This window comes from Bacillus arachidis, assembly GCF_030285945.1.
GTDB lineage: Bacteria > Bacillota > Bacilli > Bacillales > Bacillaceae_G > Bacillus_A > Bacillus_A arachidis.
Genome location: NZ_CP127376.1, coordinates 4,324,482 through 4,785,854 on the forward strand (window position 1 = coordinate 4,324,482; position 461,373 = coordinate 4,785,854).

Below are 461,373 nucleotides of genomic sequence, written 5' to 3' on the forward strand. Positions count from 1 at the left end.
AGAATAAAGTTTTTTGCATTCTATTGCTCCTTATATGATATATACAGCTAAAATTTCTATGTAAAATATTATATCCTTATTGTAGACTATTTTTTTCAGAAAGGAGGTAATACATTGAAAAAAAAGAATATTTCCCTTTCTGTTTTCATCACACTACTTATTATTATAGGAGGAGTATATATCATGAAAGAAAAGCAAAAAAATGAAGCTAAAGAACAAGAACAAAAAAAAGAAGCAATGATACAAAAATCAAAGGAAGTAGCTATTGCTACAATAAAAAAAGACTTAGGTGTTGAAATGATTGTAACTAGTTATCAATTAGAGCCTACTATACAAATTATTTTTATTAATGGTCATCCAAACGGCGATAAAAATAACAAACTAAGTGTATCGATTTCATATGAAGAAAATTACTTAGTTACTTCAACCGGATATGATTACTTACCAAAAAAAGACTAATATCTAATTGTTTCATTACGAGGATAATTATAAGAAAGAATTGACTGAAAACTTACTTTTTCTCGTTCTATTATTTGTAGTCTCATACTTTGCTACAGAGGAATACAGTGAAATTGATATGTTATATTTAGTAGCAAGCTAAAAAAAATCAAAAAGCTTGGAAGTTTCCAAGCTTTTTGATTCTCCTGAAATATAACGGACCAAACAATAGACTTACCTTCCTTTGTTGTTTCCATCGTCTTTGCTAATAAGCTACCAGTTTCTTCTTTATTTTTTCGAACATTTCGAGAGACCTATGTAATCGTTTAATAAAGGCCCCTCCGCATCTTCGCAAGGGACCTTATCTTATTTCTATCAGATTTTACCGAAAGAGTACCCCTACTTCAAACAAAGTTAAGTGGGGGAGTATTCATATTCAGCTCACGAAAGCTTAACCATATCACCAATACCCCAAATCTCATTACTATATTGTAAAATCGTACGGTCACTCGCAAAGTGCCCAGATTGTGCAATATTGATGATCGACATCTCTAACCACTTTCTTCTGTTTTCGTATACTCTCCCTACATCTTCTTGGCGTTCTGCATATGGACTAAAATCACGAAGAACAAAATACTCATCATTTTGGATGACAAGAGAATCATAAATTGCTTCAAATTCAGCGCCAGCATTTGTGAAGAAACCATTTGTTAATTGGTCAACTACTTTTTTAATATGCATATTGTGATGATAGTAGTCGTTCGCACGATATCCACCATTTTGATAATAATGCAGTACTTCTTCCGCCGTTAATCCGAAGATAAAACAGGCTTCGTCCCCAACTCTTTCTCTTATTTCAATATTAGCACCATCCAGCGTTCCGAGTGTAATGGCACCGTTCATCATAAACTTCATATTTCCTGTTCCTGATGCTTCTTTACTTGCCGTTGAGATTTGCTCACTTACATCTGCTGCTGGGAATATATCTTCCGCAAGTGAAACACGATAGTTTTCTAGAAAGATAACTTTCATATATTGACTCACATACGGATCTTCATTTACTTTTCTGGCAAGTTCATTTATTAATTTAATAATTTTTTTCGCATAATAATAGCCTGGTGATGCTTTCGCGCCGAAAATAAATGTGCGCGGATAAAAAGAAAAGCTTGTGTCGTCTTTTAAACGATTGTACAAATATAAAATATGTAATACGTTTAATAATTGTCTTTTATAAGCGTGCAATCGTTTTACCTGTACATCAAAAATAGAATTCGGATCCACAACAATTCCCATCTTATTTGCAATTCTCTCAGCCAAAATACTTTTACGGTGCTGCTTTACAGAGTGTAACTTGTCTTGAAAAACAGTATCATATCGATAATCTTGCAGCAATTGTAACTTCTCAGGTTGCTTCTTCCACTCCGTTCCAATCGCTTCTGAAATGAGATTCGTAAGCTGTGGGTTTGCTTTCATGAGCCATCGTCTATGAGCAATTCCATTTGTTTTATTATTAAATTTGTCTGGATAAAACTCGTAAAACAATCGCATTTCACGTTGTTTTAAGATTTCCGTATGAATTTTTGCAACACCATTTACACTATAGCTTCCGACAATTGCTAAATGTGCCATTTTGACAAGATTATGCGCGATAATCGCCATATCTTCAATCCGCTTCCAATCATACGGATAACGCTCCCACAATTCATGACAAAAGCGTTCATTAATCTCTTCAATAATCATATAAATCCGTGGTAATAACGGTTTAAAAATATGAATCGGCCACTTCTCAAGCGCTTCTGATAAAGTCGTATGATTCGTATAAGAAATCGTATGAGTTGTAATATACCAAGCCTCTTCCCAAGCAAGCTTTTCTTCATCTAATAAAATGCGCATCAGTTCAGGAATCGCAAGAACTGGATGTGTATCATTGATATGAATCGCAATTTTCTCATGTAAATTGCGAAGCGTTCCGTTGCGTTCACGATGCAAACGAACGATATTTTGCAAGCTCGCTGATACAAGAAAATATTGTTGTTTTAACCGAAGTATTTTCCCTTCATCATGCGTATCATCAGGATATAAAAGTTCTGATACCACTTCTGTTTCACGTTTATATTTCAAAATATCCTTGCAGTTTTGCGGGAAGGAAACTGGCTCTGCGTTCCAAAGCCGAAGTGTATTCACAGTATCTGTTTCATATCCAACAACCGGAACATCATAAGGAACAGCCATAATAACTTCTGCGTCAGTATGTCGAAACTCTAAGCGCCCATTAATTTGTACAGCTTCCACTTGTCCAAAATAACTCACTTCCACTGCTTGATCATGCCTTCTTACTTCCCAGACATTTTCATGAAGAAGCCACTGTTCAGGCAATTCTACTTGATATCCATCGACAATTTTTTGATCAAACAAGCCATGCTTATACCGAATACCACATCCGTGTCCTGGAAGATTTAACGATGCAAGTGAATCAAGAAAACAGGCTGCTAAGCGGCCTAATCCTCCGTTTCCAAGCCCTGCGTCCGCTTCGCTTTCCTCCAATTCCTTCAATGAAACCCCAAGTTCTGAAAGGCCTTTTTCACATACATCACGTATTCCTAGATTCAGCAAGTTACTACCAAGCAAACGACCGAGTAAGAATTCAATAGATAAGTAATACATTTGCTTTTGATTCCCGGTCCGGTACCTTTCATTTGTTGCAATCCAGTGCTGATTCATATACTCACGTACCATATGACCAAGCGTATTATACTGATCACGACTTGTAGAATCTTTGAAACTTTTTCCATACATCGTTTCTAGTTTTTCTAAAAAAGCTGCTTTAAAGCTTTCAACATGAGTAAACATCTTTTCACCACCTAAGAGTGTTTCAGCAAACTTTTATATAGTTCCTTGTATGCGAGAGCCGAATTTTTCCAGCTATAATCTTCTGTCATCGCCTGTTTGACAAGCTGATCCCATACCGGTTTATTATGATAGTACGTAAGCGCACGACGAACCGTATATAACATGTCATGAGCATTAAAATTTCTAAAGCTGAAACCATTTCCGGTCTCCGTTTTCTCATTATAAGACTGAACTGTATCATTCAATCCCCCTGTTTCCCTTACAATTGGGATTACACCGTATGCCAGTGCAATAAGCTGCCCAAGACCACACGGTTCAAATAATGACGGCATTAAAAATAAATCGCTGCCTGCATATACTTGATGTGCTAACTCCTCATTAAATCCGATATACACTTTCACTTTTTCTGGATACTCATATGCCATCCATTCGAAAAACTGCTCATATTCAGAATCTCCTGATCCTAAAATGATGCATTGTACATCATCTTCCATCATTTCATGAAATACCGTACGTACTAAGTCGAGGCCTTTTTGCTTTGTTAACCTTGTTACCATCGAAATAATTGGCGTATCTTCTTTTTCTGGCAAACCAAAGTAGCGCTGCAGTGCACGTTTATTTTCTTGCTTATCACATAGCGACTCTGCATCATACTGCGCAGTTATAAATGCATCTGTTTTCGGATTATATACGCTCGTATCAATACCATTTACAATCCCACTCAGCTTATCATTATATTTACGCAGTAAACCATCTAGCTTTTCGCCAAAAAATTCATATTGAATCTCTTCTTTATACGTAGGGCTAACCGCTGTAATACGATCGGAAGCGATGATGCCCCCTTTCATAAAGTTAACGTTCCCATAAAATTCAAGCTGTTCACTATGAAAATATTCGTCACCAAGCTCCAGTAAATCATGCATAACCTCACGAGAAAATACACCTTGAAACTGCAAATTATGAATCGTATAAACGGTTTTAATATGTTGATATAACGGGTTGTCCCCATACTTTTCACGCAGTAAAAAATTCGCCATCGCGGTATGCCAATCATGACTATGAAGGATATCCACTTCAAAATCCAGGTGCGGCATACACTCTAATACTGCTTTAGAAAAGAACGAAAAACGTTCTCCATCATCATAATGACCATAAAGAGAATCCCTTTTAAAATAATATTCATTGTCGATTAAATAATACGTAATCCCGTCTTGCTCTCCTTTTAAAATCCCGCAATATTGATTTCGCCAACCGAGCTGAACATGGATTACTTTGTGAAGCGTACATGCTTCTCGCAAGTGCGCAGGAATAAGACTATAGTTCGGAAGTATAATGCGAACGTTCACTCCTAATTTTTTGAGTTCCTTTGGAAGTGCACCCGCTACATCTGCTAGGCCTCCTGATTTAATAAACGGTACGCATTCTGATACTGCAAATAAAATATTCACGTGTTGTTCCACTGCCTGAAAAGCGTGTACACTCTGTGCCGCCCTTCTTACAGCTTCCTCCCTTCGAATTTTAAATTCATATCATGATGAGCCAGTGAATCCCTATTAGATAGGATTTCACCGGCTATATAAATTCATTTTCATTTTTCAACATATAATCCATGCCATAAAAAACAAAAGATACCCTCTATTTGCTTGCTTCTTTCGTTTTAACTTAGCATGGGGCCAAAAAAGGTACTGCCCACTTCTATGCAAGGCAGTACACTCTCTTCACCTAAAAAAAGAATGTTTTCATTTATATTGAGATTTTAAGAATAACTCGTAATATTTTGACTTCGGACACTACCTTTTTCCAAAACATGTGGTTGTTCAGGCGTTCCTATTAAAACTACACCATCCTCAATCTTAACATCTTTATCAATAATAACACCATCTAATATACAATTATCTCCAATTTGGCTCTTTTGCATAATAATGCTATTGCGAATCACTGAACCTTCTCCAACCTTTACAGATCGGAAGACAACGCTATTCTCAACCTTCCCTGCAATGACGCTGCCATTTGCGATCATTGTATTTTGTACATTTGCTCCCTTTATATAACGCGTTGGTGGCTCATCTTTTACTTTTGTAAAAATTGGTGCTTCTTTCGTAAATAACTGCTTCCAAATAGAAGGCTGCAAAATTTCTAAACTATGCTTATAATAGCTTTCAATCGAATCAATGACAGCTACGTATCCTGTATGTTCATATGTTCCAATGTACAATGATTTCCCCTGTTTTTCTCTAACAACATCAAATAAACTATAATGCTCCATATCTTTATATGTTTCAAATAAATCTAATAATAGCTGTTTCTTAAGCACATAGGTTTGCAGGGGAACTCCTTCATGGCACACTTCCGTAACATCTGCTTCCGTATGTATATGTCTCTCTAATACTGCTTGAAAATTTATCGCTGTAACAAGATGACTATTTGTAATGACAACATACTCTTGTTTGCTGCGCAGAAAATAGTCAATATGTCTTCTAAAATGAGCGAAAGAACCAAACTCATCTTGATCACATTGGCAATTCGGAGGAAATAAAAATAAGCCATCGCGTTTTCTATCTAAATCCCATTGCTTTCCTGATCCGAGGTGATCCATCAAGGAACGATTTTTATGACTTGTAAAAATCGCTACACTATGAATATGAGAATTAACCATATTCGAAAGCATAAAATCAATGAGACGATAACGTCCTCCAAATGGTAGTGCTGCCAGTGAACGATGCCCTGTTACTTTCTTTAAGGAAGGAAAACTCCCTGTTGCATTAATAATTCCTAACATCGATTCTCCCATTCATCTCATCCCCCTTTTCTATTTCCCCTCAGCTATTAGTACGACATCATCGATATTTTTTTCTGGACGAATAATTGTCCCATCTTCAATGACCATACCTGATCCAACAATTGCTCTTTCGACGATAACATTTTTACCAATGCATGCATCCGGCATAATGACCGAATCGATCACCATACTTCCCTCTCCAACCGTTACGCCTTGGAATAAAACTGAGTGTTTTACATCCCCTTCAATAACGCATCCTTCATTAATTAATGATTCTTCCACCTTCGCCCCTTCAGCAATATACTGTGGTGGTTCATTCGGATTAACTGAATAAATACGCCAACTATGATCATTTAAATGTAAAGACGATTCTTCACGAAGCAAGTCCATATTTGCTTCCCACAAGCTTTTTACAGTTCCAACATCTTTCCAATACCCTTCAAATGGGTAAGCCACGAGCTTTTTCTCTTCATCTAATAAAAGCGGGATGACATCTTTTCCAAAATCATTACTAGATTCTGGATTTCTTGCATCCATCTCTAAATATTCTTTTAACACGGTCCAATTAAAAATATAAATACCCATCGAGGCAAGATTACTTTTTGGAAACTGTGGTTTTTCCTCAAACTCAACAATTTCCATGTCTTCGTTCGTATTCATAATTCCAAATCGACTTGCTTCATCCCAAGGTACTTCAATAACAGAAATCGAAACGTCTGCTTCTTTTTCAATGTGGTAATCTAGCATTTTACTGTAATCCATTTTATAAATATGATCCCCTGATAAAATCAGAACATATTCCGGATCATACTGATGTAAGTAATTTAAATTTTGATAAATCGCACTTGCTGTTCCTGTATACCATTTCACGCCTGAAGATTCCGAGTACGGGGGCAATACAGTCACGCCGCCATTCACACGGTCTAAATCCCAAGCATTACCGATTCCAATATAGCTATGAAGCTCAAGCGGCTGATATTGGGTTAAAATCCCAACGGTTTCAATACCAGAATTTGCACAATTACTTAATGTGAAATCGATAATTCGGTACTTACCACCAAACGGAACAGCTGGCTTGGCTAAATTCTTTGTTAAAGCACTTAAACGACTACCCTTTCCTCCTGCTAGTAACATTGCTACGCACGTCTGCTTTTGTACCATTTTGTTTTTTGCTCCCCTTTCTCGTTTTCACTGGTCTTAAAATAGATACACCAAATGGTGGAATTGTTATTTCTACATGAGCAGACTGGTTATGATACGGCTCGCCTATTGCCTTCAGCCGTTTTTTATTCACCTGTCCTGAGCCGCCGTATATTACATCATCACTATTTAAAATTTCGTTATAATATTGGAATTCTGGTACGCCCACTTTATAATTTTCGTACACAATGTTTGTAAAATTGCATACAACAACAAGAACGTCTTCCTCTTTATCTCCTTTACGAATAAACGAAAATATACTTTGCTCATTGTTGTCAGCATCGATCCATTGAAAGCCTTCCTGTGAGTGATCAAGCTGCCAAAGTGGTTTTGATCGCTTATACAATGCTATGAGCTCTTTAAAGTAATCATGCATATAACAATGCATTTCAAAATCATGTAAATTCCAATCTAGATCCTCGAGATCTTTCCATTCATCAAATTGACCAAATTCTCCGCCCATAAAGAGCAATTTCTTCCCTGGATGTGCAAAGAAATACCCGTATAATAAGCGAAGCTGCGCAAACTTTTCCCAGTAGTCTCCCGGCATTTTATTTAACAATGATTTTTTCCCGTGAACGACTTCATCATGAGAGAGCGGTAATATAAAGTTTTCGGAGTAAGCATAGAGCAAAGAAAATGTCATTTTCTCATGAATATATTTCCGATATTCCGGTGCACACTCCATATATTTCAGCACATCATTCATCCAGCCCATATTCCACTTATAATTAAATCCTAATCCCCCTTCATAAGTTGGAGCGGTCACAAGTGGCCAAGCTGTCGAATCTTCTGCAGTCATCAGAAATTCTTCGTCTTCTGCAAATACTGCCTCGTTTAACTCTCGTAAAAAGGAAACCGCATACTCATTACTTTGCTGCCTTCCTTCTTTTTCCCAATACAGCATATTTGCAACTGCATCGACGCGAAAGCCGTCAATATGGTAATATTTCATCCAAAACAATGCATTTGAAATTAAAAAATTTCGCACTTCCTGTTTTCCTAAATCGAAATTCACTGTTCCCCAAATACGATTTTCCCTTACATCCAAATCTTTATATTCATAAGTTGGTGCCCCATCAAATAAATACAAACCGTGAGCATCCTTACAAAAATGACCTGGTACCCAATCTAAAATGACACCGATTCCATATTTATGACATTCATCGACAAAATACATGAAATCATGAGGCGTACCAAATCGACTTGTCACTGCATAATATCCGGTTCCCTGATATCCCCATGAACGGTCATATGGATGTTCGACAAGCGGCATAATTTCAATGTGTGTAAATTGATGTTCTGCTACATAAGGAATGAGCTCATCTGCCATTTCTCTATATGAATACAAAGAGCCATCTTCTTTCTTTTTCCATGAACCAAAATGCAACTCATAAATTGCCATTGCTTCCTTATAACTTACTTTTCGTTTCTTCTTTCGGAACCAATTTCTATCATTCCATTTATATCCCCTTATATCAAAAATAACAGATGCCGTGTTTGGTCTTACTTCTGCATATGTTGCATAAGGATCTGCTTTTAAAATTGTTTCGCCACCTTTGGTTTCAATCGCATACTTGTATGTCTCTTTTTCCTCCAAATGTGGTATAAACAATGACCAAATACCCTCTTCTGTCATTTTTCGCATCTTATGCCCGTCAATATTCCAATCATTAAAATCGCCAACTACACTCAAAGCTTTCGCATGAGGAGCCCATACTGTAAATCGTACGCCTTGTATTTCATCCTCTACTACAGGATGCGCGCCAAATATGTTATAGCTCTCATAACACTGTTTTGTGTGAAATTCATACACACTCTCTTCCATACAATTTGTTACACTCAATATGTTCACCTCACTAAGATGACAGAATTTTTATTACCTTGTAAACATTCGTTAAAATACTGAAATATCCTTGTGCATTTTTAAATAAATATACGTTTTTTCGCGGAAATTAAAGGGAACATTTTAATTTTCCGTTAAATATATCGAATTTTGACGAATATTCATTGAAAGCGGTTTATTTTAAAATAATTTTTAAAAAATAACAAAAAGCACTCTATGGGCAATAGAATGCTTTTTGTTATAAACGCCCCTTATCCAGTAAAGGAGGTATACTTTGGGGATATACAAGGGAACTGGAAAAGGAATTTGTATGAGGTTATATATAAAATTCAGAAGCAGGAAGCAGTTTCCCGCTTCTAAATCATTTATCAATTATCTTAAAGTACTGGTGCCATTGTTTCTTTTAATACTTTTACTGAGTGAGCGAACTTCGCTTTTTCTTCTTCATTTAACTCAAGTTCAACGATTTCACGTACACCTTCTCGGTTAATAACAGCTGGAACACCTACATAAGCGTCTTTCTCACCATATTGACCTTCAAGGTATGCAGATACAGTTAGTACACTGTTCTCGTTGTTTAAGATTGCCTTTGTTACACGAAGTAATGACATACCAATTCCATAGTAAGTTGCACCTTTACGTTCGATAATGTGGTAAGCAGCATCACGTACATTTACAAAGATTTTATCTAAATCATCTTGGTTATACTGTTCGTTGTTCGCTAAGATTGTTTCTAATTTTTGTACACCTATAGTTGCATGACTCCATACTGGAAGTTCAGTATCACCGTGTTCACCAATGATGTATGCATGAACGTTGCGTGGATCTACATCTAAGTAATCACCTAGCATATAACGGAAACGAGCAGAGTCAAGAGTTGTACCAGAACCGATTATGCGTTCTTTTGGTAATCCAGATTCTTTCCAAGTTACATAAGTTAAGATGTCAACTGGGTTAGTTGCGATTAAGAAAATACCATCAAATCCAGTATCCATAATACCGCGAACGATTTGCTTAAAGATTTTTGTATTTTTCTCAACTAAGTCTAGGCGAGTTTCACCTGGCTTTTGTGGTAATCCAGCAGTGATAACAACTAAATCTGCATCTTTACAATCTGCATAACTACCGCTCCAAACCTTTGTTGGTGATGGAGAGAATGGTACTGCATGGCTTAAGTCCATTGCTTCTCCTTCTGCTTTCGCTTCATTTACGTCAACAAGTACGAATTCTTCAGCTACACCTTGGTTAATCATTGAGTAAGCATAACTACAACCTACAGCACCTGTTCCTACTAATACTACGCGATTGATACCTTTTTTCATGGTAATTTCCCCTCTCTATTGTTCACATTTATCATGATTGTTTAAGTAATTAATTAAAATACTAATTTAATGTTGTTTAACTTCCTTACATTCATATTGTAGCATAAGTTATTGTGAATTAATTCACAAATTATGACCTATTTGTGAACTTTTTCACACACAGTAGAAAGTTATTATATCAGGCGTGGAATCAATCAAAATGAAAGCCTTTTCTTTAGATTGTGAAAAGGCTGCTTTACTGTGTTGCTATCGTTTTGTCTATTAAAAATTAAAATAACACCTAATAAAAAAGCTATCCTTTCAACAACATTTCCAGAAAGAATAGCTTTCTCTTGGATCAAAGTTTTATCTTTTTTCTGGCATTAAGCGAGTGGCAACTCCAATCCTGTTCCATGCATTAATAGCAACAATCTGCATAATAATTTCAGCAATTTGTTCTTCTTCAAAGAATTTCCTTACTTCTTCATATACCTCATCAGGAACATGCGTTTCCGCTACTAGTGTAATTGATTCTGTCAAAGCAAGCACAGCACGTTCTGCCTCTGTAAAGAACGGTGTCTCACGCCAAGCATTAAGAGCATAAATACGCTGCTCTGTTTCCCCTAGTTTTCGTGCATCTTTCGTATGGAGATCAATGCAATACGCACATCCGTTGATTTGAGAAGCCCGGATTTTAATTAGCTCTTTCAATGTCTCATCAATGCTTGTAGTCATCAAATATTTTTCTAATCCCGCCATTGCCTTATAACCTTCTGGATTTACCTTCCCCATTAAAAACCTTGTTTCCATTGTATAGTCCCTCCATAAAATAAAATTAATTTATACTTTGGCGTCAGGATATTGAATAATGTCTTTCATAAATCTTTTCATATCATGATTGTAGTTCATAACAGACCTTCTAAAAGAAAACACATATAGCATCCCTTTCATACCCTGTCACTTATAAGACAAATCAGCTTTTCAATTTGTGACAAAATAAAAAGAAATCTTAAAAAAATAAAGATTTCTTTTTCATTTTTATGCTATAGAACTGAAATATGCTTTAATTTATCGGGATTGACTACAATGTAGATTCTTCTAATTAATTCTCGGCTTTCATCCCACTCAAAACATATAGCTTTCTCTGCACATCCCTTATTCCTTGCTAAGATACCAATTTGACCATTTATGATAGTTGGAAGAAGTTCGACTTGAAAGAATCCCTTTGAAACAATTGCCTCCAAAAATGTCTGGATACGCTGTTTGCCCAAAATCGGAAATATGGCTGCACGCACTTTACCTCCTCCATTAGTGACAAGAGCTACGTCCTCTCTCAACAGATTAATAAACGCCTCAAAATTTCCTGTTTCTGAACCTTGGATAAAGGTATGTACCATTTTTTCTGTATGAATCGATTGCTGCGGATGTACTGGCACTTCATGCTGTATCTTCTCTTTGCAACGGCTGTAAATCTTTCGGCAATTTACTTCTGATTTATTTAAAAGCTCAGCTATTTCACGATAATCGTACCCAAGTGCCTTCCTTAAAACGAATATGGCTCTTTCAACAGGAGTTAAATTCTCTAACAATACAAGGAATGCATAGGATACTCTTTCGCTTTGGATTATAGTTTCCATAGGATTTAATTTCGCTGTATCTATTTCCGGCTCAGGAAGCCATTCTCCTGTATATATTTCTCTTTTTTTCCGTGCTGATTGTAGTATATTCAAACAATGGTTCGTCGTCATCTTAATTAAATACGCTTTCATATTTCTAACTGGCTCTTGGTTCACATGTTGACTTTTCATAAGTATATCCTGTGCAACATCCTCCGCATCACTAACAGAGCCAAGCATTCGATATGCGAAAGAGTATACTAAAGGTTGATAGGTTCGATACAAAGTTTCAAAATCCATATTATCACTCCATTCTATAGCGTGTCTCAATATAAAAATATATGATTTGTTATAATGAAAAGATTATCTTTCTGCTACGGAAGGCTTGTATAATTATCTCTTCCATTTTTTCATATTCCATCGCTCTCTCCTTTCTATTAGTCAGACGCTCAAAGCATAAAAAAGTATACTAAAAAACAGACGTATCAAAGTCTGTTTTTTTCCTGAATAACTATCCACTTAAATAAGAATGAAACAAAATATTTGAATTTCATGCAGGCTTGCTTTCTCTTTACGAGTCTTTGATACTCCCGTTATTTTGTTCCGAATGAAATATGTTATTTTCACTTGTAGCAACAATCTTTACCTTGTATGGCAGTTTGTTAATCCCAATATACATAACCGGATTCTTATCTTTTCCCTTACCCTTTTCAGGATTTAAATCAATAACGGACGTATCTTTTTCATCTTTCACTTCTTTTACCGTAATTTTATCATTTTAGTGCCTTTCACTACCACTGGTCATCTATTTCTAGAAGGATTGAACATTCTCTTTTTTAATGCTATTTTGTCTAAAAACAAGTGAAAAAGCATTATAACTTGTTTTTTAGCGTTCATATTTGTCTTATTCATTATGCCAAAACAAATTCACTTGCTTCGCTCTTCTTAATTCAGCGTGTAATGAAACAGAAATATTATATATAATTTAGGAAAGTGGAAAGAGGTGATATTATGGAGGATAACATGCGGGAAAGCAGAAAAATAGCTACGCCCATTCTTTGGACTATTTCTTTACTTGTCGCTACACTATTAGTTTTTGTAACCACACGATTATATCCAAATACCAATTTACAGATTAGCATTGTTTTATTCTCTATCATAGACATTGGATTTATAGTCGCTTTGATTTTGGGAATTAAGACAAAAAACGCTAGTATAATGATCTTCAGTGTTATATCTAATGGCATATTTTTTATACTACTATCCATTTTTATTTTTTTACTATTAGTTGCTAATGGTATTTCAGAACCGTAACAAAATCATTGATAAATAAAAAAAGAGATAGCAGATTATGCTATCTCTTTAAGTATGACCCGTACGGGATTCGAACCCGTGTTACCGCCGTGAAAGGGCGGTGTCTTAACCACTTGACCAACGGGCCAATTTCTGGCAGAGAAGAAGGGATTCGAACCCTCGCACCGCGTTAGCGATCTACTCCCTTAGCAGGGGAGCCCCTTGAGCCACTTGGGTACTTCTCTATATTATATGGCTCCGCAGGTAGGACTCGAACCTACGACCGATCGGTTAACAGCCGATAGCTCTACCACTGAGCTACTGCGGAATAATGGTGGGCCTAAATGGACTCGAACCATCGACCTCACGCTTATCAGGCGTGCGCTCTAACCAGCTGAGCTATAGGCCCCCAATAGAAAAGCGGGTGAAGAGAATCGAACTCTCGACCAGAGCTTGGAAGGCTCTTGTTTTACCACTAAACTACACCCGCATAAAATTATAAAATAAATGGTGAGCCATGAAGGACTCGAACCTTCGACCCTCTGATTAAAAGTCAGATGCTCTACCAACTGAGCTAATGGCTCATTTTGAAAGTGGTGCCGGCTAGAGGACTTGAACCCCCAACCTACTGATTACAAGTCAGTTGCTCTACCAATTGAGCTAAGCCGGCTTGTGATTTCAAAATGGTGGCTCGGGACGGAATCGAACCGCCGACACGAGGATTTTCAGTCCTCTGCTCTACCGACTGAGCTACCGAGCCAGAAATAAATGGCGGTCCCGACCGGGGTCGAACCGGCGATCTCCTGCGTGACAGGCAGGCATGTTAACCACTACACCACGGGACCATTTGGTTGCGGGGACAGGATTTGAACCTGCGACCTTCGGGTTATGAGCCCGACGAGCTACCAGACTGCTCCACCCCGCGACGATATCATATTCTTTTTTGAAAAAATGGAGGAGGTAGAGGGATTCGAACCCCCGCGCGACTCTCGCCGCCTGTCGGTTTTCAAGACCGATCCCTTCAGCCAGACTTGGGTATACCTCCAGAGTATTTACTTTAAATGGTGGACCTTGTAGGACTCGAACCTACGACCGGACGGTTATGAGCCGTCTGCTCTAACCAGCTGAGCTAAAGGTCCTTTATGGTAGCGGCGGAGGGGATCGAACCCCCGACCTCACGGGTATGAACCGTACGCTCTAGCCAGCTGAGCTACACCGCCATAATAAAGTTATAAGTGGAGCCTAGCGGGATCGAACCGCTGACCTCCTGCGTGCAAGGCAGGCGCTCTCCCAGCTGAGCTAAGGCCCCATGTTTAAAATATCGGGAAGACAGGATTTGAACCTGCGACCCCCTGGTCCCAAACCAGGTGCTCTACCAAGCTGAGCCACTTCCCGTTAATAAAAGCGCGCCCGAGAGGACTCGAACCCCTAACCTTTTGATCCGTAGTCAAACGCTCTATCCAATTGAGCTACGGGCGCATATGGTGCCGAGGGCGGGGGTCGAACCCGCACGGTGGTCACCCACCGCAGGATTTTAAGTCCTGTGCGTCTGCCTGTTCCGCCACCCCGGCATGTCATATTGAAAATTGGAGCGGAAGACGGGATTCGAACCCGCGACCCCAACCTTGGCAAGGTTGTATTCTACCACTGAACTACTTCCGCAAGACATGTTATGAGATATTTTATTAAAAGTGCGGGTGAAGGGAGTCGAACCCCCACGCCAAAGGCGCCAGATCCTAAGTCTGGTGCGTCTGCCAATTCCGCCACACCCGCATATTATATTTGCTTTTTAAAAAAATGGGGCGACTGATGGGAATCGAACCCACGAATGCCGGAGCCACAATCCGGTGCGTTAACCACTTCGCCACAACCGCCATAGTTACTGGTGCCGGCTAGAGGACTTGAACCCCCAACCTACTGATTACAAGTCAGTTGCTCTACCAATTGAGCTAAGCCGGCATATGGTGGAGGATGACGGGATCGAACCGCCGACCCCCTGCTTGTAAGGCAGGTGCTCTCCCAGCTGAGCTAATCCTCCATTTGCCTGGCAACGTCCTACTCTCACAGGGGCAAGGCCCCAACTACCATCGGCGCTAGAGAGCTTAACTTCCGTGTTCGGTATGGGAACGGGTGTGACCTCTCTGCCATCATTACCAGACTTTATTCATTTGAGACAATCATTATTATACTTGATTCATTTAAAATGTCAACAAGTTTTTTTATGTTCTCTCAAAACTAGATAACGTTTGCTTCATATTATATGGTTAAGTCCTCGATCTATTAGTATTCGTCAGCTCCACATGTCACCATGCTTCCACCTCGAACCTATCAACCTGATCATCTTTCAGGGATCTTACTAGCTTACGCTATGGGAAATCTCATCTTGAGGGGGGCTTCATGCTTAGATGCTTTCAGCACTTATCCCTTCCGCACATAGCTACCCAGCTATGCCCTTGGCAGAACAACTGGTACACCAGCGGTGCGTCCATCCCGGTCCTCTCGTACTAAGGACAGCTCCTCTCAAATTTCCTACGCCCACGACGGATAGGGACCGAACTGTCTCACGACGTTCTGAACCCAGCTCGCGTACCGCTTTAATGGGCGAACAGCCCAACCCTTGGGACCGACTACAGCCCCAGGATGCGATGAGCCGACATCGAGGTGCCAAACCTCCCCGTCGATGTGGACTCTTGGGGGAGATAAGCCTGTTATCCCCGGGGTAGCTTTTATCCGTTGAGCGATGGCCCTTCCATGCGGAACCACCGGATCACTAAGCCCGACTTTCGTCCCTGCTCGACTTGTAGGTCTCGCAGTCAAGCTCCCTTATGCCTTTGCACTCTACGAATGATTTCCAACCATTCTGAGGGAACCTTTGGGCGCCTCCGTTACACTTTAGGAGGCGACCGCCCCAGTCAAACTGCCCACCTGACACTGTCTCCCGGGTCGATAAGACCCGTAGGTTAGAATTTCAATACAGCCAGGGCGGTATCCCACCAGCGCCTCCACCGAAGCTAGCGCTCCGGCTTCAAAGGCTCCCGCCTATCCTGTACAAGCTGTACCAAAATTCAATATCAGGCTACAGTAAAGCTCCACGGGGTCTTTCCGTCCTGTCGCGGGTAACCTGCATCTTCACAGGTACTATAATTTCACCGAGTCTCTGGTTGAGACAGTGCCCAAATCGTTACACCTTTCGTGCGGGTCGGAACTTACCCGACAAGGAATTTCGCTACCTTAGGACCGTTATAGTTACGGCCGCCGTTTACTGGGGCTTCAGTTCAGAGCTTCGCTTGCGCTAACCCCTCTCCTTAACCTTCCAGCACCGGGCAGGTGTCAGCCCCTATACTTCGCCTTACGGCTTCGCAGAGACCTGTGTTTTTGCTAAACAGTCGCTTGGGCCTATTCACTGCGGCTTTCCGTTAAGAAAGCACCCCTTCTCCCGAAGTTACGGGGTCATTTTGCCGAGTTCCTTAACCAGAGTTCTCTCGCTCACCTTAGGATTCTCTCCTCGCCTACCTGTGTCGGTTTGCGGTACAGGCACCTTTTATCTCGCTAGAAGCTTTTCTTGGCAGCGGGGAATCAAAGACTTCGCTCCATAAGGAGCTTCCCCATCACAGCTCAGCCTTCACGATAAGCGGATTTGCCTACTTATCAGCCTAACTGCTTGGACGTGCACAACCAATCGCACGCTTCTTCTATCCTTCTGCGTCCCTCCATTGCTCAAACGATAAAGAGGTGGTACAGGAATATCAACCTGTTGTCCATCGCCTACGCCTGTCGGCCTCGGCTTAGGTCCTGACTAACCCTGAGCGGACGAGCCTTCCTCAGGAAACCTTAGGCATTCGGTGGACGGGATTCTCACCCGTCTTTCGCTACTCATACCGGCATTCTCACTTCTAAGCACTCCACCAGTCCTTCCGGTCTGACTTCACTGTCCTTAGAACGCTCCCCTACCACTGATACGTAAGTATCAATCCGCAGCTTCGGTGGTGTATTTAGCCCCGGTACATTTTCGGCGCAGAGTCACTCGACTAGTGAGCTATTACGCACTCTTTAAATGGTGGCTGCTTCTAAGCCAACATCCTAGTTGTCTAAGCAACTCCACATCCTTTTCCACTTAATACACACTTTGGGACCTTAGCTGGCGGTCTGGGCTGTTTCCCTTTTGACTACGGATCTTATCACTCGCAGTCTGACTCCCAAGGATAAGTCATTGGCATTCGGAGTTTGACTGAATTCGGTAATCCGATGAGGACCCCTAGTCCAATCAGTGCTCTACCTCCAAGACTCTAACACTTGAGGCTAGCCCTAAAGCTATTTCGGGGAGAACCAGCTATCTCCAGGTTCGATTGGAATTTCTCCGCTACCCACACCTCATCCCCGCACTTTTCAACGTGCGTGGGTTCGGGCCTCCATTCAGTGTTACCTGAACTTCACCCTGGACATGGGTAGATCACCTGGTTTCGGGTCTACGACCACGTACTAAACGCCCTATTCAGACTCGCTTTCGCTACGGCTCCGCCTCTTCAGCTTAACCTCGCACGGGATCGTAACTCGCCGGTTCATTCTACAAAAGGCACGCCATCACCCGTTAACGGGCTCTGACTATTTGTAGGCACACGGTTTCAGGATCTCTTTCACTCCCCTTCCGGGGTGCTTTTCACCTTTCCCTCACGGTACTGGTTCACTATCGATCACTAGGGAGTATTTAGCCTTGGGAGATGGTCCTCCCGGATTCCGACGGAATTTCACGTGTTCCGCCGTACTCAGGATACATTCAAGAGAGAACGAAGTTTCGACTACGGGGTTGTTACCCTCTGTGACGAGCCTTTCCAGACTGCTTCGTCTACCTCGTTCCTTTGTAACTCCGTATAGAATGTCCTACAACCCCAAGAGGCAAGCCTCTTGGTTTGGGCTAGATTCCGTTTCGCTCGCCGCTACTCAGGAAATCGCATTTGCTTTCTCTTCCTCCAGGTACTTAGATGTTTCAGTTCCCTGGGTCTGTCTTCCTTACCCTATGTATTCAGATAAGGATACCATACCATTACGTATGGTGGGTTTCCCCATTCGGAAATCTTCGGATCAAAGCTTACTTACAGCTCCCCGAAGCATATCGGCGTTAGTCCCGTCCTTCATCGACTCCTAGTGTCAAGGCATCCACCGTGCGCCCTTTCTAACTTAACCAAACTAAAATTAAAAAATATGAGCTACACTGTTATCTAGTTTTCAAAGAACATACATTTATTTCTGAGAGATAGTTCTCTCAAAACTGAACAAAACGAAACACGGAAACTTATATTGATGAACAGCGTTCATCAATTCTCCATAGAAAGGAGGTGATCCAGCCGCACCTTCCGATACGGCTACCTTGTTACGACTTCACCCCAATCATCTGTCCCACCTTAGGCGGCTGGCTCCAAAAGGTTACCCCACCGACTTCGGGTGTTACAAACTCTCGTGGTGTGACGGGCGGTGTGTACAAGGCCCGGGAACGTATTCACCGCGGCATGCTGATCCGCGATTACTAGCGATTCCAGCTTCATGTAGGCGAGTTGCAGCCTACAATCCGAACTGAGAACGGTTTTATGAGATTAGCTCCACCTCGCGGTCTTGCAGCTCTTTGTACCGTCCATTGTAGCACGTGTGTAGCCCAGGTCATAAGGGGCATGATGATTTGACGTCATCCCCACCTTCCTCCGGTTTGTCACCGGCAGTCACCTTAGAGTGCCCAACTTAATGATGGCAACTAAGATCAAGGGTTGCGCTCGTTGCGGGACTTAACCCAACATCTCACGACACGAGCTGACGACAACCATGCACCACCTGTCACTCTGCCCCCGAAGGGGAAGCCCTATCTCTAGGGTTGTCAGAGGATGTCAAGACCTGGTAAGGTTCTTCGCGTTGCTTCGAATTAAACCACATGCTCCACCGCTTGTGCGGGCCCCCGTCAATTCCTTTGAGTTTCAGCCTTGCGGCCGTACTCCCCAGGCGGAGTGCTTAATGCGTTAACTTCAGCACTAAAGGGCGGAAACCCTCTAACACTTAGCACTCATCGTTTACGGCGTGGACTACCAGGGTATCTAATCCTGTTTGCTCCCCACGCTTTCGCGCCTCAGTGTCAGTTACAGACCAGAAAGTCGCCTTCGCCACTGGTGTTCCTCCATATCTCTACGCATTTCACCGCTACACATGGAATTCCACTTTCCTCTTCTGCACTCAAGTCTCCCAGTTTCCAATGACCCTCCACGGTTGAGCCGTGGGCTTTCACATCAGACTTAAGAAACCACCTGCGCGCGCTTTACGCCCAATAATTCCGGATAACGCTTGCCACCTACGTATTACCGCGGCTGCTGGCACGTAGTTAGCCGTGGCTTTCTGGTTAGGTACCGTCAAGGTGCCAGCTTATTCAACTAGCACTTGTTCTTCCCTAACAACAGAGTTTTACGACCCGAAAGCCTTCATCACTCACGCGGCGTTGCTCCGTCAGACTTTCGTCCATTGCGGAAGATTCCCTACTGCTGCCTCCCGTAGGAGTCTGGGCCGTGTCTCAGTCCCAGTGTGGCCGATCACCCTCTCAGGTCGGCTACGCATCGTTGCCTTGGTGAGCCGTTACCTCACCAACTAGCTAATGCGACGCGGGTCCATCCATAAGTGACAGCCGAAGCCGCCTTTCAATTTCGCACCATGCGGTGCAAAATGTTATCCGGTATTAGCCCCGGTTTCCCGGAGTTATCCCAGTCTTATGGGCAGGTTACCCACGTGTTACTCACCCGTCCGCCGCTAACTTCATAAGAGCAAGCTCTTAATCAGTTCGCTCGACTTGCATGTATTAGGCACGCCGCCAGCGTTCATCCTGAGCCAGGATCAAACTCTCCAATAAAGTTAGTTTGTCTAGCATCTAAAATAAAAATTGACGTTTCACGTTGTTTGTTTCGTTCAGTTTTCAAAGAACTTGTTCGCCGCTCATTTGCGACTCCCTTATGTTAACACCTTCGTTTTTCGATGTCAACAAAGTTTTTTATTTCTTTTTTTCGCTTTCTGCTGTCTCGCATCAGCGACGGTTATTAATATAGCATGTAGAAAAATGAAATGCAACACCCTTTTAAAACTTTTTTATAAAAAATAGCCAAGTTTCTTTATTTACGCCATATACTTAAATAAAATGCCTTTTTATTCCCCACTTCATTCATATCTTTTTTACCATAATCGGCTTCATTACTATCTATCATTCTTTACAAAAAGAATTTCATTGTGCAGGAAGTACCATACCCGCTGATGGAAATTTCATTTATTAAGAAAAACGTTTCTTCTTAACGTTATCATTGCCTTTACAGTAAACCCACTTACAAGGAGGAGTACATATGGACTATACCGATTTATTAATCAAACTAGGTCTCTCTGCTATTTTAGGATTTGCTATCGGTTTAGAACGCGAATTAAAAAGAAAACCACTTGGTTTAAAAACTTGCTTAGTCATTTCAATTATTAGCTGTCTCCTTACTATTGTCTCTATTAAATCTGCCTATAACTTACCTCATACAGATCATATCAACATGGACCCTCTTCGCCTTGCAGCTCAAATTGTTTCAGGAATTGGTTTTCTAGGCGCTGGTGTCATTTTAAGAAGAGGAAACGACAGTATCGCGGGCTTAACTACTGCCGCTATGATTTGGGGAGCATCAGGCATTGGGATTGCTGTGGGAGCTGGTTTTTATCTTGAAGCAATTTTCGGCATGTGTTTTCTTATGATTAGCGTCGAACTCATTCCATTAACAATGAAGATTTTAGGTCCTAGGTCACTCAGGCAGCGAGATATCGCTGTCAAACTTGTTGTAAGTAATATGAACAATATACCTATTGTTATTGAAGAAATAAAAGCGATGGATATAAAAGTTAAAAATATGAAACTCAAAACATTAGAAAACGGATCGCACTTTTTACAACTAAAACTGTCTGTTGATCAAAAAAGACATACAGCTGACGTCTATTATGCGTTGCAACATTTAGAAAGTGTACAACAAACAGAAGTTGAAAGTATATAGCGTTTCTGATGAACCACTAAAAAACTCTCTTACAAAATAGAGAGTTTTTCTTTTTTTCATAATGGTAACAATGTAGCTATACAAGGTGAGGAGGAATATAAATTTGAAATCACGCACTAATCTAGTAGATGTATTTCGTGACTCCATTATTTTCCGCTTAATTAGCTTCATTATCATACTAATTACTGTTTTTGGTCTTCTCATATATAAATTTGAACCCACTTATTTTTCTACATGGTTTGATGGAATCTGGTGGGCACTTGTTACAACTTTTACTGTCGGTTACGGCGATTACGTCCCGCACACACCTATAGGAAAACTTACAGGCATGCTTCTCATTTTATTAGGAACAGGTTTCTGCTCCTATTATATGGTGTTATTCGCCACCGAAATGATTAGTAAGCAGTATATGAAAATTAAAGGTGAAGAAGCAGCTTCCTGCCATGGACATATGATAATTGTCGGCTGGAATGAACGTGCCAAACAAGTCGTAAGCCAAATGCATGTACTAGAACCGAAGCTTGATATCGTACTCATCGATGAAACCCTTTCTTTGCTTCCGAAATCTTTCCATCACTTAGAGTTTATTAAAGGCTGTCCACATCATGATCAAACTTTACTAAAAGCAAATGTTCGAACAGCCCAAACTATTTTAATCACGGCAGATAAAGAGAAAAATGAAAACTTAGCTGACACACAATCTATTTTAAACATTTTAACCGCTAAAGGACTGAATCCAAATATCCACTGTATCGCTGAAATACTCACTTCTGAACAAGTTCAAAATGCGAGTAGAGCGGGGGCAACAGAAATTATAGAAGGAAATAAATTAACAAGCTACGTCTTTACTGCATCTCTTTTATTCCCTTCCATTTCAGGTGTATTATTTACACTTTATAATGAAATCTCGGAAAATAAATTACAACTGATGAATGCTCCTACAGTTTATATCGGAAAAACTTTCGAAGCTTGCAGTGGCCTGCTTTTAAAACAAGACGTCCTATTGCTAGGTGTGCAGCGGGATGAACAATATCACATCAATCCCGTCCGCTCCTTCATTATTATTGAAAGCGACATATTTATCGTAATTAAACATGAATAAGATGCTTTTCCAGCTCTTTTACTAAAGCTTTTCCGATATCAATGTATTTTCTTTTTATATTTCCATCTGCATCTTGTGGCTCTGCGAATTGATCTACTCCACTTACTCCAGCTGCTAATGTATTTACTTGATCATCCAGTTCGTCTTGATATACATGCGAAAGAAGATACGGCGTGCCAAGGCGAACTACTACTCCAGGCACATCTAGCTCTCCTTCCGTTGCTGTAAATGGTACTCTTAAAAATTGATATCCCTCTTCCTCATCTATTTTATAATCAAAGCACCCTTTGTCGTAACCCCAATTGCCACCAATGCTATAACCAAGCGGTTTTAATGTTTCTTCTAATTTAAAAAGGGCATATGTATGACCTTCTAAATTTGATTGAATTGGAATCAAGCTATTCATCCTTCCTAAACTTTTCCCTTAGCATACCCGATTCTTCTTTGTTCTTGCATGATATATCAGTGATTCGACAAGCCCCATCCCGATTTTTCCAATAAAAAAAACTGTGGGGATTATCCCAACAGCTTTTTTCGCTTTTTTATCCAGCTACAATGGCTAGAGTGGTCGGTGGCTTCGCTTTTCTTATTTCAAACGCTCTTCTAATTCTGCTTTTAGTTCTTCGAATCCTGGTTTTCCAAGAAGAGCAAACATGTTTTTCTTGTATGCTTCTACACCTGGTTGGTCAAATGGATTTACGCCTAATAAGTAGCCGCTCATCGCACACGCTTTTTCGAAGAAGTATACAAGGTAACCGAATGTGTACTCATTTAATTCTGGAATGTTTACGATTAAGTTTGGTACACCGCCATCGCTATGTGCAAGTAATGTACCTTCGTATGCTTTTGTGTTTACGAAGTCTACTGTTTCACCAGCAAGGTAGTTTAAACCATCTAAATCGTTCTCGTCTAATTCGATTTTTAGTTCATGTGTAGCTTTCCCTACTTTCAGAACTGTTTCAAATAGATCGCGACGTCCTTCTTGAATGTATTGACCTAATGAATGTAAGTCAGTTGAGAAGTTTGCTGAAGATGGGAAAATACCTTTTTGGTCTTTCCCTTCACTTTCACCAAATAACTGTTTCCACCACTCAGCAAAGTATTGAAGCGCCGGCTCGTAGTTAACAAGCATTTCAATTGTTTTACCTTTGTTATATAAAGCATTACGCACAACTGCATATTGGTAAGCAGGATTTTCTTCCAGCTCAGATTTCGCAAAGTCATCGTGCCCAGCAGCTGCACCTTGCATCATCTCTTCAATATTTAAACCACTCACTGCAATTGGTAATAAACCAACTGGTGTTAATACAGAGAAACGACCGCCAACATCATCTGGAATTACAAATGTTTCGTATCCTTCTTCATCAGCTAATGTTTTTAAAGCACCACGCGCTTTATCAGTTGTTGCATAAATACGTTTACGTGCTTCTTCTTTTCCATATTTCTCTTCTAATAATTTACGGAAAATGCGGAATGCAATTGCAGGTTCTGTTGTTGTACCTGATTTAGAAATAACGTTAATGGAGAAATCTTTACCTTCTAATACATCCATTAAATCTTTCATGTAAGTGGAGCTAATGTTTTGCCCAACAAATAGCACTTGTGGAGTTTTGCGTTGTTCTTTAGAAAGTATATTGTAGAAAGAATGATTTAACATTTCAATTGCTGCGCGTGCTCCTAAGTAAGAACCACCAATACCTACAACAAGTAAAATGTCAGAGTCACTTTTAATTTTCTCAGCACATTTTTGAATGCGAGCAAATTCTTCTTTGTCGTATTGAAGTGGAAGCTCTACCCACCCAAGGAAATCGTTCCCAGCCCCAGTTTGTTCATGGATTGCATGGTGCGATACTTTTACTGCATCACGTAAATAAGTTAGTTCACGTTCACTGATGAACGATAACGCTTTAGAATAATCGAACGTTACATGTGTGCTCATCTTTTTCCCTCCAATTATGTATATGTACTTCTGTATTCACTTTAGCGAAACTGAAGTTGTAAATCAAGCAATTGAAGAATTGTAAACGTAACCAATATTTATTTTTTAAAAAAAGTTCATTTTTCGCATAAAAATTCGTATTCCTTAGTATGGATGTATACACATCCTATAATGAAAATTTTTTATGTATAAAAACAACAAAGGAGAGTCATTCTATAAGAGAGTTAAGTTGTATAATGCGTACTCCCATTTTCGGATTTCGCTTTATACCCACCAATTTCATATAGGTGGATTCTTATTACTCGCGAATACTAAAGGCTTGCTTATGCTTCAAATTTAAGGAGGACTATTCAAGATGAGTACTTTACAACGTATTGCATTAGTATTCACTATCATCGGTGCCGTCAACTGGGGACTTATTGGATTCTTTCAATTTGATTTAGTAGCAGCTATCTTCGGTGGGCAAGGTTCCGCACTTGCACGAATCATTTACGGTATTGTTGGTATTTCTGGGCTTATTAACCTTGGTTTATTGTTTAAACCATCCGAAAACCTTGGAACACACCCAGAAACACGCGAAGTTCGATAATAAAACATGGCTCCGCACTTCCCATCCGACATACGAATATGATTGCATGCAATCATATTTGCTAATATATATCATAACAAAATAAAAGAGGATCGCTGATTTAGCGATCCTCTTTTATTTTGTTAACTGTGATTCTTCAATCCACTCTGTTAACTTTTCGCGAAGCGTATTGAACCCTTTATCAGATGGTTTGGGTACGATAATTCTTCCTTGCTTTCGCTTTGCTGCTTTTAACGATAAACTCATTTTTTTGTGTTCTTCATCAATTGAAAGTACTTTTACTTCTACCATATCTCCGACCTTTAAAAAGTCATGAATATCCTTTACATATCCATTTGTAATTTCAGATATATGTACAAGTCCTTGCGTTTCGGCGTCCAATGCTACAAACGCACCGTAATCTTGAATTCCAGTCACTTTCCCTTTCACAACCACTCCTGTTGTGTATTGTTCTGACATATGAAACACTCCTATACGCTTACCATTTTCCCTGCTATTTGCAGGTAGCAAGACATCCACCGAGAAAACCGAAAAGATCAGTAGATGCAACTATTCATAAATATCCGATTAGTGAAAGCTCATTCTCAGTAAAAAGATAAATCTCCCTCGCTGAGAAAAGTTTCACTTTATATTAGTAAATTATACCACTAGCTCTCGTTTCATTCAAAATTCATGAAAAACTTTCCTCAAGTAAGTATAATTTTCAAATATTGGGATAGAATACTAACACATGGCTTTCTAGTATTCCCCCCCTTTTATGGACAAAACATATTCTGTTTTGTCCTTTTTTTATTTTCTACAAACCTCTATGTCCTTTTACTTTTTTCCAATCTATATGTGTAACATAGTGAACAATAATTTTTTCTCTCTCTAACTTCTCCACCATTTCTTTTACTCCTTCTATTTCTACATTTAACATTTTCGCTAAAGTTTCTACGGATAAACGACTGTCTTTTCAAGACAAGCTAATAATTCTAATTTTTTCAGTCATCATATTCTTCCTCCTTCCTTTTATATTTGAAAAGAAGATTTTTTTAGAGAATTATGTAAAAATAGAGTGAAACTTTAATCAGTAGAAATTTTCTTCATCTATCGCTGATTATTAACCATCACCAATTGTGCTTTAACGGATAGCCTGTTTTCACCTTTCTTCTTCACTGCTCTCTAACTATTTAGGTGTGGATTTTACGGCTCGTTAAAGCGGGGAAAAAGAAAAAGGGGCTGAAACCGTGAAACCAAAAGTATATATTGCTGAACGCGTTCCAAAGTCTGTAGAAACATATATCTCTGAGCATTGTGAATATGAAAAATGGGATAGTAATGAGAAGATACCTCGTGAAGTTCTATTAGAAAAAGTAAAAGATAAGCATGGTTTACTTAACTTTGGTGCAAAAATTGATGAGGAATTATTGCAAGCAGCTCCCCAACTAAAAGTTGTGAGCAATATTTCTGTTGGCTATGATAATTTTGATTTAGAAGCGATGCGGGGCAAAAATGTGATTGGTACGAATACCCCATATGTATTAGATGATACAGTAGCCGACCTTGTTTTCGCTCTTATGTTATCAGCGGGACGCCGCGTATGTGAGCTTGATTCTTATGTAAAAGATGGTAATTGGAATTCCGAAATTACAAAGGAGCATTTCGGAATGGATGTACATCATAGTACAATTGGAATTATTGGCATGGGCCGAATTGGAGAGGCTGTTGCTAAACGTGCCAAATTCGGGTTTGATATGAATGTTCTTTACTATAATCGTCGCCGTAAAGAAGACACTGAACAAAAATTCGAAGCGACGTACTGTGATTTAAACACATTACTAGCGCAATCAGATTTCATTGTTCTTCTAACCCCTTTAACAGAGGAAACATACCATCTTATCGGCGAGAAGGAATTTTCATTAATGAAAGAAACAGCTATTTTCATTAATGCTTCCCGCGGGAAAACAGTCGATGAAAATGCATTAATTGATGCACTGAAACAAAAGAAAATCTTTGCAGCTGGCATTGATACGTTCACACAAGAACCAGTGGAAAAAGATAATCCGTTATTATCGTTAACAAACGTCGTTACGCTGCCGCACATCGGATCTGCGACATTAAAAACGAGACACAAAATGGCAATGACAGCTGCCGAAAATCTAGTTGCTGGATTACAAGGAAAGACACCTCCAAATATTGTACGTGGATAAAAAAGGCAAGATGGCCCTCCATCTTGCCTTTTTTTACCAACATAAACTTTTTTCTACTAGGAAATAATATGAAAAAAATCAATGGAGTGAAAAAAAATGAACCATGAGACAAAACATCCTTACTTCACTTTTTCCACTCGCGGCACTACCGTTCATTACGAGTTGTATGAATACCAAAGTAAAGAGGATAGGCCAACTTTCGTACTCGTTCACGGTTTTTTATCGTCCTCATTTAGTTACCGACGACTCATCCCACTGCTTGCAAAAGAAGGAACTGTTGTAGCTCTTGATTTACCGCCATTTGGAAAAAGTGATAAGTCAAATCACTTTACATATTCCTATCATAATCTAGCAACTATAATTATCGATTTAGTGGAACATTTAGCATTGCAAAATATTGTGCTAGTTGGGCATTCAATGGGCGGACAAATCTCACTCTATGTCAATCATATACGCCCTGATTTAATTACAAAAACAATCTTACTATGTAGCTCAAGCTACTTAACAAGGGCAAAGTTCCCGCTCATCTATTCTTCCTATTTACCGTTCTTCCATTTATACGTAAAAAATTGGATTATACGAAGAGGTATTGTTCATAATTTAATGAATGTCGTTTATGATCACTCTTTAATTGATGATGAAATGATGGAAGGCTACTCTGCTCCTTTTTATGATAACCGTATTTTCCCAGCTTTAACTCGAATGATCCGGGACCGAGAAGGTGATTTATCTTCAGCTGAATTACGTAAAATTGAAACGCCTACCTTGCTTATTTGGGGTGAAAAAGACCGTGTTGTTCCCGTTCATGTTGGGCAACGGTTACACGAAGACTTACCAAACTCTACATTTATTTCATACGAAAATGCTGGACACTTATTGCCAGAAGAGAAGCCACAGCATGTATACGAAGAAATCGTGGCATTTTCAGCACAGTAACATCCATATATCGGCGGCTTCAACTACTATATCAATCATTCCACGATATACAACATCAAAATTACTACAAAAGCAAAGGCTGTCGGAACACCCGACAGCCTACAATGAACAACTTCCACCTTCTTTTAATATGAGTAATTCCTCTGCTAATTTCTCACATTTCTCAATAGATGGTACTTCTTCAAAAGACATGAAATAAATATGCTGGATTTTTTTCGCAATATACTTCGGATCGTCAAACGCACTTACCACGTACACAACATCACTTGCTTCTGTTTCATAAAATTCCGGTCCCATTTGAAAAGGATCCCAATTCTTCACCATTTCCACCATCTTTTCATATGCGCCCATCTACTTCCCGCCTTTTCCTATTTTTCACTCTTTTCTTTATCGTATCATATCAGCTATGCTAGAAGAAGTGAGGAACTTTCACAAAACCATCGATTCAAGTAAAGGGAGGCAAATAATATGCAGCAATTTCATAAAACTGTAAATCGCCGGGGAACTCATAGCGTAAAGTGGGATACATATAAGAATGAAGAACTGTTACATGCATGGATTGCAGATATGGATTTTCCTATTCCAAAGCCAATTCAATCTGCAATGAAAAAACGCCTTGAACATCCTATTTTCGGTTATACAATGCCACCAGAAGAAATCACAGATACGATTTGTCAGTGGGCAAAAAGTCAATACAATTGGGATATAAAAAAAGAATGGATTGTATTTAGTTCAGGAATCGTCCCTGCTCTCAGCACTAGTGTACAAGCTTTCACAACTGAAAATGATGCCGTACTGGTGCAACCACCGATTTATCCTCCATTCTTTGATATGGTCACAAAAAATAACCGTCTTGTATGCGAAAGTCCATTACTCTTGCAGGACGGCGTATACACAATGGATTTTGAACATTTGGAATCACAATTCAAACAGGGTGTGAAACTTATGCTCCTTTGTAGTCCACACAACCCTGTCGGTCGCGTTTGGACAAAGGAAGAACTTACAAAACTTGGAGCATTATGTGAACAACATAATGTAACCGTTGTCACGGATGAAATCCATGCAGACATTATTTTCTCAAATCATACCCATACACCATTTGCTTCCTTATCTGAATCATTAGCGGCACGTACAATCACTTGCATGGCACCAAGCAAAACGTTCAACATTGCAGGACTGCAGGCATCTATTATTATTATTCCTGACAAAAACCTTCGCGATGCCTTTACATCTGTACAATACCGCCAAGGTTTTCATGGGTTAAATACATTGGCTTATGTAGCAATGCAAAGTGCCTATACAGAATGCAACGAATGGTTAGCAGACATCCGTTTATATATAGAAGAAAATGCCCGGTTCGCTCGTGAATTTATCAAGCAGCATATTCCTATACTTTCTATCATTCAATCAGAAGGTACTTTTTTACTATGGGTTGACTGTTCTCGCCTTGATTTGTCTGAAAAAGAAAGAACAAAACAACTTGAAGAAAAAGGGAAGATCATCGTTGAACCTGGTGAAAAATACGGAACAGGCGGAGAACAATATATTCGTATTAACATCGGATGTCCAAGAAGACAACTTGAAGAGATACTGCACAGACTCCAGTATACATTTTCATAGTTAACTGAAAGAAGCTATCCTTTCAAAAGGTAGCTTCTACTTTTTCTTAGCGGCTGATGCTTTTTCTACAATAACCCCACAAGCAATTCGGTTCCCTGAATTTCCAGCAGGTTGTGTCATACCATCATCTGCGTTTTCAGTAATAATAATCGTTGCCCCATCTTTTCGATGAAGCGTCGTTTTCCCTTCTTCAAGCGATATATTAGGTGCTTCAATATCCGCCTTAATCGTACCTTTATCATCAGCAATTACATTCGGCAAATCGCCATTCTCTGCTCCCTTTGGATTCATAAGTCCATGTTTCTTTTTCTTATCTGGATTAAAATGATCACCTGCTGATATAAAACGAGGTGCTTTACATTCCCCAATGTCATGAATATGTAATCCATGTGCTCCTGGCGTAAATCCCTCTGCCTTAATGGAGATTTTCACGCCATTTGTTTTTTGAACCACCTTTGCGGTTCCAACTTTATCACCAGAAGCATTATATAACTTTACATCTATTTCTTTCGGTTTCCCTTTATCACAACCTGCCATAAGAAACAGCAAACAAAACCCAAATAAAAGCTGCTTTTTCATCACAATTCCCTCCAAAATACATTCTGCCCTTAGATTGTCCGAGCATAGAGGGAAACATACAAAAGCGAATTAGTGTTTCTTTTCCGCTAACAACTTTTGTTCTACTTTCTGCAAACGTTCTGCCTCTCTCTTCGATACACGAATAAACATACGCCAAGTTGCAATTGCACCGACTATAAATAAAACACAAACAATCCCTGGAATAATATATTCTGTTTTATCTTCTGGAAAATATAAAGGCATCATAAAGATCACACTCCTTTGTTTTTTCTACACTCTTACTCTATTCAGTAAATCCCTGAGCAAAAATACATCTATATCTGTGAATTCATCGAAGCAAACGATGTACACTTTCATCCTTTTTATTCATCAGAATTTTCTGTTATATCTTTTCAAATTATAACATCTCTCTAATCACACGCGCACCTAACTTCTCAAAATCATTCTCTGGCAGATGATTTCTTTGACTCCATCCCACTCTTTCCTTACTATAAAATTGAGGTGAAAAATATGAGCGAAACATTCCAAATTGGTGATATCGTTACTGGCATCTATAAAACAGGAAAATATATCGGTGAAATTACAAACAGCCGTCCTGGAAGCTACGTTGTGAGAGTATTAGCTGTTTTAAAACATCCTACGCAAGGTGATTTACATAATGTAAAGCAAGCTGATGTACCATTTTTCCATGAAAGACGTGCTTTAGCTTTTCGCGAACAAACAAATATTCCGCAACCAATGGTAAAAAAATATGAAGGGAATATCCCGGATTATAAAGAATCTCTGAAAATAGCATTAGACTCACAAGTGAATGCATTTCAAGAAGACGACTCTCCTTTTGCAAAGCGTAGTTTGCAGGTACTAAAGCAATTAAAACAAGATTACAAGCTATAAAAAAACAAAGCGACCAAATTACACAGTTTGTAATTTGGTCGCTATTGTGTACTCACTTTCTTTAACACCTTTGAAAAATCAATAAGCTCACCTAAAGTCGGTGGAGATGGTTTTACTAAATATTCTTTGTCCTTTTCAACCAGCTTAAAAATATTATAGGTCGTCATCGCATCATCAAGTGCACAGTGATGCTTCCCTGTTCCTACTTTCCCATACGCTTCAATCGCTTTCCATAGTCCAGTTTGATTCCGCTCTCCAAAGAAACGTTTATACTCGAGCGATAAGTCTCTGCACTGCCCTGAAAAAGGAAACTCGACACCTACAGCCTCACAATTATGCTTCAGTACTTTCATATCCATATTGCCCCACGTTACAATTGTTGTTTGACAGCGTTTTTCATATTGCACAAGCTTCTCGACAAGTTCCAAAAAGGAAATCCCTCTGTCTACTGCTTCTTGATTAATTCCTAAAAATTTTTTACACCGATCTGTTAAACTTGGAAAAGCTTCTGGTCTTACATAAGATGAATACGTATTTTCCACTATACAATCAACAACCGATACGAGTCCTACCTCAATAATCTCTGGAAAAAAACCCTTTGGTTTTTTCCTATTTTGTGGCATTGTGAACTCAAAATCTAAAAACAAAAATTGTTGTTCACCCATACAATCCCTTCCTTATCATTCTATCTACTTTATCCTCCTACACGAACAGGCTCGAATGCTATTCCATAAGATACATTCAGATTTGGATGTATCTTATGTATATGTCAAATAACCGCAAATATTTTCAAAAACAAGAAAAATTAACCGAAACAGAAAATAGGACAAAGCAAACCCTTCCATTTACATCCGACATTTTTCTACTTTATAATGGCTTTAAGTGTGTTTGTTCCATACATTTATGACACACTAAGAAAAGTTACCCGAAAGGAGATGGAATTTTTGCACGAAACAACGCAAGAAATTGCAAACTGGCAATATTACTTTGCAATCGCAGTCTTTCTAATTACATATGCCATTATTATTTCAGAAAAACTTAACCGTGCTGTTATCGCACTTCTCGGTGCTGCACTTATGGTGATCTTTGGAGTCGTTGACCTGCACACTGCTTTTACAAAACATATTGAGTGGGGAACTATCACACTACTGATTGGCATGATGATTTTAGTAAACATTACGAGTAAATCAGGTGTATTCCAATATGTCGCAATTAAAGCCGCTAAACAAGCACAAGGAAATCCAATTAAAATCTTAATTTCTCTTTCTTTGCTTACCGCGCTTGGCTCCGCATTTCTAGATAACGTAACAACTGTACTTCTTGTTGTTCCAGTTACTTTATCTATTACGCGTATTTTACAAGTAAATCCTGTCCCATATTTACTTTCCGAAATTATTTTTTCAAATATTGGAGGGACCGCGACATTAATTGGTGACCCACCAAACATTATGATTGGTTCTGCGAATAAACATCTAGATTTTAATGCTTTCTTATTTAACTTAGCTCCAATCGTAATTATCATTATTGCTGTTACCGCTACAATGATTTACTTTATGTATCGCAAGCAGCTAATTGCTGATCCTGTACAAATAAAAAAATTAATGAGTTTAGATGAAAAGAAATACATTAAAGATGCTGTGTTAATGAAAAAATCTTTGACAGTACTTGGTCTTACAATTCTAGGGTTCATGACTCATTCTATTTTCCACATTGATGCAGCAGTAATTGCATTAACGGGTGCTACTGTACTTATGCTAATCGGTGTAAAAGAGCATGAAATTGAAGACATATTCGCTCACGTAGAGTGGGTTACAATTTTCTTCTTTGCTGGTCTATTCGTACTCGTTGGTGGACTTATTGATATTGGACTCATCAAAACATTAGCACAAAAAGTAATTGGTTTAACAGGTGGCGATATCTCCTACGCATCTATCCTTATTTTATGGGTATCCGGTATTGCATCCGCAACAATTGATAACATTCCGTTCGTTGCAACAATGATTCCACTCATTAACGATATGGCAGTCGGTCTTGGCCTATCACCTTCCGATGTGCAAATCGATGTACTATGGTGGTCATTGGCACTCGGAGCTTGTCTAGGCGGAAACGGTACATTAATCGGTGCTTCTGCTAACGTAATCGTAGCAGGAATCGCAAGCCGTGAAGGACACCGATTTAGCTACATGGAGTTCCTAAAATTCGGTTTTCCAATTATGATTGTGTCACTTATCATTTCTCATATCTACATTTATCTGCGTTACTTAATGTAGTCATAAAAAGCGACAGTGGCTCGTTCAGAATGTGAGGGGGATGGAGCTTCTGACATTGAGGCGCTCTTTGCCTCGGCGGAAGAAGCGAAGCCACCGAACATTCTTGCTACTGGAGCTAGATTCATTAAAAAGCAAAAGTGGCTCGTTTAAAGATAAAAGGCTATCGCACGCAGCGATAGCCTTTCATTTTTATAATATACCAATTCTTTCTTCCCATATATCGATCTTCCAACAATACTCAACACGATTATCCCCAGTAAACCCTAATATTTCGTCGGCTCATTTCGAATCAAAAACAAGTGAATCGGAAGAAAAATAGAACATGTTATCACATGAATAATTGTAAATAAAACTGCGTTCGTTCCATATCGCTCTAAAATGGCATATATCAAATAAATCGACAGAACAAGTGATACCCCTGTTGCTAGCACATTTAAAATCGGAACAAAGCTCAAAATAAAACACAAAACATATATTCCGAATATTTTCCATCCTGCCTCTTCTTTCAAAAAACTAGGTAATTTCTCCTTTGCCAAGTCTCCCCAAACTTTACTATTTAAAAATGGAATAAAAGCAAGAACCCCATCCTCAGCACCATCATTTTTTGCCATTGTATAAAGTGAAAATGCCGTTAATACATACGCAATGATACCCCAAATTACAATAATCAAAATGAAAGTAAAACTAAGAGCAAAAAAACCTGCTAATATACTTTGATCCTCCATCGCTCTCTCTCCTTTCTATTCTTACCATATTTCTTATACCACTTTCGTATCACTTCTTTATATAATATGAAAGAGAAACCTGAAAGGAGAACAGTTTTATGCACCCATTTGTAGAAGCATTACAGCAACAATTTATTGCACATCAAAATCCGGAAAAAGCAGAACCCATGGCTCGTTATATGAAAAACCACTTCTCGTTTTTCGGTATTCAAACACCGGAAAGAAGAAAGCTACTACGTGAAGTCATACAAGTGCATAAGCTCCCAAGCAACGAGGAATTTCAACTCGTCATCCGTGAACTTTGGACTTTGCCCGAACGCGAATTTCAAGCTGCCGCACTCGATCTATTACAAAAATACAACAGGCATCTCGATGAAACTCATATTCCATTCTTAGAGGAGCTTATTACAACGAAGTCATGGTGGGATTCCGTTGATGGCATTGTCCCAACATTCCTAGGAAGTATTTTCTTGAAACATCCAGAAGCTATTCCTACCTATATTCCAAGATGGATTGCTTCAGAAAATATATGGTTACAACGCTCTGCAATCTTATTTCAGCTGAAATATAAAGAGCAAATGGATGAAAAACTTCTCTTCTCAATCATTGGACAACTCAAATCTTCAAAAGAATTTTTTATCCAAAAGGCAATTGGCTGGGTACTTCGTGAATATGCGAAAACAAGCCCAAATGCTGTATGGGAATACGTTCAAAACAATGAACTTGCTCCTTTAAGCAAACGTGAAGCAATTAAACATATTCGCTCTACTATGAGCATCGTTTCCGAATAAAGAATAATAAAACAGGCGAAACTCTATCATATATATCGATTTAAGTCCCTGCCATGAAAACAAAAGAAGTGATACTCTCATTTCCTCCCTTTGTTTTCACTTGGCATGAGGCGAAAAAAGCACTTTCCGCCTCTATCCATCGACGGATACTCTCGTCCATCTAAAAAGAAAGGCTTCTTCCTCTATTGTGATTTAAAAAGGAACATGATAGAATATGGTCATTATTATTAAATATAGTAGCGATGACGGACTTATAAGTACTTGCACAAAAAGCGATTCAGGGATAGTGAAAGCCTGAAAAAGCGAGGAAACGGCAGTCTTGAGCAATACGTGATAAAGTGGATGTGCGTTTATACGCACATCAACTAGGGTGGAACCGCGGGTATATACAAGCTCGTCCCTAGGCAAAAATGCCTAGAGACGAGCTTTTTTGTATTTAAAAGCGCAAGCGGCGTGCTCACGAAATTGCTATCCAACAAGTACACCCTGTCATCGCCAATACGTTAACTTTTAAAAGGAGGATTTTATTATGTATTCAATGGAACAAGTTGTAAACTTAGCGAAACATCGCGGTTTTGTTTTCCCTGGTTCTGAAATTTATGGTGGCCTTGCAAATACTTGGGATTACGGTCCACTTGGTATCGAATTAAAAAATAATGTGAAAAAAGCTTGGTGGAAAAAGTTCATTCAAGAATCTCCATACAACGTTGGCTTAGATGCAGCAATTTTAATGAACCCAAAAACTTGGATAGCTTCTGGTCATGTTGGTAACTTTAACGATCCAATGATCGACTGTAAAAAATGTAAAGCGCGTCACCGTGCTGATAAATTAATTGAAGATGCTTTAGATGCAAAAGGTATCGAAATGATCGTTGATGGTCTTACTTTCGATCAAATGGCTGACTTAATGAAAGAACATGAAGTAAAATGCCCAGATTGCGGCAATCAAGACTTCACAGAAATCCGTCAGTTTAACTTAATGTTTAAAACATTCCAAGGCGTTACTGAATCTAGTACAAACGAAATCTTCCTTCGTCCTGAAACAGCACAAGGTATTTTCGTAAACTTCAAAAACGTACAACGCTCTATGCGTAAAAAACTTCCATTTGGTATTGGTCAAATCGGTAAAAGTTTCCGTAACGAAATCACGCCTGGTAACTTCACATTCCGTACGCGTGAATTCGAACAAATGGAACTTGAATTCTTCTGTAAACCAGGTGAAGAACTAGAATGGTTCACATTCTGGCGTAACACTTGTAAAAACTGGTTACTATCACTTGGTATGAACGAAGAAAGCATGCGTCTTCGTGACCACGGTGAAGAAGAATTATCGCACTACAGTAATGCAACAACTGATATTGAATTCAAATTCCCATTCGGTTGGGGCGAACTTTGGGGCGTTGCATCTCGTACAGACTTCGACTTAAAACGTCACATGGAACACTCTAACGAAGACTTTAACTATATCGATCCACAAACGAATGAACGTTACGTACCATACTGCATCGAGCCATCTCTTGGCGCAGACCGCGTAACATTAGCATTCTTATGTGATGCATACGAAGAAGAGCAACTAGAAAACGACTCTCGTACAGTTCTTCGTTTCCATCCTGCTTTAGCACCATACAAAGCAGCGATCTTACCGCTATCTAAAAAGCTATCTGAAGGCGCTGGAGAAGTGTTCGCAGAACTAGCAAAAGACTTCGTGGTAGACTTTGATGAAACTGGTTCTATCGGTAAACGTTACCGTCGCCAAGACGAAATCGGTACACCATTCTGTATCACATATGACTTCGACTCTGTTGAAGACAAAGCTGTTACAGTACGTGACCGTGACACAATGGAGCAAGTTCGTATGCCAATTAGCGAATTGAAAAGCTTCTTAGAGAAGAAAATTCAGTTTTAATACTGACACTGTTAAATAAGAAACTGGATTGGATTTTTCCTATTCAGTTTCTTATTTTTTAGAGTGTTTACTATGCCATACAGCAAAACTCCTACCACTGATAGAAGTGGTAGGAGTTTTGCTGTATGTTAATAAGGGATAAATAAAGGGGCTTTTACGGAAGGTCTTTCATAAAATTTTCTACAACTTAGACGCATAGAAAAATGTTTTTTATATCTAATTTATTATCGTTTTTTTAGATTTACCTTAACAAAATTAGATTTTATTATTTTTACGTTTTTTTCATTTTGGAAACTCGTTCTCTTTTTTAACTCTCTATCCAATGAACTACAAGACATTGTCGTACATCTTTTCTCCAATAAATGGAGGATATTCCACTCAAAAAAATAAATGAGTTAAAACAATGGTCCCATACTGAGAATAAGCAGGTTATACAAAGAGAGCATTTCAGAAAAGCAAAAGGAACCATCCCATAGTGATGTATGAAGTAGGAAGGACAGCCTTCTTACTTCATACACCACCCTAAAGAAGTTCCTCTCATTTTAATTTAGAAGCGTTCTCTTTTAATAGGGGACGCTTCTAATTGTATGACGATCAATTCGTCTATTCGCTATCTTTTTTCTTTAATAGCAACTGTACATCTTGAAATACAAAGCAGGTCATCATTTTCATCAATAATTCGTACATCCCAAACCATTGTTGTTTCTCCTTTATGGATCGGCGTACCGATTGCTGTTACGATTCCATCACGTTTCGAGCGAATATGATTCGCATTAATTTCAAGTCCAAAACAAATACACTTTTCTTGATCAATTAAATTATACGCTCCTACGCTCGCTACAGTTTCTGCTAATGCAACTGATGCACCACCGTGCAAAAAGCCCAACGGTTGATGTGTGCGTCCATCTACTGGCATAGTTGCTACCACTTTCTCTTCTGTCATTTCTAACAGCTCAATCCCAAGTGCATCCATTAATGTTTTCGGCATACTATTTCTCCCTTTTCCTTGTTTAAAAATGTATAATTTTTCCCATTTATTTTCAAACTATCCATAATATTTATCTAAGGAGGTTCCATCTACATGAAAAACAAATTCTGTATTCTATTACTCTTAGTCTCCTTGCTCATTATTGTACCAAATTGTACGAAAGCAGCCCACCCTTCTAACTTGACAATCGATATAAAGACTGTCACGCAAAAAGGTAAGAAGCCTTACTTAGAGTATCAAATTAGCAGACCTTATTTTAGTAACTTTTACGATGAAAAATTTCAGAGCAAATTGAATACATACTACAAAACAACAACAGATCGCTTTAAAACAACTTTAGCAAAAGAAGCAAAAAAATATTATAAAGAGGCTCAGGAATCCAATGCACCTTTTCATCCATATGTTGCAAATGTCGATTATAAAGTGACATTGCAAAATTCTCCTTTATTAAGCTTATACATAAACTATTACCAATATACAGGCGGTGCCCATGGTTTATATACGTGGAAAGCAAATACGTTTGATTTAAAAGAAAAGAAGATACTCAGTCTAGCTGATTTATTTCAAAAAGACAGTCACTATAAAGATATTATTCGTACAGAAATCGTTAGACAAATTAAACAAAATGAAAGTATTTATTTTCCAGATGCTGCTGACAAAGTGATGAGTACAAAGAAATTCAACTACTTTTTAGAACCAGATAACCTTGTCATTTATTTCTCTTTATATGAAATCGCACCTTATTCAAGTGGAATTCCGCAATTTCGTATTCCATACACATTACTAAGGGATTCATTGAAGCCTACTTATCAAAACATTTTGATTGACAATAGATAAACGCATTAGCTACGATAATGTTAACTGAACATCAACAGGAGGTTAACATTTTGAAGCAATTACGCGTTTTGGATTTATCACTAGCAGCTATGTTTGTTGCGCTTATGGCAATTGGTGCGAATATCGTATCATGGGCACCGTTTTTACAAGTGGCTGGTGTTCCCCTTTCGATGCAACCATTCTTCGCAATTTTAGCGGGTCTTCTTCTCGGAAGCAGACTTGGGGCCTTATCTATGACTGTTTATATGCTTATTGGGGTTGCAGGAGCACCAATTTTCGCTAAATTCCAAGCTGGATTTGGCGCACTGTTAGATCCTACCGGTGGTTTTATTATCGCATTCATTATTGTTGCTTATGTAACAGGAAAACTAGTAGAACAAAGAGAAAAACCACAACTTGGGACATTTGCAATCGCATCTGCCACTGGAATTATCTTAACTTATATCATTGGTACAACTTATATGTATGCGGCTGTAAACCTCTGGATGGGCGGAAATATGAGTTACAAAGCGGCTTGGACGATTATGATGTGGTTTGCTGTTAAAGATATCATCTTTACAATTATCGGTGCTATCATTGCACCTCGTATATACTATGCGGTTCATAACTCTGTATATCAACGCAATTCTAGTTTCTCTCCAAAATAGAATACGTTGACCCTTAAACCATTTGAAGTAAATCATAAATTTAGAAAATAAGACACAAAAAGGATATCATCGAAATCGATGATATCCTTTTCTTTTAGAAACATCCTTGATTGCACTGATATAAATTTGATTTTTACATATAAATAAATTATGCTTGAAAAGAATTAAAATTGCATAAGGAATTGATTATAAATGGTAGGAACAGCCTCGCAAGACAAGGCAAAAAGATTTCTCATCGTAACATTATTTTTCACACTTGGGACAGCTTTAGGCAAACTACTTGGATTTGCAAAAGAAGTTACACTTGGAGCTTATTTCGGTACAAACTATGCTGTAGATGCATATGTGGTTGCTTTAAATATACCAACAATTGTATTCACTGGTATCACAGGCGCTTTTGCCTTCTCATTCATTCCTATTTTCATGGAACTAAAAGGCAAAGATCCTCTTAAAGCATATCGATTTATGAATAACTTTTTAAATATTATTTTACTCATTTTCTTTATTCCGCTTTTGCTCATTGAACTGCAACCACATTTTTTTATTAAAATGTTTGCACATGGTTTACCCGAGCAAACAGCAGTATTGTCAGCCTATTTGCTGCAAATTATTTTTCCAACTGTATTTTGTACATTTTTTATTGATATCTTCAATGCTTATTTAAACAGTTTACATAAATTTCGAATTACAAGTATACAATGGATTGTGTTAAATGGGATTACACTACTTATCTTTGTTTTGCTCGTACAATGGATTGGAATTTATGCACTTGCATTAGGTGTTATACTTGGAAATATTGTACAAACTATACTTGTCTACGTTGCTTCTAGACGCGAGGGATACCATTATAAATTTTTAATTGATTGGAAAGATCCTTCTTTAAAAAGGATGATGGCCTTAAGTATCCCTGCATTTATTACAAGTGTGTCTATTCAAATTAATTTACTCGTAGATCGAACGTTGGTTTCCGGACTGGAAGAAGGGTCTATTGCAGCTCTTAATTATTCTCAAAAGTTATATTTTATTCCACTTGGATTAATTGCTGCTCCTGTCTTAACTGTCATGTACCCAAAATTCGTTGAATATGTAAACCAGGAGAATTGGAAGCCATTCATTCAGCTCATTGAAACGAATATTAAAGTACTGTTATTTTTATTTATCCCAGTCTGTATTTATTTTACATTCTTTACTGAAGAAATTGTAAAAGTGATTTATAACTACGGTGCATTCGGAAAAGATTCTATTGAGCTAACAGCAACCGCACTACAATTTTATGCAGTCGCTGCTCTTATGCAACCTTTAAAAGATTTACTTGATCGCTTATTGTTTTCACTAAAACTGAATCGTTATATTATGTACGTATCTATCGTTTCTATGGTTGTAAATGTTATATTATGTATCGTACTCGTTCATTATATTGGTTTAGCAGGTGCTGCACTTTCAACCTCTATTGCATCAGTAAGTACAGTATTTCTGTTATTATGGATGTTACAAAAGTATATGAAAGAGAAAGAACAGATAAATTTGCACTACACTCGCTTTTTATTGAAATGTACCGTTGCATCTTTTGTAAGTTTGTATGCTTCCAAACTACTGCTTCATTTCTCACATGATACAAAATTACTTATCTTATTAGCAATAACAGTCGGTGCTATCATTTACTTACTTATTACTTACATGTTAAGAGTAAAGGAGCTACAACAATTGCTATCGCTATTTTTAGGTAAAAGGAAGGATATAAATGAATAAAATTATGTACCTTTTGAATTATGTCGGGGATGGTGGGTCGGAAAAATATGTCCTCGATTTAATTCAATCTATTGATCCAAAACGTTGTGTTCTTGTATATTCTACTCCTGGCCCTTTCTTACATAAGTTTGAGAAATTAAACATACCCATATATCGTATAGAAATGCACCATCCTTTTGATATACAAGCTGCAAGAAAACTAAAAAAAATAATCGCAAAAGAACAAGTAGATATAGTTCACGCACAATTTTTACGTGAGAACTATATTGCAATTTTAGCAAAACTATTAGGAGCATCCATACGTGTCATCTGGACATATCATGTGGATGTTCCAATGGCACGTCCTTTAAGATGGTGCAATGCTTTTTTTACTCGTTACAATGACACGATTATTTGTATTTCACAGTTTATGAAACAACAGCTTCTTGAAAAAGGGGTTCAAAAGGATAAATTAAAAATGATTTACAATGGTTTAGAAGACCCTTATTCAAATGCATTACCAGCTCTTCATAAACCGATGAAAATCGCTGTAATTGGAAGGTTAAGCGAGGAAAAGGGGCAACCTTTTTTTATAAGAAGCTTACACAAGTTAAAAACACAATATCCGTCTTTACAATGGCAATGTAATATTATTGGAGACGGGCCACTAAAAAGTCAATTAGAAAACTTAATCACGACGTTACAATTAGATGATTCCGTTTCTTTATTAGGTTTTCAAGATAACATTATAAAAGAATACGAAGCACATGATATAATCGTAATTCCGTCAAAAAATGAAGGATTATCCTACGTTGCAATTGAGGCAATTGCCATGAAAAAACCCGTGATTGCGACAAATATTGGTGGGTTACCTGAAGTTATTGTTCCAAATCAATCGGGTATCTCTATTCCATATGGAGATGAAGAACAATTAGCAACTGCACTAGCAAGATTATTACAAGATGAAAAGCTATATCATTCCTTGGCAGAATGCGGACGCGAATATTATTTACAAAACTTCACTTTCTCTAAAATGCTAACAGAAGTAAACAATATTTATCGCATACCATCATCATGTTAAAGGAGACTATATATGATACACCTTACTCGATTTCATTATATACTGCTCAGCATTTTCTTTGTTACATTAGGGTTGTTATTCCCATCACCTTATACCGGGCTATTCATTTCAGCTTTATTAGCAGTCTCTGCTTTCCGAGATGAAAAGCTCGGTATTGCTTATTTACTATTATTCATTCCGATGCGTCCTTTTCTTACAGCCTATAACGCTGGATTCAAATTGATCGGTTCTCTCATTATTCTCTCTTTGTTATGTAAATTGTTTTTACAATATCGACATAATATTTCAAAGCTATTTTCATTTCATTACTTTGAAATTGCATATTTTGTATTTTGTTTATTCGGATCTATTTTAGGAATAGTAAATGGCGTTTCTCTTACAGCGATTGTAATGCAGTTACATACCCTGTTACTATTTTACTTTGTATTCTATATTGTATCGCGGCTTTCTTTCCATCATGATGATTTGTTATTTTTTGCAAAAATAACTTTCATCGCTTCCATTATTATTTCAATACAAGGTTTAATTGAAAAACTCTCTCTACGAAGTATGTTGCTTCCAGAGGCATGGAAAGAACTCGTATTAGCCCCTACAAATAAAATACGTATATATGGGATGGCTGGCGGTCCAAATGAATTAGCGCTTTATTTAATATTAGCATTTCTCATCTCTCTCTATTTATTGCGAGATGCTTCAACCAAAATGAAATATATTGTCTATATAGGACTCACGCTTATCGCAACGACGTTATTATTAACATATTCACGTGGCGCTTTTTTAACAGTGATGATATTTGTAGTTCTTTATATCATCGTTTATAGACGTATACCGTATTGGAAATCACTACTTTCCATACTGCTAATATCATCCTTGTGTGCCGCAGGTATCTCTTCTGTGACGAATTATTTAGAAGGAGATGCTCTCGGAGCTAAACGTTTTTCAGAAGCTTTATCCGAAGAAACTGTTGAACTAAGTAAGCAAGATGGACGAATCTATTATGTAAAAAAAGCAATAGAAATTTTCAAGGACAAACCGATTACAGGATATGGTTTCGGTACATTTGGTGATGCAGCTACTCAAACACATTCTTCACCAATTTATAAGCAGTACAATATTACATGGAATTTTTATTCGGATAACCAGTACATTCAGATCCTTGCTGAAACGGGCCTCATTGGAGTCATCCTATGCGCTATATTTGCATTTGGTTTTTTAAGGCTGTTTTGGGAATATAGAAAAGAAGCACCATTTGGTCCCCTCCTCTTATATTTATGCGTCGGCGCTATCGTCGGAAGTGCTTTTTATAATATCTTAGAGAATGGAATCTTTATGATATATTTCTTTCTCACAGCTGGATGTATATTGAAAAAGAAAGAGGACTACTGATATTTCAGTAGTCCTCTTTCTTTTTATATTATAATTTTTTCTGTTTTCTTGATAACACGAAACCAAGTAACAATGTAACAAATAAACTAATAGAAGAAACGATTGCTCCTATTACAAATCCTGGAGAAGTATATTTTAATTCAACTGTATGTGTTCCTTTTTCTAAATCTAATCCAAGGAACGCATCATTCAATTTCAGTAACTTCGTCTCTTTTCCATCTACAGTCGCCTTCCAGCCCTTATCATATGGAATAGATAAGAATAAATAATCATCTTCTTTCACATCAATTTTTCCAGATACAGTACGACCTGTATAGTTTGTTACGTCAAATGGCTGTTGTTTTAATTCATTCACTCGCTGATCCAATGCATCTACATCAAGCCCATAGAATAATTGTTGTTCTAGCTCAATGGACTGATGATCTACTTTTACTTCAACTTCTACTTTTTGATTCTCAAAATAACCTAAATCAAGAATACCGTTATTCCAATAATAACGTGGATACTCCGTAAACTTCTTACCAAGTGATTTTCCATTTACATACACTTTTGTTACATCAGTTGGATCTACACGTAGTTTTGTATATAACTGTTGTTTTCCTTTTACATCAAAAATATATTTAATACTAGCTTCTTGTCCAGCTTGTTGTCTTACCAATTGAATCGGTTTTTGATTTGTATCTTTTATTTTCTTTTGTTCTTCAAGTTGTTCTTTCTTTGTTTTTTCACGGTTTACAACGGATAGGTTATTATATTCCACAGAAATTGGTTCAAGTGGTTTATAGTAGCTAATATCTTGTCCATTTAATTTGCCAATAAATTTATTTTGTTTTTCAAAGGAATTTACATAATTAATTTTTTGAACCTTTAACTTATCTTTTCCTTTTATATCAAATTCCTCTTTATTTACCATGTATCCAAATGGAAGAGCATTTTTATTCTCATATACATAGTTCTTACCTACACGATCAATTTCAGACCATCCATACTTGTTAAGTGGTTCATCTGAAATCATATATTTCATTCCGAGCAATGCATCTGTAGAAATAATGCCTTTACCATTTTGTAAAATTAGAGCCTCTAAATAACCATAGCCTAACTCCTGCATATATAAGTTTAAATGGCCGTTTGCTACGGAGTTAAAATGCGTCACACCTTTATACCCAAAACGTAATGCGTCATTCCATGTAACGCCTCGCGTCGTTTCCATGCGATAAAGTCCTTTATCCTTTTCAGCGACTTTTTGAATCGTTTCTTCATATCTTGGATATGGTGAAGCATACTCTTGACGATTAATATAACCGTACTCATATCCCATTAACTTAACCATATAGACTGTATTAAGTGCAACATCAAGTGATACCACGGCTAATAAAGCAAATGAGATCATTGCTTTATTTTTTTTCAAGCGTACTTTTGCAATTAACAATAATGCATATACAACAATAAAGAACACATTTGCAATAATTTTATTCGATTGTATATAACTTGGAGCTAAATTCCCAAGTAACAACAGCATAACTATGTTAAACAGAACAACCTTTTTTAAAGCCGGTATTAACTCCTCTTCAAACACCATAAATGTTCGAACTGCAACAAAAATGAGCATGAAAGAGAAAGTGAATGAATAACGATATGGGAAGTTCGTGGGTGGTTCAAAACCGTGCCAAGCTATATTTAAAAATGGGATTTCAAACGATAGAACTAAAAATAGTAAAACTGCTCCATATACAATCTTTTCTTTTAAAGCAATTTTCTTTGTTATAAAGAATAATGGAAGCAATAATAGTGTTAAAACACCAGCGTAAACGTTTGGCATACCATTTACTGTTGTATCGATTACTCCGTTAAAGAAGCGTGTATAGAATTCTACAAGATCAAAATTAAATGCTGTAGAAAATGGTAGCTTTGCACGTTCCACAAAGTTACTCTTTAAGTCCATATATGTTGGTAAGGTAATAAAGGCAGACATCCCTGCTGCTAAACCTGTTCCCATACAGAACCAAACAAATCTTTGTATGAATAACTTTATATTTCGAACGTCGTACAGCACACAAAAACGTGCTACAAAATAGATAAACGTAAATATCCCTACCATAACAGAGATATAAAAGTTTGTAATAAATGTAAGTGCTAAGCTAAACGTAAATAATCCATATTTCTTCTGTGTTAAAAGTTTTTCAACCCCTAACAAAATGAGAGGTAGTAAATAAATCCCGTCTAACCACATTACACAGAATGAATACACAGTTACAAATGACATTAATGCGTAAAAAGTTGAAAATAGTGTAATTGTAATTTCTCGGCGCTTCATCATATGACTTAAATAATACGTCATTGTTACACCAGCTAGTCCAACTTTTAATAACGTCATTAACATAATCGCTTCCGGAATATGTGCACGATCAAAAAAGAGAATTAAAATGGAAAATGGACTTGCTAAGTAATAGGCAAATACACCAATAAAATTAAGGCCCATTCCACCTTCCCAACTATAAAATATGCTTTTTCCATCTTTGAAAACATCATATAAGTACGTGTAAAATTGTACATATTGTGTATGTAAATCAGTTACAAGGATTGATTTTGATCCAAATGGCGCCACACCAAGTAACATGAAAACTACACCATAAATAGAAAAAGGAAGTAAGAAAGCAAATGTATATAAAACCTTCTTTTTCTTAAACAAATCTAACAGTGCTTGCATTATACTCCTCCATAACATTCTTTGTTAATAATTTATTACAAAAATATATGTATAAAAAACAATAGCCGGCATAAAGCCAAGCCATTTGTTTTTTAAGCATTTTGACCATTTTCTACATCGGTCTTCTTTCTAAAAATAACATACTTACTTGCAAAATAATTAAAGACAACAACAATAATATTTGCAATAACTTTTGTAATTAAATCATTTATACCTAACCATTCAATAAATGCTATCATCGCAAAGAGATCTATAAAATACGATAGGATACGAAATCCCATAAAATAAAAGAACTCCTTCAACGCATGAGTCAAATTAGCTTGTTGACTATTGAAGACATATTTTTTGTTTGTAATATACGCAAACAATACAGCTACAATCCACGCAATCGTTGTTGCTATTTTATAGTCCATTCCAACTAAAGTTGCACAAATGAAATAAGTTACAATATTAATCAGTGTTGTTAAACCACCAAAAAATAAATAATTAAATATTTCCTTCGTTTTATTATTCACACTTATAATCCCCTAGTGATTGGATTTTACTTTACGATCTTCTACACTATATAATTTTGCCATCTTTTTATCGCCATCTATATTTGTTACTTTGTCATCGTTATATTCATCTACAAAATATAGTGGACGCTGTTTTGTTTCGTTAAAAATACGTCCTAAGTATTCACCAATAATACCAATGGAAATTAATTGTACGCCGCCGATGAATAGAATCGCCGTCATCATGGATGGATATCCACTTACCGACTCACCGTACATAAGCGTCTTAATAATGATCCAAAGCATGTAGACAAATGCTCCGAATGAAACAGTAAATCCCATGAATGATGCAAGACGGAGTGGAGCTGTTGTAAAGGATGTAATCCCTTCAATCGCAAGATCCATTAGTTTAAAATAGTTCCACTTTGTTTCGCCTGCAGCACGTGGATCACGGTCAAATAAAATTTCTTTCTTATTATAACCAATCCAGCTAAACATTCCTTTTGTATAACGCTGTGTTTCGCGGATTTTCTTTAATGCTTCTACACAACGGCGATCTAATAAACGGAAGTCACCTGTATTTTCCTGAATAGGGATTCTTGTCGTTTTCTTTAATAAGCCATAAAATTTACCCGCTGTCCATTTTTTCGCCCATGACTCACCTGCACGAGAGCGTCGTTTAGCGTATATATCATCATAGCCTTCTTCCCAGTATTTAATCATTTCAGGAATAAGCTCAGGTGGATCCTGTAAATCTGCATCAATAATAATTACAGCATCACCCATTGCATGATCAAGACCTGCAATCATCGCTGTTTCTTTCCCAAAGTTTCGTGATAAATCCACATATGAAATGCGCTCATCGTGTTCTCTAAATTCTTTAATAATATCTAATGTACGATCTTTACTTCCATCATTCACAAATAAAATTTCAAATTTATAATTTGGAATTCCTTGAAATACACCTGTTAACCGACTATATAATTGATCTAATACTTCTTCTTCATTATATGCCGGCACTAAAATTGTAATGGTCTTCAAAGAAGATACTCCTTTCTTTTTCAAACTTTCTCATAAAGAATAATTTATAAGCACAGATTAGACATAGTAAACTGGAAGTTTGTCTTAGAATACCTCATTCTCCAATCCACTATGTCTAACCGTACATATTTATAAATGAACTAATTTTTTACAGCGTTTGTTCAGTTACAAGCTCTTGCATAATTTTTAGTAAATCCTCTTTTAGCTCATCATGCTGTAGGGCCATTTCAATTGTTGTTTGAATAAACCCAAGCTTTTCACCAACATCATAACGTTTGCCTTCAAAATCATATGCGAATACACGTTGAATCTCATTTAAACTTTGAATTGCATCTGTTAATTGAATTTCGCCACCAGCACCTACGTGTTGCTCTTCCAAGAAACGGAAGATTTCCGGGGTCAATATATAACGTCCCATAATTGCTAAGTTTGAAGGTGCTGTCCCTTGAGCTGGTTTTTCAACGAATTGCTTTACTTGGTAGCGGCGTCCCTCTTTTTCTAATGGGTCGATAATACCGTAGCGATGCGTTTCATCTTCTGGAACAGTTTGTACGCCAATTACAGAAGAAAGTGTTTTTTCATACTCATCAATTAATTGCTTTAAGCAAGGCTTTTCTGCTTGTACAATATCATCTCCAAGTAATACAGCAAATGGTTCATCACCAATAAATTTACGAGCACACCATACTGCATGTCCTAAACCTTTTGGTTCTTTTTGGCGAATATAGTGAATGTCTACCATTTTAGAGGAAGCTTGTACTTTCTCAAGCAACTCGTATTTTTTCTTTTCTAATAAGTTTTGTTCTAGTTCAAACGCATTATCAAAGTGATCTTCAATTGCACGTTTTCCTTTTCCTGTAACGATAATGATATCTTCAATACCAGCTGCTACAGCTTCTTCAACGATATATTGAATTGTTGGTTTATCAACAATTGGTAACATTTCCTTCGGCATTGCTTTTGTTGCTGGTAAAAAACGTGTTCCAAGACCAGCGGCTGGAATAATCGCTTTTCTTACTTTTTTCATGCTTATAACCTCTTTCTTTCGTTCTTGGTTTATATTCGCATTCATCCAAGTAGTATTTATTCTTCTTACTTTTCCCTGCCACATCATATTTATTGGATATATTTTGTTTTTATCCAAATACGCAAATTCCCACATTATATATCTAGTAATCTATGTGTCATATTACAAGCTTTACATGTTACTTTCTTCACTAACTGTAAAAAACACTCCGTACAAATTCTACATGATTGCCTCTTTATTCGTCAAGGTCACTTCATGCCCTCTATTTTACATTTGACACTTTATACATGTAATTGATAGTCAAACATTGTGTAACCAATTATGATTGACCATTAATAAAAAAAAGCCATTGATATATACATACTAACGGCTTTTTTCATTCGTTTATTATTCAATCGTTACTTTTTGTTTTTGTTCTTTATCGTTCATTGATTCAAGCTTTTTTTTCATGTTTTCATTTTCATACTGATAAATCGCAACAGTTTGTGTCAATTCTTTAACTCGAATAGAAGACCTTGATACAACTACAGTTAAGAAGAATAACACACATGTAACAAATATAAATCCTAAAAAGAAAAGCGCATTAATCGGCGTAGCAACCCCTAAAGCATGTGAAACAGCATCAATCGATTTAGGGAAAATCCCGATAATTAAAATACCAATTAATACACCATACCATGTTAGTACATATTTCAATTCTAGTTTCTCTTTACGAACCAAGTTCGTAAAGATCATTAGTCCTACTATAACACCTAAAATAATTAAAATTTGAAGGCGAATTGTCACGAAACATTCTCCTTTCTCTTTGGTTTCAATCTATCAATTGTAATCGCAAGCGTTACTTTAATCATATAGTAGATCGCTTTGTAATTTACAATTGAAGATGTCCCTCCAATTCGTTCTCGCATAAGCACAGGAACTTCTTCTACTTGATAATTGTTTCTTAATACAGACACGATACTCTCTGGTTCTGGATAATCTTTCGGATAATATTCACAAAACTCATTAATGATCTTTTGATTCACCATTCTAAATCCAGAAGTCGCATCTGTAATTTGTTTTCCGGATACAATTTTAATTAGCTTTTCAAAGAAACGAATTCCTAATCTTCTTGTGAAAGAAGATTGAAAACCCTCTTTATTAATAAAGCGTGAACCGATAACCATATCAACCTGCTTCTCCTCCATCGCCTGAAGAAGATCCCCTAAATATGCTGCATCATGTTGACCATCACCATCAAATTGTACAGCGATATCATATCCATAACGCTGGGCATATTTATATCCAGTCTGCATACCTCCACCAATTCCTAAGTTAATTGGCAAACTTACATAGTTAAAATTATTATCTTTACAGATTTGCTCAGTATCATCTTTTGAACAATCATTAATGATAACATAATCAAAATCTGGAGCATTCTTTTCTATATCCTCTACAACGTGTACTAAGTTTGTCGATTCGTTGTAAGCAGGAATAATGATGAGTTTCTTTTTAAACAAGTCTAATCCCCTCACTCCACTAATTTTAATAAAAATACCCTAACATAAACACATTGGCATATAGCAGCATCCAACATGCTAACTTCGCTGATCGTTGTGCTGTCAATTCAGAATACTGTTTCACATTCATTCTTTCATTGAATATGAATAATACAATAGGAATAATAGGTAAGAAATATCTCCCTTGCAATCCACTAATGAAATCTGCACCCACTTCAGACCAAGTCAAATACAAGCTTAACATAACTAAGCCAATTGTACTTGCAATTGTTAAAATAAAAATTAAATAATCGAAGTTACGTAACTTAAACTTGTCCTCAGAATAATCAAAGATAGCTGTCATTACAAGACCAACGATACTAATAAGTACAATCCCACTCATCAAGTGTGTTACCCACCCTACTTGATTTAACATGTTCATCCACATGCTCAATCCAGTTTCAAATGTGCCAAAGAACGCTTTCAATGCTTCAACTGGGTGTCCTAAAATGAAGTGCAATTGGCCCACAGGGTTTATCTTTTCATTTGGATTAATAGTTCCAACAAACTTCATGACGAATAAATTCCAAGAACTCATCATTAAACCCGGTATTCCGGCAAGCAACAGAAACGAAATAATACCTTGCAGTTTTGTACGGAATAGTTCTCTTCCAATAAACGCTAAGATCAAGAATGATAATGGCCAATACGTAAATTTACATAACACAATAAGAATTAATAACACAGTTGGGATAATAAAGTCCCTAACTCCCAATGTGTTCTTTTCCGAACACATCAGTTTTTGTAGCATAATAGCAATAAAGAGATAGTTTAATCCCATAAGTATTGCATCGGCTGAAAACGATGCAGCTAATGAAACAAATAACGGAAAAGCAGCTAAAAATGCTAATGTATTTTTCAATCTTGGAATTATTTTAATAGCCATTGCAGTTAAAATGATGTAAACAGCTAAATTTAAAATTCTTCCTAACATTAGAGCACTAAAAGCTTTTAATCCTAATATATTTGCAATAAACAAACCTAGAGCTTGTGGAATATAAGGGATTGGTGTGTATACTGCAGTTGTTGGTTGTTCTACAAAGTTTGTTTTACTTGCAAAAGTATAAGTATCCCAAATTTCACTCTTAGCTCTATCATACCTTTCACCATTAGCAAGCAACCCATAAGTTGTTTCAAATTGATTCGGCCTTGGCATATAATCTATATTCTCAGGTAAGTTAACGCCTACTTTATCACCTTGTTTTGTAGAAAGAAGATTACCTAAGCTAATATCATAAGCTTTTGCAAAATGAAAGTTCTCATCTGTTGCCTCAAAAAGCGGATTGTTAAAGCTAAACATGATTCCCATTGCTCCAGCCACAACAACAAAATTCTTGATTGTATTTTTCCCGATAAACGCTAACACTACTATAGTAACTAATGCAGTTATTACAGCTTTTCTAATTTTTAGCCAATCTATTTGGTCATATGATACTTTAGCTGCTACTGCTTGTCCTTTATCTTCTGTACCATTAACAGTCAATCTCCCGTCCGATAATGATGCTCCTGTACGAATGCCCACCTTTTGGCCATTCTCAGCCTTTACTATTTTCACTTTCAACGTCATAGTATTACTTAATTCATTGGTAAGTGGAATGACAATACTACTTTTAAAATGAGGGTCTTTAATATACCCTTCTCCTCCCCATTTACTTAAGTCTACTGTCTCTTTACTCACTACTTTCTCTTTAGTCGAAAGTTCATACTCCAATAATACATTTTTATGATAACTATCACTTGTAAGAGGTAATAAAAGATGTTTCGGATTTTCACCTGAAAAATGAAACTCTTGTACTAATTCATCACCTTCAGCTAAATCAGTCATCTTATAGTTACTATACGCAAGGCTTTTATTCACAGTATGAATAGGTCCTGTCAAAAGGACATAAAGAACTGCACACAAAACTATAAAAAAAGACATAATTATCTTTTTCCTGTTTATCATATAAAAACACTCCTATTATTTTTATCAAAATTCTTCAAAAAACATTGTAGAAACAATACGTCTATTATTGGATGCAAAAAATTGCAATTCCTATGATGATAATAATATTCCCTACCACTTTTCTTTTCGTAATTTTTTCACCAAGAAAATACCAACCGAATATTAAAATAATAACGTAACTAAGCGATTCTATAACAGGCGCTTGCTTTAATGTGACACCTTTCATTGCAATAACATTTAAACCAGCATTAATTACAAATAAAGAGTATCCAACTATTACATATCGGTTCACATATTCTTTCCACTTTGTATCATAAGTGACTAACGTTGCTTTTTTTAGTAAAATTTGGGAGTAGTTTGCTAAAATAACACCAAAAATATAAAGCAAAACAAATTTATTCATCTTTTACCACCACAACAATCCCTATAATAATAACGATCGCACCGAGAACGTGATTCCATCTTATCGTATCCCCAAAGAATACTACAGACCATAAAAGCCCCCATAAAATAATAACACCCCGATGTGAATACGCTTTAGATATTTCAAACGGTTTAATGACTTGTTGCCATATAATTGCATATCCAAACAAAAGGATAACAAGAACCATATAGGCCATAAGAAAAGAAATTGAACCGACTGAAAATTGTGCTGCCCATTTCATATACACCATTATGATAGAGTATAAAAAAAAGGCAACATGTAAAAATACATAATGCTTAATAGATGCTTTCATACACTCAACTCTCTTTTTTAAAAATGATAGTTATATCATCACTTATTTTACTAACTTTCATCCCCAAACTTTATTCATACAAAATAAAATTTTAACATAAATACTTAAAAATTTCATTCTGAACTTATATCGGCGCATTCCTTGCTTGTGTCTAAAATGTGACAATTTCAATTGTATACCCATGAATCATTCATATGAAAATTTCCTATTTCTATCTACTCAATAATAAAAGAAGCATGAACATCTCCATGTCCATGCTTCTTTTATTATTGAACGCGATTCATAATATCGCTTTTAATATTCTCAAGCTTTTCTTCACTATGTTGCAAGGAATCGCCTTGCACCCCAAAGTAAAATTTAATTTTCGGCTCTGTTCCAGACGGGCGTAAGCAGAACCAAGAACCATCCTCAAGGTAATACTTTAATACGTTTGATTTTGGTAAATGAATCTCTTCAGTAGCTTCTTCCACAACTTTTGTTCTAACACTCGCTTTATAATCTTCAGCAATTGTAACCTTTAAACCTGCTACTTCTGTTGGTCGATTCTCACGGAAAGATGTCATCATATTTTGAATTTGCTCCGCACCATCTTTTCCTTTCAGTGTTAGAGAAACAAGTCCTTCACGGAAATATCCATACTTCTCAAATACTTCAAGCAATCCATCATATAATGTTTTACCTTGTGATTTATAATATGCTGCTACTTCACATGCAAACAATACCGATTGAACAGCATCTTTATCACGGCAGAACGGGCGAATTAAATATCCATAACTTTCTTCGTAACCGAATTGGAATGCATATTCTCCGCTTTCTTCGTATTGCTTAATCTTTTCACCAATAAATTTAAATCCAGTTAATGTATCAATTGTGTCAAGCCCGTAAGCTTTTGCAATTGTACGTCCTAGTTCTGAAGTAACGATTGTTTTTAAGACAACACCATTCTCTGGTAATATACCTTTTTCTTTCTTTTGAGATAATAAGTATTCCAGCATTAACGCACCTGTTTGATTTCCTGTTAATACTTGATATTCACCAGCATGATTTCGAATCGCAACACCAAGACGATCTGCATCTGGATCTGTCGCAATTAAAACATCAGCCTGCGTTTCTTCACCGTAACGAATTGCTAATTCAAATGCAGCATGCTCTTCCGGGTTTGGTGATTTTACAGTAGAAAAGTTAGGATCCGGCTGTTCTTGTTCTTTTACAACCGTTACACTTTTAAATCCTACTGCTTCTAAACCACGACGAGTAGGAATATTAGAAGTACCATGTAATGGTGTAAAGACAACCTTCAATTCTTCTCCATGTTTTTCCACTAATTCTTTATTAATAATCACTGTTTTTAATTGTTCTAAATATGCATCATCTACATCTTGTCCGATAATTTCTAATAGACCGTTTTGCTTTAATTGCTCAACATCCGCAATCTCTACTACTAACTCATCACTTACCGCATTTACGTACGAAATTAATTCATCCGCTTCTTTTGGAGGTAATTGTCCTCCATCTTCTCCATATACTTTATATCCATTGTATTCTGGTGGATTATGGCTTGCAGTAAGAACGATTCCACTATATGTATGTAAATAACGCACTGCAAATGAAAGTTCCGGTGTTGGGCGTAAACTTTCAAATACATATGTTTTAATGCCATGAGCACCCAGTGTCGCTGCCACTTCCATTGCGAACTCTGGTGATTTATGACGTGAATCATACGCAACGACAACACCGCGCGCCTTTGCTCCATCACCTTGTTTTTCAATAAATTGTGCTAATCCTTCTGTTGCTTTACGTACTGTATATACATTTAAACGGTTTGTTCCCACGCCAAGCTCACCGCGCATACCACCTGTACCAAACTCTAAATTTTTATAGAAACTGTCCTCGATTTTCTTCGGATCTTCCTTCATTTCTTCTAATTGTTGCTTTAACTCTGCATCTAAATTCGCAAAACTACTCCAGCGTTCATATTCTTTTGTCCAATCCATTTTCCTCTCTCCTTTCAGTCAAACATAATCTCATTATATGGCGAAAATAACGCTTTCCTCAATACTATTTTATATCCCTAGAAAATCTTACCTTATATACAAAACTATGTAATCTATGTAAACATTCTTTTCCTTTACGCATACTTTCTGCATGGAACGAAAAACTATACGTAATAAATATATTCTTAAATAGGGTGAATACAATGCAAGAATGGGCACTGACAAAAACAATGAAACAGCATATTCAAGAAACTATTAAAGATATTTCTTTTGCACTTCAAGATATGCAAACTGCACTGGACAATAATAATGAATGTATTTTATGTAAAGTTGAAGATATACAAAAATTATTACTACATATCCAATCAAAAACGGCATGGTGCTCTCATTATTGTGGAAAGAGATCAACCGGTAGAATCATTTATCCAATCCGGGATAGAACTACAAGCACACTTAACCGTTCCATTGTTAGAATCTATTTTTTATCCTGGAAACTCTCTTCATGATGGTGCTGTTCTTGTGAAAAATAACCATATTATATCCGCAGCCAATATACTTCCACTATCACATCAAACACTTGCATCGCATCAAAAATTAGGGACACGTCATCGCGCAGCAATTGGGCTTTCCGAAGTAAGTGATGCCCTTATTCTTGTTGTATCTGAAGAAACCGGAAAAACATCTTTTGCCTTAGCTGGAATGTTATATGTATTTTCACTTTAAAATCTTATATTTCTTTTTACATATAAAAGGAATTTTCATTCTGCTAATTGAAGTATATACATTATGAGGATAGAAAGGCGATGTAGGAATCATGAAAAACACATTCTATCTATTTTTCACAATATTTTTTACATGCTTTATACTTGTAGGTTGTATCGATGCGAATAGCTCGAGCAACTCTTCCAATCAATCTCAAGAAACCGAAAAAAGTATTAAAAAGGCCGTTTGGAATCAATTATCCAATCAAGAAAAGCAATATATTATTGGTGATTGGGAAAATGCTACAATGACAAAAACAACATTTCACAAGCATAATAGCCATCAATCAAATGAGGAATATGAAGGAAAGACTGTTTATCTCGTTCATTTTCCATCTGATACATCTGCACCCAAAAACGTTGAAGTATATGTTGATATCGATACAAATGAAATTGTAGGATATAATAAATAACTTAAACAATATTGACCTCTAAAAACGACTTGCTCGTTCTTTTAGAGGTCAATATTGTTTAATACATAAAAAGAACTTTCAAACTTTTAATTATGTATCCGCTTCTAAACATAAGATACCTAATTTTACAATAGAAATGTCTGATAAGATAGAAATACCAAGTCAATTGAGGAGTTACATATATGCACAACAGTCTATTACAAAAAAGACGTTTATACTCTGAACAGCCACACAAAAAAATTTGGTGGTTAAAACCCATTCTAGCTCATTATCTTCTTTTAATTTTGGCCATTTTATTACCCTATTATAATAACTTCCATGAAGGAGTGACATTAGAACACTTCAAGCATGCTCTTATTAATTGGGATAGTCTTTGGTACATTGAAATCGCTGAAAATGGATATGAATCAAGAAAAGCTACTGCGTTTTTTCCATTTGTACCAATACTAATCAAAGTCTTTGGCAATCCCTATACTGTCATTGCAGTGACGCAGGTCGCATTTTTTATTTGCTTATATTTACTGAAGGAATTTTTCAAGCGCTGTAACATGAATGATTCCCAAATAAAAGCCGGCATTTGGCTTTTCGCAGTTAATCCTTGTGCAATTTATTATGCCACCGTTTATACAGAAGTCTGGATCGTTCTTTTTTCCCTTGCTTCTCTTCACATGGCTATAAAAGAAAAATGGCTTTACGCTTATATATTTGCCGCCATTTTAACATCCACCCGAGCACCAGCTTTATTATTCGGCATTTTTCCATTTACCCTTTTTATTATGTCCATATGGAATAAAAATTGGAAATTGGTGAAAAATTCCCTGTTATGGGGACTAAGTTGTACAGTTGGCTTAACAGGATATATGATTTACCTATATCGTGTATTCGGAGATCCGTTGGTTTTCTCAACGACACAAGCCGAAAACTGGGATCATTACGCCGTTTTACCATGGATTCAAATCATTGAAGGCTTTTATACAGCCTTTACTGTAGACATAAGAGAGATAAGACAAGGGCTATGGATATCAGCAGTATTATTCGCCTTTTTTGGAATTGGGTATATTTGGCGTTTGAAATCTAATTTAAAATGGGAAAGTATTAGCGCAATGCTCTTTGTATGTATCACGATTATTTTTATATTCAGTTTTGGTACACGCGGTCTGCCGATGCATAGCACGCTCAGATATTTAAGTGTTTTATTCCCAATTTATGCTATCATCCCACTTGTTGTACCTAAATCAATTCAACGGATAATTATTATTTTCTTTGCGATTGTATCGTTTATGAGCGCATGGAATTTCACTCATCATATATGGAACCTGTAAGATAAAAAAAGCCGTCTCCAAAAGGTCTGTACGTAACGACCTTTTGGGACAGCTTTTTTCCAACTCTCTTATTCTTCTCCAAAACGCTCAACAAGCGTCGCAAGCGTACGAACCATTGCTCCTGTTGCTCCCGCTGGCCCTAAATCATGTGCGCTCGTTGTATCAGATGTTCCAGCGATATCTAAATGTACCCATGGTGTTTCTTCTGCAAACTCACCAAGGAATGTTCCTGCCATTACCGCATGACCTTCACGACCTGGTGAGTTATTTAAATCTGCAAATTTACTGTTACGGACGCGTTCTTTATCACGCTCGAAAATCGGTAATTGCCAAATTGGCTCATCCGTTTCCATTGATGCTTCTAACACTTGTTCAAACAACGTTTCATCATTTGTCATCGCACCCGTTGTATGGTTTCCAAGTGCAACGATGACACCACCTGTTAATGTCGCAACATCAACAAGATAGTTTGCACCAAGTTTCTTCGCATACGTAATCCCGTCTGCTAATGCTAGACGACCTTCTGCATCTGTATTTAATACTTCAATTGTTTTCCCACTCATAGATGTAATCACATCATCTGGTTTGAATGCAGTACCACTAACAACATTATCAGTTGATGGAATAACAGCGACTATGTTTTGCTCAGGACGAAGTTCACCGATAATTTCCATCGCTCCAAGAACAGCTGCAGCACCGCCCATATCACCTTTCATACCAACCATACCTTCGCGTGGTTTTAAAGAATAACCACCTGTATCATATGTAATCCCTTTTCCAACGAGTCCGATCACATCTGTCCACTCTTCTTTTCCTTTATAAATAAGGGCGATCATTTTTGGCGGCTCAGTAGAACCTTGATTCACGGCAAGTAATGCACCCATACCAAGCTCTTCCATTTCTTCTTTCTCAAGCACTTTATAATCCATGTCATATGTCTCAGCTAATTCAACAGCATACTCTGCAAGTTTTGTTGCTGTTAATACGTTAGGCGGCATATTTACAAGTGTACGAGCTGAGTTTGTCGCACGTCCGTGTACATATCCTACTGTTAATGCAGCTTCGATTTCTTTTGCATCTTCTGCTGTAATAACCGCAAAGTTTTCTAACTCTACACTTTCTTTTTTATCTGTTTTATAGGTTTGTAAATCATATGTACCTAGGCAATACACTTCCGCTGCAATATGTGCAACATCGATTGCACCTAACTTATCTGTTACGAAAGAATCAAGTAAAATCGCTGCATCTTTTACCTTTGCAGCTTTTAATGTTTTAAATGCTTTACTAAGTGAAGCACGTAACGTTTCTGTTGTGTATGCTTCTTTTTTGCCAAGACCGACAAAATAGTAGCGTTTTACATTTGTTTTTCCTAGGCTATGTACTTTAGAAATAACTTTTTTCTTTGAACTAAGCTCTTTTTCTTCTAATAAAAGTTGTAATTGCCCTTCAAATGCTTTATCCAATTCTTGTACAAAACTGCTCGTTCCCTCTCCTTCAAATAAAGCAACAATTACCACTTCGTGATTCACTAATTCTTTTTGTACTTGAAACATGCTCAGACCCCCTAAATTTCTCTCTTTTCATTATAACTTTATTTTCGATAAAATGCGACAATTCCAACTCTTTCCGTATTCAAATTCCATCCTGCAACTACTACGAAAGATTTCCCCCCTTCATTTACACCTCTAACACTATCTTAATGAAGAAATACAAATAATCCTTCCAAAACTTTCAACTACAGTCTCCGAAATAAAATAACGTTATATATAGTGCTCAACACACTTCACAAAAAATATGGAATTATGATTCTCCTAAAATCACAAACTGATTCCACAATGAAGTTTATGATTAGATGGAAAGAAAAAAAGAGTGCATACCTCTTGTAGACAGGTACTGCACTCCTTTTTATAAAAATTTCGTATCATCCAATTTAGTCAAACTAATTACATTAAACTGGGTGCTTTAATACTGCAAATTGATATAAATAAATGATTTTATCTATATTATTTAAAGCAATTATTAATACAATTATACTTAACACTATAATTTTCAAACGATTTATTTTCTTAAATACATACGCTAAAAGTAGAGGTAATGTAAAAATAAAATGTGATCCATATATAAATGCTTCAGGCAACCCAAACCCGACAATTCCATGTAGTAAAACATTAAAACCTAAACATCCTGCCAAAAATAGAACAAAACGATTTTTAAATATATTGTTTACAATAGCCCATATTGCAGCACCGTATACAACTATAATCACAATACAACCTCTTAACGGATGTGATGGTAACGCATTGAATTGAGAGAAATCTTGAAATGTTCGTAAAGGCATTTCAGAAACATCCCCCAAAATTAATGGTGATCCTAACAGTAAATGAATAAACATTCCAAATTTAGAGCTTAAATACTCTTTTGAAAATTCTTGTTAAAGAGTAAAACGGGTACTACCTCCTATCGCTTCTTGCAAAGGCACTTGATTCACTAGCATACCCCCTATAAATGCCGCGACTACAAGAATTATAGGAATGAATGTCCAAATAAGTTTCCTCTTCGTTCCTTATAATAACCAATATATTTTCGAATAAAAAACAAAGGTAGTCTAGTGTTATTACCACTAGACTACCTTTGTTTTAAATATTGACCACGGAACACTTGCATCGTTTCGTCTTGATTTAACATCGTTAACTCTTCTTCTGTAAACTTACCTTTTCCCATTTTCACTACATATACATTTACTTTTTTCTTACCCCATTGACTATACACATCTTGAACCGTATCATAGTACAAATCGAGTCTATTTCCTTTTATAGCGCCACCTTTATCTGCTACCACACCATATCCATAGCCTGGTACAAAAAGGATGGTCCCAATCGGAAATACACGTAAATCAGCTGCAATTGTAGAATATATGTCCCTTTTAGCCTTTACACCTGAATATGTAATGCCATACTCTGGATGACCAGGGTTTTTACCGGTTGATTCTACACCTGACGTATAACCAGTTGCTGTCATTTCCATTACACGATATTTAGACCAGTCTTTCCCCTGTTCTAAAGCATTTATCACTTCTTTACTCGGAACAACTTGGTGCCCTCTTTCTGCTGCATGTACTTCTTTTACATTGCTTTCTTGATATGTTTTTACAAGCTCCAGTACAGACACTCCAGTGAACGCTTGCCATGTCACACATAATGCGACTACAAGTAAACAAGTCATCATAATGCGAATACCATATCGTTTTAACATTTTTATATTCCACACTCCTTCATCGTTCATCATTCCCTATACGATTAAGAAATATGCAGAAAAAAAATCTCCAGTAAACTGGAGATTAGAACATTTGATAACCACTTTTCCGAAGTTTCTTTATCACAACTCCTGATAAAATCGCCCCTATTAACCCTGTGGATAGAATAAAAAGATCGGCTTGTCCAAGATGCGAGACACCTGTTCCAAATGAGGAAAATGTTTCTTTCGGCTTTGAAAAGTAGTCCCAGACACTTGCTTTATTAATTATCAGCATACAAACAATTGGATAAATGATAACCATTACCCAAGTAGCACGTAAAATCATATTGAGTAAAAATCCAATTCCAAAGAAAAGTATAAAAAATAACATCATTGAAATAAGTAATACTGGAATACTCACTTTTTCCCACTCCTTCTATTTCTTATCTCCTGCCGTAAATACATGATAGGCTGTATATCCAAATTGATCTCCTGGATTTAATGTTGTATCCATCTTCAGAAGTGATTCTGTATGACCTTCCAGTAAATATCGAATTAATATAGAAGCATCTTGATTATATGCAATATCTTTTGGATGTAAAAATGCTACTTCAGACAATTCCTTTTCTTGTACAGTGATTTCTTCTCCTTCTGGTTCGAGTAAAAAAATAATCATATTATCGCTAATCTCATCACGAATAACTCCAGAACGAATTCCAATAACCCCTTTTACATGCGCCCGAATTCCTGTTTCTTCTAAAATTTCACGTTTAACAGCTTCATCAATCGTTTCTCCCTCATTTACAAAACCAGCCGGCAATGACCATTTTCCTTTTAGCCCCCCGTATTTTTTCTTAACGAAGAGCCAGCGACCATCTTTTGTAGCCACTAATCCACTTACAGCTAGCCAAACATTCCCACGCTTTCCCATGATGTAAAACCCCTTTCAGTCAAACGAACAGAATATTCATTCTTTTCTATGTATTATACTATATTTTTCAGTGAGAATAATATAATCTTCCCTTGTTCCTCAGTTACTACATTTCTTTCTACCCTTCTTAATTTCCATATATTTGATATAATGTGAATATAGGGTATTCTTTCCTCTGTAGAAAGACCTCGAATCCCTTCAAAATTCTGCTTTGAATATTACATCACACCTATTCATTGCGAAAGGAGTAAAAAGTAAAATGAGAAATCTATCACAAAAGTCCAGGATTGTATTTGTAACATTAGTTTCCGCATTACTCTTCTGCTCTTTCTTAATTGCCACTTCACTTTCACCACTTGCTGATTTAGGACCTAATGCAAATAAATTTAACTCTCTAGGCATGTGGAAATCAATCGGCATGATTTTACTATTTTATATTGTACCTCTACTTCTTTATATAGGAGGAATACAGGCAATGCGATTCATCATGGCTTTTCTTTGCGGTATGGGGCTATTCATACATCTCGTGATACTTACAGTCGTATTTATTACAATGCGCGTAAGTGACTATAACGCCTCCTCTTTCTTAGGAGTCATCATGCTTTGCGTAGCAGTATCCATCACAAATGTAATTTGGTTTTTTGTTGCTTTTCGTTCAAAAAGAACTTCTACTTATACACTGAATGCACGATAGAAGTTTAAGAAAAGCTTGTATAACACAAAGAGCAGAAGCGACTCATAGCCGCTTCTGCTCTTTTCTACTATATATTAAAAGAACTTTAGTTTACCTTTTTTCAGAACTAATAAAGGTCCACCAAGTAAGAATAGGTAACGGTTATCGATTACTTTCTTCATGAAGGAAGCTTTCCATCCCGTTAACTTTTTCCCCATCACAACGCCCATTGCATCGTCATGTCCTAATGAACATACAGATCCTTTGTTATCGAAAACGAATTTCTTCATTTCGCCTTTATCACGAACTAGCACAGCTAAGTTGTGTGCAATGTTGTAACCTTGTTGAATTGCAATTTGTGCTGTCGGTGGATATGGACGGTTAATCTCTTCATTGATGATTAACGCTGCGTCACCAACCATGAATACATCTTCATGACCTGGAGCATGCATATACTCATCAACTTTTACACGTCCACGCATTGCTTCAAAGCCAGACTCTTCCACAATACCGTTACCGCGAACACCGGCAGCCCAAACAACAGTTTCAGATTTAAGTAACTCAGCATCATCACCGTTTGCAACTAGAATACCTTCTTCAGTTGCTTCTTTAATTGCTGTACCGATTCGGAATTCTACACCTTTTTTCTCTAATTGTTTTACCGCATACTCAACTAATTCTGGATCGAAACCAGGAAGCGCTGTTGGAGCAGCTTCTACACAGATAATACGTGCTTTTTCACGTGGAACATCATATTCTTTGCAAAGTTCAGGAATACGATTTGCAAGCTCACCTACATACTCGATACCTGTAAATCCTGCACCACCAACCACAATTGTTACTAGCTCATCACGTTTTTCTGCCGCATATTGAGAGAACTTGTATTCCATATGCTCACGAATTTGACGAGTCGCATTAATGTTAGTGATAGAGAATGCATGCTCTTTCAAACCTTTAATACCGAATGTTTCAGATTCAAAACCAAGGCCGATTACTAAGTAATCATATGTTAACTCACCATTTTTTAAGATAATGCGCTTTTCAGCAGCCTTAATTTCTACAACTGTATCTTGCACAAAGTTTACTTTGTTTGTATCAATAACGTCTTCAATATCGAGACGGATTTTATCATGGTGTAATGTACCAGCTGCACTTTCATGTAACCAAGTTGCTTGGTAGTGATAGCTGTTGTTGTTTACTAACGTAATTTCAGCTTCACTTACAGATAATGTTTTTTGCAGACGAACAGTCGTAATCATCCCGCCATAACCTGCACCTAAAACTACGATTTTTGGAGTTTTCACCGAATCACAACCCTTTTCTTTATATAATAAGTAATCAAAAATAAAATCAAAGTGCTAAACACTCAATTTGTCAAGAATGTGGAATTCCTCACATTCTCAAGCATAACAAAACGTATTCAAAAAATCGTACGAAATTTGTCATAAAAAATTAACATAATACTTTCCTATATTAGTCGGTTTTATTTCATAATTCAAGCGCCTAGAGAATTATCAATATTTTAAAATAACATAGCGTTTTCAAGGGTTTTTCAACCTTTTTTTCATGTATTTTCCTACTTGGTATATTTTATACATTTTCATCCTATCTATGCAGAAGCTTACATATAATTCAGTCATTTCTTGCAGTATTCTAAACTGAAATATGTTATCATTTTTATTGTAAATTGCAATATTGTTTGCAGGATTTCCGTATACATATGAAAAATATATGGAATCAATATCTAAATTCCATCTATAGGGGGAATAAATAGTGACAGAAAATCAAAAAGTTTACGACATAACGATTATCGGTGGAGGTCCAACAGGATTATTCACAGCGTTTTATGGCGGCATGAGACAGGCAAGTGTAAAAATTATTGAAAGCTTACCGCAACTTGGAGGACAATTATCCGCACTATACCCTGAAAAATATATTTATGACGTAGCCGGATTCCCAAAAGTACGTGCGCAAGAACTTGTTGATAATTTAAAAGAACAAATGAAAAAGTTTGAGCCGACTATTTGCTTAGAAGAAGCAGTTGATACACTTGAAAAACAAGCCGATGGCGTATTTAAGCTTGTAACAAATACAGCAACACACTATTCTAAATCTGTCATTATTACAGCTGGTAACGGAGCTTTCCAACCACGCCGTTTAGAATTAGAAGGAGTAGAAAAATTCGAGAAAAAAAACCTTCACTACTTCGTTGATGATATGAAAAAATTCACTGGGAAACGCGTCGTTGTATTTGGCGGCGGCGACTCTGCTGTAGACTGGACAATGATGTTAGAACCAATCGCTGAACAAGTAACAATCGTTCATCGTCGTGATAAATTCCGTGCTCATGAGCACAGCGTAGAAAGCTTAATGAACTCTCGGGCAGACGTAAAAACACCTTACGTTCCAATTGAACTAATTGGTGAAGACAAAATTGAACAAGTTGTTCTGCAACATGTGAAAACAGAAGAAAAAGTTGTTATTGACGTTGATGATGTCATCGTAAACTATGGTTTCGTTTCTTCTCTTGGTCCAATTAAAAACTGGGGCTTAGACATTCAAAAGAACAGCATCGTTGTAAACTCTAAAATGGAAACAAACATCTCTGGTATTTACGCAGCTGGTGACATCTGTACATATGAAGGAAAAGTAAAACTAATTGCATGTGGCTTTGGTGAAGCACCAACAGCGGTAAACAATGCCAAAGCTTACTTCGATCCAAATGCAAAACTGCAACCAATGCATAGTTCTAGTATGTTTTAATATATAAAGTGAAACGGACTCCTTTCATACAGAAGGAGTCTTTTTGAATAAATTAACTCCTAACCAACATTCACAAGTAACACTAGCAGTGTATTCAAATTATGAGTCCGATGAAACCGGAGCATATAGATACACAATTGGCATGCCAGTTTCTTCATTAGAAAATATCCCAAAAAATATGACACCTCTTGCAATCCCTGCTTGTACATATGCGTTATTTACAACTCGAAAAGGTCCAATATCAGAAGTTATCGCAGAAGCATAGCAAGATATTTGGAACTGGTCAAAAGAAAACAACCACGCTTTCACGATAGACTTTGAACGATACGCTGAACGATCTATTGATCCAAATGATGCCCAAATTGATATTTATATTGCACTGGCTTAATTCATCGATTTACACTCTTTCCACAAAAAATGCAGCGAATAATCGCTGCGTTTTTTGCATGATTACACTACACTTTTATTATATCGGCGCCCTTATACACCCTATCTCATCAAATCTTACAAAACTGTCATGTTTTTGTAAGATAAAACGATAGTGCTTCACTCCATTTGCCTGCATACTAAACGTATAATAACAAACACTAGCTTATGAGGTGACCTATATGAACGGAAACAAATTATTATCCGCCTTTTCCTACTGGAGTATTTTCTTTGCACCACTTCTTTTCCCAATCATCGTTTGGATTTTCGGTGACAGCGAGACGAAAGCTCATGCAAAAAAAGCTTTATGGACACATATTATTCCAAGTATTGCAGCCTTTATATCGATGATTGTATTAGGAATTATGGGACTTGGTTCCAATGAGCCCGATGTAACACTTGGTATCGGTGCTATTATCACTGTATGTATTTGCGGTATCATTAGCCTGTACTTCTTTATCTGGAATATCATAAAAGGAATCCAAGTTATGAAATCTTAACAAGAAAAACCATCAACTACTCCAAGGGAAGAGAACGTCTGATGGTTTTTTTATTTTCTACCGGAATCACATTCGCTTCTTCTTATCTTTCCTTAAAAAATCCACTGGGCAAATGTGCAATTATTGTCTACAATGAAAAAGTGCAGTATAGAAATATTAAAAACTGTATAAAACGATTGTTAATAGGATTTTATATCCATTCAAAATGGTTACATAGAAAGGAAGCAATATGGAGGAACTACAACAAAACAAACCTGCTCCAGCAGAAAGTGGAACACCTTTATTAAAAAATACAAACTTCCTATTCCTCTGGGCAGCTACTCTATTTTCAAGTTTTGCTTTAGCCTTTTTTACATTTTCTCAAACGTGGTACATAGCGAAAACATTAAATCTTGAGGCCTCACTAGGCGTTGTCTTTGTTGCGCTTAGCGTACCAAGGCTCGTCTTTATGATTGTTGGGGGAGCTGTCGCAGATAAATTCCCGAAAAAAAATATTATGTTTTACTCAAATATCGTTCGTGCACTTCTTGTCGCAACGATTTTAACTTGGTTTATCGTTGGTCATGTGACCTTATATACATTTGCTTTGTTTGCTTTATTATTCGGATTAGCTGATGCCTTCTTTTGGTCAGCAGACGGTTCCATTCTCCCTGAACTTGTAGAAAAACATCGCTTAACACAGGCGAATTCACTTACACAAATGACGAACCAAGCATCAGTAATTTTAGGACCTGTACTTGGTGGGATTCTCATTAAGTTTAGTAATTATGAGACCATCTTTTCCATTACCATTCTGCTCCTCATTATTGCTGCTATACTCGTTCAAAAAATACAGTTTACAATACAAGAAAAAACGGATAAAGATAAAGGTATGTTTACATCTATTAAAGAAGGAATTTTATACGTAAAGGAATCGCCTTTTCTTTCAACGTTTCTCATCTGTAGTGCCTTTTTAAATCTATTTTTAATCGGTCCAATGCAAGTTGGTTTCCCGCTATTTGTCAAAAACGTTCTTCATGGTGACTCGCTTCAATTTAGTTATTTAGAAGCTGCTGTTGGAGCAGGTATGGCAATCGGTGCCGTCATTGTTGGTCTTAAGAACATTAATCGTAGACGCGGCTTATTTTGTATCATTATGATGCTGTTATCTGGCGTTTTCTTCCTATCTATTAACTTCAGTACAGCACTTTGGCAAGCACTACTCGCAGGCGCCTTCTACGGTATTACAATTGCCATGGCCATCGTTCCATTAATGGCAATGATTCAATCTACCGTCAAAGAAGAAATGATGGGCCGTGTCATGAGCTTAATGATGCTTTCATCCATGGGCTTCATCCCGCTTTCCTATGCATTCACATCACTCGCACTTGCTGCTGGTATTCCGATTGTGACGATTATGAAAAGCGGTGCTATCGCAGTTATTATCTTCGTATTATTTGTTGCGATTCGCGTTCCTGTTGTACGAAAATTTGATTGATTAAGAGGAGTCATGTATTACACGCATGACTCTTTTTTGAACGGATCAAATAACGTCACCTTCGTGCTCCTTCTTATAGCCGCCCCCCATTCTAACTCAATATCTAAAAATAGATCGCGCATCGTACTATACAAAAGAGCCTTAACATCTTTCCGAATTTCCCCTAACTTATACGCTCTGACAACACTTTTCACACGCCAGATAAGCTTTTCCTGAATATCTTCATCAACAAGCAGCTGTTCCAAAAATACACCTTGCTCTAATAATCCGCTCTTTTTATAAGCCAGTTCTACTTTACTCCAAAGCACATTAATTGTTTGCGGATTCCGTGACATCGGTACAATCGCATGTACAAACTTAGCCGGAATATCATGACGACAATATGTCTCATCAATTTCATACGTTGTTTTTTTCTTTTGTACTTCTTTAGAAGAGTTTTTAAAAAGAATCGTTTCCCTTTCTTCTCGTACCTCTTCCTTCTTACACACATCTACATTTTCCGCATTTTCACATGCGGTCATTTTCATACGGCCATCCATGCGGTCAATGGCAGCTTTACGAAACACATACAAATTTGCACTATATCCCCCGCACTTATGTCTCTCTTTCGTAGGGATCCTTTCAATAATCCCGAGTTCTTCTAATTTCGCAACAGAGCGACGCACCGTACGAATACTTTTTCCTATTTTAGTCGCAATTGTTTCCATTAACGGACAAGCGACTCCGACTGTTTTTTGTTTTTCATTAATTGCATATCTCCCTAACAAACGAATCACTAAAAAATCTGTTTTATTTATATTAGCTTGATAACGTACGAAAATTTGCTGCTGATATACATTGAATTCTTCTTTACTTTGAAATTCGCTATATGTTTTCATTAAGTTATAGAAAGTTCCCATTTTCATCACCCCATATATACATAGGTCCCATGAAGCAAAATGGGCGTTTTTCAAAAAAATTTCTTAATGAACTGAGGTAGAAACCATGATTGTAATTAGTGCCTGTTTAGCTGGTATTGCTTGTCGTTACGACGGAAATGACAATCTAATCTCAAAAATAGAAGAGCTATTACAGAAAGAAGAAACCGTTCTAGTCTGTCCAGAAGTATTAGGTGGATTACCAACGCCACGCCCCTCAGCAGAAATTATTGGTGGCAATGGTGATGATGTACTAGACGGCAAAGCAAAGGTGATAGATAAAGAGGGGAACGATGTAACAGAAGCCTTTGTCCAAGGCGCTTATAAAGCATTAAAAGAAATAAAAGATTTACATCCCGAATACATCATTTTAAAAGAACGTAGTCCGTCTTGCGGAAGCTCCACCATTTATACGGGCGAATTTAATGGAAACAAACAAGAGGGTTACGGTGTAACAACTGCATTGCTTCGAAGACATGGCTTTACAGTCATTTCAGAAGAAGATTTTGAAAATAAATAAAGGAGCTGGCCCATATCCCAACTCCTTCTTCATTATTTCACACCTAATTTTTCTTTCACTTTTGCAGGCAGCTCGTCTTTTTTCACTTCTTCCCAAGCTGTCACACCTTTTTTATCGGAGTAGTATACACATAGGAACGCTTCTTTGCGAAGATTTTTTTGCGCATTAAATTCCATTGTTTTTTCTTTACCCTCTTCATCAAATCCCGCTAATTTATATTGGTAATTTGTATATGGTGTACCATTATCAGATTTCCCCTTGTATTCTTTTCCATCATCCGTAATTTGAACATAATACGTATCTTTTCCCATACGGTTTAAATCACAACCAACTAACAAGCTAGCAAATACAACTAAAATACTAAAAAGTGCAATATATCTTTTCACGTCTTTCACCTCATGTGTTTTTTATTATACTGCTATCATAATCCCTTTTCGTTTAAGGAGAAATTCAAAAACGTGACATGAGCATTACACTTTTGTAAGATTACACACTAAAAAAACAAAAAAGAAGATAACCAACTACTGTACCTAGTCGATTATCTTCTTTTTTGTATATCAACGACGTTTTCGTATCTTAATTAGGAAGCCGATTTATTAATTGTATAACGTTGTTCAATACGTTGTTCAATTTTTTCCATCTCTTGTTTATCATTCAATATCTTTTGTTTATTTTCTTTTACCAATTCTTTAAACGATTTATGAAGTAATTTACAACGTTTGTTCGCCATAATCATTTCTCCTTATTGTCTGTGTAATCACAGATATAAAATAAAATTTTTCGATCACCATAAATTTTTTGTCTTTATTTGTCGAAAAATTATTCTTAATTCAAGAATACTATAACTTCCGAGTTTTTAAACCTATTTGTTTGAACATTATGTGAATTTAATAAAAACAATTATTTCACAACTAGTTTATAAAATAATAAAAAAATAACCTTCTCACTCATTTGTGAGAAGGTTATGATTAACACTCTTCTGGCTTACCAGCATTCGAAGCTGTACGGAAAGATGATCCACATCCACACGATGCGATTGCGTTCGGGTTATCGATTGTAAATCCACCGCCAAGCATCGATTGCTTATAGTCAATTTTTACTCCTTTAACAATCGGAGCACTTTCTTTATCAATAACAAATTCAACACCATAAAACTCAAGAACTGTGTCATCTTCATTTGGTTCTCTTTCAAATCCTAAGCCGTAAGAAAGACCACTACATCCACCGCCATGTACAGCAAGGCGAACGTATTTCTCTCCTTCTTCAGCATCTTTTAACATATCTTTAATTTGAAATGCCGCTTGTTCTGTTACATCAATCATGAAATCCACCTTCCTTTCATCTCTCGTTCTATTATACATCTTTACGCTTCTATCTTGTACTCATACACTCCGCGGCAAATTACTTCCGCTGGACCTTTCATCAAAACGTTCCCTTCTTCTGTCCAGGCAATCATTAAATCTCCGCCCGCTAAATGAACCGTAATTTCTTCACCACGCTTCATTTTTTCATTCAATACTGCTGCCACAACTGCTGCACATGCCCCTGTGCCACACGCCTGCGTCACACCTGATCCACGTTCCCAAACGCGGAAATTCATTTCATTTTCATTTACAACTTCAATGAATTCAACATTCACTCGTTCCGGGAACATCTCATGCGTCTCAAGTACTGGACCTAATGTTGTAAGTGGTGCTTCTTCCACATCATCAACGAAAATAACCGCATGCGGATTCCCCATTGAAACAGCAGTAAACACATAGCGATGATTATTGTATAGGAAATCTTCACGAATAAACGGCGTTTCTCCCTCTCCAAGCATCGGTAACTCCGCACGAGTTAAACGAGGTGCTCCCATATCAATTTTAGCTAAGGTAACGATACCGTCTTCTACTGTCACTTCAGCCGTTACGATTCCGGCCAATGTTTCTATTGTAAAAACATTCTCCTCTACTAGTTTATGCTCATACGCATATTTCGCTACGCAGCGCAGTCCATTCCCGCAGCTTTTTCCTTCTGAGCCATCATTGTTAAACATGCGCATTTTCACTTGTGCTACTTCTGATGGACAAATTAAAATCATTCCATCCGCACCAATTCCAGTGTTGATATTTGATACTTTTTCCGCTACAAGAGATAGTGCCTCTTCTGGAATTTGTTCTTCAAACATATTTACATATATATAACTATTCCCAAGACCATGCATTTTTGTAAAAGAAAATTGGTTCATCCTCATTCACTCCAAAAAAAATTTGTTGTTCTAAGTATAAAATGCATGCTTTTGGAACACAATAAGAACGTCCCCCGTTTCTCATATTTGACAACATTTTGATGGCTTTTATATAAGAGCCGTTCTTACACACATTGTGTAAGAAAAAAGCCCTTCTCGGAAAGGGCCTTTTTTTTATTCATACAAACATCCCTGCAATTGCAGCACTCAATAAATTAGCAAGTGTTCCAGCTCAGCTGCAATGACCTCTTCTTTCCATGGTACACCAATGACAAAAGCAAGCTATGAAAACATGTAATCTAATATAAATTGCAGTGACACATCTGGAAAACCGAAAAGACCAGCGAGTACCTAAATAATATTTATTCTGTCACCTCTAAAGCTCAAATTCTTTGTTAGCATTCCCTCTAAAAGAATTTTCACTCTGATGAAACAAATAAAATAGACGTTGCTCAAGTGCAACGCCTTAAAACATTGGGTTTTCATCTAAATAATCATATACATTTTTCACAAGCTCTTCTACCGTTGTCCCTTGTACAACTTCACCATTCACCAGTGCAAAAGGACCTTCAAAACAAATACCACAATACCCCAGACAACCATATTCCATGACATCTAAATTCGGATCTTTTTCTAATTTTTCTAACGCTGCTTGTGATCCACTCGCAAGGTTACCTACACAAAACTCGATTAATGGCTTAATCAAAACTATCCCCCCTGTACCTCAAAAAAATAAATCTATACTAAGAAAACTAAGCTGTTTCTTGTTGTTTCCATTACACCTACTACAATATTTCGTTGCTTCACTACTTCATTTCAAATCGAAAGATCTTCTCTATATCAATTCACTTGGATTTCCCAACATATAAATCACTGCTATGAAATCAGAAAAAGATCTCCACTCATTTCCCTCTTCTGGTTTCACCCGAAGGAAATGGCAGCTTCTATCGTTTTTTCTAACCTATCTGTTGTTTTTCCAACATACAAATTAAAACAGTTTGTCCACTTTTCTTCTTATTGTACAACAGAGTACACATTCATGCATTGTTATTTGTTCACAAATTCGATATAATTTGAGTGAGTAAAGTCAAAATATTTTTTCAATATATAATTGTATGATTAGGGGATATTTCAACAGAAAAGGGGTAATCCATCATGAAACACCTCGTATTACTGGGCGGTGGCTACGGTGGCATGAGAATTCTGCAACGGCTTCTTCCAAGCAATCAACTTCCAGATGATGTCCAAGTGACATTAATCGACAAAGTACCATACCACTGTTTTAAAACAGAATATTACGCATTAGTAGCGGGTACAATTTCAGAAACGCATATTCGCATTCCATTTCCTGAACACCCGCGTCTCAACATTCAATACGGCACTGTAACGAATGTTGACCTTGAAAACAAAGCCGTTCATCTTGATGGAGGCGAAGTTGTCGAATATGATGACTTAATTATTGGCCTTGGCTGCGAAGACAAATATCATAACGTACCAGGTGCGAAAGAATATACACATAGCCTTCAATCAATTGAACAAACTCGTAAAACGTACGAACAATTAAATGGTTTGGAACCGAATGCAACTGTCGCTGTTGTCGGTGCTGGTTTAAGCGGCGTTGAAGTTGCAAGTGAACTTCGGGAAAGTCGTTCTGATTTAAAGATCTACTTATTTGATAGAAAGGATCGCATTTTATTCCCGTTCCCAGAAAAATTAAGTAGATACGTAGAAGAGTGGTTCGTAAAGCATAGTGTTACGATTATACGAAACTCTGACATTACGAAAGTAGAACCAAACGTTGTGTACAACCATGATGAACCGCTTAAATGTGATGCAATCGTATGGACAGCAGGTATTCAAGCAAACGAAGTTGTTCGAAACCTTCCAGTCGAGCAAGATAGTAGCGGACGGGTTGTATTAACAAAATATCATAATATTCCGAACAACGAGAATGTTTATGTTGTAGGAGATTGCGCTTCTCTTCCACATGCACCATCTGCACAACTTGCTGAAGGCCAAGGTGAACAAATTGTCCAAATATTATTAAAACGTTGGAACAATGAGCCACTTCCTGATGAACTACCTGTTATTAAATTAAAAGGCGTTCTCGGCTCTCTCGGTAAGAAACATGGATTTGGATTATTGGCAAATCAACCATTAATGGGCAGAGTGCCTAGACTTTTAAAGTCCGGTATTCTATGGATGTACAAACATCATAATGGCTAAACAGAAAAACAAGAGCGGGTCGCTCTTGTTTTTTCTATTTTTCTCCTTTTTTGATACGATATGAATATATAAAAACAAATTGAATTTATATAGAATCAGAAAGGAGAAAATTATGTTTTTATTAAAAGACGTAACATATAAAGACATCTTACATATTCCTTACTTAGAGATCCACAAAGAAAAAACCACCTGCATCATCGGTGAAAGTGGTAGCGGAAAAAGTACGTTACTTCGCCTGCTCAATGATCTACAATCACCAACAACTGGCGAAATTAAATATAACGGTACCCCCATTTCGTCTTATCCGCCTATTCAATTACGTCGTGAAGTCGTTATGCTAGGACAAACTCCTCCAATATTTGACGGAACAGTAAAAGATAATTTGTTAATAGGGCTTCGCTTTTCAGAGAAATCTTTACCACCTGATGAAGCACTACAAGAAGCTCTCGCAATTGTAAGCTTAGAAAAAGAGTTAACAGATATCGCTTCCTCATTATCCGGTGGTGAAAAACAAAGACTCTCCTTAGCTCGTGTTTTACTTATGGACCCGTCCGTTTATTTATTAGATGAGCCAACATCTGCATTAGATGCTGATACAGAAAAACGCGTCATGAAAAATTTCACTACAATTGCGAAACAAAAAAAGAAAACTGTTATCTTTATTACCCACTCACAACTACTTCCAGAAGAAATAGCAGACGACATTATTGAAATTAATAAAACAAAAGGCGCTATTAGAAGGGAAGTGCACGCATTTGAAGGGCGTTATTGAATTACAACTTTGGCAACTTGCTGCAGCATATATTTTCATTATCATTTTAATCGGCCTTGTAAAATTAAAAGGAATACCACGTGAAAAACAAATTACGATCGCTACATTCCGTATGACCATTCAGCTTGTGCTTGTTGCATACGTACTTACATACATATTTGAAAATAGTAATCCATTTTATACAATTGCTATTATTACTTCTATTACTACATTTGCTATTTTTAACATTTATAAGCGAGTTAATATCCCTATGTCAAAAGAGTTAAAACGTGTGGCCGCACTCTCAATGATTGCAGGATCAATCGGACCACTTTTATTATTTATCTTTGTCATTATTGGACACGACCCTTGGTATGCTCCGCAATATATCGTTCCAATCGCTGGAATGCTCATTGGTAATGCCATGACCGGTGTATCGCTCGGTGCAAATACATTCTTAAAAACTATGAAATCACAACGTGAGCAAATTGAAGGTGCACTGATGCTGGGAGCAACCCCAAAACAAGCAGCTACCCCACTTATAAGAGATGCTTTCGACTCAGCTATTTTGCCAACGATTAATTCTATGGTCGGAATGGGAATCATTAGTCTCCCAGGTATGATGACAGGACAAATTTTATCAGGAATTTCACCGTTTACCGCCATTCAATATCAAATTGTGATTATACTTGGTATTTCCGGAAGTACAGCTTTTTCTGTCATTATCTTTTTACAACTTGGGTATAAAACATTTTTTAATAGGCGGTGTCAGTTAAAAAAGATGGAATCTTAGAGGCGAATTTCATAAAGAAACATAAGAACTGTCAAAGCTGTGGCATGCCATTTTCAAAAGATGAAAATGGTGGCGGTCCAGAAAAAAATGGAGAAAAAAGTACAACGTATTGCAGTCATTGCTATGAAAATGAAAAATTCGCCCTTCCGCATATTACAGTAGGCGAGATGAAACAGCTTGTTGAAAATAAATTAGAGCGATGAACTATCTCCTTATTGATTACAGTATTTATTTTCATATTTGCATTCTTCATACTTCTATTTAAAATCCCTGATTAACATTCTAAGTATCTTAAACCAATTTATGGATATTATAAGTAATGAATCTTTAAATTTGTATCGTTCTATAATGGAGGTATATATAATGTATTACGTTAAATTAATTCAAGGACAATCATTCTACGCGTTTGATCATCGCTTCTTATTAGATCAAGAAGAGCAAGTTACACAAAGAATTTTTAAATACTTGTGCAAAAATGAGTTTTTTGAAGTACGTAAAGACGAGGATACTTCCACAGCATAATAATGAGTAGCTAAGTAGTGTATAACTTCATTTACAAACCGACCTCTATAGTAACTACTACAGAGGTCTTACTATTTTATATCCGCACCATCTTAATTTTTGAAATAAACTACCCTTCCCACTTCTTCCGACATTCCTCTATCCCACTAAGCAAATACTTCCTCGTCATATCTGCCCGCTTCCAAATGGAAATCGTTCGTTTCTTTCCCTTATTATGACGTATCCGCTCTACCTCTTGTAGCAAAGGTATCCATTTATCAGTGGACGATTTCATCATATATTGTAATCCTTCATCTTTTGAAACAATTGTTTTATGCTCTAACGTATACAAAATACGGCCCATCGTTACAACGGCTGATTCTACCCATTCTTCAATTAAAAACAAATATGTACGTGATGCCTTTTCACCCCAGTATTGCTCTACGTTATATTTCATTGTTTCTACAACCCTATTCCATGAGACCTCAAACGGAAGTTCACTTGCTTCTTCTCCAGTCACAGTAATTCCATGGTTCTTTAACGTCCACCACGTCACAGCATTCACATCCCAGTGACCTACGTTAACTTTCCCATCAGCACAATAGACATACTGCTCTATCTCTTGATTATTCTTTCCTAAATCAGTAAGCGGGATATACATACCGTCCATCCGTCCTCCGAGCTTATTTTCACTCAATTTTTTATGTAAATCACTTATTTGCAACTTCTCAAATTCACTGACTGTCTCCCTCGTTACCGTTACAAAATCAACATCACTCGTCCCCAAATGAAATGCACCTAGAGCGATTGAACCGTATACGTACACCCCAATTAATTTTCCATTTAAAAAAATATCTTGTAATCCCATCACATATTGCTCCATTAGACTCGTTACTTCCTCTGGCAACTCCTGTTTCACTACACCCTTCACATGCATCCTCCTTAATAAAATTACCTTTAATAACTATTTTTTCCATATAGATATATAAGAAAAGCCTTTGCAACCACAAAGGCTTTTATATTATAAATATTTCTCAATTTCTTCGTATACGTCCTTCAAACGAGGATTTCCTTCTCCAACGATTTCACCGTTTACAAGAACAACCGGATAAAATAAATCCTCTTCAATTACCCGCTCTACAAAAGCTTGCTTCTCAGCATCATCTTGCTCTTCTTGAATATCAACGTATTCAAACTTAAATTTATCATCTTGACCTTCATATTTACGACCAATTGCCGCTTGTAGCCATTCAAATGTTTCAGTCGAAGATGGCATTCCAACGCAGCTCGCACAAATTACTTTTGCCCCATATACTTGAACATTTACCATTCTTTCTCCCCCACTTCTCTGTTCTAACAGTACGCCGAGATGACTTACCTTATAAACACATCTCTTTACAAGTTCATTTCTCATCCCCTATACTGAAAAAACACGTTGTAAACATGATACAATATTTTGACATTAAAACAAGAACAGAAAAAATAGATTTTCCCCTGTATCTTGATTATAATAAAATGGATGAAAGGAGTCGATAAAAATGGAAAACCCAAATATGCAAGAACAAGTACTAGAAGTATTAGATAAATTACGCCCGTTCTTACTTCGTGATGGCGGTGACGTTGAATTAGTAGATATTGAAGAAGGTATTGTAAAACTACGCCTTATGGGTGCATGCGGTAGCTGCCCAAGTTCTACAATCACATTAAAAGCTGGTATCGAACGCGCACTACTTGAAGAAGTACCAGGCGTTATCGAAGTAGAACAAGTATTTTAATCTAAAAGCGGATGCGGCTTGCTTAGAATGTGAGGGGGATGGAGCTTCTGACATAGAGGCGTTTTTGGCCTCGTCGGAAGAAGCGAAGCCACCGAACATTCTAGCCGCTGGAGCTGGATAATTTAAAAACGGATGCGGCTTGCTTAGAATCGCTGAAACTAAATATCCATAAAAAAGAGACCACCATTGGTCTCTTTTTTATAAATTCCTATTAGGACAACCAATCCAACTTTCGAATCCCGAGCTTCTCAACAGGCAAACGGAGGAATTCATAAAAATGCTTCATAAATTGCTCTGAACGGTTCACATCGTGTAAAATGTCTTCTAAGCGATCTCGGTACATATTTTTTTGTTCTTCGTTTCCCGTCAGATAGTATTGTTCCACCGTTTCAAAGTAATGAAGTGGAAAGAGAAGGCGCGCAAATAGTAGGCGCCAGCCAAAAGAAGAGAGAGTATAGTTTTTCTCATAATCCGATACAAACTGGAAAATTGTTTGTTCCCAATCTTTCTTCTTTTCCGTGAATACGTATCGAATCCATTCCGCTAAATCCCTGCTTGGATGATCATATACCCAATCGATGGGGATTTTTAATTTATTGGTTTGCTGCCATAATAAAGGGGTAAAGCGTTCTTGGCAGATCGTTGCTGCGTCGGCAAGCTGAGGTGTATCATCTATTTCTGTATCTACAACATATTGAATTGCATTTTCAGCAACGCCTAAATAATATGGGAAAGACTCGATAAATAGTTGATCAAATACATCTGACGGCTGATTCATAAGTTGTGATTGCCAAAATCGCTCTAATTGATCGAGCCTTTTTTCCCATAATGACTTCCATTCACCAATGCGACTTAATTGTTCTATTTCTTCTGGAAAAAAGGCGCCTCGTTTATGGAATAAAGAAAGCTCGTTACCTAACGAAGTAGCATGTCGATCAAGCAAACGCATACCTTTTAATAAACAGTAATTTTTTTCTTCTATCTCACTTACATAGTAACCGTGCACCGTCGGAACGAAGGTTGCAACAGTAATATCCCCTTGCTGGTTCATATAATCGCTTAATTTTTTCATTTCAACAAGTACATCTTCCTCCATATCCCCAATTGGAAGAAGTACATAAATTTTATTACGAATCCAAAAGCTTTTATAGGGGCCAAGAGGGATTAATTCTTTGACATGCATTTGATAATGCTCATAAATATGCTGAATCATCATAGTCGCCACCTATGGTTTTTCTATATATATATGAGCTTGTGCTCGCCTTTCATTCCTATGCACATGATAAAGCAGTAAAACGTATACAAATAATAAAAAGAAAAAAAGGTGATAACATGAAAGAATCGAATCAACTACAAGAAAGAGCATTACAACTACTACAGGAACGTGGTGTAACAATCGATGATATTGCGGAGCTTGTTCATTTTCTTCAAAAGAAATACCATCCAAATTTAGAAATGTCAGAATGTCGTTACAATGTAGAACGTGTATTATCCAAGCGTGAAGTACAAAATGCGCTCATTACAGGAATCGAGTTAGACGTTCTTGCCGAAAAAGGAATGTTGAGCGAACCATTACAAGACATTGTAAAGCGTGATGAAGGTTTATACGGAGTGGATGAAGTAATCGCCCTTTCCATTGTAAACGTGTACGGCTCTATCGGTTTCACAAACTTTGGATATATCGATAAATTAAAACCAGGTATTTTAGAATACTTAAATGATAAATCATCTGGAAAAGTTCATACATTCCTTGATGATATTGTAGGTGCTATCGCTGCAGCCGCGTCTAGTCGTTTGGCGCATCGTGCCGAGCATGCAGAATAAGGTAAAACCCTAAAAATAAGAACCCACCCCTTTACACAAAGAGGTGGGTTCTTTCATTTACATAAATTGCAATCCTATATACAATTTATGTAAAATATTTTCGAACGTTCAAACAGGGGTGTTCTGATGTTTAAAAAGCAAATCTTTTCTTGGCTTTTTCTACTTTTCGCACTGGTTGCCTCCGTCACATTCTTTCTATATCTCACATGAATACAGCGCCTTACACCTTCACTAGAAGGCACTATTATGACAAATAGTATCTTATCTATCATTTTAGCACTCATTGAAGAAAAAGGGTTGGTTCGTACACTAAGTGGAACATGCTCTATAGCCCTGCTCTCTTACATTATTTTTTTCGGTTATGTTATACGCTTAATTTGGACAGGGCCATAACACATTTGTTAACAACGGCATTCATCTAAATCATACTCCATGAGCAGGAACTCTCTCCCCCTGCTCATAAACAAAACATTCTTTTGAAACCCAACGTTCTCATACAATGTAATCGCCCTCTTATTAAAAGCAGCAACGCTTAAACGAATTCTTTTGGGCTGGAACGCTTTTAAAGCAAATTGGAAACCAACTTTCAAGAAAGATTTTCCCATTCCCTGTCCCGTTAGATTTGGCTTCATGCCAAGCCCAATGTCTACAGTATCCTCACCTATATATAACTTCACATCCCTTCCCCCTGGTACTTGCGCATTTTCTCCAAAACAAAAGTAACCTATCAATTCCCCATATTCATTACAGCAGCCATAATATGTTCCATCTAATAGTTCTTCTATTGTCTCTTCACTTCCTGAAAAATTATATAACGAATACGGTTCTTCATACTGCCATGTATTGATTTCTTTTGCTTCTTCTCCTGTTAGTTTGTGGATATTCATCTTCTTTCTTCATTCCTTTCTAAAAAACTCCTTACTAACAAAGTTCTACATAAATCCTGAAATTCACCTTCCATTTTCGAAAAGTTTGTAAATTTTAAAAATACAAAATTGGAAATCCTTTGTTAGCGTGTTACGATTAAAGTAATTATTCTAAATGAGGTGAAATCGAAATGCCCCTACAGTTATGTAAAGGACAGAAGGTAGATTTAACAAAAACAAATCCTACATTAACTCATATAAAAATAGGTCTCGGCTGGGATCTTCCTACAAATTCACATGCATTCGATTTAGATGCTGCTGCTTTTTTATTGGATTCAAACGGTAGACTAACAACTTCAGAGCATATCGTATTTTACAAACAGCAATCTTCTCTGCAAGGCACGATTACACTTTCAAAAGATAATCGTACAGGTAAAGGTTCTGGAGATGATGAGGAAATCTCCATTTCGCTTTCAAAGATTCCATCACATATCGAACGAATTATGTTCACTATTACCATTCACGATGCATTGGCACGCATGCAAACCTTTGGCCAAGTAAAGCAATCCTATGTCCGTATTATCAATACAACGAATAATGAAGAAATGTTTCGTTATAACCTTACAGAACAATTTTCATCTGAAACTGCATTAATCGCCTGTGAAGTTTACCGTTATAAGGGCGAGTGGAAGTTTGGAGCTATCGGTAGAGGAATACAAGGAGGCCTCAAAGAACTTTCTCATCAATTCGGATTATCTCATATAACACCTAACCTTTTTGAAAAAACAAATAAACAGATTAAACCTCCTTCTAGTCAAAAACATATTAACCTTCCCAAAATTGAACTAAAAAAATCTGGAGATACGATCAACTTACAAAAAACGGACAAACCTCTTGGCGAAATTGCAGTGAACTTAAATTGGAGTAAGCAAAGTGCTCCAAAACAAAAAGGATTTTTCTCATCTTTAGCGGCAAATCTCTCACCTCAAGTAGATTTAGATTTAGGCTGTTTGTTTGAATTTAAAGATGGTTGGAAAGGCGTTGTACAACCACTTGGAAATACGTTTGGTTCATTTCATAGTGAGCCTTACATTCATTTAGATCAAGATGATCGCACGGGGGCTTCAAATACAGGAGAAAATTTACGCATTAACGGAAACATGATTCATGAAATAAAAAGAATATTAATTTTCTCTTATATTTACGAAGGCGCAGCCAATTGGTCACAAGTTGACGGTGTTGTTACATTAAAACAAGAAAATGGACCAGACATTGTTGTGAAAATGGATGAACACCGTAATGGCCTGAGTACATGTGCAATTGCAATGCTTGAAAATGTAAATAATGAGACATTCAAAGTACAAAAATTAGTGAAATATTTTAAAGGACACCGAGACATGGATCAACATTATAAATGGAACATGAACTGGGTCGCAGGCTCTAAATAAGGTGGTGACAATATGCAGCATTTTTCCTATCTATCCCTTGAAGAAAAGCAAAACCTTTTCTACCAAGAACCCATTACATTTTCAAAGGATTCCGCGAAAGATCAACTAGCTTACGCATTAGGTGCTACTCTATATACACCTGGAACAAAGAGAACCATTGCAGATGACATCGTTAGAAAAAGGCTCGAAGGTACGACATCGATTGTACTTTGTTTAGAAGATTCTATTAGTGATTGGGATGTGAAACTTGCCGAGCAAAATGTTGTCATACAGATGCAACTACTAGCTCATATGATGGATACTGGCAAGCTTCATCCATCAGACATACCACTACTCTTTATTCGGATTCGTGAACCAAAGCAAATGGATTCGCTCGTTCATGAACTAGGAAGCGCCGTCCATTGTATAAGCGGTTTTGTGTTTCCTAAGTTCACTCCGGCGAACGGAATGTCTTACATTCATGAGCTACAGGATATAAACGAAACCTATTCACTTTCACTTTATGGGATGCCTATTTTAGAGTCTCCTGAAATTATTTATAAAGAAACTCGTATTGATACATTACTAGCAATTAAGGAAATCTTAGATTCTTACCGTGATTTTATTTTGAATGTCCGAATTGGGGCGACCGATTTCTCAGGGCTATTCGGCATTCGTCGTAACAAAGATACGACAATCTATGACATTTCGATTATTCGCGATTGTATTTCTGATATTATTAATATTTTTTCTAGAAAAGCAGATGAATATGTTATATCTGGACCGGTGTGGGAGTACTTCGGAAACAATCCGCGCGTACTCAAACCACAGCTCCGTCAAACACCATTTCGTGAATCATTTGGAAACGCCGGGCTTACAATGCGTGAGAACATGCTTCATCGGTACGAGGACGGATTAATTCATGAAGTCTTGCTCGATCAAGCAAATGGATTAATTGGAAAAACGGTCATTCATCCTTCTCACATTAAACTCATTCAAGCTATGCATGTTGTAACGTTAGAGGATTATTTAGATGCAAAAGCTATTTTCGAAGCGGCCCAGACGTATAACGGCGTGATGAAAAGCAGCTTTTCTAACAAAATGAATGAAGTGAAGCCGCATTATAATTGGGCACGTAAAACACTTCTGAAATCTAATATTTATGGGGTGCTACATGAACAACAAACTTTCATCGATCTCCTTACCGAAGAACCAAAGCAAAACATACACGTACCACATTTTAAATAAAATAACGGTTCACATAGATGTGCTACATAATCCATATTTATTATCGCCAGATCAACTATTCCAAATGGCTGCAAGAATCAATAAAAAACGTGGTTTTTTATTCGTAAGCACCATTTTAGGAAAACATCTTCCCGTTCCACCTGCAATCTCTTTAGCTGGAGGCTGTGCTCTTGCTGCAAGATATATGGAGGTACTGCATCATACAAATCATCCATATCAAAAAGAAATTCTCAATCTGATTTCTTCTAAAGACCGTACGAATCATGAACTGGAAGCAATTCTGCAGTATCAATTCCCTTTAGATAAAGAAGTCTTATTTATCGGATTTGCAGAAACAGCTACCGCATTAGGTCATTCGATGTTTCAATGTTTTCAAAATGCGAAATATGTTCATACAACAAGGGAAACAATCTCACAAATCGATTCTGTCATTACATTTGAAGAAGAACATTCTCATGCGACATCTCATCGTTGTTATGTGGACAAAAGCTATTTTCAAAATGAACAGCCTATCGTCCTGGTAGATGATGAAATAACAACAGGAAAAACCGCCCTTAATATCATCAGATCCATTCAAGAAAAGTTTCCAAGAAAAGAATATATTGTCGCTTCTTTATTAGATTGGCGCTCAGATGCACATCGAAAGCAATTTACAGAGCTCGAGCAAGAACTTGATATTACGATTCATGCAATCTCTCTATTAAGCGGCTCAATTGACGTAATCGGTAGTCCGATCGCTAGTTCTTCTTCGCATGGTGAAATGATTGATAAATCAATAGAGTCCAAGATAAAAAAACATATACTTCCATGCCCTACTTTACCGTATACATCTATACATCATGATATCAGCTACATAAACTACACCGGGCGCTTTGGCATTTCATCCGATGATCAAAATCATATCCACCCTTTTGCTAAAAAGATTGGATATGATTTAAAGAAAAAACGAAAAGGTAAACAGACACTCTGCTTAGGAACCGGTGAATTTATGTACCTTCCAATGCGGATTGCCGCTGAAATGGGGACAAATATTTCGTATCAATCAACAACGCGTAGTCCGATTCACCCGTACGCAGGTGATCTACAATATGCTATTCATAATCGTTTTTCCTATGAAAGCCCTGAAGACAAAGCAGTTACAAATTATTTTTATAACATCCAGCCCGGAGATTACGATGAAGTTTTTCTTTTTATAGAGCGTAATTTGCAAGGAGATGCTTTTCATCCTCTTCTTACACAATTACAAACGGTTATTCCGGTCATTCATATCGTTTCATTTAAGAGCTTAACAGAAAGCGAGGGTGAAGAAATATGACTGAGATTAAAACAATACAGTTTATCGGCAGCTATGCGAAAGAAGATGCTATTTTTCTATTAAAAGATATTAGTGATGCCATAGAAGAAAGAACAACAGAAGATAGAGAACAAGCAATTCAATCGGGCACACATTACTCTGAAATGCTTCCGATTGAATATAATCCATCTAAGCCTTATATGGATTTATTTTTTGCTTCACTCGAGCAATACAAACGGAAGCTAGCCATTGCTATCGGCGTTGTAGCTGAGCAAATTATAAAGACGAAAGGAAAGAATCTTGTACTCGTATCACTAGCAAGAGCCGGTACACCAATTGGCGTTTTAATAAAACGGTATATTCGTTATCAATATCATCTCGAATTGCCACATTATTGCGTTTCTATTATTCGGGGACACGGCATTGATGAGAATGCACTTCACTATATTTTACAGCAGCATCCAAATCAAACGATTCAATTCATTGATGGCTGGACTGGGAAAGGTGCCATAAAAAAAGAACTGCGCCAAGCAGTACATACATTTAACGAAAAGAACCATGAATATATTTCGGACTGCATGGCTGTACTTGCTGATCCAGGCCATTGTACTTCTATATATGGAACACGAGAAGATTTCCTCATTCCAAGCGCTTGCTTAAATGCGACCGTATCAGGATTAATTAGTCGCACAGTTTTAAATGAAACATATATTGGCCCAAATGATTTTCACGGTGCCAAGTATTATAAAGAACTAGAAACAGAAGATTTATCTAACTTCTTTATTGACGAAATCACAGCGTTATTCCCTTCTATTAGCGCTGATGTAACAAAGCAACTAGAGCACGTTATCACTACCTATACAGAGCCATCTTGGCAAGGTATGCAAGATATTGCCTCTATTCAAAAGTATTTTGGAATAGAGGATATAAATTTAGTGAAGCCAGGAGTTGGAGAAACAACACGTGTTTTACTAAGACGGATGCCATGGAAAATTTTAATCCAGGGCGAAAACAATCCAGACTTAAAGCACATTTTACTTCTAGCACAAGAAAAAAATGTTCCAGTAGAGCTCTATAAAGATATGACTTATTCGTGCTGTGGGCTCATCACACCTCTTGGGAGGAAAATTTCATGATTTTTGCAAGTGACCTTGATCAAACACTCATTTATTCTCGGAGATCATTTCGTGCTTCTATAGACGATGAACACATTCAACTGATTGAAACGTTAGACAACAAAGAAATTTCTTTTATGACACATACAGCCATCTCGTTATTAAAAGAACTGCAATTACAAGCTCAATTCATCCCTGTTACAACTCGAACCATTGAACAGTTTCAGCGCATTACACTATTTCAAGCAGAAGTCGTTCCGGAATATGCGATTACAAGCAATGGCGGTAATATCCTTCATAACGGTAAGTTAGATGCCACTTGGAAAAACATACAAACGGAGCGCTTAACAACATGTATGGAAAAAGAAGACGTTCTAACAGAATTTCAAAATATTTCTCATGAAGAATGGGTTCTTTCACAAAAAACAGCTGATGATTTATTTCACTACTGCATCATTAAGCGTGAAAATATTCCATACGACGAATTACAGTCATTCACAACTTGGCTCGATCAACAAGGATGGACTCATTCATTACAAGGCAGAAAATTATATTTTGTGCCAAAGCCTGTGAACAAATGGGATGCTGTCCAATATGTACAAGAAAAACTTCAGGCAAAAACCGTAATTACTGCTGGTGATTCCTTACTTGATCTATGCATGTTAGAAAGGGCAAATCATGCCATTGCTCCTCTTCACGGTGAACTTGAAACAAAACAAGGAAGTTTATTACCTCACATTGTAAGAACAAATGAAATTGGTATATATGCAGCAGAGGAAATTGTGGATAAAGCACTCCAAATGATCCATAATTCTCTTCCTATTGCGTAATCTATACATGCTTCAAGAACCGGCATCTTTGCTACATAATAAAAAAAGGGGCGATTATACTTGAGTACAATTACATTACGGAAAGAAGCAGTACGCGTTGTATTAGAGAAAAAGAAATTAACAGGCGTTGTCGCAAAAGTTGCGCTCGTATTAGACATTTCTGGGTCTATGCGAACACTTTATAAAAATGGCACTGTACAAGAAGTTGTCGAACGTGTTCTTGCGGTTGCAAGTCAATTTGATGATGATGGCTCACTAGATATTTGGGTATATGATAACGAATTTTCAAGATTACCATCCATTACTGAAAAAGACTTTGCTGGTTATGTTGAAAAACATATTTTAAATAACCCTTCCATTCATAAATTTGGCCGAAATGAAGAGCCACAAGTGATGGAAGATATCATAAAAAAATATACGATTGAAGAGAAAAGCGAAGAGCCTGCCTTTGTTATATTTATTAACGATGGTGGCTGTAAAAAAGGAATTCAAAAACCGGTTGTATTCTCTTCTAACCAACCGATTTTTTGGCAGTTTGTTGGGATTGGAAATGGAAAATTCGACGTTCTTAGAAAGCTAGACGAAATGGAAGGGCGTTTCATTGATAACGCAAACTTCTTCCACATTCGCGATATCGAAAAAACAACAGATGAAACATTGTATAATAACCTGTTGAATGAACTTCCGATGTGGATAAAAGAAGCGAAGGAGAAACGAATTTTATTATAAACATACTAAGAAAGACCGCTGTGAAAGCGGTATGTTTGATGCGATGAAGAAAACAACAGCTGCTGGTATTTTTGAATTTACAGGAATTGAAACATTAGAGCACACATTCTATACGAGTGTTCCTTCTGTGGATGAAGACGTGCGAAAAGAATATCTTGAAGAAGTGAAAGCAGTCGTGAATCGCGTATTTTAATAAGACACTCCACCTTATACGAAGGTGGAGTGTTTTTATTTTATGGTGAGCTTAGGAAGATATCTTTGTAAAATGTTTTCTAACTCTCTCATATCCTCTTGCCTAATGAGTAAGTTTACATTGTCATGCCATTTTTCTTGCCCGCGATATAAGAAGATATTTTCTTGCGGATTTTCCCATGTGGATGTTTTATATCCTTTTAATTCTGCATAGGAATAGTAATTCATCCCATCAATCACACCTTTTTCATATACCTTGACGTCTTTAATTAGCTGTATCACAAAAAGGAACATAAAACAAACAGCTACAGTATAAGCTCCTATTTTGAGTAAAAACAGTTCGAAACTATCAATTTCTCCATCTATATAACGAACGTATGTAAGTATAAGTTGTACAAAGAAATAAGCTGGACCAAACAACACGAACCATCGGCTTTTTTTACGTGGGTAAGTAGCAATAATCTCTCCAATATCCTCTTGTACACTTTTTATTTTATGTATTTTCCATATAGCAAAGCCTAAAATACACAACGTTACAAGAAAGATAATAATCGAAATGATATACATTTCTCCCCCTCCAATCTCTATTCCACCAGTAATATTCTCTCTGTATATCCTTATAATATAATTTTACCTTTTATATCCATATACAAAATATGTAATTATGCATATAAAAAAGCAGGCAACCTAAACGATTGCCTGCCCACTCTTACATCTTCTCAATCCACTCCGTCAAGTTATGCACAACCGCTGTTGGCTGCACTTCATATTCTGTTAACTTCTCCACAGTTGTGACTCCAGTGTGGACAAGAAGTGTATGCATACCAGCATTTATCCCCGCTAAAATATCAGTATCATAGTTATCCCCAACCATTAGCGCTTCTTCTTTCGCCATACCAAGTACTTTTAGTGCTTGTTCCATAATAATAGATTCTGGTTTTCCGATGAAAATTGGCTCTATACCTGTGGATACTGTAACAACAGATGTTAATGAACCGTTTCCTGGTAGTAAACCACGCTCAGTTGGAATAGCAATGTCTCCATTTGTTGAAATAAATGTCGCACCATTACGTACTGCTAGACATGCTTTCGCTAGCTTTTCGTATGTAATTTCGCGATCTAATCCAACAACAACAAAATCAGGATTTTCATCCACAAGCTTGAATCCTTTTTCCACAAGTGCCTCATACAGTCCTTCTTCCCCAATCATATACACAGACGCATCTTGTTTACGTTCATAAATAAAGTTCGCTGTTGCCATGCTCGTTGTAAATACTTGCTCTGGCTTAGCTGGAATATCGAAACGAACAAGCTTTTCTGCTACTTGTTCTGGTTTACGTGTTGAATTATTTGTTACAAACAAATATGGGAGACCACGCTCCTGTAATGCTTTTACAAAGTCACTAGCTTCTTCAATTTGTTCTTCACCGCGATACATTGTACCATCTAAGTCGATTAAATAGCCTTTATACATCCATCTGTCTCTCCTTTTTGTCTAGCGTTCATACCTTCTTATATTAACCCCTTTTTCCAAAGAAAAAAACGCTTCGTCTAAAAGCGTCCCATAACGTTCATTTTTTCTCTTGTATGTGATACGAACAGTGACAGTCACCATCACACATATTTGATAATACCTTCACATTTCCATCAGAAAACAGTCGCTTATACATATTTTCTTCCTCCACACAAAGCTGTGGATATTTTTCAGCAACAGCCTTTAATGGACAATTTTGTTTTTGTAATATGTATGAGTTTTCTCCCTCCTGCTTCACTTGTACCATATATCCATGCTTCTCTTGAATAACGGCAACTTCCCGAAGCTTCTGCCATACATTTTCTTGACGACTGATTCGCCTTTGTAATTGCTCTTCAATCCGATTCGTCCTGGTCTTTAAAATAGCATCTACAAGGGTTTCACCACCAATTTGTTCTAAATCCTCTAACACACCTAAAGCAAATTGCTTATAATCCTTCGGAAAGGAATCTTCTCCTTTTTGACTTAGGGCGTATACATATGTTGGTCTTCCCACATGTTGACGTACCATTTTCGACTGAATGATTTCTTCTTGCTCCAGCTTACTTAAATGACGACGTACTGCCATCTCTGTAATCTCCAAAGTTTCAGATAATGCTCCAACGGTTTGTTCTCCATTTATTTTTAAAAGCTGTACAATTTCTTCCTTCGTTGTACGTGCTTCCCCCATTTCTCATCCTTCTCCCTTTTTAGCCGTTTCTATCGATAAAAAAGATCCCCAAAAAGGCTAATGGGGATCTTATCCATACACTTATTCTGCTATGAATGCAGATACAGGTCCTAGTTCCTTTTCTAAGTAACGGCGAATATTCGCAGGGTATTTCTGTACCACAGCGATTTGTTTTTGAATCGTCGTATATAATTCTTCATGATTCATTTGAATATAATCTTGCATAAGCATTTTCCGAAGAAGAATCACTTCTTTTATTCCTGCTCCTTCTTCTCCACTTATGACTTTTTCATCCATTAAAATATCAATAATATCTTCATAACTTCCTGGGTCACGCATAATAAATCCATCAATCATTGCATTTCCAACATCTAATATGCAATCAATGATAAGATGCGACATACGCTCTAATGCGTAATATTCAAAATCATTTTCATATTGCTTCTTCTCTTGAAATGTATCTACTACTTGTTCTAAACATGTTAATATTTGCTCTATTTTTTTTCTGTCTACAAAGTACATGAATGTCACCTACCTGGAAATTAAAGCATTTACATTTTAATTGTAACCGTTTCTTCTGAAAAAATCGACAATTTTTCGAATTCACCTTTCACGCGTTATTTGTTATAGTTATAACTGTATGATTTTTGAAATTGGAGGAATGCCACCTTGGAACGTGAACTCGCATTAGAAATTGTCCGTGTAACTGAAGCAGCAGCCTTAGCATCCGCACAATGGATGGGCCGCGGAAAGAAAAACGAAGCAGATGATGCAGCAACTACTGCTATGCGTAATATGTTTGATTCAGTAAACATGGCAGGTACTGTTGTAATTGGCGAAGGAGAGCTTGATGAAGCACCAATGTTATATATTGGTGAAAAACTGGGAACAGGTAACGGCCCAGAAGTAGATATCGCCGTTGATCCATTAGAAGGTACAAACATCGTTGCAAAAGGTCTTGCAAACGCAATGGCAGTTATTGCAGTCGCAGATAAAGGAAACCTTCTTCATGCTCCGGATATGTACATGGAAAAAATCGCGGTTGGTCCAAAAGCAGCTGGTAAAATCAGCTTAGATGATCCAATTGAAAAAACAATTGAAATTGTAGCAGAAGCAAACAATAAAAAAATCCGTGACCTAACGGTTATCGTCCAAGAACGTGACCGTCATCAAGAAATTATTGACCGTGTTCGTACAAAAGGTGCACGTGTAAAATTATTCGGTGATGGCGATGTTGGCGCGTCAATCGCAACAGCTCTTCCAGGAACAGGTATCGATTTATTCGTTGGTGTTGGCGGCGCTCCAGAAGGCGTTATCTCTGCAGCAGCATTAAAGTGCCTTGGAGGCGAAATGCAAGCACGCTTAGTACCAATGAACGAAGAAGAAGAAGCACGTTGCCGTAAAATGGGATTAGAAGACCCTCGTCAACTTCTTATGTTAGACGACCTAGTATCTGGTGATGATGCAATCTTCTCAGCAACTGGTGTATCTGCTGGCGAGTTATTAGATGGTGTAAAATTCCTTGGCGGAGACTTAGCAGAAACATATTCTATCGTTATGCGCTATAAAACAAGAACAGTACGCTTTATTAAGACGCATCACCATTTAGATCATAAGCCTCACTTAAACTTAGATATTTAAAAAAGGAGCTTTTGTAGTATGGAAGAACGTTTCTTTCTTTACGACGATACAGTCGATACAAAAACGCGTTTCGTTAGCTTTATGGGAGAAAATGAGCGCCACGATTTAGCGCTTTTATACTCCGATCGTCATTACGGTAAAACAATCGTCCTTGATATGCAACGCAATAAATTTGCAATTATCGGCACTGACGATTTAAACGAACCAGGCTACTTAGAGCACGCTTTTTCTGTATCTGAAGACATTGCAGAAGAACTGCGCTCATTCTTATTCGAACTTATATAGTATTATGCACCAGCTATTATAGAGCTGGTGTTTTTTTACATAATTTATTTTTAATTTTCAATCTTTTGTGTTATACTTATGAGCAAATCTATTTGGAAGAAAGGACGTCTACTACGTATGCCAACATTTACTTTGTAATGGAGCAGCAATTGAATAGCATTACTCTCAAAAAAGCTACATGCTTTTTCAAGGGAGTAGTCTGTTCATTTCCCATTACAAAGGAACGTAACGCATCTGTAGTATGATGTTTTACGGAGGTTCCTATAAGGGGAACCTTCTTTTATTTTTGTCTATTTCTTCTTTATTCATACTGCAAGACATCCAAATAGCTGTATTACGTTCCTTTACCCAATATATACGAGGTGAAGGAAAATGCAGAAAGTACAACTTTCTTGGAATTTATATGAGAATGAATTTGAAACGACGGTCGAAAAGCATTGTAAAAATTGCGGGCATACCACCCTTTTTACTGATACGAACATTCGTAGGCATAACGCAAACGGAAAGAACATTTACCGCTTTGCGATTTATAAATGCCAAAAAGGGCATACGTGGAATAAGAAACTCCACATTTATAAGTCGTTTTCTGAACATGTCGAAACAATCGATGTGTTTCAACAGAAACAAGCTGAAACAACGACTACCGTCTCGATTATGCAATATAAAGAAAATGGCACGACAGAAATAGCCATTGTATTAGAAACAGTCGTGGGCTCCCATCGTATTGATAAAGCACTAGCTGCATACATTTCAGATTTGAGCCGTACGGCAATTGTAGACAAAATCAAAAACGGATACATCCAGTTGAATGGTCAGAAGATGAAATCAAATACAACACTTTCTGAAGGTGACCTCATTTCAATTTGCTTGTAAAAAAGAATTCCTCTTACGCCTACCGTAAGAGGAATTCTTTTTACTTCTTCATTTTTCGTAACACAAAGTATGCACAACCAAAATTACAGTATTCGTATAAGTACTCCGATAATGTACTAATTTTCGTATCATATGTCGCACGTTGGTTACTATCATCAAAAAATCCGCGCAATCTGAGTTGATCGTAACCCCAGTCACCAACGATATAATCATATTTATTTAAAATTTCTGCGTAGCGCTCTTTAAATGCTTCTTCACGAAAACCGTTACGATAGTCTGTAATTACTTCGTACTGAACATTATTTATGTTCATCGTAGCATAACTCTCCTGCTTTTGCTCCATCATAAACTTCCTTTCTAAGCATTCTTCTTTTTATCGTATCACAAAGCATAGCAACCAACAATTTCAAATACAAAAAATTGAAAAGTAGTAAATGCTATGGAGAAGGAGGTGATATCTCGTGAAAAAACAAATTGTACTCTCCCTTCTCACTCTTTCCTTATTTGCAGGTTGCCAAACAGCAAATAAAGCTGAAATGGAACGTGAGGAAGGCAGCCGTGTTCTTGTTTCCAATAAAGATGACATGTATCATACAGAAAATACAAATACGAGGCTTACAAGAGTCGGATACTCTTCTAAGCAAAAGGATGAAGTATCTAACAAACAAGTAGGGGCGATTAACCGTGAGAAAGTAGCAGAAATGATTACAAATATGACTGTAAATCTGCCTGACGTAACAAATGCTGCTACACTTGTCACTGATGATGAAGTATTTGTTGTATATCGTGCCAATACAAGTAATCCCGCACTTGTAACAGATCAAGTGTATAAAACCGCTTTGTCCATCGTTCCTCGCTATTATAAAGGATATGTATCAACAGACCAAAAGTTGATTTCGCAAATTCAAGGACTTCAGTCCGGTACGTTAAATGATAAGGAATATGAACAAAGTCTTGATATGTTAAAGCGTGAAATGAGTAAAAATCCGCATATAAATAACACTCAAAATCCCACGCTAAATGACATGATTAAGAAATAAAAAAGATGGCGGCTGCCTACTTGAGACAGCCCCATCTTTTTTATTTCTTACGATTATCTGCATATACCGCCATAGCATCACACATAAACTGTGCCAATCCTTCTCCAAACTTATCAATATTTTTTGTAAAACGTTCATCATCCACATACATTTGTCCTAATCCTTTGAACGCCTCTAATGAATATTGACCAAAGTCTTGCAAGTACTCATACCATACATGAATTGCTTCTTGTGCTTCTTTAGAATCAGGCGCACCATTCCGAAGCTCCGCTAGCTTTCTATAAATGTTATTAAAGTCTTCTTGCTTTTCCTTAGTCATACCAGCAGCTGTCTTATTTGCTTTATCTATAGCCTTGTCTCCCCATCGTGCGCGAGCTTCCTCTTCATATGGATTATGACTAAAATCGAAGCCTTCAAATTTTTCTTTATTCGTCATTTCAATCTCTCCTTTTGTATGCTTAATTGTCTTATCAATTGTCGCAATCACCTTATCCAGCCTAGCACGCTTCTCAAGCAACATTTTCCGATGCATCTGAAGCGCTTCTTCCCTGTCAAATGAAGGACTACTGATAATTTCTTTAATTTTCTTTAAAGGGAAGCCAAGTTCTTTAAAAAATAAAATTTGCTGCAATCTCTCTAGATTTTCATTGGAGTACAGACGATATCCCGACTCTGTCGTCTCGTCTGGGGTTAGAAGCCCAATTTCATCATAATGATGCAGTGTGCGCACACTAATACCAACTAAATCGGCTACTTCTTTTACCCGCATTTTCATTGTTTCGCCCCCCTCAGTACATACAATAAAGTATTACGCAACGTGAGAGTCAATAGAAAAACTCTTTTTTGATAAAAATAAACGATTTCTTTGATTCGCTGTATAATAGAAGAGTACATACATGAGAAAGTGGTGAAAAATATGATTTCAAATGCTGTAATTGGTAGTATGATTCTTCAACTAGCAATCTCGGTTCTCGTTCCAATTATTGTACTGATTTATTTTCGAAAAAAATATCATATAAACTGGAAAGTAGTTGGAGTTGGTATTCTTATTTTTATTGGATTTACCCAAATCCTCGAAACACCATTCCACCTATTCATGCGCGGAAATCCAGCAACAGCTAAGATTTTAGAAAACCCATTTATCTTTGCGATTTACGGCGGACTTACCGCTGGTATTTTTGAAGAATTAGGACGTTTTGTCGCCTTCTTCTTCCTATTAAAAAAATCTCAAGAGTATAAAGGTGGTCTTGCGTACGGAATTGGACACGGCGGAATGGAATCCATCTTAATTGGTGGTTTCGCTGGACTCCAAACTCTTACCTTTGCAACATCCATTAACAACGGAAGCTTCGCTCAAATGGTTGAAAAATTACCTGAGCTAAGCCGTGTACAAGATGCTTTAATTCAAGCACCTGCTTACTTGTATTTACTCGGCAGCTTAGAAAGAATTATGGCACTTGTCCTGCAAATCGCCTTCACGATGCTTGTCATATACGCAGTAAAACAGAAAAAATATATTTTCCTCGTATATGCTGTGCTATTCCATGCCTTCGTAGACTTCTTTGCAGCTCTTTATCAAAGACAAATAATCAACGTATTTGTTACAGAAGGTATCATCTTTATTTTTACAATTTGCGCTTTCATTCTGATTCGTAAAATGAAGGACAAATTAACAATTGAACCGAAAAAAAGCTAAGTCCATGCGGCTTAGCTTTTTTGTATAGAGGACTTTTTTTCCTATTTGTCGAAGTATGTATGGTCAACTTGAAAAAAATGAGGGATAGATTTTGAAAAAACTTATCGTAGTGCGTCACTGCTCAGCAACTGGACAAGAACAAGAGGCTGAATTAACAATTGCAGGAAAAAAACAAGCACACCTCCTTGCTGATTTCCTCATACAAAATAACCTGCAAATAGAGTCCATTGTTTCAAGCCCTTTCACTCGCGCCATTCAATCCATTACGCCATTCGCATCACAGAACAATTTACCAATCAAAGAAGATGAACGATTAACAGAGCGTATACTGAGCAGTGCTCCAATGAAAGATTGGATACACAAACTAGAATATACCTTTACAAATATAGATATTGCCTTTTCAGGCGGAGAGTCAACAAAACAAGCGATGGAACGTGCCATATCGCTTATTAACGATATTTTAAAACAAGAACATCATATAACGCTGCTTGTTACACATGGAAACTTGTTAACGCTTATTTTAAAACACTTTGATAAACGTTTTGGTTTTAATGAGTGGAAAAACTTAAGCAATCCTGACGTTTACGAAATTACAATCTCTGAACAAACAACAATTCACAGATTGTGGGGGCAGACCGTTGAAAATCGTTACACATGATAACATTGAACAGGAACATATTTGCTGTGCCATGTCAGACAAAAAAGTAAAACGTGGTGTCGAGCTCAAAAAAGCATGGCTAAAAAATCGATTTGAAGAAGGACTTGTGTTCAAAAAGCTAGATGTGAAAGGAAAAGTGTTCATTGAATACATTCCAGCTGAGTATGCATGGGTGCCTATCTCTGCACCAAAATACACATGTATCAATTGCTTTTGGGTCTCAGGGCGTTTCAAAGGGCAAGGATACGGCGCACAGCTCTTAGAAGAATGTATCCAGGATGCTAAAGCGCAAGGAAAGCATGGAATCGTTGTTATTTCTAGTAAGAAAAATAAACCCTATTTATCAGACGGTAGCTATTTAAAGAAAAAAGGGTTTCAAGTATGTGATACAGCACCGCCTTATTTTGAATTACTTGTATACAAATTTGATCCAAGTGCTCCTTCACCCCATTTTACAGCAAGCGCCAAAGATATGAAGATTCCAAATCAAAACGGCTTAGTCGTCTATTATACAAATCAGTGTCCTTATACTGATTATTACATTCATCAAGAATTAACCAATATAACGCAACAATATCACATCCCTTTGGAATGCATTCAGTTGACATCGCGAGAAGATGCGCAGCATGCTCCTTGTGCCTTTACAACATACGGAGCTTTTTATAACGGAAAATTTTTAACACACGAAATTTTAAGTGCGAAAAAATTTGAAAAATTGATGATGAACATAGAGCAAATCTAGAAAGGGGTATTAACAAAATATGTACGAAGAAGTAATCTCTTTATTACATAAAACAAATGCTTCCTACGAAAAATTTGAACACGAACCAGTTCTCGATTACGAAACAGATCGTGTCGTTCGTGAACGGCTTGGCTTACAAGGAACTCCTAGTAAAAGTTTATTTTTAAAATCAAAATCTGGATCCTATTATGTGTTCTTCACATTAGAAGGAACTCGTCTCGAGAGAAACGAAATGAAGGAAATCACAGGAGAGCGCTTATCAATTTGTTCACCTGATGAACTAAGAGAACAAACAGGTTGTATTCCCGGATGCGTCGCTCCTTTCGGCTATTCACAGGATGTAACGATTATTGTGGATCATTCCGTCTATGCCTACGATAAAATTCTAATTACACCGGGTGTCCCAGAATTTACAATTGAATTATCCACAGAAGAATTGAAAAAGATTTTATCCACATGTCAAAATACTGTTTTAGAATATAAGAAAGAGAGCTGATTTCAGCTCTCTTTCTTAGTGAGCACTAGATCCAGACATATTTAGCACAGCTACTCCGCCTATAATAAGCACTAATCCTACTGCCGTTTGCCACGTAAAGACATCTTTCCATACAAGTACACTAATGAGTGCTGTTAAAGCTGTTCCTACCCCTGACCAAATCGCGTACGCCGTACTAAGTTGTATATGCTGCAATGCTTTAGAAAGGAAGAAAAATGCTGAAGCAAACCCTAATACTACTCCTATGCTTGGCAACACTTTTGTAAAACCATTGGATACCTTTAGCATCGTTGTCCCAAATACTTCACTTACAATCGCAATTGCTAAAAATAGAAAAGCCTTCATACTATTTTCCCCCTAAAAAAAGATCCCTCTTAGCAATCTCACTAAGAAGGATTCTTTCTCATTATTTTGCTTCTGCAGTATTTTCCTTCGCAGAACGTACTTGCTCATCTGCATGGTAAGAAGAACGAACAAGCGGGCCAGCTTCACAGTGGCTAAATCCTTTGCTAAGCGCAATTTCTTTTAGCTCTGCAAATTCTGCTGGTGTGTAATATTTAATAACTGGTAAATGCTTTTTAGATGGTTGTAAGTATTGTCCAAGCGTTAAAATATTCACATTGTTCGCACGTAAGTCGTCCATTGCTTCAATTAAATCTTCTCTTGTTTCACCTAGCCCCACCATAATACTAGATTTAGTTGGAATATCAGGTTGCATTTCTTTTGCACGACGTAAAAACTCTAATGAACGATCATATTTTGCTCTTGCGCGAACTCGGTCAGATAATCGACGTACTGTTTCAATGTTATGGTTCAAAATATCTGGTTTTGCATCCATTAACATTTTTAAATTTTCTTCTACCCCGCCCATATCAGATGGTAACACTTCAATAGACGTGAATGGATTATTACGACGAACAGCGCGTACTGTTTCAGCAAAAACAGCTGCTCCGCCATCCTTTAAATCATCACGTGCAACCGCTGTTATAACAACGTGTTTTAAACCCATTTGTACAACAGAATCTGCTACGCGTTCTGGCTCTTGTAAATCAAGCTCTGTTGGTAAGCCTGTTTTAACCGCACAAAAACGACAAGCACGTGTACAAACCGCACCTAAAATCATAAATGTTGCTGTTTTTCTTACAGCCCAACATTCGTGAATATTTGGACATTTCGCCTCTTCACAAACGGTATGAAGCTGCTTAGAACGCATCATTTTCTTTAAGCCTGTATAGTTTTCATTTGTATTTAACTTAATTTTCAACCATTCGGGCTTGCGCTTATATTCTGTTTGTTTTGTCATGTTATCAACTCCGCACAATATGAAATAGTTTACCGTGTTCGCTTCTTTCAATGTAACATATCTATTCTAACGTATGAAAGCGATTTGCTCAAATGAAGATTCCAAGAATTTTTACCAATGATTTACTATAATGAAATATCTCGTATATCCCACACTAAAGAGAGTGATGTTGTGAAAGGAGTTTATTTTCATGCTTCGAAAGATTGCCCTATTTCTTTCTATTTACTTTTTTCTTGGGCAAGGTATTGCCTATGGTGAAGTGGATCAAAAACAAATATACGAAAAACGCATGACACTGTATAAAGAAACTGAAAAAGATACCAATATTCCATGGTATTATGTAGCTGCAATTGATCAATATGAACGCAATATTCGAAGCGTAAGGAAAGATATTCCGAAAAAGCCTGATGCGATCATTTCAATTTACTTCAAACCAGAAGTGTGGTCTGGCCCTGCCAATAGTTCAACTAATGATACTCTCCCCCATACAATTTCTCTATTTGGCGGTATTGGTTTAGATGGAGATAAAGATGGACTAGCAGATGCAAATAACGACCGAGATCTTTTACACACAATGGCAACTATTATTAAAAAACAAGGTACATCAGAAGATCGTATGAAAATTATGCTATGGGAATATTATAGACGTGCAAAAACGGTTGAATTAATTACCAAGTATGCTCGTATTTATAAGCACTATGGCCGCATTAACTTAGAAGGAAATGCTTTCCCTCTTCCTGTCAATAGCGATAATAGTTACCGTAGCACATTTGGCGCTGGGCGTAGTTTTGGCGGAAGGCGTATTCATGAAGGCACCGATATTTTTGCAGGCTATGGCGTACCAGTAAGATCTACTTGCTACGGCATTATTGAAACAAAGGGTTGGAACCGCCTTGGCGGCTGGCGCATCGGCATTCGCGATTTATATAACAATTATCATTATTACGCACATTTAGGCGGGTTTTCAAAAGAAATACAACTTGGACAAATTGTCGAACCAGGAAAAGTCATTGGCTTTGTCGGTAGCACAGGTTACGGTCCCCCTGGCACAGCTGGGAAGTTCCCTCCACACTTACATTTTGGATTATATAAGGACAACGGATATACAGAGTGGGCTTTTGATCCATATATGCATTTAAGTTTGTGGGAGCGAAAAGAACGTGCGAATTTAAAAAACAACCGTAGCTAATCGCTACGGTTGTTTCCTTATAAATCCACGATATCTTTTCAAACTTATTCATCCGCTTTCTTCCCTTTACTATCTGGTACAAAAACTCCGCCGCTTCCATAATAAGATGGTACCTCACCTTGTACGATCCGCGTTGCAATTGGAATATTTTGTTTTACTGTAATTTCTTTTGTACGAAATGGGATAATTACCTGTAGCGTAACATTCACTTCCATAACAACTTCAATCGCCGTATTGTTAATTCCATGTGGTTTTACATTTTGCTTAATATCCGTACTTACATGACCAATTGTTGTAAAATCAATTGGAATATCTGGCCCTAAATTACCAAGAAGTGCATTATCCGTTATGCGTCCAAGAGGAACAGACATCGACACGCCGCTCTCTTCCGGCAGACCGAGCGCCTTCATATCCCCCTTCTCCACTTGATGCAAATATTTTTCTATGTATGCAGTAGTCGATGTCAAAATCTCATTTACTTGTTTTGTATTTAAATCGATTGTAGATACTTTTCCATTCTTATCATTTTGTACTTTCATTAATGAATCGACATCAAATCCTTCATTAATTCGATCCTTTACCGCTTTTGTCATCACAATCGTTGCCATTTTATGTGTCTGCATTTCCCCATACTTAATCAATGTAGGTTGAATACTTTTATTCACAATCCAGAACCCTTGTAAAGTTAACAATAAAAAAAGGATAAACGAAATGAGTAGTACATGCCGAAAAGGAAGCGGTCCTTTTCGAAACCGCGAAGCTTTTGGACGAAATGTACGCATAACAAAACCCTCCTTCTTATATCATTTCTATGCAAGAAAGAGGGACGATATATGCTTATATCATTTTTAATAACGCATCTTTTCCAATTGTTCCTGCTGGAATGCCTAAAGCTTCAGCTCCGGTCGTTACCGATTCAAGCGGCGCTTCAAGAAGCTGCTCAATCGTTCTCACCCCAACTGCGCGGCCAGCAATAATTCCTCGGTCTCCTAACTTCTCGTTTAGTAGACCAACATCTAAAGCACCACACATAATATATCCTTTATCGCTCATAACAGCCAGCAAATTTGTTTTCGGAAGCTTTACACTAACAGCTATAAACGTATAGTTATCAATGATAATTGGTTCAACATTCACCATAGTTCACACACTCCCCTCTTTCTTATCTTTATGAAAAGAGAAAAATGGGTGTTACAAATTAACTAGCCTATAATTTAATTGAAGAATTATGAGTTATCAACATCTCCGTTAACACATCTCTTAATAACTCTGGCATATAATATTGCTTTTCAGAAAGTGTGGATAGTTCTGGGTATAAGTACCCAAATGTAAACATGTCAATCGTTCCGACAGTGTATATACGCTCTAGCTCTAAAGATTCTCCATTGATTAATACATCTTTGAGTAAAATTTTATTTCCAGGAATCTTATCTGGGATAACTTCGAGGCCATCATAAATCATTTTTCCCATCACTTTTCCGCGAAAGCCCAGACCTTTCACTTCAAGCTGTTCCATATTTGGACGACGTGCTTTTAAAATAACTTCTCTTAATACTTTACCAGACACTTGCAATGCACATGGATTAATAGGATGTGGACAAATGCGGTGGATATCCCCGCGCGTTACAATCCCTTCTTTTAACCCTTCTAATAATACACCCGCATTCACCATGCCAACTTCAGCATTACACCACTCTTTTAATGCGCTTGCCAGCATACTAGCAAATGGTGTTTCCTTAAACCAATCAATTGGTAATGGCTCCTTCAATTCAATTACAGGCTCTGCCATTATGTTTTTACTTTCTTCTTGTAACATCTCAATTGTGGATAACGGTTTGCTATAAGCACTTAAACGCTCTGTTTTAATCGCTCTACCATCCTTTTTCAACACCTGCCCGGTTTCCTTATCCACAGTAAGCTGCACATGGCCGACGTAACGCCCCCACTTTTCACAGCAACAAAGCAAAGTTCCATTCACGAGAACACTACGCTCAAATAGGTGATGTGTATGCGCTCCTAAAATCACATCGATATCATAATTCTCCGCCATATACTCATCGGCACTTTTCCCAAGATGCGAAAGTACAATTGTAATATGCGCTTTATCCTTTACTTCTGCCAAAATGGATTCTAAATGTATCATCGGATCTTCAATATGCCAACCTAGCATTTCATAAAAATCAGGATAAGCTACCGTTAAACCGATAAAAGCTACCGTAATTCCATCTGTAGTTGTATGGAGAGTATACGGTTTCGCCCAATGAGGACGCGTTCCATCTCTTTCAAATAAATTAGCTACAAGCACCTCAAAATTCGCTTCACCATATAAATGTTCAAGATGATCTTTCGCTAATGTAATTCCTTCATTATTTCCTATCGTTACATAATCATATAACGCCTCGTTTAATAATTTCGTATTACCTTGTCCATTCGTTGCTTCCGTTATGCGATGAAAACGATCCACATGATCGCCAATATCTAATGTAAAAACAGACTCTCCCACTTTCTGTCTACGCTTTTTCTCTTCTTGCACAAATCGAGAAATCCCCGGCCAGTTTTCAAAATGACTATGTATATCATTTGTATGATAAAGGTGAATGATTGTTTCTTTATTGATATCCAGAGAAAAAACCTCCTCTCAGTTCCTTACTGCCTTTTACGCTATGCGCTTGCGATAATCCTGTAAATACTTTTCGCCTTTTCTTGCTATTTTACATTGTACTCTCATTAAAGGAAAAAGCAAAAGATTCTCCTCGGTCTCATATACAACATGATTATCATAAAAGGATAATAACTATCCATATTGATTTAACGCTACTAATTGTTGTTTATCGTCAATCGATCGATATATTTGCAACCAAGTAAAAAGCGCCCTGTAAACAGGACGCTTCGGACGTATATGCTATCTTTAATTATGACTAATATTAGCGGTTGGGTATAATGTCGTTCCTCCAATTGAAACTTTTATTTCATTTGTTAATGGAACATTTTGTTCATTAATAATTGTTCTCCACCATTCCCATGCAAGACCTGTACATTCTCTCGCTACGACTTTTACATTTTTTGAATTCGGCGGAAGTGGTATGACTGTAGAGTAATGAGCCGTTTTGTCTCTGCCGTTTCCTTCCCAAGTCTTATGTGTTAGTACTTCTTTTCCATTTTGATCATATGAGAATTCATCCCAAGATACGTCAAATTGAGCAACATATGCCCCATAATGATCAAGCGTCATTTTAGCACTGGAATATTCTGTAGTTGTAGTCTCAATATAATCTGTATTGTTATGAACAGCAGCAGTTGCGTTATCTTTTAAGAAAGTGCTTGTATATGAAATTGGGTATGCTGGGTTTTTAGGGCTTAATTCTGCATTATCTTTAATGATATTTCGTATTTCATTAAAATCTTTTGTAACAACTTTGTTATGCTCTTTTGCATCTCCACCTAATACTACAGCAGTAAAGGTGCTGTCTTCAAAAATATCTTTGTACTGCCCACTCGTTTCAACACTGTTATCCTTAAGTAAGGCTTTAAAAGCAGCTTGTACATCTTTGCTCTTAGAAGTTGTTTCTAATTTCACATAAACTGTTCTACCATAAGCTACATTTGACACCATAACAGGCGGAGCCGTATTACTTACCCCTTTACGAGTTAACTCTGGAAAAGTAACACTATTATCAAAAAGATCTGATGGATTGTTAGGTAGTTCTGCACTTACGGTATAGAATATTTGCTTATATGCCGCAACCATCACTTTTTTCTCTCCATTTGCAATCGCATTAAAGTCAATGTTCAGCCCATTATCAAGATATTTAGCGTTAACATTAAGAGCACTTGCTATTTGAGATTTACTATACACCATAGATTCTGTATACTGCATTCTTGCAGGTAATGTATGTGTTGTTGAATACTTTTCATTCCAAGTAGATACTAAATCATCTACTGCTCCAGACACATTACTATATGTTGGATTTTGGACAGTTATTGTATTTTCTTTTCTCATGCCAGGTAAGTCTATACTAATATTCAAAGGTTTTCTCTTAGCCACTAATAAACTAGGTTGATTATCTGCAAAAGCTTTATTTGCAAGTTGTACTGCTCCTGGATAAGTACGATTAGCCACAGAATCAATAATCGAAATATCGACTGGTGAAGTTGTAAGTGATTTTTTCTCACGTTCAACTACTACAAATTTACCATTTGAATTTATACTTTCCTTCGGAACAAAACTCTCTACTTTATCACCATTTACTGCTAAAACCTCTTGATTATTATACTTTAGATTTGCTATTCCAGTATCAATGTCACTAGCTTGTTTTGATGTATTAGCTGAATTACTTTTAGGTGTTTCAGCGAAGGAAATAAACGAATAATTAATAGTGCAAAAGCCGATTAGTAAACTTGCTAGTAATTTTGTTCCCTTAGAATTACTTGGAATTTTCACAATAATTCCTCCTTTTTATTATGAAAATTATATCACGCAATTTTAATATTTGTATATTGATAAATTTTTTTATTATTCACTCAAAATAGACAGTTTTTCAGTGGCTTCCATGCACCCGATCCTTTTTATTTCTTAACATAAGCCTATAAAGCAAAACCTTTATCATACAATTTTGATATTTTTATATTGATAAAAATTTTTTATTCACTCAAAGTAGACAGTTTTTCAGCCGCTTTTCACATGTCGAACATCATCGCAAAGTCTTTATCCCGCATTAACAAGCAGTAAAGGCTGAAGAAGAGCGGGGAAGAAAACTGCCCGTAAAAGCCCGATCGGTTCAACTAACCCTCAGTAAGAAAAACATCACTGAGGGAAGTTTCACTTTATATCATGTCAAAGCGCCGATATATTTGCTCCAATAAAAAAGTGCCCTGTAAACAGGGCACTTCTACTTTTAAATTAACCGATAGAACCTTCCATCTCAAACTTGATTAGGCGGTTCATTTCAACTGCGTATTCCATTGGAAGTTCGCGAGTGAATGGCTCGATGAAGCCCATTACGATCATTTCTGTAGCTTCTTGCTCAGAAATACCGCGGCTCATTAGATAGAATAATTGTTCTTCTGATACTTTTGATACTTTCGCTTCATGCTCAAGTGAAACGTAATCGTTTTTGATTTCGTTGTAAGGAATTGTATCAGATGTAGATTGGTTATCCATGATTAACGTGTCACACTCGATGTTAGAGCGAGAGTTTTTCGCTTTTGGTCCGAAGTGTACAATACCACGGTACGTTACTTTACCACCATGTTTTGCAATCGATTTAGAAACAATTGTTGAAGATGTATTTGGTGCTAAATGAATCATTTTCGCACCAGCATCTTGATGTTGGCCTTTACCAGCAATCGCGATAGATAATGTTAAACCACGAGCGCCTTCGCCTTTTAAGATAACTGCTGGGTATTTCATCGTTAATTTAGATCCGATGTTACCGTCAATCCATTCCATCGTTGCGTTTTCTTCACAAACCGCACGTTTTGTAACTAGGTTATATACGTTGTTCGCCCAGTTTTGGATTGTAGTGTAACGGCAATATGCATCTTTCTTAATGATGATTTCTACTACCGCACTGTGCAGTGAGTTTGTTGTGTAAACAGGAGCTGTACAACCTTCTACATAATGTACATGTGCGCCTTCGTCTACGATGATAAGCGTACGTTCGAATTGTCCCATATTTTCAGAGTTAATACGGAAATACGCTTGAAGTGGTGTTTCAACTTTAATACCTTTTGGAACGTAGATGAATGATCCACCAGACCAAACTGCAGAGTTTAATGCTGCGAATTTGTTGTCAGTTGGTGGGATTACTTTTCCGAAATGCTCGCGGAAAATATCTTCGTTCTCTTTTAATGCGCTATCTGTATCTTTGAATACGATTCCTAGAGCTTCTAGATCTTCTTTCATGTTGTGGTATACAACTTCAGATTCGTACTGCGCTGATACACCTGCTAAATATTTTTGCTCAGCTTCTGGAATACCTAATTTATCAAATGTCGCTTTAATTTCATCAGGTACTTCGTCCCAAGACTTCTCAGACTTCTCAGATGGTTTTACATAGTACGTAATTTCATCGAAATCTAAGTCGTTTAAGTCGCCGCCCCATTGTGGCATTGGCATTTCATAGAACTTATCCAGTGATTTTAAACGGAAGTCTAACATCCACTGTGGTTCTTCTTTCATACGTGAAATCTCTTCAACGATTTCTTTTGTTAAACCGCGTCCAGCACGGAAAATCGAAACGTCTTTATCCTTGAAACCATATTTATAATCGCCGATATCTGGCAGTTGCTTCGCCATGTTGGTATGTCCCTCCTTAGATAACCTCGTGTTTAGGACCCTCTTACATTACTTATCTTCGTTTAAGCCTTTTTCTAAAGCTTTCCAAGCTAATGTTGCACATTTAATACGTGCAGGGAACTTGCATACGCCTTGTAATGCTTCAATATCTCCTAAATCTACGCTGTCATCATACTCTTTTCCTAGCATCATGTCAGAGAAAATTTTAGAAAGCTTTAGTGCTTCTTCAATTTTCTTTCCTTTTACTGCTTGTGTCATCATCGAAGCTGAAGACATGGAGATTGAGCATCCTTCTCCTTCAAACTTCGCTTCTTGTACAATTCCATCTTCTACCTTCATCGTAAGTTGAATACGATCGCCGCAAGTTGGATTGTTTAAGTTAACGGTAACACTATCCTCTAACACGCCATGGTTACGCGGATTTTTATAATGATCCATAATAACTTGACGATATAACGTATCTAAATTATTAAATGACATTTGTGAAATACTCCTTTGTTTTCGTTAGCGCTTCAACAAATGTATCGATTTCTTCTTTTGTATTATATAAATAGAAGCTTGCACGTGCTGTAGAAGAAGCTTTTAGCCACTTCATTAGCGGCTGTGCACAGTGATGACCTGCGCGAACCGCAATACCTTCTACATCTAATACTGTTGCTACATCATGCGGATGTACCTCATCAATATTAAATGTAACAAGACCAGCGCGATGCTTTGGACCATAAATTGTAACGCCATCTACTTCTGATAGTCTTTCTAAAGCGTACTGCGCTAATTCATGTTCATGCTTTTCAATATTATCAAGACCGATTTCTTCTAGAAAATCAATTGCCGCTCCAAGTCCGATCGCATTACCGATAATCGGTGTACCTGCTTCAAACTTCCACGGAAGCTCTTTCCACGTAGAATCTTGTAAGTCTACGAAATCAATCATTTCGCCGCCAAATTCAACTGGCTCCATATTGTCTAGCAATTCTTTCTTACCATATAATACGCCGATACCTGTAGGCCCGCACATTTTATGAGCGGATAATGCGTAGAAATCACAATTTAAATCTTGTACATCTACTTTCATATGAGGTGTACTTTGCGCACCGTCTACAACCATAATTGCACCGTTTTGATGAGCGATTTCTGCAATTTCCTTTACAGGGTTAATCGTTCCAAGTACGTTAGACACATACATGATAGAAACGATTTTTGTATTCGGTGTAATTGTTTGACGAGCATCTTCAATAGAGATTGTTCCGTCTGGTTGAAGCGGAAGATATTTTAAAGTCGCGCCTGTTTTCTTCGCAACTTGTTGCCACGGAATGATGTTACTATGGTGCTCCATGTAAGAGATGACAATCTCATCGCCTTCTTTTACATTTTCCAGGCCATAGCTCGCTGCTACTGTATTTAATGCAGTTGTTGTTCCGCGCGTGAAAATAATTTCTTCCATTGATTTCGCGTTAATAAACTTGCGAACTTTCTCACGTGCACCTTCATACGCATCGGTAGCTTTTGTACCGAGCGTATGAACACCGCGATGCACGTTAGAATTATATTCTTTATAGTAACGTTCTAACGTTTCAATGACTTGAATTGGTTTTTGAGAAGTTGCTGCACTATCGAAATAAACAAGTTGTTTGCCGTTTACTTTTTGATCAAGAATTGGAAACTGTTTGCGTATTTCATGAATATCCATTAGCGAACTTTCCTTTCAATTACCTCAACAAGCTGTGCTTTTACTCCTTCAATTGGAAGCTCATTTACTACAGGTGCTAAGAATCCATGGATGACTAAACGTTCTGCCTCTTTCTTCGGAATACCACGGCTCATTAAGTAGTATAGTTGTACTGGATCTACGCGGCCTACAGAAGCTGCGTGACCTGCCATTACATCGTCCTCATCAATTAGAAGAATTGGGTTTGCATCACCGCGTGCTTTTTCATTTAACATAAGAACACGAGAAGATTGTTGTGCATTTGATTTAGATGCACCGTGTTCAATCTTACCAATTCCGTTAAAGATAGATGTTGCACTATCTGTTTGTACACCGTGTTTTAAGATGAAACCTTCAGAGTGTTTACCGAAATGAACAACTTTCGTTGTAAAGTTTTGCGTTTGGTTACCACGGCCAATTGTTACTGTTTTTGTATCAGCAAATGATCCGTCGCCCATTAAGTTCGTTACGTTCTCTGAAATTGTATTTCCGTCATTCATAAGACCTAATGCCCACTCAAGACGGCCGTCACGACCAACAACGCCGCGGCGATTTACATAAGATGTTACATCTTTCGCTAATAGATCAACTGCACCAAATTTCACTTGTGCACCTTGTTCTACAATTACTTCAGCCACGATATTTGCAATACCTGTAATATTTTCGTTTGCTACGTAGTTTTCTACGTATGTTGCAGAACTGTTCGCATCTGCAACAAATAGTACATGGTTATATACGTTTGCTTCTTCGCCATCTACTAAGAAAACAGCTTGAAGTGGTGTTTCAAGAACAACGTTTTTTGGAACATATACAAATGCACCGCCGTTGATTAATGCTGCATGAAGTGCTGTTAAACGATGTTCATCCACTTTCACGCCGTCTTTCATTAAGTACTTTTGTACTAATTCAGCGTGCTCAGTTGCAGCTGTTACGATATCTGTGAAAATAACGCCTTTTTCTTTCGCTTCATCAGCTAAAGAAACAAATGCAGTTGTACCAGTGCGCCCCACTAATACGCTGTTATTTTCATCGATTAAATTTTTCACTGCTTCTGGAAGTTCCTCTAAAGAACTTACAGGCTCTTGCTTAAGGGTAGCGCCTTTTCCGATAAAGTCCCATTTATCAATTTTCGTTTTATCAGGCGTTGGCATTGGAAGTTCAGTTGCTTGTGCAAGAGCTTGTAAGCGGAACTCAGTCAACCAAGCAGCTTCGTTTACTTCGCTAGCGCGCTGACGGATTGTTTCTTGATCGAAAGGTAATGTACCGATTGTCATGTTTATGCTCCTCTCTTACGCTTCTTGCTCTGCTGTTTCGTCTTCAATACCTAATTCTTTTTTGATCCAGTCGTAACCTTCAGCTTCTAAACGTTGTGCAAGCTCAGGGCCACCAGATTTAACAATGCGACCGTTCATCATAACGTGAACGAAGTCTGGAGTGATGTAGTTTAATAAACGTTGGTAATGCGTAATCATTAGGCAACCGAACTCTTCGCCGCGCATTTCGTTAATACCTTTAGATACAACTTTTAATGCATCGATATCAAGACCAGAGTCGATCTCATCTAAGATTGCGATTTTTGGCTCAATCATCATTAATTGAAGAATTTCGTTACGTTTTTTCTCACCGCCAGAGAAACCTTCGTTTAAGTAACGTTGTGCCATTTCTGGATCCATTTCTAGGAATTCCATATTTTTATCTAATGTACGGATAAATTTCATAAGAGAAATTTCATCGCCTTCCTCGCGTCGTGCATTAATTGCAGAACGTAAGAAGTCAGCGTTTGTTACTCCGCTAATTTCACTTGGATATTGCATTGCTAGGAATAGCCCCGCTTGTGCGCGCTCATCTACTTCCATTTCTAATACATCTTCACCGTCGATTACGATGCTACCTTCTGTTACTTCATATTTTGGGTGACCCATAATTGCAGAAGATAAAGTTGATTTACCTGTTCCGTTAGGTCCCATAATTGCGTGGATTTCTCCACCTTTTACTTCAAGGTTTACACCTTTTAAAATTTCTTTACCATCGATTGATACATGTAAGTCTTTAACCGTTAATGTAGAACCAGCCATCTCAATACCTCCATTAATCCTCTATATACATTTTAAAAATTCCTAAAACATTCACATTCTCATTTTATTCTCATTCTAATTTTATATCAAATAAAATGATATCGCAAACACTGAAAAAAAGTAACAATTTTTTCACAAATGTATATACGCATTTTCCTCACGTCCTACTATGATACACCTTTCTTCTTATTTATATAAAGAAAAAAGGGCCAGATATTTCCTGGCCCTTTCCTGTACCTATTCACTTACTGGAAGTACTGCTCCCTTGTACTCTTTCTTAATAAAATCTTGAATTTCTTTCGAATGTAACACTTCTACAAGCTCTTTAATTTCTTTTCTATTTTCGTCACCTTTACGAACGGCAATAATATTTGCATAAGGAGACTCTGATCCTTCAATAGCAATTGCATCTTTTGTTGGGTTTAATTTTGCATCAATTGCATAGTTTGAGTTAATAAATAACGCATCACCTTCATTATTTTCGTATAACTTTGGTGAAAGCCCTGGCTCAACATCTGTTTTAAACTTCAAGTTCTTTGGATTCTCGACAATATCTTTGACTGTTGCTTTAACGATATCTACACCATCTTTCAGTTTAATGACGCCGCCTTTTTGCAATAATGCAAGCATACGACCACGTTCTGCTACGTTATTACTCATAATTACCGTTCCGTCATTTGGAAGGTCTTTTAAACTTTTATACTTCTTAGAATAGATTCCCATCGGTTCTAAATGAATTTTTCCTGCACTTACAATTTTATATCCTTTTTCTTGAATCTCTTTATCTAAATAAGGGATATGTTGAAAATAATTCGCATCAATGTCTTTATCAGCTAACGCTTTATTTGGTAATACATAATCTTGGAATTTTTTAATTTTTAGTTTAATACCTTTTTTCTCTAAAATAGGCTCTGCTTTTTCTAAAATAACAGCATGTGGTACATTAGATGCTCCCACAACAAGTGTCTTTTCATCTTTCCCGCCGCAAGCAGCTAATGCAAATACAAAGACTGCTATAAAAATGGATAATATAATTTTCTTCACAAGATTCCACCCTCTTTTTTTGTAATTTTTAGAATTTTTATCGTATATGAGTTTTACTAGGTACAAAATAAGAGCTGGCATTTACCAGCCCTTTTTATAACCTATTATTCTTTTACAGGAACAACAGCTCCCTTATATTCTTTATTAATAAAGTCTTCGATTTCTTTAGAATGTAACACTTCTATAAGAGCTTTAATTTCTTTTTTATCTTTATCGCCTTTACGAACGGCAACTACGTTTGCATATGGAGAGTCATTTCCTTCAATTGCAATCGCGTCTTTCTCTGGGTTTAATTTTGCATCAATCGCATAGTTTGAGTTAATTAAAACCGCATCGCCTTCTTTATTGTTATACACTTGTGGTAATAAACCAGGCTCAATATCTGTTTTGAACTTCAAGTTTTTCGGATTTTCTGCAATATCTTTCGTAGTTGCTTTAACAGGATCTAGACCATCTTTAATTTTTAAAATACCTTCTTTTTGTAAGATTGCTAAACCACGTCCATGGTCAGCAACAGAGTTACTCATAATAATTGTTGCTCCGTCTGGAAGGTCTTTTAAGCTTTTATATTTTTGAGAATATACTCCTATTGGCTCTAAGTGAATTTTCCCTGCTACTTCAAAATCATATTTTTTATCTTTTATTTCTTTTTCTAAGTATGGAATGTGCTGGAAGTAGTTTGCATCTAAGTCCTTATCTGCTAATGATTTATTCGGAAGCACGTAGTCTTGGAATTTTTCAATTTTTAATTCAATTCCTTTTTTCTCAAGTAAAGGTTTTGCCTTTTCTAAAATAACAGCATGCGGTACGTTAGAAGCTCCCACAACAAGTGTCTTTTCATCTTTATCTTTCCCACCACAAGCTGCTAGCCCAAAAATTGAAGTTGAAATAAGTGCTGTAAGTAATAATTTTTTCATGATATAAACACCCTTCCCCGTTTTATTTTATCGTTTATCAATTCGAGTTGTAACAAAATCACCAATAAATTGAATCAAGAAAACAACGAGTAATACACAAATTGTTGCTACAATGGTCACATCGTTATTTCCACGCTGGAATCCTTCTAAATATGCCAGTGTACCAAGCCCACCAGCACCTACAACACCAGCCATTGCTGTATAACCTACTAGAGCAATTGTCGTTACCGTAATACCAGATACAAGCGCTGGTAGCGATTCCGGAATCAATACCTTCCAAATAATTGTGCTTGTTTTCGCTCCCATTGCCTTTGAAGCTTCGATCACGCCTTTATCAATTTCACGAAGTGCGATTTCAACCATCCTTGCATAAAACGGTGCTGCTCCAATAATTAAAGCTGGTAGTGCTGCGCTTGCTCCAAGAATTGTTCCAAGAAGAATCTTCGTAAATGGAATTAATAAAATAATTAAAATGATAAATGGAATAGAACGAAAAATATTTACAAATGCTCCAATCCCTGTGTGAATCGCTTTGTTTTCCCACAAATTATCCTTTGCCGTCATGAAAAGTAACAATCCTAAAATAAGACCGAAACCAAATGTCGCAAATGCTGCGATTGCCGTCATATATAATGTTTCACCTGTCGCTTCTAGCATTTGATTCCAATCTACATTTGCGAGTAACTTATCCATGTGTAATCACCTCCAGCTCTACTTGATCTTGATGTATTCCTTGAATTGCTTGCTGGATCGCTGTTTCCTCACCGTTTAAATGAACGACTAAACTGCCGTAAGAGCCGTTATTCGTTTGTGCGATATTCCCTTGCAAAATGCTAACTTCAATATCACTGCGTTGCATTAGCCTTTGAAGTACTGGACGTTCTACCGCTTCACCAATAAACTGCAAGCGAATTACTTTTCCATCTGGATACTTTTCTATTAAATTCTCAATCGTTTCATTTGTATCTTCTGAATCAGTTAACTGCTGTACAAATCGTTTTGTAATATCCTGTTTTGGATTACGGAATACGTCAAGTACAGGACCACTTTCTACAATCTTCCCTTTCTCCATTACCGCAACGCGATTACAAATTTTTCGAATTACGTGCATCTCATGTGTAATTAGTACAATTGTCAAACCGAGGCGCTTATTAATATCTAATAGTAAATCTAAAATTTGATCTGTCGTTTCTGGATCAAGAGCCGAAGTTGCTTCATCACATAGAAGAACTTTCGGATTATTCGCTAACGCTCTCGCGATACCGACACGCTGCTTTTGCCCACCGCTCAATTGAGATGGATATGCGTCTCCTCTTCCTTCTAATCCAACAAGACGAATTAACTCTTCCACACGTTTTCTTCTTTCCGCTTTATCAACACCCGCAATTTCAAGTGGAAAAGCGATATTTTCACGTACAGTTCGTGACCAAAGTAAGTTGAAATGTTGAAAAATCATTCCGATTTCTTGTCTTGCCTTGCGAAGTTCATTACCAGTAATTGCTGAAATAACACGATTAGCTATCGTGATCTGTCCGGAAGTTGGTTTCTCTAATTGATTAAACAACCTAATCAAAGAGCTTTTTCCAGCACCACTATATCCAATAACACCAAAGATTTCGCCTTTCTCTATTTGTAAATTGGCATTATCCACAGCAGTGACATCACCGCTTTTTGACTTATATATTTTCTTTACATTTTCTAATAAAATCATGATGTTCACCCCTTTTTGTATTTAAAAAGCGTAAGCGGCTCGCTCAGGTTCACTCTACAATTTTTTTATTTTTTCATGTGAGTAATCTTTCGCTCTAGCTCCTCTTATTATTCGAATGTCCTCCTCATTCAAACAACAAAAAAACCTTTCTGCCCCTAGAATGAGCAGAAAGGTTTATATGCATATATCAACATGATCCCTTCCTCTCATCTCTCAAAGCATTTGCTTTGCAGGAATTGGCACCATTTCAACATAAAAGTTGACGGTTGCCGGGCTTCATAGGGCACAGTCCCTCCACCTCTCTTGATAAGAGAAATCAGATTAAATTTTCGTCTGATTTGAAATTTATTAAATTGTCTATATTTTATGACTTGAATTGTATCAACATACACTCACTATGTCAACAAAAAAAATCGCAAAAAGTAAAACTTCAGAATATTAAGCACCTACTCGCATTGGTTTACATATGTGAAATACTGATTCTAATAATAGCATCGTACGATACGTTCCGTTATATTGAACACATCCGCTATTCACCAATGTTTGTAACCTAATATTCCCAGCAACTAACCTCCGTAAGTTTTCTTCCTGAAAGCAAATCAATTGTTCTGTTCCGCGCGCCTCTTTCAAAACTTGTATATACTCTCTTGAAATTTGAAGTGAGCACCTCTCGTCTCCTAAACGAAAATTGATTGTTTTTTCCCCTTGCCGAAGAAGCGGTTCTAAATGGTATTGTGCATTAGCATATGTTACAAATGATTGAAGCAACGAATATAATCCCATTCTAGTCACATCCTTCATATCACTTTCTACTAATACCATTCCATCTTCTCAAAGAGCAATCCTGTTACTTTCTCTCGACAAATAACGTACCACTTCTATCTTTCAGGCATATTTCCCAAGAAATATGTCGAGGCGGCAAAAACTTTGCCACCTACTGTAATTCTTTATATAAATATTCAACCGAATGAAATGCATATATTTTCTTTATAAGTGTTCCCCGCTCAAATACGAGTAAACAAGGTACACTTTCTACTTCATACTCTCGCGCTAAATGAGGTGCATAGTTTAAATCTAACATTCCTATTTCCAATTCAGATATAGTAGCTTCTACCACTGTTAACATCTTCTTTGCTAATTGGCATGTTCCACACATCGGTGTATATACATATAATACTGTTTTTTCTTGGTCTGCTATTAGAGCTGTTACTTCAACACCTGTCCAGTCAATCACTTCTATCATTCCTTACCGTAAATATTCTGTATAAACGTCAATGTCAGCTCCCCATAATACGTTCGCTAAATGATTAGAAGGAGCAGTTGCCACTTCACGATACGAACGATCAATGTAAATATGCTCAGCTTGCGGGAATTCTTTCCGAAATTGTTTTCTAAGCTTCTCTCCTGCGGCATCAGCATCCACTAGTACATATACATCTTTATCAAAAAACTGATCAATGAGTTCATCCATTTTCGACAAACCAATTGTACCATTTGTACAAACAATTTCCACTGGTTCCCGAATAATAGATTCAATCTTTCTTCTATCTGATTTTCCTTCGACAATAATGACTTTCTCTACATAGACCATATGTCATCACCCGATCACCATATACTATAAAAACAACCTTACTTTAGTATATAGTATATTCGATATTTTCATGTTGTTTCCTGTTTATTTTTGCAAAGAAAAGCGGAAGCGGCTCGCTCAGAACAGGAAGACGTTGGAGCTTCTGACAAAGAGGCGCCCTTTGCCTCGCAGGAAGGAGCGAAACGACCGACTGTTCTTGCCGCTGAAGCTAGACATCAAAAAAAAGCGGAAGCGGCTCGCTCAGAACGGGAGGACGTTGGAGCTTCTGACGAAGAGGCGCCCTTTGCCTTGCGGGAAGGAGCGAAACGACCGACTGTTCTTGCCGCTGAAGCTAGACATCAAAAAAAAAGCGGAAGCGGCTCGCTCAGAACGGGAGGACGTTGGAGCTTCTGACAAAGAGGCGCCCTTTACCTCGCGGGAAGGTGCGAAACGACCGACTGTTCTTGCCGCTGAAGCTAGACATCAAAAAAAGCGGAAGCGGCTCGCTCACAGTGCAAAATAAAAGGGACAGCACATAGGCTGTCCCTTTTATTTCGATTAAAATTAGTCTTGGTTTGTCATTTCTGCGTATTGTTCTGCAGATAATAACTTCTCTACTTCACTTGCATCAGAAAGTTCAACTTTAACCATCCATGCACCTTCGTACGGAGATTCGTTAACAAGTTCTGGTTGATCGCTTAATTCTTCGTTTACTGCCACAACTTTACCACTTACAGGTGCGTATAATTCAGAAACTGTTTTAACAGATTCTACGCTGCCGAATGGCTCGTCAGCTTCAATTGTTGCACCTACTTCAGGAAGTTCAACGAATACGATATCGCCTAACTCACTTTGTGCGAAATGAGTAATACCGATAACAACTTGGTTGCCTTCAGTTTTTACCCATTCGTGTTCTTCAGAGTAACGTAAATGATTTGGAATGCTCATGACTGTACCTCCAGTGAATGTATTAATTATGTAAAAATACCTTATTGGTACTTTTTCCACACACTTTCAAACTGCTCCTCGTTAAAACCAAGTGTTACATTCGTACCATCTGTTACGATTGGACGTTTAATCAACATGCCATCAGATGCTAAAAGCTCAAACATTTCGTCTTCACTTGCTTCCTTTAACTTATCTTTTAAGCCAAGTTCACGGTAACGCATTCCACTTGTATTAAAGAATTTTTTTAATGGCAATTCACTTTTTGCATGTAAATTACGCAAATCTTCTTTTGACGGTGGATTTTCAACAATATGAATCATTTCATATGCTACATCGTTTGCCTCAAACCATTTTTTCGCTTTTTGACATGTGCCACACTTTGGATATGAATAAAATGTTACTGTCATAAATTCACCTACTTTTTGCTAACCTTTATCTTTATCATATAGAAAACATTCTATTATTTCAAACGATTCTTCTCCAAACTTTAACTTATTTCGTCACAATTTTCTTTTCCCCTGCAAATTTTCCTTATTTTCCGCCATTTTTATATTTAAAATATTTTCCTCTCAATTTATCGTGTATGTTAAACACGAACATATATCTTAAACAAACGTTTATTTGATAGATTAAACACCATAAAGTGAAACTTTAATCAGCGGGGTTTTCTTCATCCTCCACTGATTATTAGCCCTCACTAATGGGGATTTTACAGGAAGTTTATCTCCCATCTAACCTCTTTGCTTGTGCTAAATGTTAAGGTGGGAGTATGACTGCCCACGAATAGCAGGATAAACACGAACATACATCTTAAACAAACGTTTGATTAAATAAATCAAACAGAAGAAGCTCCTAAATCAAGAGCTTCTTACTGCCTACTCAAATAATCCGCAATCGTTTGAAATACGTATATATACATATTATGAATGCTTTGTTCTGAAATCGTATCATTGTATAAATCGGTACCCCAAATTTGTCCCTCACCACTTCCAACGTTTACAAATCCTTGTGTATACATCATTGCTCCATTTCTTGGCGCATTATGATAATCTAAATCTTTTTCAGTAAAAATGAAATAGGGCCGATCCTTTAAACCAATAAAAAACACTGGCTTTTTCAACCCTAAAAATAGATCTGTATATTTTTCTTTTGATGCTTCTTCAAAATGTTCTTTCATAACAAGAAATCCGTCAACTTCTTCAGATTTCTCCTTCATTTCATCTAACTTTATTTTCTCAAACTTTATATTTCTAAACGTATCCTTTGGTGCCTCCCCCACAACTCCAATAGCCAATGCCCTTCCGCTATACTCTTGAACAGGTGGTATATCCTTATTTTGTGCACACCCCACCCCTACTAGACATAACAATATAAGAAAACAAAAATTCAGCAAACGCTTCATTCTTACTCCCCCCATCTCAAAAGTCAAGTGACAAAAATGTAAGGCAAATTCAAAAAAATGTAAGTAAAATCGATAGCTCATTTTGATTTTCTATATTATAATCAACTGGATTTACTTACATTACTAAACACTAGGAGATTTTCATGAAAAAATATAAACTTTCATCTTTTCTTCCCTTAAGTTATATACTTCTACTCGTACTCGTAAGTCCGCTTTACGATGTACTAAATAAATCTGGCGTTCATGCCGTCGACGTTACGACTATAGTTGATGATTGGATTCCGTTTGTAAAAGTATTTATTATTCCGTATTTACTTTGGTTCCCATACTTATATGGAGCACTCATTTACTATTGTTTTGCTGATCGTAAACAATATTATGTAACATTAAGCAGCGTTATCCTTGGAAAACTAACATGCTTTTCGATTTACTATTTGTGGCAAACAACAGTACCCCGCCCTACAGTAGTAGGGACAGATGTATTTTCTGACTTAGTTCGTTATATTTATAGTATTGATCAACCTGTAAACTGTTTCCCTAGCATCCACGTTCTCACAACATTTGTCATTATGTTAGCTGCTTATAAGCGAAGAGAGCAGCATAAGTGGGAATATTGGATTCTTACGTTCTTTGGTACACTCATTATTTTATCGACATTATTCACAAAACAGCATGCCTTCTTAGATGCAGTTTCTGGCATGGCATTGGCGAGCACATTGTACCTCGGTGTGCAATTATTATTAGTTAACAGAAAAGAAACTGTTACAATCCCAGTAAAACAAACCTATAAAATGTAACAAAAAAGCAGACTGTGGCTTCTTCAGTCTGCTTTTATCTATATAAAGGAGATTTTCAATGTAATATGTTGTTTGGCAATTAAGATTGTGGCACAGTCATATCGCCTGAATGAATTCGGCCTGCTCTTTTTAGCGCAATGTAAATGATATAAGAAACAGCTACTGGAATTACAATGTAAGTGATAACCATCGCTGGTACAACATCAAATCCTTGGCTGGAAATTAAATTAATTGGTGCAATCAAAGAACTTAATCCAAGACCTGCAATTTCTTTACCTGCTTCCAAGTGAAAAATTAGTGCAGATACAGGACCCACAATGGCGCTGGCAACGACAGTTGGGACGAGAATCATTGGATTTTTAGTAATGTTCGGCAACTGTACTTTCGGAGTACAAAGCGCTTGTGCTAAAATACCACCCAAATTGTTTTCTTTTGCTGAGATAACAGAGAATCCGATAAATTGAGCTACACATCCTGCAAGTGCTGCACCGCCTGCAACACCGTCTAGGCTAAGCGCAATTGCTAAAGCAGCTGATGATGCTGGAGAAATAAGTAATAGTCCCCAAACAACTGAAAGTACAATAGAAGCAATAAATGGGCTACCAGCTGAGCTATCTTTAATAAACGCTCCAACTATATTTAAAACAGGGCTAATATTTTGGGCTAACCAAATACCAACTATGCCTGAGCCTAGTATTGCCACAAATGGAACGAGCATCATATCTAAAGCAGTTTTCCCGCTTAATCGTTTACCGATATAAACCGCTAGAGTTGCTGTTAATAATGCACCGATCGGTTCACCAGTTTTAATGATTAGACCAGCTTCAGTAATCGAAATCGATCCTGCCCCAATAGCCCCGGCAACCATCGCTGAGAAAATGACAAGTCCGTTTGCTCCAAGCATGAAAGCAATCCCTGCTCCAATTGCTGGTGCCATAAGTGATTTCGCGACAACACCAATTGTAATTAACATCGGAATATCAACAATTCTTCCTATATTTTCTATCAGTAAACCAATTCCAAGTGATACGAAAATACCTTGTGCAATTCCGGCAGAACCTTTAAAAACACGAGACATTATATAGTCCTTCATCTGTTTCACCTTCTCCTAGTTTAGTAACCGATTGTTTTCATATAGTCACGTAAAATATCATTTGATTGTGCAAATCGGCTTTCCTCGGCTTCTGTTAAGTTTAGTTCAACGACTTCTTTCACACCATCTCTTGTAATAATTGCTGGTACACCTGTGCAAATATTATATTCACCATACTCACCATCTAAAATGGCTGAAACAGCGATTACACAATGATCATCATTAAAGATAGAGCGTGCGATATAAGCTAGTGAATTCCCAATACCGTAATAAGTAGTTCCTTTACGTTTATAAATTTCCCAACCAGCTTTAGCAGTTTTCTCAACAATTTCATCTAAATCAATTTCGCCGAAACGCTCTTTTTGTTCATCTAAAATTTGCAAGATTGGTTTCCCGCCGACTGTAACATGAGACCAAGCAACCATTTGAGAGTCACCATGCTCACCTAATGAATAACCGTGAATACTACGAGGATCCACTTCAAGCATTTCAGATAAAATTGTTCTCAAGCGTGAAGAGTCTAAAGATGTTCCTGTACCAACCACACGGTTTCTTGGTAAACCAGACACTTTCCAAACTTGATAAGTAATAATATCAACTGGATTTGATGCGATTAAGAAGATGCCATCAAATCCACTTGCCATTACACCTTCTACAACACTTTCCATAATCTTCGCGCTTGCTCCTAAAGTATCCAAGCGACTTTGTCCTGGTTTTGGAGCTGGACCTGCTGTAATAATAACAATGTCCATATCTTTGCAGTCTTCATAAGTACCTGCATATACTTTTGTTCTTGTATTTGTAAAGTTAATGCAGTGTGATAAATCCATCGCTTCTCCAACTGCACGTTCATAATTTATATCAATTAATGCTAGTTCTTCACAGATACCTTGATTCACAATTGAATATGCGCAGCTTGATCCAACTAATCCAGTGCCAATAATTGCGATTTTTCTTGTGTTTCTATTCATAAGAACCTCTCCTAAATCATTATGTAATGTTTTTGTTCTTTACACTTTTTATTATAGAGATTCGCACTATAGAAACCATGGATACTTTGTGAAATATTGAACAATCTTTTTGTACTTTTTGTGACATACCCTAAAAAATTTTCGTCATATTTGTTACAACTAGAAAAATATTTCACACATATGTATTGATATATACAAATACGAAAAAGCGAGTGAATGATCATCTGATATTCACTCGCTTTTTCGTATTTTATTATTGTGCATTTAGCTGACTTTTCAATTGCTGAACAACCATTGGATTCGCAGGAGCAGCTGGTTGATAATAATTTTTTTGCTTCGCATATTCATATACCTTACGTTGCCTTAATTCATCTTGATTTCGAATGTGAATCAACGTTTGATGTAACTGTGCGTTATCCGATTGCGCTATGTAATTCGCATAACCCGTTAAACTAGCATTTAACTCCGCTAAATAATCGTTCACCATATCTTTTTCATTCATAGTCTATACACTCCTAACCTAAAAAGGACATTAATTGTTGTCTTGTATTTCTTGCCGCTTGTGCATCTTGCTGTAGCATTTGCTTCAATTGAGGATCTGTACACTGCTGCGCATACTGATCTAATTTATTCGCAACTGTCGCATGCCCTCCAATAATATGACGTAAATTTTCAAGCTCAAGCTCTGTTAAATTTGGCATAATAAAACCCTTCCTTTCTTTGTTCATTCACCATTTAGTATCTATTAATTTTGGGATTGTATGCATGTGAAGTGATGACATAAAATGATGATTCACTAAAAAAAGATGAATGATCACATTCACCTTTTACTTAAAAAATCATAGTCATTTTAGCAAGCTTTTCTTACAAAGATAGTATTGTAAGAACACTTTATCCGAAGTTGATTTAGATGATCGTGTTTATGCGTATATTGATACGATTAATCCAGATATCGATTTTATACAGCGATTACTCACAAAAAAATCCGACAGCCCTTATAGGGTTGCCGGATTCTCAAAACAATTAAACTGTATAACGCTCATCCTCTAATACTTTCGCAGCAATTTCACGCTTCTTCGGAATTACGTTAAGCGGTGTATGACGAGTTAATTTGCGAAGCGCTGATAACATCATGCGCAGCATATCACCGTTTTCAACTGCGATAATTGTTTCTTTCGCATCTGCTTCAATTTGGTTGAAAGCTTCTTGGCAGAATACTTCAGTGTATAATACTTTTTGTTTATTCTTTTCAAGACCAGTTGCTTTGATTGCTTTTTCTGTACGAAGAACAGCAGACTCCATTGCGTATAAATTGTTTACGATATCTGCAATGTTAACAAGAACTTCTTGTTCTTTATCTAATGCTTTACCGTATTTTTGGGCAGCTAATCCAGCTACCATTAAGCCGATTTTCTTCGCGTTATTTACTAAATATTTTTGAAGTGCTAATGGCTCATCGCCTACTTCTTCTGGCATCATCATCATTAACTCTTCTTGTAATTTTTGTGCCTTTTGAAGAAGCGGTAATTCACCTTTCATTGCTTTACGTAAGAACGTACCTGGTACGATTAAGCGGTTAATTTCGTTCGTACCTTCGAAAATACGGTTAATACGAGAGTCGCGGTACATTCTTTCAATTTCGTACTCTGCCATAAATCCGTAACCACCATGAATTTGAACACCTTCGTCTACTACGTAGTCTAATACTTCAGAACCGAATACTTTATTTAAAGAGCACTCAATTGCATATTCAGCAATTGAAGCTGCAACAGCTTTGCCGTCTTTTACTTCTTCTTCTGATAATGTGCTCATACGGCTTTCAAATAAACCAACTGTACGATATACAGAGCTTTCCGCCGCATAAATTTTCGCTGCCATGTTCGCAAGCTTTTCTTGAATTAATGGGAAACGAGCGATCGGTTGTTTAAACTGTTGACGCTGATTTGCATATTGTGCAGAAATTTCTAGTGCACGTTTTGAAGAACCAACTGTACCAACACCTAATTTATAACGACCGATATTTAAAATGTTAAACGCAATGATATGCCCCTTACCAATTTCACCAAGTACATTTTCTTTCGGCACTAATGCATCTTCTAAAATTAGCGTACGAGTTGAAGAACATTTAATTCCCATTTTCTTTTCTTCAGGGCTTGTAGATACACCTGGATATTCTTTCTCAACGATAAATGCTGTGAAATGCTCTCCATCAACTTTCGCGTATACAACGAATACATCAGCAAAAGCAGAGTTTGTGATCCATTGTTTCTCACCATTTAATACATAGTGTGTACCTTCTGCATTTAAGCGAGCAGTTGTTCTTGCGCCTAATGCATCCGATCCAGATCCTGGCTCAGTTAATGCGTATGCAGCTAATTTTTCACCAGTTGCTAAAGCAGGTAAATATTTTTTCTTTTGCTCTTCATTACCGAATAAAACGATTGGTAATGATCCGATACCAACGTGAGCGCCATGTGTAATTGCAAAGCCACCAGCACGAGAGAATTTCTCTGCGATTAACGCTGAGCTTACTTTATCAAGCCCAATTCCGCCGTACTCTTCTGGTACATCAGCACCTAATAAACCAAGCTCGCCAGCTTCTTTTAATAAGCGAACAGAACGATCAAACTCATGCTGCTCTAAATATTCAAGCTCTGGGAGAACTTCATTTACAATAAAATCCTCTGTCGTTTTCGCTATCATTTTATGCTCATCGCTATAATCCTCTGGTGTAAATACTTGATCAATCGTAATCTCATCAACTAAAAAGCTACCGCCTTTAACTGCATTTCCCACTGTTTTTTCCATGAAAAATTCCTCCTTCATATTTTCATAGGCCGCTTCTCTCATTTTGAAAGAAGCTGGCTCACCCTTTATTTTTTATACCCTTTTATTGCTTCCACTTTTTTATTTAATCCAGTTCCAGCGGCTAGAATAATCGGTGACTTCGCTTCTTCCTATGAGGCAAAGAACGCCTCCTCGCCAGAAGCTCCATCCCCCTCGCATTCTAAGCAAGCCGCTTCCACTTTTTATTTAATCCAGTTCCAGCGGCTAGAACAATCGGCCATTTCGCCCCTTCCTCCGAGGCAAAAAGCGCCTCTATGTCAGGAGCTCCAATGTCCTCTTGTTCTGGACGAGCCGCCTCCACTTTTTTTATAGTAATTCAAACACTCCAGCAGCTCCCATTCCCCCGCCGATACACATTGTTACAATACCGAATTGCTCATTGCGGCGTTTCATTTCATGAATAAGAGATAATGTTAATTTTGCTCCTGTACAACCAAGTGGATGTCCAAGTGCGATTGCACCACCGTTTACATTTACCTTTTCTTCATCTAAGCCAAGCTCACGAATTACTTGGATCGATTGAGAAGCAAATGCTTCATTTAGTTCAAATAAGCCGATATCAGATAGTTCTAATCCTACTAATTTTAACGCTTTTGGAATTGCTGCAATTGGGCCAATTCCCATTACTTCTGGTGGTACACCAGCTACTGCAAATGAGCGGAATTTCGCAAGTGGCTTCATACCATCGCTCACTGCTTTTTCACGATCCATTAAAAGTACGGATGCTGCTCCATCACTCATTTGTGAAGAGTTACCAGCCGTTACAGAACCGCGAACGTTAAATGCTGGACGTAATTTCCCTAAGATATCTAATGTCGTATCTCCTCTTACACCTTCATCTTGTGAGAATGTAATCATTTCTTCTCGGATTTTGTTATTTGCCCCAACGGTACGCAAAGTTACATCTACAGGTACTGTTTCATCAGCAAACTTCCCTTCAGCTAAAGCTTTTGCCGCACGCTGATGACTTCTTACCGCAAATGCATCTTGCTCTTCACGAGAAATTCCATATTTCACAGCAACTTGCTCTGCTGTATGGCCCATGCCCATATAATATTCTGGAGCCGCTTCAACAAGGCGACTATTTGGACGAACAACGTGCCCCATCATTGGAACCAAACTCATCGATTCTGCTCCACCAGATAATACTGCTTCAGAATGACCAAGCATAATGCGTTCTGCACCGTAAGCGATACTTTGTAGCCCCGAAGAACAGTAACGGTTAATTGTAATAGCTGGAACATCGTAAGAAAGTCCCGCTAACCCACCGATATTACGTGCCATATTTAAACCTTGCTCTGCTTCTGGCATCGCACAACCGAAAATTAAATCATCAATTGGTCCTTCATAATTATTCGCACGTTTTAATGTTTCTTTTACTACTAATGCTCCTAAATCATCAGGACGAACTGTTTTTAATGAACCTCTCTTTGCCTTACCAATTGGCGTTCTTGCTCCCGCAACAATGACAGCTTCTCTCATGAACGATATCTCCCCTCGTTATTAGTTACGTAATGGCTTTCCTTTTACAAGCATGTGCTGCATTCTTGCTTGTGATTTCATCTCACTTACTAAGCTAATAAATGCTTCACGTTCCACATCTAATAAGTATTGCTCATCAACTTCTGTTCCGTACGGTACTTTTCCGCCTGCAATTACATATGCAAGTTTCTTCGCAATATGAAGATCATATTCAGAAATGTAACCAGATAAATGCATTGCTTCTGCTCCAAGTGCGAGAGTTGCATATCCCGTTTCACCAACAACTGGTATCTTTTTGCGGATAGGTGCTTTATAACCCGCTTCATATAAAGCAAGTGCTTTTTGTTTCGCATCGTATAGTAAGTGATCACCATTCACACTAATACCATCTTTATCGCCTAAGAAGTTATGAGAAACTGCTTCTTGCGCAGATGTTGAAACTTTCGCCATCGCTACTGTCTCAAATACTTTGTTTGCAACCTTTTGCAGATCAAACTCTACACCGTTTGCCATTTTATTTAAATGTTTAATGTATAACTCTTTGTTACCGCCACCGCCAGGGATTAAACCAACCCCAACTTCTACTAATCCCATGTATGTTTCACTAGAAGCTTGGATGCTCGCTGCTGGTAAGCAAACTTCTGTACCTCCGCCAAGCGTCATACCGTATGGTGCTGCCACGACTGGTTTTGAGCAGTACTTAATTTTCATCATTGCATCTTGGAAGTTTTTCACGACCCACTCAATTTCAAAGTAGTTATCATCTTGTGCTTCCATTAAAATCATCGCAAGGTTTGCACCAACGCAGAAGTTTTTCGATTGGTTCCCGATAACAAGTCCTTTATAATTCTTTTCCACTTCATCAACAGCGTAGTTAATCATTTGCGTAATATCCATACCAATTGCATTGCTCTTTGAATGGAATTCTAAGCAAAGGACACCATCGCCTAAATCGATTAAGCTCGCACCACTATTTTTCTTTAACACGCCATTTTTCTCTTTTAGTTGTTTAAGCGAAATTGCTTTTTTATTACGTTCAATCAGCTTATATTCACCGTTATCGTAGTAATAGCTTTCGCCATTATCGTGTTTATAGAAAGTACTAAATCCTTTCTCTAACATGTCTTTTACCCATGCTGGAACAACTTTGCCGTTTTCTTCCATCTTTTGAACGGATTTTTCTACGCCAATTGCATCCCAAATTTCAAATGGGCCTTGTTCCCAGCCAAATCCCCACTTCATCGCTTGGTCAATTGCAACAATATCGTCTGCGATTTCTTTATGAAGCTTCGCTGAGTATAAAAGAGTTGGCGTAATAATATTCCATAGCAACTCTCCTGCACGATCTTTCGCATATACAAGCGCTTTCAATTTATTCGCTAATCCTTTTTCTTGTTTGCTTAACTCTACAGAAGCAGCTTTTAATTTTTTACGTGCTTCATATTCCATATTTTCAGGATTTAACTCTAAAATTTCTTTTCCTTGTTTTAAGAAGAAACCTTGACCTGTTTTACTTCCAAGCCATTTTTTCTCCAGCATGCCATGCATGAAAGCTGGTACTTTAAATACATCTCGTTCTTCTTCCTGTACATTTTCATATACATTGTTCGCAACGTGAACGAATGTGTCTAAACCAACAACATCTAATGTGCGGAACGTTGCGCTCTTTGGACGACCGATTAATGGACCTGTTACAGAATCCACTTCTCCAACGCTATAGCCGCGCTTAATCATTTCTTGCAACGTCACAAGTAAGCCGTACGTACCGATTCTGTTTCCAATAAAGTTTGGTGTATCTTTCGCGATAACGACGCCTTTTCCAAGAACATCTTCACCAAATAATTTCATAAAGTTTAGCACTTGTGGATCTGTTTCTTTTGTCGGTATAATCTCTAGAAGTTTTAAATAACGTGGTGGGTTAAAAAAGTGCGTTCCTAAGAAGTGTTTTTGGAAGTCATCTGAACGACCTTCTGCCATTTTTCCAACGGAAATACCCGATGTATTTGAGCTCACAATCGAGCCTGGTTTACGAACAGCATCTACTTTTTCAAATAGTTTCTTTTTAATGTCTAAATTTTCAACAACAACTTCAATAATCCAATCTACATCAGCAAGGCGCTCAAGGTCATCCTCTAGATTACCCGCTTCAATTAGTGCTAAATTACCTTTCACTGTAAGAGGAGCTGGTTTTTGCTTTACTAATTTTTGCAGTGCCCCGTTACTAAAACGATTTCTTACACTTTTATGTTCTAACGTAAGTCCCTTCGCTTCCTCTTCTTTTGTAAGCGCCTGTGGTACGATATCAAGCAATAATGTTGGTATACCGATATTGGCTAAATGTGCAGCAATTCCTGAGCCCATTACGCCAGAACCGAGAACAGCAGCCTTTTTAATTTGGAACATCCATTTCTCCCCCTATTCTTGAATGAATGCTCATTCAATTTTTCGACATAAGTCGCAATCAATGAGTGAGCCTCTACTAATAAATATATGATACTGTTTAAATTTTCGCAATATATTTATTGATAAAATTTTCTGAAATAAATTATTTTCTTTGATTTGGGAACTCTATAACTGTGTATTTCTTGATAGAATACGCTTTTTCCTTTTTTAGAATTTAACGAAAATGGAGGAATATATATGGCAAAACTTAAGAAAGACCCATCAAAAGCAGGCGTTAGTGCTGCAAGTGTAACAGGAAATGCAGGTCCAGTTGATCGCGGTATTGAAAAAGGCCGTCAAGGTAACAATCAACAATATAAAAAGCACAACATGGGTGAAAAATAAGGCTATATGTGCTTGTTCAAAAAGGAGTATAAAGAGAGCCGAGCAGTTCGACGTACGGAAGCTGGGAAGATACGGAGTGTAGGTGGAGCTACATGTGGACCGGACTGGCGATGTAGCGAAGAAAGCGGGCGGCGATCTTTACCGGACTTTTTGAACTTCCGCTATATTTTTGGGCAGAGAACGTGGCATAATGAGTATTGGGCCACTTTTCTGCCCAATTTATTTGTACATAAGGAAAAACAAAAGAGGGAACGATGATGAAACGAACAATACTCATGATTGTGATGATCGCTACACTGTTTACAAGTATGATTTTCTTCTCTTATGCAAACCAGCAAAAAGACGTGAGAAAGAATCAGCCTGCTATCACTGGGAAATACGCCGTTACAATCGATGCTGATACTGGTGAAATTCTATATGGAAAACGGGAACAAGAACGTTCGTATCCAGCTAGCATAGCAAAAATGATGACAACTCTTCTTTTACTAGAGAATGTGAAAAAAGATGAAGAAATTACAGTCACTAAAAACGCAGTAACAACGGAGAGTCAAAGCAAAAAAATTAAACTTCATGCTGGTGAAAAATTAAAAAGAGATGAAGCATTGAAACTCATGCTAATCATCAGTGCCGATCCAATCTCTGAATCCATTGCCGAACATATTGCAGGATCAAAAGAAGAGTTTATCAAAATGATGAATAGACGAGCGAAAGAACTCGGGACAAAGCATGCAACGTTTAAAAACGCGAGCGGAGCTGACGCATTAGGTAATAAAGTATCACCTTATGACATCGCCATCATTACGAAAGAAGCATTAAAATATCCAATTGTGCTAGATTATATGAATACAACGCGCTCAACATTACATACTTCACAGCGCGCCCCAAAAATTGCAAACTATGGCCGCGAGGAACTTTACGATGATCCATATGCAATTGGAAGTAAAAGCGGTTTATCTGCGCTTGGGAAATACACTGTCGTCACAGTCGATGAAAAAGACGGCAAACGAGTTATTAACGTTGTACTGTCTTCTACTCGTACGCAGTTATATCCAGATACGAAAAAGATGGCAAATTATGCATTCAAGCAATTAAAATAACCAAGGAGTATTTTAGCTCCTTGGTTATTTTTTCACCATTCCTTTTAAAACGAACGCAACGTTTGCTGGGCGTTCTGCTAGGCGGCGCATGAAATAGCCATACCAGTCATTTCCATACGGCACATAAACACGCATTTTGTAGCCTTCTTTTACAAGCTCAAGCTGACGTTCTGTACGAATACCATATAGCATTTGGAATTCGAATTGATCGCGTGAAATGTTATGTTCTTCGGCAAGTTTCTTCGTATATTCAATAATTGCTTCATCGTGTGAAGCAATAGCTGTATAATTTCCATTTAATAAGTGCATTTTAATAATTTTTTTATAATTTTCATCTACATCTTTCTTGTCCGGGAACGCCACTTCTTCTGGTTCTTTATAAGCCCCTTTTACAAGACGCAAATTAGGATTATATGCATTTAAATCCTCGATGTCTTTTTCTGTACGATATAGGTAAGCTTGAATAACAGTACCGATATTATCGTATTCAGATTTTAATTGCTTAAAGATCTCAATTGTTTTCCCACATCGCGTATAGTCTTCCATATCAATCGTAACAAACACACCGTTTTCTTTTGCAGCCTCTAAAATGCGGCGCATATTATTCATTACGATTTCATCTGAGATGTCTAATCCCATAGAAGTCATTTTTAAAGAAAGCTGTGAATTGAGTTTTTCGCGTCCAATTGCGCGAATTGCTTCAATTGATTGATCTGCCATTTCGTTTGCTTCTGCTTCATTATCAACGAACTCACCTAAATAATCGATTGTTACACAAAGTCCTTGCTGATTTAATTGTTTAATGGCTGCAGCAGCTAAATCAATTGTCTCCCCTGCGACAAAGCGCCCTGCACCAAAGCGTAAACCGTACTTCTTAGCCAGTTTTGTTAACGCTTTATTTTTTGACAAAAAAAGAAACGAATTGCGCATTAATTGTTCCATGTAATTCACCCCTATGACTGTACTTTGTCTGTTTTTTACCCCTCTTCTAAATTATATCATTGTTTAAAATTATTTGATACAAATAATTATTTAGATAATTTATAAAATACTATAAAAATGTTTAAAAACCTATAATGTCGCTTTCAAATATTCATAAATTTTTTTCGACATTTAGAAAAAAACTATAAAAATAGGTGAAAAGGCTCATTTAAAATAAATATTCGACACTACTCGCACACCTCTTACTTCTCCCTATACATTATACAAAGATACTAATATGACTCAAGATGAATACAAATATAAAGCCCTAAGTGCACGTAATTCACTCCTATAAAAATTACGTGTAGAAACATAGGATTCCGTTTTCATTTAAAGGTATTATCCTGCATAGCATATACTATTTTGTCGAGGCGGAAAATAATAATTGGAGTGTGAAAAATGACAGAAAGAATGAATGCGCAACAAATTCGGATTGAACCTTGGAACGATGCCAATCTTTCTTTACTTCGTCTTATGAATACACCTGAGATGTTAGAATACCTAGGAGGTCCCGAAACTGAAGAACAACTCCTCGCTCGTCACGAACGGTACCTTAGGATTAGTAGACTTGGGGCTGGATGTATGTTTAGCATCGTCCTACTCCCGCAACTCGAAATTGTGGGTGGTATTGGCTATTGGGACAGCTACTGGCAAGAAGAGACCGTCTACGAAATTGGATGGAGTGTCCTACCAACATTTCAAGGTAGAGGAATCGCAACAAAAGCCATTGAACAAGCTATCGTTCATGCTAGCATGGAACAAAAGTACAGATTCATCCATGCCTTTCCTTCCATCAGTAATCCTGCTTCAAACGCTATTTGTCAAAAACTCGACTTCTTATTTATTAGTGAGTGTGATTTTGAATATCCGCCAGGGAGTATCATGCAATGCAATAATTAGCGTTTAGAAATAGCTCCGACAACATAAAGCAATTCCTATATAGATAGGTATTGCTTTATGTTGTCTAATTTAATGGAATAGCGATAATAAATGTAAAGCTTGAGGATTATTTTTCTCCAAGCTTTTTTGTTAGAGAATTACAAAATAAAAAAGCACCTAACTCAAGATGCTTTTTTAATAAAAGGGTCTTTTCTTTAAATATATATGTATTAAGATTCACTCATTAACTATTTCAAAAATACCAACAGCTTAAAAGAATCACTGTTTTTCTTCAACTTCTTTTTTAAATAATTTTTGAAACTCTAATTCTGTTTCATTAATAAAACCAAGATGTAAAACACTAGAAATATCTTCATGATTCAAAAAGAAATTATACTCCGAAGAAATATTACCATGAGGAAAATAACAGCATACATAATCCCATGTTTTTTTGGTTTCAGAATCCATCTGTTTTCTTCCATAAACCATTAATGGATGTTCCCAATCTTTAAACATTACAACAGAACCTATTGGAAGTAATTCTAACTCTAAATTTTGTTCCACCTTATTTTCCTCCTCTTAAAATAGCTTTTTTTACAATAAAATAAATAATAGAGAATAGTAAACAAGCTCCAATTGTACCGAAGATTGCAACTGAAATTTTCCCTGCTAGTGATTCATTTGGATCTAATGCATTAGGTAAAATTGTACCGAAAATTGCAATACAAGCTAATATAATCATAAGATATTTAAAATTTTTCACTTTTTTATTCATACTAATTATTATCCCCTTTATTCTTTGATAGCAATTTCTCCACCAAATCCCCATAAACCTACACCAGGACCAAATGGTAAATGGAATTTGAATCCGCCTTTTCCAGCTTCTAAAGATCCCCCAACTGTCCCAAGCGATGCTGATCCCCCAACTTGTAGCTTTTTGTCAGTAAATGGAAGAGGAATTTTTACAGCACCCTCATATTTTACTAGAGTAGCTTCAGCTCCTATATGTAAGCTTCCCTTTTCTACATGAGCACCTAACTCTGCAGTAGCAAGTGCTACTTTAGCTTCACCTCCAGCTCCAAAAACAATATCTTCTTGTTCTATTCCAGCTTGAGCTACTGTAACCCCAACTTTAGGTCCATAAGTTTGTTCCCTCTTTTCTTTATCTTTTACATTAAATTGATCATAAGTACGAGAACTTACAAATGGCTCCGCTTCAATTGTAAGACCCTTAATAAATATACCACCATCCCCCTTTTCATCTACAACTGATTTTTCATACTTTTTACCATTGATTACATTACCAACTCCTTTTACAACTACTCCAGCACCTTCTTCAACTGCTGATTTTGTATTCATCAAAAATGAATCATTTTTAGAACTTTCAGGTGAATATTCCAAATCAGCCTTTTCAAATTTCTCTGCTATACGAATTAATTCATCTTCTATTTGTTTTAAAGTATTAAGAAAAGATTCATGAGCTTTATTCATTCTAGGTAAATCATTATAAAAACTTAAACTTGACGCACCAATCCATCTCATTTGAAGATTAAATAATTCCCCTTGAATTTTTAAATGACGATCTGATTCTATATTACTAGCATATTTAAAATTCTTTGCAATTCTTCTCAATTCTTCTGGTTTAACTTGTATATTCCCCATAGATATCCCCCTTAATAACACATCCAATAAATTTTATAATATAAATATTTAATTCTAATCATTAAAAATCCTACTTTTTCTTACTTTAATTGTTTCTAAAATATAGAAAAGAACCCCTAAACCAAATATCTTTTCAGCATTAGAAATATCATTACCTAATTTAATAATAGGTACATTTAACCCGAATCTTTCACTCCATTCTAAAGGCATATATCCTCTCTTACAGTTTATTAATATACGATCATCCATTGTACGAAAAGACGTTTCGAAAAAATCAAATTCCACTTCAACCTCAGAAAGTTCTATCTCTTTTTCATCCATCAAAGAACCACGTACCATTCCAAATCCTTGTATCATATTTTCTTTAAACATACCTACACAATTATAATTTGAATCATAAATAGCCCAATCATAATTTTCAACTTCACTATGAAAATATGCAAGAATTTCTCCATCACTTGCTTCCAATCCAACAACTTGTTTATTTTTTAAAAAGGGTAATGTTGAAGAAATCATATCAGTTGAAATTAGCTTTGTTCCTGCTACATAAGCTCCATCAGGAGTATATAACCCAAAATGTTTATTACCTTCTGGTAATTCTAACAACACAAAAGTATTAGTATCCCAAAGCGTTATACTATTTTTAACAATATTTTTTTCTAATAAATTCCCTTTTCTTAATTGCCAAAAACCAATTCCTAAAAAAACAAACGAAACTATAACAATAAAAATAACCTGTCCCCAATTAATATGTCCCCACTTTTCATATACAGCACATAGCGCCAAAATAAAAACACCAATTCCAATAAAAACTTTAAACTTCCCTTTCTTTTTATAATACTCAAATAATTCCACACAAACACCTCTATTAGTTGGTCTTAATATTCCAGTTATTTTTCAAATATATCAAAGATAAACTATATCGCCTAACATTTTTTTAATATTTATTATATTTTAAAATATAACATACAATAAGGGAAAGCAGTATAGATCCGTCTACAAGTATTCCTTGCTGTCATGATGTTTTTTTACAAAATAATAGTATCTAAAATAAAAAAGGAAGGCTCTTATTGAATTCCTATCAAATCAGTATTTTACACTTGATCTCTGCACATTGTGTGGGGATTTCTTGTAAAATAAAAGACACTCAAAAAGTGCCTCTTTCACATAAAGTGAAGCTTTAATCAGTGGGATTTTCTCCATTCCCCACCATTTGATTTTTTTACATCTGTAACAGTAAGCCTATGATCACCAAGTTTAATTTCTTCTCCAACAGATTATTCTTTTTTCAAATCCTTTCCGGCATATTGAACCTCTTGTCCATCTGTTGTCACTTCTCCCGCTTTATCTTTCGTTTTCGGATCACCAAAGATAAGCATCAGTAACATAAATGTAGTAAAAGCGCCAACTATGACAATTGCGCCCCATCCGACATACTCCCAAATCTTCGACTTCTTTTCAGCATCCACTTTAATCTCTCCCCTTATATATAAATTTAAATAAACAATATCAAACATATAAATTTTACAATGTCATATCCTGTCGAAAATAATAAAAAAACCACTCTATAAGTGGTTTTTTTATTATTTATGGTTACGGTGTTCTTCATTTAACTTCTTAATATTCGCTATTAAATGTACCATTTCTTCTTTTCCATCTGGATACGTCTCATTCCAATGCTTGACTAAAGCTGGCATTGTTTTTGCGATGTAAGAGTACAGTGCCCACTTTTGTACCTGCTCTTTTCTCTCTTCACTGCTTTCCCCTAGCAATAATTCCGTATACTTTTCAAGCAAGCCATCAAACTGCTCATTAAATTTTTCACTCATCTCTGCTTCCTCCTTCTCATACCTTCACCATCCATAATAAAAAAGTGTATCATGGCTACACCCACATCACCTAATTTATCCACATAAAAAAGCAGCGAAATCCGCTGCTTTTCCCTATAATTTTGATCGAACAGAGTTTAATTTCTTCTCCATTGTGCTCTCTTTATCGCGACGATCATCAATACGAATTGTTGTCGCTACACGCTTTGCACCTTTTGTATATGGTACTTCATGCATTTGTTGAATCACTTCAAGTAATACAGGAAGATCTCCCTCAATTACTGTATTCATCGGTGTTAATTGATACTTCACGCGATCCGCATTTTTCTCTAACACTTTTTGTACTTCTGCTACGTATTCACTTACGCTTGGATTACCTGTTCCAACTGGAATAATCGATACATCAACAATTGCCATGATAGTTTCCCTCCTATGTTTGCTTCATTTCTATTGTACAAAACTCTCTCCTACTTTACTAACCATAACTATACTTTTCATTTATTTTTCATAATATGCTTATTCGCAGTAATCCTTCTCCATCTGTTGTGCATATATTGATTTTATCCTTTTTTAATCACCTTATCCTTTTGAAAGGAAGTGGACACATGAAAAAGTTATTTCTTACTTTATTAGCTATTCCTCTTCTATTTGGAGCAACAGCGTGTGACACAGGGCAGAAGGACACAAAGCCCGTAGAAAAATCTGAAGCGAAGCCTGAGCCAAAGCCAGCCCCTACACCTAGTCCAACCCCACAACCTATCCCAACTCCACCACCTAATCCAACCCCACCACCTAATCCAACTCCGCCACCTAATCCAACTCCGCCACCAGCTTCAGTAGATACGACTCAAATCATGCAAAAACTAGTAAATGCAATTAACTCAGTTGGCAGTTCAAATGGTATTAGCATCAGTAACATTAAACTCTTTTCTGAAACAACACAAATCGCCACATATAATGGAACATTTAATACTACATTTGGATTAGGCGTTTCCATTTATAAGGCAACTGGTGGGATTGCCGCTGTTGCTATCGCTGGATCAGGTACATCTAAGGAACAAATCGATGCCTTTTATTCCACAATAAAGACTGTTATTCGTTCTCTAGATTCATCTCTAAGCGAACAAGATTTAAATAACATATTAGAAAGACTTGGTTCGAAAGATTACTTTCAAACCAAGCAATTCTCAACTCAAGCAATTAACGGTACATTAACTGTTACTGAAAACAATGGTGCGCTCATGTTCAAAGCGATTCATAACTAAACCGACACCAGAATAGGATCCATTCGGATTCTATTCTTTTTTTCTTGGTTAAAAAGTGAAGCACTTGTGTAAATGGACATACTTCTTTATTCTTATGTATAGAATCTATCTTGTTCGGGAGGCATTATGTTACAAAAATTCGGTTTCTCTCAATATGAAAGCCAGGCATATGAAGTCGTAGTATCAAGCGATGAACCACTAGATGCAACAACAATTGTAAAGCATTCGGGTGTTCCAAAAGCGAAAATATATGAGGTATTAGCACGGCTCATCGATAAAGGAATGGTTATGGATTCCGTCTCAGAAAAGAAAAAACTATATACAGCCCTGCCACTAGACCTTGCCATTCAAAAATTAACGACAGAATTCCAATCAAATATTAAAGAACTCCAAACAAACATTTCAAAACGCTCCTTTATAGATGACCGTGTTTGGAGCTTAAAAATGCAATCTTCTATTCAAGTTCAAAGCAAACAAATCGTAGCAGAGGCTAAACACTCCATTCGCATTTCCGCTTGGAATGATACATTTTTGGGGTATCTTCCTTTACTTGAAGAAAAAGCAAAGCAAGGTGTCGATATTGAGGCACTTGTAGTTGGCAATGTGGAGACAGAACTGACAAAGGTTCACTTTCTCATTCCAACCGAAGAACCTAACGCATTAGAACGTTACTTATTGCTTATCGTGGATGATCGAGAAATTTTATTTGCTGGGATGGAACAAGAATCTTGGCAAGCAATGAAAACAATGTCTCAGCCATTCGTAAAGTTCTTTACAGAGTTTTTCTACCACGATGTCGCGCTTGCAAAAATTACAGAGAAGCATCATGACCTCTTTATGAACGATGAGGAAATACGAAGCATTTTAATGAAGTTGAGATATTAAAAATAGCAAAGGTCCTTCCTCTGCTATTTTTTATTTTGCTGTTTTATCTCTCCCAACAATCTGATTATCTTTTCATTTTGTTTTAACTGTTCTTCAGAATTGAGATACATGGACCGAATCCACCGAAAAACAAATACAATTAAAAGAATAGGGATTAACGCAAAAAAAGATCCTATACTAGATGTTATTATATCTATCACGCCTTTCCATTTAAAACGCCTTCGCATTAACAATGTTTCACATTAACCCTAATAAAAAAGAACCTATCAAACGATAGATTCCTTCTTTACCATATGAGTAGATTGCCCTCTCGTGATCGAGAAAATTGCGCAAAGTAATGCTAAAATCACAAAACCTCCGCCTACCCAAGCATTATATATAACAGACGATTGTTCAATAACAGCTCCGCCCACTGTTGAGCCAAGTGCAATACCTAAATGAAGTGCGGAGTTATTTAAGCTTTGCTGGATACCGGCTGATTCGGGTGCAATTTCAATTAAATAATTTTGCTGTGCTGGTGAAATCGCCCAGCTTAACATGCTCCAAAGTCCCATCATGATGATAAATAACGGGAATGAGAATGTCATCATCGGTAAGGTGAAGATGGCACATGCAAAGACGATAATAATAGAGATAATACTTTTCTTAGAGCCCCACTTATCTGCAAGCCAACCACCAAAGCCGCCACCAATTACTGCTGCAATACCGAAAATAAAGTAAAATGCGCTAATCCAGTTCGCTTCCACATGCATCACATCTTTTAAAAACGGTGTTAAATATGCATATAGTGTTAAATGTCCTGTTAAAAATAAAAATGATGTTAACTGCGCACTCACGATCTTTTTATCTTTCAAGGTAGCAATCTGTTCTCTTACAGACAATATCGCTACCGGTGGAACCTTTGTTAAGAATAAAGAAATACTAGCAATTGCAATAACTGTTAATACCGAAATTAAAACAAATGGTGCACGCCACCCGTATGCATTCCCAAGCACAAGGCCTAATGGTACGCCCAGTACAAGCGATCCGCTAATTCCCATAAAAATAATTCCGATTGCACGCGCACGGAAATGCGGCTCTACAACACTAGAAGCTAGCGTTACTGACAATGCAATAATAAGAGATCCACTTGCCGCACAAATGACCCTTGAAAACATAAGCATCGTATAATTCAAACTAAACGCCGAAATAATATTTCCGATCAAGAAAACAGATAATGCCCCAATATATAAGGTTTTACGCTCAATTTTTCCTGTCACTGCTAATAGAATTGGCCCTGAAAGAGCAAATACAACTGAGAATATTGTAATAAGTTGACCTGCTGCACTAATGGATACACCTAAATCATCAGCTACCAAATCCAGCGTGCCCCCAATAATTAACTCAACCGTCCCGACTACGAATGCCGCAATGGCTAAAATATATACACGAAAATTCAAGTTTTTCCCCACACTTTCTCTCATTCTCTTTTGGTTACTACAACTATAGTAACCAAAAAGATATTTGCAATCAAGTGTAAATCCTCCCACATATCAATAACAATTTTTTACAAAAAAAAAAAAAAAGCAGGCGTATCATACGTCTGCTTTTTAACTCTTACATCTCAGTTTCTTTTTTCTTATTTAAATACCAATAAACTGGAAGACCTGTAAACACCATTCCAATGGATAAGAAACAACTTAGCGGGTCATTAATAATCGCACTTCCAATTACAAATAATGAACCTAAAATCGCTAAAATTGGTACGATTGGAAATAACGGCACGCTGTATGCACGGTCTTTTCCTTCATTTCGTTTTCGTAAAATAAAGACACCGATAAATGTCATCACATAGAAAATATAAATGATAAACACGGAAATCTCAGAGAGCTTATTTGGATCACTAATAATCATTAAAATAATCCCTAATATAATTTCAAAAGTAATTGCATTTGCAGGTGTTTTAAATTTTTCATGTGCTTTTGCAATGAACTTAGAAAATGGAAGTTGTCCACGTTCCGCCATTGACATTGGAATGCGCGGGAATGTTAAAATTTTTCCGTTTAAACAACCAAAAATAGAAATGATAATACCAATACTAATAATTTTTCCGCCATATTCTCCAAGAAGCATATTAGCCGCTGTCGCTGTTGCATTTTCTCCAAGATCTACAATTTTCGCTGCTGGTAACACTTTTAATAATGCCAAGTTAATTAATACATAAGCAGCTGTTACAATTAAAATCCCCACTGTCATTGCCTTAGGTAATAACTTTGTCGGATTCTTCATTTCACCACCAATAGAAGCCAGTAAAATCCAACCATCATATGCAAATAGCGTTGCTAAAATCGCCATTCCAATACTTTGATTCTCTGATAATGGTACAACTACATTAAAGATATCACTATTCCCTTTCCAAAAACCTAACACAACAATTAATACAATTGGAATCATCTTTCCGACCGTCGTAATTGTTTGGACAATGCCCCCATATTTTGTTCCCATACTATTTACAATACCAAGGAATACAACTGTTCCAATTGCAATTGGTAAATTCCATGATTTGTCTAAATAGAAAAAGTTAATCATTAATGAACTAAAATACAAACCTAATGTCCCAATAATAGCTGGGCCATAAACAATTGTTTGCATCCAGCCAGATAAGTACCCCCAAAAGCTTCCATAAATCTCCTCTAAATACGTATACAATCCACCATTTTTCGGAATTTGTGCTCCGATTTCAGCTACCGTTAAACCACTAGCCAATGTTAACAAGCCACCTATTACCCAAGCAAGAATTGCCATATTAGAACTCCCTGAGTAATCTAATACACTTCCTGGCTTCATAAATACACCAGACCCAATAATAGTCCCAACAACGATAGATAGCGCTACAGTTAAACCAATTTTGTTTTTCTCATCATGATGCATACCGCATTTCCTCCTTCCAATCCTAGTGTGGTGCAAAAATGAAATAAAAAAACACTCCTCCCTAAAAAAGGGACGAGTGTTGTATTCGTGGTTCCACCCTTGTTTAATTGATAAAATAAAGCATACTTCACCAATTTCTCAAGTCTAGATAACGGTGTTTGCCGGCAAGCAATTACTAGTTGTTCGTTCACTGCTGCAGTTCAGAGGTGGTAATCTATTTTTCCGTATTAGGAAGCTCACAGCCAAAGGCCTCCCTCTCTGAGAATCGTAAAAAATTGATCGTGTCCTCATCATCACTTCTTGATGTCGAATTTTGTAGTTATTGTTCATTATATTGAATTTTTAGAAATAATCAATATATTTTTATGTAACATACAAAAAATATTTCTTCTTGATATTATAACAGAACCTAATACATTTCTCTAATTTCCGATAAAAAAAGACAGATTTCTTCAAGAGAGAAATCTGTCCTCGAATACACTTTATGTCGTTTCTTTCGGTTGCCCAAACGAAAGAGACCTCTATCAGTAGGTTTTACACTTTCTATATTTCAATTAGTTACTCGCTTTCTTCATCGAAAATTTATGATCCTTAATTGGAAAATCGACACCTAGCTCAGCTAATTGTGCTTTTGCTTTGTCCATAATTGCTTTTGCTTTTTCTTTCGTCTGATCATCAAGGTTTGCAAACATTTCTTCTCGCTTCCCTTTTTCAGGAAGGTTCACACCTAGTTCAGCCAATTTCTCTTTTACTTGTTCACGTGTTAATGTTCCTGCTTTCTTCTGCTCCATAATCGCTTTTGCTTTTTCTTTCGTCTGATCATCAAGGTTTGCGAACATTTCTCCTCGCTTCCCTTTTTCAGGAAGATTCACACCTAGTTCAGCTAATTTTGTTTTTACTTGTTCATGCGTTAATGTTCCTGCTTTCTTCTGCTCCATAATCGTTTTTACTTTTTCTTTCGTCTGATCATCAAGGTTTGCGAACATTTCTCCTCGTTTCCCTTTTTCAGGAAGATTCACACCTAATTCAGCTAATTTTGTTTTTACTTGTTCATGCGTTAATGCTCCTGCTTTCTTCTGCTCCATAATCGCTTTTACTTTTTCTTTCGTCTGATCATCAAGGTTTGCGAACATTTCTCCTCGCTTCCCTTTTTCAGGAAGATTCACACCTAATTCAGCTAATTGCTTTTTGGCGTTCTCCATAATTGTTTTTACTTGTTGTTTCGTTGCTTCATCCAATTTTTGATTCGAATTTCCTTTTGTCGTTTGGTCTGATACTACTGTAGAATTTGCATCGTTAGTTGCTGCGAAAGCAGGGATACCTGCTCCTCCCATGATTCCTAGTGATAAAGCTCCGGCAGCTACTAAATATCCAACTGTTTTTTTCTTCTTCATAGGAAACTTCCTCCTTCATTTTGTATCACATAGATTTCGAAAACTTGTACACTTTCGTATACACTGCATATACTAAAATTGCTTTCTTAACTTTTCCTTAACTACTTTTAAAAGAATTTCCAACCATAAATGTAATAGCAAACTTCAGTAGCACAAAAAAGCCACTCCTAAATGAGTGGCTTCCTTCTATGCATTTTGTAGTTGTCCTTCTTCACGTTCCATCACTTTTCTGAGTACAATCATTTGTGTCATTGTAAATAGATTACCTGTAATCCAATACAAGACAAGTCCTGATGGTGCAGCAAATCCCATAAATAAGATCATTGCTGGCATCATAACTTGCTGCATTTTAAGCATTGAAACCTGCTCTCCTGCTGCTATATTTGACTGCATAATTTTCATTTGAATAAACGTGGTTAACGCTGCGATAATCGGTAAAATATGATACGGATCTGCATGTCCTAAGTTTACCCATAAAAATGAAGATGTACGAATCTCTTCAGTCCGGCTAATCGCATAATACAATGCTGAGAAAATTGGCATTTGTATAAAGATTGGCCAGCACCCAGCGAGTGGGTTCCAACCGCCTGCTTTCATTAGTTCTGACATTTCTTTTTGATACTGTTTTTGTTTTTCAATATCTTTGCTTACATCACCGTGCTTTTTCTTTAGCTTCTGCAATTCAGGCTGCATTTTTTTCATTTTCATTTGACTGCGATATTGCGAAACAGCTAATGGAATCATCGCTGAACGAACCACAAGCGTAATGATAATGATTGCAATACCAAAGCTTCCGCTAGGCACATGATGAGCAACAAATTGAAGCATAAATGAGATTGGATAAACAAAATAATGGTCCCAAAGCCCTGCACTATTTGCATCAATTGGACCGCTATTACTACAACCAGATAAAACAAAAACAAATAATAATGATAAACTAACGAGCACAGCTCGGTATGATTTTAACATGTTCATTCCTCCAATGTTTCGTAATTATTTAGCGAAACATTGGTGTATACGGACCGACCTCGTCACTCTCTCCGCTCGATTCTTGTCTACGAACCGAACGAACCATTCCATATTTATAGAAAATAGAAAAGAGTGGAACATTATTGAGACTATCTTCACATGTATCAACTAGTGCAAACGCTTTTTGTCTACCACTTGATGTTTGTTGACGTACAAAACGAGAAACATTAGTGAGAAAAAAGACTTCTAATAAACAAAGCGCTGTCGTTACAAAAGATATATATAGAATTGCATCTTGCAATAAAAATTCCATCGCTTCACATCCTTAATAAGCTCATTTTAGCACATTCTTTGGATGTTCTCTATTTCCTTTTCTTTTCAAAATATGATACAAAATTCCATTGTATTCACTTCTTTTCTTATAACCACATATACCACCAATTAGGTTAGAATTTTCATAAATTTAAAACATTTTTTCATTACCATAAAACTATTGCCAGTTTTTGAAAAAAGCATTATTCTCTTCTTGTAATCAAAAATGAATATGGAGATGAAACATACTATGGGTCAATTAGGAGACACCGATTACGTTCCCGACACCGCCTTTTTATCCTTCCCAGCAGCTAGAACATTTCATTTAGAATTTGTAATACAGTTGATTGTTATTTTTATAGCTTCCATTTTGTATGCTATTTCAATGAATATGTTTTTTATCCCGCATAATATGATTAGCGGTGGTTTCGCTGGTGTGGGGATGATTATCGGTTATTTAATGCATTATAATATCGGTGCACTTATCTTTTTATTAAACATCCCACTACTTGTTCTAAGTCATTTTTACTTAGGGAAGAAAACAACTTTCTTAACAGCTTACTTCGTGGCAGTATCATCTGCAGCCATGAACATTATCCCAGTACATCAAGTTTCGAATGACATTTTACTTTCATCTGTATTTGGTGGTGTTATCTGTGGTGCAGCATCCGGAATTATATTCCGATTTGCATCATCCACTGGTGGTTTTGATGTTGTTGGATTGATTGTAGCGAAATATAAAGACATTTCAATTGGTGCCATTATTTTTGGCTTCAACCTAGCCTTACTTGTTGTCGCTGGCTTTATTTTCGGATGGGACATTACACTGTACACGTTAATTAGCCGTTTTGTTGCCAGCAAGGTAATCGATGCTGTGCATACAAAACACATTAAATTAACGATAATGACAATTACAGAAAAAGGCGAGGAAATTAAAAGCGCACTACTGCATCACGGCATACGTGGTGTAACAATGGTAGACGCTGTCGGTGGCTATACCAACCATAAGAAAAAAATGATTTATACTGTCGTAACTCGTTACGAATTAGGAGAAATAAAGCGTATCATTCGTCATGTAGACAATCATGCGTTTATGAATATTACAGAAACCGTTGAAATCGTTGGACGTTTCAAACGAATATAAAAAGACGCAAGGAATTACAATTCCTTGCGTCTTTTTTTACCTCATTACCAATGGCCGGCATGTTCGTTCATATCAATTACTTATGCCAGCTAAATTATGATGTATAAGTATTCGTTCCACTCAATAATCTTTGATTGTAATTATGAGCGGCAATTGCTCCCCAAACCATACAAATAAAATGTGTAACAAAAAGCCCTATACCAAATGTTACAATACCAACAATTAACTCAATAATAATCATAATAATTGCACCAATAATTGTTGAATACAACATTCCAAAAGAACCAAACAAAAACGTTAATACTAAAGAAATCCCTATACTTTTCGTAGGTGTAACTATGATATGCTGCTTTTGTGTCCCCATCTAATGCCCTCCCTTTTAAATTAACTAAAAATTCAATTAAATTAATTGTACAACGAAATGGAATATTAATCCATATACTTTATTTCTTAAAATTATTTTACACTTATTACAAAATCAGATAATTCTATTATTATTAAGCTAAATATGTTATAATACAGTGAGACTTACAAAAAAAGAAATGAGAAGTCAGGTATATTTCAGTTATAATTGTCACACCGTAAAAAAAAGACAACCATCTTAGTTATTCTTCTATTAATCTTTTACTAAAAAGATTCACACAATTAAAATTAACTTCTATTTACTTACTATACCTACCTTTTTGACTTCCAAATCATCTTATTACATAAGGAGATGAACATATGAATCAGCATATACGGTACATGGTAGCTGTCCTGTTTGCTATCATTGGAGGCATGATTTGCTTCTGGACAAACATTCAGCTTGGAGAACATATCATTTTTAATGGAATCGAATCCGCTGTAAGCGCTTCAATATTAGGCGGATACATTTTATTCCTCTTTAATCCAGAAGAAAATGCACAAAAAACAATGCTATTAACAATGATCGGAATCGTTGGAGGATGTATTTCCTACTCAATGACAAACTATACATTACCACTTCAATTAAGCTCAGCTGTCTTCCACGGTCTTTGGACTTGGTTTATCGCCTTTTGCTTGGCAGATGTATTTAACCTATTACAAGATGCTGAAGAAGAGAGTAGCCGAGGAATCGAGAGCAATTCTTAATAAAAAGAGGCTGGAAGATAAATCTTTGGTATTATCCCATTTAGGTAGACAGTAAAAAAGAGTCCATCTGGTATGATGGACTCAATACTGTTTATCTGGAGGGGATTTTTTTATGGCGAAAAAAGGACAATCATTTCAAACATATACAGAAGAAGTAAAACAAGAAGCCGTTCGACTTCGATTAGAGGAAGGAAAAACATTACAATTCATTCGAGCACAGTTAGGAATTAAAAGTGACGCTCAAATTGTTGAATGGGTGAAACGTTACGAAAAAGGACAATCGTTTGAAGATCAACGTGGCATATGGAAGCGAAAGCATTTTAATAGTATAGAAGAAGAAAATGCTTATTTGAAAGCACAGGTGGAATATTTAAAAAAGCGCAATCCAAATCTACACGGGAAGGAATGGTCTTAAAGAAAGAACGTTTTTCGATTATCGATAGACTACGCACATTATATCCTCTTCGTTGGTTATTACAAATTGCCGAGGTATCGAAAGCTGGCTACTACAAATGGCGAAAAAACCGCTCCCATGTAGCGTTGCGCCGTCAAAAAGATACATGGCATAAAGAGCATATTTTATCTATCCATCGGAAACACCCGTATTATGGATACAAACGTATGACCCGCGCTTTGATTCGTGAAGGAATGTATATGAATCACAAACGCGTTAGACGTTTGATGCATGAATTAGGAATCCGTTCTATGATTCGGAAAAAACGTCCTTTTTACGGAAGGAAAGCATCGATTGTGTTTCAAAACCATCTGAATCGAGAATTTTATGCGGATAAGAGACATGTAAAATTAGTAACAGATATTACATACATAAGAATTGGAGAAGAATTTGCTTATTTGTCAGCTGTCTTAGATTTGTATAACAATGAAATCGTGGCATGGAAGTTATCACATCGAAACGATTTAGCGCTTGTACTATCTACATTAGAACAGTTAGAAGGAATCAAGCGTACTACTAAAACCCTTCTACATTCTGATCAAGGATTTCAATATACATCAAAAAGTTACGCAAAACAGTTAGAACGATTAAAGATAAAAGGAAGTCATTCTAGACGAGGGAACTGTTTTAACAATGCATGTATTGAATCGTTCTTCTCTCATTTAAAAACAGAGAAGTTGTATTTAGTGCGTCCAAAAACATATGAAACAGCTTATCGAGCAATCCAAGAATATATCACATTTTACAATCAAGAGCGATTCCAAGAAAAACTTCACGGCCTTTCCCCGATAGAATATCGGGAAAAGGCCGTGGCATAAAACTCTTTTTATTATTGTCTACTTGACGGGGATATGACCACTTCCGGCCTCTTTTTTATCAATTATAATTTCCATTTTGACATTGATATGTATCAAAAATAATTATGCATTCATATTAAAAAGTTCTATCTAATATATTTAAAACACATAATATGCGAGGTGAACTATGGATAAAAAAAAGATTTTTTCTGATCTTCTCATCAAACTTTGTGCAGCCTGTTTTCTTTCTTTTTCTTTCATGCTTTTTTTCTTTATGCAAGATAACTTTGATTTCTATAAACTCTCAACGTTATTATCTGCGTTACTGTATAATCCTTGGTTCTATGTTCTCTTTTGCTATGCTATTTTGTGCTCATTCATTATTGATAAACTCGCTCTAAAACAAACAAACATTACAAAAAAAGCATTACTGTATATCATTTTTGGTTATCTATTTTTTCTTCCTTTTCCATTGTTTAGTAGCGATCCATTTATCATCTATTTCATTGCAGGTTCAATTGGAGCAATATGTGCTCTTTTCTTTTACTTATGCACATATATCGCTCAAAAAGCAAAATGGTTTCGATATAGCATCCCTATTCTCATTCCCATTTTATTTATTACAATTGCAGCAATCGATTTTACAAAGAAAGAACAATGGGTGGAACACACGACAGAAAATGAATTTGAAGCAACCTTCTCCTATTTTAATGGGGAACATAAAATCCCTATTTATGCTAAAGAGGGAGCAATTATTGAAATGAATGTTCAATTTTTAGTTGGGGGAAATAATAGCTATGGTCATGGTCTCCACTTTGCTAGTGAATTTAACAAAAACGTACCTGTTTCCGAAATAAATGCAGATACTTATCAACTCGCAGCAACAAAAACAGGAACCTATTATATTGTAGTTACCGGTGAAAACCTTACAGGTAAAATAAAAGCAAAATGGAACATACATTGAACTACCCCCACCTAGCTTCCTTATTTCTCTCTGAATCTTGAGGCGGGGATTTTAGGATAAAAAGCATAAGCGGCTCGCTCAGAATGTGAGGGGATGGAGCTGGATTTCAATAAAAAAGAAAAGTGCTCGCTCGCACTTTTCTTCCAATTTTTGACATAGAATGGATTCCATATTAATTTACACTTTGTACAAATACGCGTTTTAATTGTTTACGGAAACGAACGCCTAACGTAACCGCTACAATAACAATGACTCCGAAGATAATTTTTCCAATGTGCTGTTCAAGCAATCCAAAAATATCATGTAAGTTTCCACCTAACCAATAACCACCAATTAAGAAGAAAGATACCCAGAATAGTGCACCAGCGTAAATCGTCATTGCAAAGCGACGGAACGGCAAATTAATAATCCCTGCAAAGTATCCTGTAAAGTGACGTACGCCTGGAATAAAGAATCCGATAAAGATAAGGAAATATCCATATTTATCAAACCACATTCTTGTTAAATCAATTTTTCTTTGTGTTAAAAACACATACTTCCCATATTTCTGTACAAAAGGCATACCCAGTTTATTTCCTAAAAAGTACTGAATTGTCATCCCAACACTTGTACCAATAAATGACAAAATAATTAAAATAGGTAAGTGCAAATCTCCTTTTTGCGCCAAGAACCCTGCGTATGCTAGTGTTGGCTCTCCAGGAAACGGAAGGGCAATATACTCTAATAGCAAGCCAAAAAGTACTACACAATAACCGTATTGCTGAAATAACTCATGAATCCATTCCATGTCGATCTCTCCTTTTCGCTCTTATCTACAGCATCCACCATCACGTACGAACTGTTATTATTATTGTATAAAAAAATTGTCGAAATAACTATCACAATAGCTTACATTTAGCTTACATTTTTGTAAGGAAACTACTAAAATAAACTATATTCATGCAAAATTCCCTAATAACTATTATATATTTTCGTTTTTTTCATTTTTTCTTCATTATGTATGAAAAAATAACGTTTTTCGTCATTTTCCTCACCGATAATTCTATAAAGCTACTTATTTTATGGAATACACGTAACTTCTAAAGAAGCACAAAGACTTGTGAAAAACATTACATGTATTTTATATTGAAAATGTAAAAGGGATTGCTATAAACTACAATCAGACCTACTTTGATTTTCAAGCGTATAAGTCGCGACTATGAAGAACAAACTGTAACCTGCTCTCTTTTTCTTTTTTTGGTTCACTTGGCATGGCGCAGAAAAGGATCTATCAGTTTTTAATTATTCTATACCCAAACTCACACCCTTTTGTGAATGGCGGAATTTTGTAGAGTTTTTACTCTGTTTCGTTCGCCCGTTGTCCTTTATTGGACAGCGGGCGTTTTTTATTTATAAAGGAGGATTTTTATGGAGAAATTTAAGTTTTCATTATTAGTTTTATTTGGCGCCTGCAGCTATGGCGTACTTTCGACAATTTTCAAACTCGGCTTTATGAATGGTTTTTCTGCGCATGAGCTATTAGGTGGACAATATGTATTTGGCTGGATTGGGCTTTTATTACTTGTTCTATTCTTCTCTCGTCATAACATCTCGAAAAAACAAACATTTTCTTTATTAGCTGTCGGAACAACAATGAGCATGACCGGAATTTTCTACGCAATTTCTGTAGAAGAATTACCCGCTTCTATCGCCGTTGTTTTACTTTTTCAATTTACATGGATTGGGGTTGTCATTGAAGCCATCGCTAACAAAACGTTACCAAGCCGCGAAAAGGTAATCTCGATTCTCATTTTATTTGCCGGAACATTATTTGCAGGTGGCGTGTTTGAAGGGCTCGGACAAAACTTCTCTACAAAAGGCATTATCTTTGGACTATTAGCCGCTGTCTCTTTTTCTTTTTATATCTTTGCTAGTGGACGCGTTGCTACAACTGTACCACCGTATACAAAAAGCTTCCTTATGACAACAAGTGCTACACTGATTGTTTGCCTAATCTTTCCTCCAACCTTCTTAACAGACGGTGCCTTGCAGGATGGATTATGGAAATATGCTTTCTTCCTTGGATTTTTCGGTGTTATTGTACCAGTTATTTGCTTCTCAATCGGTGTCCCAAAAGTAGGAACAGGACTTGGAACGATTTTAGGTGCTGCTGAACTACCAACAGCAATCATCGCTTCTATTACACTTGTTCATGAAGTCGTATCGCTATTGCAATGGCTCGGCATCATTTTTATATTGATTGGTATTTTTACACCGCAAATTCTTACAGCACGAAGAGAAAAGAGACGGAACGTGGAACAAAGCGCCTAAAAAAAGAGCACATCATGTGCTCTTCTTACTTTAATGCTCCATATAGCTTTTCTATCTCTGTTTCAATTTGCTTTATATCAATTCGCTCAAACAATGGCTGCACATGACTGATTCGCTCTGGCAATGTATTTTCGCATTTCCAGTTCACACTTGTAATTGATAATATATCCCGCACTCTTTCACTAGAAAATGGTAAAAACGGCTCAAGTAACTGCGCAAAATTCACAATGAAATATACACAATGAGAAATTGTATCTTCACAAGCAATAGGGTCTTCCTCCCTTTGTTTCCAAGGCGCTCGCTCATCAAAATATTTATTTGCAAAGCGCACCGTTTCAAATATTGTTTCCAGCGCTACTTTAAAATGAGCCTGTTCAATTGCATCTCCTACTTTCTGATATAATTCTTCTATTCTTGCTTTCAGCTCTACATTTATTTTTCTATTCGGTACTACACCGTCATAATACTTCTCAATGAATTTCAGTGTACGGTTCACAAAATTCCCATATGCACCTAGAAGCTCACTGTTGTGACTATAAATAAATTCTCGCCAAGAAAAATCTGTATCACGATTTTCTGGTGCATTAATCGTTAAGAAATACCGAATCGAATCTGAATCATACCGCTCTAATATATCAGGTACCCATACAGCCCAGTTTTTACTTGTTGATAACTTCCGTTTCTCGACCGTTAAATATTCATTGGATACAATATGACGAGGAATTGCCTTTTCTCCGATTCCAAATAATACAGCTGGCCAAATAATAGAATGGAACGGGATATTGTCCTTACCGTGCACATAATATGTCTTCGCATTACTACTCCAGAACTCCCCGTCATCTTCGCCTGTTTCTTCAGACCATCGTTTACTTGCTGAATAATAACCTGAAACAGCTTCAATCCACACGTAAATTTTCTTATCCTCATATCCCTTCACTGGAATTGGTACTCCAATTGGTAAATCACGTGATACAGCCCTGTCCTGTAATCCTTCTTGTAAGTAACGCTCCGTTAATTGAATGGCATTATCACGCCATGTTCCTTTTTGTTTTGCAGCTGTTACTACATCTTTCATCTGTTCTTGAAATTTATGCAATGCAAAATAGAAATGCTCTGTTTCCTTAACTACTGGCGTATTTCCACATAGCTTACACTTCTTTTCTAATAAATCAAGTGGATCTAAAATGGCCGAGCAAGCATCACATTGATCTCCGCGCGCCGGTTCATGACAATGTGGACAAACTCCCTCTACATATCGATCTGGTAAAAATTGTGCACACGTTTCGCAGTATGCTTGTTCCACTACCTTTTTATAAATAAAGCCTTCTTCTAATAAACGTAAGAAAATCTTTTGTACTGTTTCATGATGGTGCTGTGCATCTGTACGCGTATAACAATCATACGTAAAACCAAGCTGCTGAAAACATCGCTCAAACTCTTCATGATAATAATCAGCAATTTCTTTTGCAGTAACCCCTTCTTGTTTTGCCCGAATGGCAATCGGTGTTCCATTACAATCGCTTCCTGATACGTAAAGAACGCGCTCTCCTTTTGCTCTATAATAACGCGCTAAAATGTCCCCTGATAACAAGGACGCAACATGCCCAAGATGTAAAGATCCATTCGCATATGGCCAAGCTCCTCCAATAAAAATACTCACCTTACATTCCTCCTTTTAAATATAAAAAAGCCCCGCCCCTATCTTTTAAAAAGATAAGGGCGGGGCTGTATAAACAGTCGCGGTACCACCTTATTTCGCCAGCTATTCACATAACTGACCTCGTCAAGTACGGAGCAATCATATGCTCTTATACTGTGATTTTGATAACGAGAACCAACTCTCGTCGCCGCCTACTATTACCATTTGATAAGTTCAGGACGAAGCTCAAAGGCCATTGTTCAAATGAACATTCTTGCTTCTTCTCAGCTTCCGAAGCTCTCTGGAAAGAATGGTTTCACTCTACTTTTCCTTTTCAACGCTTTTCATATATAACACGTATTTTACGACTAAAATACAGAAAAATCAAACTTTTATTCAAAAAAAGGAAATATAAAATCCCTTCCGAATATTTATATGTTCAGAAAAGGGAGTGATTTCATTGAATCAACAACAATTAAGCACCGCCAATAAAAAAGGCTGGAGTGCAGCTGCTTATGAAGCGTGGACGAATCGGCACGGTACTCCACAGGAATACGCAAAGAAACTAATGCAAAATCCTGCTCGTGAAGTAGCCTACTACTTACCTTACATACAGAATCTCCAAGGGAAACGGATCATCAATTTACTCGGCTCAAAAGGAAATAAAGCTGTGGCATTCGCATTATTAGGCGCTGACGTAACCGTTGTAGATATTTCTGAAAGCAACGCAAAATATGCAACTGAACTAGCAGATGCCGCGGGAGTATCTATTGAATATATCGTTTCAGATGTATTAGAAATAACACCTTCTCAATCATTCGATGTTGTGTTGCTGGAATTAGGTGTACTTCATTACTTTTTAGATCTCAAGCCACTTTTTCAGCTTATCTCGGGACTACTAAAAAATGGCGGTACTTTTATACTTCGTGACTATCATCCCCTTTATACAAAATTATTAGCAACAGACGATCCAAAATTTAAGGCAAACGGAGATTATTTTTTTGAAGAAATTATTGAGGATACTGTTGCTTATAGCAGCCTACTTGATAAAACGAAGCAAGAAACACTACCCAAAACACTAATTCGTCGCTGGACGTTAGGAGAAATTATTACAGAAGTTGCCGGAGCGAACCTGCACATTGAAAAGTTTACTGAAGAGCATGGTCCGCACCAACGATGGGTCTTTCCTTCTTCAGCCCCAGAAGGAATTGAAGAACGCATCCCTGGTTTGTACACATTAATTGCTACAAAATAATGCAAAAAGGATCCTTTCACGGATAGGATCCTTTTTGCATGCTTAACGCATATAAGTTGAGGTTGGAGATTACCATAATTCTGTAGAATAGGACACAAGGTATTTCAACATTTTGTCTCTGACTTACGCAGTCAAAAGGGGTATGACCAACATAACGAAGAGTAATGTTTCGTTGATATTGATAATCGTTATCAACTAATTAGAAGTATACATGATGTTTTTTTAAAACACAATAGGATTTTCATATTTTTCTTCGTAAAACTTTCGGTACATATACACAATATGGCTCACTTTCTAAATAATCACCCGTTATTGCATACGCTCTAGAGCGCGAACCACCACATATATAGCGGTATTCACACTTCCCGCACTTCCCTTTATAGCTATCTGGATCACGTAAAGCTTGAAAAATTGGAGAATCACGATAAATATCCCGTAAACGCTGCTCTCTCACGTTCCCAGCTTGAATCGGTAATAATCCACTAGGATATACATCGCCAATGTGTGAAATAAACACAAAACCATTCCCATCATTAACTCCTTTGGGTGCTCGTCCTAAACCATCAATTTTTCCAGTTAAACCATTTTGCAGTGCATCTTCATAACGAATTTCCCGATTATTTTTTTGCTGCATCACAACGCGCCGGTAATGCTGAGCAGCCGTTGTCTTTATATCAAATGAAGCCTTTTCCCCTATTTTATATAATTTATGAAATACAAGTTCATTTTCTACCGGCGAAATCATATCATCTATATTTCCTCTTCCAGTTGGAACAAGGAAAAATACGCTCCATAGCACACCACCTAATTGTTCAACAAGTGTTGCCATCTCCTCTACTTCATGAATATTGTACTTAGAAATGGTTGTATTAATTTGCACAGGAATCTGTAATTCATTTAAATATTGAATCGCATCCATCGTAAGCTGAAAAGATCCTGCCGTGCAGCGAAAACGATCGTGTGTCTCAGCTGTAGCACCATCCACACTAAAGGCCCAGCGTGCAAGTCCAACTTCCTTTGCCTTTTGAATGGCCTTTTTCGTCACATTCGGAGTCGCACTAGGCGTCATCGAAACACGTAATCCTTTTTGCACTGCATAATCTGCTAGCTTATAAATATCTTCTCTCATAAGCGGATCCCCGCCTGAAAAGACTAGCATCGGCTGATTCATTTCATATATTTCATCAATTAATTTCTGTCCCTCAAGAAAAGTTAATTCTCTCGGATCTCTCCTATACTGCGCTTCAGCTCGACAATGCAAGCATTTTAATTCGCAAGCTCGTGTAACTTCCTATATCACAATAAAAGGATTTTTATCATAGTTCATTTTCAATCTTGCTCCTTCCTACATACTTATAATCAGTATAGGGAAGATTCTAAAAAAACACTGTGAGCTATTTCACTGCATCTTTATTTTATTTCCTTTATAATGAGAATGGATATCATTAATATTAGGAGTGTTGTACATGTCGCAAGAATTCGAAGAGAAGTTATATGCCAATTTAGAGGCTGTTATCGATCCTGAATTAGGTGTAGATATTATCAATCTTGGTTTAGTATATGATGTGACAGCGGATGAAAATAATAATGCTGTTATTACAATGACGATGACTTCTATCGGTTGCCCAATGGCCGGACAAATCGTGTCGGATGTCAAAAAAGTATTATCAACAAATGTACCTGAAGTAAATGAAATAGAGGTTAATGTCGTTTGGAATCCACCTTGGTCAAAAGAGCGTATGTCACGTATGGCAAAAATTGCGCTAGGTATTCGCGATTAACATCACATAAACATAACAAGCTAAGAAGGATGTTTTCTATTTAAACATCCTTCTTAGTTTTTATCCCTCGTAAAACGCAATATAAAAAAATCCCCTGTAGCTTTTACAGGGGAAATAAGGTAGCTTATCCATTAAAGAACGATACACATACTATTTTGCTATTTTACACCAACTGCATCATAAGCCTTCGTTACAGCTTGTACTTCTTTAGAGTTTTTACCATATAAATCTTCTGCCGATTGAAGTGCAGCTTGGCGCATCATTTTAAAGTTAGAGTTTGCTGTTAAATATTTTGTAAGAGCTCGGTAGTAAATTTTTTCTGTCGCTACGCGGCCCACGCCATTTACTTTCACACCATAATGAGTGCCACCTTCAGACACTAAATATGCAGCTTTATTGTTAATACTACTGTTAATATGAACGCCGCCATTATCATATGGACCAGTGTAGCGCTTGCTGTAATGATCTGGGTAACCTTCACCAGGTTTTAATGGATTCGGAATAGATGCTGGATCACTTAGAGAACGAAGTGCATCACCTTCGATACCAGGTGTATAAATGTCAGCACCTAACTGCCAGCTTTTCTTCTCGACCATTACACCCATAATATCAGATAACGATTCATTTAATGCACCTGGCTCATTTTTATAAACAAGGTTCGCCGTATGCTCTGTTACAGCATGTGTTAACTCATGTCCAATAACATCTAAGCCTGCAGATAATGGAATAAATGTTTTTCCATCTCCATCACCATACATCATTTGCACACCGTTCCACGCAGCATTATTCCAACTCTCTCCTACGTGAACAGTAGAAATCAGCCTTGCACCTTTATTATCGAAAGAATTACGGTTAAATGTCTTTTTATAATAATCATATACTTTTCCTGCATTTACATGTGCGTCAACAGCCGCTTTATCTTCAAAAAACTTTGATTTACTTTCTACTTCTTCACCTGTATATCCAAACCATTGTGAGAAAATATTAAACCAGTTCTCATCCATATTTTGTGCATCAAACGTATGAACACCATTTCCTCGTTTTCCATCAAACAAGTTAAATGCTCCCGTTTTTTCATCTTGAGCAATTTCAAATGATTGCTTGTTTCCTAGAACGCCATATCCAAAACCAGTAATATGATCGATTGCATTATATTTCTCAATCACATTTCCATTCGTTGCATCAACAAAGTAATGCCAGTAACCTGGAGCTGGTTTTGAAACAGATGCTTTTACAAGGTATGAAAGGTAATATTGCCCATCCTTTTCATACACATATAAATCTTTTTTAATACCATCATATTTATCCACTTTGCCAATTTCTTTCTCAATATCGGCTTTCGCAACATCTACCGCTTGCTCATCAGTAATGCTAGCTGTAGCTGGAATATTTTTATCTTCTAAATTCGGGATAACTTGCCCGAAGAACGCTTTTACATTATTGTCTTTATCAAGTGTAACTGTTTGATCAGATCCATATACAGGAACATTATTATGTTTCTCAACTAACTTTACATGTGTTGTACCTGATTCAGCATCCTTTTCTTCCCCGACAATATTAAAATGTTTGTCAATATTTCCTGCTAATTTAAACATATCCTTCTTGCTCTCTAAATATTGAAATACTGTTTCTTTTTTATCTAATCCTTCTGGCGCTTTCCATTCCTCACCTATGTAAGCTGGTGTTTTAAATTCTTGGTGATATTGAATTTGCTGTTCTTCCGCTTGTGTTTTTGTTGCTCCAAATGCTCCAAAACCTCCAACGATAACGGATAAAGCTAATGCTGATGAAACGACTTGCTTTTTCAATCTAACACTCCCCATTCCCCAAAAATTTTTTTAACACTTTTATACATTTCGAAAAAAAATATATATTTCCTTCAAAAAAAATATTGAGAAACAGTTTTCTTGCAATTTATCCCAAAAAAGGGAGTATCTTGTTAAACACTCCCTTTTCCTTCATTCTTTATTGTTTTTTCATCTCAATCGCTATATAATGCGATTGCTCTTTTGCTTGAATACGAATATCTTCTTCAACTACTTCTGCTGCATCACGCATTACAAGTGTCTCACCATTTATAACACCACTTCCTTCAATTTGCACAAGATAAACTTGACGACCTTCGCTAACAGGGAAATTAATTTCTTTTCCTGCTTCTAAAGAAAGTGAATATAAATTTGTATCTTGATGAATCTCAATTGCTGCACCACCATCAATTGGAGATACCATATGGAACCAATTATTTTCACGTTTATTCCAATCAAACTTGAACTCACCGTAGTTTGGTGTGTGTCCTACGCGGTCTGGTAAAATCCAAATTTGTAATAGACGTAATGTCTCATTTCCTAAATTATGTTCACTATGAAAAACACCTGTACCAGCGCTCATATATTGTACATGTCCACGCTCAATTGTGCCGCGGTTCCCCATGCTATCTTGATGTGTTAATGCTCCATCTACAACGTAAGAAACAATCTCCATATCACGGTGCGGATGCATATCAAATCCTGTTTGTGCTGCTACTAAATCATCATTAATCACGCGAAGCGCCCCGAAGTTCATATTATCTCGATTGTAATAATCTGCGAATGAAAAATGAAAATGTGTATTTAACCAACCGTGATTTGCTCTTCCCATATTTTTATGATCAACTTTTTTAAACATATCCTTCACCTCATATTATCTCGAATTTGAGATATTTATTTAAAATTTTTTATTATAACTTTCGAAGTAATTCTAATAATTGTTTTTGCTCATTGCGATTCAGCTTACAAAATTGTTTTGCTTGAAACGTCTCCTGCGTTGGAACAACCTCTTCATATAAAGCTTTTCCCTCTTCTGTTAACGAAAGATATTTCGCAGTACCTTCTTGCTCTCTTTTCACAAAACCGAGCTGTTCCATTTTATTTATAAGTTGCGTGATGTTCCCTTTTGTAACAAATAGCTTTTTCCCAAGCTCTTGCTGTGTTAATCGATCTTGTCCTCCAATTTGTGCTAGCACATCAAACTGAGCAGCAGATAAACCCCATTTTTTCAAATGCTGATTTGTCTCTCGGACACTCCTATTATAAAAGCGTGACAAACGAAACCATAACAATAACCCAAGTCTTTCTTCTGTTTTCATTCCATCACCTCGCTTGCTTGATGTCTTTAGTTTAGAACTAAACTTTAAAATTGTCAATAACTTTATTTTAGTAAGCAATAAACAAAAGCATAGTAATCATCCCATCACTATGCCTTAACCTAATTTTCTTCTCATATATTCATTCATTTTACGCTCTGCAAATGCTCGGGCATCCTTTTCAATCCAACGAGCTTCGTACGCTTCTTTTCCAATGTATAATACATTTTTCTCATGTTGCATGGAATGCCTGAATTCATGTAGTAATGTTTTGAGCACTTGTTCATATTGTTCCCACATACAAATAAAAATCATTTGTCTTTCTTTATGATAAAAACCGCTTAAAGGAAATAAGAATTCTTCTTCCTCTTCTCCTAAGTTTACAAGCACATTATTTGTATCACACGTATCACAAAAAATAACTGGAATTTCGCGTTTCTCAATAAGTGCAAATATATCATTTTTCACCCGCTGAATATCCCACGGAAACTCTGAGTCCAGCACATACCAATTTCCAGCTTGCTGATATACGTTTTGAAGTTGGAGTTCCATTAACCTCCATTCTCCTTTCTAAATTCCCTTTTCCTATACATATGCCACAATGCGATAAAAAATAAACATATATTGCAATGTAACATGACATCTCGTTTCAAAAAATGTTCAAAAATAATGTTTGGAAAGGGTTGATTTATACAAATTACTAGATTATAATAATTATAAATTAGTAAAAGATATAATATAATAACTCAAAGGGAGATTGATCATATGAACACACAAGTAATCGAAGTATTAAACAAACAGGTAGCAGACTGGAATGTATTATTCACAAAACTACACAACTTCCATTGGTATGTAAAAGGGCCCCAATTTTTTACACTACATGAGAAATTTGAACAATTTTATACAGAAGCAGCTGAACACATTGATGAAATTGCAGAACGTATTTTAGCAATCGGCGGTAAACCAGTAGCAACAATGAAAGAATACTTAGAACTATCTTCTATTCAAGAAGCGGTTTACGGAGAAACTGCAGAAGGGATGGTCGAAGCAATTATGAAAGACTACGAAATGATGCTAGGCGAACTGAAAAAAGGTATGGAAATCGCCCAGGGCGCTGACGACGAAATGACATCTGACTTACTACTTGGTATCTACACAGAACTAGAAAAGCACGCTTGGATGCTACGTGCATTCTTGAATCAGTAATATATTAAAAGCGGAGCCGACTGTTTAGCCCTGACGGATAAGGTTCTTCCGCACAGAAAGTGTTCTTTACTTTCTCGTGCGGAAGGTTCTTAGACGCGAAGGGCTAGGAGGCGGAGCTGGATACCATTAAAAGCGCAAGCGGCTCGGTCAGAATAGGAGGGCGTTGGAACTCCTGATTCAGAGGCGCTTTTTGCCTCAGATGAAGGAGTGAAACGACCCACTATTCTAGCCGCTGGAGCTGGATACTATTAAAAGCAGAGGTGGCTCGGTCAGAATAGGAGGGCGTTGGAACTCCTGATTCAGAGGCGCTTTTTGCCTCAGATGAAGGAGTGAAACGACCCACTATTCTAGCCGCTGGAGCTGGATACTATTAAAAGCGCAAGCGGCTCGGTCAGAATAGGAGGGCGTTGGAACTCCTGATTCAGAGGCGCTTTTTGCCTCAGATGAAGGAGTGAAACGACCCACTATTCTAGCCGCTGGAGCTGGATACTATTAAAAGCAGAGGTGGCTCGTTTAGCTCTGATTGGATAAAATCCCCTCAATTCACTTGAGGGGATTTATTATTATATCGATATATCCTAACCATATTTATGTTAAAATATAACAAATAACATTCTAATAGTTACGTCTAAACAATACTTTTCCAAGTTCATCATTTAGGTAATATCACCATCAAATGACGGGAGTGGTTCAGTTGAAAGACTATTTGATCCGAGTGTTTTTCGCTTCATTAGCTGTTGGAATTACTTTCATGATAGCCAATATTTTAGGCATAAACTTAGATGTAGAAAGCTATCCTTTTCTTATCTGTATCGCGATACTTGGTGGTTGGAGTGGCTGGTACTTATATAAAAAATCTATGAGAGATAAATCTAAAGGCATTCCGAAATGAACGGAATGCCTCTTTTTTATTCATCTTATTATGATAACTGCTTCCACTTATTCCCCATAACAGGTCTCTTATAATTTTTCATGTGGAGCAATAATTCTTCTGCATTATCCGCCGAAACAATCAGCTCTTTATTCGATGGATTCATAAACCCTTCTTCTGCTGCACGGTTAACCATTTGCAAGATTGGACCGTAAAAATCTTTAATATTCAATAATCCAACTGGCTTGTCATGAATACCAATCTGTGACCAACATACAACCTCAAATAGCTCTTCAAATGTTCCATAGCCACCTGGCAGTGCAATAAATGCATCTGCAAGCTCTCCCATTTTTGCTTTGCGCTCATGCATCGTTTCCACTTCAATTAATTCCGTTAATCCTTCATGAACAATCTCTCCGCGAAATAAACCACGAGGCATAACACCTGTGACACATCCGCCTAAACGTAACACTTCATTTGCTACTTCCCCCATCAAACCAACACATGAACCGCCGTATACTAATTCACAATCATTTTGAACAAGCAGTTCGCCAAGCTTAATTGCTTGTTCCCTAAATTCAGGTCTCTCTCCTAAATTAGAACCTGCGAACACACAAATCTTTCTCATACCTACACCCCGAAACTATATATTGTTATGATACAATGAATATTGTACAACATATTGAAGGGATGGAAAAGAAGTGAATATGGTCGAATTTCAAAGATGGGTAGAGGAATTTTATGAAAAACGAAGCTGGTCACAATATAACTCTTTTATTCGCCTAAATTTCTTAACAGAAGAAGTAGGCGAAGTTTCACGCGTTGTACGCGCGATTGAAATTGGACGCGATCGCCCAGATGAACAAACAAAGCAAGTAGAAGAACTAAAGATGGAATTAAAAGAAGAACTTGGGGATGTACTTGCTAATTTCATTATTCTTTCTCAAAAATATGATTTAGACTTACAGGATATTATGAACGCACATGTCGAGAAACTGTCTAAACGTTTTCAAGAAACAAACTGAGAACATTTATCAATTGTGATATAATATTCCCGACATGATACAAAGGAGGAAATTTATGTTATCTACAAAATTACACGATGCGCTTAATGATCAAATGAATTTTGAATTTTACTCTGCCCATGTTTATATGGCAATGGCTGCTTATTGCACGGCGGAAAGCTATGATGGGTTTGCAAATTTCTTTCTTGTTCAAGCAGAAGAAGAGCGTTTCCATGCAATGAAACTTTATAATTACATAAATGACCGCGGAGAACGTGCCATTATTACTGGATTCGAAAACCCAAACAACGAATACAAATCTGTTTTAAGTGCATTTGAAATCGCACTTGAGCATGAGCGTGAAGTAACAAAACGTATTTACAACTTATCCGATATCGCTTGGGATGAGCGTGAACACGCGACAATTACGTTCTTAAAATGGTTCGTTGACGAACAGGTTGAAGAAGAGGCTTCTTTCGATAGCATCATCCAGAAACTAAAACGCATTACAAATGATTCTAACGCTTTATTTATGTTAGATGCGGAATTGGAAAAACGCACATTTACCCCTCCTGCTGAGTAATATCCTTATCACCTTAACTAGTTTGTTAAGGTGATATTTATTCCACAGTAAAGATCTTAGAACTATTAACAAAACAACCGCTTCTCATTATGTTAAAAGACAGTGTTACACCAATAAGCATAGCTCTTTTTTACGGAAGCTCGATTATGCTAGTATTTCATCACAAAAAAGCATCGCCTTTACTAACGTATATGGCTTATATGGGGAAATCAGCTACTTCTTTGGCATTATATTAACAGTTGTCATTTCCGTCATCCAATTATACGCTAGTACCTATTGGTTACAAAGGTATCGCATAGGGCCAGTTGAATACGTATGGCGTCTTGATACATATTTTAAAAGGCCTGCTTTTACACGTAAGTTAAAGAAAGTAAATTAAACAAAAAAAGCAATGAGCATCTCGCTCATTGCTTTCCTTATTTTATAGCATAACCCCAACGATAACCGCTGATAATATACTTACTAACGTTGCACCATACACAAGTTTTAATCCGAAAGAGGATACAACGTTCGCTTGTTTTCCATCGATACTCTTCGTTGCACCTGCGATAATCCCGATAGATGAGAAGTTTGCAAATGATACAAGGAAGATCGATAAAATACCTACTGTACGAGCTGATAAATCGCCAGCTACTTTTCCTAAATCAAGCATCGCAACAAACTCGTTTGTTACTAATTTTGTTGCCATAATTTGTCCTGCTTGTAGCATCTCTGATGTTGGAATACCCATAATAAATGCTAATGGCGAGAAGATATAACCTAAAATACCTTGGAACGTAATACCAAAAACAGAATCGAATAAACCGTTAATTGCTGCCATCAATGCAATGAATCCGATTAACATTGCTGCTACCGTAACTGCAATAGAGAATCCAAGCATAATGTATTCGCCTAACATTTCGAAGAACGTTTGCTTCTTATCTTCTTCTAATTCTAAGATATCTTCTTCTTCACTAATATCATAAGGATTAATAATATGAACGATAATGAATCCACTAAATAAGTTTAATACAAGTGCTGTTACTACATATTTTGGATCAATCATTTTCATATAAGAACCGACAATTGACATCGATACCGTTGACATTGAAGATGCGCAAAGCGTATATAAACGATTTTTTGGTAATTTGCTTAATTGATCTTTTACTGTAATAAATACTTCACCTTGACCAACAATCGCTGCTGCTACTGCATTATATGATTCTAGTTTTCCTAAACCATTAACTTTACTTAATACGAAACCGACTGCTTTAATAATAATTGGTAAAATTTTAATGTGTTGCAAAATCCCAATTAATACTGCTAAGAAAATAATTGGTAATAATACTGTTAAGAAGAAAGGTGCTTGTCCATCATTCGCTAGACCACCAAATACGAAGTTAACCCCTACTTCTGCGTATTTTAGAATAGCACCAAAACCATCTGAAATCCCTTTTACTAACACATACCCAATCTTTGTATTTAATAAGAAGTATGCCAATGCTAATTGAAGAACAAGCATAATTGCAATTGGTTTATATTTAATTTTCTTCCGATCTGAACTTACAAGGAAACCTAGTACAAATACAGCAAGTAAACCGACTAGAAACATAACTAGTTTCATATGTGAATCCTCCACTTTCTATGAGTTATTGGTTGTCCAACGAATGACGTCTGACCATTGATATTAAAAAAATAAGAACCCCTAAATACTATTTACTTTACAATGTAACCTAAAATCAGTAAGCGTTTACACAAATTGCAATTTATTATTAGTAGTCTCTTCTTCTCTACTCGATTTAAAGTATGAAAATGATACCACCTATAAATCAAATTGTAAGCGTTATCTAAATGAATTGCAATATAATTTTTTCAATAAATTATATGTTAATTTATCCCTTCTGAAAGAAAAAAGAAATGAGCGTATGCTCACTGCTTTTTTTGCTTATAACATAACACCAACAATAAGTGCTGATAAAATACTCACTAACGTTGCACCACATACAAGCCTTAACCATTCTAAATAAAAAAAGAGCATCAAATTTTTTCTGATGCTCTTCCCTTATTATACAGCTTGTTCTTCTTTTTCTTTTGTTACCCTAGAATCTCCCCAGCACTCTGTGTTTTTTAAACCTGGAATAGAGTCTGCATGGAAGACTGGATCTTTCCCTTGTTTCTTTTGTTTCACATAGTCTGCCAATGCAGCATATGCAAATCGACCAAGAAGTGTAATCGCAATTAAGTTTGTGATTACCATTAGCCCCATAAATAAATCTGCCATATTCCATACGACTTGAAGTGTCGCAACAGAACCGAATAATACCATTCCCACTACCGCAATACGGTAAATCATTAACCAAGTTTTACTTTGTTTAATGAATTCAATATTCGTTTCACCATAATAATAGTTTCCTAGAAGTGAACTGAACGCAAATAAGAAAATAATAATCGCTAAGAAGCTACTTGCCCACGAACCAATCTGAGAGCTTAGCGCCATTTGCGTTAATTCAATACCTTCTAAATTTGTTGCCTTATATGCACCAGAACATAATACGATAAATGCTGTTGATGTACATACTAAGAATGTATCTACTAAAACTCCAATTGTTTGAATAAATCCTTGTTTAGCTGGATGCGTTACATCTGCTGTCGCAGCCGCATTCGGTGCACTACCCATACCTGCTTCATTCGCAAATAGGCCGCGCTGGATACCATACTTCATTGCCGCTCCGATACCGCCACCTACAGCTGAATCTAAACCAAATGCACCTTTAAAGATTTCTGTAAAAACATCTGGTAGCAAGTAGAAGTTTTTAATAACAACAAAAAGAGCCACTCCAATATAAATAATTGCCATTGGTGGAACAATCATTTCTGACATACGTGCAATACTTTTAACACCGCCAAAAATAATAACCGCGACTAATGCAGCTAATACAAACCCAACAACATAGCGCTCTAAACCGAAAGCATTCTTAAATGCTAATGTAACTGTATTCGCCTGTACTGAGTTGAAAATTAAACCGTAACTAATTGTGATAAGAATAGAAAACCAAATTCCCATCCAACGCTTATTTAAACCTTTTTCCATATAATAAGCAGGGCCTCCACGGAACCCACTGCCATCTTTTGTTTTATAAATTTGTGCAAGTGTACTTTCTACGAAACTTGAAGATGCCCCAATGATTGCGATTACCCACATCCAAAATACTGCGCCAGGGCCTCCCATAGAAATCGCTAACGCTACACCAGCTAAGTTACCGATGCCAATGCGGGCTGCTGAACTCATACAGAAAGCTTGGAAAGAAGATACGCTGCCCTTTTTGCGTGTCTTTCCAGTTAATCCATCACTCATCAAACGCACCATTTCGCCTAAATGGCTAATTTGTACAAATTTCAATTTAAAAGAAAAATAAAGCCCTAGACCTATTAACATTGCGATAAGAATATATGACCAAAGAATCGTATTCGTTGATGAAACGAACTGTTCTAAAATGTTCATACGATTAGTCCCCTCCCTTTTCTCCTCATAAATTGAATTATATTTAAAAAATATCCAAAAATCAACATTTTTCGACAGGTTATTACTTCCAAATGTTAGGTTTTATAACACAACCATGTCACTTGTTAAGAAATATGACTCGTTATTTTTAAAAACCTACATGCTACTTGAAGAAATATTTTTGATAAACAAAGCGATTGACAAAACCCAATACTGTAACTATACTTGTTACAACAGGTGGTGGCACCTCTGCTTAACGACAACGATTCATTATTACACATATATTTTTAACATTAATTCTATTAAACATTTGGAGGTATATATTATGAAAATTGGAATTATCGGTGCAAGCGGAAAAGCTGGAAGTCGCATTTTAAAAGAGGCTCTTGATCGCGGTCACGAAGTTACTGCAATCGTAAGAAACGCAGCAAAAATTACAGAAAATAACGTGAAAGTTTTAGAAAAAGACGTATTCGATCTTACTGCTGATGATCTTCAAGCATTTGATGTGGTTGTAAATGCATTTGGCGCTCCAGCAGGAAGAGAATATCTCCATGTAGATGCAGGTAACGTATTAATCGAAGCGATGAAAGGTGCACCTGGCACAAAATTACTTGTTGTTGGTGGCGCTGGAAGCTTATTTGTAGATGATGCAAAAACAACGCGTGTATTTGAAACACCAGGTTTCCCAAACGAATATCTTGCAACAGCTCAAAATCAAGGCCAAAACCTTGAAATTTTACAACAAACAAATGATATCACTTGGACATTCATTAGCCCTTCTGCACTATTTTCATTAGGTAAACGTACTGGTTCTTACAAAGCAGGTAAAGATCACCTTCTTGTTAACGCAAAAGGCAACAGCTATGTAAGTTACGAAGATTTCGCTGTAGCTGCACTTGACGAAATTGAAAATCCAAAACATGTGAACGAACGCTTTACAGTTGTTTCAGAAGCTGAGTAAAAAAGCGCTGGCAAACGCCAGCGCTTTTTTATCGTTTAGAAGGTTTATTCGGTTTCTGCGGAACTCCGGCCTTTTTCCAGCTTACCGCTAAATCCGGGCTTGTTTTTTCTTCACTACGTTCTAATAGAACAACCGCATCTTGAATTTTCGGTGTCCCCTTATGCGCGATACCTTGTAATTTTGTTAAAGTTCCTAATACTTTAAAGCTAAATTCACCAGATGGCGCTTGTTTTGGAATTAAGACGCGGAACTTTTCACCTACATTAAACTGTGTTTTTGTTTCACCTTGTTCATTCACAAATTTAACACCTTCAGGTGCACCAGTTGCCTGTACTTGGTACGTTCCACTTTTCGCATTTGTTTGAACCGTATATAAATCTGTTTGGAAGAACTCCCCTTCCAATACTGCTTCTTGCTTTTCTGATGGTGTAACACTCATCGTAATCTCTTGCACTTCTTCACTGCTCTTTGCTCTCGCAACAATATCTCTCATTACTCTTTCTACATTTTTATTACGAAAATCTAAATCATTAATATCCACTTGCCCCAGTGCATTCCATACAGCGAGCTGCGTCGCATAGTGAGCCTCTCTCCAATCAGACACACCCAATTCTTGTGGACTTTTTTGTGGGTATCCATTTAACAATACACGATACACGCCAATATCCACCTTACCGAGTTCAGGTAAATCTTGACCGCTTGGTGATTTCAAATCTACATTTAAGCAGAATGCAATTTTCCCATCTGCTGTTTTAATAAGCTCTGTTCGGATTGGTTTCTTTTTTGATTTACTATAACTCCAATCCATTTGATACTTTGTATGATCCATAACTACTGCGAATGCTTGTTGAAGTGGGAATAATAAGTTCGCAAATACCAATAATAGACCAAAGAAAACAGCCAATAATTTATACGATGGTTTCATATTCATGTTCACAACCCCTTATAAAATAACAAATTTACTACTACATAGTATTTAGTTAGAAAAATTTTTTATGCATTGCATTCACTTAGATTCCTGCAAATTAAAAAAGCATAGGCTGCCCTATGCTTTTTCATTTCAAAATTATTCAACTTTCTTGAAGAAGTAGGTTTGAACGTACTAATGCTCCTCGCACCTTAATTCCAATCCATGCTGCTAATGCAGCTTTTATTACACCTACAATAAGGAAGGGAACAAAACCACCCATGAACGCCGCTTGCCACCCTAGTGATGCTACATACTTTAAAAATACAGTTCCAATTGTTAATGTCACGAGCATCCCTAAAATATTTGCCATTAATGAGTTCCAAAATGTAAGTTTTGTTTTTTCCGTTAACAAACCAATTAAAAAAGCAGTTGGGATGAAGGCTAATAAGAAGCCACCTGTAGGACCGAATAAAACAGATAAACCGCCACTAAACCCCGCATACACAGGAATTCCAGTTGCACCAATTAAAACATATAATAATACAGATAAAGTGCCATAACGTGAACCTAAAATTGTAGCAGTAAGACCAATCGCTAGCGTCTGTCCTGTTATCGGAACAAGCGGCAGTGGGATGGTAACTTGAGCCAAAATACCAATAATAGCAGCAAATAGTGCAGTCACAATTAGCATGCGAAAATGATTTGTACGATGATTATTCATATGTGCCTCCCCAGAAAAATTCATATTATAAATTTAAGATATCCTATTCAATATACGGAGTAAATATTTTTGTTTGAATATTTAGTTTTCACCAATTAAAAAGAAGGACACAAATTCTTTTGTGCCCTTCTCTCTTGTTCATTTTAGAAATCAAAATTATCCGGATCTGGACCAACGCGATGATTTTGATTTAACGCAGCAATTTTCTCCATATCTTCTGTTGCTAATTCAAAATTAAATATGTCCGCATTTTGGATAATACGGTGCTCTTTTGTTGATTTCGGAATGGTTACAATTTCATTTTGTAAATCCCAGCGCAGAATAATTTGCGCTGTTGTTTTTCCATATTTATCTGCAATTTCTTGTAATGTAGGATTATCTAGTAACTGTCCTTGCATAAGAGGTGACCAAGCCTCCATCTGAATGCCTTGTTCACGGCAGAAGTCCCGCAATTCTTTTTGTGTTAAACGCGGATGAAGTTCTACTTGGTTAATCATCGGTTTAATTTCGGCCCCTTCCATTACATCTTTCAAATGATGGATTTGGAAGTTACTTACGCCAATTGCACGTACTCGTCCTTCTTTATATAACGTTTCTAATGCTTTCCATGTTTCTTTATATTTCTTTTCTACAGGCCAATGAACAAGATATAAATCTAAATACTCAAGCTCGAGTTTTTTTAGACTTTCTTCATATGCAGCTAACGTTTCTTCATACCCTTGATCTGCGTTCCATACTTTTGAAGTAATAAATAAGTCTTCTCTAGAAATGCCTGCTTCTTTCATACCTTCACGGATTCCTTCTCCCACAGCCTTTTCATTCGCATAAATTGCCGCGGTATCAATGCTACGATATCCTTGTTTAATCGCTGTTTTCACTGCATTAACAAGTTCTGGTCCCTCTTCTACTTTAAATACCCCTAAACCGAACCAAGGCATTTCTACACCATTATGCAATACTGTTTTACTTTGTAAATTTTTCATTATATTTTTCTCTCCTTTATTTCACTTGATCTCTTTTTTCTAATGTCATACTCCACGCTGTTAAAATAACAGCACCTACTACCATAATGCCACCTACCCAGGCTGTATGAATTAACCCTAACGAGTTCGTTACAATACCACCTAAATAAGCACCAAGCGCAATTCCGGCATTAAACGCTGCAATATTAATTGCTGATGCAACATCAACAGCACTTGGAACAAAGCGCTCAGCCAATATAACTACATATACTTGTAGCCCCGGAACATTCATAAATGCGAATAGTCCCATAAAAATAATTGTGATTAACCCAGCTACCTTAAATGGTGCTGTAAATGTTAAAACAAATAATATAATCGCTTGAATAAAGAACATGTAAAATAGCGCTCGAATTGGATTATGGTTCGATAATTTCCCGCCAATCATATTCCCTATCGCAATTGCGATTCCATACACTAGTAAAATGATAGTAACTGTACTTGCTTTAAATCCTGTTACCTCTTGTAATAGCGGTGATAAATACGTAAATGTTACGAATGTTCCACCGTATCCTAATGCAGTAATGATGAAAACAAGTAATAGTCTTCCATTCGTAATCAGTTTGAATTGATCACGAAATGATACAGACGTACCTTTTTTTAAATTAGACGGAATTAGCATACTGTTGGCGATTAAAGCAACGATTCCAATTACTACAATCACCATGAACGATGCTCTCCAGCCAAACTGTTGACCAATAAATGTTCCAATCGGTACACCTGTGATGGTTGCGACTGTTAAACCTGTGAACATAATAGCAATCGCACTAGCACGTTTATCTTCTGGTACAAGAGCTGCCGCAATCGTTGAACCTATCGACATAAATACACCATGCGCGAATGCAGATATAACTCTCGCAATAAGCAGAATACTAAAACTTGTTGCCACTCCTGCAATACCATTACCAATAATGAAGACAATCATAATCCACATTAATAACGTTTTACGTGACATACTAGCTGTTAACGATGTTAGTACAGGAGCGCCAAACGCTACTCCTAATGCATATAAAGAAACCGTTAAACCAGCTGTTGTAACTGAAACATGTAAATCATTTGAAATAGACGGTAATAAACCAACACTAATAAATTCAGTTGTACCAATGCCAAATGCACTAATTGCTAGTGCTAATAATGCAAACATACTTCTTCTATTCGTTTGAACATCTGAAGAAGACACTGTATATGAACTCAATCGAATTCCTCCTTAATACGAGAAATCCAATCATAATAGTATGATAAAAAGGCCCTTTTATCTTCTAATAAACACAGTTTTACTGCTCATAACTGCTATTATGAATGGTTTCATTCTTTTTTGAAAGAACGCACTTGAAAGTACGATAGGCACCTAAAAGTAACATAGGTACCTTTTAGTAACGTACTACTCATTTGCCTCTTACGTATGCTATTATGAAACATGTTCAGCATAAAAAATAGTACGTACTTTCAAGTACGATAGGCACTAAAAAGTAACATATGACTATAAAAACTCATTAAAGGGGGTTGTAATATATGAAGAAATATAACATTCCTGTAGAAGCAACCTTAGAAGTAATCGGCGGAAAATGGAAGGTCGTTATTCTTTGCCACTTAACAAAAGGGACAAAACGAACAAGTGAATTAAAACGCTTAATGCCTGGCATTACACAAAAGATGCTCACGCAGCAATTGCGTGAATTAGAAGAAGATGGGGTTATCCAAAGGAAGGTATATAATCAAGTTCCACCAAAAGTAGAGTACTCACTTACTGAATATGGTTGGTCCTTAGAAGCGATTTTGGATTCTCTTTGCACATGGGGAGAATGCCATCTCGAAAAGAATGGGAATTCATCCATGCTTATCTCGCAAGTAGACCAATCCTAATCAAAAAAGGAAAAAATGAGTATTTATTTGCTCATTTTTTCCTTTTTTTCTCTATATTTAAGTACATTTTAAGTAATAGTAAAATAAAATATATGCTTTTTTCCCTTGCAAATACTAGGTTACGGATTCAAAGTCAAATAATTAGGAATCATTTTTATGTTAACCTGGGTGTATATAGTATATAATATAAGATATATATTATATACACTTTCCGATAAGGGAACTTTCCATTATGCGGACAAGCCATGTATCGGACAGTTCATAAATAATAGGTAAGACATTATGGTTTTGGATTTATGTTTTCAGCTTACTTGCTGTCATAAATTTAAAGGCATTTTATTGTGTTTTGTGAAACTTTGTATAAAGTTTCGCAAACGTTTACTATCTTACTTATCAAAAATAAGAGTATTGCTATCGTAAAGGAGAATTGGAGATGCCAGAAACTATGACTCAAACAAAGCCAGAACAAGAAACTGTACAAATTTCTGCTAGCCAAGGACAACTTGATGTACTTGATCAGTTGTTAAAACCTGAGGTACAAGAATCATTAACAACACTAGTGGAACAGCTTCCAAAATTAACTGAGCTTGTTAACATTTTAACTAAGTCTTATGACTTTGCTCAAACTGTTGCTACTGATGAAGTATTAAAAAGCGACACTGTCGGTGCAATCCAAGAGCTTGTAGAACCTGTAAAAGATACAGTGAAAAGCATGGCTGCAACTGCAATCGAAGCGAAAGATCGTGCTGACGAAAGCAACGAAGTTATCGGCCTATTCGGTCTATTAAAATTACTAAAAGACCCACAAGCACAAAAAATGTTCCGCTTTGTAAATGCTTATCTTCAAATTAGTGCAGAACGTAACAATAAATAATTTAACTTATAACAACAATTAGTAAAGACGGGGGATATCATACTATGTCAAAACAAATTGTCATCTTAGGCGCTGGTTATGGCGGCCTTCTTGCCGCTTTAAACGTACGTAAATATTACAGCAAATCAGAAGCACAAGTTACAGTGATTAACCAATACCCAACACACCAAATCATCACTGAACTACACCGCCTTGCAGCTGGTAACGTGTCTGAGCAAGCAATTGCAATGCCACTTACAAAGCTTTTCAAAGGTAAAGATATCGATCTTAAAATCGCAACAGTTGAGTCATTCTCAGTTGATAGCAAAGAAATCAAACTAGCTGGCGGCACTACTTTATCTTACGATGCACTTGTAGTTGCTTTAGGAAGTAAAACTGCTTACTTCGGTATTCCAGGACTAGAAGAAAACAGCATGGTATTAAAATCTGCTGCTGATGCAAACAAAATCTACAAACACGTTGAAGACCGTATTCGTGAATACGCTAAAACGAAAAACGAAGCTGATGCTACAATCGTAATCGGTGGTGGCGGATTAACTGGCGTTGAGCTAGTTGGTGAGCTTGCTGACATTATGCCTAAACTTGCAAAAAGCCACGGCGTAAATCCAAAAGAAGTTAAACTTCTTCTTGTTGAAGCAGGTCCAAAAATCCTTCCAGTACTACCAGACCACTTAATCGAACGTGCAACTACTAGCTTAGAAGCACGCGGCGTTACATTCTTAACAGGTCTTCCTGTAACAAACGTTGCTGGCAATGAAATCGACTTAAAAGACGGTCAAAAACTTGTTGCTAACACATTCGTTTGGACAGGCGGCGTACAAGGTAACCCATTGATCGGCGAATCAGGTCTTGAAGTAAACCGTGGCCGTGCAACTGTTGATGCATACCTACAATCTACTTCTCACAAAGACGTATTCGTTGCTGGAGACAGCGCTGTTGTCTTCGGTCCAGAAGGTCGCCCATACCCACCAACTGCACAAATCGCTTGGCAAATGGGTGAGTTAATTGGATACAACTTATACGCAGCACTAGAAGGCAAGGCATTCGAGGAGTTCGCACCAGTAAACTCTGGAACACTTGCAAGTCTAGGACGCAAAGATGCTGTTGCTACAATCGGAGCAAGCAATACTCCACTTAAAGGCCTACCAGCATCATTAATGAAAGAAGCAAGTAACGTTCGTTACTTATCACACATTAAAGGATTATTCAGCTTAGCTTACTAATCCTTTTACTAGCCCGAATCATGATTCGGGCTTTTTTTGTCCGTAATTATCTATATTATTTTTATTCGGCAAAAAGGCTAGATAAACCTTTTTTAATAGTCTTAATATACTGATTTTTTTGTGACGAAATTGTGTATACAAAAAAGTAGAAGCAAGGATCTCTCCTCACTTCCACCCTATCTCCAAATTCTATGCTCCTAATTTCACCAAGCTGTAATTCTTTTTACCTTTACGGATAATGATAAATCTTCCATCGAATGAATTTTCTGCCGTAACATCTATATTCACATCCGTTACTTTATCTCCATTCATCAAGATTGCTCCATTATTAATATCTTCGCGCGCTTGACGTCTAGAAGGTTCAATTCCTAAATCAACTAACCACTCGACAATATTTTTTGTTTCTTTTGAAGTATGGAAAGTTGGCATATCTTTAAAACCTTGTTCAATTTCATCAGCAGTTAATGATTTAATATCCCCACTAAATAACGCTGCTGTAATTTTTAATGCTTGCGAAAGTGCGTGCTCACCATGAACAAATTTTGTCATTTCTTCAGCCAATACTTTTTGCGCCTCGCGTTTATGAGGCCCCGTTTGAACTTTAACTGCTAATTCATCAATTTTCTCTTTCGTTAAGAACGTAAAGTATTTCAAGTACTTAATGACATCACGATCATCTGTATTCACCCAGAACTGGTAGAATTCAAACGGCGTTGTTTTTGCAGGATCTAACCATACTGCTCCGCCTGCTGATTTACCAAACTTCGTACCATCTGATTTTAGTAATAACGGAATTGTTAATCCAAATACCTTTGCCTCATGCCCTTCTAATTTACGAATTAAATCTAAACCACTCGTAATGTTCCCCCACTGGTCACTACCACCAATCTGTAATTGAACACCTTCTTCTTTGTATAAGTGATAGAAATCCATCGCTTGTAAAATTTGATATGTGAATTCCGTAAATGAAATCCCTGTATCTAGACGACTTGCCACTATATCTTTCGCTAACATACTATTTATACTAAAGTTTTTACCGTAATCTCGTAAGAACTCGATAATATTGATTTGATGTGTCCATTCATAGTTGTTTACCATTTTCACTTCACTATTGCCACCGAAGTCAAATAGCTTTTTCATTTGCGCTGTTAATGCATCCACATTATGTTGTACTTGTTCCAATGTTTGTAACTGACGTTCTGTTTGACGTCCACTTGGATCACCGATTGTCCCTGTTGCCCCTCCAATTAAAACAACTGGGTGATGTCCAGCTAATTGAAACCGTTTCATCATCATAAACGGAATTAAGTGTCCAATATGCATACTGTCACCAGTTGGATCGACACCGCAGTATAAGGAAATCTTTTTCTCTTCTACTAGTTTGCGTAACCCTTCAGCATCTGTTTGTTGATTAACAGCATCGCGCCATTCTAATTCATCAATAATGTTCATGTCTTTCCATCCCCTTTAATTTAAATTTCCTATAAAAAACAAAAAGCCCCTATGTCTACACTAGACATAGGGACGATTATGAACCGTGTTACCACCCAGATTGCACGAATAGCGCCAATATTACTATTCATACCACTCTTAGCAATAATATCGATTGCTACTCCGCTTAGCATTACCTAAGATACTCCAGAGTGTAATTCACAAGTTTGTTTGTGCTAGGTTCCAGCAACCCCTAGCTCTCTCGATAACAGTGACAAACTGCTACTGGGCTCTTTCAACGTATTTCATATGTTAAATTATTAGCCATTATATTGAATTTATAATCCATTGTCAATAATAACCAAAAGTTATTTTGAAATAATTCGCATTTTTATGCGCCTTTATTTCAAAGATTATTGTATATCTTCTCCAATAATCCTTACTTCTCTCTCTAACTTCACACCGAATTTTTCTTCAACTGTTTTTTGTACAAAATGAATTAAATCGATATAATCTTGCGCGGTTCCATTATCAACGTTTACCATAAACCCAGCATGTTTTATTGAAACTTCTACGCCGCCAATTCGCTTTCCTTGCAGTCCTGATTCTTGAATAAGCTTACCAGCAAAGTTATTTGGCGGGCGCTTAAATACACTACCACATGAAGGATACTCTAAAGGCTGTTTTGATTCACGTTTAAACGTTAAATCATCCATCTTTTCTTTAATCTCTTCACGTACACCTTCTGTAAGTTCAAATTTCGCTTCAAGTATAATGTAATGATTGTTAGCAAATGTACTTTTACGATATCCAAAATCAAAGTCGTCTTTCGTTAAAGTACGTAACTCTCCATCACCTGTCATTACAATAGCTTCCGTTAACACATACGCAATCTCACCGCCGTATGCACCGGCATTCATGTATAACGCTCCTCCAACTGAACCAGGTATACCACAAGCAAATTCAAGTCCTGTTAAACAGTGATCTAACGCAATTCGTGATACATCAATAATCGCCGCACCACATTGTGCTACAATCTTTGTTCCTGTCACAGTCACATCTGTAATATGAATTAAACTTACTGTAATCCCGCGAATACCACCGTCTTTTATAATCACATTAGAGCCGTTTCCTAAAAACGTAATTGGAATGTTATGTTCATTTGCATACTGTACAACTTGTTGAATTTCAGTATAGGTAGTAGGCTGTACAAATATATCTGCTTTTCCCCCTACTTTTATATGCGTATGATTCTTTAACATTTCATCCTGTTTTACATGTTCTTCTGGTAATACTGTACGTAAATATTTATATACTTCCTGCATATTCATTCTATGATTCCTCTATTTCTATTAATAATTAATGGCCTATCCTCTCGATAGTTCCAGCGTTCTTAAAACTATTTTCCTTATTCTCTTTCATTCCGCTTACAAGTTCATTTACTACACTACATGTAATGCCATGCTGAAAATAAGTAGATAATCGGCCACCACATAGATTACCTAAATAGTTTAGTAAGATAGCTTCCGTCTCTATCTTATCAAAAAATCGAGAAGAAAACTTTAGCTTCAAAAATTTTCCGGTATAACCAAGTTTAAGACAAAGAAACTTGAAATCTAATCTCTTCCTTTACAAAACTCTATTATATCGCATGTCAATGTGAAAAAATATGATTAAAGAAGGAACTTTTCAAACTGATAAAAATGTCGATATTTTGTCACATCAAGAATAGGCATTATAAAACTGTAAGGCTATTGTAATATAAAAGATGCCGCTTTATATGTTAAGGGCATCCTTTTTTCGATTATTTTAATTGAATTTTGACTGGCGGTAATGATTTTTCAGAATGATATGGTGACATCTCTACTTCTAATACATAATTCTTTAAACTAAAATTCTTCACACCATATTCCCCATCTAGCTGAAATGTTGCTTGGAATTGTAATTTTTCCTTATTCAATACCTTCACATCGCTTCCCTTTATCACATGACCAATTGGTGCAAATTCCTTATCTACATATGAAGAATCCATTAAATTCATAACTTCCCCACAATTGATCAATTCATCCATAGACTTATGTTTTGTATCGGCATTTTGAAGTGTATATTGCACGATTAATCGCTGTTTTTTATGCTGAATTTTATTGACGACAATCTTTAAATCACTACGAGTACTTTGTATTTCAAATGGTGTCTTTTGATTTAAAGACTGAATAGATGGCTTTTCAGATAACCTCACATTTGGATGTAGCGTAATAAATTCTGCGTTCTCTGGAACTTTTCCAAAAATAGACCTTTCATCAGATTCAACCTGATTTCCAACCTTTTCTCTTCCAAATTCAGTACCTGACCTTTTAAAATCAATTTCATTTCCTTTATCATCAGTTACCTTTCCAATTCTCGCTAAATCATTCTCCCCTATAAGCGGATAAATTGCTTTATAGTCGATTGCAATTGACCCTTTTCCAACTGTAATCTTTTCAAAGTTCAATGTATGTTCTTTATCTTCACTACTTACGGATTGCTGAGGATGAATCATTTTATTCTCCAATTGTTGTACTGGAATATCAAATTTCCAAATCCCTTTTGTGTCTCCGATAGACGTAATAGTAATTGGTAATGTTGTATTTTGAGGGAGCTCTTTTTCTGGATAATCAATATGAATATTCCCGAACCAACCGTCTTTTGTTATTTTCCCATCAAATGAAGCTGCACGCCCCCATCTCTCGCTTCCATCAACTAGTTTAAAATCATAGTAAAAACCCCTACCAGAATTGTTCTTTATAAATACTTCTTCTGGATTATCCACTTTAAATGTAATACCAACTCTACCACCATCATAATATACACTGTTCATCGTTACGCTAATTCCATTGCTTACCGCTTGCTGGTTTAATTCGGTTACAAGCTTACTTGCTGACAGATTTTGACCAATTGAATCATGAAAATGCGAATAGATTTTCCCAATAATCGGAACTTCCGCTAATACACGAGTCATTTGCGGAAATACAAATCCTGAGCCTAGTATCCCTATACAGATTGAAGCTGCAGTTAACAAAGCAATTTTTCTTCTCTTATATATCTTTTTAACCGGTTTTTCTGCCTTTGCCCTAACAATCCCTTTTTGTATAGCCAGATTCAATTCTTGTTTCGGAACATCAATTTTATTTACTTCGTCATTAAACCACTGCTTATCCAATTCTCATCACTCCCCCCTAATAATTTCTTTAGAGACTTTCTCGCCCGGTGCAAATACGTCTTTACCGTTCCCTCCGGTATATTCATTTGCCAAGCAATTTTATTAATCGAAAAATCATAATAATAATATAAAATGATTACTGTTTGATAATTTTCATCTAACCTTTGAATCGCTTCCTGCAAATCAATATTTTGTTCAATTTGATGTAGTTTGTTTGGCATCCCGCCATATGTATCTGTTTCTCTTCCATCCTCTAGCTTCTTCACTTTTTTCCTTTCACCTAATAACTGATAGGCATGATGTATAAGAATACGTGTCAACCATGTCAAAAAATAGTTTGGTTTCTTTAATTGTTCTATGGATAAGTACGCTTTATACACCGTTTCTTGCACAACGTCCAGTGCATCTTCTTTATTCTGTACATACAGATACGCAGTGCGGTACAACTGATCTTGATATAGATGAATGAGCTGTTCGAAAGCTGCATCGTCACCTTTCCTTGCCTTTTTGACTAATTTTATTTCATCCATTGTATCCCCTCCTTTCACTTATTAGATAGATAAAAATACAGTTTGGTTTCAAAAAAATTATATTTTTGTTCCATACAAAAGAGCACATTCAACGGAATGTGCTCTTTTTACACTTGATTACTTATCGTTTTCTTCTTTTTCCCTATCAAACCATAATAACTCATCATCATCAACGTCACCATTATAGTTGATCAAAATTTCTTCTCCTGCTTTTATATCCTTATAAGCATAGAAATCAAATGTATGATTATCAAAGTTAATTTCATACGTTGCATTCGGCTTATACGCGTGATTAAACAGCATACCGTATCCTAAAAGGATTGCCGAATGATTTATCCCATACTCAAATGCGTAGTCAGCAAGTAGCGTTTTCTCTATAAATTGATGTTCCTCATTCGGATAAGAGATAACTGGTGCTTCATGTAGAAGTTCACCTTTTTTTATATCACGTGTTGCAAATACTCCTCTATTAAATTCTCCATCGCTCAATGTGGAAGTCTTGATTTCAATCATATTCGTCACCTATACATTTCTTTCTCTGAAGTATTTTATCTTCTTAAGCTTGGCAGATAATGAGAAGAAAATCAATTGGTTTAATTTTTCCTTTTTATCTAATACTTATATTCCATTCCTCTAAAGACCATATATGATAATATTAAATTAACAGAATACTCCAAACTCGATTCTTGCAAATAAGGAGGGATAAAATGATTCATACGCAGTCCAAGGCAGAGGAATTAAAGGAGAAGTTATACATTATATTAGCTGACACGTATCCATACCTAGCAGTAAAACATTTAGACATCATAGGAAATGGTGTACAAAACGTTGTTTTTCGGGGCAATTCTGAAAAAGGCCCATTAGCTTTCCGTGTACCTTGGGAGCGTGAAGTGAACAACCTAAATGACGGGGTGTTTAGTAGCCGAATTTCCTTACAAAAAGAAGCTACACTTTCTAATTTTTGCTTTTCTAAAGGCCTTTCGGTACCAACAGTTCATGGATTACACCTTTCTACAGAATTAGATTTCTTAATTTCAAATTATGTGGCAACTGATTCTACTCCTATTTCCGCCTGTAAAATTGGGGAAATCACTCGCCAGCTTCACAATATATCAATTGAGGATTTACCTTATCAAAATGAAAATGAAGAGTCTTGTAGTAAATTACTCGCCAAACGCCTTGTAACAAGGATGAAGGCATTCAATCACATTGCGAATTGTAGCATTCTGTTACCAGATGAAACAGAAATTGAACAAATACTAAAAGAAGGAGATTCTCTAAAAAGGTTGCTACATATGGACATTCGACCTGTGAACCTCATTGGTTATAAAGGAGAAATAAAAGCACTCGTTGACTGGGATAACGCTTTGATTGGTCATCCCCTATTAGACTTGATGAGAATATTAGAAACAAATGAAATCAATTGGGAGGAATTTAAAGAAGGGTATGGAGATAAGGACATTTTCAAATCTCTTTCCCCTATTGTCCGCTCGTTTTATCAACTGGATACAGCAGTGATGCTAGCTAACCTTTTTATTGATCGGCTGAAAATACCTGAGAAAGAACTACATTATAAAGAGCGCGTGAAGAAAATATGTAGAGAAATAAGAATAGCTTTATAAAGAGAATATATACGTATTTTCAACTTTCATATAGGAAATTGTAAACATAAAACATGTTGGTGGAAAGTCATTCACTATTCCACCAACATGTTTTATTTATCTAATACTATGTCATACAATAAAAATCTCACTTCTAAGATCCTTCTGTACCATAGTCCTGGATCGTTATCTTTACGTTATATTTGATTGGAACCTTACTAAATGTCTTATCCCAATCTTTTTCGACCTTTTTCCATACTTTTGGATACTCAATTTTTAATCTGTTACCGAAGCCAGCGACATCGACCTGATATTCCTTTTGAATCTTTTTTAATGTATGCTTCACCAATCGATTCACTTCTTGTTTCGTGGACTTTTCTACACTTTTTAGAAACTTATTTTCAAAAGGTTCCCCTGAAGCGACCCAGTTTTCAGACAGCCGTCCCTCTGATTGGATGTTCACATCAAAAGAGATGTTATTTCCTTTAACATGGGGTTGAATTTTACTTTTCATAGATTTCACTTCATACAGGATGGGCTTTCCTGTCTTTTCATCAAAACTTTTCACCAAACCGCTTTTCCCTTTCCCAGTTATCCATGTTAAGCCTTCTAACTCATTTTCATTCAAAAAACCGCGCAGCTTTTTTGTCTTCCCTTTGATTACGGCAGCCCCCGCAAATTTCACTTCTCCATTTACCGAAATCACATTTGGCAAAAGAAAACTAGATCCTGACTCTATCTTTCCTGGTAATTTAGCAAGCGGAACGGTAGGTAAAATCCGTGATGATCTATATTGATTATCCCCAATTCCAAGCAAAAGGAACGCTGGAATTTCTCCCGCTTCCCTCGATTTCAATGTCTCACTAGCTCGCCCCTTACTAATTAACACGAGGCAACTTGGTCTCATCTCATTATCACGGATATAAATATCCAGTAACTGCTTCAAACTATACGTACGTGCAAGGTTTGCACTAACAACAATCACTTTTGTATGATGGAAGATTATAGGGCGCGGTCTTCTTAATGCGACTTCACGAATCGATTGGTGAAGAGAATCTCCGGTTTCAGAAATATTCGTGTAGGCTTTTTGTTGTCCCCCTCCACCTTTTCCTTTACCTGATAATTCTGGTTTAACAAATTGATAGGTCGATGTTATAAGATTCCTTTTTCGATAACCTCCTCCATGCTCTTCTATCTCTCTCTCAACTTTCGTCTCCTTCCCTTTATCAAATGCCAGCCCTAACGCGAACCCCTGCTCTTCAATTTCATGACTGCTCCAACACCCTGTAAGAGCCAGAAGCAAAAGAACTGATGATAAAGCCAAAAGAAGTCGTACATTATTCACACTTCGGTTCATTCTTTCTCTTCCTCCATCTTGAAATTACAAGGAGAAGCAGTGGTAGGATACCAAATAATATCATCGCCGCATTACCAATCACATCCCCCAATTTAAATAGATCATTAATGTTTTTCGGAATTTGAGAAACGATATAAATAACCGGGAGTAACCCATACAAAAAGGAATGAATATTTTTATTAAAGAGCTGTGCCAATCCCAAAGCAGCAGCATAATAGCAAATTGTATAAGTTGCGAAGATTTGCATAATCCATACCACAAGTAACAAAGACTCAAATCGCTCAAATATCAAACCAGGGAGTTCAAAACTTCGCATAAGATCGATCGTAGGCCATGTTCTCATTAATACCCCATCGACAGAAAACGTTCCTATAACCATCACAACTGTAGTGACATAAAAAATTAAGGGAATAGCAGTTCCGATTAGAACGACTTTTACAGCTTGGCGTGGTTGTTTCATAAATGCCAAAAGGAGCAACATGATTTCGGCACCTGAATATGCAAGCGTTGTTGTTTTTAAGCCTTTTAGTACTGGGATAATCCCTAACCCTAATACAGGACGAAGATTGTCTATCTCAAATATTCCAATGCTCATGAAGGAAGTGAGCAAGAAAATAAAGACTGTAATTGGAAATATAATCTCAAATAAACGTGCTATTGAGTTTATTCCGCCTAGGTTTAAATAGAGACTCACCCACATAAATGGCATGATAATAGCCCACCCAGGTGTTCCTTCCAGTAAAAAGAAACTTGTTATTCCTTCCAGCGTTTTGACTTCAAATGAAGAAAGCATAAAAAAGTAACCTACAATAAATAGACTAAGTATCGCTCCTACCCATTTCCCTACAATTTCTTGATTATATTGATAAAATGTTTTTCCAGGAAATTGTTGACTTAATTTGACCATGATTATCCCTGCAACCATCGCAGTTAATCCGCCTAAAATAACGGTTATCCAAACATCTGGTGTGTTTACTTTCTCAGCAGCTGTTCTGGGCAAGGTGAGAATTCCTACTGCGAGTATATAATTGATAAGAATGACAGCCGCTTGCGAAGTCGGAATTCGATCTTTAGAGTTGGTAATCACCCCTCTTCACTTCCTTTTCGTATCGAATCTTTCATATTCATCATTTTGGGACGACGTTTCATCATCTGAAGTGGCATGCGAATCACGAAATCTTTCCAATCACTTAAATGATAAACAACAGCTGGACTGGCATAGGGTACGCCGAAACTCTTCAATCTCGCTATATGACTGCATAGAACGAGAAAAAACAGAATGACTCCGTATAATCCAAATATGGCAGCGCAAAACATGGCTACAAAGCGAAGAATCCGTAGTGGAATTGCCGCACTATAATGAGCGAGCGCAAAGGAAGAAATAGCAGTGGCCGCTACTACAATTACCATAATTGGACTAATAATTCCCGCTTCTACGGCAGCCTGTCCAATGATTAATCCACCGACAATTCCCATCGCTGAACCAATCGGTTTAGGCAGGCGTAGCCCTGCTTCCCGCAAAATTTCGATGGCTATTTCCATAAATAATGCTTCTATAATTGCAGGAAACGGAACTCCTTCCCGTCCCCCAAGAATTGAAATAGCCAACTTGGTCGGAATTAATCCAGGATGAAATGAGATAAAGGAAATGTACAAAGCAGGTGCAAAAAGAGAAATAATAGCTGCTCCAAAACGCAATAAACGGATAAACGTGCCTGGAATCCAACGTTCATAATAATCTTCGGGCGATTGCATCAGCATGCTAAATGTAACGGGAACAATTAAAGCAAAAGGCGTTCCATCCAATAAAATCGCAACGCGCCCTTCCATCAATGCAGCAATAACGCGATCAGGGCGCTCCGTACTCTGTGCTTGGGGAAAAGGACTGAGATAATTATCTTCGATGAGCTGCTCCACATATCCTGATTCTGGCACATTATCAATATTGATTTTCTGAATTCTTTTCTTAACCTCTTCTACCAATTCCGAATCAGCAATCTCTTTCATATAGGCAATAACCAACTCTTTTTTTGCCCGCTCTCCTACATAAAACTTTGTTAATGACAATCCCTCGTTTTCGCCATGTAGCCGTAAAAGAGCGGTATTATCAGACAAAACTTCTGTGAAGCCTACCCGTGGACCTCTAACTGATCCCTCTGATATCGGCTCTTCAACATTCCGTGTTTTCCCTTTTTTTGTACCAAGAATTAATGCGCCTGCTAATCCATCGACTAAAAGTGCTGTTGAGCCTATCAACACTTTTGACATCAACTCTTTTATAGAATAGACCTCTTCTATTTCACCAATAGAAAGAACGCGATTCTTAATAAACTCTTTTGAAATGGTACCTTCCACATAAGATGGTGCACTCTTATATTCTTCATAAAAATTAAACATCAATGACTTCAAAATATGCATATTAATGAGATCTTTATCCGACAGTCCTTCCACAAAAACAAGCGCTGCTCGAATGTTTGTCCCCCCTATGTTAAACTTTCGAAAGTGGGCATCCGAGTTATAACTAATTTCTTTTTTTATAAGCTCTAGATTCAAGGTAAAATCGCCTGTAAAATAACCTGTTACGTTTTGAAAAGGCTTGTCCTGATATGTATCGGTTTGTTGCTTCATCTTTGATTCCTGTTCTTTCATCCTCATCACTCTTTCTCTAATGTACGGATCCAACTAAAAATGCGCGAGATCACATAAGGAACGAAAAATACGATAAAAGCTTGTACAAACACCTTCCAGTCTGGAAGATAAGAAACAAGCGTTTTCCACATTTCAATCACCTAATATCAGCAGTCAACACTGCGATTTTTTATCCTAATTGGAATTTCTTAAGCATTATTATGTCTGATGTGCGGAAATTTAATCCATTTAAATCTTTATCATCACTCTCTATTTGATATTAGCCTTCTACTATCAAACACTTATAATTGGATGTATGATCAAACAAAAAAGAAGCATAACCCTAAGTTATACTTCTTTTTTATATTTATGAATTCAATTAATTAAGTTTCCTTTTTGAATATCGAAAGGATAGCCACAAACAATACTGAAATACTGCCACTAAAAACAAATAAATAACTTGATGGAATGAAGAAGAACAACTCTATCAAAGTACCGCCCGGTTCCACTCTCGAGCTAATCATACTATAGATATCTAAACATAAAAAATGTCAGTAAAACATCGAATACTGTTTCACCAACATTTTTTAATTTGAATCTTATCATTTTATGAACAGGGTATAAAAACTTAGGATTTCATTTCTAAATATTGATGTTGGAAAATGCACATTCTAATCGCATTATGATAGTCACCATCAACGAAAAATTCATCCTGCAACTCACCTTCAATGATAAAGCCGACTTTTTTGTAAATATGCGTAGCCTTTTCATTTTCTTTATCCACTACTAAATAAAGTTTGTGCATATTTAATACTGAAAAGGCGTAATCCATCGCTAAACGGGTTGCGCACGCTGCATAACCATACCCTTGATACTTTGGATCAATGATAATTTGAAATTCTGTTCTTCGATGAATGTAATCAATCTCCACTAATTCAACTAACCCAATCATATTATTATCTTTTTCTACTATAAACCGGCGTTCACTTTGATCATGAATGTGCTTATCATATAGATCCTGCAACTCCACAAAAGCTTCATACGGTTCTTCAAACCAATAAGACATAATATGTGCATTGTTGTTAAGTTCATGAACAAATTTCAAATCTTCTCGTTCTAGTGGGCGCAGTTTAAGTTCTTGACTCCTTTTTTCAATCTCCATTCTTCCACTTAATTTCTTAACAGTTTTCATTTCAAAACGCTCCTTTACAGCTCTCTACTCACATTCTAATCCTTCAAGTAACTTGAAGGTCAAGGAGGAAGTAAATATGCGTTTTGTCTCTTTTCATCACTATAATAAAAAAAGTAGTGCGGACCAACTGCTTGGCTTGCACTACTTCTTTATTTAATGTTTCTTCAAATCCCTCATATTAGATATATATAAAGCAATAACTAAAATAAGAATAGCACCTGCATATAATAATGTTTCAAGTGGTTCCTCATGAGAAACGATAATCAATCGAATTAGCGCTGTAATTCCAATATAAATAAAATAACGTAACGGAAAGTGATAATTCGATTTGAAGTACTTAATAATTAATGCAATAAATTCAAAGTATAAAAAGTAAACAATAATACTTTCAACTAATTTATAGGACGTATATTTTTTTGTGGAAAATATGTATTGTATAAATGTGATTGTTTCATTAATTAAAAAGATAGATAAAACAATGGATAATATGATAAGAGCTATATTTAATATCCATTGTAAGACACTGGCAATAAATTCATCGACATTAAATGATCGCATTTTCTAGCACTCCTCTATATGTAACTCATACTCATACATTATAGCAAAATTATCCTAACATATAAATTTTAGAAGTGTTAAATCATACTTCCATACATCCCCTGTCTCAGAAATATCTCTATCAGATTTTGCCGAAAGAGTACCCCTGCTTCAAACGAAGTTAAATGGGGGAGTATTCATTCATTCTCTTTCAATTGAAAAATATCTTGATTAATCATTTCATGAAAGTATCTATCCATTTCTTCTGCTGAAACACTTTTTCTATTTTGAAGCCACCATGCACTTAATGTTGTAATTACACCCGAATAAAATTCGATAATTAACTCCATTGGTATCGTATGATTTTTACAAATCCGATTTAACTCTTGATTCTCCTGTTTCTTCATTTCACGAGTTTGATAATTTATGAAGCTAATAAATTGTTCATCATCCATTTGCGACTCTAATATTTTACCGATTTTTTCATGTTGCAAGAACTGTTCCATCACTTGAAACGGTTTAGTTAATCGATCTAAAAGTGGTATAGTAAAAGCTTTCTCTTGATATTGTTTAAATCCAAATGCCAATAACCCATCTTTATCTTCAAAATGTTTATAAAATGTTGTTCGATGCACCATCGCACGATCACAGATTTGGTTGATGGTAATGGAACTATATTTCTGTTTTGACTGTGTCATTAATTCAAATAAAGACTCCCACAATAGCTTATGTGTACGTCTAACACGTAAATCCAGCTGTTCCTCATTATTTTTCATCTACACTTCTCCTTTTCTGTAGATTAATTATACAACTACTGAAAATTGATTCTTTATCTTTTAATCTACACATGTATATTATATTACATGTGATCTTTTGTATACAAATGTATTAAAAATAAAGAAAGTGAGAGGAAAATCAATAAATGAATATAACAACTACTAGCTCTACAAGTAGTAAAATTGACACTTCTAATATTAAACATGCACCCATTTTAATTGCATTACTTTTAGGTGCAATGGTGGCATTATTAAACGAAACATTACTCGGTAATGCTTTAACCGTATTAATGAGAGAATTTGATGTCACAGCTTCAACAATTCAATGGCTTTCTACAGCTTACATGTTAGTTGTTGGAGCTTTAGTACCAATTACAGCCTTACTCCAACAATGGTTCACAACAAGACAAATGTTCTTAACAGCCATGTTAACATTTTTAGTCGGTACATTGATCGCTGGATTCGCACCGACATTTGCGGTTTTATTAATCGGTCGTATTGTCCAAGCAATCGCTACTGGTTTAATTTCACCATTACTAATGAATACGATTTTAATTATTTGTCCACCTGAAAAACGCGGTGCCACAATGGGCTTAATCGCACTTGTTATGATGTCTGCCCCAGCAATTGGTCCTACATTATCCGGAATGATCGTTGATTCACTTAGCTGGCGCTGGTTATTCTACCTTGTTATTCCTATCGTCATCATTTCCATATTAATTGGAATGAAGTACCTTCAAAATGTCACCGAGTTAACACGACCAAAAGTTGATTACTTATCCATTCTTTTATCAACATTAGGTTTCGGTGGCATTGTATATAGCTTTAGTTCTTCAGGTGATTTAGGATGGTCAGATCCGAAGGTTTATTACACTTTAATTATCGGGATTATATCGTTATTCATTTTTGTTGTTCGTCAATTAAAAATCGATAATCCAATTTTAGAACTACGAGCATTTAAATTTCCAATGTTTACTTTATCAGTTGGTTTAATAGTCATCGTCATGATGTCACTGTTTTCAACAATGACATTATTACCAATGTTCTTACAAACCGTTTTACTTGTTACAGCCTTTAAATCAGGGCTCATCATGCTACCGGGGAGTATTATTAGCGCCATAATGGGACCGATTGCAGGTAAATTATTTGATAAATTTAGTCCAAAGGCTATTATCATCCCTGGCCTTGTATTAGTAGCTATTGCAATGTGGCTATTCAAGGGAATTAATCCAGAGACAACATTGACACAAATTATCTTAATGCACAGCATATTAATGGTTGGGCTCATGTTTGTGATGACAGCACAAACATATGGTTTAAATCAATTGACACCAGAGCTTTACCCACACGGCACAGCGCTCTTTAATACATTACAGCAAGTAGCTGGTGCAATTGGTACAGCTATATTTATATCTAAAATGTCTTCAGGTACAACTGAATATATGCAAAACTCAACAAACCCAATGAATCCAGTAGAAAAGTTAAACGGCTTAACATCGGGATTCCAAGGGGCATTCATGCTCGGGTTAATCTTTATAATTATTGCCCTCGTTGTATCGTTTTTCTTAAAAGGACAGAAAAACGAAGCAAAAGCCACTCAGCTCTTACACAATGAAAATTAGAAGATCCTAAATTTTGTATTAGCCGCTGATTGATTAAATCCGAACACCAAAAAGACATCTTTACGAGTTAAAGATGTCTTTACGAAATGAACAATACGACCTATTTTTAGGGTTAAATGTAAATTCAACTGCTCTTAATGTTGATTTTTATACGTATGCTTATTAAATGAATTTCGAAAAATCTAATGTCTCTTTATGAGCGTTTACGATTAGTTTGAAAGAGGTGCTATCATGATAAAAGTAACTGAATCCTCAGTAAAAAAGGCACGGATAGAATACGAATTATTGAAGGATACAAGACATACGAAAGCTATATTATTTCGGTTATACGAAGACGCTGGCGATAAAATCGATAGACTTTCTATTATACGGACTTACCCTAGCGAAGCATTCGTTGTTGCAGAAAAAAACGCTCCACATTTAGTAGAACAAGGTGGCATTCACCAATTATTTCAGATAATTGATGAACCAGACATCTTATCCTAATGCTTTTAATAACATATTCATAAAACCTTACATAAGGATGATTACAATTAACAAACCAAAATGATTCGATTTTTTAAGACTACAGGCACATCATTCATTATATAAGAAAAAAATTATACATCAGCAATATTCTTTTATGAGCTATATTGCTCATCCTTCAACTCTTTCACGATAAGCAGAATTTCTAACTCCAAAGTGTAATTACAAAATTCAAGTACGAGATACCTTTCAATATTCTGCTTTCAATCCTCAACATTTACGTTATACTAAAATAATATATAAATATACGAAGGAGAAAGCGTTATGGATATGAAAGAAAAACAAACAATGATGGAGAATATCCCTCAAACGGGCTTTTTTGGTCACCCTAAAGGTTTATTCACTTTATTTTTCACCGAGTTTTGGGAGAGGTTTTCTTATTATGGAATGAGAGCCATTTTACTTTACTATATGTACTATTCCATTGCAAAAGGTGGATTAGGAATTGATCAAGCTACTGCCACTTCCATCATGGCAATTTACGGCTCTCTATTATACATGTCTAGTGTTATCGGTGGCTGGGTTTCTGATCGTTTACTCGGTTCAAGTAAAACAGTCTTTTGGGGTGGGGTTTTAATTATGATTGGCCACCTTATTCTAGCATTGCCGGGTAGTATCATTACTTTATTTATTTCTATGGTATTTTTAATACTTGGGACAGGATTATTAAAACCAAATATCTCTAGCATCGTTGGAAATTTATATCATGAATCAGATACACGTCGAGACTCTGGTTTTAGTATTTTCTATATGGGCATTAATTTAGGTGCTCTTGTAGCTCCTTTAGTTGTTGGTACATTAGGTCAACAATATAACTTCCATGTTGGTTTTGGCGTCGCAGCAATTGGTATGGTAGTAGGTTTAGCACTATTTGTTTTGACGAAAAAAAAGACTCTTGGAGTAGCTGGTACTCAAGTACCAAACCCTTTAACGGATATTGAAAGAAAAAAAACCATTAAACACTTTAGCATTAGTATCATTGCAATTATACTGTTATGTGCTATTACAATACCGACGGGTATATTAACTATTAATCGTTTTACTTTTTTAATTAGTATTTTAGGAATTATTATTCCTACTTGTTACTTTATTTATATGTATCGTAGTCCAAAGACTACTAAAGTTGAACGTTCTCGTCTTCTTGCTTATATACCCTTATTTATTTCAGCCACAATATTTTGGGCGATACAAGAACAAGGTGCAATTATTTTAGCAACATATGCAGATCAACGAACTCAGTTACAATTTGCTGGATTTACAATACAACCTGCATGGTTTCAATCATTAAGTCCTATATTTATAGTAATACTGGCACCAATATTTGCGTGGATTTGGGTAAAACTGAATACAAAACAACCTTCCACTACGAAAAAATTCGCGATTGGATTACTTTTTGCTGGATTGTCATTTTTAATCATGATTATCCCTTCCTTTATTAACGGTACAGAATCTCTAGTAAGCCCTATATGGCTAGTTCTTAGCTTTTTGTTAATCGTAATTGGGGAAGTTTGTTTATCACCTGCTGGATTATCAATCACAACAAAATTAGCTCCAGCTGCTTTTTCAGCACAAACAATCAGTTTATGGTTTCTATCTACCGCATCCGCACAAGCCATAAATGCACAAGTTGTAAAACTGTATAATCCTGCAACAGAAATCATTTACTTTGGAGTAATTGGAGCTATATCCATTATAGTAAGTATTACTTTATTTATGCTATCAACAAAAATTCAAGGCTTCATGAAAGGACTTCAGTAAAGAGTCAATCGATTCATTCAACATTATCTATTATCTCAATTTAATATCTATTTCATAAAAAATAAAGAAGCTGGTACGATACCAACTTCTTTATTTTTATAAATGGCATTATCTTTTGTCTCATTGTCACTTTTTGATTCACCTCACCACCTTCACACATGTTTAGAGGTGGGAGTCCTCTCGAAAGATATGATAGATAGAGTGAATTGAAAAAAACAGACTATTATCTTCTAATAGCCCGTTCAAATAGTCACATCATTTTAGTTCCATTTTCTTTTATTTATTACTAGTATTAATAAAGCAAATACTAACAACATTCCACCTATATATGGTAGGTATGACACATGCCCACCAGTCTGTGGTAATGTTTTCTTACGTTCTTCTATTTTTTCTTGTTCTTTTACCTTTGATTCGTGTAAATTGTATTCTTTTTTCGTTACATTTGGGTTCTCTGGAGTTGAGTTTCTCTCTAACTCTTTCGTTGTTTCCCACTTCTCTTCAGATTCTGTTTCTTCCCCTTGTCCCTCTATGGTTGGCTTCTCTTCTACTTTTGGGTTTTCTAAATTATTTTCTTCTTCCGTTACATTTGGGTTTTCTGGAGTTGGGGTTTTCTCTAACTCTTCCGTTGTTTCCCACTTCTCTTCAGGTTCTGTTTCTTCCCCTTGTCCCTCTATAGTTGGCCTCTCTTCTACTTTTGGTTTCTCTAAATTATTTTCTTCTTCCGTTACATTTGGGTTTTCTGGGGTTGAGGTTTTCTCTAACTCTTCCGTTGTTTCCCACTTCTCTTCAGATTCTTTTTCTTCCCCTTGTCCCTCTATAGTTGGCCTCTCTTCTACTGTTGGTTTCTCTAAATTATTTTCTTCTTCCGTTACATTTGGGTTTTCTGGAGTTGGGGTTTTCTCTAACTCTTCCGTTGTTTCCCACTTCTCTTCAGATTCTTTTTCTTCCCCTTGTCCCTCTATAGTTGGCTTCTCTTCTACTGTTGGGTTTTCTAAGTTATTTTCTTCTTCCGTTACATTTGGGTTTTCTGGGGTTGAGTTTTCCTCTAACTCTTCCATTGTTTCCCACTTCTCTTCAGATTCTTTTTCTTCCCCTTGCCCCTCTATAGTTGGCTTCTCTTCTACTGTTGGGTTTTCTAAATTATTTTCTTCTTCCGTTACATTTGGGTTTTCTGGGGTTGAGTTTTCCTCTAACTCTTCCGTTGTTTCCCACTTCTCTTCAGATTCTTTTTCTTCCCCTTGCCCCTCTATAGTTGGCTTCTCTTCTACTGTTGGGTTTTCTAAATTATTTTCTTCTTCCGTTACATTTGGGTTTTCTAGAGCCTGTTGCCCTTCTAATTCACCAATCGTTTCCCATCCACCTGGTACTTCTTCGTCTTGTAGTGCATCGTGTATTTTTGTATTTACAATATCATATCCTTTAACTTTAGATTGATATCCCTCTACAGGGTGTTCTCTTACCTCATATTTATACTCTTTCCCATCCGAGTCGTATGCCGCTAGATTATTAAACTCATATTTCCAATCACTTGCTGCCGACACTTCTTTAGTTGTAATTATTTTCCCATTTTGTAATAAGTCTACTTTAATTGTTCCTGGACGATCTTTTGCCTTATCGCCTTTCCATGTTTTTGTTCCTTTAATGGATGTAGTTTTCACTTTATTTGAAATCGGCAACTTAACTCCATTTGCCTCATTTGATTTAACTTCAAAACTTACTTTTTTCTGAGGATCAAAGTCAATATAATTTGGAGCTGAAACTTCTTGCACATAATATTTACCTGGTTGTAAATCAGAAATTTCAATTATCCCTTTGTCATTTGTTTTATAAACATCTCCAATTTGTTCTCCCGATTCTTTATACAACTTAAACGAGACGTTCGGTATTACTTTTTCTTCATCACCTTCAAAATGCTTAACAACTCTTACCGTTCCTTTAGGAGGCAAATCGCCTTGAATGCCACTGCCAGATGTTATATTTTCGACTGTAGCAGTACCCGACTGAGAAACCGGTTGTTTATGTAGAATCTGATAATCAGCCTTATAATCATTCTTGAAAGATTCTTGGCTCTTTCCGCTTTCTGTTATAATACTTGCATAAGAAACGTTAAAAGACCTTGCACTTCCCATACTCCAGTTAATCACGACTTGAAATGATCGATTGTTGTCATTAAACTTAACATATCCATAACGTTGATCTTGAAATTGTTTAATAGTTAACTCCTCTCTGTCATTAACTATTATTCGAAAACTATCTTTATTAAGTGTTTGACCTTCCTGTAAACTATCAGACACAACAATATCTCTACCTAAATACTCTTTCTTGTTGTTTATCCTCAAACCCCAACGCACTTCATCGGGTTTACTTGGTTGGATATAACCCGTTTTGCCGACAAATGGGTCAGACCCTGTACTACCACCGCTAGAGCTAGTAATCGTGACAGTTTGTTTATCTAAATTCGTACCTAAATTTGTTTCAACATTTGTTGTTTGTCCTACACCATTAGCTTGAACAGTAAAATAAAAATGTCCTCTGATATTTTGAAGTTTCTCCACCATATCATTAAATGTACATACCACTTTACCTGCAGTTACTTTACAAGAACCAAAATTATTCCCTTGCTCATCATTTAATGGAATCGTTCCCTCAAATCCCGTTAACTCTCGAGGCAGTGCTAATGTTAGCGTATCTCCAGACTTCATATTATTTCCAGATTTATCACTGAAGGTTACATTTATTTTAGCCTTATCCCCTTGCTTCATCGTTTTTTTATCAATCGTAAAACTATCCACAAATCCTGTTGTACTTAACTCTTGTGCACTTGCTATTATAGGCAACAAACTCTGACCTATAGTAAACATAAAAATCATTATAATTGAAAAAATCGAAGTTATCCTTTTTAAATACATACATTCTCTCCTATTGTTGCTATGGGTACATTCCGTTATAGCAATTATTCTATTATTCAATGTCACTGATATATATTAATGATTTAGCAATAAATCTTACCGTCTGTTCTCTTTTTTGAATCCTGCCACTGTTTAGATAAAGTAACACTTTCATCCATATAAGTATTCCTTATCTATCCTATGATTCTCGCTGTTTTTACATTTAAAAGTATGATGTCCGACCTTTAAGGGTCGTAAATCAGATTCCTATTACAATTAATACCCTTTAAATTTTTATTTATATATGAATTTAATATTAAAATGAAAATAATGGCTCAACATTTTTCTTGTCATATTAATGATATTCCTAAAAAATACTTTCATCATATTCTATCTGCTTCGTCTAAGAATTTTTTGTACGAAGAATTATCGTTTAACTCTTTCGGAAATGTCTCTGCTAATTTCCCGCTAGGATTCGAAACTACAATACTATTACTTTGGATTTTCGCTACCTTCTCGATTAATCGCTCCAATAGAAAAGTATCCTTCTTCGGGTGCGATCCTTCTACATTTAATTAAGACTCGATAACGATTCAATCCAAACCCTTAAAAATTCCGATCTCTTCCCTGTACCTGAGATAATGGTCAATCCCATCACCAAAAGGAATTATATATGAAAAACTACTTATATGTTCTTCCATCCAACTATCACTATTCAAATTTAATCCTTCTATTTAATGAACTGCAGTCGCAGATGCCTACAAAAAACCATTAGGAAATACTGTATTATTCATTTTTCCACTCCGTTCTACTCCGTTAACTACAAGAAAAGACTATTAACTCGAAGTTAATAGTACCAAAATCATTAATATTTGGCAATTTATTCTTTTTAAAAATAAAAAAAGAGCTAATTGATGCTTAAAGTATCAATTAGCTCTTTTTTATGTAATTTGCAATCGATTCAATTGTCATTTCCATCATCCGTTCAGCTGAAACGCATGTTTCTTTTTCTAAATGGCGCTCTCTCGTTGCAAGACGCTGAGCCATTGCCATAAGAGTGTTAGCAGTCCATATAAATAGTTCTTTTCCACTAATATCTGTCCGAATGCTTCCTTCCTTTTGCCCTCGCTCAAATAGTAGATATAAAACCTCTACGATTCCCCAAATTTTCTCTTGCACTGATCGGACTTCTATGATTTCAGGATATTGTGTTCGATAGTAAGCTTGAAATCGAAGAATATCCCTTTTTGTTTTAAGAAAATCAAGACAACGTTTTAAAAATAATAGAATCTGTTCGTAAGCTGGAACATCATCTGAAAAACCTACAAAAAGCTCTTTCATCTCAAAGAGCAATATATTATGTACTTCGAAAGCGATTTCATCAATAGATTTATAGTATTTATATAACGTAACTTTACTAATTCCAGATTCACTAGCTATATCACTCATGTTCACTTTCAGGAAATTTTTTTCCAAAAATAATTTCCTTGATGCTGCCAGCACTTCTTTACGACGTTTATTTCTTTGCTCCTCTAATTCCTCATTCCATTTCAAGCTCAACCTAAACAACTCCCGATATTTACTAAACACATAAAATCAAAATTATAATACCATTTTGTCAAATTCCGATAATGCGTTTTATTGATATATACCAATATTACTTTTATGAATTTATCATAAATTACAAATACAGACAACAAAGGTTTATAATAAGTTCCCCTATCTTCAAACTCTGTCTTTTCACTTATTGATAAAAAACAGTTTAAAATCCCAAATAACACTATATTTAGTGGCTATTTTTATCAAACGTAAATATAAATTAGCTCATATTCGTCCAAGAATAAATCTTCTTTGTTTTATGCATTCAATAATAAGAAGTGTGTAACCAAATTTAATTTTCAAATCATAATGTTTCCACTAACACCTAGCAAAATAGATAATTAGATATAATCCCGTTTTAGAACCATAGGTTAGCCGCAGTTGGAAGCATAAGCTGACCAGAAAACACTTATTTTTACAAATAATTATCTAATTATTCAACAGAATTGGAAGCATAAATTGGCCGTAAACTAAAAGAAGCATAAGTTGACCCAAACGGCCATCTTATGCTTCTTGTTTCACACAAAATAAAAAAACCACCAAATATGTATTGGTGGAGACGGTGGGAGTCGAACCCACGTCCAAAAGTATTGGCACTTAAGCTTCTACGAGCATAGTCGATATATTGGCATTTCGCAAACTCTTCGGCCTATCGACAGGCTTCCAAGTCGCTAGTCTGATTATTCTCTTCCTTCGCCCTCAGACGGCGAACTCCGGCGTAGTCCACTTAGTTTGAGTCCCTTACCCTACCACATGGACGATGGAGGGAGGAACCGCTAAGCTGTATTAAGCAGCTAAAGCGAAGTTGTTTTGTTGTTTGCCAGTTATTGGCTTTGACGTTTTAACGAGGCCGATCCCCTCGACTCGCAACTTAAGCTCAAACTACCCCTGTCGAATCCGTAACGTCCCCATATAAGAAATGGAGCATACGAAGTATATTCGTGATAGCTACTTAATGAGCTGTTTTTCAATGTTCACTGGCCTTACATGACTCATTATATCATACGTTCGACATTTTACAAATGTAAATTTCTGTATTACATCTTTTGACGATCACGGAATGCTCGTGCGATTTCGCGTTTTGCTTCTTTCTCTTTTAAATCATGACGCTTATCATATTGTTTCTTACCTCTTGCTAAACCAAGTGCCATTTTTGCAAATCCATTTTTCAAATAAATTTTAACTGGAACAAGCGTATAACCTGTTTCTTTTGAATAACCGATTAGCTTTTGGATTTCTTTCTTATGAAGAAGTAATTTTCTTGTGCGAAGCGGATCATGATTGAAACGATTCCCTTGTTCATACGGACTAATATGCATATTATGTACCCAAACTTCACCATTATGTACACGTGCGAAAGCATCTTTTAAGTTAACACGTCCAGCGCGAATAGACTTAATTTCCGTTCCTTGAAGGACAAGCCCTGCTTCGTATGTTTCATCGATGAAATAATCATGAAATGCTTTTTTATTTTGTGCAATAACTTTACCGCTACCTTTTGGCATCTAACGTCCCTCCTCTATTTGTACTATTTTAACAAAAGTTATTAAAAGATGGAAGTGGCTCGCTCAGAATGTGTGGAAGAAACGAAGCGGCCGAACATTCTAGCCACTGGAGCTGGATTATTAAAAAGCGGAAGTGGCTTCGCTTATGTGCCAAGCGAAGCCACCCCTTTCTTACTTACGCTTTTTCTTTTTCTTCTTAAATCCTGGGACATTTTCAAAGAATGGCTTTTTCTTTTTACCGTTACCATCCTTTTTCCCCGGACGACCAGAAGCTCCTTTTCCGCGGCTGCCGCGTTCATTTTTGCGACCATTACCACGTTCTTCGCTACCGCGACCATTACGTCTCTTTCTACCGCCTTTTGGCTGCTCAATCACAACTGGACGATCTTTGAATTTACGTCTTGGCGTTCCTTTCATACCGACGATTTCAAAATCAATGGCGCGCTCATCTTTGTTTACGTTAATAACGCGAATTGTAATTTCATCACCGATGCGGAAGACATTACCTGTACGTTCTCCAATCATTGCAAAGTGCTGCTCATCATAACGATAGTAATCATCTGTTAAATAACTAACGTGAACAAGACCCTCAATTGTATTTGGAAGCTCTACGAATAAACCAAAGTTGGTTACAGAGCTAATCATACCATCGTACTCTTCACCGATCTTATCAAGCATATACTCAGCTTTTTTCAATTCATCTGTCTCACGTTCCGCTTCAACAGCACGACGTTCCATATTAGAAGAATGCTCTGCAATATCCGGTAACTTTTCACGCCATTTTGCTTGTGTTTCATTATCGATTTTACCGTTAATAATGTATTCGCGAATTAATCGATGCACAATCGTATCTGGATAACGACGAATTGGTGATGTGAAATGCGTATAGAATTCCGTTGATAATCCGAAGTGTCCTAGGCTATCTGCATCGTAACGAGCTTGTTTCATTGAACGAAGCATAACTGTTGAAATAACCACTTCTTCAGGTTGGCCTTGTACCATTTCAAGAATTTGTTGCAGGGCACGAGGATGTATTTCATTCGCACGTCCTTTTACCGCATAACCGAAGTTTGTGACAAACTCGAAGAAACGCTCTAATTTGTCTTCTTTCGGATCTTCATGGACACGGTACATAAACGGTACGTTCATCCAGTGGAAATGCTCGGCCACAGTTTCGTTCGCTACAAGCATGAACTCTTCAATTAACTTTTCTGATACAGAACGGTCTCGCATAACAACATCTGTTGGTTTGCCTTCTTCATCTACTAATACTTTTGCTTCTTTAAAATCAAAGTCAATTGCACCGCGTCTCATACGTTTTTCACGTAAGATTTGTGCTAACTGCCCCATTTCTTTGAACATTGGTACTAACGGTTCATAGCGCTCAATTAACGCTTCGTCTTCATCTTCTAAAATACTTCTTACATCAGCGTACGTCATACGTTCTGTTGTTTTAATAACACTTTGGAAAATTTCATGGCTAACAACATCACCAAGATTGTTAATTTCCATTTCACAAGATAGTGTAAGACGATCCACTTTCGGATTTAATGAACAAATTCCGTTTGATAAACGATGCGGAATCATCGGAATTACACGGTCAACAAGATACACACTTGTTGCTCTTTCTGCTGCTTCCACATCAATCGGAGATCCTTCATGGACATAATGACTTACATCCGCGATGTGAACGCCAAGTTTATAATTACCGTTCTCAAGTTTTGTTACTGTAACAGCATCATCTAAATCTTTTGCATCTGCGCCGTCAATTGTAACGATCATTTGATCACGAAGGTCACGGCGATCTTTTAAATCTTCTTCTGAAATTGTTTCTGGTACACTGTTCGCATGTTCCATTACATCTTCTGGGAATGCGAGTGGCAAGTGATGTTTATGAATAACAGATAAGATATCTACCCCTGGGTCATTTTTATGACCAAGAATTTGAATCACTTCACCTTCCGCACTTAAACGATCCTGCGGATAGCTTGTAATTTTCACAACAACTTTATGCCCTTCTACCGCACCCATAGATGCACTTTTCGGAATAAAAATATCACTTGTCCAACGTTTATTATCTGGAAGAACAAATCCGAAATTTTTTGACTCTGTATATGTACCAACTAACTCCTTCGTACCGCGCTCTACAATACGAATGATTGTACCTTCTTGGCGTGATCCACTAGATTGTGAACTAATACGTGCTAATACTGTATCGCCATGAAGTGCACCATTTAATTCTGTAGGCGGAATAAAAATATCATCGTCCCCTGTTTTCTTCTCTTCTGGGACAACAAAAGCAAAACCACGTGCATGTCCAATTAATTTACCGCGTACTAAGTTCATCTTTTCTGGAAGGCCGTAGCGATTGCTACGTGTACGAACAACAAGTCCCTTCTCTTCCATCATAACTAGGGCTTTTACAAAATCTTTAAAGCCAGCGGAATCTACAATACCAAATGCCTCTTCTAATTCTTGTATCGTTAGCGGTTTATACGCTTCTTCTTTCATAAATAACAACAACTTATCAATATGTTCTTGAATAATCTCTTCCAAGCACAAATACCTCCTTTAAACCCTCATATTATCTAGTGTATCCGAAAGATGATGGATGTATAAAGTGAAACTTCTATAAACACTCGTTTTTCATCATTTATTCTGCTGCGGAATCCTCATCTTAAACCTTTCTTTCTATATCAACTTCGATTTATTTGAACCTAAGTTCCGGCTATGAACATAAAAGAAGATTCCCACTCGTTTTCTCCTTCTATTTTCACGCGGCACGGTGCGAAAAAAAGCGCTGACCACTTATCCATCACCTGGTCCTCTCCCACCCTAAAAAGAATGGTTTTCATACCTCATGAAAAAAAGAGGCAACCAGATTTCACCAATCTAGTTGCTCCAAGAAGTTATATACATCTTCGTGTAGCTCATCACGCTGTTTATCAAGCGTAATAACATGAGTAGAGTCTTCATACCACTTAATTTCTTTTAACGTGGATTCTACACCGTTATAGATAATGTTTGCACTGTCTGTATTAATCATTTCATCATGGCGTGCTTGTACAACAAATGTTGGAGCATAAATCATATCGACATTATTGCGTACGTCACGAATTAAGTCTTGCAGTGCTTTTAATGTATTCATTGGTGTCTTTTTAAATTCCATCATTTCTTCTGCAATTCGTTCTGGTGACTTCTGCTCACGCTTTTTATATTCACGTGCATATGCCAATATCCCCTGGTACATAATTTCTTCGCTCTTAATGTACATTGGCGCACACATTGGAACAGCCCCTAAAATCGGTAATGTATAAGCAAGTTTTAATGAGAATACACCACCAAGCGATAATCCAACAGCCGCTATTTTCTCATATCCTAGATCTTTCAAATGTTGATAAGCAGCCATAACATCTTTCCACCAATCTTCAGGGCCTGTGTGAACAAGCTGCTCTGGTGGTACACCATGACCTTTATAAATTGGGGCGTGGCAAGTATAGCCTTTTTTCTCTAAAAAACGCCCGAGCATACGTACATCAGCTGAATTTCCCGTGAATCCATGTAGTAATAAAACAGCACGGTCCCCACCCTCAAATGTAAATGGTTTCGGAGATGCTAATTTCATCATCTTCTTCTCCTCTTTCTCTTCTGTAATCTAGTCGTATTGTTTCTATCCTTAGTTTACCATAGTTCCATTTCCATAATCTAATTAGAAACTTTTTCTCGATAATAAAAAAGAAGAACCATTCACACGAATGTGCAAACGCTTCTTCTCTTTCCATATCTGTAAAACGCAAGGCCTTTACTTATATGCTTAAGTAAGTAACTCCAATTGTTAGTGCGAAAAATAGTACAGCTACAACAACTGTAATGCGGTTTAATATCGCTTCAATTCCACGTGCTTTTTGTTTACCAAATAATTGCTCTGCACCGCCTGAAATTGCACCTGAAAGGCCTGAACTATTACTAGACTGCATAATTACTAAAACAATCATTAAAATCGATACAATAATAAGTAAAACTGATAATAACGTATGCACTCGGCGTACCTCCTACAAAGATTCAGTTAATTTAACTGTAGCACAAATCTAATAGAAAAGCGAGAGCTGTTCGATGACTCTCACTTTTCCATATTATATAAGCAAGCCCGCAAATAACGGTCCTAGTAAACAAGTTAAAATAGCCGTCAATGTCATTGTTACCGATCCGATGACACCTTCATGTTCATTATTTTTCATCGCTCTCATCACACCCATAATATGTGATGCACATCCAAAACCGATTCCTTTACCAACAGAATTTGTAACGCGGCTCCATTTCAATAAAAGAGGACCCGTAATTGTTCCTGTAATCCCTGCTACAACAACGAACGCTGCTGTTAGTGATGGAACGCCGCCAACTTGCTCAGATACACTCATGGCAACTGGCATTGTTACGGATTTTGGTAAAGAAGATAAAATTAAGCTTTTATCTGTTCCCATAAGCGTTGCAATCACTAAGTCACTTGCAATCGCAACTGTTGTTCCGACCAATACACCACCCGCAATCGGTACAACATATTTTTGCAACACATGACGCTGTTTATATAGTGGAATTGCAAATGCTACAACACCTGGACCAAGCAGTTTCGAAATCCAGCCGCCACCACTTTGCATGTATGCTTGGTATGGTATATCCAGCACAAGTAACAAGACAATCATTAATGCTGTCGCTACAAGCATTGGAATGGTAAATGGTGTTGGGAATACTTTATAAATCTTTTTAGATAATTGATATAATAACAATGTAAGAATAACCCAACCAATTCCGATTAATATTTGACTCATCGCGTTTCTTTTTCCTTTCTATTCGCAAGATATTGTCCTGTATGTCCTGCGACAATAATAATTAAAAATGTACTCGCTACAATCGTAATGAAAAGAGAAATTCCTTTACTCATAAAAAAAGCACCGTAATTCATTAAGCCAATCGTTGGCGGAATCAATAAAAACGGCATAATAGCAACGAGTGTTTCTGCTCCTAAATCAAACCATTTCACAGGAAGAACCTTCATGCTGAGTAAAATAAGTAATAGAAACATCCCAATCAAACTTCCTGGAATCGGAATATCTACCATTTCTTGTACCCATGTTCCAATCATGTAAAACACGTAAAGAGCTGCAACTTGGACAATAATCTTTGTAAATTTCATGTTCATCATCCCTCATGTTTATACGATCTTCTGTTTTATATCTTTATCATAGTATACATTGTAAAAACCTGCAATTTATCAACTTGACAACAAAAACGGCATATGTTACACGCTTACACCCTTGATATGACTGCGTTTGCGAGCGAAATTTACGTCAAAAACATTGACCTAAAATACAAAGTTTTTATTTTCTGAATTTTACAAGTTGCTATTTTAAGAAAGTAATCTCCATCAAATTGGATGTTCTCAAAACATAAAAAGAACAAGAAGACATTACTTCTTGTTCTTTTTATGTTTTGATTTATATTTTATATAGTGCCTGATATACTACATCACAAAACTCTTTACTCCCATGCACTATGAAATTTATCTTGCTTGCAAATTCGATTGTTAACATCCAATCTTTATTTCTTCCAATAAGCCCAGTGTAACTTGTCCCTCCTTCAACTGCTCTGTTTTCTGTTAATAAGTAATACAATGGAAATAGTGCATAATTCTTTTCCGCTCTCTTTAAGCTATATGTCCCAATACTTTCTACTACCCTTGCAATATTATCGTGAACATTTACGTTAAAATAGTAGCACCCTTCATTTATCCCTGTTTTTCTACACCCTTCCAATATAGCTGCATTTAGCTCTTCTGGAGAAAAAGTCGCCGGTTTAGGGTTGTGGACAATTGAATAGAATGTTGTATAATGTTTGGCTAGATTGACTGAATATAAAATAGTGTTTACATCAAAGTAGCAGTCTTCTATAAAATCAATTGGAAAGATATATTTTTCTAACCATTCTGTAATTTCGTTAGATTCTTCACTATCTATTGCTGTACTCAGTTTAAACATTCCCATCACTCTATTCCCTCTCTCGATTAAATATTTTTTATTTATATCACAGGTTCATTATATTAGATTCTCTTATTAACATTTACTCATATGCATTACAAACATATAAAAACCCCCTATCACAAATAGGAGGTTTTTATCATTTAGTTTAAACGATTAAAAATTACGTTTAAATTATTTTTTTAGGTTGTAGAAAGATTTTAAACCATCGTAAACAGCGATTTCGCCTAGTTCGTCTTCGATGCGTAATAATTGGTTGTACTTAGCAATACGGTCAGTACGGCTCATAGAACCAGTTTTGATTTGGCCAGCGTTAGTTGCAACTGCGATGTCAGCGATTGTAGCATCTTCAGTTTCACCAGAACGGTGAGATACAACTGCTGTGTAACCAGCACGTTTAGCCATTTCGATTGCTTCGAAAGTCTCAGTTAAAGTACCGATTTGGTTAACTTTAATTAAGATTGAGTTAGAGATACCTTTTTCGATACCTTCAGCAAGTTTTTGCGTGTTCGTTACGAATAAATCGTCACCAACTAATTGAACTTTTTTGCCAAGACGGTCAGTTAATAACTTGTGGCCATCCCAGTCGTTTTCGTCTAAACCATCTTCGATAGAGATGATTGGGAAGTCGTTGCAAAGACCTTCGTAGAAATCAACCATTTCTGCAGAAGTTAAGCTACGGCCTTCGCCTGCAAGGTCATATTTACCAGTTTCTTTGTTGTAGAACTCAGAAGAAGCAACGTCCATTCCTAAGAATACGTTCTCGCCAGCTTTGTAACCAGCTTTTTCGATAGCTTCGATGATTACTTCTAATGCTTCACGGTTAGAACCAAGGTTTGGAGCGAATCCACCTTCGTCACCTACTGCAGTGTTAAGACCTTTGTCATGTAATACAGCTTTTAATGCATGGAATACTTCAGCACCCATACGGATTGATTCTTTGAATGTTGGAGCACCAACTGGTAAGATCATGAACTCTTGGAAGTCAACGTTGTTATCAGCGTGAGAACCACCGTTGATGATGTTCATCATTGGAGTTGGTAATTGTTTTGCATTGAATCCACCAAGGTAACGGTATAATGGAAGACCTACGAAGTCAGCTGCTGCGTGAGCTACTGCCATAGATACACCAAGGATAGCGTTAGCGCCTAGTTTACCTTTGTTTGGAGTGCCATCTAATTCGATCATAGCACGGTCGATACCAGCTTGGTCAGTTACGTCGAAACCAACGATTTCTGGAGCGATAATTTCGTTAACGTTGTTTACTGCGTTAACAACACCTTTACCAAGGTAACGAGATTTGTCACCGTCACGTAATTCTACTGCTTCGTGCTCACCAGTAGATGCACCACTTGGTACGATAGCGCGTCCGAATGCGCCGCTTTCTGTGTAAACTTCTACTTCTACAGTTGGGTTACCACGAGAGTCAAGGACTTCGCGAGCATAAACATCAATAATTGTTGACATATAATTTCTCTCCTTTTATATATACAATTTAATTATTTAATAATTGTTTTACCTGTCATTTCTTTCGGTTGTTCCACATTTAAAAGTGTAAGCATTGTTGGAGCGATATCTCCTAAGATGCCACCTTCACGTAATTCAACATCATTTTTCGTAACGATGAAAGGAACCGGGTTCGTTGTATGAGCTGTCATTGGCTGTCCATCAGAAGTTAACTCCTGATCAGCATTACCATGGTCAGCAGTAATAAGTGCTACACCATCTTTTGCAAGAATCGCTTCTACAACTTTTCCTAAACATTCGTCAGTTGCTTCTACTGCTTTAATTGTTGGTTCCATCATCCCAGAATGGCCAACCATATCACAGTTTGCAAAGTTAAGAATGATAACGTCATGTTTATCATTTTCGATTTCATTTACTAAAGCGTCGGTTACTTCGTAAATGCTCATTTCAGGTTTCAAGTCATATGTTGCAACCTTCGGTGAGTTAATTAAGATACGCTCTTCTCCTGGGAATTCAGCCTCACGACCACCGCTAAAGAAGAATGTAACGTGCGGATACTTTTCAGTTTCCGCGATACGAAGTTGCTTTAATCCCGCTTGCGCAACAACTTCACCTAATGTGTTATCAAGGTTCATTGGCTTGAATGCCACATAACCATCTACAGTTTCACTAAAGTGTGTCATACAAACGAATTCTGGAATGCGAGGTACTTTTTCACCACGATCGAACTCACGGAAGTCTTCATTTGTAAATACACGTGCAATTTGAATTGCGCGGTCTGGACGGAAGTTATAGAAGATAACTGCATCATCATCATTGATTGTTGCAACTGGCGTTTCATCTTCATTCACAACTACAGACGGCAATACGAATTCATCATAGATACCATTTGCATAAGAGTCCTCTACGCACTCATATGCATTTTTGTAAGTAGGGCCTTCGCCATACACCATAGCACGGTAACATTTTTCTACGCGATCCCAACGCTTGTCACGGTCCATGGAGTAATAACGACCGGAGATAGTCGCGAATTGTCCTACTCCTGTTTCTTTAATTACTTCATTTGTTGCATCGATATAACCTTTTGCTGTTTGTGGTCCAACATCGCGGCCATCTAAGAATGCATGAATGTATACTTTCTCCACACCTTCTTTTGCTGCTAAGCGAAGCAGAGCAAACATATGGTTCATGTGACTGTGCACACCACCATCAGAAAGTAAACCGAATAAATGAAGAGCTGTACCTTTTTCTTTTACGCTTTTAATTGCATTTTGGAAAGTTTCGTTCTTGTCGAACTCACCTTCACGAATTGCAACGTTCACACGTGTTAAGCTTTGATATACTACGCGGCCAGCACCAATGTTTAAGTGACCAACCTCAGAGTTACCCATTTGACCTTCTGGAAGACCTACTGCCTCACCACATGCTGTAAGCGTTGTGTGAGGGAACTTGTTCCAGTAACCATCGAAATTAGGTTTCTTAGCTTGTGCTACAGCATTCCCGTAAGTTTCTTCACGTAGTCCGAAACCGTCAAGAATGATTAAAGCTGTTGGCTTTCTCATTTTACCGCCCCCAGAAGACCTAAGAAGGAAGCAGACTCTAAGCTAGCACCGCCAACTAAAGCGCCGTCGATGTCAGATTGTGCCATGTATTCTTTAATGTTTTCTGGTTTTACGCTACCGCCGTATTGAATACGAACAGCTTCTGCAGCTGCCGGAGAAACAGCTTCTGCAACAACTTTACGGATGTGCGCACATACTTCGTTTGCATCTGCAGAAGAAGAAGATTTACCTGTACCGATTGCCCAAATTGGCTCATAAGCGATAACAGTTGCTTTTACTTGCTCTTCTGTTAAACCTGCAAGTGCTTTTGTCACTTGACCTGCTACTAGATCAAATGTTTTTCCGCTTTCGCGCTCTTCTAAAGTTTCACCACAGCAAACGATTGGTGTTAAACCATGTTCAAATGCTGCAAGAGTCTTTTTGTTTACTGTTTCGTCTGTTTCAGCAAACATTTCACGACGCTCAGAGTGACCAAGTACTACATAGCTCACTTTTAAGTCGCTAAGTGCTACTGGGCTAATTTCGCCAGTGAATGCACCATTTTTTTCGAAGTGCATGTTTTGTGCACCTACTTTTAAGTCAGTTCCTTCCGTAGCCGCTACAAGACGCTCTAAGAAAAGAGCTGGAGAGCAAACTACTGCATCAACAGCTGAAGCTGCTGGGATTTGACCCTTTACTTCCTCTACGAAGCTAACTGCTTCAGATAGAGTTTTATTCATTTTCCAGTTACCTGCGATAATTGGTTTACGCATGCTTTGCACCGTCCTTTTTCTTTGGCTGCTTCTTATTTGTCGTTAAGACAAACTACACCTGGAAGCTCTTTACCTTCCATAAATTCTAATGACGCACCGCCGCCAGTAGAAATGTGGCTCATTTTATCAGCCATACCGAATTTTTCAACAGCTGCTGCAGAGTCACCACCGCCGATAACAGAGTATGTACCTTCTGCATCTGCTAATGCTTGTCCTACTGCTTTTGTACCTTCTGCAAATGGAGTCATTTCAAATACACCCATTGGTCCGTTCCATACAACAAGCTTAGAGTTTTTAATTACATCAGCATAAATTTCACTTGTTTTCGGTCCGATGTCCACGCCTTCCCAGTCAGCAGGAATAGAATCGATATCTACAATTTTTACGTTTGCAGTTTCAGAGAAATCATCTGCAATTACGCAATCAACTGGCATGTAGAAGTTTACGCCTTTTTCTTTTGCAAGTGCCATAAACTCTTTTGCTAAGTCAATTTTGTCATTTTCACATAGAGATTGTCCGATTTCATGTCCTAATGCTTTTACGAATGTGTAAGCAAGGCCACCACCGATGATTAAGTTATCTACTTTGTCTAATAGATGACGAATTACACCGATTTTATCTTTTACTTTCGCACCACCAATGATTGCTGTGAATGGGCGTTCTGGGTTAGAAAGTGCTTTACCTAATACTTCTAACTCTTTTTCCATTAAGAAACCTGATACTGCTGGTAGGTAATCCGCAATACCTGCTGTAGAAGCATGAGCACGGTGAGCTGCACCGAATGCATCGTTAACGAAAAGATCAGCAAGAGCTGCAAATTCTTTCGCTAGTTCTGCATCGTTCTTTTCTTCGCCCGCATAGAAACGTACGTTTTCAAGAACTAATACGTCGCCTTCGTTCATTGCTGCAACCATTTCTTGTACAGCTGGCCCGAATGCTTCGTCTGCTTTTTTCACTTCTTTACCAAGAAGCTCACCTAAACGTGCAGCTACTGGAGTAAGACGCATTTCTTCTACTACTTGGCCTTTTGGACGCCCTAAGTGACTCGCTAAAATCACTTTCGCACCTTGCTCTACTAAATATTGAATTGTAGGAAGAGCTGCACGAATACGAGTCTCGTCTGTAACTTTGCCATCTTTCATAGGTACGTTGAAGTCAACGCGGCAAAATACTCGTTTACCCTTTAAATCTACGTCACGAATTGATTTTTTGTTCATTGGATTTCCCTCCGACTAGTTAGGATTGACAAAACCCATTCAAAAGCTTATCACATTTGCTTCTAAAACGAAAGAAGAGAGAGGGAACAAACCCTCTCCCTCGTTTTGTCATTGATAGCTTATAAACTCAAAAATTAAAGACCTTTAGAAGCGATGTAATCTACTAAATCAACTACGCGGTTAGAGTAACCAGTTTCGTTGTCGTACCAAGAAAGGACTTTAAGCATGTTGCCTTCCATAGTCATTGTAGATAATGCATCGATTGTAGAAGAACTTGTGCATCCGTTATAGTCAATAGATACTAATGGCTCTTCGCTGTATCCAAGGATACCTTTTAATTCGCCTTCAGCTGCTGCTTTGAATGCTGCATTTACTTCTTCAACTGTTACTTCTTTTTCAAGTTCAACAACTAAGTCAACAAGAGAAACGTTAGCAGTTGGAACACGTACTGCGCCACCGTTTAATTTACCTTTAAGTTCTGGTAATACTAATGCTACTGCTTTAGCTGCACCAGTTGTAGTTGGAATCATGCTCATTGCTGCTGCACGTGCACGACGTAAGTCTTTATGTGGTAAGTCTAAAATTTGTTGGTCGTTAGTGTAAGAGTGAATTGTTGTCATCATTCCGCGTTTTACACCGAATTTTTCGTTTAATACTTTAGCAAATGGAGCTAAGCAGTTTGTAGTACAAGAAGCGTTAGAAATTACATTATGGTTAGCTGCATCATATTGCTCATGGTTAACACCCATAACGATTGTGATATCTTCGTCAGAAGCTGGTGCAGAGATGATAACTTTTTTAACTGATCCACCTAAGTGTTTTTCAGCGTCTGCTTTTTTAGTGAAACGTCCAGTAGATTCTACTACTACTTCTACACCGTAGTCGCTCCATGGTAATTGAGCTGGGTCACGCTCAGCGATAACTTTGATTTCTTTACCGTTAACGATGATGCTGTCACCGTTAGCAGATACTTCTGCATTTACTGTTCCGTGAACAGAGTCATATTTTAAAAGGTGAGCTAAAGTTTTAGCGTCTGTTAAGTCGTTGATTGCTACTACTTCCACGTTAGGGTTGTTAAGAGCTGCGCGGAATACCACACGTCCGATACGTCCAAATCCATTAATACCAATTTTAGTCATTTAAATTTCCTCCTTGGGGGATTATATTAAAGGGTAATACCCTTTGTTAATTGTTTTGCTGCACCTTCATCTGTAATTAGAATCGAAGTGTGCCCTTGTTTAATTACAGCCTGTATTGCTTTTGCTTTTGAAGATCCTCCAGCTACTGCAACAACGTGAGATACGTTTTGTAAATCTTTCAGTTGCATGCCAACTGTTTGTACTTTATGAACGACATTACCTTGTTCATTGAAGTAATAACCGAAAGCCTCGCCAACTGCATCACTTGCTTTAATTTTCATCCAATCTGCTTCCGAAGTATTTCTGCGACGTGCCATTGTTAACGCATCACCAATTCCATGAATGACGATATTGGAAGATCGAATCAACTCAAGAACTTCTTTCACGGAAGGCTCTGTCACAATGGACGCATATGCTTCGCTGCTTACATGGTCTGGAACATACAATAAGCGATAATTGCTCATCGTATTTTGTGCCATTTTCGCACAAATGGTATTGGCCTCTAATTCGACCCCTTCTCCAATTCCACCACGCGCTGGGACAAATAGCATATGTAAGTCTTTACAATCCAGTTGCATCATGTCCGCGGCGGCAGCTAGCGTTGTTCCTCCAGCCACAGCAACGATATTATTCGCTGTCAGACGGTCTTTTATACAAGTAACACAAGCACGGCCCATCTCCAATTTGACCCAAGGTGAATCGTCACTATCACCAGGGACAACGAAAACTTCATCCAAGTCTAATGTTTCCTTAAGTTGTTTTTCTAAAACCTTTAACCCGGAAATTTCTTTCATAAAGTCTTCCAAAGCAAGAACCACAGTTGTTCCTTCTTCTGTTAAAGTCATTCCAGAAGATGCGACGTGAACTAAGTTTTGTTCTTTCAAAACTTGCACTTCACTTCGCAATACTCGTTCTGTCATACCAAGACTTGCAGATAAGTTTCTTCTTCCAATCGGCTGCATGAGGCGAATGTACTGAAGAATTTGCATTCTCGTTTGCATAACAGGTAGCAAATCAGGTAATAATTTTTTTGTATTTCGAATCCATGAGCGCATATCTTTTCTCCTCACTGCATCGGTTCATTTTCCCTCGTGGTCATTTTGTGTCCCGTAGTGACATTTTATGTCCCACTAGGTTTAAAAAAATAATCCCTGCTACGTGTATTATTGTAACAGGAGATAGAAACTTATTCAACTCTTAACTGCATTCTTTATATAGTTTATTATGACATCTTTGTGAATGACACCATATTCCGCCTGTTTTCCGTCTATTTCCACGACCGGAATCATAATTTGATACTTTTCTAAAAGCTCATCATCTTCGTATATATCTATTTCCTCGATTTCAAAAGAATATACCTTTTGAACCTCTTCCAAAACCTGTTTTGCCTTCACGCAAAGACCACAGTCCGTTTTCGTATATAAAACAACTTTCATCTTCTTCACCTATCCAATTGTTTTTCGTAAAGAAGAAGCGGGAATATTCATTTGCTCTCGATATTTTGCAACTGTTCTACGAGAAATAACGATCTCATGCTCTTCTTCTAACAATTTCGAAATTTTTTGATCTGAAAGTGGTTTTTTCTTATTTTCTTGTTCTACAAGCATTTGAATCAATTGTTTGACACGCTTTGTAGAAACAGCCTCATCTTCTGTTGTCACCACTGCATTGCTAAAAAATGACTTCATTTCAAACAATCCGTGCGGCGTTTGTACATATTTATTACGTGTAGCACGACTAATTGTAGATTCATGTACACTTAGTTCTTCAGCTACTTCTTTTAAGGAGAGTGGTTTTAAGTACTCTGGTCCTCGCCAAAAGAAATCGCTTTGTTTCTTCATAATGATCTCCATGACTTGCAAAAGCGTTTGTTTCCGTTGCTTTAAACTGCGCATAATCCACTGCACATGCTGATACTTCTCAGATACATATGAAGCAACGTCGCTCTCACTATTATGAAGAAGCGCGCTATACTCTGAATGAATTTCAATTCTCGGCATGTTGCGTTCATTCATTTGTAAAACGAGACGATCTCCTTCTTTTTTCACAGCCATATCAGGAACAATATAAAGCGGCTTCTCAGAAGAAAATGCAAGCCCTGGTTTTGGCTGAAGCGATGTAATACAATCAACAGCTAACTGCAATTCCTCATTACTACACTTTAAGATGTGAACAAGCTTTCGCCAGTCTTTCTTAATAAAATACGCGAAATATTCATCCACAATCATTTTTGAGAGGGTATTTCCTTTTTGTAAGCGCTTCAATTGAAGTGATAGACACTCCTGAATATTACGCGCTCCTACCCCTGCTGGCTCCAATGACTGAACAAGCTCCATAGAACATTCTACTATATCAATAGGTACGGCAAGTAACTCTGCTAATTCTTCATTTGTTTCTTGTAAATAACCATTTCCATCCATGTTCATAACGATGAAAGAAGCCGTTTTCCGCTCCAGCTCATCTATTTTGTAATACTGTATTTGATCCAATAAATGTTGCTGAATCGTTTTCGAATCCACACTGTAAATTTCCATTTGATTATCGACTTGTTTGCTTGTACTTTTACTTTTGCTTGAGCTCTTTTTCTTCTCCCTCTCAAAGCCATTTAACTCAATAAGGGGATTCTCCATCGATTGCTCATACAAAAACTCCGATAGTTCCTGCACGTTATATTGGAGCATTGTAATCGCTTGTCTTAACTCTTGTGTCATGGCCAAACGTAAGCTTTGTTCTTGTAAAAGACTTGCCTTCAATCTAATCTCCCCCTTGTTTCTATTGTACAATAAGTTTCTTAAAAGGAGAATCCTGTGCAGATACCCTTTCCAAAATATTATTAATTTATATGTATTAATGACGTTTACATCTTACAACTGCAAAATGAATAATATTGAAAGAAAACAATAAAAAAATATATAAACTGACATAAAGCCTTTCTTTTTTTGAGCGTAAGAGAGGACCAATCAAAAAAGAAGCGGTCAGTACTTTTTTAATCCCATGCAAAATGAGAACAAAAGGAGAAAACGAGTGGAGATTTCCTTTTGTTTTCATAACTTCGACTTATACGCTTGGAAATCTAAATACATATATATAACGACTTTTTATAACCACATACTAATAGTAAATCTTATAACCAGATATAACAAGGGGGGAATTCACGTTGTATATTTTCGAACAGTCGATAATTGCCGATATATAACGATTTTGACCATATATAAAATAAAAAGTCCTAACTTACAAATGTAAGTTAGGACTTTTTGACGCGCCCAGAGGGATTCGAACCCCCGGCAGACGTGGTACCGGAAACCACCGCTCTATCCGACTGAGCTATGGGCGCATGAACGATATACTCGTAATTATATCTTCTTATACCCATGTACGCAACTACTATCACATAAAAAGCTCTCCCCACATTTCTTCAAAAACAAAATCACTAACCTAAATTTGGAAATTATATTTTCACTCCTATTCACAAATTATAATCTTTGAATTCATATTTCAAAGGAGGCTTCATTCAATGACTGTAATTACAAAATTAAAACAAACTGTTTCTGGATTAAAAAGTGCACAAGCGAGCTTAGAGGGATTTGCTCTGGATACAGATAACCAACAAGCGAAGCAACTTTTCCAAACAGCTGCACAGCAAACTCAATCGATTATCGATTCTTTAAACCCACGTGTTGAAGAAGTGCAACAAGAAGAGCCTCAATACGGACAACAATAAGCGAGCATACTATTCCGTTTGATGGTAGACATTTTTTGAAAAACAGAAAAAGGATGATTCCATATCATCCTTTTTCACACCAAATTACATAAAGCAATAGAAATGGAATGATTGTAATGCGAAAACTTAGAATCATAACCGCGTTATTCGTACTCCTATGCGCTTCATTTACTGGCTGCGATAATAGCCCCTTAGATAAAAAAGTAAAAAAAGAGGAATCAAAACGAGAAGAGGAAAAAAAAGGACCCAAGTTAACAAAAATGAGTACGGAATCCTTTAATCAATCTATATCGCAGGAAGCAAAGAAAAAAGTACTCGCTATGGAGGAAATCCTAAAGGCCACAGCAGTCAATTCTAATCTAGACCTTTACATAGCAGTCAAGCCCGAACATCATGAAAGATTTCGATTAAAACCTCTGCGTAGCAAAATCAAAAAACAATTGAGCGATGAGTATCCTACTTTCGATATTCGCGTAAGTACAGATCGAAAAATTTTCATGCTGCTAGATAGCCTGGAAAACAAAATTAAGAAAAAAGAAGTAAACAAGGATCAGATTAAAAAGCAATTGAAACTCATACAATCAGAAATGAAATCTGATACTTAATTGTACGTTCTCTAAAGGAAAAGGAAGGGTTCAAATGTCCAGTAAAGACAAAAATTTAACACCTGTACAACAAGAATATAAAAAGTTTGCACAACAACGGGAGCCAAAGCGCCCTGTTTTTAAAAATTGTATAAAAGCCTTTTTCGTCGGTGGGTTCATTTGTTTAATTGGTCAACTTATTTCAACCTTTTATATCACGTATTTCGATTTTACCGAGCGATCTGCTGGGAACCCGACAGTCGCTACGCTTATTTTCATCTCAATGCTACTCACTGGTTTTGGTGTGTATGATCGCCTTGGGCAATTTGCCGGGGCTGGGACAGCAGTTCCTGTTACTGGCTTTGGCAATTCCGTTATAGCTGCCTGCATCGAGCATCGAACAGAAGGTTTTGTTCTTGGAGTCGGTGGCAACATGTTTAAATTAGCTGGTTCCGTTATTTTATTTGGTGTATTTTCTGCTTTTGTAATTGCTCTTATTAAAACTATTCTTGTTCAATGGGGAGGGCTGTAAATGTTACAAGGACACCGAACATGGGTATTCGATAATAAACCTGTTATCATCTCAACGGGCGTAGTCGGTGGGCCATTTGAAGCAAAAGGAAAGATTCCTGAAGACTTTGACACCCTTCACGAAGACTTGTGGCTCGGACAAGATTCTTATGAAAAGGCACATAAAATTTTATTTGAAGAAGCCTGTAGTCGTGCAACGGAAAAAGCAAAACTTCGTAAAGAAGATGTTCAATTTGTACTCGCAGGAGACTTAATTAACCAAATTACTCCTTCAAGCTTCGCTTGTCGTACACTTGGCACTCCGTATCTTGGATTATTTGGCGCCTGCTCTACTTCTATGGAAGGTTTAGCTCTTGGCGCAAGTATTGTAAATGCAAAAGGCGCAAAATATTTATTAACAGGGTCATCCAGTCATAATACTGCTGTAGAAAAACAATTCCGTTATCCAACAGAATATGGCGGACAAAAACCGCCTACCGCGCAATGGACTGTAACAGGCGCTGGTGCCGCCCTTTTGAGTAGTGAAGGACATGGTCCACAAGTAACATCCGCAACGATTGGCCGAATTGTTGATATGGGGTTAACTGATCCATTTAACATGGGAGGCGCGATGGCCCCCGCCGCTGTAGATACAATTGAAGCTCATTTACGTGACCGACAAATTGATGCATCTCACTATGATTTAATTGTAACAGGTGACCTTGGGCACGTCGGCCGCGAGATCGCTTATGATTTACTGCATAAACACGGGACAAAAGTCATAAGCAAACAATTTCAGGATTGTGGATTACTCATTTATAGAGACGGACAACCAGTGTTAGCAGGTGGAAGTGGTGCAGGTTGTTCTGCAACTGTCGTATACGGACACTTATTAAATCGAATGAAAAAAGGAGAATTCAAAAAGATGCTTGTCGTTGCAACAGGTGCGTTACTATCTCCTCTTACATTTCAGCAAGAAGAAACCATTCCATGTATTGCTCATGCTGTATCGATTGAGTTTGGAGGTGTGGAACAATGATTTTTTTCTGGGCTTTTGTTATAGGTGGACTCATTTGCGTAATCGGACAACTTATGTTCGATGTTGGGAAGCTTACACCCGCTCACACAATGGCAACGCTCGTTGTGATTGGCGCTATATTAGATGGATTTAATTTATATGAACCATTAATTGATTTTGCAGGTGCTGGAGCAACAGTTCCGATTACAAGTTTCGGAAATGCCCTTGTTCATGGGGCTATGGCTGAGGCAGCAGAGCACGGTATTGTCGGCGTTATAACAGGGATGTTTAAAGTAACAAGTGCTGGTATATCCGCAGCCATTATATTCGGATTTATCGGCGCATTGCTATTCAAACCAAAAGGATAAGAGGTGTTCCCATGACTGTTGTTGCTAGTGTTAAGACATGCCTCGCTAGTTTAAAAGGTGCCCAAGCAAGTCTAAGTACACTTTCGCAAAACGCTGCGGATGAAGAAGCAAAGCGAGTCTTTTACGAATGTATGTTAGAAATGGACAGTGTCATCGCTGATCTTAAAAATAGAGTTTCAATATTAGAACGTGAAGAACCTCAATATAAAGGTTTTTAAGCAGACTGGAGGAAATTACTATGTCTCACCTACCCGAATGGACACTTGTCATTCTTCGTTCCATATTTATATTAATTATGTTATTTGCTATTACAAAATGGTTAGGAAAAAGACAAATTTCTCAACTTTCCTTTTTTGAATATATAGCGGGGATGACAATTGGTGATATTGCTGCTCAGGTATCTACAGGGCTAGATCAAAAATTTTTCCATGGTGTCTTTGCTATACTCATTTTTGCTGCAGTCCCATTTTTCACAGGTATTCTGTCCTTAAAAAATAAAGCGGCCAGAGATTTTTTTGAAGGAAAATCTACCGTTTTAGTAAAAGATGGAAAAATACTTGAAGATAATTTAAAAAAAGAAAAATATACAAGCGACGAATTACTCGAGCTTCTTAGAGGAAAAGATGCATTTAACATTGCTGATGTAGAATTTGCCGTATTAGAACCCAGCGGTGAATTAAATGTGTTATTGAAGAAAGATCGTCAACCGCTTACTGCAAAAGATATCGGATTAAAGGTACCAAACGAAAAAGAAGCACAAACCGTTATTATGGATGGCAATGTACTCGATGAACCCCTGTCGGCCAGCGGGCATAATCGCGCTTGGTTACACGCTGAATTAGAAAAAATCGGTGTTGTAATTGAAAATGTCTTTCTCGGTCAAGTGGATTCTTACGGACAACTTACCATTGATATCTATAACGATAAAATTCAAATGCCTTCTCCTCAAAATAAACCTTTATTGCTCGCATCTTTAAAAAAATGCCATGCTGATCTTGAATTATTCTCTTTAGAAACAAAATCAAAAGCGGCGAGTCAAATGTATAGTAAAAACGCAAAACAAATCGAAAATATTTTAAATAAAGTAACCTATCTCCTAAAAGAATAGCAGATAAGAGAACGCTTCTATAGAAAAGGCGTTCTTTTGTTTTTTCTACATCTTCTATCAGGTTTAAATTTATATAATTCGGTTATGATGTTGAAGATACATAAGCAGGGAATTACAAAAACATAGCGAATAAATGATGATAAAACTACATATTTTTTTGATTTAAAGTGGTTTCGTTTGACCTTTATTGACCATAATTGTATTATAAGACTAAGAAAGCTTTCAAAGGAGGAAATAACAGATGAATTTAATTCCTACAGTAATTGAACAAACAAATCGTGGAGAACGCGCTTACGATATTTACTCTCGACTATTAAAAGACCGCATCATTATGCTTGGTAGCGCAATTGATGACAACGTAGCAAACTCAATCGTTTCCCAGCTTTTATTCTTGGAATCTCAAGACCCAGACAAAGATATTCACCTATACATCAACAGCCCTGGCGGTTCTATCACAGCGGGTATGGCAATTTACGATACAATGCAGTTCATTAAACCACCAGTATCAACAATTTGTATCGGTATGGCTGCATCTATGGGGGCTTTCCTACTTGCAGCAGGTGAAAAAGGTAAACGTTATGCACTTCCAAACAGTGAAGTAATGATTCACCAACCACTTGGCGGCGCACAAGGTCAAGCAACTGAAATTGAAATCGCTGCAAAACGTATCCTATTCTTACGTGAAAAATTAAACCAAATTCTTGCTGATCGCACAGGTCAACCATTAGAAGTACTACAACGCGACACAGACCGCGACAACTTCATGACAGCAGAAAGAGCACTAGAATACGGCTTAATCGATAAAATCTTTACAAATCGTTAATAAACTTTAAAGCGGAAGCGGCTCTTTCAGAATCGTAGGGCGTTGGAGCACCCAACAGAGAAGCGCTTTTTGCTTCGTCCGAGGGGGCGAAACGACCGGAGATTCTAGCCGCTGAAGCTGGATATAACTAAAAGCGGAAGCGGCTCTTTCAGAATCGCTCCCAAAAAGGCTATCGCCACGTGCGATAGCTTTTTTTATCGGCCGTTTCTCATGATATATCAGCGACTCGATGATATGCCATAAATCAAGTCAATTGAAAAAGCTATCGCTACATGCGATAGCTTTTTACTGTTTATTTTGCACATATGCCGCTAGCGCTTCTAAAGCCGCTTCTGCATCTGAACCTTCTGTTATAATCGTTATATTGCTGCCAGATCCAATCGCTAGGCTCATAATCCCCATTATGCTCTTTGCATTGACTGTTTTACCATCTTTCTCAATAAAAATATCAGCATGAAAACGATTTGCTTCTTGTACAAACAACGCAGCCGGACGTGCTTGTAAGCCGTTTTTTAATGCAACCTCAACTTGTTTCTGAACCATAGCTCCCATTTCCCCTTTACCGTTATTTTTTTGCTACCGGTTCCCCCGCGCGTAATTTCTCTGCGATTTCATCGATTTTACGTAAGCGATGATTAATACCTGATTTACTGATTTTCCCCCCAGATACCATCTCACCTAATTCTTTCAATGTTACATCTTGATAACTAATGCGCAATTGTGCAATCTCTCGCAATTTGTCTGGCAAGACATCCAATCCAACTGTCTCATCAATGTAACGAATATTTTCAATTTGCCGTAAAGCGGCACCAATTGTTTTATTTAGATTGGCTGTTTCGCAATTCACTAAACGATTGACCGAATTACGCATATCGCGAACAATACGAATATCTTCAAATCTCAACAATGCATTATGTGCACCAATAATGTTTAAAAACTCCGTAATTTTCTCCGCTTCTTTTAAATACGTAATGTACCCTTTACGCCTTTCCAGCGTCTTACTATTTAAATCAAATCCGTTCATCAGTTCACATATAGAATCATTATGTTCCTTGTATAACGAAAAGACCTCTAAATGATAAGATGATGTTTCTGGGTTATTTACTGAACCACCTGCTAAAAATGCACCTCGTAAATACGATCGCTTGCAACATTTCTTTTCAATCAATTCTTGTGAGATATTGCGGATAAACGAAAAGTCTTCCCTGACAATATGCAAATCTGCTAAGATTTCACGAGATTTCTCAACAAGCCGAACGATATATACATTATTTTTCTTCAGTCGCATTTTTTTACGAACAAGCAATTCTACCGTCACGTCATATCCTTTTTTCAGCAATGTGTAAATTCTTCTCGCAATTGCCGCATTTTCTGTTTGAATATCAATCGAAAGACGACGGTTTGAAAAAGAAAGTGATCCGTTCATTCGAAGCAATGCTGATAGTTCTGCTTTCTCACAACACTCCTTCACCTGAAGCTTTGTCAGCTCTTTCTTTGTTTCTGATGCAAATGACACAGCCCCACCTCCTTATACGATATTTTGGAACAAAAATCTTGTCCTATATGAATGAGTAGCGTTATCTCTCCTGAGATAACGCATGCTTATAACAACGAATATAAGATAGAAGCTAATTTCAATGTATCATGCCTTACAACTTGATCATCATACTTTGCTAATTCATCTTGAATTAAACTAATGTTACTTTCAGCAAAACGATCTTCGTCAATCACAACAGGTTCAGACATTTCTTCTGCATACAAGTTACGTAATTCAGCAGGAATATCATGATTATTTACAATCGCTGTATCGATGAAAGGCGCCCCAAGATGATCATGTAAAGCCTGCACATGATCAAATGCTGTATATTCCATCGTCTCTCCAGCCTGCGTCATGACATTACATACATATATTTTTTTTGCCTTTGCATTAAGAACAGCGTCACCAATTTTTTTCACAATTAAGTTTGGCAAAATACTTGTGTACAAACTACCTGGACCAAAGACAAGTAAGTCTGCCCGCTGAATTTCCGTTAACGTCTCATACAGCGGCTCTACATCACCTGGTGTTAAAAATACACGATTGATCTTTTTTCCGAAGTACGGAATTTTCGATTCGCCTGTTACAATTTTCCCATCTTCCAGTTCTGCATGAAGCACCACGCTTTGATTCGCCGCGGGTAAAACACGACCTCTTACATTTAAAACTTTACTAGTTTCTGTAATAGCATGGAAAAAGTCGCCTGTAATCGAAGTCATACCCGCTAACAATAAATTACCTAATGCATGACCCGTTAAACCTTCTCCGGATGTAAAACGATGTTGAAATAAAGCTTCCACAAGCGGCTCTACATCTGATAACGCAACAAGTACGTTACGAATGTCGCCTGGTGGTGGAATTTCTAACTCATCACGCAATCTACCAGAACTGCCACCATCATCGGCTACTGTAACAATCGCTGTAATATCAACAGGATACTTTTTCAATCCTCGTAATAAAACAGACAGTCCAGTTCCGCCTCCCATGATAACAATCTTAGGTTTTCTCTCTTTTTTCATCCCTTAATTGCCCTTTCTCTTCTCCACATCACGATGAGATACATGAACGATATATTCTGGTTTCAAATGTTTTCCAAGGTATTCTGTAAGCGTAACAGAACGATGTTGTCCACCTGTACATCCAATTGCAATTACAAGCTGACTCTTGCCTTCTCTTTTATAATGCGGAAGCATGAAAGTAATAAGATCCGTCAGCTTTTCTAAAAACTTATGTGTCTCATTAAATTTGAGCACATATGACGAAACTTCTTCATCCAGTCCTGTTAACGGCTTCATCTGTGGAATATAATATGGATTTGGTAAAAAACGAACATCAAATACTAAATCTGCGTCAATTGGAATACCGTACTTAAATCCAAATGACATCACATTCACACGAAATGCTTGCTCATTTTCTGTTGAAAACAGATGAACAATTTTTTCGCGCAATTCTTTCGGTTTTAACTCAGACGTATCAAGTACAATATTTGCTCTTGCCTTCATGTCTGCTAATAAACCACGTTCCGCTTCAATTCCTTTTAACGGAAGTCCTGTCGGCGCAAGCGGATGCGAACGTCTTGTTTCTTTGTAACGCGTTACAAGAGTGCTATCTTTCGCATCTAAGAATAAAATATGAGGAATAATCCAAGTGCGTTCTGATAAATCATCAAGCGCTCCCCATAAATGCTCAAAAAATTCGCGGCCACGTAAATCAATACCAAGTGCCACCTTGTTCATTTTCCCTTTCGAGTCTGCCATAAGCTCAACAAACTTTGGCAATAACATAGGTGGTAAGTTATCTACACAAAAATATCCTAAATCTTCGAAACTTTGCAGCGCTACTGTTTTTCCTGCACCGGACATTCCTGTAATAATTACCATTTTAATATCATTATTCGCTGTCATTGTATCCCCTCCATGACGGTTTAGCTTGGATCCAATCGATATGAAAGTAATTCAAATTCTGGTGTATATACAAACGTACCGTAGATTATTCCATTTCCTTTAATTAAATAATCAATAATGTGATAGTCTCCCGGCGCCATTGCTAATTCATCAATTTTATCAAGTGTATGCCAGCCAATGATGCCTTCTTCGCTTTCCAATTTGTTTTCTCCTGCAAAATCTGTCGCTAAAAAGGAGAACATCATCCATTCAGAAACAACTTTATCACCTTCTTGGATAACAAAAGTGAAGACCCCCTTTAACGCTGGGTTCTTTAAATAAATACCTGTTTCTTCACGATATTCGCGAACAACGGATTCTCTTACTGTTTCACCGCGTTCCATTTTCCCACCTGGCGCAACCCACCAGTTTCGACGAGGTTTTTGTAATAGGAGAACTTCATTACCTTTAATTAACACACAGTTCGTGACTCTTTGCATGCTTCTTCACCTCAGCTACTTATGATGAATTTCTTCATCACATACTTATTTCATTATACTATCAAAAACACTTTGTCACAATGAAGGAACTCCCAACCTAATTGAACTATCCCCACCTCCCCCTACACGAGCTTAAGGTGGGACATCCTACTGTTTCTACCCTAGCGAAAACACTTCCTTTTGTTCTGCAAAAAGGATTGATTTTCTAAAAAAAGAAAAAAACGAGAAGACCCCATCATCACTTCATGTAGAGGAAGGGGTCTTCTCGGTTAAAATGATAAAAAACCTCGTAATTTATATATCTCATAAGCAATTATACAGATATTAAGTGCGACTTTTAGCAGCAGAAGTTTCTCTTTTACTCATTATTTAGTAATCCCCCTTAAGAGAGAAAACTTAAATCCTTATTGATCATCCACAATAATATACGCTGTTCTTATTGGCCCATGTACACCTACAACGAGATTCATTTCAATATCTGCACTATTTGACGGACCAGAAACGAAATTCAAACAAGCTGGTAATTTGTCTCCCGCTTTATTTTGATCGTGAATGACTTTTGTAGCTTGGGTTAACCTTGGCACAATCGTACTTTTAGGAACAATTGCAATATACGATTCAGGAAGAAGGCTAACATGCCTTCCTTTTAATCCATCATTAAATAGAACAACAGTTCCTGATTCAGCAAGAGCGATATCACTGAATGTAATGCCAAGGTCAGCAGCTTTCGCAAATTCTATATTCTCTTCTTTATGATCTAAACCCCACTTACGAAAATGTATTGTACCTTCATTGCTTAAAAATTGACCGAGACCATATTCCTTAAACCGTTCATCATTAGAATACATAACAGATTGGATATTCCATTCTGTTAAAAAAGATTGTAATGTTTCAACAAGCCTGTCCTTTGTCGTTCGCTTAACTTGTGTGTGAATTACCTCGCATTGCTCTATTAACTTTAGTACAAGTTCATCTTGTGTGAATCCGTCAAAAACAGTCCACTGCGGAGAAAAAGACCAGTTCGGTTTTTTCACTGCTTCCGGACGTTTTCTGCCAAGCTTTTCTGATAATTGGAGTAAAAATTCCTCACGATTTTGGATGGCCATTATCGTTCTCCTTTACACGTTTTTTAAACCAATCTCTAAACGACTGTTTTTCTGGAACTGGAAAATCTCTCGCATCTGTCCAAGCTTTTAACGGCCCGATTCCACGCTCAATCTTATCCCCTTTCGTAAGAGGCTTTAACGCATACGGAGAGGTCTTTGCAGCAAGGGAAAACAATCTAGAGCTATTCACCGCTTTTTCAAAACCTTTCATAGCTACATTCCAAGCTACAGGTGATTGTTTCGCTTCTTCTACAATGCGGCGGCGATGTTTAATTAATAAATCGTGTAACGGTATTTTCACTGGACACGCTTCTGTGCAAGCACCACAAAGGCTAGATGCATAAGGTAAATCTTTATATTCATCATATCCTCCTAAAAGCGGCGTCAACACTGCTCCAATCGGTCCTGGATAAATGGAGCCATACGCATGTCCTCCGATATGCCGATATACGGGACATACATTAATACATGCCGCACAGCGAATGCACTGAAGGATACTTTGAAATTCTGTTCCTAAAATATTAGAACGACCATTATCAACAATGACTAAATGAAATTCCTCAGGTCCATCCGTCCCACCAGGCTCGGTTAATCCCGTAATATAACTTGTTAACTTTTGTCCTACAGAACTCCGGCATAGAAGAGTTACTAAAACATCAAGTTCTTCCCATGTCGGAACAATACGTTCCATTCCCATAACTGTAATTAACGTTTTCGGAAGCGTTGTGGTAAGTCTTGCATTTCCTTCATTTGCCACGATAGAGATAGACCCAGACTCTGCAACAGCAAAGTTACATCCTGTCACCCCTACATCCGCTGTAAAAAAATCATCACGCAAATAATTCCTTACAAACCTCGCCATTTCTGTAGGATCAGATGTTCCAGTATAATCTAACTTTGTTTTAAATATTTCACAAATGTGTTCTTTATCCTTGTGAAGACACGGAACAACAATATGTGATGGAGGATCGTGGTCGTTCACTTGCAGAATAAATTCGGCAAGGTCCGTTTCTAACACTTCTCCTCCAGCTTCTTCAATCGCTTTATTTAAACTAATCTCTTCCGTTACCATAGATTTTGATTTCACAATTTTTTTCGCATTTTTCTTTTTTACAATCCCTTTTACATATTCCCTTGCGTCTTCTGCAGTCTTCGCAAAATAAACAAAACCACCGTTTTTCTCAATATTTTCACTCAGTTGATATAAATAATAATCAAGGTTTTCTAATGTATGCTTTCGAATTTCTTCTCCTAAAGCTCGCCATTCCTCCCAATTCCCCAGACTCTCAGTAGCTTTTAATTTCTTACCTCTAAGACCATCTTGCGCTTTCCTGACAGCCTTTCTCATGAATTGATCCCCTATACCTGTTTCAGTACGCTTATGAAAGGGATCGTTCCCAATTTTCATTCCCATCTTTATATCCCCCTCTTACTTTCGATCTTCATTTAATACTTGAGCAATATGTTTTACATCAATTGGATAACCATTGCGTGTTAAACGTCCTTTTATATTCATTAAGCAGCTACAATCCATCCCGATTAACAGCTCCGCACCGGTTTCCATAATATGCTTTACTTTTTCATCTACCATTTGTTCAGAGATTTCTGGCATTTTCACTGAGAATGTGCCTCCAAATCCACAGCAATCATAATTATGTGGTAACGAAACAACTTCCAGCCCTTTTACACATTTTAATAATTTTTGCGGTGGTTCCTTAATCCCCATTAATCGGCTCATATGGCAAGATGTATGAACCGTTGCTTTTTTATGAAGCTCCGCACCTAAGTCTTCTTTTCCTAATACTTCAACAAGAAATTGTGTGAATTCATATGTTTTATTTGCAAGTTCAGTAGCTTTTTTCTTCCACTCTGTTTCACTTTCAGAAAATAAGCTAGCAAACTCGTGAACCATCATCGCACAAGAGCCTGATGGCGCTACAACATATTCTGAACCAGCAAAAGCCTCAATCATATGTTTAGCAGCTGTTTTTGTTTCTTTATGATAACCGCTATTATAAGCAGGCTGTCCGCAGCAGGTTTGGTCTTTAGGGAAATCAACTTCACACCCCAAATCTTCAAGAATTTCCACGACATCTTTTCCTACCTCTGGATAAAAAACATCTGCAACACAAGTGATAAATATTGACACTTTCAAATTTGACACCCCCAAATAAAGTAAAGTAGCCTGTCATAAATTGTCCTTTTACAGGCGATTTACTTTCCTACCAAATGTTGAGAGGCAAGATAAAGCAGAAAAGTAAGCTCTAGTAACATTTCACCAAAATAATCACTTTTGTATATTATTGGTAAAAAACATAGAAAATATAAACACAAATAACAAAAAAAGTGATTGAGAGCTATCTCTCAATCACTTTTTCTTACTAAAATACGATACAATTGCAAATCCCAAAATAAACGTAATAATAGAACTTACAATCGACATACCACCGGTCGGAATCCCTGGAAACACTACTGCAATCGATCCGATAACAAGCCCGATAATTGAAGCGAATGTTGCACTTTTAAAATGCGCTATTAAGTAGCTAATTCCTTTACTACTCACAACAAACCCAACCATAACACCTGCACCAATGACTGCAATGAGCGGCAAGTTTAATGTTGTTAACGCATTAATCGCTGTTGGATATACACCGATGATTAATAAAATAAATGATCCACTAATCCCCGGAAGAAGCATAGCCATACTCGCCATCCAACCTGATAAGAATAACCCAATTGTATTTAAAATTGTTAAAGAAGTAATTGGATCTGCTGCTTTATCCGGTTTTAAAAATGCTGTTACAGCTACAAGTACCGCTGAAACAATTAGTATAACAATATGTCCTGTTTTAAATGTTTCCTTTGCATTTGCTTCCTTCATCAACATTGGTAAAATACTTAAAATTAAACCAAGGAAGAAAAACTGCGTTGGTTCATAATGATTTTCCAGTAAATACTTAATCACATGACTTAATGTTAAAAATGCCGCTGCCACACCAGCGCCAAGCGGAATCAAAAAGCCTAAATGCTTTTTCCATTCACGACTAAAGAATCCACTAAGTGCCGCAAGCAACCCTTCATAAATTCCTAATACAACAGCAATTGTTCCGCCGCTTACACCAGGAATTAAATCACTAACTCCCATACAAAAACCACGGTATATATTACGCCATTCCATACTGAATAAACTCCTCATTTCTCATAATCGTTTTTTCCGTAGATTCTAGTATAACAATAACTTTTGGTGTACTTCCATGAGTAATTTAACAAATATTTTACATTTCAAACGAAAAATAAAGCAAGCTACCTTCTATGAAGGTAGCTTGCTTCTCAAAAAAGACTCTTATCCTTATTATTCTGTTACAGTTTTTAATTCCTCTAGCAGTTCTTCTACGTAGTGCTGTGCACTTTGCGCCGCGATACTACCATCGCCAGTTGCTGTTACAATTTGACGAAGCATCTTTTCGCGAACATCACCAGCTGCAAAAATACCAGGAACTTTCGTCTCCATACGTTCATTTGTTTCAATATAACCATTTTCATTTGTAATGCCAAGCTCAGTAAATGGTTTTGATAATGGTAACATGCCGATATAAATGAAAGCACCGTCTGTTTTAAACTCTTGCTCTTTACCAGTGTTCACATTCACAAGTGTTACACTACCTACTTTACCCTTCTCTTCATTGATTTCTTTTACAGTATGATTCCAAATGAAGTCCACTTTCTCATTTTGGAAAGCACGGTCTTGCAGGATTTTCTGTGCACGAAGAGCGTCACGGCGGTGAACGATTGTTACTTTTGATGCGAAGCGTGTTAAATACACACCTTCCTCAACAGCAGAGTCTCCTCCACCAACAACAACAAGCTCTTTCCCTTTAAAGAATGCGCCGTCACATACTGCACAGTATGATACACCGCGGCCGCCAAGTTCTTTTTCACCTGGTACACCGATTTTTTTATACTCCGCACCACTTGCAACGATAATAGCGCGTGTTTTATATTCTTTTTTACCAGCTACAACTGTTTTATATTCTTTACCATCAATGATTTCTTTCACATCACCATATGCATATTCAGCACCAAATTTCTTTGCATGCTCAAACATTTTATTTGATAAATCAGGTCCTAAAATAGATTCATAACCTGGATAGTTTTCTACATCTTCTGTATTTGCCATTTGTCCGCCTGGAATACCACGTTCAAGCATAAGCGTGCTTAAATTCGCACGAGATGTATACACTGCAGCTGTCATCCCAGCTGGTCCAGCACCAATAATAATGACATCATAAATTTTTTCTTCTGACACACTATTCACTCCTATTCATTCCTACCGTGATTTACCCTCATTATACTGTTAGCATCTGTTTTTTCCCAATGATTTGCCTATGCATGAGTACGCTTGACTACCTGCACATATTTTCTCACAGTTGCCACAGATACATTATATATATCTCCAAGTTCGGCCTGTGTCATTTTATTTTTCTGCTGACCGCGCACAATATATTCGATTGCCGCAGACCAACCAAACACATTCGTAAAGACCGTTCCAGATGTATATAAACGTATAAACGTACAAAACCAAAAATGCAAGCATTCTTCGATTAATTCATCTTCTTTATTTGTATAATTATATAAAGCATCCGCAACCCGAATACATTGTTCAAACGGTTGTAACTCGCTCGGAATACTCTTATGGCTATTCATTAAGAAGAAGTATTTTGCCAATTGCGAAACAATCGGCACACGATTTTTCGCCTGCATCACATCAAAGAAAAAACCAATTTTCTCAGGTGTTGTTAATTCATTCATTAAATATAGTGCTAACATTTGTTCTTCCAACGTTTCACTTTGCTGGAAAGATTTCCGTAGCTCTTCAAATAAAACATTCTGTCCCTCATCAGCTAGATTTAAAGCATTCCACGGCTCTTTCCCTTTTTTATCAGGATGTAATTCTACAACAGATTGCCACATCTTTTCCGCTGTCTGTTGATCTTTTATCATATAAGCAGAGTATGCGAACCAATAGTAAAAGCTGACATCTCCTTCATAGCCTTGGCGCTTTAATAACCTTAACCATTTATATGCCGATTCAAAGTGACCAATTGTTGCGAATGTTGTTCCTAGCTTTAATCGATGCTCAAATGATATCGGATATACTGATTCTAGTTGATTTGCTAACGATTCTGCTTGCTTGTGCTCTCCAATTGAATATAGAAAAATAAGCGTATTACATAACGCATGCATATTACCAGGATTTTTCTCTAAAATCATTTCTGTTAACTTTAATGCTTTATCTACATTTCCTAACTGAAAATGAGCAATTGCTAAATTATTATAACCCGACCAAAATTCTGGATAATCTTTCGTAACAATTTCAAGTGTAGCAATCGCTTCTTCTAATTGTCCGTTACGAATGTAACGATTCGCCTCTTCCTGCATAACAATTAGTTCATCTTCATCTTCAAGCTCTTCCGCATCCATTGATTCTTCTTCCATAATCTCAAGTAACTCTAACGTCTCTTCCACAAATTCTTTCTCTGTAGCTATCTCTAAATATTGCTCTGCATACTTCTTTGCTTGCTGAAACAGACCAAGATATGCGTAATTATTTGCTACAAAATAATAACACTGTTCAATATCAGCTTGTGAACGGATAAGTTTCAAGAAAATTTGATTCGATTCTTGATACTCTCCCACCTCAGATAATACAGTTGCTAATTGACATAAAATAAACGGCTCTTTCTCACTTTGTGCCGCTCTACGAAAATATTTAATCGCATCTTGTAATTTATGACCTTGATAAGACCTCATCCCTTTTTTATAAAAGAAATCAGCTAATTGATTAAATGAGATAACTTGTCCGTTCTCCTTAAATATTCTTTGATTTTTCCCCATATATCCTCCAGTTTTTTGTTTTCTTCGCTCATACACTTTTCTATTTATAAGTATAAACGATTCCGTAAAAAACAAAACAGTATATTATAATCAATTATTTCCTTTTTATTCATAAAAAGAGAAGGAAAATGTTACATTTTTAACATTGACCTTCTTCTCTAGCTGCCATTTCTTCCTTCGTATAAATGATACGCATTGGATTTCCACCTACAAAAGCTCCACTTGGTACATCACGATGAACGAGCGTACCTGCTGAAACAATAGCACCGTCACCAATCTTCACACCTGGCAATACAGTTGAATTCGCTCCAATCATCACTTCATTTCCTATGATTACTTCTCCAAGACGATATTCCGTAATTAAATATTCATGAGCTAAAATCGTTGTGTTGTAGCCAATTACTGAATTCGTTCCAACTGTAATCTTTTCCGGAAACATAATATCTGGCATTACCATAAGTGCAAATGATGTTTGCTCTCCGACTTTCATTCGTAAAAATGTGCGATACAACCAATTTTTCATAGATAAAAATGGTGTATATCGTGCAATTTGAATAACAATAAAATTTTTCATTACCTTAAAAAAAGACACTGTTTTATATACATTCCATAATGAATTTGCTCCTGAAACAGGGTAGCGCGTTGTACGTCGCACTTTGCTCTCTCCCCTTATCCACTTACTCAGACAAAATAGATAATAAATCACTCATTTTATCTAATACATAATCCGGCTTATACGATTCTAAGTATTCTCTACCTTTAATCGTCCATGCAACCGCTGCTGTTTTCGTGCCTGCATTTTGTCCGCCTACTATATCATGATGGTTATCTCCAACCATTAAAGTTTCTTCTGGTTTCGCATCCAATAGTTTTAATGCTTTTTGAATAGGTTCTGGATGTGGTTTCACATGCTGTACATCATCAATTGTCACAACAACATCAAAGAACTCATTTAACTTCGAAAGCTTTAAACCCATTTCTACTGTTTGTCTTGCTTTCGTTGTTACAATTCCAATTTTATAATCTTGTTTCTTTAATTCCCGAACTGTTTCATAGACAGTTTCATATTCTTCCACTAATTCGTCATGATGGTCATGATTATACTGACGATAGCACTGAATCATCTCATCCACTTTATCCTCATCCATTGAACTAAACGTCTCATGCAAAGATGGACCGATAAATGGCAATACATCCTCACGCTTATACTGATCTGGATAGTACTTATGTAACGTGTGTAAAAAAGAAGAAATAATAAGTTCATTTGTATTTATTAATGTTCCATCTAAATCAAATAACACTGTATTTATTTTCATATGTTAAAGTCCTTTCACTGGCTGAATATGAAAGAAGCAGCATCTCATATAAGATGCTACTTTTCTCTAGTTTTCTGAATATCTTTTATCAGCTTGCCCCATTTTACGTCTCACAATAATGAAAATGATTGAAATCACAACAAGCCCGATGGACACCACTTGCGCAATGCGAAGCGGTCCTAACATTAAGCTATCCGTACGTAAGCCTTCCACAAAGAAGCGTCCTACCGAATACCAAATTAAGTACGTAAAGAATAATTCACCACGACGTAAATTCGCTTTGCGTAATAACAATAATAGAATTACCCCTGCAAAATTCCATAATGATTCATATAAGAACGTTGGATGATAATATACTCCATCAATATACATTTGATTCACTATAAACTCTGGTAAATGTAAGCTCTCTAAAAACTGTCTTGTTACTTCACCGCCGTGAGCCTCTTGGTTCATAAAGTTCCCCCAGCGTCCAATTGCTTGCCCAAGAAGAATACTTGGTGCTGCAATATCAGCTAGCTTCCAGAATGAAAGACCACGCTTTCTCGCAAAAATAATTCCTGTAATAACCGCTCCAATTAAGCCACCATGAATCGCCAAGCCACCTTGACGGATATTAATAATTTGGCGTGGGTCTTGCATATAATATTCCCACTCAAAAATAACATAGTATGCACGTGCGCAAATAATTGCAATTGGTACTGCAATTAAAACAAGATCAATAAAAGTATCTTTTGGAATACCTAATCGTTCACCCTCGCGCGTAGCTAACCAAAGTCCAAGCAAAACACCTGTCCCAATAATAATCCCATACCAATAGACTGGGAATGGTCCAAGTTGAATCGCTACACGATCTAGCTGTGGTACAGAACCTAACAGCATATGTATGACCTCCCTCTTCCAAATTACTCTTGATTTCCTAGCTCAATCGCACTCATTAGACGCTCTGAAAATTGCTGAGCTGCATTGACTCCCATTCGTTTTAATCTGAAGTTCATCGCTGCTACTTCAATAATAACAGCCAAGTTTCGACCAGGACGAACTGGTAGTGTAATCTTCGTAAGTTCTGTATCTATAATTTTCATTTTCTCTTCATCAAGACCGAGGCGATCATAATTTTTCTTTTGATCCCAAATCTCAAGATTAATTACAAGTGTAATACGCTTATAGTTTCGCACCGCACCTGCACCAAATAGCGTCATGACGTTAATAATACCTAGACCACGAATTTCTAATAAATGCTCAATTAAATCTGGAGAACTTCCTACTAGCGTATCTTCATCTTCTTGACGAATTTCTACGCTATCGTCCGCCACTAAGCGATGACCACGCTTTACAAGCTCAAGTGCTGTTTCACTTTTCCCGACACCACTTTGACCTGTAATTAAAACACCAACTCCGTAAATATCTACTAATACACCGTGAACGGCAGTTGTTGGCGCTAACTTACCTTCTAAATAGTTCGTTAAGCGACTTGATAATCTTGTTGTCGTTTGTGCAGAACGCAAAAGAGGTACGCCAGATTCACGTGACGCTTGCAATAATTCCTCAGGTACATCTTGACTACGAGTTACGATAATACAAGGCGTCTCTTCTGTACAAAGAGCTGTCATTCTTTCTTGCTTCTGTTCGCTTGTTAATGTATCAAAAAACGTAAGCTCTGTTTTTCCAAGAAGCTGCACACGATCTGCTGGATAATATGTAAAGAATCCTGCCATTTCAATTCCAGGTCGCGATAAATCACTTGTATCAATTGGACGATGAATCCCTTCTTCACCACTTACTAATTCCAATTGAAATTGTTCAATTAAATCTTTTGTCCTTACTTTTGGCATATGTAAACCTCCACTCCGCTGCGGGTTCAGTCTCATTTGATGTAAAATTCCATTCTAACCGATATTGTACCATTTTTTTCTGAAAACAAGAAATATGGTTTCTAGTAAATAGAAAAAAACATTTCATGAGCGTCATGAAATGTTTTTCTTTTTGTCATTTTTCTATTTCTTTTCAGCTAATGGCTCGACAATTACTTTATCAATTAGCATATTTAAAATCGAAATACAAATTGCCGCCAGAATTGCTACACCAAATCCTGATATGTTAAAAGCGTCACCTAATAAAGAATCTGTCATCTCTAACGTAATTGCATTAATTACAATTAGGAAGAAGCCAAATGTTAAAACAGTAATCGGTAACGTAATTAAAATTAATAACGGTTTTACAAACACATTTAAAATCGATAAAATAATGCTCGCGATAATCGCGGTTTGTATGTTTTCTATGTAAAATGCGTCTGGTGCAATTCCCTTCAGAAGACCTGATACTACAATTAACACAACGCTATTTACAAGAAGTGATAGAATCCATCTCATTTTCTTACACATCCTTTTGACATATATACTTAATCATACGCTAATGGATTGTAAACGCCAAGTGACCATTTAAAAAACGATACAAAACCTTTCTTTTTTAGTGGGAGAGAGCGTCCGCCCATGCATAGAAGCAGGCCCCATGACATGCGAAGACAGAAGGGGAAACTGAATAGAGGCCACCTTTGGACCTCGGAACCGTGATTTGTATGATAAAAATCGAAATGAGTTTATATAACAACTTATTCCAGTCCTTATACTTGTATACCTATCACGCTAAATCCTCTCCCAAACCAAAGCAAGGAGCCAGCCAATCGGCTTAGCTCCCTACTTCAACCTCTTTCATTTTCTCTTTCATACGAGCTGTATCACGCTGTAGAATTTCTTTTAAATACTTTCCTGTATAGGAACGCTCTTCTTTAACCACTTGTTCCGGTGTACCCGATGCAACGATTTGACCACCTTTGTCTCCACCTTCTGGACCAAGGTCAACAATGTAATCAGCTGTCTTAATTACATCTAAATTATGCTCAATCACAAGCACTGTCTCACCACTTTCAACAAGTCGCTGTAATACTTCTAGAAGGCGTGCAATATCATGTGCATGTAAACCAGTCGTTGGCTCATCTAAAATATATAACGTACGACCTGTAGAACGGCGATGTAATTCAGATGCTAATTTCACACGCTGCGCCTCACCGCCTGATAGCGTAGTAGCCGGCTGTCCTAATTTCATATATCCTAGTCCTACATCTACAAGCGTCTGTAATTTCCTTTTAATTTTCGGGATATTCGCAAAGAACTCTACCCCATCTTCAATTGTCATTCCTAATACTTCAGAAATGTTCTTATCTTTATATTTTACTTCTAACGTTTCGCGGTTATAACGTTTACCGTGACATACTTCACACGGAACATATACATCCGGCAAGAAGTGCATTTCAATTTTTATAATTCCATCACCGCGGCAAGCTTCACAGCGACCACCTTTTACGTTAAAGCTAAAGCGTCCCTTTTGATATCCACGTACTTTTGCTTCATTCGTTTGTGCAAACACATCACGGATATCATCGAACACACCTGTATATGTTGCTGGGTTTGAACGTGGTGTACGCCCAATTGGTGATTGATCAATATCAATAACCTTATCTAAATGCTCAAGACCTTTAATATCCTTATGTGCTCCTGGCTTACTCTTCGCCTTATATAACTTCTGCGCTAAGGATTTATATAAAACTTCATTGACCATCGTACTTTTTCCAGAACCAGATACACCAGTTACTGCAACAAATGTCCCAAGTGGGAATGACATCTTCGCATTTTTTAAGTTATTTTCTTTTGCACCAATAATCTCAACTTTACGTCCGTCCCCTTTACGTCTTTCAAGTGGAACTGGAATAAACTTCTTACCGCTTAAATATTGACCAGTTAATGAATTTTCATCATTCATCACTTCATCTGGTGATCCGGCTGATACAACTTGCCCACCATGAATTCCTGCACCAGGGCCGATATCAATCAAGTAATCTGCTGCCATCATTGTATCTTCATCATGTTCAACAACGATTAGCGTATTTCCTAAGTCGCGCATTTCCTGTAATGTACGAATCAGACGATCATTATCACGCTGATGCAAACCAATGGAAGGTTCATCTAAAATATATAGTACGCCAGTAAGACTTGAACCGATTTGTGTCGCTAAGCGAATACGCTGCGCTTCACCACCTGATAACGTTCCTGCTGCACGGCTTAAAGTTAAATAATCAAGTCCAACATTAACTAAGAAACCTACTCGCTCTTTAATTTCACGTAAAATTAAACGAGCAATTTGTTCTTGCTTCTCAGTCAATTCAATGTTGGAAAAGAAATCATACACTTCCTGAACAGAGTACTTCGTTACATCCGCAATTGTTTTCTCGCCAACAAAAACAGCTAAGCTTTCTGACTTCAAACGGCCCCCCTTACATTTCGGACACGTCTGCTCCGCCATGTACTTCTCCATTTGTTCGCGAATGTAATCAGAACTCGTTTCACGATAACGACGTTCGATATTTGGAATAACACCTTCAAATAAAATCTCACTTTCTTTCACTTGTCCAAAGTCATTCACATAGCGGAAATATACCTTTTCTTCGCCGCTTCCGTATAGTACTTTATCAAACAAATCTTTCGGAATATCTTTAACCGGCATATCCATATCAATTCCGTAATGATTGCACACAGATTGTAGCAATTGTGGATAATACTGCGAGCTTGTCGGTTCCCAAGGAGCAATCGCATGCCCATTTAACGATAAATCCCAGTTTGGAATCACAAGTTCTAAATCTACTTCTAGTTTCGAACCAAGTCCATCACAAGTCGGACAAGCTCCAAACGGGCTATTGAAAGAGAACATACGCGGCTCTAATTCACCGATTGAAAAACCACAATGCGGGCAAGCATGATGCTCACTAAATAAAAGTTCCTCTTCTCCAATCACATCGATTAATACACGACCTCCGCCTAGTTTCAATGCACTTTCAAGAGAATCCGCAAGGCGGCTTGCAACCCCTTCTTTCACAACGATACGGTCAATTACGACTTCAATGGAATGCTTCTTGTTTTTATCTAACGTAATTTCTTCAGACACATCAAGCATTTCTCCATCAACACGAACGCGTACATAACCTTGTTTCTTTATATCTTCTAACACTTTCACATGCGCACCTTTACGGCCTGATACAATCGGTGCTAACACTTGTAATTTCGTGCGTTCTGGATATTCAAGTACACGATCTACCATTTGTTCTACCGTTTGAGATGTAATTTCAATCCCGTGGTTCGGGCAAATTGGCGTCCCAATACGCGCAAATAATAGACGTAAATAATCATAAATCTCCGTCACTGTTCCAACTGTTGAGCGCGGGTTACGGCTCGTCGTTTTTTGATCAATTGAAATCGCTGGAGATAGACCTTCAATTGTATCCACATCCGGTTTATCCATTTGTCCTAAAAACTGGCGCGCATACGCGGATAAAGACTCCACGTATCTGCGCTGCCCTTCGGCGTAAATCGTATCAAATGCTAATGATGATTTCCCTGAACCAGACAAACCTGTCACAACAACGAGCTGATTTCTCGGAATGGTTACATCAATATTTTTTAAGTTATGCGCCCTCGCACCTTTTACAACGATAAAATCTTTGCTCACTATTTTCACCCTTCCGCTTTTAATTCTAGCAGTAAATCTCTCAGCTCAGCTGCACGCTCGAAGTCTAGTGCTTTTGCGGCTTCCTTCATTTCTGCTTCCATCTTCGCAATTGTTTTTTCCCGTTCTTTCTTCGTCATTTTCTTAGCTGGCTCCGCTTCATACACTTCAGTTTCTTCTGCGGCTGTTGTTGCACGAATCACGTCGCGCACTTCTTTTTGAATCGTTTTCGGTGTAATACCATGCTCTTCATTGTAAGCTTCTTGCTTTTGACGACGACGTTTCGTCTCTTCAATCGCAATTCCCATTGATTTCGTTATGCGATCTGCATACATAATTACATGGCCATTTTCATTACGTGCTGCACGACCAATTGTTTGAATTAATGATCGTTCTGAACGTAAGAAACCTTCTTTATCCGCATCTAAAATAGCTACAAGCGATACTTCCGGAAGATCAAGTCCTTCTCGTAATAAGTTAATACCGACAAGCACATCGAATTTACCAAGGCGAAGGTCACGAATAATCTCAATTCGCTCCAGCGTCTTAATTTCAGAATGAAGATAGTTTACTTTAATCCCAACATCTTTTAAGTAATCTGTTAAATCCTCTGACATTTTCTTTGTTAATGTCGTAATTAATACGCGCTCATTTTTCGCAATCCGGTCTTGTATTTCTCCTAGTAAATCATCAATTTGCCCTTCAATTGGCCTTACATCAATTCGCGGATCTAAGAGCCCAGTTGGACGAATAATTTGCTCCACAACTTCCGGTGCATGTTCTAGTTCATATGGACCCGGTGTTGCTGATACGTACACAACTTGATTCGTTTTCTCTTCAAACTCTTCAAACATAAGCGGTCTATTATCCATTGCTGACGGCAAACGGAATCCATGATCAACAAGTACTTGCTTACGCGCTTGGTCTCCGTTATACATCGCTCTTACTTGCGGGACTGTTACGTGTGACTCATCCATCACAATTAGGAAATCTTTAGGGAAATAATCTATTAATGTATATGGCGTTGAACCCGCTGGACGGAGCGTCAAATGACGGGAGTAGTTCTCAATCCCCGAACAAAATCCCATTTCGCGCATCATCTCTAAATCATAACGTGTTCGCTGCTCAATCCGCTGTGCTTCTAACAACTTACCGTTATCATTTAATTCTTTTAAACGTTCTTCTAATTCTTTTTCAATATTTTCAATAGCAACCTTCATTTTTTCTTCACGTGTAACGAAGTGAGACGCCGGGAAGATTGCCACATGTTCACGTTCTGCTAATACTTCACCTGTTAAAGCATTCACTTCACGGATACGATCAATCTCATCACCAAAAAACTCAATACGGATACAATGTTCATCAAGCGATGCAGGGAAAATCTCGACTACATCCCCGCGCACACGAAATGTTCCACGCTGGAAATCAATATCATTGCGGCCGTACTGCACATCAACAAGTTCACGAAGTAATTGATTGCGTTCCTTCTCCATACCAACGCGCAGAGAAACAACAAGCTCACGATATTCTTCCGGAGAACCTAAGCCGTAAATACAAGAAACACTCGCTACAATGATGACATCATCTCGTTCAAATAAAGCTGATGTTGCTGAGTGACGCAATTTATCAATCTCATCATTAATTTGTGCATCTTTCTCAATAAACGTATCGGTTTGTGGTACATACGCTTCCGGTTGATAATAATCGTAATAACTCACAAAATACTCAACAGCATTGTTTGGAAAGAAATCTTTCAGTTCACTGTACAACTGTCCCGCTAGCGTTTTATTATGAGCCATTACAAGTGTTGGCTTCTTCACTTCTTTAATAACATTCGAAATCGTAAATGTTTTTCCCGTTCCTGTCGCTCCAAGCAACACTTGATGTTTCTTACCATTATTAATCCCTGCTACCAGCTGCTTTATCGCCCTCGGCTGATCACCTTGCGGGGAATATTCTGAGACAATCTCAAATTGATGTTCCAAACAAAACCGACCTCCTCGTAAAAAATCTGTATTCCCATTTTACCACGAATGCCCATAAAAAAACCAAGAAAACGAACAGATATTCGGTAAAGTTTTCGACAATCAATATTGAGCAGCACCAACAAACCGCGAATTTTGTATGCTAAGCAAAATTCCACAAAAAAAAAGCCGATTTCCTGTGTACTGTGCGCTAAGGGATAAATCGGCTTTTTGCTATTAATTTGTTTGCAGTGGTCAAAATTTTATTGTATGAAAAATCATTTATACTTTTTTAACAAATTCTGATTTTAATTTCATGGCTCCAAAACCATCAATTTTACAATCAATATCATGATCTCCATCAACTAGACGGATATTCTTCACTTTTGTACCGATTTTCACAACTGAGGAAGTTCCTTTTACTTTCAGGTCTTTAATGACTGTCACAGAATCACCATCGTTTAACACGTTTCCATTGGCATCTTTAACAACTTTTGTATCCTCATTGTTTTCCGCCCCTGACTCTAAATTCCATTCATGAGCACACTCTGGACAAACAAAAAGATTTCTATCTTCATAAGTGTATTCTGAATTACATTTTGGGCAATTTGGTAAATTTGACATATTTTTATTCCCTCCATTTTAAGCTTTTATAAAATCATTAAAAGCGTAGATTAACTAAATTTTTTATAGAATGCATTTAAAAATCCAATGCATTGGTTTTATTATTTATTACATTAGTTTGCTGAGAAAGTTGGGCACATTCATGAAAAGCAAAATGCTTACATCCTGTACATTTTTTCGTATTCAAATGTTCTAGAGCGCGGTTAATCGCTTCTCCTGTGTGATCAAAAAAGTGTTCTTCCCCGATTTCGTTGTACAATCCATTCTTATCTAGAGTTGCTTTTAACTCGGATTGAATTCCTGAGATGAGAAGTACGCCACCTTGTTTTTTAAAATGCTGGATAATATTTCTAAAGTATGCTTCTCCTGTTGTATCGATAAAAGGAACTTTTCCCATACGTAAAATTAAAACTTTTGGCTTATAATGAATAGTCCCTAAAATGTTTTGTTCAAATGTTTGAGCAGCACCAAAAAACAGTGGGCCCTCTATTGTGTAAATACTAATTTGTGGACAATCATGTGCCTTATTTACCACATGTGGTAATAATTTTTCATTCTTTTTTGTATGATCAGGAAGCACTTTAGATATGACAAGCATATTACTCATACGTTTTGTAAACAAAATAACAGCTAAAATAAGGCCGACTTCCACAGCTGTTGTCAAACTAGTAAATACAGTAAGCAAGAATGTTACAAGCAATACAAGAGAATCCCCTGTCTTCATCTTAAGTATGTGAACAAAATGTTTTTGTTCACTCATATTCCAAGCTACTACCATTAAAATAGGAGCCATACTAGCAAGTGGAATATGTGAGGCATATGGCGCTAACAGTAGAAGTGTGGATAACACAAATATCCCATGAATAACACCTGACATCGGAGATACAGCCCCACTTTTAATATTAGTTGCCGTGCGGGCAATCGCCCCTGTTGCTGGAATCCCTCCAAATAATGATGTAACAACATTGGCAACTCCTTGACCAATAAGTTCTTTGTTACTGTTGTGTTTACTATTTGTCATACCATCTGCCACGACAGCAGATAAAAGGGATTCAATACCACCCAACATGGCGATAACAAATGCAGGGCCAATTAACTGTTTTATGCGCTCTAACGTGATTTCTGGTATATCAAACTGAGGAAGTATGTTTGGAATCGTACCATACGCTGTACCAATGGTAGGTACATGACCTGAAAAAAATACAGCAGCAATTATAGTTGAAATAGCAACACCTACTAATGAACCAGGTACTTTGGGCAAAATCTTTGGTGTTATCAATATAACCAAAAGGCAAATCAGAGCAGTTATAATACTATAAAAATTAATGGTATCAATATGGATAAAGATTTCATTTAGGTTTGCTATAAATGCCTCATGCTTTTTTATACCTGTTAAACCTAAAAAACTAGCAATTTGTCCCGTAAAGATACTAACAGCAATACCTGATGTAAAACCAATTGTTACAGGGCGCGGGATAAATTTAATTAAAGATCCTAGTTTAAAAATTCCCATAAGGCATAAGATAATTCCGGCTAATAAACCGGCCAGTAGTAAATTTTCATACCCATAGGTAATTACAATCCCTAAAAGAATTGGAACAAAAGCACCTGTAGGCCCTCCAATTTGATACTTTGAACCACCAAATAACGAAATGAGTATCCCGGCAATACATGTTGTATAGATTCCATACTCCGGCTTAACGCCAGAAGCTATAGCAAAAGACATAGCAAGTGGAATCGCGACGACTCCGACAATCATTCCAGAAAGAAGATCTTTTTGAAAATGTCCTAATGAATATCCTTCAAACCTTCCTGTAAATAACCCTTTCATTACAAAACCTTCTTTTCTATTTTTAATAAATCTTGCTTCTTTTCTCCTGAAAGAATATTTTCTTGTGATAAATTTGTATTACAAATACATTTAAAAGCTCTCTACCCCGTTACAAAAGAGTATCATCCTAATATTGGTTATACGTTTTGCTTAAATGCCGTTCTAATTTGCCTATATCTCCGCCTTCTTGTACGTAGGATTCTAATCTTTCTGCTAAAAGTAATCCATTTCGACTCTCTAGCTTTTTCATATCTATAAACGATGTAATTCTTACTGTATCTGGTGTAATATCCCTACGAAACATTTGTCCTGGAATTTCACTCCAAAAACGATTCCATTCATCTAGTAATCCTATTTGGTCAAACAAAAAGTACTGAATTCCGCATAACCAGGCTGTACAAGCTGTATTTCTTTTTTGACATCCAACTCCATCTTGTAAATGTTGACATGAAAAACAACAAGAGTTTCCACTTTTAATACAAATGCTACAAACGTGATAAGCTCCTATTGAGCGAAATATCTCCATTCCATGTTGAATGATATCTTCTTTCTTAACTTCAATGCTCAACCTAGCCCTCCTTAACGATCGATTCACGCTCTGTTACATCTAGTTCCTCTAACATTGAAATTGTATCGATTAAATGGTTGTTAAAAATCCGCTTTGCAACTACCAGTAAATCCACAATCATAGGATCTCGTAAAGAATATAAAACTCGTTTCCCATCTTTGGTACCAACAACAATATTCTTTGAACGTAGTACGCTTAATTGTTGAGAAACAGCTGAACCCTCCTTATTAAGAATAGCTTGAATTTCATTTACACTTTTTTCACCCTCTGACAATAATTCTAAAATACCTATTCGCAAAGGATGTGCTAAGGCTTTAAAGAAGTCAGCTTTAAATTGTTGCATTTCGTTTCCCATTCAAATACCTCCATTACTTACCCTTAATTTGAAAAAGCACCATATTACATCTTCAAATATTTGAATATGTAATATGCTACTCCTAAAACTTCGAATTTTCAATACAATTTTTGAAAGATTAAACTAGAATCAAAAACGACGGGATTTGAACAGTAGCTCATTCACGCATCCACAAACAAAGCCTTGCGAATCTTTTACTCAGCTAAAAAATGAAATTAAGAGATATATGACATACTACAATCATTATCGATATCAATTGAATATAAAGAAGATGACTTCTGCTGATACAGAACTCACCTTTTTTCAAACTTATCTAAGTTGGTCACTCCGCTCATTTTGGCTTTATACACTCGTTCAACACGAAATTAGCGAGAAAAAACAACCAGAATACAGAAAAGGTAGAATTTTCTAAAAAATAGATGTTTACAAAGTTATTTTTTCACATTAGAATACGAACTACAAGGATTCGACATTATGCGACAAAACGAATTTATTTTTCTGAATTTTTAAACAAAAGGAGATGAGGAAACTATATGAATCTATTTCGAAAAAAATCCATTTCAGCATTATTAGCGCAGTCAGAACAAAAAGGAGCATCTTTAAAGAAGGAGCTCGGCGCATTTGACCTTACTATGCTTGGGGTCGGCGCTATTATCGGAACTGGGATTTTTGTTCTTACCGGCGTTGCCGCAGCAGAACATGCGGGACCAGCACTTATTTTATCGTTTATTTTTTCCGGTTTAGCCTGTGTATTTGCAGCATTATGTTATTCTGAATTTGCATCAACTGTACCAGTATCTGGTAGTGCATACACTTATAGCTATGCGACATTTGGAGAGTTAATCGCTTGGATTTTAGGATGGGATTTAATTTTAGAATACGGATTGGCTTCGTCAGCTGTTGCATCAGGCTGGTCGGGTTATTTCCAAGGGCTATTGAGCGGATTCGGGATTACATTACCTACCGCTTTAACAAGCGCATATAATCCTGAAGCGGGAACATATGTAGATTTACCTGCAATCTGTATCATCTTTCTTATGACATTGTTATTAACAAGAGGAGCCAAAAAATCAGCTCGTTTTAATGCTATCATGGTAGCTATCAAACTCTTTGTTGTTTTACTCTTTATCGGTGTTGGCGCTTTCTATGTAAAACCTGAAAACTGGACGCCATTTATGCCGTTCGGCTTCTCTGGCGTAACAACTGGAGCTGCAACTGTATTCTTTGCTTACATCGGATTTGACGCTGTATCAACAGCTGCTGAAGAAGTCAAAAATCCACAGCGTAACATGCCAATCGGTATTATTGCTTCTTTAACAATCTGTACAATTTTATATATCGTTGTTTCATTAATTCTAACTGGAATTGTGCCTTACGATCAGTTAGGTGTGAAAAACCCTGTTGCATTTGCACTACAATACATTCAACAAGATTGGGTTGCTGGTTTCATTTCTTTAGGAGCCATTACTGGCATTACAACTGTATTACTCGTTATGTTATATGGACAAACACGTTTATTTTACGCAATTAGTCGCGATGGCTTACTACCAAAAGCACTTTCTCGCGTGAACAAAAAAACAAAAACACCCGTTATCAATAGTTGGATCACTGCAACTATGGTTGCTTTCTTCGCTGGTTTCGTTCCTTTAAATAAACTAGCAGAATTAACGAATATCGGTACACTATTCGCATTCATCGTTGTATCGATTGGAGTAATCATCTTACGCAAAAAACAACCAGATCTACCTCGCGCTTTTAAAGTGCCATTCGTACCATGGATCCCTGCTTTAGCCGTTTTATTCTGTGGATATTTAGCATTGCAACTCCCAATAACAACATGGATCGGCTTTGTTATCTGGCTTGTAATCGGGCTTGTTGTCTATTTCAGTTACGGTTATAAAAATAGCACTCTTCGAAATGAACAAAAAGAAGACGTTGCTTAAAAAAGAAGCTGTTGTCCTAATTAGGATGACAGCTTCTTTTCTTCTTTCGGAAAGATAACATATGAAAATGTAATGATCGTATCCGCTAAAAATACAACGCTCCATACTTGACTCACCCGACTTGCCGCCTCATTTAACACAATGCCTTTTTCAAGCCAATCTCCCCACTGTTCAATCGGCACGAACCCATACATAAAGAAAAATACAATGTGAATAATGATAAATAAAAGAAGATGTAAACTCCATTGTCCAATCTCCCGCTTTGTATAAGCCCAGCCTGTTAGCTCTAACGGTTCTTCTATATGCGAAAGTGGTTCATTCCGCCATTTCGCAACAAGTTTCTGCATACGTATATCTAGTTTCTTTAAATCTTTTTTTCCATAAAAGAGTGCATATAGTAGTATCACTACCGTAATGATTTGAAAGTTAGAAAACTTACCTGTTTGATAATAATCAATGGCACCTAGAGCTAAAATAAATACTTCATTAAGCAACAATACAATCCCGATAATGAAACTGGCTTTCTTGAATCGCAATCCGTAACGTAGTAAAAAAAATCCAATAGCTGATACCCAAAATACAATTTCTGCACCGATTAAGAAATACCAACGATATTCTGTAAGTATACTCATTTCCGACGCCCCCTCTCATCATATATACGAAAAGCCTCATCCATATACGCTAGAAGCTCCTCTTCAATTGGATACATATTCATCTTTTGTGAATCTTCTTTTGATTTTCTTACTTCCCACAATTTATCTAGAAATGCCTCATCACCGTTTGCCATCTCTATACATTTCGCCATTAACCTTTTTGTAGCCTCTTGTACTTCATCATGAGATGTATCTTTACCTTCTGTCATAAAGCTACGTAACTGCTTCAATATATCCACCCATTCTCGAACATTCTCATCTTCCTCGCTCATATTTGGCAAATTACGAAGAAGTTTTTGCTCCTCATCTGAAAATATTTGTTTTTGAAACATTTCGCGTATACGAGGAGACTGCTGTGAAAGTTGAATAAGTTCAAACATAATTTTCCAGTTTAATTCTCCTTCAAGTTCCGCTGAATACACAACCGCCTGTAAAATCCGTTCCATCCGAGTGAATTTTTTCTGCTCTTCCTGCACAAACTTAAGCTGCTTTTCTAATGATTCTTTTAAGCTGAATCCACCTGTCACTAACATATTCGTAATCTCTTTCAATGAGAAACCTATTTCTTTTAGAAATAAAATTTGCTGTAAGCGAATAACGTCCGTTTCACTATATAAACGGTGTCCCCCTTCCGTTTTTCCGCTCGGTCTTAGCAAATCAATTTGATCATAATAACGAAGCGTTCTTACTGTAACTCCCGTTTCCTTTGTAAGCTCTTGAATCGAAATCATTTCCATCACCCTTTCCTCTTTCATTGTAAAAGATGACGTAACGTAACTTTCAAGTGTTTTTGTAAAAAAATTCAAAAAAAGCTGTGTACATTCTTCATGTACACAGCTCTTACAGAAATAATATTTTATAAAAAGGAAACATATGAACTATATCTCCTTCTGTTACATTACATAAACCCTAACGCATATACAAGAATATAACCAAGAATCGATAGGCAAACAGATCCTATCAACCCAGCTACAAATGCTTTACTTCCTAATTTACGGAACGTCGTAAATTCTACATTTAAACCAAGCCCCGCCATTGCCATCGCAATAAGCATGTACGCGAGGACAACAATATAACCTGCAACAAACTCCGGTATAATTCCTAACGAATGAACCGCGCTCATTGCTAAAAAACCAAAAATAAACCACGGGATTGGGAGGTCACGCAATGAACTCTTTTGTCCTTTTCCTTCGCTGCGATTAAACCATAAGCCAATTAAGATGGCCACTGGTACCAGCATAGCAACACGTGTTAACTTCACAATTACCGCAATATCAACAGACGTACTTCCGCCTGGCGCAGCCGCGGCGATGACATGCGCAATTTCATGCAACGTCGCCCCAGAAAATACACCATAGCCATAAGGAGATAAGCCCAGAACCGGATACAATATAGTATAAATGAGTGTGAAAATCGTACCTAAAATAGCAATAATAGCCGCACCGACTGCTGTTTCATCATCTTTTGCTTTCACTTGCGGTGCAATTGCCACGACTGCAGCCGCGCCGCAAATCGCTGTCCCGCACGCTGTTAAAATCCCAAGTTTCTTATCGACTTTAAAAACACGTGTTAGCGTATATACAACAACAATTGTAAAGGCAATGACAATCCCCGCAATAACTAGCACCTTTGGCCCCGCCTTTGCAATATCGACTAAATTCAAACGCATCCCTAGTAAAATGATCCCGAACCGAAGTAACTTCTTACTAGCAAAATTCGTTCCTGCTACCGCTTCATAGGGTATGCTAATAGTTGCTCTCCAAATCATACCGAGCAGAATAGCAATAACCAATTGGCCCATAATATTTAAAAATGGAAGCTCTGCTAAAAATTTCGCAGCAATCGCAATTAACAGCGTAATCCCAATCCCTTGTGAAAAACCGAGACGCTTCTTTTTTTGCATAACCAGTGTTTGTTCCACTTTGTACCACTCCAATAATCGTATTGAAACATGCATGTTCGTTATATTTACATTATAGAAGATTTTCAATGATAAGTTTAATACCAATATCCAATCTCAATCATTAAGAAAACTTATGATAAACTAGAAATGCGGAAGCGGCTCGCTCAGAATGTGAGGAGGATGGAACTTCTGACGAAGAGGCGCTTTTTGACTCGCAGGAAGATGCGAATCCACCGACCATTCTTACCGCTATAGCTAGACATAACCAACATACACAGTACAGTCGAATTCAAAGTAAAGGAGCAAACACAATGAATGTTGATATTTTAAAAATATTTGTGACTGTTGTAGAACAAAAGCATTTCTCTCGTGCCGCAGAACTACTTAACCTTTCACAACCTGGCGTCAGCATGCATATTCGTAATTTAGAAAACGAATTTGGTACGACGCTTATTCAGCGTTCCCCAAAACATGTCCAAGTGACAGAAGCTGGTAACATTTTATACATTCACGCAAAGCAAATGTTATCTCTTTATGAAGAGGCAAAACAAGAAATTAACGAACTACATAACGTTGTCACAGGAACGCTGCGCATCGGTGCAAGTTTTACAATCGGTGAATACTTACTTCCAAAAATATTGGCGCGTTACGCCAATGAAAATCCACGCGTGGAAGTACATACATTCATCTCCAATACAGAAGAAGTTCTCCAAAGTATTCGTTCCAATCAAATTGATATAGGCTTAGTAGAGGGACAAGTCGTATACACCGATATCAATGTAGAGACCTTTATGGAAGATGAAATGAAACTTGTTGTTCCGCCTAATCATCCTCTTCTAAATACCAGAATAATAAATGAAGATTCCTTACAAGACCAAGTATGGGTACTTAGAGAAAGTGGATCTGGAACACGCGCCTATAGCGATCGCTTTATCCATCAGCACCATTTAAAAATGAAACGCTTCTTTACATTCAGCAGCATTCAAAGTGTAAAAGAAGCCGTTGCCGCGGGGCTTGGCATCGCAATTCTTTCCGACTGGACTGTGAGAAAAGAATTACAAGCAGGAGAACTTTGTCCAATCGAAGTTCCAAATGAAAAACTCATCCGCCCTTTCTCTATCGTGCGTGGCAAATACTTTATCCCCTCTAAAGCGATTCAAGTCTTCTTAGACCATGTTCAATCATTTGCAAAAAAACAGAGTTGACCTTCACATTAGTGTGAAGGTCAACTCTGTATGAAAAGAGTAAAAAACATTGCGGATTGGAGAATTATCAAAACAAACACATACCAGTGAACATTCACTTAGACATTATGAAGAAAAAGGATGATTACCTTCTAAATGACTTCCGAATAGTTATCGTGACTTTCATCAGAGTGCTATCCAAAAGGTTGAACTCATTCAAACGCATTTACAGTTTGACTTAAATTTAGAAGAGACTACAAGAATGCTACGCTGCTTAGAAATCGAGCCGCAACTGTACGAAACTCCAGAAGGAAGCACTCTAATGTCTTCCCTATATATCGACGAGGCCTTTGCCATTTCCCAAGAAATATCGATGATTCGACATGCTAGGGTGCCTTAAATATATCAGCGTTTCTACAATATAAGACATTTGTAAACACAAAAAAGCCGTGCAATGAGCACGACTTCTTTCTTTATATGCTATATACGGACAGCAGTTCCACTTACTGCAACCATTAGCATCCCTTCACGAACTACTTCATAATCCACGTCAATACCTACAATCGCATTTGCACCTTTTTGCTTCGCAAGAGATTTCATCTCTTCCATCGCAATGTCACGTGCTTCTTTTAGTTTACTTTCGTATGCACCAGAACGGCCACCGACAACGTCACGAACAGAAGCAAATAAGTCGCGGACGATATTTGCACCCATAATTGCTTCACCATTAACAATGTCAATATACTCAATAATTTCTTTCCCTTGAATAGTAGAAGTTGTTGTTACGATCATAATATATCTCCTCCTATGTATATAAGTTTATCAATGCTACATAAGCCTTAACTTGCGCAATGCTTTCCGTTAATATAATACGCTGACTCTGTGAAAACCGTAAACACAACCTCTACTTCAGGAAGTCCAAAACCCATTAAATATGTAGTAATGGCATTGGCAAATCGATTACGAATTTCCTGTCCACGCTCGAACCATTTTACTTCAATAAGAGGGAATGCCTCTATTTCTTCCCCATTGTATACAAATGTAGAACTTGGTAGTTCCAACGTAAAATTATCCGTACCACACTCACAAATCTCTGCGAGCTCTTCTACTAATGGTTTACTTATACTCTTTAATTGCTCAGTAGTAATTCCACGAAATACAATATGCGGCAAAAAAATCCCTCCGTTACATGGCTTTATTCTATATTTCTCCATATCATAGCACAATGTATTTCGTTGTACCAGAAATCTATCGGCTCTCCTAATTTTCCCAACTTTTCCGTCTTAATTCCTACAATTGCAGGTTTTTATCCCGCTATTCATGGGCAGTACGATTCCCACTGACGGAAGTTTCACTTTATTTCTTTCTCATTACGCCAACTTCAAAATAACTACACTACATTGTATTAATGATTTCATGCTCTTCTTTTGATTTTCTATAATCTTCACCTTAAAATAATTTAAAAGATTTATTCTTACTTTCTTACACATACTTAAAAGTAGGAGACTTCTTTCGAATTATGTTAAAATCTTCTGTGATAGTATTTATACATTGATAAAGGTGAGGGTACCCAGTGAACAAGAATGACAATACACACTGCACGATGGTTATATTTGGAGCAACAGGCGATTTAGCAAAGAGAAAATTATTCCCTTCTATATATAGCCTATATAAAAAAGGACATCTCTCTAAAAATTTCGCTGTTGTTGGTGTGGCGAGACGTGAATGGAGCAATGATGTATTTCGTGAAAATGTATTTTCCTCTATTCAAGAATCAAAAATTAAACCAGGAGATGATTTAGAAGAATTTTTAACTCATTTCCACTACTTAGCGTTTGATGTTACGAATACTGCTTCATACCAAGATTTAAACACGTTACTTATTAACCTAGAAGAACAATTCAATATTCCAGGAAACAGAATGTTTTATATGGCGATGGCTCCTGAATTTTTCGGAACAATCGCTTCTTACTTGAAATCAGAAGGTGTGACAAACTCAAACGGTTGGAATCGATTGATTATTGAAAAGCCTTTTGGAAATGACTTTTCATCTGCACAAATATTAAACGACAAACTTCGTCAAGCATTTACGGAAGACGAGATTTATCGTATTGACCATTATCTAGGAAAAGAAATGGTTCAAAATATTGGTGTCATTCGTTTTGCAAATGCAATATTTGAATCACTATGGAACAATAAGTACATCTCTAATATTCAAGTTACATCCAGTGAATCTTTAGGTGTAGAGGACCGCGGAGGTTATTATGACCATTCTGGTGCTTTAAGAGATATGGTACAAAACCATATGTTACAAATGGTTGCGTTACTGGCGATGGAACCACCAATTCGCTTAACAACAGAAGAAATCCGAAGCGAAAAAATTAAAGTATTGCGTGCACTTCGACCGATAACAGTAGAAGAAGTTGATCAATATTTTGTAAGAAGTCAGTATGGACCAGGAACAATCAATGGAAAAGAAGTTCCTGGGTACAGAAGCGAAAGTAAAGTGGATCCAAACTCAAGAACAGAAACATTTGTAGCAGGTAAATTATTAATAGATAATTTCCGCTGGGCAGGTGTGCCGTTCTACATTCGTACAGGGAAACGCATGCAAGAAAAATCAACAAAAATTGTCATTCAGTTTAAAGAATTGCCAATGAACTTATATTCTAAATCAGAAAACAACGTTCAGCCAAACCTGCTTATTATTCATATTCAGCCGGATGAAGGGATTTCTCTTGTTTTAAATGGTAAAAAAATTGGTACTTCTGAAAGAACAACACCATTTAAGCTTGATTACTGCAATGACTGCGTAGACGGAGTAAATACACCGGAAGCTTACGAGAAACTTCTATATGATGCAATTCAAGGCGATTCAACAAACTTCACTCACTGGGATGAAGTAGCATTGTCATGGAAATTTGTTGATGTTATTTCTAAAGCATGGCAACAGGATGTATCAACAGATTTACTTACTTACGAATCAGGCTCAATGGGACCACAAGCTTCTGATGATTTACTTGCGGAAAATAGCTTCCAATGGTGGCCTATTTCAGATGATAGTGACTACTCAATCTAATCAAAGGGGAATTCTTATGAAAAAAGTATATGATATTACAGTACCTATTTACGAAGGAATGCCTGTATATAAAAATAAACCAGAGAAACAGCCTCAACTTTCCAAAGTTACAAACGGTCATGTAACAGAATCCACATTAAAAATGGATGCTCATACAGGAACGCATATTGATGCGCCTTTGCACATGATAAATGACGGAGATACGTTTGAAACACTTGATATTGAAAAATTAGTAGGCGAAGCAAAGGTTTTTGACTTAACTCATGTTGATAGTGGCATTACTGCTGAAGACCTGAAAGACTTCGATATTCAAAAAGGGGATTTCGTTTTATTTAAAACAAAGAACTCCTTTGATGAAGGATTTAACTTCGAATTTATTTATTTAGCTGAAAGCGGCGCGAAACTGCTTGCTGAAAAAGGGATTCGCGGTGTGGGCATTGATGCATTAGGTGTTGAACGTGCCCAAGAAGGTCACCCAACCCATAAAACACTATTTGCACACGATATTATTGTAATCGAAGGATTAACATTTAAAGAAGTAGAAGCGGGAACATACTTTATGGTTGCAGCTCCATTAAAACTAATGGGTACAGATGCATCACCAGCGCGTGTGCTATTATTCCAATAAAAAATGGACCAAGATATCAATCTTGGTCCATTTTTTTACCGCTATTCGCGGGCAGTAATACTCCCACCTCAAAATTCAGCAAAAGCATTGTCCAGCTCTAGCAGCTATAATGTTCGGTGGCTTCGCTTCTTCCTGCGAGGTAAAAACACCTCTACGTCAGAAGCTCCATCCCCCTCACATTCTGGACGAGCCACTTCCACTTTATTTTATATCCATTTTGTATGGAATGTACCTTCTTTATCTACTCGTTTATACGTATGTGCTCCAAAATAATCGCGCTGCGCTTGTAACAAGTTTGCAGGTAGTGTTGCAGTACGATAGCTGTCATAATACGAAATTGCCGCTGAAAATGCAGGAACTGGAATACCTTGTTGTACAGCCACTGCGATAATTTTACGTAATCCGCCTTGGTATGACTCCACAATTTCTTTAAAGTATGGGTCAAGTAAAAGGTTTGGTAAGTCAGCGTTTGCCTCATAAGCCTCTTTAATGTTTTGTAAAAAGGCTGCACGAATAATACATCCGCCTCTCCAAAGCATAGAAATGCTGCCAAAATCAAGGTTCCAATCATATTCCTCAGAAGCTGCCTTCAATTGCGTGAATCCTTGTGCATAAGAACAAATTTTACTCATATATAAAGCTTGGCGCACTGCTTCAATTAATTCGGCTTTTTCAATTCCAAGTGCTGCTTTATCTTTAGGTCCAGATAAAACTTTGCTTGCGTTCACACGCTCTTCTTTTAAAGCAGAAATACAACGCGCAAATACAGATTCCGTGATAATAGGGAGAGATATACCTAAATCAAGTGCGCTTTGGCTTGTCCATTTCCCTGTACCCTTTTGTCCCGCAGTATCAAGAATAACATCCACTAATGGCTTGCCCGTTTCTTCATCTTTCTTCTTGAAGATGTCTGCTGTAATCTCGATTAGATAGCTGTTCAGTTCGCCCTTATTCCATTCAGCAAATATTTCATGAAACTCTTCTGCAGTCAAATCCAGTGTTTGTTTCAAGAAGAAATATGCTTCACAAATTAATTGCATATCTCCATACTCAATACCGTTATGAACCATCTTTACATAGTGGCCTGCCCCATTAGGTCCGATATAAGAACAACAAGGCTCGTCATTCACTTTTGCAGAGATATTTTCAAGCATATCCTTCACTTTTTCGTATGCATCCTTCTGTCCGCCCGGCATAATAGACGGTCCCTTCAATGCACCCTCTTCTCCGCCTGACACACCTGCTCCGATGAAATTGATTCCTTCTTCGGCAAGACGTTTGTTTCGGCGAACTGTATCGACAAAGTATGTATTACCGCCATCAATTAAAATATCACCTTTATCAAGGTGAGGAAGTAGAGAATCAATCGCCTTATCTGTAATTTCCCCTGCATTAACCATTAGTAAAATCTTTCTAGGTGATTCAAGTGAGTTAACAAACTCTTCAACCATATGAGTACCAACCATGTTTTTACCACGGTTCTCCTCAATGATTTCATTTACTTTTTCCTTTGAAATATCATATAGGGCAACAGAATACCCTTTACTCTCAAAGTTAAGTGCGAGGCTTTTTCCCATAACACCCACACCAACAACTCCAATTTGTTGCTTTCGCATATTTCATCGTTCCTTTCTATGCATGTTACTCTGTCTATATTATAGTATATATACCTAAAGTAACACTTTAATCAAATAATCCATCTTATTTATTTCAATATACTCCGCCAAGATACGTGCAAAAGGTCATAGGGACATGGCACATCGCCATCAAGTTAAAAAATAATTTTAATCATTTTCCATACCTCACTTATATCATGAGGATTGCTTATAAAAATATACAAAAACCCCCAATCATGGACTTTTTAAGTGTCCATGATTGGGGATACAGTTCAAAGCTAGATTTCATTCAGTTTGTATTTTCTGGTTTACTAATTATAGAAAAACGTGCTAATCACAATCACGAAATAGTTCCAATTAATTTTGAAACAATTCTATCTTATTATGAAAAATCATAGAATTATACAGCTTCCGTATCCCACTTATGATCTTGCTCTACAAACACAATGCCTAATTCATGATGTCCACCTGCATATAGCGCTGTTTGAGCAAGGCGAAGCTCACCTTTTGTATCAAGTACTTCTAACTTACAAAATGCCCCTGTCGTCTTGGACTGTAGCGCATCATAAAACTCCTCTGTACTTTTAGGAATCACGCCGTTTACTTTCGTAATAACCTCTCCTGGTTTCAGATTCAATTCTGCACCGACTGTATTCGGGATCGTGCCTAACACTACTAATCCATCATCGCGCGCTGCAAAATATGCTGGACGCGTTTCATCAGCAATTCGTTCTCTCATTGCAATTGTGAATCGTCCAAGCATTGCCGCTCCCATTGCAACAATCGCTACAACTGGCCACCAATAGCTCACAACACCTAAAATAAGAACAACAGTCGCTAATCCAAATATACGTCTTCCTGTAAATAATAACGCTTCCTTTGGTTCCTCACTTCTAATTGTTCGCATAAAGCCAATTAAAAATGGTACAAGGAATAAGGAATACGTTTGTGAGCCAACAGAAACAACTGGCCACCACGAAACAAATTGTGTAACAGCATCTCCCGGCACGAGAATAAAAATCGGAACAAGCCATAAACGCTTTGATTCATGCAGTCCAATATTTAAACCGCGCTTTCCTTTACGCATTTTTGGCGTTGAGTATCGCACTGCATTTTTTGAAATTAATAACCCTTCTACTACTAGCATCAAGCCAAGTAAAATGGCAAGTGATGCGATTGTACTCTTTTCTCCTTCCCCAAGCTGTAAGAAAGAGATTGGCAGCTTAGAAGACAATATAGCTGCTACAATCGCCGCGCCAAATGTGTAAGCAGCAGATAAATATCTATACTGAGCAGCTAATCCAAATACGAGTGTCCAAATTAAAATCATCCATATACTCGCCTCTGATAATACCACCCCTGCTCCAATTGTAATGGCAGATACAAGCAGTCCGTATCCAACTCCTGCAAACCAAGATGTTCGCAGTTCAAACCAAATATCATATACTTTAAAAGAAAAATCTTTTCTCTCTCGTAATACGCGTAAATATCCAACAAACACACTACTTATTAAAAATACATAAACAGCAGGGTGTAAGAAAAAACGCCCAACTGCTCGCATTATTTCAAAAAACCACGCCTCCACGAACTGTTTCACCACCATTTATATAATCATTTCTTTTTATCTTATCACAACTAATCAAACGTTTGTTTAACACGCACAAAAAAATACAGGCAATAACATGCCTGCATTTCTTCTTATTTCGCCATTAATTTTAATGCTGCCTGTAATTGCAGATCATTTTCACCAGAGCGAATCTTTTCAATGATTTTATTTTGTAGCGCTTCAGCTGTCTTTTTATCAAGCTGACCTGTCGCTTCCATTTCATTTGCATTTTGGAAGGCTTTTAGCGCTGATTCCGTTTCCTTACTGAAATAACCATCTTCACGTCCAGGTACATATCCTAAGCTCTTCAACATCTCTTGTGCATGTTTCACTTGGACATCATTTGAGTTATACGAAAGTGTTTTCTCAATTTGAATTGGCGTTGCATGATAATAATCTGGCTGTTTCACTTCCACTGTTGGGGCAATTCCTTTTTTATGAATCCAATTGCCGTCTGGTGTAAGCCATTTAAACATTGTCAATTTAATATTGCTGCCATCTTTAAATGGAACAGCTTGCTGAACAGTGCCTTTTCCAAATGTTTTTTCACCAACTAAATCATATCCTTCGCCCTCTTGTAATGCACCTGCTAAAATTTCTGAAGCCGATGCACTTCCTTTATCAATTAATACTGAAATCGGGTATGGCTTTCTCTCTTTTAATGAAGTTGAGAATTTCTTTTTCTCACCATCTCGTTGTTCAACTTGCATCATTGGCTTTTTGTCTGTCATGATTAATCCTAAAATATCTTGTACACTATTTAAGTAACCTCCAGGATTGCCACGCACATCAATGATAAGGCCTTTTATCTCTTTCTTTTCAAGCTCTTTTAATTGATCTTTAAATTCTTTTGCTGTATTTTCAGAGAAAGATGTAATTTGGATATAACCAATATTTTTCCCCTTCTCTTCTTTTACAGAACTAAACACAGTGAAAATTGGGATTTTTTCACGTTTAATTTTAAATTCTAATGGATCTGCCACTCCTGGGCGTTTTATCTCAAGTGTAACGTCCGTTCCTTTCTTACCACGAATTTTCAAGACTGCTTCTTCACGTGATAAATCTTTTACACTGTTTCCATCTACCGATAAAATTTGATCGTTCGGTTTAATGCCTGCTTTTTCTGCTGGTGAACCTTTAATTGGAGATACAATAATAAGCTTGCCCTCCGTTTTGTTCACCTCAGCACCAATACCTTCGAGCTCAGGATCAAGTGATTGCTCAAATTGCTTCGCCGTTTCTTTATCCATATACGTGGAATAAGGGTCCTTCAGCGTAGACAACATTCCTTGTATTGCACCCTCAACTAATTTTTCATCCTTCACGTCTTCCACATAACGTGAATCAATCAGTGCATACGCCTCATTAATTTTTGCCAAATTCCCTTGCTTTGTGCTAGCACTATCGTTTGTTATTGTTTGCGCCACATATGCTGGATTAACCCCAAACATATACATACCCGCAAACATTCCGCCAGCACCAATTAAAAATGCAACAACCATTCCAATAATCGCAACTCTACGTTTCAATGCGGAATTCCCCTTTCCAAAGCACACAGGTGGTGTAGCAAAAGGCATCACACATTGTGTGATGCCTTTACCTATTTCTACTATATGATAAGCTTGTACGAATTATGTTTGCAACTTTTTACACTTTTAAGAAGCGACGAATTGACATTACACTTCCCCACATACCGATTAATGCACCGATTAACACTAATAAACCGGAAAGTTGGAATACAAACGGACTATATGGAAGCAGCTCGAAAATCGTGCCGCCAAGCTTCTCGTTAAACACGCCTTGCAGCGAGTTATAAATAGATAAAATCACGACAATTGGAAGGATTGAACCTAGTACCCCTAAGAATAAACCTTCTAATAAGAACGGCCAACGGATAAACCAGTTTGTCGCACCTACAAGTTTCATAATTTCAATCTCTGTGCTTCGTGCATAAATTGTAATTTTGATTGTATTAGAGATTAAGAACATTGCTGTGAATAACAGACCAGCAATTAACAGAATCCCAATATTACGACCTGTTTTTACAGTATCAAATAATTTTTCAACTTGGCCTTTACCATATTGAACTGTACTTACAAACTGCATTTTTTCAATTTTTTTCGCGATTGTAGCTGTATCTGTTGGTTCTTTCGCTTTTACAACAAATACGTTTTTAAGTGGATTATCTTGCTCAAATAGTTCAAACGTTTTTCCACTGTCACCTAAGCTTTTAATCAAACGTTTTAATTCTTCTTCTTTAGAAGAATATTTAACAGAATCTACTTTTGCAATTTTATTAATATCTTCTTCCAATTTCTTTTGATCAGCTTCTTTTGCTGCTGGATCAATGTGTACACGAATCTCTACATCTTGCTCCACTTTCGTTGCAAAGTGGTTCATATTCATAATCGCTGTTAAAAAGACACCTACAAGTAATAGTGTAACTGTTACTGCACTTACAGAAGCAAACGTCATCCATCCGTTACGGGATAGATTTTTTACACCTTCTCGCAAATGTCGACTAAGGGTTTTATTCTTCATACCCGTATCCTCCCTCAATCTCATCTCGAACAATTTTTCCGCCTTCAATCGCAATTACGCGATGACGAATTGTATTTACGATATCTGCGTTATGCGTTGCCATAACAATTGTTGTACCGCGCTCATTAATGCGTTTAAAGATACTCATAATATCAAGCGCTGTATCAATATCTAAGTTTCCTGTCGGTTCATCGGCAATTACAACTTTTGGCTTATTTACAATTGCTCTTGCAATCGCCACACGCTGTTGTTCTCCACCAGACAGCTCATTTGGAAGTGCATCCGCACGACCTTCAAGACCTACAAGACCCAATACTTCGGTAACACGCTCACGAATTGCTTCAGGTTCTTCTTCAATTACTTCTAAGGCAAACGCTACATTCTCATATACCGTTAATTTAGGTAGCAATTTAAAGTCTTGGAAAATTACGCCTAGCTGACGACGAAAATACGGTACATCTCGCTCTGCTAACGATTCAATTACAAGGCCATTCACATTGATAGATCCTGTTGTTGGTTTTTCTTCACGATACATCATCTTAATAAATGTAGATTTCCCGGCTCCACTCGGTCCAACTACGTATACAAATTCACCCTGCTTAATGTTAACTGTGAGTCCATTGATGGCTTTCATACCATTTGGATACTCCTTATAAACACTCGTCATTCTTATCATTATTTATCACCCAATACTTAATGATTTTTTTTCGACATACTTTTTCTGTCTATCTGAACATGAAAGCAACAGCTTTCACTCTTACTCACATTCTGTTGTACTACAAATCTTATAGAAGTATTTCTGTTGTTTCAAAATAACAGCGACAGCATTTACAGTCTATCACTGCTGCTTATGTACATGTTTCAGCAAAATTCTACAAACTACATTGTAACATCATTCAGTTTCCAATTCGGATACAATTTTGTTACAGTTGTGTTACATCACAAAAGAAATACGAAAAAGGCCATTATCTTGGCCTCTTCCGCTTTTCTTTTGTTTAGCTCTAGCAGCTAGAATAGTCGGCAACCTCGCTTCTTCCTATTCTGAACAAACCGCCTGCGCTTTTTTATTTATGTTCTGCTAACCATTCTGATACTTTTTTTGCATCCTCACCTTGAATAAGTCCCGGTGACATTGCCCCGCGCCCTTTTTGGATAATATTTTCAATCTCCGCCGCGTCGTATTTACCGCCTACTTTTCGTAAATCGGGCCCAGTTGCACCAGATAAATCGTTAGCATGACACCCTGCACAACTTTTTTTGAAAATTTGCTCTGCACTATCTGTACTTGCAGATTGATTAGAAGACTTGTTTTCCTCTTTCTTTCCGCATGCTCCCACAGTAAGAGCTAATGATGTTCCTAATGCAATAGCCAACAATTTCTTTTTCATTTATATCGCTCCCCATTGTTGATATCCTTCTTATTACTGATATAGCCATACTTTCATATAGCTCTCACTTGCCATTATAATAATTATCCCTTTATAGAAAAACCATCCTTCGTAGGATATTTTTTACAAATAGATTAAGAACCCTATTCATATAAAGCTTTCACCAATTGTTTCAATTCTGTGAACAAATGTAAATTACTATAAAGATACTGTTTTTACAAAGCAGAAAAGAAAAAACCCTATCTATTTTCCTTATCATGTATAGCTCGATTCTTATATTTTCTACTTTTTACAAAACAATATACGGCCTTGTATTATAAAATTAAGCCCATTAAAAAGAGAAGTTGTCACTCAACTTCTCTTCCTCCTTCTCTTATCAATACAGACAAGATATACCTCTTTATACCCTCTATTCCCTCACCGATAGGCCAACATTCCGTTGGCTTTTTTCTTAAGAAATACGAGAGCGTAAATACGCATCAATAAATGGATCAATTTCTCCATCCATAACCGCTTGTACATTACCAACTTCCGTATTTGTACGATGGTCTTTCACTAGAGAGTATGGGTGGAATACGTAAGAACGAATTTGACTACCCCAACCAATATCTTTTTGTTCACCACGGATTTCATTCAACTCTGCTTGCTGCTCTTCTAATTTCTTTTGATATAATTTTGCCTTTAACATTTTCATCGCATGTTCACGGTTTTTAATTTGTGAACGCTCTGATTGACATGTTACAACCGTATTCGTTGGAGTATGTGTAATACGAACTGCAGAATCTGTCGTATTAACGTGCTGTCCACCCGCACCACTTGCACGGTACGTATCTATTTTTAAATCTTCCGTACGCACTTCAATCTCAATATCATCATTAAATTCAGGTACAACTTCACAAGATACGAACGATGTATGACGACGACCTGAAGAATCGAACGGTGAAATCCGCACAAGACGATGTACACCTTTCTCCGCTTTCAAATAGCCATATGCATTATGACCTTTAATTAATAATGTTACGCTTTTAATTCCCGCTTCATCCCCTGGTAAATAATCAACTGTATCTACTTTAAATCCGCGCTTTTCAGCCCAGCGTGTATACATACGTAATAGCATAGAACCCCAGTCTTGTGATTCTGTTCCACCAGCACCTGGATGTAGCTCTAAAATCGCATTATTTTTATCATAAGGATCGCTTAGTAATAGCTGAAGCTCGTACTCATTCATTTCTTGAACTAAAGATTTCACTTCAGATTCTAATTCTTCATGTAAATCCTTATCATATTCTTCTTTTAAAAGTTCATGTGTCACTTCTAAATTTTCAAATGTTTCATCTAACTGACGAAACTTCCCAACCATTTCTTTTAACGCATTCGCTTCATTAATTACTACTTGTGCACCTTGTTGGTCATCCCAAAAGCCTGCACCCATCATTGTTTCTTCTAATTCTGCAATGCGATTTTCTTTTGTAGGAAGGTCAAAGAGACCCCCTAAAAGCCGCTAATCTCTTAGCCATTTTCTCTAATTCTTGCCTAATTTCTACTAGTTCCATGCTCTTCACCTCTATGTAATTGCTTTCGCTTTTATATAAAACAAGGGAAACTCCCTCCGCTTGTACAGAGAGAGTTTGTCCCTTTTTATTATATGGATATTCTTAAAACTTTTCCATTTGGAAAATAAAATTTCATGGAAGATCGATTTTAAACGAGCCGACTTCGCTTTTCTTTATTTCCCAATTCCACAGCAGTTTTTATATTTTTTGCCGCTACCACATTTGCATAGATCGTTACGTCCGACTTGGTCACCTTTTACAACCGGCTTCTTTTTCACTTCTTCACCGTCATCTTTTGGGTGAATCGCTTCGCCTTGTGCTACTTCTTGGCGCTCTAAATTTTGTTCGATTTCTGCTTTCATGATGTAACGAGAAATTTCTTCCTCAATGGAAGCAATCATTGATTCAAACATTGCGAACCCTTCCATTTGGTATTCACGAAGTGGGTCAATTTGACCGTAAGCACGTAAATGAATACCTTCACGAAGATGATCCATCGCATCGATATGATCCATCCATTTCGTATCTACAACGCGGAATACAACAACCTTTTCAAATTCACGCATTTGTTCTTCTGGTAGAAGTTTTTCTTTTTCATCATAACGCGCAATTAACTTCGTAATGATCGGTTCACTCATTTCCTCTGGCGCAAGACGACGTAATTCTTCTTCTTTAATATCACCTTCCTCAAGAAGGTTTGTATTTAAGTAGTCAATCAGACCTTTAATGTTCCAATCCTCTTCAATTTCATCTTGCGTATGAAGGGCGATAGCACGTTCTACAGTAGATTTCATCATACCTTCGATAATGCCTCTTAAGTTTTCAGATTCCATTACTTCTTGACGTTGTTTATAAATAACTTCACGTTGTTGGCGAAGTACATCGTCATATTGCAGCAGTTGTTTACGTGCATCGTAGTTGTTTCCTTCTACGCGTTTTTGCGCAGATTCTACCGCACGAGATACCATTTTACTTTCAATTGGCTGTGAATCATCCATACCAAGACGATCCATCATTGCTTTCATATTATCAGAGCCAAAGCGGCGCATTAGTTCATCTTCCATTGATAAGTAGAACTGCGTCACACCAGGGTCCCCTTGACGACCAGCACGACCACGTAACTGATTGTCAATACGACGGCTTTCATGACGTTCTGTACCGATAACCGCTAGGCCTCCAGCTTCTTTTACACCTTCGCCTAACTTAATGTCTGTACCACGGCCAGCCATGTTTGTCGCAATCGTTACAGAACCTTTAAATCCTGCTTCTGTAATAATATCAGCTTCACGCGCATGATTTTTCGCATTCAAGACATTATGACGTACACCTTTACGTGTTAACATATTTGAAATAAGTTCAGATGTTTCAATTGCAACTGTACCAACAAGAACTGGTTGACCTTGTTTATGGCGTTTTACAATATCCTCAACAACTGCATTGAACTTACCTTCCATCGTTTTAAAAATTAAATCCGCACGGTCATCACGAACAATCGGTCTGTTTGTTGGGATTACGATAACATTCATATTATAAATGTTACGGAATTCCTCTTCTTCCGTTTTCGCTGTACCAGTCATACCTGATAGCTTTTCGTACATACGGAAGTAGTTTTGGAACGTAATTGTCGCTAACGTCATACTTTCATTTTGAATGTCAACGCCTTCTTTTGCTTCAATCGCTTGGTGCAAGCCCTCACTATAGCGACGACCTTTCATAAGACGACCAGTGAATTGATCAACAATTACAATTTCACCTTCTTGTACAACATAATCTGTATCGCGGTGCATAACAACGTGTGCACGAAGCGCTTGATTAATATGATGAAGAAGTGCAACATGTTTTAAATCGAATAAGTTTTCAATATGGAAAGATTTCTCTGCCCTCGTAATCCCGTCTTCTGTCAACATGACATTTTTCGTTTTCACGTCAAAGGAGTAATCTTTTTCGTTTTCTAACGTACGAATAAAGGCATTTGCAAAAATATATAGTTCTGTTGATTTTTGTGCTTGTCCAGAAATGATAAGAGGCGTACGCGCTTCATCCACTAAGATGGAATCGACCTCATCAATAATCGCGAAATGAAGCGGACGCTGAACACACTGTTCTTTATACAGCACCATATTATCGCGTAAATAGTCAAAACCAAGCTCGTTATTTGTACTATATGTGATATCAGCAGCGTAAGCAGCTTGCTTTTCCTCACGTGACATACTATTTAAGTTAATTCCTACTGTTAAACCTAGGAACTCATGAAGTTGTCCCATTTCATTCGCGTCACGCTGTGCTAAGTATTCATTGACTGTAACAACATGAACACCTTTACCTGTTAAAGCATTCAGATAAACTGGTAAAGTAGAAGTTAATGTTTTACCTTCCCCTGTTTTCATCTCAGAAATATTTCCTTCATGTAAGGCAATACCACCCATTAATTGGACAGGATAAGGGCGCATACCAAGAACACGTGTCGCCGCTTCACGAACAACCGCAAACGCTTCTGGTAATAAATCGTCTACTGTCTCACCTTTCGTAAGGCGTTCTTTAAATTCAATTGTTTTCCCTTTTAACTGCTCATCCGTTAATGGTTTAATAGATGATTCTAAACCTTCTATTTGATCCACAATTTTCTGCATACGTTTAATTTGGCGCTGGTTTACATCAAACACCTTTTTTAAAATACCGATCATAGGAAATACGCTCCTCTTTTATTAAAATAAAACTTCCGATCGTGCTCTATATTTCTGCTCACGAATCAGTCGTTATAAAGATCTAATTTATTCACTGCCAATTTCTCTCCTAATAAAAAAACAAATGTATAAACCTAATGATAATTGTAACACTTGTTTTATAACTATGACAACAACTGGCCAAGCGCATGGCCTAAATTAGCTGAAACTTTAATCAATAAAGGGGGGTATAGAACGTTTCGATTCCTAGGATAGCTCTTTCCCACAATAACAGAGTAAAGAATGAAAGACTTTCGTATCAAATAAAAAAACGTAGCCTTTTACAGCTACGTTTTCTATTTATTATTTTGTTTCAATTACTCCATATTTTCCATCTTTACGGCCATATACAACATTTGTTTCATTTGTATCGGCATTTGTGAAGACGAAGAAGTTATGCCCTAACATATCCATTTGTAAAATAGCTTCTTCTACGTCCATTGGTTTTAAATCAAATCGTTTTGTACGTACAAGTTCTAATTCATCCTCTTGCACTTCTTCTTGAGTAGCCGCTGGCTCTGTAAGAATAAATGCAGATTTAACAGAACCCTTTTCACGTAATTTACGATTTACTTTTGTTTTATGTTTACGAATTTGTCGCTCAATTTTATCAACTACTAAATCAATTGCAGCGTACATATCGCTATGAGTTTCTTCAGCTCGAAGTAATAAATCTGTGAATGGGATTGTTACCTCGACACGTTGTTTCTCAGAGTATACTTTTAAATTAACTCTAATCTCTGGGAATGCATCAAAATAACGTTCTAATTTGCTAAGTTTTTTCTCTACATATTCCTTTAATGCTGGAGTTACTTCAATATTTTCACCACGAATGTTGAATTTCATAGATGAATTCCTCCTTTCAAGCCTATGTATATAATTTCGACACCGGCTTAAAAACTCCTTCTAACTTTTTAAAAAAGTTAGCGAAATTGCAATTTATTATCGTTTTTTGTTGAAAAGAAAAGATGCATCGTTTCTATTTACATTTTACCCTATTTGCATCGTAAATAACGAATATAAGTATGGACAATTCGTTACAGAAAAGAAACAACTTTTTGACAACTTTCGTAGCCCCCTGCCACGCAACAAAAAAAAAAACAGAAAGAGACTCTATAGGTGAAAGCCTCCTTCTGTTCTTCATAGCCGCAATTTATATGTTGAAAGTTCAAATTCACTCTATATAAACCGTTTCCACAACCGCAGCTCTATGTTTCTCACAAAACTCTTCGTTCAACATTATAATTTCACAACATTCGCTGCCTGTGGTCCACGCGCACCATCTACAATATCAAATTCTACCTTTTGCCCCTCTTCTAACGATTTATACCCATCTTGTTGAATTGCAGAAAAATGAACAAAAACATCATCACCTTCTTCACGCTCAATAAATCCAAATCCTTTTTCTGCATTAAACCATTTTACTCTTCCTTGCATGTTCGTTCCATTCCCTTCACTCTAAAAATAAGGGCGTTTGCCCCACAATTTGACTATAACGACTGACAAGATATCAAGTCAAAGAAGTCTTGTCGTCTTTTTATTGTATCTTTCGACACTCTCATCTTACCCACGACAAAGAGTAAGACTGGAAACAGTTTGAGCACCCGCCTCATACAAACACTCTGCAACTTGTCTAATCGTAATCCCTGTCGTATATACATCATCGATGAGCAAAAGATGCTGTCCAGTGAATCTTTCTTCTTTTCGAAAGTAAAAAGGATTGGTTCCCCTAAGTCTCTCGATACGTCTTTTTTTACTTTGCTTTTCCGTATTTTTTCTACTTAAAGATGTTTGTAGAACGAGAAGTGGCAAACAAGATGCCAACAATTCTGCTTGATTAAAACCGCGCTCATATTCCCTCTCCTTGCTAAGCGGAATGGGAATAATCGCATGACAATCTGAAAAGTATTTGCGAAATGCAGCTACAAATTTCGCATGAAAAATTTGTACAAGTTCAGCATCCCCGCGAAATTTAAACCGAGCTAATACTTCCTTCATCCAATCATTATATACATATACAGATCGATTTTTTATAGGTGAAAACCTGTCTTCTTCCTTCCACCTTACACAATCTCTGCAACAGTTACCCTCTCTATACTCCAGCGCCAGAAACTCAAAAGGTCTGCCGCAGTCATCACAAATTTCTCCTATAATATAGGAAAGTTTTCGTTCACATCTCTCACACATACATCTTCTATCAGACTGAATAAAAAAAGAATACCAGCCCATACTCTCAGAAATAGAATCATCACAAAGTAGACAATGCATTAATCAATCAACCCTTCTCGCTTTGCTCTTTTATTCATAGATTGAATATGTCTTCTCGCTCGTATCATTGCTTCTGTTTTACCACAATGAAAATAAAAGATATCACCATCTGGCCTACGATGACTTCTACCGGCCCTACCAGCAATTTGTACAAGTGCACTTTCCGAGAAAATAGGTTCTTCCGCTCCTAACACCGCTACTTGCAAATTCTCTATCGTCACGCCGCGCTCCAAAATCGTTGTCGTTACTAATAGTGGAATATTTCTTTTTCGAAACGCTGTCACCTTTTCTTTTCGATTTGGATCCTCCGCATGAACGCCTTCAATTCGATTATCTAGTGTTTTTAACAATATACTTACTTCATCAATATAACGTACGTGGGGAACAAATAGAAAAATAGGAGATTGCTTGAGGAGGTGATACTTTAACCATTCAAAAACAACAAATGGGATTTCTTTTCGATTTAGTGCCTTTTTCCAATTGCCACACCACCTGAATCTTGGGACTGGCAAAGGATGTCGATGATAACGTCCTGGAATAATCACACCTTTTTGTTTCCCACTCCATAACTTACGTTTCCATGTTTCTGACGGGGTCGCCGTTAAATAAATTTTTGCTGCCCTATCTTTACTTGCTCGCTCCACCGCATAATGAAGCATCTTGTCCACTGCATATGGAAAGGCATCAATTTCATCGACAATCATAACATCGAAGGCCTTGTAATACCGAAGTAACTGATGTGTTGTAGAAACGAGAAGTCTCGCTTCCTTTTCACGATCCAAACTACCACCATATAGTGCAGCAATCGGTACATCTGGAAAAACAGTTTGTAAACGAGGAGCCAGCTCTAACACAACATCGGTCCGCGGCGTTGCAATACAAACCCGCTTTCCTTTTTGTAGTGCCTCTTCTATACCATAAAAAAGCATCTCCGTCTTACCAGCTCCGCATACTGCCCATATAAAAAAAGATTCTTTTTGGCGTACTGCTTCTGTTACTCCGTTAGCTGCTCTTTCCTGTCCAGGTGATAATTGCCCCTCCCATCGTAAAGAATTCGGCAAAACTTCCCATTCTACATCCCGTATACCTCTAACGAGCACTGTACATTCTCCCACTCGTCCCATCGTAATGCACTTTCGGCAATACGTGCACATTTGATTGCATCGCTTACATAAAAACGAAGCGAATAACCGCCCTTCCATATTTCCACAGCGCTGGCATACATAGCGTAAAGATTTCTTTATGACACCTCTTTCCAAAGAAATATCCCCTTGTCTTTCCAAATGATCTAATTCATCCTTTGAAAATGAAAGTTCTTCTAACAGCACTTGTCTTCCTGCTAGCATAGTAAAGCACCCCTGACTTTACTATAACCCTTTCTCTCTCTCTCGTAAAAACTCAAAAAAGCCGATAACCTACTTTTAAAATAGTAAGCTATCGACTTTATACACATGTTTTATATGATTCAAAATCCTAGAATCTACCGTAACCTAAGAAATGTTTTTGATTATAGCTGCTGTTAATATCACCGTATGCAATACCTTTATCACTAGCATGAATCATTTGGCCATTACCAACGTAAATACCGATATGAGAAGGGCCTGCTTTATAAGTACCTTGGAAGAATACTAAATCTCCAGGTTGTGGGCTACTTACTTTAGAAACTGAGTTCCAATAACCCGCAACATCTTGACGACCTACACCAAAAATATAAGAAATGAAACCACTGCAATCAAAACCACCATTTGATGGAGATGCACTTCCCCATACATATGGAAGACCAAGGTATTGTTGTGCTTTACCAATTACGCCACCTTTATTTGGTGCTGGTGCTGGTTGAGGTGTTGGCGCTGGCTTTGGAGCTGGTTTATTTTCTTCTTTTTTAGCTTGTCCACCATTATTAGCTGGTGCTGGTGCAGCTTGTTGCGGAGCTGCAGCTTGTTGCGGAGCTGCTTCTTGTGCTGGTGCTTGTTGCTGAGCTTTCTCTGCTTGTTGCTTTGCAGCCTCTTCTTGTGCTGCCTTCTCTTTTGCTTCTTCTTCAGCCATGCGTTGTAATTGTAGCGCTTGTTTTTCAAGATCTTTTAATTGATCTTCTGTGCTTGTCATATTGTTTACAACCGTATCCATTTTACCGCTTAAGTCGTTTACTGCTTCTTGTTTTTTCGCTTTTTCAGTATCAAGATCTTTCTTTACAACTTCAATCTTTGCTTGTGCTTCTTTTAATTCTTTTTGTTTTTCTTTTACCGTTTCAACATCTTTTTTCACAGTTGCTTGCTCTTCTTGTTGTGTTTTCATGATATCTTCATCAGATTCAAGAATTCTAGAAACAGAAGTTAAACGATCTACTAGATCAGCAATGTTTTTAGAGTTTACAACAACCTCTGTTACAACGTTCGTGTTCGGTTGCTCTTGAAGTGCTACTAAACGTTTTCTTAACAAATCTTCACGCTTTGCAATTTTCGTTTGTAATTCTGCAATGTTTTTATTCTTCTTCTCAATTAATGCTTGTGTTTCTTCAACTTTTTTCATTGTTTCATCAAGTTTCGCTGCATTTTCTTGAACAGACTTATCTAAACCTTCAACCGTTTTATTTAAGTCACTCATTTGTTTTTGAAGCTCATCACGTTCTTGTTGTTGTTTATGTAAAGTATCATTTTGTGCGTTAATTTGTGTTTTTACGTCCTCAATCTTTTCTGCGAATACATTTGGTGTTACTACTGAAAACATCATAAATCCTGCAGCCAATGCGCAAGATGCAATTTTTAATTTTTTCATTTTGTTTTTACACCGCTTTCTTTTTTTCTTTTCCGACATATAATCTATTAAAATTTATACCATATTTCGTAAGATTTTTTCTCAATGTTACGCTTTTGTAAAATAAATGTAATATTGCGCTTGTAATTTCCTGACATTCTCCTTCTAATCCTGTATTTTCTTGTAGAATCTTAAGAAAATAACACTGTTTTTTTATACAATTGTCATACATTTGTCATAAAAAAATCACAAGGAAAACTCCTTGTGATTTTTTCTCCCTATCCAGGGATTACTCTATTATTTCACCCATTTTTCAGCCCAGTTTTGGACTTCATTCATAACACTTTCTAATGCTTTTCCTTTGTCTGTTAAACCATATTCGATTCTAACAGGTACCTCTGGATAAACATTCCGAACAACTACCCCTTCACTCTCCAATTCCTTTAAACGTTCTGACAGCATACGATCACTCATATTTGGGATAATATCCGCGATTTCTCTAAATCGTTTCGGTTCTTCTAACAGAGATTTAATAATTAAACCCGTCCACTTTTTACTAAGCAGTGTAAAAGCCGACTCAAACTTTGGACATAAACAAGAATTATGCTCCATATGTTTCACCTCTCCTTTATTATAAAATAGTTTCTTATAAAAAGTAAGCAATAAAACTTTCCTCATTTTAGGTTATGTACCATTTTATCACTTCCAAATATTAACTTGTCAATTCAATGTGGATATCCGTAAAAAAACTCTCTACAAAAAGAGAGCTTTTACATTTCTATTATTTTGTATACCAACCTAGACCTAGTGCTCCCTCTCCTAAATGCGTTCCAATTACAGCACCAAAATAACTGATGCGAATTGTAACATGAGGGTATTTTTCCGCTAATTCTTGCTGCCATTCTTTCGCTTCCTCTTCACGATTTGCATGAATGATAACAGCTTCCATTGGCATACCTTTACTCGCTTGCTCATCAAAGATTTCAACGATACGCTTTAGCGCCTTTTTGCGCGTGCGAATTTTTTCAAACGGAATGATAACTTTATCTCTAAAATATAAAACCGGCTTTACTTGTAATAAGCTACCGATAAATGCTTGTGCGCTATTTAAGCGACCACCACGCTGCAAATGATGCAAGTCATCCACAACAAAATAAGCATCTATAGTTTGTTTCATTTCATCAAATCTAGCTAAAATTTCTGCTGGCATCTTTCCTTCGCTTGCCATTTTTGCACCTTCACGCACATAAAACCCTTGTACTTCACAACTAATTTCAGAATCATACGTATATACGTCTATTCCCTCGACCATTTTCCCAGCTGTCGTTGCTGTTTGATATGTGCCACTAATCCCGCTTGAAAGATGGATACTAATAACCGCATCGTATTCTTTTGATAATTCTTCAAATAGCTCCACAAATTTCCCAATTGCTGGTTGAGAAGTTTTTGGAAGTTCTTCATGTTCACGTACTTTTACATAAAAATCATCCGCTGTAATTTCTGCTTCTTCTTGGTAAGAATTCGTCCCAAAAATTACATCTAATGGGATCATATGTATATTGAGTTCTTCACGAATATGCTTCGGTATATATGCTGTACTATCCGTAACAATAGCTGTTCTCATTTTCGTACCTGCCTTATAAAAAAGTTTTTATTTCCTAATTTTACACGAAAATTGAAAAAGGTGCATTAGTGTATGAAAAATGCTGATTTAAGATTATAATCAACACTAGGGAAATTTACAACAAAAACATTAAATTTATAATAGAATTTGCCACCTTGCTATAAAAAATGTTTGAATCTGAAAACTCCCCATTTTACAATAAAGAGTACTAGTAATTTTGAAAGGTAGGAGCGTATACTATTGCTATTACAATATTTAACAATCAAAGGATACGGTGAACACGAAATTGTCATTCAAAAATCACGTTTCATTTGCTATATAAGCCGAGCGAAAACAGAAAAAGAAGCACAGGAATTTATTCAAAAAATAAAAAAACAACACTGGAACGCGACGCATAACTGTTCAGCCTATTTAATCGGGGAACAAGATCAAATTCAAAAGGCAAATGACGATGGTGAACCAAGCGGTACAGCTGGTGTGCCTATGCTAGAAGTATTGAAAAAACGTGGACTGAAAGATACTGTCGTTGTCGTCACACGATATTTTGGCGGCATTAAACTTGGTGCTGGTGGTTTAATTCGTGCATATGGAAAATGTACAAGTGAAGGACTTAACCATGTAGGTGTTGTTGAACGAAAATTAATGCGGGTTATGAAGACAGAAGTTGAATATACACTACTTGGGAAAATTGAAAATGAATTACGCCACTCGAAATATGTGATTAAAGATATACATTACCTAGAAAATGTGACATTTGACACTTATGTGGAAGAAGATCAAAAACAAACTTTCACAAATTGGATGATTGAATTAACAAATGGGCAATGTACAATACAAGAGGATGACATGCTCTATTTAGAGCATGACGTTGTTCAACAATAACATATTGATTAAAGGGAGATTATGTATGGAAGAGCGTTATCATCATCTCCAGAAGAGAAGAATTAAAAAAAAGCGCAGACGTAGATTTTTCATCTATCTCATTATTATAGGCCTAATTAGTAGTGTAGGACTTTATGTATTTAATTCTTATTCGTCACTTATGGAGATGTATAGTGGTTTTACTCGCGATAAATCAAAATTACGTGCGGTAAATGTAGAAATTACAAAAGAACCTTTCAGCGTCCTGATTATGGGAATTGAAGATTATGCAACAGATGGACAAAATGGACGAACAGATTCTCTTATGTTCGCAACAATTAATCCAAAAACACAAAATGTTTCAATTATGAGTATTCCACGTGACTCACGTGTTACAATTGCTGGAAAAAATAAAAAAGATAAAATTAACGCCGCACATGCTTATGGTGGAGAAAAAATGGCATTAGAAACCGTAGAAGGTTTTTTAGGCGTGCCTGTTGACCATTATGTTAAAATTGATTTCAAAGGCTTTAAAGGAATTGTTGATGCTGTTGGCGGTATTACAGTCGATGTTCCGTTCGATTTCGAGGAACGATCTGATATAGATTACTACAAGCTAATTCAATTTAAACAAGGAAAGCAAGAATTAAATGGTGAAGAAGCGCTCGCTTATGTCCGAATGCGGAAACAAGATCCGAACGGAGACCACGGCCGTGCTGATAGACAACGACAAGTACTTGCTGCGGTTGCTAGTAAGCTAAATTCCACTTCCACCGTCTTTAAGATTAAAGAATTAGCAGAGGTTGTTGGAAAATATATAAAAACTGATATACCTGTATCTGACGGTCTTGCCCTATACACTAAGTTATCTGGATTCGATCCTTCTAACATACAGACGATTCAATTAAAAGGTGAAGATAAAAAACTAAACGATATTTATTACTTTATTCCAGATGAAGTAGGCTTACAAGATGTTCGTAATACAATTTTAGCAAACTTGGGTAAAGAAAAAATAAACACGAATTCAACAACCAATAATGATTCTGGTTCTAGTTCTAATTCTGGTTCTAATACAAATTCATCAAATTCCTCTACTAAGACGAAAACAGAGGAACCTCCATCTACGAATGCGAATGCGGAATGGTTAATGCGCAATCATCAGTAGAGCATAAAAAAAGAGACTTTTCCTATACTAATAAAAATAGGAAAAGTCTCTTTTTACTTACTTTTGATTAAAGTATTGTAAAATCGCTTCTACAATACGCTCTGAAGCAAGGCCATCACCGTAAGGATTAGACGCTTGTGCCATTTTATTATGTGCTTCTTCGTTAGATAACAAGTCATCCGCAAGCGTGAAAATCGTCTCTTCATCTGTACCCGCTAATTTTAATGTACCTGCTTCAATGCCTTCTGGACGTTCTGTCGTATCACGAAGAACAAGAACCGGCACCCCAAGGGAAGGCGCTTCCTCTTGCACACCACCAGAGTCTGTTAATATTAAGTATGAACGTGCTGCAACGTTATGGAAATCAATTACATCTAGTGGTTCAATTAAGTGAATACGATTATGATCTCCCAAAATATCATTCGCTGTTTCACGCACAACAGGGTTCATATGTACTGGATATACAACTTGTACATCTTCATACTTGTCAACAAGGCGTTTAATTGCACGGAACATATTACGCATTGGTTCCCCTAAATTTTCACGGCGATGCGCTGTCATAAGTACAAGTCGGTCATTTCCAAGCTTCTCAAGTACTGGATGACTATATTCTTCTTTTACTGTCGTTTTTAGCGCATCAATTGCTGTATTTCCTGTTACGAAAATACGTGCTTCATCTTTATTCTCTTGTTGCAAGTTCGTTGCTGATTTTGCTGTAGGAGAGAAATGAAGATCTGCCATTACACCTGTTAATTGACGGTTCATTTCTTCCGGGTATGGAGAATATTTATCCCATGTGCGAAGTCCAGCTTCAACATGACCGATTGGAATTTGATTATAGAAAGCAGCAAGACTTGCAATAAAAGTAGTTGTTGTATCACCATGTACAAGAACGATATGCGGCTTTGCTTCCTTCATTACTTTATCTAAACCCTCTAAACCACGTGTTGTAATATCAATTAATGTTTGACGGTCTTTCATGATATTCAAATCAAAATCTGGTTTAATACCGAAAATATCCAATACTTGATCTAGCATTTGGCGATGTTGCGCTGTCACTGTCACAATTGATTCAATTTGCTCAGGATGTTTTTGCAATTCTAATACAAGAGGTGCCATTTTAATCGCTTCCGGACGTGTTCCAAAAATTGTCATCACTTTTAAACGTTTAGTCATTTCACTGCCTCTTTTCTTTCACTAATTACAATCTACGAAAAGCTAACATAAAATCTCTCCTTTTGAGTGGGAGAGCGCGTCCAGCTATGCATAGAAACGGTCAAATCTTCTTTTAGCTCCACGCAAAGTAAAACAAAAGGAGAAAACGAGCGAAGATCTCCTTTTATTTTCATAGCCGCTATCTAGATACAGCTTCTCAACATGGATTTCTATAGTATTGTTACACCCACCATTATATAGGAGAGTATACAAGGACAAAAGAGAACCTTCTTAATAGACCGTAGAAACTTTCCTATTACAAATACTTTTTCTGCCAACAGAATAGTAATCCATTCTATGCTTTTCAACATCTTTCCCAGTATAACAATTTCTACCATCAAATAAAATAGGTTCACGCATAAGCTTCACATACTTCTCTAATGGATACGTTCGTATGCATTCCCATTCGGTTACAATAAACGCTGCATCTCCTTCTGTAATTGCCTCATCTAAATTGGTTGTATATTTTATTTCGTCTCCAAACAACTGTTGTACATGCAATAGAGCTTGCGGGTCATATACAATTACATTTGCTCCCATCTCTAATAACTCTTTTATAATGAGAAGAGACGGCGCTTCCCTAATATCATCTGTATTTGGCTTAAAGGCCACTCCTAACACCGCAACCTTCTTTCCCCTCATGTTCATTACACTTCTAGCTTTCCGAACAAGCAACATCTGTTGTTTATTATTCACTTCAATTACCGCTTTGAGTAGCCTAAAATCATGCGCAACATTACCTGCGATTTGAACGAGAGCATCCGTATCTTTTGGGAAACATGAACCTCCATAACCGATACCTGCCTGTAAGAAATGTGGACCGATTCGTCGATCTATTCCCATGCCACCTGCTACTTCTAACACATCTGCGCCCACTTTTTCACATATATTAGAAATTTCATTGATGAAGCTAATTTTCGTAGCTAAAAACGCATTGGAGGCATATTTAATCATCTCAGCACTGCGGGTATCTGTAACAAACGTTTCCATTCGTAGCTTGCTGTATAACCCCTCTACTTTCTGTGCGATTTCTTCTGTTTCGGCTCCTATGACAATGCGATCACCATGGAAAAAGTCATGTATACCCGACCCTTCACGTAAAAACTCTGGATTGGATACCATATGTATGATATGCCGTCCTTGTAACTTCTCCTGAATCCATTCCTTCATTTGATCGTTCGTACCTACAGGAACCGTACTTTTGGTAACCACAATTACATCTGAATTTGCATATATCCCAATTTCATAACAACTATTACGAATATATGTTAAATCTGCTGTCCCATCCAGTAAAGAAGGTGTTCCCACTGCTACAAATATAAAATCTACATGTTTAAATGCCTCTGCTTGACTTGATGTAAATACTAGCCTTTTTTCTTGGACAGCTGCATTGACTAATTGTCCTAAACCTGGTTCATAAATTGGCATTTCCCCTTGCTTCATTCGTGCTATTTTTCCTTGATCTATATCAAAACAAGTAACTGAATGACCTAATGTGGCTAATCCTACTCCAGTAATTAATCCAACATATCCAGTACCTATCACTGTAATTTTCATTAGATGTTCCGCACACACTACCTAACATTATATTTTAGGTATTTTTGTGCTTCCCCCTTTCATACGAAGAATGAATATAGGACAATACCTTTAAGGGTTTCTTTTCCTCTGTATTAAGACATGGAATATACAGAAGAGATAACATGCATCTCTCACCCCTTATTATATGAGACGTCTTCTCTTTCATTTTTTAAGATTTTGTAAAATACCATCATTACATTTGAACATATTTCTTTACAAACCGTTCCATTATCAACACATTGAACAGTTCCATATTTTAACACGAAACGTACATGTTTGAACGTGCAACACTTATAGTAAAGAGATTCATTATCGGCCACATCGTATCGTATGTAAATGTTATAAGCTATACTAAATGATACGATATATTGTAACCTTCTTGTGGGACATTATATTTATCATAAATTTGTCATATTTTTATCTGTTTCCAATTACGTTGAACGAGAAAAAAGATTGAATTCTAATCTTTTTGTGATACCATATGTTATGAGCCTGCAAATAAACATCTTAATTTTCAGATAATTATTGAAAAACTACGTTAAAATATAAAAGGTGGGGTATTAATGGACTCACAAGTGATTTATGCAGTTTTGGCATCTTTCATTACCGTATTAGTCGTTACTCCTTTCGTCATCAAATTAGCATTTAAGATCGGAGCAACTGATAAGCCAAACGCACGTAAAGTACACCAAAAAATTATGCCTCGCCTAGGTGGACTGGCAATTTTCATTGGTGTAGCTGTAGGATTCATTGTTAGTGGATTATATGAACAAAGAATGCTATCCATTAGTTTAGGGGCTGTCATCATTGTCATTATCGGTATTTTAGATGACATGTATGAATTATCGGCAAAAGTAAAGTTCGGTGGACAACTAGTAGTTGCCGCATTCATTGTAAAAAGTGGATTATTAGTTCAGGTGTTATACATTCCATTCCTAGGAGATACTGAGCTTGGTCTACTTGCATATCCAATTACAATATTCTGGATTGTCGGTATTACAAACGCCATTAACTTAATTGATGGATTAGATGGATTATCCGCTGGTATTTCATCCATCGTTCTTGCAACGTTAGCATATATGGCCTTTACTAGTCCGATTGGTACTGGTGCTGTCATTATTCTACCATTAGCACTTATTGCACTTGCAAGTACACTTGGGTTTTTATTCTATAACTTCCATCCAGCAAAAATTTTCATGGGAGATACAGGTGCACTGTTTTTAGGATACTGTATTTCCGTTATATCCTTACTTGGATTGTACAAAAGCGTAACGTTATTCAGCTTCGTTGTTCCAATTATTATTTTAGGTGTACCAGTGTTCGATACAACCTTTGCAATTATTCGACGTGTTGTAAACAAAAAGCCAATTTCTGCACCAGATAAATCACATTTACATCATCGGCTGTTAGCAATGGGCTTCTCTCATCGTACAACGGTACTTATCATTTATGCATTCGGCATTTTCTTTAGCGTAAATGCAATTATATTCACTAGCGCAACATTATGGTTATCCATTATCCTTCTGTTCGCTTTAATCTTCTTTACTGAACTCATAGCAGAAGTAATTGGTCTTGTGCACGAACGTTATAAACCAATTATTTCCTTCTATAAAAAAGTAAAAAAACGCGAAGACTAATTATAGTATCGTCTTTACTAGCAAAGAATATTCAAATAGCACTCTTTCTTTTTAAGAAAGAGTGCTATTTTTATTTCCAAAATATAGTTTGTTTGAGAGTTCTTCTATTGGAGAAAGATATACATATAAAGGGAATCATGAGAATATAATCTTAATTCCTTCTTCATGACTGTTAGATTGAGGGTGAGTATAATGATAAAGCAAATGTTTCTATGTATTATTATATTTTTGAGTATTACTACATGTTCGATATCTTATACTGAAGCAGCCGCTAACTCCCCACTTATACATCAATCTCCGGCTCAGGACACGGCTCTTCCGTCCAAAATTGCATACTTAACATTTGATGATGGGCCAAACAAGTACACATCACAAATTTTAAACATCTTAAAACAAAAACAAGGAAAAGCAACCTTCTTTGTAATTGGTAGCAAGGCTTCACATTACCCCCAAATAATGAAACGTTTCATACAAGAAGGTCATTATATCGGTCTTCATAGCATGTCCCATGACGTAAAACGTCTATATACTGGTGATCCATCCACTTTAATTAATGAAATGGAACAGACCCGCTCAATTGTCCGTCGCACCGCAAATTTGGATACACACCTTGTTCGCGTTCCATATGGTAGTATGCCTTATTTAAAAAAGAATTATCGTGATGCGCTTGTTTCTGCTCAGTACAAAATGTGGGATTGGACAATCGATACATATGACTGGAAAAGTTATCATAATCCTTCGGCTGTACTAGAGCGTGTTATGAACCAAAATGATGAACAAGTTGAAGTTATTTTAATGCATGATTCTAGCGTTACCGTACAAATTCTTCCAAAGGTAATTGATTACCTCAAAGCAAAAGGGTACACACTTCTTCCTTATAATCCTTCCTCACATTTAGAAGTTAACTTTTGGAAGGACACAAGATTGTAACAGCTTTAGTATATATACTAGGGCTGTTTCGTCTTTTTCTCTTCCCACACTTCCTATTTTTGTGTAAAATTTTAAATAGTGACGAAGTTTCGAGGTGAAGAAAAATGAAACGAATGGACCTCATTTATAATGTAATAAAGAAGGGGAATTACTCAGAAGGTGTAACAGCATCTGAACTCGCTACCCTTCTACAGCTAGACCGTGCAAATGTAAGCAGCGATTTAAATAAACTGGTGAAAGAGGGTCGTTTATCTAAAACAGGGACACGCCCTGTCCGTTTTTATTTAGGAGTTAACTCTCATATGGAAACGCATTCAGAGAATGACACTTCACTCGATACCTTTGCAAAAGAGAACACAAGCCTCAAAATTGCGATTGAAAAAGCAAAGGCCGCTGTACTCTATCCGCCAAATGGTATGCATACATTACTACTTGGAGAAACAGGTGTCGGGAAATCTATGTTTGCCTCATTAATGCATGAATACGCAATTGAAGTTAATCGGCTCCCAAAAGATGCACCGTTTATCGTCTTTAACTGTGCGGATTACGCAAATAATCCACAGCTCTTACTTGGGCAGCTTTTCGGGATAAAGAGAGGTGCTTACACTGGTGCAAGTGACCAAAAGGGATTAATTGAAAAAGCTCATGAAGGCATTCTCTTTCTAGATGAAGTACACCGCCTTCCGCCAGAAGGACAAGAAATGCTATTCACATTTATTGACCGGGGTGTGTATCGTCGCCTTGGAGAAACAGAGAACGAGCGCCGGGCACAAGTATTAATTATTACCGCAACAACAGAAGAACCAAACTCGTTTTTACTGAAAACATTTACACGACGAATTCCAATGACCGTAACGCTTCCATCACTTCGTGAACGAACACATCAGGAACGCTTTTCACTATTGCAGCTCTTTTTTACAAATGAAGCGATTCGCCTACGAAAAGAAATTCATGTCAGCCCAAATACAATGCGCGCATTCGTCTTTTATCAATGTCCAAACAATATCGGACAATTAAAAACCGATGTACAAATCGCCTGCGCAAAAGCCTATTCTGATTTCGTAACAAAAAAGAGAGATTCTGTACGTGTTTCTAGCACTGACTTACCATGGTACATGAAGGAAGGCTTATTTATCGAAAGAAAAAGTCGCCATCTGTATCAAGTACCAAACGAAACTTTTGTGTTTACGAGTGACGAAGGATGGAGTAGACATAAAATAGAAGATACACGCTCTTCCATTTATGATTACATCGATCATAAATATGAAGAACTCCAAGCACGCGGGATTGAAGAAGAAGAATTAGAATTATTAATAGACAATGATATCCAAAGCTTTTTCGTTCATTATTTTAATCAAATGTCCAAAAAGACAAATCATGAAAACGTCTTTAAAATCGTCGATCGTAATATTGTTTCTGTTTGCGAAAAAATCGCTGAACTAGCAGAAAAACATTTATCTAAGACATTCGATGAAAAAGTCTTTCTCGCTTTAAGTTTACATGTACAGACAACTTTACAACGTTTACAAGGCGGGAAACAAATTCATCACCCACAGCTGAATCAAATTCGTACGAAATATAAAGAAGCTTTCTCCGTTGCCATGCACTGTATCCAGCTGTTAGAAGAAGAATTACAAATAACGATGCCGATTGATGAAGCTGGATTCTTAACGATGTTTTTTGTTGTTGATCCCATCCCAGCTTCCCAAATAGAAGTAAAAGTATTAATTTTGGCTCATGGCAATGGTATCGCAACGGAAATGGCAAATGTATCCAATGAACTTCTCGGTATCGATGAAGTAACAGGAATTGATATGCCCCTTCATGAATCGCCGAAAGATTTCTTAGAACGAGTAAAAATGTACATGAAAACACTAGGACATATAAATGGACTTCTCTTACTTGTCGATATGGGTTCACTTGCTTATATCGGAGATATACTAGAGACGGAATTCCATATCCCTGTACGCGTTCTCTCGATGACAAGTACGCCGCACGTACTCGAAGCAGCGCGAAAAGCTCAGCTCGGTTACTCATTAGATGCGTTATATGAAACCGTGAAAAATTTAACACCGTTTTACTTGAACGTACAAGAAGAAAAGAAAAAGCCACTCGCTCCAATGAAATCAGTCATTTTAACAGCTTGTTTAACAGGAGAAGGAAGCGCACTGGCCATTCAAAAAATGCTTGAAAACTATTTGCGATTCGATAAGGATTTAATAGAAATTATTCCGATTAGTATCGTTCATGAAAAAGATTTAACAAAAATGATCGAAAATATAAAGAAAGAACGCAATATGATTTGTATTGTTACAAACTTTGATGTACAAGTACCATGTTTAACTTATCATTTCCAAGATATTATAAACCACAAAGCCATTCAACCGATTCAAGAATTAATTACGTATGAAGAAACATATGCAAAAATGGCTGATATTCTCGGGCAACAAATGCAACGCGAAGATGGAGCACTGATGATTAAAACAATACGGTACGCGCTCAATACAATTCAAGAGCTCATCTCTTTACAGTTAAACTCTGATAGTTTAATGGGAGTTATTTTGCATATGAGCTGTATGATTGATCGGCTGCAAAAGGAAGAAAAACTCCTCCCTTACCCTGACAAAGAAGCACGTAGACAAGATGAATACTGGATGTATATGAAAGTAAAAAAAGCGCTGCAACCGATTGAAAATACGTTTGACGTACAAATTCCAGATGATGAAGTATTTTATGTAATGGACTTCTTCATAAAGAATCAACCAGAAAAAAAAGAATAAAGTAAATATGCCCATGAATGTTAACATTCATGGGCATATTTACTTAACGGCTTATCGATCGGCTATACCCCTTTATCTTTCCACGTATTTCTCCTCTTGCATGTGCTCTTGTATGAACATTTACATATGCATTCATTTCTTCAATTGCCTGCACAAGATTTTCGAACGTCTTCCCTTGCAAAGGCCCTTCTAAATCTTCAGTGGACACCATACCTGTTACCGTTCCTTCATTTACACTAATTCCATGCTTCACAGGTCCATATAAAAACATTACCACTGGTCCTGTCTGATTCCCTTTGCCTAAGTGAATTTGGCAAGATGTTATCTTCTCAATATTCTTCAATATGATCCTATAATGTAGTTTTGTACAATTGCTATTGAAAATAAGTTCAGCTACCCCATAAGCCTTTGTTTCTACAGGAGGTAATTCATTACCACCTTTTAGCTTAGCAACAAAATGTTTTGTCATACGAGCAACATTCTCCTTATATAAATTTCAATTTGAATAGCTGGCATCTCTTTAACTAATTTATTGCTGGGACACGATTAATTATGACTTTTTCAGAGGCGCTTTTTCATGAGGATTATTCCACTCAAGAAATCTTTACAAAAACATTACATCATAGCCATTCCCTTTGCTTAGGTCCTCCTTGTATAATGCACATAGACTTTAAATTTCTTTAGGAGGCCACCTTGAAAACGATAATAGAAATCTTTCTCGTATCACTTAAACTAGGTCTTACCTCTTTCGGAGGTCCTGTAGCTCATCTTGGGTACTTCCATCACGAATACGTACAAAAGCGAAAATGGATGGATGAGCGAAGCTATGGCGATTTAGTAGCACTCTGTCAATTCCTTCCTGGCCCTGCAAGCAGTCAAGTTGGAATTGGCATCGGTTTATCACGCGGAGGACTCCTTGGAGCTATAGCCGCTTGGACTGGATTTACACTCCCATCCGTTCTTGTTCTTGTCTTTTTCGCTTCACTGCTCCAGCAATTTCATGTGACGGACGCTGGCTGGATTCATGGTTTAAAGCTTGTAGCAGTAGCAATTGTCGCCCATGCAATATGGGGAATGACTCAGAAATTAACACCGGATCGAAACCGAGCAACCATTGCAATCATCACTGCTGCAATCGCATTATTATTTCCAAGTACTTGGACACAAGTTGCACTTATTCTACTTGCTGGTTTTATCGGTTGGCTCTTATATCGTAAGTATGAAATTCCACCTGCTAGCAAAATACATATTCCTATTTCACGTATAACAGCCATCTTGTGCCTTTTACTATTCCTTAGTTTATTATTCTTGTTACCCATCTTACGACCATTTTCACACTGGATTGCCATGTTTGATAGTTTCTATCGCTCCGGCTCACTCGTGTTTGGCGGGGGACATGTCGTTCTTCCTCTTCTTGAAAATGAATTTGTACTAAATGGCATGGTGACAAAAGAACAGTTTCTAGCAGGATACGGTCTAACACAAGCCGTTCCAGGTCCTCTTTTTACATTTGCATCTTACATAGGAGCTGTGCTGGATGGAACGCTAGGAGCCATTCTTGCAACAATTGCTATCTTTCTTCCTGCATTCTTGCTTGTCATTGGTGTACTGCCATTTTGGGATCAAGTTAGACGCTTGTCTTATGTACAAGGCGCACTCCTTGGTATTAATGCTGCTGTTGTTGGCATTTTACTAGCTGCTTTTTACAATCCAATTTGGACAAGCTCCATCATAAGTACGCCTGACTTTGTCATCGCCTCTCTCCTATTTTGTCTATTAGCATTTTGGAAAGCACCACCATGGATCATAGTTGTTCTTGGCGCCGTTAGTGGCTATATTCTTTCTATTATCTAGCCATACAAAAAGACGGTCTTAATAAACCGTCTTTTTTAAAATCTCACAAGTTCTATCCCCTCTGGCAACTCGCTTTCCGTTAAAACCCGTAGTTCCTTCACGCGTTCCATTACATAAAATGAAAAAAGCGTGCCTTGTCAGCGCCGCTTTTTATTTCTCTACTTTTGTGAAGAACTGCGGAAGATAGTCTTTATGTGCTTCCAACATTTCATCTAAAATTTGTTTTGCTACTTTATCTGATGGTACAAGTGGATTAATTGTCATAGCTAGCAGCGCTTTATGATAATCCCCTGTAACAGCAGCTTCAATTGATGTGCGCTCGAATGATTTGATTTGCTGAACTAAACCGCGAACAGAAACCGGTAAGTCTCCTACCACAATCGGCTTCGGACCATCTTTTGTAATGATACAGTTCACTTCAACAGCTGAATCATGTGGCAAGCTTGCAATTGTACCGTTGTTTCTTGTATTAACAGGTTGAATATCACCTTTATTATTATAAATGGATGTAATTAAGCTACATGCTGCATCACTGTAATACGCCCCTCCGCGTTTTTCTAACTGCGGTGGCTTAATATCTAAATTCGGATCTTTATATAACTCGAATAGATCGTCTTCTAATTGTTTCACCACTTCTGCACGTGTTCCTTTTTTAATAGAAGCTTGTTTTTCTTCTTCTAGCATTTCACGTGTTTTATAATAGTAACGATGGTATGGACATGGAATTGCACGCAGAGCGCGGATGAACTCTGGCTCCCAATCTAGCGCAGCGATGTTTTCCATCGTAATTTGCTTTTCTGGGTCTGTTACAAGTTCTATTACTTGATCCATCACACTTACTCCATCTAAATACACATTTAATCCGTAGACCATATGATTTAAGCCGGCAAAGTCAACATGAACGCGGCTTGCATCTACTTCAAGCAACCTTGCAAGCCCCATACGAATACCAATTGGAACATTACATAATCCCACTACTTTTTGAATGCTTGTATAACGAAGTACAGCCTCTGTTACCATGCCAGCTGGATTTGTGAAATTAATGAGCCAAGCATCTGGACAAAGCTCTTCCATGTCTTTACAAATATCTAAAATAACCGGAATCGTTCTTAATGCTTTGAATAATCCACCAGGACCATTCGTTTCTTGACCGATTACATCATATTTTAATGGAATCGCTTCATCTTTCGCACGTGCCTCTAATAAACCAACGCGAAACTGTGTTGTTACAAAGTCAGCATCCTTAAGTGCAGCGCGGCGATCAAGTGTTAAGTGAATATCAATTGGTAAACCAGCTTTTTTCACCATGCGTTTCGCTAAATTCCCAACGATCTCTAACTTTTCTTTTCCTTCTTCAATATCAACGAGCCAAATTTCACGAACTGGAAGCTCATCATAGCGCTTAATAAATCCTTCAATTAACTCTGGTGTATAACTAGATCCACTGCCGATTGTAGCAATTTTAATTCCGCTCATACCTTATTCTCCTTTCGCATCAATTTTTTTGTAAAGGTCAATAAATTCTGCTGCTAATTCTTTTACAGTCATTGCATTCATTAAATGGTCTTGTGCATGAATTAAAAGAACACTAATTTCTGTTTTTTCTCCTCTTGCTTCTGATTGTATAAGCTCTGTTTGGAAATGATGTGCTTCATTAATGGCTTCTTTCGCTTTTGCCATCGCTTCATCCGCTTCTAACAATCTCCCCTGTTTCGCATATTGCAGTGCCTCCATCGCATAACTTCTTGCGTTACCGCTGTGTAAAATTAATTGGAATGGAATTTGTTCTGCTGTAGTCATCATAAATACCGCCCTCTCTATAAAGTGAAACTTTAATCAGCGGGGGCTTTTTCCCACTGATTATTAGCCCTCGCCAATTGGGTATTTACGGGTAGTTGTCTCCACCTAACTTCTTTGCTTTTGCCGAATTTTCAAGTAGGAGGCTTACTCCCCGTTAATGCGGGGTAAAGTTCAACCGATTGAAATACCCCCTCAGTTTGAACGCGTCTATTAAACTATTATTTTAGTAGTATTTTTTTAGTGTTCTTCTAGATATGTGCCATCTTTCTGAACATGATATAAAGGTATTGTTCTCACGGTCTAGCACCGCCCGTGAGAACAATCATGTATTACATAGGTACAGATTGATCGTTTCCTTGTGCTGTAGCTTTTTCAGTTTTAACAATAGAACGGTCACATAATACAACGAATGGATAGTAAATTACCATTGCGATTACAAAGTTGAGTAACTGGAGAATTGCACCTGAAATATGTCCACCTGTTACAAGGTAACCACTAATAATTGGTGGTGTTGCCCACGGAATCATCGCAACTGTTTTGGGCACCATTCCTAAAGAAATCGCTGTATAAGAAGTAATTACTAATACAATTGGTGTCACAATAAATGGAATAAATAAAATTGGGTTTAAAATAATCGGTGTACCAAAGATTACTGGTTCATTAATGTTAAATGCACCTGGTCCAATTGATAATCGGGATACGCCACGCATTTGTGCGCTTTTCGCTACAATTAATACAACTACTAAGAATGCTAATGTTGCACCAGAACCACCAAGATATACGAATGTATCAAAGAATGGCTTTGTAATAATGTTTGGAACATCAAATGCCGACACACCATCTTGGAATAATTTTATATTTTTTTCTAACGCTGGTAAGTATAACGGCTCGATGATACCACCAACGATGTTTGGACCGTGTAAACCAAAGAACCAAAGAAGATGAACAAGAATTACAATAACAATTGCACTTGGTAATGTACCCGCTAAACCTTGTAATGGTAATTGAATTGTATTAAAGATAAATTCATGAACACTTGTACCTGCTAATTTCACAGCTAATTGAATACTTGCAACTACTGTCAAAATCACAAATGCTGGAACTAACGCTGCAAAAGAGCGAAGAACAGCTGGTGGTACTCCATCTGGCATTTTGAAAGTAATCTCTCTTTGTACAAAGAAACGGAATGCTTCCGTAACAAGAAGTGCTACAATGATTGCTACGAATAAACCTTGTGCTCCTGTCCAAACTAAATTTAATCCGCCCTCTTTTGGTGTTGTTGGTGTAAGAATAATTAACGCACCAAATGAAATAATACCTGCAGACAATCCATCAACACCGTAAGATTTTGCTAAGTTGTAACTTGTTGTAAACGCTATAATTAATGCTAAAATTGCGAAAGAACCAGTCCACATTCCTCCGCCTATCTGCTTCCACGTTTCACCAAACAAATCTTTCATGAAACTTTGAAAAGCTTCAGATGGAAAGCCATTAACAAGCGACGCTAGGGCACCAACTAAGATAAGCGGCATAACTGCAATAAATCCATCACGGATCGCGGCTAAATGACGTTGTGATCCGATTTTACCAGCGACTGGAACAATATACTTTTCCATAAATGCAATAAACTTTTGCATTCTTTCTTCCCCCCTAATTATTTTTTAAGTGTTAATGCGTGATCTAAAACTGCCTCTCCATTCATCATGCCGTAATGCATTGGATTGATAACATCGATACCAACATTTCTCTCATCAGCAAGCGCTTTCATTGAAGAGAGCATATAACGAACTTGTGGTCCTAGTAATAATACATCTGCTTCATCAATGTTGTTTTTTACTGCATCCCCAGATACAGCCCAGATCTTTCCTTCTAGACCGCGAGCTTTTGCAGCCTCTTCCATTTTTGTAACTAGTAAGCTTGTAGACATTCCTGCTGAACAACAAAGTAAAATATTCATTAATAAGTCCCCCTATGCATGTAAACTATTTTTGTTATTTATTTTTCTTTACACCTTTTATTATTGCAATTGCCGTGCCAACTTTTCAAACCGCCTAAAATCAACGTTCTCCTAAGTGTTTTTTATTGTGTGTTATCGCTTTCAAAAAGTGTGTTATTTAAAATATCGGTAGTGTGTTATAAAACAACACGCTTTTAACACATATCTGTATAAAAATAGATTGGTGTTTAGTTGTCTAGTCGTGTGGGAAAACAAAAAATAAAATATTTTTACAAATAAATTTTATTTTGGCTTTTCACTTTGTAATAAACTAGTGTTTCATATTCCAAAAGAATAGATTGTCCAATCTAATTCTATTTCTTTACATACAATAAGATAAAACATTTTTTATACAAGAAGTATGGAACATGCCACATTCGGCAGACATATAATTGTAGATTTTTTCTCTATTAAATGCTTGTGAATTTTTAGAACAACATTTAATAACTGCATCTGTTATATGTGGTGCTACTGTTCTATCTGTAAGCGAAAAAATATTTCACCCATATGGCGTTACTATATTAATTTTACTAGCAGAGAGCCACATCTCTATTCACACATATCCAGAAAAGGGCTTCGCAGCAATCGCCTATTATACATGCGGTACAGCAGTTGATCCACAAAAAGCGCTTAACTATATATTAGACATTTTAAAACCGAAGCGATTTTATATAAAAAAATTGCTTCGAGGTATAGGAGAAATAACGAATATGAGCTAATTCTTATTTTTATTCTTCTACTAAAAGGAGGTTCCGCTACAATAACAGGACCATCAGTGATAATCCACTGATGGTCCACACCCATCTATCATTCAAATATTGGCGATTCGAAAACCTACAATAAAGAATTAACCTCCTGTAAACCTACTTCAATCCACTATTCAATCCCTCAATTTTTTTCTTCCAATACATTGTCATCGTAAACCAGATAATGAAGTAAATAACGATAAAGCTACCTATGCAAATCAGAATGGGAACAAGTTGACTTGGAACCCAACCAATCCAAATTGCAATCGGTAAGAATGTTCCTAGTAAAATGATAAAGTGAATCATCGTTTGCTTCAAAATGCTCCATTCTTCTCTCTCAAACACAAAGGAAGCAAACGAGAAGATCATCCCTACAATATTTGCTGTTACAAGGTGGGTAAGTAATGTCTTTGTCTCTAATACATCCATTCCATTTGCATAACCGATTCCTAAAAACAATAAGCTATACACCATCGCCATCGCCATTCCTGCAATCACTTTAGCGCCTATTCTATCAAACAATGTAATCATCATATATCTCTAACCTCCTCCTATATTCAATGCTTCTTTAATAAGTGGCACATATTTTCTTGAAACATACTCTTTCATTCCATTTGAAAAGTGTGCACACATACTGCCACTAAAAGACATTTCAAAACTTGTTACATACTGCAAGTTAGCTAATGTAGACTTTGAGAATCTCACAAAGCGATCACCCTGTAATTTTGTTTCTAACTCATACAAACGTGATTTCACTTCAAGACTTCCTTTCGTCGTTTGCGCCATTATCTTTCGACCCTCTGCATAAAACCAATAAATATCTTTCGGTTCTAACAAATAATATTGCTGTTCCGAAATTCCAACAATTTGCTTCACACCTCCACCTTCTATCCTTTTTAAAAGATGCTGAACTTCGTCTGTTACTTCTTTTGTCTTTACAATAATCTCTATTTCATCTTGTGATGGATCTAATTCAAGGTGAATCTTCACTACCTCCACCTCCCTTACACTTTTATTGTTACATATATTTGGAAAAAATAAATAGATTGCTACATAAGTGGTATCACCCTCGACATAACTGACACTTTTTCGTACATAAAAAAGACCTTGCATAAGCACGGCCTCATTCTTTCGCTAACATTTTCTTATATAATCCTACAAATTCACTCGCTAATTCCTTCACCGTTATAGCATTCATTAAATGGTCTTGTGCATGAACCATGAGCAGGGTAATCTCCGTCTTTCCCCCCGCAGCTTCCCTCTGTATCAAATCTGTTTGCAAACGATGCGCTTCTTGTAATTCTTGAAGCGCATCCTGTAGTTTAGCGTCCGCCTCTTCAAACTTTCCTCGCTTTGCATAATCAATCGCTTCCATCGCACTGCTTCTCGCATTTCCTCCATGTAAAATTAAATGAAAAGCTTGTGTCTCTAATGTATCCATTTTATCTCTTTACTCCCCTTTTTCTTACGCTACTTTTTGCTTATCCTACACTCTCAAAAATGGTAAATAAAGAATACCATCGTAGCCCCAAAACTTTCTGCACAGATTCATAATTATCATATTTGTTATATCTTTCTTTGCTTGAAAAACGCTGCAGGTTTTAATCCATTCGTGATAATTAAATTGAACTCATGACACCGCCCACCATGGATCGTCATGAATTCCACATGGACAATAATGGATACTGCTAATACATCCACTTTATGTTGTTTCTCAAACCTGTAAGCGATTCCAATAAAACCTATTAAAGACATTATATTAAATGTTGCACTAACTGGATACCCGAACACTTCCTTACAATTACCCCCAAATAAAATAACACTTTATTTGCCACAATTTTGTTATAACTTTCACAAAGTTTCCACAGCGCTTTCTCTTCCTTCGTACTATAATCATGTATGGAAAAGGAGATGGAAACTATGACACAAAATGCCCCGGAATTTAAAGTTTTGCAAAGCATTGCATTTCTTGCTGTTGTTTTGCAAAGTTCCTTACTATATACAATGAATCAAGGACATATTCTACTAGAACAATCTCTTATTATGGGAATGCTATTTAATCTCGCAAAATTTTCAGCACCAGCATTCATCTTCATTGTTGGATTCCATTTAATTCGGCAATACACAAAACAAATGGTTTATACAGAATACCTCTATGAAAAAACAACACACTTACTTGCTCCTTATTTCTTCTGGTCCGTTGTATACCTTTTTACAACAAATCAAGTCGTTACAGTGCAAAGCGGAATAAAAAGCCTATTTCTCGGAACAGCCGCACCCCATCTTTGGTACGTCATCATGATGTTCCAAATTCATTTGTTGTTCCCACTGCTATGCGGATTGTTCTATTGGTTTCAAAAGCGAACACACAATCAGCAAGATATATACCGATACATGACCGTTTTCGCTAGTATGTATTTTCTCTTAATGTGGTATTCTTCTCATTATATTTTTAACGGTGAAGTCTTAACTAGATCAACTGTTTTGCATTATACAGATCGATCTTTCTTCTTTTATTCATTTTACTTTGTCATGGGAGGAATTGCAGCTGTAGCACTTCAAGCTTGGCGTTTATTTGTAATGAAACATATACCGCTCATAACAATCTTATTTTTTATTCTATTCTTATTCATTAACTATGAACTATTTAGCTTTTATGGTGTAGATTCCATTCACCTTACTGTATCTACCTATTTAAAGCCATCCATGTTTCTGTACATTGTATGTGAAATTTTAATATTATACGTACTATCTATCATGATTGTACAGCGACGAGGTTTGTTATATAAAACATTACGTTTTATCGGAAACTACACGTACGGGGCCTATTTAGCGCACTTTTTCTTTTTACAGCTAATTACGAAATTACTATCTCTATTTACATTACAAGCAAATACAATTCTATATAGTCTATCACTATTTCTTTTGACGGTAACATTTTCTATCATCACAATGGTTATATGTAGCACGGTTCCATTCCATACATGGATTACAGGACCTTCTCCCACGCCTGTATTAAAATGGCCTACACTTATACCTTTACTATCGTTAGTAAGAAGTAAAAAATAAGAAGAAGCTGCCTCCGCAAAGAGGCAGCTTCTTCTTATCCAGAAACCTGTTTATTTTTCTTCCTTCTAATATAACAAGGCCATCTACAATAACTGCAGGAGCTGCTATCATCCTTTTACTTCTTATCCATTTTCAATTCCGTCTCAGCTAATAGCGGCAACACGTTATCAAAAATATGCGTGTTGTCCTCTTTCCCAATTACATATCCACCATAAAACCTGCTAAATACGTTGTCATTCCGAAATTCACTCATCCGATTGTATAAATCCTTAGCAAACTTTATATCCCCCGTTTGCAACACATATAGAATGGTTAGCCCATATGCCGCTGGTGATTCAAAATCTACTACTGGCTTTCCTGTATCTAAATCATAACGACCGTATAGCTTTCCATCTTTATGGAATGCTTTTTTAATAAAATCTAAATAGGCTTCGGAAGCAATGCCGCCTAAACTCCGATGATAAGCAACATACGATTGATCAATCAGATTCACCTGTTTTTCATATGTGAACGTGCCATCTGCTTTATATTCTTTCGGGAATGCCCAGCCGCGCCTCGGATAATCCGCTAAAAATTGAATAACTCCTTGATATTGCGTTTCTGAAATTTTTCCGTACTTTTTCATATAAGAGAATGCGCTTGGATTTATGTAGGATGTCGTTAATATATTGTGTTGCATCTCCTTATCCGCATCATAATAATCAACATAGATGTTTCCTCTCTTATTATAACGAAGTACAGCATCACTCACTTGATCCGCAAGATGTTTATACCGCTCTTCTTTATACATTTCATAGGCACGATATAGCTGTTCGATAATGCGAAGATCATCAATGAGAGCATTCGTAGCTGCTTGTCTTTCTCCTGTTTCAGAAATTTTCCATAAAACAATATGGACTGGATGTATAAAATAATTTTGGATAACCTTTACTTGTTCATCAAACAATGATTGATTGTCCATATCAAGCGTATATTGTAGCCATAGTCCTGCTGATTCTGATAATGCTTCACGACCGATTGCCTCGTCCGTTCCTTCCTCTGAATCAGCTATTCGATATGTTGCGAGCGTCCCATTCTCGTTTATCATATGTCTCAAAATAAAATATTCTGTTCGATTCCCTTGTAGTGCAGTCCAAAAAACAATCCCTCCTAAAACCATAAATAAAACTAACGCCACCCATATATACAAATGTTTCCGCACGTTTTCTCACCTCTATAATAAGGCTAACCGTAATCTTGGCAGAACATACGGAAACATTTAAAAGACAATCCTTTAGATTGCCCTTACTTTTTATTCTTTACATACGTTAGTTAGCCTCTTTCGCAGGACGATACAGTAATTGCACAAGGCGATCATATTCACGCCGTGTAATTTCTTTATTGTATAACTTTAATAATAAATCTTTATGCTCTTTCGAAAACGCCATTTTTCTAATGACTTCAGGATACATACAAGGATCCCCCTCCGTTTCACATGAACCTCTTCATTCTGTTGGTCTCAACCCTAAAAAAACAGAACTAACGTTCGTATAAGCATTATAAAAGATTTTGTTCTGAAATACAAATGCAATTACATTTATTCTCTATTTTTTATCTTTTCTAAAGATTTCAAAATTATAATATCATACTCACTTTTTAAAATACATATATATTTTTGGCAGTTTTTTGAATAAATTTTCCAGTTCAATCAGAAAATAATGGCAAAAATGAAGAGGAGTAGAGTTATGGATACTGTTACATTGTCACGGGCTTTCTTTGGATCATCATTAGCATTCCACATTATTTTTGCAACTCTTGGAATCGGACTATCCTTAATGATTTTTATAAGCGAAATATTATATCACTGGAAGAGGGATTCAGATTATGCTGTTATGGCAAAAAGATGGACAAAAGCTTTTGCCATCCTTCTTGGTGTAGCAATTCCTACTGGAACAATTGTCGGTGTACAAATTTCACTTCTTTGGCCCGGTTTCGCCAAAATTGTCGGTCAAGTCATATCTGTTCCATTCCAGATTGAGATTTTCGCATTCTTCTTAGAAGCTTTATTTATGTCCATTTACGTATATGCAGCAGATAAATTACCACCATTCATGAGATTAATCTCACTCTTTTTTGTCATGCTTGGTGCCACGGCATCTGCCGTGTTAATTACTTCAGCAAACACATGGATGAATACACCGGCAGGCTTTTCTATGAATCCTGATGGCTCTGTCTTTAACGTTGATCCGTGGAAGGCATTCTTTAATCCAAGCTTTTTCACAAGCTCCCTTCACGTGGTCATTACGGCTTACGCAACAGGTGCAGCAGTCATTGCTTCTATCGCTGGATTTAAATTATTAAAACGAAATATAAGCCCACGGGAAATTGCTTATCATAAAAAAGGACTATTTTTAGGCCTCGTCGTCACGTTTATTACAGGTGCAACAATGTGGCTTTCTGGACATGAATCAGCAATTGCTCTGCATGAACATTCTCCGGAAAAATTAGCAGCGGCTGAAGCATTATTTCATACAACATCACATGCTCCTCTTGCAATTGGTGGGTTTGTTGATCCTGCAACACATGAGCTAAACTACGCCCTTGAAATCCCAAATATGCTAAGTATGTTAGTTGGATTTAATCCTAATACCGTTGTAAAGGGATTAAATGAATTTCCACAAGAAACGTGGCCACCATTTTATACGCATACGTTCTTTAATTTAATGGTCGGTACAGCTGCATTCACTTTTGCTGTAGCAGCAATCGCTCTTTTATATTGGTACTTTATCTATCGAAAAAAAGGGGCAGAATTACCAAAGTGGCTTCTGTGGGCTACTGCTGCATGCGGACCGATTATGATGCTTGGCATTGAATTTGGATGGGTTTTCAGTTGTAGCGGCCGTCAGCCTTGGACGATTTATGGGATGCAGCGCACAATGGATGCTGCTACGCGGGCTGATTTCGTCGGGCCCTTATTTATTTTATTCATCATCTTATATGTCGGTCTTGGCGCTTTAACGATTTTCGTACTACGAACGTTCTTTAGAAGACATCCATTAAAAAACGATCTAGGACAGCAAGGAGGAGATCCTCGTGCATGAGGAAAGTATTGCGATTATCATCTTATGGGCCATTATCTTCGTATACAGTATTTTAGGTTCCATTGATTTTGGGGCTGGATTTTGGGGCATGGTATACGCGAAGCACCCGACACTAGCCGGAAAGCTTGCCAATCGTTATCTATCACCAACATGGGAAGTCACGAATACATTTCTTGTCTTTGTCGTTGTCGCATTTCTTGGCTTCTTTCCGAAAGCAGCTTTTACACTCGCAACAGTCATGTTCGTTCCTGTAACATTAATTTTAGTTCTCGTTGCTATTCGTAGTACCTTTATGGTGTTTGCTTACTCTGTACCAAAATATGAACACGTCCTGCGCCTCATTTCTGGTATTACTGGGCTCTTAATTCCTGCCTTATTAATTACAGTTTTGCCAGTAACAGAAGGTGCCTATATTACAACCTCTGGTGGAAAAGAAGTTTTATTATATGGGAAACTTCTATCAAGCCCTGTAATCTATTGGTATATGTTGTTCGGATTAACTTCTGAGCTATTCTTATCCTCTCTGTTTCTAGCTGATTTTGCGAGAGAACAGCGCTCAGAAGATACATATCGAATTTACAGACGTAATGCCATCATACTCGGCCCAGCAACACTCGTTACTGCCATCATCGCCCTTGTTGTTATGGACCCAGAAACCCATTGGCTCATGCAAGGATTAATTAAACAGTTTCCGTGGTTCACAGTCTCCATTATTTTATTTGTAATCGGGTATTCTTCCCTTTGGTGGACAAACAAAAAACACGGTTCACTTGGCTGGCCTCGCATCGCTGTGTTAGCAGTTGTTGCACAATATGCATTTGCAAGCTACGCTTATGGCGTTGCACATTTACCGTATATTATCTATCCGGACGTTACCGTATTTACAAGCTTTACAACGAAAGAAACATTCTATGCGCTGCTCATCCTTTATGCAATTGGCATCGCGATCTTACTTCCGGGCTTTATTTTCTTCTGGAATTTATTCTTAAAAGATCGAACATTCCTCAAAGAAAAATAGCAATTAAAAAAGAAGCTACTCCAAACATTTACTGAAAATAGCGATGTTTGGAGACCAGCTTCTTTTTTTATGATCATAAAAAAGTGACCTACTCTTTGTTTTAAACTGGGCATGGGGCTAAAAAAGCTCTGACCGCTTCTATGCTTGGATGGATGCTCTCTCCCACTTTAAAATGTTTCTATATTATTTGTTCATTTTTTATTTATATAAGCACTTCTCTCTATCAAAAAGCACTAGTTATCTCTCTCCTATCTATATTTGCCTTTTAACATCAAATACACATATTCACTAGATTCAGATACATACCTAGTTCTTCTTGTCTTTCTTTGAATATACTACTGTATAAACTTGAGACAAGCTTACATCTATTTGCTTAAGTAAAAAAGAAAGGTAGGTTAACAATGAGTACAGAAATATTGATTACTATCGTCGTCTTCTTCTTGACCATGATTATCATCTTTTGGCGACCACGTGGATTGAATGAAGCATGGCCCGCTGCAATTGGCGCCGGTATCATTCTCCTTACAGGGCTTGTATCAAAACCAGACGTCATGGATATTATTAGTAAAATAGGAGGCGCCTCCATAACGATCTTAGCAACCATTGTTATGGCGGTTATACTAGAAAGCTTCGGCTTTTTCCATTGGTCGGCTGCAAAACTGGCAAACTTAGCAAAAGGTTCCGGCCGCCGTTTATACTGGTACATTCAATTATTATGCTTCCTCATGACACTTCTATTTAACAATGATGGCAGTATCTTAATTACGACTCCAATTCTAATTTTACTTCTTAAAAACCTTCGATTAAAACCACATGAGCAAATCCCATATTTACTAAGCGGTGCTTTAATTGCTACTGCTTCAAGTGCACCAATTGGTGTAAGTAATATCGTAAACTTAATCGCATTAAATATCGTAAACATGACACTTTATATGCACACTGCAATGATGTTTGTTCCGGCAACGCTAGGATTACTATTTATGTCATGGCTCATGTACACTGTGTTAAAGAAAAAATTACCAGAAAGATTACCTGTTTCCTCTTATGATATTGAAGAAATTTTCTTCACAAAAAACTTTCATCCTCTAAAAGGGAGAAATCCCGTAGATACAAAACAAAAACGGACAAAATTCATGTTAAAAGTATTACTTTTCGTATTCCTTATGCGCTGTCTTCTCTTCGTCGCTTCCTTCCTATCCATACCGATTGAAATTGTAGCTGTACTGGGTTCATTCGTTCTTCTTGTGTGGAGATGGTACTATTTACGTACAAATCCTGTCGATATCTTAAAAAAGACACCTTGGCATATCCTAATCTTCGCTTTCTCTATGTATGTTATCATCTACGGCTTGCACAATGCAGGATTAACAGAGCTGCTGGTAAAATGGTGCGAACCCATTGTAAACCAACATCTTCTTTATGCGAGCTTTACAATGGGCGGATTGGTTTCTATCCTCTCTAACATCTTTAACAATCACCCTGCTCTCATGATTGGTACCATTACATTAACTGAGATGGGACTTGATCCAGTCACTCTAAAAACAATCTATCTTGCAAACATTATTGGTAGTGACATGGGATCATTATTATTACCAATCGGTACACTTGCTTCCCTCATTTGGATGTACATCCTAAGAAAAAATAAAATTAAAGTGAAATGGAAAGATTATTTAAGCGTATCACTTATTGTCATTCCGCTCTCAACAATCGTAACATTATTCCTCTTATTCTACTGGGTACAACTTTTCTTCTCCCTCTAAAAAATAATAGCCTCCTTTGCTACCGTCTTAGCAAAAGAGGCTTCTTCTATATTTAAATTAGGTACACGTGATCAATCAAGTAAAAAGGTGCTCGGAAACCATACATATCTCCCGCTATCCGCGGGCACTCTTAGCCTCATCTCAAATTCAATTATTGATATAAGTGACTACCCGCTTCTTTAAATTCTTCCGCTTTCTCTTTCATACCTTTTTCAATTGCTTCTGTTGTTTCTAAATCATTTTCTTTTGCATACTCACGAATGTCATGTGAAATTCTCATACTACAGAACTTCGGACCACACATCGAACAGAAATGAGCTGTTTTTGCCCCTTCTGCTGGTAATGTTTCATCGTGAAAATCCATTGCGCGTTCGGGATCTAAAGATAAGTTAAATTGATCGCGCCAGCGGAATTCAAAACGAGCTTTTGAAAGTGCATCATCACGCTGCTGCGCTGTTTTGTGTCCTTTCGCAAGGTCAGCCGCATGCGCCGCAATTTTATACGTAATAACCCCTTCACGAACATCATCTCTGTTCGGCAAACCTAAATGCTCTTTCGGTGTCACATAGCAAAGCATTGCTGTGCCAAACCAACCAATCATTGCTGCACCAATCGCAGATGTAATATGGTCATAACCAGGTGCAATATCCGTTGTTAAAGGTCCGAGTGTATAGAACGGTGCACCTTGGCAAATCTCAAGCTCTTTATCCATGTTTTCTTTAATTAAGTGCATCGGTACATGACCTGGCCCTTCAATCATAACTTGAACATCATGCTTCCAAGCAATTTTTGTTAACTCACCAAGCGTTTCAAGCTCAGAAAATTGCGCCTCATCATTTGCATCTGCAATCGAACCTGGACGTAATCCATCTCCTAAAGAGAAAGAAACATCATATTGTTTCATAATTTCACAAATCTCTTCAAAATGAGTGTATAAGAAGTTTTCTTTATGATGGAATAAACACCACTGCGCCATAATGGACCCACCGCGTGAAACAATTCCTGTCGTACGTTTTGCAGTGATTGGAATGTAACGAAGCAGCACACCTGCATGAATTGTAAAGTAATCCACACCTTGCTCCGCTTGTTCAATTAACGTATCACGATATACTTCCCACGTTAAATCTTCAGCAATTCCATTTACTTTTTCTAGCGCTTGATAAATTGGTACTGTTCCAACCGGTACAGGAGCGTTACGGATAATCCATTCACGAGTTGTATGAATGTTTTTCCCTGTTGATAAATCCATAATGGTATCTGCGCCCCAGCGAGTTGCCCATGTCATCTTCTCTACTTCTTCTGCAATGGAAGAAGAGACAGCAGAGTTTCCGATATTCGCATTTACCTTCACATGGAAATTGCGGCCAATAATCATCGGTTCTGCTTCTGGGTGGTTAATGTTTGCTGGTAAAATAGCGCGTCCTTCTGCAATCTCTTTACGTACAAATTCAGGCTCTACCCCTTCACGAATCGCAACATATTCCATCTCAGATGTGATGATCCCCTTACGAGCATAGTGCATTTGCGTTACATTTGCTCCTTTTTTTGCGCGAAGTGGTTTACGATCCATTTGCGGGAACACAGGTGTATGATTAGATGCGACTTTCACACCATCATCTTCCGGCTTAATTTCTCGTCCTTCATACTCTTCCACTTCTCCGCGCTCAACAATCCAGCGACGGCGAGGCGATGGAATTCCTTTCTCTAGCTCTACTTTGTACTTAGGGTCTGTGTACGGACCACTCGTATCATAAACACGAATTGGTGGATTTGGTACACCGTTTGTATCACTTTGTTCAATCTCACGCATTGGTACTTTCATACCTTCATGCGGCCCATCAACATAAACTTTCTTACTCCCTGGTAAACTCGACTTCAATTCAATTTGTTCAGCTGAAACAGATTGCTTCATAATTTGTGTTTCCTCCCCTTTATCATTTCAGGCAAATCTAACTTGCACCGAATCTTGAGCCAATTTCTGTGCAACTCGATTCTCACTTCAGCGACGTTTTGCCGCTTTCGGTTTACTTAAGATCCAGCTTGAGCGGCTAGAATGATCGTTGGCTTCGTTTCTTCAACTGAGGTAAAACACACCTCTTCGGCTGAAACTCCATCCCCCTCCCATTCTGAAAGAGCCGCTTTCGCCTTACTTGTGACAAGGACAAGAACTAGTGGCCAGCGCATGCCAAAATAAAAAGAGCCAGATCCATAGTAAAACAAGGACCTGGCTCATAAAGACATAGTTATGTAAAGCCGTTAACTTCCCTACGCTGGTACGAGCCAGATCAGGTCCAAAGGGTTAAGAAGTTATCGCGCTTCTCTCTCAGCCTAAGCATCACTTAGGCACCCCTAGTTTATCACTGATTTAATTTTCAATACTTTCCCATCATACACGATAATCAGAAAAATGCAAAGGCATGAGTTGCAATTTTTATCTATCGTTTTTTTGTCTGCTAATCGATATACCTGATAGAACCAATGATTATTAGCCCTCACCAATCGGGCTCTTATGGGCAGTTGATCTATCACCTAGCTTCTTTGTTTCCGCTAAATTTTGAGGTGGGAGCCAAAACTTATTCATGTTCAAATAAAATCATATCATCCGTCTACAATTAATAGAGATTTCTACTTATTACACGGATTATAATACGGTTTCGTGTTATAATTTTCTAAAAATTACTATTTTTATATATTTTATTTATAAGAACAATTCAGTTAAAGTCAAAACACATAAAAAATTAGTCATATTATTTATGCACATATATCAAGTATAGTTTAGATCAGGAGTGAAATTATAATGGGGTGTTTGGGGTCTATCTTCAGGTTTATATTTTGCGCAATATGTATTATTTTTGTCTTTTGGTTTGGAGGCACGTCAATTATGGCCTTTTTTTCTGCTCTGTTTGGGGGCAGTTGGATGCACTTCTGGACATTATTTTCTATCTGGGTTGTTGCCAATTACGGAATCGGTTGGCTGTTTGAAGTTCACTGGAAAGATGAGGACGCGGGCGACGAATTCTTTTTAAATTTTATTCTTTTTATCAGCATACTTATTTATAGGGGAGTTAATAAACTTGGGAGAGTGTTCATCCGAGGATGAATAGTCTCTCAGCGTAACCATTTAGTTAAGGTTATGAAACAAGCCAGGTGCTTTCAGCACCTGGCTTGTTTGTGTTAAGTTGACGGCTTATACCCACCTAAAAGCTTACGGTATCATCCACGTTAAATAGTAGGCTTGTACATATGTCATAATCCCAACAATCACTACAAAGAATAGACTATGTTTTACTGTAAAGCGGAATAAATCAGATTCTTTTCCAGCAAGTCCTACTGCTGCACACGCGATTGCAATCGATTGCGGAGAAATCATTTTACCCGTTACACCACCTGTTGTATTTGCCGCAACAAGCAGTACTTCTTTTACACCAACTTGCTGCGCTGTAATCGCTTGTAAGTTGGAGAATAGTGCGTTTGCTGATGTATCTGATCCTGTTAAGAATACACCTAGCCAACCAAGGAATGGTGAGAAGAACGGGAATAATCCACCTGTTCCCGCTAATGCTAACGCAAGTGTTGACGATAAACCAGAATAGTTTGCGATGAATGCGAATCCTAATACTAAACCGATAGATAGAATCGGCATCTTTAATTCTTGTAATGTTTCTGCAAATGTTTCTACAGCCTGTTTTGCACTCATTTTTAGTACAAGGATAGAAATAATACATGCAATTAAAATCGCTGTTCCTGTTGCTGACAAGACATCAAGCTTTAATATCGCCTCATAAGGTGTTGGTTTATTTACAATTGGCTCTGCTTTCATTACTAAATTGTGCAGACCTGGAATTTGGAACTTAAAGACAAGACTTTCTAATGCCCCACCTGGAGCAAATAACGCTTTGAAGAAACTTTGACTCCAAATAACTACCATCACTGTCAAAATAATAAATGGTGACCAAGCTTTTACAACTTTTCCTGCTGTTAATTTCGGCATAGATGCAACTGTCGTTGCTGCTGCCACTTCATTATTTTCTTGATTAGATTGATAGATTTCTTTCGGCTGCCATACTTTTAGGAATAACGATAAACATATTAAACTCACAAGCGCTGATGTAATATCCGGAAGTTCTGGCCCTAAAAACGTTGCTGTAATAAATTGTGTAATTGCAAATGAACTACCTGCTACAAATAACGCAGGCCATGTTTGTTTTATACCTTTGAAGCCATCCATTAAAAATACGATAAAGAATGGAACAAATAGTGATAAGAATGGTAATTGGTGCCCAGCCATTTGGCCGATTTTGTGAGGATCAATACCCGTTACTTGCCCCGCAACTGTAATCGGAATCCCCATTGCTCCAAACGCTACTGGTGCTGTATTGGCAATTAAGCAAAGTCCAGCTGCATATAGCGGATTTAAACCAAGACCAGCAAGAAGTGCTGCCGTAATTGCTACCGGTGCGCCAAATCCTGCTGCCCCTTCTAAAAATGCACCAAATGAAAAACCAATTAAAATAACAAGTAAACGATGATCATTTGTAATCGATAGTACGGATGCACGGATGATATCAAATTGTCCTGTTTTTACTGAAATTTTATATAAAAATACCGACATTACAATAATCCATGCAATTGGCCATAATCCATATAAAAATCCATATCCGGTTGCAGCCATCGCCATTGTAAACGGCATTTTATACGCAAATAGCGCAACTAGAATTGTCAATACAACCGTAATAAATCCTGCCACATAACCCTTCATACGAAAAACTGCTAAAGCCAAGAAAAAAAAGATAATTGGAATAAGTGCTACCGCTGCAGAAATCCAAATGTTACCGAACGGATCGTAAACTTGTGTCCATGTGCCCATTGTCCTCTCCCCTTCTGTAATCCCCTGTTTTAAGATTCTTATAGTCCTATCAATAGACTACCTGGTCATCATACCTTTAAACCTAAAATAAAAAACGTTTTCGGAAAACGTTTTCGGAAAACGTTTTCATTAACTATATTTATACTTTACCATATCATTTTCTTTTAAAAAAGATTTTTCTGATTATTTTTCGTTTCATTACACGTTTATAAATAGGAAAAAAAGTAAGTTTCATTCTTCCTTCATTTTTTAAAAAAACGTTTGATTAATGAAAAAAAAGAATATCATATCAATGCATTTCACTTTAAACAAACGTTTGATTAAAAGTCTTATATTCCGTTCTACATAATAAAAAAGAAAAAACACTCGCAATTTGCAAGTGCCTTATCTTCTTCGTTTTCTCTTCTTTCGCCTTATAAGCTTTTTCCGGCGCGTGTTCAATCGATCCGCTATAATATGAAGTGCACTCGCAGCAATGACTCCAATTACAAATGTTGTTAAAGCAACATCATATTCCTTTGCAATCTCGAGCAACCTTCCGTCTAATACCGTTTTATTTAATATGTATAGGAATGGAGAAAAGACGAGAAGCATATACAATATACGAATAAGATCCCCGATTACTAGCGTGTGCGTCAAAAAAGAACGATGTGGCATCACACATTGATACGGATACCAAAAAATACGAAGCAACCCCCATTTATTATAGGCGCTACTATGAATATCCAAATCTGGTGTTAAGAAAAACGTGCCAATTAAAAATCCTATGGCAAAAGTGAGTAAAAAATCAAAATTTGTTAGTCCATACGAAACAAGCATAAACAAAACGATCGGAAGAGAAAGTAAGTTTATTTTCGTATGTGTTTTTCCTGATGGCATAGTACACTTCCTCACTTACTGATCTAACTTTTGATCGATAAACGATGTGTCTATATCCGAACCAAACCAATCCACTAACTTTATCCGTGCTTTTTCTTTTACATCTTCATTTACATACATAGATGCTTGCAAAAGTGCAGCTATTAAAGCACCTAAATCATCCGTATAACCAATTCCAGCGAAAAAGTCCGGAATCGCATCAATCGGCGCAATAAAGTAAGCGAGTGCTCCAATAATAATTGCCTTTACTCGCTTCGGAACATCCGGTCTTTGCATAACGTAAAACAGCAATAAGCTCGCATAAATAACCGATTGTCCCGCTTGTTTCGCTACATGTTTCACTTTATTCCAAAACGCTTCAACTGAAAATTTCCGTTCCATATAAAGGCCCCCATGTTTTGTTTTTTTTATTATACGCAAAAAGTAAATACGCCTTCAAAAAGAAAAACAGCCTCATTAGTCAATAAAAAGTTCATCAAATATACACATAACCGATCCATGAAAACTTATTGTAACAGACAATAGCAAAAAGAACAAGTGTTCGTAACTATTTCCCTCTATTAATTCTAACTTTAGTAAGGTTTTTAACATATAAATCACAGCTATGAAAACAAAAGAAAACCTACTCTCTTTCCCTCACTTTGTTTTAAACTTGGCATCGGGCTGAACCGCTTCTACGCTCAGGCGGATGCTCTCTCCTCTCTAAAAAGAAAGTGGATTTCAATATTTCTCAATATATAATGTTCTATTTCTCTTACTATTCTTTATTATCTTTGTTATATTTTCTAGTTGACGAGCATATAAACCAATGTTAAAGTTTTCTCTGGCAGCAACAATAAAAAATACAAAAAATGTAAAATGTTATAGTGTTTCTAAGAATTGAATTTTGTTGTATAATACAAAAATGACGTTATACTTATGTATCAACAAACAAAATGGCAGGAAACCAAAAGGGTATGCATAGTTAAAGTCGTATATGAGAGATATAGAAACCTCTACTCATGGCCAAGAAAACTATGTATTTTTTATTTTAGCACTTTTCGCTCAAAAATCGACCAAGCCTGATAGAGAAAGGGTGGAAATGGATGAAGGAATCTTTAAAGTCACAATTTCTTAATGTGCGCTTTACTTTGTTCGTTGCTTTGGCTGTATGGCTAAAAACTTACATCATAACGCGTACAAGTTTTGATTTGAAACTTGAATCTTTCATGCAAGAATTTATCTTATTCATTAGTCCATTAGCAGCATCATTACTGCTTGTGGGTCTTGCATTATTCGCAAAAGGAAAGAAACGTAATTATATAGCACTTGGAATTGATTTTATTTTAACAATCGTTCTTGTTGGTAACGTAATGTTCTACGGGTTCTACAATGACTTCGTTACTTTACCGGTACTTGGGCAAACATCCAACTTCGGACAGCTCGGTTCTAGTGTGAAAGAACTATTTAATTACAAAATCATCGTTGCATTTGCTGATATTATCATCTTCTCTGTTCTATTAAAGAAAAAGAAGAACTTTGCAAGAACTGAGCGCGTATCACGTCCAATGCGTTCTTTATACTTCGTATCAACGATCGCTGTTTTCTTTGCAAACTTAGGTCTTGCAGAAACTGAGCGTCCAGAACTATTAACACGTTCATTTGACCGCGTTATGCTTGTAAAAAACTTAGGTTTATATACTCACCAATTATACGATCTTGGCTTACAAGCAAAATCAAGTTCACAAAAGGCATTTGCTGATGGTAGCAAATTACAAGAAGCAGAAAACTATGTGAAAACAAACAAAACGAAACCGGATCCAAATATGTTTGGTGCTGCGAAAGGGAAAAACGTAATCGTTGTTTCTCTTGAATCCTTGCAAACATTCTTAATTGGTGCACAAGTAAATGGTCAAGAAGTTACACCATTCTTAAACCAATTTGCAAAGGAAAGTTATTACTTCGATAACTTCTTCCATCAAACTGGACAAGGGAAAACATCGGATGCTGAATTCTTAGTAGATACATCTCTATATCCGTTAGACCGCGGTGCTGTATTCTTTACACATGGTAATAACGAATATACTGCAACTCCAGAAATTCTGCGTCAGCAAGGGTATTACACAGCTGTATTCCACGCAAACAACGCAACATTCTGGAACCGTAACATCATGTATCCTGCACTTGGTTACGATCGTTACTATAATGAGCTTGACTACAAAATCACACCAGAAACAAAGTTAAACTGGGGATTAAAAGATATCGAGTACTTTGATCAATCAGTGGATATGTTAAAACAAGTGAAGAAGCCATTCTATACTCGCTTCCTTAGTTTAACCAACCACTATCCATTTACGTATGACGATAGCACAAAATTAATCGAACCTTACAACTCTGGTGACGGAGTGTTTGACCGTTACATGGTAACAGCTCGTTACTTGGATGAAGCACTGAAAAACTTTATTGAACGCCTAAAAGCAGAAGGGCTATATGATAACTCTGTTATCGTCTTCTACGGTGACCATTACGGTATTTCTGAAAACCATAACCGCGCAATGGCACAATTCTTAGGCAAAGAAGAAATTACAACATTTGATCATATGAACTTACAACGTACACCGATGTACATTCATGTTCCAGGTCAAAAAGAAGGTAAAACAATTTCAAAACCAACAGGTGAAATTGATATTAAACCAACAATTCTAAACTTACTTGGTGTTGATTCAAGCAATGACATTAGCTTTGGTCATGATGTATTCTCACCAGATTATAAATCATTCGTTGTTCTTCGCGATGGAAGCTTTATAACAGAAAAATATATGTACACAAACACTACATTCTATGATCGCATGACAGGCGAAGTTGTAGAAGTACCAAAAGAAGAAGCTCAAGCAATGATTGATCGTGCACAAAATGAACTGCGCATGTCTGATAAACTCATTGAGGGCGACCTACTCCGCTTCTCTGAAAGTAACAAAATTAAAACAGGCGAAGTAAAAACGGCTATTAAAGAAGACAAAAAAGACGCTGAGTAATCTCAGCGTCTTTTTTCTACATTTGTATGATAAAATTACACAATCTTCACCAAATATTTACATAAAATTCATAATACATCTCTATAATAAAACTTGTAAACAATGTTCTGCCTATCCCCCGCCTATCATTTCACAGCTTTGTGAAAAGTCCCCTTGGGGGAGTAACAGAATCATTTGTGTAACAATGCCTTTGGTGTTACTTTGAAGTAACACTCATTGTCTTAGTAAAGCCGATCGATCGGTTTACTATTTACCTTTCTAGGCTATGCCAAGACAATATCCCTATGAAATGAGCTACCCTCCTTATGCGACATTCTATATGAATGTCGCTTTTTTTATTTCTAAAAAGCAGGATTCTTATTTCTCATTTACGAATTGATATATGCGAAATGCATTAAGGTGGAAATTCTATCATTTTTTCATCTTCCGCTAATGGAATATCCTCACCAATCGTTTTATTACAACTATCACCTACAAACGATTCACCACTCATCATTCAAACAATTAAGAAAGGATGGGAAGTAAAATGGCGTACGAAAGATTTGTATTATGGAATGATCAAATTATTGATACAAATAAAACAGAGCCGTACATACAATTAGAAGAACGCGGCTTACAATTTGGAGATGGGGTCTATGAAGTAATTCGTATTTACAAAGGAAACATTCATTTATTAGACCCACATTTAACAAGATTATACCGTTCAATGGATGAAATAGAATTAACATTACCTTGCTCTAAAGCAGAACTTATTACCTTGCTTTACAAATTACTTGAAAATAATACATTCCAAGAAGATGGTACGATCTACTTACAAGTTTCTCGAGGAGTACAACATCGTGTACACACATTTTCTTTTGATGTAACCCCAACAATCTATGCTTATATCTCCAAAAAAGAACGACCCGCTTTATGGATTGAATATGGAGTACGTGCTATCTCAGAACCTGATACACGTTGGCTCCGCTGTGACATTAAATCCTTAAATTTATTGCCAAATATACTGGCTGCCACAAAAGCAGAACGTAAAGGGTGTAAAGAAGCCCTTCTCGTGCGTAATGGAATTGTTACAGAGGGTAGTTGCTCGAATTTTTTCCTAGTAAAAAAAGGGATTCTTTATACACACCCTGCCAACCATTTAATTTTAAACGGGATTGTCCGCCAATACATTCTCTCTTTAGCAAACAAACTACAACTTCCTGTACAAGAAGGACTATTCAGCATTCGTGATGTCTATAATGCTGACGAATGCTTCTTCACAGGAACAACTGTAGAAGTTTTACCTATGACGCATCTTGATGGAACTGCTATCCAAGATGGCCAAGTTGGACGAATTACCAAATTACTACAAAAAACATTTATGCAGAGCTTTTCAACTTCTAACATCTCATTACCTTAAACACGGACGATGTCATATTAACTATACATTAATATATGTGTTTTCATTTAAAATCAAGGTAAAGAATACACCTTGATTTTTTTTGTAATACTTTTGACATATTCAGATTCCCGCATAAACCTTGACAGTAATCGACATGCCTTTTAGAATTTTTAACAGTTGGTAAATATTTCATCACTATATCACAGACAGAAAGGAATCGACAAAACATGAAAAAATATCTTGCCGGTCTTGCGGCAGTGTCTGTAGCGGGAGGCGCAGCCCCGACATTAGATAGCGTTCAAGCTGCCCCTGAAAACACTCAGAAACCTGCTGCACAAGCTGTTCAAGCTGCACCACAAAACAATTCAAACTACACAGTAACTGCTGACGTACTACACGTGCGCTCAGGGTCCAGTACTTCTCACGACATCATCTCTCGCGTATACGAGGGACAAACATTAAACGTAATCGGTGAAGAAAACGGTTGGGTTAAAATTAATCATAATGGTAAAACAGGTTATGTAAGCGGAGAATTTGTATCCAAAAATGGTGCAAAACCAAACGTAAGCACAGGTGGTAAAAACAAAGTTACTGCTGACGTATTACGTGTTCGCACAAGCCCAGATCCTTCTAGTTCTATTATGGGACGTGTATACGAGGGACAAACATTAAACGTAATCGGTGAAGAAAATGGTTGGGTTAAAATTAGCCATAATGGTAAAACAGGTTATGTAAGCGGAGAATTTGTATCTGGTGCTTCTTCAAATAATGGAACAGCGGTTAAACCTGCAAACGGAAATTATACTGTGAGCGTATCTTCCCTTCGTGTTCGTACAGGCCCTAGTATTTCTCATACAGTTTTAGGATCTGTTCATAAAGGACAAGTTGTACAAGTTGTTGGCGAAGTTCAAGATTGGCTCAAAATTAACTACGCAGGACAAACAGCATATATTAGCAAAAACTACGTAACAAAAGGCGGTTCTAGTAACAATACTAACCAAGGTAACAATGAGCAAGAAAATAACAATACAACTGTTCGAACTGATGGTACTTACGTTGTTAACGCAACATCTTTACGTGTTCGTACAGGTCCAGCTGAATACCATGGTGTGCTTGGTGGCGTATTAAATGGGCAAACATTAAACGTAATTGGCGCAGAGAATGGCTGGTTCAAAATCAATCATCACGGTAAAACGGGTTATGTGAGCAGCAAGTATGTGACATTCGTTAAAGGCGGCACAACTACACCCGAAAAACCACAGCAACCACAAACAACTGTTGGCGAATACTACATTAACGTAGCCGCATTAAATGTACGCAGCGGCGAAGGTACAAATTACAGCGTAATTGGTGCTCTTCCACAAGGCCAAAAAGTACAAGTTATTTCTGAACATTACGGCTGGAGCAAAATTAACTACAACGGTCGCACTGGCTATGTAGGAACTCGCTACCTATCTAAAACACCAGTTGGTGGCGCTGTAAACAATAATCCTAACAACAATAACAACCAAAATAACAATAATAATAACCAAAATAATAACAATACAGGTAACACAAGTGGCGATATGTCTTCTATCCTTGCATATGCAAAATCAATGCAAGGTGTACCATATGTATGGGGCGGTACTTCTGCTAATGGCGTTGACTGTAGTGGTTATATTTTCCATGTATATAACAAATTCGGTCATAACATTAGCCGTCAAAGCGTTGCGGGATATTGGAGTAGCTTACCAAAGACTTCAAATCCACAACCAGGTGACTTAATTTATTTCCAAAACACTTATAAGCCGGGTCCTTCGCATATGGGTATTTACCTTGGTGGTGGATCATTCATTCAAGCTGGCGACAAAGGCGTAAAAATTGTTTCAGTAAATAATTCTTATTGGAGCAGCCACCTCTTAGGATATACAAAAGCACCTTAAATCATAGTTTCAGGGTCTTCTAGAATACTAGAAGGCTCTTTTTTATAGATTAATATAAAAGCTTCTATCCATGGCCGGATCCTCTCTCCTATCCTAAAAGAAAGGTTTTTTGTTATTTTTTCTATTGGTGTTTCTACAAATATGTTTCTCTCCCCTTATTTCATGCACTATATTCTATAAAAACAGCTCATAACGTTATAATAATGAATATATTCCCCTAAATAACATAACCTCTATAAGATTGATATGTGCTTTCTTAAACAATTTTCTTTCTATTTAAACTTTTCGGTAGACGTTTGACCTCTGATGTCCGGTATGATACGTTACTTAAGATGCTATTTTCGTTGAGTATAGACATCTGTTATGTACACTTTTTTACTATGAGAAAGGAGATTTACACTGTATGAATGTTTTATGGGGAATTGGCGGCGTGATTGGAGTTTTAGCAATCGCTTTCTTATTATCTTCCAACCGCAAAGCTATAAATTGGCGCACAATTTTAATCGCGCTAGCATTACAAATTACGTTTTCTTTCATCGTGTTACGATGGGATGCTGGAAAAGCTGGCTTAAAAGTTGCTTCTGACGGCGTTCAAGGCTTAATCAATTTTTCTTATGAGGGAATTAAATTCGTCGTTGGGGATTTAGTAAACGCAAAAGGTCCTTGGGGCTTCGTCTTCGTAATTCAAGCACTACTTCCAATTGTATTTATTAGTTCATTAGTAGCAATCTTATATTATTTTGGTATTATGCAAAAATTCGTTAGTATCGTTGGTGGTGCATTAAGCAAACTTCTTGGAACTTCTAAAGCAGAAAGTTTAAATGCAGTAACAACTGTTTTCTTAGGACAGACAGAAGCACCAATTTTAATTAAACCGTACTTAACACGTCTAACAAACAGTGAATTCTTCACAATTATGGTAAGCGGTATGACAGCTGTTGCTGGATCGGTTCTTGTCGGTTATGCAGCAATGGGAATTCCGCTAGAGCACTTATTAGCAGCAGCAATTATGGCAGCACCATCAAGCTTATTAATTTCAAAACTAATTATGCCAGAAACAGAAAAACCAGATAACAATGTACAACTTTCTACAGAGCGTGAAGATGCTAACGTTATCGATGCAGCAGCACGCGGTGCATCTGAAGGTATGCAGCTTGTTATTAACGTTGCAGCAATGTTAATGGCGTTCATCGCATTAATCGCTGTATTAAACGGCCTATTAGGCTGGGTTGGATCTTGGTTCCATATTAAACTTAGCCTTGATTTAATCTTTGGTTACTTATTATCACCATTTGCCATCTTAATCGGTGTTTCACCAAACGAAGCTGTACAAGCTGCTGGTTTCATCGGTCAAAAACTCGCAATCAACGAATTCGTTGCTTACGCAAACTTAGGACCACATATGGCAGAGCTGTCTGATAAAACAAATATGATCTTAACATTTGCAATTTGCGGCTTTGCAAACTTCTCTTCTATCGCAATTCAATTAGGTGTGACAGGGACACTTGCCCCTTCTCGCCGTAAACAAATTGCACAGCTAGGGATTAAAGCAGTAATCGCTGGAACACTAGCGAACTTCTTAAACGCAGCTGTTGCAGGTATGATGTTCTTATAATAAACAGTGAGCTGATCCGAACTTTCGGGTCAGCCTTTTTTATGAATGTATCCTCCCCCTTCTAGCACATATTACATATAAAAACCTATTTGTTAGGAGGTACACCAATGAAGAAAACTCCCAATCAAATCATACTGTTATGGATAGTTCAAATTTTATTCTATTTCACCACAGTCCATATAAACTCCTATCCTTATGCTTTTTTCTTCACAATTATTTATGTACTCATCAACTTACTCTTTCTATTCATTTCAAATAAATTCGCTTTCATTTTGTTTATTGCTGGAACTCTCCTCTCCGTCTTCTATTTATTTTATGAAGCATGGTTATATTTATGGAGTACTTCCACACAATTTTCCTATATCATCGTTCATTTCCTAACAATCGCAAATTTCTTTCTTATTTATATATCGACCTATATGTTAAAAAAACTCGTGAATGAAAATAGACGCCTGCGAAAGCAAGTTCAAAAGCTCGAACAATACATTGGAGAAACAAAGCTATTAACAAGACAAGAATTTGAAAAACGTGGTTTATTGCTCGAAACTGCTATGAAAAGACGTAGTGAAACGGGAATGCTCATCTACTTTTCGTTTTCCTCTTTTAGTAGCTATACGAGACATAGCGTCATGGATCACGTTGCCTCCCTCCTACTCGATACATTGCTAAGTGATTTTGATTTAGTTGGAAAATATGATGATAATACATTGGTCATTTTACTTCAAAATATAAATGAAGATGGTGTAAATATCGTCCTCAAGCGTCTTGAACATAAATGGGAAGAATGGTTCACAGAAGAGGCTATTTCAAAAATCAAAATAAAACAAGAACAGCTTGGAAGGAAGGTATTAACAACATGATGACACTTATTCTTCTTCTGTTATTTCTTCTATTTTGTCTGCTTGTTTTTTGGATTAGTACTATCTTTTCTATTAAATATGTACTTATTTTTACAGCCTTCTTATTTTCAGGCTTACTCGTCTATTATTCCTTACTAACAATTGCCGGCCTTGTTCATCGGCATCGCAAATTAAAGGACCGTACATTGGAACATTATCCGAGCGTGGATATTCTAATTCCTGCTCATAATGAGGGCGTTGTTATTATGGATACGTTAGCCGCGATGGCAAATATCGAATATCCTGGAAAACTTACGATTTATTTATTAAATGATAATTCCAAAGATGAAACCGGAGAGATTAGCGATGAATACGATAAGGTATATGCTCATATAAGACATATTCGTGTACCACCTGGGGAACCGAAAGGAAAATCACGCGTATTAAACCATGGACTTAGCATATCAAATGGAAAATACTTTTGTGTATACGATGCCGATAATCAACCAGAACCTCATGCTCTTCGCATGCTTGTTGAATACGCAGAAACAACAAAGGATGCTGTCGGTGCTGTCGGCCATGTGCGTACTGTTAATGAAAAACGAAATTGGCTTACAAGAATGATTTCTCTTGAGTTTCAAATCTTCCAGCTACTCATGCAATCTGGACGTTGGCTCCTATTCCAAACCGGCTCATTAACAGGAACAAACATGCTCCTTCGCCGCTCTGCACTTGAAGAGCTTGGCGGTTATGACCCTTATGCCATTGCGGAGGATGCAGAACTCACATTACGAATTACACAAAAAGGCTATCTATTACCAATCGTTCCTGAATCCATTACATGGGAACAAGAACCTGAACATTTAAGCATCCTAATTAAACAACGAACGCGCTGGCTCCAAGGAAACTTATACATTTTAGAAAAGATGTTTTCCTCCTTCAGCTTCTTTAAAGGAAAACTACTCGTTCATTCACTGCAGCAAGTATTAGTATACATTGTCTTTTGGCTATTCTTAATCATTTCAAATGTATGGTTGATCATCGGTCTACTAGGCCTGTTTCAAATCAACTATGCAATCCCGCTGCTATTTACGTGGTACGTCGCCTACATTACGTACACCTCGCAGCTCTTTAGTGCACAAAGTGTCGAAAACACATTCACACCGCTAAACATTTTTATCAGCATCATCATGTATTTCACATACGCCCAGCTCTTTACGTACTTATTTATCAGAAGCCTCATCCTATACTTGCGCGCTAAAGGTAAAAAACAAATTATCGGATGGGACAAAACAGTACGGTTTAAGAAATAAAAGCGGAAGCGGCTCGTTCAGAACAGAAGGGCGTTGGAACTCCTGAATCAGAGGCGCTCTTTGCCTCAGGTGAAGGAGTGAAACGACCGACTGTTCTAGCCGCTGGAGCTGGATACCAATAAAAGCGCATGCGGCTCGTTCAGAATTAAACAAACGTTTGATTAAAAAAATAAGCACAGAGCGCCGTATGCTCTGTGCTTATTTTTACTATAAAATCTATATATCGGACAATACCCCTTAGTCGAAAGCAATTTTCACGTCCATCCCCCAACGAACGATCTACTTTCATTTATATACGAAAAAGTGACTGCTATTTTTGTAAAACCAATTGTTTCTCTTGTTGTTCTTTAGATACCTCAGTCTTTGGTTCCGTGTTTGCTTGAACACTACGATGTGCCACACGTTTCAAACAAATATGCTTCCACTTTCTTTCGTAACGCTTCATTATTCTAGTTGTCCCCCTTGAATACGCTTAAAAACATTTGAAATCGCTTACAAGAAATAATATAGCACATATACGGAAAAGTGACAACACATTTCCGACAAATTTTTGACACAAATTTGGATTATGTTTGTCAATATATCAATAGTTTACACATTATATCGAATATCCGACAATATGCGACAAATTAAACAAAATCACAAACCCTGTCAAATAACTATAATCTGGTTTATCGTCCTCTTTCCCTAAACGGATTGAACCATATTTTGAAAAGATTAAAAAGATAGCTAAACCTAAGAAAATAGAAACAGAAATAATAGAGAACCAAATTTACTTACTAACGCCGTTTGAATTGTAGCTGTTACATTTCCTAAACCACCTTTTCCAATAACAGACTCAGGAATAATCCCCCCTGCAATACATAATGTTAATGAGATAAATCGGATAAACAACAATTTTAGTGAGTGGGTTTTCTTCATTCCACACTGATAATTTGCTCTCATCAATCAAGCTTTTATAGAGATATCTTCTCTAAATATTGAGATGCACATATTGCTATTCACGAATAGCTGGATAAAATGAAATATTTCTTGTGGTGATTTTCTTAACCCTCGCGAAAATGAGCCTCCACCAATTGAGCTCTTGATAGACAGTTCCTTCCTCTTTATTCCCTTTAAGAATGGAAAAGAAGAGTATGACTGTCCGTTGGTATGAGATAGATGCGGATGGAAAAGTGTGTTTTTCCAAAAAAATGATGTGTTACAGTTGTAAAAAAGACACATGCACGGATTGCGCCCCTTTCTTTTTGTAACAATTATGCGGTTGTTTTTGTAGGATATAGCACTTCTTTGTGAGCAAATAAACAAATTGTTTATGTTTATATAACTATTTTAGTTATAAATCGACGAATTACTCAAGGAATGTAACCTTTTAGTAATCATGTCGTAACGATCGCGCAACATTATTATCTTAATCGAAAAACATCCTTTGAGTTACAAATAATAGCGATATCTACTAAACCTCCGAAAAACATGGAACGAAAACCGCTTTCTATTATTTTTTTCTATATTACAGAGTATTAATGATTTGTTACGAATGGTTTGTAATTGTGTGTTTTCCCAAATTCCGAAAAAAACTGTTGCTATAATGAGGACACGAAAACAAACGCAATGGAGGCTATCATGAAAAAATTAATTGGTATAGCAACAGCAGCAGTTTTTGGTCTTGGGATTTTCACTACTTCTGCACAAGCAGAAACTGTTGTTACAACAGACGTATTAAATGTACGAGAGAACCCAACTACTGGATCACAAGTTGTAGGCAAAGTATTAAATGGTCATAAATTAGATGTTACAAATACAGAAAACGGATGGTCAAAAATCAAATTAGATGGTAAAGACGCATTCGTAAATGCAGAATTCACAAAAAGCATCTATTACGTAACAGCAAACGTATTAAACGTACGTGCTGAAGCGAACACAAACTCAGAAATTCTTGGTACGCTTAAGAAAGACGATATGATTGAAACAACGAACCAAGTACAAAATGAGTGGTTACAATTCGAATATAATGGGAAAACTGCTTACGTTCATGTTCCTTTCTTAACAGGTACAGCACCTGTTATTGAAAAACAAGAAACGCCAGTACCTGCTAAAGCAGAAGCGCCTGCTAAAACTACAGCACCTGCTAAAGCAGAAGCACCAGTAGCACAAGCAAAACCTGCTACTCAAGTAAAAGCAGCAGAAACAAACGCTCCTTCTGGTGGCCGTGAACTAACAGTTGTAGCGACTGCATATACAGCTCATCCGAGCGAAAATGGCGGCACATATGGTGGCCGTGTATTAACTGCAATGGGTCATGACTTAACAGCGAATCCAAACATGAAGATGATCGCTGTTGATCCGAAAGTGATTCCACTAGGATCAAAAGTATGGGTAGAAGGATATGGAGAAGCAATTGCTGGTGACACTGGCGGTGCAATTAAAGGTAACCGTATCGACGTTCTAGTTGGCTCTGATTCAGCTGCTGATAAATGGGGACGTAAAACTGTAAAAGTGAAAATTTTAAAATAATCAATTACTGCTAAAAATTCAGCCAGTCCTCTTATTATTTGTATTTGAGGGCTGGCTTTTATTTTTTTATAATAACAATAAGGAGGTTACAAGATGAATCTGAATGCAAAAATAGATTGGATTGGTACACCAAAGCCCCATCATGATGGGACAACAATTGATTTTTCACTTGAGCATGATGACAATCGCTATAAATTAATCGTGCTCAATTACGATCAATCGGTTCAGTATAAGTTCGTGCAATACGGGATTAAACCAGGATCACAAAAACCATTTCCAATTGATATACCATTTCAAGAAGAAATGCTTCCATTAATAGAAAGAATTCTACAGGATCCATATGTACAAGCTTTTCGTATTTTGTAGAATTGGCGATATATCATGCGAAAAGACTATCTCTTTCTCTAAAAGAGATAGTCTTTTCGTATTTCAACATATGATTCGCAAATTCATTTTTTCTGTTTTCACAGCTTTTTGTTTATAATGGTAGAGGAAAGAAATCTTTTGTACGGAGGAAAATTATGCTGCAACATTCAATTACGAAAGATGAAATTATGATGATCGCGAATGAATTTGTTCAAGGACTTGATCCGCAGCAAGAAGCCGATCAAGTACATGTTGCCACTGCTCGTCACTTATATCGCAGCGGTCTTGTCTACAACGTTGATTTTGATGGCTATACGTTATCAGGCACCGTAGACGCTGAAGGGAACGTGTATAGCGTTCATATTCCGATTCGTGATATCGCAGAAAGTTATTGTGATTGCTTTGCGCCGACGCAATGTGAGCACATGCTTGCTGTTTTACTATCTGCTGCTTCTAGCTTCGGACAAGTGGGAGAAGTATTAGCATTATTTAAAAATAAAACGAAGCCATCACTCCCTCCGATTCGAACAGCAAGGCAAGTATTACAATCGTCTGCATTTGAAGAAACGGATTTTAAAAGTTGGCACGCATATTTTGAATCTGAATATGGCGCATTTAAAAAAGAACAAGCACGGCTCTCATATAAACAAATGTATTTTCTTATGAGTATCTTTACAGACTTTTATATGAAATTAGAACGAAAAGCACCGCGCATCGTTGCCATTCATGAATTGTTCAAATTACACGGCGCACTTTTTTGCTTTCAGAAGTTATTAGAAGAAGCCAGCGACTTTGAGACAAACAAAAAGTATTCCTATCACCAACCAATTCAAGTTGTTCGTCTCTTTGTCGATAAAGTTGAATCACTTGTACGTGACTTGAAGTCAGAATCGATTCCAGCTGAAAGTGGACCAATTTTGCAAGAAACAGCTCGCCGAATGCATGATATTTTCTTCTCTACCGACTCCTATACACAGGAAAGATTCTTTATTTACCGGCATATATGGGGAGAGTTACTAGCAGAAACAGCTTGGATACACGAAGAAGAAAAACGAATTGACGAGAAGATGCATCCACTATCGAAAGCACTCGCCGCTTCTCATCTATTCTTTTTAAAACAAGAAGACAATTCTGCTATGGACTTGCTCGAAACACAACCAGCGCAAGTTGTCGGTCTTTATTTCGATTGGCTCGAAGATTTACTGAGCACTATGCAATGGGAGCGCGCCAAAAACTGGCTTTCTTTCACATATAAACAAGTGAAGAACACAATGAAAGATAAAGCCGACCCTATTTTTATAAAAGATATCGTCCGTTTGTTCATTATGATGTATGAAACATATGCAACGCACACAAATGAACAAGCTGGTCTTGAAATGATTTTGCAAGAGCTATTGCCATACAGCTTCACAAACTACGAGCACTATATACTAGCAAAAAAACAATATTATACATGGACAGAACTTCATCTTTTGTACGGATTTGAAGCCATTGAACTATTAAAAGAACCACTAAAAGAAATCGAAAAAGAAGCACCAGATGCAGCTCTTCCGCTCTATCATCTCGCAGCCGTACAAGCAATTGAAGAACGGAATCGCAAGTCATACCGCCGGGCGGTCCGTTACTTAAAGAAATTACGCATGCTCTATAAGCGGCTCAAACGAACAGATGAATGGCACACTTTCATTATCCATATTGCCAACTCATATTCACGCCTAAGAGCACTACAGGAAGAACTCCGGAAAGGAAAATTAATCGATGATCATACAAACTGAAGTAACAATTCGGCTCCAGCACGTAAATCAAGGTTGGTTTCTTTGGGGAGAAGATGAAATCGGCAATCTCTTACCTATAAAAGATTGGAAACAACATGCCTTCACATGGCATTCGACTTCCTTCTATGGCACCTTCTTGAAAGAAGCTACATATGAAGGCCGAAGTGGGATTATGCTAACGAACGTTCAGGCATTTGAATATATCGCCAACAGGCCAATGAATTCATTTGCCAGGCTGAAAATGAATGGTCCCATTACCACACTTACACCTGATGCAAAGGAACTATGGGATGCCTTTGTGACTGGAAGCTTTATACCTGATATGAAGAGCTGGTCCGATCGCCCATCATGGAAAGTGAACAATGTTTCAACTGAAGATGATACGCTATCATCACTTTTCTCTCAGGCAATTAATGAAAGTATTCTTCAGGACACGCGCTCGAGTGATGGCTGGGAGGATGCAAAAAGGCTATATGAGCACTATGATTTTACGAAGAAACAACTTACAGCAGCGATGCATGAAGAAGATTGGCTCCGAAAAATTGGTTACATTGAGGATGACCTTCCCTTTACAATCGGTCTTCGCCTCCAAGAGCCGCAAGATGACTTTGAAATGTGGAAGCTTGAAACGATTATTACGACAAAGCGCGGAGCACACCGGATCTATGTATATACTAGCATCGATTCACTACCAAAAAGATGGCATAGCTATGAAGAGCGTATTCAAGAAACGCAGGAAGGGTTCGGCAAACTCGTTCCATGGCTTAAGGAAGATGATCACTTTCGAACTGAGCTTTATGAAACAGAAGCATGGAGCTTCCTAACAGAAGCAAGTAACGAATTATTAGCAGCCGGCGTTGATATTCTACTACCATCTTGGTGGCAGAATTTAAAGGCAACAAAACCGAAGTTACGCGTTCAACTGAAGCAGAATGCGAATCAAACACAATCCTTCTTCGGCATGAACACTCTCGTCGATTTCAACTGGCGCGTTTCCACAGATGGTATCGACCTATCAGAGAGTGAATTTTTTGACCTGGTCGAACAAAACAAACGACTCTTTAATTTAAACGGACAATGGATGCGACTCGACCCTGCCTTTGTTGAAGAAGTGAAAAAACTAATGAAGCGCGCAGATAAGTATGGACTTGAAATGAAGGATGTCTTGCAGCAGCACTTATCAAACGCTGCTGAAGCAGAAATCGTAGAAGAAGACAATCCATTTACAGACATTGAAATTGAGCTAGATGGTTATTACGAAGAGCTCTTTCAAAAGCTACTGCATATTGGAGACATTCCAAAAGTTCAAATATCCTCCTCCTTGCAAGCTACACTTCGCCCCTACCAAGAGCATGGTGTAGAGTGGCTCTTATATTTACGAGAGCTCGGATTTGGAGCATTGCTAGCAGATGATATGGGTCTTGGAAAAAGTATTCAAACCATTACTTACCTATTATACGTAAAAGAAAACCGCCTCCAAACAGGCCCGGCGCTCATAATAGCACCGACATCTGTTCTTGGAAACTGGCAGAAAGAATTTGAACGCTTTGCGCCAAACTTACGAGTGCAACTACATTATGGAAGCAACCGCTCAAAAGGTGATTCATTTAAGGACTTCCTTCAAGATGCAGATATTGTGTTAACTTCTTATGCATTAGCACAACTCGATGAAGAGGAGCTAAGCGCGCAATGTTGGGATGCCATCATTCTCGATGAGGCGCAGAATATAAAGAACCCGCAAACGAAACAATCAAGAGCTGTTCGGCAATTGCGAGCAAATCATAAAATTGCTTTAACAGGTACGCCGATGGAAAACCGTTTAGCAGAGCTATGGTCTATTTTCGATTTCTTGAATCACGGATATCTCGGAAGCCTAGGTCAGTTTCAGCGTCGCTTCGTAACACCGATTGAAAAAGATCGTGACGAAACAAAAATCCAGCAAGTACAAAGGTTCATCTCACCATTCTTACTACGCCGGACGAAACAAGATCAAACAGTTGCATTAAACTTACCGGAAAAACAAGAACAGAAAGCATACTGCCCGCTAACAGCTGAACAAGCATCACTTTATGAACAGCTCGTACAAGACACGCTACAAAACGTCGAAAACTTAACAGGCATTGAAAGACGCGGTTTTATTCTAATGATGCTTAGTAAGCTAAAGCAAATTTGTAATCATCCTGCGCTTTATTTAAAAGAAGATTCACCGAGAGATATTGTGCAGCGCTCCATGAAGACACAAACATTAATGGACCTGATTGAAAATATAAAAGATCAAAATGAAAGCTGCTTAATTTTCACCCAATATATCGGAATGGGAAATATGTTACAAAAAATATTAGAAGAGAAATTCGGTCAACGTGTTCTCTTCCTAAACGGTAGTGTACCGAAGATAGAACGCGATAAAATGATTGAACGGTTCCAAAATGGAACATACGACATCTTCATCCTATCATTAAAAGCTGGCGGCACAGGTTTAAATTTAACTGCGGCAAACCATGTCATTCACTACGACCGCTGGTGGAATCCAGCTGTGGAAAACCAAGCGACAGACCGTGCCTATCGCATCGGTCAAAAGCGATTTGTACACGTTCATAAACTCATTACAACAGGTACACTCGAAGAAAAAATCGATGAAATGCTAGAGCGTAAACAATCGCTAAGTAGCGCTATCATCACAAGTGACAGCTGGATGACAGAACTATCAACAGACGAATTGAAAGAACTACTCGGTGTATAATAACCGCCGATATATGAAAAAAAGGAGCTACCCCAAAGGTTAGCTCCTTTTTCTATACCAAAACCAATTACTTATTATAATACCTGTCAATCCGCCCGACGTATCTAAAACTGTATCTTGCCACATCGGTGTACGGTCACCTGTAAACCATTGATGAATTTCATCGAATGTTGCATACCCAGCGACAAAAAGAAGTGCAAATAAAAAGGATCTCTTCCTCGAGCATCCTGAACGATACAATGCATAGTATGCCAATGCTCCAAGCATAAAGAACACCATAAAATGAGCTCCCTTACGCAGGAAAAACTCAATAAAGCCGCCAACACCTTTATTCGCAATACTAACTGGTGTACCTCCGCCGTAATCAATGGATACCCATGAAAAATGTTCTTTCACAAATTCTACGTTCACGTACTGTTCAATATCTGAGCGCATATCCTGCTTCTTATACGGCTGCGCTGAAGAATAAAAAATAATCCCGATCCATAGTAAAACGGGAATCCAAACTAACCTTTTACGATTCATCTGTAGAAACTCCTCTCTCATTCTTCTAAGAGTACCAAAAAAAAGAAAAAATTTCACGCCAAAATATGACCGTTGCCCCCTATATATATGATGAAAAGGGGGTGAAAAACATGGCGATTGAAACAATTGTAACTGATTTAAGCTTACGCCTTGTCCTAAACGGCGGCACAGACAAAAACGGGAAAGCAATTCTTAAAAACAAACAGTTTAAACGAGTAAAACCAAACGCTGATGTAGCAAAGGTGCATGAAGTTGCACATGCACTTGCTTCATTGCAAGAATTAAAGCTTCATGCTGTTCAACTTTTAAGCACATCTGACATCTCGAATCCGTAAAATTCTAATGAAAAGGAGGTAAATGAAAATGACAGTACTTGAGCTCATTTTCTTGAAAGAGGATGGAAAAACCGTTGTCTTTTCTATCGACAATCCGATTACACCTGTGAATGAACAAAACATTAACCAAGTGATGGACACGCTTCTCTCCTCTACAATTTTCTTATCACTTGGTGAAAATACCCGTAAAAAAGGAGCGCGCCTTGTTGAAAAGACAGTATCCGAAGTAACAATTGCTCCTTAAACGATTAAGACGAAGCTGCATTACTTTGCAGCTTCGTCTTTTTTCTTCGGCATCTCAATCGGAATAAAAATATGAGAAAACCCGACTGAAACATATTTATAATTTTCTTTCCCTAGTGTAAATTCTGTCGTATATGTCGAGAAGAAAATATAATCGCTTCGCTTTGTATAATGGTTAATCAACACATCAACTTGTGGCTCTACATATTTCTTCGCTAACTTCTTACCAATTGTCGCAAGTTCACCAACAAGCCCATCTGGATCTTCTTTTTCAACCTCTGCTAATTTTTTACTAATATCATTGCGATTCATAAATTGTTTTGCTGCCCATTCTGTATATTCCCCTTTACTTGGGTTGCTACTTGCTAAATATACGAAAAGAAGGACAACAAGTGCCATAATAATGATATACTTCCGTTTCATATTCTATCACCGCCTAACTGTTTCTATTTTCATATATATGTACAAGTGATGCAAATTATATAAACCTAACTTAAAAAGCGATAGAAACTCTTTCTTTTTAAGAGGTAAAAAAGTATAGATTCATTTTCGTATGCAAAACAACTTATATGTCAAAAAATTAAAATGAACTTATACAGAAAACTTACTATTTACAAGGTAAAATTAAATTTACAAATATTTACAAATAATTAAAATTGTTTTTATATTCCATCTATATACTAAAATATGTAAAAACTAATATTTTTTAAGGGAGGCTTTTCAGGTGCATGATCCAGCTAATCTGTATGCTATTTCTAGTACCGTAATGATGATGATGTCTTATGAAGATCCGTTTTATCGTACTCAAATCCATACCACCAAAGGAATTCTCTACTCACCTAAGACACCTTTAGAACTAATAAAAGAATTGATTATCTTACACAATTATTCCACATATGAAGGCAGACGGAAAGCAATTATTAAAAAATGGGATTTACGACAAAATACACCGATCCCAATTAATCATCGGCGATTCATTTGTGCCATTCCGACAAAATCACCTACCGCTTGGGATTGCATCTGGGTCTTCTACAAAGGTATTAAAGTAATAAAGAAAGACGTGAATAATCAAGCAATACTACATTTTTATAATGAAGAAACAGCAGTTCTCCCCATAACCTGCTACAAAATGAAACAGCAATGGAGAAAAGCTGGTAATTTAATCGCTCAAATGATGCTTGATGATTTTCATAACGATTTCTAGCATAAAGTGAAACTTTAATCAGTCGCGGGGCTCTTACTGCCCGTTAAGGCAAGATAAACGAAATGGAGACAAGATATCCTCTTGTCTCCATTTTATATTTCCTATATCTCAGCCTGCATCTTCCCCAGCGCCTGCCGATATACCCATCTCACTTGATGATACGTCATCCCCATCTCTTCAGCAATTTCATGTATCTTCTTTCCTACATAAAAACGTTCGTAAATAATATGTTTCTCTTTCTCATCTAACAAACTCATATAATCCTGAACTTCTGATGATGCTTCCGCTCCGCATACATTTTGCAAAGTTTCCTGTCCAGCGAATGTATGCCGCTTTTGAAATCTACTTTCTTTCTTCAACTTCTCTATTAAATATCCGCGCACTGTTACGAATGCATAAGCTGAAAAAGTCCCCTTCTCTTCCTCATACTTTTCATATGCCTTCCAAAGTCCAATTAAACCGCATTGATAGTACTCTTCATAATCCCGGTACAGACAAAGCCTCTTCATTTGATTTTTAATCATCTTTTCATACAACGTAACTGTTTCTGTAAAAGTAGCCGGTTTCATATCGTGCCTATTTCTAAAAGGTATACCTCTTTGTTATTCCGCGGTACCTTTACAATATAAGAAGATAAAGCGGATTTCATGGTGAGTTATTTGAAATTCTGCATAGGGAAATTTCAAATATCTGTAGAGGAAATTTGAAATACGAGGCCTAGTATTTCAAATACATACAAAAATAAAAAAAACGACTCCATATGAGCCGTTTTTTTAAATATGTCATATATTATGCTTTCGAGAACATACCGCCGATTGCACCGAATCCCAATGTTAGAATGAAGAAAACAATAACAAGAATTGTTGCTTGTTTCTTACTTAAACCAGCCGTAATATGTAATCCTAATCCTGTTACCACTAATCCCCAAATTGCAAATATCTCAAACTGTTTTAGAATGCCATGTACAACGCCACCAGTAGAAGCAAATACTGGTCCTAAACCTGTATACATTTCTTGCCCATTTCCACCAAGAATAAATGCTATTATCATATTTATAATTCCACCAAGAACAGTAATGACACTAGAATATACAGTAATTGTTAATAACTTTTTATAAGGAGTATCATTGCTCATAAACATCATTAATACTTTATACACAACTGCACCAAGAAAGAATGTAATTATAATAACAAGCGCTGAAAAAAGAAAGCCTCCGCCTAGCGTGAACACCAATGGCACTTCATCAAATCCAAGCTCCTTATTTGTTGCTATGGACGCAGGATCTTTGGAATATAAATACGACATAAAAGCTCCCATAACACCACCTAATACGGTCATTAACCAAAACGCACCCCATACCGCATCACTATTCTTCATTCTCTCAAACTGTAAGCCAGGAGATGTGATCATTCCTAGTAAAGATGGTTTTTCTCCACTAACCTTTTGCAAATTAACATTCGGTTCCATTCTAAAAAACCTCCTTGTATTTATATAACCCGTTCTAACGGGCGGTTCGCATCCTCTTTACTAGAGGCGGCGAACCGCCCATCAGAACACTATGTATGTGTAGTAGAGGAGTCCCCTCTACTACACTAGCAATCTATTCGTAACGAAGTGCTTCAATTGGATCTAATTTCGCTGCTTTGTTCGCTGGAATTAATCCGAAGATAATGCCGAGCGTCATCGAGAATAACACACCGCCAACGACAACTTCCCATGAAACGAGAGGTGGCCATTTTGCAAATGTGGACACAATATATGCGCCCCCGTAGCCAAGACCGATTCCAATTAATCCACCAAGAAGCGTTAACATAACGGCTTCAATTAGGAATTGCAGCAAGATTTTACTGCGCGTTGCTCCAAGTGCTTTACGTACCCCAATCTCACGCGTACGCTCTGTTACGGATACAAGCATGATGTTCATTACACCAATACCACCAACGACTAATGAAATTCCAGCGATACCGCCGATGATCATCGTCATGATACTTGTTACTTTCGAAACACCTTCTTGGAATTCTTTTAAATTCACCATTTCATATTTACCGGAAATTTCACTTGGCTTACGACTATTTAACACTTCAACTGCTTTTTTGCCGGCAGTCTCCAAACTATCTACATTTTTTGACTGTACAGCGATACTTTGAATTTCATCTGTTCCGTATAAAGTTGGCCATAACGTAAGAGGAACTAGCGCCTCTGAAGGACCCATTCCCATAAACGAATTCTCTGATTTATACACACCGATAATTTGCATCGGTTGACCCTTCATCTCAATAATTTTCCCAACAGGATTCTCTTTCTTAAACAACTCATCTTCCATTTTTGTACTAATCATGACCACGTTATTTCCTTGCGAAATATCGTTTTCATTGAGTGAGCGACCCTTTACTACTTTCGTCTTATTGACTTCAAAATACTCACTATCTAGTCCAATAACATTAACCATCTCTTTTTTATCATTAATTTCAAGTGGTTCCATCGTATTATTTGTTGTAATGACATGAGAAATTTCCGGGAGCTTTTTCACTTCAAAGATGTCTTCTTCCGTTATTTTCGGTATTTCACTCGCTCCCATTCCATACGGATCATTAATATCCGCAGCGAAGTGGATTGGCATGACATTATTACCAGAACCAGCAATTTGTGACTTTAACATTGCTTCCCCGCCTTGCCCAATCGCAACAACAGTAATAATAGAACCGACACCGATAATAATTCCCAGCATCGTAAGTGCTGAGCGCAGTTTATGAGCTAAAATAGAAGATAGGGCAATTTTGATACTATCTAGTAAACTCATACCGCACACCTTCTATCTTCTGTAATTTTCCCATCCCTTAACACAATTCGGCGCGAAGAATACGCCGCAACTTCTTCCTCATGTGTAACCATAACAATCGTCGTACCTTCTGCGTTTAACTTCGTGAATATATCCATAACTTGTTCCCCTGATTTTGTATCAAGAGCACCAGTTGGCTCATCAGCCATAATAAACGTTGGATCATTCGCAATGGAACGAGCAATCGCCACACGCTGCTTCTGTCCACCTGAAAGTTCACTCGGTAAGTGATGCACACGGTCTGATAATCCGACTTTTTCAAGCGCTTCAAGAGCCCTTTGACGGCGCTCAGCTTTCTTCACACCACCATAGATAAGTGGAAGCTCTACATTTTCTACCGCTGAAAGACGTGGCAATAAGTTAAAATGCTGGAATACAAAACCGATATATTCATTACGAATAAGGGCAAGTTTTGACTCGTCTGCTGTTAAGATATTCACGTCATTCAACATATATTCGCCTTCTGTTGGACGATCTAAACAACCGATAATATTCATGAGTGTTGATTTCCCGGAACCAGATGGTCCCATAATCGAAACAAACTCACCACTTTGAATCGTTAAACTAATACCATGCAAAATCGGTACTGCAAGTTTCCCTTGATAATATGTTTTATGAATATTGGTTAACGTAATCATTTTTCTTTCACTTCCATTCCGTCATACACATTGTCGGAAGGATTTTTAACCACCTTTTGCCCCACTGTTACGCCTTCAAGAACTTCTGTCCAGTCTCCGTCAGTAGAACCTTTTTTCACATTTTGTTTACGAAGCTTTCCTTTTTCTTCTACATAAACAAATGCATCATCGCCTTTTTCTACAATGCTCTTACTAGGAACCGCAATTATCTTCTTATTTTCTAAGCTTACTTGTAGCGATACATGATAACCTGGAGATAAACCTTCTTGCCCATCTAGACTTGCTTTATATGTATACTGAGACATATTTTGTGTGCCTTCACCCGCGCCAGCTGCTTGCGCCATCTCTGCACTTGTTGGGAATTCACTTACTTCTGTAATTTTCCCTGTCCATTTCTGCTTACTATTTGCTTTTGCAGTTGCAGTAAATGTTTGATCCTTCTGGATTTGTGATTTTTGAAGCTCAGTTAACGTTCCTTGAATTTGGAATGGATCTTTAGATGCAATTTGTAGAAATGATTTTCCTTGTCCACCCATCGCTTGCGCTGAGTTTTGTGCTGCATCTTTATCTAGCTTTTGGACAACGCCAGCAAAATTACTATAAATTGTGAGTTCACCTTGCTTTTTCTTTAACTCTTGTGATTGTAATTGTCCTTTTTCTTTCTCTAGATCACTTGTTTTTTGCTGTATTTCTAATTCACTTACTTGCTCTTCTAACTGATCTGTTACTTCTTTCCCCGCGCCACTATCTTTTGCCTTCTTAATATCTTTCTTTAATGAATCTATTTTCTTTTGTGCCTGATCGTAGCGCATAGTAGCCATTTTTTGCTCAAGCTCAGCTTGTTTCAGTTGTAAATTGATTTCTTCATTATCATAAGAGAATAATTTCGTGCCCTTTTCTACTTCTTGTCCTTCTTTTACTGCAATATCTTTTACTTTTCCTTTTGTCGGATCTGCGTAGAAGCTCTCAATATTTCCAGGTTTTACTTGTCCAGAAATCAACTTCGTATTGTTAAGTGAACGTTCTGTTACTTTCTCAAAGCTAACAGCATCTCCCTCAGCCGCGCCCTTTTTCTTTCCTTGCATAACAAAAATATTGACGGCTGCAACGACGATAATTAGTGCAATAACTCCGATGATAATCCATTTCTTCTTTTTATTTGGAGTACGAACGGTATTTGGTAACATATCCTCTCTCCTTTTATATCTTAATATAGTGGTTATTTAATTGTGTAAACCTTTCAGAAAACGATAGCGATATAAACCCAAGTAAAAATAGACAGAGAAAATAAGTGCAGGTCAACACGACTTACGTATTGAAATATCAAAATGGATTTATATGTTTTTACATTATTACGATTTCTTTACAAAGTTTTACATCAACACTTATATTGTAACAAAAATAAAAATGTTTAGAAATATAACGATTTATCTTTTAAGAAAGTTTTAAGGAACCTAAAGAAAACCGCCTTACATCAGGCGGTTTGGACATTTTCTCCAAGAACTCGGTTTCTCTTCATCCAAGTCATACTCAAACGGAAGAGTTGTCACGTCTTTTCTCATCTCACGCGGAATATTCTTTTCTACCGTTTGAAACGCTTCATATTCATCTGTGCGCATCGCTCTTTGCACAATGCCTTCTGGGTTATCACCTTGCATGTCCAACATCCAGCCCGTTTCACTATTTAACTGTTTACAAAATTCATCTTTTGCCTCTTCATCTGGAAACATGCTTCCGTTCACTTCCAAATATGTTTCTACTTTCATCGGAAGCCACTCTACTTCATAATCTTCAACTAAACAAATCGCAATCCCGATCGGTGTACTACGAACGACAAAATCAAATGTACAATCTCGCTGTGTAACAGTTGCTGAACAAAATAGAAATGTCTCTACTTCTGATACAAAAATCCCCACATTTCAGCATCTCCTTTATACATATAATTTGTCTTGCTAACTTCTAGTAAATTTTAACATTCATTTTTGAAGATATTGTAAAATGGATGTTAATTTTCTATATATAATGTAATTTCACTTTATATAAATCTATACTGACAAGATGCACATAAAAAGAGCTGCCCAAAAGTAGTGCTTTTGGACAGCTTCCTTACATAAACGATTATGCAATTTTGCTCTCAGGGCCTTTTCTCTCATGACCAAATTGAACGATAAATAAGAATACAGTAGATAAAATACCACCCGCTAATAATAGAATGAAACAGCCGTCCCAACCAGAGCGATCAACGATAACACCGATCGCTGCGTTTGCAACAAGGCTTCCTCCTAAATAGCCGAACAGGCCACACATACCAACTGTTGTACCTACTGCGAATTTTGGTACTAATTCCATTGCACTTAAACCAATTAAAAATTGTGGTACGTAAATTAAACAACCAATAATCGAAACTGCCGCACTCACAACAAGTATATTCGATGCTTGCCAGTATACTAGCGTTCCGATAACAACACCAACCATACTAAATACACATAATGGCATACGTTTTCCTTTAAATAACTTATCACTTAACAGACCTACGATTAATGAACTGGGAATTGCCATTGCTTCAAAAATTGAATATGCTGCATGCGCTTCTGTTTTTGTAAATCCTTTAACCGTTGTTAAATAAATCGGTACCCAGTTAATAACACCGAAACGAATTAAATATACAAATGCGTTCGCAATACATAAATACCAAATAAATTTATTTTTCACTACATATTTCATCAAAATTTCTTTTGGTGACATTTTGCTGGCATTGTCTGCCTTCTCAAGACCTTCATAGTCATTACGATATTCTTCAATTGGTGGAAGACCGACAGATTCTGGTGTATCCTTCGCATTCACCCACATAAGAACTGAAATGACCATTGCAATGATCGCAGGGAAGATAAACACGCCGGCTTGCCAATGACTTTCACCGAAAATACCAATACCAATTCCAACAAGTGGTGCTACAAGCATCGCACCAACATTATGCGAAATATTCCAAAGTCCTGTTTTTGTACCGCGCTCTTTCTTCGAGAACCACTTTGTCATTACGGTACTACAAGGCGGTGCCCCCATCCCTTGAAAAATATTATTAAAAACTAATAATGTTAAAATCATTCCAAATGAAGATGCAAAACCAAAACAAATATTTATAATTGCCGATAAGAATAAACCAACCGCAATAAACCGCTGAGCATACGCTTTATCTGATAAATTTCCCATAAAGAACTTACTTAGTCCATACACAATCGCCGTAACGGAACCTAATAAACCATATTCCGTTGCACTAAAACCATATTCTTTCATTAAGTACGTACTAGATAACGTAAAGTTACTACGAACTAAATAATACGCTGCATACCCAACCGAAATTCCCAGTAACACGCGAATCCGTAGTAGTGTGTATACTTTGTCAATCATATTCGCTGGCAAACGCTCTATTGCTGGTGCAGGCTTAAGCCAATTAAACATATCATCTCTTCTCCTTTTCTCACTTTTGAGAGAGACGTTGTCTATTCCATATCTCGATTACTCTACCATCTGATACGTTTTTGCTCGTTCTTCTAACAGGCTGACCTTCTATTTCTTTCTGATTCTTCGCAAGCATCGTTGGTACGCCAAACGAAACCTTTTCTAAAATGTGCCCCGCTTCTTCTGATAAACAATAATCAATAAATAAATCCGCTATAATACCACTCGGTGCATGTCTCAGTTTAGAAATCGCATTGACAGATAACCCTGTTTGCTCAGGCACGTTACTTAAAATCGGAAAGCCTTGTTTTTGAAGCATCCGTTGATCTCCCATAAAATTAATTCCGATCATGTATTCACCACTTGCAACATATTCTACGGGCATGTAACCATTCACCGTTACCTCCGCTACCTGCCTCGCAAGCTCCTTTACATAATGATCAGCCTCTTCTTCACCAAATGTATCAACAAGTGATTGGAACAACGTATATGCTGTTCCTGAAACATTCGGATCAGGCATGATAATCTTTCCAGCATACGCAGGATGTAATAAATCTTTCCACTCTGACGGATAGGAAAGCCCCAGCGGCGATATTTCCTTATTCCATCGCTCTTTATTAATCGCGATGGCAAGCTGCTCTACTTCATAGCCATGCCAAAAGCCATCCTGATCTTTAACGGCTTTTGAAATGCTACTTGCATGCTGACTTGTAACAGGAATAGATAGATTTTTTTGCTTCATCATTTGATGCGCATCCAATGTACCGCCAATGATAATATCGGCTTTTGGATTTCCCGCTTCTTCTTCAACTCTTCTAAGAAGCTCCTCCGTAGAGAGGCGAATAAATTCATACGTACACCCGCGCGGTTTACAAAACGATGATAGAAGTGCTTCACCGACTTCTTCACGCGCTGCTACATACGCAACTAGATGGCGATCTTTTAAATTTGGAAGACCATTTTTACTATATTTGATAGAGGTAGTATCTCGAGAGCAACTAGACATCGCTCCTCCAATTACTAGCAAAAAGAAGAAAAAGGCTATCTTTCTCATGAAACATTCTCCTTTACAAATAGATTTGCTAGGGAGCCTTTCATATACATCACATTCCCATTATTATCGCCAAGGTATTGCACGACAAAGTAAGAAGGATATACAGAAATCGTTAATATATCCTCACGTTCATTCTTTACATGTTTACCATTTTGATAAGCAGTAATATAAGCGATTGGATTCTTCTGCGATTGCAGCAATTTCTGGATCTCTCCATAGTCCGTAATTTGCTTTGCTTGCCGAATCGAATCAAGTATTGGCGTAAGATTCGTAGTACGCACTACATCACCTTCTCGCAAGACAACCTCTTTTGCTGATGCAAAGAAATCGCTAATACGCTCTGGCGTATAATATAGGCCCAGCAAATATGTTTGGAATGCGGAAATCATAGGATCTGTCCCCTTCTTTCCATATACATTTGCCTCGTACTGGAACAAGTCACCTACTGCAAAAGTACGCCTATGTCCATTCAAGTACGTTACTTCTCCAGTAAATACTTGTTCGTGGATCTTCGCTTCGGTTTGCTTCATTCGAATTCGGTCAAAGAATGAAACAATCGCATGTAGACGAACTTCATCTGTTACAACTACTTCTCCCCACTTCTCATGTCTTACCTTCACTTCAGTAGGAAGAGATTCACTTGCTCTTTCTAAAACAGCCTGCTTGTCATCTAGGGTTGTAACGCGGTTATACAATTGCTTTTCTATAACATAAAACAAGATAAGAGCCGCAATCGTACAACAGACAAACAAGAGAATTTGAAATGATAGCCTTTTCATTTCTGCCTACCTCCACAATAAAAAAACGTTGTTTCGAAAATACCGCATAATTGTTTCATAAATGTATCATTTAATCGCTTTCAATTTTTTTATACCTTCCATGTACCTTGGTAATAACAATGTGATAACTACCAGTGTTCCCATTTCCTCACTACTTTCAATTCGCATACTTCCACCCTGCTTGTTCATAATCTCCTGACAAATGAACAAGCCATATCCATTTCCATAACTAGAGGAGAGTACTTTCCCTTTTGGAGAACGATTCCATTCTGCAAGTATCGCTTCATCTATACCAATTCCATCATCATGGATAAGAATTTTCGCCTCATGTTCATTTTTCGCGACATTTATCCTCATTTTCGTAGCATCACTATATTTAATTGCATTATCAAACACATTCAAGAAAATTTGCTTCGTCTTATCAAAATCAGCAACTACATTCACTTCAGATAATTCATTTATAACTTCTATTTCATATTGCTGAAGACGAGGCTTCACAATCGAAATTGCTTCTTCCGCAATTTGTTTTATATCTACAATCGTCGGAGAGACTTCAAACGTACTCGTCCCATACTTTGAAGATTGTAGCAACTCCTCAACGAGTGATAATAGACGCTGACTTTCAATCGAAACATAATGAAGGCTTTCTTCTACATCTCGTGCAGATTGCAATTTTGGAATTAAATCTACATATCCAATAATTGCAGTAAGCGGTGTTTTCAGCTCATGCGTAATTCGGTCTAAGAAATCCTTCTGCTTCTCTTTCTCTTCCTTTAGCTGCGTCATATGAAGTTCAATTGCATCAGCCATCGCATTGAAAGACGCTGATAACTGGGCGATTTCTACATATTCATTTAGCTCAATTTTACTTTTATAATCCCCATTTGCAAGCCGCTTTGCCATTTGTCTTAACTGATCAATTGGCTTATGAAGAGATTTCGCTAAACGAATCGCAAAGAAAATGCCGCCGGCTACTAAACAAATCGATGTAATGAGAAATGTCCAGCTCACATTCGTTAAAACTTCTTTCTCATCTTGTAATTCGTTAATAAAGCGAATTGCCCCAATAACATCGCTTCCATGATAAACGGGACTCGAAAATAAAAGAAGTGGTGCTGGGTCACCATTTTCAAATACATATGCCTTCTTTCCTCGTAACGACTGGTCAATATCTATATTCTTATGAAGCAAAGCTCCTTTCTCTGTATCCGCAACGACGTCTCCATTCTTCCCAATCATCTGCACACGGACATCCATCCGCTTTGCTAAATAAGAAGCAATCAAAAGCGAATTCGGCCCTAGCGTCTCCACTTCTTCTTCCTTCTCTAAATAGTTCATCGTGTAAATTTGCGCTTCTACACTTAATTTCTCTAAAGAACCTGCCGCGTTATGATACATATTCTTTTCTAATGCAATGTAAACAACCGTATAAAGAAGAAACAAAATTGGAATCAATAACCCTACTATACCAAGTACCATATTTCGTTTTAACGACATCTTATCACCTTTTAACAATCTAACTTATAGCCGACGCCATAAATCGTCTTAATATGTTCTCCGCTTGCTCCAAGCTTCTTCCGAAGGCGCTGCACCATAATATCAACTGCTCTCGTATTTCCGCTATACTCAAAGCCCCACACTTTCTCCAATAGCTCATCACGCATAAACACGCGATGCGGATGTGAAGCAAATAACTGACATAAATTGAACTCACGATACGTTAAATCAATTTCTTCTCCATTGACATGTACTTTCCGTTCCTTCGGATAAATAACCAATTCACCAGCACGGATCATTTCATATCGTTGCAAAGTTTCTTTCTTCGTCGTGCGCCGCGCCATATTCTTCACCCGAAGAATCAGTTCTGCATAATTGAATGGCTTCGTTACATAATCATCAGCACCAAGCTGCAGTCCGAGCAGCTTATCATTCATCTGGCTCTTCGCCGTTAACATAAGTACTGGAATATCTCGGTCCTTCTCCCTAAAGAGCCGAAGCAGCTCATAACCATCCGTATCTGGAAGCATCACATCTAAAATCAATACATCGGGCTGCTCGTCCCATCTTTGCAAAGCCTCTTTTCCATCAGCTGCAGTTAGTACTTCATATCCTTCCATCTCTAGCTGCATACGAATTAAATTGCGAATGCTCGATTCATCATCGACTACGAGTATTTTCATGATTCTCCTCCTTTCGCAGTACATTTTAGTATAGCAAATATCCTATACAAAAAAAGAGTGCACTATCGAACATATGTTGAACGACAATACACTCTTTTTTATTATTTTACTTTGCATACCCATTCGGCTTACTTTGATGCCAATTCCACGCATGCTCAATAATTGTTTTCATATCTATATATTGCGGATTCCAGCCTAATTTTTCCTTTGCTTTTTGAGAAGATGCAACAAGGCGTGCTGGGTCTCCAGCTCTTCTTGGCGCAACTTCCGCTGGAATTTCATGCTTTGTTACTTCGCGAACTGCTTCAACAATTTCTTTTACACTAAATCCGTTACCGTTCCCTAAATTATAAAAGTCGCTGTCCCCGCCATTTTGTAAATCCTGAAGTCCAAGGAAATGAGCAGCTACTAAATCATCCACATGAATATAATCACGAATACATGTACCATCTGGTGTATTGTAATCATCACCAAACATCATGATTTTCTCACGTTGCCCTAAAGCAACTTGCAATACAAGCGGAATTAAATGCGTTTCAGGACGATGATCCTCACCAATCATACCACTTGGCGTTGCACCAGCTACATTAAAGTATCTAAAGACCTTATATTTCAAATGAGAAGCTTGGCTATACCAATGCAACATTTTTTCAATCGCTAATTTTGTTTCTCCATATGTGTTCGTAGGGTTTGTTGGTGTTTCTTCTGAAATTAACTCAACATCTACATCGCCATATGTTGCGGCAGTTGATGAGAAGATAAACTTATCAATCTTAAATTCTTCCATTACCTCTAGTAAACATAGTGCACCATATACGTTGTTATTATAATATTGTAGCGGCTTTTCCATACTTACACCGACTAAAGAATCCGCTGCAAAATGCATCACTGCGTCAATTGTTTCTTGCTTAAAAACGTTTCTTAAGAAATCTTTATCACGAAGATCACCCTTATAAAACTTCACGCCTTCTGTAATTGCATCTTCATGACCTGTTTGCAAGTTATCAATTACGATTACAGATTGTTCCTCATCAACTAACTTTTTCACCGCGTGAGAACCAATATAACCAGCTCCGCCACAAACTAAAATAGAACTCATATTTTTCCACCTAACTTTTTATAAATTATTTCACAGCACTTTTTGGCCTATAAAATATAGCTTATCTACTTTTATTTTATATAGCAAGATAAATTCCAATTATTGCATGCCATTACTATCCGGCTAAAACAGCGAGCTTTTCTTCTACCTTCTGTAAATCCTCTACAGAATCAATTTCAAAACTATCATTGCTATCGATTTCGTACAAATGAACATTTAAATCTTGAATGTTATCTTTTACAATATTGTCCCAGTACAGTTCACTGAAATTTCCCTGATCTACTGCTTCTTCTAGTTTTTTCACAATATGGACACCATCTTCTTTCGACCAATAGGAAATACCACATAAGATGTAATCATCATCACCGTCACCAATTTCAATATCATATACTTTACGATTTTCATCATACTTAATAATCCATTCATTACGGAAATCTTCTTTCTTCGCACTAAAATATAAAGATGACGCTGGGTTCTCTATAAAAATATTACGGTGTAAATAAACATCTGCATCCATTACATATGCATCTTGTAAATATTCACGAACTACATACATTGTATAAATATTGTTATATACATCATACTTGTCATTGTGTACAAGCTTCACATTATACTTATGGGCAAGATAGTCGAATTTCTCTGCTAAGTAACCTGTAACGACAATAATTTCTTGGACGCCGATTTCTTGTAAGTATTCAATTTGACGCTCTAACATCGGCTTGCCGTTTACCTCTACTAATGATTTGGGAGTCGTTAACGTTAATGGACGTAAACGTGTTCCCATACCTGCTGCTAATAAAATCGCTCTCACGTTACTTCACCTCTATATTTTTTCGCTTTCATAAATTCATTTATATCTGCAACCGTTAAAATTGCGCCTATAAGAATCGCAACACAACAAATAATTAACTTCCATGAAAAAGGTGACCCTAATACTAACATAGAAATGACAACCGCCCATGCAGAATACGTAATGTTAAGCGCCATTGCTTTTGTTGGTCCAATTTCATGAATTGCCTTATAGTAGAATACATAAGAAGCTGTTCCAACTAATGCAATCACAATAATTAAAATAAACTCACTGCTCATCACAACTTCTCTTGTTAAGAAATGTCCGCTCGCTACAGGTAAAATCACAAGTCCATATGTGACCGCTGAAACAAGCTGACGAATTTGCAAGGCCTCTTCTGGGGATACTTCTTCATCTTTCATACCGTACGCACAGATTACACACTCTAACCCCCAGCCAACGATACAAATCAGGACGAAAATAAATCCTAACATATAGTTTTCAGTCGCAAATCCGTCCCCTGTAAATCCAAGGATGATAATAAATGTAATACTAATAATAAGCCCAAACCAATTCCAGGGGCGAAGGCGATCCTTCAAAAACAAGAATGCAAAAAGTGCACCAACCGCTGGATATACCGCTGAAATCGCAGCTGTATAAGAAGCCCCGATATATTTTACAGCTAGTACATAAAACGTCATACCAACCGGCCCGCCCATAAGTGCTCCTAACATAACGAACCGTCCACTTCTCGTTTTCAGCTTAGAAAAAACCGTTCCCAGCTGCCCTTTTATCGCCATATATATCATCATCCATAACGCTGACATAAAGTCATGCAAAAATGTACTCACAAGCGGCGCAAGCAACACAACTTGTTCTGTTGCTAACATAAGTTGTGAAGATAAGATAATCCCAATCAATACCGTATCTACAGCCCAAGCAAAACCAGAAAAAACTCCATACAATATGCCTGTACTTTGCTTTTCTCTCATCTTCATACCTCACACGCTAACGCTAAAAAGAGCTGTAAGTTTTTCTTCGCACGATGATAGCGATCTATTCCATATGTTCCAAAATCACTGCCTGTACTTTCTTTAATCTTCGTCCAAATACTCCATAAGAAATCTTGGAAAATCTTATTCATCAATATTCTTTCTTTATAAGACTCTTCCACTGATCCATTAAAATAGTAACTTAAAAACAGTTCCTCATCCTCTAAAGAAAAATCACATTCTAAGCTATGTGCGGCGATATCCCACATCGGATCGTTCATGCCCCCATATTCCCAATCAATTAAATACACTTTGTCTTCGCCGCTCTTAACAAAGTTTTCAGGAACGGTATCATTATGACAAGGCGCGAGCGCAACATCCATCGCCTCATACATATCCTTTAATTGCATTATTTTGCTCTTCACTTCGACATAATCATCGAAGTTAGAACCGTTTACTTTATTTAATAACCCTTCATAATGCTCGACTTTTTCAAATACATTAAAAACGTTATTCATCACGATATCCGAACTGTGTAATTTCTTTAATATATTTGCTGTTAATATCATATTGTCACTGCGTTTTGCCGTTTTTGGATTTAATGTTTCTGCGTTTGGAATGAGTTTCGCTAACTTCACACCTGTTTCTGCATTAAAGTATAAAAGTTCCGCATCGATCCCTAAATCGCTTGCTAAATTAGCCGTTTCCATTTCATCACGGCGGCTAATCATCTCTTCCGTACCGCTTCCTGGAATACGTAATACATATTCCTCTCCGCCTGCCATTACTTTGAAATTCGTATTCGTCATACCACCAAATGACTGAATATCTGTAACTTGCTCTTCTGAAATAGAAAGCGCCTCTAAAACATATCTTTTAATTTGTCTTTCTTTAAACTCTGCTTCTTTCTTCACTAAGCGAGGATATATTTTATTTTTCACAACTTCATACTGCTTCGTTGTATCAATCTCTGCCCATACAACATCCGATAACTTTGCATAACCGACGTCATACAACCTTGCCGCATCAAGAAGTAAATATTCATAGTTCACATATGGATTTTGATTATGACGGAATGTTGCTAACATGTTCATGAACACTTCATACGAGATTTTAGAAATCCCAACCATCTCACCATCAATACGATTTAACTGATGAATATCTTTTGAAATTTTATAAAGATAGCCATCCTGGAGCTCAACAAACGCTTCATCACCAGATCCACTCTCATTTGTAATCAACACACAGTCCGGTTCTGGATGATGTAACACTTTAATAAGAGCCTTCTCTTCGATTAAAATATCATCTTCAATTAATAAGAAATCATCTGTAATAAGCTCTTGAACCTCCGCTAGTGATGCCATTGATCCCGTCCACTTATACTTCGGATTTTCCACAAAATGCACATTATAACGGCCTGACCAACCTTCAAACTGCTCCTTCTTATAGCCAACTACCACTACAATCTTTTCAATCCCATTATTTTTAAGAATTTCTAAACTACGATCTAGCAACAGCTTTTCCCCAACCGTTAATAAACCAGATGGCTTCCCAAAATCATGGCGCTTCCCAGCCGCAAGAACAACAGCTTGCGTAACCTTCTTTCCCTCTTTACGATGAACTCTAATCTTCTTCCCTTGGTGCGCCACTAACTCCTGGCGCATATATTCAAAGCCTTTCTTATACAAATAATAATTCATGTACTTTCCTGACTTCTCGCTATAAATATATTGATTCTTTGCCAAATCATTCATAATATAATTCACTTTACCAACAGATATATTGCAGTGCTCTGCAATCTTTTTTTGGTTTATCTGTGGATTTTGATTAATAACTTCTAATACATTTAATACTTGCTGTGTAGCGCCCCTCTCCATAACCCCATCCATCCATTCATTTTTTGAACACATCATACCATTTACAGAGAATAATGTAAATATTTCGTAAATTTAATGTGTAGTTTGTAAATCCTATTGTATTTTTACATAACGTCAAAAAAGCCTAATTTCCCATACATTTCACAGGATCATTAGGCTTCTTACTATACTCACTGCTATTTTGTTAACTCTAAATGAGCTTTTAATTTATTAGACAAATCTTGACGATCCTTCTCTGGTACAAAGTAATACCATATACCATCTTGCTTGTGACCATCACCAGGGATTTGAACTTCCTCTTTCTTATTCATCGCAGACTTATAATTGCTTTGAAGATCCCACATTTGATCCTGGGTTAAATTCGTTTTTACGTTTTTCTCAACTGCCTCTAACATCGTACCAAGTTTTGTAATGGACGATATATTAGCTCCTTTACTAATAACCGCTTCAAGCACTTGACGCTGACGCATTTGACGACCGAAATCACCGCGTGCATCCTGCTTACGCATACGTGTATACTTCAGAGCTTGTTCACCATTTAAATGAATGTTTCCTTTCTCAAATGACATCCCTTCAAGTGTGAACGCGATATCATTATACACATCAACTCCCCCAACAGCATCTACAATATCACGGAATCCTTCCATATTTACTTCAATATAATAATCGATTGGAATATCTAAAAAGTTTTCAACCGTCTTCACAGACATATCAATTCCGCCAAATGCATACGCATGGTTGATTTTATCCTTCTTCCCTTTACCAACAATCTCCGTATATGTATCACGAGGAATACTTACGATTTTCATTGAACTATCTTTCGGATTTAGTGTTAATAACATAATCGAATCCGAACGCCCTTTATCTGCCCCGCGCTCATCTGCCCCTAATAATAAAATAGAAACAGGTTGTTTACTTCCTAACTTTACATCAGTAGGTCGCTTCTCAGAATGATCTCGTTCAAGCGGGGTATACACTTTGTTTATTGTCCCCGAAACGGATGAGTACAAGTAATAAGCATAGCCTCCTCCCGCAATGACAAGAACGCCAATAATACCAAGTATCCAAAATAGAATTTTCTTCATTGTGTAACCTTCTTTCTTGAATCAGCTTTATAGGTTTGTAAGGAATAAAGTACTAAGTCACATTATACATGTGAAGTTACCCATCAAATTATACTTTATTTCATAATTAAAACCCATATATTTTCTCATATAGCCTCTTATCTTTTTACTCCCTAATATAAATAAGGCCCCACTGCTCAAATAACAATGGGGCTATATTCTATTTTCACTATAAACAAAAAAGAAACTTCTGCTCGAAGTTTCCGATATCACCCATATATATCTACTGAATATTTCACATCAAAAATTGCTTTCCTAACAGATAACGAAATAACTCTTTCTTTTCCCAGTTGAATTATATGCTCTATTTCACATATATAGACTGTACCTCTTGATAGCCATTTTTATTATTTGACTGCCATCTCCAAGAATCTACACACATTTCTTCAATCCCACGCTTTGCTTCCCATCCTAATTCTCGCTTCGCTTTAGATACATCCGCAAAACATACAGCAACGTCTCCAGGTCTGCGTTCTGCAATTTTATATGGAACCGCCTTTCCTGAAACTTTCTCGAATGCTTGCACCATCTCTAGCACACTATAACCAGTACCTGTACCAAGATTATACGCATCTACTCCTGTTGTATGCAGTACTTTTTCAAGAGCCTTCACATGCCCATTCGCAAGATCCACAACGTGAATATAATCACGGACACCTGTACCATCTTTTGTTGGATAGTCATTTCCAAATACACTTAATTCTTTTAACTTACCAACTGCTACTTGCGTTACATATGGCATTAAGTTATTGGGAATTCCATTTGGATCTTCCCCAATACGTCCACTTTCATGTGCACCAAATGGATTGAAATACCGAAGTAATGCCATACTCCACTCTGAATCAGCTACAACTACATCATGCATCATTTGTTCAATCATCAACTTTGTTTGACCGTATGGATTTGTTGCACTTAAAGGGAACTCTTCTGTAATTGGTGATTTCTCAGGAATACCATACACCGTTGCTGATGAACTAAAAATCATTTTCTTTACATTGTGCTTCTGCATAACATCACATAATACTAATGTACTTGTAATGTTGTTGTGATAATACTTAAGCGGAATTGCTACTGATTCACCCACCGCTTTGAAACCAGCGAAATGAATCACTGCCTCAATCGTATTTTCTTTAAAAATCATATCAATTGCTTCTCGATTCAAAAGGTCTTCTTTATAGAATTTAAATTGTTTTCCTGTTATTTCTTTTACTCGATTTAATGATTCTACTGAGCTATTAGAAAGATTATCAACTACTATAATTTCATAACCATGATTCAATAATTCCACACATGTATGACTACCAATATACCCTGCTCCACCTGTTACAAGTATGGCCATGATGAAAACCTCCTAAATTTATTTACTAGCTTTTCATTACATATTTTTATGAACGCTGAACAGGATCAGTTCCAAATGTATTTATCCATATATCTCCTGTTTTTGTATTACATTAAAAAAGTCCAATTGCACGAACGACAATTGGGCTTTCTTTAAGCTATGATTGTCTCTCTAAATCCGGCTTAGATACAAGCTTCGTATACACAATAAAATGATCCGGCGCATCGCCAATATACTCAAATGGATAACATGTTGTTAACGTCAACGTCTCATAATCAGTTGGCACGATAATCATCTCGTCATTCGATCCCGTAATTTTGAAATCTGTTATTTCATAAACAACCTCACCATACGATTTGCTTCGTTAACTCCCAACCGAAAAAGGCAACAATCCCAAGACCAAACAAAATAATAGAAACGGGAATCCTAATAATTACCCATCTCCATTTTGACTTACGCTTATGTACTTTCTTTCGCTTTTCCATAGGGTGTATTATGCTTGTTCTACTTTACGAGCTAATCATACTGCTGGAACTAGCGCAGCTGCACTTGAAAGAAGTTCACTCACTCGTGCAGCATTTGCCTTAACTTAAGCTTGCTCTTGATTAGTCAAGCTCGTCTTTTGTAAATATGCATATAAATAGTCCACGCGATCAAGGTTTAAAGTTTTCAATGAATTTACAAGCTTTTGTGAAGCTTCTTTTCTATTCGTTTCTGCATTTGCTGCCGTTGCAGCAAATGCGTTTAAACCAAGAGCAAGTGCAACGACTAATGAACTTTTTTTATAACACTTTTGAAACTCATGGTTATTTCTCCTTTTTATAACAATTTAACAATTTAACTATTTAAATATATCACAAGCAATCCTTAGTAGGATAACTTAACCATAATTTTTTAAAATGGACATCTTACATAAAATCTAAGAACTAAACATTTTTTGATATGAAAGTGGCTGATTCTCATAACCGTTCAGATGATTACTATACCATTTCCAAGCTGAATAAAGAGCTTCATCAATTGAATACCTTATACTTTGGTTTCCATCCTAATTATGTACATATCTTTTTACCAAATATAAAAAGTGAATGATCCGTATCTCTTATAAAATCATTAAATATCGCATTCATCTTTTCACCTGTTGTTTTCTCACACACTTGAATCAATTCATATTCTGAAGTTTCCACACCATGGCCTACATGATAAATTTCGTTTATTTTATATAGCTTTCTAATAAACTATGTAGTGCTAGCACATGTGCTTTCACTACATCCATGACATGGACATATTCACCTACCGCACTACCACCTTTGTACCATAGCCACCATCTATTATAAAACTCGCCTCTTGTTGTTTTACCATATGCAATAAAACATTCGGTACAATATGTGTTTCTGGACGATGGTCTTCACCTATTGTTCTATCTGTATGAGCGCCTATAGCATTGTGATAACAAAGAGACATATAACGTAAATCATATGCCTTATAAAAATCTTCTAAAGCCTATTCAATAATAAGGTTAGAATTCCCATGAAAAACAACTGGGAATGGGACATATGTGTTTCCTGCACTCGATCTTTATAAGGCATACCGTGAACTGATATAAATGATGAAAAAACAAAATGTATAATTTGATATCTGATCATCATTTTTAAAACTTGAAAAGTCGCTACAGCATTACTTGTAACAGAATGACTTGACTAACACGATAAATCAAACTCGTTATGACAAAAACAAACTGCATGACAGCTTCAATACTATAACGCAAGAATACTGTCTCTAAATCAGCACTATTATGAAAGTTACCTTTTTCAAAAATAATCACCCTACCCTAAATTATAAAATTCATTTCTAATTATGCATCCGTTGCAAATTTAACATCTTAATAGTGTGATAATAAAATTTTAATTGCTCAAGTTACAAATAAACTCGCCCTTTTTTCATTAGAAAAGGAGACAAATGAGGATAGTCCTTTTCATTCATCTCCTAGAATAAAGAATATCTATTCTTTTTTATCACCAAGCGCGAATGTAACCTCAGCTTCACAAGCAATTTCACCATTTACAGTTGCAACTGCTTTCCCTTTTCCAATTGGTCCACGTACACGTGTCATTTCCACTTCTAAACGAAGTTGGTCACCCGGACGTACTTGACGCTTGAAGCGGCAGTTGTCAATACCAGCAAAGAATGCGAGGCGCCCACGATTCTCCTCTTTTTTTAATACCGCAACAGCACCCACCTGCGCTAATGCTTCTACAATTAGCACACCTGGCATCACAGGATAATCTGGAAAGTGTCCATTAAAGTATTCCTCATTTGCCGTTACATTTTTAATCCCAACCGCACGCTTTCCTTCTTCTACTTCTAGAATTTGATCAACAAGTAAGAATGGATAACGATGTGGAATAATTTCTTTAATCTGCCCTATATCTAGCATATTACTCTCTCCTCATATATCAAATTGGTCATACCACCAACATACTGTCCTTATTATCCCATTCTCTATTGTTTTTGTCACGAAAAACAAGAAATGCTTTCTACTCAAAATATCTATTAGAACTATTCATACAAAAAAGATACACCCTTTTCCCTTCGCTAAAATCGGTATAACAAAATAATAGCAATTCACACGGAGGTTGGAAAAAGGGTGTATATCAAAGTTAGGGAAAGGCAATATACATTATTTGCCTTATGTGTCGTATTCATAGCTCATTATAAAGGACAAAAATAAGAAAGAAAAATTTAATATTTACTGATTTTTACCATTATGACCTTAATTTTCTACAAATTTCTACAAATTTCTTCATTTTTCTTATATTATCTTAAATGTTATATCTAGAAATTAAGATTCGCAATCTAGAACACTATACTTTATAAAAAATGCATCTTTATGGATTAGCCTTTAATAACAGTTCTATAAAATATTATCACAAACGGGATGTTTATTACATAAATATCCAATACTGCATATAAATTCTTTTAAATCTATTTAGCAATACATAAAAATAAAATATAATTAATAAGAAATTGTGGCTTTTTCTTGTTTATCTGTTAAATAAAATAAAATTCCTTATGCCTTTGGGATTCTTTTTTATTTTTTACACTTTACTCATATAGATAATTGTATAAGTATTAGTTATAAAATCAATAAATTGTATTACCGTTTTTAAGAGCTCTTGTGCTAATGAGATTACGCCATCTACAAATTTTAAGATCGCCATTTCTATTTCTAAAACATCCATTTTTTATTATATTTAAATACTATTAATATCCATCTTCATAGTAGCAATATTCATTATACTGTTCTTTGGTTGATTCTGATTTCCACTATTTTCATCATAATAATCTTTTGCCTCATTTAAAAAAGCATTCCAACCATTACGTTTAATCATAATTGCTGGAGAGCTTTTCCCACTCCAATACTGGTGTTTTTTTACATAATCTAGAGGTATATTTAATTCTTTCATTTAAACAGCTTATAATAAATATTCTTATGAAATTCTAGTTATCCTTAAAAGAGAATTATATAGAAAAATCTCATTATCTAAAATGAAAATAGAAGAGACCCCTTGTCCTAAAAACAAGGGGTCTCGCTGCTTTTTGTTATATGGTATAAATAAAATCAGGTTCCATGTTCAATCATAACACGAATATTTATACATGTATATAGATGGTATATTAATAATTACAAAAAGTATTTTCACTTTTATACTGTACACATAATTAAATTGAGCTTATATTTCCATAAAAAGACCAGCACACAAATACCAATTATCCCCTAAATCATAAATAATCAAATTGTGTTACCGGTCCAAAAAAAGTAAAGGCAGTGTATTCCTTAAGATTATAAAAAATAATTGTAACTGGCCATATTTAAATGTTTATCTTAGCCTGTTGACCAAGTAGGCTACTAAACAACCCACTTTTATCTTTTGCTAATTGAGTAAAACCACCACTTTGAATAATTTGCCCTTGATCCATTACAATCACTTGATCAGCTTTACGTATAGTAGATAATCTGTGTGCAATGACAATAATTGTCATGCTTCCTTTCAATCTTTCCAATGCTTCTTGTATTTTCGCCTCATTTTCAGCATCCAACGCACTTGTTGCCTCATCTAATACTAAAATAGAAGGTTTCCGAAGTATCGCTCTCGCAAGAACAAGTCGTTGCCGTTCCCCTCCTGAGAGTTTAACCCCCCTATCGCCGATAAGTGTATCCAATCCCTGTGGAAGCCTACTGACAAACTCAGCAGAAGCGGAAAAATCCAATGCCTCCCAGATTTGCTCTTCATTCGCATCTGGCTCAACCATTCTCAAATTATCCCTTATACTAGCATTGAATAGAAATGGATCTTGAGAAACATAGCTAATTGATTTCCTCAATGACAATAGATTTTTACTCGTTAACGGTTTATTATCTATTAATAATTGACCGCTCTCTGGCTGAAGAAGCCCCATTACAATATCGATCAATGTACTTTTTCCAGCGCCAGAACGCCCTGAGATGGCCGTCATACAATTGGATGGAATACTCAAATTGATATTTTTCAGGGCATATATAGAATCCTGTTTATTGTAACGGAAAGAGATATTGCGGCACTCAATAGATTGCTCTATCTGAATAGGCTTCAAAAAATTATAATTTTGTTCTACATCTTGCAATTCTATACTTTTCTTACATTCTTCCTGTAAGTCCAGCAAAGCTTTAAAGGCAGGCAGATTCGCTGCAATTTGCTCCATATTGGATTGTATACCTGAAAATCGCGGCCACAATCGAGAAAATATAAGAATAATTAATAATAATTGCTCAGTCTGTGTCCGGAACAACTTGACCGATAGCAGAATCAGGAGGGCTATGGAAATCGCTGATGCGATCTTATAAAAAAGCTGGGAATTATTTCTCACCTTAATATATGCAAGCTGTTCACGTTCCACATCTTCCGTCCAATTACGTAGCCACATATAACGAGATTGTTCTAGGAGGTTACTCTTTATATCCTTAATCCCATTAAAATGATCCGTTATGCCTGCAAGATAAGCTTTTGAATTCTCTGAGGTCCGGCCACCTAACCGTTTCGATTTCTTAATAAATCTTCGGGAAAAAAAGGCAAGCACTACACCGCAACATAGTACAAAGAGTGTTATATCTGCGGATAACCAAAAAGCAAGGCCAATCTGTATGAATGTGAAAATCAACGAAGTAAGCAATTGTAAAAATAAGTTAGTACCTGCACTAACACGCCCTAATTCCGTTGTTAAAGAGTTAATAAGATCCGACTTTCTTTTTTTCACAAAAAAACTCCAATTGGCCTGCAACAATCCACGATACGTTTCCAGTCTCAAGTGATTAATAAAACGTATCTGAATTTTCGCATTGCGAATCGTTATATTACTTTGCAAAACAGCTTGTCCCACAACCAATACGATATAGATCCCTAATACAAATGGTAACCCTAAAGTTGCCGGAAAATCACTTAAAAATCCCAAAGCTCCTGAAAGTGGGCTTGCTTTTTCGTTCATATTCGCAATCCCGCTAATACTTAGCATAGGGATTAATAATAAAATACCGATTCCTTCTACAAGACTGACAGATACCATTCCCAAGAGATTAATAATGAGAATGTTTCCAGTAAAAGAGTATAACTGCTTTGTAAAGTATAAAATATTTCTCATTTTTACATCTCCTTATGGTATCTCGTTTTCCTCCAAGCCCATAAAACTGGTCGCAAAGGAAAATACAAAACATGCAATTGTTTTGGTAGTGGTAAAGTTTCCACATCCTGAGGATAAGGGTATAACCAGCTAAGATGAAACAGTAGCTTTTGAGAGCTTGTTTTTAACAAATATAAATATCGCTCATGATATTTTGAAACTTCTTCTGGAACGGGATCTGTATGCAAGTTAATCATATTTTCCAAGTAATATATAGCAAGCTGCGCTAACTGCTTTACTCTTCTCCCTGACATTAATACTTTTGCCTCTTCTTCTATTATAAGAGTATCTAAAAGCTCGGAAGATAAAATAAGTGCCTGACCTACTAACTGCTTGCATCCATATCTTTTCAACAGAACAGTAAGTTCTTTCCAATCTATTTCTTGCCTTACCATACGGTCAATGTCTGTTAACCATCGAAGCCTGGACCAACCATGCCTAGCCCCATGAGTCACAAGAAACATAAACAAATCCTCTCTACCTAGAAAATAGACAGGATAATTCGTAATAGGGCTCATTCTTTTTCGTCCCCACAATTCATCAAAGTTTTGTTCCTTTCCAGGGCCTGGTTGTAGACGCCAATGAATCTCCAATTTTACCTTACTCATTGGATGCATATAAGTTGTATGATGGCGTCTCCACTTCCATTCATTCATAACTGTTGGAAAATCTTCCTCTTTGACATAACCATTCTTTACAAGTATTTCATTTACTTTTTCAAGATCATCTATAGGAACAAGAGCGTCCAGATCCCCAGATGTTCTAAGAGAAATATCTCCATATAAATCTACCCCAAGAATAGGGCCTTTCAAAAATAGGAGCCGGAGCTGATTTTCGGCAAATAATTTGCCTATCTTTCCCATTTCTCCACTTAAATGAAGCATATGAAATGTATTCCTTTTAAAGTATGTACTTAACACTTGTACAACATGCGAAGGAATGAGTTGATTATCGATATTCTTCATTTTTGTATAAATGAAGGCATACATGCGATGATGCAGCGCCAATTTCAGAAATTTGTTCCAATCAATATCGATAAACCAATCTTTTGGGATTGTTTGTATCTCTTTATCTTCCTTCTTTATAATTTCAAGTAACAATTTTAGTTCTTTAGGCAAATGGCTCAAATCAAGATTACAACCGGTATCCATCTCATTCTCCTTCAAGATTTTTTTACCCTATCCTTTTTGCAAATTTACTAACAACAGTAAATCTCTTCATTTCTTCTACGCCAGTAATATAAAAGGGCCCGCTACGTAACCACGCATGGGCAATCATATTTCCTGTCTCATCTTTCGCAGTCCCCAAGTAAAGGGTGCTTTCAATTTGACGCTTCTCCAACATTTTCATTGCAGCGATAGCTTTAACAAGACATTGGCTTTCCCAAAATGTATAACGACTCATCATATGCACTGCTTGAGAAATTTTCCTTAACGTAATCTTTTCCGACTCATCATAGCTTAAAGACGTTTCTGCCATATGAATTCCTAATATAGGAGCAGCTTTAGAAAACGGTATACTTTTAAGAATACGGGCCCAACCTAAATAAAAGAAAGCTTCTATAAGTAATAATTTTGTTCTCATATCGAACGATAAGAAAGCTTTTGCTTTATTTATGATATTCATCGATCCTACTCCTAATCTATTAAATCTGAAACATTCAGCTATAAATCAATTTTTATCCCCAACCAAGATTAATCCTTCTGCATACAAGTGATTCAAGAAAGAGAGTACTTGTTCCTGACATTCTGCCTCTTCAATCATATATCGGGACATTAATATATTGACCAATTGATTAACTGATATCAATTCATTTATTAACTCCCAAATTTCACCGCCTATCCCTCCTAAATTGTAGTATTTTCCATTATGGATGCTCATCATCACTTTCTCTCCATCCATATCACTCACTACATTTTCTTGACCCTGTACGATAAAACTGTTTAATGAAATTTTTTTGTTAGTAATCATTATTTTTCCTCCTCTTTTAAAGACTCTAGGACTGTGGATACTAAATCATGCGCCGTAAACTTTGAAATAGGGCGCCCTAATTGAAACATCTCCACCTTATTTACAATGTTTGTAGAGTTCATAAAATGCCATTCCATCATCCCCAATCGTGGGATTAATGAATTTCGATATGTATGACGTAGCAATGTACGTAACCTTTCTAGTCCTTCAATACGTTGAATTTCAACATTCTCATTTTCCGTTTTCACCAATTCAAATACACCCGCAAGCGGTAACGGCTCATTGAAGAAGCTTGACGACACTGGTACAGCATATTTGGTCTCTCTTTCAAATAAAGGCTGATAATGCGTTGTTTCCATTCCAAATTGATCGAGACTCTCTTTCCATAACTTTTGTTGTGGATAAGAGGGTGTAACAAAAGGAATATTATCCTCAGAAAGAGATACCGCAATTACATCATCACTTAAAAGTTGATATCCCTTGCTCAAGAGAGCTGATGCAAGAGTTGACTTTCCAGCTCCCGATCTTCCTACAAAAGCATATACCTTCCCATTGATGGCTATTGCACTTCCATGCAAGGGAAGTATTTTTCTTTGCATCAATAATGCGCCCATGCAAGTTCCAAGAATATAAAGCCTAATCTTATCTTGGTCAGATCCTTCCATAGGTGAAACGATAATTTTTTCTCCATTTTGAATACAAAACGTGGCAGTTTCGGGGATTTGAAACATAACTAATTCTTCTTCGACTACGAATGCTGACTTTTTGGAGGATAACTCCTTCCATAACTTGGACAAATCTGCAGTTTCGATTCTGACGTCTACTTCATTTTCATAATTGTTTAATTGAGGCAATTCCGGCAGAGGAATCTCACTTAATAGGGTTAATCCGAAGGCTTTGTAAACCACTTTCTTTACAGTATGTATCATCTTTCTCACTCCACCTAGTTGAAAAATTGATTAGAAAAAACCCTTATACCGTTGTTAAACTATATAAGGGCTGTAAAGCATATAAATCTCATTTAAATATTAGTGCATTAGCTGTGGCTAAGTGTGCCTTGCTCATCCTCATCTTCAAACACTTGGTCAACAATTCGTTTTCCAGGTCCAGCCATTGTCATGTTGATATCAAGCACTTCTAATACTGGTGATTGCCATTCTTGTTTCATAGTCTCACCTCCCTTCAAATAAATTTCTTGATAAATCGATAAACGATAAGACTGCGCATTAAAATTCTAAAATCAGGATCAAACACGTTTTCTGGCTGTGGTTCTCCTTGAATTTTCAAAATCGCACTCTTAATGATTTCCATATTAAAAAAGTTAGAAGCTACAGGATCTGCGCTAAGCTGTTTTAGTTCCTCGATAAACATTTTCCATGAAGGAATCATGCGATGAATCACATCGGCAGCCTGTATCCCTCGCACACGTTGATTCAACCTTACTTTGTCAGGAAGCAATCCCTTTGTAGATCTTCGGATAAGTGCCCGATTTAAGCCATTTTGAACAAATTGTTCGAGTGGTAGAGATAAACAAAATCGAATTACTCGTAAGTCATTCGTCGGATCATGCCCCTGCAAGCCATAGCGCAAGGAAAGTTTTGTACCACTTGTACCAGTGGTATTCCATAAATTTAACTGCTCAAAATGTTTCTGCCTTATTTCGTATATGTTAGGTATAGAAGCCCCCGTTACTTTAACACCATGTTCCTCCAGTTTGTTGAATACATCAGTACGTTTTGCAAGTTCTGGATTGACTAACGTCGGCAACTCATATTGCTGTTGTGGAGAGAACATGTTATTTATAGATGGGTATGCCTTCTTTCCTACGACTTTCAGTATTCGTGACTTTTTGACTCCAATACTTTTACCGTATAAATCGATTTCATGATAAAGTTGGAACCATTTGAACCTTTTAAGTAAAACTGCATAATAATCTAGAGCTGGTCCCCAAGAGATGGTAAAATTCCCCCTCGCTCCATTTAAGAGCACTCCAACTCCTTGTTGCTGGGCTTTTTCATAAATTCCCTTTACCCAAATAGAATTTTCAAAGAATTTATAGGGCATTTCCATAATATCAAGCCAATCATCAATTTCAGAGAATGAATTTCTCCCTGGGAAATTCAAATAATGATCCGTAATATTCCCTACATGCTGTACTGTAGATTGGATAAACGGCTTCTCATCTGCAACCATATGACTACGAGTCCAATCAATAAATCCTTCTGCAGGTACAGAGCTGTATGTATATAATTTTTTATTTTCCTTTTGCAAGGCTCTTGCAGCAAAGCTAGCAACAGCACCTGAATCTAATCCTCCACTTAAATGGGAACCAACATTACGGTGCGTACGCAATCTTGATGTCACTGCACTTTCAAATACGTCCCGGAATGCCTCTTCATACTCTTGATTTGATTTAAGATGCAACTTCTCTCCTACAAATAACACGTCATATTTCGAAATACTAACTTTTCCATCGACTACAGAAATAGTATGAGAAGGAGGTACTTGTTCTATATTTTTATGGACTGTAGAAAAAGCATCTATCGTATCAAGCATATTAGGTATCGCTAAATATTCAGCTAACCACTGCTCATTTAAATCCTTCCCGACGTAAGGTAAGGAAAATAGTGGTCCTATGCTGGTACAAAAGGCAAATTGATTTTGATTACGGAAGAAGTAAAATGTTCTGCTTCCCGAAAAATCACGCGCACCAAAAAGTAAGCGTTTTCTTTCATCCCAAATCATAAAAGCAAAATCGCCAATCAAATATTTCGGCGCATCTTCCCCCCACTTTTGATAAGCCAATAAAATCAGCTTACTGTCAGGCATTTCCCTTCTAAGTGCCTGTTCCACTTGTAATCTATCAAATAATTCATCGCGATTATCAATAATAGCATCAGCCGTTATGACCAATTGCTTTTCATAATCATAATAAGGTAATTGTTCGTTGATAGATTGGGGCGTTATCCATTTCATATGGGCACCCAAAAAAATATTTTCCTTGTGCCACGTATTGGTACTATCGGCTGGATAACGAGATAAAGCTAACATGATTCCATTGCTATGCTCAAACGGTATGGGTTCCCTATTTAAATGATAAATTCCAGTTATTGCGCTCATTTCTTTCCTCCCGCTTCGAAACAAGTAAGGGCAAACCCGATAAATAAGATAATTACCAGATATATCAATAAAACGTTATTTATATACCGGAAAAATCCTTTCTCAAACTACCGTGTTTCCGCATAACAGATTTTAAAGTTGAAATTTTCAGGCTATCTACCTTATAAATAAACCCTCGCCTTCTAATTTTGATATTCAAAAAAAGAACAAGGGTATAATTTTCTTATTTTCGCTAAAAAGTATTATGTATTTGTTTGTTGATTCAAATAAAAATAGATAAATTTAATATATCAATAAAGCATTTATATTCTTTATAAAGAATATAAACCCAGGTTATCATTTCACTATTGTATTGTCAAGTATCTATATACTCCAAATATTAAATGTTAACCCCTCTTTTTTGGATAATTAAAAAATGAATAATAAAATTATATCTTGCAAATAAATGACTTTATCTCCATATTTTTCATTTTTTTGATATTAACATAATTTTTGTGCTATGATATTTTATATAGTTTAGTATAAACATGCTAATTAAAAAAACATATTTTATATTCCTCTGCTGCTTTAATAGAAGCAGCCATGTCATTCAACATAGCTGTTTCTTTATAATTGAACAAAAGGCAAGTAACTTTCTATAGTTATACCATTTTTACTAAGGAGGTCATATAATATGCGTTCACCACTGATAATGCTAGCCAAAAACATAATTCGTATTTACCACAAAATTATGTACGCTTACTATTTCGCTCTCTATAGGGATTGCCTTGACTTTCATTCAAAAGAGGTTTATTTCCACAAAATGAAATTTCACAAAAACCGAACTAAATTAGATATTGAATCCTCCTAGTCCATTAACCTATATCCTGTTAAAATTCTCTTATTGTTTCTTTTTATATACCAACATTTGTTTTCAACGCATTTTTGATACATGTAATAACTCTTGTCTGATCTTTTTCTGTCATACCTGATCCAGATGGAAGACAGAATCCAGTTTCAAATAATTTTCTAGCAATATCTTCGCAATCACTATGAGGGTAATAAGTTGTTCCTTTAAATAGGGGTTGCATGTGAAGAGGCTTCCAAACAGGGCGTGCCTCAATATTTTCATTTTCCAGGTGTTTCAGTAATTCCTGAATCGATACTCCTGTTTTTTCTTCATCTATAGTAAGAACTGTAAGCCATCGATTCGAATAAGTATCTTCTAACTCAGGCATAAACTGTACACCTGGAATATGAGATAATTCTTGATAGTATCTATCAAATATTTTTCTTCTTGCCTGTACCCTATCTTGGAGAATTTGCAACTGCGCTCTACCTATACCTGCCAAAACATTACTCATTCGATAGTTATATCCTATTACACTGTGTTGATAATGTGGGGCAGGATCTCTTGCCTGAGTAGCTAAAAACCTTGCTTTTCTTAATGCCTCAACATCATTAGATACAAGCATTCCTCCACCTGAGGTTGTAATGATTTTATTTCCGTTAAACGAATAAATCCCAAACTTCCCAAATGTTCCACTCGCCTTACCTTTGTAGTAAGAGCCAAGTGATTCTGCTGCATCCTCAATTATTGGAACTTCATATTTATTACATAATGAGAGAATTTCATCCATTTTAGCACTTTGTCCATATAGATTTACAACAATTACCGCCTTTGGCAGCATTCCCTTTTCCTTTGCATTATGCAATGCACATTCTAAAGCTTGTGGTGACATATTCCATGTTTCAGGCTCTGAATCAATAAACACCGGTGTAGCACCTAAATATAAAATTGGATTTGCACTTGCTATAAAAGTAAGACTTGAACAAAATACCGTATCACCATCTTTTACATCCAATAAACGCAGCGCTAAATGAATAGCAGAGGTTCCTGAACTAACTGCAGCTGCATCACGAACTCCCACGTGAGATGAAAGCTCGCTTTCAAATGCATCCACATTTGGACCAAGTGGAGCGATCCAATTCATATCAAATGCTTCTTTTATATATTCTTGTTCATTACCGCTCATATGTGGGGCGGAGAGATAGATTCTTGTTTTTTCCTGTGAATATACCACTTTAAACACCATCCTACAGTTCTTTTTTTATTACTCTAGCTGGAACGCCCACTGCTGTACAATTTGCTGCAATATCACAGATTACTGTTGCCCCGGCACCGATAACGGACCAGTCACCAATTGTAATATTGGGAATTACATTAGCTCCTACTCCTATATGTACTCCTGTTCCTACAGTAACAGATCCCGTAAGCACAGCATTTGGGGAAATATGTGCAAAATCTTTTACCCTATTATCATGTTCAATAATAGCGCCTGAATTAACAATAACGTGATTCCCAATTTCAACATCTGCATTAACAATTGCACCTGGCATAATAACCGTACCAGCTCCAATCTTTGCACTTAAACTAACGATAGCTTGCTTATGTATAAGCGTCACATAACGATGACTGGGAATCTCTAACTGCTCCATAATTCGTTTTCGTGTTCTGTTATTTCCTATAGCTACCACGAACCTTACATCTGTATGTTCATTCATTAATTTTCCAGCTGCAGAAATAGGTCCAAAATATACGCCATCCTCAACTCTTAATTGTTCATACGTATCATCTAATCGACCAATAATTTCATAATTCCCATATGATGATAGTATAATATCTTGGATAACCTTACTATGACCACCTGCCCCAATCATGATTATTTGCATTCATTTCACCTCCTCAAAAGTCCTTAGTACCAGTAAATTTCTCAATAGTTACATGCCCAACTTGGTTAATGCCTTCCGATTTAGATACCTTCTTCACCGTCAATAACAAAATTTTCATATCAAGAAAAAAAGTCCGATTTTTCACATACCACACATCAAAATCGAATTTTTCTTCCCATGAAATTGCGTTTCTTCCATTCACTTGAGCCCACCCTGTAATTCCTGGTCTTACATTGTGCCGCTTAGCCTGTTCTTCTGTATATAGATCCAAATATTCCATCAATAATGGCCTAGGACCCACCAAACTTAAATCCCCTTTTATAACATTAACTAACTGTGGCAATTCATCCAAACTATATTTTCTAAGAAATTTACCGAACTTAGTAAGTCTTACATTATCAGGCAGCATATTCCCCTCGCTATCTGTCTCATCAGTCATAGTTCTAAACTTATACAGAAAAAAAGGCTTACCATGTAATCCTGGACGTTGTTGCTTAAATAGGATAGGGGAACCTAACTTAAATCTAACTAAAACTGCTACTATTATAATAAGAAATGAAATCAACATCGATAATGACAAAGAAACGAACAAATCAAAAAGCCTTTTCATAAGTAATTATACTCCTATCGAAAATTTTTTGAGGCGCTTCCTACAGAACGAGGCTATAACCTTCCAACTACCTTTAGGGAATTCTTCTAATTCAACCATACTCTTGTATAAAATGAAATCAATTCGTAACTTACATTCTGCTATGAACTTCATTTAGTATGTTATAAATACATTTCCCCGTTCTCTGAAGATCAGACGCCTAAACTCAATAATAAAATTGCTATATTTTTATACAAATATAGCGGTTTTTTTCTTTCCATATTCAGTTGATGATAGTATTATCTATCAATCTAGTGGCTGTGCTTATATCACTAGATACATTATTGAATACACATTTGACTACAGTCATCGCCTTTTCCCTAGTTAACCAATGTAAACTAAGAAGAGTGTCTTCTAAATAGCTGTGCGTAATGATAGAAACAGCAGGATTATCAGTCTTCCTAATAACAGAATTTAGAAATGTGTTACAACTATGAACAATATTCCCTTCGAAGTTTATACCAACATTTTGAAACAAACAATTATCCGCATTAATTTTCCGCGTATATTGGGCATTATTGGAACCAAAAGATATATCCCCACCTATTCTGCTTGTTTTTGCTCTTATAAATTTACCGTTACTAAGGTTACAACATTCCAAATCTGCGGCCCCTTCTATTAAAATGAGACCTTCTATAGCAATAGGGCGACCACCATAATTAGCAGGTGGCTTAATATTAACATCATAATTCTTGACGGTAATATTCTTAATGACTCCACCTGTCAAAAGCACTGAAAAGTTTTGTGTTACCGCATTATCACTTCGCCACTCTCTTTCAACTGTGATGTCCGAAATATAGCATCTGCCATAATCATACCTGCTTATATTAAATCCAACTTTTCCAGCGTCAGTTATCACCACTGGTGGTCCATTCAATGTTTCAGATACTCGAAAACTTGTTGCCGTTACGTTAATCGTATAGTAGAGTTTATCCACACTAATTCCAGTAGGCACTTTGCCAACCCATTGTTCAAAACATATTTTCGCACCATTCCCCATTCCATGTGGAGTACTATAGGAAAACATGCCATTGGCGACATTTACAGTAGGGCTGCCAAAATATCCATAGATGCTTGAACCGTAAAATAAACCATTTTTTATCTGGCAATTTTGAATGACGGCTCCTCGGATATCCTGCAGTTTGATATTACCGTTATTACATATAGCCCCATTGACAAAATTATCCCCTTTCACAACGAGTTCACATCCAATGAAAGTGTTGTGAATGTATTTGACATACCAGTTATTCTGATAAGAACTAATTCCCCCTATGTTATATCCTTCAAATATATTATTTTCCAAAACTATATGAATGCCGTCTGCATTTACAAAATGTCCACGAGCATTATTAGAAATATAGTTATTATAAATATAAATTCTAGTATTCAATTCAAACCCCGATTGATTCAGTTCAGGTCGCCATGTCGGTATGTTACTTTCAGACCACATGGATTCGATATCTATTCCGAACATCGGGGCAATGCCATCGGTTGTAATGCCGTCATCAGCTTTACCAATTGAATAAATTTTATTTTCAAAAATATAAGTGTCATTTGAACCACCGAGAGTAATCCCTTGCCTTCTGCAGTTATGAATATCACAGTTATGAATGTAAATATGCGAACCCATCTGTTCCTGTGTATAATCAGCTGGATTAATCTTATATTCTAACCAGCCTGTTGAAATAGCATCCCCTGTACAATTGCTTATTTCTACACAATCTATCTCCACAAAGTTTGAGCCCCTTATTTCTATTCCTTGTCCCCACTCATGAGTGTAATTCTGGCTGTCCACTTTTGCATTTATTTTTGCAATTTGGGCATCGCTTAAAGGTGAAGACGTAATATCAATAACAAAAATCATTTTATTAGCATCTTCTATTGGAGCAAACCAACCTCTTCCAGTCGAAGATGCAGGAGCAAATTGACCGTTTGTTCTAGAACCGACTAGCGTGCCAATTGCAACAGTATCTTTATATTGATAAAAACTGTATGCTGTGGTGTTTATTCCAGGGATAGACCACAGTCTAAAAGCTTTAAGGAGCCCAGGATTCTCATATCTGTCCACTATTTCACTACGGATAAAATTGGGATTATTATTCAATGAACCGTCAGTATTCACTCCTCCTCTTACAAATTTCACACCTATTTCGTAAATATGTGTTTTTTTATCTCCGACTATTTTCCCACCAGAAATTTTCACATTTTTAACTCCCTTAATATCAAATACTCGATACCAAGGTGACGAATTAGTTTCCAGTTGTAAGACACACTCTCCCGACATTTCAAAATGTAAGCCGCTTGGTATGGCAATACACGAGAATGATGTATTGTCAATTTTCAACTTATATATGCCGCTCGGTAGTATAACATGATTGTATCCTTGGGACTTAGCCCAAACCAAAGCATCATTTATCCCCTTTGTAGTGGCAACAGAATTGGTACCATCGTTTTTAATATTCCATCTTACCAATTCTAATATATATGAATTTGAAACGCCCTCTGCATTTGAAACTGGTACCTTTTTTGGAGACCAGTGTGCTTTTGGGCCATCATAAGTTAATACATCACCATGAGTAGGAGATGCTGTTGTTACATCTACATCATTAAGGTCCCCAAGATTCGCATTTAAGTTTACGTCCATATTCCCACTTCCTTTTTTTCTATATATTATGCTTCTATAGCTTAAATAGATTGGGTATATGAACTCTAACAATAAAAAGGATCCTTTCATTCCGTAGCTTATAGCTCTTGAATTTTCCCCTTAAAACACGTGTTAATAGCATATAACAACACTTTGATTCGAATTAGGAGGGAATCCCCTTATTTAACTTAAATTTTTTTAATAACTTTTGTGAAATCCCTCTAATAATCCCAAATAAATATTTAAATTCAGTTGTTTTATGAAAAATCAATATATAAATCACATTAGGAACTATGATACATATGATTCCCTTTAACAATAACTCCAAGAAATTGCTTGATAACGTGAAATTGCTCGCAAAACTTGTAATAAAATACGTTCCTATACCTATTGCTGCGTAGTAGGCGTATTTTAAGAAATAATCCATTACAGGCCTATTAAATACATTTTTGTATACTAAATAAGGGGTAAGCCAGAAAGGAACAGTAATCACACTTACAAGGGTACCAAGAAATACACCCATTATCCCCAGATATTTAACTAGTACGATAGAAAAAGCTAGGTTGACAGCAGCTTGAACCAAAGGTGCATATCTATCCTCATGAAAAACACCCGCTGTAGTTTTCACAGTTGTTATGGAATTCCTCATGCCTCTTTCATAAAAAATAATTACTAATACAAACAACACACTTTTACTCATAAGATACTCTGATCCAATCCATAAAGTGATAAAGGGCTCCATTATAATACATAATAATATAGAGAAGAATGAGTATAACCAAAAATTCAAAAGCATATAGATCTTATACACACTATAAACCTTGTCTATACTTTCTTTTGCTACTAAATTCCCTACACTATGGTATGTATTATTAAAAATTTGATAAGTAAAATTCCTACAAATGTCTATTAACATATTGTAGTTAGAATACAGTCCAACTGCTGCTACACTAATAAATGAAGATATGATAATGTTATCGGTACCTAATACTAAGTAATTTCCTATGTTTTGCAACACAATTGCTTTCACATTCTTAACAATTTTATCTTTAGTTTCAGCATCTAATACACCCGAAACTTTATCTTTTAAAAACGGGTACATCCTGTTGACTATGATTGCCAAAGCAATGCTAGTAGTAACTGTTATCATACTGTCGATAACTAAATATAAAATATAATTTTTTGTAAAGTGAAGTATTCCAATTTTGAGACAAGCAGATGCAATTGAAGATATGGAATATATTCCTGTTACAATATACCCCTTCTGAGAAACACTTAAAAACGAATTCTTATGCATGTACAGATAAGGAGCAACTGTATTGAATAAAAATATAAGGTAAATCCAATGAATATTTTCAACATTCGAATCTTTAATAAAGTATCCAAGAAACGGCATTAAGGACAAACCGAGTAACAAGACAATCAAGGCAATTACCATATATGCTTTCCGATACAATCTCATAAGTATGTTGATTTTTTCTTGATCATTTTCTGCGACCGGCTTATAAAGACTGTACATTATACTAGCACCTATTCCTGCCTCCGCTAACGAAAGCATAGAAAGTATATTAGTAAGAAATCCATTTATACCTAGATATTCAATGCCCAGATTATTGATAAATACGGTTCTTGAAATAAAGCTTAAAGATGTGACAATGATTTGATTTCCGATTCCAGCAGATATATTAATTAGGGAATTTTTTACTCTCATATTAAAACCTTCTTGATATAGATTTTTTACATGTAGCCAACAAGATAGCTGATATTAAAGTAAACGAATGAATCCCCAAATGCTCTGCGGCTTTCTTTACATTTAAATTAGACTTAACAAAATCATAATATAAATTATAATAGGATAATTTCCCTTTCAGGCCACACTTATAAAATTCAATTTGCTGATTTATGTAATATGCGGTACCTTTCGGACTTTTAGCAAATATATCCCTCATATTTTTTGTTAAACCATCTTCTAAATAATTACATATATATGTTGTCTTATTAAACCATCTTATTTTATAACCTTCATAAGCCATCCGATTCCATACCGTAGCCTCTGTCATAAATTTTTCCCCTTCAAACTCATGAAACTTGTATTTCCTTAGTATATCGGTATAAAAGGCTTCAGCTTTATCTCCTGTTATATTGTATTTATTCCGTTCAAGTGAAGTTGCATCAACATATTCACCTTTAAACGTTGTTCCTAAAAACTCCTTACTGCTCCCTCCCCTATTACCAGAAACACCACAAAATAATTTTTTATCCTCCAAACTATTTTCCCATTCTACTATACTTTCTAATGCATCCTCCGTAACATGATCATCGGAATCTACGATAAAAAACATTTCTCCTTCAGCCAAATCAACACCCTTGTTAATTGCTCTATGTTTTCCTCCATTTTCAACTTTATAGTATCGTATGGAAAATGAATTTTCTTCTAATTTCCACACTTTAAATAATTCCTCTGTATTATCACTTGATCCATCATCAATGACTAACCATTCAAAATTTCTATACGTTTGCTCCTGTAATGATCTGTATAATTTCTCTATAATATATCCTCTGTTATACGTTGGGGTGAATACTGTTATTCTCATTTATAATCATCCTTTGTATGAACCTTGCTTACTTCTCATATAATCTATTACTTTCACCTTTTTATTCCATTTCCCCATAAAAAAAGCACCACAGATTTTACTCTACTGGCGGGAAATCATGTCTTACTTTATTCAACCAAAATTATTAACTTCCTAACATATCCATCTAATTTGTAAAAACCTATCTTATACATTATTTATACTTAATTTTTATTTAAATATAAATTAATGCTCCTCATACAAAATCCTTGGGTAAAAGGCAGAATATTAAACAATGTAGAATATACTCCTATATCCTTTGTATCTCCTTGGGAAAATTCAACTGCCCCATCTTTTCTTGTAACTTGCATTAAATAATGCATAGCTCTCTCTACACTATCCATGCATTCACTTGAAATTTCATCTATCTTTGAAGCATTTAACATAAACCATCCAAGTGTAGCTGTAGCAGAAGAATCAGGCCTACTCTCATTTCTAGTTACAGTCCAATTCCAACTTCCATTATCTTGTTGAAAACTCATTGCAGTTTTCGCAAACCTTTTAACACTCTCCTCAAGTGATACTTTATATTTACTATCTTGGGGCAATTCATTCCAAGCATCTATAAGACCAATAGCAAACCAACCAAGACCTCTTCCCCATCCATATAATCCAAGAGGGACTTTATTCTCTATCTTGTAGACATGGCATGGTAGCGAATGTTTATGTAACATTCCGTACTTTTCATACTCCCTAATTTGTTTCACTGCTAAATCTATACATTCTTCCTCGTTATATCTAGTACCATAACAAACTAAAAAGGGGCATATAAACCCTATAGTATCTACATATCTGTAGCTTTTCATAAACTTCCTATATTCTACTGTGCCGTCCTCACCTATATGATCTTTAATCATTTCCCATGTATAATCTAATGCCTTTTTATATTTGTTTATGTCGATATGATCCAACTTCATAATAGCGTAAGCGAGTATAGCTCCATCTATATGCTTAGGTTTTTCTAGCCATTGACCACTACTATCAAATTTTGAATTCAAAAATTTTTCAATCTCATATTTCATTTCCTTATCATCATTATGTCTTAAATACTCAGATAAACCTAATACTAATGATGCTTCTTGCCAATGTTGTATCGTACTTTTCGTATAATTTCCTTTCAGCATATCTAATACAACTAATCTTGTATTGTCTGTTACTTTTATTTTTGGTGTGTTTAGTAACCACTTAGACCCTTTTTTCGTTATAGTGTTATTCCATATGGATTTATCCTCATATCTCCCCATATGAATTCTCAGTACCCAATCTTTTATTACAGGTACTACATCTATGGTAATAATCATTAAAATAATAAAAATTACAATGCAACTCAAAATTTGAAATATCATCTTTATATTGCCCTTTCAATGTAAAAATAATTTAAATACTTATTTAACATATCCAACAGTACTACCTAATGCTTCTGACATTTTGGTACACATATCTAGCGTGATATTCTCACCTATTGTCCAGCTTTTATCATAACGATGTGCTGTCTCTAGATTTAATTTGTGCCTATTGATATGATCTTTTGTTTTCCCTATAATTTCCGCTGGATTTCCCCCAACAATGTACCCTTCTGGAACTGATTTTGTTACTACACTTCCCGTAGCCACAATAGCATTTTTCCCTATTGTAATCCCAGGCATAATTAAGGCCCTTGCTCCTACAAATACATTGTCTTCTATTTTTATTTTCGCTATTTTTGTATAATCTAAATATCGTTTCGTACTGTCGTCATGTGCAAGGAGATATACTTGGGGGCAAATGTAACATTATCACCTATTTCTATTAGCCAACAATGAGCATAGTCAATTGTACTTCCAGCTAATCCACTACAATTTTTCCCTATCTTCATACCTCTTTGCACACACGCTTCTACTGTTAAATCTTCAAGGGATACAATCCCTAATTTTACCATTAAGGATTTCTTTACCCGACTAAACATAATGGCCTCCAATGGATGTATTATTTAACTTAATAAGTGCTATATTTAACCATTTATTAAGTTATACAAATGATCCACTTCATCTTCTGTCCCCAATTCTTCTTTCTTGAGATTATCGATAAACTTACTTCTTAACTTTTCTTCTTTTATTAATAACTCAAGATGATTTGCCACTGACATAGGGGTCATCTCTGCAATTACTCCATTGATATTATTTCTTATATGATTATTAGCTGTCTCAAAATTAGTAATTAATATTGGCTTTGCCAGTATTTTTGCCTCATCTATAGAAATAGATTTACCTTCATATCTAGATGTTTGAATATATATATCTGCTTGTTTTATGTATGGATATGGATTTTCTTTTACACCTAATAATTTTACCCTTTTCTCCAGTTTTTCTTCCTTTATAATTCTTTCAAGTTCTTCTCTTACGTTGCCTTCTCCAATCAAATACCATGTAAGATCGTACCCTTTTTTTATGAGTATATTAAATGCTTCTAAAGAGATATCTAATCCCTTTTCTTTAGCCAATCTTCCTACCGAAATTAATGATATACTTCTATCGTTCTCTTCTTTAAAATCAACTTTCTCTAATGACATTTTCCTTATCATTCTGGAAGAAACTATATTGTGTATACACTCAATTTTTTTTTCATGTTCAGGAAAATTCTCCTTTAAAATATTTACTAGCTCTTCTGATACAGTCACTATATGATCCAGTTTACCAAAATAAAATTTTTCTTTGCTATAATCAATCCCTAATTTGTTATAATCCGTGTGTATCCATCCAATCTTTTTTTTCGCTTTTACCTTGTCTACACAGAAATATATAGGGTTTTTTTCCTGGAATCCTATAGCTACATCGTATTCCTCATTGATTTTACCTATCGAGTTTGACATGTATTTCCATATTTTTTGTTCAATTATGGCCCCATTTGTTTCTGTCTTAGCCAGATAACCTAATACCCCTCTAGAAAATATCGTTTTAAAATCTCCTATTTTCATTAATTCTGTAAAAGACTTTTTTATGGGCATATCAAAATATTTATATTTTATCGGTTCTGGTAATACAGTGACTTCTTTTGGTAACTTATTTATAAATATTCCTTCATGCTTAAATAAAAATAAATCTACTTTGTATTTAGAATAATCTATAACTTCCAATAAAGAAATTAGGGCTTTTTCAGCCCCACCACAATTTAAATTATTCATTATAAATAATATATTTTTTTTCATGAACTTCACCCATTATAGAATTTCATATAACTTATATATTTCTTCTTCCGTTCCTAATTTCTCTTTCGAAAGGTTACTTACTAATGTTTTCTTTAGTTTTATATCTTTTATAAGTCTCTCAATTCCTTCTGCAATAGCCTCTGGTTTCATGTCTACAATTAATCCATTTATCTCGTTGTCAATTTGATCTTTCGCAGTACTAAAATCAGTAACAAGTATAGGCTTATTCAATATTTTTGCCTCATCAATTGCTATAGATTTCCCTTCAAATTTAGATGTCTGTGCATAAATATCTGCTTGTTTTATATACGGGTAAGGATTAGATTTTAACCCTAACAATTTGAAATTATTTTCTAATTTATTTGCTTTTATCAAATTAGTCAGTTGTTCTCTTTCTTCCCCCTCACCTATAATATTCCACTTTATTTTGTACCCTTTATCTATTAATTTCTTACAGGATTCTATAGCCATTTCAAAGCCTTTTTGATAGTGCAACCTACCTATCGAAAGGATAATAATTTCATTATCTTGCTTAACATAAACATCCTTATTTTCTTGATTAGCCATTTTATGTATCATTGTCGGTGATACAATATTGTAAATAACACTTATTTCATCTTTTTGATTAGGAAATCTATGTTTTAGAATGTTGGCACACTCTTCCGATACTGTAACTATATTGTTTAGCTTTTTGAAGTACAAAGCATCAAAGTTCGAATCCATTCCTAATTTATTATAATCAATGTGTACCCATCCTATTTTTTTATGTGCTTTCACCTTATCTACACAAAAATATGTAGCGGTTTTTTCTAAGAACCCTATAGTAGCATCATACTGTTTCTCAATTTCATTTAAAGACTTAGCAATATATTTCCAGCTGCATTGTTCCTTTATCGATGTATTTTTTCCTATTCTATTCTTCATAGTGAACATACATCTATTATATGCTAGTGATATTTCCCCTTTTAATAAAAATGCTTTGACCGATTTAAACAAAGGTAGAGTAAACGTCTTATATGCTTCTGGTATAGGCAAAATTTGTACATCTTTTGGTACAAATTCCATAAATATACCTTCATGGTTAAACAAAAATAAATCCACATTATATAACTGATAATCTATTTGGGATAGTAAATTTACCAGACTTTTTTCCCCACCACCAGCAGATAGACTAGGCATAATAAATAATAATTTTTTTTTCATAATATAACCTCGATTTACTTAGCTAATTCTTGTAAGTATTCTACCGCTTTATATGACATTCTTTTAATATTAGGCATAGTTTGTTCTAGTTTTCGCTTTAATTGATCTTCTTCTCTTACCATCTCATCGAATTTAGCTTTTAATTTATTACTATTAGATATTTCTTCTATATTTAAGACTAATTTCTCTTCTCCAAATAAGTCTTTAGCTATTCCCTTCGATTTTATACTGTATCCCAATACCATAGTTGGAACACAGTTTGAGTAAGCCGCTATCGTGGCATGTGTTCTAGCTCCTATAAAGAATCGCATCCTAGCTATATAGCCTTTATATTGTATTGCATTTAAATTGTTTGGTAATATAATTACCCTACCTGTATTTTTAAATTCCTCATAATATGTATGCAGAACCTCATAATCATTATTCCCATCCTGCATAACATGCGGTGTGAGGGCAATTGTTGAATCTGTAGTATCTAGTATATGATTAATTAAATCTCTTACCGCAACTTGTGAATCCTTATTTCTATTCCATACAAGTGGACTAAAATTAAGACCTATTGTATTCCCCTCTTGCCATCCTTTAGGTAATTCCAACTCTTCTTTCTCCATGGTAAATGCAGGATCTGCACACAATTTAACATTATTCAGTCCCTTGTTTTTCAACATATTATAGGTAAGGGTTTCACGAGCTAATATTAAATCAAACTGTTTTAAGTCTCCTAACTTTCTCTCCGACATATCCTCTTCACCTATAGAACATCCCCATAACACTAACTTCTTTCCTGCTGCTTTTACTTTTTTATCTATTTCATACAATGCAGGCTGCTCCCCGTAACAATAATTATCTCCGCCTATAGATAAGCATACATCCATATTCTTTATATGTTTAATTATATTATCTTCCATTTTAGCTATTGCATAAGATTCATCATTAAACATTTTTACTTTAAGTAAAGCCATCCACCAATCATATGAGTACTTTGCTATACTCTTAGTAGAACCATCATATATTCCATCTAACTTTGTTATAATCTTATCTGTTTCAGGCTTACTTGATATCAAATATATCTTTGCTTCATCTACCTTTTCTTTTATGATATTAGTAGAGGAACGAACAATAGCCTCACACCCTCTATTCAGACTTCCGCCATGGGCAAACATCATGATTTTCATACTTAAGCTCCCTCACTATTATTTATTTCTGAATCTACTGTAGGCTGTGACGCAATATAGCCCAACCGTTGATTGTCTCTTTATTAAATTTATTATTAGCCGCTCATATCTTCCTAGCTTGCTATAAATTTCACTATAATATATAGGTAGTGCCTCTCTCACATGTTTATTTCGTATCATACTTTTTACGTATTTATACCGCTTACTGAAACTTACATCTTTAGACGGTGTAAAATAAACGTGTATATAGGACATTACACTATTAATAAACTTTATTGATTTTAATTGATCTATTTTTACTTTATTAAATTTATCAGTATATATTTTAGGCAATTCCATAGTATATACTTCTACAGCCCTTTGAAAGTAATCTCTTTTCGATATATTTCTAGTAGCACTACCAGCTACTTCCCTATAGTGATAACCTGCATAATTGATATATTTCATACGGGTTGCAACACTAAAGAATTCAACGTTAAACATTCCATCTTCTCCCAATGCAATTCCATTTGGAAATTTAACGCCATTTTCTTTGATTACATTATTTCGATAAATCTTATTTACAACGGTATTCAAGTTATCTGCCTTCAGAAAATAAGGTAATAATTCTCGATCTATATAATCCCTTTTGAGAACAATATCTATAGGAAATGGATATTTTGTAGTTACCTTATGCCCTTCTGTTTCACTCTCGAAATTTGATATAACTACATCACAATTACTTTCTTTTACTGAATTATATAACACCCTATACATATCTCTTTTTACAGAATCATCAGCATCAACAAATCCAACATATTCCCCAACCGCTAAATGTAAGCCCCTATTTCTAGCAACACTTACACCTTGATTTCTTTGATTGATAAGTATAATCCGGTCATCTAATTCCTTATACTTCTCAATTATTTCTCTGCTGTTATCTGTTGAACCATCATTAATAAATATAAACTCACACTCTTGAAGTGTTTGATTTAAAAGTGACTCTATGCACTGAGTGATATATTTTTCTACGTTATAAACTGGTATTATTACACTTACTTTTTGGCTCATGCCTAATCACACCTTTATGGGAAATCTCTTACGCCACTATCATAAATACACCTCTATTATTATCCCCTATACTTGATGTATGAATTGGTTAGGCGCTTATAAAGTGGAACTTTAATCATTGAGGATTTTCTTCATCCCCCAATAATTATTAGTTGAACCAATCGGGCTTTTACGGGTCGTTGATCCCCCACCTAACTCCTTTGTTTTTGCCGAATTTTGAGGTGGGGGTCTTACTGCCCGTTAATGCGGGATAATTTTATATAACTTATTTAATTCAGCGTTATTACTATAATCTCGATCTCGCAAATTATTGATTAATGTTTTCCTTAGCTCATCATCTCTATATAAATTTTCGATACCTTCGACTAACCCCTCTACACTTGAATCACATATAACGCCTTCAATTCCATCATCCAATTGACTGGCCGCAGTAGGATAATTAGTTATCAATATAGGCTTTTCAAGGATTTTAGCTTCCGTAACCGTAACTGCCTTTCCCTCATATCTGGACGGTTGAACGTATAAATCACATAACTTCATATACGGATATGGATTAGTTTGTTTGCCTAATAGTATAAAACTGTCTTCTAACTGTTGTTCCGTTATCAGTTCTTTAAGGATAGATTCATCCGATCCGTATCCTATCACATACCATTTTATATTATTTAACCCCTTATTATGTAATGCTTTAAGAGCTTGTATAGCAACATCAAACCCTTTCGCATATGACAACCTTCCAACCGATAAAATATTAAAGGTATCGTTACTTTTTTTATTAAAATTCACAGTGCTTTCAGCCATATTTCGAATAAATTGGGGTGAAGTAATATTTTCTATTTGTACAATTTTATTTTTTAGCGATGGATATACAGTTAAAAACGTCTTTGTACATTCGTCTGATATAGATGCTATGTAATCAAATTTATTCCACATAGAAAAATCAATTTTATTATCAATTTCTAGTGTGCTATAATCTGTATGAATCCAAGCAACCTTCCTATCAGCGCTGACATTATCAGCTAAAACATCGTGTGGCCATGCGTAACTAATCGCAACGTCATATTTTTTTTTCTGTTTAGGCAAAAAATATGCTGCATATTTTGACACAAGCTGCATCTGAATATATCCCGAACCTTCCTTTAATTGTCTCTTTTTTGATATTCTGCCTGCCATATACTTACTTATTATTCTTGTGATTACTGCCCCAAAATATCCTCCACGTATACATTGCACAATTGACTTCCTAAAGACGGTATATCCACCTATCTGTGGTAGTACGTTAACTTTATTAGGTACTAGATTTAAGAACTCTCCGCTATGATTAAAAATCAATAAATCTATGTTGTATGTATCATAGTCGAAGCTTTCCAACATATTAATTAGACTTCTCTCTATTCCACCTATCTCCATATCATAGATAGAGATTAAAACATTTTTTTTCATACGCTTCCTCATATTCATGTTTTGTTTTGATGTAAGTAAATGAAAGCAATCGTAGTATGTGAATTCATATGGAATAAACTTTTCATTAGCTGCTTAAACTAGTGCGATCAATACAGATATTCTCTCTTTTATTCACAAATAGCGTATTAGAAGGAATACGCCCTTTTACAACGCTTCCGGCAGCTATTACGGTATTATCGCCTATAATAGTATCCTTCAATATAACTACATTAGAACCAATCCAAACATTCTTCCCTATCTTTACTTCACCTTTTACCAGATGACCATCTGTAGGGTCTTTATAATTATGATCGTGGTCATTAATGCACACATTGGGTCCTATCTTTGTACCTCTTCCAATCGATATTCTATTTACACAGTTGATATTACAGTTATCATTAATAAACACTTTTTCTTCTATATCTAATACTCCGTCAAAATCCAGTCTCATGCTGGCATTCTTTCTTACAAATACAAACTTTCCAATATTAACTTTTGAACGCTTATTAAAGATCTCAATCTTGCTATTTGCTTGGAGAAAAAAGATTGAACACTTTATATTACGAAAATATATTACCTTATAGAAGGCACCTCTTAATGCACCAATTACATGTGAAATATTCATTAGTACAGTAAAGTACAGCCCTCTATTACGGCTTTCTGCAACTATTGTTTGAATAATTTTCTTGAATACATTAATCATGTGTATTCTCCTTAAAACCTTTTTTTCCTATTATGTACTTTCTTAGCCTAGCAATATTATTTCCACCTATTATTTTCGCTAAGATCAATTTTATATTACCCTTGATTCTTACTTTGGGCGGCAACCAACTTTTATAAAAATGATGCATTGCATATGTATTTTCAGTTATAAATTTTCTGCAATTGATATAATCATATGGAGAAAAATAAGTTTGTGGATAAAAGGCCCCCATACCGCTTATTTCTTGATATTCTCCATTTAATTTTAACCCTGCATTTTTTAGTATATTCGTTACAATAGCCACATTGGTTAATTCATCATGGTTTCCATCTTCTTTGATGAACTCTTTCCCTTCATATGAATCCAAAAATGTTTTAATTAACTTATTTCCTTTCATAGCCCCTATAGTACTTGTAGCTATATAATTTTCTTGTTCAAATCCCCAAAATGAATCATGATGAAGCATATTATCAAAAGGTTTAAATACCTCTACATCAGTATCTAAATAAATACCTCCAAACTTATAAAGAACATATACTCTTACATAATCGCTTACAAATGCAAATTTTTTCGCATCATAGGCTTCTTTGACATATAAGTTACATTCTATGTCAAAATTATTTTCATTCCACTCAATAATTTCATATTCTGGGAGGTTCCTCTTCCAGCTATCTATGCATTTTTGTACGATCTCAGGTTTCTCTCCACCACCAAACCAACAATAATGTATGATTGATGGAATTTTCCTCACGTTCTCCAATTGATACACTCTCCCCGATATGCTTAAATTTATACTTAAAAGTAGGGGTTACTTAAAAGTCTATAAAGATATATATTTACTTGTATAAATGATACCTAAACTTATTACATTCTCATAAAAATAATAAATGAGATAACATAATAAAAGTCCGTAATATACGAGCTTCCTATCCTTTTTAGAAAATAATACAACAATCCATGAAATTAAAATTAATTGATATAAACTGAAATAAATGGTAAATCTTGCAAATATCCAATTTTGCGTTGAAATAATCATAAACACTAAACCAATTAAAGACATGTTTACAATGTAATCACTTTTCGGAAAGACTTCTCTTAATTTTTCTCTGCCAAGATATGCAATAACTATTGGCACAGCACTAACTGCAACACGTAATACATTTGCTCCTCCCTCTGCAAAGTTCTTATAGTGTCCATACTGAGTTGATTCTAATGCCGAGAACAAAGCGGATGAGAATTGGTTAAACCCAATTACTATAATGACCGAGAAGAACAGCAATACATACGTATCCCAAGCCCAAGCCTTTCTCCTAACCATAAAATAAATTGGGATTAAGACAAGCGCTGACTTATGAATCATAGCTGCTAAAAGTACAACTAAAATATATTTTTTCCAATTTCCATTAAAAATATATTTCGTGGCCAGAAAGACAATGGATGCTGCTAAAAATTGTCTGATTCCATTCATGGATACCAAATACATTCCACCTGTAATATATACAAATAAAGCTAATTCAAACATTCGGGAGTATTTATAAAGAGTTATTACAATTAATACATTTGTTACTAAAGCGACAAAAAATATCATGATCTGCGGATCTTTTGAGAAATGTTGCAGAAACATCTGTAAAATATCAAATCCAAAATCCCCTGAAAAATCAATATTGCTCCAACTGAATTCATTGTGGGCATAGGAATACATGTAAAAATAAGTATCACCAATATTATTTCTAAGTCCCGATACAATAACAAGAGATGCCATTGCCAAGAAACTAAGCATCTTATTTGGTTGAACCGGAACGATCCCGTTGCTCATGCTCTTTGCAGAATACCTTGCAAAAAAAGATAAAATGTAAACTACAAAAAGGTTTATCCATAATATAGTCATTCCATAACTCCTTCCACACAGCAAACAAGCAAGTAACTTAGACAAGCAAAGACACTGAAAAAATAGATATATTTATACATAAATATATCAACAGATTCATCAGCCAATGATTGCAACCTTAAGCAGCAATTACCCGCATGTCTTTACCTTCCTAATGACGCTTCGAAACGGTTTTATTACTCGTATTCTGTATATAAAGATAGAGAAGAATCCCGAAAGGTATAGCCAAGAGAGTCGTACCCTTACATGGTGATTCTTTAAGAAAAGCATAATTTCTAATCATTAGATTACTCGATACATAATGTATGGATTCTCGAAATCTCTCCTTAAAAGAAGGAGCATACTTCATAGCAACCTTCCTGAAGAATAAAAACCCACGCGGATTTTTCTTATATTGTTTAATCATGTTCATGCTTGAACCATCATCTAAATATTCCACATGGCATAAGACTTCGTTCATAATAAGTAAAGGACATTGTTGATCAATTAAAATATACTTATAACTGAGCGGACAGTACTTTTCTCCTGGAAATATAGGATATGGCAAAGATTTTTTTGTCAATTCCGAACGATAAACTAGTTTCTTATCGCCTCTAACCCCATGAAGACCATACAAACCTGATAGTGTGGAAGCCTGAATATTAGATGGCATTTTTGTTCCAATGATCTCCCCATTCTGCTTCGCATCCAAACCGACTATTCCAGCAAACTTCTTACTTCCATGTGTCTTCCAAAATGAAGCAATCTTTTCAACTGCATCTTCAGCCATATAATCATCCGAGTCTATACAAACATTTAACTCTGTATCAATTAATTCATAAGCGGTATTGTGTGCTCCGTGCATACCTTGATTTTCTTGGTAATGATAACGAATGGGAACGACATCTTCTGCAATCCAAGTATCTATAAGTTCCTTTGTGCTATCAGTAGAGCCATCATCAATAATTAACCAAATAAAATCTTTACATTTTTGTCTCTTTAAACTTTCGTAACATAAATGAAGGGTATATGCACGATTATATGTAGGCGTAAAAATGGTTAAAAGTTGTATCATTGCAACCCCTCCTGCATCAAATTTTTATTATTTATAGGCATGCGCATAATAGTAATCTGTCAGCCAATTTGCCATAGTAGCCGTATCATAGCCCATATTTTGCATTACATTTGTTGTATCCTCATGCTCTAATGATGAGGAAAGAATTGAATCTGCCCATAATTCCGTTGAACTCTTTAAGCTCATGAATTTCATTCGACCAGTCAAGTTAGATTCACTAGTAATTGCATCAGACACCACACAATTTAAACCAGCAGCCTGTGCTTCCACTAGTACAACTGGCAAGCCTTCAAAAAGCGATGGAAATAGAAAAACATCAAATCCTTGCATCAATTGCGGGATATCAGTTCTAGTTCCTAGAAATCTGACTTTAGAAGACAATCCTAAATCAGCGACTTTTTTTTCAATGCTTGCACGTAGAGTACCCTCTCCTATGAGAACCAGTATGGATTCTGGGTTCTTTTTATGTACAGCATGGAAAATATCTATTAAAAATTCATGATTTTTTTGCTTATTGAATCTTCCTATATGCCCGATAACTAACGTATTATCGTTTGCTCCAATTTCTTCTCTTACCTTATTTCTGTTACTTTCGTTATATTTAAATTCTGCAGCATTCACTGCGTTATTTAGAACTTTTACTTCATTAGAGTTTGCTCTTTTCTTCCCAAACAACCATTCCCCTGCTTTTTTTGAACATGCAAAATATGCAGTCGGATTTTCTTTCATTGTGAATCGTGCATATAATCGAAAAGGAAGTTTTATGTCGATACCTAAATCACTTAAATGACTGTGAGCAATACGGCACGGAACACCTGCATTTTTTGCTGCTCTTAATACAAAACTACTGTTCTCATTGATATGGGAATGCACTACTTTATACTCAGGATTAGTAGCAAAGAACTCATTGAGTAATTTAAAGTAACGTCGATAATTTCCAGGGCGTATCTGTGGCATTCGATAAATTTTTCCACCAAGCTCCTCAATTTCATCATCATAATGTCCCTTATCTGTTCTATGTACCATAAAATCAAATTGAATCTTACTACGATCTATTCTTCGATAATAATTCATCAACATAGTTTCAAGCCCGCCACGATTCATGACGGTAACTACTTGAAGTATACGAATAGGTTTCAAGAGTACCACCCCTATCTAATCATCTTTCTGAGTGAATCTATTGCCACTAACATGAAATAATATCCTGCAGTAAATCTGTATTTTACACAAAAGTAAAACGCCTTCCAAACAATCGGAAAGTAATTCATTTCTAATTGTTTAAAAGAACGTTTTATACGATTATCATTCAGTATTTTACTTAATATATTAAATTTTGTTAATGGAGATACACGATTACTTTTACTGATTGTATTCAGACCAAGTCCGAGCGTATTAAGACAAATACGATTATTTAAAGCTAATTGGAAATTCCCTGATAGCCCCTTATCTTTTAAAAATCTCTCGATGATGTCATACAGGTTAAACCATTGGTTCATCAATTCCGATTTGTAATTAGATGTCACCGAAGCCGCATTTGTTTTCCAATAATGATAAAATGGCTCGTTTAAGAAAACAAAATGATCTATATAATAGAACACCTGTATATTAAATAATGAATCCTCATTTGTACCAATATAACTCAAATCCACAAACTGAATAGCATTCTCTTTAATAACCGCAGAACGATAAAGCTTTGACCAAACAGTGCCCCACGCATCTAAGAATTCTGGATTTCCCATTTCTTCATTTATAGGACCGATTAAACGTCTCATTACATTTGCTTTAATTTCTTCGCCTTCATAACAAATTTTTTCAGGAAGATCAAATTTCTTCTCTTTTGAATGACTTCCAAATTCACGAGTATATGTACACATAACAACGTCTGCTTTACCTTGAACTGCTTCCTTATACAAGGTTTCATACATTTCCATGTCTATCCAATCATCCGGATCAACAAACCCAATATATTCCCCGCTCGCAGTTTGTATACCTGCATTTCTTGCTGAAGAAACACCACCATTTTCTTTTTCAATCACTATAATCCTTTTATCTTTCTTTGCATACTCATTAAGTATATTTGCACTCTTATCTGTTGAGCCATCGTTTACCACGATGATTTCGATATCTTCAAGTGTTTGTGATATTAAGCTGTTTAAACATCTTCCTAATAAATTTTCAACATTATAGACAGGAACTATTATACTTACTTTCGGCTTCATCCGTTTCCTCCAGAATATATTTCCCATAAATAGAACTCAATTCCGATTTAACTTGAATAATCGAATATTTATGCATTTTCCGCTTACTTTCAATACCCATTTTTACAAGTAATTCCTTTGACTTGCTCATCTCTACTACTTTTAAAGCAAACACTTGAGTATCTTGATTGGAAATGATATGACCATTTACTTCATCTTCTACAAGCTCCAAATGTCCCCTATTCTCACTTGCAATTATTGGCAATCCACAAGCCATTGCCTCCATAATATTAACCGGTAAACCTTCGCGAAGACTCGATGCAACCGCAATATCGCAGGCTGGTAAAAATTGCGGGATATCATTCCGATAACCAAGAAAGTCCACCATTTCATATACGCCAATTTGTTTGGCCAAGTCTTTACAATCCTCTAGTAAGGGACCGTTTCCAGCTAATAGAAGCTTCGCGTTTGGGACAATATCCTTTATTAAAGCCAATGACCGAATCAAAAATTGTTGATTTTTATTTTTATTAAACTCAGCCGCATAGAACATCAAGAAATCATTAGGTTTATATCCCATCTCACTCCTTATACAAAACTTTTGAATCTCATCAACTGGTTTAAAGTATTCTGTATCTACTCCCACTCCGTGAACCTGTTCAATTTTAACTGCTTTGAAACGCCGCTGAACAGCCAGATTATAATCCTCTTGATTTATTGTTATCAGGCAGTCTGTGTAATTTGCCATTATTTTTTCAATGGGATAATATAATAACCAATTTATAAGCGGGGCACCTTTACAAAAATGGAACCCGTGAGCAGTATATAAAACCTTCGTTCCATATTTCCTAGCATTTCTTGCCGCTAAACGTGTAATCACGCCCCCCATTGGTGTATGGCAATGAATAATTTTGTATCCATTTTCATCAATAATAGCTTTCAATTCTTTATAAGCCTTAATATTTTTGAACTGCAAAGGTGATCTTTGGATAGAAATTTCATACTTCTTATCCACGTAGGGAAGTTTCATGTTGCCAGCAGCAGCAACATGAACTTCCCACCCTTGTTCTTTAAACCATTTCATATACGGCAAGTGAAAAGCTTTAAAATGAAAATCAACTGTTGCACAGAATAATACTTTATTTCTCACATATATCACCCTACACTCGTTATAATCTGTCTAACCAACTTGCACATACTTCATTTTTCTAAATAATAAAATACGTATCTACGCACACGTACTCAAATTGACATTCATACTATATTTTGCAGAACTATACGACTATTTGCCAATTTCAATAGCTCTTCTCTTAATTCAGTTTTCTCAATATTATGATATGTTTGAATAATTTCTTCAATTTCTTTTATGTAAAGATCAGACCTTTTACCTATATAAATTTTAGGATGGATTTGTTGCTCATGTACTTCCTCTTTTTTCAACAATTCTTCAAAAAGCTTCTCTCCAGGTCTCATTCCAGTGAACTTTATTTGTATCTCATCTAATGAATGTCCTGATAATGTAATTAAGTTTTTCGCAAGATCCACTATTTTGACAGGATCACCCATATCCAAAATGAATATCTCCCCACCTTTAGCTAATGCCCCGGCTTGTATTACAAGTTTAGATGCCTCTGGAATTGTCATAAAGTAACGAATCATTTTTGGATCAGTGACAGTCACTGGTCCCCCTTGCTTAATTTGCTTTTTGAACAGTGGTATAACACTACCACGGCTCCCTAATACATTTCCAAATCGTACAGCCACAAATTTCGTACTACTTGTTTTATCTAAGTTTTGGATTACCATTTCAGCAAGCCTTTTTGTCGCTCCCATTACACTCGTAGGATTCACAGCTTTATCTGTAGAAATCATTACAAACGTCTCAACGCCATGCCAACTTGCTGCTTTTGCTACGTTTGTTGTCCCGATCAAATTATTTTTTACCGCTTCTTCAGGATTACGTTCCATTAAGGGTACATGCTTATGTGCAGCAGCGTGATAAACAACTTGAGGATGATATTGACTCATGACTGACATCATTTTCATATCATCCTGTACATCAGCAATTTCTGTAGTAAAGATAATATCGGTGTCACTGTATAGCTCTTTTAATTCCATTTCAATAGAATAGATACTATTTTCCCCATGGCCTAATAAAACCAATTGTTTTGGATTAAATTTTGCGATTTGACGACAAATTTCAGATCCAATTGAACCACCGGCACCAGTTACCAAAATAACTTTATCAGTAATGAACCCTGAAATACTTTCAATATCTAATTCAACCGGTTCACGCCCTAATAAATCTTCTACCTGAACATCACGAAATTCATTTACTGAAACCTTCCCAGTCATTAAATCCTCTAACCTCGGGAGAATTTGTGTTTTTATTTTTGTCTTGGAACATTCTTGGAAAATCGTATTTAATGCTTTCTTGCTAAGCGATGGAATTGCTATTATGATATTATCAATATCTAATTGCTGAACAGCAGATTCAATACGTTTAATCCCTCCGATTACTGGTACCCCAAGAATATCCAATCCATGTTTCTTTATATTGTCATCGATGAAGGCAACAGGCAGTAATTCTGTTTCATTATTATTCAAAAGCTGTCGTACAACCATTGCTCCCGCAGAACCTGCCCCAATAATCATTGTTCTTTTTTTGTCGTCACCCTTTTTAATATATGCATCTCTAAACATTCGCCATAGAAAGCGTGATCCTCCAATCAGTAAAACATGAATCATCCACGTTACAACAAGCAGACGGAAATAAATATCATGGAGCAATATCCGTTGTACTACTGCTGTTGTGATAACAGAAAGTGTAACTGCTTTCAAAACAATGAATAGTTCGCCTATACTTGCATACTCCCATGCTTTTTTATATAACTTATAAATAAAAGAAAAAACATGATGGCTAAGAAGCAAGGTCAGTGCACTTACTACAATCGGCAATGTTATGACATGGAAATCAGCACTTACTAAAAAGCGACTAAAGAAAATCGTGGTTAATACAATTAAGGAATCTATTAAAATTAATAGAAACAACCTTTGATGATACGTCATAATAGGCCCCTCTCTCAATTTTTTGCAACTGATATTTTTATTTATATATACCCAACTAAAGATTTAATGAAGGACATAAATGAATAACTAATACAAAGTTCCTGTCTACAAGATCCTTCAAAAAGACTTTCTAGACAGAAACTTCAAATAAATACGGGCATTTAACCCTCCCTCACATCACGCTCTTGACGACTAACGTCTAAGGTCTTTTAACCCACAGCATAATCGAGTGCCTCCATTGATAGCGGTAAGGAGACATCACCGTACCCTATACTTTTTTTATAGGTGACCTTTCATTCTCTACCGAAGAATGTCCTTCCTCCTTACCCCATGGACTAAAAAGTACTGTACGAGCATCTCCCGCATAACTGATTTGAATAAATCTCTTATACCTTTTTATTCAAAATAGCTCCTAGAAACCTACTGTTGCTTAAACCTAACACTCTTTCTGCTTCAACTACTGCTTCACTAGCAGTTTTATTGCAATTTAATACCAACAATACACCATCACACTGACTAGCTAGTATACTCGTGTCTGTTACTTCCAGAAGAGGTGAAGAATCAAATAAAATAACGTTATATTGTTCGATTACTTTGTTAATTAAATCTTGCATGGATGGTAAGCTAAGCAGCTCAGCCGGATTATTAACTTCAGAACCACTTGTTAAAACATGCACATTTTTGATTTTCGTCTGAATTACCGCCTTCTCTAGCGTTGCTTTCCCCTCTAGAACATTTGTTAATCCCGATCTATTTTCTATTCCAAAAATTTTATGTAATTCTGAGGTTCTTAAATCCGCATCAATGACTAAGACCTTTTCATCCTGCTGGGCCATAGAAACCGCCAAATTTGCCACAGTAATGGTTTTCCCTTCCCCATATCCAGGGGAAGTAATTATTATAGTTCTTTTTTTATCTGCTTCAGATACAAACTGAAGATTAGTACGAATTGTTCGATATTCCTCAGCAACCTTCGAATTCGGAGCTGTATGCGCAATCAAATTACTATTATCAAGAGGACGACTTTGTTTTTTATTAAGAATCAAATGTTTTTCCTCCTACCATTACACTTTCTTTCTTACTGTTTTGATCTACTATGTTATTTTTTTTCATTTGGGAAACACTTCCTAAAATAGGGATCGGTAGTAACTTCTCAATATCACGTTCGGATTTAATTGTTTCATCAAGGGAATCTAATAAGAAAACGATCCCTATACTCAATATAAATGCGACAGCCATGGCCAGCTCTATCGTACCTGCATGATTTAAATTTATTGGTGAAGGATTTCCTTTTTCGTTCGCTTCTGTTAAGACACGAACACCTCCAAAATTCATAACAGATTTTACTTCTTCTTTATAAACATTTGCTGTAGCATTAGCAATTTGAGCAGCCTGTACTGGATTAGTATCTACAGCTGTTATAGTGATAACCTGCGATTCTTCTACCTTTCCAACATTTATCTGCCCGCTTAATGCGCCTGCTGATTTTTTTAAATTTAGTTGCTGAACTACTTTTTCTAAAACAACAGGTTCTTTAATCATCACTTTAAGTGTACCCATTGTTTCAGCATTTGCCGGAATAAGGATCCTTGCGGAAGACGAATATAAAGGCGTTTTCATAAAAAAACTGTATATCCCACCAACGAATCCGGCCAATAGTGTGATTACTGCGATAATCCAAAATCTTCTTTTTATAACATTAAACAAACTTTTTAAATTTATTTCCTTCTCCATACTTCCCCTCCACTATTATTTAATTAAAAATGAAGTTAAATATATATTGAACAACATCATTTATTTTACATTTGAATATATTTACAAATCACCATCCAAATATACATATTTTCAATTATTTAAAAATGTACAAAATCACTTCTAATTTTTATTACAAGGACTGACCCTAAAGCATGAATAACTCCTCAAAAATTCCTTCGTATTGTTACATTATTTCATGTCACAATACGAAGGAATTAGTGTTAGTATCATCCACATAGAACATTGCACAGTCTTTTAAACAAATCCTTACTCTATAAGGTTTTAACAATATACCTATGTATATTTACTTTTCATAGTCAGGGAAAATGAATCAAAATTGTACATATTTATCCCAGCGTTAACACGTATATTTAAATTAATATTTATATATATTCAATGTAATTTAATGCAAGATAAGAAAATTGAACTTTTCAAGTATAGATTTAATTAATAAAAACAAACGTTTTGTTTTGTTAATCATAATATACTCATGTATTATTCATTTTAGTTCTTGATAATACCCTCGTCAATATAAATTTATACGTCCACTTCACTCTCTTCCTAGAATATTACATTCAATTATCTTCATATAAATTCACACACAATCTCATAAATAATTGTTTCAAGGAAGTAAAGATCATATAGTCATATGCATATTACCCAATTAAAAATTAGTTACAAACCTTTTCGTTTTCTACTAACTTCTTCATATGATCTAATAGCTCTTTCTTTAGCTCTTCATGTTGTAGCGCCATTTCAATAGTTGTTTGAATGAAACCAAGCTTTTCTCCAACATCATAGCGTTTTCCTTCAAAATCATATGCGAATACACGTTGAATTTCATTTAAACGTTGAATCGCATCTGTTAATTGAATTTCTCCACCAGCTCCTGTTTGTTGATCTTCTAAGAACGTAAAGATTTCTGGTGTTAACACATAACGTCCCATAATTGCTAAATTAGATGGCGCTGTTCCTTTAGCAGGTTTTTCAACAAACTTACTCACTTGATAACTTCTATCCTTTTGCTCTAACGGATCAATAATACCATAGCGATGTGTTTCATTCTCTGGAACAGCTTGAACACCAATTACTGATGATTGTGTATTCTCATATTGATTCATTAATTGGCGTAAACACGGCGTATCCGCTTGAACAATATCATCACCAAGTAGTACCGCAAACGGCTCATTTCCAATAAATTTACGAGCACACCAAACAGCATGCCCTAGACCTTTCGGCTCTTTTTGGCGGATATAATGAATATTGATTTTTGAAGACTCTTGTACTTTTTCAAGAATTTCATATTTTCCTTTTGAAAGTAAGTTTTGTTCTAACTCAAAAGAATGGTCGAAATGGTCTTCAATTGCACGTTTTCCTTTTCCCGTTACAATAATGATATCTTCAATGCCAGACTCAATTGCCTCTTCCACAATATATTGAATTGTTGGTTTATCAACAATCGGTAACATTTCTTTCGGCATTGCTTTCGTTACTGGTAAGAATCGAGTTCCTAATCCTGCAGCTGGAATAATAGCTTTTCTTATTTTTTTCAATGGTAATCCTCCTAGTAATATATAAAACTTTATATTTATTTAATGATTAATAAATAAAACACCAACTATATCTTTATAACAAAATGAATACATTTATCTTATTTTAAAACGTCTGAAATCATTATTTGATCAATCGTTGGACCATTAGAAGTAAACTTAAAATCAAACTTATTAGATCGATATATTAATAATGAGTTATCCTCATCTTTTAATTGTGCATCACCTAATTGTTCTATTAGTTTAGATGTCAATATGGTTGCATTCTTAAGGTTGATCTGCTTCACAATTGATTGATTATTATATAAAATATCAACATTTTTATATTGCGTTAATGTCCCTTCTGGCAATGTTTGTTGATCCTGAGGAATACCTAACACACCAGTTACAACCTCTCTACTCTTACCCAAAAAAGTAAGAGATTGTTCTAGATCTTGAGGAGTCCCATCTAATTGCTTTAATTTATTCATAACACCCTCATAAGGTAAAGCATGGTCAAATGGTATCGAGCCTACTATCTCTTCACTAACCCAGCCTTCTCCACCATTGTCATAAACAAGCTTTAACCAATTGACTCCAGATTCTTCATCTTTTTTCTGATCCTTTACCACAAACGATGTTCCAAATGTCATAGTAGCAATTGCCTGTCCGTCTAGCGCTGGCGTACTTCTCACACGAGCTTTTGCAGACTTTACATATCGAACATCTAAATCAGCTAATGGATTTCCCTCTTTTTTTACAGGCATTTCTTTACGGGTTGTTTTTTCCGCCAGTTCTTTCGCTTGTAAAGAATGAAAGATATTATCCTTTTGCCAATATGTTAGTCCACCCACAGTGATAAGCAATATAAAACCAATTAAACTTGTAATATACTTACGATTTATTCGTTTCTTCTTATGATGCGAATGTTTTCCACGTAGTAGAGATACAGAATCCGTGATTTCTTTTGGGTCATCTTCCGGAGCAGCATTTACTTTTTCTAATCCTTTTCCTGCCTGCTTCTCCATTGCCTCTTTTTTAAACTTTTGCTGTTCTTCCTTACTCATTGCCTTATATTCTTTTAAGAAACTTTCATACTTCGGCATTACTTCCTCGATAGGACCATAGTCTCTAATTTCACCGTATTCAAGCCATAGAGCCTTTGTACAAAATTTCTTTACTTGTCCTAAAGAATGACTAACAAAAAATATTGTTTTCCCTTGTTCTTTAAATTCATTCATACGTTGTAAACACTTATCAGCAAATGTCTGATCACCTACTGATAAAGCTTCATCAATGACAAGAACATCAGGATTAATACTAACTGAAATTGCAAACCCTAAACGTGATTTCATCCCGCTAGAATATTTTTTTACTGGCATATCAATAAACTTACCGATATCAGCAAAATCAATAATTTCAGGTGTTATCTTTTCAATTCGTGCTTTGCTTAGTCCCATCATTAAGCATTTGAGCTCAATGTTTTCTCTACCTGACAATTGATTATTAAGTCCTGCCGCAATTGCAATGAGTGCAACTTTTCCCTTAACATCAATTTCTCCAGATGTTGGTGGGGTAACTCCAGCAAGTAAATTAGACATTGTTGATTTTCCAGAACCATTTACCCCAACAATACCAATAACATCACCTTGTTGAGCCTTAAATTCTAAGTTTCTTAATGCATAAAAATCTTCACCAAATCCTCCAGGATACAGAATATCCTTTAATTTATCAGAGTTTTTGCTATGCATTTTATATTTTTTTGTTACATTATGAAACCTCACTGATTCGTTCATTTTCACAACCCTCATCATAAATAATCTGCAAAGTGCTTTCTAAATTTCACATGTAGCGTTGCACCAATTAACAACGTAACAAGGACAAAACCCCAAAAATATAATGTATAATTTAGCTCTTCATAAAACCAGCTTGTTCCTAGTAAAGAAGCACGATATCCATCCACAATATAGCAAAACGGGTTTATCTGCATAATCTTTTGAAGAACAGATGGTAGTTTTTCAGGTGTCCACAATATAGGTGTTAAGTATAGCAACATTCGCATAATGGATTGAACAATCATTTGGACGTCTCTCACAATTGTTGCTAACGTTGATGTAATTAAAGAAAGTGAAAATATTAACATAAGGGTAGCAAACATATAATAAACAAGCTGAATATAATGAATTGAAATACCTTGACCCGTTACTAAAAATAGTAGCGTCACAATCCCTATAAGTATCAAATGCTGGTACAAATTAGATATAATTACAAAGCTTGGAATAACGCTCATTGGAAAATTCATCTTTGAAACCATATTTAATCTTGTATAAATAGACTTAGAAGCTTGTAGCATTGTTGGATTTATAAAAAACCATACAACAAGCCCTGCAGATAACCAATAAACAAATGGTACCCCATTTACACCTTGACCGCCTCGAATTCCAAAGCCAAATACAAACCAATAAATACTCATCTGTATTAAAGGGTTCAAAACTTCCCACATAAGTCCTAAATAATTATTATTATTTGTACTTTTTACTTGATAAATAGATAAACGCTTAATTAAATACAGGCTATTTATCTGTTCTTTTAATACCATAATCATTGAGTTCATCTTTACTATGCCTCTCCGAAGAATATTTTCTCTACCACTCGCTTAGAAGCAAATCCATCTTCTAAATAACAATACTTATTATAGAAGGTCTGATATTTCCCTGCAAATTCACCCAAACCTAGAGTTTTGAATCTTAATATTTCCTCGAGCACTTCTTCCGTATTCATCACAACTGGCCCAGGAGCTTCTGTCTCTAAGTCAAAATAGAAACCTCTTAATTTATCACGATACGAGTCAATATCATACGTGTAAAAAATGATTGGTCGTTTCAGATTCGCATAATCAAAAAAGACTGAAGAGTAATCTGTAATAAGCAAGTCAGATAGTAAATACAACTCATTTATATCGACATGCTGTGAGAAATCATACACAAACCCTTTATAAGGTTCTAAATCAAACTGTTCTGCAACTAAATAATGCATGCGTAACAAAATGATATAATCCGAACCTAATTTTTTTTGTAAGAGATTTAGATCTAGTTGTAAATCTAGTTTATATCTGCCTTTACTATAGAATTGATCATCTCGCCAAGTTGGTGCATATAAAATAATGTTTTTGTCTGCAGGTAATCCATTCTTTTTCTTTAACGCATCAATTGTCTTAGAATTATTATTTACATATAAACAATCGTTACGAGGATATCCTGCTTCAACAACATTCTTTTGAAATTGAAAAGCCCTCTTAAATATTTCAGTCGAATATGCATTAGGAGAAAGTAAATAATCCCAATTTTGCGCTTCAAGATGAAAGTTGTTTTTGTACTTTTCAGTTGTTGTACCTGGCATATGAACTTCTTTCATATCACCTGCTAATTTCTTAAGTGGCGTACCATGCCAAGTTTGTATATAAATTGTATGCTTTGGTTTAGGAAGCCAAAGTGGCATTCTACTATTTGTTACCCAATACCGCGCTCGTGCTAATAAAATAAACCAACGAATTGAAAATCTTTTTACATATGGGATATTTCCTTTATCAAATTGCACCGTATGATTCTTATTTACACTCCATATCATTTCAAAATCCATATTATTTTGTAGCATATATTCATATATAGCCCGTGGATTACAGCTATATTGTTTTCCAGAATAACTTTCAAATAAAATTAATTTCTTTTTGGGAGGCAAACAACTACAGAATAGAAATACTGCCTTACATAGTTTCTTTACAATACGGTGATTTTTTACTCTTCTTATAAAGCTCATGTTATTTACACACCTTCTAATTCAGTCGCTTCATACTTATAATACATTAATGCGAAACTTCACCTTTTCCCGTTCTTCCCATTAATGCATCTACTTCTTCTTTTGCATTTTTCCTATTAAACAAAACATTATATATCGCTTTTGTAATTGGCATTTCAACATTTAGCTTTTCAGCTAAGTGATATGCTGCTTCAGCTGTACGAACGCCTTCTACTACCATACCCATACTCTCTAATACTTCTTCTAAATTATGCCCTTTTCCAAGTAGATTTCCAGCTCGCCAATTTCGGCTATGAATACTTGTACAGGTCACGATTAAATCGCCAACACCCGTTAAACCTGCAAAAGTAAGTGGATTTGCCCCCATCTCACAACCTAAACGTGTAATTTCAGTTAATCCTCGAGATATTAGAGCTGCCTTCGCATTATCTCCGTAGCCAAGACCATCCGAAATGCCTGCACCAAGAGCAATAATATTTTTAAGTGCTCCACCTAATTCCACACCGAGTACATCTCGATTTGTGTAAACTCGGAAATTTGTATTCATAAATAATTTCTGTGTTGTCTCCGCAGCCTGTAGATGATAAGATGCAGCGGTTACAGTAGTAGGATGCCGAAGACTAACCTCTTCTGCATGGCTTGGCCCTGAAAGAACGACAACACTTTCTATTAGCTCCTTCGGCATCTCTTCTTCAATCATTTCTGAGATGCGTTTAAATGATCCTGGCTCAATTCCTTTACTCGCATGGATAATTGTTATCGGTTGTTCCACAACTTCCTTGAGTTGTTGCATTACACTACGAATTGCCTTCGTTGGAACAACTAATAATACCTTATCTATCCCAACCATCGCTTCCTCTAAAGACACATATCCTTTGATTGTTTTGGAAAGTTGAATTCCAGGTAAATATGTTTCATTCGTATGCTTCTCATTAATTTCACGGATTTGTTCCGCTTTATTTCCCCAAATCCTTACCTCATGTCCATTATCAGCAAGAACCATAGATAACGCCGTTCCCCAGCTTCCTGCACCGATAACTGTGATCTGTTTCAAAATAATCCCCCTTACCGCCTTAATATTAACAACTTCACTATTTATGTAAGAAGCTAAGTGATATAAACATAATTCACTTAGCTTCTTTGAATTCTTTTACTTAAAATATAATAAATACACCAATTCTAACAGTACTCTTACTCTTTACAAACTAAACATGGAAAATTACAACAGATGATAGGGGTTGTTATCATAGATTCCTTATGTTCCACTTTGAAATTAATCTTAAAACAATTCGTTAACAATTTTTTCAGATGCTCTTCCATCATCAAATTGATTGTACTTCTCTTTAAAACGCATGATCCTCTCTTGATACTTTTCTGGGAATATAGCAATATCTTGGATTTCTTTTACGAGTGTCTCTGTGTCTTCGATAAGTGGCCCTGGCGCCTCTTCCTCAAAGTCAACATACATACCTCGTAATTTATTTTTATAGTTATCATAATCATACGTGTAAAACAGCATTGGTTTATTTAATAATGAGTAATCAAACATAACTGATGAATAATCAGTTATCAAAATATCAGCGATTAAATACATGTCCCGAATATCACCATAATGACTATAGTCGTAAGCAAAATCTTCGTACCCACTTAATGAGAATCCTTTTTTCGAAAAATGATGTAACTTAACAATGAAGATATATTCATCACCAAGATGTTGTTTTAATTGATCCAAGTTTATAGGCATTCTAAATTTACCTTTTGTTCTCCATGTAGGAACATAAACAATCACTTTTTTATCTAAAGGTATACCCATTTTTTCTTTAATCTTGTTAATACTCTCTTTATTATTATCTCTAAATAACTTATCATTTCGTGGATAGCCAACTTTTAAGAATTCATTATTAAAATCGTATGCACTCTTGGCAATCTCAGAAACATAGTCACTCGGAACCGATAAATAATCCCAACGATGACATCTTCTTAAAAACTTCTCCTTCTGAACATCACCAACAACTTCCTCTGGTGCATCTAGACCTAAAGTTTTTAATGGTGTTCCGTGCATCGTCTGAATTTCAGTTACATTTTTACGTTTTTCATAAAAATCAGGGAAGTTTACATTATTTACAAAATATCTAGCTGTTGCTAAATAATAATAGTACTTTAACGAATTAATTCTAACTGTTTCTGCATTTCCTGGGATATTTGTATGATGATCTCTTAAAAACCATACTGTTTTGTAGTCTTTTTTATATTCATCAATATACTCATATACCGCTCTTGGATTACATTCGAAGTTTTTTCCCCAATAAGATTCAAATACTACAGTTTTCTTTTTCAATGGTAATAATCTCATTAAAGGATATAGTACTTTCCTAATTACCTCTTGTCTTCTTGGTCCCCTTTCAATCCACTTCCACTCAGGTTCCACTTTTAATCTTAAAAGATTATTCTTTTTTGAACGGTAAATTACATACTTATAATCTTGAAAAATCGTTCGAATACTATCCATATTTTCTTTTTTGAATTCTATTCTATTTTCTAAATTCTTTTGTCCAGTCGTCTTTAACTTTAACTGCCAAAGCCCACTGTCAAACATAGATACCTTGTCTTTATATAATGGAAACTCAAAATATAAAAGCGTATGTCCCTTATTGATTTCAGACTTACTCATTTTTATATCTATCTGTTCGTGTCCATTTATTTTTTCAATCATTAAAGTATGTTCAATGCTCTTTCTGTCGATATCGAGATAAAAATTGTTCGCAACTTTAATACTCAATTTCGCTCTATTATCAACAATTTTTAATGATTCTACTTTAGGAGAAAATTTATCCACTCTAACTAGTAAGTTCCCCGCTGGGCTATGATCAATTTCTATTTCATTTATACCAATACTACTAACTTCATTGAATTGGTTTGGCATAAGAGTTAAGTCATTTTTCTTTCCATTTTCAACGATATGTCCAAACCATTCCCCACGATCTTTTACCTTATTTAACTTAGAAACCTCTATAATTGCCTTAAACTCATTCGTATTATCTGCTTTCTGTAACGGTTTTATAATAGACTTTCTTAGCTCATAGTTAATGAGTAAGAACTTTGAGTTTTCAAATGAGGATGAAGTATTTCCTTCAAATATTAAATGCTTCTTATCTCTATATATATTCTTTACTGTCGATTTTGTTTGATTCACTTCTAAGCGAATATCCCATGCAGCATTATACTTTGGATAAATAATATTCTCAGAAAAAACCCTGTACTTAGGCTTTGTTTTCAAACCAGCAGCTGGCTGTCCTAATCTAATCGTTCTCTCAATCCCATCATTTTTAATAGAGTAAAAAATATAATATTTATCACCTGTTAACTCATAGGATTTTAAAATGTCAGCAAAATTAATTTTAATTTCAAATCCTGACCAGTTGTAGTTGAATGCTCTTTTTAGAGGAATTTTTGAACTTGTAGCGACGCCTCTTTTAGCCGTAATATCTGTTCTTTTATAGATTGTTACATCTTCCACTGGAATTTTAATTGAACCTTGCTCATCACTTACGAAAACATTAATTTCAGCATCAGATTTGCTTTTCACATTTAAATTTTTAATATAAGCATATCCTCTAATTTCCAAACAATTGCCATTCCAGCTTACGCTTTCTACTTTTTTAATTGCTTCAAATTCTTCCTCTAATACCCTTAATTCCATTGGTAACTTTTCAATATAGGGATAATCAGCAACGTAAACATTGCCCGTTTTAATAGGTTTAGAATTCTTAAGTTCGGTTTTTTGAAACTCTAGCAACTGCAATAATTCCTGTTTCTCATTATTTTTCACTAGCTGATACTTTAAGCGATCAATAACTTTTAACTTTTTAAACACGGGCATATCCACATTTTCCAAATACTCCGATACATTTTTAAAGTATGTATCTATATACTCGTCATCAGCTTTATCAAGTTGGTTAAGGTATACTAGTAAGTCAATACTAAGATATTTAAAATCTTTTTCTTCTTTTACTAACCCACTAATATGATTTTCACTAAAATGTTGATCTACCATTCCTAAAGCTTTCAATCGATCCGTCAAATTATTGATATCTGTTCTTTGCTGCGTAATAGATTGATCACCAGCATCCCGTGCTCTCCACTTATAGACAATACTTGTTAACACATCCACACTTTTTGCTTTAAAGTGAGCTGGAATCGTTACTGGAATATCCTCATATAGCATTCCTTCTGGAAATTGGAATTTATGTTCTTCCCAGAAACTAACTTTATAGATTTTATTCCATGCTGTTGTATCATAAAGTAATTCTGGCGATTCCGTGATATGTGTCTTTAGCTTATTTTCACTAAATACTTTTTTGTGTAATACAGATGGAAATTCTTTTGTAGAATTAAACCTCACAACATTTCCTATAATAAAGTCTGAACCAGTTTGTAAAATTGTGTTCATCATAACCTTATATGAGCCGTTAGGAATTATATCGTCTGAATCAACAAATGTCACATAATCTCCCGTAATAAATTCATAACCAACGTTTCTAGCCTGCCCTAAGCCACCATTAGGCTTTTTATATGCATGGAAATTTGTGTACTTACTAGCATACTGAAACATAATATCAGAGCTATTATCTTGCGAACCATCGTCAACCATAATTACTTCATAATTGCTATACTCTTGCTCCAGTAGTGAATCAAGACACTCTTCTAAGTACCCCTCTACATTGTAAATAGGTACTACTATACTTAATTTAGGTAAACCCATTAAATTATCTCCCTCTATAAATATTGATATATCGAAAGCTTCTGCAATCGAATAAATATCAGAAGGTTTAATACATGAACCTTCGAATAGAAATTTTTTAATTATATTTTACGACTAAATAAATAATTAACTAAATTTTCACTTGAATTACCTTGAGAATACTTATTCCATTTCAATTTAAAATTTGTTAAAACTTCTGTATCAAATGAATCATTTTTAATAACTTGGATTAATTCACTCGTATTGTACACAATTGGTCCTGGAACATTACTTGTGTAATCTCCAATAATGCCTCTTTTTTTTGCATACTTCTTTAAATCATAAGGGAAAAATACCATCGGTTTATTTAAGAGGCAGAACTCAAAAGGAACGGATGAATAATCCGTTACCAAAATATCTGTTACTAAAAATAAATCATTTATATTGGGATACATGGAATAATCATATAAAAACCCTTTATATTTATCCTTATAATTCAATTTGTTTCTTATCGCTGGATGAAGCTTAATTAAAACGATATACTCATTTTTTAATGCTTCATACATAACATCCATATCCAAATGCAAATCAAAATCTACCAATTCTTTATCTCTAAAAGTTGGAGCATATAAAATGACCTTCTTACTTTTTAAAGTAGGATTTATTAATAGAATATTGTCTTTAATTTCTCTCTTACGTTGTTCATAAAAAAATAAATCGGTTCTCGGAATACCTGTTTTTAATATCCTATCATCTGATAATGCAAAAGCATCCTTATAAATGCTAGCAAGAACATCCGAACCTACAACAATCTTATGGAAATTTCTATAAACATCAAGAAATCGCTTTTGGGCTCGTAAGCTTCTTTTATTAAAAGAAGGTGCCAACAATCCAAATTTTTTTATAGCACCTGCTGCATGCCAAATTTGGATACATTGCACCCCCTTTTTAAAATTAACTTTCGCTAATGATCCAAAATAATTATCAATGATAACATATTGGGAAGTAGACAAGTGATAGATTGATTTAATTGTATGAAGGATATTTCGCGTTTCAAATTTAAAAGACTTCACATTCGAATAGCTATCCACTTCATATTTACATGTAGGCTTATATAAGAAAATTACCTCACAATCAATTTTTTGCCGTTTCATTTCATCATAAATAAAAATGAGATTTTCTCCATAAGACATAATGAAAGTTACTTTTCTTTTTATTGGAAAAATTTTCATCATACTATGTAAAATTTTAAATAAAATAAGATATATTTCTACGCTAAGTTCTCTGATCATCTAAGTTTATCTAGCAACTTGCACTAGTTCCTTTTTAATTTTTGTAGTAGAAATTCCAGCTGTACGTGGTAAATATATAACCTCACAGTATGCCGCCAAAAAATCGAATTCCCCTTCCCAATCATCACCCATAACAAAAATATCTACATCATGATTAACAACGTCCTTTACTTTTTGTTCCCAATCATGTTCAGGAATTACTTCATCTACATAGCGAACCGCTTCTAGAATCATTTTACGATTTTCATAGCTATGATAAGATTTTTTATTTTTTAATTTATTAAACTCATCTGAAGAAACTGCAACGATTAAATAATCCCCTAAATCTTTCGCTCTCTTCAATAAATTAATGTGTCCCCAGTGCAATAAATCAAACGTGCCGTAGGTAATTACCTTTTTCATAATCCTGCCCCCTGCGAATTATCATTATCATTTCATAATTTTTTAGTTTATAAATATATTTAAATTAGAGCTTTTCCTATACAAGTGAATCGTGAGGGAAACTCGCATCCAATGTAAAAATTATGTAATCCTAAGATATTTTTACATAATTTTTACATTGAGTTCACACGAAATTCACAAAGGTGATTATAACATATTTTTTATTTACAAACTATGACAACCAGATGAAGATTATTGTCATATTAAACACAAGAATGCGCTTTCTTGTCGTTTTTTGTAATGTTCATTTGCTTTTTAAAAAATAACAAAAAAAAAGTGCGAAGAAAATATTCCCTTCGCACCTTTTCTAAATTATAAACTTTCCAGCCTTATCGCAACGCACGACGTGGTAATTTATCAATATTCTCTAACATGATACCTGTACCAACAGCAACACAGTGCATTGGGTTTTCAGCGATTAATACTGGTACTTTTAATTCTTCTGCTAGAAGCATGTCGATACCGTGTAATAATGCGCCACCACCTGTTAAGATAACACCGCGGTCAATGATATCCGCAGATAGTTCTGGCGGAGTACGTTCCAATACGCCTTTTGCAGCTTGTACAATGACAGCTGCATTTTCTTTTAATGCTTCTGTAATCTCTTCTGAACATACTGTAATTGTACGTGGTAAGCCCGTTACCATGTCACGTCCGCGAATTTCAAGTTCTTCACTACGTGCACCTGGGAATACTGTACCGACTTTAATTTTAATATCTTCTGATGTACGTTCCCCGATTAATAGCTTATACTTACGTTTAATATAATTTAAGATTTCCATATCAAACTTGTCGCCAGCCATTTTGATAGAGGAGGAGGTAACAATATCACCCATTGAAAGTACAGCGATATCTGTTGTACCTCCGCCAATATCAACAACCATATTTCCGCTCGGCTGGAAGATTTCCATACCAGCACCAACAGCAGCTACTTTTGGTTCTTCTTCTAGGAATACTGTTTTACCACCTGAACGTTCAGCAGCTTCACGAATTGCTTTTTGTTCTACAGATGTGATGTTTGTTGGACAACAAATTAAAATGCGAGGTTTTGAAAAGAAGCTCTTCACGTCCAATTTGTTAATGAAATACTTTAACATTGCTTCTGTAATTTCGAAATCTGCAATTACACCATCTTTAAGCGGACGAATCGCTATAATATTACCAGGTGTACGCCCTACCATACTTCTTGCATCTTCACCTACCGCTAATACTTTTCCAGTATTACGATCAATCGCTACAACAGACGGTTCGTTTAAAACGATCCCTTTACCCTTTACATGAATTAATACGTTAGCCGTGCCTAAGTCAATTCCGATATCTCTCGCAAACATTCCTGCTTCTTCCTCCTTGATATTCAAAATCAGGTTGTACCCGAATTCTATTACACCTAATTTCAGATTTTATCATAGTTTTAACGGAAACGTAATATTTGAAAAGATAATTCTTCTGAAAAATGTTCCGTTATTCTCAGGGGAATGTTTGCATATGATACTTTATTGTCGCACAGGCTTTTCTACATCTTCTTTTCTGTACTTCTGTTTCGTCGCTTCTCCGCCTCTTAAGTGACGAATCGACTTATGATAATCAAGAATTTCTTTCACTTCATTTGCGAGCTCTGCATTAATTTCTGGTAAACGTTCTGTCAAATCTTTATGGACTGTACTCTTTGATACCCCAAACTCCTTTGCGATTACACGCACTGTCTTTCTTGTCTCCACGATATACTTACCAATCTTGATAGTTCTCTCTTTGATGTAATCGTGCACACCACTCGCCTCCCTAAATTGGATGTGAGAAGTGTGAAATGAGACTCGCTGCATATGACTAAGAAGTAAATTCGGGTGCTGTTTGTAAGCGTTAAACATTCTGGATTTTATAATGAAATGATTCACGATTTCTCACCTCAAACACTCTCTTTGCATTGGTTTATAACATTGTATTGCTCGCACTACTGATATATGCTACAAGTTCGGTATTTTTGCGGACTAAGTTAAGAAAAATTACAATTTTGTGTAAGAAATACGTTAACAATGACAATTTTCACTTGATAAATTTCTATACAAAACAAAAAAATGACGCCTCTTGTCAAAGGCGTCATTCTTCACGATCACATTCTTCCTCTAATAATTGATGGCGGGGAACTTCTTTCTTACTCGCAATGTAATAATATAAAGTAAATAAAATGAACACTAAAATAAGAGCAATCGACAGCACAAATAAAAATGACATAGAATCCCCTCCTTTTCTTAATATATATTCGAGAATTCCGTCAAATTTCCTTGTTATTGCGATTTTCTTCCTTTAAACGAATTATTTTTATATAAAAATAAAAAAATCAACTCCCTAGTGAGAGCTGATTTTTTGTTTGACTATTCTTGTGTAGAAGAAGAGTCGCTAGATGATTCCGTAGAACCATTTGTTGATTTTTCCTCTTTTTTCCCTTTTTCGTCAGCTGAACCACTTGTTGATTTCTCTTCTTTTTGTGACTTTTCGTCAGTTTTGCCGCTTGTTGATTTTTCTTCTTTTTGCGACTTTTCATCAGTTTTGCCGCTTGTTGATTTTTCTTCTTTTTGCGACTTTTCGTCAGCTTTGCCGCTTGTTGATTTTTCTTCTTTTTGCGATTTTTCATCAGCTTTGCCGCTTGTTGATTTTTCTTCTTTTTGCGACTTTTCATCAGCAGAACCATTTGTTGCTTTCGCTGAACCTGCTTCTGCTTTTACGTCTGTCGCAAGTTTGTTTAGGTAACGCTCTGGATTTACAGCTACATTCTCTTTACGTACTTCAAAGTGTACATGAGAACCTGCTTCTTTATTCATTGCGCTTAGACCGGATTTTCCTAACACTTCACCTTGTGCAATTGTTGCACCTTTTTCTACTTTTACACTGCCTAAGCTTTGATAAGATGTTGTAAGACCATTTCCGTTATCAACTGTTACGACATAACCAAGAAGCGAATCTTTTTCCGCCTTTACTACTTTACCGCTTAAAGCAGCTGTAACATCGAATTCTTTCCCATTTTTCGCAGCAATATCGATGCCTTTATTAGGAGAATATGTGTTGTTATAAAAGACAAGTGCTTGTTCTTGCTCCTCCTCTGCTGCTCCATCCTCATAAAACTTCTTCTTCACAACAACATCTACATTCGTTGCAGCTGGCATTTTAACAACTTCTGAAAATTTTGTTACTGGTACTGCTGGATTTTCCGTTTGACCATACGGCGCACTTTGCTCTTTATTAGGTTCTTTCTTTGGATTTGCTGCCTGGAACCATAGAGCGACTGTCAAGATTACCGCTGCACATGCAATATAGATTGCCGGAAATACCCACCGTTTTTGAAATAAATGAACTACCTTTTGCGACTTTTTATTATTCCTTCCTCGCATTCTATCATCACCTCAGCAATCATTTTGAACAATATTCGTTTATCCTATACAAGCTATAACCAATTACTTTTCGACAAAATTTGTAAAAATATGTATAAGAATCACAAAATTTCCGAGGAAATGATAGAAAAAAGAAAAAACTGAGCGGATTGGCTCAGTTTTTTAGTCTAGTTGTTTCTTTTTGTAGACAATAAAACATGCAAGTAAAGAAATTACAAACCAAACGAGCACATTCAATAAATCTCCGCTAATGTTGCTAAACCCATTGCCCTTTACTACACTTTTAATTGCCTTATCAATATGAAATGTCGGAAAGTACCCAATCACTGTTTTTATTGCTTTATTTTCAACAAGTGGTTCAAATTGCACAGCTAAATAAAGAGTCATCAAAATCGGCATTCCGATCAGTGATGTTTGTGGTACAGATGAAGCAATTAGTCCAATCATTGTACCAATTATAATAAATAACATTGTTCCGCATAGAAATAGCAAACCGAGTAACGGAAGATTTCCATCTAGCTGATCTAGAATGAATAAGTTGGCGATGCAAATCACAATCGTAATACATGCGGTTAATATACTTTTTCCAATCAGTACTTCAGCTGAAGAGGCCGGTGATAACATTAATACACGTAATGTATGTTTCTCTTTCTCTTCTGCAATAACCATAGATTGAGCAAACCCTGCAACAAATAGAAACGTCATGAGTGTAATGGTCCCTAAACCTGCTCCACTCGCGTTACCAAACCGGCTAAATATGAAAGCAAATATAATTGGCATTGCCGCCATTAACAATACTTGTGAATTTGCTTTAAAATCCTGTACCTCTTTTCGAAAAATAGCTGATACACGTCTCATTGAAAACGTCATTATAATCCCCTCCCAGTTACTTCAATAAAGATATCCCCTAAAGTCGGTTCATGCGAATGAATTGATAAAAGCTCACCTTGTTTCATCCATTCCGAAATACGTTTTGCCCCTAATTCATCTTTTTGCACTGTTTCTTTTTTCTTATTTGTTAAAACCACTTCGATTTTGTCTTTCGCATATTGAAGCCTTAAGTTCTCCGGTGTATCAAGTGCTACAATTTCCCCGCCGCATAAGAATGCAATGCGGTCACAAAGCGTCTCTGCTTCATCCATGTTGTGGGTCGTTAAGAAAATAGTTGTTCCTTCTCTATTTAAGTCTTTTAAGATGTTATGAATGTTTTGGACATTTACTGGATCAAGTGCTGATGTTGGTTCATCCAAGAAGAGAATATCCGGTTTATGCAGGATTGCTCGTGCTAGCGTAACGCGCTGCTTCATCCCTTTTGATAATTTTTTAACTGGTGTTTTTTTAGCTTCTAATAAATTCACTTGGGATAGTACTTCATCGATTCGTCCTTTTGGACAATCATATAAGTCGCAAAATAATAGTAAGTTATCATAAATGCTAAGTCTTTCATATAAACCGCTGTTATCTGTCAAAATACCGATTTGTTTATAATCAATGCTGCCTGGTCCGGCAATATCCTTCCCTAGTACTCTCACTGTTCCAATACTATGAAGTAATTGAGAAGTTAAAATTTTCACCGTTGTTGTTTTTCCTGATCCACTCGGTCCAAGAAACCCGAATATTTCTCCTCGCTTCACTTCAATATTCACATTTCGAAGTGCTGTTTTCCCGTCAAAGGATTTCATTACATCCTTCATTTCAATTGCCAATGTCATTTCGTCATCCCCTTTGTTTTTCTTTTATAGTTGAAATTCGCTTCAGTGGCTTGTTTGCCGCCTCTGCTTTTTAGTTTCGCTGCTTGTGACTTAATCTTATGAAAAACAAAGGGATTACGCATTAAAACACCGATAAAAGGAGTATTTTCACCGGCGAATGAATCCTATTTTTAGCTTACTGGAGCATAATTACAGTCCAATTACACCTTTTAATTCATCCATTCGACCCTTCGAAAGTGGAATTGAGCTTTTTCGTTCATCATCCAAAATTAAGCTAAAGCTATTACGAGTCCAAGTGATTACTTCTCGTACACGCTGTAAGTTAACAAGGTAGGAACGATGACATCTGAAGAATCCGAAACCTTTTAATCTTTCTTCTAACTCACTTAATGTTAACGCGCATACAAAGTCTCCTTCGCGGACATGAATATGCGTTGTTCCATTTTGTGTTTCAATAAAATGAATTTCCATTGGATCAAGCAAAATGATTTTATCGCTCACTTTCGCTGGAATTCTCTCGAGCTTCATTTGCGGAATCATTTGAACGATGTTTTCTAGATCTATCTCTTCCTCTTCTTCCTGCTCGATTTCTACTTTTTTAACGCCATCTAGATTTAATATATACACATCTTCTGTTAAAGAAAGTGCATCCGACAAAAAGGATGATGTAATAAAGATGGCCTTCCCTTGTTCTTTCATCTTCATAATTGCTTTTCGAATGATAATTGTACTTTCTATATCTACATTTTGTTCGGGTTCTTCCAAAATAATTAAATCCGGATTATGAATCATGACCCGGCCAATATGAAGACGCCGTTTTTCAGAAAATGATAGTTTTTCGATTTTGATGTTCATTTTATCTAGTAAACCAACACACTGAATAACTTCTTCTATGCTAATATTCGAGTTATACAATCCGGATAAAAAGGCGAAGTATTCTCTCACTTTTAACCGATCGTATGCTTCATCTTTTAAAAAGCAAAAACCAATGCGTGAGTAGAATTGCTTTTGAATCGGTTTCCCTTCAAATAAAACACTTCCAGTCGATGCCTCTTCTTCACCGATTATAATGCGGTGTAAAATCTTCGCCGTATGATTGTTACATTGCAGCACAACACATTGCCCTTTTTTAATTTCAAGCTGAATCGCCTGCAATTGATTCGTCTTACCCAATTGTTTTAACTCCAATAACGCCATGGTTTCTCCTCCAGGTGAGTTTTTTACCTTATTATACCAAACAATTAATGGAAAATTATGATATTTATTCCGTAAATAAAAAGAAGCTAATTTAAATTAGCTTCTTTTTGTCGAAACGCTAATATATTCGAAAGCGAGTGAAACAAAACAATTATTACTGCTTCACCAAATAACTCTTCAGCTGATCACGAAGCGCTCTTTTCAAGAATTTCCCGACGGATGTTTTCGGAATTTCCTCAACAAATAAGATGTCGTCCGGCATCCACCATTTCGGGAATTGTTCTTCTAATAATGCATAAAGCTCTTCTTGTTCTACTGCTTGTCCTTCTTTTAAGACAACGCAGGCAATAGGTCGTTCTTGCCATTTTTCATGCGGAACAGCAACGACAGATGCCTCTAGCACTTTATCATGTGCCATTAAAGCGTTTTCTAAGTCCACGGAGGAAATCCATTCACCGCCGCTTTTAATTAAGTCTTTCGTACGGTCGGCAATTTTAATAAACCCTTCTGGATCAACAGTTACAATATCTCCTGTATGTAGCCAGCCATCCTTCATAGAATCTTCTGTGCGTTCATCTTTATAATAACTACCGGCAATCCATGGTCCGCGTAGGCAAAGCTCTCCCATTTCTTCACCGTCCCATTTGATTTCCCCATCTTGACCAATTACCTTCATTTCAAGTCCTGGGATTAAGTAACCTTGGCGGGAGCGTAACTCATAATATTCCTCTTTCGGTAAATCGTGCTGATATGATTTTGGACAGTTAATCACAACAGCTGGGCTTGTTTCAGTCATCCCATATATTTGCCTAAAAGCAATTCCATAGTTCTCCTCATACGTGCGAATCATACTTCCTGGCGCTGCTGATCCACCTGACCATATTGTACGAATACTACTAATATCATACGGGTGCTTTTCAAGCTCTTGTAACAGGCCAATCCAGATTGTTGGTACACCGGCAGCAATCGTCACCTTCTCACGTTCAATAAGCTGTGCCAAAATTTCCGGTGTAAAGTGTGGCCCTGGTAAGACGAGCTTTGTACCGAACCATGTACCTGCAAATGGAAGCCCCCATGCATTCACATGAAACATTGGAACAACAGGCATACAAGTATCTACTTCTGAAATGTTACCGCCGTCCACAAGGCCGAGTGTATAGCTATGGAGTGCGATGCTACGGTGTGTATATACAATGCCTTTCGGTTTTCCTGTCGTTGCGGAAGTGTAGCACATACCTGCAGGCTCTTTTTCATCTAAATCTGTTATAAATGGGAATGTTTCGTCGCCTTCTTCAAGTAGTTTGTCATAATGATATGCTGGTGATAGTGTTGTGTGAGGTAGTTCGTGATCATCTGTCATAATAATAAATGCTTTCACATGAGGAATTTCGTGTTGAATACTTTCGAGTACAGGAACCATATCTTCATCAACAAGAATGATTTTGTCTTCAGCATGGTTAATGATATAAGAAATGTGATCTGCAGAGAGACGTAAGTTAATCGTATGTAATACCGCTCCAAGTCCTGGGATCGCAAAGTATGCTTCCAAATGTCGGTGATGATTCCAAGCAATTGTTCCGACTTTATCTCCTTTATCAATTCCCATTTTGCTTAGGATACTAGCAAGCCGCCTTGTCCGCTTCGCAATCTCTCCGTATGTTAATGTTTGAATACGAGATGCAGTACGTGAGACGACTTCCTTTTTTGAAAAATATTTCTCAGCTCTCTCCATCATCGCTGGAATGAGGAGTGGTACATCCATCATCATGTTTCATGCCCCCTGTTATTATATTTATATTTAATCACTCAACTGTATTATAACACAAAGGAGCATAACGAAAGGAAGTGACATTTCTTTCATTTTCTACAAAAAATGACATCCTATTAAAGCTGTATTAAAACATCCATTCTACTTTATAGAACATATCCACAAGTAACATTTTACTATATGAATGATTTTTTCGACCTCTAATTCAGTATGCACAATTGCATTTCAAAACGTATTGATATAATTATAAACGCTTACTATAATGAAGACATCAAGATTTAAAACATCTTAATATTCGAACTAAGAGGAGGATTAATATTATGGAAATCGCAATGGCTGTATTAAAATTTATTGGTAGCATAATCCCATTAGTACAAGACCTTTTAAAATCAGTAATGTAAACTTATTATCCTGCAATTATCTTTAATTACTATCATACAAATGATCTATAAATCAAAGAATATTTGATTTACAGATCATTTGTGTGATCCAAATTCACGGAAGAAAAAGCGTACGAAAGGCACAAAAAGACACTTCTTCTTTCTCATCTTATTCATTTATAAATAATGACCTTCTTGATGTTTTAACAGATACACATGGAAAAGCAAAAGATTCCTGCTCATTATATAAAAATGTATAGATTTTAAGAAATAACACGCTCCTCTTTCAATAAGGACAAAAAGCCCATCTATTATGATGGACTTCGTATTACTTCTCAATTAATTTTTCGCCATTAACTTTCCTTCATACTCATTCATCGTTTTAATTTCGATCCCTTTATAATAATGAGTAACAATATCTGTATACCCTTTTCCCTCTTTCGCCATTCCATTGGCACCATACTGACTCATGCCAACGCCATGACCATATCCTTTCGTTGTGACGACAATGTTATTTCCTTCTTGTTTCCACGTAAAGTCCGAAGAACGTAAATCTAACTTTTCTCGTACTTCTTTTCCTGTTAATGTCTTCCCTTGAAATTCTACATCCTTTACACGCTTTCCTTTTGTACGCTCTTTAATATTGCCGACTTTCCCGCTTTCCAGTATCTTTACACCAAGACGCTTTTGAAAATCAGCTACGGTAAAAATTTGCTCACTCGCAAATTTCGGAGAAACTTGGTCCCAAGGACTGTCTACGCTTTTCAAATACGGTAAGTCCTTGCCAAAATAGTCTGCAGCATTTTCTGTATAACCATTGCTTGTTGAGAAGAAGGACGCTGTAATGGGACTACCGTCATACGTTAAAACTTGTCCGGCTGTTTTAGACACAGCTTCCTCAATCTTCTTCAAGTTTTTCTCATAGTCTTTGCCCCATGTCTTCTTTAATTCTTCTTTACTTTTGTACACTTGATCTCCCACCGTATCGGTCACATCCGCGTTATTTTTCTTACTTCCGCTTAGCATACGCTGTACAATAAATGTCCTTGCCGCCAATGCCTGTGCTTTTAATGCCTCCATTTCAAAGCTAGCATTCATCTCAGAGGCTACTACACCTGTCACATATTCTTCCATCGGCACTGTTTCTACTTTCTTTTGTGCATTACGATACACAGTCACTTTGACAGCGGTATCTACCTGTTTAGGAGCTGGCACACTTTGCATGGCTGGAGGATTTTTTGGCGGCTGACTTGTCTTTTCTTTCGTAAATGGAATGACAAGCACGGTCGGTACAATAATGACGAGCGCTACTAAGAGCGCCATTGTAATGAAAAGTGGCTTTGAAATTTTCATCTTTTTCCCCCGCTATGAAATTAGACTCATTTCATTCTTATGGAGCATGGCGAGTTTTTAGAACATACCGGGAGAAACTTCTTCTATTAAGAGGCTTCTTCATTAAACAAATGAATTTTCTAAATATTTTTAACGAGACGTGCATAAGTTGGGCTTTTCTTGACTATAACTGTAATGAATACTCCCCCACTTAACTTCGTTTGAAGTAGGGGTACTCTTTCGATAAAATCTGATAGAAAAAAATCGCCCCTATGTCAAAAGACATAGAGACGATCTTAATTAAGCGTGAAGGTCAGAAATTTGTTGTTCTTTCACTTCTTCTACTTTTTCGTTTACACGTTCAATTGTTGCACCTAATGCAGCTAACTTCTTATGGAAGTTTACATATCCACGATCAAGGTGTTTTAATTCTGTTACACGAGTGTAACCCTCTGATACTAAACCAGCTAGAATTAATGCCGCTGCTGCACGTAAGTCAGTTGCTGACACTTCTGCACCTTGCAAGTTGTTAGGTCCGTTCATAATAACAGAGCGACCTTCAATTTTAATATCAGCATTCATACGACGGAACTCTTCCACATGCATGAAGCGGTTTTCAAATACCGTTTCTGTAATCATGCTTGTTCCATCAGCATGTAATAATAATGCCATCATTTGTGATTGCATGTCTGTTGGGAAACCTGGATGAGGCATTGTTTTAATGTCAACAGCTTTTAATTTATCTGGGCCGATAACACGTACACCTTCATTTTCCTCAATAACCTTAACACCCATCTCTTCCATTTTCGCTGTAACTGAACGTAAATGTTCTGGTACAGCATTTTCAATTAAGATGTCTCCACCAGTAATTGCTGCTGCAACCATAAATGTTCCCGCTTCAATACGGTCAGGAATAATAGAATGATTTGCACCATATAATTTATCTACACCTTCAATACGAATCGTTCCAGTTCCAGCTCCGCGCACTTTCGCTCCCATTGCATTTAAGAAGTTAGCTAAGTCAACGATTTCTGGTTCTTTCGCTGCGTTTTCAAGGATTGTTGTCCCTTTTGCTAATGTAGCAGCAGACATAATGTTTTCTGTTGCACCTACGCTTGGGAAGTCTAAGTAAATTTTCGCGCCTTCTAATTGTCCATCTACATAAGCTTCAACAAATCCATTACCAACTTTTACTTTTGCTCCCATTGCTTCGAAGCCTTTTAAATGTTGGTCAATTGGACGTGAACCAATTGCACATCCACCAGGAAGTGCAATACGAGCACGACCATTACGTGCTAATAATGGCCCCATTACTTGAACTGATGCACGCATTTTACGTACATATTCAAATGGCGCTTCAATATTTAATTCCTTTGAAGCATCGATTGTTACTTGATTATTTTCAAATACGACTTCAGCATTTAAATGACGTAATACCTCATTAATTGTGTATACATCAGACAAAACTGGTACTTCAGATAGTACATTCTTTCCATCACTCGCTAATAGGGCTGCAGCGATTATAGGTAATACAGCATTTTTCGCGCCCTCAACACGCACTGTGCCGTTCAACCGCTTTCCGCCACGGACGATGATTTTTTCCAATTTATTCCCCTCCGTGTCCTTTTTTCAATATCTATTCAATACTCAGAAGTTATGATCGGTGTGCCAACCACAATTGTATCTTTGTTGTCTGTAGAACGTATTGCTATTTGCACATTGATTTTCTCTCTATTTGTTGAAAGAGCGTCATTCCACTTTTTATTATATGCCGAGACTGACACAAATGCTCTTTCTTCTATCTTTTCGATCGCTCTTGCTGAAAGATCTTTCAAAACCTGATTGGTTTTATTTTGCAAAACACCTTCAATCTTATCATTCAGTGCACCTTGAACACAAGTGTAAATTGTGGGTTTTGTACTAAAAATTTTATCCATTTTTCGAATATTTTCAGGGTCCCATCTTGACCCACTCACTTCAAAGATAATGAAAGTGTTTTCTTTAGTATTTTCCTTACTCCACGTTACTACTATTCGTTCTTCATGAGAAGAGAACTTTTTGTATGCTGTTGCTTTATATCCGTCATGGGATGGTTCTAATTCCCATTTTTGAATATTCGCTTTTTCTTTCACTTCATTTAACAACTTTTGAAACGTATGTATGTTAGAAATGGTTTTGGTTTCTCGTGCTAACCATGACCACCGCTCTACCTCTGCTCCATTTTTTTCAAGAGCTGCGATCATACTCTCCATCTTCTCTTCGTCACTTACGGGTTTTATCTGTTTATACCCGACCAAGAATACGACAATACTTACGACAACAATAAGAATTGTTTTCAAGTTTTTCAAGGTTCATCCCCTCCTATCCCCATTGTTAACGGAGATATGAGGTTCTATACAATTACTTTACTAAATACGTCAAACTCTTCGAATACCCTAAATAATCAAGAAAGAAGTTGCTGACAGATGTACCGATTGCAATCGTAACAAGAATAAGCAAAATCCTCGTCTGCATTACCTTTCCAGATTTCATCAGGCGTTCGATATGGATACCTTGTAAGGCCCACCATGTAATGGTAATAAACAATAAATGCGAAACAATCGCAATCAGTGCTTGTTGCCCTAAAAGCTGCGCCAAAAAAATCGACTCCTTTTGTTTGGCTTGCCATCACTTAGGATGCAAAACGATCCCATACAAATGGAAACCACACTTTTTCACGCTCAAATAGGTAGTATAAAGTTTTCTCTCCGAAATTGCTAGAGAAGAACTACCTATTAGAATTTACTTTACCTACGCATCACATTCGTGAAAGATAAAAGCTTCTTGCTCCACAATAAAAAGCGTAGAGCGGTAACTCTACACTTTTTATTGTCACTATTGTACCACGTTCCCCGTAAAGAAGAAATCTTTCATGAGTGGAAAATATTCATAAAAGAAATTGTAGCCAATCGTCGGTAGAATCCCGAGTAATACAATCGCAATTGCACAAAAACTAATGACGACCTTCAAATTGATCGGTAGGTTTACCTGCTTTTCTTCACTGCTCTTTCGAAAGAACATTTGCTGCAAAATACGGAAGTAATATACAAATGAGATAACCGTTGTGCCCATCATGACTGATGCTAGTACGTAATGAGCTGGACTAGCTGTAAAGGCGCTTAAGAAAATATTAATCTTTCCGATAAAGCCAGCTGTTCCTGGAATTCCTGCCAAAGACAGAATAAAAATAGTCATCGCTACAGAAACAAGCGGAGAACGTTTGTATAAACCTGCAAAAATTGTTAAATTTTCCTTTCCACTTTGTAAGATTAATCCATGGATGACTGCAAAAGCTCCTATATTCATTAACACGTATGCCAACATATAAAACCACATACTATCCATTGTAAATGGCGATAACGCTACAAGTGGAACAAGTAAATATCCAGCATGCGCTATGCCAGAATAGGCAAATAGACGTTTTACATTGTATTGCTTTAGCGCCACGATATTACCGATAATCATTGTAATAATGGCGAGCGCGGCGATATATACGCTCATATTACCGAATATGGATTGCTCACTTCCATGAACCGGTATGCCGCCGAATACCATGAGAAACAATCTTATCATCATAATAAAGCCGGCAATTTTAGAGATTGTCCCAAGGAAAGCTGTAACAGGTGCTGCCGCCCCTTCATATACATCCGGTGCCCACATATAAAACGGTACTGTCGCAATTTTAAAGGATAACCCAACAAACAGAAGCAAGAAAGCAAGCGATAGCAAAAGTCCAATGCTTCCATCTACACCTTGCATGAGAACTTCCTGCATACCCAGAATATTAGTCGATCCCGTAATACCATATAAATAGCTCATTCCAAAGAGAGTGATAGCCGTGGCAATTCCGCCATTAATGACATATTTCATTGCTGCTTCATTCGAAGCACGATTTTTCTTTCGAATCCCTACTAAAATGTACGAAGACAATGACAACAACTCTAGACCAATAAAGAGCGTAATAAAATCAACGCTAGATGCCATGAACATCGCCCCGAGAACTGCCATTAAAAATAAGTAATAGTATTCTCCCTTATCTTGAATCGGCTCTTTTTTATCATCACTCATCGCCACAAACAAGATGAGAATCGCTCCAATTAATAGTAATGTTTTAAAACTTTTTGAAAACCCATCTAGTACAAACGAACCACTTAAAATGTCTCCAGCCGGTTCACTATACAATGTAATTAACGCTATTAGTGATAGCACCGCTGATACAATTGCTCCAATCCCTAAATACTTACGATCAAACTTTAGAAATAAATCAAAAAGCGAGAGAAGGATGGCCGCCCCAAGAATGATGAATTCCGGCACCATTAAATGCCAAGATAAACCAAGTAATGTATTCATATCCATCCTATCTCACCCCCAATATTTTCACAGTGTATTGCAGCGGCGTTCCTAACAGTTCTGGCATAACACCAATTGCGATAATACAAGTGAGTAATAACACAAGCGGAATGTATTCCCAACCGCGAACATCCGGCCGCGCTTCCAATTCCTTCTTTCCAAATGTCACTTGAAGCGTAGCCCTTAAGACATATACCGCTGTTAAAATAATGCCAATCGCACCAATTGCTGCGATTACCTGCTTCCCCTGAAATAATCCGAGGAACGCAAGAAACTCACCAACAAACCCAGACATTCCTGGGAGGCCAAGCGAAGCCATACTTCCTGCTAATAAAAAACCACTTAGCACCGGAACTTGTTTTGCGAGTCCACCAAGCTTCGTAATATCAGAAGTGTCAAAGCGCCGTTCAATCATACCGAGCAAGCAAAATAGTAACGCTGCAATTAAACCGTGAGATATAACTTGAAATAGCGCTCCCTTCATGCCAGCTGCATTCAGTGCCCCAATCCCCATTAATACAATTCCCATATGTGAAATACTGGAGTAGGCAAGTACCTTTCGAAAATCGGTTTGAATCATCGCTAGAAAAGCACCGTACAGCAAGTTGATTACTCCTAAAATCGCTATAAGCGTCGCAAAGTCATGAAACTGCTCCGGGAATAGCCCTTTCCCAAAACGAATGATACCGTATGCTCCGATCTTGAGCAGAACACCCGCGTGGAGCATCACCACTGCAGGATGGGCTTCTACATGCACATTCACCATCCAGCGATGCAAAGGAAAGACCGGCAGTTTAATGGCAAAGGCAATCATAAGTGCAATAAATAAACCGAGCTGCAATGAATTTGAAATATCGCCTAGGAGCGTCGTTTCCGCTCCAGTCAAAATATCTTTTAACTCTGTAATATTTGTTGTACCTGTTTTTGCAAAGAGGATAGAGAAAACAATGAGTAAAATTGCTGATCCAATTCCGTTATAAATCAAATAACTATAGGAAGCTTTTTCACTGTTCAATTTCCCCCACTTTCCGATAAGCAAAAACATCGGTGGTAGTGTGAGTTCAAAGAAGACAAAGAAGAGAAGTAAATTTTCGGCTGCAAAGACACCAAGCATCCCAATTTCAAGTGTTAGTAAGAGCATGTAAAAACCTTTTATATTTTTTTGAATGGAAAAGGCAGCTATTGCCGCAAGCGTTGCTAAAAGCGCTGTAAGTATCATCATCACAAGCGAAAAACCATCGATACCAAGTTCATAGTAAATAGAAAACAACTTTTCATCTACTTGCGAAAAGCTTCCAAATTGAATCCATTTCACCTTTTCGGCAAAAATCGTTAAGCTCTTTCCGGAAGCGTATGTACTAGCTAAAACAATCGCGATGCCAAGCGGAAGAATTGTTCCGAACAAACCGAGGCCTCGCATTGCACGCACTTCCGTTTTCGGCGTTAATGTAAGTAAGAGAATCCCTAGAAGCGGAGAAAAGATAAAAAACGATAATAATAATGCATTCATTGCCAATACCCCCCTGTATATAACAGAATGACAACTAATGCCGCTAAAGAAACAGCCGTAACGGTTCCGTATACTTGTACGTTTCCATTTTGAAGTTTAGAACCCACGTTGCTCGTTCCTTTCACAATACGCCCAATTAACTGAGCGATCCCTTCCACAATATATACTTCACATAAGCGAAGCACATAAGCGATTCCTTTAACGAGCGGGAGCACAGTTACGTTATATATTTCATCTACATAATATTTTTCCTTTAAGAGACTATATAGCGTGGTTTCTTTTCCGCCAGCCCAGTCTCGAGAGATGGATCGTTTCCCATAGATGAGATATGCCAAGAGAATGCCAGCAAGCGAAACGAGTGTCGCAACAATCATAATCCACACCGGGCCATGGCTTTGCTCTACTTGAAACGGAACATCCTTTGTAAGCCAGTCACCAAGGAATGTTCCAAACCATGGCGTATTGATGTAACCTGCCAAAACTGCGAGAACACCAAGGACAATCATTGGAAATGTCATAACGCGCGGAGATTCACGCACATCTTCTTTCTTCGCCTCTCCTGTAAAGACAAGAAAGTATAACCGAAACATGTAAAACGCCGTTAGGAAGGCCGCCAGAACCGCAAGGACAAATAACACATAATTGCCGTGCACCCACGTCGCTACCAAAATTTCATCCTTACTAAAAAAACCTGAGAGGAGCGGGACACCACTAATTGCTAGCGTGCCGATTAAGAAGAGTAGCCCCGTCACTTTCATTTTTTTCTGTAATCCGCCCATTTCATTAATGTTTTGCGTATGCACCGCATGAATCACGCTTCCTGCCGCTAAAAAAAGTAGCGCTTTAAAGAAAGCATGTGTCGTTAAATGAAAGACCCCGGCCACATACCCTGCCGAGCCAAGCGCGAGCATCATATAGCCCAGCTGGCTGACTGTTGAATATGCGAGGACTCTTTTTATATCCGTTTGTACGAGGCCGATGGACGCGGCAAAGATTGCGGTAAAGGCACCGACAACCGCGACTGTTTGCATCGCTACAGGACTTGCAGAAAATAGCGGAAACATCGTTGCCACTAAGTACACACCTGCCGCGACCATCGTCGCCGCGTGAATGAGTGCTGATACCGGTGTTGGTCCTTCCATCGCATCCGGAAGCCACGTATGAAGCGGAAACTGACCTGATTTCCCCATGGCACCGATAAAAATTAAAATTGCCGTAAGCGTAATCATGGTAGGTGATACGTCTCCCATTTTCATTGCTTTAAAGATAGCGTCGTACTCAAAACTACCAGCTTGCCAGAAAAGTAAAATCATCCCGATAAATAAGCCTACATCCCCAATACGCGTCATAATAAACGCCTTCTTCGCCGCCAACTTTGCTTCTTCTTTAAAGAAATAGAACCCAATTAATAAAAACGAGCCAAGTCCAACTAATTCCCAAAATATATAGAGCTGCAATAAATTCGTCGAGATGACAAGCCCAAGCATCGCAAATGTAAAGAGCCCTAAATATGCATAAAAGATAGGTAACCTCTCATTATCATGCATATACCCTTTCGAATACACATGCACGAGGAAGCTAACGAGCGTTACAATAAAAAGCATCAAAGCATTTAATGCGTTAATCTCAAAGCCAAACGAAAGATCCACATCACCAATTCGGAGCCATAACCACTGATGTTTTACTGTTTCTGATGAAAATCGTTCTATTAATACAGTCGCCGCACCCACAAAGGAAAGAAATGTGAGAAAGATACCAAGCCAGCTGCTTCCTTCTCTCAATTTCCCCCCAAATATAATGAGCAAAAAAAACGAGGCAAGCGGGAAAAGCGGTATGAGCCATGCATAATCGATCATTGTTTCCTTCCCCCTTTTTGGTCACAATTAACCTTTAAGCGAATCCATTTCATCTACGTTAACGGTTGCATGCTTACGATATAACGCAATTAATATCGCAAGTCCGACTGCTGCTTCCGCTGCCGCAACGGACATCGTAAACAGTGAAAAAATTTGTCCTGTTAAGTTCGGAAAAAAGCCTAATTTACTAAAAGCGACTAGGTTTAAGTTCGCCGCATTTAACATCAGTTCAATACAAATTAAGACAATGACCGTATTCCGCTTTGTTAAAGCCCCGAATAAGCCGATGCAAAACAGAATAATAGCAAGAGCTAAGTAGGCGGCAACTGGAACACTACTCATTGGAATCCCCCTCTTTCTCATCCTTCTTCGCAAGTACAATTGCCCCAACAAGCGCAACAAGCAAAATAACCGACGTTAATTCAAATGGAATAACATATTTCGAATACAAAAGTGTACCAATTTGAAGTGTATTTTGTTCATGAAGCGGTAAACTTCCTTGTACATTTCGATTTGTAAAATCTATATTATTAACAGCAAAGTACATTACCGCGCCAAACGCTACTACTGCGAGGAAGATAAGCAACTTACGAAAACTAAAACTAGATTCACTTTCAGCGTCATGCTTCGTTAGCATAATACCGAAAATCATAATAATCGTAATTGCTCCGGAATAAATTAAAATTTGTGTGACCCCAACAAACTCCGCTGATAATAGAAAATACAATCCCGCAATGCTAAGAAACGTAAACACAAGGGCGAGCATCATATGCATGACTTTCGTTAAGTTCAGCATAAGGATACCACCGATAATCGCCGTTAAGGACAATATAAAAAACGCTACCAACTCGCCGCTCATGCTTTATTCTCCTTTCTGACGTTCTCATCATTTTCATCGAGCCACTGCAAATTTTTAAACAAATCATCACGCGAATACTCCGCTAACTCGAAATTGTTTGTCATAACAATGGCCTCAGTTGGGCAAACCTCTGTACATAAATCGCAAAGAATACAAATTTCAAAGTTAATATCATACGTATCAATGATTTTCCCTTTTTTCGTAGGGTCTGGATGCTTCTTCCCTGTTAGTTGAATACAATCAGTTGGACAAATGTTAGAACATTGGTTACAAACAATGCATTTTTCTGGATAGAATTTTTGAATCCCTCGGAAGCGATCTGGTAGTGGTAATGGTTGATTGGGATAATCGTACGTTACTTTTTTCTTACTTAAGTTGCTAAGCGTATATTTTAAACCTTTAAATAGCCCTTTCATATCTTACTGGCACCCCCCTCATAGATTAGAAGAATAACTCCTTAATCAATGCCGTTAAGAAAATATTTGCAAGTGCGATTGGCAATAATACTTTCCAGCCAAACTCCATCAATTGATCACCCCTGATACGCGGAAACGTAACGCGGAACCAAATAAGCAAGAAAACTACCGCGCTAAACTTTAAAGCAAACCATACAGCACCAGGAATAAAACCAAGAAACGGAATTGGCTGCCATCCTCCTAAAAACAGCACCGTTATAAGCGAAGCCATTCCAAAGAAGTACACGTACTCAGAGAGCATAAAGAATGCCCAGCGAAACCCTGAATACTCGGTATGATATCCAGAGACAAGTTCTGATTCCGCCTCTGGTAAGTCAAACGGTGTCCGGTTGAGCTCTGCAACTGCTGCAATTAAGAAAATCACAAAACCGATCGGCTGCGCAAAAATGTACCAAACTTTCTCCTGCCCCGCTACGATTTCATTTAAATTGAGACTGCCAGCTAATAAGACAACGCCAATTACGCTCATTACAAGCGGAATCTCATAGGAAATCATCTGCGCCGCCGCACGCATCCCGCCTAAAAGTGAATATTTATTGTTTGATGCCCACCCTCCGGTCACAACACCAATCGTTGTAATCCCTGATACAGCAATATAGTAAAGAAGCCCTACTCCGATATCTGCAAACTGAAATTTATCTGTAAACGGAATGACTGCAAGCACCATAAAAGCTGGTGCGAATGCAATAACAGGTGCCAATATAAACAGCGGCTTATCTGCAGCTTTCGGAATGCTATCTTCTTTTAATAAAAGCTTTAAAACATCAGCAACTGTTTGCAGTAAACCAAATCTGCCGCCGACCTGATTCGGTCCTATCCGTCCTTGCATAAATCCCATTACTTTTCGCTCTGCTAAAATCCCATATGTAACAAATCCAAGGACGGCAAATAATAAAAGCACCGCTAATCCGAAAAAAATGACAAAATTCGTCCAACTTGCCGATGACTCTAAGAGGCGCTCTATCATCACCCATCAACCTCCCCAAGTACAATATCAACGCCGCCTAAAATGGTAATTAAGTTCGCGATATTTTCACCCTTCAAAAGCTTCGGTAAAATTTGGAGGTTATAGAAAGATGGCCTGCGGAACTTTAAGCGATACGGCTCTTTCTTCCCTTCGCTAGCAATATAACAGCCTATCTCTCCGCGCGGCGACTCAATGCGGACAAATGCCTCGCCCTTTGGCACCTTAATAATTTTCGGCACCTTCGCCAACACCGGCCCTTCTGACGGGAATTGCCGGGCCGCCTGCTCAATAATTTTGAGGGATTCCTCAATTTCCTCCATCCGGCAAACGTAACGATCCCAAGCATCCCCCACGTTTCCTACCGGAACATCAAAATCAAAACGGTCATAAATAGAGTACGGTTCATCCTTGCGAAGATCCCACTTTACACCTGTGCATCGTAAATTCGCTCCGCTAAGTGAATAAGAAAGTGCATCTTCCGCGCTATATATTCCAACGCCCTTCACACGATTTAAGAAAATTTCATTTCCGCTCACAAGATCGTGATAACCCTTCAATTGCTCTCTCATATACGGAACAAACTCGCGAACTTTTTCAATCCAGCCATCTGGGGCATCCCACTTTACACCGCCTACCCTCATATAATTGAACGTTAACCGTGCACCACAGAGCTCATTTAAGAGATTAATAATCATCTCTCGCTCCCGGAATGCATATAGAAACGGGCTAACCGCTCCAATATCAAGAAGATTCGTTCCCCACCAAACGAGATGGCTCGCAACGCGACCAAGCTCCATCGCAAGTACTCGCAAATATTCGGCCCGCTCTGGAATCTCAAGCCCCATCATTGTCTCAACAGCGTGACAGATCACATAGTTATTCGTCATCGCCGATAAATAGTCCATTCGATCTGTATAAGGGATAATTTGTGTATACTGCAAGCTCTCTGCGATTTTCTCTGTTCCGCGGTGTAAATAACCAATAACAGGTGTAGCTTCCTTTATAATTTCCCCATCAATTTTAATAACAAGCCTAAATACACCGTGTGTACTCGGGTGCTGCGGCCCTACATTTAAAAGCATTTCTTCTGTACGGATCATATTGCTACACCTCCACATCGAGTGGTTCATAATCTTTTCGAAGCGGATGACCAGCCCAATCTTCTGGCATTAAAATACGCGTTAAATTCGGATGTCCTTCAAACGTAACACCAAGCAAGTCATATGCTTCTCGCTCTGGCCAGTCTGCCCCGCTCCATAGCGGCGCAATCGATGCTACTCGCGGCGACTCCCTGTCCATCTTCACCTTCACTGCGACAGATTGTTTCTTTCCATATGAAAATAAGTGAACATACACTTCCATATGTGTAACAAAATCAGTAGCATGTAACTCCGACATATAATCAAAGGCAAGTCCTTCATGGCCTCGCAATAATTCCATTACTTCGTAGTACCTTTCCAGCTTAACAACAAGTGTTGGTACATCCTTTGAAAGTTTATTAATATAATAATCTTCTAATGAATTTTCATCCATTTTCTCCTTAATAATCTCTACATAAGCATCCAGATATGGCTGATTCGGAGATGGTTCCTCTTGCTTCATCTCTTCTTCTTTCTTGCCCACAGCGCCTTTTCCCTTAGCAGCAGCGGCTGCCTTTGCTTTTGCCGCTGCAATCGCCTTTGCCTTTTCATCATTAGACGTTGTTCCTTCCTTGGATACCTTCTGTTCCGCTAGCGCTGCCGCTTTTGCTTTTGCTGCTGCTACCGCCTTTGCCTTCGCTTTTGCCTTTTCTTCTTCTGATGGGGATTCATTTTCTTTTGCTTTCCGCTTCGCTAACGCCGCTGCCTTTGCTTTTGCTGCTGCGGCTGCTTTCGCCTTCGCTTTTGCCTTTTCTTCTTCTGATGGGGATTCATTTTCTTTTGCTTTCTGCTTCGCTAACGCTGCTGCCTTTGCTTTTGCTGCTGCGGCTGCTTTCGCCTTCGCTTTTGCCTTTTCTTCTTCTGATGGGGATTCATTTTCTTTTGCTTTCTGCTTCGCTAACGCTGCTGCCTTTGTTTTTGCTGCTGCGGCTGCTTTCGCCTTTTCTTCTTCTGATGGAGATTCATTTTCTTTTGCTTTCTGCTTCGCTAACGCTGCTGCCTTTGCTTTTGCTGCTGCGGCTGCTTTCGCCTTTTCTTCTGATGGGGATTCATTTTCTTTTGCTTTCTGCTTCGCTAACGCTGCCTCTACGGCATGGTGTTTTGCTTCCTCTATACTAATCTCACCATCTTTTGGTAGCGCTTTCTCTTTTTCTTCTTGTACCCCATTAGACATTTCCATCTCATGCTTAGCAGCAAGCCGTTTCCGCGCTTCTTCTTTCGCATGTCTTGCAGCCTCTTTTTTCATATCCTCTATCTCTTTATTTGAATCGCTCATCTATTCGTCACCTGCTTTCCAGTCTTTGCTTCGTAACGAATCTTCTCTTTCAATTTATTAATCCCATAAATTAAAGCCGCCGGGTTCGGGGGACAGCCTGGAATGTACACATCTACTGGTACGATTTGGTCCACTCCTTTCACAACAGCATACGAGTTCACATATGGACCACCAGCTGTTGCACAGGACCCCATTGCAATAACCCATTTTGGTTCCGGCATTTGGTCGTATAAACGACGCACAATTGGCGCCATTTTCTTTGTTACTGTTCCTGAAACAATCATGACATCTGATTGCCTCGGCGATGTTCGAAAAAATGATCCAAATCGATCTAAATCATAATGTGATGAGCCAACTCCCATCATTTCAATCGCACAGCATGCAAGTCCAAATGTCATCGGCCATAAAGAATTGCTCCTTGCCCATCCCTTTACTTGCTCTAATGTCGTAAAGAAAATATTTCGCTCTAATTCCGCCCGTTCTTGTGGATGTAATTCTTCGAAATTTATAGCCATTGTAACACCTTCTTTTTCCAAGCATATGCCAAACCAACAAGCAACATAATGACAAAGATCAGCATTTCAACAAGCGCAAACAAACCAAGCTTGTCATATGCGACAGCCCACGGATATAAAAATACAGTTTCCACATCAAAAATTACAAACAATAACGCAAAAATATAATAACGAGCATGAAAACGAACATTTGCATCATGATAAGGTTCAATTCCGCTTTCATACGTCGTTCCCTTTGCTGCGCTTGGTTTATGTGGGCGCAGCAGCTTTCCTAATGTAAGAGCCACTACTGGTAGCAATATGCCCAATAGTAAAAAGATGCCAACAATCATATAACTATTTTCATATACATTCGCCACCCTGAAACCCTCCCCCTTAAATTCGGAACAAGTTCACTTAGTAAACAATATGTCTCATCTGCATCATTTATTATTTTTAAATTTTTCTAAATAATGAGATTATTGTCATTATAACAAACTTCAAATTCCCATGTCGATATATTGGGGAAAAGAAACGTTATTGAAACTTATACTATTAAAAATTTCTACAAGAAAAATGATTGTTATCATAAAAAAAGAAGTACATATTCGTACCTCTTTTCTCTATGTATTCGTATTATGATTCACCCTTTGATATCTTTTGATAAAAATGAGCTGTTGTTGTACTAAAGTATGGAGAAAGCCAAAGAAATCCAAGTCCAAAAGGAATAAATGCTAATATTGCCCAACCGATAAAGCTAAGCCATAAAAGAAATAAATCCATTTTATGTCCCTTCATGATTTTTTTACTTTCCTTCATCGCTTGTAAAGCACCATATTCCGGATGATCGATCATCACATAATATGTCATTGCATATGAAAAATAGGCAATAATAATAGCAACGAATGAAATAAATAATAGAACCAACAGGGCAATAACTAACCCTTCGCCAGAACCTCTTCCACTTTCTTCCAAGAAACCCATAATAAATAGTAAAACGAGTGGAATCCACATTCCAGAATATAAACAGATTAAGAGCATTGCCTTTATCGTATTCATCATTCTTTTAAAACCACGAAACCCCTCAAATAAAGCATCTATTGTAGCCCCTTGTCTTCTGCTAATCTTTAACGACACGTTCGTGTAGCCATATGCTGTGATTCCATATATCCCAAGGTTAACAATTACCATTAAAAAATAATAAAGACAGAAAACAGCAATAAACCCCATCGTCATTGTTTCTTCTTCCAATAAATTGATTGAATCACCAAATGACGCCAGTACAATTCCAAAAGGAATCATAACAATAAAGACTGCAATTGCTGATATAACATAACTTAAAATAACATATAAAAGTGTTGAACCTACACCAAGCCCCCATTTCCCTTTTAATGATTGTAAAGCTTCTCGTTTCATGTCACCAATCACTTTCTCATCTCCTTCTCCAATCCAAATTGGACCACCCACATACTTCACTCTATAAGCAGAATAATTATACCAGTTTTGGAAATAATTTTGGATCATATCATTTTAAAAAATACAGTACAATATAATCCTTTTTATTTCAATAACACTTTGACAAAATAAAAAATCCGTAAAGGAATGAACCTTTACGGATTTTTTTATTTCATATCAGAAACATTCAAACGGTTAACCGCACGTTTTAGTGCAAGTTCTGCACGCTTGAAGTCAACATGTACTTGTTTATCTTGCATACGTTGCTCAGCACGACGCTTCGCTTCGTTTGCACGATGAATATCGATATGGTTTGCTTCTTCAGCAGATGGTGCTAATACTGTCACTTTATCTGGACGAACTTCGATAAAGCCACCACTTACCGCTACATAATCAGTGTGACCGCCATTTTTCAAACGAACCGCACTAATTTTTAGCGGTGCAACAGTAGGAATGTGACCTGGTAAGATCCCCATTTCCCCACTTTCTGCTTTCACGCTTACCATTTCTACTTCTTTTTCGTAAACCGGTCCATCAGGAGTTACAATACTGACTGGAAATGTCTTCATAATTCGTCCCTCCTAAGGCCTTACGCCATCATTTTCTTCGCATTTTCAATAACTTCTTCAATGCCACCAACTAAGCGGAATGCATCTTCTGGAAGGTCATCATATTTTCCTTCTAGAATTTCTTTGAAACCACGAACTGTTTCTTTTACAGGTACATAAGATCCTTTTTGACCTGTAAATTGCTCCGCTACGTGGAAGTTCTGTGATAAGAAGAACTGAACACGACGAGCACGATGTACAACTAATTTATCTTCTTCAGATAACTCGTCCATACCTAAGATAGCGATGATATCTTGAAGCTCTTTATAACGTTGTAGAGTTTGCTGAATTTGACGAGCAACTGAATAATGCTCTTCTCCTACGATTTCCGGAGAAAGCGCACGAGATGTAGATGCCAATGGATCTACCGCTGGGTAAATACCCATTTGTGTTAAACGACGCTCTAAGTTTGTTGTTGCATCTAAGTGAGCGAACGTTGTAGCTGGTGCTGGGTCAGTGTAGTCATCGGCTGGTACATATACCGCTTGGATAGACGTGATGGACCCTTTATTTGTAGATGTAATACGTTCTTGTAATTGACCCATTTCAGTTGCAAGTGTTGGTTGGTAACCTACCGCAGATGGCATACGACCAAGAAGGGCAGATACTTCAGAACCCGCTTGCGTGAAACGGAAGATGTTATCGATGAACAATAGTACGTCTTGTCCTTGCTCATCACGGAAATGTTCAGCCATTGTTAAACCTGTTAATGCAACACGTTGACGTGCACCAGGTGGCTCGTTCATTTGTCCGAATACCATCGCTGTTTTCTTAATTACGCCAGAATCGCTCATTTCATGGTATAAGTCGTTACCTTCACGAGTACGCTCACCTACACCAGCGAATACAGAGATACCACCGTGCTCTTGTGCGATGTTGTTAATTAACTCCTGGATTAATACTGTTTTACCTACACCGGCACCACCAAATAGACCGATTTTACCACCTTTAATGTATGGAGCAAGTAAGTCTACTACTTTAATACCAGTTTCAAGAATTTCTACTTTTGTAGATAGCTCTTCGAATGCAGGTGCTTGACGGTGAATTGGATCACGGCGTACATCCGCTGCAACTTCACCATCCAAGTCAATTGCATCACCTAATACGTTAAATACACGACCAAGTGTTGCATCACCAACTGGAACAGAAATTGGTTTACCAGTATCCTCTACTTCTGTGCCACGAACAAGTCCATCTGTAGAAGACATTGCAACCGTACGAACTGTGTCATCACCTAAGTGAAGTGCAACTTCTAAAGTTAAGTTAACTTCATCTTTTTTAATTCTAAGGGCATTGTAGATTTCAGGTAGCTTTCCGCCGTCAAACTTAACGTCTACAACCGGACCCATGATTTGCGTAACGCGCCCTTTGTTCATCGGGTTCCCTCCTAGCTTTCTCTAAATTAGCCAGCTTTTTATGAGCAGTCGGCTTTCATTTTTTATTAGTGTAGCTTAGGCGACTCTTATAATAGAGCCGCTTCCACCTTTTATTCAATCTAGCTCCAGCGGTTAGAATGCTCGGTGGCTTCGCTTTTTCCTACGAGGCAAAAGCTCCATCCCCCTCCCATTCTGAACGAACCGCTTCTACTTTATATTACTATTCTAGCGCTGCTGCTCCACCAACGATTTCCGTAATTTCTTGCGTAATCGCTGCTTGTCGAGCACGGTTGAATGAAAGTGTAAGTGTATCGATAACTTCCATTGCGTTGTCTGTAGCACTCTTCATTGCTGTCATACGCGCTGCGTGTTCACTTGCTTTACCGTCTAGTAATGCACCGTAAACTAAGCTTTCTGCGTATTGTGGCAATAATACTTTTAAAATATCTTCTTCAGAAGGTTCAAACTCATAAGCTGTCGTCGGTTTGTCCGACTTCACGTCCGTAAGCGGTAAAATTTTATTTTCCGTTACTTCTTGTGAAATTTTACTTACGAAATGGTTGTAGTAAATATACAGCTCATCATAAGCGCCATCTGCAAACATCGCAATTGCTCGAGAAGCAAGGTCTTTAATATCTGTAAATGACGGGTGGTCAGATAATCCAACTACTTCATCAATAATATTAAAGCCACGACGTTTTAAATAATCACGTCCTAGTCGTCCAAGCACAATAATTGAATATTGGTTTGAATCCATATTATGACGTTCGCGAATTACGTTACTTACCGTACGTAATACGTTACTGTTATAACCACCTGCTAGTCCGCGATCAGACGTGATAACGATGTATCCTGTACGTTTTACAGGACGCGCTGTTAACATTGGATGATTAATTCCTTTGCTACCTTGCGCAATACTCGCTACTACTTCTTGAATCTTTTCCATATACGGAACGAAAGATTTAGCATTTTGTTCTGCACGGTTCAATTTCGATGCAGATACCATCTCCATCGCTTTCGTAATTTGACTCGTTTTCTTAGTCGAGTTAATTTTCGCTTTTATATCGCGTAAAGATGCCACAGGTTTTCACCACCTTTTTTCCGGAAGTTGGCACGATTAGTAAGAATCCTTGTCGTTCATCTTTCTAATCTACGTTGCAAGATCTTCTTGCTCATGATTGAAGGAAAAGAATAGGTGCACCTACTCTTTTCCTTTACATAACCGTTAGCAATTCCCTAAAGAATCACCTTTTATATAATCTAGCTCCAGTGGCTAACAAGCCACTTCCGCCTTTTATTATTCAGAAGCTACGAATACTTTCTTAAATCCGTTGATTGCTGCAGCAAATTTCTCGTCATCCGCAAGTTTTTTTGTTGTACGGATTTCGCTTAATAATTCAGCTGCATTTGAATCTAACCACGCATGGAGTTCTTCTTCAAAACGAGTGATATCTACTACTGGGATATCATCTAAGAATCCACGTGTTAGAGCGTAAAGAATGATAACTTGTTTCTCTACTCGCAGTGGTTTGTGTAATCCTTGTTTTAATACTTCAACTGTGCGAGCACCACGGTTTAATTTCGCTTGTGTTGCTTTATCAAGGTCAGAACCGAACGCAGCGAACGCTTCTAACTCACGATAAGATGCAAGGTCAAGACGAAGTGTACCTGATACTTTACTCATCGCTTTAATCTGAGCAGCTCCACCAACACGAGATACCGAAGTACCTGCATCGATCGCTGGACGTACACCAGAGAAGAATAAATCAGATTGTAAGAAGATCTGTCCATCTGTGATAGAGATTACGTTTGTTGGGATGTATGCTGATACGTCCCCTGCTTGTGTTTCGATGAAAGGTAAAGCTGTTAAAGAACCGCCGCCTTTTGCATCACTTAATTTTGCTGCACGCTCTAGTAAGCGAGAATGTAAGTAGAATACATCCCCTGGATACGCTTCACGACCTGGAGGACGACGTAATAGTAATGAAAGCTCACGATAAGCAGCCGCTTGTTTCGATAAGTCATCATATACTACTAATACGTGTTTACCATTGTACATGAACTCTTCACCCATTGTTACACCAGCGTAAGGAGCTAAGTATAATAATGGAGCTGGTTGAGAAGCTGATGCTGTTACAACGATTGTGTACTCTAACGCACCGTGCTTACGTAGTGTTTCTACTACGTTACGTACTGTAGATTCTTTTTGTCCAATTGCAACGTAGATACAAATCATATCTTCATCTTTTTGGTTCAAGATTGTATCAAGTGCAACTGCTGTTTTACCTGTTTGACGGTCACCGATGATTAACTCACGTTGACCACGACCAATTGGTACAAGAGCATCGATCGCTTTAATACCTGTTTGAAGTGGCTCATGAACAGATTTACGATCCATTACACCTGGTGCTGGGCTTTCGATTGGACGAGTTTTTGTTGTATTGATTGGGCCTAAACCGTCTACTGGTTGACCTAATGGGTTTACAACACGACCAATTAGTTCTGCCCCTACTGGTACTTGCATGATGCGACCAGTACGACGAACTTCATCACCTTCACGGATTTCTGTGTAAGGTCCTAAAATAATGATACCTACGTTGTTTTCCTCTAAGTTTTGTGCTAGTCCCATAACGCCGTTAGAGAACTCTACAAGTTCACCAGCCATTACGTTATCAAGACCATGAGCACGCGCGATACCGTCACCTACTTGGATAACTGTACCAACATCACTAACTTCGATTTCAGACTGATAGTTCTCGATTTGTTGCTTTATCAGTGCGCTAATTTCTTCAGCTCTGATGCTCATGTGCTTCACCCCTATCTATTCTTCATAAGTTCACGCTGAATACGTGCTAACTTTCCTTGTAAACTACCATCATAAATGCGATTTCCGATGCGTACTTTAATGCCGCCTAGTAAATCTTCATCTACAACATTTTTAATACGAATTGCATCTTTTCCTGTTCTCTTTGCGAATGATTCTGCAATGCTAAGCTTTTCATCTTCTGATAGCGGACGAACTGAATATACAGTTGCATCAGCAACGTTACGCTCGTCATTAGCAAGAACAACATATTCATTTGCAATTTCAGGTAGAATTTCAATGCGTTTGTTATCAATTAAAATATATAACGTATTTAAAATTGATTCAGAAACAGAAGAGAATACGTTCGAAAGGAACGTTTTTTTCTGCTCCTTTGAAATGTTTGGTTGTGTTAAAAAGCTATGTAGTTCTCCGTTTTTTACAAAAACGTTTTGTACAAGGCGTAATTCCTCTTCAAACATTTCTAATACGTGTTTTTCTTTTGCAATTTGAAAAAGAGCGACAGCATAACGTTTTGCTACAATCTCATTGCTCATCGCGCTTCTCCTACTTCTTTAATATAATCGCGAATTAACTTCACTTGGTCTTCTTCTTTTAATTCTTTCTCAATTACTTTAGAAGCAATTTGAACAGATAAAGAAGCGACTTGTTCTTGCAGAGCAGCAATTGCTTGCTCTTTTTCGCGTTGAATTTCTTGTACAGCAGATGCTTTGATAGATTCTGCTTCTTCTTTTGCAGCGGCAACAATACCATCTTTTTGATCTTCTGCTTGTTTTTTCGCTCTTTCGATTAACTCTTGTGCTTCAACACGTGATTGTTTTAACATTTCACGTTGTTCTTCTACTAACTTTTTCGCCTCTGCATTATTTTGTTCTGCAGCGTCGATTTCGCTAGCAACATGCTCTTCACGTTCCTTCATAATTCCCATCAAAGGACCCCAAGCAAATTTACGTAGCATTACTAATAAAATTAGGAAAACGACCAATGTATAAGCGATCGTTCCAAATGGAATGGCAGCTCCTAACATTAAAGTTGGCACAAGGATTCACTCCCTTCGTGATATCTAAATTTACTATATGAAAAAAAAAGACATACATTTCGTTCATAAAGCAATGGCGAAGAAAGTCCAAAAACACTCTTCGCCATCTATGTAAGGGGAGTCTCCCTTATTTGTTCATTACGATGAATGCAATAACTACACCGATGATTGGAAGTGCCTCAACTAATGCAACCCCGATGAACATAATTGTTTGAAGTGCGCCTTTTAATTCTGGTTGACGAGCAACACCTTCGATTGTACGTGATACGATAAGACCGTTACCAATACCTGCACCTAATGCTGATAAACCAATTGCAATTGCAGCTGCGATTACACCTAAACTCATTTAATTTGTCCTCCTTTGTATTATAAAAAAATAGATTTTTTTACTTACTTATTAAAGTATATTAATGGTCATGACTTACTTTATGAGCCATGTAAACCATCGTTAACATTGTAAAAATGAACGCTTGGATTGAACCAACGAACACACTGAATCCCATCCACGCTAACATCGGCACAATAGCACCTAATGCTCCAAGTACTGTACTTCCACCTAATTTAGCAAGTAATCCTAACAAAATCTCACCTGCATAAATGTTACCGAATAGACGAAGACCTAACGTTAATGTGTTAGCAAACTCCTCAATAACCTTTAAAGGAAATAAGAATGACATAGGTTGGAAGAAACCTTTGACATATCCTTTTGTACCCTTCATCTTAATTCCATAATAATGGGTGAGGGTAACTACCATCACGGCTAATGTTAATGTAACTGCTGGATCAGACGTTGGCGATCTCCACCATGCAATGTGTTCACCAGCCTCAGTTGTTGAATACATGAATGGTAAACCTAGCATGTTTGATACGAAAATAAACATCATAAGTGTTACGCCAAGTGTTAAAAAGCGCCCACCTGTTTTCCAGTCCATTGTACTGTTAATGATCCCTTTCACGAAGTCTAAAATCCATTCCATGAAGTTTTGCATTCCGGTAGGACGAAGAGCTAAGCTGCGAGTTCCAATAACAGCGATTAAGAAAACAATAACTGCTGAAATAGTGACCATCATAACTGATGATAAATCGAACGTTAAACCTAGAAATTCAACTAATTTACCGTGTTCCACTAGTAATTCACCTCTCTTCCCTGCTCTTATACTCTAAATAAAGAAAATCTATGATCATGACAAGGTATCCTGTCAGCAATCCTACACCTAAGCTCCACATCGCAATTAAATGCTGATATTTTGCTGCAAATAAAATTAATAATCCAATCGTGGCAAATCTCGAATATGTACTGACAGCCGTTGCTTTAAATTTCACGTTCTCTCCATTGGTAACGCGATCTAATAGCTTGTCTGTTCTACGTGCAATGATGCGCAAACTAAGAAAACTGAAAATCGTTCCGATAATCAGCCCAAGAAATACATCCTTGTAAGAGGTAAATCCCCATCCTAGCACTAGAAGCGCAAGCAAGTAGTACATATATTTCTTTTGTCTTTGGACAAGTCCATGTACGTCTATCATCATTGCTCTCCCGAATAATAATGTCGAATGAGTCGAATCATTGCGTAAATCCCTGTTCCTAATCCTAGCAATAAGCCTATAATGAGAAACAACGGAAACGTTCCAACCTTACTATCAATCCATTGCCCACCAAAAATCCCAACAAGAATGGAACCGACTAGCTGAGCAAGAATTCCTGACATTAAAGCATATGCTTTTACTGGGTTGCGATCGTTTTTTTGCAAGGATTCATCCCTCCAATATGTAACCCTCATTCACGATGTGTTAATAATAACTCATTTTTTTGTATAAATTCTATACAAAATAAAAAGTTTACTTTTTTGTCACGGAATAGATGCAAATTTGTCACTGAAAGCCCTACCATCCATCCCCGTAGTTAGCATACAATAGGGTATTAGCACTGTCAACGAGAAATCGTAAAAAATCTAAAAATTTGAGTATTAGTCATTTCCTGCCAAAAATGAAAACGTTCCCCTTCTAAATACTGGTCAAAGATATCAAATTTCTTCAAGTTTTCTCCTTATAATAGAAGAAAAAGTTCACAAGTTTGTCACGATTATATTTTTACGATATAACGTTTTTCCTCTACAATACAGAGCTTATTAGACGTTCGACTTCTATATTATATGTGAAAGATATGCAAGTTATGTTGCATATACAAAAAATACCACCCCCCTCCCCTCTCCATGTTTTTACATAAAAAAAGACGAGCAGGAACCCCCTCTCGTCTGTTGTCTTACTTCGTTCCAAATAAACGGTCACCAGCATCGCCAAGACCTGGAACAACATAACCATGGTCATTTAATTTCTCATCTAATGCCGCTACATAAATATCAACATCAGGATGTTCTTCTTGTACTACTTTTACTCCTTCTGGTGCAGCTACGATACACATTAATTTAATTTGCTTCGCACCGCGCTTTTTCAGAGAGTTAATTGCTTCCGCTGCAGAACCACCTGTTGCTAACATCGGATCAAGTACGATAAAGTCACGTTCTTCTACATCCGTTGGAAGTTTCACATAGTATTCTACCGGTTGCAATGTTTTCGGGTCACGATATAAACCAACGTGTCCCACTTTTGCTGCTGGGATTAATTTCAGAATTCCGTCTACCATCCCTAAACCTGCACGTAAAATCGGAATTAGACCGAGCTTTTTACCAGCGATCACTTTTGTTTTCGCTTTGCTTACAGGGGTTTCAATCTCGATTTCTTCAAGTGGAAGATCACGTGTAATTTCAAATGCCATTAAGCTTGCTACTTCATCCACTAATTCACGAAATTCTTTTGTACCTGTATTTTTATCGCGAATATATGTAATCTTATGTTGAATTAGCGGGTGATCAAATACATACAGTTTTCCCATGTGAATCTCTCCTTAAGATGATATTCATGCGTGTGCACACGCCGTTTTACACTATTTACGATTGTAAAGAAAACGCTACTAATATTCAAGGGCAAATTTGGAAAAGTTTCAATTTGATTATGAACATACCTAATATCTTTACCATTTATGGAATTCGTATCCTTCATTATATATCCAAAATTTATTCACGTTTTGTATACATACTAAAAGAGTACTGTATGCTCTTCTGTTCATCATTATTATTTTTCTACATTATGAAGCAAATCTTCATCATATTACATCCTAAAAACTATATATTTAAATTTAGATTCAGAAATAAAAAAGACTGTTAAAACAAGATGTGTTTTAACAGTCTTCATTCAATTTATTATAGATCTGTATACATTGGGAATTTTGCTGTTAATGCTTCTACACGTTTACGTACTTCTTCTAATGCCGTTTCATTCTCATGATTTTTTAACGTATGAGCAATGATTGCTGCAATTTCATCCATTTCTTCTAAGCCAAATCCGCGAGATGTTACCGCCGCTGTACCAATACGTACACCGCTTGTTACAAATGGGCTTGCTGTTTCAAATGGGATTGTGTTCTTGTTTACAGTAATACCAACTTCATCTAATACGTGCTCTGCAACTTTACCTGTAATATCTAGGTTACGAACATCGATTAAGATAAGATGGTTGTCCGTTCCACCAGAAACAAGTGTAAGTCCTTCTTTTTGAAGACCTTCTGCTAGGCGCTGCGCATTATTAATGATGTTTTGTGCATATATTTTAAAGTCTTCTTGAAGTGCCTCACCAAACGCAACAGCTTTCGCAGCAATTACGTGCATTAGTGGTCCACCTTGAATACCAGGGAAGATTGATTTATCAATTTGCTTTGCAAATTTTTCTTCACATAAAATCATACCGCCGCGTGGGCCACGTAATGTTTTATGTGTTGTTGTTGTAACGAAATGTGCATGTGGTACTGGGTTTGGATGTAAGCCTGCTGCAACTAAACCTGCGATATGTGCCATATCTACCATTAAGTATGCACCTACTTCGTCTGCGATTTCACGGAATCTCTTGAAATCGATAACACGAGGGTATGCACTTGCACCTGCAACGATTAATTTTGGCTTGTGTTCTTTTGCTTTTGCTAACACATCATCATAATTGATGCGGTGTGATTCAGCATCTACGCCATATTCTACGAAATTGTATTGTACCCCACTGAAGTTAACAGGGCTTCCGTGTGTTAAGTGACCACCGTGGGATAAGTTCATACCAAGTACTGTATCGCCTTGCTCTAAAATCGTGAAGTATACAGCCATGTTCGCTTGTGCACCAGAGTGTGGTTGAACGTTTACATGCTCTGCGCCAAAGATTTCTTTTACACGATCACGTGCGATATCCTCTACTACGTCTACATGCTCACAACCGCCATAGTAACGTTTACCAGGATATCCTTCCGCATACTTGTTTGTTAAAACAGAACCTTGCGCTTCCATTACAGCTTCACTTACGAAGTTTTCTGAAGCAATTAACTCAATCTTTGAACGCTGTCTTCCTAGTTCTGCCTCAATTGCAGCAAATACTTTTTCATCTTGACGTTTTAAATGATCCACCAAAATCCCCCTTTTCTGAACGAATTACACCGATTCCCAACAGTTTTTTCTTATTTATTCAGAAAAAACGAAAATTCAAGTTGTAATTCCTTCGAACCTTCATGTTTTCAACTACATTCTAACATGACTTTCTATATCATAAAAGAAAAAAAGACCGAGTTCGGTCTTTTCTTTTTATCCTTTATGAAGTCAGACTACATACGTCTTTACGAAAGATACTGTATCCCTGTTTCTTCTACTTCCGCATGAACGGGCAGTAAGACCCCCACCTCAAAATTCAGCAAAAGCAAAAGGTTAAATGGGGAATCATCTGCCCGTAAAGGTCCGATTGGTCGAGCTAATAATCAACGGGAGATGAAGCCCCACCACTGATTAAAATTTTACTTTATTTTTAGCTACAAGTAACTGTTTCTTCTACTTCCGCATATACAGCACGTGCCCCACCAATAAGTTTCGCACGTGTTTTGGCCATCGTTACGTGCGCACTTCCAATCTCTTTTACACGTGTACGAATTGGAACTGCAACATGTTTTAGATGCATACCAATAAATGTATCACCGATATCCATACCTGCATCTGCTTTTATAAACTCCACTACTACAGGATCCTTTAGATTATGATAGGCGTATGTTGCTAATGCACCACCAGCTGATCTAACAGGCGTAACGGTTACAATTTCAAATTGATACTTCATTGCTACTTCTCTCTCTACTACTAAAGCACGATTTAAATGCTCGCAACATTGGAATGCCAATTCTATGCCAGTTTGCTCTTGAAATTGTTTTAGCTCAGAAAAAATCGCTTCTGCCACTTCCATCGTTCCTGATGTTCCAATTTTCTCTCCTAGCACTTCGCTCGTGCTACAGCCCACTACAAAAATTTGCCCGCTTTGTAAAGAAGCTTGCTCTTGAAAATCAGAAAGCGATATTTGTAGCTGCTCTTTCACCTTTACTATTTCCGTCATGACGCCTCTTCCTTTCACAGGTTGGTTCAACAAATGATAGTATGTCCTAATAAAAGATTACTTCGCTTCGTATGTTTTAATTTTCCCTACGCGATTTTCGTGACGTCCACCTTCGTAATCAGTTGTCAGCCAAATTTTTGCAATATCACGCGCTAAACCAGCACCAATCACACGCTCACCCATCGCTAACATGTTTGTATCATTATGTTCTCTTGTTGCTTTTGCACTAAATGTATCATGTACTAACGCACAGCGAATACCGTGTACTTTATTTGCTGCAATTGACATACCAATACCTGTTCCACAAACTAAAATACCACGGTCTACTTCACCATTTGCAACCATTTCTGCCGCTGGAAATGCAAAATCAGGATAATCAACAGATCCTGCTTCACATTCACATCCTAAATCAACATATTCAATATTCAACTCTTCTAATAAACTTACGATTTCTTTGCGGATATTCATTCCACCGTGATCAGATGCTACTACTACTTTCATTTTGACCCCTCCAAAATTTTAGTGAAACTTCTATCAAGTAGGGTTCTTCCCCCCACTGATGAATGATTGCAAAAAAACTGATACTCACTTGCTCATTCCGAGCAAGATCATCTCCAATATCGTATTATACACGAAACATTAACCTTCTGAATGTTTTTCCAATAAAGTTTGTATAAGTTCTTCCATCTCTACTAATGTTGATTGATAAATAGATAGAGAACCACCAAATGGGTCTGAAATATCTTTACTTGTACCTTCTACAAATTTATATAATGTATGCACTTTCTCCCCCGCATTCGGATAGTACCCAAGCACAAGTTGCTTATGGCTTTCCGTCATCGTGAGAACCATATCCGCCCACTCAAGTAATTCTTCCGTTATTTGCTGCGAAGCATGCGCTATTTTAACCCCTTTTTCTGCCAATGCATCTTTTGCATGTAAAGATGCGTCACTTCCAGGATTGGCAAAAACACCAGCAGACTTCGCCTCAAACTTCCCTTCTCCATAGTGACGAAGCAACGCCTCTGCCATTGGGCTACGACATGTATTTCCAGTGCAAACAAACAACACTCGCTTCATCTAAGCTCCCTCCTTATGGTGAATGTCCTACACTCATCATAACGTAGATTACAATGGAACAAAAGAAATGTGAATATACAAAAGGCGCATTTCTCCTTTATTTTTTCTTAGAGAAATACGCCCTATCCACATATATGTGAAACCCTAGTTCCAAGTGCCCTCAATATAGTACCATACATAACTGAAACATCCCACGAAAAAAACTTATAACTAAATAAATTAAGGAATCCATTTCATATGAAATAGATTCCTTACAAAACATCATTATTTCATTGTAACTTTCATTACTTCAGTTGCACCTTTTGTAGCTGATACGCCTATAGTTGTATGAATAGATTCTGCTGCATCCGTGTTTGTAATAACGATTGGAGTAATTGTGCTTTTTGCTTTTTCGCGAATTAATTCTAAATCGAAAGAAATTAATTTGTCGCCAACTTTCACAGCTTGTCCTTCAGATACGTGAGCTTCGAAACCTTCGCCTTCCATTTTTACAGTTTCTAAACCAACGTGAATTAAAATTTCTGTACCATTTTTCGCTTTAATTCCAACAGCGTGTTTTGTATGGAATAATTGTACAATTTCACCGTCTACTGGTGATACAACTACACCTTCAGTTGGAACGATTGCAACACCGTCACCCATCATACGACCAGCAAATACTGGATCTGGTACTTCTTCAATATTTTTCACTTCTCCAGTTAATGGAGCTACAATTGTTTCTGCATTTGTTTTTGAGCCAAGACCAAATAATTTTTTAAACATAGGATGGTCCTCCTTATAATTAGATTAAAAATGTATAGGGTACTCCCTAGTAAAGATTGCGATACATGTAAGACTTCATACTTCAAATATTATAGTGTAAAAACGCTTTCGAAAAAAAATTGCGTACTTACTAATAGAGCCTTATTGTATCGCCTTGTAAAATTCCAGTCAATTCAAATTGTCTGAATAACAATAATAGAAATAAACTTCTTACGTATATTTTCTCCTTTTTTTCACAACTCGTCTAGAGGTCTTTACAACATTTTATTTTTTGTTATTGATTTGTAAAATTTCTTTATATTTTTTCGAAAGTTACTTGACTAAAGTAAGTAACTGATTTATTATAACTTACATAAGGTAAGTAAATAACTTTTTGGAGGTTTTATAGATGATGAACATCGGTCTTCTTATTATTCGTCTTATTATTGGAATTACATTCATGGGCCACGGTGCTCAAAAATTATTCGGTTGGTTTGGTGGTCACGGCCTAAAAGGAACAGGCGGCTGGATGGAATCAATTGGCTTACGCCCTGGCGTATTCATGGCATTTATGGCTGGTGCAACTGAACTATTAGGCGGTTTCTTATTCGCGGCAGGTATCTTCACTTGGGTTGGCTCATTATTTATCGTTGGTACAATGCTAGTTGCAATCTTTACTGTACACGGAAAAAATGGCTACTGGGTAACACAAAACGGTTTTGAATATAACATGATCTTAATCGCTATCGCAGTTGGTGTTGGATTAACTGGGCCTGGCGCTTATGTTTTACTTTAATTAATCATTTTGGTTTCAAGGTGTTTTTTTACACCATCGGAATATACATTTGCAGTTAGATTGATAAATTTCTAACACTCAAGCTCATTAAAATAGTAAGACCACCAAGTAAAAAAACTTGGTGGTCTTTTGTTGTCCTTACAACTTTAACCCGTATAGATTTTCATTACTTTATCTTTCCTAAAATAGTAGATAATTATCTTCTTAAGGATTTCTACCAATATTCCTTCCTTGTACTCACCAATTCCCTTTTTATGTCTTGCATATGAATGTATTTCATAAGTTTTTCATCGCGTCAACTAGCGAATTATTGAAATGAAAACAATCATAGTAATTTAGTTGGGACTGTTGTGTCATAAGCCTAAGACATAAAAGTCCCAACTTGATGTACATATGATACAAAGTCTCCAACTCAGTAGAAACAAAACTCATAAAAAGAGTGCTTATAATGAGCCTCCATTGCCATTAAACTAAGCTTAAATAAGAATTAATTTAACTAGATTTTCTTTTGTAATAGTCTTGTGAAACTTTCTCATAAAACGCCGCTTTTGTAGTATAAAAATATGGGATTAACCACAAGAAACCGATTCCTAAAGTAAAGACACTTAATATAAACCAGCCAATAAAACTTAAACACATTACGAAATAATCCATTTTATTTCCGTTCATCATACGGCGACTTTCAGTAATAGCTTGGTTCATTGAAAATTCTGGGTGGTCATTTAAAATAAAGTAGGTCATGGTATAAGAGAAACATTTAACAATTCCCGGAATGATAAATAACAATATCCATAAAGCAAGATAGATACTAATTAGTAAATGTATTAAAATTGATTTAATGTATTTTTTGACCCCTGTACACCATTCAAATAATTGCCCAATTCCAACTGTTTTTTCTCGAACTGTATTTAAAGCAAGATGATAGGCACCTAGAGTTAAAGGGAAAACCATTAGTATTACAATAATATCTATCACAAGCGATTCTATCACTTCGCTCCAGCCACAAGACCATAGGAAAGGAAACGTAAGGATCAATGTAATCCCTACTGCTAATCCCCATTTTCCATCAAGCTCATCAAGTGCTTGTTCTTTCAACTCACTAATCATGTAAGAAGCCTCCTAAATCTAATGAGTATTTTAACTCATACCAGTATACAACTCTCGTAGAGATTACAATAGCAATTTAGAAAATATATATTTAATTCAGCCTAAATTAACATAAGGTTTGTTCCGTTAAAGGTGTAACGAAATAATAAAGTCATTTCATTCTTCCCATCAATGCAGAGAGTTGAAATTCTTTAAAAGTTAATGCTTATTTGGATTATTTTTCTTAATAAATTCTTTTCGTCAATTGATTCACCTATCGCTTAATTTTTCAATGTATCAGGTACATCATGCCGAACACCTTTGCCAATAAGATGAATTTAGCCAGTTCCATTCACTCGACATCCATCTATTAAATAAAAAATATTAAGTATGCCATGTAAAATTGCGGCTGACGTTACAGAAAGACTCTACTCTCTTGTATATTTCAAAATCATTGATTACAAAAACCGTCAAAAAAAATTTTTTTAAGCAGGAGTTTCCCTCCATTATCTTGTAAACAAACAAAGAAGTATTCATATCAAGGAAGGGAGATTCCAAATATGCTTTCGATTAATCCAAATGAACAAACAGAAAAAGATAATTACAAATTATTAACGGGGAGTATTATTCCGCGCCCAGTCGCATTCGTTACTTCTATAACAAAAGACGGGGTTTTAAATGGAGCTCCATACAGCTATTTTAATATTGTTGCTGCTAATCCACCGCTCATCTCAGTTTCTGTGCAGCGAAAAGGAGGAGAGCGAAAAGATACTTCTCGAAACGCAATTGAGAAAGGTGAATTTGTTGTACATATTTCCGATGAATCCTATGTGGAGGCCATCAACGAAACCGCTGCAAACCTCCCTCCAACTCAAAGTGAAATTGAATTAGCTAAGCTAACCCCTATCGAAAGCGATGTCATCTCCGTACCAGGTGTAAAAGAAGCGAATATTCGAATGGAATGCGTATTAGAACAAGCCATCCCACTAGGAGGAACAGAAGACTCTCCCGCATGTGACCTACTAATCGGCCGCATTGTCCGTTTCCACATCGCAGAACATTTATATGAAAACGGACGTATTCACGCAGAAGAACTAAAACCAATAAGCCGACTAGCCGGACACAACTACGCCAAATTAGGAGAACAATTTGAGCTTGTAAGGCCAATTTAAAAGCGAAAGCGGCTCGCTCAGAATGGGAGGAGGATGGAGCTTCTGACGTAGAGGCGCTTTTTGCCTCGCAGGAAGATGCGAAGCCACCAACCATTCTTGCCGCTGCAGCTGGATATTTTTAAAAGCGAAAGCGGCTCGCTCATTTTATAACACAAAAAGACCAGCCTAGGCATCACACAAGCTGGTCTTCTTCTATATATTATACTTCCCCGCGCTTTTTCTCTAACACAGGCGCACTTTCCTTCTTCAGATTTCCAAGCTTTATAACAAAGAAATAGAGCGAAAGTAGTGTAATAAGAAAAACGATTACAAATGGGTAAGGAGAATAAAACATACGAGCTGCTTCTGTTTTCCCCTGAATGAATTTTAAAGAATCTATATCTAGAAACTCCGCAAACATTTGTACACCGAGCACACTAAACCAAAATACGAAAAAACTAATAATAATACCAAAAGCTTGTTTTATCCTTGTCATTCCTATCATCCTTTTTACCATATAAGATTTTTCATTAAAACAACAACTGTTAGAAAAAATGTTTTGTACAGAAAGGAATTAATTTATATTCACCGTTCACGAATGAATCTAGTCTAGTCCAGCACTGTTATTTGTAAAATAACCGCAAAACAACAAGCATGTGTAACTATCTTGAAAAAAATATAAACAAAACAGATGTACCATTTTCTTATATCGTAGCAAGATTATATTGGAAAAAGAAGACATAATCCAAAACCAACAAGAATGATACCCCCGATTACTTCACCGTACATACCAAGTAAACGCTTTGCATGTCTTCCAATCAGTAAACCACTCCAGGCTAATATCATACTAACCAGTCCAAATAGTAAGATTGTTACAATCATTTGTGCTCCGTAAATCCCAAGGCTGAGCCCAACCGAAAAACTATCAACACTCACACTAAACGCAAATACAAGCAAACTTATCCCCACCGGAGCAGATCTTGTCTCTTCCCCTTCTAAAATTGCAGAGTATACAATATAAAACCCTAATCCAATTAATAAAATAGCCCCGGCAACAGTTGCCATATGACCAAATGTCTCCGATAAAAAACGTCCTAGTATCATACCAAGAAACGGCATAACAATATGAAACACCCCTATTGTCATACCGATATACATGATTTGTCGCATTCTAAGGGCTACCATCCCCATGCCGAGGCTTACAGAAAATGCATCCATTCCTAAGGCAAATGCCATTATAAACAACGGTAGTATTTGTTCGATCGTCATTCTCGTCCCTCCTCGGACTCGCTACTTCACAATATGCTCATCCGAGGAAAAATAGAATCTACGAATTTCTTCTAGATAACTTGAAACTTCCAGCAAAATCTTTACAAGATACCTTCGTTTCAATTGTTCAATCTTCTCATCACGAGTTATGAAAACAAAAGGTAAACCACACTCGTTTTCTCCTTCTGGTTTCACTTGGCATGTGGCTAAAAAAGGGGGGAACCGCTTCTATACATAAGCGAATCCTCTCTCCACCTTAAAAAATAGGTTTTTATCTCATTTTTCAACCCATCTACTCTTCAATAATAATATGATGCCCTGCTGCTTTCGTTAGACGGTTCATAATTGCATTTCCAATTCCTTCATTCGGAAATGACTCACTAAAAATCATATCCACTTTACTAGCATCGAATGTTCGAAGCACATCATATAATTTCGTCGCAACGCTTGCTAAATCACTTCGCATACCACAAGATAACACAACATCTGCTTTATACATATGTTGATTCTCTTCTGTCGTTAATACACCGACTGCATAACCTTCACTTTTCTTCTTATCCACAAGCTGTTGAATAAAATCACGTGATCCTTCTACAATACTAAGTGGTGCTTTCGGTGCATAATGGGTATATTTCATTCCTGGCGCCTTCGGTTTCTCTTTTTCATCTTTTAGCGCAGGATCCAAAGAAACTGTTCCGATCACGTCTTCTAATTGCTCCTTCGTAATCCCGCCTGGACGTAAAATCGTTGGCACGTCACTTGTACAATCTATTACTGTTGATTCAACGCCAACACCTGTTGCACCGCCGTCAACAATACCAGCAATTTTCCCATTTAAATCTTCATATACGTGAGATGCAAGTGTTGGACTTGGGCGTCCAGAACGATTAGCACTTGGCGCTGCGACAGGTACATTTGCTTCCTCAATAAGAGCAAGTGCCACTGGATGATCCGGCATTCTCACTCCAACCGTATCTAAGCCCGCTGTAACCTTCTCTGAAATCCCATCTTTTTTAGGCAAAATAATCGTTAATGGCCCCGGCCAAAAATGCTTCATTAATTCTTCCGCAACTGGCGTAATTTCTCTAACAATTTCTCCTAATTGTGATTTTGCACCAATGTGGACAATAAGTGGATTATCACTCGGTCTGCCTTTTGCTTCAAAAATTTTCGCAATCGCTTCATCATTCATCGCATTTGCTCCTAGTCCATAAACCGTTTCAGTTGGAAAGGCAATTGCTTCATTTTCTCTTAATAATCTTGCTGCTTCTTGTAATTGTGGATAATCTTTTTTTATTTCCACAACATTATCCACAACCCACATATTTGTATGCATTTTTTCACACGTCCTTTTCTTCCATGAAATACTTGTCTATTGTTAGTTTACTATGACATTTATCCAAAAGACAAACAAGGTTTATCCACAAAATGTGGATAAACCTAATTAATCCGTGGATAACTTTGTGAATAGCTGACAATTTAGTATTATTACATCCTGCTGTTTTATATTTTCACAAAAATGTTCTAGTTGCTGAATATCATCTGACACTTGATCTTTTTCTACAGATATAAAGTTGAAAAACTGAAATATCGTCACAGATTGTGGATGATTTGTGAGTAAATATACTTGCCAGATATTTTTCTCTTTCATATACTGCAAAAACATTTCAAAAAAATATAAGAAAGTCTCGTTATCCACAGCAGGTGTGAACAAACAAGAACGAATGAGTGCGTTCTCTCCTTTTTGTTCATAACCAATGACAGCCTGGATTTCTCCGTTATCTTCCATTATCATAAATTGCCCGTATAACTCATTTATTTTATCATCTTTTTTATTAGCTTGTCCGAAAAAAGAATGTAACCTCTCAACATCATCTTTTGTAGCAAAATAAGTTTTTTTCACAGCAAATCCCTCCTCATTTCTATATATGGGGAAGGATTCAAAAATAGTACTTATTTAGAAAATAATGAGGAAAATACTTCTACAATAAATAATTTAACTTCTGGCTTGTCCTCTTGCTCCTCTACTTCTACTGTTTCAATTGTTTGCTCTTGTTTCTTTTCAGCCGTTTTTTCTGTTTTTTCCACCAGCTGTTTTTCTTGCTTTTTCACGCTTTTTTCTTGCGCAGGCTTTTTACTTGTCTCTTTCACAGCAGTTTGCACTTTTGAAGCAACCTCTTTTTTCGATGTTTCTTGTCTTATTGTTTGCTTCGATACTTCTTCTTTTTCTTCCTTCAGTGCTACTGGTTGTTCTTCCTCATCAATTGATTCCGCTTTTACAACATGCTCTTCTTTTTTTACCGCTGATCCACTTGAGAAGTCTAGAAAACACATCGGTGGGAATAACACGCACCACCAATTTGCACCTTCACCTTTTCCAATTGAAATGAGTACTGCTTCATATTCCCCTGCTGGATAAATAAAATTCCCATATACTTTTGTAGGAAATTTAATGTTTTTCCCAAATGTAACTTGAAAGGATTCTTTACTTCCTTCTCGCTTTAATGTTTCAGCAACCGTTTTTTCAATTTCCGGGATGTGACTTTGAATGACACGACGTGCATCCTCAAATGATTTCAAATCTGCTACCCAGCCATCAATTTGTGCTTTTACTTCGTCGCGCACTTTACGCTTTAACGCTTGATCTTTATCTGAATCGCTATTTGCTAAAATACGTAATCGTACAGCTTCTTTCGGGATAACAGTATTCCCCTTCGCATCAGCTTTCATATATCCAAACTGCACAAGTAGCTGTGCACCAATTAATAATAAAAGAAAATAGGCAATCACTTGTTTTTTCATGTCTTTGCACCGTCCCTTCTGGTAAACAGTGTAGACACACTTACCTCTTTCTAAACTATTAAATTCTAAATCTATAGAAAAACTTTCGAGGATATAAAACCTTTCTTTGTGGATGGGAAAGAGCATCTAGCCATGTACAGATGCGGTCAGGGCCTTTTCCTACCCCGTTCCACATGAAAACAAAAGGAGAAAACGAGTGGAGAACTTCTTTTGTTTTCATAGCCGTGATGTATATGCAACAAATCAACATAAAAAAATGGAGTAAGGTTCTACCTTACTCCATCTCTGCAAAGACCATACGATCTTTTCCGTTAATATCAAAGACAACTTCTACATCTGCATGTGGGAATGTCTGTTTCAATAATTCTTTGACATCCTCACCTTGCCCTACACCTATTTCAAAAGCAACAATCGCTTTCTTGTGCAAAACGTTTGGCAACTCTTCCATAAAACGACGATAAAAATCAAGTCCATCTTCCCCGCCTACAAGTGCACGCTTTGGTTCATGCTCTTTTACAACCGGAGAAAGACCTCTCCAGTCTTCTTCTGGAATATAAGGCGGATTGGAAACAACAACATCTAATTTTTGTCCTGTTTCATAAAACGGTGATAATAAATCACCATGATAGAAGGTTACATTGGCACCTAATGCTTTTGCATTTTCTTTCGCAACTTCAATCGATTCCTGCGCAATATCTACTGTATATACATGAAGATTTTGATTTTCTAAGGCAAGTGTAATTGAAATAGCTCCACTCCCCGTACCAATATCAGCTACATGTAGTTCCCGCTTCCCAAACATACGCTGGACTCTATCTAGCACACCTACTATAAGCTCTTCTGTTTCTGGCCTCGGTATTAACACCTCTTCATTTACAAAAAACGAACGACCATAAAACATTTCATATCCAATCATATATTGAACAGGAATCCCATCAACGTGTTTGTAAATAAATTCTGTAAAAGTCTTCTCTTGTTCCTCAGATATTGCTTCGCGCATATTCATCATTAAACCTGTTCGGTTCGTCTTTAATACATGACAAAGGACGATTTCTCCCGCATTTTCATCCCGCCCATTTTCTTGTAAAAAAGAAGAAGCCCATTTCAGGGCTTCATAGACACGCATTACTCAGCTGCCTCCATCTTTTGCGCTTGATCTTCCATCACTAAGGCGTTAATGAAATCATCTAACTTACCTTGTAAGATTTGATCTAGCTTTTGAATCGTTAAACCGATTCGATGGTCTGTAACACGGTTTTGCGGGAAGTTATACGTACGGATACGCTCTGAACGGTCTCCCGTACCAACAGCTTGCTTACGGTTTTGATCGTACTCAGCCTGAGCTTCTTGCCTAAACTTATCATAAACACGCGCACGTAATACTTTCATTGCTTTTTCTTTGTTCTTAATTTGTGACTTTTCATCCTGACAAGATACAACTACACCAGTCGGTAAATGCGTTAAACGTACCGCTGACATTGTTGTATTAACACTTTGTCCACCAGGTCCACTAGAAGCAAACGTATCAACACGAACATCTTTTTCATGAATATCGATTTCCACTTCTTCCGCTTCTGGTAATACAGCTACAGTTGCTGTAGAAGTATGGATACGTCCCCCAGATTCTGTTTCCGGAACACGTTGCACACGGTGTGCACCATTTTCAAATTTCAATTTTGCGAAAGCACCTTTACCGTTGATCATAAAGATAATCTCTTTATATCCACCTAATTCTGTATAGCTTGCCTCGATAATTTCAGTTTTCCAACCTTGCACCTCAGCATAACGGCTATACATACGGTATAAGTCACCGGCAAATAAAGCAGCCTCATCGCCACCAGCAGCACCACGTACCTCTACGATAACGTTTTTATCATCGTTCGGGTCTTTTGGAACAAGTAAAATTTTCAGACGCTCTGATAATTCCTTCTCTTGCCTCTCTAGCTCAGAAACTTCTTCCTTTACCATTTCACGCATGTCAGCATCTAACTTATCTTCTAACATTGCCTTCGCGTCTCGTAATTGCTCACGAACATCTTTATATTCACGGTACACCTCTACCGTTTCTTGAATATCAGATTGTTCCTTTGAATATTCACGAAGTTTATTCGAATCACTAATAACCTCTGGATCACTTAATAATTCGTTTAACTTCTCATAACGATCTTCTACAGCTTGCAAACGATCTAACACATCATTCACCTCAACATCCTAGTATCTAATACAAATAGTATATGGTACTTAATCAAAAAAACGCAAATTATTATTTTAAAAGCGCAGGCGGCTCGCTCAGAATGGAAGGGGGATGGAGCTTCTGACGTAGAGGCGCCCTTTGCCTCATAGGAAGAAGCGAAGCCACCAACCATTCTCGCCGCCGGAGCTAGATATATTTAAAAGCGCAGGCGGCTCACTCAGAATGGAAGGGGGATGGAGCTTCTGACTTAGAGGCGCCCTTTGCCTCATAGGAAGAAGCGAAACCACCGACCATTCTCGCCGCCGGAGCTAGATATATTTAAAAGCGCAGGCGGCTCACTCAGAATGGAAGGGGGATGGAGCTTCTGACGTAGAGGCGCCCTTTGCCTCATAGGAAGAAGCGAAGCCACCGACCATTCTCGCCGCCGGAGCTAGATATATTTAAAAGCGCAGGCGGCTCACTCAGAATGGAAGGGGGATGGAGCTTCTGACGTAGAGGCGCCCTTTGCCTCATAGGAAGAAGCGAAGCCACCGACCATTCTCGCCGCCGGAGCTAGATATATTTAAAAGTGAAGGCGGCTCGCTTAGCTCTGACACACAAAGAGCTTGCCCCAATCTTCATCTATTTTCGAAAAAAACCCGCCCTATGTAGCGAGTTTCACTTATCTTTGTTTTGTAGGTACCGCATGACAATGACGGCAACGCGGCTCATATGACTCTGAAGCTCCAACTAAAATAATTGGATCATCAAAAGAAGCTGGTTCATTATCAATCAAGCGCTGTGTACGACTTGCTGGAGATCCGCATACAGAACAAACTGCTTGCAGCTTCGTTACATATTCGGCAATCGCCATCAGCTGAGGAACTTGTCCAAATGGTAGACCACGGAAATCTTGGTCTAAACCGGCTACAATGACACGATAGCCACGATTTGCCAATATTTGCACCACTTCCACAATGTCCCCATCAAAGAACTGCACCTCATCAATTGCAATAACGTCCATTTCTTCTGTTATATGATTAAATATATCTTTTGAAGCTGAAACAGGAACTGCTCTTACCTTTAATCCATTATGTGAGACAACATCTTCTTCACTATAACGATTATCAATACATGGTTTAAATACAATCGCCTGTTGCTTTGCAAATTGTGTACGACGTACGCGGCGGATGAGCTCTTCTGATTTCCCAGAAAACATACTTCCGCAAATCACTTCAATCCAACCGTTTTGATTTATTAAGTACATGGAGCTCTCCTTTCATCTACTTTTTATCCAAAGTAGGGTAAAGGTTTAATATTTTCGCAAAAAAAACAGACAAGCGAATAGATACACTTGCCTGTTTTATGTTTTTTATTACTTAAGACCGTATTTCTTATTGAAGCGGTCAACACGTCCGTCTGCAGTAGCAAACTTCTGACGTCCAGTGTAGAATGGGTGAGAATCAGAACTGATCTCAACTTTTAGTAATGGATAAGTGTTTCCATCTTCCCACTCAATTGTTTCGCTAGAACCTTTAGTAGATCCGCTTAAGAATTTGAAGCCTGTGTTTGTGTCCATGAATACAACTTTCTTGTAATCTGGATGGATTCCTGCTTTCATTCTTTTCATCTCCTTCCGCCCTGAATCATTTTCGAAACAGAGTTTTTCATCTTTAGCTGCAATCACAACTATATTGATGAAACACATATGATGAAATTATAACAAGGCTAACTTCATTTTGCAACTACCTGTTTTTGTCTTTTTAAAATAAAAGTGCAAGCGGCTCGTCCAGCTCTAATTGGCTAAATTTCTCTCATAAAAAAGCATGGAAAAACTCGCTTAGTATAAAAATAAGCGAGTCATCACCGTTTCCCTTTACTTCGTTGTTACATATCTTTTTGAGTCCGCAACAATGTTTTGTAAAAATTCTTCATTTGTTTTCGTTTGACGCAGCTTACGTAAGAAGCTCTCAACAAAGTCTGGTGTATCACGCATTGTTTTACGAATACCCCATAGCTTGTCTAGATGTTCTTTAGGAATTAATAGATCTTCTTTACGTGTACCAGAGCGGCGAATATCAATCGCCGGGAAGATACGACGTTCAGCTAACGAGCGATCTAAATGAAGTTCCATATTACCAGTTCCTTTAAATTCTTCGTAGATTACATCATCCATACGAGAACCTGTATCAACAAGTGCTGTTGCTAAAATCGTTAAGCTACCGCCCTCTTCGATGTTACGAGCTGCCCCGAAAAATCGTTTTGGTCGATGGAACGCAGCTGGGTCTATACCACCCGACAATGTACGTCCACTTGGCGGGATAACGAGGTTGTAAGCACGTGCTAAACGGGTAATACTATCCATTAAAATGATAACGTCTTTCTTATGTTCTACAAGACGCATCGCACGTTCTAATACAAGCTCAGCTACCTTAATATGATTTTCCGGCACTTCATCGAATGTAGAACTTACAACATCGCCTTTGACAGAACGTTCAATATCCGTTACTTCCTCTGGACGCTCATCAATTAAAAGAACAATCAGTTCCGCTTCCGGATGATTTGTTGTAACACTGTGAGCAATTTCTTTTAACAGTATCGTCTTACCAGCCTTAGGAGGCGCGACAATTAAACCACGTTGTCCAAATCCAACTGGTGCGATTAAATCCATGATGCGTGTTGATAATTTCTTTGTTTCTGTTTCCAATTTCATTTGACGATTTGGATATAACGGTGTTAATGCAGGGAAATGCACACGCTCTTTTGCTGATTCCGGATCATCACCATTTACCGCTTCAACTTGTAACAATCCAAAATAGCGTTCATTTTCTTTCGGAGGTCGTACTTTACCAGAAACTTTATCTCCATTACGCAAATCAAAACGACGAATTTGCGAAGCTGAAATATAGATATCTTCTGAGCTTGGAGAATAGTTGATCGGACGTAAAAATCCAAATCCTTCTGATTGAATAATTTCTAGTACACCTTCCATGAAAAAGAAACCTTCTTTTTCTGCGCGAGCTTTTAATATAGCAAAAATTAACTCTTTCTTTGTTAATTTGCTGTAATACGAAATCTTAAATTCTTTCGCAAGCTCATATAATTCTTTTAACTTCATGTTTTCTAATGCTGCAATTGACAAATTCATTCAGACACCACACTTTAATATTATTCTCTTTTCACATGGGTAAAGGGAAAAAATACGGAAGGCAAATACATAATAATGAAAGGCAATAAGTTCAAGTAGGATAATATCCACTATTGTAACCCTTTTATCTAGTTTTAATCAATACGTTGTAACACAAATACAAGAAGCGAAGACAAGAAAAGTTGTCTCCGCTTTTTATATCGCTTCTGTTTTTCTCTTTACACCATTTGGATGAGGGCAAAATCAAAGCTGATTGAGCCGTTTCCACTTTTTATTTATCCAGTTCCAACGGCTAGCTCTTCGTGTCTAAAAACCTTCCGCACAAAAGGCAAAAAGCGCCTTTTGTGCGAAAAAAACTTAGCCAGTCAGAACTGAACGAGCCATTTTCACTTTTTATTTAATCCAGCTCCAGCAGCTAGAATGGTCGGTGGCTTCGCTTCTTCCTACGAGGCAAAATATGCCTCTTTGTCAGAAGCTCCATCCCCCTTCCATTCTGATCAAGCTGCTTCCGCTTTTTATTTAATAACCAAATTCGGTTTTTTATTTAAGCTGTGACGTCCGTCAACAAAGCGAACTGTCCCAGATTTTGCACGCATAACAAGGGATTCTGTTGTACCAACGCTACCTTTAAATTGAACGCCGCGTAGTAATTCTCCATCTGTTACACCTGTTGCTGCAAAGATTGCATCGTCACCTTTTACTAAATCCTCCATACGAAGAATACGATTAGTATCTTCAATACCCATCTTTTTGCAACGAGCTAATTCTGCTTCGTTTTGAGGGAGAAGTTTCCCGTGAATTTCTCCACCTAAACATTTTAATGCAACTGCTGCAAGAACGCCTTCAGGTGCACCACCAGAACCGAATAAAATATCAACACCTGTACGATCAAATGCTGTATTAATCGCTCCTGCTACATCGCCATCATTAATCAATTTAATACGAGCGCCAGCTTTACGAATTTCTTCAATAATCGCTTGGTGACGTGGTCGGTTTAGCACTGTTGCAACAACATCTTCAATATCTTTATTTTTTGCTTTTGCAACGGCACGTAAGTTATCAATAATAGGTGCATCAATATCAACTGCACCTACCGCTTCTGGCCCAACCGCGATTTTATCCATGTACATGTCAGGAGCATGTAACAAATTACCGTGATCCGCAATCGCAATAACAGCAAGTGCATTCCAGCCTCCAGCTGCTACAATATTTGTTCCTTCTAACGGATCAACCGCTACATCAACACGTGGACCGTATCCTGTACCTAATTTTTCCCCGATGTACAGCATTGGCGCTTCATCCATTTCTCCCTCACCAATTACAACTGTACCTTTCATCGGAATTGTATCGAATACATCACGCATTGCAGATGTTGCTGCACCGTCTGCTTCATCTTTTTTGCCGCGTCCCATCCAACGCGCTGATGATAATGCTGCAGCCTCTGTTACACGTACTAACTCCATAGATAAACTTCTTTCCACAATAATCCCTCTCCTTTAAGTCTTAATATTTATGCCGTATTTTGTGAACTGTTTCTTTCTATGAAAACTCCCCCACTTAACTCCTTTGGATCTTAAAATAGGGGTTTCTCGTGCACCTTAACAGATCATTAACACGAGTGGAGTTGACATAGTTGCCTAATGGCTCAACCCCTCTATTCCATTAGCAAATACCTTTGGAACTACTTTTTTTGTACACAGCGTTCAAGAATGCAGTTACTAACAATGCTACTCTATCCCCAGACATATTCCTTAAGGATAGAGTTCTCTTTCTTGTTTTTTCATAAAGAGCAACTTCCGTCAGCAGCGATTTTCGTTCCCCACTAACGAAAGCGCCACCACTTTGCCTTTATTCTCCAATAACAGTCCATTGCTAGCAATCATTGCAATTTATGCATTTTTCATTTCTTCAATCTCTTGCTGCGTCATTTGTTCTCGCCAAATATTTGCACCAAGACCTTTAAGCTTGTCTACTATATTTTCATAACCTCGGTCAATATGCTCAAGCCCTGTCACTTCTGTAATACCATCAGCCATTAATCCTGCAATTACAAGTGCAGCACCCGCTCGTAAGTCGCTCGCTTTTACCTTTGCTCCCTGTAACGAGACAGGCCCAGTCACAATAGCAGAACGGCCTTCCACCTTAATTTGTGCATTCATTCGGCGCAATTCATCGATATGTTTGAAACGAGCGCCATAAATCGTATCCGTTACAACTCCCGTACCATGCGCCTTTGTTAAAAGAGTTGTAAAAGGTTGTTGCAAATCTGTCGGAAATCCTGGATACACAAGTGTTTTTATATCAACTATTCGGAGTTTACGATTCCCATTTACCGTAATTTGATCATCGTTCGTCTCGACTTGTACACCAGCTTCTCGTAATTTTGCGGTGATTGACTCTAAATGTTGCGGGATTACATTATCAACTGTTACTTCTCCACCAGATGCCGCTCCTAAAATCATGTACGTACCTGCTTCAATTCGGTCTGGAATAATAGAATGATGACAACCGTGAAGAGAATTCACACCATCAATGCGAATTACATCTGTACCAGCACCTTTAATTCGTGCTCCCATACTTGTTAGTAATGTCGCTACATCAATAATTTCTGGTTCTTTCGCAGCATTTTCAATCACTGTTCTACCTTTTGCACGCACAGCTGCTAGCATAATGTTAATTGTTGCTCCTACACTCACAACATCTAAATAAATACGAGCTCCTCGTAATTCATCCGCTCTTAAATAGATTGCACCTTGCTCATTTGTCACATGTGCACCTAATGCCTCAAATCCTTTAATGTGCTGATCGATTGGCCTTGGTCCTAAGTGACATCCACCAGGAAGCCCAATTACAGCTTTTTTAAAGCGGCCAAGCATAGCGCCCATCAAGTAATAAGAAGCACGTAATCTTTTTACCTTCCCATTTGGCAAAGGCATAGCAACCATTTTGGAAGGATCAATTGTCATCTCTTCCTCCTGATTGTATGTTACAACTCCTCCAATTTCCTCTAGTAGATCTCCTAACATCTTCACATCTGAAATATTAGGTACACCACCGATGGTCACTGGAGTATCAGCTAGAATGGTCGCTGGAATTAGAGCAACAGCACTATTTTTTGCACCGCTCACGCGAATTGATCCATTTAAAGGTCGTCCACCTTCAATCAACAACTTTTCCATGTTGAGCTCCCTTCTTGTGAATGTATTTACTTTCAGCTCCCCTTTCAAAGAAAACAGAAAGCCTTGCCTTAAGAATCTCATTCGTTCAACAAACTATCAATAAAATATACTCTAGTCTAAACTTAACAAGCAGTAAGGCCTCACCTAAAAAATAATGATATTTTAAGTGAGTAGATGAAGACTAACTGCCTGTCAAGATTTGTTCATCACTTACTTTAGATACGTTATTACATTTATTAATAGGACTATGCACATTATGTTCCACTTTTATCTTTAATAGAAGTAGAAAACTCCTTTAGTATATAAGAAATGTAGAAATTTAATTAATCTTAAGACTTGTTCACGCTTTCATTATACAACGAAAGGAAACCGTCTAAAAGACTAGACGGTTTCCAAAACGGAATTTTATTCTTACGCTTTACCGTTAGAACCGAATTCACGAATTTTACCAACAACAGTTGCTTTGATAGCTTCGCGGCCAGGTCCGATAAATTTACGAGGATCGTAAACTTCTTGGTCTTTGTTTAATACTTCGCGAACAGCTTTTGTAAACTCGATTTGGTTCTCAGTGTTTACGTTGATTTTTGAAGTACCTAAAGAAATAGCTTTCACGATATCAGCAGTTGGGATACCAGTACCACCGTGAAGTACTAAAGGTACACCAGTGAAGTCGCGAACTTGTTCCATTTCTTTGAATCCTAAGTTAGGCTCACCTTTGTAAGGACCATGTACAGAACCTAAAGCTGGAGCTAGGCAGTCGATGCCAGTTGCTTCAACAAGGTGTTTACACTCTTCAGGATCAGCGTAGATAACGCCTTCAGCGATTACGTCGTCTTCTTGTCCGCCAACTGTACCAAGCTCAGCTTCTACAGATACGTTACGAGCGTGTGCGTATTCTACTACTTTTTTAGTAGTTTCTACGTTTTCTTCGAATGGATGGTGAGAAGCGTCGATCATTACAGATGTGAAACCTGCATCGATTGCTTCTTTACATTTTTCGAAGCTTGAACCATGGTCAAGGTGAATCGCTACAGGAACAGTGATGTTCATTTCTTCGATTAAAGCTTTAACCATAGCTACAACTGTTTTGAAACCAGTCATATGACGAGCTGCACCCTCAGATACACCTAGGATTACAGGAGATTTTTCTTCTTCTGCAGCAGCTAAAATAGCTTGAGTCCACTCTAAGTTGTTCATGTTGAATTGACCAACTGCGTATTTTCCTTCTAGTGCTTTGTTTAGCATTTCTTTCATGGAAACTAAAGGCATGGTGAATCCTCCTAAAAAACGTTTTTTGTATCCGATAAGTTCTTATCGCTGGTAGTATGACCAGAATAAGGTAAAATATGTATATCTACATACCGGACTTTTTTCTACACTCAATAGGATAACAACTTGTATCCAAAAACTCAACTGTATTCACCTGCTCATCAGCCCATGTAAACGCTTTTTTCCATTTTTTTTATAAAAAATTCATTTTTTAAGCCTGTACAGCAATTTCATTTCGTACTGCTTGACGAATTTCGTCAATATCAAACGGCTTAGCAAAGTGCATGAGAGCCCCTAGATCTTTCGCTTCCTGAATCATATCAAGCTCTCCGTAAGCAGTCATTAAAATAACTTTAATATCTTCATTAATTTCTTTTACATGTTTTAAAATCTCTATACCATCCATACCTGGAATTTTCATATCTAAAATAACTAAATCTGGATTATCCTTTTTCACGATATCTAAAGCTTGAAATCCATTTGCTGCTTGGAACGTTTGATAACCTTCTTTTTGGAACACTTCATGCAATAACACACGAATGCCGTATTGATCATCAACGATTAAAATTTTCCCTTCCATAATCCCCAACCTTTCTGTGTAAATACAAGATTAAAAGCTTCTTATATCCTATTCGATTATTTTCGCTACTGTTTACCAAATTCCTTCCTGTTCTTTCTTATTTTATCGTCTACTATTTTGTTATGCTACCCCTATTACTTCGCCTTTCTAAAAAAATAAGCTATAATGAAAGCCGCCTAACACAATCGAAAGGAGCAACACAATGTTAAAAATTTTTTCTACTCAATTGAGCGGCTATTTTACACGAATTTCTCAAACAGAAGAGATGAATATAGAAGATAGTGCCCGTCTACTTGCCCAAGCTTTAGTTGGCGATGGCATCGTTTATTTACACGGTACACAAGAAATGGAGGGCGTAGTTCTTGAAGCACTGCATGGCGCAGAATCACTCAAACAAGCAAAACGCTTAATAGAAAACGGTAACCAAGCAGACGTTACTTCCGCAGACCGCGTACTTCTTATCAGTCGTTTTTCAACAGATGAGGATATCATTTCATTGGCTAAAAAGCTACAAGAAGAGGGTCATTCTATTGTTGGTATTTCAGCTATTCAAAATGGCGATGTCTCACTAGAACAATTTACAGATGTACATATTGATACAAAATTACTAAAAGGTTTGATTCCCGATGATGAAGGCAACCGTTACGGTTTCCCTAGTTTAATCTTATCTCTCTTTGCTTATCACGGTTTAAAATTTACAATTGATGAAATGATAAACGAATATGAGTAAAGGAAAAAGGCGTCCGAATTTGGACGCCTTTTTTTATTACTTGCTTTCTTTATTCGTAATAGAAGCTTTTACGAAATCACGGAACAACGATTGTGGACGGTTTGGACGAGATACAAGTTCTGGATGGAACTGTGCTGCCACGAACCAAGGATGATCTTGTAATTCAATGATTTCTACTAAACGACCGTCTGGGCTTGTACCAGAGAAAATGAATCCAGCGCCTTCCATGTCTTTACGGAATTCGTTGTTGAACTCATAACGATGACGATGACGCTCATATACAACCGGTTCGTTATACGCATTGTAAGCATTTGTTTCTGGAGTAAGCTTACATGGGTATAGACCCAGACGAAGTGTACCCCCTAAGTCTTCTACATCTTTTTGTTCTGGTAATAAGTCGATAATTGCATAAGGTGTGTCAGGGTTAATTTCAGAAGAGTTAGCTCCTTCTAATCCTAATACGTTACGTGCGAATTCGATTGATGCAAGTTGCATTCCTAAGCAAATTCCTAAGAATGGAACTTTATTTTCACGTGCATATTGAATTGCAGCGATTTTCCCTTCTACACCGCGGTCGCCGAAGCCACCTGGTACAAGGATACCGTCTGTATCGCCAACTAATTCTTTTACGTTTTCTGCTGTTACGTGCTCAGCGTTTACCCATTTCACTTCTACATCTGTATCAAATGAATAACCTGCATGGCGAAGTGCTTCTACAACAGAAATGTATGCATCTTGAAGCTCTACATATTTACCAACAAGAGCGATTTTTGTTTTCTTAGATAGATTGCGTACTTTTTCAACTAATGCAGTCCACTCTGTCATATCTGCAGCTGGGTTGTCTAATTTTAAGTGATCGCAAACGATTTGGTCCATATTTTGCTCTTGAAGAGATAATGGAACTGCATATAATGTATCTGCATCGCGCGCTTCAATAACTGCTTTTGTATCAATGTCACAGAATAATGCTAGCTTGTCTTTCATATCTTGAGAAACAGGCATTTCTGTACGAACAACGATAATGTTTGGCTGAATACCTAAGCTACGAAGTTCTTTAACGCTATGTTGCGTTGGCTTTGTTTTCATTTCACCCGCTGCTTTTAAGTACGGGATTAGTGTACAGTGAATGTACATTACGTTGTCACGGCCAATATCGCTCTTAATTTGGCGAATTGCTTCTAGGAATGGTAGAGACTCGATATCACCAACCGTTCCCCCGATTTCCGTAATAACAACGTCCGCATTTGTTTCGCGGCCTGAACGATATACACGCTCTTTAATTTCATTTGTAATGTGAGGAATAACTTGAACTGTTCCTCCTAGATATTCACCGCGACGCTCTTTTTGAAGAACTGAAGAGTAAATTTTACCTGTTGTTACGTTGCTGTATTTGTTTAAATTAATGTCGATGAAACGCTCATAGTGACCAAGGTCTAAATCTGTTTCTGCACCATCATCTGTTACGAATACCTCACCGTGTTGGTATGGGCTCATTGTCCCCGGGTCTACGTTAATGTATGGGTCAAACTTTTGAATTGTTACGTTTAAACCACGATTTTTTAAAAGTCTTCCAAGAGATGCTGCTGTAATTCCTTTTCCTAAAGAAGATACTACACCGCCTGTTACAAAAATATACTTAGTCATGAAAGTACTCCCTTCTACTTTGTTGTTATATAATCACCGTTGCAAAGCGCAACGTATGTAGATAACACTGTATCTATCTTATTGTTAGACTCTTTTTATTTTCTAAACAAAAAACAAAAAAGAAAATTGCTCCCCTCATTACAAAAAGTAATAAGTAGGGAGCAATTTTCTTTTATATTTACACTTAAAAAGTATTATCGTCCTGTTTTAAAGAGCCCAAAAATGATTCTACATGGACGATAATGAAAAGTCAAGAACTACAGTTCTTCCTCTTCCTCTTCTTCTGTTTCATCGTACTCGAGTTCTTCGTCAGCGAATTCTTCATCTTCTTCATCTTCTAAGTCATCAAGATCATCGTCTTCATCAAGAACCTTGTCCAAATCTTCTACATCATCATCGTCATCGTCTTCGTTTTCATCATCGAAGTCTTCTTCACTGAAGTCTTCGTCTTCTTCAACGTAGTCATCAAAGTCATCTTCTTCAACTTTGCGCTTTTTCTTAGGTTTTGGTTGAGGTAGAATTTCCTCATCGATTTGCTCGTATGGGTACCAGCTACGTAGTCCCCAACGGTTTTCTCCTAAATTGATGAAACGTCCATCAATATTTAAATCTGTATAAAATTGTGCGATCTTCGCAGCAACTTGTTCTTGAGATAGTCCCAGCACTTGAGCAATTTCTTGAACCAAATCATGGAATGACGTTGCCTGTCTTTTATCCTCTAAAACACTATGTACAACTTCAATCATGGAAAATTCTTTTAGCTCTTCTGGTGAATATTGCTTAAAATCCACTTATGCGGCACTTCCTTTCTTAAAATATAATCCTATATATAACGGCCTGTTTAAAAAAATCCATACTATTCATTATAAACAAAACTCCAACAAATATGCTACAAAAAAAATGGGAAACTTTTATAAGGAGTCATTAAAAGTGATTATAGGCTATTATTTACGAGATTAAGCTGTAAGAACGATATAAATCCATTGTAATTTTCAAGCATATAAGTTGCGGCTATAAATACAAAAGTGGATTTCCTCTCATTTTCCCCTCCTGATTTCACCCAGCATGGGGCTATGACCGCTTCTATGCATGGCCGGATGCTCTCTCCCGCCTAAATACAGAGAGTTTTATATTTATATAACCTTCTATTTCGGAAGCATATGCGCTCCATGTAAAACATACCTAATCTGCATTTCTGTATATTCCTCTAGCGTATAAAGCTTTTGTAACGCCCAACGTCTAAATCCCCACATTTGTCCTTGAATGAAAATATTATGAGCCAGCAGCTGTATTTCCTTTTTTGTTAATGTAAATGTGCCGTTTCTCGTGCACTGTTCTAAAATATTTTCAAACATCCCCACCATTTGGAACTCTTTTTCTAACACGTATGGAAGAGACTCTTTCGGTAAAAAACGAACTTCTTGATACATAATTAATACTTCTTCTTGTAACTCATCCATCACTTTAAAATAATTCGTAATTGCTATTCTTAAACTTTCAATACTTCCTTTTTCTGTGCAGACTACTTTTTCTAATCTTTCTTTTACATGTTCGTAAATACTATCACATACTAGATATAAGACATCATCTTTCGTACGAATATATTCATAAAGTGTCCCAATACTAAACCCCGCCGCTTTTGCAATCTCTCTCGTTGTTGTACGCGGAAATCCTTTTTGTTTAAAAAGCTGCACAGCTCCTTTGATCATCTGTTCACGCCTTAGCGCAACCAGCTTCTCATCCTTTACAGATGCATGTACATTGTGCTTAACCATCCCCTTCACCTCTCTCTATTATTTGGAAGGAAAAAGCGTAGGAAGCCCCCCTACGCTCTTTCTCTTATTTCGTTAACATACGAGAAATCACAAGTCTTTGAATTTCTTGTGTTCCCTCATAAATTTGCGTAATCTTCGCATCGCGCATAAAACGTTCCACTGGATAATCTTTCGTATATCCATATCCACCAAATACTTGCACTGCTTCAGTCGTTACTTTCATCGCTGTATCGCCAGCAAATACTTTCGACATCGCCGATTCTTTTCCGTATGGAAGTCCTTCTGATTCTAGCCAAGCAGCTTGATATGTTAATAGGCGCGCTGCCTCTACATTTGTCGCCATATCTGCTAATTTAAAACCGATTCCTTGTTGCGCGGCGATTGGCTTCCCAAATTGGTGCCTTTCTCTCGCATAATCCACAGAAGCATCTAAAGCGCCTTGCGCGATACCAACGGCCTGTGCAGCAATCCCATTACGTCCGCCGTCCAGCGTCTGCATTGCAATTTTAAACCCTTGTCCTTCTTCGCCAAGTAAGTTCTCAGCAGGGATACGGCAGTCTTCAAACATGATTTCTGTTGTTGGTGAAGAGCGAATCCCAAGCTTGCTCTCTTTCTTACCAACTGAAAATCCTGGTGCATCACTTTCTACAATGAATGCACTTGTGCCGCGCTGTTTCGATTCTGGATCAGTTAATGCAAAGACAACGTAAATATCAGCGATTCCCCCATTTGTAATAAAAATTTTGGACCCATTTAAAATGTAATGATCACCATCGCGCTTTGCCGTCGTTCTCATCCCGCCTGCATCTGAACCAGAACCTGGCTCTGTTAAACCGTATGCGCCAATTTTCTTTCCTTCTGCCATCGGACGTAAAAACTTTTGTTTTTGCTCTTCTGTTCCAAATTTAAAAATAGGCCATCCAGCAAGCGAAGTATGAGCAGACAACGTTACACCTGTCGAAGCGCAAACACGTGATAACTCTTCTACCGCAATCACGTACGCTAAGTAATCGCTTCCAATCCCGCCGTATTCTTCAGGCCATGGAATTCCTGTTAAACCAAGTTCTGCCATTTGGTCAAATAAAGCACGGTCAAATCGTTCTTCTTCGTCGCGCTCAGCAGCTGTTGGGGCCACTTCATTTCTCGCAAAGTCCCGAACCATTTTTCTTATCATTTCGTGTTCTTCTGATAATTTAAAATGCATGTTTCTTCCTCCCCGCTCTCTTCCCTCTATAGTGCACGGCTAATAACAAGCCTTTGTATTTCACTCGTTCCTTCGTAAATTTCACAAATTTTTGCATCACGGAAAAATCGCTCAACTGGATAATCTTTCGTATAACCGTAACCACCAAATACTTGCACCGCCTCAATTGCGACATCCACCGCTGTTTTCGAAGCAAATAACTTTGCAATAGATGCTTCTTTCCCGCACGGAAGTCCTTGCGCTCTGAGCGATGCTGCCCTATACACAAGTAGCCTCGCTGCTTCTACGCTCGTAGCCATATCTGCTAGTTTAAAGCCAAGTCCTTGCTGAGCGGCAATCGGCTTCCCAAATTGCTGACGTTCCTTCGCATAATCCACTGCACATGTTAGCGCTGCCTCAGCGATTCCAAGTGCCTGTGCACCGATACCAATGCGGCCAACATCTAAATTCGCCATCGCGACTTTAAAGCCTTGTCCTTCTTCACCAAGTAAGTTCTCTGCTGGCACCTTCATATCTTCAAATGTTAATTGTACGGTACGAGAACCAAGCAGCCCCATCTTATGCTCGTCTTTGCCAACGATTAAGCCTGGTGTATCTTTTTCTACAATAAACGCCGAAATCCCGCTTTTTCCTGCATCTGGATTCGTAGAAGCAAATACGATATATGTATTTGCCTCGCCGCCGTTTGTAATAAACACTTTTGATCCGTTAATGATATAGTGGTCACCTTGTTTTATGGCCCTTGATTTTAAGCTACCTGCATCTGAACCCGCATTCGGCTCCGTTAAAGCAAATGCACCTAAATATTCACCTGTCGCCAGTTTAGAAACATATTTCTGTTTTTGTTCCTCTGTTCCAAAATATAAAATTGGGTTTGTTCCAACCGATGTATGTACCGCTAAAATAACACCAATCGTCGCGCTCACTTTTGATATTTCCTCAATCGCTAAAATGTAAGAAATGAAATCCATTTCCGCGCCACCATATTTCGCCGGCGCTGGAATCCCCATAAGTCCAAGTTCCCCCATTTTCGTCAAAATTTCTCTAGGGAACACCCCTTGTTCCATACTTGGAACAAAGGGGGCGATTTCCTTTTGCGCAAAATCCCGAACCATTTTCCTCATCATCTGCTGCTCTTCCGTAAAATGAAAATTCATACGCCCCGCCTCCATTTGCTATATGTCCTCTTTCACCTTCCTGGTAAGACCACTACTTTGTAAAAAAGAGGGAGATCTACCTTATCTTGCTTACTCGTATACGTAGAAACCGCGTCCTGTTTTTCTTCCTAACCACCCTGCATTTACATACTTACGTAATAATGGACATGGGCGATACTTACTATCTCCTAGTCCTTCATGCAGAACTTCCATAATGTATAAACACGTATCTAAGCCGATAAAATCCGCTAACGTCAGTGGTCCCATAGGGTGATTCATACCAAGCTTCATTACTTCATCAATCGCTTCTTTTGTCGCCACACCTTCATATAGCGTATAAATCGCTTCATTGATCATCGGTAATAAAATACGGTTAGAAACAAATCCAGGGAAGTCATTTACTTCAACAGGTACTTTTCCGATTTTCTTTGTAATGTCTTCGATTGTTTCGTATACCGCATCGTCTGTTGCAAGCCCGCGGATAATTTCAACAAGCTTCATCACTGGAACTGGATTCATAAAGTGCATACCGATTACTCTCTCTGGGCGGTTTGTTACCGCTGCGATTTCGGTAATTGGTAAGGAAGATGTATTTGTTGCCAAAATTGTATGTTCTGGTGCAATTTCATCTAAATTCGCGAAAATTTTCTTTTTAATATCCATTTTCTCAACGGCTGCCTCAATGACAAGATCCGCTTCTTTTACACAATTCAATTCAAGCGTCGCAGTAAGACGATTTAAAGTTGCTTCCTTTGACTCTTCATCCATGCGTCCTTTTTCTACTTGGCGTGCTAAGTTTTTTGTAATAATGGATAATCCCCGATCTAATTGGTCTTGCTTCAAATCTTGCATATACACATCATATCCTGCCATCGCACACACCTGTGCAATACCTGAACCCATTTGCCCCGCACCGATTACAACAATTTTTTGTACACTCATTTTTTCTCCCCCTTTTTATTAATGAACCTCAATCATAATCGCGTCGCCTTGACCGCCACCGCTGCAAATCGATGCAATTCCAATTCCACCGCCGCGCTGCTTCAGCGCATGAATAAGCGTTACAATAATCCGCGCTCCGCTTGCTCCAATTGGATGACCCATCGCAACCGCGCCGCCATTTACGTTAATTTTCTCCGGATCAATTCCTGCAATATTTGCACTCGCAATTGCAACTGCTGCAAAGGCTTCGTTAATCTCAAATAAGTCAATCTCATCCACAGTCTTACCTGTTTGTTTCAAAAGTTCGTTAATCGCATAACCTGGCGTTCTTGGGAAATCCTTTGCTTCTACTGCAATGGCTGTATGCGCTAAAATTGTCGCTAACGGTTTTCTTCCTTCTTGCTGCGCTCTGTCTTCGCTCATTAATACAAGCGCTGCCCCGCCGTCATTTAATCCAGGTGCATTCCCAGCTGTTACTGTTGCTGCCGGATCAAATACAGGTTTTAATTTCGCTAACTTTTCAATTGTTGTATCCTCACGTGGCGCTTCATCTTTTGTAACAACAATCGGATCTCCTTTGCGCTGCGGTACTGAAACAGAAACGATTTCTTCTTCAAATCTTCCTTCTTTTTGCGCAGCAACTGCGCGCTGATGACTACGGTACGCCCATTCATCTTGCGCTTCGCGAGAGATTCCATCCTCCTTCGCGACTTCCCCGCCATACACGCCCATATGTATACCAGAAAATGAACATGTTAAGCCATCTACTATATTTAAATCAGCAACTTGATTATGTCCCATCCGATATCCCCAGCGGGCACCTTGTAGAATATAAGGACTATTGCTCATCGATTCCATTCCACCCGCTACAATAAGCGTTTGATCCCCAGTGCGAATAACTTGATCCGCTAACGTCACAGCACGTAGTCCCGATGCACAAACTTTATTCACTGTTTCTGTACGAGTTTCCCAAGGAAGTCCAGCTTCTCTTGCTGCCTGGCGCGAAGGAATTTGCCCCTGTCCGCCTTGAATCACCGCTCCAAATATAACTTCTTCAACATCATTTGCAGCAACATTCGCTCGTTCAAGCGCAGCTTTAATCGCAATTCCTCCAAGTTCCGTTGCTTTAACATCCTTTAAAGATCCCCCAAATTTTCCAACCGGTGTTCTTGCAGCACTTAAAATAACTGTTCTTACCACGTTTATTTCCCCCATTTCTTTTTTTCGGCGCCGAGCGCACGCTCGGTACTCCTACGCTGAGAAGAGGTGCAAATCTTGCACCTCTTTCTAAAGTTGTATAGATTCTTACGTACTACATAGCTTCTTTTTTAGGTCCAATTACAGAGCGTTCTAGAATTTCTGTTACATCAAGTGTCTGAACTTGCTCTTCTACTTCTTTTGCTTTCGTACCGTCACTAATCATCGTTAAGCAATACGGACATCCTGTACCAATAATTGACGGTTTCACAGCAAGCGCCTGCTCTGTACGGGCAACGTTAATGCGCGAACCAGTTGTTTCTTCCATCCACATAAGTCCGCCGCCTGCGCCGCAGCACATGCCAGTTTCACGATTACGCTCCATTTCAACAACTTTCACACCTGGAATTGCTTTTAAAATACTACGCGGTGCTTCATATACTTCGTTGTATCTTCCTAAATAACAGGAGTCATGATACGTAATCGTCTCTTCAATACGGTGAACCGGCTCTAATCGCCCTTCTTTCACCCACTGCGCTAATAATTCTGTATGGTGATAGACTTCTGCTTGTAAGCCAAAGTCTGGATACTCATTTTTAAATGTGTTATAGGCATGCGGATCAATCGTAACAATTTTCTTCACACCTGCTTTTTCAAACTCTTCAATGTTCTTTGTAGCCATCTCTTGGAATACGAACTCATTTCCAAGGCGGCGTGGTGTATCTCCAGAGTTCTTTTCTTTGTTACCAAGAATCGCAAATGATATGCCTGCTTTATTCATCAGCTTCGCAAACGATATCGCAATTTTCTGACTGCGATTATCATACGATCCCATAGAGCCAACCCAGAATAAATATTCAAATTCTTCGCCAGCTTTCGTTTTCTCTTTCACAGTCGGAACCGTTACTTCATCATCACCTTGTCGCCATGTTTCGCGCTCTTTACGATTCAGCCCCCACGGATTTCCTTGGCGTTCAATATTTGTCATTGCACGCTGCGCTTCCGCATCCATCTTTCCTTCTGTTAAAACAAGATAACGACGTAGATCAATAATTTTATCAACATGCTCATTCATAACAGGGCACTGGTCTTCGCAGTTACGGCACGTTGTACATGCCCAAATTTCTTCTTCTGTAATGACATCCCCGATTAAACTCGGATCATATGAAAGCGCCGTAGCAGCTGACTCCTGTTGTCCTTGACCAGCCGTCATCATCGCTAACTGATTTCCTTGAGTATTGTTAAATGCAACTGCCGGAACCCACGGTACCTTTGATGTCACCGCTGCTCCCTTATCAGTTAAATGATCGCGAAGCTTTAAAATTAAATCCATTGGCGACAGCATCTTGCCTGTCCCTGTTGCCGGGCACATACTCGTACAGCGTCCGCATTCTACACAAGCGTATAAATCAATAAGTTGTGTCTGTCTAAAGTCTTCAATTTTTCCAACACCAAATGTTTCTTGTGTTTCATCTTCAAAATCAATTTTTTCAAGTTTTCCTGGATTAGAAAGACGGCTAAAAAATACATTGGCCGGTCCAGCAATTAAATGAGCGTGTTTTGATTGTGGTACATAAACTAAAAATGTTAACAAAATAAGTAGATGCACCCACCAAGAAAAATAGAACACCGAAATGGCTACGGTTTCATTTATTCCCGAAAAAACGTAAGCGATTCCAGAAGCAATTGGTTCGCTCCATGAAAGCTCCTCACCGTGCCATATAATGCCCATGCCGTTACCAAGTAGTACAGAAAGCATTAAGCCTCCAATAAAAATAAGAACAAGGCCCGATTTAAAATTACGTTTTAAACGAACAAGCTTTTCAACATACCTTCTATGAAAAGCCCAAAAAACTGCGATTAAAATCATAAGTGTGACAATTTCCTGGAAGAATGTAAATGCAGGGTATAGTGGTCCAAGTGGAAGATGTGATCCTGGTGCGAGTCCTTTCCAAATGAAGTCAATTGCTCCGAATTGGACAAGAATAAATCCGTAAAAAAACATAACGTGCATGATGCCGCTTTTTTTATCTTTCAGCAATTTTTTTTGGCCGAAAACGTTGACCTTCAGGAGATCCCATCGCTCTTTAAAGCGGCGGTCAAATTCTACCTTTTTTCCTAGTTGTATGTAGGCCATCCTCGTCCGTATAAGATATACAAACAAATATCCCGCATAAGCAATAACAGCAATGGCAGCCAGCCAATTAATGATCAGTAAACTATTCATTTTTATGCTACCCCTCTCTTTGTAAGCCCTCTTTCTTTTAGAATCTTCGAAAATAAATAATTTTCTGAATTATATTCTCTATCCTCATTATATAATGAGTGAGCATTCAGTCAACAGTTTTTTGTTATACAACACAATATTTTTTCATAAAGCTGTTTATTTAGGTGAAACTATAAAAATGAATTCGCAGGAGGTAATTTGATAATGGTCTTTTTATCTCTCTTACTAATAGGCTTAATCATATGGGTCTCACTCGACTTTTTGCTCGGAAGAACACATCATTTAAAAAAAGTAAAGCCCCGTCCTTTTCCTTTACGACGCGGCAATTTTAAATTGTATACATGGGGAACAAATTTATATAATGATTTATTTCTGGATATACAGGAGGCAAAACACCATATACATATTCTATTTTTCATTGTCAAAAATGATGAAATTAGTCACACCTTTTTACAACTTCTCACTGAAAAAGCAAAACAAGGGATAGAAGTACGTCTACTTCTCGATCGTATAGGAAGCCATCATTTATCAGATGAGGCGATTCGCTCAATGCGACAACACGGTGTATCTTTTTCATATTGTCATAAAATCAAGATCCCTTTTCTCTTTTTTTCTGCAAACCAAAGAAATCATAGAAAAATTACGATTATCGACGGAAAGATTGGCTACATCGGGGGATTCAACATCGGAGAAGAATATTTAGGGCGTGATCCAGAACTTGGCCTTTGGCGTGATTATCATTTACGCCTAACTGGAGAAGGCGTACAAGATTTACAAAAACAATTTTTGCACGATTGGCGCGATGATACGAATGAAGATTTACTAGAAGAAGTGGCGCTTTTCCCCAAACAACTACCAGGTCCTATATTGCACCGCTTTATTCCAACAGACGGTGCTTATTTACAGGAAACATTTGTATCACTGATTGAAAGTGCAAAAGAAGAATTATACATTGGCACACCCTATTTTGTTCCGGGAAAAATAGTAATGAATGCATTATTACAAGCAAAGAAACGAGGTGTTCGCATTACGATTCTCGTTCCTAAAAAAGCAGACCACCCGCTCGTTCGCGAAGCTAAACTACCATACTGCCGGAAATTGATGAAAGTAGGATGTAACATTTATGAATTTCAACAAGGGTTTTTTCATGCAAAAATTATTATGGTAGATAATCATATTTGCGATATCGGAACAGCTAATTTTGATATGAGAAGCTTATATATTAATCATGAAATAAATTGTCTCCTGTATGACTCAGCTTTTATACAAGAAATTAAGGTTCAAATTAGCAAAGATATTGAAGGGTCTACATTGCTTACTTGGAAAGATGTCTCCTCTCTTTCCCTTGTTGATAAAGGAAAAGAATGGATTGGAACGTTACTAGCATTTTTCTTATGAAATGAAACTTTTAATAATTAACGGGGGTATGGCAGATGATTATGCGCTTTGGGTATGTCTCACATGCAGTTGCTTTGTGGGACTGTTCCCCTGCTAAAACAATGACATTTACAACGTGGAAAAAGCTTGGCAAACAGGAACGAGAAGAAAAATTATATAACATTACAATGCAAAACCTTATACATACATTACGTATCCTGCATTACAATATCGCACATGAAATTCCATTATACCGATTATCATCTTCTATCGTCCCACTCGCCACCCACCCTGAAGTTGATTTTAATTATATCGATATATTCACACCATTTTGGCGTAAGATGGGGGAATTAATTCAAGAGTATAACTTACGAGTCAGCTTTCATCCAAATCAGTTCACATTATTTACAAGTGAAAAACCTCATGTTACAGACAATGCGGTTTTAGATATGATGTATCACTATAACGTATTAGATGCAATGGGACTCGCAGACTCTTCCTACATTAACATTCATATTGGAGGTGCATACGGTAACAAAGAGAAAGCTTTACTGCGCTTTCATGAAAACTTAAAAAAGCTCCCTTTCCATATCAAACAGCAAATGACACTTGAAAATGATGATAAAACCTATACAGCCTCTGAAACATTAGCCGTTTGTAAGCAAGAAAGAATCCCTTTTGTATTTGATTATCATCATCACATGGCAAATCTTTGTGATGAACCGTTAGAGACACTACTACCAGCTATTTTCGAAACATGGAATCATACAAATACCATTCCTAAGATCCATATTTCTTCACCAAAATCAGAGAAGGAATTCAGATCCCACGCTAATTATATTGATACTGCATTTATAAATCCCTTTTTACATATTGCCAATGCAGTAAATCAAGATTTTGACATTATGATTGAGAGTAAACAAAAAGATTTAGCACTTTTTCAGCTAGTAGATGAACTTGCTTCTATAAGAGGAATGAAACGAATAAGCAGCGCAACGTTACAATGGTAATTGTAACGCTGTTTCACGATTCTCTTCTCTTTAGTGTGATTACCGAAGGTGTTAAGAGCAAGGAATAATAATCATTCTTACATATCTAAACCGTTGACTACACATTCAAGAGCTTTGAATTATCTAACACTTTTATCCCTAACAAAAATAAAGAACCCTCACTTGGGTTCTTTTTTTATCTTAATGTTCAAATGGCATATCTGAAGCTAATTGTACTTGTTCCTGTTGATTTGTTAATGCGTGATCTTGACTCACTCCGAATGCAATACCAGCTAGCATTGCCATTGCCATTAAACCGCATGCAAGAATTTTTTTCATCACTCATCACCCTATGCTCTATTTTCTTTAAATATATCATGAAATAATTTCTTTTAAAAATGCAATTATGCATATTCTCTTATGGTTTCATTATTTAAAAATATAGAATGAAACTTCCATCAATGGGAGTACTCTTCATTCCACACTGATTGTTAGCCCTCACCGACTGGGCTTTTACGGGCAGTTATCTTCCACCTATCTTCCTCTTTTCTCTCTTAATCTTGAAGTGGGGGAATTACTGCTCACGAATAGCGGGATAAATTTAATTAGCTAGAGAATATTGTCTGTTCATTACAATCAGCTAATCCCATTTTTGCTAATAATATCTCTTTTTGAGAATGTAAATCTAGTAAATCAAAAAATAATAAAGCCTTTTCATAAACAACTGTAATTTCACTTGGCGGATAAATTAATTTCTCTAAGCACTCTCCCTTTTGATAGTACAGTTGCCCAAGAAGCTGCATACTCCCAATAAGTCGCGACGTTTCAATTGCTTTATCTACTTGCTGAAGCGACTTCGCATATTCATTATTTAAACATAAAGCTTTCGCATAATTATATCGAACCTTAACAACAAAATCTTGATCACTCTGCAATGACTCCAGCTGTTGTAAAATATCTTGAAATAATGTAATAGCTTTTTCTAAATGGTTATTTTCTGCATAAATAATAGCAATCGAATTTTCGATATATAAATTTTGAAACACATCTACCCCAACATATTGCCGATGGATTATATTTTTCAGCTCTGAGATGCAGTATTCAAAATTGACTTTCTTTAAAGCATAAGAAGATAAATGATAATACCATAGAAGAAATTGCTTAAATTCAGGATGACATTCTTCTTTCTTTAACTCCTCTGAAACAATTTTATGAATTTCATCATACTGCTTCTTCTTACACAATAATTGGATTTGATTCTTAAACTTTTTCTTTCTTTCGAGATCAGAATAAAGAAGAACCTCATAAAAATGAATAATGGGAACCCTTAGCTTTGCTGCAATCCCTTGCAGTATATCCATACTTGGATATACCGTTCCTGACTCAATCCTGCTTACTTCTGATTGATGACATATATTCTCAGACAACTGCTTTTGTGTTAAACCTCTTAACATTCTAATTTTCTTTATTTCAGCTCCCAGCTTTTCTGCGTGCATAATCGCTCACCATCCCATTACAGAAATCTAACTTTTTAAGTTGTCATACCACTACAATAATAGTTTTTCGGCACTTTTAGACATGAAATATTGCATAATATATATCATTTAGCACACCTTTCTTGTAAATCATCTTATACAAATACAAGACTCCAAATGTTAGAGATGAATAATATAAAAATTGCTAGTATATTCCTTACTTCTGTTCTATTCTATCCCTTATTATGTAGCAGCAGTTATCGTGCCCCAAAAATTGATAACAATGAAGTGAACATTGAAGTTACTCAACCTAGCTTGATAATTAGTAAATAAACTCAACCACAAAACGTAACAATAGGAAATATTGCTAAAAATACTTAAAAGATGAAGTACAAGAGGTTAACGCGTAACAAAAACAAGTTACCACTGAAAAGATGTTGAATTTCAACCTACAAGAAAATCAAACCGAAGTATGTCTTTCCCAATCATATAAAAATGATGAAATATATGACCAAGACATCATTGCTCAAGTAGATAAACATGGGGTAATTAAGACAATTAGTGGTAAGGTTACCCAAAATCTAGAACAGCAACCTAATCTTACTATAACAAATTTTTTGTCGAAAAATGAAGTAAAATCTATATTATGTCATAGACTTTACATTTTAGTGATAGAGGTTCAAAAAAAAAAGAATAAAAAGATGTTTACCACTATAACCGGTAAACATCTTTTTTATATCCATCCCTTTTCTTCCGCAATCGTAATTGCTTCAATTCGGTTTTTCGCACTTAATTTTGTTAACACATCTGAAATATAGTTCCTCACAGTACCAGATGAAAGATACAACGTCTTCGCAATTTCATTTGCTGTTTTTCCCTCTTTTGCTAAGCGAAGCACATCTTTTTCACGATCTGATAACGGATTTTGTTCTTGCCATAGCCCAAACATTAATTCAGGAGAAATCTCTCGTTTCCCCTTCATCACATTACGAATCGCTGCCGCTAAATCTTCACTTGGACTATCCTTTAATAAATACCCATGAACCTCTGCTTTCATCGCTCTTTCAAAATAACCTGGGCGTGCAAATGTTGTTAAAATCATTATTCTACATGAAGATTTCTTCTTTTTCTGCAATTCTTCCGCAACATCCAACCCGCTCTGAATTGGCATTTCAATATCCATAATACTTACATCCGGCTGCAACTTTTCAATTAATTTTAAAGCTTCTTCACCGTTCTCTGCTTGCCCAACCACTTCAATGTCGTCTTCTAAATCAAGCAGAGCCCCGAGCGCTCCCCGAAGCATTCTTTGATCTTCAGCAATAATAATTCGAATCATGCTCTCACCTCATCTTTTCCTGTTCTAATTACAATTGGAACTTTCACTATTAAAATCGTCCCTGGATGCAGCGCCTTTAGTTCAAGTCCTCCATCAATAAGTGCCAGACGTTCTTTCATACCTAAGATACCATTCCCATCATGACTCTGCTTTTGTAATCCCACTCCATTATCTTTCACCTGCAAAATCAGTTCTCCTTGCGTTTCAAATAAAGAAACCGTACATGCCGTCGCCTTACTATGCTTTACAACATTCGTTACTGCTTCTCGCAAACACATCCCTAAAATATTTTGTTCAAGCGGTGATAATGCACTGCTATTCGCTTTCTGCTTTACCTCTAGTGAAATATTAGCAGCTTGCAGAATCGCCTTTATTTGCTCAAGCTCCTCTTCAACTGTAATCATTCGCATATCAGAAATTAATTCCCTAAGCTGCTTTAAAGCTATGCGCGATGTTTGCGTTATCTCCTTTGCCTCAAGACTAGCACGCTCTGGATTTTTCACAATCAGCTTCTCAACAAGCTGACTTTTTAAAGTAATAAGAGATAATGTATGTCCTAGCGTATCGTGAAGGTCCCTTGCAATTCGCTGACGTTCTTCACGTTTTACTAAATCTTTAATTTGTTCATTGGCTTCGTTTAATTGCATTTTCAACATTTTTTTTTGATTAAAGTTACGCATACCAAATGGTGTAAGAAGCATTAAGATAAACATTGGAATCATATTGATTAAACTAGTCTTGGTTAACTGATCTATATTCACAAATAAAAAAGTACCGATCATTACTACTAAAAGGGCAAGTAATACTCGAAATGATTTTTTTGTTGGTGCAAATCCTATTGCACTGGCAGTGTAAAATCCAAAAAATATCATAAATGGATTATAAATTGCAGAGAATATGAATATAATTACAATTTGAATACATGCCCATAAAATAAATGTCTCTTTAACAAAATAAAGTTGACGGTATGCAATGACAAAAACCACTAGCATACCGATTCCGGCTAAAAGCCTCCAACCCGATTCTTGCGTTAAATTGTAAATCGGAAATAGTAGATACACAAACCACATATATGGGAAAAAACCCATATGTTTTGGAAAAAATTCAAACTGCTTCTTTTCTGTCATTTATACCGCTTCCTGTCTCTTTCTTATATATATTGATATTACAACAAAGATAAGGAAATAACCTCCTAAAATCGCGATATTTTCCCATCCTATCGATTTACCATCAACAATATCCCAAGCACCACTTCCAAAATGGTATGTTGGTGTCCATTCTCCGATTGTTCTTAATACCTTTGGAAAAACTTCGATCGGCATCCATAAACCACCTAACACCGCTAAACTCATATTTAAAATGTTAGCAAGCCCCGCAGCTGCATCTGCTTTCTTAATGGAACCAATAACCGTTCCTAGCGCTAAAAATGGTGTGACACCTAGTAATAGCCACAATCCAGCACCAATCCATTGTCCTACCGTTAACTCTACGTTATTAATTAGCATACCTGCAATAAAGATCTCAAGTATTGAAAATGCATTTACCACCGTTTGAGAAATAATTTTAGCCGTTAAATATGCACCCTCTGGAAGTGGCGTAATTTTTAAAAGATGTGTCCACCCCTGCCCCTTTTCTTGTGAAAGTCTCACTCCGAAACTAAAAAGTGCTGTTCCTACAATACTGAAAGTAGCCATCGAAATTAAATAATGTGCTTTCCAAGCATCTCCGTTTTGTGGTACTTGAATAACATTCGTAAAAATGTAATAGAACATCACTGGCATTAATAGTGAGAAAAAGATAAATAATTTATTGCGGAATGTACGTAAAATCTCTATTTTGCATTGCATCCATAATGCTTTCATGCGATTCCCTCCTTTTGATTTGCAACAAACTGTTCAAACGCCTCGTCAAGGCTTCCACGTTCAACAGAAACATCTGTAATAGGTAAGCTCTTTTGATAAATTGCTTGCAATGTAGCATCCGTATCATCCGTTGTGAGAATAACACGCTGTTCATGAAACTGTACTGCTTTAACATGCGGTAATTCTTTCAGCAAATCTGTAGGGATTTTTTCTTTTGCATAAAATGAAATGGTTTTTTGAGAAATCGTTGCCTTCATTTCCTCTGGGGTCCCATCCGCAATGATTTTTCCGTTTGCAAATAATAAAATGCGATCTGATAGTGCATCAGCTTCTTCTAGATAATGCGTTGTTAAAATAATCGTTTTCCCTTCACTTGCTAACCTTCGAATTGTTTCCCAGAAAGCCTTTCTAGATGTGATGTCCATGCCTACAGTCGGTTCATCTAAAAATAATAAATCGGGATTTCCAGCAAGTGCGAGCGCAAAATTCAAACGTCTTTTCTGACCACCTGATAACTTTTCACACCGCTGTTTTTTTTCTGATTCTAAGTTTGATAACTGAAGCAATGTATCTTTTGCAACTGGATTCGTATAGTAACTACGAAACAAATCAATTGCCTCACCAACTGATATACTATCAATCACGCTCACCTCTTGCAGCATGGCACCAAAGCGATTGCGAACATCTCGATGCTTTGGACTTTTCCCAAATATAGAAACACTTCCTTCTGATGGATCCTTTAATCCAAGCATCATTGAAATCGTTGTTGTTTTCCCTGCACCATTTGGTCCAAGAAGCGCAACAATCTGCCCCTTCTCTACATGAAATGAAACATTATTTACAGCCTTTTTATGTTTAAATGTTTTTGAAACATTATTTACTTCAATAATCTTTTCCATCTCTCCACCTCCGTCATTCCTTATATTTACATTGTATAAATTGGAAGAGATGGAAAACAGTAAAATACGTCATGATATGAATATGACAATTGTCATAAAGTGAAAATTTCATAAGCAGGCAAGTTGATCTCTACAGATTATTAGCACTCACTAATTGGGTATTAACTGGCAGTTGATCTCTCACCTTCCTTCTCTGCTTTCTCCGAGTTTTGAGGGGGAAGTATTATTCTGGGGACTATCTCTATGAGATCACATCCCCCTTCGAAGCGCCCCAAAAAGCATATGAGCCGCACGCCAGTAGCAGGACAAAAATAAACATGATACAATCGTGTAAGATATATATTCGAGGAAGGACAGTGGTTTTTTTTATGATCATTCGTAATGAGAAGGATTTAGAAGGTTTACGAAAAATTGGCCGTGTTGTTGCGCTTGCACGTGAAGAAATGAAAAAGCAAGCGAAGCCAGGTATGACAACGAAAGAACTTGATTTGATCGGCAAAAAAGTATTAGATGAGCACGGTGCCATTTCTGCACCTGAAAAAGAATATGATTTTCCAGGTGTAACTTGTATTAGTGTAAATGAAGAAGTTGCCCACGGTATTCCAAAAGATCAAGCATTAAAAGAAGGCGACTTAGTAAACGTTGATGTGTCCGCGGCACTTGACGGTTATTATGCGGATACAGGTATTTCTTTTGTTCTTGGGCAAGATGAAGAAAAAGAAAAACTTTGCCAAGCTGCAGTAGACGCATTTTGGGCAGCAATGAAAAAAGTAAAAGCTGGTTCAAAACAAAACCAAATCGGTCGTGCAGTTTCTAACTTTGCCCATAAAAATGGCTATGCTGTTATCCAAAACTTAACAGGTCATGGTATCGGGCTTAGCTTACATGAGGCACCAAACCATATTTTAAGCTACTATGATCCAATGGATAACGCGCTTCTTAAAGATGGGCTTGTTATAGCTGTAGAGCCTTTCATTTCCATGAAAGCTGACCATATTATTGAACGCGGTGATGATGGCTGGACATTTGTAACACCAGATAAAAGCCTTGTTGCACAATGTGAACATACAGTTGTCGTAACACGTGGTGAGCCAATTATTTTAACTGAACTGTAAAGGATAAAAGGAATGCAAATAGCGTTCCTTTTTCTATACAAAAAAAAGAGAAATCAAACTGATTTCTCTTTTTTCATATGGATGCCTTACATCTACAGATGATCATCATGCAATGTGGAAACATGACAATTATCGTTTTCAAAAGGTTCTGGCATGAGAAAAAGAAACCCCACCATAGATTTCTTTTTCTCTTCTACATAATCTAAAATTTGGGTACACTAGACATGCAATTTAGGGGCTTTCAAAACAAGAAAGCAAACCTTTGTCTAAAATGATAGCATATACATTCTCTCTAAAAATATGCAAATATGCATATGGAACTATTCTATATAAATCTATTTTAATTTTTCGACATCTAATTGAAAAAGCGACGTGCAATTCTTTTCTCTCTGTTTTCATTTGGCTTTACTTTTATTTCTCAACCTAAACTGATTGAAAATACAAAAAAAAGAGATAAAATAAAGTCGTTATCCGTCTTCTTTTGTCATTCATATAGAATAGAAGAATAGGAGAGGAATATATGAAGAGAACATTGAAACAAAAAATAGTAAGCTCTTTGCTTGCTGCAACACTCGCTGTCAGCCTAGCTCCAATTGGACAAGCAAAAGCTGATTCCCCAACAGAAACTATCAAAACTCCATCTATTACAGGACAAGTTGATGCTAACCGCGCAATCGAACACATCCGTTTTTTATCAGAAACAATTGGCCCGCGCCCTGGTGGTACACAATCAGAAAAATGGGCTTCTCGCTATGTTGGGATGAAATTACAGTCAATGGGATATGAAGTAGAATATCAACCATTTTCTGTACCAGATCAATATGTCGGATTTATTGATTCTCCTTTATCTCGTTCAAAAAATTGGCAAGCAGGGGCTGCCCCGAATGCTTTAATTTCTACTGAGGCCGTTACCGCTCCCCTCATTTTTGTACCAAATGGGACAAACCTAAACGAAATTCCAAATGAGGTAAACGGGAAAATTGTCTTATTTGAAAGAGGTGCCACAGTAGCAGACTACAACAAACAAGTAGAAAATGCCGTTACAAAAGGTGCAAAGGGTGTCCTCTTATATAGTTTAATTGGCGGCCGCGGTAACTATGGACAAACTTTCAATCCAAGATTAACGAAAAAACAGTCAATCCCTGTATTCGGTCTTGCATATGCACAAGGTAATGCCTTCAAAGAGGAATTAACGAAAAAAGGGAGTGAAATCCTTTCTTTAAAAGCACGACATGAATCAAACCTACAATCTCTAAATGTTATCGCGAAAAAGAAACCAAAGAACAGCACTGGAAATGAAAAAGCTGTTATCGTAAGTTCCCATTATGACAGTGTTGCTGGAGCACCAGGAGCAAACGACAATGCCTCTGGAACCGGCTTATTATTAGAATTAGCTCGCGCATTTCAAAATGTAGAAACTGACAAGGAAATCCGTTTTATTGCTTTTGGATCAGAAGAAATGGGACTACTTGGATCTGAACATTACGTTGACAACTTATCACAAACAGAACGCGATCGTATTTTAGGTGTGTTTAATGCTGATATGGTCGCAACAAACTATGAGAAAGCAAAAAATTTATATGCAATGACTCTAGATGGATCTACGAATCTTGTAACGGATGCTGCACTAAATGCTGGTAAACAATTAAATAATGACCTTGTTCTTCAAGGAAAATTCGGTTCTAGTGACCATGTACCGTTTGCTTATGCTGGCATCCCTGCAGCTCTGTTCATTTGGATGGGAGTAGATAGCTGGGACCCGCTTATCTATCATATTGAAAAGGTATACCATACACCGCAAGATAACGTTCTAGAAAACATTTCACCTGAGCGTATGAAAATCGCTTTAGATGTCATTGGTACTGGCTTCTATGACATTCTCCAAAAACCAGTTGTACAAACCGGGGAAAAAGCAGCTTAATTATTACTAAAGTCACCCAAAATGGTGACTTTTTTTGTTGAGAAAAAATAAATATGCATAAAAGCATATTTATTTCGGGGTATTATCATGTAGAATACCAAATGTAAGAATAACGATTTTATCTAATAAGAAGGCATTTCTATTATAAAAAAACGATTCTTGCAGGTATATCAAATTTTGCCGGACTGGAAGAATTTGATGTTTTTGTTTCAAAAACAAAAGCTACCGCTGCAACCATTCAAGAACAAAACTTTACCAAATATTATTTCTAATTTCGCCATAAAAATAGCTATACAGTCATCCGAAACTTAATGGAACATGGCATTAATCATAAGCTTACATGAGGTACCAAATCCCATTCTAAGCTTATGCTTCAATAGATAATGCACTTCTTAAAGATGGTTTTTTTATCAATTTAGAGCCGTTTATCTCTGTGAAAGTTGACCATGTTATTCGCTGATTGAGCCCGATTTGAAAACGCTCTCTTTTCCCGATAAAAAAACCCCCTTCAGGTTGCATTCTTTCCTTCACCTTATCGTGAAGTTTTTTTGAATGCCTACCTAAAGGGAGTACTATCAATAGTAATTTTTTAATTTGTGTACTACTCAGATTACAGTGTAATCAATAATCTAACGCTTTTTTATTATTTTACTCGCTGACGAGCGAATAGAATTCCACCTAAAAGGAACAATACCATACCTCCAAGAATTGAAATCATTTCCGCTGATGTTCCTCCTGTGTTAGGAAGTAATGTCGGCTTATCATTTTCTGTAGTAGGTGGAACTTTTGAATCGTTATTTGTGTTTGGATCTTTCGGATCTGCGCTTGGATCTTTTGGATCTGCGCTTGGATCTTTTGGATCTGTGCTTGGATCTTTCGGATCTGTGCTTGGATCTTTTGGATCTGTGCTTGGATCTTTTGGATCTACGATTTTTGTATTCGTGATGTCATAACCATTTACTTCAGATTTGTATCCGTCTACTGCTTGTTCTTTTACTTCATACTTGTAAGCTACACCATTTTCATCATATGCTGCTAAATCTTTAAACGCATATTTCCATTCACTTGCTGCGCTTACTTCTTGTGTTGCGATTACTTTACCATTTTGTAGTAGGTCTACTTTGATCATTTCTGGACGTTCTTTCGCATTATCGTCTTTCCATGTTTTCTTACCACTAACTTCTGTTGTTTCTGTATTCTTGTAAGTGTTCGTAATCGTTGTTCCGTCTACCTTTGTTTCGTAGCCGTCTACTTTTACTTCACTTACTGTGTACTTGTACTCGTTTCCTTGTTCATCGTACTTCGGAAGATCCGTGAAGCTGAAATTCCAGTTACCAGCTTGATCAGCTTTCACTTCTTGGTTTTTGAACTCTTTACCATTTTGAAGTAGTTGAACTGTGATACTTTCTGGGCGTTTACCAAACTTATTGTTGTAATCGTCCCATACTTTCTTACCACTAACTTCTGTTGTTTCTG

434 protein-coding genes, 23 tRNA genes, 3 rRNA genes, 1 other RNA gene, 21 pseudogenes, 2 riboswitches and 3 other annotated features (1 of these 487 cut by a window edge) are annotated in these 461,373 nt (G+C 37.0%); of the genes and pseudogenes, 120 read left to right on the forward strand and 362 right to left on the reverse strand.

Going from position 1 to position 461,373, the window contains the following annotated elements; genetic code table 11:
• Positions 1-114 precede the first annotated feature (114 nt).
• Positions 115-459, forward strand: coding sequence for a hypothetical protein (locus QRY57_RS23910; protein ID WP_286016294.1), 345 nt, complete (start codon positions 115-117; stop codon positions 457-459).
• 420 nt (positions 460-879) lie between these two features.
• On the opposite strand, the gene QRY57_RS23915 is transcribed toward QRY57_RS23910, so the two are convergent.
• From QRY57_RS23915 to QRY57_RS24080, 34 genes and pseudogenes are all read right to left on the reverse strand, one after another.
• Positions 880-3,288, reverse strand: coding sequence for a glycogen/starch/alpha-glucan phosphorylase (locus QRY57_RS23915; protein ID WP_286016295.1), 2,409 nt, complete (start codon positions 3,286-3,288; stop codon positions 880-882).
• 11 nt (positions 3,289-3,299) lie between these two features.
• Entirely contained in the window at positions 3,300-4,736 is a 1,437-nt protein-coding gene (glgA, locus tag QRY57_RS23920; RefSeq protein ID WP_098303314.1) for a glycogen synthase GlgA, read from the reverse strand.
• Between the two features lie 308 nt (positions 4,737-5,044).
• Positions 5,045-6,079, reverse strand: coding sequence for a GlgC family sugar phosphate nucleotidyltransferase (locus tag QRY57_RS23925; protein WP_286016296.1), 1,035 nt, complete (start codon positions 6,077-6,079; stop codon positions 5,045-5,047).
• A gap of 18 nt (positions 6,080-6,097) precedes the next feature.
• Positions 6,098-7,228 (reverse strand): glucose-1-phosphate adenylyltransferase, encoded by a 1,131-nt coding sequence (locus QRY57_RS23930; protein WP_286016297.1) that lies wholly within the window; start codon positions 7,226-7,228, stop codon positions 6,098-6,100.
• Positions 7,176-9,113 (reverse strand): 1,4-alpha-glucan branching protein GlgB, encoded by a 1,938-nt coding sequence (gene glgB, locus QRY57_RS23935; protein ID WP_286016298.1) that lies wholly within the window; start codon positions 9,111-9,113, stop codon positions 7,176-7,178. The genes QRY57_RS23930 and glgB overlap by 53 nt, the downstream gene beginning before the upstream one ends.
• Before the next feature lie 377 nt (positions 9,114-9,490).
• Entirely contained in the window at positions 9,491-10,435 is a 945-nt protein-coding gene (locus tag QRY57_RS23940; RefSeq protein ID WP_026593887.1) for an L-lactate dehydrogenase, read from the reverse strand.
• A 345-nt stretch (positions 10,436-10,780) separates the two neighbouring features.
• Entirely contained in the window at positions 10,781-11,224 is a 444-nt protein-coding gene (locus QRY57_RS23945; protein ID WP_286016299.1) for a carboxymuconolactone decarboxylase family protein, read from the reverse strand.
• Positions 11,225-11,457: 233 nt separating this feature from the next.
• A complete protein-coding gene (locus QRY57_RS23950) occupies positions 11,458-12,330 on the reverse strand; it encodes an RNA polymerase sigma-70 factor (RefSeq protein ID WP_286016300.1) in 873 nt (290 codons plus the stop codon).
• A 271-nt stretch (positions 12,331-12,601) separates the two neighbouring features.
• A pseudogene (locus QRY57_RS23955) lies at positions 12,602-12,808 on the reverse strand (hypothetical protein); the annotation flags it as partial.
• Positions 12,809-13,399: 591 nt separating this feature from the next.
• Positions 13,400-13,471 (reverse strand) — tRNA-Glu (locus tag QRY57_RS23960).
• Positions 13,472-13,477: 6 nt separating this feature from the next.
• Positions 13,478-13,568, reverse strand: a tRNA-Ser gene (locus QRY57_RS23965).
• Positions 13,569-13,576: 8 nt separating this feature from the next.
• Positions 13,577-13,651: transfer RNA gene (locus QRY57_RS23970), tRNA-Asn, on the reverse strand.
• Between the two features lie 4 nt (positions 13,652-13,655).
• A tRNA-Ile gene (locus QRY57_RS23975) sits at positions 13,656-13,732 on the reverse strand.
• 10 nt (positions 13,733-13,742) lie between these two features.
• Positions 13,743-13,813, reverse strand: a tRNA-Gly gene (locus QRY57_RS23980).
• 18 nt (positions 13,814-13,831) lie between these two features.
• Positions 13,832-13,907 (reverse strand) — tRNA-Lys (locus tag QRY57_RS23985).
• A 10-nt stretch (positions 13,908-13,917) separates the two neighbouring features.
• Positions 13,918-13,993: transfer RNA gene (locus tag QRY57_RS23990), tRNA-Thr, on the reverse strand.
• 14 nt (positions 13,994-14,007) lie between these two features.
• Positions 14,008-14,083 (reverse strand) — tRNA-Phe (locus tag QRY57_RS23995).
• Between the two features lie 9 nt (positions 14,084-14,092).
• Positions 14,093-14,168: transfer RNA gene (locus tag QRY57_RS24000), tRNA-Asp, on the reverse strand.
• A 3-nt stretch (positions 14,169-14,171) separates the two neighbouring features.
• Positions 14,172-14,248 (reverse strand) — tRNA-Met (locus QRY57_RS24005).
• Between the two features lie 27 nt (positions 14,249-14,275).
• A tRNA-Ser gene (locus QRY57_RS24010) sits at positions 14,276-14,368 on the reverse strand.
• Positions 14,369-14,385: 17 nt separating this feature from the next.
• Positions 14,386-14,462, reverse strand: a tRNA-Ile gene (locus QRY57_RS24015).
• A gap of 4 nt (positions 14,463-14,466) precedes the next feature.
• Positions 14,467-14,543: transfer RNA gene (locus tag QRY57_RS24020), tRNA-Met, on the reverse strand.
• A 16-nt stretch (positions 14,544-14,559) separates the two neighbouring features.
• Positions 14,560-14,632 (reverse strand) — tRNA-Ala (locus QRY57_RS24025).
• 12 nt (positions 14,633-14,644) lie between these two features.
• A tRNA-Pro gene (locus tag QRY57_RS24030) sits at positions 14,645-14,718 on the reverse strand.
• Positions 14,719-14,728: 10 nt separating this feature from the next.
• Positions 14,729-14,802, reverse strand: a tRNA-Arg gene (locus QRY57_RS24035).
• Positions 14,803-14,805: 3 nt separating this feature from the next.
• Positions 14,806-14,894, reverse strand: a tRNA-Leu gene (locus QRY57_RS24040).
• A 16-nt stretch (positions 14,895-14,910) separates the two neighbouring features.
• A tRNA-Gly gene (locus tag QRY57_RS24045) sits at positions 14,911-14,985 on the reverse strand.
• Between the two features lie 30 nt (positions 14,986-15,015).
• Positions 15,016-15,096, reverse strand: a tRNA-Leu gene (locus tag QRY57_RS24050).
• A gap of 25 nt (positions 15,097-15,121) precedes the next feature.
• A tRNA-His gene (locus tag QRY57_RS24055) sits at positions 15,122-15,197 on the reverse strand.
• Positions 15,198-15,206: 9 nt separating this feature from the next.
• Positions 15,207-15,282: transfer RNA gene (locus QRY57_RS24060), tRNA-Thr, on the reverse strand.
• 3 nt (positions 15,283-15,285) lie between these two features.
• Positions 15,286-15,361 (reverse strand) — tRNA-Val (locus tag QRY57_RS24065).
• Positions 15,362-15,365: 4 nt separating this feature from the next.
• Positions 15,366-15,481: ribosomal RNA gene (rrf, locus tag QRY57_RS24070) — 5S ribosomal RNA — on the reverse strand.
• Positions 15,482-15,583: 102 nt separating this feature from the next.
• Positions 15,584-18,504: ribosomal RNA gene (locus QRY57_RS24075) — 23S ribosomal RNA — on the reverse strand.
• Between the two features lie 145 nt (positions 18,505-18,649).
• Positions 18,650-20,200 (reverse strand): 16S ribosomal RNA (locus QRY57_RS24080).
• The 16S, 23S and 5S rRNA genes sit together here with 22 tRNA genes alongside, the layout of an rRNA operon.
• A gap of 481 nt (positions 20,201-20,681) precedes the next feature.
• Here QRY57_RS24080 and QRY57_RS24085 point away from each other — a divergent pair.
• Positions 20,682-21,362: an MgtC/SapB family protein gene (locus QRY57_RS24085; protein WP_026594265.1), complete on the forward strand. Its 681-nt coding sequence runs from the start codon at positions 20,682-20,684 to the stop codon at positions 21,360-21,362.
• A 103-nt stretch (positions 21,363-21,465) separates the two neighbouring features.
• Complete coding sequence (locus tag QRY57_RS24090) at positions 21,466-22,464, forward strand: potassium channel family protein (protein WP_286016301.1); 999 nt, start codon at positions 21,466-21,468, stop codon at positions 22,462-22,464.
• On the opposite strand, the gene QRY57_RS24095 is transcribed toward QRY57_RS24090, so the two are convergent.
• On the reverse strand, positions 22,451-22,861 hold the full coding sequence (locus tag QRY57_RS24095; protein ID WP_286016302.1) for a YugN-like family protein: 411 nt from the start codon (positions 22,859-22,861) through the stop codon (positions 22,451-22,453). The two genes, QRY57_RS24090 and QRY57_RS24095, sit on opposite strands and share 14 nt — an antisense overlap.
• 189 nt (positions 22,862-23,050) lie before the next feature.
• Complete coding sequence (locus QRY57_RS24100; RefSeq protein ID WP_286016303.1) at positions 23,051-24,403, reverse strand: glucose-6-phosphate isomerase; 1,353 nt, start codon at positions 24,401-24,403, stop codon at positions 23,051-23,053.
• Between the two features lie 355 nt (positions 24,404-24,758).
• Between QRY57_RS24100 and QRY57_RS24105 the strand changes: the two genes are divergently transcribed.
• Positions 24,759-24,992, forward strand: a complete 234-nt coding sequence (locus tag QRY57_RS24105) for a DUF378 domain-containing protein (RefSeq protein ID WP_026594261.1) — start codon at positions 24,759-24,761, stop codon at positions 24,990-24,992.
• Positions 24,993-25,106: 114 nt separating this feature from the next.
• Here the strand turns inward: QRY57_RS24105 and yugI are convergent, their stop codons facing one another.
• On the reverse strand, positions 25,107-25,451 hold the full coding sequence (yugI, locus tag QRY57_RS24110; protein ID WP_026594260.1) for a S1 domain-containing post-transcriptional regulator GSP13: 345 nt from the start codon (positions 25,449-25,451) through the stop codon (positions 25,107-25,109).
• Positions 25,452-25,791: 340 nt separating this feature from the next.
• Positions 25,792-25,979: pseudogene (locus tag QRY57_RS24115) on the reverse strand (Lrp/AsnC family transcriptional regulator); the annotation flags it as partial.
• A 242-nt stretch (positions 25,980-26,221) separates the two neighbouring features.
• On the opposite strand from QRY57_RS24115, the gene QRY57_RS24120 reads away from it, so the two are divergent.
• Positions 26,222-27,184: a 2-hydroxyacid dehydrogenase gene (locus tag QRY57_RS24120; protein WP_286016304.1), complete on the forward strand. Its 963-nt coding sequence runs from the start codon at positions 26,222-26,224 to the stop codon at positions 27,182-27,184.
• Positions 27,185-27,280: 96 nt separating this feature from the next.
• Positions 27,281-28,120 carry an alpha/beta fold hydrolase gene (locus QRY57_RS24125; protein ID WP_286016305.1) on the forward strand — a complete coding sequence of 280 codons (840 nt, stop codon included), beginning with the start codon at positions 27,281-27,283 and terminating at the stop codon, positions 28,118-28,120.
• Between the two features lie 99 nt (positions 28,121-28,219).
• On the opposite strand, the gene QRY57_RS24130 is transcribed toward QRY57_RS24125, so the two are convergent.
• Complete coding sequence (locus QRY57_RS24130; protein WP_026594257.1) at positions 28,220-28,471, reverse strand: DUF1871 family protein; 252 nt, start codon at positions 28,469-28,471, stop codon at positions 28,220-28,222.
• A gap of 117 nt (positions 28,472-28,588) precedes the next feature.
• Between QRY57_RS24130 and QRY57_RS24135 the strand changes: the two genes are divergently transcribed.
• Positions 28,589-29,740, forward strand: coding sequence for a MalY/PatB family protein (locus QRY57_RS24135; RefSeq protein ID WP_286016306.1), 1,152 nt, complete (start codon positions 28,589-28,591; stop codon positions 29,738-29,740).
• A 36-nt stretch (positions 29,741-29,776) separates the two neighbouring features.
• Here QRY57_RS24135 and QRY57_RS24140 read toward each other — a convergent pair whose 3' ends face one another.
• The 3 genes and pseudogenes from QRY57_RS24140 to QRY57_RS24150 form a co-directional block, all read right to left on the reverse strand.
• Positions 29,777-30,319, reverse strand: a complete 543-nt coding sequence (locus tag QRY57_RS24140) for a superoxide dismutase family protein (protein WP_286016307.1) — start codon at positions 30,317-30,319, stop codon at positions 29,777-29,779.
• A gap of 69 nt (positions 30,320-30,388) precedes the next feature.
• Positions 30,389-30,565 (reverse strand): hypothetical protein, encoded by a 177-nt coding sequence (locus tag QRY57_RS24145; protein WP_170833691.1) that lies wholly within the window; start codon positions 30,563-30,565, stop codon positions 30,389-30,391.
• Between the two features lie 27 nt (positions 30,566-30,592).
• Positions 30,593-30,676: pseudogene (locus tag QRY57_RS24150) on the reverse strand (DJ-1/PfpI family protein); the annotation flags it as partial.
• 153 nt (positions 30,677-30,829) lie between these two features.
• Here QRY57_RS24150 and kapB point away from each other — a divergent pair.
• Positions 30,830-31,213, forward strand: a complete 384-nt coding sequence (gene kapB / locus QRY57_RS24155) for a kinase-associated lipoprotein KapB (RefSeq protein ID WP_026594254.1) — start codon at positions 30,830-30,832, stop codon at positions 31,211-31,213.
• 41 nt (positions 31,214-31,254) lie between these two features.
• Here the strand turns inward: kapB and kapD are convergent, their stop codons facing one another.
• Complete coding sequence (kapD, locus tag QRY57_RS24160; RefSeq protein WP_026594253.1) at positions 31,255-31,878, reverse strand: 3'-5' exonuclease KapD; 624 nt, start codon at positions 31,876-31,878, stop codon at positions 31,255-31,257.
• 279 nt (positions 31,879-32,157) lie between these two features.
• Here kapD and QRY57_RS24165 point away from each other — a divergent pair, with 279 nt between their 5' ends.
• Complete coding sequence (locus QRY57_RS24165) at positions 32,158-33,483, forward strand: ArsB/NhaD family transporter (RefSeq protein WP_026594252.1); 1,326 nt, start codon at positions 32,158-32,160, stop codon at positions 33,481-33,483.
• Positions 33,484-33,746: 263 nt separating this feature from the next.
• Here the strand turns inward: QRY57_RS24165 and QRY57_RS24170 are convergent, their stop codons facing one another.
• The gene (locus QRY57_RS24170; RefSeq protein WP_286016308.1) at positions 33,747-34,208 is read right to left on the reverse strand and encodes a hypothetical protein; all 462 of its coding nucleotides are present in this window, start codon (positions 34,206-34,208) and stop codon (positions 33,747-33,749) included.
• 98 nt (positions 34,209-34,306) lie between these two features.
• Here QRY57_RS24170 and QRY57_RS24175 point away from each other — a divergent pair.
• A pseudogene (locus QRY57_RS24175) lies at positions 34,307-35,043 on the forward strand (DNA alkylation repair protein).
• Positions 35,044-35,528: 485 nt separating this feature from the next.
• On the forward strand, positions 35,529-36,905 hold the full coding sequence (locus tag QRY57_RS24180; RefSeq protein ID WP_090693861.1) for a glycine--tRNA ligase: 1,377 nt from the start codon (positions 35,529-35,531) through the stop codon (positions 36,903-36,905).
• Positions 36,906-37,515: 610 nt separating this feature from the next.
• Here the strand turns inward: QRY57_RS24180 and QRY57_RS24185 are convergent.
• Positions 37,516-37,893 (reverse strand): hotdog fold thioesterase, encoded by a 378-nt coding sequence (locus QRY57_RS24185; RefSeq protein ID WP_090693865.1) that lies wholly within the window; start codon positions 37,891-37,893, stop codon positions 37,516-37,518.
• A 93-nt stretch (positions 37,894-37,986) separates the two neighbouring features.
• Here QRY57_RS24185 and QRY57_RS24190 point away from each other — a divergent pair, with 93 nt between their 5' ends.
• From QRY57_RS24190 to QRY57_RS24210, 5 genes are all read left to right on the forward strand, one after another.
• Positions 37,987-38,730: a DUF3298 and DUF4163 domain-containing protein gene (locus QRY57_RS24190; RefSeq protein WP_286016310.1), complete on the forward strand. Its 744-nt coding sequence runs from the start codon at positions 37,987-37,989 to the stop codon at positions 38,728-38,730.
• Between the two features lie 50 nt (positions 38,731-38,780).
• Complete coding sequence (locus tag QRY57_RS24195; RefSeq protein WP_090693871.1) at positions 38,781-39,377, forward strand: biotin transporter BioY; 597 nt, start codon at positions 38,781-38,783, stop codon at positions 39,375-39,377.
• Positions 39,378-39,569: 192 nt separating this feature from the next.
• A complete protein-coding gene (gene murJ / locus QRY57_RS24200; RefSeq protein ID WP_090693873.1) occupies positions 39,570-41,126 on the forward strand; it encodes a murein biosynthesis integral membrane protein MurJ in 1,557 nt (518 codons plus the stop codon).
• Positions 41,119-42,186 carry a glycosyltransferase gene (locus QRY57_RS24205; protein ID WP_026594242.1) on the forward strand — a complete coding sequence of 356 codons (1,068 nt, stop codon included), beginning with the start codon at positions 41,119-41,121 and terminating at the stop codon, positions 42,184-42,186. The genes murJ and QRY57_RS24205 overlap by 8 nt, the downstream gene beginning before the upstream one ends.
• Positions 42,187-42,198: 12 nt before the next feature.
• The gene (locus QRY57_RS24210) at positions 42,199-43,572 is read left to right on the forward strand and encodes an O-antigen ligase family protein (RefSeq protein WP_286016311.1); all 1,374 of its coding nucleotides are present in this window, start codon (positions 42,199-42,201) and stop codon (positions 43,570-43,572) included.
• A gap of 28 nt (positions 43,573-43,600) precedes the next feature.
• Here QRY57_RS24210 and QRY57_RS24215 read toward each other — a convergent pair whose 3' ends face one another.
• The 10 genes from QRY57_RS24215 to QRY57_RS24260 all read right to left on the reverse strand — a co-directional run bounded on the left by QRY57_RS24215 (position 43,601) and on the right by QRY57_RS24260 (position 55,055).
• Complete coding sequence (locus QRY57_RS24215) at positions 43,601-46,279, reverse strand: YfhO family protein (protein ID WP_286016312.1); 2,679 nt, start codon at positions 46,277-46,279, stop codon at positions 43,601-43,603.
• A gap of 92 nt (positions 46,280-46,371) precedes the next feature.
• Positions 46,372-46,794 carry a GtrA family protein gene (locus QRY57_RS24220; RefSeq protein WP_026594239.1) on the reverse strand — a complete coding sequence of 141 codons (423 nt, stop codon included), beginning with the start codon at positions 46,792-46,794 and terminating at the stop codon, positions 46,372-46,374.
• A 12-nt stretch (positions 46,795-46,806) separates the two neighbouring features.
• Entirely contained in the window at positions 46,807-47,814 is a 1,008-nt protein-coding gene (locus tag QRY57_RS24225; RefSeq protein ID WP_026594238.1) for a glycosyltransferase family 2 protein, read from the reverse strand.
• Between the two features lie 148 nt (positions 47,815-47,962).
• On the reverse strand, positions 47,963-48,841 hold the full coding sequence (gene galU, locus QRY57_RS24230) for a UTP--glucose-1-phosphate uridylyltransferase GalU (protein ID WP_286016313.1): 879 nt from the start codon (positions 48,839-48,841) through the stop codon (positions 47,963-47,965).
• Between the two features lie 387 nt (positions 48,842-49,228).
• Positions 49,229-49,627 carry a DUF2304 domain-containing protein gene (locus QRY57_RS24235; protein ID WP_026594236.1) on the reverse strand — a complete coding sequence of 133 codons (399 nt, stop codon included), beginning with the start codon at positions 49,625-49,627 and terminating at the stop codon, positions 49,229-49,231.
• Entirely contained in the window at positions 49,624-50,340 is a 717-nt protein-coding gene (locus QRY57_RS24240) for a glycosyltransferase family 2 protein (RefSeq protein WP_286016314.1), read from the reverse strand. The genes QRY57_RS24235 and QRY57_RS24240 overlap by 4 nt, the downstream gene beginning before the upstream one ends.
• A gap of 25 nt (positions 50,341-50,365) precedes the next feature.
• Entirely contained in the window at positions 50,366-52,324 is a 1,959-nt protein-coding gene (locus QRY57_RS24245; protein WP_286016315.1) for a DUF2142 domain-containing protein, read from the reverse strand.
• Between the two features lie 64 nt (positions 52,325-52,388).
• Positions 52,389-52,727 (reverse strand): EamA family transporter, encoded by a 339-nt coding sequence (locus tag QRY57_RS24250; RefSeq protein WP_090693890.1) that lies wholly within the window; start codon positions 52,725-52,727, stop codon positions 52,389-52,391.
• Positions 52,720-53,061, reverse strand: a complete 342-nt coding sequence (locus QRY57_RS24255; protein WP_208016420.1) for an EamA family transporter — start codon at positions 53,059-53,061, stop codon at positions 52,720-52,722. The genes QRY57_RS24250 and QRY57_RS24255 overlap by 8 nt, the downstream gene beginning before the upstream one ends.
• A gap of 266 nt (positions 53,062-53,327) precedes the next feature.
• A complete protein-coding gene (locus QRY57_RS24260) occupies positions 53,328-55,055 on the reverse strand; it encodes a phospho-sugar mutase (RefSeq protein WP_286016316.1) in 1,728 nt (575 codons plus the stop codon).
• 203 nt (positions 55,056-55,258) lie between these two features.
• Here QRY57_RS24260 and QRY57_RS24265 point away from each other — a divergent pair.
• From QRY57_RS24265 to QRY57_RS24275, 3 genes and pseudogenes are all read left to right on the forward strand, one after another.
• A pseudogene (locus QRY57_RS24265) lies at positions 55,259-55,778 on the forward strand (diadenylate cyclase).
• Positions 55,779-55,869: 91 nt separating this feature from the next.
• Positions 55,870-56,229 carry a hypothetical protein gene (locus tag QRY57_RS24270; protein WP_090693895.1) on the forward strand — a complete coding sequence of 120 codons (360 nt, stop codon included), beginning with the start codon at positions 55,870-55,872 and terminating at the stop codon, positions 56,227-56,229.
• 182 nt (positions 56,230-56,411) lie between these two features.
• On the forward strand, positions 56,412-57,551 hold the full coding sequence (locus QRY57_RS24275) for a mannosyltransferase family protein (protein ID WP_286016317.1): 1,140 nt from the start codon (positions 56,412-56,414) through the stop codon (positions 57,549-57,551).
• A gap of 68 nt (positions 57,552-57,619) precedes the next feature.
• Here QRY57_RS24275 and QRY57_RS24280 read toward each other — a convergent pair whose 3' ends face one another.
• The 5 genes from QRY57_RS24280 to QRY57_RS24300 form a co-directional block, all read right to left on the reverse strand.
• Complete coding sequence (locus QRY57_RS24280; protein ID WP_286016318.1) at positions 57,620-59,104, reverse strand: leucyl aminopeptidase; 1,485 nt, start codon at positions 59,102-59,104, stop codon at positions 57,620-57,622.
• 395 nt (positions 59,105-59,499) lie between these two features.
• A complete protein-coding gene (locus tag QRY57_RS24285) occupies positions 59,500-59,889 on the reverse strand; it encodes a DUF6080 domain-containing protein (RefSeq protein ID WP_286016319.1) in 390 nt (129 codons plus the stop codon).
• A 287-nt stretch (positions 59,890-60,176) separates the two neighbouring features.
• Positions 60,177-60,803, reverse strand: a complete 627-nt coding sequence (gene spsC / locus QRY57_RS24290) for a stationary phase survival protein SpsC (protein WP_026594226.1) — start codon at positions 60,801-60,803, stop codon at positions 60,177-60,179.
• An 85-nt stretch (positions 60,804-60,888) separates the two neighbouring features.
• Entirely contained in the window at positions 60,889-61,206 is a 318-nt protein-coding gene (locus QRY57_RS24295) for a YuiB family protein (RefSeq protein WP_286016320.1), read from the reverse strand.
• Between the two features lie 15 nt (positions 61,207-61,221).
• A complete protein-coding gene (locus QRY57_RS24300) occupies positions 61,222-61,716 on the reverse strand; it encodes an NUDIX domain-containing protein (protein WP_286016321.1) in 495 nt (164 codons plus the stop codon).
• Between the two features lie 259 nt (positions 61,717-61,975).
• Here QRY57_RS24300 and QRY57_RS24305 point away from each other — a divergent pair, with 259 nt between their 5' ends.
• Positions 61,976-62,410 (forward strand): DUF5391 family protein, encoded by a 435-nt coding sequence (locus QRY57_RS24305; protein WP_026594223.1) that lies wholly within the window; start codon positions 61,976-61,978, stop codon positions 62,408-62,410.
• Positions 62,411-62,484: 74 nt separating this feature from the next.
• On the opposite strand, the gene QRY57_RS24310 is transcribed toward QRY57_RS24305, so the two are convergent.
• The gene (locus QRY57_RS24310; RefSeq protein WP_286016322.1) at positions 62,485-63,693 is read right to left on the reverse strand and encodes an NAD(P)/FAD-dependent oxidoreductase; all 1,209 of its coding nucleotides are present in this window, start codon (positions 63,691-63,693) and stop codon (positions 62,485-62,487) included.
• Positions 63,694-64,162: 469 nt separating this feature from the next.
• Between QRY57_RS24310 and QRY57_RS24315 the strand changes: the two genes are divergently transcribed.
• The 4 genes and pseudogenes from QRY57_RS24315 (at position 64,163) to QRY57_RS24330 (ending at position 67,555) form a co-directional block, all read left to right on the forward strand.
• On the forward strand, positions 64,163-65,152 hold the full coding sequence (locus tag QRY57_RS24315) for an NAD(P)/FAD-dependent oxidoreductase (protein ID WP_286016323.1): 990 nt from the start codon (positions 64,163-64,165) through the stop codon (positions 65,150-65,152).
• A 58-nt stretch (positions 65,153-65,210) separates the two neighbouring features.
• A pseudogene (locus QRY57_RS24320) lies at positions 65,211-65,540 on the forward strand (GyrI-like domain-containing protein); the annotation flags it as partial.
• Positions 65,541-65,760: 220 nt separating this feature from the next.
• The gene (locus QRY57_RS24325) at positions 65,761-66,078 is read left to right on the forward strand and encodes a magnetosome magnetite crystal formation protein family (protein ID WP_026594220.1); all 318 of its coding nucleotides are present in this window, start codon (positions 65,761-65,763) and stop codon (positions 66,076-66,078) included.
• A 229-nt stretch (positions 66,079-66,307) separates the two neighbouring features.
• On the forward strand, positions 66,308-67,555 hold the full coding sequence (locus tag QRY57_RS24330; RefSeq protein ID WP_286016324.1) for an MFS transporter: 1,248 nt from the start codon (positions 66,308-66,310) through the stop codon (positions 67,553-67,555).
• A 17-nt stretch (positions 67,556-67,572) separates the two neighbouring features.
• Here the strand turns inward: QRY57_RS24330 and QRY57_RS24335 are convergent, their stop codons facing one another.
• Positions 67,573-68,454, reverse strand: coding sequence for a helix-turn-helix domain-containing protein (locus QRY57_RS24335; RefSeq protein WP_286016325.1), 882 nt, complete (start codon positions 68,452-68,454; stop codon positions 67,573-67,575).
• Between the two features lie 85 nt (positions 68,455-68,539).
• On the opposite strand from QRY57_RS24335, the gene QRY57_RS24340 reads away from it, so the two are divergent.
• On the forward strand, positions 68,540-68,992 hold the full coding sequence (locus QRY57_RS24340; RefSeq protein ID WP_026594217.1) for a 2-thiouracil desulfurase family protein: 453 nt from the start codon (positions 68,540-68,542) through the stop codon (positions 68,990-68,992).
• Between the two features lie 32 nt (positions 68,993-69,024).
• Here the strand turns inward: QRY57_RS24340 and QRY57_RS24345 are convergent, their stop codons facing one another.
• From QRY57_RS24345 to QRY57_RS24365, 5 genes are all read right to left on the reverse strand, one after another.
• Positions 69,025-69,378: a YxeA family protein gene (locus QRY57_RS24345; protein WP_286016326.1), complete on the reverse strand. Its 354-nt coding sequence runs from the start codon at positions 69,376-69,378 to the stop codon at positions 69,025-69,027.
• A 194-nt stretch (positions 69,379-69,572) separates the two neighbouring features.
• Positions 69,573-69,722, reverse strand: coding sequence for an FbpB family small basic protein (locus QRY57_RS24350; protein ID WP_170833692.1), 150 nt, complete (start codon positions 69,720-69,722; stop codon positions 69,573-69,575).
• Between the two features lie 238 nt (positions 69,723-69,960).
• On the reverse strand, positions 69,961-70,314 hold the full coding sequence (locus QRY57_RS24355) for a HesB/IscA family protein (protein ID WP_026594215.1): 354 nt from the start codon (positions 70,312-70,314) through the stop codon (positions 69,961-69,963).
• Between the two features lie 41 nt (positions 70,315-70,355).
• Positions 70,356-71,222: a diaminopimelate epimerase gene (gene dapF / locus QRY57_RS24360; RefSeq protein ID WP_286016327.1), complete on the reverse strand. Its 867-nt coding sequence runs from the start codon at positions 71,220-71,222 to the stop codon at positions 70,356-70,358.
• Between the two features lie 466 nt (positions 71,223-71,688).
• On the reverse strand, positions 71,689-71,928 hold the full coding sequence (locus QRY57_RS24365; RefSeq protein WP_026594213.1) for a YuzB family protein: 240 nt from the start codon (positions 71,926-71,928) through the stop codon (positions 71,689-71,691).
• Positions 71,929-72,377: 449 nt separating this feature from the next.
• On the opposite strand from QRY57_RS24365, the gene QRY57_RS24370 reads away from it, so the two are divergent.
• The 5 genes from QRY57_RS24370 (at position 72,378) to QRY57_RS24390 (ending at position 75,514) form a co-directional block, all read left to right on the forward strand.
• Positions 72,378-73,448, forward strand: a complete 1,071-nt coding sequence (locus QRY57_RS24370) for an NAD(P)/FAD-dependent oxidoreductase (RefSeq protein ID WP_286016328.1) — start codon at positions 72,378-72,380, stop codon at positions 73,446-73,448.
• 112 nt (positions 73,449-73,560) lie between these two features.
• Complete coding sequence (locus QRY57_RS24375; RefSeq protein WP_286016329.1) at positions 73,561-74,220, forward strand: ABC transporter ATP-binding protein; 660 nt, start codon at positions 73,561-73,563, stop codon at positions 74,218-74,220.
• Positions 74,204-74,992, forward strand: coding sequence for an ABC transporter permease (locus tag QRY57_RS24380; RefSeq protein ID WP_286017926.1), 789 nt, complete (start codon positions 74,204-74,206; stop codon positions 74,990-74,992). Before QRY57_RS24375 ends, QRY57_RS24380 begins: the two co-directional genes overlap by 17 nt.
• Complete coding sequence (locus QRY57_RS24385; protein WP_286016330.1) at positions 74,965-75,195, forward strand: zinc ribbon domain-containing protein; 231 nt, start codon at positions 74,965-74,967, stop codon at positions 75,193-75,195. Before QRY57_RS24380 ends, QRY57_RS24385 begins: the two co-directional genes overlap by 28 nt.
• A 160-nt stretch (positions 75,196-75,355) precedes the next feature.
• On the forward strand, positions 75,356-75,514 hold the full coding sequence (locus tag QRY57_RS24390) for a YqbF domain-containing protein (RefSeq protein ID WP_081811128.1): 159 nt from the start codon (positions 75,356-75,358) through the stop codon (positions 75,512-75,514).
• 109 nt (positions 75,515-75,623) lie between these two features.
• Here QRY57_RS24390 and QRY57_RS24395 read toward each other — a convergent pair whose 3' ends face one another.
• Together QRY57_RS24395 and QRY57_RS24400 are read right to left on the reverse strand one after the other, a co-directional pair.
• Positions 75,624-76,424, reverse strand: coding sequence for a nucleotidyltransferase domain-containing protein (locus QRY57_RS24395; protein WP_286016331.1), 801 nt, complete (start codon positions 76,422-76,424; stop codon positions 75,624-75,626).
• Between the two features lie 90 nt (positions 76,425-76,514).
• Positions 76,515-76,823: a YuzD family protein gene (locus QRY57_RS24400; protein WP_026594208.1), complete on the reverse strand. Its 309-nt coding sequence runs from the start codon at positions 76,821-76,823 to the stop codon at positions 76,515-76,517.
• Between the two features lie 208 nt (positions 76,824-77,031).
• Here QRY57_RS24400 and QRY57_RS24405 point away from each other — a divergent pair, with 208 nt between their 5' ends.
• Positions 77,032-77,268 carry a NifU family protein gene (locus QRY57_RS24405; protein ID WP_000431179.1) on the forward strand — a complete coding sequence of 79 codons (237 nt, stop codon included), beginning with the start codon at positions 77,032-77,034 and terminating at the stop codon, positions 77,266-77,268.
• Between the two features lie 211 nt (positions 77,269-77,479).
• Here QRY57_RS24405 and yutH read toward each other — a convergent pair whose 3' ends face one another.
• The gene (yutH, locus tag QRY57_RS24410) at positions 77,480-78,481 is read right to left on the reverse strand and encodes a spore coat putative kinase YutH (RefSeq protein ID WP_286017927.1); all 1,002 of its coding nucleotides are present in this window, start codon (positions 78,479-78,481) and stop codon (positions 77,480-77,482) included.
• 119 nt (positions 78,482-78,600) lie between these two features.
• Here yutH and QRY57_RS24415 point away from each other — a divergent pair, with 119 nt between their 5' ends.
• On the forward strand, positions 78,601-79,092 hold the full coding sequence (locus QRY57_RS24415; RefSeq protein ID WP_026594206.1) for a phosphatidylglycerophosphatase A family protein: 492 nt from the start codon (positions 78,601-78,603) through the stop codon (positions 79,090-79,092).
• A 246-nt stretch (positions 79,093-79,338) separates the two neighbouring features.
• Positions 79,339-79,485: a hypothetical protein gene (locus tag QRY57_RS24420; protein ID WP_286016332.1), complete on the forward strand. Its 147-nt coding sequence runs from the start codon at positions 79,339-79,341 to the stop codon at positions 79,483-79,485.
• Between the two features lie 8 nt (positions 79,486-79,493).
• On the opposite strand, the gene QRY57_RS24425 is transcribed toward QRY57_RS24420, so the two are convergent.
• Positions 79,494-79,979, reverse strand: a complete 486-nt coding sequence (locus QRY57_RS24425) for a GNAT family N-acetyltransferase (RefSeq protein ID WP_286016333.1) — start codon at positions 79,977-79,979, stop codon at positions 79,494-79,496.
• 170 nt (positions 79,980-80,149) lie between these two features.
• On the opposite strand from QRY57_RS24425, the gene QRY57_RS24430 reads away from it, so the two are divergent.
• From QRY57_RS24430 to QRY57_RS24460, 7 genes and pseudogenes are all read left to right on the forward strand, one after another.
• Positions 80,150-81,406 carry a TerD family protein gene (locus QRY57_RS24430; RefSeq protein ID WP_286016334.1) on the forward strand — a complete coding sequence of 419 codons (1,257 nt, stop codon included), beginning with the start codon at positions 80,150-80,152 and terminating at the stop codon, positions 81,404-81,406.
• Positions 81,407-81,418: 12 nt separating this feature from the next.
• On the forward strand, positions 81,419-82,633 hold the full coding sequence (locus QRY57_RS24435; RefSeq protein WP_286016335.1) for an HpcH/HpaI aldolase/citrate lyase family protein: 1,215 nt from the start codon (positions 81,419-81,421) through the stop codon (positions 82,631-82,633).
• The gene (locus QRY57_RS24440; RefSeq protein WP_286016336.1) at positions 82,560-83,948 is read left to right on the forward strand and encodes a phosphoribosyltransferase family protein; all 1,389 of its coding nucleotides are present in this window, start codon (positions 82,560-82,562) and stop codon (positions 83,946-83,948) included. Before QRY57_RS24435 ends, QRY57_RS24440 begins: the two co-directional genes overlap by 74 nt.
• On the forward strand, positions 83,945-85,063 hold the full coding sequence (locus QRY57_RS24445; protein ID WP_286016337.1) for a cysteine protease StiP family protein: 1,119 nt from the start codon (positions 83,945-83,947) through the stop codon (positions 85,061-85,063). The genes QRY57_RS24440 and QRY57_RS24445 overlap by 4 nt, the downstream gene beginning before the upstream one ends.
• On the forward strand, positions 85,060-85,872 hold the full coding sequence (locus QRY57_RS24450) for an HAD family hydrolase (protein ID WP_286016338.1): 813 nt from the start codon (positions 85,060-85,062) through the stop codon (positions 85,870-85,872). The genes QRY57_RS24445 and QRY57_RS24450 overlap by 4 nt, the downstream gene beginning before the upstream one ends.
• A gap of 60 nt (positions 85,873-85,932) precedes the next feature.
• Positions 85,933-86,601 carry a vWA domain-containing protein gene (locus tag QRY57_RS24455; RefSeq protein WP_286016339.1) on the forward strand — a complete coding sequence of 223 codons (669 nt, stop codon included), beginning with the start codon at positions 85,933-85,935 and terminating at the stop codon, positions 86,599-86,601.
• 25 nt (positions 86,602-86,626) lie between these two features.
• Positions 86,627-86,794, forward strand: a pseudogene (locus QRY57_RS24460) (NAD(P)H-dependent oxidoreductase); the annotation flags it as partial.
• Between the two features lie 35 nt (positions 86,795-86,829).
• Here QRY57_RS24460 and QRY57_RS24465 read toward each other — a convergent pair.
• The 4 genes from QRY57_RS24465 to QRY57_RS24480 form a co-directional block, all read right to left on the reverse strand.
• Positions 86,830-87,360: an iron ABC transporter substrate-binding protein gene (locus QRY57_RS24465; protein ID WP_286016340.1), complete on the reverse strand. Its 531-nt coding sequence runs from the start codon at positions 87,358-87,360 to the stop codon at positions 86,830-86,832.
• 142 nt (positions 87,361-87,502) lie between these two features.
• A complete protein-coding gene (locus QRY57_RS24470; RefSeq protein WP_286016341.1) occupies positions 87,503-88,267 on the reverse strand; it encodes a TIGR01457 family HAD-type hydrolase in 765 nt (254 codons plus the stop codon).
• 97 nt (positions 88,268-88,364) lie between these two features.
• Complete coding sequence (locus QRY57_RS24475) at positions 88,365-88,997, reverse strand: helix-turn-helix transcriptional regulator (RefSeq protein ID WP_286016342.1); 633 nt, start codon at positions 88,995-88,997, stop codon at positions 88,365-88,367.
• A gap of 81 nt (positions 88,998-89,078) precedes the next feature.
• The gene (locus QRY57_RS24480; protein WP_090693978.1) at positions 89,079-89,519 is read right to left on the reverse strand and encodes a DUF86 domain-containing protein; all 441 of its coding nucleotides are present in this window, start codon (positions 89,517-89,519) and stop codon (positions 89,079-89,081) included.
• A gap of 147 nt (positions 89,520-89,666) precedes the next feature.
• Between QRY57_RS24480 and glpX (QRY57_RS24485) the strand changes: the two genes are divergently transcribed.
• From glpX (QRY57_RS24485) to QRY57_RS24495, 3 genes are all read left to right on the forward strand, one after another.
• A complete protein-coding gene (gene glpX, locus QRY57_RS24485) occupies positions 89,667-90,638 on the forward strand; it encodes a class II fructose-bisphosphatase (RefSeq protein WP_026594194.1) in 972 nt (323 codons plus the stop codon).
• A gap of 18 nt (positions 90,639-90,656) precedes the next feature.
• Positions 90,657-90,923 carry a DUF3055 domain-containing protein gene (locus QRY57_RS24490; protein WP_208016446.1) on the forward strand — a complete coding sequence of 89 codons (267 nt, stop codon included), beginning with the start codon at positions 90,657-90,659 and terminating at the stop codon, positions 90,921-90,923.
• A gap of 372 nt (positions 90,924-91,295) precedes the next feature.
• Positions 91,296-91,796: a cytoplasmic protein gene (locus QRY57_RS24495; RefSeq protein ID WP_286016343.1), complete on the forward strand. Its 501-nt coding sequence runs from the start codon at positions 91,296-91,298 to the stop codon at positions 91,794-91,796.
• Positions 91,797-91,836: 40 nt separating this feature from the next.
• Here the strand turns inward: QRY57_RS24495 and QRY57_RS24500 are convergent, their stop codons facing one another.
• On the reverse strand, positions 91,837-92,109 hold the full coding sequence (locus tag QRY57_RS24500; protein WP_432804057.1) for a YutD family protein: 273 nt from the start codon (positions 92,107-92,109) through the stop codon (positions 91,837-91,839).
• A gap of 148 nt (positions 92,110-92,257) precedes the next feature.
• Here QRY57_RS24500 and QRY57_RS24505 point away from each other — a divergent pair, with 148 nt between their 5' ends.
• Positions 92,258-92,836 (forward strand): YhcN/YlaJ family sporulation lipoprotein, encoded by a 579-nt coding sequence (locus QRY57_RS24505; protein ID WP_026594191.1) that lies wholly within the window; start codon positions 92,258-92,260, stop codon positions 92,834-92,836.
• A 40-nt stretch (positions 92,837-92,876) separates the two neighbouring features.
• On the opposite strand, the gene QRY57_RS24510 is transcribed toward QRY57_RS24505, so the two are convergent.
• Positions 92,877-93,611: a MerR family transcriptional regulator gene (locus tag QRY57_RS24510; RefSeq protein WP_026594190.1), complete on the reverse strand. Its 735-nt coding sequence runs from the start codon at positions 93,609-93,611 to the stop codon at positions 92,877-92,879.
• Between the two features lie 141 nt (positions 93,612-93,752).
• On the opposite strand from QRY57_RS24510, the gene QRY57_RS24515 reads away from it, so the two are divergent.
• From QRY57_RS24515 to QRY57_RS24530, 4 genes are all read left to right on the forward strand, one after another.
• Positions 93,753-94,532 (forward strand): YhfC family intramembrane metalloprotease, encoded by a 780-nt coding sequence (locus QRY57_RS24515; protein WP_286016344.1) that lies wholly within the window; start codon positions 93,753-93,755, stop codon positions 94,530-94,532.
• Positions 94,533-94,623: 91 nt separating this feature from the next.
• Positions 94,624-95,190, forward strand: coding sequence for a histidine phosphatase family protein (locus QRY57_RS24520; RefSeq protein ID WP_286016345.1), 567 nt, complete (start codon positions 94,624-94,626; stop codon positions 95,188-95,190).
• A gap of 31 nt (positions 95,191-95,221) precedes the next feature.
• Positions 95,222-95,932, forward strand: coding sequence for a GNAT family N-acetyltransferase (locus QRY57_RS24525; protein WP_286017929.1), 711 nt, complete (start codon positions 95,222-95,224; stop codon positions 95,930-95,932).
• Between the two features lie 19 nt (positions 95,933-95,951).
• Positions 95,952-96,428 (forward strand): YbaK/EbsC family protein, encoded by a 477-nt coding sequence (locus tag QRY57_RS24530; protein ID WP_090693991.1) that lies wholly within the window; start codon positions 95,952-95,954, stop codon positions 96,426-96,428.
• 15 nt (positions 96,429-96,443) lie between these two features.
• Here the strand turns inward: QRY57_RS24530 and QRY57_RS24535 are convergent, their stop codons facing one another.
• Both QRY57_RS24535 and lipA read right to left on the reverse strand, forming a co-directional pair.
• Positions 96,444-96,773 (reverse strand): DMT family transporter, encoded by a 330-nt coding sequence (locus QRY57_RS24535; protein WP_286016346.1) that lies wholly within the window; start codon positions 96,771-96,773, stop codon positions 96,444-96,446.
• 61 nt (positions 96,774-96,834) lie between these two features.
• Complete coding sequence (lipA, locus tag QRY57_RS24540) at positions 96,835-97,731, reverse strand: lipoyl synthase (protein WP_026594184.1); 897 nt, start codon at positions 97,729-97,731, stop codon at positions 96,835-96,837.
• A 190-nt stretch (positions 97,732-97,921) separates the two neighbouring features.
• Between lipA and QRY57_RS24545 the strand changes: the two genes are divergently transcribed.
• Positions 97,922-98,920, forward strand: a complete 999-nt coding sequence (locus QRY57_RS24545) for a M23 family metallopeptidase (RefSeq protein ID WP_208016451.1) — start codon at positions 97,922-97,924, stop codon at positions 98,918-98,920.
• Positions 98,921-98,964: 44 nt separating this feature from the next.
• On the opposite strand, the gene yunB is transcribed toward QRY57_RS24545, so the two are convergent.
• From yunB to QRY57_RS24640, 19 genes are all read right to left on the reverse strand, one after another.
• Positions 98,965-99,702 (reverse strand): sporulation protein YunB, encoded by a 738-nt coding sequence (gene yunB / locus QRY57_RS24550; RefSeq protein WP_286016347.1) that lies wholly within the window; start codon positions 99,700-99,702, stop codon positions 98,965-98,967.
• A 55-nt stretch (positions 99,703-99,757) separates the two neighbouring features.
• Positions 99,758-100,060, reverse strand: coding sequence for a YunC family protein (locus tag QRY57_RS24555; protein WP_026594181.1), 303 nt, complete (start codon positions 100,058-100,060; stop codon positions 99,758-99,760).
• Positions 100,061-100,127: 67 nt separating this feature from the next.
• Complete coding sequence (locus QRY57_RS24560; protein ID WP_349775684.1) at positions 100,128-101,543, reverse strand: bifunctional metallophosphatase/5'-nucleotidase; 1,416 nt, start codon at positions 101,541-101,543, stop codon at positions 100,128-100,130.
• A 285-nt stretch (positions 101,544-101,828) separates the two neighbouring features.
• Positions 101,829-103,361, reverse strand: a complete 1,533-nt coding sequence (locus QRY57_RS24565; protein WP_286016348.1) for a thiol-activated cytolysin family protein — start codon at positions 103,359-103,361, stop codon at positions 101,829-101,831.
• Positions 103,362-103,820: 459 nt separating this feature from the next.
• A complete protein-coding gene (sufB, locus tag QRY57_RS24570; RefSeq protein WP_026594178.1) occupies positions 103,821-105,218 on the reverse strand; it encodes a Fe-S cluster assembly protein SufB in 1,398 nt (465 codons plus the stop codon).
• A gap of 48 nt (positions 105,219-105,266) precedes the next feature.
• Positions 105,267-105,698 carry a Fe-S cluster assembly sulfur transfer protein SufU gene (gene sufU, locus QRY57_RS24575; RefSeq protein WP_026594177.1) on the reverse strand — a complete coding sequence of 144 codons (432 nt, stop codon included), beginning with the start codon at positions 105,696-105,698 and terminating at the stop codon, positions 105,267-105,269.
• Positions 105,688-106,908 (reverse strand): cysteine desulfurase SufS, encoded by a 1,221-nt coding sequence (gene sufS / locus QRY57_RS24580; RefSeq protein ID WP_026594176.1) that lies wholly within the window; start codon positions 106,906-106,908, stop codon positions 105,688-105,690. Before sufS ends, sufU begins: the two co-directional genes overlap by 11 nt.
• Positions 106,908-108,200 (reverse strand): Fe-S cluster assembly protein SufD, encoded by a 1,293-nt coding sequence (sufD, locus tag QRY57_RS24585; RefSeq protein WP_208016454.1) that lies wholly within the window; start codon positions 108,198-108,200, stop codon positions 106,908-106,910. Before sufD ends, sufS begins: the two co-directional genes overlap by 1 nt.
• 15 nt (positions 108,201-108,215) lie before the next feature.
• Positions 108,216-109,001, reverse strand: a complete 786-nt coding sequence (gene sufC, locus QRY57_RS24590; RefSeq protein WP_026594174.1) for a Fe-S cluster assembly ATPase SufC — start codon at positions 108,999-109,001, stop codon at positions 108,216-108,218.
• A 237-nt stretch (positions 109,002-109,238) separates the two neighbouring features.
• Positions 109,239-110,045 (reverse strand): methionine ABC transporter substrate-binding lipoprotein MetQ, encoded by an 807-nt coding sequence (gene metQ / locus QRY57_RS24595; RefSeq protein ID WP_026594173.1) that lies wholly within the window; start codon positions 110,043-110,045, stop codon positions 109,239-109,241.
• A 104-nt stretch (positions 110,046-110,149) separates the two neighbouring features.
• On the reverse strand, positions 110,150-110,962 hold the full coding sequence (gene metQ / locus QRY57_RS24600) for a methionine ABC transporter substrate-binding lipoprotein MetQ (protein ID WP_026594172.1): 813 nt from the start codon (positions 110,960-110,962) through the stop codon (positions 110,150-110,152).
• Between the two features lie 27 nt (positions 110,963-110,989).
• Positions 110,990-111,655 carry a methionine ABC transporter permease gene (locus tag QRY57_RS24605; protein ID WP_286016349.1) on the reverse strand — a complete coding sequence of 222 codons (666 nt, stop codon included), beginning with the start codon at positions 111,653-111,655 and terminating at the stop codon, positions 110,990-110,992.
• Entirely contained in the window at positions 111,648-112,673 is a 1,026-nt protein-coding gene (locus QRY57_RS24610; protein WP_286016350.1) for a methionine ABC transporter ATP-binding protein, read from the reverse strand. Before QRY57_RS24610 ends, QRY57_RS24605 begins: the two co-directional genes overlap by 8 nt.
• Before the next feature lie 203 nt (positions 112,674-112,876).
• Positions 112,877-112,986, reverse strand: a riboswitch (SAM riboswitch).
• A gap of 125 nt (positions 112,987-113,111) precedes the next feature.
• A complete protein-coding gene (locus QRY57_RS24615) occupies positions 113,112-113,456 on the reverse strand; it encodes a hypothetical protein (RefSeq protein WP_286017931.1) in 345 nt (114 codons plus the stop codon).
• Positions 113,457-113,607: 151 nt separating this feature from the next.
• Positions 113,608-113,916: a thioredoxin family protein gene (locus tag QRY57_RS24620; RefSeq protein WP_286016351.1), complete on the reverse strand. Its 309-nt coding sequence runs from the start codon at positions 113,914-113,916 to the stop codon at positions 113,608-113,610.
• A 3-nt stretch (positions 113,917-113,919) separates the two neighbouring features.
• Complete coding sequence (locus tag QRY57_RS24625) at positions 113,920-114,264, reverse strand: toprim domain-containing protein (RefSeq protein ID WP_026594167.1); 345 nt, start codon at positions 114,262-114,264, stop codon at positions 113,920-113,922.
• A 543-nt stretch (positions 114,265-114,807) separates the two neighbouring features.
• Positions 114,808-115,191, reverse strand: coding sequence for a glycine cleavage system protein GcvH (gcvH, locus tag QRY57_RS24630; protein ID WP_026594166.1), 384 nt, complete (start codon positions 115,189-115,191; stop codon positions 114,808-114,810).
• A gap of 41 nt (positions 115,192-115,232) precedes the next feature.
• The gene (locus QRY57_RS24635) at positions 115,233-115,598 is read right to left on the reverse strand and encodes an arsenate reductase family protein (RefSeq protein ID WP_000218966.1); all 366 of its coding nucleotides are present in this window, start codon (positions 115,596-115,598) and stop codon (positions 115,233-115,235) included.
• 461 nt (positions 115,599-116,059) lie between these two features.
• On the reverse strand, positions 116,060-116,593 hold the full coding sequence (locus tag QRY57_RS24640; protein WP_286016352.1) for a hypothetical protein: 534 nt from the start codon (positions 116,591-116,593) through the stop codon (positions 116,060-116,062).
• 143 nt (positions 116,594-116,736) lie between these two features.
• On the opposite strand from QRY57_RS24640, the gene QRY57_RS24645 reads away from it, so the two are divergent.
• Positions 116,737-117,390 carry a phosphatase PAP2 family protein gene (locus QRY57_RS24645; RefSeq protein ID WP_026594163.1) on the forward strand — a complete coding sequence of 218 codons (654 nt, stop codon included), beginning with the start codon at positions 116,737-116,739 and terminating at the stop codon, positions 117,388-117,390.
• Positions 117,391-117,469: 79 nt separating this feature from the next.
• Here QRY57_RS24645 and QRY57_RS24650 read toward each other — a convergent pair whose 3' ends face one another.
• The 7 genes from QRY57_RS24650 to QRY57_RS24680 all read right to left on the reverse strand — a co-directional run bounded on the left by QRY57_RS24650 (position 117,470) and on the right by QRY57_RS24680 (position 126,186).
• A complete protein-coding gene (locus QRY57_RS24650; protein WP_286016353.1) occupies positions 117,470-118,483 on the reverse strand; it encodes a PTS sugar transporter subunit IIC in 1,014 nt (337 codons plus the stop codon).
• A gap of 20 nt (positions 118,484-118,503) precedes the next feature.
• Entirely contained in the window at positions 118,504-119,454 is a 951-nt protein-coding gene (locus QRY57_RS24655) for an L-lactate dehydrogenase (RefSeq protein WP_286016354.1), read from the reverse strand.
• Between the two features lie 253 nt (positions 119,455-119,707).
• Positions 119,708-119,956: a spore coat protein gene (locus QRY57_RS24660; protein ID WP_026594160.1), complete on the reverse strand. Its 249-nt coding sequence runs from the start codon at positions 119,954-119,956 to the stop codon at positions 119,708-119,710.
• A 13-nt stretch (positions 119,957-119,969) separates the two neighbouring features.
• Complete coding sequence (locus QRY57_RS24665; protein ID WP_016112410.1) at positions 119,970-120,155, reverse strand: hypothetical protein; 186 nt, start codon at positions 120,153-120,155, stop codon at positions 119,970-119,972.
• A 322-nt stretch (positions 120,156-120,477) separates the two neighbouring features.
• Positions 120,478-122,262 carry an acyl-CoA dehydrogenase FadE gene (locus tag QRY57_RS24670; protein ID WP_026594159.1) on the reverse strand — a complete coding sequence of 595 codons (1,785 nt, stop codon included), beginning with the start codon at positions 122,260-122,262 and terminating at the stop codon, positions 120,478-120,480.
• A 345-nt stretch (positions 122,263-122,607) separates the two neighbouring features.
• Complete coding sequence (locus QRY57_RS24675) at positions 122,608-123,783, reverse strand: acetyl-CoA C-acetyltransferase (RefSeq protein WP_286016355.1); 1,176 nt, start codon at positions 123,781-123,783, stop codon at positions 122,608-122,610.
• A 21-nt stretch (positions 123,784-123,804) separates the two neighbouring features.
• Positions 123,805-126,186, reverse strand: coding sequence for a 3-hydroxyacyl-CoA dehydrogenase/enoyl-CoA hydratase family protein (locus tag QRY57_RS24680; protein WP_286016356.1), 2,382 nt, complete (start codon positions 126,184-126,186; stop codon positions 123,805-123,807).
• A gap of 237 nt (positions 126,187-126,423) precedes the next feature.
• On the opposite strand from QRY57_RS24680, the gene QRY57_RS24685 reads away from it, so the two are divergent.
• On the forward strand, positions 126,424-126,570 hold the full coding sequence (locus QRY57_RS24685) for a YuzL family protein (protein WP_286016357.1): 147 nt from the start codon (positions 126,424-126,426) through the stop codon (positions 126,568-126,570).
• A gap of 257 nt (positions 126,571-126,827) precedes the next feature.
• The gene (locus tag QRY57_RS24690) at positions 126,828-127,667 is read left to right on the forward strand and encodes a D-alanyl-D-alanine carboxypeptidase family protein (protein ID WP_286017932.1); all 840 of its coding nucleotides are present in this window, start codon (positions 126,828-126,830) and stop codon (positions 127,665-127,667) included.
• A 24-nt stretch (positions 127,668-127,691) separates the two neighbouring features.
• Here the strand turns inward: QRY57_RS24690 and QRY57_RS24695 are convergent, their stop codons facing one another.
• On the reverse strand, positions 127,692-128,609 hold the full coding sequence (locus QRY57_RS24695) for a proline dehydrogenase family protein (RefSeq protein ID WP_026594154.1): 918 nt from the start codon (positions 128,607-128,609) through the stop codon (positions 127,692-127,694).
• Positions 128,610-129,047: 438 nt separating this feature from the next.
• Here QRY57_RS24695 and QRY57_RS24700 point away from each other — a divergent pair, with 438 nt between their 5' ends.
• Positions 129,048-129,548, forward strand: coding sequence for a GNAT family N-acetyltransferase (locus QRY57_RS24700; protein WP_286016358.1), 501 nt, complete (start codon positions 129,048-129,050; stop codon positions 129,546-129,548).
• Between the two features lie 258 nt (positions 129,549-129,806).
• Here QRY57_RS24700 and QRY57_RS24705 read toward each other — a convergent pair whose 3' ends face one another.
• The 7 genes and pseudogenes from QRY57_RS24705 to QRY57_RS24735 form a co-directional block, all read right to left on the reverse strand.
• Positions 129,807-130,091: a DUF4176 domain-containing protein gene (locus QRY57_RS24705; protein WP_286016359.1), complete on the reverse strand. Its 285-nt coding sequence runs from the start codon at positions 130,089-130,091 to the stop codon at positions 129,807-129,809.
• A gap of 1 nt (position 130,092) precedes the next feature.
• Positions 130,093-130,302, reverse strand: a complete 210-nt coding sequence (locus QRY57_RS24710) for a hypothetical protein (RefSeq protein WP_286016360.1) — start codon at positions 130,300-130,302, stop codon at positions 130,093-130,095.
• 17 nt (positions 130,303-130,319) lie between these two features.
• Complete coding sequence (locus QRY57_RS24715; RefSeq protein ID WP_286016361.1) at positions 130,320-131,189, reverse strand: WXG100 family type VII secretion target; 870 nt, start codon at positions 131,187-131,189, stop codon at positions 130,320-130,322.
• A 54-nt stretch (positions 131,190-131,243) separates the two neighbouring features.
• Positions 131,244-132,044 carry an ABC transporter ATP-binding protein gene (locus QRY57_RS24720; protein ID WP_286016362.1) on the reverse strand — a complete coding sequence of 267 codons (801 nt, stop codon included), beginning with the start codon at positions 132,042-132,044 and terminating at the stop codon, positions 131,244-131,246.
• A gap of 338 nt (positions 132,045-132,382) precedes the next feature.
• Positions 132,383-132,658, reverse strand: a pseudogene (locus tag QRY57_RS24725) (DUF4352 domain-containing protein); the annotation flags it as partial.
• A 114-nt stretch (positions 132,659-132,772) separates the two neighbouring features.
• Positions 132,773-133,018 carry a YusU family protein gene (locus QRY57_RS24730; protein WP_286016363.1) on the reverse strand — a complete coding sequence of 82 codons (246 nt, stop codon included), beginning with the start codon at positions 133,016-133,018 and terminating at the stop codon, positions 132,773-132,775.
• Between the two features lie 114 nt (positions 133,019-133,132).
• On the reverse strand, positions 133,133-133,435 hold the full coding sequence (locus tag QRY57_RS24735) for an MTH1187 family thiamine-binding protein (protein WP_001018864.1): 303 nt from the start codon (positions 133,433-133,435) through the stop codon (positions 133,133-133,135).
• 188 nt (positions 133,436-133,623) lie between these two features.
• Here QRY57_RS24735 and QRY57_RS24740 point away from each other — a divergent pair, with 188 nt between their 5' ends.
• Entirely contained in the window at positions 133,624-134,283 is a 660-nt protein-coding gene (locus QRY57_RS24740; RefSeq protein ID WP_286016364.1) for an adhesin, read from the forward strand.
• A gap of 126 nt (positions 134,284-134,409) precedes the next feature.
• Positions 134,410-135,168, forward strand: coding sequence for a TrmB family transcriptional regulator (locus tag QRY57_RS24745; protein ID WP_026594147.1), 759 nt, complete (start codon positions 134,410-134,412; stop codon positions 135,166-135,168).
• A 266-nt stretch (positions 135,169-135,434) separates the two neighbouring features.
• Here the strand turns inward: QRY57_RS24745 and QRY57_RS24750 are convergent, their stop codons facing one another.
• From QRY57_RS24750 to QRY57_RS24770, 5 genes are all read right to left on the reverse strand, one after another.
• Entirely contained in the window at positions 135,435-136,607 is a 1,173-nt protein-coding gene (locus QRY57_RS24750) for an MFS transporter (protein ID WP_208016469.1), read from the reverse strand.
• A gap of 157 nt (positions 136,608-136,764) precedes the next feature.
• On the reverse strand, positions 136,765-138,078 hold the full coding sequence (locus tag QRY57_RS24755) for an APC family permease (protein WP_026594145.1): 1,314 nt from the start codon (positions 138,076-138,078) through the stop codon (positions 136,765-136,767).
• Between the two features lie 65 nt (positions 138,079-138,143).
• Positions 138,144-138,381: a binding site (T-box leader), on the reverse strand.
• A gap of 251 nt (positions 138,382-138,632) precedes the next feature.
• The gene (locus QRY57_RS24760) at positions 138,633-139,472 is read right to left on the reverse strand and encodes a hypothetical protein (RefSeq protein ID WP_286016365.1); all 840 of its coding nucleotides are present in this window, start codon (positions 139,470-139,472) and stop codon (positions 138,633-138,635) included.
• Between the two features lie 186 nt (positions 139,473-139,658).
• Entirely contained in the window at positions 139,659-140,441 is a 783-nt protein-coding gene (locus QRY57_RS24765; RefSeq protein ID WP_026594143.1) for a membrane protein insertase YidC, read from the reverse strand.
• A 28-nt stretch (positions 140,442-140,469) separates the two neighbouring features.
• On the reverse strand, positions 140,470-140,754 hold the full coding sequence (locus QRY57_RS24770; RefSeq protein WP_026594142.1) for a hypothetical protein: 285 nt from the start codon (positions 140,752-140,754) through the stop codon (positions 140,470-140,472).
• Positions 140,755-141,003: 249 nt separating this feature from the next.
• Here QRY57_RS24770 and QRY57_RS24775 point away from each other — a divergent pair, with 249 nt between their 5' ends.
• Positions 141,004-141,897 carry a YitT family protein gene (locus QRY57_RS24775; RefSeq protein ID WP_026594141.1) on the forward strand — a complete coding sequence of 298 codons (894 nt, stop codon included), beginning with the start codon at positions 141,004-141,006 and terminating at the stop codon, positions 141,895-141,897.
• A gap of 94 nt (positions 141,898-141,991) precedes the next feature.
• On the opposite strand, the gene QRY57_RS24780 is transcribed toward QRY57_RS24775, so the two are convergent.
• A complete protein-coding gene (locus QRY57_RS24780; RefSeq protein WP_026594140.1) occupies positions 141,992-142,261 on the reverse strand; it encodes a hypothetical protein in 270 nt (89 codons plus the stop codon).
• 359 nt (positions 142,262-142,620) lie between these two features.
• Between QRY57_RS24780 and QRY57_RS24785 the strand changes: the two genes are divergently transcribed.
• The 3 genes from QRY57_RS24785 (at position 142,621) to QRY57_RS24795 (ending at position 145,222) form a co-directional block, all read left to right on the forward strand.
• Positions 142,621-143,007 (forward strand): DUF3938 domain-containing protein, encoded by a 387-nt coding sequence (locus QRY57_RS24785; RefSeq protein WP_090694934.1) that lies wholly within the window; start codon positions 142,621-142,623, stop codon positions 143,005-143,007.
• Between the two features lie 112 nt (positions 143,008-143,119).
• Positions 143,120-144,279, forward strand: a protein-coding gene (locus QRY57_RS24790; RefSeq protein WP_286016366.1) for an IS3 family transposase whose coding sequence is annotated in 2 segments (ribosomal slippage) — positions 143,120-143,378 and positions 143,378-144,279 — 1,161 coding nt in all. Because the reading frame shifts where the segments join, the coding sequence is not laid out codon by codon here.
• Between the two features lie 166 nt (positions 144,280-144,445).
• A complete protein-coding gene (locus tag QRY57_RS24795; protein ID WP_286016367.1) occupies positions 144,446-145,222 on the forward strand; it encodes a hypothetical protein in 777 nt (258 codons plus the stop codon).
• Between the two features lie 172 nt (positions 145,223-145,394).
• Here the strand turns inward: QRY57_RS24795 and QRY57_RS24800 are convergent, their stop codons facing one another.
• Positions 145,395-146,009 carry a DedA family protein gene (locus tag QRY57_RS24800; RefSeq protein ID WP_026594137.1) on the reverse strand — a complete coding sequence of 205 codons (615 nt, stop codon included), beginning with the start codon at positions 146,007-146,009 and terminating at the stop codon, positions 145,395-145,397.
• 620 nt (positions 146,010-146,629) lie between these two features.
• Here QRY57_RS24800 and QRY57_RS24805 point away from each other — a divergent pair.
• Entirely contained in the window at positions 146,630-147,532 is a 903-nt protein-coding gene (locus QRY57_RS24805; RefSeq protein ID WP_286016368.1) for an EamA family transporter, read from the forward strand.
• 25 nt (positions 147,533-147,557) lie between these two features.
• On the opposite strand, the gene metG is transcribed toward QRY57_RS24805, so the two are convergent.
• Positions 147,558-149,192: a methionine--tRNA ligase gene (gene metG, locus QRY57_RS24810; protein ID WP_286016369.1), complete on the reverse strand. Its 1,635-nt coding sequence runs from the start codon at positions 149,190-149,192 to the stop codon at positions 147,558-147,560.
• A gap of 52 nt (positions 149,193-149,244) precedes the next feature.
• Positions 149,245-149,518 (reverse strand) — a binding site (T-box leader).
• Positions 149,519-149,631: 113 nt separating this feature from the next.
• Between metG and QRY57_RS24815 the strand changes: the two are divergent.
• Positions 149,632-150,452, forward strand: a pseudogene (locus QRY57_RS24815) (class I SAM-dependent methyltransferase).
• A gap of 215 nt (positions 150,453-150,667) precedes the next feature.
• On the opposite strand, the pseudogene QRY57_RS24820 reads toward QRY57_RS24815, so the two are convergent.
• Positions 150,668-151,753, reverse strand: a pseudogene (locus QRY57_RS24820) (TIGR04053 family radical SAM/SPASM domain-containing protein).
• A 139-nt stretch (positions 151,754-151,892) separates the two neighbouring features.
• Between QRY57_RS24820 and QRY57_RS24825 the strand changes: the two are divergent.
• On the forward strand, positions 151,893-152,207 hold the full coding sequence (locus QRY57_RS24825; RefSeq protein ID WP_000076465.1) for a metal-sulfur cluster assembly factor: 315 nt from the start codon (positions 151,893-151,895) through the stop codon (positions 152,205-152,207).
• Between the two features lie 158 nt (positions 152,208-152,365).
• Here QRY57_RS24825 and QRY57_RS24830 read toward each other — a convergent pair whose 3' ends face one another.
• The 4 genes from QRY57_RS24830 to QRY57_RS24845 all read right to left on the reverse strand — a co-directional run bounded on the left by QRY57_RS24830 (position 152,366) and on the right by QRY57_RS24845 (position 155,880).
• Positions 152,366-154,015, reverse strand: coding sequence for a M4 family metallopeptidase (locus tag QRY57_RS24830; RefSeq protein ID WP_139265615.1), 1,650 nt, complete (start codon positions 154,013-154,015; stop codon positions 152,366-152,368).
• Positions 154,016-154,172: 157 nt separating this feature from the next.
• Entirely contained in the window at positions 154,173-154,871 is a 699-nt protein-coding gene (locus tag QRY57_RS24835) for a pirin family protein (RefSeq protein WP_090694914.1), read from the reverse strand.
• A 52-nt stretch (positions 154,872-154,923) separates the two neighbouring features.
• Positions 154,924-155,331 carry a MarR family winged helix-turn-helix transcriptional regulator gene (locus QRY57_RS24840; protein WP_286016370.1) on the reverse strand — a complete coding sequence of 136 codons (408 nt, stop codon included), beginning with the start codon at positions 155,329-155,331 and terminating at the stop codon, positions 154,924-154,926.
• A gap of 114 nt (positions 155,332-155,445) precedes the next feature.
• The gene (locus QRY57_RS24845; RefSeq protein WP_286016371.1) at positions 155,446-155,880 is read right to left on the reverse strand and encodes a DUF3920 family protein; all 435 of its coding nucleotides are present in this window, start codon (positions 155,878-155,880) and stop codon (positions 155,446-155,448) included.
• A gap of 213 nt (positions 155,881-156,093) precedes the next feature.
• On the opposite strand from QRY57_RS24845, the gene QRY57_RS24850 reads away from it, so the two are divergent.
• Positions 156,094-156,534 (forward strand): Dps family protein, encoded by a 441-nt coding sequence (locus tag QRY57_RS24850; RefSeq protein WP_026594129.1) that lies wholly within the window; start codon positions 156,094-156,096, stop codon positions 156,532-156,534.
• 676 nt (positions 156,535-157,210) lie between these two features.
• Positions 157,211-157,426: a hypothetical protein gene (locus tag QRY57_RS24855; protein WP_090694906.1), complete on the forward strand. Its 216-nt coding sequence runs from the start codon at positions 157,211-157,213 to the stop codon at positions 157,424-157,426.
• 28 nt (positions 157,427-157,454) lie between these two features.
• On the opposite strand, the gene QRY57_RS24860 is transcribed toward QRY57_RS24855, so the two are convergent.
• Positions 157,455-158,033, reverse strand: coding sequence for an LOG family protein (locus QRY57_RS24860; protein ID WP_286016372.1), 579 nt, complete (start codon positions 158,031-158,033; stop codon positions 157,455-157,457).
• A 73-nt stretch (positions 158,034-158,106) separates the two neighbouring features.
• Here QRY57_RS24860 and QRY57_RS24865 point away from each other — a divergent pair, with 73 nt between their 5' ends.
• The 3 genes and pseudogenes from QRY57_RS24865 to QRY57_RS24875 form a co-directional block, all read left to right on the forward strand.
• Positions 158,107-158,430, forward strand: a complete 324-nt coding sequence (locus QRY57_RS24865) for a MazG-like family protein (protein ID WP_286016373.1) — start codon at positions 158,107-158,109, stop codon at positions 158,428-158,430.
• A 55-nt stretch (positions 158,431-158,485) separates the two neighbouring features.
• Positions 158,486-158,992: a ferritin gene (locus QRY57_RS24870; protein ID WP_026594125.1), complete on the forward strand. Its 507-nt coding sequence runs from the start codon at positions 158,486-158,488 to the stop codon at positions 158,990-158,992.
• A 44-nt stretch (positions 158,993-159,036) separates the two neighbouring features.
• Positions 159,037-159,371: pseudogene (locus QRY57_RS24875) on the forward strand (DUF418 domain-containing protein); the annotation flags it as partial.
• Positions 159,372-159,413: 42 nt separating this feature from the next.
• On the opposite strand, the gene QRY57_RS24880 reads toward QRY57_RS24875, so the two are convergent.
• Both QRY57_RS24880 and QRY57_RS24885 read right to left on the reverse strand, forming a co-directional pair.
• Positions 159,414-160,595 (reverse strand): NupC/NupG family nucleoside CNT transporter, encoded by a 1,182-nt coding sequence (locus tag QRY57_RS24880; RefSeq protein WP_026594124.1) that lies wholly within the window; start codon positions 160,593-160,595, stop codon positions 159,414-159,416.
• 441 nt (positions 160,596-161,036) lie between these two features.
• Entirely contained in the window at positions 161,037-162,473 is a 1,437-nt protein-coding gene (locus QRY57_RS24885; protein WP_090694894.1) for an alanine/glycine:cation symporter family protein, read from the reverse strand.
• Positions 162,474-162,798: 325 nt separating this feature from the next.
• On the opposite strand from QRY57_RS24885, the gene QRY57_RS24890 reads away from it, so the two are divergent.
• Positions 162,799-163,437, forward strand: coding sequence for an NAD(P)-dependent oxidoreductase (locus tag QRY57_RS24890; protein WP_286016374.1), 639 nt, complete (start codon positions 162,799-162,801; stop codon positions 163,435-163,437).
• Between the two features lie 28 nt (positions 163,438-163,465).
• Here QRY57_RS24890 and QRY57_RS24895 read toward each other — a convergent pair whose 3' ends face one another.
• The 4 genes from QRY57_RS24895 to QRY57_RS24910 form a co-directional block, all read right to left on the reverse strand.
• Entirely contained in the window at positions 163,466-164,368 is a 903-nt protein-coding gene (locus QRY57_RS24895; protein WP_090694886.1) for a thioester domain-containing protein, read from the reverse strand.
• 139 nt (positions 164,369-164,507) lie between these two features.
• Positions 164,508-165,068: a biotin transporter BioY gene (locus QRY57_RS24900; protein ID WP_026594120.1), complete on the reverse strand. Its 561-nt coding sequence runs from the start codon at positions 165,066-165,068 to the stop codon at positions 164,508-164,510.
• A 143-nt stretch (positions 165,069-165,211) separates the two neighbouring features.
• A complete protein-coding gene (locus QRY57_RS24905) occupies positions 165,212-166,051 on the reverse strand; it encodes an aldo/keto reductase (protein ID WP_432804058.1) in 840 nt (279 codons plus the stop codon).
• A gap of 16 nt (positions 166,052-166,067) precedes the next feature.
• Positions 166,068-167,231 carry an MFS transporter gene (locus tag QRY57_RS24910; protein WP_286017934.1) on the reverse strand — a complete coding sequence of 388 codons (1,164 nt, stop codon included), beginning with the start codon at positions 167,229-167,231 and terminating at the stop codon, positions 166,068-166,070.
• A gap of 368 nt (positions 167,232-167,599) precedes the next feature.
• Here QRY57_RS24910 and QRY57_RS24915 point away from each other — a divergent pair, with 368 nt between their 5' ends.
• The 3 genes from QRY57_RS24915 to QRY57_RS24925 all read left to right on the forward strand — a co-directional run bounded on the left by QRY57_RS24915 (position 167,600) and on the right by QRY57_RS24925 (position 170,047).
• Complete coding sequence (locus QRY57_RS24915) at positions 167,600-167,950, forward strand: winged helix-turn-helix transcriptional regulator (RefSeq protein ID WP_090694874.1); 351 nt, start codon at positions 167,600-167,602, stop codon at positions 167,948-167,950.
• Between the two features lie 433 nt (positions 167,951-168,383).
• Entirely contained in the window at positions 168,384-168,824 is a 441-nt protein-coding gene (locus QRY57_RS24920) for a DUF1641 domain-containing protein (protein ID WP_017153317.1), read from the forward strand.
• Between the two features lie 44 nt (positions 168,825-168,868).
• Complete coding sequence (locus QRY57_RS24925) at positions 168,869-170,047, forward strand: NAD(P)/FAD-dependent oxidoreductase (RefSeq protein WP_286016375.1); 1,179 nt, start codon at positions 168,869-168,871, stop codon at positions 170,045-170,047.
• A 189-nt stretch (positions 170,048-170,236) separates the two neighbouring features.
• Here the strand turns inward: QRY57_RS24925 and tyrS are convergent, their stop codons facing one another.
• The 5 genes from tyrS to QRY57_RS24950 form a co-directional block, all read right to left on the reverse strand.
• Positions 170,237-171,499, reverse strand: a complete 1,263-nt coding sequence (tyrS, locus tag QRY57_RS24930) for a tyrosine--tRNA ligase (RefSeq protein WP_286016376.1) — start codon at positions 171,497-171,499, stop codon at positions 170,237-170,239.
• 65 nt (positions 171,500-171,564) lie between these two features.
• Positions 171,565-171,786 (reverse strand) — a binding site (T-box leader).
• A 105-nt stretch (positions 171,787-171,891) separates the two neighbouring features.
• Positions 171,892-172,809: a UDP-N-acetylmuramate dehydrogenase gene (murB, locus tag QRY57_RS24935; RefSeq protein ID WP_026594113.1), complete on the reverse strand. Its 918-nt coding sequence runs from the start codon at positions 172,807-172,809 to the stop codon at positions 171,892-171,894.
• Between the two features lie 473 nt (positions 172,810-173,282).
• Entirely contained in the window at positions 173,283-174,677 is a 1,395-nt protein-coding gene (locus QRY57_RS24940; protein ID WP_286016377.1) for a DUF4179 domain-containing protein, read from the reverse strand.
• Positions 174,647-175,207: a sigma-70 family RNA polymerase sigma factor gene (locus QRY57_RS24945; RefSeq protein ID WP_286016378.1), complete on the reverse strand. Its 561-nt coding sequence runs from the start codon at positions 175,205-175,207 to the stop codon at positions 174,647-174,649. The genes QRY57_RS24940 and QRY57_RS24945 overlap by 31 nt, the downstream gene beginning before the upstream one ends.
• A 117-nt stretch (positions 175,208-175,324) precedes the next feature.
• The gene (locus QRY57_RS24950; RefSeq protein WP_286016379.1) at positions 175,325-175,720 is read right to left on the reverse strand and encodes an SET domain-containing protein; all 396 of its coding nucleotides are present in this window, start codon (positions 175,718-175,720) and stop codon (positions 175,325-175,327) included.
• Positions 175,721-175,914: 194 nt separating this feature from the next.
• Between QRY57_RS24950 and QRY57_RS24955 the strand changes: the two genes are divergently transcribed.
• Positions 175,915-176,829: a phosphotransferase gene (locus QRY57_RS24955; protein WP_286016380.1), complete on the forward strand. Its 915-nt coding sequence runs from the start codon at positions 175,915-175,917 to the stop codon at positions 176,827-176,829.
• Positions 176,830-176,962: 133 nt separating this feature from the next.
• On the opposite strand, the gene QRY57_RS24960 is transcribed toward QRY57_RS24955, so the two are convergent.
• From QRY57_RS24960 to QRY57_RS24995, 8 genes and pseudogenes are all read right to left on the reverse strand, one after another.
• Entirely contained in the window at positions 176,963-178,165 is a 1,203-nt protein-coding gene (locus tag QRY57_RS24960) for a Ger(x)C family spore germination protein (protein ID WP_286016381.1), read from the reverse strand.
• The gene (locus tag QRY57_RS24965) at positions 178,146-179,252 is read right to left on the reverse strand and encodes a spore germination protein (protein WP_208016491.1); all 1,107 of its coding nucleotides are present in this window, start codon (positions 179,250-179,252) and stop codon (positions 178,146-178,148) included. The genes QRY57_RS24960 and QRY57_RS24965 overlap by 20 nt, the downstream gene beginning before the upstream one ends.
• On the reverse strand, positions 179,249-180,793 hold the full coding sequence (locus QRY57_RS24970; protein WP_372440475.1) for a spore germination protein: 1,545 nt from the start codon (positions 180,791-180,793) through the stop codon (positions 179,249-179,251). The genes QRY57_RS24965 and QRY57_RS24970 overlap by 4 nt, the downstream gene beginning before the upstream one ends.
• Positions 180,794-180,819: 26 nt before the next feature.
• Positions 180,820-180,945 carry a hypothetical protein gene (locus tag QRY57_RS24975; RefSeq protein ID WP_000266016.1) on the reverse strand — a complete coding sequence of 42 codons (126 nt, stop codon included), beginning with the start codon at positions 180,943-180,945 and terminating at the stop codon, positions 180,820-180,822.
• A 231-nt stretch (positions 180,946-181,176) separates the two neighbouring features.
• Positions 181,177-181,329, reverse strand: a pseudogene (locus QRY57_RS24980) (DUF3955 domain-containing protein); the annotation flags it as partial.
• A gap of 92 nt (positions 181,330-181,421) precedes the next feature.
• On the reverse strand, positions 181,422-181,955 hold the full coding sequence (gene speG, locus QRY57_RS24985; RefSeq protein ID WP_208016501.1) for a spermidine N1-acetyltransferase: 534 nt from the start codon (positions 181,953-181,955) through the stop codon (positions 181,422-181,424).
• Positions 181,956-182,138: 183 nt separating this feature from the next.
• A complete protein-coding gene (gene psiE / locus QRY57_RS24990) occupies positions 182,139-182,543 on the reverse strand; it encodes a phosphate-starvation-inducible protein PsiE (RefSeq protein ID WP_026594104.1) in 405 nt (134 codons plus the stop codon).
• 176 nt (positions 182,544-182,719) lie between these two features.
• Entirely contained in the window at positions 182,720-183,298 is a 579-nt protein-coding gene (locus QRY57_RS24995; protein WP_286016382.1) for a TetR/AcrR family transcriptional regulator, read from the reverse strand.
• Positions 183,299-183,444: 146 nt separating this feature from the next.
• On the opposite strand from QRY57_RS24995, the gene QRY57_RS25000 reads away from it, so the two are divergent.
• The 3 genes from QRY57_RS25000 (at position 183,445) to QRY57_RS25010 (ending at position 187,203) form a co-directional block, all read left to right on the forward strand.
• Positions 183,445-184,920 (forward strand): MDR family MFS transporter, encoded by a 1,476-nt coding sequence (locus tag QRY57_RS25000; RefSeq protein ID WP_286016383.1) that lies wholly within the window; start codon positions 183,445-183,447, stop codon positions 184,918-184,920.
• 231 nt (positions 184,921-185,151) lie between these two features.
• Complete coding sequence (locus QRY57_RS25005; RefSeq protein WP_286016384.1) at positions 185,152-185,406, forward strand: hypothetical protein; 255 nt, start codon at positions 185,152-185,154, stop codon at positions 185,404-185,406.
• 303 nt (positions 185,407-185,709) lie between these two features.
• Entirely contained in the window at positions 185,710-187,203 is a 1,494-nt protein-coding gene (locus QRY57_RS25010) for a peptide MFS transporter (protein ID WP_432804059.1), read from the forward strand.
• 260 nt (positions 187,204-187,463) lie between these two features.
• Here QRY57_RS25010 and QRY57_RS25015 read toward each other — a convergent pair whose 3' ends face one another.
• The 20 genes from QRY57_RS25015 to QRY57_RS25110 form a co-directional block, all read right to left on the reverse strand.
• Positions 187,464-190,112, reverse strand: coding sequence for a Cna B-type domain-containing protein (locus QRY57_RS25015; RefSeq protein ID WP_286016385.1), 2,649 nt, complete (start codon positions 190,110-190,112; stop codon positions 187,464-187,466).
• Between the two features lie 362 nt (positions 190,113-190,474).
• Complete coding sequence (locus QRY57_RS25020) at positions 190,475-190,624, reverse strand: hypothetical protein (RefSeq protein WP_286016386.1); 150 nt, start codon at positions 190,622-190,624, stop codon at positions 190,475-190,477.
• A gap of 397 nt (positions 190,625-191,021) precedes the next feature.
• The gene (locus tag QRY57_RS25025) at positions 191,022-191,651 is read right to left on the reverse strand and encodes a TetR/AcrR family transcriptional regulator (RefSeq protein ID WP_286016387.1); all 630 of its coding nucleotides are present in this window, start codon (positions 191,649-191,651) and stop codon (positions 191,022-191,024) included.
• A gap of 590 nt (positions 191,652-192,241) precedes the next feature.
• Positions 192,242-192,600: a transfer-messenger RNA gene (gene ssrA, locus QRY57_RS25030) on the reverse strand.
• 127 nt (positions 192,601-192,727) lie between these two features.
• Positions 192,728-193,195 (reverse strand): SsrA-binding protein, encoded by a 468-nt coding sequence (smpB, locus tag QRY57_RS25035; RefSeq protein ID WP_017153345.1) that lies wholly within the window; start codon positions 193,193-193,195, stop codon positions 192,728-192,730.
• A gap of 171 nt (positions 193,196-193,366) precedes the next feature.
• A complete protein-coding gene (gene rnr / locus QRY57_RS25040) occupies positions 193,367-195,751 on the reverse strand; it encodes a ribonuclease R (RefSeq protein ID WP_286016388.1) in 2,385 nt (794 codons plus the stop codon).
• 328 nt (positions 195,752-196,079) lie between these two features.
• On the reverse strand, positions 196,080-196,820 hold the full coding sequence (locus QRY57_RS25045; RefSeq protein ID WP_139265596.1) for an alpha/beta hydrolase: 741 nt from the start codon (positions 196,818-196,820) through the stop codon (positions 196,080-196,082).
• Between the two features lie 181 nt (positions 196,821-197,001).
• The gene (gene secG / locus QRY57_RS25050; protein WP_026594097.1) at positions 197,002-197,235 is read right to left on the reverse strand and encodes a preprotein translocase subunit SecG; all 234 of its coding nucleotides are present in this window, start codon (positions 197,233-197,235) and stop codon (positions 197,002-197,004) included.
• A 93-nt stretch (positions 197,236-197,328) separates the two neighbouring features.
• Positions 197,329-198,021: an LrgB family protein gene (locus tag QRY57_RS25055; protein WP_208016506.1), complete on the reverse strand. Its 693-nt coding sequence runs from the start codon at positions 198,019-198,021 to the stop codon at positions 197,329-197,331.
• The gene (locus QRY57_RS25060; protein ID WP_208016507.1) at positions 198,018-198,386 is read right to left on the reverse strand and encodes a CidA/LrgA family holin-like protein; all 369 of its coding nucleotides are present in this window, start codon (positions 198,384-198,386) and stop codon (positions 198,018-198,020) included. The genes QRY57_RS25055 and QRY57_RS25060 overlap by 4 nt, the downstream gene beginning before the upstream one ends.
• Before the next feature lie 301 nt (positions 198,387-198,687).
• On the reverse strand, positions 198,688-199,233 hold the full coding sequence (locus tag QRY57_RS25065; protein WP_286016389.1) for a hypothetical protein: 546 nt from the start codon (positions 199,231-199,233) through the stop codon (positions 198,688-198,690).
• Between the two features lie 168 nt (positions 199,234-199,401).
• Positions 199,402-200,694 carry a phosphopyruvate hydratase gene (gene eno / locus QRY57_RS25070; protein ID WP_026594093.1) on the reverse strand — a complete coding sequence of 431 codons (1,293 nt, stop codon included), beginning with the start codon at positions 200,692-200,694 and terminating at the stop codon, positions 199,402-199,404.
• A 32-nt stretch (positions 200,695-200,726) separates the two neighbouring features.
• Positions 200,727-202,256 carry a 2,3-bisphosphoglycerate-independent phosphoglycerate mutase gene (gene gpmI / locus QRY57_RS25075; RefSeq protein WP_090693710.1) on the reverse strand — a complete coding sequence of 510 codons (1,530 nt, stop codon included), beginning with the start codon at positions 202,254-202,256 and terminating at the stop codon, positions 200,727-200,729.
• Positions 202,253-203,008 (reverse strand): triose-phosphate isomerase, encoded by a 756-nt coding sequence (gene tpiA / locus QRY57_RS25080; RefSeq protein ID WP_286016390.1) that lies wholly within the window; start codon positions 203,006-203,008, stop codon positions 202,253-202,255. The genes gpmI and tpiA overlap by 4 nt, the downstream gene beginning before the upstream one ends.
• A gap of 32 nt (positions 203,009-203,040) precedes the next feature.
• On the reverse strand, positions 203,041-204,225 hold the full coding sequence (locus QRY57_RS25085) for a phosphoglycerate kinase (protein ID WP_026594091.1): 1,185 nt from the start codon (positions 204,223-204,225) through the stop codon (positions 203,041-203,043).
• A 134-nt stretch (positions 204,226-204,359) separates the two neighbouring features.
• Positions 204,360-205,364: a type I glyceraldehyde-3-phosphate dehydrogenase gene (gap, locus tag QRY57_RS25090; RefSeq protein ID WP_020061700.1), complete on the reverse strand. Its 1,005-nt coding sequence runs from the start codon at positions 205,362-205,364 to the stop codon at positions 204,360-204,362.
• 26 nt (positions 205,365-205,390) lie between these two features.
• The gene (gene cggR / locus QRY57_RS25095) at positions 205,391-206,419 is read right to left on the reverse strand and encodes a gapA transcriptional regulator CggR (RefSeq protein ID WP_026594090.1); all 1,029 of its coding nucleotides are present in this window, start codon (positions 206,417-206,419) and stop codon (positions 205,391-205,393) included.
• 135 nt (positions 206,420-206,554) lie between these two features.
• Complete coding sequence (locus QRY57_RS25100; protein ID WP_286016391.1) at positions 206,555-206,800, reverse strand: glutaredoxin family protein; 246 nt, start codon at positions 206,798-206,800, stop codon at positions 206,555-206,557.
• Positions 206,801-206,809: 9 nt separating this feature from the next.
• Positions 206,810-208,117 carry an RNA polymerase factor sigma-54 gene (gene rpoN / locus QRY57_RS25105; protein WP_286016392.1) on the reverse strand — a complete coding sequence of 436 codons (1,308 nt, stop codon included), beginning with the start codon at positions 208,115-208,117 and terminating at the stop codon, positions 206,810-206,812.
• Positions 208,118-208,622: 505 nt separating this feature from the next.
• Positions 208,623-208,698 (reverse strand) — tRNA-Arg (locus QRY57_RS25110).
• Between the two features lie 180 nt (positions 208,699-208,878).
• On the opposite strand from QRY57_RS25110, the gene QRY57_RS25115 reads away from it, so the two are divergent.
• The 8 genes from QRY57_RS25115 (at position 208,879) to clpP (ending at position 213,496) form a co-directional block, all read left to right on the forward strand.
• On the forward strand, positions 208,879-209,085 hold the full coding sequence (locus QRY57_RS25115) for a DUF1657 domain-containing protein (protein WP_000216162.1): 207 nt from the start codon (positions 208,879-208,881) through the stop codon (positions 209,083-209,085).
• Positions 209,086-209,201: 116 nt separating this feature from the next.
• A complete protein-coding gene (locus tag QRY57_RS25120) occupies positions 209,202-209,690 on the forward strand; it encodes a YhcN/YlaJ family sporulation lipoprotein (RefSeq protein WP_026594087.1) in 489 nt (162 codons plus the stop codon).
• Between the two features lie 34 nt (positions 209,691-209,724).
• Positions 209,725-210,201 carry a stage V sporulation protein AC gene (gene spoVAC, locus QRY57_RS25125; RefSeq protein ID WP_026594086.1) on the forward strand — a complete coding sequence of 159 codons (477 nt, stop codon included), beginning with the start codon at positions 209,725-209,727 and terminating at the stop codon, positions 210,199-210,201.
• Positions 210,202-211,218: a stage V sporulation protein AD gene (gene spoVAD, locus QRY57_RS25130; RefSeq protein ID WP_026594085.1), complete on the forward strand. Its 1,017-nt coding sequence runs from the start codon at positions 210,202-210,204 to the stop codon at positions 211,216-211,218.
• Entirely contained in the window at positions 211,215-211,565 is a 351-nt protein-coding gene (spoVAE, locus tag QRY57_RS25135; protein ID WP_026594084.1) for a stage V sporulation protein AE, read from the forward strand. Before spoVAD ends, spoVAE begins: the two co-directional genes overlap by 4 nt.
• A gap of 11 nt (positions 211,566-211,576) precedes the next feature.
• Positions 211,577-211,783, forward strand: coding sequence for a DUF1657 domain-containing protein (locus tag QRY57_RS25140; protein WP_286016393.1), 207 nt, complete (start codon positions 211,577-211,579; stop codon positions 211,781-211,783).
• A gap of 20 nt (positions 211,784-211,803) precedes the next feature.
• Positions 211,804-212,673 (forward strand): DUF421 domain-containing protein, encoded by an 870-nt coding sequence (locus tag QRY57_RS25145; protein WP_286016394.1) that lies wholly within the window; start codon positions 211,804-211,806, stop codon positions 212,671-212,673.
• Positions 212,674-212,914: 241 nt separating this feature from the next.
• Positions 212,915-213,496, forward strand: a complete 582-nt coding sequence (clpP, locus tag QRY57_RS25150; RefSeq protein ID WP_026594081.1) for an ATP-dependent Clp endopeptidase proteolytic subunit ClpP — start codon at positions 212,915-212,917, stop codon at positions 213,494-213,496.
• 285 nt (positions 213,497-213,781) lie between these two features.
• Here clpP and QRY57_RS25155 read toward each other — a convergent pair whose 3' ends face one another.
• From QRY57_RS25155 to QRY57_RS25260, 22 genes are all read right to left on the reverse strand, one after another.
• Entirely contained in the window at positions 213,782-214,039 is a 258-nt protein-coding gene (locus tag QRY57_RS25155) for an HPr family phosphocarrier protein (protein ID WP_026594080.1), read from the reverse strand.
• A 22-nt stretch (positions 214,040-214,061) separates the two neighbouring features.
• A complete protein-coding gene (gene whiA / locus QRY57_RS25160) occupies positions 214,062-215,012 on the reverse strand; it encodes a DNA-binding protein WhiA (RefSeq protein WP_026594079.1) in 951 nt (316 codons plus the stop codon).
• An 86-nt stretch (positions 215,013-215,098) separates the two neighbouring features.
• Positions 215,099-216,052, reverse strand: coding sequence for a gluconeogenesis factor YvcK family protein (locus QRY57_RS25165; RefSeq protein WP_286016395.1), 954 nt, complete (start codon positions 216,050-216,052; stop codon positions 215,099-215,101).
• Positions 216,053-216,055: 3 nt separating this feature from the next.
• On the reverse strand, positions 216,056-216,937 hold the full coding sequence (rapZ, locus tag QRY57_RS25170; RefSeq protein WP_286016396.1) for an RNase adapter RapZ: 882 nt from the start codon (positions 216,935-216,937) through the stop codon (positions 216,056-216,058).
• A gap of 20 nt (positions 216,938-216,957) precedes the next feature.
• Entirely contained in the window at positions 216,958-217,416 is a 459-nt protein-coding gene (locus QRY57_RS25175; RefSeq protein ID WP_026594076.1) for an NUDIX hydrolase, read from the reverse strand.
• 404 nt (positions 217,417-217,820) lie between these two features.
• Positions 217,821-218,522 carry a LutC/YkgG family protein gene (locus QRY57_RS25180; RefSeq protein WP_208016514.1) on the reverse strand — a complete coding sequence of 234 codons (702 nt, stop codon included), beginning with the start codon at positions 218,520-218,522 and terminating at the stop codon, positions 217,821-217,823.
• Positions 218,503-219,936 (reverse strand): LutB/LldF family L-lactate oxidation iron-sulfur protein, encoded by a 1,434-nt coding sequence (locus QRY57_RS25185; RefSeq protein WP_286016397.1) that lies wholly within the window; start codon positions 219,934-219,936, stop codon positions 218,503-218,505. Before QRY57_RS25185 ends, QRY57_RS25180 begins: the two co-directional genes overlap by 20 nt.
• A gap of 15 nt (positions 219,937-219,951) precedes the next feature.
• Complete coding sequence (locus QRY57_RS25190; RefSeq protein ID WP_286016398.1) at positions 219,952-220,677, reverse strand: (Fe-S)-binding protein; 726 nt, start codon at positions 220,675-220,677, stop codon at positions 219,952-219,954.
• Between the two features lie 213 nt (positions 220,678-220,890).
• Complete coding sequence (locus QRY57_RS25195; protein WP_026594072.1) at positions 220,891-221,700, reverse strand: DUF368 domain-containing protein; 810 nt, start codon at positions 221,698-221,700, stop codon at positions 220,891-220,893.
• 174 nt (positions 221,701-221,874) lie between these two features.
• The gene (trxB, locus tag QRY57_RS25200) at positions 221,875-222,828 is read right to left on the reverse strand and encodes a thioredoxin-disulfide reductase (RefSeq protein ID WP_286016399.1); all 954 of its coding nucleotides are present in this window, start codon (positions 222,826-222,828) and stop codon (positions 221,875-221,877) included.
• A gap of 77 nt (positions 222,829-222,905) precedes the next feature.
• Positions 222,906-224,417: a tetratricopeptide repeat protein gene (locus QRY57_RS25205; protein ID WP_286016400.1), complete on the reverse strand. Its 1,512-nt coding sequence runs from the start codon at positions 224,415-224,417 to the stop codon at positions 222,906-222,908.
• Positions 224,418-224,556: 139 nt separating this feature from the next.
• Positions 224,557-225,072 (reverse strand): acyltransferase, encoded by a 516-nt coding sequence (locus QRY57_RS25210; protein ID WP_090693744.1) that lies wholly within the window; start codon positions 225,070-225,072, stop codon positions 224,557-224,559.
• A gap of 22 nt (positions 225,073-225,094) precedes the next feature.
• Positions 225,095-225,733, reverse strand: coding sequence for a pyrophosphatase PpaX (gene ppaX, locus QRY57_RS25215; protein ID WP_026594068.1), 639 nt, complete (start codon positions 225,731-225,733; stop codon positions 225,095-225,097).
• A gap of 66 nt (positions 225,734-225,799) precedes the next feature.
• The gene (gene lgt / locus QRY57_RS25220; RefSeq protein WP_090693748.1) at positions 225,800-226,612 is read right to left on the reverse strand and encodes a prolipoprotein diacylglyceryl transferase; all 813 of its coding nucleotides are present in this window, start codon (positions 226,610-226,612) and stop codon (positions 225,800-225,802) included.
• 23 nt (positions 226,613-226,635) lie between these two features.
• Complete coding sequence (hprK, locus tag QRY57_RS25225; RefSeq protein ID WP_035415741.1) at positions 226,636-227,565, reverse strand: HPr(Ser) kinase/phosphatase; 930 nt, start codon at positions 227,563-227,565, stop codon at positions 226,636-226,638.
• Between the two features lie 162 nt (positions 227,566-227,727).
• Positions 227,728-228,102 (reverse strand): phage holin family protein, encoded by a 375-nt coding sequence (locus QRY57_RS25230; protein ID WP_026594065.1) that lies wholly within the window; start codon positions 228,100-228,102, stop codon positions 227,728-227,730.
• A gap of 316 nt (positions 228,103-228,418) precedes the next feature.
• Positions 228,419-231,289 (reverse strand): excinuclease ABC subunit UvrA, encoded by a 2,871-nt coding sequence (gene uvrA, locus QRY57_RS25235; RefSeq protein ID WP_286016401.1) that lies wholly within the window; start codon positions 231,287-231,289, stop codon positions 228,419-228,421.
• 5 nt (positions 231,290-231,294) lie between these two features.
• Positions 231,295-233,271, reverse strand: coding sequence for an excinuclease ABC subunit B (gene uvrB / locus QRY57_RS25240; RefSeq protein ID WP_286016402.1), 1,977 nt, complete (start codon positions 233,269-233,271; stop codon positions 231,295-231,297).
• A gap of 261 nt (positions 233,272-233,532) precedes the next feature.
• Complete coding sequence (locus QRY57_RS25245; RefSeq protein ID WP_286016403.1) at positions 233,533-233,874, reverse strand: zinc ribbon domain-containing protein YjdM; 342 nt, start codon at positions 233,872-233,874, stop codon at positions 233,533-233,535.
• Positions 233,875-233,950: 76 nt separating this feature from the next.
• The gene (locus QRY57_RS25250) at positions 233,951-235,705 is read right to left on the reverse strand and encodes a SulP family inorganic anion transporter (RefSeq protein WP_286016404.1); all 1,755 of its coding nucleotides are present in this window, start codon (positions 235,703-235,705) and stop codon (positions 233,951-233,953) included.
• Between the two features lie 127 nt (positions 235,706-235,832).
• On the reverse strand, positions 235,833-236,273 hold the full coding sequence (locus QRY57_RS25255; RefSeq protein WP_208016520.1) for a DNA mismatch repair protein: 441 nt from the start codon (positions 236,271-236,273) through the stop codon (positions 235,833-235,835).
• 1 nt (position 236,274) lies between these two features.
• Positions 236,275-236,628 carry an ArsR/SmtB family transcription factor gene (locus QRY57_RS25260; RefSeq protein ID WP_286016405.1) on the reverse strand — a complete coding sequence of 118 codons (354 nt, stop codon included), beginning with the start codon at positions 236,626-236,628 and terminating at the stop codon, positions 236,275-236,277.
• Positions 236,629-236,806: 178 nt separating this feature from the next.
• Between QRY57_RS25260 and QRY57_RS27260 the strand changes: the two are divergent.
• Together QRY57_RS27260 and bcaP are read left to right on the forward strand one after the other, a co-directional pair.
• A pseudogene (locus tag QRY57_RS27260) lies at positions 236,807-236,997 on the forward strand (IS3 family transposase); the annotation flags it as partial.
• A 164-nt stretch (positions 236,998-237,161) separates the two neighbouring features.
• Positions 237,162-238,571: a branched-chain amino acid transporter BcaP gene (gene bcaP / locus QRY57_RS25270; RefSeq protein ID WP_026594058.1), complete on the forward strand. Its 1,410-nt coding sequence runs from the start codon at positions 237,162-237,164 to the stop codon at positions 238,569-238,571.
• Between the two features lie 20 nt (positions 238,572-238,591).
• On the opposite strand, the gene QRY57_RS25275 is transcribed toward bcaP, so the two are convergent.
• From QRY57_RS25275 to QRY57_RS25285, 3 genes are all read right to left on the reverse strand, one after another.
• Entirely contained in the window at positions 238,592-239,203 is a 612-nt protein-coding gene (locus QRY57_RS25275) for a hypothetical protein (protein WP_286016406.1), read from the reverse strand.
• Positions 239,200-239,961 (reverse strand): MerR family transcriptional regulator, encoded by a 762-nt coding sequence (locus tag QRY57_RS25280; RefSeq protein ID WP_286016407.1) that lies wholly within the window; start codon positions 239,959-239,961, stop codon positions 239,200-239,202. Before QRY57_RS25280 ends, QRY57_RS25275 begins: the two co-directional genes overlap by 4 nt.
• 161 nt (positions 239,962-240,122) lie before the next feature.
• Complete coding sequence (locus QRY57_RS25285) at positions 240,123-241,145, reverse strand: YeiH family protein (RefSeq protein ID WP_026594055.1); 1,023 nt, start codon at positions 241,143-241,145, stop codon at positions 240,123-240,125.
• Positions 241,146-241,438: 293 nt separating this feature from the next.
• Here QRY57_RS25285 and QRY57_RS25290 point away from each other — a divergent pair, with 293 nt between their 5' ends.
• Both QRY57_RS25290 and QRY57_RS25295 read left to right on the forward strand, forming a co-directional pair.
• Entirely contained in the window at positions 241,439-242,332 is an 894-nt protein-coding gene (locus tag QRY57_RS25290; RefSeq protein ID WP_208016524.1) for a LysR family transcriptional regulator, read from the forward strand.
• 49 nt (positions 242,333-242,381) lie between these two features.
• Positions 242,382-242,711: pseudogene (locus QRY57_RS25295) on the forward strand (MerR family transcriptional regulator).
• Between the two features lie 80 nt (positions 242,712-242,791).
• Here QRY57_RS25295 and QRY57_RS25300 read toward each other — a convergent pair.
• The gene (locus QRY57_RS25300) at positions 242,792-243,103 is read right to left on the reverse strand and encodes a heavy metal-binding domain-containing protein (RefSeq protein WP_000637524.1); all 312 of its coding nucleotides are present in this window, start codon (positions 243,101-243,103) and stop codon (positions 242,792-242,794) included.
• Positions 243,104-243,150: 47 nt separating this feature from the next.
• On the reverse strand, positions 243,151-243,483 hold the full coding sequence (locus QRY57_RS25305) for a DUF1904 family protein (protein ID WP_026594053.1): 333 nt from the start codon (positions 243,481-243,483) through the stop codon (positions 243,151-243,153).
• A gap of 431 nt (positions 243,484-243,914) precedes the next feature.
• Here QRY57_RS25305 and zwf point away from each other — a divergent pair, with 431 nt between their 5' ends.
• Positions 243,915-245,390: a glucose-6-phosphate dehydrogenase gene (gene zwf / locus QRY57_RS25310; RefSeq protein WP_286017936.1), complete on the forward strand. Its 1,476-nt coding sequence runs from the start codon at positions 243,915-243,917 to the stop codon at positions 245,388-245,390.
• Positions 245,391-245,406: 16 nt separating this feature from the next.
• Positions 245,407-246,018, forward strand: coding sequence for a cyclase family protein (locus tag QRY57_RS25315; RefSeq protein ID WP_026594051.1), 612 nt, complete (start codon positions 245,407-245,409; stop codon positions 246,016-246,018).
• A gap of 206 nt (positions 246,019-246,224) precedes the next feature.
• Here QRY57_RS25315 and gnd read toward each other — a convergent pair whose 3' ends face one another.
• The 15 genes and pseudogenes from gnd to QRY57_RS25390 form a co-directional block, all read right to left on the reverse strand.
• Positions 246,225-247,634, reverse strand: coding sequence for an NADP-dependent phosphogluconate dehydrogenase (gene gnd, locus QRY57_RS25320; RefSeq protein ID WP_286016408.1), 1,410 nt, complete (start codon positions 247,632-247,634; stop codon positions 246,225-246,227).
• Positions 247,635-248,034: 400 nt separating this feature from the next.
• Complete coding sequence (locus QRY57_RS25325) at positions 248,035-249,237, reverse strand: PDZ domain-containing protein (RefSeq protein ID WP_286016409.1); 1,203 nt, start codon at positions 249,235-249,237, stop codon at positions 248,035-248,037.
• A 95-nt stretch (positions 249,238-249,332) separates the two neighbouring features.
• Complete coding sequence (locus tag QRY57_RS25330) at positions 249,333-250,769, reverse strand: S41 family peptidase (protein ID WP_090693790.1); 1,437 nt, start codon at positions 250,767-250,769, stop codon at positions 249,333-249,335.
• A gap of 118 nt (positions 250,770-250,887) precedes the next feature.
• A complete protein-coding gene (gene ftsX / locus QRY57_RS25335; RefSeq protein ID WP_026594046.1) occupies positions 250,888-251,781 on the reverse strand; it encodes a permease-like cell division protein FtsX in 894 nt (297 codons plus the stop codon).
• The gene (gene ftsE, locus QRY57_RS25340) at positions 251,771-252,457 is read right to left on the reverse strand and encodes a cell division ATP-binding protein FtsE (protein ID WP_286016410.1); all 687 of its coding nucleotides are present in this window, start codon (positions 252,455-252,457) and stop codon (positions 251,771-251,773) included. The genes ftsX and ftsE overlap by 11 nt, the downstream gene beginning before the upstream one ends.
• 388 nt (positions 252,458-252,845) lie before the next feature.
• Entirely contained in the window at positions 252,846-253,169 is a 324-nt protein-coding gene (gene cccB / locus QRY57_RS25345; RefSeq protein WP_026594044.1) for a cytochrome c551, read from the reverse strand.
• A 451-nt stretch (positions 253,170-253,620) separates the two neighbouring features.
• A protein-coding gene (prfB, locus tag QRY57_RS25350; RefSeq protein ID WP_286016411.1) for a peptide chain release factor 2 occupies positions 253,621-254,722 on the reverse strand; the annotation gives its coding sequence in 2 pieces (ribosomal slippage) (positions 253,621-254,649 and positions 254,651-254,722; 1,101 coding nt in all).
• Between the two features lie 173 nt (positions 254,723-254,895).
• Positions 254,896-257,406 carry a preprotein translocase subunit SecA gene (secA, locus tag QRY57_RS25355; protein ID WP_286016412.1) on the reverse strand — a complete coding sequence of 837 codons (2,511 nt, stop codon included), beginning with the start codon at positions 257,404-257,406 and terminating at the stop codon, positions 254,896-254,898.
• A 342-nt stretch (positions 257,407-257,748) separates the two neighbouring features.
• Complete coding sequence (hpf, locus tag QRY57_RS25360) at positions 257,749-258,291, reverse strand: ribosome hibernation-promoting factor, HPF/YfiA family (RefSeq protein WP_026594041.1); 543 nt, start codon at positions 258,289-258,291, stop codon at positions 257,749-257,751.
• Positions 258,292-258,684: 393 nt separating this feature from the next.
• On the reverse strand, positions 258,685-258,882 hold the full coding sequence (cspC, locus tag QRY57_RS25365; protein WP_026594040.1) for a cold shock protein CspC: 198 nt from the start codon (positions 258,880-258,882) through the stop codon (positions 258,685-258,687).
• A 126-nt stretch (positions 258,883-259,008) separates the two neighbouring features.
• Positions 259,009-259,713 carry a ComF family protein gene (locus QRY57_RS25370; RefSeq protein WP_090693807.1) on the reverse strand — a complete coding sequence of 235 codons (705 nt, stop codon included), beginning with the start codon at positions 259,711-259,713 and terminating at the stop codon, positions 259,009-259,011.
• Positions 259,713-261,059, reverse strand: a complete 1,347-nt coding sequence (locus QRY57_RS25375) for an ATP-dependent helicase ComFA (RefSeq protein WP_286016413.1) — start codon at positions 261,057-261,059, stop codon at positions 259,713-259,715. Before QRY57_RS25375 ends, QRY57_RS25370 begins: the two co-directional genes overlap by 1 nt.
• Before the next feature lie 127 nt (positions 261,060-261,186).
• Positions 261,187-262,699, reverse strand: a pseudogene (locus tag QRY57_RS25380) (C40 family peptidase).
• 65 nt (positions 262,700-262,764) lie between these two features.
• On the reverse strand, positions 262,765-263,079 hold the full coding sequence (locus QRY57_RS25385; RefSeq protein WP_016112543.1) for a winged helix-turn-helix transcriptional regulator: 315 nt from the start codon (positions 263,077-263,079) through the stop codon (positions 262,765-262,767).
• A gap of 169 nt (positions 263,080-263,248) precedes the next feature.
• Entirely contained in the window at positions 263,249-264,091 is an 843-nt protein-coding gene (locus tag QRY57_RS25390) for a DegV family protein (RefSeq protein ID WP_286016414.1), read from the reverse strand.
• Between the two features lie 240 nt (positions 264,092-264,331).
• Between QRY57_RS25390 and QRY57_RS25395 the strand changes: the two genes are divergently transcribed.
• Both QRY57_RS25395 and QRY57_RS25400 read left to right on the forward strand, forming a co-directional pair.
• Positions 264,332-264,973, forward strand: coding sequence for a YigZ family protein (locus QRY57_RS25395; protein ID WP_286016415.1), 642 nt, complete (start codon positions 264,332-264,334; stop codon positions 264,971-264,973).
• A 25-nt stretch (positions 264,974-264,998) separates the two neighbouring features.
• Positions 264,999-266,117 (forward strand): LCP family protein, encoded by a 1,119-nt coding sequence (locus tag QRY57_RS25400; protein ID WP_286016416.1) that lies wholly within the window; start codon positions 264,999-265,001, stop codon positions 266,115-266,117.
• A gap of 57 nt (positions 266,118-266,174) precedes the next feature.
• Here the strand turns inward: QRY57_RS25400 and wecB are convergent, their stop codons facing one another.
• Entirely contained in the window at positions 266,175-267,293 is a 1,119-nt protein-coding gene (gene wecB, locus QRY57_RS25405) for a non-hydrolyzing UDP-N-acetylglucosamine 2-epimerase (RefSeq protein WP_026594032.1), read from the reverse strand.
• Between the two features lie 270 nt (positions 267,294-267,563).
• Positions 267,564-268,889 (reverse strand): UDP-glucose dehydrogenase family protein, encoded by a 1,326-nt coding sequence (locus tag QRY57_RS25410; RefSeq protein ID WP_286016417.1) that lies wholly within the window; start codon positions 268,887-268,889, stop codon positions 267,564-267,566.
• Positions 268,890-269,473: 584 nt separating this feature from the next.
• On the opposite strand from QRY57_RS25410, the gene tagO reads away from it, so the two are divergent.
• From tagO to QRY57_RS25425, 3 genes are all read left to right on the forward strand, one after another.
• Positions 269,474-270,547: a UDP-N-acetylglucosamine--undecaprenyl-phosphate N-acetylglucosaminephosphotransferase TagO gene (tagO, locus tag QRY57_RS25415; protein ID WP_026594030.1), complete on the forward strand. Its 1,074-nt coding sequence runs from the start codon at positions 269,474-269,476 to the stop codon at positions 270,545-270,547.
• Positions 270,548-270,739: 192 nt separating this feature from the next.
• A complete protein-coding gene (locus QRY57_RS25420; protein ID WP_286016418.1) occupies positions 270,740-271,477 on the forward strand; it encodes a polysaccharide deacetylase family protein in 738 nt (245 codons plus the stop codon).
• Positions 271,478-271,581: 104 nt separating this feature from the next.
• The gene (locus QRY57_RS25425) at positions 271,582-274,257 is read left to right on the forward strand and encodes a sigma-54-dependent transcriptional regulator (RefSeq protein WP_286016419.1); all 2,676 of its coding nucleotides are present in this window, start codon (positions 271,582-271,584) and stop codon (positions 274,255-274,257) included.
• A gap of 43 nt (positions 274,258-274,300) precedes the next feature.
• On the opposite strand, the gene QRY57_RS25430 is transcribed toward QRY57_RS25425, so the two are convergent.
• On the reverse strand, positions 274,301-274,726 hold the full coding sequence (locus QRY57_RS25430) for a CHRD domain-containing protein (protein WP_286016420.1): 426 nt from the start codon (positions 274,724-274,726) through the stop codon (positions 274,301-274,303).
• Positions 274,727-274,950: 224 nt separating this feature from the next.
• On the opposite strand from QRY57_RS25430, the gene QRY57_RS25435 reads away from it, so the two are divergent.
• Positions 274,951-276,111, forward strand: a complete 1,161-nt coding sequence (locus tag QRY57_RS25435; RefSeq protein ID WP_286016421.1) for a chromate transporter — start codon at positions 274,951-274,953, stop codon at positions 276,109-276,111.
• Positions 276,112-276,146: 35 nt separating this feature from the next.
• Here QRY57_RS25435 and QRY57_RS25440 read toward each other — a convergent pair.
• The 5 genes and pseudogenes from QRY57_RS25440 to QRY57_RS25460 all read right to left on the reverse strand — a co-directional run.
• Positions 276,147-276,233, reverse strand: a pseudogene (locus QRY57_RS25440) (chitin disaccharide deacetylase); the annotation flags it as partial.
• A gap of 28 nt (positions 276,234-276,261) precedes the next feature.
• On the reverse strand, positions 276,262-277,587 hold the full coding sequence (locus QRY57_RS25445; protein ID WP_286016422.1) for a 6-phospho-beta-glucosidase: 1,326 nt from the start codon (positions 277,585-277,587) through the stop codon (positions 276,262-276,264).
• Positions 277,588-277,590: 3 nt separating this feature from the next.
• Positions 277,591-277,914 (reverse strand): PTS lactose/cellobiose transporter subunit IIA, encoded by a 324-nt coding sequence (locus QRY57_RS25450; RefSeq protein WP_208016540.1) that lies wholly within the window; start codon positions 277,912-277,914, stop codon positions 277,591-277,593.
• Positions 277,915-278,240: 326 nt separating this feature from the next.
• Positions 278,241-279,548 carry a PTS cellobiose transporter subunit IIC gene (celB, locus tag QRY57_RS25455; protein ID WP_286016423.1) on the reverse strand — a complete coding sequence of 436 codons (1,308 nt, stop codon included), beginning with the start codon at positions 279,546-279,548 and terminating at the stop codon, positions 278,241-278,243.
• A gap of 17 nt (positions 279,549-279,565) precedes the next feature.
• Positions 279,566-279,868: a PTS sugar transporter subunit IIB gene (locus QRY57_RS25460; protein WP_026594023.1), complete on the reverse strand. Its 303-nt coding sequence runs from the start codon at positions 279,866-279,868 to the stop codon at positions 279,566-279,568.
• Between the two features lie 400 nt (positions 279,869-280,268).
• On the opposite strand from QRY57_RS25460, the pseudogene speD reads away from it, so the two are divergent.
• Positions 280,269-280,626: pseudogene (gene speD / locus QRY57_RS25465) on the forward strand (adenosylmethionine decarboxylase).
• A 144-nt stretch (positions 280,627-280,770) separates the two neighbouring features.
• On the opposite strand, the gene QRY57_RS25470 reads toward speD, so the two are convergent.
• The 4 genes from QRY57_RS25470 to QRY57_RS25485 all read right to left on the reverse strand — a co-directional run bounded on the left by QRY57_RS25470 (position 280,771) and on the right by QRY57_RS25485 (position 282,444).
• On the reverse strand, positions 280,771-281,184 hold the full coding sequence (locus tag QRY57_RS25470; RefSeq protein WP_035415761.1) for a DUF3021 domain-containing protein: 414 nt from the start codon (positions 281,182-281,184) through the stop codon (positions 280,771-280,773).
• 9 nt (positions 281,185-281,193) lie between these two features.
• The gene (locus QRY57_RS25475) at positions 281,194-281,643 is read right to left on the reverse strand and encodes a LytTR family DNA-binding domain-containing protein (RefSeq protein ID WP_026594021.1); all 450 of its coding nucleotides are present in this window, start codon (positions 281,641-281,643) and stop codon (positions 281,194-281,196) included.
• Positions 281,644-281,776: 133 nt separating this feature from the next.
• On the reverse strand, positions 281,777-282,094 hold the full coding sequence (locus tag QRY57_RS25480; protein WP_026594020.1) for a PTS sugar transporter subunit IIA: 318 nt from the start codon (positions 282,092-282,094) through the stop codon (positions 281,777-281,779).
• A gap of 125 nt (positions 282,095-282,219) precedes the next feature.
• Entirely contained in the window at positions 282,220-282,444 is a 225-nt protein-coding gene (locus tag QRY57_RS25485) for a hypothetical protein (RefSeq protein ID WP_286016424.1), read from the reverse strand.
• A gap of 108 nt (positions 282,445-282,552) precedes the next feature.
• Here QRY57_RS25485 and QRY57_RS25490 point away from each other — a divergent pair, with 108 nt between their 5' ends.
• Positions 282,553-283,722 (forward strand): acyltransferase family protein, encoded by a 1,170-nt coding sequence (locus tag QRY57_RS25490; RefSeq protein ID WP_286016425.1) that lies wholly within the window; start codon positions 282,553-282,555, stop codon positions 283,720-283,722.
• Positions 283,723-283,837: 115 nt separating this feature from the next.
• On the opposite strand, the gene QRY57_RS25495 is transcribed toward QRY57_RS25490, so the two are convergent.
• Together QRY57_RS25495 and QRY57_RS25500 are read right to left on the reverse strand one after the other, a co-directional pair.
• Positions 283,838-284,923, reverse strand: coding sequence for a transcriptional regulator (locus QRY57_RS25495; RefSeq protein WP_286016426.1), 1,086 nt, complete (start codon positions 284,921-284,923; stop codon positions 283,838-283,840).
• Positions 284,924-285,029: 106 nt separating this feature from the next.
• Positions 285,030-285,173 carry a hypothetical protein gene (locus QRY57_RS25500; RefSeq protein WP_090695168.1) on the reverse strand — a complete coding sequence of 48 codons (144 nt, stop codon included), beginning with the start codon at positions 285,171-285,173 and terminating at the stop codon, positions 285,030-285,032.
• A gap of 273 nt (positions 285,174-285,446) precedes the next feature.
• Here QRY57_RS25500 and QRY57_RS25505 point away from each other — a divergent pair, with 273 nt between their 5' ends.
• From QRY57_RS25505 to QRY57_RS25515, 3 genes are all read left to right on the forward strand, one after another.
• The gene (locus QRY57_RS25505) at positions 285,447-286,802 is read left to right on the forward strand and encodes a cytochrome ubiquinol oxidase subunit I (protein ID WP_090695172.1); all 1,356 of its coding nucleotides are present in this window, start codon (positions 285,447-285,449) and stop codon (positions 286,800-286,802) included.
• A complete protein-coding gene (locus QRY57_RS25510) occupies positions 286,795-287,820 on the forward strand; it encodes a cytochrome d ubiquinol oxidase subunit II (protein WP_026594015.1) in 1,026 nt (341 codons plus the stop codon). Before QRY57_RS25505 ends, QRY57_RS25510 begins: the two co-directional genes overlap by 8 nt.
• Before the next feature lie 401 nt (positions 287,821-288,221).
• On the forward strand, positions 288,222-289,580 hold the full coding sequence (locus tag QRY57_RS25515; RefSeq protein ID WP_286016427.1) for an arsenic transporter: 1,359 nt from the start codon (positions 288,222-288,224) through the stop codon (positions 289,578-289,580).
• Positions 289,581-289,731: 151 nt separating this feature from the next.
• Here the strand turns inward: QRY57_RS25515 and thiC are convergent, their stop codons facing one another.
• The 4 genes from thiC to QRY57_RS25535 form a co-directional block, all read right to left on the reverse strand.
• Entirely contained in the window at positions 289,732-291,492 is a 1,761-nt protein-coding gene (thiC, locus tag QRY57_RS25520; RefSeq protein WP_286016428.1) for a phosphomethylpyrimidine synthase ThiC, read from the reverse strand.
• A 333-nt stretch (positions 291,493-291,825) separates the two neighbouring features.
• Positions 291,826-291,941, reverse strand: a riboswitch (TPP riboswitch).
• An 844-nt stretch (positions 291,942-292,785) separates the two neighbouring features.
• Positions 292,786-294,447: an L-lactate permease gene (gene lldP, locus QRY57_RS25525; protein WP_026594011.1), complete on the reverse strand. Its 1,662-nt coding sequence runs from the start codon at positions 294,445-294,447 to the stop codon at positions 292,786-292,788.
• Positions 294,448-294,831: 384 nt separating this feature from the next.
• On the reverse strand, positions 294,832-295,326 hold the full coding sequence (locus tag QRY57_RS25530; RefSeq protein ID WP_286016429.1) for a metal-binding protein: 495 nt from the start codon (positions 295,324-295,326) through the stop codon (positions 294,832-294,834).
• Between the two features lie 15 nt (positions 295,327-295,341).
• Positions 295,342-295,707, reverse strand: a complete 366-nt coding sequence (locus QRY57_RS25535; protein WP_026594009.1) for a YkvA family protein — start codon at positions 295,705-295,707, stop codon at positions 295,342-295,344.
• Positions 295,708-296,411: 704 nt separating this feature from the next.
• On the opposite strand from QRY57_RS25535, the gene QRY57_RS25540 reads away from it, so the two are divergent.
• From QRY57_RS25540 to QRY57_RS25565, 6 genes are all read left to right on the forward strand, one after another.
• Complete coding sequence (locus tag QRY57_RS25540) at positions 296,412-298,340, forward strand: LTA synthase family protein (RefSeq protein ID WP_286016430.1); 1,929 nt, start codon at positions 296,412-296,414, stop codon at positions 298,338-298,340.
• A 514-nt stretch (positions 298,341-298,854) separates the two neighbouring features.
• A complete protein-coding gene (locus QRY57_RS25545) occupies positions 298,855-299,739 on the forward strand; it encodes a D-amino-acid transaminase (RefSeq protein ID WP_026594007.1) in 885 nt (294 codons plus the stop codon).
• A gap of 209 nt (positions 299,740-299,948) precedes the next feature.
• Positions 299,949-301,643: a C40 family peptidase gene (locus tag QRY57_RS25550; RefSeq protein ID WP_286016431.1), complete on the forward strand. Its 1,695-nt coding sequence runs from the start codon at positions 299,949-299,951 to the stop codon at positions 301,641-301,643.
• A gap of 403 nt (positions 301,644-302,046) precedes the next feature.
• Positions 302,047-303,258, forward strand: a complete 1,212-nt coding sequence (locus tag QRY57_RS25555) for a NupC/NupG family nucleoside CNT transporter (RefSeq protein ID WP_026594005.1) — start codon at positions 302,047-302,049, stop codon at positions 303,256-303,258.
• 107 nt (positions 303,259-303,365) lie between these two features.
• Complete coding sequence (locus tag QRY57_RS25560) at positions 303,366-304,118, forward strand: MreC domain-containing protein (RefSeq protein WP_286016432.1); 753 nt, start codon at positions 303,366-303,368, stop codon at positions 304,116-304,118.
• On the forward strand, positions 304,115-305,410 hold the full coding sequence (locus QRY57_RS25565) for a glycosyltransferase family 2 protein (RefSeq protein ID WP_286016433.1): 1,296 nt from the start codon (positions 304,115-304,117) through the stop codon (positions 305,408-305,410). Before QRY57_RS25560 ends, QRY57_RS25565 begins: the two co-directional genes overlap by 4 nt.
• A gap of 310 nt (positions 305,411-305,720) precedes the next feature.
• Here the strand turns inward: QRY57_RS25565 and QRY57_RS25570 are convergent, their stop codons facing one another.
• Positions 305,721-305,855, reverse strand: coding sequence for a hypothetical protein (locus QRY57_RS25570; RefSeq protein WP_090695650.1), 135 nt, complete (start codon positions 305,853-305,855; stop codon positions 305,721-305,723).
• A 165-nt stretch (positions 305,856-306,020) separates the two neighbouring features.
• Positions 306,021-306,331 (reverse strand): annotated as a pseudogene (locus QRY57_RS25575) (BCCT family transporter); the annotation flags it as partial.
• Positions 306,332-307,033: 702 nt separating this feature from the next.
• On the opposite strand from QRY57_RS25575, the gene QRY57_RS25580 reads away from it, so the two are divergent.
• The 4 genes from QRY57_RS25580 to QRY57_RS25595 all read left to right on the forward strand — a co-directional run bounded on the left by QRY57_RS25580 (position 307,034) and on the right by QRY57_RS25595 (position 312,805).
• Positions 307,034-307,924 carry a cell wall-binding protein EntA gene (locus QRY57_RS25580; RefSeq protein WP_286016434.1) on the forward strand — a complete coding sequence of 297 codons (891 nt, stop codon included), beginning with the start codon at positions 307,034-307,036 and terminating at the stop codon, positions 307,922-307,924.
• 93 nt (positions 307,925-308,017) lie between these two features.
• Positions 308,018-308,290, forward strand: a complete 273-nt coding sequence (locus QRY57_RS25585; protein ID WP_090695654.1) for a DUF3910 family protein — start codon at positions 308,018-308,020, stop codon at positions 308,288-308,290.
• Between the two features lie 155 nt (positions 308,291-308,445).
• Positions 308,446-310,065 (forward strand): SWIM zinc finger family protein, encoded by a 1,620-nt coding sequence (locus tag QRY57_RS25590; RefSeq protein ID WP_286016435.1) that lies wholly within the window; start codon positions 308,446-308,448, stop codon positions 310,063-310,065.
• Positions 310,049-312,805 (forward strand): DEAD/DEAH box helicase, encoded by a 2,757-nt coding sequence (locus QRY57_RS25595; RefSeq protein ID WP_286016436.1) that lies wholly within the window; start codon positions 310,049-310,051, stop codon positions 312,803-312,805. The genes QRY57_RS25590 and QRY57_RS25595 overlap by 17 nt, the downstream gene beginning before the upstream one ends.
• A gap of 39 nt (positions 312,806-312,844) precedes the next feature.
• Here the strand turns inward: QRY57_RS25595 and QRY57_RS25600 are convergent, their stop codons facing one another.
• The gene (locus tag QRY57_RS25600; RefSeq protein WP_026593998.1) at positions 312,845-313,330 is read right to left on the reverse strand and encodes a VanZ family protein; all 486 of its coding nucleotides are present in this window, start codon (positions 313,328-313,330) and stop codon (positions 312,845-312,847) included.
• A gap of 110 nt (positions 313,331-313,440) precedes the next feature.
• On the opposite strand from QRY57_RS25600, the gene QRY57_RS25605 reads away from it, so the two are divergent.
• The gene (locus tag QRY57_RS25605) at positions 313,441-313,665 is read left to right on the forward strand and encodes a DUF1659 domain-containing protein (protein WP_026593997.1); all 225 of its coding nucleotides are present in this window, start codon (positions 313,441-313,443) and stop codon (positions 313,663-313,665) included.
• A 28-nt stretch (positions 313,666-313,693) separates the two neighbouring features.
• Positions 313,694-313,909: a DUF2922 domain-containing protein gene (locus QRY57_RS25610; protein WP_026593996.1), complete on the forward strand. Its 216-nt coding sequence runs from the start codon at positions 313,694-313,696 to the stop codon at positions 313,907-313,909.
• 20 nt (positions 313,910-313,929) lie between these two features.
• On the opposite strand, the gene QRY57_RS25615 is transcribed toward QRY57_RS25610, so the two are convergent.
• A complete protein-coding gene (locus tag QRY57_RS25615; protein WP_026593995.1) occupies positions 313,930-314,331 on the reverse strand; it encodes a DUF4359 domain-containing protein in 402 nt (133 codons plus the stop codon).
• A 301-nt stretch (positions 314,332-314,632) separates the two neighbouring features.
• Here QRY57_RS25615 and QRY57_RS25620 point away from each other — a divergent pair, with 301 nt between their 5' ends.
• Positions 314,633-315,112: a competence protein ComK gene (locus QRY57_RS25620; protein ID WP_090695662.1), complete on the forward strand. Its 480-nt coding sequence runs from the start codon at positions 314,633-314,635 to the stop codon at positions 315,110-315,112.
• Positions 315,113-315,213: 101 nt separating this feature from the next.
• Here QRY57_RS25620 and QRY57_RS25625 read toward each other — a convergent pair whose 3' ends face one another.
• The 101 genes and pseudogenes from QRY57_RS25625 to QRY57_RS26125 form a co-directional block, all read right to left on the reverse strand.
• The gene (locus tag QRY57_RS25625) at positions 315,214-315,681 is read right to left on the reverse strand and encodes a sigma-70 family RNA polymerase sigma factor (protein ID WP_286016437.1); all 468 of its coding nucleotides are present in this window, start codon (positions 315,679-315,681) and stop codon (positions 315,214-315,216) included.
• A 220-nt stretch (positions 315,682-315,901) separates the two neighbouring features.
• Positions 315,902-316,579, reverse strand: a complete 678-nt coding sequence (yknW, locus tag QRY57_RS25630) for a YknW family membrane protein (protein ID WP_286016438.1) — start codon at positions 316,577-316,579, stop codon at positions 315,902-315,904.
• 133 nt (positions 316,580-316,712) lie between these two features.
• A complete protein-coding gene (locus QRY57_RS25635) occupies positions 316,713-317,912 on the reverse strand; it encodes an ABC transporter permease (RefSeq protein WP_026593991.1) in 1,200 nt (399 codons plus the stop codon).
• A complete protein-coding gene (locus tag QRY57_RS25640) occupies positions 317,909-318,589 on the reverse strand; it encodes an ABC transporter ATP-binding protein (protein ID WP_286016439.1) in 681 nt (226 codons plus the stop codon). The genes QRY57_RS25635 and QRY57_RS25640 overlap by 4 nt, the downstream gene beginning before the upstream one ends.
• Positions 318,586-319,776 (reverse strand): efflux RND transporter periplasmic adaptor subunit, encoded by a 1,191-nt coding sequence (locus QRY57_RS25645; RefSeq protein ID WP_286016440.1) that lies wholly within the window; start codon positions 319,774-319,776, stop codon positions 318,586-318,588. The genes QRY57_RS25640 and QRY57_RS25645 overlap by 4 nt, the downstream gene beginning before the upstream one ends.
• 282 nt (positions 319,777-320,058) lie before the next feature.
• The gene (locus QRY57_RS25650; RefSeq protein ID WP_286016441.1) at positions 320,059-320,505 is read right to left on the reverse strand and encodes a hypothetical protein; all 447 of its coding nucleotides are present in this window, start codon (positions 320,503-320,505) and stop codon (positions 320,059-320,061) included.
• Positions 320,506-320,707: 202 nt separating this feature from the next.
• Positions 320,708-322,048, reverse strand: coding sequence for an MFS transporter (locus tag QRY57_RS25655; protein ID WP_286016442.1), 1,341 nt, complete (start codon positions 322,046-322,048; stop codon positions 320,708-320,710).
• 19 nt (positions 322,049-322,067) lie between these two features.
• The gene (locus QRY57_RS25660) at positions 322,068-323,102 is read right to left on the reverse strand and encodes an ABC transporter substrate-binding protein (protein WP_286016443.1); all 1,035 of its coding nucleotides are present in this window, start codon (positions 323,100-323,102) and stop codon (positions 322,068-322,070) included.
• Positions 323,099-323,881, reverse strand: a complete 783-nt coding sequence (locus QRY57_RS25665) for a DUF3919 family protein (RefSeq protein WP_026591936.1) — start codon at positions 323,879-323,881, stop codon at positions 323,099-323,101. Before QRY57_RS25665 ends, QRY57_RS25660 begins: the two co-directional genes overlap by 4 nt.
• 66 nt (positions 323,882-323,947) lie before the next feature.
• Complete coding sequence (locus tag QRY57_RS25670) at positions 323,948-325,378, reverse strand: HAMP domain-containing sensor histidine kinase (RefSeq protein WP_090694404.1); 1,431 nt, start codon at positions 325,376-325,378, stop codon at positions 323,948-323,950.
• 11 nt (positions 325,379-325,389) lie between these two features.
• On the reverse strand, positions 325,390-326,061 hold the full coding sequence (locus tag QRY57_RS25675; protein ID WP_026591934.1) for a response regulator transcription factor: 672 nt from the start codon (positions 326,059-326,061) through the stop codon (positions 325,390-325,392).
• Between the two features lie 106 nt (positions 326,062-326,167).
• Positions 326,168-327,160, reverse strand: a complete 993-nt coding sequence (gene galE / locus QRY57_RS25680; protein WP_208016566.1) for a UDP-glucose 4-epimerase GalE — start codon at positions 327,158-327,160, stop codon at positions 326,168-326,170.
• 115 nt (positions 327,161-327,275) lie between these two features.
• Entirely contained in the window at positions 327,276-327,971 is a 696-nt protein-coding gene (locus tag QRY57_RS25685; protein ID WP_286016444.1) for an NTP transferase domain-containing protein, read from the reverse strand.
• Positions 327,968-328,942, reverse strand: a complete 975-nt coding sequence (locus QRY57_RS25690; RefSeq protein ID WP_026591931.1) for a DMT family transporter — start codon at positions 328,940-328,942, stop codon at positions 327,968-327,970. Before QRY57_RS25690 ends, QRY57_RS25685 begins: the two co-directional genes overlap by 4 nt.
• Positions 328,943-328,944: 2 nt before the next feature.
• The gene (locus tag QRY57_RS25695) at positions 328,945-330,819 is read right to left on the reverse strand and encodes a phosphocholine cytidylyltransferase/choline kinase family protein (protein ID WP_286016445.1); all 1,875 of its coding nucleotides are present in this window, start codon (positions 330,817-330,819) and stop codon (positions 328,945-328,947) included.
• A 176-nt stretch (positions 330,820-330,995) separates the two neighbouring features.
• The gene (gene tagU / locus QRY57_RS25700) at positions 330,996-331,904 is read right to left on the reverse strand and encodes a polyisoprenyl-teichoic acid--peptidoglycan teichoic acid transferase TagU (RefSeq protein WP_286016446.1); all 909 of its coding nucleotides are present in this window, start codon (positions 331,902-331,904) and stop codon (positions 330,996-330,998) included.
• A gap of 343 nt (positions 331,905-332,247) precedes the next feature.
• Complete coding sequence (galE, locus tag QRY57_RS25705; protein ID WP_286016447.1) at positions 332,248-333,282, reverse strand: UDP-glucose 4-epimerase GalE; 1,035 nt, start codon at positions 333,280-333,282, stop codon at positions 332,248-332,250.
• A gap of 157 nt (positions 333,283-333,439) precedes the next feature.
• Positions 333,440-333,767: pseudogene (locus QRY57_RS25710) on the reverse strand (sortase domain-containing protein).
• 805 nt (positions 333,768-334,572) lie between these two features.
• A complete protein-coding gene (locus QRY57_RS25715) occupies positions 334,573-334,743 on the reverse strand; it encodes a hypothetical protein (protein ID WP_286016448.1) in 171 nt (56 codons plus the stop codon).
• 538 nt (positions 334,744-335,281) lie between these two features.
• Positions 335,282-335,716 (reverse strand): 3-hydroxyacyl-ACP dehydratase FabZ, encoded by a 435-nt coding sequence (gene fabZ, locus QRY57_RS25720; protein ID WP_026591926.1) that lies wholly within the window; start codon positions 335,714-335,716, stop codon positions 335,282-335,284.
• 817 nt (positions 335,717-336,533) lie between these two features.
• Positions 336,534-336,746, reverse strand: a complete 213-nt coding sequence (locus QRY57_RS25725; protein WP_286017946.1) for a hypothetical protein — start codon at positions 336,744-336,746, stop codon at positions 336,534-336,536.
• 406 nt (positions 336,747-337,152) lie between these two features.
• Positions 337,153-338,955 carry an ABC transporter ATP-binding protein gene (locus tag QRY57_RS25730; protein ID WP_286016449.1) on the reverse strand — a complete coding sequence of 601 codons (1,803 nt, stop codon included), beginning with the start codon at positions 338,953-338,955 and terminating at the stop codon, positions 337,153-337,155.
• Between the two features lie 2 nt (positions 338,956-338,957).
• Positions 338,958-340,145: a nucleotidyltransferase domain-containing protein gene (locus tag QRY57_RS25735; protein ID WP_286016450.1), complete on the reverse strand. Its 1,188-nt coding sequence runs from the start codon at positions 340,143-340,145 to the stop codon at positions 338,958-338,960.
• Positions 340,146-340,167: 22 nt separating this feature from the next.
• Positions 340,168-340,620 (reverse strand): lasso peptide biosynthesis B2 protein, encoded by a 453-nt coding sequence (locus QRY57_RS25740; RefSeq protein WP_286016451.1) that lies wholly within the window; start codon positions 340,618-340,620, stop codon positions 340,168-340,170.
• Between the two features lie 45 nt (positions 340,621-340,665).
• Positions 340,666-340,965, reverse strand: a complete 300-nt coding sequence (locus QRY57_RS25745) for a lasso peptide biosynthesis PqqD family chaperone (protein WP_090694384.1) — start codon at positions 340,963-340,965, stop codon at positions 340,666-340,668.
• Positions 340,965-341,894: an aldolase gene (locus QRY57_RS25750; protein WP_286016452.1), complete on the reverse strand. Its 930-nt coding sequence runs from the start codon at positions 341,892-341,894 to the stop codon at positions 340,965-340,967. Before QRY57_RS25750 ends, QRY57_RS25745 begins: the two co-directional genes overlap by 1 nt.
• Positions 341,895-342,001: 107 nt before the next feature.
• Positions 342,002-342,133 (reverse strand): paeninodin family lasso peptide, encoded by a 132-nt coding sequence (locus tag QRY57_RS25755; protein WP_026591919.1) that lies wholly within the window; start codon positions 342,131-342,133, stop codon positions 342,002-342,004.
• A gap of 14 nt (positions 342,134-342,147) precedes the next feature.
• Entirely contained in the window at positions 342,148-344,085 is a 1,938-nt protein-coding gene (locus QRY57_RS25760) for an asparagine synthase-related protein (RefSeq protein ID WP_286016453.1), read from the reverse strand.
• An 893-nt stretch (positions 344,086-344,978) separates the two neighbouring features.
• Positions 344,979-346,148, reverse strand: a complete 1,170-nt coding sequence (locus QRY57_RS25765) for a DegT/DnrJ/EryC1/StrS family aminotransferase (protein WP_286016454.1) — start codon at positions 346,146-346,148, stop codon at positions 344,979-344,981.
• 13 nt (positions 346,149-346,161) lie between these two features.
• A complete protein-coding gene (locus QRY57_RS25770; RefSeq protein WP_286016455.1) occupies positions 346,162-346,797 on the reverse strand; it encodes an acetyltransferase in 636 nt (211 codons plus the stop codon).
• Between the two features lie 13 nt (positions 346,798-346,810).
• Complete coding sequence (locus QRY57_RS25775; protein WP_286016456.1) at positions 346,811-347,407, reverse strand: sugar transferase; 597 nt, start codon at positions 347,405-347,407, stop codon at positions 346,811-346,813.
• Between the two features lie 262 nt (positions 347,408-347,669).
• A complete protein-coding gene (locus tag QRY57_RS25780) occupies positions 347,670-350,090 on the reverse strand; it encodes a right-handed parallel beta-helix repeat-containing protein (RefSeq protein ID WP_286016457.1) in 2,421 nt (806 codons plus the stop codon).
• A 163-nt stretch (positions 350,091-350,253) separates the two neighbouring features.
• Complete coding sequence (locus QRY57_RS25785; RefSeq protein ID WP_286016458.1) at positions 350,254-351,801, reverse strand: lipopolysaccharide biosynthesis protein; 1,548 nt, start codon at positions 351,799-351,801, stop codon at positions 350,254-350,256.
• Between the two features lies 1 nt (position 351,802).
• The gene (locus tag QRY57_RS25790; RefSeq protein ID WP_286016459.1) at positions 351,803-352,684 is read right to left on the reverse strand and encodes a glycosyltransferase family 2 protein; all 882 of its coding nucleotides are present in this window, start codon (positions 352,682-352,684) and stop codon (positions 351,803-351,805) included.
• Between the two features lie 203 nt (positions 352,685-352,887).
• Entirely contained in the window at positions 352,888-354,069 is a 1,182-nt protein-coding gene (locus tag QRY57_RS25795; RefSeq protein ID WP_286016460.1) for a glycoside hydrolase family 88 protein, read from the reverse strand.
• Positions 354,070-354,108: 39 nt separating this feature from the next.
• A pseudogene (locus QRY57_RS25800) lies at positions 354,109-354,372 on the reverse strand (acyltransferase); the annotation flags it as partial.
• Between the two features lie 62 nt (positions 354,373-354,434).
• Positions 354,435-354,668 carry a hypothetical protein gene (locus QRY57_RS25805; RefSeq protein WP_286016462.1) on the reverse strand — a complete coding sequence of 78 codons (234 nt, stop codon included), beginning with the start codon at positions 354,666-354,668 and terminating at the stop codon, positions 354,435-354,437.
• A 45-nt stretch (positions 354,669-354,713) separates the two neighbouring features.
• Complete coding sequence (locus QRY57_RS25810) at positions 354,714-355,907, reverse strand: glycosyltransferase (protein WP_286016463.1); 1,194 nt, start codon at positions 355,905-355,907, stop codon at positions 354,714-354,716.
• 12 nt (positions 355,908-355,919) lie between these two features.
• Complete coding sequence (locus QRY57_RS25815) at positions 355,920-357,110, reverse strand: glycosyltransferase (protein ID WP_286016464.1); 1,191 nt, start codon at positions 357,108-357,110, stop codon at positions 355,920-355,922.
• Between the two features lie 14 nt (positions 357,111-357,124).
• Positions 357,125-358,285 (reverse strand): polysaccharide pyruvyl transferase family protein, encoded by a 1,161-nt coding sequence (locus QRY57_RS25820; RefSeq protein WP_286016465.1) that lies wholly within the window; start codon positions 358,283-358,285, stop codon positions 357,125-357,127.
• 18 nt (positions 358,286-358,303) lie between these two features.
• Positions 358,304-359,335: a glycosyltransferase gene (locus tag QRY57_RS25825; RefSeq protein WP_286016466.1), complete on the reverse strand. Its 1,032-nt coding sequence runs from the start codon at positions 359,333-359,335 to the stop codon at positions 358,304-358,306.
• Positions 359,336-359,575: 240 nt separating this feature from the next.
• On the reverse strand, positions 359,576-360,778 hold the full coding sequence (locus QRY57_RS25830; protein ID WP_208016584.1) for a glycosyltransferase: 1,203 nt from the start codon (positions 360,776-360,778) through the stop codon (positions 359,576-359,578).
• 85 nt (positions 360,779-360,863) lie between these two features.
• Positions 360,864-361,481 carry an acyltransferase gene (locus QRY57_RS25835; RefSeq protein WP_286016467.1) on the reverse strand — a complete coding sequence of 206 codons (618 nt, stop codon included), beginning with the start codon at positions 361,479-361,481 and terminating at the stop codon, positions 360,864-360,866.
• On the reverse strand, positions 361,474-362,241 hold the full coding sequence (locus QRY57_RS25840) for a glycosyltransferase family 32 protein (protein ID WP_208016586.1): 768 nt from the start codon (positions 362,239-362,241) through the stop codon (positions 361,474-361,476). Before QRY57_RS25840 ends, QRY57_RS25835 begins: the two co-directional genes overlap by 8 nt.
• A 60-nt stretch (positions 362,242-362,301) precedes the next feature.
• Positions 362,302-363,369 (reverse strand): EpsG family protein, encoded by a 1,068-nt coding sequence (locus QRY57_RS25845; protein ID WP_286016468.1) that lies wholly within the window; start codon positions 363,367-363,369, stop codon positions 362,302-362,304.
• A 151-nt stretch (positions 363,370-363,520) separates the two neighbouring features.
• Positions 363,521-364,423 (reverse strand): glycosyltransferase family 2 protein, encoded by a 903-nt coding sequence (locus QRY57_RS25850; RefSeq protein WP_286016469.1) that lies wholly within the window; start codon positions 364,421-364,423, stop codon positions 363,521-363,523.
• Between the two features lie 27 nt (positions 364,424-364,450).
• Complete coding sequence (locus QRY57_RS25855; RefSeq protein ID WP_286016470.1) at positions 364,451-365,563, reverse strand: glycosyltransferase family 1 protein; 1,113 nt, start codon at positions 365,561-365,563, stop codon at positions 364,451-364,453.
• Positions 365,564-365,574: 11 nt separating this feature from the next.
• Positions 365,575-366,642, reverse strand: coding sequence for a glycosyltransferase (locus tag QRY57_RS25860; protein WP_208016590.1), 1,068 nt, complete (start codon positions 366,640-366,642; stop codon positions 365,575-365,577).
• Positions 366,605-367,771, reverse strand: a complete 1,167-nt coding sequence (locus QRY57_RS25865) for a glycosyltransferase family 4 protein (RefSeq protein WP_286016471.1) — start codon at positions 367,769-367,771, stop codon at positions 366,605-366,607. The genes QRY57_RS25860 and QRY57_RS25865 overlap by 38 nt, the downstream gene beginning before the upstream one ends.
• A gap of 104 nt (positions 367,772-367,875) precedes the next feature.
• On the reverse strand, positions 367,876-369,690 hold the full coding sequence (locus QRY57_RS25870; RefSeq protein ID WP_286016472.1) for a polysaccharide biosynthesis protein: 1,815 nt from the start codon (positions 369,688-369,690) through the stop codon (positions 367,876-367,878).
• 386 nt (positions 369,691-370,076) lie between these two features.
• Positions 370,077-370,736 carry a CpsD/CapB family tyrosine-protein kinase gene (locus QRY57_RS25875; RefSeq protein ID WP_286016473.1) on the reverse strand — a complete coding sequence of 220 codons (660 nt, stop codon included), beginning with the start codon at positions 370,734-370,736 and terminating at the stop codon, positions 370,077-370,079.
• The gene (locus QRY57_RS25880; RefSeq protein ID WP_286016474.1) at positions 370,726-371,424 is read right to left on the reverse strand and encodes a YveK family protein; all 699 of its coding nucleotides are present in this window, start codon (positions 371,422-371,424) and stop codon (positions 370,726-370,728) included. The genes QRY57_RS25875 and QRY57_RS25880 overlap by 11 nt, the downstream gene beginning before the upstream one ends.
• 692 nt (positions 371,425-372,116) lie before the next feature.
• On the reverse strand, positions 372,117-372,998 hold the full coding sequence (galU, locus tag QRY57_RS25885) for a UTP--glucose-1-phosphate uridylyltransferase GalU (RefSeq protein ID WP_026591895.1): 882 nt from the start codon (positions 372,996-372,998) through the stop codon (positions 372,117-372,119).
• Positions 372,999-373,096: 98 nt separating this feature from the next.
• Positions 373,097-374,770 (reverse strand): teichoic acids export ABC transporter ATP-binding subunit TagH, encoded by a 1,674-nt coding sequence (gene tagH / locus QRY57_RS25890; protein ID WP_286016475.1) that lies wholly within the window; start codon positions 374,768-374,770, stop codon positions 373,097-373,099.
• Positions 374,771-374,784: 14 nt separating this feature from the next.
• Positions 374,785-375,588 (reverse strand): ABC transporter permease, encoded by an 804-nt coding sequence (locus QRY57_RS25895; protein ID WP_286016476.1) that lies wholly within the window; start codon positions 375,586-375,588, stop codon positions 374,785-374,787.
• Positions 375,589-375,593: 5 nt separating this feature from the next.
• The gene (locus QRY57_RS25900) at positions 375,594-376,790 is read right to left on the reverse strand and encodes a CDP-glycerol glycerophosphotransferase family protein (protein ID WP_286016477.1); all 1,197 of its coding nucleotides are present in this window, start codon (positions 376,788-376,790) and stop codon (positions 375,594-375,596) included.
• 46 nt (positions 376,791-376,836) lie between these two features.
• Positions 376,837-377,844, reverse strand: a complete 1,008-nt coding sequence (locus tag QRY57_RS25905; protein ID WP_286016478.1) for an NAD(P)H-dependent glycerol-3-phosphate dehydrogenase — start codon at positions 377,842-377,844, stop codon at positions 376,837-376,839.
• Positions 377,845-378,069: 225 nt separating this feature from the next.
• Positions 378,070-381,552, reverse strand: a complete 3,483-nt coding sequence (locus tag QRY57_RS25910) for a bifunctional glycosyltransferase/CDP-glycerol:glycerophosphate glycerophosphotransferase (protein ID WP_286016479.1) — start codon at positions 381,550-381,552, stop codon at positions 378,070-378,072.
• Between the two features lie 101 nt (positions 381,553-381,653).
• Complete coding sequence (locus tag QRY57_RS25915) at positions 381,654-382,823, reverse strand: CDP-glycerol glycerophosphotransferase family protein (protein ID WP_286016480.1); 1,170 nt, start codon at positions 382,821-382,823, stop codon at positions 381,654-381,656.
• A 6-nt stretch (positions 382,824-382,829) separates the two neighbouring features.
• Positions 382,830-383,225, reverse strand: coding sequence for a glycerol-3-phosphate cytidylyltransferase (tagD, locus tag QRY57_RS25920; RefSeq protein ID WP_286016481.1), 396 nt, complete (start codon positions 383,223-383,225; stop codon positions 382,830-382,832).
• A gap of 368 nt (positions 383,226-383,593) precedes the next feature.
• Positions 383,594-384,595, reverse strand: a complete 1,002-nt coding sequence (locus QRY57_RS25925; protein WP_026591886.1) for a rod shape-determining protein — start codon at positions 384,593-384,595, stop codon at positions 383,594-383,596.
• 162 nt (positions 384,596-384,757) lie between these two features.
• A complete protein-coding gene (gene spoIIID, locus QRY57_RS25930) occupies positions 384,758-385,030 on the reverse strand; it encodes a sporulation transcriptional regulator SpoIIID (RefSeq protein WP_000544009.1) in 273 nt (90 codons plus the stop codon).
• 328 nt (positions 385,031-385,358) lie between these two features.
• The gene (locus tag QRY57_RS25935) at positions 385,359-385,493 is read right to left on the reverse strand and encodes a hypothetical protein (RefSeq protein ID WP_026591884.1); all 135 of its coding nucleotides are present in this window, start codon (positions 385,491-385,493) and stop codon (positions 385,359-385,361) included.
• 140 nt (positions 385,494-385,633) lie between these two features.
• Positions 385,634-386,647: a stage II sporulation protein SpoIIQ gene (gene spoIIQ, locus QRY57_RS25940; protein ID WP_286016482.1), complete on the reverse strand. Its 1,014-nt coding sequence runs from the start codon at positions 386,645-386,647 to the stop codon at positions 385,634-385,636.
• A gap of 162 nt (positions 386,648-386,809) precedes the next feature.
• Positions 386,810-387,517: an ABC transporter permease gene (locus QRY57_RS25945; protein ID WP_286016483.1), complete on the reverse strand. Its 708-nt coding sequence runs from the start codon at positions 387,515-387,517 to the stop codon at positions 386,810-386,812.
• On the reverse strand, positions 387,517-388,359 hold the full coding sequence (locus QRY57_RS25950; RefSeq protein ID WP_286016484.1) for an ABC transporter ATP-binding protein: 843 nt from the start codon (positions 388,357-388,359) through the stop codon (positions 387,517-387,519). Before QRY57_RS25950 ends, QRY57_RS25945 begins: the two co-directional genes overlap by 1 nt.
• Before the next feature lie 189 nt (positions 388,360-388,548).
• The gene (locus QRY57_RS25955; protein WP_286016485.1) at positions 388,549-389,556 is read right to left on the reverse strand and encodes a LytTR family transcriptional regulator DNA-binding domain-containing protein; all 1,008 of its coding nucleotides are present in this window, start codon (positions 389,554-389,556) and stop codon (positions 388,549-388,551) included.
• 154 nt (positions 389,557-389,710) lie between these two features.
• Positions 389,711-391,324, reverse strand: a complete 1,614-nt coding sequence (locus QRY57_RS25960; RefSeq protein WP_286016486.1) for a long-chain fatty acid--CoA ligase — start codon at positions 391,322-391,324, stop codon at positions 389,711-389,713.
• 719 nt (positions 391,325-392,043) lie between these two features.
• Positions 392,044-393,057, reverse strand: coding sequence for a stage II sporulation protein D (gene spoIID, locus QRY57_RS25965; protein WP_286016487.1), 1,014 nt, complete (start codon positions 393,055-393,057; stop codon positions 392,044-392,046).
• Positions 393,058-393,336: 279 nt separating this feature from the next.
• Entirely contained in the window at positions 393,337-394,641 is a 1,305-nt protein-coding gene (gene murA, locus QRY57_RS25970; protein ID WP_286016488.1) for a UDP-N-acetylglucosamine 1-carboxyvinyltransferase, read from the reverse strand.
• Positions 394,642-394,676: 35 nt separating this feature from the next.
• Positions 394,677-395,384: a YwmB family TATA-box binding protein gene (locus QRY57_RS25975; protein WP_286016489.1), complete on the reverse strand. Its 708-nt coding sequence runs from the start codon at positions 395,382-395,384 to the stop codon at positions 394,677-394,679.
• 52 nt (positions 395,385-395,436) lie between these two features.
• A complete protein-coding gene (locus QRY57_RS25980) occupies positions 395,437-395,673 on the reverse strand; it encodes a DUF1146 family protein (protein WP_026591875.1) in 237 nt (78 codons plus the stop codon).
• Between the two features lie 237 nt (positions 395,674-395,910).
• Positions 395,911-397,425, reverse strand: coding sequence for an NADH-quinone oxidoreductase subunit NuoN (gene nuoN / locus QRY57_RS25985; protein ID WP_286017937.1), 1,515 nt, complete (start codon positions 397,423-397,425; stop codon positions 395,911-395,913).
• 7 nt (positions 397,426-397,432) lie between these two features.
• Positions 397,433-398,935: an NADH-quinone oxidoreductase subunit M gene (locus QRY57_RS25990; protein WP_286016490.1), complete on the reverse strand. Its 1,503-nt coding sequence runs from the start codon at positions 398,933-398,935 to the stop codon at positions 397,433-397,435.
• Complete coding sequence (gene nuoL, locus QRY57_RS25995; protein WP_286016491.1) at positions 398,932-400,791, reverse strand: NADH-quinone oxidoreductase subunit L; 1,860 nt, start codon at positions 400,789-400,791, stop codon at positions 398,932-398,934. Before nuoL ends, QRY57_RS25990 begins: the two co-directional genes overlap by 4 nt.
• Positions 400,792-400,818: 27 nt before the next feature.
• Positions 400,819-401,133: an NADH-quinone oxidoreductase subunit NuoK gene (nuoK, locus tag QRY57_RS26000; protein ID WP_026591871.1), complete on the reverse strand. Its 315-nt coding sequence runs from the start codon at positions 401,131-401,133 to the stop codon at positions 400,819-400,821.
• Complete coding sequence (locus QRY57_RS26005; RefSeq protein WP_090695558.1) at positions 401,126-401,650, reverse strand: NADH-quinone oxidoreductase subunit J; 525 nt, start codon at positions 401,648-401,650, stop codon at positions 401,126-401,128. The genes nuoK and QRY57_RS26005 overlap by 8 nt, the downstream gene beginning before the upstream one ends.
• On the reverse strand, positions 401,647-402,066 hold the full coding sequence (nuoI, locus tag QRY57_RS26010) for an NADH-quinone oxidoreductase subunit NuoI (RefSeq protein WP_000677191.1): 420 nt from the start codon (positions 402,064-402,066) through the stop codon (positions 401,647-401,649). The genes QRY57_RS26005 and nuoI overlap by 4 nt, the downstream gene beginning before the upstream one ends.
• 25 nt (positions 402,067-402,091) lie before the next feature.
• The gene (gene nuoH / locus QRY57_RS26015) at positions 402,092-403,093 is read right to left on the reverse strand and encodes an NADH-quinone oxidoreductase subunit NuoH (protein WP_286016492.1); all 1,002 of its coding nucleotides are present in this window, start codon (positions 403,091-403,093) and stop codon (positions 402,092-402,094) included.
• Positions 403,093-404,193 carry an NADH-quinone oxidoreductase subunit NuoD gene (gene nuoD / locus QRY57_RS26020; protein WP_208016612.1) on the reverse strand — a complete coding sequence of 367 codons (1,101 nt, stop codon included), beginning with the start codon at positions 404,191-404,193 and terminating at the stop codon, positions 403,093-403,095. The genes nuoH and nuoD overlap by 1 nt, the downstream gene beginning before the upstream one ends.
• A 4-nt stretch (positions 404,194-404,197) precedes the next feature.
• Complete coding sequence (locus QRY57_RS26025) at positions 404,198-405,508, reverse strand: NADH-quinone oxidoreductase subunit C (protein ID WP_286016493.1); 1,311 nt, start codon at positions 405,506-405,508, stop codon at positions 404,198-404,200.
• Positions 405,505-406,023, reverse strand: a complete 519-nt coding sequence (gene nuoB, locus QRY57_RS26030) for an NADH-quinone oxidoreductase subunit NuoB (RefSeq protein ID WP_017153544.1) — start codon at positions 406,021-406,023, stop codon at positions 405,505-405,507. Before nuoB ends, QRY57_RS26025 begins: the two co-directional genes overlap by 4 nt.
• Positions 406,014-406,382 carry an NADH-quinone oxidoreductase subunit A gene (locus QRY57_RS26035; protein ID WP_208016614.1) on the reverse strand — a complete coding sequence of 123 codons (369 nt, stop codon included), beginning with the start codon at positions 406,380-406,382 and terminating at the stop codon, positions 406,014-406,016. Before QRY57_RS26035 ends, nuoB begins: the two co-directional genes overlap by 10 nt.
• A gap of 256 nt (positions 406,383-406,638) precedes the next feature.
• Positions 406,639-407,430: a DUF975 family protein gene (locus tag QRY57_RS26040; protein ID WP_432804098.1), complete on the reverse strand. Its 792-nt coding sequence runs from the start codon at positions 407,428-407,430 to the stop codon at positions 406,639-406,641.
• Positions 407,431-407,624: 194 nt separating this feature from the next.
• Complete coding sequence (gene atpC / locus QRY57_RS26045) at positions 407,625-408,026, reverse strand: F0F1 ATP synthase subunit epsilon (RefSeq protein ID WP_026591864.1); 402 nt, start codon at positions 408,024-408,026, stop codon at positions 407,625-407,627.
• Between the two features lie 20 nt (positions 408,027-408,046).
• Positions 408,047-409,441, reverse strand: coding sequence for a F0F1 ATP synthase subunit beta (gene atpD, locus QRY57_RS26050; RefSeq protein WP_026591863.1), 1,395 nt, complete (start codon positions 409,439-409,441; stop codon positions 408,047-408,049).
• A gap of 220 nt (positions 409,442-409,661) precedes the next feature.
• On the reverse strand, positions 409,662-410,522 hold the full coding sequence (gene atpG / locus QRY57_RS26055) for a F0F1 ATP synthase subunit gamma (protein ID WP_026591862.1): 861 nt from the start codon (positions 410,520-410,522) through the stop codon (positions 409,662-409,664).
• A 216-nt stretch (positions 410,523-410,738) separates the two neighbouring features.
• Entirely contained in the window at positions 410,739-412,247 is a 1,509-nt protein-coding gene (gene atpA / locus QRY57_RS26060; protein WP_026591861.1) for a F0F1 ATP synthase subunit alpha, read from the reverse strand.
• A gap of 11 nt (positions 412,248-412,258) precedes the next feature.
• Entirely contained in the window at positions 412,259-412,801 is a 543-nt protein-coding gene (locus QRY57_RS26065; RefSeq protein ID WP_026591860.1) for a F0F1 ATP synthase subunit delta, read from the reverse strand.
• Positions 412,798-413,304: a F0F1 ATP synthase subunit B gene (gene atpF / locus QRY57_RS26070; RefSeq protein WP_026591859.1), complete on the reverse strand. Its 507-nt coding sequence runs from the start codon at positions 413,302-413,304 to the stop codon at positions 412,798-412,800. Before atpF ends, QRY57_RS26065 begins: the two co-directional genes overlap by 4 nt.
• Positions 413,305-413,431: 127 nt before the next feature.
• On the reverse strand, positions 413,432-413,650 hold the full coding sequence (gene atpE / locus QRY57_RS26075) for a F0F1 ATP synthase subunit C (RefSeq protein WP_000052064.1): 219 nt from the start codon (positions 413,648-413,650) through the stop codon (positions 413,432-413,434).
• A 61-nt stretch (positions 413,651-413,711) separates the two neighbouring features.
• Positions 413,712-414,431: a F0F1 ATP synthase subunit A gene (atpB, locus tag QRY57_RS26080; RefSeq protein WP_026591858.1), complete on the reverse strand. Its 720-nt coding sequence runs from the start codon at positions 414,429-414,431 to the stop codon at positions 413,712-413,714.
• A 7-nt stretch (positions 414,432-414,438) separates the two neighbouring features.
• A complete protein-coding gene (locus tag QRY57_RS26085; protein ID WP_000567602.1) occupies positions 414,439-414,831 on the reverse strand; it encodes an ATP synthase subunit I in 393 nt (130 codons plus the stop codon).
• Complete coding sequence (locus QRY57_RS26090) at positions 414,831-415,055, reverse strand: AtpZ/AtpI family protein (RefSeq protein WP_001171217.1); 225 nt, start codon at positions 415,053-415,055, stop codon at positions 414,831-414,833. Before QRY57_RS26090 ends, QRY57_RS26085 begins: the two co-directional genes overlap by 1 nt.
• Before the next feature lie 26 nt (positions 415,056-415,081).
• Positions 415,082-415,195 carry a DUF4024 domain-containing protein gene (locus tag QRY57_RS26095; protein ID WP_081811022.1) on the reverse strand — a complete coding sequence of 38 codons (114 nt, stop codon included), beginning with the start codon at positions 415,193-415,195 and terminating at the stop codon, positions 415,082-415,084.
• Positions 415,196-415,567: 372 nt separating this feature from the next.
• Positions 415,568-416,197 carry a uracil phosphoribosyltransferase gene (gene upp, locus QRY57_RS26100; RefSeq protein ID WP_003202275.1) on the reverse strand — a complete coding sequence of 210 codons (630 nt, stop codon included), beginning with the start codon at positions 416,195-416,197 and terminating at the stop codon, positions 415,568-415,570.
• A 367-nt stretch (positions 416,198-416,564) separates the two neighbouring features.
• Positions 416,565-417,806, reverse strand: a complete 1,242-nt coding sequence (glyA, locus tag QRY57_RS26105) for a serine hydroxymethyltransferase (protein ID WP_286016494.1) — start codon at positions 417,804-417,806, stop codon at positions 416,565-416,567.
• Positions 417,807-418,197: 391 nt separating this feature from the next.
• Entirely contained in the window at positions 418,198-418,770 is a 573-nt protein-coding gene (locus tag QRY57_RS26110; protein ID WP_098303379.1) for a TIGR01440 family protein, read from the reverse strand.
• A 57-nt stretch (positions 418,771-418,827) separates the two neighbouring features.
• A complete protein-coding gene (rpiB, locus tag QRY57_RS26115) occupies positions 418,828-419,271 on the reverse strand; it encodes a ribose 5-phosphate isomerase B (RefSeq protein ID WP_026591855.1) in 444 nt (147 codons plus the stop codon).
• 138 nt (positions 419,272-419,409) lie between these two features.
• Entirely contained in the window at positions 419,410-419,850 is a 441-nt protein-coding gene (locus QRY57_RS26120) for a low molecular weight protein arginine phosphatase (protein WP_026591854.1), read from the reverse strand.
• A gap of 264 nt (positions 419,851-420,114) precedes the next feature.
• Entirely contained in the window at positions 420,115-420,612 is a 498-nt protein-coding gene (locus QRY57_RS26125) for a PTS sugar transporter subunit IIA (RefSeq protein WP_286016495.1), read from the reverse strand.
• Between the two features lie 388 nt (positions 420,613-421,000).
• Here QRY57_RS26125 and QRY57_RS26130 point away from each other — a divergent pair, with 388 nt between their 5' ends.
• The gene (locus tag QRY57_RS26130; protein ID WP_090695489.1) at positions 421,001-421,387 is read left to right on the forward strand and encodes a DoxX family protein; all 387 of its coding nucleotides are present in this window, start codon (positions 421,001-421,003) and stop codon (positions 421,385-421,387) included.
• Between the two features lie 492 nt (positions 421,388-421,879).
• On the opposite strand, the gene QRY57_RS26135 is transcribed toward QRY57_RS26130, so the two are convergent.
• Positions 421,880-422,494, reverse strand: coding sequence for a DUF975 family protein (locus tag QRY57_RS26135; RefSeq protein WP_286016496.1), 615 nt, complete (start codon positions 422,492-422,494; stop codon positions 421,880-421,882).
• 539 nt (positions 422,495-423,033) lie between these two features.
• On the opposite strand from QRY57_RS26135, the gene QRY57_RS26140 reads away from it, so the two are divergent.
• Positions 423,034-423,645 carry a flavin reductase family protein gene (locus tag QRY57_RS26140; RefSeq protein WP_026591850.1) on the forward strand — a complete coding sequence of 204 codons (612 nt, stop codon included), beginning with the start codon at positions 423,034-423,036 and terminating at the stop codon, positions 423,643-423,645.
• Positions 423,646-423,844: 199 nt separating this feature from the next.
• Here the strand turns inward: QRY57_RS26140 and QRY57_RS26145 are convergent, their stop codons facing one another.
• From QRY57_RS26145 to spo0F, 14 genes are all read right to left on the reverse strand, one after another.
• Positions 423,845-424,120, reverse strand: coding sequence for a DUF3935 domain-containing protein (locus QRY57_RS26145; RefSeq protein WP_286016497.1), 276 nt, complete (start codon positions 424,118-424,120; stop codon positions 423,845-423,847).
• A 224-nt stretch (positions 424,121-424,344) separates the two neighbouring features.
• Positions 424,345-424,893: a manganese efflux pump MntP gene (locus QRY57_RS26150; protein WP_090695483.1), complete on the reverse strand. Its 549-nt coding sequence runs from the start codon at positions 424,891-424,893 to the stop codon at positions 424,345-424,347.
• Positions 424,894-425,185: 292 nt separating this feature from the next.
• Positions 425,186-426,229: an L-threonylcarbamoyladenylate synthase gene (locus QRY57_RS26155; RefSeq protein WP_286016498.1), complete on the reverse strand. Its 1,044-nt coding sequence runs from the start codon at positions 426,227-426,229 to the stop codon at positions 425,186-425,188.
• A 108-nt stretch (positions 426,230-426,337) separates the two neighbouring features.
• Positions 426,338-426,796, reverse strand: a complete 459-nt coding sequence (locus QRY57_RS26160; protein ID WP_286016499.1) for a GNAT family N-acetyltransferase — start codon at positions 426,794-426,796, stop codon at positions 426,338-426,340.
• Positions 426,797-426,846: 50 nt separating this feature from the next.
• Entirely contained in the window at positions 426,847-427,695 is an 849-nt protein-coding gene (gene spoIIR, locus QRY57_RS26165) for a stage II sporulation protein R (protein ID WP_286016500.1), read from the reverse strand.
• 274 nt (positions 427,696-427,969) lie between these two features.
• Complete coding sequence (prmC, locus tag QRY57_RS26170) at positions 427,970-428,821, reverse strand: peptide chain release factor N(5)-glutamine methyltransferase (protein WP_286016501.1); 852 nt, start codon at positions 428,819-428,821, stop codon at positions 427,970-427,972.
• The gene (gene prfA / locus QRY57_RS26175; protein ID WP_026591843.1) at positions 428,821-429,888 is read right to left on the reverse strand and encodes a peptide chain release factor 1; all 1,068 of its coding nucleotides are present in this window, start codon (positions 429,886-429,888) and stop codon (positions 428,821-428,823) included. Before prfA ends, prmC begins: the two co-directional genes overlap by 1 nt.
• A 662-nt stretch (positions 429,889-430,550) precedes the next feature.
• A complete protein-coding gene (locus QRY57_RS26180; protein ID WP_026591842.1) occupies positions 430,551-431,135 on the reverse strand; it encodes a thymidine kinase in 585 nt (194 codons plus the stop codon).
• Between the two features lie 108 nt (positions 431,136-431,243).
• Entirely contained in the window at positions 431,244-431,489 is a 246-nt protein-coding gene (locus QRY57_RS26185) for a type B 50S ribosomal protein L31 (protein ID WP_026591841.1), read from the reverse strand.
• Positions 431,490-431,744: 255 nt separating this feature from the next.
• The gene (gene rho, locus QRY57_RS26190) at positions 431,745-433,016 is read right to left on the reverse strand and encodes a transcription termination factor Rho (protein WP_026591840.1); all 1,272 of its coding nucleotides are present in this window, start codon (positions 433,014-433,016) and stop codon (positions 431,745-431,747) included.
• 515 nt (positions 433,017-433,531) lie between these two features.
• Positions 433,532-434,497, reverse strand: a complete 966-nt coding sequence (gene glpX, locus QRY57_RS26195) for a class II fructose-bisphosphatase (protein ID WP_026591839.1) — start codon at positions 434,495-434,497, stop codon at positions 433,532-433,534.
• Between the two features lie 408 nt (positions 434,498-434,905).
• Positions 434,906-436,195, reverse strand: coding sequence for a UDP-N-acetylglucosamine 1-carboxyvinyltransferase (gene murA, locus QRY57_RS26200; RefSeq protein WP_026591838.1), 1,290 nt, complete (start codon positions 436,193-436,195; stop codon positions 434,906-434,908).
• 411 nt (positions 436,196-436,606) lie between these two features.
• A complete protein-coding gene (locus QRY57_RS26205) occupies positions 436,607-437,464 on the reverse strand; it encodes a class II fructose-bisphosphate aldolase (RefSeq protein ID WP_026591837.1) in 858 nt (285 codons plus the stop codon).
• Positions 437,465-437,675: 211 nt separating this feature from the next.
• Positions 437,676-438,044, reverse strand: a complete 369-nt coding sequence (spo0F, locus tag QRY57_RS26210; RefSeq protein WP_026591836.1) for a sporulation initiation phosphotransferase Spo0F — start codon at positions 438,042-438,044, stop codon at positions 437,676-437,678.
• 202 nt (positions 438,045-438,246) lie between these two features.
• Here spo0F and QRY57_RS26215 point away from each other — a divergent pair, with 202 nt between their 5' ends.
• Positions 438,247-438,774 carry a DUF2529 domain-containing protein gene (locus tag QRY57_RS26215; RefSeq protein ID WP_026591835.1) on the forward strand — a complete coding sequence of 176 codons (528 nt, stop codon included), beginning with the start codon at positions 438,247-438,249 and terminating at the stop codon, positions 438,772-438,774.
• 36 nt (positions 438,775-438,810) lie between these two features.
• Here QRY57_RS26215 and pyrG read toward each other — a convergent pair whose 3' ends face one another.
• The 8 genes and pseudogenes from pyrG to QRY57_RS26255 form a co-directional block, all read right to left on the reverse strand.
• Positions 438,811-440,418, reverse strand: coding sequence for a CTP synthase (gene pyrG, locus QRY57_RS26220; RefSeq protein WP_090695112.1), 1,608 nt, complete (start codon positions 440,416-440,418; stop codon positions 438,811-438,813).
• A gap of 257 nt (positions 440,419-440,675) precedes the next feature.
• Complete coding sequence (rpoE, locus tag QRY57_RS26225) at positions 440,676-441,209, reverse strand: DNA-directed RNA polymerase subunit delta (protein WP_286016502.1); 534 nt, start codon at positions 441,207-441,209, stop codon at positions 440,676-440,678.
• Between the two features lie 354 nt (positions 441,210-441,563).
• Positions 441,564-442,193: a TetR/AcrR family transcriptional regulator gene (locus tag QRY57_RS26230; RefSeq protein ID WP_026591832.1), complete on the reverse strand. Its 630-nt coding sequence runs from the start codon at positions 442,191-442,193 to the stop codon at positions 441,564-441,566.
• 64 nt (positions 442,194-442,257) lie between these two features.
• On the reverse strand, positions 442,258-443,397 hold the full coding sequence (gene acdA / locus QRY57_RS26235) for an acyl-CoA dehydrogenase AcdA (protein WP_026591831.1): 1,140 nt from the start codon (positions 443,395-443,397) through the stop codon (positions 442,258-442,260).
• 26 nt (positions 443,398-443,423) lie between these two features.
• Positions 443,424-444,554, reverse strand: a complete 1,131-nt coding sequence (locus QRY57_RS26240) for an acyl-CoA dehydrogenase (RefSeq protein WP_026591830.1) — start codon at positions 444,552-444,554, stop codon at positions 443,424-443,426.
• Between the two features lie 90 nt (positions 444,555-444,644).
• Entirely contained in the window at positions 444,645-445,496 is an 852-nt protein-coding gene (locus QRY57_RS26245; RefSeq protein WP_286016503.1) for a 3-hydroxybutyryl-CoA dehydrogenase, read from the reverse strand.
• Between the two features lie 18 nt (positions 445,497-445,514).
• Positions 445,515-446,799: pseudogene (locus QRY57_RS26250) on the reverse strand (acetyl-CoA C-acetyltransferase).
• Between the two features lie 9 nt (positions 446,800-446,808).
• A complete protein-coding gene (locus QRY57_RS26255) occupies positions 446,809-448,920 on the reverse strand; it encodes a (Fe-S)-binding protein (protein ID WP_090695122.1) in 2,112 nt (703 codons plus the stop codon).
• A 204-nt stretch (positions 448,921-449,124) separates the two neighbouring features.
• Here QRY57_RS26255 and cls point away from each other — a divergent pair, with 204 nt between their 5' ends.
• Both cls and uvsE read left to right on the forward strand, forming a co-directional pair.
• Complete coding sequence (cls, locus tag QRY57_RS26260) at positions 449,125-450,318, forward strand: cardiolipin synthase (RefSeq protein WP_208016625.1); 1,194 nt, start codon at positions 449,125-449,127, stop codon at positions 450,316-450,318.
• A 35-nt stretch (positions 450,319-450,353) separates the two neighbouring features.
• Complete coding sequence (gene uvsE / locus QRY57_RS26265) at positions 450,354-451,307, forward strand: UV DNA damage repair endonuclease UvsE (protein WP_286016504.1); 954 nt, start codon at positions 450,354-450,356, stop codon at positions 451,305-451,307.
• 180 nt (positions 451,308-451,487) lie between these two features.
• Here uvsE and QRY57_RS26270 read toward each other — a convergent pair whose 3' ends face one another.
• The 6 genes from QRY57_RS26270 to QRY57_RS26295 all read right to left on the reverse strand — a co-directional run bounded on the left by QRY57_RS26270 (position 451,488) and on the right by QRY57_RS26295 (position 456,861).
• On the reverse strand, positions 451,488-451,625 hold the full coding sequence (locus QRY57_RS26270; protein ID WP_026591824.1) for a quorum-sensing peptide PapR: 138 nt from the start codon (positions 451,623-451,625) through the stop codon (positions 451,488-451,490).
• A 266-nt stretch (positions 451,626-451,891) separates the two neighbouring features.
• Entirely contained in the window at positions 451,892-452,782 is an 891-nt protein-coding gene (locus tag QRY57_RS26275; RefSeq protein WP_286016505.1) for a helix-turn-helix domain-containing protein, read from the reverse strand.
• Positions 452,783-453,494: 712 nt separating this feature from the next.
• Positions 453,495-454,100, reverse strand: coding sequence for a response regulator transcription factor (locus QRY57_RS26280; RefSeq protein ID WP_286016506.1), 606 nt, complete (start codon positions 454,098-454,100; stop codon positions 453,495-453,497).
• The gene (locus QRY57_RS26285) at positions 454,097-455,227 is read right to left on the reverse strand and encodes a sensor histidine kinase (protein WP_286016507.1); all 1,131 of its coding nucleotides are present in this window, start codon (positions 455,225-455,227) and stop codon (positions 454,097-454,099) included. The genes QRY57_RS26280 and QRY57_RS26285 overlap by 4 nt, the downstream gene beginning before the upstream one ends.
• A complete protein-coding gene (locus QRY57_RS26290) occupies positions 455,228-455,962 on the reverse strand; it encodes an ABC transporter permease (protein WP_286016508.1) in 735 nt (244 codons plus the stop codon). It abuts the gene before it with no gap.
• A complete protein-coding gene (locus tag QRY57_RS26295; RefSeq protein ID WP_026591818.1) occupies positions 455,959-456,861 on the reverse strand; it encodes an ABC transporter ATP-binding protein in 903 nt (300 codons plus the stop codon). Before QRY57_RS26295 ends, QRY57_RS26290 begins: the two co-directional genes overlap by 4 nt.
• Positions 456,862-457,178: 317 nt before the next feature.
• Between QRY57_RS26295 and map the strand changes: the two genes are divergently transcribed.
• The gene (map, locus tag QRY57_RS26300; protein ID WP_081811020.1) at positions 457,179-457,976 is read left to right on the forward strand and encodes a type I methionyl aminopeptidase; all 798 of its coding nucleotides are present in this window, start codon (positions 457,179-457,181) and stop codon (positions 457,974-457,976) included.
• Positions 457,977-458,496: 520 nt separating this feature from the next.
• Entirely contained in the window at positions 458,497-459,897 is a 1,401-nt protein-coding gene (locus QRY57_RS26305; protein WP_286016509.1) for a M28 family metallopeptidase, read from the forward strand.
• A gap of 366 nt (positions 459,898-460,263) precedes the next feature.
• On the opposite strand, the gene QRY57_RS27265 is transcribed toward QRY57_RS26305, so the two are convergent.
• Both QRY57_RS27265 and QRY57_RS26315 read right to left on the reverse strand, forming a co-directional pair.
• On the reverse strand, positions 460,264-460,416 hold the full coding sequence (locus QRY57_RS27265) for a hypothetical protein (RefSeq protein WP_432804060.1): 153 nt from the start codon (positions 460,414-460,416) through the stop codon (positions 460,264-460,266).
• A 124-nt stretch (positions 460,417-460,540) separates the two neighbouring features.
• Positions 460,541-461,373, reverse strand: the 3' portion of a protein-coding gene (locus QRY57_RS26315) for a Cna B-type domain-containing protein (RefSeq protein WP_286017939.1). The gene runs 772 nt beyond the window's last position; the window shows 833 of its 1,605 coding nt (coding positions 773-1,605); its start codon lies off the right edge, out of view — the gene reads right to left on this strand; its stop codon occupies positions 460,541-460,543.

Coding starts and splice junctions, on each gene's coding strand:
- QRY57_RS23915 (WP_286016295.1), bottom strand. CDS start 3,288: ATGTTTACTCATGTTGAAAGCTTTAAAGCAGCTTTTTTAGAAAAACTA.
- QRY57_RS23925 (WP_286016296.1), bottom strand. CDS start 6,079: ATGGGAGAATCGATGTTAGGAATTATTAATGCAACAGGGAGTTTTCCT.
- QRY57_RS23930 (WP_286016297.1), bottom strand. CDS start 7,228: ATGGTACAAAAGCAGACGTGCGTAGCAATGTTACTAGCAGGAGGAAAG.
- QRY57_RS23940 (WP_026593887.1), bottom strand. CDS start 10,435: ATGAAAAAAGGTATCAATCGCGTAGTATTAGTAGGAACAGGTGCTGTA.
- QRY57_RS23945 (WP_286016299.1), bottom strand. CDS start 11,224: ATGGAAACAAGGTTTTTAATGGGGAAGGTAAATCCAGAAGGTTATAAG.
- QRY57_RS23950 (WP_286016300.1), bottom strand. CDS start 12,330: ATGGATTTTGAAACTTTGTATCGAACCTATCAACCTTTAGTATACTCT.
- QRY57_RS24085 (WP_026594265.1), top strand. CDS start 20,682: ATGGACTATACCGATTTATTAATCAAACTAGGTCTCTCTGCTATTTTA.
- QRY57_RS24100 (WP_286016303.1), bottom strand. CDS start 24,403: ATGAGCACACATGTAACGTTCGATTATTCTAAAGCGTTATCGTTCATC.
- QRY57_RS24105 (WP_026594261.1), top strand. CDS start 24,759: ATGAGTACTTTACAACGTATTGCATTAGTATTCACTATCATCGGTGCC.
- yugI (WP_026594260.1), bottom strand. CDS start 25,451: ATGTCAGAACAATACACAACAGGAGTGGTTGTGAAAGGGAAAGTGACT.
- QRY57_RS24125 (WP_286016305.1), top strand. CDS start 27,281: ATGAACCATGAGACAAAACATCCTTACTTCACTTTTTCCACTCGCGGC.
- QRY57_RS24130 (WP_026594257.1), bottom strand. CDS start 28,471: ATGGGCGCATATGAAAAGATGGTGGAAATGGTGAAGAATTGGGATCCT.
- QRY57_RS24135 (WP_286016306.1), top strand. CDS start 28,589: ATGCAGCAATTTCATAAAACTGTAAATCGCCGGGGAACTCATAGCGTA.
- QRY57_RS24140 (WP_286016307.1), bottom strand. CDS start 30,319: ATGAAAAAGCAGCTTTTATTTGGGTTTTGTTTGCTGTTTCTTATGGCA.
- QRY57_RS24145 (WP_170833691.1), bottom strand. CDS start 30,565: ATGATGCCTTTATATTTTCCAGAAGATAAAACAGAATATATTATTCCA.
- kapB (WP_026594254.1), top strand. CDS start 30,830: ATGAGCGAAACATTCCAAATTGGTGATATCGTTACTGGCATCTATAAA.
- kapD (WP_026594253.1), bottom strand. CDS start 31,878: ATGGGTGAACAACAATTTTTGTTTTTAGATTTTGAGTTCACAATGCCA.
- QRY57_RS24170 (WP_286016308.1), bottom strand. CDS start 34,208: ATGGAGGATCAAAGTATATTAGCAGGTTTTTTTGCTCTTAGTTTTACT.
- QRY57_RS24180 (WP_090693861.1), top strand. CDS start 35,529: ATGTATTCAATGGAACAAGTTGTAAACTTAGCGAAACATCGCGGTTTT.
- QRY57_RS24185 (WP_090693865.1), bottom strand. CDS start 37,893: ATGCCGAAAACATTAATGGATGCACTTGGGATTGAGCTGTTAGAAATG.
- QRY57_RS24190 (WP_286016310.1), top strand. CDS start 37,987: ATGAAAAACAAATTCTGTATTCTATTACTCTTAGTCTCCTTGCTCATT.
- murJ (WP_090693873.1), top strand. CDS start 39,570: ATGGTAGGAACAGCCTCGCAAGACAAGGCAAAAAGATTTCTCATCGTA.
- QRY57_RS24205 (WP_026594242.1), top strand. CDS start 41,119: ATGAATAAAATTATGTACCTTTTGAATTATGTCGGGGATGGTGGGTCG.
- QRY57_RS24210 (WP_286016311.1), top strand. CDS start 42,199: ATGATACACCTTACTCGATTTCATTATATACTGCTCAGCATTTTCTTT.
- QRY57_RS24215 (WP_286016312.1), bottom strand. CDS start 46,279: ATGCAAGCACTGTTAGATTTGTTTAAGAAAAAGAAGGTTTTATATACA.
- galU (WP_286016313.1), bottom strand. CDS start 48,841: ATGAAAAAAGTAAGAAAAGCGATTATTCCAGCCGCTGGTCTTGGAACA.
- QRY57_RS24245 (WP_286016315.1), bottom strand. CDS start 52,324: ATGATAAACAGGAAAAAGATAATTATGTCTTTTTTTATAGTTTTGTGT.
- QRY57_RS24250 (WP_090693890.1), bottom strand. CDS start 52,727: ATGAATAAATTTGTTTTGCTTTATATTTTTGGTGTTATTTTAGCAAAC.
- QRY57_RS24255 (WP_208016420.1), bottom strand. CDS start 53,061: ATGAAAGCATCTATTAAGCATTATGTATTTTTACATGTTGCCTTTTTT.
- QRY57_RS24260 (WP_286016316.1), bottom strand. CDS start 55,055: ATGGATTGGACAAAAGAATATGAACGCTGGAGTAGTTTTGCGAATTTA.
- QRY57_RS24270 (WP_090693895.1), top strand. CDS start 55,870: ATGAAAAACACATTCTATCTATTTTTCACAATATTTTTTACATGCTTT.
- QRY57_RS24275 (WP_286016317.1), top strand. CDS start 56,412: ATGCACAACAGTCTATTACAAAAAAGACGTTTATACTCTGAACAGCCA.
- QRY57_RS24280 (WP_286016318.1), bottom strand. CDS start 59,104: ATGTTTCAAGTACAAAAAGAATTAGTGAATCACGAAGTGGTAATTGTT.
- QRY57_RS24285 (WP_286016319.1), bottom strand. CDS start 59,889: ATGCCTTTACGAACATTTCAAGATTTCTCTCAATTCAATGCGTTACCA.
- spsC (WP_026594226.1), bottom strand. CDS start 60,803: ATGTTAAAACGATATGGTATTCGCATTATGATGACTTGTTTACTTGTA.
- QRY57_RS24300 (WP_286016321.1), bottom strand. CDS start 61,716: ATGGGAAAGCGTGGGAATGTTTGGCTAGCTGTAAGTGGATTAGTGGCT.
- QRY57_RS24305 (WP_026594223.1), top strand. CDS start 61,976: ATGAGAAATCTATCACAAAAGTCCAGGATTGTATTTGTAACATTAGTT.
- QRY57_RS24325 (WP_026594220.1), top strand. CDS start 65,761: ATGAACGGAAACAAATTATTATCCGCCTTTTCCTACTGGAGTATTTTC.
- QRY57_RS24330 (WP_286016324.1), top strand. CDS start 66,308: ATGGAGGAACTACAACAAAACAAACCTGCTCCAGCAGAAAGTGGAACA.
- QRY57_RS24335 (WP_286016325.1), bottom strand. CDS start 68,454: ATGGGAACTTTCTATAACTTAATGAAAACATATAGCGAATTTCAAAGT.
- QRY57_RS24340 (WP_026594217.1), top strand. CDS start 68,540: ATGATTGTAATTAGTGCCTGTTTAGCTGGTATTGCTTGTCGTTACGAC.
- QRY57_RS24350 (WP_170833692.1), bottom strand. CDS start 69,722: ATGGCGAACAAACGTTGTAAATTACTTCATAAATCGTTTAAAGAATTG.
- QRY57_RS24355 (WP_026594215.1), bottom strand. CDS start 70,314: ATGATTGATGTAACAGAACAAGCGGCATTTCAAATTAAAGATATGTTA.
- dapF (WP_286016327.1), bottom strand. CDS start 71,222: ATGAACCAATTTTCTTTTACAAAAATGCATGGTCTTGGGAATAGTTAT.
- QRY57_RS24370 (WP_286016328.1), top strand. CDS start 72,378: ATGAAACACCTCGTATTACTGGGCGGTGGCTACGGTGGCATGAGAATT.
- QRY57_RS24375 (WP_286016329.1), top strand. CDS start 73,561: ATGTTTTTATTAAAAGACGTAACATATAAAGACATCTTACATATTCCT.
- QRY57_RS24390 (WP_081811128.1), top strand. CDS start 75,356: ATGTATTACGTTAAATTAATTCAAGGACAATCATTCTACGCGTTTGAT.
- QRY57_RS24400 (WP_026594208.1), bottom strand. CDS start 76,823: ATGGTAAATGTTCAAGTATATGGGGCAAAAGTAATTTGTGCGAGCTGC.
- QRY57_RS24405 (WP_000431179.1), top strand. CDS start 77,032: ATGGAAAACCCAAATATGCAAGAACAAGTACTAGAAGTATTAGATAAA.
- yutH (WP_286017927.1), bottom strand. CDS start 78,481: ATGATTCAGCATATTTATGAGCATTATCAAATGCATGTCAAAGAATTA.
- QRY57_RS24415 (WP_026594206.1), top strand. CDS start 78,601: ATGAAAGAATCGAATCAACTACAAGAAAGAGCATTACAACTACTACAG.
- QRY57_RS24420 (WP_286016332.1), top strand. CDS start 79,339: ATGACAAATAGTATCTTATCTATCATTTTAGCACTCATTGAAGAAAAA.
- QRY57_RS24425 (WP_286016333.1), bottom strand. CDS start 79,979: ATGAATATCCACAAACTAACAGGAGAAGAAGCAAAAGAAATCAATACA.
- QRY57_RS24430 (WP_286016334.1), top strand. CDS start 80,150: ATGCCCCTACAGTTATGTAAAGGACAGAAGGTAGATTTAACAAAAACA.
- QRY57_RS24435 (WP_286016335.1), top strand. CDS start 81,419: ATGCAGCATTTTTCCTATCTATCCCTTGAAGAAAAGCAAAACCTTTTC.
- QRY57_RS24440 (WP_286016336.1), top strand. CDS start 82,560: ATGAACAACAAACTTTCATCGATCTCCTTACCGAAGAACCAAAGCAAA.
- QRY57_RS24445 (WP_286016337.1), top strand. CDS start 83,945: ATGACTGAGATTAAAACAATACAGTTTATCGGCAGCTATGCGAAAGAA.
- QRY57_RS24450 (WP_286016338.1), top strand. CDS start 85,060: ATGATTTTTGCAAGTGACCTTGATCAAACACTCATTTATTCTCGGAGA.
- QRY57_RS24465 (WP_286016340.1), bottom strand. CDS start 87,360: ATGTATATCATTTCGATTATTATCTTTCTTGTAACGTTGTGTATTTTA.
- QRY57_RS24470 (WP_286016341.1), bottom strand. CDS start 88,267: ATGTATAAAGGCTATTTAATCGACTTAGATGGTACAATGTATCGCGGT.
- QRY57_RS24475 (WP_286016342.1), bottom strand. CDS start 88,997: ATGGGGGAAGCACGTACAACGAAGGAAGAAATTGTACAGCTTTTAAAA.
- QRY57_RS24480 (WP_090693978.1), bottom strand. CDS start 89,519: ATGTACTTTGTAGACAGAAAAAAAATAGAGCAAATATTAACATGTTTA.
- QRY57_RS24490 (WP_208016446.1), top strand. CDS start 90,657: ATGGAAGAACGTTTCTTTCTTTACGACGATACAGTCGATACAAAAACG.
- QRY57_RS24495 (WP_286016343.1), top strand. CDS start 91,296: ATGCAGAAAGTACAACTTTCTTGGAATTTATATGAGAATGAATTTGAA.
- QRY57_RS24500 (WP_432804057.1), bottom strand. CDS start 92,109: ATGAACATAAATAATGTTCAGTACGAAGTAATTACAGACTATCGTAAC.
- QRY57_RS24510 (WP_026594190.1), bottom strand. CDS start 93,611: ATGAAAATGCGGGTAAAAGAAGTAGCCGATTTAGTTGGTATTAGTGTG.
- QRY57_RS24515 (WP_286016344.1), top strand. CDS start 93,753: ATGATTTCAAATGCTGTAATTGGTAGTATGATTCTTCAACTAGCAATC.
- QRY57_RS24525 (WP_286017929.1), top strand. CDS start 95,222: ATGTCAGACAAAAAAGTAAAACGTGGTGTCGAGCTCAAAAAAGCATGG.
- QRY57_RS24530 (WP_090693991.1), top strand. CDS start 95,952: ATGTACGAAGAAGTAATCTCTTTATTACATAAAACAAATGCTTCCTAC.
- QRY57_RS24535 (WP_286016346.1), bottom strand. CDS start 96,773: ATGAAGGCTTTTCTATTTTTAGCAATTGCGATTGTAAGTGAAGTATTT.
- lipA (WP_026594184.1), bottom strand. CDS start 97,731: ATGACAAAACAAACAGAATATAAGCGCAAGCCCGAATGGTTGAAAATT.
- QRY57_RS24545 (WP_208016451.1), top strand. CDS start 97,922: ATGCTTCGAAAGATTGCCCTATTTCTTTCTATTTACTTTTTTCTTGGG.
- yunB (WP_286016347.1), bottom strand. CDS start 99,702: ATGCGTACATTTCGTCCAAAAGCTTCGCGGTTTCGAAAAGGACCGCTT.
- QRY57_RS24555 (WP_026594181.1), bottom strand. CDS start 100,060: ATGGTGAATGTTGAACCAATTATCATTGATAACTATACGTTTATAGCT.
- sufB (WP_026594178.1), bottom strand. CDS start 105,218: ATGGCGAAGCAACTGCCAGATATCGGCGATTATAAATATGGTTTCAAG.
- sufU (WP_026594177.1), bottom strand. CDS start 105,698: ATGTCATTTAATAATTTAGATACGTTATATCGTCAAGTTATTATGGAT.
- sufS (WP_026594176.1), bottom strand. CDS start 106,908: ATGGATATTCATGAAATACGCAAACAGTTTCCAATTCTTGATCAAAAA.
- sufD (WP_208016454.1), bottom strand. CDS start 108,200: ATGACAATCGGTACATTACCTTTCGATCAAGAAACAATCCGTCAGCGC.
- sufC (WP_026594174.1), bottom strand. CDS start 109,001: ATGGCTGGTTCTACATTAACGGTTAAAGACTTACATGTATCAATCGAT.
- metQ (WP_026594172.1), bottom strand. CDS start 110,962: ATGAAAAAATTATTACTTACAGCACTTATTTCAACTTCAATTTTTGGG.
- QRY57_RS24605 (WP_286016349.1), bottom strand. CDS start 111,655: ATGGATAAGTTACTCGCAAATGTAGATTGGAATCAAATGCTAGAAGCG.
- QRY57_RS24610 (WP_286016350.1), bottom strand. CDS start 112,673: ATGATTTTATTAGAAAATGTAAAGAAAATATATAAGTCAAAAAGCGGT.
- QRY57_RS24615 (WP_286017931.1), bottom strand. CDS start 113,456: ATGGGATTATATTCGTTGCTTCAATCATTTGTAACATATGCTAATGCA.
- QRY57_RS24620 (WP_286016351.1), bottom strand. CDS start 113,916: ATGATAGAAGTGATTGACTGGACAGGTGTTGAAGTAACAGCTCTAATA.
- QRY57_RS24625 (WP_026594167.1), bottom strand. CDS start 114,264: ATGGTCTATGTAGAGAAAGTCATTATTGTCGAAGGAAAATCAGATAGA.
- gcvH (WP_026594166.1), bottom strand. CDS start 115,191: ATGAGCATTCCAAATCATTTACGTTACTCTGAAGAACACGAATGGGTA.
- QRY57_RS24635 (WP_000218966.1), bottom strand. CDS start 115,598: ATGACAGTAACATTTTATTCATATCCAAAGTGTGGCACATGTCAAAAA.
- QRY57_RS24640 (WP_286016352.1), bottom strand. CDS start 116,593: ATGAAGCGTTTGCTGAATTTTTGTTTTCTTATATTGTTATGTCTAGTA.
- QRY57_RS24645 (WP_026594163.1), top strand. CDS start 116,737: ATGAAAAAATATAAACTTTCATCTTTTCTTCCCTTAAGTTATATACTT.
- QRY57_RS24650 (WP_286016353.1), bottom strand. CDS start 118,483: ATGAAGGACTATATAATGTCTCGTGTTTTTAAAGGTTCTGCCGGAATT.
- QRY57_RS24655 (WP_286016354.1), bottom strand. CDS start 119,454: ATGAATAGAAACACAAGAAAAATCGCAATTATTGGCACTGGATTAGTT.
- QRY57_RS24660 (WP_026594160.1), bottom strand. CDS start 119,956: ATGAATGAAAAAGATATGGTGAACGATTATTTAGCGGAGTTAAATGCT.
- QRY57_RS24665 (WP_016112410.1), bottom strand. CDS start 120,155: ATGCCAAATTTAACAGAGCTTGAGCTTGAAAATTTACGTCATATTATT.
- QRY57_RS24670 (WP_026594159.1), bottom strand. CDS start 122,262: ATGGAAAAAACAGTGGGAAATGCAGTTAAAGGCGGTAGCTTTTTAGTT.
- QRY57_RS24675 (WP_286016355.1), bottom strand. CDS start 123,783: ATGAGAGAAGCTGTCATTGTTGCGGGAGCAAGAACGCCAATTGGTAAG.
- QRY57_RS24680 (WP_286016356.1), bottom strand. CDS start 126,186: ATGTTCCAAATTAAAAAGGCTGCTGTTCTCGGTTCTGGCGTAATGGGC.
- QRY57_RS24685 (WP_286016357.1), top strand. CDS start 126,424: ATGGCAAAACTTAAGAAAGACCCATCAAAAGCAGGCGTTAGTGCTGCA.
- QRY57_RS24690 (WP_286017932.1), top strand. CDS start 126,828: ATGAAACGAACAATACTCATGATTGTGATGATCGCTACACTGTTTACA.
- QRY57_RS24695 (WP_026594154.1), bottom strand. CDS start 128,609: ATGGAACAATTAATGCGCAATTCGTTTCTTTTTTTGTCAAAAAATAAA.
- QRY57_RS24700 (WP_286016358.1), top strand. CDS start 129,048: ATGACAGAAAGAATGAATGCGCAACAAATTCGGATTGAACCTTGGAAC.
- QRY57_RS24710 (WP_286016360.1), bottom strand. CDS start 130,302: ATGAATAAAAAAGTGAAAAATTTTAAATATCTTATGATTATATTAGCT.
- QRY57_RS24715 (WP_286016361.1), bottom strand. CDS start 131,189: ATGGGGAATATACAAGTTAAACCAGAAGAATTGAGAAGAATTGCAAAG.
- QRY57_RS24730 (WP_286016363.1), bottom strand. CDS start 133,018: ATGAGTGAAAAATTTAATGAGCAGTTTGATGGCTTGCTTGAAAAGTAT.
- QRY57_RS24735 (WP_001018864.1), bottom strand. CDS start 133,435: ATGGCAATTGTTGATGTATCGATTATTCCAGTTGGAACAGGTAATCCA.
- QRY57_RS24740 (WP_286016364.1), top strand. CDS start 133,624: ATGAAAAAGTTATTTCTTACTTTATTAGCTATTCCTCTTCTATTTGGA.
- QRY57_RS24745 (WP_026594147.1), top strand. CDS start 134,410: ATGTTACAAAAATTCGGTTTCTCTCAATATGAAAGCCAGGCATATGAA.
- QRY57_RS24755 (WP_026594145.1), bottom strand. CDS start 138,078: ATGCATCATGATGAGAAAAACAAAATTGGTTTAACTGTAGCGCTATCT.
- QRY57_RS24760 (WP_286016365.1), bottom strand. CDS start 139,472: ATGAAGAAGAAAAAAACAGTTGGATATTTAGTAGCTGCCGGAGCTTTA.
- QRY57_RS24765 (WP_026594143.1), bottom strand. CDS start 140,441: ATGTTAAAATCATACCGAGCTGTGCTCGTTAGTTTATCATTATTATTT.
- QRY57_RS24770 (WP_026594142.1), bottom strand. CDS start 140,754: ATGGAATTTTTATTGCAAGATGCAATTCTATATATATCTTTTGTAACG.
- QRY57_RS24775 (WP_026594141.1), top strand. CDS start 141,004: ATGGGTCAATTAGGAGACACCGATTACGTTCCCGACACCGCCTTTTTA.
- QRY57_RS24780 (WP_026594140.1), bottom strand. CDS start 142,261: ATGGGGACACAAAAGCAGCATATCATAGTTACACCTACGAAAAGTATA.
- QRY57_RS24785 (WP_090694934.1), top strand. CDS start 142,621: ATGAATCAGCATATACGGTACATGGTAGCTGTCCTGTTTGCTATCATT.
- QRY57_RS24795 (WP_286016367.1), top strand. CDS start 144,446: ATGGATAAAAAAAAGATTTTTTCTGATCTTCTCATCAAACTTTGTGCA.
- QRY57_RS24800 (WP_026594137.1), bottom strand. CDS start 146,009: ATGGAATGGATTCATGAGTTATTTCAGCAATACGGTTATTGTGTAGTA.
- QRY57_RS24805 (WP_286016368.1), top strand. CDS start 146,630: ATGGAGAAATTTAAGTTTTCATTATTAGTTTTATTTGGCGCCTGCAGC.
- QRY57_RS24825 (WP_000076465.1), top strand. CDS start 151,893: ATGTCGCAAGAATTCGAAGAGAAGTTATATGCCAATTTAGAGGCTGTT.
- QRY57_RS24835 (WP_090694914.1), bottom strand. CDS start 154,871: ATGTTTAAAAAAGTTGATCATAAAAATATGGGAAGAGCAAATCACGGT.
- QRY57_RS24840 (WP_286016370.1), bottom strand. CDS start 155,331: ATGAAAACAGAAGAAAGACTTGGGTTATTGTTATGGTTTCGTTTGTCA.
- QRY57_RS24845 (WP_286016371.1), bottom strand. CDS start 155,880: ATGGAACTCCAACTTCAAAACGTATATCAGCAAGCTGGAAATTGGTAT.
- QRY57_RS24850 (WP_026594129.1), top strand. CDS start 156,094: ATGAACACACAAGTAATCGAAGTATTAAACAAACAGGTAGCAGACTGG.
- QRY57_RS24855 (WP_090694906.1), top strand. CDS start 157,211: ATGACGGGAGTGGTTCAGTTGAAAGACTATTTGATCCGAGTGTTTTTC.
- QRY57_RS24860 (WP_286016372.1), bottom strand. CDS start 158,033: ATGAGAAAGATTTGTGTGTTCGCAGGTTCTAATTTAGGAGAGAGACCT.
- QRY57_RS24870 (WP_026594125.1), top strand. CDS start 158,486: ATGTTATCTACAAAATTACACGATGCGCTTAATGATCAAATGAATTTT.
- QRY57_RS24880 (WP_026594124.1), bottom strand. CDS start 160,595: ATGAAACTAGTTATGTTTCTAGTCGGTTTACTTGCTGTATTTGTACTA.
- QRY57_RS24885 (WP_090694894.1), bottom strand. CDS start 162,473: ATGAACATTTTAGAACAGTTCGTTTCATCAACGAATACGATTCTTTGG.
- QRY57_RS24890 (WP_286016374.1), top strand. CDS start 162,799: ATGAAAATTGGAATTATCGGTGCAAGCGGAAAAGCTGGAAGTCGCATT.
- QRY57_RS24895 (WP_090694886.1), bottom strand. CDS start 164,368: ATGAATATGAAACCATCGTATAAATTATTGGCTGTTTTCTTTGGTCTA.
- QRY57_RS24900 (WP_026594120.1), bottom strand. CDS start 165,068: ATGAATAATCATCGTACAAATCATTTTCGCATGCTAATTGTGACTGCA.
- QRY57_RS24905 (WP_432804058.1), bottom strand. CDS start 166,051: ATGAAAAATTTACAAAGTAAAACAGTATTGCATAATGGTGTAGAAATG.
- QRY57_RS24910 (WP_286017934.1), bottom strand. CDS start 167,231: ATGTTTGCATTATTAGCACTAGCAATTAGTGCATTTGGCATTGGTACA.
- QRY57_RS24915 (WP_090694874.1), top strand. CDS start 167,600: ATGAAGAAATATAACATTCCTGTAGAAGCAACCTTAGAAGTAATCGGC.
- QRY57_RS24920 (WP_017153317.1), top strand. CDS start 168,384: ATGCCAGAAACTATGACTCAAACAAAGCCAGAACAAGAAACTGTACAA.
- QRY57_RS24925 (WP_286016375.1), top strand. CDS start 168,869: ATGTCAAAACAAATTGTCATCTTAGGCGCTGGTTATGGCGGCCTTCTT.
- tyrS (WP_286016376.1), bottom strand. CDS start 171,499: ATGAACATTATTGATGAATTAGAATGGCGCGATGCTGTTAATCAACAA.
- murB (WP_026594113.1), bottom strand. CDS start 172,809: ATGAATATGCAGGAAGTATATAAATATTTACGTACAGTATTACCAGAA.
- QRY57_RS24945 (WP_286016378.1), bottom strand. CDS start 175,207: ATGGATGAAATAAAATTAGTCAAAAAGGCAAGGAAAGGTGACGATGCA.
- QRY57_RS24950 (WP_286016379.1), bottom strand. CDS start 175,720: ATGATTGAAATCAAGACTTCCACATTGAGCGATGGAGAATTTAATAGA.
- QRY57_RS24955 (WP_286016380.1), top strand. CDS start 175,915: ATGATTCATACGCAGTCCAAGGCAGAGGAATTAAAGGAGAAGTTATAC.
- QRY57_RS24960 (WP_286016381.1), bottom strand. CDS start 178,165: ATGAACCGAAGTGTGAATAATGTACGACTTCTTTTGGCTTTATCATCA.
- QRY57_RS24970 (WP_372440475.1), bottom strand. CDS start 180,793: ATGAAGCAACAAACCGATACATATCAGGACAAGCCTTTTCAAAACGTA.
- QRY57_RS24975 (WP_000266016.1), bottom strand. CDS start 180,945: ATGTGGAAAACGCTTGTTTCTTATCTTCCAGACTGGAAGGTGTTTGTA.
- speG (WP_208016501.1), bottom strand. CDS start 181,955: ATGGAGATTGAAAAAAGGAGTCAAGAACTTAAACTGCGCCCACTAGAA.
- psiE (WP_026594104.1), bottom strand. CDS start 182,543: ATGCGATCATTTAATGTCGATGAATTTATTGCCAGTGTCTTACAATGG.
- QRY57_RS24995 (WP_286016382.1), bottom strand. CDS start 183,298: ATGAAAAATAATGAGGAACAGCTGGATTTACGTGTTAGACGTACACAT.
- QRY57_RS25000 (WP_286016383.1), top strand. CDS start 183,445: ATGAATATAACAACTACTAGCTCTACAAGTAGTAAAATTGACACTTCT.
- QRY57_RS25005 (WP_286016384.1), top strand. CDS start 185,152: ATGATAAAAGTAACTGAATCCTCAGTAAAAAAGGCACGGATAGAATAC.
- QRY57_RS25010 (WP_432804059.1), top strand. CDS start 185,710: ATGGATATGAAAGAAAAACAAACAATGATGGAGAATATCCCTCAAACG.
- QRY57_RS25015 (WP_286016385.1), bottom strand. CDS start 190,112: ATGTATTTAAAAAGGATAACTTCGATTTTTTCAATTATAATGATTTTT.
- smpB (WP_017153345.1), bottom strand. CDS start 193,195: ATGCCAAAAGGTAGCGGTAAAGTTATTGCACAAAATAAAAAAGCATTT.
- QRY57_RS25045 (WP_139265596.1), bottom strand. CDS start 196,820: ATGAAATTAGCATCTCCGAAACCATTTACATTTGAGGGTGGGGACCGT.
- QRY57_RS25055 (WP_208016506.1), bottom strand. CDS start 198,021: ATGAGTCAAATATTAATCGGAATTGGTTGGGTTATTCTTACATTGTTA.
- QRY57_RS25060 (WP_208016507.1), bottom strand. CDS start 198,386: ATGAAATTTACAAAGATTATTGTCCAAGTTGCAGCTCTTTACGTGTTT.
- QRY57_RS25065 (WP_286016389.1), bottom strand. CDS start 199,233: ATGGGAATGTTTAAACTGAGTACAGCAATAGATAGTGAAGAATCTAAC.
- eno (WP_026594093.1), bottom strand. CDS start 200,694: ATGTCAACAATTATTGATGTTTATGCTCGCGAAGTCCTTGACTCTCGT.
- gpmI (WP_090693710.1), bottom strand. CDS start 202,256: ATGAGAAAGCCAACAGCTTTAATCATTCTTGACGGTTTCGGACTACGT.
- tpiA (WP_286016390.1), bottom strand. CDS start 203,008: ATGCGTAAACCAATTATCGCAGGTAACTGGAAAATGAATAAAACTCTA.
- QRY57_RS25085 (WP_026594091.1), bottom strand. CDS start 204,225: ATGAACAAAAAATCAATTCGTGACGTAGATTTAAAGGGTAAACGAGTA.
- gap (WP_020061700.1), bottom strand. CDS start 205,364: ATGACTAAAATTGGTATTAATGGATTTGGACGTATCGGACGTGTGGTA.
- cggR (WP_026594090.1), bottom strand. CDS start 206,419: ATGCGCTCATGGATTCGAAATACAAAAAAATTATTACCTGATTTGCTA.
- QRY57_RS25100 (WP_286016391.1), bottom strand. CDS start 206,800: ATGAAAGTTGTTTTATATACGAAAACGGACTGTGGTCTTTGCGTGAAG.
- QRY57_RS25115 (WP_000216162.1), top strand. CDS start 208,879: ATGACTGTAATTACAAAATTAAAACAAACTGTTTCTGGATTAAAAAGT.
- QRY57_RS25120 (WP_026594087.1), top strand. CDS start 209,202: ATGCGAAAACTTAGAATCATAACCGCGTTATTCGTACTCCTATGCGCT.
- spoVAC (WP_026594086.1), top strand. CDS start 209,725: ATGTCCAGTAAAGACAAAAATTTAACACCTGTACAACAAGAATATAAA.
- spoVAD (WP_026594085.1), top strand. CDS start 210,202: ATGTTACAAGGACACCGAACATGGGTATTCGATAATAAACCTGTTATC.
- spoVAE (WP_026594084.1), top strand. CDS start 211,215: ATGATTTTTTTCTGGGCTTTTGTTATAGGTGGACTCATTTGCGTAATC.
- QRY57_RS25140 (WP_286016393.1), top strand. CDS start 211,577: ATGACTGTTGTTGCTAGTGTTAAGACATGCCTCGCTAGTTTAAAAGGT.
- QRY57_RS25145 (WP_286016394.1), top strand. CDS start 211,804: ATGTCTCACCTACCCGAATGGACACTTGTCATTCTTCGTTCCATATTT.
- clpP (WP_026594081.1), top strand. CDS start 212,915: ATGAATTTAATTCCTACAGTAATTGAACAAACAAATCGTGGAGAACGC.
- QRY57_RS25155 (WP_026594080.1), bottom strand. CDS start 214,039: ATGGTTCAGAAACAAGTTGAGGTTGCATTAAAAAACGGCTTACAAGCA.
- QRY57_RS25165 (WP_286016395.1), bottom strand. CDS start 216,052: ATGAAAAAAGAGAGAAAACCTAAGATTGTTATCATGGGAGGCGGAACT.
- rapZ (WP_286016396.1), bottom strand. CDS start 216,937: ATGACAGCGAATAATGATATTAAAATGGTAATTATTACAGGAATGTCC.
- QRY57_RS25175 (WP_026594076.1), bottom strand. CDS start 217,416: ATGCAAAGAGTCACGAACTGTGTGTTAATTAAAGGTAATGAAGTTCTC.
- QRY57_RS25180 (WP_208016514.1), bottom strand. CDS start 218,522: ATGGCCATCCAAAATCGTGAGGAATTTTTACTCCAATTATCAGAAAAG.
- QRY57_RS25185 (WP_286016397.1), bottom strand. CDS start 219,936: ATGGGAATGAAAATTGGGAACGATCCCTTTCATAAGCGTACTGAAACA.
- QRY57_RS25195 (WP_026594072.1), bottom strand. CDS start 221,700: ATGGAATGGCGTAATATATACCGTGGTTTTTGTATGGGAGTTAGTGAT.
- QRY57_RS25205 (WP_286016400.1), bottom strand. CDS start 224,417: ATGGGGAAAAATCAAAGAATATTTAAGGAGAACGGACAAGTTATCTCA.
- ppaX (WP_026594068.1), bottom strand. CDS start 225,733: ATGAAAATAAATACAGTGTTATTTGATTTAGATGGAACATTAATAAAT.
- lgt (WP_090693748.1), bottom strand. CDS start 226,612: ATGCTGTTAGGTTCTGTACCACAGCTAGATCGTGTAGCGATTCAACTT.
- hprK (WP_035415741.1), bottom strand. CDS start 227,565: ATGCCAAAAGTAAGGACAAAAGATTTAATTGAACAATTTCAATTGGAA.
- QRY57_RS25230 (WP_026594065.1), bottom strand. CDS start 228,102: ATGAGATGGATTCTATCACTTCTTGTAAATAGCGTTGTGTTAATTGTA.
- QRY57_RS25245 (WP_286016403.1), bottom strand. CDS start 233,874: ATGTCAAATTTACCAAATTGCCCAAAATGTAATTCAGAATACACTTAT.
- QRY57_RS25250 (WP_286016404.1), bottom strand. CDS start 235,705: ATGAAAGGGTTATTTACAGGAAGGTTTGAAGGATATTCATTAGGACAT.
- QRY57_RS25260 (WP_286016405.1), bottom strand. CDS start 236,628: ATGGGAAACGAAATGCAACAATTTAAAGCTGACTTCTTTAAAGCCTTA.
- bcaP (WP_026594058.1), top strand. CDS start 237,162: ATGAATCTATTTCGAAAAAAATCCATTTCAGCATTATTAGCGCAGTCA.
- QRY57_RS25275 (WP_286016406.1), bottom strand. CDS start 239,203: ATGAGTATACTTACAGAATATCGTTGGTATTTCTTAATCGGTGCAGAA.
- QRY57_RS25280 (WP_286016407.1), bottom strand. CDS start 239,961: ATGGAAATGATTTCGATTCAAGAGCTTACAAAGGAAACGGGAGTTACA.
- QRY57_RS25290 (WP_208016524.1), top strand. CDS start 241,439: ATGAATGTTGATATTTTAAAAATATTTGTGACTGTTGTAGAACAAAAG.
- QRY57_RS25300 (WP_000637524.1), bottom strand. CDS start 243,103: ATGATCGTAACAACAACTTCTACTATTCAAGGGAAAGAAATTATTGAG.
- zwf (WP_286017936.1), top strand. CDS start 243,915: ATGGTTATATTTGGAGCAACAGGCGATTTAGCAAAGAGAAAATTATTC.
- QRY57_RS25315 (WP_026594051.1), top strand. CDS start 245,407: ATGAAAAAAGTATATGATATTACAGTACCTATTTACGAAGGAATGCCT.
- gnd (WP_286016408.1), bottom strand. CDS start 247,634: ATGCGAAAGCAACAAATTGGAGTTGTTGGTGTGGGTGTTATGGGAAAA.
- QRY57_RS25325 (WP_286016409.1), bottom strand. CDS start 249,237: ATGGTGGTGAAACAGTTCGTGGAGGCGTGGTTTTTTGAAATAATGCGA.
- ftsX (WP_026594046.1), bottom strand. CDS start 251,781: ATGAAGAATAAAACCCTTAGTCGACATTTGCGAGAAGGTGTAAAAAAT.
- ftsE (WP_286016410.1), bottom strand. CDS start 252,457: ATGATAAGAATGACGAGTGTTTATAAGGAGTATCCAAATGGTATGAAA.
- cccB (WP_026594044.1), bottom strand. CDS start 253,169: ATGAAAAAGAAATTGTTGGCTATTGCATTAGGAACATCATTAGCTCTT.
- secA (WP_286016412.1), bottom strand. CDS start 257,406: ATGATCGGTATTTTAAAAAAGGTGTTTGATGTAAACCAGCGCCAAATT.
- hpf (WP_026594041.1), bottom strand. CDS start 258,291: ATGAAATTCAACATTCGTGGTGAAAATATTGAAGTAACTCCAGCATTA.
- cspC (WP_026594040.1), bottom strand. CDS start 258,882: ATGCAAGGAAGAGTAAAATGGTTTAATGCAGAAAAAGGATTTGGATTT.
- QRY57_RS25370 (WP_090693807.1), bottom strand. CDS start 259,713: ATGCATTGTCTACTTTGTGATGATTCTATTTCTGAGAGTATGGGCTGG.
- QRY57_RS25375 (WP_286016413.1), bottom strand. CDS start 261,059: ATGCTAGCAGGAAGACAAGTGCTGTTAGAAGAACTTTCATTTTCAAAG.
- QRY57_RS25385 (WP_016112543.1), bottom strand. CDS start 263,079: ATGGAGCATAATTCTTGTTTATGTCCAAAGTTTGAGTCGGCTTTTACA.
- QRY57_RS25390 (WP_286016414.1), bottom strand. CDS start 264,091: ATGAGAACAGCTATTGTTACGGATAGTACAGCATATATACCGAAGCAT.
- QRY57_RS25400 (WP_286016416.1), top strand. CDS start 264,999: ATGGAAGAGCGTTATCATCATCTCCAGAAGAGAAGAATTAAAAAAAAG.
- wecB (WP_026594032.1), bottom strand. CDS start 267,293: ATGACTAAACGTTTAAAAGTGATGACAATTTTTGGAACACGTCCGGAA.
- QRY57_RS25410 (WP_286016417.1), bottom strand. CDS start 268,889: ATGAAAATTACAGTGATAGGTACTGGATATGTTGGATTAATTACTGGA.
- tagO (WP_026594030.1), top strand. CDS start 269,474: ATGGACTCACAAGTGATTTATGCAGTTTTGGCATCTTTCATTACCGTA.
- QRY57_RS25420 (WP_286016418.1), top strand. CDS start 270,740: ATGATAAAGCAAATGTTTCTATGTATTATTATATTTTTGAGTATTACT.
- QRY57_RS25425 (WP_286016419.1), top strand. CDS start 271,582: ATGAAACGAATGGACCTCATTTATAATGTAATAAAGAAGGGGAATTAC.
- QRY57_RS25430 (WP_286016420.1), bottom strand. CDS start 274,726: ATGACAAAACATTTTGTTGCTAAGCTAAAAGGTGGTAATGAATTACCT.
- QRY57_RS25445 (WP_286016422.1), bottom strand. CDS start 277,587: ATGAGCGGAATTAAAATTGCTACAATCGGCAGTGGATCTAGTTATACA.
- QRY57_RS25450 (WP_208016540.1), bottom strand. CDS start 277,914: ATGATGACTACAGCAGAACAAATTCCATTCCAATTAATTTTACACAGC.
- celB (WP_286016423.1), bottom strand. CDS start 279,548: ATGCAAAAGTTTATTGCATTTATGGAAAAGTATATTGTTCCAGTCGCT.
- QRY57_RS25460 (WP_026594023.1), bottom strand. CDS start 279,868: ATGAATATTTTACTTTGTTGTTCAGCAGGAATGTCTACAAGCTTACTA.
- QRY57_RS25470 (WP_035415761.1), bottom strand. CDS start 281,184: ATGATTACATTGTTTGATAGAATAGGCGCTAAAGTGATTGCAGGAATG.
- QRY57_RS25480 (WP_026594020.1), bottom strand. CDS start 282,094: ATGGATACATTAGAGACACAAGCTTTTCATTTAATTTTACATGGAGGA.
- QRY57_RS25490 (WP_286016425.1), top strand. CDS start 282,553: ATGGAAAAGGAGATGGAAACTATGACACAAAATGCCCCGGAATTTAAA.
- QRY57_RS25500 (WP_090695168.1), bottom strand. CDS start 285,173: ATGTATCCTGAAGTCATTAGAAAAATGGCGTTTTCGAAAGAGCATAAA.
- QRY57_RS25505 (WP_090695172.1), top strand. CDS start 285,447: ATGGATACTGTTACATTGTCACGGGCTTTCTTTGGATCATCATTAGCA.
- QRY57_RS25515 (WP_286016427.1), top strand. CDS start 288,222: ATGAGTACAGAAATATTGATTACTATCGTCGTCTTCTTCTTGACCATG.
- thiC (WP_286016428.1), bottom strand. CDS start 291,492: ATGAAGCAATCTGTTTCAGCTGAACAAATTGAATTGAAGTCGAGTTTA.
- lldP (WP_026594011.1), bottom strand. CDS start 294,447: ATGGGCACATGGACACAAGTTTACGATCCGTTCGGTAACATTTGGATT.
- QRY57_RS25530 (WP_286016429.1), bottom strand. CDS start 295,326: ATGCCATCAGGAAAAACACATACGAAAATAAACTTACTTTCTCTTCCG.
- QRY57_RS25535 (WP_026594009.1), bottom strand. CDS start 295,707: ATGGAACGGAAATTTTCAGTTGAAGCGTTTTGGAATAAAGTGAAACAT.
- QRY57_RS25540 (WP_286016430.1), top strand. CDS start 296,412: ATGAAGGAATCTTTAAAGTCACAATTTCTTAATGTGCGCTTTACTTTG.
- QRY57_RS25545 (WP_026594007.1), top strand. CDS start 298,855: ATGGGAAGTAAAATGGCGTACGAAAGATTTGTATTATGGAATGATCAA.
- QRY57_RS25550 (WP_286016431.1), top strand. CDS start 299,949: ATGAAAAAATATCTTGCCGGTCTTGCGGCAGTGTCTGTAGCGGGAGGC.
- QRY57_RS25555 (WP_026594005.1), top strand. CDS start 302,047: ATGAATGTTTTATGGGGAATTGGCGGCGTGATTGGAGTTTTAGCAATC.
- QRY57_RS25560 (WP_286016432.1), top strand. CDS start 303,366: ATGAAGAAAACTCCCAATCAAATCATACTGTTATGGATAGTTCAAATT.
- QRY57_RS25565 (WP_286016433.1), top strand. CDS start 304,115: ATGATGACACTTATTCTTCTTCTGTTATTTCTTCTATTTTGTCTGCTT.
- QRY57_RS25570 (WP_090695650.1), bottom strand. CDS start 305,855: ATGAAGCGTTACGAAAGAAAGTGGAAGCATATTTGTTTGAAACGTGTG.
- QRY57_RS25580 (WP_286016434.1), top strand. CDS start 307,034: ATGAAAAAATTAATTGGTATAGCAACAGCAGCAGTTTTTGGTCTTGGG.
- QRY57_RS25585 (WP_090695654.1), top strand. CDS start 308,018: ATGAATCTGAATGCAAAAATAGATTGGATTGGTACACCAAAGCCCCAT.
- QRY57_RS25590 (WP_286016435.1), top strand. CDS start 308,446: ATGCTGCAACATTCAATTACGAAAGATGAAATTATGATGATCGCGAAT.
- QRY57_RS25595 (WP_286016436.1), top strand. CDS start 310,049: ATGATCATACAAACTGAAGTAACAATTCGGCTCCAGCACGTAAATCAA.
- QRY57_RS25600 (WP_026593998.1), bottom strand. CDS start 313,330: ATGAATCGTAAAAGGTTAGTTTGGATTCCCGTTTTACTATGGATCGGG.
- QRY57_RS25605 (WP_026593997.1), top strand. CDS start 313,441: ATGGCGATTGAAACAATTGTAACTGATTTAAGCTTACGCCTTGTCCTA.
- QRY57_RS25610 (WP_026593996.1), top strand. CDS start 313,694: ATGACAGTACTTGAGCTCATTTTCTTGAAAGAGGATGGAAAAACCGTT.
- QRY57_RS25615 (WP_026593995.1), bottom strand. CDS start 314,331: ATGAAACGGAAGTATATCATTATTATGGCACTTGTTGTCCTTCTTTTC.
- QRY57_RS25625 (WP_286016437.1), bottom strand. CDS start 315,681: ATGAAACCGGCTACTTTTACAGAAACAGTTACGTTGTATGAAAAGATG.
- yknW (WP_286016438.1), bottom strand. CDS start 316,579: ATGGAACCGAATGTTAATTTGCAAAAGGTTAGTGGAGAAAAACCATCT.
- QRY57_RS25635 (WP_026593991.1), bottom strand. CDS start 317,912: ATGAGTTTACTAGATAGTATCAAAATTGCCCTATCTTCTATTTTAGCT.
- QRY57_RS25640 (WP_286016439.1), bottom strand. CDS start 318,589: ATGATTACGTTAACCAATATTCATAAAACATATTATCAAGGGAAACTT.
- QRY57_RS25645 (WP_286016440.1), bottom strand. CDS start 319,776: ATGTTACCAAATACCGTTCGTACTCCAAATAAAAAGAAGAAATGGATT.
- QRY57_RS25655 (WP_286016442.1), bottom strand. CDS start 322,048: ATGTTTAATTGGCTTAAGCCTGCACCAGCAATAGAGCGTTTGCCAGCG.
- QRY57_RS25660 (WP_286016443.1), bottom strand. CDS start 323,102: ATGAGAAAGATAGCCTTTTTCTTCTTTTTGCTAGTAATTGGAGGAGCG.
- QRY57_RS25665 (WP_026591936.1), bottom strand. CDS start 323,881: ATGAAAAGGCTATCATTTCAAATTCTCTTGTTTGTCTGTTGTACGATT.
- QRY57_RS25670 (WP_090694404.1), bottom strand. CDS start 325,378: ATGTCGTTAAAACGAAATATGGTACTTGGTATAGTAGGGTTATTGATT.
- QRY57_RS25675 (WP_026591934.1), bottom strand. CDS start 326,061: ATGAAAATACTCGTAGTCGATGATGAATCGAGCATTCGCAATTTAATT.
- galE (WP_208016566.1), bottom strand. CDS start 327,160: ATGAGTTCTATTTTAGTTTGTGGCGGAGCTGGTTATATTGGTTCTCAC.
- QRY57_RS25690 (WP_026591931.1), bottom strand. CDS start 328,942: ATGAGAGAAAAGCAAAGTACAGGCATATTGTATGGAGTTTTTTCTGGT.
- QRY57_RS25695 (WP_286016445.1), bottom strand. CDS start 330,819: ATGGAGAGGGGCGCTACACAGCAAGTATTAAATGTATTAGAAGTTATT.
- tagU (WP_286016446.1), bottom strand. CDS start 331,904: ATGAAGAAAATTCTATTTTGGATACTTGGTATTATTGGCGTTCTTGTC.
- galE (WP_286016447.1), bottom strand. CDS start 333,282: ATGGCCATACTTGTAACAGGTGGAGCAGGGTATATTGGTAGTCATACA.
- QRY57_RS25715 (WP_286016448.1), bottom strand. CDS start 334,743: ATGTCTCTTTGTTATCACAATGCTATAGGCGCTCATACAGATAGAACA.
- fabZ (WP_026591926.1), bottom strand. CDS start 335,716: ATGCTAGATATAGGGCAGATTAAAGAAATTATTCCACATCGTTATCCA.
- QRY57_RS25725 (WP_286017946.1), bottom strand. CDS start 336,746: ATGAAAGAATTAAATATACCTCTAGATTATGTAAAAAAACACCAGTAT.
- QRY57_RS25730 (WP_286016449.1), bottom strand. CDS start 338,955: ATGAGAAATATTTTATACTTTACAAAGCAGTTATACTCTTTTACTGGA.
- QRY57_RS25735 (WP_286016450.1), bottom strand. CDS start 340,145: ATGGATACCGGTTGTAATCTTGATTTGAGCCATTTGCCTAAAGAACTA.
- QRY57_RS25740 (WP_286016451.1), bottom strand. CDS start 340,620: ATGAATATCATAAATAAAGCAAAAGCTTTCTTATCGTTCGATATGAGA.
- QRY57_RS25745 (WP_090694384.1), bottom strand. CDS start 340,965: ATGATTACTAACAAAAAAATTTCATTAAACAGTTTTATCGTACAGGGT.
- QRY57_RS25750 (WP_286016452.1), bottom strand. CDS start 341,894: ATGATACATACTGTAAAGAAAGTGGTTTACAAAGCCTTCGGATTAACC.
- QRY57_RS25755 (WP_026591919.1), bottom strand. CDS start 342,133: ATGAAACAAGAATGGCAATCACCAGTATTAGAAGTGCTTGATATCAAC.
- QRY57_RS25760 (WP_286016453.1), bottom strand. CDS start 344,085: ATGAGCGCAATAACTGGAATTTATCATTTAAATAGGGAACCCATACCG.
- QRY57_RS25770 (WP_286016455.1), bottom strand. CDS start 346,797: ATGCAAATAATCATGATTGGGGCAGGTGGTCATAGTAAGGTTATCCAA.
- QRY57_RS25775 (WP_286016456.1), bottom strand. CDS start 347,407: ATGAAAAGGCTTTTTGATTTGTTCGTTTCTTTGTCATTATCGATGTTG.
- QRY57_RS25780 (WP_286016457.1), bottom strand. CDS start 350,090: ATGGACGTAAACTTAAATGCGAATCTTGGGGACCTTAATGATGTAGAT.
- QRY57_RS25785 (WP_286016458.1), bottom strand. CDS start 351,801: ATGAGAGTAAAAAATTCCCTAATTAATATATCTGCTGGAATCGGAAAT.
- QRY57_RS25790 (WP_286016459.1), bottom strand. CDS start 352,684: ATGAGAATAACAGTATTCACCCCAACGTATAACAGAGGATATATTATA.
- QRY57_RS25795 (WP_286016460.1), bottom strand. CDS start 354,069: ATGATATTTCAAATTTTGAGTTGCATTGTAATTTTTATTATTTTAATG.
- QRY57_RS25805 (WP_286016462.1), bottom strand. CDS start 354,668: ATGTTTAGTCGGGTAAAGAAATCCTTAATGGTAAAATTAGGGATTGTA.
- QRY57_RS25810 (WP_286016463.1), bottom strand. CDS start 355,907: ATGAAAAAAAATATATTATTTATAATGAATAATTTAAATTGTGGTGGG.
- QRY57_RS25815 (WP_286016464.1), bottom strand. CDS start 357,110: ATGAAAAAAAAATTATTATTTATTATGCCTAGTCTATCTGCTGGTGGT.
- QRY57_RS25820 (WP_286016465.1), bottom strand. CDS start 358,285: ATGAAAATCATGATGTTTGCCCATGGCGGAAGTCTGAATAGAGGGTGT.
- QRY57_RS25825 (WP_286016466.1), bottom strand. CDS start 359,335: ATGAGCCAAAAAGTAAGTGTAATAATACCAGTTTATAACGTAGAAAAA.
- QRY57_RS25830 (WP_208016584.1), bottom strand. CDS start 360,778: ATGAAAAAAAATGTTTTAATCTCTATCTATGATATGGAGATAGGTGGA.
- QRY57_RS25835 (WP_286016467.1), bottom strand. CDS start 361,481: ATGATTAATGTATTCAAGAAAATTATTCAAACAATAGTTGCAGAAAGC.
- QRY57_RS25845 (WP_286016468.1), bottom strand. CDS start 363,369: ATGACTATATTATGGATAAACCTTTTTGTAGTTTACATTTTATCTTTT.
- QRY57_RS25850 (WP_286016469.1), bottom strand. CDS start 364,423: ATGATACAACTTTTAACCATTTTTACGCCTACATATAATCGTGCATAT.
- QRY57_RS25860 (WP_208016590.1), bottom strand. CDS start 366,642: ATGAAGCCGAAAGTAAGTATAATAGTTCCTGTCTATAATGTTGAAAAT.
- QRY57_RS25870 (WP_286016472.1), bottom strand. CDS start 369,690: ATGACGTATCATCAAAGGTTGTTTCTATTAATTTTAATAGATTCCTTA.
- QRY57_RS25880 (WP_286016474.1), bottom strand. CDS start 371,424: ATGGAGAAGGAAATAAATTTAAAAAGTTTGTTTAATGTTATAAAAAGA.
- tagH (WP_286016475.1), bottom strand. CDS start 374,770: ATGAACGAATCAGTGAGGTTTCATAATGTAACAAAAAAATATAAAATG.
- QRY57_RS25895 (WP_286016476.1), bottom strand. CDS start 375,588: ATGAACTCAATGATTATGGTATTAAAAGAACAGATAAATAGCCTGTAT.
- QRY57_RS25900 (WP_286016477.1), bottom strand. CDS start 376,790: ATGAGCTTTATAAGAAGAGTAAAAAATCACCGTATTGTAAAGAAACTA.
- QRY57_RS25910 (WP_286016479.1), bottom strand. CDS start 381,552: ATGGGTTTACCTAAATTAAGTATAGTAGTACCTATTTACAATGTAGAG.
- QRY57_RS25915 (WP_286016480.1), bottom strand. CDS start 382,823: ATGATCAGAGAACTTAGCGTAGAAATATATCTTATTTTATTTAAAATT.
- tagD (WP_286016481.1), bottom strand. CDS start 383,225: ATGAAAAAGGTAATTACCTACGGCACGTTTGATTTATTGCACTGGGGA.
- QRY57_RS25925 (WP_026591886.1), bottom strand. CDS start 384,595: ATGTTTGCGAGAGATATCGGAATTGACTTAGGCACGGCTAACGTATTA.
- QRY57_RS25935 (WP_026591884.1), bottom strand. CDS start 385,493: ATGTCATTTTTATTTGTGCTGTCGATTGCTCTTATTTTAGTGTTCATT.
- spoIIQ (WP_286016482.1), bottom strand. CDS start 386,647: ATGCGAGGAAGGAATAATAAAAAGTCGCAAAAGGTAGTTCATTTATTT.
- QRY57_RS25945 (WP_286016483.1), bottom strand. CDS start 387,517: ATGACGTTTTCAATGAGACGTGTATCAGCTATTTTTCGAAAAGAGGTA.
- QRY57_RS25950 (WP_286016484.1), bottom strand. CDS start 388,359: ATGACATTGGCAATTGAAATGAAGGATGTAATGAAATCCTTTGACGGG.
- QRY57_RS25955 (WP_286016485.1), bottom strand. CDS start 389,556: ATGGCGTTATTGGAGTTAAAACAATTGGGTAAGACGAATCAATTGCAG.
- QRY57_RS25960 (WP_286016486.1), bottom strand. CDS start 391,324: ATGATGATGGATGTACCACTCCTCATTCCAGCGATGATGGAGAGAGCT.
- spoIID (WP_286016487.1), bottom strand. CDS start 393,057: ATGAAAATTTCAAAGCCACTTTTCATTACAATGGCGCTCTTAGTAGCG.
- nuoN (WP_286017937.1), bottom strand. CDS start 397,425: ATGAATACATTACTTGGTTTATCTTGGCATTTAATGGTGCCGGAATTC.
- QRY57_RS25990 (WP_286016490.1), bottom strand. CDS start 398,935: ATGAATGCATTATTATTATCGTTTTTTATCTTTTCTCCGCTTCTAGGG.
- nuoL (WP_286016491.1), bottom strand. CDS start 400,791: ATGATCGATTATGCATGGCTCATACCGCTTTTCCCGCTTGCCTCGTTT.
- nuoK (WP_026591871.1), bottom strand. CDS start 401,133: ATGAGTAGTGTTCCAGTTGCCGCCTACTTAGCTCTTGCTATTATTCTG.
- QRY57_RS26005 (WP_090695558.1), bottom strand. CDS start 401,650: ATGAGCGGCGAGTTGGTAGCGTTTTTTATATTGTCCTTAACGGCGATT.
- nuoI (WP_000677191.1), bottom strand. CDS start 402,066: ATGAAAGGGCTATTTAAAGGTTTAAAATATACGCTTAGCAACTTAAGT.
- nuoH (WP_286016492.1), bottom strand. CDS start 403,093: ATGATAGAGCGCCTCTTAGAGTCATCGGCAAGTTGGACGAATTTTGTC.
- nuoD (WP_208016612.1), bottom strand. CDS start 404,193: ATGATCCGTACAGAAGAAATGCTTTTAAATGTAGGGCCGCAGCACCCG.
- QRY57_RS26025 (WP_286016493.1), bottom strand. CDS start 405,508: ATGAGCGATTCAAATAAAGAGATAGAGGATATGAAAAAAGAGGCTGCA.
- nuoB (WP_017153544.1), bottom strand. CDS start 406,023: ATGGCTATAAATTTCGAAGAATTACATCCACAAGAACGGGCGGAATTA.
- atpC (WP_026591864.1), bottom strand. CDS start 408,026: ATGAAGACATTTCCAGTCAGTATTGTAACTCCTGATGGACCGGTTTAC.
- atpD (WP_026591863.1), bottom strand. CDS start 409,441: ATGAACAAAGGGCGCGTTACGCAAATCATGGGTCCGGTTGTAGACGTT.
- atpA (WP_026591861.1), bottom strand. CDS start 412,247: ATGAGCATCAGAGCTGAAGAAATTAGCGCACTGATAAAGCAACAAATC.
- QRY57_RS26065 (WP_026591860.1), bottom strand. CDS start 412,801: ATGAGCAATGAGATTGTAGCAAAACGTTATGCTGTCGCTCTTTTTCAA.
- atpE (WP_000052064.1), bottom strand. CDS start 413,650: ATGAGTTTAGGTGTAATCGCAGCTGCAATTGCAATTGGTTTATCAGCA.
- QRY57_RS26085 (WP_000567602.1), bottom strand. CDS start 414,831: ATGATAGACGTACATGGACTTGTCCAAAGACAAAAGAAATATATGTAC.
- QRY57_RS26095 (WP_081811022.1), bottom strand. CDS start 415,195: ATGGTAGGGCTTTCAGTGACAAATTTGCATCTATTCCGTGACAAAAAA.
- upp (WP_003202275.1), bottom strand. CDS start 416,197: ATGGGAAAACTGTATGTATTTGATCACCCGCTAATTCAACATAAGATT.
- QRY57_RS26110 (WP_098303379.1), bottom strand. CDS start 418,770: ATGACGGAAATAGTAAAGGTGAAAGAGCAGCTACAAATATCGCTTTCT.
- rpiB (WP_026591855.1), bottom strand. CDS start 419,271: ATGAAAGTAGTAGTAGCATCTGATCACGGTGGAATGAATATCCGCAAA.
- QRY57_RS26120 (WP_026591854.1), bottom strand. CDS start 419,850: ATGAAGCGAGTGTTGTTTGTTTGCACTGGAAATACATGTCGTAGCCCA.
- QRY57_RS26125 (WP_286016495.1), bottom strand. CDS start 420,612: ATGTTTAAAAAATTATTTGGTCTTGGCTCAAAAACAAATGCAGAAACA.
- QRY57_RS26130 (WP_090695489.1), top strand. CDS start 421,001: ATGATGAACATCGGTCTTCTTATTATTCGTCTTATTATTGGAATTACA.
- QRY57_RS26135 (WP_286016496.1), bottom strand. CDS start 422,494: ATGATTAGTGAGTTGAAAGAACAAGCACTTGATGAGCTTGATGGAAAA.
- QRY57_RS26140 (WP_026591850.1), top strand. CDS start 423,034: ATGCTTTCGATTAATCCAAATGAACAAACAGAAAAAGATAATTACAAA.
- QRY57_RS26145 (WP_286016497.1), bottom strand. CDS start 424,120: ATGACAAGGATAAAACAAGCTTTTGGTATTATTATTAGTTTTTTCGTA.
- QRY57_RS26150 (WP_090695483.1), bottom strand. CDS start 424,893: ATGACGATCGAACAAATACTACCGTTGTTTATAATGGCATTTGCCTTA.
- QRY57_RS26155 (WP_286016498.1), bottom strand. CDS start 426,229: ATGCATACAAATATGTGGGTTGTGGATAATGTTGTGGAAATAAAAAAA.
- spoIIR (WP_286016500.1), bottom strand. CDS start 427,695: ATGAAAAAACAAGTGATTGCCTATTTTCTTTTATTATTAATTGGTGCA.
- prmC (WP_286016501.1), bottom strand. CDS start 428,821: ATGCGTGTCTATGAAGCCCTGAAATGGGCTTCTTCTTTTTTACAAGAA.
- QRY57_RS26180 (WP_026591842.1), bottom strand. CDS start 431,135: ATGTACTTAATAAATCAAAACGGTTGGATTGAAGTGATTTGCGGAAGT.
- QRY57_RS26185 (WP_026591841.1), bottom strand. CDS start 431,489: ATGAAAGCAGGAATCCATCCAGATTACAAGAAAGTTGTATTCATGGAC.
- rho (WP_026591840.1), bottom strand. CDS start 433,016: ATGAATTTGTCAATTGCAGCATTAGAAAACATGAAGTTAAAAGAATTA.
- murA (WP_026591838.1), bottom strand. CDS start 436,195: ATGGAAAAGTTGTTGATTGAAGGTGGACGACCTTTAAATGGATCAATT.
- QRY57_RS26205 (WP_026591837.1), bottom strand. CDS start 437,464: ATGCCTTTAGTTTCCATGAAAGAAATGCTAAACAAAGCACTAGAAGGA.
- spo0F (WP_026591836.1), bottom strand. CDS start 438,044: ATGGAAGGGAAAATTTTAATCGTTGATGATCAATACGGCATTCGTGTG.
- QRY57_RS26215 (WP_026591835.1), top strand. CDS start 438,247: ATGTTAAAAATTTTTTCTACTCAATTGAGCGGCTATTTTACACGAATT.
- pyrG (WP_090695112.1), bottom strand. CDS start 440,418: ATGACTAAGTATATTTTTGTAACAGGCGGTGTAGTATCTTCTTTAGGA.
- QRY57_RS26230 (WP_026591832.1), bottom strand. CDS start 442,193: ATGGTTAAGCACAATGTACATGCATCTGTAAAGGATGAGAAGCTGGTT.
- acdA (WP_026591831.1), bottom strand. CDS start 443,397: ATGCATTTTAAATTATCAGAAGAACACGAAATGATAAGAAAAATGGTT.
- QRY57_RS26240 (WP_026591830.1), bottom strand. CDS start 444,554: ATGAATTTTCATTTTACGGAAGAGCAGCAGATGATGAGGAAAATGGTT.
- QRY57_RS26245 (WP_286016503.1), bottom strand. CDS start 445,496: ATGAGTGTACAAAAAATTGTTGTAATCGGTGCGGGGCAAATGGGTTCA.
- QRY57_RS26255 (WP_090695122.1), bottom strand. CDS start 448,920: ATGAATAGTTTACTGATCATTAATTGGCTGGCTGCCATTGCTGTTATT.
- cls (WP_208016625.1), top strand. CDS start 449,125: ATGGTCTTTTTATCTCTCTTACTAATAGGCTTAATCATATGGGTCTCA.
- uvsE (WP_286016504.1), top strand. CDS start 450,354: ATGATTATGCGCTTTGGGTATGTCTCACATGCAGTTGCTTTGTGGGAC.
- QRY57_RS26270 (WP_026591824.1), bottom strand. CDS start 451,625: ATGAAAAAAATTCTTGCATGCGGTTTAATGGCAATGGCAATGCTAGCT.
- QRY57_RS26275 (WP_286016505.1), bottom strand. CDS start 452,782: ATGCACGCAGAAAAGCTGGGAGCTGAAATAAAGAAAATTAGAATGTTA.
- QRY57_RS26280 (WP_286016506.1), bottom strand. CDS start 454,100: ATGATTCGAATTATTATTGCTGAAGATCAAAGAATGCTTCGGGGAGCG.
- QRY57_RS26285 (WP_286016507.1), bottom strand. CDS start 455,227: ATGACAGAAAAGAAGCAGTTTGAATTTTTTCCAAAACATATGGGTTTT.
- QRY57_RS26290 (WP_286016508.1), bottom strand. CDS start 455,962: ATGAAAGCATTATGGATGCAATGCAAAATAGAGATTTTACGTACATTC.
- QRY57_RS26295 (WP_026591818.1), bottom strand. CDS start 456,861: ATGGAAAAGATTATTGAAGTAAATAATGTTTCAAAAACATTTAAACAT.
- map (WP_081811020.1), top strand. CDS start 457,179: ATGATACAATCGTGTAAGATATATATTCGAGGAAGGACAGTGGTTTTT.
- QRY57_RS26305 (WP_286016509.1), top strand. CDS start 458,497: ATGAAGAGAACATTGAAACAAAAAATAGTAAGCTCTTTGCTTGCTGCA.
- QRY57_RS27265 (WP_432804060.1), bottom strand. CDS start 460,416: ATGCAACCTGAAGGGGGTTTTTTTATCGGGAAAAGAGAGCGTTTTCAA.